The sequence below is a fragment of the Nocardioides sp. CER19 genome (genome assembly GCF_029846275.1).
In the GTDB taxonomy this organism is placed as follows: Bacteria; Actinomycetota; Actinomycetes; order Propionibacteriales; family Nocardioidaceae; genus Nocardioides.
Genome location: NZ_JARVWS010000002.1, coordinates 952,541 through 1,409,550, shown reverse-complemented (window position 1 = coordinate 1,409,550; position 457,010 = coordinate 952,541). Strand labels below are relative to the sequence as shown.

Annotated in this window: 418 protein-coding genes, 3 tRNA genes and 3 pseudogenes (2 of these 424 running past the window's edge); 166 read left to right on the top strand and 258 right to left on the bottom strand. The window is 71.2% G+C overall.

The annotated features are described in order from the left end of the window. The 5 genes from QDS12_RS15230 to QDS12_RS15210 form a co-directional block, all read right to left on the bottom strand. On the bottom strand, positions 1-334 hold the 5' portion of the coding sequence (locus tag QDS12_RS15230; RefSeq protein WP_279880273.1) for a cytidine deaminase. 5 nt of this gene lie to the left of the window's left edge; the window shows 334 of its 339 coding nt (coding positions 1-334); its start codon is at positions 332-334; the stop codon falls past the left edge of the window. Then, positions 331-1,623: a hemolysin family protein gene (locus QDS12_RS15225; protein ID WP_279880270.1), complete on the bottom strand. Its 1,293-nt coding sequence runs from the start codon at positions 1,621-1,623 to the stop codon at positions 331-333. The genes QDS12_RS15230 and QDS12_RS15225 overlap by 4 nt, the downstream gene beginning before the upstream one ends. A gap of 28 nt (positions 1,624-1,651) precedes the next feature. Further along, positions 1,652-2,116 carry an rRNA maturation RNase YbeY gene (ybeY, locus tag QDS12_RS15220; RefSeq protein WP_279880267.1) on the bottom strand — a complete coding sequence of 155 codons (465 nt, stop codon included), beginning with the start codon at positions 2,114-2,116 and terminating at the stop codon, positions 1,652-1,654. Further along, on the bottom strand, positions 2,113-3,048 hold the full coding sequence (locus QDS12_RS15215; protein ID WP_279880460.1) for a PhoH family protein: 936 nt from the start codon (positions 3,046-3,048) through the stop codon (positions 2,113-2,115). Before QDS12_RS15215 ends, ybeY begins: the two co-directional genes overlap by 4 nt. Positions 3,049-3,220: 172 nt before the next feature. Next, the gene (locus QDS12_RS15210) at positions 3,221-3,565 is read right to left on the bottom strand and encodes an HIT domain-containing protein (protein WP_279880264.1); all 345 of its coding nucleotides are present in this window, start codon (positions 3,563-3,565) and stop codon (positions 3,221-3,223) included. A gap of 26 nt (positions 3,566-3,591) precedes the next feature. On the opposite strand from QDS12_RS15210, the gene QDS12_RS15205 reads away from it, so the two are divergent. Continuing rightward, positions 3,592-4,143 (top strand): Gmad2 immunoglobulin-like domain-containing protein, encoded by a 552-nt coding sequence (locus QDS12_RS15205; RefSeq protein ID WP_279880261.1) that lies wholly within the window; start codon positions 3,592-3,594, stop codon positions 4,141-4,143. A gap of 10 nt (positions 4,144-4,153) precedes the next feature. Then, positions 4,154-5,200 carry a winged helix DNA-binding domain-containing protein gene (locus QDS12_RS15200; protein WP_279880259.1) on the top strand — a complete coding sequence of 349 codons (1,047 nt, stop codon included), beginning with the start codon at positions 4,154-4,156 and terminating at the stop codon, positions 5,198-5,200. Here the strand turns inward: QDS12_RS15200 and QDS12_RS15195 are convergent. Then, positions 5,197-5,397 carry a hypothetical protein gene (locus tag QDS12_RS15195; protein ID WP_279880257.1) on the bottom strand — a complete coding sequence of 67 codons (201 nt, stop codon included), beginning with the start codon at positions 5,395-5,397 and terminating at the stop codon, positions 5,197-5,199. The genes QDS12_RS15200 and QDS12_RS15195 overlap by 4 nt on opposite strands. A 95-nt stretch (positions 5,398-5,492) precedes the next feature. On the opposite strand from QDS12_RS15195, the gene QDS12_RS15190 reads away from it, so the two are divergent. From QDS12_RS15190 to QDS12_RS15180, 3 genes are all read left to right on the top strand, one after another. Continuing rightward, positions 5,493-5,633 (top strand): hypothetical protein, encoded by a 141-nt coding sequence (locus QDS12_RS15190; RefSeq protein ID WP_279880254.1) that lies wholly within the window; start codon positions 5,493-5,495, stop codon positions 5,631-5,633. A 286-nt stretch (positions 5,634-5,919) separates the two neighbouring features. Then, positions 5,920-6,162 (top strand): hypothetical protein, encoded by a 243-nt coding sequence (locus tag QDS12_RS15185; protein ID WP_279880252.1) that lies wholly within the window; start codon positions 5,920-5,922, stop codon positions 6,160-6,162. A gap of 49 nt (positions 6,163-6,211) precedes the next feature. After that, the gene (locus QDS12_RS15180) at positions 6,212-6,757 is read left to right on the top strand and encodes a nitroreductase family protein (protein ID WP_279880250.1); all 546 of its coding nucleotides are present in this window, start codon (positions 6,212-6,214) and stop codon (positions 6,755-6,757) included. A gap of 8 nt (positions 6,758-6,765) precedes the next feature. Here the strand turns inward: QDS12_RS15180 and QDS12_RS15175 are convergent, their stop codons facing one another. Then, positions 6,766-8,196, bottom strand: a complete 1,431-nt coding sequence (locus QDS12_RS15175) for a hypothetical protein (RefSeq protein WP_279880248.1) — start codon at positions 8,194-8,196, stop codon at positions 6,766-6,768. Between the two features lie 39 nt (positions 8,197-8,235). Between QDS12_RS15175 and QDS12_RS15170 the strand changes: the two genes are divergently transcribed. Further along, on the top strand, positions 8,236-8,646 hold the full coding sequence (locus QDS12_RS15170) for a VOC family protein (protein WP_279880245.1): 411 nt from the start codon (positions 8,236-8,238) through the stop codon (positions 8,644-8,646). Between the two features lie 64 nt (positions 8,647-8,710). Here QDS12_RS15170 and QDS12_RS15165 read toward each other — a convergent pair whose 3' ends face one another. The 3 genes from QDS12_RS15165 to hrcA are packed head-to-tail and all read right to left on the bottom strand — an operon-like array spanning position 8,711 to position 11,651. Next, positions 8,711-9,451 (bottom strand): 16S rRNA (uracil(1498)-N(3))-methyltransferase, encoded by a 741-nt coding sequence (locus QDS12_RS15165; protein ID WP_279880243.1) that lies wholly within the window; start codon positions 9,449-9,451, stop codon positions 8,711-8,713. Further along, complete coding sequence (gene dnaJ, locus QDS12_RS15160) at positions 9,451-10,608, bottom strand: molecular chaperone DnaJ (protein ID WP_279880242.1); 1,158 nt, start codon at positions 10,606-10,608, stop codon at positions 9,451-9,453. The genes QDS12_RS15165 and dnaJ overlap by 1 nt, the downstream gene beginning before the upstream one ends. Positions 10,609-10,631: 23 nt before the next feature. Next, the gene (gene hrcA, locus QDS12_RS15155) at positions 10,632-11,651 is read right to left on the bottom strand and encodes a heat-inducible transcriptional repressor HrcA (RefSeq protein WP_279880241.1); all 1,020 of its coding nucleotides are present in this window, start codon (positions 11,649-11,651) and stop codon (positions 10,632-10,634) included. A 235-nt stretch (positions 11,652-11,886) separates the two neighbouring features. Here hrcA and QDS12_RS15150 point away from each other — a divergent pair, with 235 nt between their 5' ends. Together QDS12_RS15150 and QDS12_RS15145 are read left to right on the top strand one after the other, a co-directional pair. Next, positions 11,887-12,750 (top strand): MBL fold metallo-hydrolase, encoded by an 864-nt coding sequence (locus QDS12_RS15150; protein WP_279880239.1) that lies wholly within the window; start codon positions 11,887-11,889, stop codon positions 12,748-12,750. Between the two features lie 49 nt (positions 12,751-12,799). Beyond that, the gene (locus QDS12_RS15145; protein WP_279880237.1) at positions 12,800-13,651 is read left to right on the top strand and encodes a DUF3097 domain-containing protein; all 852 of its coding nucleotides are present in this window, start codon (positions 12,800-12,802) and stop codon (positions 13,649-13,651) included. Here QDS12_RS15145 and QDS12_RS15140 read toward each other — a convergent pair. The 9 genes from QDS12_RS15140 to QDS12_RS15100 all read right to left on the bottom strand — a co-directional run bounded on the left by QDS12_RS15140 (position 13,645) and on the right by QDS12_RS15100 (position 26,203). Further along, positions 13,645-13,845 carry a PspC domain-containing protein gene (locus QDS12_RS15140; RefSeq protein ID WP_279880234.1) on the bottom strand — a complete coding sequence of 67 codons (201 nt, stop codon included), beginning with the start codon at positions 13,843-13,845 and terminating at the stop codon, positions 13,645-13,647. The genes QDS12_RS15145 and QDS12_RS15140 overlap by 7 nt on opposite strands. A gap of 76 nt (positions 13,846-13,921) precedes the next feature. After that, a complete protein-coding gene (hemW, locus tag QDS12_RS15135; RefSeq protein WP_279880233.1) occupies positions 13,922-15,148 on the bottom strand; it encodes a radical SAM family heme chaperone HemW in 1,227 nt (408 codons plus the stop codon). A gap of 24 nt (positions 15,149-15,172) precedes the next feature. Continuing rightward, a complete protein-coding gene (locus QDS12_RS15130; protein ID WP_279880230.1) occupies positions 15,173-16,903 on the bottom strand; it encodes a serine hydrolase in 1,731 nt (576 codons plus the stop codon). Between the two features lie 19 nt (positions 16,904-16,922). After that, positions 16,923-20,417, bottom strand: coding sequence for an error-prone DNA polymerase (locus QDS12_RS15125; RefSeq protein ID WP_279880458.1), 3,495 nt, complete (start codon positions 20,415-20,417; stop codon positions 16,923-16,925). Continuing rightward, a complete protein-coding gene (locus QDS12_RS15120; RefSeq protein ID WP_279880229.1) occupies positions 20,417-21,976 on the bottom strand; it encodes a DNA polymerase Y family protein in 1,560 nt (519 codons plus the stop codon). The genes QDS12_RS15125 and QDS12_RS15120 overlap by 1 nt, the downstream gene beginning before the upstream one ends. Further along, positions 21,973-22,671 carry a hypothetical protein gene (locus tag QDS12_RS15115; RefSeq protein WP_279880227.1) on the bottom strand — a complete coding sequence of 233 codons (699 nt, stop codon included), beginning with the start codon at positions 22,669-22,671 and terminating at the stop codon, positions 21,973-21,975. The genes QDS12_RS15120 and QDS12_RS15115 overlap by 4 nt, the downstream gene beginning before the upstream one ends. A 75-nt stretch (positions 22,672-22,746) precedes the next feature. Next, on the bottom strand, positions 22,747-24,576 hold the full coding sequence (locus QDS12_RS15110; protein WP_279880224.1) for an AMP-dependent synthetase/ligase: 1,830 nt from the start codon (positions 24,574-24,576) through the stop codon (positions 22,747-22,749). A gap of 42 nt (positions 24,577-24,618) precedes the next feature. Further along, positions 24,619-25,293, bottom strand: coding sequence for an MOSC domain-containing protein (locus QDS12_RS15105; protein WP_279880222.1), 675 nt, complete (start codon positions 25,291-25,293; stop codon positions 24,619-24,621). Positions 25,294-25,303: 10 nt separating this feature from the next. After that, positions 25,304-26,203 (bottom strand): aminoglycoside phosphotransferase family protein, encoded by a 900-nt coding sequence (locus tag QDS12_RS15100; protein WP_279880220.1) that lies wholly within the window; start codon positions 26,201-26,203, stop codon positions 25,304-25,306. A 69-nt stretch (positions 26,204-26,272) separates the two neighbouring features. Between QDS12_RS15100 and QDS12_RS15095 the strand changes: the two genes are divergently transcribed. Continuing rightward, complete coding sequence (locus tag QDS12_RS15095) at positions 26,273-26,779, top strand: cupin domain-containing protein (protein WP_279880218.1); 507 nt, start codon at positions 26,273-26,275, stop codon at positions 26,777-26,779. A gap of 9 nt (positions 26,780-26,788) precedes the next feature. Here the strand turns inward: QDS12_RS15095 and QDS12_RS15090 are convergent, their stop codons facing one another. Continuing rightward, a complete protein-coding gene (locus QDS12_RS15090) occupies positions 26,789-27,412 on the bottom strand; it encodes a helix-turn-helix domain-containing protein (protein WP_279880217.1) in 624 nt (207 codons plus the stop codon). Between the two features lie 91 nt (positions 27,413-27,503). On the opposite strand from QDS12_RS15090, the gene QDS12_RS15085 reads away from it, so the two are divergent. After that, positions 27,504-28,970: an MFS transporter gene (locus QDS12_RS15085; protein ID WP_279880215.1), complete on the top strand. Its 1,467-nt coding sequence runs from the start codon at positions 27,504-27,506 to the stop codon at positions 28,968-28,970. Positions 28,971-29,019: 49 nt separating this feature from the next. On the opposite strand, the gene QDS12_RS15080 is transcribed toward QDS12_RS15085, so the two are convergent. From QDS12_RS15080 to QDS12_RS15070, 3 genes are read right to left on the bottom strand one after another with little or no spacing between them, the layout of a single operon-like run. Then, positions 29,020-29,520 carry a GNAT family N-acetyltransferase gene (locus tag QDS12_RS15080; RefSeq protein ID WP_279880213.1) on the bottom strand — a complete coding sequence of 167 codons (501 nt, stop codon included), beginning with the start codon at positions 29,518-29,520 and terminating at the stop codon, positions 29,020-29,022. After that, entirely contained in the window at positions 29,517-31,373 is a 1,857-nt protein-coding gene (gene lepA, locus QDS12_RS15075) for a translation elongation factor 4 (RefSeq protein WP_279880211.1), read from the bottom strand. The genes QDS12_RS15080 and lepA overlap by 4 nt, the downstream gene beginning before the upstream one ends. A gap of 45 nt (positions 31,374-31,418) precedes the next feature. Then, a complete protein-coding gene (locus QDS12_RS15070; protein ID WP_279880209.1) occupies positions 31,419-32,405 on the bottom strand; it encodes a hypothetical protein in 987 nt (328 codons plus the stop codon). 116 nt (positions 32,406-32,521) lie between these two features. On the opposite strand from QDS12_RS15070, the gene QDS12_RS15065 reads away from it, so the two are divergent. From QDS12_RS15065 to rpsT, 3 genes are all read left to right on the top strand, one after another. Continuing rightward, a complete protein-coding gene (locus QDS12_RS15065; protein ID WP_279880207.1) occupies positions 32,522-34,093 on the top strand; it encodes an alkaline phosphatase D family protein in 1,572 nt (523 codons plus the stop codon). 61 nt (positions 34,094-34,154) lie between these two features. Next, entirely contained in the window at positions 34,155-35,099 is a 945-nt protein-coding gene (locus QDS12_RS15060) for a hypothetical protein (protein ID WP_279880206.1), read from the top strand. A gap of 139 nt (positions 35,100-35,238) precedes the next feature. Further along, positions 35,239-35,499, top strand: a complete 261-nt coding sequence (gene rpsT / locus QDS12_RS15055; protein WP_279880203.1) for a 30S ribosomal protein S20 — start codon at positions 35,239-35,241, stop codon at positions 35,497-35,499. Positions 35,500-35,555: 56 nt separating this feature from the next. Here the strand turns inward: rpsT and holA are convergent, their stop codons facing one another. From holA to QDS12_RS15035, 4 genes are all read right to left on the bottom strand, one after another. Continuing rightward, positions 35,556-36,512, bottom strand: a complete 957-nt coding sequence (holA, locus tag QDS12_RS15050) for a DNA polymerase III subunit delta (RefSeq protein WP_279880201.1) — start codon at positions 36,510-36,512, stop codon at positions 35,556-35,558. 52 nt (positions 36,513-36,564) lie between these two features. Continuing rightward, positions 36,565-38,856 carry a ComEC/Rec2 family competence protein gene (locus QDS12_RS15045; protein WP_279880199.1) on the bottom strand — a complete coding sequence of 764 codons (2,292 nt, stop codon included), beginning with the start codon at positions 38,854-38,856 and terminating at the stop codon, positions 36,565-36,567. A gap of 1 nt (position 38,857) precedes the next feature. Next, positions 38,858-39,817, bottom strand: a complete 960-nt coding sequence (locus QDS12_RS15040; RefSeq protein ID WP_279880198.1) for a ComEA family DNA-binding protein — start codon at positions 39,815-39,817, stop codon at positions 38,858-38,860. 101 nt (positions 39,818-39,918) lie between these two features. Then, the gene (locus tag QDS12_RS15035) at positions 39,919-40,779 is read right to left on the bottom strand and encodes a DegV family protein (RefSeq protein WP_279880196.1); all 861 of its coding nucleotides are present in this window, start codon (positions 40,777-40,779) and stop codon (positions 39,919-39,921) included. 210 nt (positions 40,780-40,989) lie between these two features. Here QDS12_RS15035 and QDS12_RS15030 point away from each other — a divergent pair, with 210 nt between their 5' ends. Further along, the gene (locus tag QDS12_RS15030) at positions 40,990-41,112 is read left to right on the top strand and encodes a hypothetical protein (RefSeq protein ID WP_279880194.1); all 123 of its coding nucleotides are present in this window, start codon (positions 40,990-40,992) and stop codon (positions 41,110-41,112) included. A 121-nt stretch (positions 41,113-41,233) separates the two neighbouring features. Here the strand turns inward: QDS12_RS15030 and leuS are convergent, their stop codons facing one another. Then, complete coding sequence (gene leuS, locus QDS12_RS15025; RefSeq protein ID WP_279880192.1) at positions 41,234-43,726, bottom strand: leucine--tRNA ligase; 2,493 nt, start codon at positions 43,724-43,726, stop codon at positions 41,234-41,236. Positions 43,727-44,181: 455 nt separating this feature from the next. Between leuS and trxA the strand changes: the two genes are divergently transcribed. The 3 genes from trxA to QDS12_RS15010 all read left to right on the top strand — a co-directional run bounded on the left by trxA (position 44,182) and on the right by QDS12_RS15010 (position 47,251). Further along, on the top strand, positions 44,182-44,559 hold the full coding sequence (gene trxA, locus QDS12_RS15020) for a thioredoxin (RefSeq protein WP_279880190.1): 378 nt from the start codon (positions 44,182-44,184) through the stop codon (positions 44,557-44,559). A gap of 41 nt (positions 44,560-44,600) precedes the next feature. Next, the gene (locus tag QDS12_RS15015) at positions 44,601-46,136 is read left to right on the top strand and encodes an SDR family NAD(P)-dependent oxidoreductase (protein ID WP_279880188.1); all 1,536 of its coding nucleotides are present in this window, start codon (positions 44,601-44,603) and stop codon (positions 46,134-46,136) included. 173 nt (positions 46,137-46,309) lie between these two features. Then, positions 46,310-47,251 (top strand): hypothetical protein, encoded by a 942-nt coding sequence (locus tag QDS12_RS15010; protein WP_279880186.1) that lies wholly within the window; start codon positions 46,310-46,312, stop codon positions 47,249-47,251. 217 nt (positions 47,252-47,468) lie between these two features. Here the strand turns inward: QDS12_RS15010 and katG are convergent, their stop codons facing one another. The 5 genes from katG to QDS12_RS14985 all read right to left on the bottom strand — a co-directional run bounded on the left by katG (position 47,469) and on the right by QDS12_RS14985 (position 53,297). Then, positions 47,469-49,724 (bottom strand): catalase/peroxidase HPI, encoded by a 2,256-nt coding sequence (gene katG / locus QDS12_RS15005; RefSeq protein ID WP_279880185.1) that lies wholly within the window; start codon positions 49,722-49,724, stop codon positions 47,469-47,471. A gap of 24 nt (positions 49,725-49,748) precedes the next feature. Next, positions 49,749-50,150 carry a Fur family transcriptional regulator gene (locus QDS12_RS15000; RefSeq protein ID WP_279880456.1) on the bottom strand — a complete coding sequence of 134 codons (402 nt, stop codon included), beginning with the start codon at positions 50,148-50,150 and terminating at the stop codon, positions 49,749-49,751. A 106-nt stretch (positions 50,151-50,256) separates the two neighbouring features. Then, the gene (locus tag QDS12_RS14995; RefSeq protein ID WP_279880183.1) at positions 50,257-51,660 is read right to left on the bottom strand and encodes a lytic murein transglycosylase; all 1,404 of its coding nucleotides are present in this window, start codon (positions 51,658-51,660) and stop codon (positions 50,257-50,259) included. A 157-nt stretch (positions 51,661-51,817) separates the two neighbouring features. Next, a complete protein-coding gene (locus tag QDS12_RS14990) occupies positions 51,818-52,849 on the bottom strand; it encodes a succinylglutamate desuccinylase/aspartoacylase family protein (protein ID WP_279880181.1) in 1,032 nt (343 codons plus the stop codon). Further along, complete coding sequence (locus QDS12_RS14985) at positions 52,839-53,297, bottom strand: RimK/LysX family protein (protein ID WP_279880453.1); 459 nt, start codon at positions 53,295-53,297, stop codon at positions 52,839-52,841. The genes QDS12_RS14990 and QDS12_RS14985 overlap by 11 nt, the downstream gene beginning before the upstream one ends. Positions 53,298-53,350: 53 nt before the next feature. Here QDS12_RS14985 and rimK point away from each other — a divergent pair. The 3 genes and pseudogenes from rimK to QDS12_RS14970 form a co-directional block, all read left to right on the top strand. Then, positions 53,351-54,211: pseudogene (rimK, locus tag QDS12_RS14980) on the top strand (30S ribosomal protein S6--L-glutamate ligase); the annotation flags it as partial. 438 nt (positions 54,212-54,649) lie between these two features. Beyond that, on the top strand, positions 54,650-55,417 hold the full coding sequence (locus QDS12_RS14975) for a sensor histidine kinase (protein WP_279880177.1): 768 nt from the start codon (positions 54,650-54,652) through the stop codon (positions 55,415-55,417). Next, positions 55,414-56,076 carry a response regulator transcription factor gene (locus QDS12_RS14970; protein ID WP_279880175.1) on the top strand — a complete coding sequence of 221 codons (663 nt, stop codon included), beginning with the start codon at positions 55,414-55,416 and terminating at the stop codon, positions 56,074-56,076. The genes QDS12_RS14975 and QDS12_RS14970 overlap by 4 nt, the downstream gene beginning before the upstream one ends. A 19-nt stretch (positions 56,077-56,095) precedes the next feature. Here the strand turns inward: QDS12_RS14970 and QDS12_RS14965 are convergent, their stop codons facing one another. Continuing rightward, positions 56,096-56,563: a DUF1360 domain-containing protein gene (locus QDS12_RS14965; protein WP_279880173.1), complete on the bottom strand. Its 468-nt coding sequence runs from the start codon at positions 56,561-56,563 to the stop codon at positions 56,096-56,098. Between the two features lie 76 nt (positions 56,564-56,639). Between QDS12_RS14965 and QDS12_RS14960 the strand changes: the two genes are divergently transcribed. Continuing rightward, positions 56,640-57,335, top strand: a complete 696-nt coding sequence (locus tag QDS12_RS14960; RefSeq protein ID WP_279880170.1) for a CPBP family intramembrane glutamic endopeptidase — start codon at positions 56,640-56,642, stop codon at positions 57,333-57,335. Here QDS12_RS14960 and QDS12_RS14955 read toward each other — a convergent pair. The 3 genes from QDS12_RS14955 to mptB all read right to left on the bottom strand — a co-directional run bounded on the left by QDS12_RS14955 (position 57,332) and on the right by mptB (position 60,174). Continuing rightward, positions 57,332-58,228 (bottom strand): NAD(P)H-binding protein, encoded by an 897-nt coding sequence (locus QDS12_RS14955; RefSeq protein ID WP_279880168.1) that lies wholly within the window; start codon positions 58,226-58,228, stop codon positions 57,332-57,334. The genes QDS12_RS14960 and QDS12_RS14955 overlap by 4 nt on opposite strands. A 16-nt stretch (positions 58,229-58,244) precedes the next feature. After that, a complete protein-coding gene (locus QDS12_RS14950; RefSeq protein WP_279880166.1) occupies positions 58,245-58,622 on the bottom strand; it encodes a hotdog domain-containing protein in 378 nt (125 codons plus the stop codon). Positions 58,623-58,734: 112 nt separating this feature from the next. Next, entirely contained in the window at positions 58,735-60,174 is a 1,440-nt protein-coding gene (gene mptB / locus QDS12_RS14945) for a polyprenol phosphomannose-dependent alpha 1,6 mannosyltransferase MptB (protein ID WP_279880164.1), read from the bottom strand. 123 nt (positions 60,175-60,297) lie between these two features. On the opposite strand from mptB, the gene QDS12_RS14940 reads away from it, so the two are divergent. Continuing rightward, complete coding sequence (locus tag QDS12_RS14940) at positions 60,298-60,939, top strand: phosphatase PAP2 family protein (protein ID WP_279880162.1); 642 nt, start codon at positions 60,298-60,300, stop codon at positions 60,937-60,939. Positions 60,940-61,020: 81 nt separating this feature from the next. On the opposite strand, the gene QDS12_RS14935 is transcribed toward QDS12_RS14940, so the two are convergent. The 12 genes from QDS12_RS14935 to QDS12_RS14880 form a co-directional block, all read right to left on the bottom strand. After that, positions 61,021-61,093, bottom strand: a tRNA-Ala gene (locus QDS12_RS14935). Between the two features lie 66 nt (positions 61,094-61,159). Continuing rightward, positions 61,160-61,771: a histidine phosphatase family protein gene (locus QDS12_RS14930; RefSeq protein ID WP_279880160.1), complete on the bottom strand. Its 612-nt coding sequence runs from the start codon at positions 61,769-61,771 to the stop codon at positions 61,160-61,162. After that, on the bottom strand, positions 61,761-62,138 hold the full coding sequence (gene rsfS, locus QDS12_RS14925; RefSeq protein ID WP_279880157.1) for a ribosome silencing factor: 378 nt from the start codon (positions 62,136-62,138) through the stop codon (positions 61,761-61,763). Before rsfS ends, QDS12_RS14930 begins: the two co-directional genes overlap by 11 nt. 64 nt (positions 62,139-62,202) lie before the next feature. Next, the gene (nadD, locus tag QDS12_RS14920; RefSeq protein WP_279880154.1) at positions 62,203-62,829 is read right to left on the bottom strand and encodes a nicotinate-nucleotide adenylyltransferase; all 627 of its coding nucleotides are present in this window, start codon (positions 62,827-62,829) and stop codon (positions 62,203-62,205) included. A 13-nt stretch (positions 62,830-62,842) separates the two neighbouring features. Beyond that, complete coding sequence (locus QDS12_RS14915; protein WP_279880152.1) at positions 62,843-62,992, bottom strand: hypothetical protein; 150 nt, start codon at positions 62,990-62,992, stop codon at positions 62,843-62,845. 29 nt (positions 62,993-63,021) lie between these two features. Beyond that, positions 63,022-64,296 carry a glutamate-5-semialdehyde dehydrogenase gene (locus tag QDS12_RS14910; RefSeq protein ID WP_279880151.1) on the bottom strand — a complete coding sequence of 425 codons (1,275 nt, stop codon included), beginning with the start codon at positions 64,294-64,296 and terminating at the stop codon, positions 63,022-63,024. Positions 64,297-64,338: 42 nt separating this feature from the next. Then, positions 64,339-65,682 carry a phospholipase D-like domain-containing protein gene (locus QDS12_RS14905; RefSeq protein ID WP_279880150.1) on the bottom strand — a complete coding sequence of 448 codons (1,344 nt, stop codon included), beginning with the start codon at positions 65,680-65,682 and terminating at the stop codon, positions 64,339-64,341. A 49-nt stretch (positions 65,683-65,731) separates the two neighbouring features. Continuing rightward, positions 65,732-67,075 carry a phospholipase D-like domain-containing protein gene (locus QDS12_RS14900; protein ID WP_279880149.1) on the bottom strand — a complete coding sequence of 448 codons (1,344 nt, stop codon included), beginning with the start codon at positions 67,073-67,075 and terminating at the stop codon, positions 65,732-65,734. A 226-nt stretch (positions 67,076-67,301) separates the two neighbouring features. After that, the gene (locus QDS12_RS14895) at positions 67,302-68,279 is read right to left on the bottom strand and encodes an electron transfer flavoprotein subunit alpha/FixB family protein (protein ID WP_279880148.1); all 978 of its coding nucleotides are present in this window, start codon (positions 68,277-68,279) and stop codon (positions 67,302-67,304) included. Between the two features lie 28 nt (positions 68,280-68,307). Further along, positions 68,308-69,120, bottom strand: a complete 813-nt coding sequence (locus tag QDS12_RS14890; RefSeq protein WP_279880147.1) for an electron transfer flavoprotein subunit beta/FixA family protein — start codon at positions 69,118-69,120, stop codon at positions 68,308-68,310. Between the two features lie 160 nt (positions 69,121-69,280). Further along, the gene (locus tag QDS12_RS14885; protein ID WP_279880145.1) at positions 69,281-69,592 is read right to left on the bottom strand and encodes a hypothetical protein; all 312 of its coding nucleotides are present in this window, start codon (positions 69,590-69,592) and stop codon (positions 69,281-69,283) included. Between the two features lie 38 nt (positions 69,593-69,630). Beyond that, positions 69,631-70,407 (bottom strand): enoyl-CoA hydratase-related protein, encoded by a 777-nt coding sequence (locus tag QDS12_RS14880; protein WP_279880142.1) that lies wholly within the window; start codon positions 70,405-70,407, stop codon positions 69,631-69,633. 90 nt (positions 70,408-70,497) lie between these two features. Between QDS12_RS14880 and glgX the strand changes: the two genes are divergently transcribed. Beyond that, complete coding sequence (gene glgX / locus QDS12_RS14875) at positions 70,498-72,642, top strand: glycogen debranching protein GlgX (protein ID WP_279880139.1); 2,145 nt, start codon at positions 70,498-70,500, stop codon at positions 72,640-72,642. A gap of 24 nt (positions 72,643-72,666) precedes the next feature. Here glgX and QDS12_RS14870 read toward each other — a convergent pair whose 3' ends face one another. Beyond that, positions 72,667-73,332, bottom strand: a complete 666-nt coding sequence (locus QDS12_RS14870) for a response regulator (RefSeq protein WP_279880137.1) — start codon at positions 73,330-73,332, stop codon at positions 72,667-72,669. After that, a complete protein-coding gene (locus QDS12_RS14865; RefSeq protein ID WP_279880135.1) occupies positions 73,329-74,942 on the bottom strand; it encodes a sensor histidine kinase in 1,614 nt (537 codons plus the stop codon). The genes QDS12_RS14870 and QDS12_RS14865 overlap by 4 nt, the downstream gene beginning before the upstream one ends. A 133-nt stretch (positions 74,943-75,075) precedes the next feature. Between QDS12_RS14865 and QDS12_RS14860 the strand changes: the two genes are divergently transcribed. Genes QDS12_RS14860 through QDS12_RS14850 form a run of 3 tightly spaced genes read left to right on the top strand, consistent with a single transcriptional unit; the run spans position 75,076 to position 77,837 of the window. Next, positions 75,076-75,903, top strand: a complete 828-nt coding sequence (locus QDS12_RS14860; protein ID WP_279880133.1) for an ABC transporter ATP-binding protein — start codon at positions 75,076-75,078, stop codon at positions 75,901-75,903. After that, a complete protein-coding gene (locus QDS12_RS14855) occupies positions 75,893-76,765 on the top strand; it encodes an ABC transporter permease (protein ID WP_279880130.1) in 873 nt (290 codons plus the stop codon). The genes QDS12_RS14860 and QDS12_RS14855 overlap by 11 nt, the downstream gene beginning before the upstream one ends. A gap of 19 nt (positions 76,766-76,784) precedes the next feature. Next, positions 76,785-77,837 (top strand): ABC transporter substrate-binding protein, encoded by a 1,053-nt coding sequence (locus tag QDS12_RS14850; protein WP_279880128.1) that lies wholly within the window; start codon positions 76,785-76,787, stop codon positions 77,835-77,837. A 61-nt stretch (positions 77,838-77,898) separates the two neighbouring features. On the opposite strand, the gene glgP is transcribed toward QDS12_RS14850, so the two are convergent. Then, positions 77,899-80,472 (bottom strand): alpha-glucan family phosphorylase, encoded by a 2,574-nt coding sequence (glgP, locus tag QDS12_RS14845; protein ID WP_279880126.1) that lies wholly within the window; start codon positions 80,470-80,472, stop codon positions 77,899-77,901. 98 nt (positions 80,473-80,570) lie between these two features. On the opposite strand from glgP, the gene QDS12_RS14840 reads away from it, so the two are divergent. Genes QDS12_RS14840 through glgB form a run of 4 tightly spaced genes read left to right on the top strand, consistent with a single transcriptional unit; the run spans position 80,571 to position 88,151 of the window. Then, positions 80,571-82,568: an alpha-1,4-glucan--maltose-1-phosphate maltosyltransferase gene (locus tag QDS12_RS14840; protein ID WP_279880123.1), complete on the top strand. Its 1,998-nt coding sequence runs from the start codon at positions 80,571-80,573 to the stop codon at positions 82,566-82,568. Beyond that, positions 82,568-84,439 carry a maltose alpha-D-glucosyltransferase gene (gene treS / locus QDS12_RS14835; protein WP_279880120.1) on the top strand — a complete coding sequence of 624 codons (1,872 nt, stop codon included), beginning with the start codon at positions 82,568-82,570 and terminating at the stop codon, positions 84,437-84,439. The genes QDS12_RS14840 and treS overlap by 1 nt, the downstream gene beginning before the upstream one ends. Next, entirely contained in the window at positions 84,436-85,884 is a 1,449-nt protein-coding gene (locus tag QDS12_RS14830) for a phosphotransferase (protein WP_279880117.1), read from the top strand. Before treS ends, QDS12_RS14830 begins: the two co-directional genes overlap by 4 nt. 2 nt (positions 85,885-85,886) lie before the next feature. Continuing rightward, entirely contained in the window at positions 85,887-88,151 is a 2,265-nt protein-coding gene (gene glgB, locus QDS12_RS14825; protein ID WP_279880114.1) for a 1,4-alpha-glucan branching protein GlgB, read from the top strand. Here glgB and QDS12_RS14820 read toward each other — a convergent pair. Both QDS12_RS14820 and QDS12_RS14815 read right to left on the bottom strand, forming a co-directional pair. Next, positions 88,148-89,032 carry an RNA polymerase sigma-70 factor gene (locus tag QDS12_RS14820; protein WP_279880111.1) on the bottom strand — a complete coding sequence of 295 codons (885 nt, stop codon included), beginning with the start codon at positions 89,030-89,032 and terminating at the stop codon, positions 88,148-88,150. The two genes, glgB and QDS12_RS14820, sit on opposite strands and share 4 nt — an antisense overlap. Then, the gene (locus tag QDS12_RS14815) at positions 89,029-89,640 is read right to left on the bottom strand and encodes a carboxymuconolactone decarboxylase family protein (RefSeq protein ID WP_279880108.1); all 612 of its coding nucleotides are present in this window, start codon (positions 89,638-89,640) and stop codon (positions 89,029-89,031) included. The genes QDS12_RS14820 and QDS12_RS14815 overlap by 4 nt, the downstream gene beginning before the upstream one ends. Before the next feature lie 92 nt (positions 89,641-89,732). Here QDS12_RS14815 and QDS12_RS14810 point away from each other — a divergent pair, with 92 nt between their 5' ends. Both QDS12_RS14810 and QDS12_RS14805 read left to right on the top strand, forming a co-directional pair. Beyond that, a complete protein-coding gene (locus tag QDS12_RS14810) occupies positions 89,733-90,506 on the top strand; it encodes an NUDIX hydrolase (protein ID WP_279880105.1) in 774 nt (257 codons plus the stop codon). Next, complete coding sequence (locus QDS12_RS14805) at positions 90,506-91,300, top strand: class I SAM-dependent methyltransferase (RefSeq protein WP_279880102.1); 795 nt, start codon at positions 90,506-90,508, stop codon at positions 91,298-91,300. Before QDS12_RS14810 ends, QDS12_RS14805 begins: the two co-directional genes overlap by 1 nt. A gap of 240 nt (positions 91,301-91,540) precedes the next feature. Here QDS12_RS14805 and QDS12_RS14800 read toward each other — a convergent pair whose 3' ends face one another. Together QDS12_RS14800 and QDS12_RS14795 are read right to left on the bottom strand one after the other, a co-directional pair. Continuing rightward, complete coding sequence (locus QDS12_RS14800) at positions 91,541-92,488, bottom strand: NAD-dependent epimerase/dehydratase family protein (protein WP_279880099.1); 948 nt, start codon at positions 92,486-92,488, stop codon at positions 91,541-91,543. A 42-nt stretch (positions 92,489-92,530) separates the two neighbouring features. Next, positions 92,531-94,561, bottom strand: coding sequence for an NAD(P)-binding protein (locus tag QDS12_RS14795; protein WP_279880097.1), 2,031 nt, complete (start codon positions 94,559-94,561; stop codon positions 92,531-92,533). Positions 94,562-94,947: 386 nt separating this feature from the next. Here QDS12_RS14795 and mraY point away from each other — a divergent pair, with 386 nt between their 5' ends. Beyond that, the gene (gene mraY, locus QDS12_RS14790; RefSeq protein ID WP_279880094.1) at positions 94,948-96,033 is read left to right on the top strand and encodes a phospho-N-acetylmuramoyl-pentapeptide-transferase; all 1,086 of its coding nucleotides are present in this window, start codon (positions 94,948-94,950) and stop codon (positions 96,031-96,033) included. A 20-nt stretch (positions 96,034-96,053) separates the two neighbouring features. Here the strand turns inward: mraY and QDS12_RS14785 are convergent, their stop codons facing one another. Then, the gene (locus tag QDS12_RS14785; RefSeq protein WP_279880092.1) at positions 96,054-96,887 is read right to left on the bottom strand and encodes a MarR family transcriptional regulator; all 834 of its coding nucleotides are present in this window, start codon (positions 96,885-96,887) and stop codon (positions 96,054-96,056) included. A 153-nt stretch (positions 96,888-97,040) separates the two neighbouring features. On the opposite strand from QDS12_RS14785, the gene QDS12_RS14780 reads away from it, so the two are divergent. Beyond that, on the top strand, positions 97,041-97,925 hold the full coding sequence (locus tag QDS12_RS14780; protein ID WP_279880090.1) for an alpha/beta fold hydrolase: 885 nt from the start codon (positions 97,041-97,043) through the stop codon (positions 97,923-97,925). Positions 97,926-97,941: 16 nt separating this feature from the next. Here the strand turns inward: QDS12_RS14780 and QDS12_RS14775 are convergent, their stop codons facing one another. Next, positions 97,942-98,265, bottom strand: a complete 324-nt coding sequence (locus tag QDS12_RS14775; protein WP_279880088.1) for a hypothetical protein — start codon at positions 98,263-98,265, stop codon at positions 97,942-97,944. A gap of 157 nt (positions 98,266-98,422) precedes the next feature. Here QDS12_RS14775 and QDS12_RS14770 point away from each other — a divergent pair, with 157 nt between their 5' ends. Continuing rightward, a complete protein-coding gene (locus QDS12_RS14770; RefSeq protein WP_279880084.1) occupies positions 98,423-98,560 on the top strand; it encodes a hypothetical protein in 138 nt (45 codons plus the stop codon). Positions 98,561-98,608: 48 nt separating this feature from the next. On the opposite strand, the gene QDS12_RS14765 is transcribed toward QDS12_RS14770, so the two are convergent. Then, positions 98,609-99,499, bottom strand: a complete 891-nt coding sequence (locus tag QDS12_RS14765) for a LysR family transcriptional regulator (protein ID WP_279880083.1) — start codon at positions 99,497-99,499, stop codon at positions 98,609-98,611. Positions 99,500-99,592: 93 nt separating this feature from the next. Between QDS12_RS14765 and QDS12_RS14760 the strand changes: the two genes are divergently transcribed. Beyond that, on the top strand, positions 99,593-103,033 hold the full coding sequence (locus QDS12_RS14760) for a bifunctional proline dehydrogenase/L-glutamate gamma-semialdehyde dehydrogenase (protein WP_279880082.1): 3,441 nt from the start codon (positions 99,593-99,595) through the stop codon (positions 103,031-103,033). 41 nt (positions 103,034-103,074) lie between these two features. Then, positions 103,075-103,308 (top strand): hypothetical protein, encoded by a 234-nt coding sequence (locus QDS12_RS14755; RefSeq protein WP_279880079.1) that lies wholly within the window; start codon positions 103,075-103,077, stop codon positions 103,306-103,308. A gap of 38 nt (positions 103,309-103,346) precedes the next feature. Here QDS12_RS14755 and QDS12_RS14750 read toward each other — a convergent pair whose 3' ends face one another. The 5 genes from QDS12_RS14750 to QDS12_RS14730 all read right to left on the bottom strand — a co-directional run bounded on the left by QDS12_RS14750 (position 103,347) and on the right by QDS12_RS14730 (position 107,232). Then, entirely contained in the window at positions 103,347-104,285 is a 939-nt protein-coding gene (locus tag QDS12_RS14750; RefSeq protein ID WP_279880076.1) for a tetratricopeptide repeat protein, read from the bottom strand. A 43-nt stretch (positions 104,286-104,328) separates the two neighbouring features. Continuing rightward, positions 104,329-104,838: a PH domain-containing protein gene (locus QDS12_RS14745; RefSeq protein WP_279880074.1), complete on the bottom strand. Its 510-nt coding sequence runs from the start codon at positions 104,836-104,838 to the stop codon at positions 104,329-104,331. A 9-nt stretch (positions 104,839-104,847) separates the two neighbouring features. Then, positions 104,848-105,009: a hypothetical protein gene (locus QDS12_RS14740; protein ID WP_279880072.1), complete on the bottom strand. Its 162-nt coding sequence runs from the start codon at positions 105,007-105,009 to the stop codon at positions 104,848-104,850. A 62-nt stretch (positions 105,010-105,071) separates the two neighbouring features. Further along, a complete protein-coding gene (gene meaB, locus QDS12_RS14735; protein WP_279880070.1) occupies positions 105,072-106,034 on the bottom strand; it encodes a methylmalonyl Co-A mutase-associated GTPase MeaB in 963 nt (320 codons plus the stop codon). A gap of 7 nt (positions 106,035-106,041) precedes the next feature. After that, entirely contained in the window at positions 106,042-107,232 is a 1,191-nt protein-coding gene (locus QDS12_RS14730) for an acetyl-CoA C-acetyltransferase (protein WP_279880067.1), read from the bottom strand. Positions 107,233-107,412: 180 nt separating this feature from the next. On the opposite strand from QDS12_RS14730, the gene mce reads away from it, so the two are divergent. The 4 genes from mce to QDS12_RS14710 all read left to right on the top strand — a co-directional run bounded on the left by mce (position 107,413) and on the right by QDS12_RS14710 (position 112,129). After that, positions 107,413-107,856 carry a methylmalonyl-CoA epimerase gene (gene mce / locus QDS12_RS14725; RefSeq protein ID WP_279880064.1) on the top strand — a complete coding sequence of 148 codons (444 nt, stop codon included), beginning with the start codon at positions 107,413-107,415 and terminating at the stop codon, positions 107,854-107,856. Between the two features lie 296 nt (positions 107,857-108,152). Beyond that, complete coding sequence (gene ccrA / locus QDS12_RS14720; RefSeq protein ID WP_279880062.1) at positions 108,153-109,493, top strand: crotonyl-CoA carboxylase/reductase; 1,341 nt, start codon at positions 108,153-108,155, stop codon at positions 109,491-109,493. Positions 109,494-109,655: 162 nt separating this feature from the next. After that, positions 109,656-110,975, top strand: a complete 1,320-nt coding sequence (locus QDS12_RS14715) for a hypothetical protein (RefSeq protein ID WP_279880060.1) — start codon at positions 109,656-109,658, stop codon at positions 110,973-110,975. Next, a complete protein-coding gene (locus tag QDS12_RS14710; RefSeq protein ID WP_279880058.1) occupies positions 110,972-112,129 on the top strand; it encodes an AI-2E family transporter in 1,158 nt (385 codons plus the stop codon). The genes QDS12_RS14715 and QDS12_RS14710 overlap by 4 nt, the downstream gene beginning before the upstream one ends. Here the strand turns inward: QDS12_RS14710 and QDS12_RS14705 are convergent. Then, positions 112,122-113,111 (bottom strand): DMT family transporter, encoded by a 990-nt coding sequence (locus tag QDS12_RS14705; protein WP_279880056.1) that lies wholly within the window; start codon positions 113,109-113,111, stop codon positions 112,122-112,124. The two genes, QDS12_RS14710 and QDS12_RS14705, sit on opposite strands and share 8 nt — an antisense overlap. Before the next feature lie 38 nt (positions 113,112-113,149). Here QDS12_RS14705 and QDS12_RS14700 point away from each other — a divergent pair, with 38 nt between their 5' ends. Next, positions 113,150-113,686, top strand: a complete 537-nt coding sequence (locus QDS12_RS14700) for a CGNR zinc finger domain-containing protein (RefSeq protein WP_279880054.1) — start codon at positions 113,150-113,152, stop codon at positions 113,684-113,686. A gap of 9 nt (positions 113,687-113,695) precedes the next feature. Here QDS12_RS14700 and QDS12_RS14695 read toward each other — a convergent pair whose 3' ends face one another. The 7 genes from QDS12_RS14695 to QDS12_RS14665 all read right to left on the bottom strand — a co-directional run bounded on the left by QDS12_RS14695 (position 113,696) and on the right by QDS12_RS14665 (position 120,355). Continuing rightward, a complete protein-coding gene (locus QDS12_RS14695) occupies positions 113,696-114,799 on the bottom strand; it encodes a hypothetical protein (protein ID WP_279880051.1) in 1,104 nt (367 codons plus the stop codon). Next, positions 114,792-115,301: a SigE family RNA polymerase sigma factor gene (locus tag QDS12_RS14690; protein ID WP_279880049.1), complete on the bottom strand. Its 510-nt coding sequence runs from the start codon at positions 115,299-115,301 to the stop codon at positions 114,792-114,794. The genes QDS12_RS14695 and QDS12_RS14690 overlap by 8 nt, the downstream gene beginning before the upstream one ends. Positions 115,302-115,371: 70 nt before the next feature. Next, positions 115,372-116,166: an alpha/beta fold hydrolase gene (locus QDS12_RS14685; protein ID WP_279880046.1), complete on the bottom strand. Its 795-nt coding sequence runs from the start codon at positions 116,164-116,166 to the stop codon at positions 115,372-115,374. Further along, positions 116,163-116,780: a TMEM175 family protein gene (locus tag QDS12_RS14680; protein WP_279880044.1), complete on the bottom strand. Its 618-nt coding sequence runs from the start codon at positions 116,778-116,780 to the stop codon at positions 116,163-116,165. The genes QDS12_RS14685 and QDS12_RS14680 overlap by 4 nt, the downstream gene beginning before the upstream one ends. Before the next feature lie 48 nt (positions 116,781-116,828). Further along, entirely contained in the window at positions 116,829-117,602 is a 774-nt protein-coding gene (locus tag QDS12_RS14675) for a hypothetical protein (protein WP_279880042.1), read from the bottom strand. Positions 117,603-117,636: 34 nt separating this feature from the next. Next, positions 117,637-119,136 (bottom strand): MFS transporter, encoded by a 1,500-nt coding sequence (locus QDS12_RS14670; RefSeq protein ID WP_279880040.1) that lies wholly within the window; start codon positions 119,134-119,136, stop codon positions 117,637-117,639. 64 nt (positions 119,137-119,200) lie between these two features. Then, the gene (locus tag QDS12_RS14665; RefSeq protein WP_279880038.1) at positions 119,201-120,355 is read right to left on the bottom strand and encodes a 3-hydroxyacyl-CoA dehydrogenase NAD-binding domain-containing protein; all 1,155 of its coding nucleotides are present in this window, start codon (positions 120,353-120,355) and stop codon (positions 119,201-119,203) included. A gap of 165 nt (positions 120,356-120,520) precedes the next feature. On the opposite strand from QDS12_RS14665, the gene QDS12_RS14660 reads away from it, so the two are divergent. From QDS12_RS14660 to QDS12_RS14645, 4 genes are all read left to right on the top strand, one after another. Then, the gene (locus QDS12_RS14660) at positions 120,521-122,302 is read left to right on the top strand and encodes an EAL domain-containing protein (protein ID WP_279880036.1); all 1,782 of its coding nucleotides are present in this window, start codon (positions 120,521-120,523) and stop codon (positions 122,300-122,302) included. A gap of 57 nt (positions 122,303-122,359) precedes the next feature. Beyond that, on the top strand, positions 122,360-123,034 hold the full coding sequence (nucS, locus tag QDS12_RS14655) for an endonuclease NucS (protein ID WP_279880034.1): 675 nt from the start codon (positions 122,360-122,362) through the stop codon (positions 123,032-123,034). Position 123,035: 1 nt separating this feature from the next. Beyond that, positions 123,036-123,377 carry a DUF952 domain-containing protein gene (locus QDS12_RS14650; RefSeq protein WP_279880031.1) on the top strand — a complete coding sequence of 114 codons (342 nt, stop codon included), beginning with the start codon at positions 123,036-123,038 and terminating at the stop codon, positions 123,375-123,377. Between the two features lie 133 nt (positions 123,378-123,510). Continuing rightward, positions 123,511-124,035: a 2'-5' RNA ligase family protein gene (locus QDS12_RS14645; protein ID WP_279880029.1), complete on the top strand. Its 525-nt coding sequence runs from the start codon at positions 123,511-123,513 to the stop codon at positions 124,033-124,035. 32 nt (positions 124,036-124,067) lie between these two features. On the opposite strand, the gene QDS12_RS14640 is transcribed toward QDS12_RS14645, so the two are convergent. Continuing rightward, positions 124,068-124,925, bottom strand: a complete 858-nt coding sequence (locus QDS12_RS14640) for a helix-turn-helix transcriptional regulator (protein WP_279880027.1) — start codon at positions 124,923-124,925, stop codon at positions 124,068-124,070. A gap of 102 nt (positions 124,926-125,027) precedes the next feature. Here QDS12_RS14640 and QDS12_RS14635 point away from each other — a divergent pair, with 102 nt between their 5' ends. Next, positions 125,028-126,449, top strand: coding sequence for an MFS transporter (locus tag QDS12_RS14635; protein WP_279880025.1), 1,422 nt, complete (start codon positions 125,028-125,030; stop codon positions 126,447-126,449). On the opposite strand, the gene QDS12_RS14630 is transcribed toward QDS12_RS14635, so the two are convergent. Beyond that, a complete protein-coding gene (locus QDS12_RS14630; RefSeq protein WP_279880022.1) occupies positions 126,415-127,158 on the bottom strand; it encodes a helix-turn-helix transcriptional regulator in 744 nt (247 codons plus the stop codon). The genes QDS12_RS14635 and QDS12_RS14630 overlap by 35 nt on opposite strands. 65 nt (positions 127,159-127,223) lie before the next feature. Here QDS12_RS14630 and QDS12_RS14625 point away from each other — a divergent pair, with 65 nt between their 5' ends. Beyond that, positions 127,224-127,682, top strand: coding sequence for a hypothetical protein (locus QDS12_RS14625; protein WP_279880020.1), 459 nt, complete (start codon positions 127,224-127,226; stop codon positions 127,680-127,682). A 1-nt stretch (position 127,683) separates the two neighbouring features. Here QDS12_RS14625 and QDS12_RS14620 read toward each other — a convergent pair. Further along, positions 127,684-129,699, bottom strand: a pseudogene (locus QDS12_RS14620) (protein meaA); the annotation flags it as partial. A gap of 71 nt (positions 129,700-129,770) precedes the next feature. Beyond that, positions 129,771-130,070: an STAS domain-containing protein gene (locus tag QDS12_RS14615; protein ID WP_279880018.1), complete on the bottom strand. Its 300-nt coding sequence runs from the start codon at positions 130,068-130,070 to the stop codon at positions 129,771-129,773. A 182-nt stretch (positions 130,071-130,252) separates the two neighbouring features. Between QDS12_RS14615 and QDS12_RS14610 the strand changes: the two genes are divergently transcribed. Together QDS12_RS14610 and QDS12_RS14605 are read left to right on the top strand one after the other, a co-directional pair. Beyond that, the gene (locus tag QDS12_RS14610) at positions 130,253-130,831 is read left to right on the top strand and encodes a cob(I)yrinic acid a,c-diamide adenosyltransferase (protein WP_279880017.1); all 579 of its coding nucleotides are present in this window, start codon (positions 130,253-130,255) and stop codon (positions 130,829-130,831) included. Next, entirely contained in the window at positions 130,828-131,787 is a 960-nt protein-coding gene (locus QDS12_RS14605; RefSeq protein WP_279880016.1) for a transglycosylase SLT domain-containing protein, read from the top strand. The genes QDS12_RS14610 and QDS12_RS14605 overlap by 4 nt, the downstream gene beginning before the upstream one ends. Here QDS12_RS14605 and QDS12_RS14600 read toward each other — a convergent pair. Further along, complete coding sequence (locus QDS12_RS14600; RefSeq protein WP_279880014.1) at positions 131,768-132,955, bottom strand: MFS transporter; 1,188 nt, start codon at positions 132,953-132,955, stop codon at positions 131,768-131,770. The two genes, QDS12_RS14605 and QDS12_RS14600, sit on opposite strands and share 20 nt — an antisense overlap. Before the next feature lie 43 nt (positions 132,956-132,998). Continuing rightward, positions 132,999-136,400, bottom strand: coding sequence for a BTAD domain-containing putative transcriptional regulator (locus QDS12_RS14595; RefSeq protein WP_279880011.1), 3,402 nt, complete (start codon positions 136,398-136,400; stop codon positions 132,999-133,001). A gap of 198 nt (positions 136,401-136,598) precedes the next feature. Here QDS12_RS14595 and QDS12_RS14590 point away from each other — a divergent pair, with 198 nt between their 5' ends. Then, on the top strand, positions 136,599-138,032 hold the full coding sequence (locus QDS12_RS14590; protein ID WP_279880009.1) for an FAD-binding oxidoreductase: 1,434 nt from the start codon (positions 136,599-136,601) through the stop codon (positions 138,030-138,032). A gap of 57 nt (positions 138,033-138,089) precedes the next feature. Here QDS12_RS14590 and QDS12_RS14585 read toward each other — a convergent pair whose 3' ends face one another. The 18 genes from QDS12_RS14585 to QDS12_RS14500 all read right to left on the bottom strand — a co-directional run bounded on the left by QDS12_RS14585 (position 138,090) and on the right by QDS12_RS14500 (position 152,593). Continuing rightward, complete coding sequence (locus QDS12_RS14585; RefSeq protein ID WP_279880008.1) at positions 138,090-138,530, bottom strand: DUF2550 domain-containing protein; 441 nt, start codon at positions 138,528-138,530, stop codon at positions 138,090-138,092. A 36-nt stretch (positions 138,531-138,566) separates the two neighbouring features. After that, entirely contained in the window at positions 138,567-138,959 is a 393-nt protein-coding gene (locus QDS12_RS14580; RefSeq protein ID WP_279880007.1) for a F0F1 ATP synthase subunit epsilon, read from the bottom strand. Continuing rightward, entirely contained in the window at positions 138,959-140,416 is a 1,458-nt protein-coding gene (gene atpD, locus QDS12_RS14575) for a F0F1 ATP synthase subunit beta (RefSeq protein ID WP_279880005.1), read from the bottom strand. The genes QDS12_RS14580 and atpD overlap by 1 nt, the downstream gene beginning before the upstream one ends. Positions 140,417-140,442: 26 nt before the next feature. Next, positions 140,443-141,396: a F0F1 ATP synthase subunit gamma gene (locus QDS12_RS14570; RefSeq protein WP_279880003.1), complete on the bottom strand. Its 954-nt coding sequence runs from the start codon at positions 141,394-141,396 to the stop codon at positions 140,443-140,445. Between the two features lie 3 nt (positions 141,397-141,399). Next, on the bottom strand, positions 141,400-143,040 hold the full coding sequence (gene atpA / locus QDS12_RS14565; RefSeq protein ID WP_279880001.1) for a F0F1 ATP synthase subunit alpha: 1,641 nt from the start codon (positions 143,038-143,040) through the stop codon (positions 141,400-141,402). Positions 143,041-143,087: 47 nt separating this feature from the next. After that, positions 143,088-143,897 (bottom strand): F0F1 ATP synthase subunit delta, encoded by an 810-nt coding sequence (locus tag QDS12_RS14560; RefSeq protein ID WP_279879999.1) that lies wholly within the window; start codon positions 143,895-143,897, stop codon positions 143,088-143,090. Next, positions 143,897-144,448 carry a F0F1 ATP synthase subunit B gene (locus QDS12_RS14555; protein WP_279879997.1) on the bottom strand — a complete coding sequence of 184 codons (552 nt, stop codon included), beginning with the start codon at positions 144,446-144,448 and terminating at the stop codon, positions 143,897-143,899. The genes QDS12_RS14560 and QDS12_RS14555 overlap by 1 nt, the downstream gene beginning before the upstream one ends. A gap of 35 nt (positions 144,449-144,483) precedes the next feature. Next, on the bottom strand, positions 144,484-144,687 hold the full coding sequence (atpE, locus tag QDS12_RS14550; RefSeq protein ID WP_279879995.1) for an ATP synthase F0 subunit C: 204 nt from the start codon (positions 144,685-144,687) through the stop codon (positions 144,484-144,486). 67 nt (positions 144,688-144,754) lie between these two features. After that, positions 144,755-145,540, bottom strand: a complete 786-nt coding sequence (gene atpB / locus QDS12_RS14545; protein ID WP_279879993.1) for a F0F1 ATP synthase subunit A — start codon at positions 145,538-145,540, stop codon at positions 144,755-144,757. A 42-nt stretch (positions 145,541-145,582) separates the two neighbouring features. Continuing rightward, complete coding sequence (locus QDS12_RS14540; protein WP_279879991.1) at positions 145,583-145,813, bottom strand: AtpZ/AtpI family protein; 231 nt, start codon at positions 145,811-145,813, stop codon at positions 145,583-145,585. 31 nt (positions 145,814-145,844) lie between these two features. Continuing rightward, positions 145,845-146,333, bottom strand: a complete 489-nt coding sequence (locus tag QDS12_RS14535; RefSeq protein WP_279879990.1) for a hypothetical protein — start codon at positions 146,331-146,333, stop codon at positions 145,845-145,847. Positions 146,334-146,488: 155 nt separating this feature from the next. After that, a complete protein-coding gene (locus QDS12_RS14530; protein ID WP_279879987.1) occupies positions 146,489-147,613 on the bottom strand; it encodes an MraY family glycosyltransferase in 1,125 nt (374 codons plus the stop codon). Next, on the bottom strand, positions 147,613-148,284 hold the full coding sequence (locus QDS12_RS14525; RefSeq protein WP_347882184.1) for an L-threonylcarbamoyladenylate synthase: 672 nt from the start codon (positions 148,282-148,284) through the stop codon (positions 147,613-147,615). Before QDS12_RS14525 ends, QDS12_RS14530 begins: the two co-directional genes overlap by 1 nt. After that, a complete protein-coding gene (prmC, locus tag QDS12_RS14520; RefSeq protein WP_279879985.1) occupies positions 148,281-149,159 on the bottom strand; it encodes a peptide chain release factor N(5)-glutamine methyltransferase in 879 nt (292 codons plus the stop codon). Before prmC ends, QDS12_RS14525 begins: the two co-directional genes overlap by 4 nt. 7 nt (positions 149,160-149,166) lie before the next feature. Next, a complete protein-coding gene (prfA, locus tag QDS12_RS14515; RefSeq protein ID WP_279879983.1) occupies positions 149,167-150,240 on the bottom strand; it encodes a peptide chain release factor 1 in 1,074 nt (357 codons plus the stop codon). Between the two features lie 82 nt (positions 150,241-150,322). Continuing rightward, a complete protein-coding gene (gene rpmE / locus QDS12_RS14510; protein ID WP_279879980.1) occupies positions 150,323-150,529 on the bottom strand; it encodes a 50S ribosomal protein L31 in 207 nt (68 codons plus the stop codon). Positions 150,530-150,662: 133 nt separating this feature from the next. After that, positions 150,663-152,060, bottom strand: coding sequence for a gluconate:H+ symporter (locus QDS12_RS14505; protein ID WP_279879978.1), 1,398 nt, complete (start codon positions 152,058-152,060; stop codon positions 150,663-150,665). Continuing rightward, positions 152,060-152,593, bottom strand: coding sequence for a gluconokinase (locus QDS12_RS14500; RefSeq protein ID WP_279880448.1), 534 nt, complete (start codon positions 152,591-152,593; stop codon positions 152,060-152,062). The genes QDS12_RS14505 and QDS12_RS14500 overlap by 1 nt, the downstream gene beginning before the upstream one ends. Before the next feature lie 128 nt (positions 152,594-152,721). On the opposite strand from QDS12_RS14500, the gene QDS12_RS14495 reads away from it, so the two are divergent. After that, a complete protein-coding gene (locus QDS12_RS14495; protein WP_279879976.1) occupies positions 152,722-153,441 on the top strand; it encodes an FCD domain-containing protein in 720 nt (239 codons plus the stop codon). Positions 153,442-153,479: 38 nt separating this feature from the next. Here the strand turns inward: QDS12_RS14495 and rho are convergent, their stop codons facing one another. The 5 genes from rho to QDS12_RS14470 form a co-directional block, all read right to left on the bottom strand. After that, positions 153,480-155,333: a transcription termination factor Rho gene (gene rho / locus QDS12_RS14490; protein WP_279879973.1), complete on the bottom strand. Its 1,854-nt coding sequence runs from the start codon at positions 155,331-155,333 to the stop codon at positions 153,480-153,482. Between the two features lie 235 nt (positions 155,334-155,568). Beyond that, positions 155,569-156,492, bottom strand: coding sequence for a homoserine kinase (thrB, locus tag QDS12_RS14485; RefSeq protein ID WP_279879970.1), 924 nt, complete (start codon positions 156,490-156,492; stop codon positions 155,569-155,571). Between the two features lie 5 nt (positions 156,493-156,497). Then, complete coding sequence (gene thrC / locus QDS12_RS14480; protein ID WP_279879967.1) at positions 156,498-157,586, bottom strand: threonine synthase; 1,089 nt, start codon at positions 157,584-157,586, stop codon at positions 156,498-156,500. Continuing rightward, positions 157,583-158,869 carry a homoserine dehydrogenase gene (locus QDS12_RS14475; protein WP_279879963.1) on the bottom strand — a complete coding sequence of 429 codons (1,287 nt, stop codon included), beginning with the start codon at positions 158,867-158,869 and terminating at the stop codon, positions 157,583-157,585. Before QDS12_RS14475 ends, thrC begins: the two co-directional genes overlap by 4 nt. 73 nt (positions 158,870-158,942) lie before the next feature. Continuing rightward, the gene (locus QDS12_RS14470) at positions 158,943-160,277 is read right to left on the bottom strand and encodes an MFS transporter (protein ID WP_279879960.1); all 1,335 of its coding nucleotides are present in this window, start codon (positions 160,275-160,277) and stop codon (positions 158,943-158,945) included. A gap of 72 nt (positions 160,278-160,349) precedes the next feature. Here QDS12_RS14470 and QDS12_RS14465 point away from each other — a divergent pair, with 72 nt between their 5' ends. Further along, positions 160,350-160,928 carry a hypothetical protein gene (locus tag QDS12_RS14465; protein WP_279879957.1) on the top strand — a complete coding sequence of 193 codons (579 nt, stop codon included), beginning with the start codon at positions 160,350-160,352 and terminating at the stop codon, positions 160,926-160,928. Here QDS12_RS14465 and lysA read toward each other — a convergent pair. Together lysA and argS are read right to left on the bottom strand one after the other, a co-directional pair. After that, on the bottom strand, positions 160,925-162,310 hold the full coding sequence (gene lysA, locus QDS12_RS14460) for a diaminopimelate decarboxylase (protein ID WP_279879954.1): 1,386 nt from the start codon (positions 162,308-162,310) through the stop codon (positions 160,925-160,927). The genes QDS12_RS14465 and lysA overlap by 4 nt on opposite strands. Then, positions 162,307-163,995: an arginine--tRNA ligase gene (gene argS / locus QDS12_RS14455; protein WP_279879951.1), complete on the bottom strand. Its 1,689-nt coding sequence runs from the start codon at positions 163,993-163,995 to the stop codon at positions 162,307-162,309. The genes lysA and argS overlap by 4 nt, the downstream gene beginning before the upstream one ends. A gap of 142 nt (positions 163,996-164,137) precedes the next feature. On the opposite strand from argS, the gene QDS12_RS14450 reads away from it, so the two are divergent. The 3 genes from QDS12_RS14450 to QDS12_RS14440 all read left to right on the top strand — a co-directional run bounded on the left by QDS12_RS14450 (position 164,138) and on the right by QDS12_RS14440 (position 166,632). After that, positions 164,138-164,210, top strand: a tRNA-Arg gene (locus QDS12_RS14450). Positions 164,211-164,396: 186 nt separating this feature from the next. Continuing rightward, positions 164,397-166,247, top strand: a complete 1,851-nt coding sequence (locus QDS12_RS14445; protein WP_279879948.1) for a hypothetical protein — start codon at positions 164,397-164,399, stop codon at positions 166,245-166,247. A gap of 130 nt (positions 166,248-166,377) precedes the next feature. After that, positions 166,378-166,632 carry a hypothetical protein gene (locus tag QDS12_RS14440; RefSeq protein WP_279879946.1) on the top strand — a complete coding sequence of 85 codons (255 nt, stop codon included), beginning with the start codon at positions 166,378-166,380 and terminating at the stop codon, positions 166,630-166,632. On the opposite strand, the gene QDS12_RS14435 is transcribed toward QDS12_RS14440, so the two are convergent. The 4 genes from QDS12_RS14435 to QDS12_RS14420 form a co-directional block, all read right to left on the bottom strand. Next, complete coding sequence (locus QDS12_RS14435) at positions 166,629-167,111, bottom strand: YetF domain-containing protein (RefSeq protein ID WP_279879943.1); 483 nt, start codon at positions 167,109-167,111, stop codon at positions 166,629-166,631. The two genes, QDS12_RS14440 and QDS12_RS14435, sit on opposite strands and share 4 nt — an antisense overlap. 11 nt (positions 167,112-167,122) lie before the next feature. After that, a complete protein-coding gene (locus QDS12_RS14430; protein ID WP_279879940.1) occupies positions 167,123-167,641 on the bottom strand; it encodes a hypothetical protein in 519 nt (172 codons plus the stop codon). Positions 167,642-167,708: 67 nt separating this feature from the next. After that, positions 167,709-168,647, bottom strand: a complete 939-nt coding sequence (locus tag QDS12_RS14425) for an LCP family protein (protein WP_279879937.1) — start codon at positions 168,645-168,647, stop codon at positions 167,709-167,711. After that, positions 168,644-169,228 carry a hypothetical protein gene (locus QDS12_RS14420; protein WP_279879934.1) on the bottom strand — a complete coding sequence of 195 codons (585 nt, stop codon included), beginning with the start codon at positions 169,226-169,228 and terminating at the stop codon, positions 168,644-168,646. The genes QDS12_RS14425 and QDS12_RS14420 overlap by 4 nt, the downstream gene beginning before the upstream one ends. A 154-nt stretch (positions 169,229-169,382) precedes the next feature. Here QDS12_RS14420 and QDS12_RS14415 point away from each other — a divergent pair, with 154 nt between their 5' ends. Together QDS12_RS14415 and QDS12_RS14410 are read left to right on the top strand one after the other, a co-directional pair. Continuing rightward, entirely contained in the window at positions 169,383-173,174 is a 3,792-nt protein-coding gene (locus QDS12_RS14415) for a multifunctional oxoglutarate decarboxylase/oxoglutarate dehydrogenase thiamine pyrophosphate-binding subunit/dihydrolipoyllysine-residue succinyltransferase subunit (RefSeq protein ID WP_279879932.1), read from the top strand. Between the two features lie 81 nt (positions 173,175-173,255). Continuing rightward, entirely contained in the window at positions 173,256-173,432 is a 177-nt protein-coding gene (locus QDS12_RS14410) for a DUF6104 family protein (protein WP_279879929.1), read from the top strand. A gap of 29 nt (positions 173,433-173,461) precedes the next feature. Here the strand turns inward: QDS12_RS14410 and QDS12_RS14405 are convergent, their stop codons facing one another. The 4 genes from QDS12_RS14405 to QDS12_RS14390 all read right to left on the bottom strand — a co-directional run bounded on the left by QDS12_RS14405 (position 173,462) and on the right by QDS12_RS14390 (position 176,874). Further along, entirely contained in the window at positions 173,462-174,148 is a 687-nt protein-coding gene (locus QDS12_RS14405; protein WP_279879926.1) for an SDR family oxidoreductase, read from the bottom strand. Beyond that, complete coding sequence (locus tag QDS12_RS14400) at positions 174,145-175,134, bottom strand: zinc-binding dehydrogenase (RefSeq protein WP_279879923.1); 990 nt, start codon at positions 175,132-175,134, stop codon at positions 174,145-174,147. The genes QDS12_RS14405 and QDS12_RS14400 overlap by 4 nt, the downstream gene beginning before the upstream one ends. A 30-nt stretch (positions 175,135-175,164) precedes the next feature. Beyond that, positions 175,165-176,343: an NADP-dependent malic enzyme gene (locus QDS12_RS14395; protein WP_279879920.1), complete on the bottom strand. Its 1,179-nt coding sequence runs from the start codon at positions 176,341-176,343 to the stop codon at positions 175,165-175,167. Between the two features lie 177 nt (positions 176,344-176,520). Beyond that, the gene (locus QDS12_RS14390; protein ID WP_279879917.1) at positions 176,521-176,874 is read right to left on the bottom strand and encodes a S24/S26 family peptidase; all 354 of its coding nucleotides are present in this window, start codon (positions 176,872-176,874) and stop codon (positions 176,521-176,523) included. 50 nt (positions 176,875-176,924) lie between these two features. Between QDS12_RS14390 and sodN the strand changes: the two genes are divergently transcribed. From sodN to QDS12_RS14375, 3 genes are all read left to right on the top strand, one after another. Then, positions 176,925-177,326, top strand: a complete 402-nt coding sequence (gene sodN / locus QDS12_RS14385; protein WP_279879914.1) for a superoxide dismutase, Ni — start codon at positions 176,925-176,927, stop codon at positions 177,324-177,326. A 69-nt stretch (positions 177,327-177,395) separates the two neighbouring features. After that, on the top strand, positions 177,396-177,824 hold the full coding sequence (locus tag QDS12_RS14380) for an anti-sigma factor (protein ID WP_279879911.1): 429 nt from the start codon (positions 177,396-177,398) through the stop codon (positions 177,822-177,824). Between the two features lies 1 nt (position 177,825). Continuing rightward, a complete protein-coding gene (locus QDS12_RS14375) occupies positions 177,826-178,626 on the top strand; it encodes an RNA polymerase sigma factor SigF (RefSeq protein WP_279879908.1) in 801 nt (266 codons plus the stop codon). Between the two features lie 6 nt (positions 178,627-178,632). Here the strand turns inward: QDS12_RS14375 and QDS12_RS14370 are convergent, their stop codons facing one another. Beyond that, the gene (locus tag QDS12_RS14370) at positions 178,633-179,028 is read right to left on the bottom strand and encodes a hypothetical protein (protein WP_279879904.1); all 396 of its coding nucleotides are present in this window, start codon (positions 179,026-179,028) and stop codon (positions 178,633-178,635) included. 224 nt (positions 179,029-179,252) lie between these two features. Between QDS12_RS14370 and QDS12_RS14365 the strand changes: the two genes are divergently transcribed. Then, positions 179,253-179,507 (top strand): WhiB family transcriptional regulator, encoded by a 255-nt coding sequence (locus QDS12_RS14365; RefSeq protein ID WP_279879901.1) that lies wholly within the window; start codon positions 179,253-179,255, stop codon positions 179,505-179,507. 5 nt (positions 179,508-179,512) lie between these two features. Here the strand turns inward: QDS12_RS14365 and QDS12_RS14360 are convergent, their stop codons facing one another. Next, entirely contained in the window at positions 179,513-181,000 is a 1,488-nt protein-coding gene (locus QDS12_RS14360; protein ID WP_279879899.1) for a PAS domain-containing sensor histidine kinase, read from the bottom strand. A gap of 59 nt (positions 181,001-181,059) precedes the next feature. On the opposite strand from QDS12_RS14360, the gene QDS12_RS14355 reads away from it, so the two are divergent. Continuing rightward, complete coding sequence (locus QDS12_RS14355) at positions 181,060-181,908, top strand: DUF2785 domain-containing protein (protein ID WP_279879897.1); 849 nt, start codon at positions 181,060-181,062, stop codon at positions 181,906-181,908. A gap of 259 nt (positions 181,909-182,167) precedes the next feature. On the opposite strand, the gene rsrA is transcribed toward QDS12_RS14355, so the two are convergent. From rsrA to QDS12_RS14330, 5 genes are all read right to left on the bottom strand, one after another. Further along, entirely contained in the window at positions 182,168-182,443 is a 276-nt protein-coding gene (gene rsrA, locus QDS12_RS14350) for a mycothiol system anti-sigma-R factor (protein WP_279879895.1), read from the bottom strand. Beyond that, complete coding sequence (locus QDS12_RS14345) at positions 182,440-183,099, bottom strand: sigma-70 family RNA polymerase sigma factor (RefSeq protein WP_279879892.1); 660 nt, start codon at positions 183,097-183,099, stop codon at positions 182,440-182,442. Before QDS12_RS14345 ends, rsrA begins: the two co-directional genes overlap by 4 nt. 65 nt (positions 183,100-183,164) lie before the next feature. After that, on the bottom strand, positions 183,165-183,854 hold the full coding sequence (locus QDS12_RS14340) for an alpha/beta family hydrolase (protein WP_279879890.1): 690 nt from the start codon (positions 183,852-183,854) through the stop codon (positions 183,165-183,167). Next, positions 183,847-184,617 carry an SOS response-associated peptidase gene (locus QDS12_RS14335; RefSeq protein WP_279879887.1) on the bottom strand — a complete coding sequence of 257 codons (771 nt, stop codon included), beginning with the start codon at positions 184,615-184,617 and terminating at the stop codon, positions 183,847-183,849. The genes QDS12_RS14340 and QDS12_RS14335 overlap by 8 nt, the downstream gene beginning before the upstream one ends. Positions 184,618-184,626: 9 nt before the next feature. Continuing rightward, entirely contained in the window at positions 184,627-185,358 is a 732-nt protein-coding gene (locus QDS12_RS14330; protein ID WP_279879884.1) for a hypothetical protein, read from the bottom strand. A 171-nt stretch (positions 185,359-185,529) separates the two neighbouring features. Between QDS12_RS14330 and QDS12_RS14325 the strand changes: the two genes are divergently transcribed. The 9 genes from QDS12_RS14325 to QDS12_RS14285 all read left to right on the top strand — a co-directional run bounded on the left by QDS12_RS14325 (position 185,530) and on the right by QDS12_RS14285 (position 195,782). Next, complete coding sequence (locus QDS12_RS14325; RefSeq protein WP_279879880.1) at positions 185,530-187,782, top strand: sigma-70 family RNA polymerase sigma factor; 2,253 nt, start codon at positions 185,530-185,532, stop codon at positions 187,780-187,782. A gap of 26 nt (positions 187,783-187,808) precedes the next feature. Next, positions 187,809-188,330, top strand: coding sequence for a DoxX family membrane protein (locus tag QDS12_RS14320; protein WP_279879877.1), 522 nt, complete (start codon positions 187,809-187,811; stop codon positions 188,328-188,330). 44 nt (positions 188,331-188,374) lie between these two features. Beyond that, positions 188,375-189,640, top strand: a complete 1,266-nt coding sequence (aroA, locus tag QDS12_RS14315; protein ID WP_279879874.1) for a 3-phosphoshikimate 1-carboxyvinyltransferase — start codon at positions 188,375-188,377, stop codon at positions 189,638-189,640. A gap of 16 nt (positions 189,641-189,656) precedes the next feature. Beyond that, a complete protein-coding gene (gene rsgA / locus QDS12_RS14310) occupies positions 189,657-190,673 on the top strand; it encodes a ribosome small subunit-dependent GTPase A (RefSeq protein ID WP_279879871.1) in 1,017 nt (338 codons plus the stop codon). A 22-nt stretch (positions 190,674-190,695) separates the two neighbouring features. Then, positions 190,696-191,553: an inositol monophosphatase family protein gene (locus tag QDS12_RS14305; RefSeq protein WP_279879868.1), complete on the top strand. Its 858-nt coding sequence runs from the start codon at positions 190,696-190,698 to the stop codon at positions 191,551-191,553. Between the two features lie 74 nt (positions 191,554-191,627). Further along, complete coding sequence (locus tag QDS12_RS14300) at positions 191,628-192,062, top strand: CBS domain-containing protein (RefSeq protein ID WP_279879865.1); 435 nt, start codon at positions 191,628-191,630, stop codon at positions 192,060-192,062. A 71-nt stretch (positions 192,063-192,133) separates the two neighbouring features. Next, positions 192,134-192,817: a response regulator transcription factor gene (locus tag QDS12_RS14295; RefSeq protein ID WP_279879863.1), complete on the top strand. Its 684-nt coding sequence runs from the start codon at positions 192,134-192,136 to the stop codon at positions 192,815-192,817. Next, positions 192,814-195,414 carry a DUF4153 domain-containing protein gene (locus QDS12_RS14290; RefSeq protein ID WP_279879860.1) on the top strand — a complete coding sequence of 867 codons (2,601 nt, stop codon included), beginning with the start codon at positions 192,814-192,816 and terminating at the stop codon, positions 195,412-195,414. The genes QDS12_RS14295 and QDS12_RS14290 overlap by 4 nt, the downstream gene beginning before the upstream one ends. Then, positions 195,411-195,782, top strand: coding sequence for an FKBP-type peptidyl-prolyl cis-trans isomerase (locus QDS12_RS14285; protein ID WP_279879858.1), 372 nt, complete (start codon positions 195,411-195,413; stop codon positions 195,780-195,782). Before QDS12_RS14290 ends, QDS12_RS14285 begins: the two co-directional genes overlap by 4 nt. Before the next feature lie 123 nt (positions 195,783-195,905). Here QDS12_RS14285 and QDS12_RS14280 read toward each other — a convergent pair whose 3' ends face one another. Together QDS12_RS14280 and QDS12_RS14275 are read right to left on the bottom strand one after the other, a co-directional pair. Next, positions 195,906-196,151 (bottom strand): RNA-binding S4 domain-containing protein, encoded by a 246-nt coding sequence (locus QDS12_RS14280; protein ID WP_279879857.1) that lies wholly within the window; start codon positions 196,149-196,151, stop codon positions 195,906-195,908. A gap of 5 nt (positions 196,152-196,156) precedes the next feature. Then, the gene (locus tag QDS12_RS14275) at positions 196,157-197,401 is read right to left on the bottom strand and encodes a DUF445 domain-containing protein (RefSeq protein WP_279880446.1); all 1,245 of its coding nucleotides are present in this window, start codon (positions 197,399-197,401) and stop codon (positions 196,157-196,159) included. A 76-nt stretch (positions 197,402-197,477) separates the two neighbouring features. On the opposite strand from QDS12_RS14275, the gene QDS12_RS14270 reads away from it, so the two are divergent. Then, positions 197,478-197,873: an adenylyltransferase/cytidyltransferase family protein gene (locus QDS12_RS14270; protein WP_279879854.1), complete on the top strand. Its 396-nt coding sequence runs from the start codon at positions 197,478-197,480 to the stop codon at positions 197,871-197,873. Positions 197,874-197,949: 76 nt separating this feature from the next. Here the strand turns inward: QDS12_RS14270 and QDS12_RS14265 are convergent, their stop codons facing one another. Continuing rightward, the gene (locus QDS12_RS14265) at positions 197,950-198,294 is read right to left on the bottom strand and encodes a bifunctional 3-phenylpropionate/cinnamic acid dioxygenase ferredoxin subunit (protein ID WP_279879851.1); all 345 of its coding nucleotides are present in this window, start codon (positions 198,292-198,294) and stop codon (positions 197,950-197,952) included. 50 nt (positions 198,295-198,344) lie between these two features. Between QDS12_RS14265 and purU the strand changes: the two genes are divergently transcribed. Further along, positions 198,345-199,208: a formyltetrahydrofolate deformylase gene (purU, locus tag QDS12_RS14260; RefSeq protein ID WP_279879848.1), complete on the top strand. Its 864-nt coding sequence runs from the start codon at positions 198,345-198,347 to the stop codon at positions 199,206-199,208. A gap of 28 nt (positions 199,209-199,236) precedes the next feature. On the opposite strand, the gene QDS12_RS14255 is transcribed toward purU, so the two are convergent. From QDS12_RS14255 to QDS12_RS14240, 4 genes are read right to left on the bottom strand one after another with little or no spacing between them, the layout of a single operon-like run. Then, positions 199,237-199,782, bottom strand: a complete 546-nt coding sequence (locus QDS12_RS14255; RefSeq protein WP_347882187.1) for an ATP/GTP-binding protein — start codon at positions 199,780-199,782, stop codon at positions 199,237-199,239. A 47-nt stretch (positions 199,783-199,829) separates the two neighbouring features. Next, on the bottom strand, positions 199,830-200,180 hold the full coding sequence (locus QDS12_RS14250) for a DUF742 domain-containing protein (RefSeq protein WP_279879842.1): 351 nt from the start codon (positions 200,178-200,180) through the stop codon (positions 199,830-199,832). Positions 200,181-200,203: 23 nt separating this feature from the next. After that, entirely contained in the window at positions 200,204-200,608 is a 405-nt protein-coding gene (locus tag QDS12_RS14245) for a roadblock/LC7 domain-containing protein (RefSeq protein ID WP_091119210.1), read from the bottom strand. Continuing rightward, positions 200,605-203,796: a nitrate- and nitrite sensing domain-containing protein gene (locus QDS12_RS14240; RefSeq protein ID WP_279879838.1), complete on the bottom strand. Its 3,192-nt coding sequence runs from the start codon at positions 203,794-203,796 to the stop codon at positions 200,605-200,607. The genes QDS12_RS14245 and QDS12_RS14240 overlap by 4 nt, the downstream gene beginning before the upstream one ends. Positions 203,797-204,152: 356 nt before the next feature. On the opposite strand from QDS12_RS14240, the gene QDS12_RS14235 reads away from it, so the two are divergent. Continuing rightward, positions 204,153-204,950: an MHYT domain-containing protein gene (locus QDS12_RS14235; protein ID WP_279879835.1), complete on the top strand. Its 798-nt coding sequence runs from the start codon at positions 204,153-204,155 to the stop codon at positions 204,948-204,950. On the opposite strand, the gene fdhD is transcribed toward QDS12_RS14235, so the two are convergent. Genes fdhD through QDS12_RS14220 form a run of 3 tightly spaced genes read right to left on the bottom strand, consistent with a single transcriptional unit; the run spans position 204,947 to position 207,154 of the window. Continuing rightward, positions 204,947-205,777, bottom strand: coding sequence for a formate dehydrogenase accessory sulfurtransferase FdhD (gene fdhD / locus QDS12_RS14230; RefSeq protein ID WP_279879832.1), 831 nt, complete (start codon positions 205,775-205,777; stop codon positions 204,947-204,949). The two genes, QDS12_RS14235 and fdhD, sit on opposite strands and share 4 nt — an antisense overlap. 10 nt (positions 205,778-205,787) lie before the next feature. Further along, positions 205,788-206,024, bottom strand: coding sequence for a DUF6457 domain-containing protein (locus QDS12_RS14225; RefSeq protein ID WP_279879829.1), 237 nt, complete (start codon positions 206,022-206,024; stop codon positions 205,788-205,790). A gap of 8 nt (positions 206,025-206,032) precedes the next feature. After that, a complete protein-coding gene (locus tag QDS12_RS14220) occupies positions 206,033-207,154 on the bottom strand; it encodes a molybdopterin molybdotransferase MoeA (protein WP_279879827.1) in 1,122 nt (373 codons plus the stop codon). Between the two features lie 33 nt (positions 207,155-207,187). On the opposite strand from QDS12_RS14220, the gene QDS12_RS14215 reads away from it, so the two are divergent. Then, complete coding sequence (locus tag QDS12_RS14215) at positions 207,188-208,441, top strand: endo-1,4-beta-xylanase (RefSeq protein WP_279879824.1); 1,254 nt, start codon at positions 207,188-207,190, stop codon at positions 208,439-208,441. Further along, entirely contained in the window at positions 208,438-209,187 is a 750-nt protein-coding gene (locus QDS12_RS14210) for an MOSC domain-containing protein (protein WP_279879821.1), read from the top strand. Before QDS12_RS14215 ends, QDS12_RS14210 begins: the two co-directional genes overlap by 4 nt. Here the strand turns inward: QDS12_RS14210 and QDS12_RS14205 are convergent. Beyond that, positions 209,184-209,732, bottom strand: coding sequence for a hemerythrin domain-containing protein (locus tag QDS12_RS14205; protein ID WP_279879818.1), 549 nt, complete (start codon positions 209,730-209,732; stop codon positions 209,184-209,186). The two genes, QDS12_RS14210 and QDS12_RS14205, sit on opposite strands and share 4 nt — an antisense overlap. A gap of 63 nt (positions 209,733-209,795) precedes the next feature. Between QDS12_RS14205 and QDS12_RS14200 the strand changes: the two genes are divergently transcribed. Both QDS12_RS14200 and QDS12_RS14195 read left to right on the top strand, forming a co-directional pair. Beyond that, a complete protein-coding gene (locus QDS12_RS14200; protein WP_279879816.1) occupies positions 209,796-210,593 on the top strand; it encodes an SDR family NAD(P)-dependent oxidoreductase in 798 nt (265 codons plus the stop codon). A 15-nt stretch (positions 210,594-210,608) separates the two neighbouring features. Further along, positions 210,609-211,793 carry a glutathione-dependent formaldehyde dehydrogenase gene (locus QDS12_RS14195; protein WP_279879814.1) on the top strand — a complete coding sequence of 395 codons (1,185 nt, stop codon included), beginning with the start codon at positions 210,609-210,611 and terminating at the stop codon, positions 211,791-211,793. A gap of 4 nt (positions 211,794-211,797) precedes the next feature. Here the strand turns inward: QDS12_RS14195 and QDS12_RS14190 are convergent, their stop codons facing one another. Next, entirely contained in the window at positions 211,798-213,387 is a 1,590-nt protein-coding gene (locus QDS12_RS14190) for a phospholipase D family protein (protein ID WP_279879812.1), read from the bottom strand. A gap of 106 nt (positions 213,388-213,493) precedes the next feature. On the opposite strand from QDS12_RS14190, the gene QDS12_RS14185 reads away from it, so the two are divergent. The 5 genes from QDS12_RS14185 to QDS12_RS14165 are packed head-to-tail and all read left to right on the top strand — an operon-like array spanning position 213,494 to position 218,667. After that, on the top strand, positions 213,494-213,757 hold the full coding sequence (locus tag QDS12_RS14185; protein ID WP_279879810.1) for a hypothetical protein: 264 nt from the start codon (positions 213,494-213,496) through the stop codon (positions 213,755-213,757). Next, positions 213,758-214,873: a cupin domain-containing protein gene (locus QDS12_RS14180; protein WP_279879808.1), complete on the top strand. Its 1,116-nt coding sequence runs from the start codon at positions 213,758-213,760 to the stop codon at positions 214,871-214,873. Continuing rightward, positions 214,870-215,784 carry a sucrase ferredoxin gene (locus QDS12_RS14175; RefSeq protein ID WP_279879806.1) on the top strand — a complete coding sequence of 305 codons (915 nt, stop codon included), beginning with the start codon at positions 214,870-214,872 and terminating at the stop codon, positions 215,782-215,784. The genes QDS12_RS14180 and QDS12_RS14175 overlap by 4 nt, the downstream gene beginning before the upstream one ends. A 32-nt stretch (positions 215,785-215,816) precedes the next feature. After that, complete coding sequence (locus QDS12_RS14170) at positions 215,817-217,229, top strand: serine/threonine-protein kinase (RefSeq protein ID WP_279879804.1); 1,413 nt, start codon at positions 215,817-215,819, stop codon at positions 217,227-217,229. Between the two features lie 46 nt (positions 217,230-217,275). Further along, positions 217,276-218,667, top strand: coding sequence for an FAD/NAD(P)-binding protein (locus tag QDS12_RS14165; protein ID WP_279879802.1), 1,392 nt, complete (start codon positions 217,276-217,278; stop codon positions 218,665-218,667). An 11-nt stretch (positions 218,668-218,678) separates the two neighbouring features. On the opposite strand, the gene QDS12_RS14160 is transcribed toward QDS12_RS14165, so the two are convergent. Together QDS12_RS14160 and QDS12_RS14155 are read right to left on the bottom strand one after the other, a co-directional pair. Then, complete coding sequence (locus tag QDS12_RS14160; protein WP_279879800.1) at positions 218,679-222,029, bottom strand: SpoIIE family protein phosphatase; 3,351 nt, start codon at positions 222,027-222,029, stop codon at positions 218,679-218,681. 6 nt (positions 222,030-222,035) lie between these two features. After that, entirely contained in the window at positions 222,036-222,416 is a 381-nt protein-coding gene (locus QDS12_RS14155; RefSeq protein WP_279879797.1) for an STAS domain-containing protein, read from the bottom strand. A 113-nt stretch (positions 222,417-222,529) separates the two neighbouring features. On the opposite strand from QDS12_RS14155, the gene QDS12_RS14150 reads away from it, so the two are divergent. Beyond that, a complete protein-coding gene (locus tag QDS12_RS14150; RefSeq protein ID WP_279879794.1) occupies positions 222,530-224,209 on the top strand; it encodes an alpha-amylase family protein in 1,680 nt (559 codons plus the stop codon). Here QDS12_RS14150 and QDS12_RS14145 read toward each other — a convergent pair. Continuing rightward, positions 224,206-225,036: an SGNH/GDSL hydrolase family protein gene (locus QDS12_RS14145; protein WP_279879792.1), complete on the bottom strand. Its 831-nt coding sequence runs from the start codon at positions 225,034-225,036 to the stop codon at positions 224,206-224,208. The two genes, QDS12_RS14150 and QDS12_RS14145, sit on opposite strands and share 4 nt — an antisense overlap. 73 nt (positions 225,037-225,109) lie before the next feature. On the opposite strand from QDS12_RS14145, the gene QDS12_RS14140 reads away from it, so the two are divergent. Continuing rightward, a complete protein-coding gene (locus QDS12_RS14140) occupies positions 225,110-225,802 on the top strand; it encodes a hypothetical protein (RefSeq protein ID WP_279879790.1) in 693 nt (230 codons plus the stop codon). 19 nt (positions 225,803-225,821) lie between these two features. Here QDS12_RS14140 and QDS12_RS14135 read toward each other — a convergent pair whose 3' ends face one another. Next, positions 225,822-226,034 carry a hypothetical protein gene (locus QDS12_RS14135; protein ID WP_279879788.1) on the bottom strand — a complete coding sequence of 71 codons (213 nt, stop codon included), beginning with the start codon at positions 226,032-226,034 and terminating at the stop codon, positions 225,822-225,824. Positions 226,035-226,074: 40 nt separating this feature from the next. Between QDS12_RS14135 and QDS12_RS14130 the strand changes: the two genes are divergently transcribed. Further along, a complete protein-coding gene (locus tag QDS12_RS14130) occupies positions 226,075-226,701 on the top strand; it encodes a methyltransferase domain-containing protein (RefSeq protein WP_279879786.1) in 627 nt (208 codons plus the stop codon). Here the strand turns inward: QDS12_RS14130 and QDS12_RS14125 are convergent. Beyond that, positions 226,605-227,312, bottom strand: a complete 708-nt coding sequence (locus tag QDS12_RS14125) for a DedA family protein (RefSeq protein WP_279879784.1) — start codon at positions 227,310-227,312, stop codon at positions 226,605-226,607. The genes QDS12_RS14130 and QDS12_RS14125 overlap by 97 nt on opposite strands. 133 nt (positions 227,313-227,445) lie before the next feature. On the opposite strand from QDS12_RS14125, the gene QDS12_RS14120 reads away from it, so the two are divergent. From QDS12_RS14120 to QDS12_RS14080, 9 genes are all read left to right on the top strand, one after another. Next, a tRNA-Met gene (locus QDS12_RS14120) sits at positions 227,446-227,519 on the top strand. 431 nt (positions 227,520-227,950) lie between these two features. Then, positions 227,951-228,499: a hypothetical protein gene (locus tag QDS12_RS14115; protein ID WP_279879782.1), complete on the top strand. Its 549-nt coding sequence runs from the start codon at positions 227,951-227,953 to the stop codon at positions 228,497-228,499. A 1-nt stretch (position 228,500) separates the two neighbouring features. Further along, on the top strand, positions 228,501-230,609 hold the full coding sequence (locus QDS12_RS14110; RefSeq protein WP_279879780.1) for a helix-turn-helix domain-containing protein: 2,109 nt from the start codon (positions 228,501-228,503) through the stop codon (positions 230,607-230,609). Between the two features lie 77 nt (positions 230,610-230,686). Continuing rightward, the gene (locus QDS12_RS14105; protein ID WP_279879778.1) at positions 230,687-231,193 is read left to right on the top strand and encodes a hypothetical protein; all 507 of its coding nucleotides are present in this window, start codon (positions 230,687-230,689) and stop codon (positions 231,191-231,193) included. 118 nt (positions 231,194-231,311) lie between these two features. Continuing rightward, entirely contained in the window at positions 231,312-232,301 is a 990-nt protein-coding gene (locus QDS12_RS14100) for a hypothetical protein (RefSeq protein ID WP_279879776.1), read from the top strand. 177 nt (positions 232,302-232,478) lie between these two features. Then, the gene (locus tag QDS12_RS14095) at positions 232,479-232,772 is read left to right on the top strand and encodes a hypothetical protein (protein WP_279879774.1); all 294 of its coding nucleotides are present in this window, start codon (positions 232,479-232,481) and stop codon (positions 232,770-232,772) included. A 755-nt stretch (positions 232,773-233,527) separates the two neighbouring features. Then, positions 233,528-233,896: a hypothetical protein gene (locus QDS12_RS14090; RefSeq protein ID WP_279879772.1), complete on the top strand. Its 369-nt coding sequence runs from the start codon at positions 233,528-233,530 to the stop codon at positions 233,894-233,896. 1,162 nt (positions 233,897-235,058) lie between these two features. Next, complete coding sequence (locus QDS12_RS14085) at positions 235,059-236,312, top strand: site-specific integrase (RefSeq protein ID WP_279880444.1); 1,254 nt, start codon at positions 235,059-235,061, stop codon at positions 236,310-236,312. Next, positions 236,309-237,325, top strand: a complete 1,017-nt coding sequence (locus QDS12_RS14080) for a site-specific integrase (protein ID WP_279879770.1) — start codon at positions 236,309-236,311, stop codon at positions 237,323-237,325. Before QDS12_RS14085 ends, QDS12_RS14080 begins: the two co-directional genes overlap by 4 nt. Positions 237,326-237,495: 170 nt before the next feature. Here QDS12_RS14080 and QDS12_RS14075 read toward each other — a convergent pair whose 3' ends face one another. Continuing rightward, a complete protein-coding gene (locus QDS12_RS14075; RefSeq protein ID WP_279879768.1) occupies positions 237,496-237,687 on the bottom strand; it encodes a hypothetical protein in 192 nt (63 codons plus the stop codon). A 38-nt stretch (positions 237,688-237,725) separates the two neighbouring features. Further along, complete coding sequence (locus QDS12_RS14070; RefSeq protein ID WP_279879766.1) at positions 237,726-237,929, bottom strand: hypothetical protein; 204 nt, start codon at positions 237,927-237,929, stop codon at positions 237,726-237,728. A gap of 606 nt (positions 237,930-238,535) precedes the next feature. Here QDS12_RS14070 and QDS12_RS14065 point away from each other — a divergent pair. Continuing rightward, positions 238,536-239,021 carry a hypothetical protein gene (locus QDS12_RS14065; protein ID WP_279879764.1) on the top strand — a complete coding sequence of 162 codons (486 nt, stop codon included), beginning with the start codon at positions 238,536-238,538 and terminating at the stop codon, positions 239,019-239,021. 1,259 nt (positions 239,022-240,280) lie between these two features. Here QDS12_RS14065 and QDS12_RS14060 read toward each other — a convergent pair. The 3 genes from QDS12_RS14060 to QDS12_RS14050 all read right to left on the bottom strand — a co-directional run bounded on the left by QDS12_RS14060 (position 240,281) and on the right by QDS12_RS14050 (position 249,347). Beyond that, positions 240,281-240,409: a hypothetical protein gene (locus tag QDS12_RS14060; protein WP_279879762.1), complete on the bottom strand. Its 129-nt coding sequence runs from the start codon at positions 240,407-240,409 to the stop codon at positions 240,281-240,283. Between the two features lie 380 nt (positions 240,410-240,789). Beyond that, positions 240,790-247,890: a DNRLRE domain-containing protein gene (locus QDS12_RS14055; RefSeq protein ID WP_279879760.1), complete on the bottom strand. Its 7,101-nt coding sequence runs from the start codon at positions 247,888-247,890 to the stop codon at positions 240,790-240,792. Between the two features lie 1,157 nt (positions 247,891-249,047). Next, positions 249,048-249,347: a hypothetical protein gene (locus QDS12_RS14050; protein WP_279879758.1), complete on the bottom strand. Its 300-nt coding sequence runs from the start codon at positions 249,345-249,347 to the stop codon at positions 249,048-249,050. Positions 249,348-250,450: 1,103 nt separating this feature from the next. Here QDS12_RS14050 and QDS12_RS14045 point away from each other — a divergent pair. Both QDS12_RS14045 and QDS12_RS22675 read left to right on the top strand, forming a co-directional pair. Further along, positions 250,451-251,224 carry a VC0807 family protein gene (locus QDS12_RS14045; RefSeq protein WP_279879757.1) on the top strand — a complete coding sequence of 258 codons (774 nt, stop codon included), beginning with the start codon at positions 250,451-250,453 and terminating at the stop codon, positions 251,222-251,224. Positions 251,225-251,293: 69 nt separating this feature from the next. After that, positions 251,294-251,599, top strand: coding sequence for a twin-arginine translocase TatA/TatE family subunit (locus QDS12_RS22675; RefSeq protein WP_347882183.1), 306 nt, complete (start codon positions 251,294-251,296; stop codon positions 251,597-251,599). 143 nt (positions 251,600-251,742) lie between these two features. Here QDS12_RS22675 and QDS12_RS14035 read toward each other — a convergent pair whose 3' ends face one another. Next, positions 251,743-252,054, bottom strand: coding sequence for a hypothetical protein (locus tag QDS12_RS14035; RefSeq protein ID WP_279879751.1), 312 nt, complete (start codon positions 252,052-252,054; stop codon positions 251,743-251,745). Positions 252,055-252,400: 346 nt separating this feature from the next. Continuing rightward, a complete protein-coding gene (locus QDS12_RS14030) occupies positions 252,401-252,778 on the bottom strand; it encodes a hypothetical protein (RefSeq protein ID WP_279879749.1) in 378 nt (125 codons plus the stop codon). Between the two features lie 426 nt (positions 252,779-253,204). Between QDS12_RS14030 and QDS12_RS14025 the strand changes: the two genes are divergently transcribed. Together QDS12_RS14025 and QDS12_RS14020 are read left to right on the top strand one after the other, a co-directional pair. Next, positions 253,205-258,037, top strand: coding sequence for a DUF6531 domain-containing protein (locus tag QDS12_RS14025; protein WP_279879747.1), 4,833 nt, complete (start codon positions 253,205-253,207; stop codon positions 258,035-258,037). Continuing rightward, positions 258,034-258,405 (top strand): hypothetical protein, encoded by a 372-nt coding sequence (locus QDS12_RS14020; RefSeq protein WP_279879746.1) that lies wholly within the window; start codon positions 258,034-258,036, stop codon positions 258,403-258,405. The genes QDS12_RS14025 and QDS12_RS14020 overlap by 4 nt, the downstream gene beginning before the upstream one ends. Positions 258,406-258,777: 372 nt before the next feature. Here the strand turns inward: QDS12_RS14020 and QDS12_RS14015 are convergent, their stop codons facing one another. Both QDS12_RS14015 and QDS12_RS14010 read right to left on the bottom strand, forming a co-directional pair. Next, positions 258,778-259,314: a helix-turn-helix domain-containing protein gene (locus tag QDS12_RS14015; protein WP_279879745.1), complete on the bottom strand. Its 537-nt coding sequence runs from the start codon at positions 259,312-259,314 to the stop codon at positions 258,778-258,780. Between the two features lie 49 nt (positions 259,315-259,363). After that, entirely contained in the window at positions 259,364-260,065 is a 702-nt protein-coding gene (locus QDS12_RS14010) for a thermonuclease family protein (RefSeq protein WP_279879743.1), read from the bottom strand. 424 nt (positions 260,066-260,489) lie between these two features. On the opposite strand from QDS12_RS14010, the gene QDS12_RS14005 reads away from it, so the two are divergent. Beyond that, the gene (locus QDS12_RS14005) at positions 260,490-260,816 is read left to right on the top strand and encodes a hypothetical protein (RefSeq protein ID WP_279879741.1); all 327 of its coding nucleotides are present in this window, start codon (positions 260,490-260,492) and stop codon (positions 260,814-260,816) included. A 46-nt stretch (positions 260,817-260,862) separates the two neighbouring features. Here QDS12_RS14005 and QDS12_RS14000 read toward each other — a convergent pair whose 3' ends face one another. Both QDS12_RS14000 and QDS12_RS13995 read right to left on the bottom strand, forming a co-directional pair. Next, positions 260,863-261,666, bottom strand: coding sequence for an FAD-dependent oxidoreductase (locus QDS12_RS14000; protein WP_279879740.1), 804 nt, complete (start codon positions 261,664-261,666; stop codon positions 260,863-260,865). A 50-nt stretch (positions 261,667-261,716) separates the two neighbouring features. Further along, positions 261,717-262,115: a hypothetical protein gene (locus tag QDS12_RS13995; RefSeq protein ID WP_279879738.1), complete on the bottom strand. Its 399-nt coding sequence runs from the start codon at positions 262,113-262,115 to the stop codon at positions 261,717-261,719. 10 nt (positions 262,116-262,125) lie between these two features. Here QDS12_RS13995 and QDS12_RS13990 point away from each other — a divergent pair, with 10 nt between their 5' ends. Further along, positions 262,126-262,452: a hypothetical protein gene (locus QDS12_RS13990; protein ID WP_279879736.1), complete on the top strand. Its 327-nt coding sequence runs from the start codon at positions 262,126-262,128 to the stop codon at positions 262,450-262,452. A 761-nt stretch (positions 262,453-263,213) separates the two neighbouring features. Here QDS12_RS13990 and QDS12_RS13985 read toward each other — a convergent pair. The 6 genes from QDS12_RS13985 to QDS12_RS13960 all read right to left on the bottom strand — a co-directional run bounded on the left by QDS12_RS13985 (position 263,214) and on the right by QDS12_RS13960 (position 278,416). Continuing rightward, complete coding sequence (locus QDS12_RS13985) at positions 263,214-269,114, bottom strand: RHS repeat-associated core domain-containing protein (RefSeq protein WP_279879734.1); 5,901 nt, start codon at positions 269,112-269,114, stop codon at positions 263,214-263,216. A 1,531-nt stretch (positions 269,115-270,645) separates the two neighbouring features. Next, positions 270,646-271,431, bottom strand: coding sequence for a nucleotidyltransferase domain-containing protein (locus tag QDS12_RS13980; protein WP_279879732.1), 786 nt, complete (start codon positions 271,429-271,431; stop codon positions 270,646-270,648). Between the two features lie 259 nt (positions 271,432-271,690). Then, positions 271,691-273,112, bottom strand: coding sequence for an FUSC family protein (locus QDS12_RS13975; protein WP_279879730.1), 1,422 nt, complete (start codon positions 273,110-273,112; stop codon positions 271,691-271,693). Positions 273,113-273,152: 40 nt separating this feature from the next. Continuing rightward, positions 273,153-274,631 (bottom strand): aldehyde dehydrogenase family protein, encoded by a 1,479-nt coding sequence (locus QDS12_RS13970; RefSeq protein ID WP_279879728.1) that lies wholly within the window; start codon positions 274,629-274,631, stop codon positions 273,153-273,155. 251 nt (positions 274,632-274,882) lie between these two features. After that, positions 274,883-275,593 carry a DUF4304 domain-containing protein gene (locus QDS12_RS13965; protein ID WP_279879726.1) on the bottom strand — a complete coding sequence of 237 codons (711 nt, stop codon included), beginning with the start codon at positions 275,591-275,593 and terminating at the stop codon, positions 274,883-274,885. Between the two features lie 102 nt (positions 275,594-275,695). Then, positions 275,696-278,416: a LuxR family transcriptional regulator gene (locus tag QDS12_RS13960; RefSeq protein WP_279879724.1), complete on the bottom strand. Its 2,721-nt coding sequence runs from the start codon at positions 278,414-278,416 to the stop codon at positions 275,696-275,698. A 126-nt stretch (positions 278,417-278,542) separates the two neighbouring features. Here QDS12_RS13960 and QDS12_RS13955 point away from each other — a divergent pair, with 126 nt between their 5' ends. After that, positions 278,543-281,320 carry a LuxR family transcriptional regulator gene (locus QDS12_RS13955; RefSeq protein ID WP_279879722.1) on the top strand — a complete coding sequence of 926 codons (2,778 nt, stop codon included), beginning with the start codon at positions 278,543-278,545 and terminating at the stop codon, positions 281,318-281,320. A 2-nt stretch (positions 281,321-281,322) separates the two neighbouring features. Here QDS12_RS13955 and QDS12_RS13950 read toward each other — a convergent pair whose 3' ends face one another. Beyond that, the gene (locus QDS12_RS13950; RefSeq protein ID WP_279879719.1) at positions 281,323-281,649 is read right to left on the bottom strand and encodes a nuclear transport factor 2 family protein; all 327 of its coding nucleotides are present in this window, start codon (positions 281,647-281,649) and stop codon (positions 281,323-281,325) included. A gap of 184 nt (positions 281,650-281,833) precedes the next feature. Between QDS12_RS13950 and QDS12_RS13945 the strand changes: the two genes are divergently transcribed. The 10 genes from QDS12_RS13945 to QDS12_RS13905 all read left to right on the top strand — a co-directional run bounded on the left by QDS12_RS13945 (position 281,834) and on the right by QDS12_RS13905 (position 289,946). Next, positions 281,834-282,589: an SDR family oxidoreductase gene (locus QDS12_RS13945; protein WP_279879717.1), complete on the top strand. Its 756-nt coding sequence runs from the start codon at positions 281,834-281,836 to the stop codon at positions 282,587-282,589. Between the two features lie 63 nt (positions 282,590-282,652). After that, entirely contained in the window at positions 282,653-283,555 is a 903-nt protein-coding gene (locus tag QDS12_RS13940; RefSeq protein ID WP_279879715.1) for an amidohydrolase family protein, read from the top strand. Between the two features lie 109 nt (positions 283,556-283,664). Further along, a complete protein-coding gene (locus QDS12_RS13935) occupies positions 283,665-284,153 on the top strand; it encodes a DNA starvation/stationary phase protection protein (RefSeq protein WP_279879713.1) in 489 nt (162 codons plus the stop codon). Between the two features lie 202 nt (positions 284,154-284,355). Further along, the gene (locus QDS12_RS13930) at positions 284,356-285,102 is read left to right on the top strand and encodes an SDR family oxidoreductase (protein ID WP_279879711.1); all 747 of its coding nucleotides are present in this window, start codon (positions 284,356-284,358) and stop codon (positions 285,100-285,102) included. Between the two features lie 44 nt (positions 285,103-285,146). After that, entirely contained in the window at positions 285,147-286,040 is an 894-nt protein-coding gene (locus tag QDS12_RS13925) for an SDR family NAD(P)-dependent oxidoreductase (RefSeq protein WP_279879708.1), read from the top strand. Between the two features lie 73 nt (positions 286,041-286,113). Beyond that, positions 286,114-287,136: a DUF4331 family protein gene (locus QDS12_RS13920; protein WP_279879706.1), complete on the top strand. Its 1,023-nt coding sequence runs from the start codon at positions 286,114-286,116 to the stop codon at positions 287,134-287,136. Positions 287,137-287,157: 21 nt separating this feature from the next. Beyond that, complete coding sequence (locus QDS12_RS13915; protein ID WP_279879704.1) at positions 287,158-288,120, top strand: alpha/beta hydrolase; 963 nt, start codon at positions 287,158-287,160, stop codon at positions 288,118-288,120. A gap of 87 nt (positions 288,121-288,207) precedes the next feature. Further along, positions 288,208-288,414: a DUF1348 family protein gene (locus QDS12_RS22670; RefSeq protein WP_347882182.1), complete on the top strand. Its 207-nt coding sequence runs from the start codon at positions 288,208-288,210 to the stop codon at positions 288,412-288,414. Next, positions 288,350-288,670: a DUF1348 family protein gene (locus tag QDS12_RS13910; protein ID WP_279879701.1), complete on the top strand. Its 321-nt coding sequence runs from the start codon at positions 288,350-288,352 to the stop codon at positions 288,668-288,670. The genes QDS12_RS22670 and QDS12_RS13910 overlap by 65 nt, the downstream gene beginning before the upstream one ends. Before the next feature lie 40 nt (positions 288,671-288,710). Beyond that, positions 288,711-289,946 carry an MFS transporter gene (locus tag QDS12_RS13905; protein WP_279879699.1) on the top strand — a complete coding sequence of 412 codons (1,236 nt, stop codon included), beginning with the start codon at positions 288,711-288,713 and terminating at the stop codon, positions 289,944-289,946. A gap of 328 nt (positions 289,947-290,274) precedes the next feature. On the opposite strand, the gene QDS12_RS13900 is transcribed toward QDS12_RS13905, so the two are convergent. The 5 genes from QDS12_RS13900 to aspT form a co-directional block, all read right to left on the bottom strand. Then, on the bottom strand, positions 290,275-291,012 hold the full coding sequence (locus QDS12_RS13900; protein ID WP_279879697.1) for an SDR family NAD(P)-dependent oxidoreductase: 738 nt from the start codon (positions 291,010-291,012) through the stop codon (positions 290,275-290,277). Positions 291,013-291,543: 531 nt separating this feature from the next. Beyond that, positions 291,544-293,511 (bottom strand): YhgE/Pip family protein, encoded by a 1,968-nt coding sequence (locus QDS12_RS13895; RefSeq protein WP_279879695.1) that lies wholly within the window; start codon positions 293,509-293,511, stop codon positions 291,544-291,546. Further along, positions 293,508-294,302, bottom strand: coding sequence for an ABC transporter ATP-binding protein (locus QDS12_RS13890; protein ID WP_279879692.1), 795 nt, complete (start codon positions 294,300-294,302; stop codon positions 293,508-293,510). Before QDS12_RS13890 ends, QDS12_RS13895 begins: the two co-directional genes overlap by 4 nt. A gap of 162 nt (positions 294,303-294,464) precedes the next feature. Continuing rightward, entirely contained in the window at positions 294,465-296,096 is a 1,632-nt protein-coding gene (locus QDS12_RS13885) for a bifunctional aspartate transaminase/aspartate 4-decarboxylase (protein WP_279879689.1), read from the bottom strand. A gap of 32 nt (positions 296,097-296,128) precedes the next feature. Beyond that, positions 296,129-297,820 (bottom strand): aspartate-alanine antiporter, encoded by a 1,692-nt coding sequence (aspT, locus tag QDS12_RS13880; RefSeq protein WP_279879687.1) that lies wholly within the window; start codon positions 297,818-297,820, stop codon positions 296,129-296,131. Positions 297,821-298,959: 1,139 nt separating this feature from the next. On the opposite strand from aspT, the gene QDS12_RS13875 reads away from it, so the two are divergent. Next, positions 298,960-299,175: a hypothetical protein gene (locus QDS12_RS13875; RefSeq protein WP_279879685.1), complete on the top strand. Its 216-nt coding sequence runs from the start codon at positions 298,960-298,962 to the stop codon at positions 299,173-299,175. A gap of 10 nt (positions 299,176-299,185) precedes the next feature. On the opposite strand, the gene QDS12_RS13870 is transcribed toward QDS12_RS13875, so the two are convergent. Then, on the bottom strand, positions 299,186-301,729 hold the full coding sequence (locus QDS12_RS13870) for a LuxR C-terminal-related transcriptional regulator (RefSeq protein ID WP_279879683.1): 2,544 nt from the start codon (positions 301,727-301,729) through the stop codon (positions 299,186-299,188). Between the two features lie 457 nt (positions 301,730-302,186). On the opposite strand from QDS12_RS13870, the gene QDS12_RS13865 reads away from it, so the two are divergent. Further along, positions 302,187-303,146, top strand: a complete 960-nt coding sequence (locus tag QDS12_RS13865) for a trypsin-like peptidase domain-containing protein (protein ID WP_279879680.1) — start codon at positions 302,187-302,189, stop codon at positions 303,144-303,146. 115 nt (positions 303,147-303,261) lie between these two features. Here QDS12_RS13865 and QDS12_RS13860 read toward each other — a convergent pair whose 3' ends face one another. Then, complete coding sequence (locus QDS12_RS13860; protein ID WP_279879678.1) at positions 303,262-304,509, bottom strand: PP2C family protein-serine/threonine phosphatase; 1,248 nt, start codon at positions 304,507-304,509, stop codon at positions 303,262-303,264. 84 nt (positions 304,510-304,593) lie between these two features. Continuing rightward, positions 304,594-305,052: an Lrp/AsnC family transcriptional regulator gene (locus QDS12_RS13855; protein ID WP_279879676.1), complete on the bottom strand. Its 459-nt coding sequence runs from the start codon at positions 305,050-305,052 to the stop codon at positions 304,594-304,596. 92 nt (positions 305,053-305,144) lie between these two features. Here QDS12_RS13855 and QDS12_RS13850 point away from each other — a divergent pair, with 92 nt between their 5' ends. From QDS12_RS13850 to QDS12_RS13840, 3 genes are all read left to right on the top strand, one after another. Then, positions 305,145-305,975: an LLM class flavin-dependent oxidoreductase gene (locus QDS12_RS13850; protein WP_279879674.1), complete on the top strand. Its 831-nt coding sequence runs from the start codon at positions 305,145-305,147 to the stop codon at positions 305,973-305,975. Continuing rightward, entirely contained in the window at positions 305,962-306,390 is a 429-nt protein-coding gene (locus tag QDS12_RS13845; protein ID WP_279879672.1) for a nucleoside deaminase, read from the top strand. The genes QDS12_RS13850 and QDS12_RS13845 overlap by 14 nt, the downstream gene beginning before the upstream one ends. 217 nt (positions 306,391-306,607) lie before the next feature. Then, positions 306,608-307,480 (top strand): alpha/beta hydrolase, encoded by an 873-nt coding sequence (locus tag QDS12_RS13840; protein WP_279879670.1) that lies wholly within the window; start codon positions 306,608-306,610, stop codon positions 307,478-307,480. Positions 307,481-307,525: 45 nt separating this feature from the next. Here QDS12_RS13840 and QDS12_RS13835 read toward each other — a convergent pair whose 3' ends face one another. Genes QDS12_RS13835 through QDS12_RS13825 form a run of 3 tightly spaced genes read right to left on the bottom strand, consistent with a single transcriptional unit; the run spans position 307,526 to position 308,716 of the window. Beyond that, positions 307,526-308,020 (bottom strand): DUF6325 family protein, encoded by a 495-nt coding sequence (locus QDS12_RS13835; protein ID WP_279879668.1) that lies wholly within the window; start codon positions 308,018-308,020, stop codon positions 307,526-307,528. Continuing rightward, positions 308,017-308,280: an SHOCT domain-containing protein gene (locus tag QDS12_RS13830; protein WP_279879666.1), complete on the bottom strand. Its 264-nt coding sequence runs from the start codon at positions 308,278-308,280 to the stop codon at positions 308,017-308,019. Before QDS12_RS13830 ends, QDS12_RS13835 begins: the two co-directional genes overlap by 4 nt. Positions 308,281-308,305: 25 nt before the next feature. Next, positions 308,306-308,716 carry a hypothetical protein gene (locus tag QDS12_RS13825; protein ID WP_279879664.1) on the bottom strand — a complete coding sequence of 137 codons (411 nt, stop codon included), beginning with the start codon at positions 308,714-308,716 and terminating at the stop codon, positions 308,306-308,308. Between the two features lie 318 nt (positions 308,717-309,034). On the opposite strand from QDS12_RS13825, the gene QDS12_RS13820 reads away from it, so the two are divergent. Then, a complete protein-coding gene (locus tag QDS12_RS13820; RefSeq protein ID WP_279879662.1) occupies positions 309,035-311,020 on the top strand; it encodes a sialidase family protein in 1,986 nt (661 codons plus the stop codon). Here the strand turns inward: QDS12_RS13820 and QDS12_RS13815 are convergent. Then, positions 310,966-311,571: a dihydrofolate reductase family protein gene (locus tag QDS12_RS13815; RefSeq protein ID WP_279879660.1), complete on the bottom strand. Its 606-nt coding sequence runs from the start codon at positions 311,569-311,571 to the stop codon at positions 310,966-310,968. The genes QDS12_RS13820 and QDS12_RS13815 overlap by 55 nt on opposite strands. Positions 311,572-311,722: 151 nt before the next feature. Between QDS12_RS13815 and QDS12_RS13810 the strand changes: the two genes are divergently transcribed. Further along, positions 311,723-312,712: a sigma-70 family RNA polymerase sigma factor gene (locus QDS12_RS13810; protein WP_279879658.1), complete on the top strand. Its 990-nt coding sequence runs from the start codon at positions 311,723-311,725 to the stop codon at positions 312,710-312,712. 20 nt (positions 312,713-312,732) lie between these two features. Here the strand turns inward: QDS12_RS13810 and QDS12_RS13805 are convergent, their stop codons facing one another. The 8 genes from QDS12_RS13805 to QDS12_RS13770 all read right to left on the bottom strand — a co-directional run bounded on the left by QDS12_RS13805 (position 312,733) and on the right by QDS12_RS13770 (position 319,406). Continuing rightward, positions 312,733-313,176 carry an SRPBCC domain-containing protein gene (locus tag QDS12_RS13805; RefSeq protein ID WP_279879657.1) on the bottom strand — a complete coding sequence of 148 codons (444 nt, stop codon included), beginning with the start codon at positions 313,174-313,176 and terminating at the stop codon, positions 312,733-312,735. 1 nt (position 313,177) lies between these two features. Continuing rightward, entirely contained in the window at positions 313,178-313,564 is a 387-nt protein-coding gene (locus QDS12_RS13800; RefSeq protein WP_279879656.1) for a metalloregulator ArsR/SmtB family transcription factor, read from the bottom strand. Then, on the bottom strand, positions 313,561-314,019 hold the full coding sequence (locus tag QDS12_RS13795; RefSeq protein WP_279879655.1) for an SRPBCC domain-containing protein: 459 nt from the start codon (positions 314,017-314,019) through the stop codon (positions 313,561-313,563). Before QDS12_RS13795 ends, QDS12_RS13800 begins: the two co-directional genes overlap by 4 nt. Positions 314,020-314,098: 79 nt before the next feature. Beyond that, a complete protein-coding gene (locus tag QDS12_RS13790; RefSeq protein WP_279879654.1) occupies positions 314,099-317,020 on the bottom strand; it encodes a UPF0182 family protein in 2,922 nt (973 codons plus the stop codon). Then, positions 317,017-317,571, bottom strand: coding sequence for a PPA1309 family protein (locus tag QDS12_RS13785; RefSeq protein WP_279879653.1), 555 nt, complete (start codon positions 317,569-317,571; stop codon positions 317,017-317,019). Before QDS12_RS13785 ends, QDS12_RS13790 begins: the two co-directional genes overlap by 4 nt. Continuing rightward, complete coding sequence (locus tag QDS12_RS13780; RefSeq protein ID WP_279879652.1) at positions 317,568-318,617, bottom strand: PDZ domain-containing protein; 1,050 nt, start codon at positions 318,615-318,617, stop codon at positions 317,568-317,570. Before QDS12_RS13780 ends, QDS12_RS13785 begins: the two co-directional genes overlap by 4 nt. Before the next feature lie 61 nt (positions 318,618-318,678). Next, positions 318,679-318,930 carry a hypothetical protein gene (locus tag QDS12_RS13775; protein WP_279879651.1) on the bottom strand — a complete coding sequence of 84 codons (252 nt, stop codon included), beginning with the start codon at positions 318,928-318,930 and terminating at the stop codon, positions 318,679-318,681. A 35-nt stretch (positions 318,931-318,965) separates the two neighbouring features. Next, the gene (locus tag QDS12_RS13770; RefSeq protein WP_279879650.1) at positions 318,966-319,406 is read right to left on the bottom strand and encodes a molybdenum cofactor biosynthesis protein MoaE; all 441 of its coding nucleotides are present in this window, start codon (positions 319,404-319,406) and stop codon (positions 318,966-318,968) included. A 47-nt stretch (positions 319,407-319,453) separates the two neighbouring features. Between QDS12_RS13770 and QDS12_RS13765 the strand changes: the two genes are divergently transcribed. Continuing rightward, positions 319,454-320,782, top strand: a complete 1,329-nt coding sequence (locus QDS12_RS13765; protein WP_279879649.1) for a zinc-dependent metalloprotease — start codon at positions 319,454-319,456, stop codon at positions 320,780-320,782. Then, positions 320,779-321,330 (top strand): NUDIX domain-containing protein, encoded by a 552-nt coding sequence (locus QDS12_RS13760; RefSeq protein WP_279879648.1) that lies wholly within the window; start codon positions 320,779-320,781, stop codon positions 321,328-321,330. The genes QDS12_RS13765 and QDS12_RS13760 overlap by 4 nt, the downstream gene beginning before the upstream one ends. On the opposite strand, the gene QDS12_RS13755 is transcribed toward QDS12_RS13760, so the two are convergent. Continuing rightward, the gene (locus QDS12_RS13755; protein ID WP_279879646.1) at positions 321,277-321,810 is read right to left on the bottom strand and encodes a M48 family metallopeptidase; all 534 of its coding nucleotides are present in this window, start codon (positions 321,808-321,810) and stop codon (positions 321,277-321,279) included. The two genes, QDS12_RS13760 and QDS12_RS13755, sit on opposite strands and share 54 nt — an antisense overlap. Before the next feature lie 9 nt (positions 321,811-321,819). After that, the gene (locus QDS12_RS13750) at positions 321,820-322,845 is read right to left on the bottom strand and encodes a PHP domain-containing protein (protein ID WP_279879645.1); all 1,026 of its coding nucleotides are present in this window, start codon (positions 322,843-322,845) and stop codon (positions 321,820-321,822) included. Positions 322,846-323,361: 516 nt separating this feature from the next. On the opposite strand from QDS12_RS13750, the gene QDS12_RS13745 reads away from it, so the two are divergent. Together QDS12_RS13745 and QDS12_RS13740 are read left to right on the top strand one after the other, a co-directional pair. Then, positions 323,362-323,520 (top strand): DUF5679 domain-containing protein, encoded by a 159-nt coding sequence (locus tag QDS12_RS13745; RefSeq protein WP_017934894.1) that lies wholly within the window; start codon positions 323,362-323,364, stop codon positions 323,518-323,520. Positions 323,521-323,679: 159 nt separating this feature from the next. Next, positions 323,680-324,522, top strand: a complete 843-nt coding sequence (locus tag QDS12_RS13740; protein WP_279879644.1) for a hypothetical protein — start codon at positions 323,680-323,682, stop codon at positions 324,520-324,522. On the opposite strand, the gene QDS12_RS13735 is transcribed toward QDS12_RS13740, so the two are convergent. Continuing rightward, positions 324,515-325,243, bottom strand: a complete 729-nt coding sequence (locus QDS12_RS13735) for a VOC family protein (RefSeq protein WP_279879643.1) — start codon at positions 325,241-325,243, stop codon at positions 324,515-324,517. The genes QDS12_RS13740 and QDS12_RS13735 overlap by 8 nt on opposite strands. Before the next feature lie 297 nt (positions 325,244-325,540). Between QDS12_RS13735 and QDS12_RS13730 the strand changes: the two genes are divergently transcribed. Beyond that, positions 325,541-325,957 (top strand): DUF6318 family protein, encoded by a 417-nt coding sequence (locus QDS12_RS13730; RefSeq protein ID WP_279879642.1) that lies wholly within the window; start codon positions 325,541-325,543, stop codon positions 325,955-325,957. 371 nt (positions 325,958-326,328) lie between these two features. Continuing rightward, a complete protein-coding gene (locus tag QDS12_RS13725; RefSeq protein ID WP_279879641.1) occupies positions 326,329-326,766 on the top strand; it encodes a hypothetical protein in 438 nt (145 codons plus the stop codon). A 1-nt stretch (position 326,767) separates the two neighbouring features. On the opposite strand, the gene QDS12_RS13720 is transcribed toward QDS12_RS13725, so the two are convergent. The 6 genes from QDS12_RS13720 to QDS12_RS13695 form a co-directional block, all read right to left on the bottom strand. Then, on the bottom strand, positions 326,768-326,929 hold the full coding sequence (locus QDS12_RS13720) for a hypothetical protein (protein WP_279879640.1): 162 nt from the start codon (positions 326,927-326,929) through the stop codon (positions 326,768-326,770). A gap of 102 nt (positions 326,930-327,031) precedes the next feature. Continuing rightward, positions 327,032-327,196 (bottom strand): hypothetical protein, encoded by a 165-nt coding sequence (locus QDS12_RS13715; RefSeq protein ID WP_279879639.1) that lies wholly within the window; start codon positions 327,194-327,196, stop codon positions 327,032-327,034. Positions 327,197-327,244: 48 nt separating this feature from the next. Beyond that, positions 327,245-327,592, bottom strand: coding sequence for a WhiB family transcriptional regulator (locus QDS12_RS13710; RefSeq protein ID WP_279879637.1), 348 nt, complete (start codon positions 327,590-327,592; stop codon positions 327,245-327,247). A 141-nt stretch (positions 327,593-327,733) separates the two neighbouring features. Beyond that, a complete protein-coding gene (locus tag QDS12_RS13705) occupies positions 327,734-327,946 on the bottom strand; it encodes a hypothetical protein (RefSeq protein WP_279879636.1) in 213 nt (70 codons plus the stop codon). Positions 327,947-328,072: 126 nt separating this feature from the next. After that, positions 328,073-330,127, bottom strand: coding sequence for an ATP-dependent DNA helicase UvrD2 (locus QDS12_RS13700; RefSeq protein ID WP_279879635.1), 2,055 nt, complete (start codon positions 330,125-330,127; stop codon positions 328,073-328,075). An 80-nt stretch (positions 330,128-330,207) separates the two neighbouring features. Further along, positions 330,208-331,416, bottom strand: a complete 1,209-nt coding sequence (locus QDS12_RS13695) for an MFS transporter (protein WP_279879634.1) — start codon at positions 331,414-331,416, stop codon at positions 330,208-330,210. Between the two features lie 51 nt (positions 331,417-331,467). Here QDS12_RS13695 and QDS12_RS13690 point away from each other — a divergent pair, with 51 nt between their 5' ends. Continuing rightward, the gene (locus tag QDS12_RS13690) at positions 331,468-331,827 is read left to right on the top strand and encodes a MerR family transcriptional regulator (protein WP_279879633.1); all 360 of its coding nucleotides are present in this window, start codon (positions 331,468-331,470) and stop codon (positions 331,825-331,827) included. On the opposite strand, the gene QDS12_RS13685 is transcribed toward QDS12_RS13690, so the two are convergent. Further along, positions 331,828-332,370, bottom strand: a complete 543-nt coding sequence (locus tag QDS12_RS13685; protein ID WP_279879632.1) for a DUF1697 domain-containing protein — start codon at positions 332,368-332,370, stop codon at positions 331,828-331,830. Positions 332,371-332,475: 105 nt separating this feature from the next. On the opposite strand from QDS12_RS13685, the gene QDS12_RS13680 reads away from it, so the two are divergent. Continuing rightward, positions 332,476-332,730 (top strand): mycoredoxin, encoded by a 255-nt coding sequence (locus QDS12_RS13680; RefSeq protein WP_279879631.1) that lies wholly within the window; start codon positions 332,476-332,478, stop codon positions 332,728-332,730. 52 nt (positions 332,731-332,782) lie between these two features. Here QDS12_RS13680 and QDS12_RS13675 read toward each other — a convergent pair whose 3' ends face one another. From QDS12_RS13675 to nudC, 7 genes are all read right to left on the bottom strand, one after another. Then, positions 332,783-333,784 carry an aliphatic sulfonate ABC transporter substrate-binding protein gene (locus QDS12_RS13675; RefSeq protein ID WP_279879629.1) on the bottom strand — a complete coding sequence of 334 codons (1,002 nt, stop codon included), beginning with the start codon at positions 333,782-333,784 and terminating at the stop codon, positions 332,783-332,785. A gap of 17 nt (positions 333,785-333,801) precedes the next feature. Further along, the gene (locus QDS12_RS13670; RefSeq protein ID WP_279879628.1) at positions 333,802-334,692 is read right to left on the bottom strand and encodes an ABC transporter substrate-binding protein; all 891 of its coding nucleotides are present in this window, start codon (positions 334,690-334,692) and stop codon (positions 333,802-333,804) included. Next, a complete protein-coding gene (locus tag QDS12_RS13665) occupies positions 334,689-335,759 on the bottom strand; it encodes an ABC transporter substrate-binding protein (protein WP_279879627.1) in 1,071 nt (356 codons plus the stop codon). Before QDS12_RS13665 ends, QDS12_RS13670 begins: the two co-directional genes overlap by 4 nt. Before the next feature lie 34 nt (positions 335,760-335,793). Further along, positions 335,794-336,636 (bottom strand): ABC transporter permease, encoded by an 843-nt coding sequence (locus QDS12_RS13660; protein WP_279879626.1) that lies wholly within the window; start codon positions 336,634-336,636, stop codon positions 335,794-335,796. Further along, a complete protein-coding gene (locus QDS12_RS13655; protein ID WP_279879625.1) occupies positions 336,633-337,340 on the bottom strand; it encodes an ABC transporter ATP-binding protein in 708 nt (235 codons plus the stop codon). Before QDS12_RS13655 ends, QDS12_RS13660 begins: the two co-directional genes overlap by 4 nt. Beyond that, a complete protein-coding gene (locus QDS12_RS13650) occupies positions 337,337-338,413 on the bottom strand; it encodes an LLM class flavin-dependent oxidoreductase (protein ID WP_279879624.1) in 1,077 nt (358 codons plus the stop codon). Before QDS12_RS13650 ends, QDS12_RS13655 begins: the two co-directional genes overlap by 4 nt. Positions 338,414-338,513: 100 nt before the next feature. Continuing rightward, the gene (gene nudC, locus QDS12_RS13645) at positions 338,514-339,437 is read right to left on the bottom strand and encodes an NAD(+) diphosphatase (protein ID WP_279879622.1); all 924 of its coding nucleotides are present in this window, start codon (positions 339,435-339,437) and stop codon (positions 338,514-338,516) included. 57 nt (positions 339,438-339,494) lie between these two features. Here nudC and QDS12_RS13640 point away from each other — a divergent pair, with 57 nt between their 5' ends. Then, positions 339,495-340,571 (top strand): NAD(P)-binding domain-containing protein, encoded by a 1,077-nt coding sequence (locus QDS12_RS13640; protein WP_279879621.1) that lies wholly within the window; start codon positions 339,495-339,497, stop codon positions 340,569-340,571. 106 nt (positions 340,572-340,677) lie between these two features. Here the strand turns inward: QDS12_RS13640 and QDS12_RS13635 are convergent, their stop codons facing one another. Further along, positions 340,678-343,863, bottom strand: a complete 3,186-nt coding sequence (locus tag QDS12_RS13635) for an ATP-dependent DNA helicase (protein WP_279879620.1) — start codon at positions 343,861-343,863, stop codon at positions 340,678-340,680. Continuing rightward, positions 343,860-347,066 (bottom strand): ATP-dependent DNA helicase, encoded by a 3,207-nt coding sequence (locus tag QDS12_RS13630; protein WP_279879619.1) that lies wholly within the window; start codon positions 347,064-347,066, stop codon positions 343,860-343,862. The genes QDS12_RS13635 and QDS12_RS13630 overlap by 4 nt, the downstream gene beginning before the upstream one ends. Positions 347,067-347,153: 87 nt before the next feature. On the opposite strand from QDS12_RS13630, the gene QDS12_RS13625 reads away from it, so the two are divergent. The 3 genes from QDS12_RS13625 (at position 347,154) to QDS12_RS13615 (ending at position 349,003) form a co-directional block, all read left to right on the top strand. Beyond that, the gene (locus QDS12_RS13625) at positions 347,154-348,302 is read left to right on the top strand and encodes a CoA transferase (protein WP_279879618.1); all 1,149 of its coding nucleotides are present in this window, start codon (positions 347,154-347,156) and stop codon (positions 348,300-348,302) included. A 9-nt stretch (positions 348,303-348,311) separates the two neighbouring features. Continuing rightward, positions 348,312-348,638, top strand: a complete 327-nt coding sequence (locus tag QDS12_RS13620; protein WP_279879617.1) for a TfoX/Sxy family protein — start codon at positions 348,312-348,314, stop codon at positions 348,636-348,638. Positions 348,639-348,703: 65 nt separating this feature from the next. Next, positions 348,704-349,003, top strand: a complete 300-nt coding sequence (locus tag QDS12_RS13615) for a hypothetical protein (protein ID WP_279879616.1) — start codon at positions 348,704-348,706, stop codon at positions 349,001-349,003. An 11-nt stretch (positions 349,004-349,014) separates the two neighbouring features. Here QDS12_RS13615 and QDS12_RS13610 read toward each other — a convergent pair whose 3' ends face one another. The 16 genes from QDS12_RS13610 to QDS12_RS13535 all read right to left on the bottom strand — a co-directional run bounded on the left by QDS12_RS13610 (position 349,015) and on the right by QDS12_RS13535 (position 367,524). Beyond that, the gene (locus QDS12_RS13610) at positions 349,015-350,115 is read right to left on the bottom strand and encodes a ring-opening amidohydrolase (RefSeq protein ID WP_279879615.1); all 1,101 of its coding nucleotides are present in this window, start codon (positions 350,113-350,115) and stop codon (positions 349,015-349,017) included. Further along, positions 350,115-351,065: a carbamate kinase gene (locus tag QDS12_RS13605; protein ID WP_279879614.1), complete on the bottom strand. Its 951-nt coding sequence runs from the start codon at positions 351,063-351,065 to the stop codon at positions 350,115-350,117. Before QDS12_RS13605 ends, QDS12_RS13610 begins: the two co-directional genes overlap by 1 nt. A 168-nt stretch (positions 351,066-351,233) precedes the next feature. Continuing rightward, the gene (locus QDS12_RS13600; protein ID WP_279879613.1) at positions 351,234-351,965 is read right to left on the bottom strand and encodes an SDR family oxidoreductase; all 732 of its coding nucleotides are present in this window, start codon (positions 351,963-351,965) and stop codon (positions 351,234-351,236) included. Further along, positions 351,962-352,375 (bottom strand): cupin domain-containing protein, encoded by a 414-nt coding sequence (locus QDS12_RS13595; protein WP_279879611.1) that lies wholly within the window; start codon positions 352,373-352,375, stop codon positions 351,962-351,964. The genes QDS12_RS13600 and QDS12_RS13595 overlap by 4 nt, the downstream gene beginning before the upstream one ends. 4 nt (positions 352,376-352,379) lie before the next feature. After that, positions 352,380-353,054: a hypothetical protein gene (locus QDS12_RS13590; RefSeq protein WP_279879610.1), complete on the bottom strand. Its 675-nt coding sequence runs from the start codon at positions 353,052-353,054 to the stop codon at positions 352,380-352,382. Between the two features lie 74 nt (positions 353,055-353,128). Continuing rightward, positions 353,129-355,063, bottom strand: coding sequence for a hydantoinase B/oxoprolinase family protein (locus tag QDS12_RS13585; protein ID WP_279879608.1), 1,935 nt, complete (start codon positions 355,061-355,063; stop codon positions 353,129-353,131). Next, complete coding sequence (locus tag QDS12_RS13580; RefSeq protein ID WP_279879607.1) at positions 355,060-357,243, bottom strand: hydantoinase/oxoprolinase family protein; 2,184 nt, start codon at positions 357,241-357,243, stop codon at positions 355,060-355,062. The genes QDS12_RS13585 and QDS12_RS13580 overlap by 4 nt, the downstream gene beginning before the upstream one ends. Positions 357,244-357,324: 81 nt before the next feature. Continuing rightward, a complete protein-coding gene (locus tag QDS12_RS13575) occupies positions 357,325-357,993 on the bottom strand; it encodes a lysophospholipid acyltransferase family protein (RefSeq protein WP_279879606.1) in 669 nt (222 codons plus the stop codon). Between the two features lie 480 nt (positions 357,994-358,473). Then, positions 358,474-359,877: an amidase gene (locus QDS12_RS13570; RefSeq protein ID WP_279879605.1), complete on the bottom strand. Its 1,404-nt coding sequence runs from the start codon at positions 359,875-359,877 to the stop codon at positions 358,474-358,476. Next, entirely contained in the window at positions 359,862-360,239 is a 378-nt protein-coding gene (locus QDS12_RS13565) for a VOC family protein (RefSeq protein WP_279879604.1), read from the bottom strand. Before QDS12_RS13565 ends, QDS12_RS13570 begins: the two co-directional genes overlap by 16 nt. Before the next feature lie 78 nt (positions 360,240-360,317). Then, positions 360,318-360,947, bottom strand: a complete 630-nt coding sequence (locus QDS12_RS13560) for a carbon monoxide dehydrogenase subunit G (RefSeq protein ID WP_279879603.1) — start codon at positions 360,945-360,947, stop codon at positions 360,318-360,320. Then, positions 360,944-363,358: an aerobic carbon-monoxide dehydrogenase large subunit gene (gene cutA / locus QDS12_RS13555; protein ID WP_279879601.1), complete on the bottom strand. Its 2,415-nt coding sequence runs from the start codon at positions 363,356-363,358 to the stop codon at positions 360,944-360,946. The genes QDS12_RS13560 and cutA overlap by 4 nt, the downstream gene beginning before the upstream one ends. Further along, the gene (locus QDS12_RS13550) at positions 363,355-363,852 is read right to left on the bottom strand and encodes a 2Fe-2S iron-sulfur cluster-binding protein (RefSeq protein ID WP_279879600.1); all 498 of its coding nucleotides are present in this window, start codon (positions 363,850-363,852) and stop codon (positions 363,355-363,357) included. The genes cutA and QDS12_RS13550 overlap by 4 nt, the downstream gene beginning before the upstream one ends. Then, positions 363,849-364,682 carry an FAD binding domain-containing protein gene (locus tag QDS12_RS13545; RefSeq protein WP_279879599.1) on the bottom strand — a complete coding sequence of 278 codons (834 nt, stop codon included), beginning with the start codon at positions 364,680-364,682 and terminating at the stop codon, positions 363,849-363,851. The genes QDS12_RS13550 and QDS12_RS13545 overlap by 4 nt, the downstream gene beginning before the upstream one ends. Next, on the bottom strand, positions 364,679-366,073 hold the full coding sequence (locus QDS12_RS13540; RefSeq protein WP_279879598.1) for a solute carrier family 23 protein: 1,395 nt from the start codon (positions 366,071-366,073) through the stop codon (positions 364,679-364,681). Before QDS12_RS13540 ends, QDS12_RS13545 begins: the two co-directional genes overlap by 4 nt. Positions 366,074-366,249: 176 nt before the next feature. Then, positions 366,250-367,524: a helix-turn-helix domain-containing protein gene (locus tag QDS12_RS13535; protein ID WP_279879596.1), complete on the bottom strand. Its 1,275-nt coding sequence runs from the start codon at positions 367,522-367,524 to the stop codon at positions 366,250-366,252. A gap of 96 nt (positions 367,525-367,620) precedes the next feature. On the opposite strand from QDS12_RS13535, the gene QDS12_RS13530 reads away from it, so the two are divergent. Genes QDS12_RS13530 through QDS12_RS13520 form a run of 3 tightly spaced genes read left to right on the top strand, consistent with a single transcriptional unit; the run spans position 367,621 to position 371,191 of the window. Next, complete coding sequence (locus tag QDS12_RS13530) at positions 367,621-368,343, top strand: DUF2877 domain-containing protein (RefSeq protein WP_279879595.1); 723 nt, start codon at positions 367,621-367,623, stop codon at positions 368,341-368,343. Further along, the gene (locus tag QDS12_RS13525; RefSeq protein WP_279879594.1) at positions 368,340-369,803 is read left to right on the top strand and encodes an FdrA family protein; all 1,464 of its coding nucleotides are present in this window, start codon (positions 368,340-368,342) and stop codon (positions 369,801-369,803) included. Before QDS12_RS13530 ends, QDS12_RS13525 begins: the two co-directional genes overlap by 4 nt. Beyond that, positions 369,800-371,191: a DUF1116 domain-containing protein gene (locus QDS12_RS13520; RefSeq protein ID WP_279879593.1), complete on the top strand. Its 1,392-nt coding sequence runs from the start codon at positions 369,800-369,802 to the stop codon at positions 371,189-371,191. Before QDS12_RS13525 ends, QDS12_RS13520 begins: the two co-directional genes overlap by 4 nt. Positions 371,192-371,204: 13 nt before the next feature. Here the strand turns inward: QDS12_RS13520 and QDS12_RS13515 are convergent, their stop codons facing one another. Next, positions 371,205-371,525 carry an MGMT family protein gene (locus tag QDS12_RS13515; RefSeq protein ID WP_279879592.1) on the bottom strand — a complete coding sequence of 107 codons (321 nt, stop codon included), beginning with the start codon at positions 371,523-371,525 and terminating at the stop codon, positions 371,205-371,207. Positions 371,526-371,810: 285 nt separating this feature from the next. Further along, positions 371,811-373,058, bottom strand: a complete 1,248-nt coding sequence (gene moeZ / locus QDS12_RS13510; RefSeq protein WP_279879591.1) for an adenylyltransferase/sulfurtransferase MoeZ — start codon at positions 373,056-373,058, stop codon at positions 371,811-371,813. A gap of 166 nt (positions 373,059-373,224) precedes the next feature. Here moeZ and QDS12_RS13505 point away from each other — a divergent pair, with 166 nt between their 5' ends. The 3 genes from QDS12_RS13505 (at position 373,225) to QDS12_RS13495 (ending at position 374,536) form a co-directional block, all read left to right on the top strand. Continuing rightward, the gene (locus QDS12_RS13505) at positions 373,225-373,860 is read left to right on the top strand and encodes a TetR/AcrR family transcriptional regulator (RefSeq protein ID WP_279879590.1); all 636 of its coding nucleotides are present in this window, start codon (positions 373,225-373,227) and stop codon (positions 373,858-373,860) included. A 23-nt stretch (positions 373,861-373,883) separates the two neighbouring features. Continuing rightward, a complete protein-coding gene (locus QDS12_RS13500; RefSeq protein WP_279879589.1) occupies positions 373,884-374,105 on the top strand; it encodes a DUF3107 domain-containing protein in 222 nt (73 codons plus the stop codon). Positions 374,106-374,212: 107 nt separating this feature from the next. Next, on the top strand, positions 374,213-374,536 hold the full coding sequence (locus QDS12_RS13495; protein ID WP_279879588.1) for a hypothetical protein: 324 nt from the start codon (positions 374,213-374,215) through the stop codon (positions 374,534-374,536). 84 nt (positions 374,537-374,620) lie between these two features. On the opposite strand, the gene QDS12_RS13490 is transcribed toward QDS12_RS13495, so the two are convergent. Further along, a complete protein-coding gene (locus QDS12_RS13490; protein ID WP_279879587.1) occupies positions 374,621-375,313 on the bottom strand; it encodes a ferritin-like fold-containing protein in 693 nt (230 codons plus the stop codon). A gap of 165 nt (positions 375,314-375,478) precedes the next feature. Here QDS12_RS13490 and QDS12_RS13485 point away from each other — a divergent pair, with 165 nt between their 5' ends. Continuing rightward, on the top strand, positions 375,479-376,978 hold the full coding sequence (locus QDS12_RS13485; protein ID WP_279879586.1) for a DEAD/DEAH box helicase: 1,500 nt from the start codon (positions 375,479-375,481) through the stop codon (positions 376,976-376,978). 93 nt (positions 376,979-377,071) lie between these two features. Here QDS12_RS13485 and QDS12_RS13480 read toward each other — a convergent pair whose 3' ends face one another. Next, positions 377,072-377,761: a L,D-transpeptidase gene (locus QDS12_RS13480; RefSeq protein ID WP_279879585.1), complete on the bottom strand. Its 690-nt coding sequence runs from the start codon at positions 377,759-377,761 to the stop codon at positions 377,072-377,074. Further along, positions 377,761-378,546, bottom strand: coding sequence for a ParA family protein (locus QDS12_RS13475; RefSeq protein WP_279879584.1), 786 nt, complete (start codon positions 378,544-378,546; stop codon positions 377,761-377,763). Before QDS12_RS13475 ends, QDS12_RS13480 begins: the two co-directional genes overlap by 1 nt. Positions 378,547-378,595: 49 nt before the next feature. Between QDS12_RS13475 and QDS12_RS13470 the strand changes: the two genes are divergently transcribed. After that, complete coding sequence (locus QDS12_RS13470) at positions 378,596-379,354, top strand: SDR family oxidoreductase (protein WP_279879583.1); 759 nt, start codon at positions 378,596-378,598, stop codon at positions 379,352-379,354. 69 nt (positions 379,355-379,423) lie between these two features. On the opposite strand, the gene QDS12_RS13465 is transcribed toward QDS12_RS13470, so the two are convergent. The 6 genes from QDS12_RS13465 to QDS12_RS13440 all read right to left on the bottom strand — a co-directional run bounded on the left by QDS12_RS13465 (position 379,424) and on the right by QDS12_RS13440 (position 384,139). Next, positions 379,424-380,251: an SGNH/GDSL hydrolase family protein gene (locus QDS12_RS13465; protein WP_279879582.1), complete on the bottom strand. Its 828-nt coding sequence runs from the start codon at positions 380,249-380,251 to the stop codon at positions 379,424-379,426. Between the two features lie 136 nt (positions 380,252-380,387). Continuing rightward, positions 380,388-380,981 (bottom strand): MarC family protein, encoded by a 594-nt coding sequence (locus QDS12_RS13460; protein WP_279879580.1) that lies wholly within the window; start codon positions 380,979-380,981, stop codon positions 380,388-380,390. A gap of 11 nt (positions 380,982-380,992) precedes the next feature. Further along, on the bottom strand, positions 380,993-381,868 hold the full coding sequence (locus QDS12_RS13455) for a PHP domain-containing protein (protein WP_279879579.1): 876 nt from the start codon (positions 381,866-381,868) through the stop codon (positions 380,993-380,995). A gap of 40 nt (positions 381,869-381,908) precedes the next feature. Next, on the bottom strand, positions 381,909-382,535 hold the full coding sequence (locus QDS12_RS13450; protein ID WP_279879578.1) for a DUF6758 family protein: 627 nt from the start codon (positions 382,533-382,535) through the stop codon (positions 381,909-381,911). A gap of 58 nt (positions 382,536-382,593) precedes the next feature. Further along, entirely contained in the window at positions 382,594-383,151 is a 558-nt protein-coding gene (locus QDS12_RS13445; protein ID WP_279879577.1) for a histidine phosphatase family protein, read from the bottom strand. Between the two features lie 10 nt (positions 383,152-383,161). Next, entirely contained in the window at positions 383,162-384,139 is a 978-nt protein-coding gene (locus tag QDS12_RS13440) for a LacI family DNA-binding transcriptional regulator (protein WP_279879576.1), read from the bottom strand. A gap of 101 nt (positions 384,140-384,240) precedes the next feature. Between QDS12_RS13440 and QDS12_RS13435 the strand changes: the two genes are divergently transcribed. From QDS12_RS13435 to QDS12_RS13420, 4 genes are read left to right on the top strand one after another with little or no spacing between them, the layout of a single operon-like run. Further along, a complete protein-coding gene (locus tag QDS12_RS13435) occupies positions 384,241-385,881 on the top strand; it encodes an amidohydrolase (protein WP_279879575.1) in 1,641 nt (546 codons plus the stop codon). 22 nt (positions 385,882-385,903) lie between these two features. Continuing rightward, positions 385,904-387,265 carry an APC family permease gene (locus QDS12_RS13430; protein ID WP_279879574.1) on the top strand — a complete coding sequence of 454 codons (1,362 nt, stop codon included), beginning with the start codon at positions 385,904-385,906 and terminating at the stop codon, positions 387,263-387,265. A 2-nt stretch (positions 387,266-387,267) separates the two neighbouring features. Further along, a complete protein-coding gene (locus QDS12_RS13425) occupies positions 387,268-388,104 on the top strand; it encodes a nitrilase-related carbon-nitrogen hydrolase (RefSeq protein WP_279879573.1) in 837 nt (278 codons plus the stop codon). 49 nt (positions 388,105-388,153) lie between these two features. Further along, positions 388,154-389,317 (top strand): MFS transporter, encoded by a 1,164-nt coding sequence (locus QDS12_RS13420; RefSeq protein WP_279879572.1) that lies wholly within the window; start codon positions 388,154-388,156, stop codon positions 389,315-389,317. Here QDS12_RS13420 and QDS12_RS13415 read toward each other — a convergent pair. The 5 genes from QDS12_RS13415 to QDS12_RS13395 are packed head-to-tail and all read right to left on the bottom strand — an operon-like array spanning position 389,293 to position 394,289. Continuing rightward, on the bottom strand, positions 389,293-390,351 hold the full coding sequence (locus QDS12_RS13415) for a MaoC family dehydratase (protein WP_279879571.1): 1,059 nt from the start codon (positions 390,349-390,351) through the stop codon (positions 389,293-389,295). The two genes, QDS12_RS13420 and QDS12_RS13415, sit on opposite strands and share 25 nt — an antisense overlap. A 48-nt stretch (positions 390,352-390,399) precedes the next feature. Further along, the gene (locus QDS12_RS13410; RefSeq protein WP_279879570.1) at positions 390,400-391,290 is read right to left on the bottom strand and encodes a glycosyltransferase family 2 protein; all 891 of its coding nucleotides are present in this window, start codon (positions 391,288-391,290) and stop codon (positions 390,400-390,402) included. Continuing rightward, a complete protein-coding gene (locus tag QDS12_RS13405; RefSeq protein ID WP_279879569.1) occupies positions 391,287-392,303 on the bottom strand; it encodes a hypothetical protein in 1,017 nt (338 codons plus the stop codon). The genes QDS12_RS13410 and QDS12_RS13405 overlap by 4 nt, the downstream gene beginning before the upstream one ends. Further along, complete coding sequence (locus QDS12_RS13400) at positions 392,296-393,063, bottom strand: sulfotransferase (RefSeq protein ID WP_279879567.1); 768 nt, start codon at positions 393,061-393,063, stop codon at positions 392,296-392,298. Before QDS12_RS13400 ends, QDS12_RS13405 begins: the two co-directional genes overlap by 8 nt. A gap of 26 nt (positions 393,064-393,089) precedes the next feature. After that, positions 393,090-394,289 (bottom strand): acyl-CoA dehydrogenase family protein, encoded by a 1,200-nt coding sequence (locus QDS12_RS13395; RefSeq protein WP_279879566.1) that lies wholly within the window; start codon positions 394,287-394,289, stop codon positions 393,090-393,092. A 234-nt stretch (positions 394,290-394,523) separates the two neighbouring features. On the opposite strand from QDS12_RS13395, the gene QDS12_RS13390 reads away from it, so the two are divergent. Further along, complete coding sequence (locus QDS12_RS13390; protein ID WP_279879565.1) at positions 394,524-395,663, top strand: hypothetical protein; 1,140 nt, start codon at positions 394,524-394,526, stop codon at positions 395,661-395,663. Positions 395,664-395,671: 8 nt separating this feature from the next. Here the strand turns inward: QDS12_RS13390 and QDS12_RS13385 are convergent, their stop codons facing one another. Further along, positions 395,672-396,739, bottom strand: coding sequence for an endonuclease/exonuclease/phosphatase family protein (locus QDS12_RS13385; protein ID WP_279879564.1), 1,068 nt, complete (start codon positions 396,737-396,739; stop codon positions 395,672-395,674). A gap of 104 nt (positions 396,740-396,843) precedes the next feature. On the opposite strand from QDS12_RS13385, the gene QDS12_RS13380 reads away from it, so the two are divergent. The 5 genes from QDS12_RS13380 to QDS12_RS13360 are packed head-to-tail and all read left to right on the top strand — an operon-like array spanning position 396,844 to position 402,074. Further along, positions 396,844-398,748 (top strand): endonuclease/exonuclease/phosphatase family protein, encoded by a 1,905-nt coding sequence (locus QDS12_RS13380; RefSeq protein ID WP_279879563.1) that lies wholly within the window; start codon positions 396,844-396,846, stop codon positions 398,746-398,748. A gap of 23 nt (positions 398,749-398,771) precedes the next feature. Continuing rightward, positions 398,772-400,031 (top strand): CBS domain-containing protein, encoded by a 1,260-nt coding sequence (locus QDS12_RS13375; RefSeq protein ID WP_279879562.1) that lies wholly within the window; start codon positions 398,772-398,774, stop codon positions 400,029-400,031. Next, positions 400,024-400,563 carry a DUF1003 domain-containing protein gene (locus tag QDS12_RS13370; RefSeq protein ID WP_279879561.1) on the top strand — a complete coding sequence of 180 codons (540 nt, stop codon included), beginning with the start codon at positions 400,024-400,026 and terminating at the stop codon, positions 400,561-400,563. Before QDS12_RS13375 ends, QDS12_RS13370 begins: the two co-directional genes overlap by 8 nt. 11 nt (positions 400,564-400,574) lie before the next feature. Then, on the top strand, positions 400,575-401,729 hold the full coding sequence (locus QDS12_RS13365) for a P-loop NTPase (protein WP_279879560.1): 1,155 nt from the start codon (positions 400,575-400,577) through the stop codon (positions 401,727-401,729). 3 nt (positions 401,730-401,732) lie between these two features. Continuing rightward, complete coding sequence (locus tag QDS12_RS13360; RefSeq protein WP_279879558.1) at positions 401,733-402,074, top strand: sec-independent translocase; 342 nt, start codon at positions 401,733-401,735, stop codon at positions 402,072-402,074. Positions 402,075-402,128: 54 nt separating this feature from the next. Here QDS12_RS13360 and QDS12_RS13355 read toward each other — a convergent pair whose 3' ends face one another. Continuing rightward, complete coding sequence (locus QDS12_RS13355; protein WP_279879557.1) at positions 402,129-402,665, bottom strand: hypothetical protein; 537 nt, start codon at positions 402,663-402,665, stop codon at positions 402,129-402,131. Next, the gene (locus tag QDS12_RS13350; protein ID WP_279879556.1) at positions 402,662-404,170 is read right to left on the bottom strand and encodes a glycosyltransferase family 39 protein; all 1,509 of its coding nucleotides are present in this window, start codon (positions 404,168-404,170) and stop codon (positions 402,662-402,664) included. The genes QDS12_RS13355 and QDS12_RS13350 overlap by 4 nt, the downstream gene beginning before the upstream one ends. Positions 404,171-404,312: 142 nt before the next feature. Between QDS12_RS13350 and QDS12_RS13345 the strand changes: the two genes are divergently transcribed. Both QDS12_RS13345 and QDS12_RS13340 read left to right on the top strand, forming a co-directional pair. Then, positions 404,313-404,918 carry a LysM domain-containing protein gene (locus QDS12_RS13345; protein WP_279879554.1) on the top strand — a complete coding sequence of 202 codons (606 nt, stop codon included), beginning with the start codon at positions 404,313-404,315 and terminating at the stop codon, positions 404,916-404,918. Then, positions 404,915-405,427: an Rv3235 family protein gene (locus QDS12_RS13340; RefSeq protein ID WP_279879553.1), complete on the top strand. Its 513-nt coding sequence runs from the start codon at positions 404,915-404,917 to the stop codon at positions 405,425-405,427. The genes QDS12_RS13345 and QDS12_RS13340 overlap by 4 nt, the downstream gene beginning before the upstream one ends. Before the next feature lie 102 nt (positions 405,428-405,529). Here QDS12_RS13340 and secA read toward each other — a convergent pair whose 3' ends face one another. The 15 genes from secA to QDS12_RS13265 all read right to left on the bottom strand — a co-directional run bounded on the left by secA (position 405,530) and on the right by QDS12_RS13265 (position 423,354). Next, positions 405,530-408,403: a preprotein translocase subunit SecA gene (gene secA / locus QDS12_RS13335; RefSeq protein WP_279879552.1), complete on the bottom strand. Its 2,874-nt coding sequence runs from the start codon at positions 408,401-408,403 to the stop codon at positions 405,530-405,532. 185 nt (positions 408,404-408,588) lie between these two features. Then, positions 408,589-409,779, bottom strand: coding sequence for a crosslink repair DNA glycosylase YcaQ family protein (locus tag QDS12_RS13330; protein WP_279879551.1), 1,191 nt, complete (start codon positions 409,777-409,779; stop codon positions 408,589-408,591). Between the two features lie 74 nt (positions 409,780-409,853). After that, positions 409,854-410,537 carry a response regulator transcription factor gene (locus QDS12_RS13325; RefSeq protein ID WP_279879550.1) on the bottom strand — a complete coding sequence of 228 codons (684 nt, stop codon included), beginning with the start codon at positions 410,535-410,537 and terminating at the stop codon, positions 409,854-409,856. A 113-nt stretch (positions 410,538-410,650) separates the two neighbouring features. Further along, positions 410,651-411,277 (bottom strand): ribosome-associated translation inhibitor RaiA, encoded by a 627-nt coding sequence (gene raiA, locus QDS12_RS13320; protein ID WP_279879549.1) that lies wholly within the window; start codon positions 411,275-411,277, stop codon positions 410,651-410,653. Between the two features lie 378 nt (positions 411,278-411,655). Continuing rightward, on the bottom strand, positions 411,656-412,372 hold the full coding sequence (locus tag QDS12_RS13315; RefSeq protein WP_279879548.1) for a phosphoribosyltransferase family protein: 717 nt from the start codon (positions 412,370-412,372) through the stop codon (positions 411,656-411,658). Positions 412,373-412,438: 66 nt separating this feature from the next. Beyond that, positions 412,439-414,184: an LpqB family beta-propeller domain-containing protein gene (locus tag QDS12_RS13310; protein ID WP_279879547.1), complete on the bottom strand. Its 1,746-nt coding sequence runs from the start codon at positions 414,182-414,184 to the stop codon at positions 412,439-412,441. Next, entirely contained in the window at positions 414,181-415,785 is a 1,605-nt protein-coding gene (gene mtrB / locus QDS12_RS13305; RefSeq protein WP_279879545.1) for an MtrAB system histidine kinase MtrB, read from the bottom strand. Before mtrB ends, QDS12_RS13310 begins: the two co-directional genes overlap by 4 nt. Before the next feature lie 16 nt (positions 415,786-415,801). Further along, positions 415,802-416,500, bottom strand: a complete 699-nt coding sequence (mtrA, locus tag QDS12_RS13300; RefSeq protein WP_279879543.1) for an MtrAB system response regulator MtrA — start codon at positions 416,498-416,500, stop codon at positions 415,802-415,804. Positions 416,501-416,601: 101 nt separating this feature from the next. Further along, entirely contained in the window at positions 416,602-418,044 is a 1,443-nt protein-coding gene (gene ahcY, locus QDS12_RS13295) for an adenosylhomocysteinase (protein WP_279879541.1), read from the bottom strand. 126 nt (positions 418,045-418,170) lie between these two features. Continuing rightward, complete coding sequence (locus QDS12_RS13290) at positions 418,171-419,196, bottom strand: DUF808 domain-containing protein (RefSeq protein ID WP_279879540.1); 1,026 nt, start codon at positions 419,194-419,196, stop codon at positions 418,171-418,173. 9 nt (positions 419,197-419,205) lie between these two features. Further along, positions 419,206-420,300: an acyltransferase family protein gene (locus tag QDS12_RS13285; RefSeq protein WP_279879539.1), complete on the bottom strand. Its 1,095-nt coding sequence runs from the start codon at positions 420,298-420,300 to the stop codon at positions 419,206-419,208. Between the two features lie 58 nt (positions 420,301-420,358). Continuing rightward, entirely contained in the window at positions 420,359-421,390 is a 1,032-nt protein-coding gene (locus QDS12_RS13280) for an SIS domain-containing protein (protein ID WP_279879538.1), read from the bottom strand. Between the two features lie 13 nt (positions 421,391-421,403). Beyond that, on the bottom strand, positions 421,404-421,595 hold the full coding sequence (locus QDS12_RS13275; protein WP_279879537.1) for a Trm112 family protein: 192 nt from the start codon (positions 421,593-421,595) through the stop codon (positions 421,404-421,406). Position 421,596: 1 nt separating this feature from the next. Then, positions 421,597-422,967 carry a phosphomannomutase/phosphoglucomutase gene (locus tag QDS12_RS13270; RefSeq protein ID WP_279879536.1) on the bottom strand — a complete coding sequence of 457 codons (1,371 nt, stop codon included), beginning with the start codon at positions 422,965-422,967 and terminating at the stop codon, positions 421,597-421,599. Between the two features lie 27 nt (positions 422,968-422,994). Next, complete coding sequence (locus QDS12_RS13265) at positions 422,995-423,354, bottom strand: DUF3499 domain-containing protein (RefSeq protein ID WP_279879534.1); 360 nt, start codon at positions 423,352-423,354, stop codon at positions 422,995-422,997. 145 nt (positions 423,355-423,499) lie between these two features. Between QDS12_RS13265 and QDS12_RS13260 the strand changes: the two genes are divergently transcribed. Then, the gene (locus tag QDS12_RS13260; protein WP_279879533.1) at positions 423,500-423,865 is read left to right on the top strand and encodes a metallopeptidase family protein; all 366 of its coding nucleotides are present in this window, start codon (positions 423,500-423,502) and stop codon (positions 423,863-423,865) included. A 39-nt stretch (positions 423,866-423,904) separates the two neighbouring features. Here the strand turns inward: QDS12_RS13260 and QDS12_RS13255 are convergent, their stop codons facing one another. From QDS12_RS13255 to QDS12_RS13245, 3 genes are all read right to left on the bottom strand, one after another. Further along, entirely contained in the window at positions 423,905-425,305 is a 1,401-nt protein-coding gene (locus QDS12_RS13255; protein ID WP_279879532.1) for a DUF5719 family protein, read from the bottom strand. Between the two features lie 8 nt (positions 425,306-425,313). Further along, positions 425,314-428,193, bottom strand: a complete 2,880-nt coding sequence (locus tag QDS12_RS13250) for a glycosyltransferase family 2 protein (RefSeq protein ID WP_279879531.1) — start codon at positions 428,191-428,193, stop codon at positions 425,314-425,316. 115 nt (positions 428,194-428,308) lie between these two features. Next, entirely contained in the window at positions 428,309-428,563 is a 255-nt protein-coding gene (locus QDS12_RS13245) for a WhiB family transcriptional regulator (protein WP_279879530.1), read from the bottom strand. A gap of 210 nt (positions 428,564-428,773) precedes the next feature. Here QDS12_RS13245 and cofD point away from each other — a divergent pair, with 210 nt between their 5' ends. Genes cofD through QDS12_RS13230 form a run of 3 tightly spaced genes read left to right on the top strand, consistent with a single transcriptional unit; the run spans position 428,774 to position 431,544 of the window. After that, positions 428,774-429,784, top strand: a complete 1,011-nt coding sequence (cofD, locus tag QDS12_RS13240) for a 2-phospho-L-lactate transferase (RefSeq protein ID WP_279879529.1) — start codon at positions 428,774-428,776, stop codon at positions 429,782-429,784. Beyond that, positions 429,781-430,731, top strand: coding sequence for a coenzyme F420-0:L-glutamate ligase (gene cofE / locus QDS12_RS13235; RefSeq protein WP_279879527.1), 951 nt, complete (start codon positions 429,781-429,783; stop codon positions 430,729-430,731). The genes cofD and cofE overlap by 4 nt, the downstream gene beginning before the upstream one ends. Before the next feature lie 51 nt (positions 430,732-430,782). After that, on the top strand, positions 430,783-431,544 hold the full coding sequence (locus tag QDS12_RS13230; RefSeq protein ID WP_279879526.1) for a DUF3105 domain-containing protein: 762 nt from the start codon (positions 430,783-430,785) through the stop codon (positions 431,542-431,544). 72 nt (positions 431,545-431,616) lie between these two features. Here the strand turns inward: QDS12_RS13230 and QDS12_RS13225 are convergent, their stop codons facing one another. Then, positions 431,617-432,729, bottom strand: a complete 1,113-nt coding sequence (locus QDS12_RS13225) for a mannose-1-phosphate guanylyltransferase (RefSeq protein ID WP_279879525.1) — start codon at positions 432,727-432,729, stop codon at positions 431,617-431,619. A 50-nt stretch (positions 432,730-432,779) separates the two neighbouring features. On the opposite strand from QDS12_RS13225, the gene QDS12_RS13220 reads away from it, so the two are divergent. Then, positions 432,780-433,544 (top strand): TIGR03089 family protein, encoded by a 765-nt coding sequence (locus tag QDS12_RS13220; protein WP_279879524.1) that lies wholly within the window; start codon positions 432,780-432,782, stop codon positions 433,542-433,544. 7 nt (positions 433,545-433,551) lie between these two features. Here QDS12_RS13220 and QDS12_RS13215 read toward each other — a convergent pair whose 3' ends face one another. The 8 genes from QDS12_RS13215 to QDS12_RS13180 form a co-directional block, all read right to left on the bottom strand. After that, positions 433,552-436,620 (bottom strand): FG-GAP-like repeat-containing protein, encoded by a 3,069-nt coding sequence (locus tag QDS12_RS13215; RefSeq protein WP_279879522.1) that lies wholly within the window; start codon positions 436,618-436,620, stop codon positions 433,552-433,554. 215 nt (positions 436,621-436,835) lie between these two features. Continuing rightward, positions 436,836-437,633, bottom strand: coding sequence for an ABC transporter ATP-binding protein (locus tag QDS12_RS13210; protein WP_279879521.1), 798 nt, complete (start codon positions 437,631-437,633; stop codon positions 436,836-436,838). Continuing rightward, the gene (locus QDS12_RS13205) at positions 437,633-438,550 is read right to left on the bottom strand and encodes an ABC transporter permease (RefSeq protein WP_279879520.1); all 918 of its coding nucleotides are present in this window, start codon (positions 438,548-438,550) and stop codon (positions 437,633-437,635) included. Before QDS12_RS13205 ends, QDS12_RS13210 begins: the two co-directional genes overlap by 1 nt. Continuing rightward, the gene (locus QDS12_RS13200; protein ID WP_279879519.1) at positions 438,547-440,661 is read right to left on the bottom strand and encodes a glycosyltransferase; all 2,115 of its coding nucleotides are present in this window, start codon (positions 440,659-440,661) and stop codon (positions 438,547-438,549) included. The genes QDS12_RS13205 and QDS12_RS13200 overlap by 4 nt, the downstream gene beginning before the upstream one ends. Beyond that, positions 440,658-441,839, bottom strand: a complete 1,182-nt coding sequence (gene glf, locus QDS12_RS13195) for a UDP-galactopyranose mutase (protein ID WP_279879518.1) — start codon at positions 441,837-441,839, stop codon at positions 440,658-440,660. Before glf ends, QDS12_RS13200 begins: the two co-directional genes overlap by 4 nt. A gap of 6 nt (positions 441,840-441,845) precedes the next feature. Next, complete coding sequence (locus QDS12_RS13190; RefSeq protein ID WP_279879516.1) at positions 441,846-442,835, bottom strand: glycosyltransferase family 2 protein; 990 nt, start codon at positions 442,833-442,835, stop codon at positions 441,846-441,848. Further along, a complete protein-coding gene (locus QDS12_RS13185) occupies positions 442,832-443,782 on the bottom strand; it encodes a glycosyltransferase family 2 protein (protein WP_279879515.1) in 951 nt (316 codons plus the stop codon). Before QDS12_RS13185 ends, QDS12_RS13190 begins: the two co-directional genes overlap by 4 nt. Positions 443,783-443,825: 43 nt before the next feature. Then, positions 443,826-445,304: an LCP family protein gene (locus tag QDS12_RS13180; RefSeq protein WP_279879514.1), complete on the bottom strand. Its 1,479-nt coding sequence runs from the start codon at positions 445,302-445,304 to the stop codon at positions 443,826-443,828. A gap of 160 nt (positions 445,305-445,464) precedes the next feature. On the opposite strand from QDS12_RS13180, the gene QDS12_RS13175 reads away from it, so the two are divergent. Genes QDS12_RS13175 through QDS12_RS13165 form a run of 3 tightly spaced genes read left to right on the top strand, consistent with a single transcriptional unit; the run spans position 445,465 to position 447,814 of the window. After that, complete coding sequence (locus QDS12_RS13175) at positions 445,465-446,727, top strand: LCP family protein (protein ID WP_279879513.1); 1,263 nt, start codon at positions 445,465-445,467, stop codon at positions 446,725-446,727. After that, entirely contained in the window at positions 446,724-447,605 is an 882-nt protein-coding gene (locus QDS12_RS13170) for a crotonase/enoyl-CoA hydratase family protein (protein ID WP_279879512.1), read from the top strand. The genes QDS12_RS13175 and QDS12_RS13170 overlap by 4 nt, the downstream gene beginning before the upstream one ends. A 17-nt stretch (positions 447,606-447,622) precedes the next feature. Next, the gene (locus QDS12_RS13165) at positions 447,623-447,814 is read left to right on the top strand and encodes a hypothetical protein (RefSeq protein ID WP_279879511.1); all 192 of its coding nucleotides are present in this window, start codon (positions 447,623-447,625) and stop codon (positions 447,812-447,814) included. Here the strand turns inward: QDS12_RS13165 and QDS12_RS13160 are convergent. Next, positions 447,811-448,545 (bottom strand): dienelactone hydrolase family protein, encoded by a 735-nt coding sequence (locus tag QDS12_RS13160; protein WP_279879510.1) that lies wholly within the window; start codon positions 448,543-448,545, stop codon positions 447,811-447,813. The genes QDS12_RS13165 and QDS12_RS13160 overlap by 4 nt on opposite strands. Positions 448,546-448,582: 37 nt before the next feature. Then, positions 448,583-449,719 carry a mechanosensitive ion channel domain-containing protein gene (locus QDS12_RS13155; protein WP_279879509.1) on the bottom strand — a complete coding sequence of 379 codons (1,137 nt, stop codon included), beginning with the start codon at positions 449,717-449,719 and terminating at the stop codon, positions 448,583-448,585. A 74-nt stretch (positions 449,720-449,793) separates the two neighbouring features. On the opposite strand from QDS12_RS13155, the gene QDS12_RS13150 reads away from it, so the two are divergent. The 5 genes from QDS12_RS13150 (at position 449,794) to QDS12_RS13130 (ending at position 455,415) form a co-directional block, all read left to right on the top strand. Then, entirely contained in the window at positions 449,794-451,860 is a 2,067-nt protein-coding gene (locus tag QDS12_RS13150) for a glycosyltransferase family 39 protein (RefSeq protein ID WP_279879507.1), read from the top strand. Further along, positions 451,857-453,044, top strand: a complete 1,188-nt coding sequence (locus QDS12_RS13145; protein ID WP_279879506.1) for a bifunctional glycosyltransferase family 2/GtrA family protein — start codon at positions 451,857-451,859, stop codon at positions 453,042-453,044. The genes QDS12_RS13150 and QDS12_RS13145 overlap by 4 nt, the downstream gene beginning before the upstream one ends. 67 nt (positions 453,045-453,111) lie before the next feature. Beyond that, positions 453,112-453,822 (top strand): hypothetical protein, encoded by a 711-nt coding sequence (locus QDS12_RS13140; RefSeq protein ID WP_279879505.1) that lies wholly within the window; start codon positions 453,112-453,114, stop codon positions 453,820-453,822. Positions 453,823-453,924: 102 nt separating this feature from the next. After that, positions 453,925-454,431, top strand: coding sequence for a hypothetical protein (locus QDS12_RS13135; RefSeq protein WP_279879504.1), 507 nt, complete (start codon positions 453,925-453,927; stop codon positions 454,429-454,431). 18 nt (positions 454,432-454,449) lie between these two features. Continuing rightward, complete coding sequence (locus QDS12_RS13130) at positions 454,450-455,415, top strand: calcium/sodium antiporter (RefSeq protein WP_279879503.1); 966 nt, start codon at positions 454,450-454,452, stop codon at positions 455,413-455,415. Here the strand turns inward: QDS12_RS13130 and QDS12_RS13125 are convergent. Both QDS12_RS13125 and QDS12_RS13120 read right to left on the bottom strand, forming a co-directional pair. Continuing rightward, a pseudogene (locus tag QDS12_RS13125) lies at positions 455,382-456,555 on the bottom strand (arginine deiminase). The gene QDS12_RS13130 and the pseudogene QDS12_RS13125 overlap by 34 nt on opposite strands. Positions 456,556-456,659: 104 nt before the next feature. Continuing rightward, positions 456,660-457,010 carry the 3' portion of a TetR/AcrR family transcriptional regulator gene (locus tag QDS12_RS13120; protein ID WP_279879502.1) on the bottom strand. 231 nt of this gene lie beyond the right edge of the window, so only the last 351 of its 582 coding nucleotides appear in the window; its start codon lies beyond the right edge, outside the window; the stop codon is at positions 456,660-456,662.

Below are 457,010 nucleotides of genomic sequence, written 5' to 3'. Positions count from 1 at the left end.
TGAGCGTGGTCGTGGCGATGTCGCCCCGGGCGTCGCCCGAGTGCACCGTCACGCCGGAGCCGCCGAAGTCGCGGACGACGGCGAGGTCGGCGTCGCTGACCGTGCTGTCGCCGAGCACGACGACCGCCTGGAGACCGGTGGAGCCGGACGAGACCGCCATGGCGACGCACACGCCGACGGCCGAGACCGAGAGCGAGGGCAGCGAGACGGTGGCCCCGGCGTAGGTGCGGCCGTCCTGGTCGCGTACGGCGGCGCCCTCGGCCGCCCCCGTGCGGGCGCGGGTCGCGCGGGCCAGGGTCACGAGCTTGCCGTCCTCGGCCGACAGGTCAGTCATCCGTCACCTTCATCTCCGGACAGCTCCTTCTCGAGTCGTTCGATCAGCACGGTGCCGATCCGGTTGCGCCGACCGGCGGTCTCCTCGGCGGTGAACCGCAGGCCGTGGGCCTCGACCACGGATCCGGGGATCGGCACGAGGCCCAGGTGCTTGGCCATCAGGCCGCGCACCGAGTCGACGTCCTCCTCCTCGACGTCCACGCCGACGAGCTCGTCGAGGTCGTCGACCTGGAAGCGCGCCGGCACCCGGACGACGCCCTCGTCGACGACCTGCGGCGAGTCGTCCCCGGCGTCGTACTCGTCGGTGATCTCGCCGACGATCTCCTCGAGGACGTCCTCGATGGTGATCAGGCCGGCCGTGCCGCCGTACTCGTCGACGACGATGGCGATGTGCTGGCGGCGCGCCTGCATGTCCTTGAGGAGCTCGTCGACCGGCTTCGAGTCGGGCACCCAGTACGGCGGCCGCATCATCTCGTCGACGCGCTGGGTGAACTCCACGTCGGGTGCCTCGAAGTCCCGCCGCACGATGTCCTTGAGGTAGGCGACGCCGACGACGTTGTCGAGGTTGTCGTCGACGACCGGCATGCGGGAGAACCCGCTGCGTAGGAACAGCGACATGGTCTGGCGCAGGTTCTTGTGCCGCTCGATGTAGATGACGTCGCCGCGGGGGACCATCACCGCCCGGGCCGTGGTGTCGCCGAGCTCGAAGACCGAGTGGATCATCCGGCGCTCGTCGCCCTCGATGAGCGACGACGCCTCGGCCAGGTCGACGAGCTCGCGCAGCTCGGTCTCGGTGTTGAAGGGGCCCTCGCGGAAGCCCTTGCCCGGCGTGAGCGCGTTGCCGACGAGGATGAGCAGTCGCGGCAGCGGCCCGAGGACGCTGGTGATCGCGGTGACCGGCCCGGCGGCGAGCAGCGCGACCCGCTCGTTGTGCTGGCGGCCGAGGGTTCGCGGCGCGACGCCGATGGCGACGAACGAGACCACGAGCATGACGGCGAGTGCGGTGAGGACCGTGGGCCACCAGGCGCCGCCGTAGGCGTCGGAGAGCTCCAGCGCGACCAGCACCGTGGCCGCGACCTCGCAGAGCAGCCGCAGCAGCAGGACGGTGTTGAGGTAGCGGGGCGGGTCGGCGAGCAGGGTCAGGAGCCGCTGGGCGCCGGCCTTGCGCTCCTCGGCGAGCTCCTCGGCCCGCGCGGTGGAGAAGCCGCCGAGCGCGGCGTCGGCGGCGGAGAAGAGGCCGGCGAGGATGACGAGCAGGGCGGCGGTGACGACCAGCCAGAAGTCGGACATCTCGGTGTGTGGTGGGTGCGGGCCGCGGCTACTGGGGCGCCTTGGCCTGCGAGCCCCACTCCTGGAGGATCTCGGCCTGGAGCCCGAACATCTCGCGGTGCTCCTCCGGCTCGGCGTGGTCGTAGCCGAGCAGGTGCAGGATCCCGTGCGTGGTCAGCAGCTCGACCTCGGCGACCGTGCCGTGACCGGCAGCCTCGCCCTGCTTCACCGCGATCGTCGGGGCGATCATGAGGTCGCCGAGGACACCCTCCTCCGGCTCCTCGTCGAGCAGCCCGGGACGCAGCTCGTCCATCGGGAAGGCGAGCACGTCGGTCGGCCCCTCCTTGCCCATCCACTGCTCGTTGAGCTCGGCGATGGTCGCCTCGTCGACGAGCTTGATGCAGAGCTCCGCCATCGGGTGGACCCGCATCCGGTCCATCACGAACCGGGCCAGCTTGGCCAGGTGGTCGACGTCGAGGTCCGCCTCGGACTCGTTGAGGATCTCGATGCTCACGATCGCCTCTCCGGGCTCGGCTGCTGGGCGTCGTAGTCGTCGTAGGCCGCGACGATCTTGCCGACCAGCCGGTGGCGTACGACGTCGTGGCTGGTGAGCCGGTTGAAGCTGATGTCCTCGACCTCGTCGAGGATCCCCTCGACGACCCGCAGGCCGGAGCGGGTGCCGCCGGGCAGGTCGACCTGGGTGATGTCGCCGGTGACGACGATCCTCGAGCCGAAGCCCAGCCGGGTGAGGAACATCTTCATCTGCTCGGGCGTGGTGTTCTGCGCCTCGTCGAGGATGATGAAGGAGTCGTTGAGCGTGCGGCCGCGCATGTAGGCCAGCGGCGCGATCTCGATGGTGCCCGACGCCATCAGCTTGGGGATGAGGTCGGGGTCGAGCATGTCGTGCAGCGCGTCGTAGAGCGGCCGCATGTAGGGGTCGATCTTCTCCGTGAGCGTGCCGGGCAGGAAGCCGAGGCGCTCGCCGGACTCGACGGCCGGGCGGGTCAGGATGATCCGGTTGACCTGCTTCGACTGCAGCGCCTGCACCGCCTTGGCCACCGCCAGGTAGGTCTTGCCGGTACCGGCGGGGCCGATGCCGAACGTGACCGTGTGCTTGTCGATCGCGTCGACGTAGCGCTTCTGGTTGAGCGTCTTCGGACGGATCGAGCGACCGCGGTTGCTCAGGATGTTGAGGGAGAGCACGTCAGCCGGCTTCTCGACCGTGTCAGCGCGGAGCATGCCGATGATCCGCTCGACGGCCTCGGCCGAGAGGCCCTGGCCGGTGCGGATGAGCGTCACCATCTCCTCGAGCAGGCGCTCGATGAGGGCGATCTCGCTGGGCTCGCCGTGCAGCGTGATCCGGTTGCCGCGCACGTGCACGTCGGCGTCGAAGTGAGACTCGATCACCCCCAGGTGCTCGTCGCCCGGCCCGAGGACACTCACCATGTCCACGCTGTTGGGCACCACGACGGTGTGCTTGGTGGTCAGCTGCTGCTGGGGGGTCTCGGTCACGTGAGCTTTCTGGTCGACGGCGGGCGGCACCCATCTCTGGCCGCCCATGCTACGCGTGTAGAACGCACGCGCCCATCGGCTTGTTCCGGGCGAGGTCGCGGCGCCGCTAGACCGGGAGCGCGGTGATGCCGCCGGCGAGCAGGTGCAGGTGCGTGTGGAAGATCGTCTGGCCCGCCTCGGCACCCGTGTTGAAGAGCAGGTTGTAGGCCGGGTAGCCCTCCCGCTCGGCGATGACGGCGGCCGCGGCGACGAGCTCGCCGACGATCGTCGGGTCGGCGGCCACCGAGGCCGCGGCGTTCGGCTGGTGGTCGCGCGGCGCAATCAGTACGTGCAGCGGGGCCTTCGGCGAGATGTCGCGGAAGGCGACCAGACGGTCGTCCTGGTGGACGATTTCGCCGGGGATCTCGCCGGCGACGATCTTGCAAAACAGGCAGTTCGCGTCCGTGGCCACGCGCCCGATGGTGTCACACTGGTCCCATGCGAAACAGCCCCGTGCTCGGAAACAGCACCCTGCTCCGCCGTACGTCGCTCCTCGCCGCTGCCGCCCTGACGACGCTCGCCCTCGCGGCGTGCGGCAGCGACGACCTGACGAACGTCGCCGACGACCCGGCCGCGGACCCGACGACCGCGGCGCCGACGACGAGCGCACCGACGGAGCCCACCGAGACACCGACCACGACCACCTCGGCGCCGGCCGAGTCGTCCTCCCCCATCTCCGCGGACACCCTCATCACGCTGGACGCGCCCGCTGACGGCGCGACCGTGTCGGGGTCCTTCGACGCGAGCGGGACGGCGAACTCCCCCGAGGCCAACGTGCCCTGGCGCATCCTCGACGGCAGCGGCAAGAAGGTGCTGCACGGCCACTTCACCGCCGAGGGCTGGATGGACAAGCTCTACCCGTACGCCGGCACGGTGAACGTGTCGAAGCTCCCGGCCGGCTCCTACACGTTCGAGGTCGCCGTCGACGACCCGTCGGGCGGTGAGGGCAAGCCGCCCCAGAAGGTGGACCGCGCCATCACCGTCCAGTGATGATGCGGCGGTGAAGCTGACCCGTCGCGCCCTCAACCGGACGCTGCTGCACCGCCAGCAGCTCCTCGAGCGCACCACCGGCTCCCCCTCGGCACTCGTCACGCGGCTCGTCGGGCTCCAGGCGCAGGAGTCGCTGCCGCCGTACCTCTCACTCGCGGCGCGGCTCGACGACCTGGACCCGCTCGAGGTGTCGCAGGCGCTCGCGGAGCGTCGGCTCGTCCGGATCGGCTGCCTGCGCGGCACCATCCACCTGGTCGAGCCCGACGACGCCGTCACGCTCCGGCCGTGGACCGAGCCGGTGCGCGAGCGGGAGATGAAGGCGTCGCAGGTCGTGCGGCCGGCGCTCGGCCTCGATCGGGAGCGGTTCGTGGCCGAGCTCGGCGAGGTCCTCGCCGACGGCCCATTGGGCCAGCCGGAGATCTGCGCGCGCCTGGCGCAGCGCCATCCCGACGTACCGCCGACGGCGCTGGGGCAGCTGGCCCGCGTCCTCGCGCCGCTCGCCCAGTTGCCCCCGCGCGGGTGCTGGAAGGCGTCGGGCGGCGTCGTCTACGACTACGTCGACCGCTGGACCGGCCGTCCGCTGGCGGAGCCGGACGTGCAGGAGATCGTCCGCCGCTACCTGGCCGCGTTCGGCCCGGCGTCGGCCGCCGACGTGACGACCTGGTCAGGGGTGACCAGGCTCGGACCGGTGGTCGCTGCGATGGACGACCTCGTGCGGCACACCGACGAGTCCGGCCGCGTGCTCTTCGACATCCCGGACGGCCCGCTCGCCGATGAGGACGCGCCCGCGCCCGTCCGACTGCTCGGCACCTACGACAACGTCTGGCTCTCCCACGCCGCCCGGGACCGGGTGACAGAGCCCGAGAAGCGTCGGGCGTGGATGGGCGTGAACGGCGGGGTGGCCAACGTCATCCTCGTCGACGGCTGGCTCGAGGGGCTGTGGCGCATCGAGGACGGCCGGGTGTCGGACGTCTCGCTGCTCAGGTCGCTCACCGCGGGCGAGCGGGCGGGGCTGGACGAGGAGATCAGCCGCTTGGAGACGCTCCTCGCGCGCTAGCCCCATCTCGCCGGGGAGCGGCGGCGCTCGACCGGCGTGGGGGTCGGCTGCACGAGGTGTTCCACGGGCAGCAGGAACCAGTGCCCGCTGACGCACATGATCTTGGCGTGCTCGATCGGGCCGTCGGTGCTCTCCATGACGTCGCGCCACTGCACCTCGGCCAACGCACCACAGTCGGGGCAGAGCGTCGTGTCCATGTCGTTCCTCCGTCGATCCGGGCTTTCGGTTGAGGAGCCCTGCACACGGTCGGGTGATACGCAACGACCCCGCCCGACCGGGGTACCGGCCCTCCATGACCACGACTCCGCTCGAGCCCGGCGCCGATCCCGACCTCTCGCCCGACGCCCCGGACCCGGTCGCGCCCGGTATCCCCGAGGAGCCCGACCCCCGAGTCGACCCGGAGGAGTCCGGCTACCGGGCGGCGGCCGCCTGACAGGTCCATCGCTCCCCCGCCGCGCGTGGTGGTCGACCATCGCTCGGTGCTCCGCCGGTTCGCCCCTGCCCAGACGTAGGGCGTGTGCCGCGCATCGACGGTCGCCCGCGGAGCGGAGGGAGACCGCGTCTGTCCCACCGTCGCCGGCCGCAGCCCGGACACCGGGTCGAGGGCCGGTCCGGCGCCCGAGTCGAGAGTTCCCCGTGCCGTTCCGGTCACGTTCAGCAGCCACGCGGAGCCTCAGCCGTGTTCCGCCCTCCCGGGGCGGGTCGTGAAGGAGACCGCGATGAACACCCACGACGGCGCCCTTCTCGGAACGTCGATCGCCGCAGCCGCGCTCACCACCACGCTCACCACCACGCTCACCACCACGCTCACCGCCACGCTCACCACCACGCGGGCCTCGGCGCACCAGCTCTCGGACGGCTGCTCGGCCACTCCGTCGAGCACGACCTACGACCCCATCGACGCGATCACCTACCGCAAGGAGCAGATGTCGCTCGCCCGGACCCGCGGCCTGCTCGACTGACCCCGGACGCCCCGGGGAATGTCGCGGCGTCCGCCGCACTTTCGCCCGTATGGACCTGGAGATCCACCCACTCCTGCGCGGGCGGTTCAGTCCCCTGCAGTTCGACGCCGACCACGCCCTGGCGGACTGCGACGTCGACCAGCTGCTCGAGGCGGCCCGCTGGGCGCCGTCGGCGGGCAACTCGCAGCCGTGGGCGTTCGTCATCGCCCGCCGCGGTGGGCCCGACCACGACGCGCTCGTGCGTCGGCTCGCGCCCAGCGCCCGCCGGTGGGCGCCCGACGCGAGCGCCCTGGTCGTGAACGTCGCCCACCGGCACATCGGCGACAGCGGGCTGCTCTACTCGGAGTTCGCGGACTACGACCTCGGTCAGGCCGTCGCCCACTTCACGCTCCAAGCCGCCGCGATGGGCCTGGCCTGCCGACAGTTCCGCGCCTTCGACGCCGACGGGCTCACCACCGACCTCCGCCTCGCCATCGGGTGGGAGGTCCTCACCATGACGGCCGTCGGTCGCGCTGCCGGAGGTACGCCGCCGGAGCGGACGAGACGGAGCCTGGACGACCTCACCACCGCGCAGCGGGAGGCCGACGCTCGGTAGGGACGGGGTCAGGCGGCGTGGATGCGTCGGATGAGGTCGAGGTCGTCGTCGGTGAGGTGGTGGGTGCCGGTGTGGTTGACGAGTCGGTGGAGCCCGCGGGGGGTGGTCCACAGGTAGGTGCCGGGTGCGAGTTGTCGGACCTGGTAGCCGAGGTGGGTCTTGGCGCGGTGGTTGTGTCGGGTCAGCGGGGCGTCGTTGTGGTCTCCGGTCTGGCCGGGTGGTCCGAGGGGGTCGTAGGGCACGGCGTGGTCGTGGTCGACCCGGCTGGCCTCGGTGCCGGTGGCGTGGGGGAAGGCGGGGACCAGAGTGCGGAGCAGGGTGCGCTGTTTGACGGCCTCGGGGTGCTCGTAGCCGTTCACGCTGGCGCCGGTGTTGAGGTCGATGACCGGTGTGAGGTCGACGTGGGCGTGGCGGAGGAGGTGGCGGACCTGGTCGAGCAGCAGCGGCCCGAGGGTGGTGGAGCGGGCGACCCCGCTCGCGCCGTGGAGGGCGGACTGGTGCAGGTGCACGAACAGCACCGCCCGCCTGCGGTGACCCTGCCGGCTCTGACGGTTCTGCTGCTGGTCGTCGGCCTGGGTGTCGAGGAGGCCGAGGAGGTCGGCGAGGTCGTGGGGGCGGGCCAGCCAGCCGAACGCGGCGGCCCGCAACTCGTCGCGCGTCGGGGTGGGTCCGAGCTCGGGGTGGTGGGTGGCACGCCGGTCGGGATCGGTGGCGAGGAGGTCGGCGACGCGTTGGAGGGTGGCGTCGAGCCAGACCGCGTCGGCGGCCTCGATCCGGGCGAAGACGTCGCGGAGCCCGGCCGGGGCGTCGTGCCGGGTCCCGGTCACCCACGCCCCCTTCAACAACCGGGCGTCGGCGAGTTCGGTGGCGCGGGCGGCTGTGTCGGCCTCGATGATCTTGGCCTCGGCCAGCTCGAGCAGCCGCCCGTGGCTGAGGCCGACGGCCTCGGCCACCGCCACGTCGACGAGGGCGACCGCGTCACGGTCGAGACGGCGGGACAGGGAGGCGATCTTGCGGGCCACCCAGGGCTCGACCCGCAGCCCCTGGACCGCCACCCACAGCCGCGGGAGCCGGTGGCGCAGGTCGAGCAGGTCGGCGAGCAGGGACCGGGTGGCGTGGACGTGTTCGCTGCGCGCCACAGCGAGCTCTTCGAGGCACAGGTCCCGCACCAGTGGGGTGCCGAGGCCGCCGAGCCGGACCAGCCGGTCCCCACCCTCGACCTCCACCGCGGGTGGCTCGCCGTGCAGGTCGGCCCAGGCCAGGGCGAGGTCGTACTCCTCCAGCATCGCCTGCCGGCGGTCCTTCAGCGCCCACTCGGCACGCGCCAGCACGTCGGCCGGGACGTAGTCGAACGAGAGCGAAGGTTGGCGACGCGCCCACGCTTCCGCGGGCGTCCCGAGGACTGCACCGCCGTGCATGAACCAGAGAAGGAGAGTCACCTCTGGCGGACTGTTCGCGCCGTTCCTACAGTCGGCGTCATGGAGCCGATCCGAAGCGTCGTCGTGTTCGACGCCGCCGACCTCCACGCTGAGAGCGCCTTCTGGGCTGGAATGCTCGACGGCCACGTCTTCGACGACGAGACGTTCCACAGCGTCATCGATGCGGCCGGTGAGTGGAGGATCGGCGTTCAGCTGGCACCCGGACACGTTCCTCCGGACTGGCCGGACGGCGCCCCCCAGCAGGTGCACATGGACCTCCATGTCGAGGACCCGAGGCGCGCGCACGAACAGGCGATGAGCCTCGGCGCCCGCCTGCTCCGCGCCGATGACCTCGAGGGCGACGAGGGGCACCAGGTGTACGCCGACCCGGCCGGTCACCCGTTCTGCATCGGGTGGGGACAGCCGTCGCGCGCAACCCTGGCAGCGTTCGTCCGGGAGAGGTGGGGATAGGACCGCTTCGTTTTCTCCCGGAGCGAGCTTGGCCCGCAGACAAGCCGCCCGGTCGTCCGAAGGCTCAGCTCCAGCGGGAAGTACGAGAGAGCAGCGCGGAGACGGCAGCCAGTCCGGCGGTCGAGGTCCGGAGCACCTCAGCCCCGAGCCGCACGGTCACGGCACCCGCGGCCTCGAACCCCGCCACCTCCTCCGGCGACAGACCGCCCTCGGGCCCGACCACGACCAGCACCTCGCCGGCGTCGGGAAGGTTCACGGCGCCGAGTGGCGAGGACGCCTCCTCGTGCAGCACCACGGCGACGTCGGCCGCCGACACCAGGGCCGTGACGTCGGCCGTCACCGCGAGCGGCGCGACCGACGGGAACCACGATCGGCGCGCCTGCTTCGCGGCCTCGCGGGCCGTCGAGCGCCATCGGGCGAGTGACTTCTCGGCCCTTTCGCCCTTCCACACGGCCACCGACCGAGAGGCGGCCCACGGCACGATCGTCGCGACGCCGATCTCGGTGAGCACCTCGACCGCCAGCTCGCCGCGGTCGCCCTTCGGCAGCGCCTGCACCACGGTGAAGGAGGGCGTCGGCGCAGGATCGGACGACACCGACTCGACCGTCACGGAGAAGACGCGCTTCCCCGTCGAGGACACCGACCCGACGACCGACTGACCGGCCCCGTCGGTGAGCACGACCGACTCCCCCACCCGCAGCCGTCGTACGGCGACGGCGTGGTGCGCCTCGTCGCCGTCCACCGTGACCTCGGCCCCGGCGGACGCACCCGTCAACGACGGCACGACGTGGACGGGCAGCGACATCAGTGCCCGTTGAACGCGTCGCGCAGCCGGCCGAACATGCCCCGGGAGGCGGCACGGAGCTGGCCGGTCGGGTGCTGCTCCCCGCGCAGGGACGCCAGCTGGTTGAGCAGCTCCTCCTGGGCGGGGTCGAGCGCGGTCGGCGTCTCGACGATGATGGTCACGACGAGATCGCCGCGGCCGCCGCGCAGACCGGGGACGCCGTAGGCACGGATGGTCTGGTCGGTGCCCGACTGCGTCCCGGGCTTGACCTCGAGCTCGAAGGACGTGACCAGATCGGGCGAGGACGTCTCGGAGGCCAGGTCGGCCTCGAGGGTCGGGAGCGTCAGCACCGTGCCGAGCGCCGCGGCGGTCATCGGCACCGTGACGGTGCAGTGCAGGTCGTTGCCCTGGCGGGTGAAGACCTGGTGCCGGGCGACCTGGATCTCGACGTAGAGGTCGCCGGCGGGGCCACCGCCCGGGCCGACCTCGCCCTGGCCGGCGAGCTGGACGCGGGTGCCGTTGTCGACGCCGGCGGGGATCTTCACGGTCAGGGTGCGGCGGGTGCGGACCCGGCCGTCGCCGCTGCACTCGCGGCAGGGCTCGGGGATGATCGTGCCGAAGCCGCGGCAAGCCGCGCACGGGCGCAGCGTGCGGATCTCGCCGAGGAACGAGCGCTGCACGTGCGCGACCTCGCCGGCGCCGCCACACGTCTCGCAGGTGACCGGCTTCGTGCCGGGGGCGGCCCCGTCGCCGTGACAGGTCTCGCAGGTGACGGCCGTGTCGACCTTCAGCTCGCGGGTGACACCGAACGCCGCCTCGGCGAGGTCGATGTCGAGCCGGATCAGCGCGTCCTGGCCGCGGCGTACGCGGGGACGCGGCCCGCGTCCGGCCGCCGCGCCGCCCTGGCCGCCGAAGAAGGCGTCCATGATGTCGGTGAAGGAGAAGCCGGCACCGGCGCCGAAGCCGCCGGCGAACGGGTCGCCGCCGCGGTCGTACGCCGCGCGCTTCTGCGGGTCCGAGAGGATCTCGTAGGCGTGCGAGACCTCCTTGAACCTCTCCTGGGCGACCGGGTCGGGGTTGACGTCGGGGTGGTACTCCCGGGCCAGCTTCCGGTAGGCCTTCTTGATGGTCGCGTCGTCGGCGTCACGGTCGACGCCGAGGAGCTCGTAGGGGTCCAACGCTTCGTTCTCTTCCTTGGTTTTCAGGCCTCGTCGAGGATGCGCGAGACATAACGCGCCACCGCTCGCACTGCTGCCATCGTGCCTGGGTAGTCCATACGGGTGGGTCCGACGACGCCGAGAGTGGCCAGCGCCTCGTCACCCGGGCCGTAGCCGGTCGTGACGACGCTGGTCGAGGACAGCTCCTCGTAGGGTCCCTCCGCGCCGATGCGGACGGTGACGAGTCCGCCCGAGGTCGCCTCGCCGATGAGCTTGAGCAGCACGACGTGCTCCTCGAGCGCCTCGAGCAGCGGACGGACGGAGGTGTCGAAGCTGTCGCCGTAGCGGGCCAGGTTGGAGGCGCCCGCGACCGCGATCCGCTCGTCGGAGCGGTGGTCGGACATCGCGTCGACGAGGGTGTCGACGATCGGTGCCGCGGCCTTGTCGTGCGGGACGACCTGCTCCGGCAGCGCCCGCAGCGCGGCGGCCGCGTCGGCGATCACCTGGCCGACGGCGGCCCGGTTGACCCGGTTGCGCAGCTCGGACAGCGCGTCCTCGTCGACGGCGACCGGCAGCTCGACGAGACGCTGCTCGACCCGGCCGGTCGAGAGGATGAGCACGACGAGGAGCCGGCTGGGCGCGAGCGCGACGAGCTCGACGTGCCGCACCGTCGACCGGGCGAGGATCGGGTACTGCACGACCGCGACCTGCCGGGTGAGCTGCGACAACAGGCGCGTCGAGCGCTGGACGACGTCGTCGAGGTCGACGGCGCCGTCGAGGAAGCTGGCGATCGCGCGCCGCTCGGCCTGGCTCATCGGCTTGAGGGTCGAGAGCTTGTCGACGAAGAGGCGGTAGCCCTTGTCGGTCGGCACCCGACCGGCGCTCGTGTGCGGCTGGGTGATGTAGCCCTCCTCCTCGAGGACGGCCATGTCGTTGCGCACGGTCGCGGACGAGACACCCAGGCCGTGTCGCTCGACGAGCGCCTTGGAGCCGACCGGCTCCTCGGTGGACACGTAGTCCTCGACGATCGCCCGGAGCACCGCGAGCCTGCGGTCGTTCTGCATGCGGCACCTCCTGCGCGTCCTGGCACTCACCCGAGTGGAGTGCCAATCCTACAAGGCGGTCAGCGGATCGCTGCTGCCACGACACCCCTTCCGGTGCGACCGCGCCGGGACGTGGGCACCGCCCTCACCTCCCGACGGGTCGCCCGGACCGCCGAGGAGCTCGGCGATCTCCTCCGCAGCGAGCCCCGCCCCGGCATCTGCTGACGCACCCGGCCGCAGGTCCTACGCTGCTGCGGTGACCGACACCGGCTTCCAGGAGATCGCCGACCGCATCTGGCTGGCGCGCTACGAGTGGTGGGACGTCAACATCACCCTGATCGCCGGCTCGTCCGGGCTCGTCGTGGTCGACACCCACGCCTCGGCCGTGGCGGCACGCCAGGTCGTCGACGACGTACGCCGGCTCGGGGTCGGCCCTGTGACACGGATCGTCAACACCCACGAGCACTTCGACCACACCTTCGGCAACGCCGAGCTGCGGACGGCGTACGGCGACGTGCCGATCCACGCGACCGAGACCGCCGCCGCCAACACCGTGCGGTCCGGCGAGCGCGCCAAGGGCCGCTACGCCGCCGACCCGGCAGACCCGCGGGCCGCGGAGATCCTGGAGACGGAGGTCATGGCCGCCGACACGACGTTCGCCAGCGTCGCGGCGATCGACCTGGGTGACCGTCTCGTCGAGCTGGCGCACCCGGGCCGCGGGCACACCGCCGGCGACCTGGTCGTCCGCGTGCCCGACGCGGACGTGGTCCTCGCAGGCGACCTGCTGGAGGAGTCGGGACCCCCGGTCTACGGCGACGACTCCTTCCCGCTCGACTGGCCGACCACCGTCGACGTCGTGCTGGGCATGCTCACCCCGTCGTCGGTCGTGGTGCCGGGTCACGGCCTGCCCGTCGACCGCGCCTGGGTCGAGCAGCAGCGCAACGACCTGGCCTGGGTGACGTCGAACGTCCGCGAGCTGGCCGGCCGTGGCGTGCCGCTCGAGGAGGCGGCCGGCGCGACCGAGTGGCCCTGGCCCACGGACGGCTGGCGCTTCCGAGGAGCGATCGCCCGCGGCTACGCGCAGCTGCCCCGGGCCGCCCGAGGTCTGCCGCTCGCCTGACCCGCGTGTTGCTGCTGGGAGCCGAGTGGCTGCTGGGACAATGTTCCGCATGGCAGATCGCTACGGCACCGACGTCCTCTCCACCGACTGGCGCGCCCCCAAGCGCGGCCGCGCCGTGGAGGCGCCCGCGGAGATCGGCGCCGTCGTCGAGGAGGTCACCACCGACTGGTGCGGCGAGATCGTCGCGGTCGACCGCGACCTCGGCACGCTCACCCTGGAGGACCGGCGCAAGCGTCGCCGGTCGTTCCCCCTGGGACCGGGCTTCCTGCTCGACGGCAAGCCGGTCATCCTGACCGCGCCCGTGCGGCAGGCCGCGCCGACCGGCCCGAAGCGGACGGCCTCGGGCTCGATCGCCGTCCCGAACGCGCCCGCGCGCGTCGCCCGGGCCAGCCGCATCTTCGTCGAGGGACGACACGACGCCGAGCTCGTCGAGAAGGTCTGGGGTGACGACCTGCGTGTCGAGGGTGTCGTGGTCGAGTACCTCGGCGGCGTCGACGACCTGGCCGACCACCTGGTCGGGTTCAAGCCGGGGCCGCAGCGCCGGGTCGGCGTACTCGTCGACCACCTGGTGCGCGGCTCCAAGGAGAGCCGGATCGCGGATGCGATCCGTCGCGGTCCGCACGGGTCGAGCGTGCACATCGTCGGGCACCCGTTCATCGACATCTGGCAGGCGGTGAAGCCCGCGCGGCTCGGGCTCAAGCAGTGGCCGACGATCCCGCGCTCCATCGAGTGGAAGAAGGGTGTCTGCCAGCACCTCGGCTGGCCCCACCGCGACCGGGCCGACATCGCCCGCGCCTGGCAGCACATCCTCTCGAAGGTGAAGTCCTACGACGACCTGGAGCCCGCCCTCCTCGGCCGGGTCGAGGAGCTCATCGACTTCGTGACCATCGACGGTCAGTAGGGCCGGCGGTCCTCGTTGGGCATGATGATCCACAGCAGGATGTAGGCGAGGACCTGCGGGCCGGGCAGGAAGATCGACAGCACGGCGATCACGCGGACCAGGGTCGGGTCCCAGCCGAAACGGTAGGCGATGCCGGCACAGACGCCGGCGATCATGCGGCCGTTGCGGGGGCGGTAGAGGGTTGTTGCGCTCATGTCACCGACGGTAGGCCGGTTCGAGCGCGCACTCCATCGGGATCGACCCTGGAGCTGTCCCTGACCGGCCCCTGGATCAGGCGAGCAGGTCCCTGACGACGCCGTCGGCGAGCAGCCGGCCCTGCTGCGTCAGCACCAGCTGGTCGCCGTCGATCACGAGCAGCCCACGCTCGGCGAGGCTCGGGGCCACCGCCCGACCGGCCTCGTCGAGGGCGTCGAGCGGGAGGCCGGTGTCGAGCCGCAGCTCGAGCAGGACGCGCTCCACGTGCCGGTCCTCGGCGCCGAGGACCTCGCGCGCGTGTGCCGGGCTGGCCCCGGCGGCCATCCGGTCGGCGTAGGCCACGGGGTGCTTGACGTTCCACCAACGCACGCCGCCGACGTGGCTGTGCGCGCCGGGACCGACGCCCCACCAGTCGGCGCCGGTCCAGTAGAGCAGGTTGTGACGGCATCGGCTCGACGCGTCGCGCGCCCAGTTGGAGACCTCGTACCACTCCAGCCCCGCCTTGCGGAGCCGCTCGTCGACGAGGAGGTACTTGTCGGCCAGGTCGTCCTCGTCGGGCATCGGGAGCTCGCCGCGCTTCACCCGACGGGCCAACGCGGTGCCGTCCTCCACGATCAGCGAGTACGCCGACAGGTGGTCCGGCTCGCAGGCGAGGGCCGCCTCGACGCTGACCTCCCAGTCGGCCAGGGACTCCCCCGGCGTGCCGTAGATGAGGTCCAGGGAGATCTGCTCGAACCCGGCCTCCCGCGCCCACCGCACCACGTCCGGCACGCGCAGCGGGTCGTGGGTGCGGTCGAGCGTGTCGAGCACGTGCGGCACGGCGCTCTGCATGCCGAAGGACAGCCGGTTGATCCCGCCCTCGCGCAGCCGCTGCAGCGACTCGGGGGTGACGCTGTCGGGGTTCGCCTCGGTCGTCACCTCGGCGCCCGGGGCGAGGCCGAACTCGTCGCGGATCGCGCCGACGACCTTCGTGAGGTCACCCGGGTCGAGCAGCGTGGGCGTGCCGCCGCCGAAGAACACCGTCTCCACGGGGACGTCGCGGTCACCGAGCACACGACGGGCCAGCCGGACCTCGGCGATCGCCGCCTCGGCGTACGTCTGCCGACTCGCGCCGGGGTGGCCGCCGACCGGTCCCAGCTCGAGCGCGGTGTAGGTGTTGAAGTCGCAGTAGCCGCAGCGCACCGTGCAGAACGGCACGTGGACGTAGAACCCGAGGGGCCGCGTCCCGAGCCCCTCGAGGGCGCTCGCCGGGAGGCTGCCGTCGGTCGGGACGGGGTCGCCGTCGGGCAGCGCGGAAGGCATGCCTCCAGTATCCGGCCCGGCCGGTCAGCCGCTGAATCGGTGCGCGAGCCGCGGGTGCTCGCTGGTCGGGACCGCGGTCAGGGCCAGCGCGGTCACGGGGTCGGCGCCGGTGATCTCGAGCCTCCACCAGGTCGTCCCGGCCCGTACGGCGAACGTGGCACTCGCGTCGCCGTCGCCGGCGAGGACGCCGGCGATCGTCGGTGTGCCGCCCAGCCCGTGGGCGACGGCGGCGGCCCTGCGGAAGGCGTCGGTGTCGAGGTCGTCGCCGAGGACGAGCTCACCGACGTCGCCGGCCAGCGCCCGGGTGGCGGCGGAGGTCAGCGCGTCGGGCGCGTGCGGGACGGCGGTGACCTTGAGCGACTGCACGGCCCGCTGCCGCGTGGGCGCGACCTTGATCTCGAGGTCGTAGCGTCCGCGCTCGGCCGGCACCGACCACGCGGCGGCCCCGAGCCCGTCGGCGTACGGCTCGGCGGCCGGAGCGGTGGGCGCACCCACGAGCCCACGTGCCGCCGCGAGCTGCTCGAGCCGCTCGGGCTCGGGCACGTCGAGCGGGACGTTGGCGGAGAACAGGTCGTCGGTGAACGGCTCGGCGGTCGAGCCGACCTTCGCGGTGACCGCCGCGACGATCTCCGGGCTCGCGACGGGCGGCAGGGCCGAGGTCCGCTCGTCCGCGACGAGGGCGCGCAGCGCGTCGCGGCACGCCGCCCCTGGCGCTGCGTAGGTGCCGTTGGCCAGCCCGACGACGCCGAGCCCCGTCTCCGGGTGCCACCGCATGTGGGAGCCGTAACCCGGATAGCCGCCGGCGTGGTGCACGACGTCGCCGTGGTCGCTGTGGTGCTCGACGAACAGGCCGAAGCCGTAGCCGGCCGCGGTCGCGGCGAGGGCAGCGCCTCCGACCGGCACGTCGACCGAGGCCGCACCGGAGACGCCGATGAACCGCTGCAGCTGCTGCATCTCCCGTCGGCTCGCGGCGCTCAGCGGGTGCGGGGCATCCGGCCGGCGGAAGGCGTCGGTGAACCCGCCCACCCAGCGAGCCAGGTCGGTCAGGGTGCTGTGCAGGCCGCCCATCGCCGAGAACGTGCCGGGCAGCACCTCGGGCTCGACGGTCCACTCGTCGCCCCTGCGGTGGTGCCCGACCACGAGATCGGGGCCGACCTCGCGGACGTCGTACCGGGTCGCGGCCATGCCGAGCGGGCCGGTGACCGCCTCGAGCACGAACCGCCGGTAGCCGCCGTCGCCGCCCGTGAGGGAGTCGACGACCCGGCCGAGGATCGCGTAGCCGAGGTTGCTGTACTCGAACCGGGTGCCGGGCACGGCGCCGACGGTGAAGCCGCCCGCGAGGAGCTGGCCGAGCTCAGCGGCGGTCTGCGACTCGTTGCGGTCACCCCACGGGTCGTCCGTGAGCAGGCCACCGCTCATCGTGAGCAGGTGCCGGATCGTCAGGTCCGGCGCGTCCGGGGCGAGGCGGAAGCCCTCGAGCTCCGGGACGTACGCCGACACCGGGTCGTCGAGCCGGAGCGCCCCGCGGTCCCGGAGGAGCAGCACGGCGGTCGCGGTGAACGACTTCGTCATCGACGCGATCCGATGCACGCTGCTGACGGCCGGCGGGGTCTCCGCCCCCCACGTCGTCGTCCCGAGCCCGTGGGCGTGGAGGACCTCACCGTCGCGGACGACCGCGTAGACGAGTCCCGGCGAGCGGCCCTGGGCGAACTCGGTGGCGAAGATGTCGTCGACGGCGCTGAGGTCGAGGGTCACCCGCCCATCCTGCCGGGACTCAGCGGAAGTCGCGCGAGCGGTGCCGGGCCTGCAGCGCCTGATCGGCGCTCGGAGCGACCTCGCCGAGCGGGGCGAGCCGGTCGGCGGCGAGGTTGGTGACGCCGTCGCTGCGCTCGAGGATGCCGCGGACCAGCATCGCCGAGGACGAGACCGCGATCTTGCGGTGACGCCGCCACAGCCCCTCCGTGCAGATGACGTTGAGCATCCCGGTCTCGTCCTCGAGGTTGAGGAACGTGACCCCGCCGGCGGTGCCGGGACGCTGCCGGTGGGTGACCAGCCCCGCGACAGTGACCCGGCGGCCGCCCTCGATCCCGGCCAGGTCCTTGATCGAGAGCACGCCGCTGCCGAACAGCTGGGCGCGCAGGTGCCCGAACGGGTGACCGTCGGGCGTCATCCCGGTCGCCCACAGGTCGGCCAGGGTCAGCTCGACCTCGTCGAGCTCGGGCAGCGGCGGCGCCTCGATCACCGGCGCCGTGCCGGGTAGCTGGTCGGCGGACTCGGTCCACCCCGCCACCCAGAGCGCCTCGCGGCGGCTCAGACCGTCCACGGCGCCGGCCGTGGCCAGCGCCTCCAGCTGCTCGCTGGTCAGCGCCGCACGCCGGGACAGGTCGGCCAGGTCGGCGAACGGCCGTTCGTCGCGCGCGGCGACGATCCGCGCGGCGGTCTCCTTGCCGATGCCGCGGACCGAGTCGAGCCCCAGCCGCACCGCGAACGCCGCGTCCCGCCGGTGGCCGGGCGTCGGGTCGGGCGTGCCCGGCACCCACTCGGTCCGGTCGGGATGGTCGCGGAGGCAGGCGTCGCTGGTCTCGATACGCCCTCGCCTGGCGGCTCGGGCTACTCGACCAGCGAGAGACTCGTAGCGAGCGCCAGCGAGAGACTCGTGGGTCGAGTAGCGAGCGCCAGCGAGCGTATCGAGACCATCGAGCGGTTCGAGGTCCGACATCGCTTTCGACCGGAGCAGGTCGGGCCGGCGTACCTCCACCCCGTGCCGGCGGGCGTCCTGGACCAGCGACTGCGGTGAGTAGAACCCCATCGGCTGCGCCCGCAGCAGCCCGGCCAGGAACGCGCCCGGGTAGTGCAGCTTGAACCACGAGCTGGCGTAGACGAGCTTCGCGAAGGACAGCGCGTGCGACTCGGCGAAGCCGAAGCTCGCGAAGGAGAGGATCTGGACGTACGTCGCGTGGGCGACGTCCTCCGGCATCCCCTTGTCCCGCATGCCGGTGACCAGGCGCTCCTTGAGCGACTCGATCCGCTCGACCCCCCGCTTGGAGCCCATGGCGCGGCGCAGCAGGTCGGCGTCGTCGACCGAGAAGTCGCCGAGCACCCGCCCCATCTCCATCAGCTGCTCCTGGAACAGCGGCACGCCGAGGGTCCGCTCGAGCACCGGGATGAGCAGGGGGTGGGCGTACTCCACCGGGTCGCGGCCGGTGGCCCGGCGGACGTAGGGATGCACCGCGCCACCCTGGATCGGGCCGGGCCTGATGAGCGCGATCTCGATGGCGAGGTCATAGAACGAGCGCGGCTGGAGCCGGGGCAGCGTCCCGATCTGCGCCCGCGACTCCACCTGGAAGACCCCGATGGAGTCGGCCCGGCAGAGCATGTCGTAGACGGCCGGCTCCTCCTTGGGGATGGTGGCCAGCTCCCAGTGCTCGCCGAGGCGCTCGTCGACGATCCGCATCAGGTGGTCGAGGGCGGCGAGCATCCCGAGCCCGAGCAGGTCGAACTTCACCAGCCCCATGAACTCGCAGGCGTCCTTGTCCCACTGCAGGACGGTCCGCTTCTCCATCCGCGCGCGCTCGATCGGGCAGACCTCGCCGATCGGCCGCTCGGTGAGGATCATCCCGCCGGAGTGGATGCCGAGGTGGCGCGGCGCCCCGTGGAACTCGCGGGCCAGCGCGAGCACCGGCTCGGGGATCCCCGCGTCATCCGGCGCCTCGACGGCGGTCCAGCTCGACACGTGCTTGGACCACGCGTCCTGCTGCCCCGGCGAGTGCCCGAGCGCCTTGGCGGCGTCACGCACCGCCATCTTGGGCCGGTAGCCGATGACGTTGGCGACCTGGGCGGCGTTGTGCCGGCCGTAGGTGTCGTAGACCCACTGGATCACCTCCTCGCGCCGGTCGGAGTCGAAGTCGACGTCGATGTCGGGCTCCTCCTCGCGGTGCTCGGAGATGAACCGCTCGAACGGCAGCCGGTAGAACACCGGGTCGATCGCGGTGATCCCGAGCGCGTAGCAGATGGCGCTGGCGGCCGCGCTCCCCCGGCCCTGGCAGAGGATCCCCTGGCTGCGCGCGAAGGCGACGATGTCGTGGACGATCACGAAGTAGCCGGGGAAGTTCTTGCGGATCACCACCTCGAGCTCGTGGTCCACGCGGGCTCGGGCACGCCGCACGAACTCCGGGTCGTCGGCGTACGCCGCGGCGTACCGCTCCGCGAAGCCCTCCTCGACCAGGTGCCGCAGCCAGCTGGCGGCGTCGTGCTCCGCGGGGATGCCGCGGCTGGGCAGCTCGGGCTTGGCGGTGCGCAGGTCGAAGGCGCACTCGTCGGCCAGGGTCACGCTGCGCGCCACCGCGCCCGGGTAGCGGGCGAACCGGGCCGCCATCTCGTCGCCGGTGCACAGGTGGGCGGCGCCGGCGGGCAGCCAGCCGGCCATCTCGGACAGGCTGCGCCGGGCACGGACCGCCGCCATCGCGTCGGCCAGCCGGTGTCGCTCCGGGGTGGCGTAGTGGACGTTGTTGGTCGCGACCGTCGGGAGGCCGGCGTCGGCGGCGAGCCGGGCGAGCAGGTCGTTGTGGGTCGAGTCGAGCGGCAGCCCGTGGTCGGTCAGCTCGACGGCGACGTTGTCGCGGCCGAACCGGTCCACCAGACCGGCCACGGCGTCGGCCGCTGCCCTCGGACCGTGGGCCAGCGCCTGGCGGACCGCGCCCTTGCGGCAGCCGGTGAGCACCAGCCAACTGCCCTCCGAGCGCTCGGCGAGCTCGTCGAGGTCGTAGACCGGCCGGCCCTTCTCGTCCCCGCGCAGCTGGGCGTCGGTGATCGCCGCGGCCAGCCGGTGGTAGCCGGCCACCCCGCGGGCGAGGACCAGCAGGTGGCTGCCCTCGGGGTCGGCGACGCCGAGCTGGGGACCGGTGAGGCCGAGGGAGAGCTCGGCGCCGTAGATCGTCCTGAGCCGCGCCTGTCCGCTCGTCGAGACCCGTGCCGCCTCCGCGAACAGCGGCGCACCGTAGAACCCGTCGTGGTCGGTGATCGCGAGCCCGTGCAGCCCCAGTCGGATCGCCTCCACGACCAGCTCGGCCGGTCCGCTCGCCCCGTCGAGGAAGCTGAACCCGGTGTGGCAGTGCAGCTCGGCGTACGGCGTCCCCGGCCGCTCCGGCGGCGCCACGTCGATCGAGGCGAGCCGCTTCTTGCGGGAGACGGGCGCGTCGTCGCTGCCCGGCTTGCCCGAGAGCCTGCGCTCGAGCTCCTTCCACGGGATGGCGGGGTTGTTCCAGCCCATCAGTCGTACGCCGCTTCCGTGACCCACCCGGCGAGCGCGTCGTCGAAGGTGACCAGCCAGGCGCGGCCGTCGGCGGTGACCAGCTGGAACCGGGCCACCCGGCGCCCCCCGCCGGACTCCCACCACAGCTCCTCGACCGGCCACGGGCCGGCCCAGGCGGCGACCGCCAACCAGCCCTCACCGGGGTCACAGTCGCCCGGCCGGAACCGGGCCGGAGGCGCGCTCACCGTGCCGCGCCGACCGACCACCACCGGCCGTCCCGCCGGGTCGACGACGACCGCTGGGCAGGGCTCGGCCAGCACCCGGGCGGGGTACGGCGGCGGGATGCTGCCCGGCCAGGGCAGCTCGCGCGGCCGCAGTGCCGTCGCGCGTGTCCCCCACGGCACCATCGCCTGCCGCTCCGCCGGTGACCGACCACCCTGGAGGACGGGCGCGACCACCGCCTCCGGCCCGAGCATCCCCTGCACCCGGGCGATGCCGCGCTCGACCCGGCTGTCGGTGCCGCCCCACAGCCCGTCGGCGTGCACCGACTCCGCGACGACCTGCTCGGGCACCAGCCGCACCCGGGTCACCGGCGCGTGGATCCCCCGCCCACTCGCGGGTCGAACCTGTCGAGACCCGACGAGCTGCCAGTGCAGCCGGTCGACGAGGTCGGTGGAGGTGAACCAGCGCGGGTGGAGCCAGCGTCGCTCGGAGGCGAGCTCGTGATCGGCGTCGACCTGGATGACGACGTCGGTGCAGACCAGCTGCCGCTCCGCCAGCTGGGCGACGAACAACTCGGCGGTGCGCCGCGTGCTGAAGCAGACCGCCTCGGCGTCGACCAGCGGCGGCTCGAAGTCGACGTGGACGGCGAGCTCCGGCGGCGGCGTCCGGGTGTCGAGCGGACGGGCGCCGCCGCCGTGCAGCACCCGGTGCACCCAGGCGGCCCGCTGTCCGAGCCGGCCCGTCACCGAGGACGACGGCAGACCGGCCAGGTCGCCGAGGGTGGTGAGCCCGAGCCGCCGGAGCAGGCCGACGGTCTCCGGCTCGTCGATCGCCTCGACCGGAAGGGGGCGCAGGAACGCGCCCGACTCCCCCGTCGGCACGACGACGCTCTCCTGCACCGGCGCGGTGCGGGCCGCCTGCTCGGCGGTGAAGAGCTCGTCGGCCACGCCGACCCGCACGTCGCGGATCCCGACGTCCACCACGCACTGGGCCAGGACCGCGCCGGCCTCGACCTCGCCGCCGTAGAACCGCCCGGGCGAGCGCAGCGCGACCAACCCCGGCCGCAGCGGCGCCACGCCGGGTCGCAGCTCCTCCAGTGCGGCCAGCACCTCCTCGAAGGCGTGGGCATCCCGGTCCGGATCGGCGTCGAGCACCGCCAGCTCCGGGCAGCGCGACTGGGCGTCGCGGCGCCGCATCCCCCGACGTACCCCGAACTCCCGTGCCGCCGCGTTGACCGCCTCCGCCCGGTTGGCGGCGAAGACGGCGGCCGGGAGGTGCCCCGGCAGGTCGCGCAGACGCAGGGCTGCCACCACCGGCCAGTCGGGGCACCACACCACCAGGACGCGGGGGCTCATCCCACGTCCCTGATCTCGGTGGCCCCCTCCTCCGTCGCCCGGAGGGCGAGGTCGGCGTCGGGGAACCAGAGGTCGGTACGCCGCGGCGGTGCCGTGCCGCGCTGGACGGCGACCGTCACCTGCCGGGCGCGCAGGTGCCCGGCGCCACGACCGGCACCCGACCAGCGGGGCGTCTCGACGGCGAGGCGTACGTCGGCCCGCGGCCACGGCCCCAGCGAGACGAGGGCCGCCTCGCGGGTGCGCAGGCGGGCCGCGAGCTTGCCGGCCTGGGCCTCGGTGACCCGTCCGGTCGGACGCACCACGACGATCGTGACGACGTCGACCAGGGCGGCGACCGCCTCCAGCCACAGCTCACCCGGATCGGGGACCAGCACCGTCCGGTCGAGCCGGACGCCGAGACCGGCGGCCGCCTCCACCCCGAAGTCGGGCATCCCGACCACGGCGCCCCACCCGCCGACGGCGGACGGGCCGGCCAGCAGCGCGAGAGCGAGTCCCGCGCCGCCGTGGTCGCGCGCGACCGAGTAGGTGCCACCCGCCCGCAGCTGCACGATGCCCGCGAGCGCGGGATGCGTGTCGAGCGGCCGGGCGGCCTCCCCCGGGCGACCCTGCAGCCGACTGATCCGCTCCCGCAGCCGGTCGATCTCGGCCAGCTTGTCGGGTCGGTCAGCGCTTCTCAGCAGGGTCGGTGATGCCACACCCCATCGTCGAACATTTGTTCGAACGATGCAAGATCTCGACAGGCTCGATCAGCGAACGGGACGGTCCCGCCCTCAGGCGTAGAACGCCGCCAGACGCTCCCGCTCGTTGGTCTCGACCACGTTGCGCTTCACCTTGAGCGACGGCGTCAGCTCGCCTGACTCGATGGTGAGGTCACGCTCGAGGATCTCCCACTTCTTGATGGTCTCCCACCGGTTGAGCTTGGTGTTGAGCTCGTCGACGTAGTCCTTGACCATCTCCCGAGCGGCCTCGGAGGTGACGATCTCGGCGTACGACTTCCCCGCCAGCCCGTTCTCGGCCGCCCAGTCGGTGATCGCGTCCGGGTCGAGCGAGACGAGCGCGACGGCGAAGTTCCGCTCCGCGCCGAAGACCAGGAACTGGCTCGCGTAGGGGCACAGCGCCTTGAACTTCGCCTCGATCTGCGACGGCGAGACGTACTTGCCGCCGGAGGTCTTGAACACGTCCTTGATCCGGCCGGTGATCGTCAGGTAGCCGTCGGCGTCGATCGAGCCCTTGTCGCCGGTGTGGAGCCAGCCGTCCTCGGTCAGCACCTGCGCGGTGGCCTCGGGGTTGTTGTGGTAGCCGGCCATCACGTGCGGCCCGCGGAGCAGCACCTCGTCGTTGTCGCCGATCATGATCTCGCTGCCCGGCAGCGCGGGACCGACGGTGCCGATCTTGTTGAGCTCGGGGTGGTTGACGGTCGCGCCGGCGGCGTTCTCGGTCATGCCGTAGCCCTCGAGGATGAGGATCCCCGCGGCGTTGAACCAGCCCGCGATGTCGGGGTTGAGCGCCGCCGAGCCGGAGATGAAGAACCGCACCCGGCCGCCGAAGCGGCTCCTGATCTTGCGGAACACCAGGATGTCGAAGAGCGTGTGCTGCAGCTGCAGCGAGAGCGGGATGTTCCGCTCGGCGGCGACGAGGGCGTCGTAGCGCTTGCCCACCGCGAACGCCCGGTCGAAGAGCTTCTTCTTCAGGCCGCCCTCGGACTCCATCATCGTGACGATCCGCGCGTGCGCCTTCTCGAAGATCCGGGGCGCCGCGCCCATGAACGTCGGCCGTACGACGGCCAGGTTGTCGACGATCTTGTCGACCCGACCGTCGATGGCCGTCGGGAAGCCGATCTCGAGCTGGACCGAGAGCAGCACCTTCCCGAAGACGTGGCTCATCGGCAGCCACAGGAACTGCAGGTCGTCCTCGTGGAGGATGTCCTGCACCTTGATCGTGGCGCCCTCGTAGACCCACGAGCGGTGCAGCAGGCGCACGCCCTTGGGTCGGCCGGTCGTCCCCGACGTGTAGACCAGCGTCGCGAGCTGGTCGGGGGCGATGCCCTTCGCCACCTGCTCGATGAGCCCCTCGTGGTCGCCGAGGAAGACGGCGCCGATCTCCTCGAGGTGCTCCAGCGTGATGACCCGGTCGCCGTCGGCCGTGCCGTCGAACGTGACGATCTTCACGAGGTCCGGCAGGTCGGCGTCCAAGAGCTTCGCGAGCTGGGCGTCGTCCTCGGCGAACACGACGCGGCACTGCGAGTCGCTGAGGATGTAGGCCGTGTCCTCGGCGTTCGTCGACGGGTAGACGGTCGTCGTGGCGGCGCCGGCGCACATCACGGCCAGGTCCGCCAGGATCCACTCGTAGCGGGTGCTCGCGGCGATGCCGACACGCTGCTCCGGCTCGATGCCGAGGCTGATGAGGCCCGCGGCCAGCTTGGTGACCCGCTCCCCGACCTCCCGCCAGTTGACGGAGTGCCAGTGGTCCTCGCCGTCCTCGGTGTGCGGGAAGAGGTAGGCCTCCCCCTCCGGCGTCGCGGCCACCCGCTCGAGGAACTGCACCGCCACGTTGGGCGGCATGTGGTCCAGGAAGCTGGTGTCGGTCGTGGGCGCTGTCATGTCAGAAACGATCCCCTTCAGGTTGACTGGGTCGCAGGAACCCTAGACGTCCGACCTACCCGGCGGTAGCCCCTCGGCGATCCGGGTCGCCTTCACCCGGACCTGCTCGACCAGTCCGTCGATCTGCAGCAGGCTCGGGAGCAGGGAGTGGTCGAGGGTGATCGCGCGGAACATCGTCGACACGGTGACGCCGTGGCCCTGCCGGTGCACGGTCTCGATCTCGTCGCCTGCGGCGACGTGGCCCTCCTCGAGCACCCGCAGGTAGGGGCCGGGGCGGCATGCCATCGTGAACCGCTTCACCCACCGCCGGTTGTCGTAGCCGGACTCCCCCATCCAGCCCTTGAAGTCGTTGCACGGGATGCGGACGGAGGCGACCTCGAACAGCGCGGTGCCGATGCGCCAGTGGTCCCCGACCTCGGCCTCGTTGACGTCGATGCCCTCGGTGGTGAGGTTCTCGCCGAACTGGCCGTCGCGGATCGTCCGCCCCAGCTCGCGACCCCAGTGGTCGAGGTCCTCGCGGGCGAACGCGTAGACCGCCTGGTCAGGGCCACCGTGGTGCTTGGTGTCGGAGACGACGTCGCCCACGAGCCCCCTCCGGTGTGCCAGCACCGGGCCGGTGACCGTGGCCTTGTCGATGGAGGTGTAGCCGAGCCCGGCCCATTGCTTGTCCTTCGGGCGGCCGACGTTGACGGCGCGGATCACTGGCACGGCGCACATCCTCGCATCCTCAGCCCTGCACCGCCTTGGCGATCGTCAACATCATCGTGACCCAGTCCCGGTCGGGCACCCGGTTCTCCAGCAGCTCCTCCTTGACGTTGACGACCATCCGGAGGACGACCCAGTCGCGGGCGCGATCCTCGTCGAGCCCCGCGGCGTCGACGAGGGCGAAGAAGCGGTCGCGGACCGCCTCTCGGACGCGCCCGGCGTAGTCGTCGAAGCGGTTCCACAGCATCGGTGCGACCTCGACGTGCGGGTCGCCCGACAGCGGCTTGGGGTCGATGGCCAGCCACTCGTGCCCGCCCCCGGCGCGGTCGGCGGCGAGGACGTTCTCGAAGTGCAGGTCGGTGTGGACGAGGGTGCCGTCGGTCGCCGGATCCGCCGCGAACGAGCGCGCGAGCGACCGCGCCTGCTCGACGAGCCGGCGCGGGACCGGCGCGCTCCGGTCGAGTGCGGCGAACTCGTCTGCCCACCGCGCCGCCTGGGAGGACAGCGTCAGCAGCTGGGGCGGCGCGGGCACGTGGAGCCTCGCATAGAGACTCCCGACGATCTCGCAGGCCTCGCGGTCCCACAGGTCGGTCAGGTCCTCCCGGCGTGCTCGCTCGAGCAGCAGCGCCCACCGGTGCGGGTCGGCCCGCAGCAGTCGTACGGCGCCGCGCCCGCCCCACCGCTGCAGCGCGAGCGCCTCGTGCTCGGCCTCCCAGTGCGGCCAGCCGACCTTGAGCACGGCCGCCTCGCCGGTCGCCGTGCGCACCGGCAGGACGAGCGCCGTGTTGCCGTGCGTCGCCTCGCCGTCGGGCGTGAGCTCCCACTCCGCCAGGAGGTCCCGTACGACGCCCGGCAGCCGGTCGAGCCAGGCGGCCCAGTCCGGTCCTCGGTCGGCGTACGCCTGCAGGCCGGACGGGATCACGGCTCGACCCTAGCCGCGGCGACCGTTATCGCCGTTGACGCCCCGGGAGCCCCGGTGGAAGGTGACGGCATGTCATTCCCGCCGTTCCTGCCCTACCCACCGCCGCGCTACGACGGCACCGACGGCGAGGTCTCCGCCACCCTGCGCCGGGCGGACGCCAAGCCGGACCTCGAGTACCCGAACGGCGTCACGGTCGACTACCTCGCGACCGGGGCGTCCACGGACGGCGACTACGGGCTCTACCGGTGGAGCTTCGGCCCCGAGGAGACCGGGCCGGGCCCACACTTCCACCGGGCGGTCGCCGAGTCGTTCTACGTCCTGACCGGGCAGGTCCGCATCTACAACGGCGACGAGTGGGTCACGACCGGACCCGGCGACTTCGTCCACGTCCCCGCGGGCGGCCTGCACGGCTTCCGCAACGTCCCGGGCGAGCCGGCCTCCATGCTGCTGCACTTCACGCCGGGCGCTCCCCGCGAGGGCTACTTCGAGGGCCTGCTCGCGCTCCGCGATGGGTTCCGGCCGAGCGAGGACGAGCTCGCCGAGTTCTACCGGCACCACGACAACTACTGGGTCTGACCGGCCCCGCTAGGCCTGGACGGGCTGCTCGATCCGCGGCGGCGCGACGTCGAGCAGCTGAGCCAGCAGGTCGTGGTCACCCGTGACCGTCACGAGGTCGAGGCACCGATCGACGAACAGCGAGTAGATGCCTTGCGCGTCACCCTCGACCACGACCTGCGGGTCGTCGATCGGGCCGTCGACGACCTCGCCGTCGACCAGCGACGCGACCTCGTTGCCGACCCGGAACTCGAAGCGTCCCGGCGGCGCGAGCGACGCGATGACCGTGTCCATGGCGTTGCCGAGCCAGCCGTCGAAGAGCTCCTCCTGCACGGAGGGCGGGCCGAGCGAGCGAGCACCCCAGAGGGCCAGCTCCCGCATGGCCGGACGGAGCCCACGGCCGTAGTCGGTCAGCTCGTAGACCTTCGACGCCGCCGGTGGCGGCAGCACGCGACGGGCGACGATGCCGTTGCCCTCGAGATCGCGCAGCCTCGTGGCCAGGATGTTGGTGCCGATGCCCGGCAGCCGGTCGACCAGGTCCGTGTAGCGCTTCGCGCCGTGCATGAGCTCCCGGATCACCAGGAGGGCCCAACGGTCCCCCACGAGATCCAGCGCATGAGCCATCGGGCAGTACTGCTCGTAACGCTTGGGCATGTCTCAAATGCTAGCACTCACTTACGAAACGAAATAATTGACTTGCACTTATGAAGTGATGACTCCTACGGTCGAGAGCATGACTTCAGAAATGCAAGCAACGCGAGCGGGGGCAGCCGACACCCGCAGATGGCTCGCCCTCGCGCTTCTGTGCCTCGTCCAGTTCATGGTCGTGCTCGACATCGCGATCGTGAACGTCGCGCTCCCCTCCATCCAGGTCGACCTCGGGTTCGCCCAGGCCGACCTGCAGTGGGTGATCAGCGCCTATGCCCTCGTCTTCGGCGGGTTCCTGCTCCTCGGCGGTCGCACCGCCGACATGGTGGGTCGTCGCCGGGTCTTCCTCATCGGCGTCGTCGTGTTCACGGTCGCCTCGCTCATGTCGGGCCTGGCCTGGTCCGAGCCGTCGCTCATCGGCGCCCGCGCCTTCCAGGGTCTCGGCGCGGCGATCATCACGCCGGCCGCCCTCTCCATCCTCTCGACGACCTTCGCCGAGGGCAAGGAGCGCAACATCGCGCTCGGCGCCTGGGGCGCGGTCGGCGGCTTCGGCGCCGTCGCCGGCGTCCTGCTCGGCGGCGTCCTCACCGACGCCCTGAGCTGGGAGTGGATCTTCTTCGTCAACGTCCCGGTCGGCATCATCGGACTGGTCCTGGCCCCGTTCCTCCTGAACGAGAGCCGTGACGCCCAGGTCTCGAGCTTCGACGTGCCGGGAGCCGTCCTCGTCACCGGCGGGCTCTCGTCGGCGGTCTACGCCATCACGCAGGCCGGCGAGAAGGGCTGGCTCTCCGCGCAGACCTTGGGCGTCCTCGGTGGGGCGCTCGTGCTCCTCGCCGCCTTCGTCGTCTGGGAGCTGCGCCACCCGGAGCCGCTGATGCGCTTCGGGATCCTCCAGACCCGCACCGTGAGCGGCGCGAACGTCGCCGGCTTCATCATGGGCACCGCGCTGTTCTCGATGTTCCTGATGCTCACGCTCTACATGCAGCAGGTGCTGGGCTACTCGCCGATGAAGACCGGAGTCGCCTACCTCGCGGTCGCCGGCACGGCCATCGTCTGGTCGGCCGTGGCAGGCCAGCTGGTGACGCGCATCGGCGTGAAGCCGGTGCTGGTGGTCGGCATGGCGATGCTGACGGCTGGCCTCGTCTACTTCACGCAGGTCTCGGTCGGCGGCAGCTATGTCAGCGACCTGCTGCCGGGCTTCCTCATCATCGGCGTCGGCATCGGGTTCTCCTTCGTCCCGATCTCGATCGCAGCGCTGGCTGGGGTGCGGCCGGCCGAGGCCGGGCTGGCCTCGGGCCTGATCAACACCTCGCAGCAGATCGGCGGGGCGCTGGGCATCGCGGCGCTCTCCTCGATCGCCACGTCCCGCACCCAGGACGCGGTCACCGGCGGCTCCGCCCTCCCGGTCGCGCTGGTGGACGGGTTCCAGTCGGCGTTCATCGCCGGCGCGATCATCGCCGCCCTCGGCGTGGTCGCCGCGCTGACCCTCATCCGCCGCAACGAGCTGGAGGCCGAGACGGTCCCCGAGCTCGAGCACGAGGTCCCCGCGGTGGAGGCCGCCTGACCGACCCACGTGTGGAGCCCCCGGAACCACACCGGCTCCGGGGGCTCGACTACGGGGTCCGGATCCAGTGGTCCGGCGGTACGTCGGGCTTGCCGGGCACCGGCTCCGTGGTCTCGGTCCACGCCGAACCCGAGACGTCGGTCGCCACCGCACGCCAGAACGACACGGCGGCGAGGTTGTCGTGCTGGAACGGGATCGCCCACGGCCCGGGGTGGCGACCGATCACGTCGAGCGCGAACCTCCGGCCGAGCCCCCCGCGCCGAGCGGCCGGCACGACGAAGAACGCCTGCATCGCGCGCTCCTCGGCGTCGAGGCCGCGCACGAGCGCGAACCCGACCGGCGCGTCCTCACCGGTGTTGGGGTGCGGCGCCCAGGCCAGGTAGCCGCAGCGGTCCGGCGCGGGGTACTCGTCGAGCCACTCGTGCCGGTAGCGCCCGTCGGCGTACGGGAACCCGTTGACGACCGGCGCGAGGTCGTGCCGGAAGTCCTGCCACAGCCACGCCACGATCGGCCACTGGTCGTCGGTGACCGGCCGGACGGCGACGGTCACTTCTTGGGCTTGTCGCCGGAAGGCTGGGTGGTGGACAGCGCGGCGACGAAGGCCTCCTGGGGGACCTCGACGCGGCCGACCATCTTCATCCGCTTCTTGCCCTCCTTCTGCTTCTCCAGCAGCTTGCGCTTGCGGGTGATGTCACCGCCGTAGCACTTGGCGAGCACGTCCTTGCGGATCGCCCGGATCGTCTCGCGGGCGATCACCCGGGCGCCGATGGCGGCCTGGATCGGGACCTCGAACTGCTGGCGCGGGATGAGATCCTTGAGCTTGCCGGCCATCATCACGCCGTAGGCGTAGGCGGCGTCGCGGTGGATGATCGCCGAGAACGCGTCCACCGGCTCGCCCTGCAGCAGGATGTCGACCTTGACCAGGTCGGCGGCCTGCTCGCCGGAGCGCTCGTAGTTGAGCGAGGCGTAGCCCTTGGTCTTGGACTTGAGCTGGTCGAAGAAGTCGAACGCGATCTCGCCCATCGGCAGCGTGTAGCGCATCTCGACCCGGTCCTCGGAGAGGTAGTCCATGCCGAGCAGCGTGCCGCGCTTGGTCTGGCACAGCTCCATGATCGTGCCGATGTAGTCGGAGGGCGAGAGGATCGTCGCGTTGACGACCGGCTCGCGGACCTCGGCGATCTTGCCCTCGGGGTACTCGCTCGGGTTGGTCACCGTGAACTCCGAGCCGTCGTCCATGATCACGTCGTAGACCACGTTGGGCGCGGTCGAGATCAGGTCGAGGTTGAACTCGCGCTCCAGCCGGTCCCGGGTGATCTCCATGTGGAGCAGGCCGAGGAAGCCGCAGCGGAAGCCGAACCCGAGCGCGCCGGACGTCTCCGGCTCGAAGGTGAGGGAGGCGTCGTTGAGCTGGAGCCGCTCGAGGGCGTCGCGCAGGTCGGGGTACTGGTCGCCGTCGATCGGGTAGAGCCCGGCGTACACCATCGGGTTGGGGTGCTGGTAGCCGCCGAGCGGCTCCGTCGCGGACCCGTGCTGCATGGTGACGGTGTCACCGACCCGGGACTGGCGGACGTCCTTCACGCCGGTGATCAGGTAGCCGACCTCGCCGACGCCGATGTCGCCGGAGGGGACCTGCTCGGGGCTGATCACGCCGAGCTCGAGCAGCTCGTGGGTGGCACCGGTGCTCATCATCTTGATGCGGTCGCGGTGGGTGAGCTTGCCGTCGACGACACGCACATAGGTGACCACGCCGCGGTAGGTGTCGTAGACGGAGTCGAAGATGAGCGCGCGGGCCGGCGCGTCGGCGTTGCCCACCGGGCCCGGCGTCTGCTTCACGATCTCGTTGAGGAGGTCCTCCACGCCGAGGCCGGTCTTGGCGCTGACGCGCAGCACCTCCTCCGGCTCGCAGCCGACGAGGTTGGCCAGCTCGAGGGCGTACTTCTCGACGTTGGCGCTGGGGAGGTCGATCTTGTTGAGCACCGGGATGATGTGCAGGTCGGCGCCCATCGCCAGGTAGAGGTTGGCGAGCGTCTGCGCCTCGATGCCCTGGGCAGCGTCGACCAGCAGGATCGCGGCCTCGCACGCCTGCAGCGACCGCGAGACCTCGTAGGTGAAGTCGACGTGACCGGGGGTGTCGATCATGTTGAGGACGAACGTGTTACCCGTGTCCTCGCCTTCGGTCACGGTCCACGGCATCCGGACGGCCTGGCTCTTGATCGTGATGCCGCGCTCGCGCTCGATGTCCATCCGGTCGAGGTACTGGGCGCGCGCACTGCGCTCGTCGACGACGCCGGTCAGCTGGAGCATGCGGTCGGCGAGGGTCGACTTGCCGTGGTCGATGTGCGCGATGATGCAGAAGTTGCGGATGATCGCGGGATCGGTGTGGCCGGGCTTCGGAGCGGTCATGATGCCGTCCATTGTCGCCGCCGCTGGTTGACCTTGTCGAAACCGCTAGTACTGGTGGAACCAGAGGGACAGGTACGTCGACCCGCCGGGGCAGGTGACATCGCGGTCCCGACGGTGCTCGACCCACTGGGTGAGGACCGCCGAGCCACCCTGGAACATCCGCTGCGGCCCGCACCTGCGCAGTGCCTCCGCGCGCGAGGTCTCCCCCGCCGCCCGCCACTCCGGAAGGCCGAGCCGCAGGTCGCCGACGACCCGCTGCCACAGCACGGTCGTCGAGTAGACGCCCACGGTGAGTCCCTGGTCGACGTACGCCTTGGCGGCGCCGCGCACGACGGCCGAGTTCTTCTCGGCGTCCCCTGGGTGGCCCTCCGGCCACTCGAACCCGGTGATCGGCTCCACGTCGAGCCAGACCGCCGGCACGTCGAGCCCGACGCCCTGCATGGTCCGGATGTTGAAGAGCGCCTCCTGGTAGCCGATGTTGGCCAGCCGGCCGAGCGTGCTGCGACCCTCGAAGGGCCCCTGGTCGCCGAACTCGGCGAAGTGCCGCTTCTCCGGATAGCTGATGACCGAGTAGGCGCCCACCAGGAGATGCCGCTGCCGCGCCCAGGCGAGCTGGTCGGCCAGGCAGGGGTTCGGGTAGAAGCCGGGACCGTTGGTGAGCCCGAGCACCACGAAGCGGGCCGAGGCGAGCGGCATGGGTGCGCCCTCCGAGCGCTTCTTCGGGATGCCCATCCCCTTCGGACACTGCGGCCAGCTGGCGTCGGCGCCCTCGACCGGGCCCTGCGGGGCCGGGGTCGGCAGGTCCGGGACGGTGATGGTCGGGGTGGCCGGCACGGTCGGCGTGACGGGGCTCGTCGGGGGCGGGGACGCCGGGGCACCGGGGCTCGTCGACGTGACGGTCGCGGTCGCCGCGGGCGTGGCCGCCGGGTCGGGCGGGTCGGTCGACGCCGCGGGCGTCGGACCGCCTCCGCATGCGCCGAGCACCGGCGCGGCGGCCAGCACCGCCGCCAGCACCGCGGGCAGCGCTCTCACTCGTCCCCCTGCCGTCCCTCGATCGGAGCCGGGATCGCCCGATCCTCCCACGTCGTTGGGGAGACGTTCCTCTGGGCAACACCGGGAGTTGTCCGGTCGGGAGCAGGTTGTCCTCCATGACCTCTCTCAACCGCCGCTCGCTGCTCCGGGGCTCGGCAGCAGTCGGAGCAGGGCTTCCACTCGGGACCCTCCTCACTTCCCCCGCCCTCGCCCACGGTGCGCCCTCCCTCGTCCGCGCCGGGCGCCCTGTGCTCACCCACGGCGTCCAGGCCGGGGACGCCGTCTCGGGCTCCGTCACCCTGTGGTCGCGGGCCGACCGTCCCGCCCGCCTGGTCGCCGAGATCTCCCGAGATCCCTCGTTCCGCCGCGCGCGGACGGTGCCCGGCCCGGTCGTCGGCCCCGAGACCGACTTCACCGGGCAGTGGCAGGTCCGCGGCCTGCCGTCATCGGCCGATCTGTTCTACCGGGTCCGGGCCGTCCCGCAGCACGACCACGACCGGGCCAGCGACCCGGTCGTCGGCCGCTTCCGCAGCGGCGCCACCGGCCGCGACGACATCCGCTTCCTCTGGTCCGGCGACATCGCCGGCCAGGGCTGGGGCGTCAACCCCGACCTCGGTGGCTTCCGGATCGCCGACGCCATGCGGCGCGCGAACGCCGACTTCTTCCTCTGCTCCGGCGACAACTGCTACGCCGACGGTCCCGTGCAGGAGACCGTGGTGCTGCCCGACGGCCGGGTCTGGCGCAACCTCGTGACGGAGGAGAAGACCGCCGTCGCGCAGACGCTCGACCAGTACCGCGGGCAGTACAAGTACAACCTGCTCGCCGACAACTGGCGGGCGTTCCTCGGCGAGACCGCGCAGATCACCCAGTGGGACGACCACGAGGTGCTCAACAACTGGTACCCCGGCGAGATCCTGGAAGGCCGGGCCGGCTTCGCGGACGGAACGCGGGTCGACGTACTCGCTGCACGGGCCCGGCAGGCCTTCCACGAGTACGTCCCGGTGTCCCCCACCTCGCCGGACCGCCTCGGCCGGGTCTACCGCAAGCTCTCCTACGGGCCGCTGCTCGACGTGTTCGTCCTCGACATGCGGACCCACAAGGACCCGAACACGACCGACCGGGAGACCGTGGCCGACGGCGGTCTGCTCGGGAAGGAGCAGACCGCGTGGCTGCTGCGCGAGCTCGGCCGGTCGAAGGCGACGTGGAAGGTGATCGCCAACGACCTGCCGCTCGGCCTGGTGGTCCCGGACGGCACCAACCAGGAGTCCGCGTCGCAGGGCGACCCGGGTGCCCCGCTCGGCCGCGAGCTGGACATCGCCCCGGTGCTGACGGCGATCAAGCGGATGGGCATCCGCAACCACGTGTGGCTCACCGCCGACGTGCACTACACGGCCGCCCACCACTACTCGCCCGACCGGGCGGCCTACCAGGACTTCGACCCGTTCTGGGAGTTCGTGTCCGGTCCGCTCAACGCCGGCGCGTTCGGGCCGAACGCGCTCGACGCGACGTTCGGGCCGCAGGCCGTCTTCACCGCCGTGCCGCCACGCGCCTCGGCCTCGCCGCTGGAGGGCTACCAGTTCTTCGGCCAGGTCGACATCGACGCCCGCACCCAACAGCTGACGGTCAGGCTCAACGACGTGGACGGCAAGACGCTGTTCAGCAAGACGCTGGACCCGGCCGCCCGCTGAGCACCCGGGTGGGACGCTGACCGGATTCCGGGAGGCCGCGTGCATGTCGCAGGATGTGCGGGTGACCTCCCGGACCACGGCCCATCCCACGACGATCCCGCACGGCCGCACCGCGCGGCGCCTCGACTGGGTCTACCTCCCCCCGATGGTCAGGCGTGCCGTGGAGAAGCGCCTCGGCTCGCCCGTGGTCGAGGCCGAGTCACAGGGTGCCGGCTTCACGCCCGGGTTCGCGTCGGTCCTCACCTGCGCCGACGGCTCCCGGCACTTCGTCAAGGCGGCCTCCGTCAAGGCGCAGCGGCTGTTCGCCGACTCCTACCGCCTCGAGGCGCGCAAGCTGAAGACCCTGCCGCCGTCGGTGAGCGCGCCACGGCTCCAGTGGGTCCTGGACGAGGACGACTGGGTCGTGCTCGGCATCGAGCACGTCGCCGGGCGCGCCCCGCAGCGACCCTGGACGCCCGGCGACCTGGCCGCGGCCAGCGCGATGCTGGTCGAGACCGCCGCCGCGCTGACGCCCCCGCCGGGGCTCGGGCTGGACAGCTTCGCCGACGAGTTCGCCGGCTTCCCGGGGTACTGGGACGAGCTGCGCGAGGTGTCGCACGCGGCGGAGGCCGCGGTCCTGGCGGCCCGCTACCGGGAGGTCACCGGAGGCGACACGCTCGTTCACACCGACGTACGTGACGACAACCTGATCCTCACCGAGGAGGGCCGCGTCTACCTGTGCGACTGGAACTGGCCGGTCGTCGGCGCCGCCTGGATCGACTCCCTGCTGCTCCTCATCGGGCCGCGCGGCGACGGGCTCGACGTCGAGGCGCACATCGCCGCGCACCCCTTGCTCTCCGCGGTCGACCCCGAGGCGATCGACATCGTCCTCGCGCTGGTCACCGGCTACTTCCTGCGCTCCGCCGCCCAGCCCGCGCCGACCACGTCCCCGTGGATGCGGGAGGGCCAGCGCTGGCAGGGTGAGGTCTGCTGGATGTGGCTGGCCGAGCGGCGGGGCTGGATCTGAGGCTCGGATTTGAGGCGCCTCGCGCGCCGCTGGTAACCTTCATGGCTGCGTGTTCGAGGCCCCTCCCCTCTCATCCCACGAGTGGCCGGGAGAGCGCGCCCGAACCGAAACCACTGACGCGAAGGACAGCTAGTTCGACATGGCGAACATCAAGTCGCAGATCAAGCGCAACAAGCAGAACGAGAAGGCTCACGAGCGCAACAAGGCGGTCAAGACCGGCCTGAAGAGCGCCATCCGCAAGTTCCGTGAGGCCGCCGAGGCGGGCGACAAGGACGCGGCGCTCGCGGCCGGCCGCGACGCTGCCAAGAAGCTCGACAAGGCCGTCTCGAAGGGCGTCATCCACAAGAACCAGGCCGCGAACCGCAAGTCGGCGATCGGCAAGAAGGCCGCCTCGCTCTGAGGATCTGACTTCTCGGAAGGCCCCGCTCCGGCGGGGCCTTCCGTCATTTCCCGCCGCTACCGGCGCAGGCCGGTGATCGTCAGGACCAGCCGTTCGAGGGTGTAGGCCGGGTCGCTGGCCGCGCCCTTGAGGTCGGCATCGGCCCGGGCGACCGCGCGGATGGCGGCACCCAGCGACTCCCCGTCCCAGCCTCGTGCGACGCCCGGCAGCTTCTTCAGCTGGTAGGGATTGATGTTCTTGCGGTTGCCGCCGACGTAGTTGGCCAGCGTCCGCAGCTGGCCCGCGACGCTGCTGAGCAGGTAGACCGGGCTGGTGCCGGAGTCGAGCGCCCAGCGCACGCCCTCCATCGCCTGCAGCCGCCGGCCCGCGAGCATGGCGTCGGCGATCTCGAAGTTCTTCACCTCGGCGCGGCCGCCGAAGTACTGCGCCACCTGGGCCTCGCCGATCGTCGCGCCCGGGAAGTCGCTCACGAGCTGCTCGACCGCCGAGGCGAGCATCCGCAGGTCCTCGCCCACCGCCTGCACGAGCGCACCGGCGGCCTCGCCGTCGATCCGCGCGCCACGGGCTCGCCCTTCGGCGACCACGAACTTCGGCAGGTCCCAGGGCTTCACCGGCTCCGACTTCACCTCGACGACCGTCGAGAGCTTGCGCAGCTTGGCCAGCACGCCGCTGCCCTTGGGGCCGCCGCCGTGGACGAGCACGAGGGCGACGTCGTCGACCGGAGCCTGCGCGTAGCCGACGAGCCCGTCGACGGACTCGTCCGGCAGGTTCTCGAGCCCACGTACGACGACGCACCGGATGCTCGAGAACAAGGATGGCGCGGACAGCTCGCCCAGCGTCGCGAGCGTCAGGTCGGCAGCGAGCGCGTCGGCGACCTCGGAGTCGGCGTCGTGAGCCCGCACCGCACCCTTGACGGCCGCCACCGTCCGCTCGCTGAGGTATTCCTCCTTGCCGGTCACCAGGGTGACCCGGCCGAGCACGTCCGCCGCCGTGGGGCCTCGCTGTCCGCTCATCGGGGGAAACCTTGTCACAGCGCGCCGACAACGCGGCACCCGGTCGCCGCGGTCAGTGCGTCGACACCCGGAGCCCGTTCTCGTCGGCGACGACCGCGACGGAGCCGTCGCGGTCGGTGCGGTAGACGTCGACACCCGCCTCGGTGAGCGGGTCGAGCGTCTCCCGCGCCGGATGGCCGTAGTCGTTGTCCGCGCCCACGGAGGCGATCGCCACCGCCGGGTGCAACGACAACAGCCAGTCCTCGTCCTGGTAGCGACTGCCGTGGTGCGGGATCTTCAAGACGTCCACGTGCAGACCGGACAGCTGTCGAGCGAGCACCACCTGCCCCTGCGGCTCGACGTCGCCCGTGAGCAGCAGCCGCAGGCCGTGGCTCTCGACCAGGAGCACCACGCTCGCCTCGTTGGCCGTCGAGCCGTCGCCCGGTCCCTCGACGGGCGAGTCGGGCAGCGGCCACAGCACCTGGAGGGTGACCGCGCCGAACCGCAGCGTCGAGCCGTACGGCGCCGGAGCGATCGGCACGCCCGCGCCGGTCGCCGCCCGGGCGACCTCCCTGACGCCGGCAGGCGGGTCGGCCAGCCGCGTGGTCTCGATCGCCGTGACCCGCCGCCCGGCCAGCACGCCGGCGATCCCGTCGACGTGGTCGGCGTGGAAGTGGGTGAGCACGAGGCGCGGCACGGAGCGGATGCCGAGGTCGTCCAGGCACCGCCGCGTCGGGGCGGGGTCGGGACCGGCGTCGACGACGAGCGCCGAGCCGGGCCCGGTGCGGACGGCGAGGGCGTCGCCCTGGCCGACGTCGCACGCGACCAGCACCCAGCCCGCGGGCGGCCAGCCGGGTGAGGGCAGCCGGACCACCACCACAGCGACCAACACCAGCGAGCAGCCGAGGCCGAGCGATCGATGGCGCACCAGGCGTGGGCCGAGCAGCGCGACCGCCCCGGTGGCAACGGTCAGGAGGAGGAGCGCCCCGGCGCCCGTTCCCCAGCCGATGTGCGCAGTGGGCAGCGCGGCGCCGCGGTGCGCGACGAACGCGATCCAGGCGACGCACCACGACGCCGTCGTACCGGCGGCACGCCCCAGCGGGCCCCAGACCAGGCCGAGCAGCCCGCCGGCCAGGCCGAGCACCGTCGCCGGCCCGACCACCGGCTCGGCGAGCAGGTTGGCGCCGACCGCCGCCAGGCTGACCTGGCCCGAGATCGCGGCGATGAGCGGTGTGCAGGCGAGCTGCGCGGCGGTCGGCACGGCGATCGCCTCGGCCAGCCAGCGTGGCAGCCAGCGTGCGAGGGCGTCCCGCCAGGGCGGTCCGAGCAGGAGGATGCCGGCGGTCGCCAGGGCGGAGAGGGCGAAGCCGAGCGACGTCGCCAGGGCCGGGTCGAGCAGCATCAGGCCGAGCACCGCGGCGCCGAGGCCGCGCAGCGCTCGCTGCCGCCCGTTGGCCCCCATCGCCAGGAGGCCGACCGCACCCATCGCCGCCGCACGCACCACGCTCGGCTCGGTCCGCGCCAGCAGGACGAAGCCGGCGATGCCGAGCGCGCCCACGGCGTAGAGCCAGCGGCCGCGGACGCGGCACCACCTCGCCACGACCAGCAGGAACCCGACGAGCAGGGTCAGGTTCGTGCCGGAGACGGCCAGCAGGTGGGTGAGGCCGGTGGTCCGGAAGTCCTCGGCGAGGCCCGGCGGGACGTCACTGTCGTCGCCGTCCACGAGGGCAGGGACCAGGGCGCGCGGTTCCGCGGGCCGGTGCGCCACGGAGGCCCGGATCGATCCCCGGACGGCCGCCGCGCCGCGCCACCACAGGTCGGGAGGATGGGTCAGGCGGACGGGTCCGCGTGGCGTGAGGACCGCCGACTCGCCCGGGTCGTCGGCCGGATCCAGGCGACCATCGACCCGGACCGCCGCCCCGAGCGGCAGCCCGCGCCACGCCTCGTCCCCGAGCACGAGCACCGGGCTGCGGAGGTCGACCACGCTTCCCCGCGCCGCGACCGCGCGGACGGCGAGCCGCACCATCACCGTCGTCCCGAACCGCCCGTGGACGACATGGGGATCGGAGGCGACGGTGCCGGTGACCGTCACTGCCGCACGACGGGCGGCGAGCATCGCGACGGGGCCGTGCGCGACCTGGTGCTGGCGGAGCATCCCGACCAGCGCCACGGCGACGAGGACGAGCACCGCCGCGACCGCCGTCAGCCGGTGGGCACCGTGCAGCCGGACCGCGAGGGCGAGCAGCACGATCACGCCGACGGCGACGCACGCGCGCCCTGCCGCCGGCTCGCGGAACGCCAAGGCGGCCAGCAGTCCTCCCACCCAGGCCGCCGCGCCGAGGGCGGGAAGCCGCAGATCGGGCACGTCAGACCGTCACGTGGGGAGCGATCTTCGCAAGGGTCACCTCTCCGATCCCCTGGATGTCGAGCAGCTCGTCGACCGAGCCGAAGCCGCCGTGCTCGGTCCGGTAGTCGACGATCGCCTGCGCCGTCACCGGCCCGACCTCGGGCAGCGTGTCCAGCTCGTCGACGCTCGCGGTGTTGAGGTTCACGAGCGCTCCGGGCGCGCCCGTCCCGGACCCCGACGACCCCGGTGAGCCCAGTGACCCCAGTGACCCCGGGGCCCCCGGCGCGGGAGCCGCCGGACGCCCGACGACGATCTGCTCGCCGTCGACCAGGACGCGGGCCCGGTTGAGCCCGCTCAGGTCGGCGCCCGGTCGGGCGCCGCCTGCGGCCTCCAGGGCGTCGACGACCCGCGAGCCCGCCGGCAGCTGGAGCACGCCGGGGTGTCGCACCCTGCCGGAGACGTCGACCGTCACCGTCGCCGCGGCGCCGGCGCTCGTCGCGGTCGCCGAGGCAGTGCCGGGAGCCCGGGGCGTCCCAGGCGCCCCGCGAGACGCCGGGGTGCCCGCACCCACGGACACGAGCGGCGCCACCGGGCCGCTCGCCACCGGCGTGACCGTCGGGTCGCCGCGCATCACCCACCAGCAGGTGACCGCCAGGCTGCCGGCGACGAACAGGGCGATGACGGTGAGATGCCACGGCCCGACCCCGGTACGGCCGCGCAGCGTCTCGGGCACGGCGCCCGAGGCCCGCTCGCCGAGCCAGGCCGACGCTGACACCCGCCGTCGCGCGGCGTGCCGCCCGGGGACCGGCACCGGCGGCGGCTCGGCGTCGTCGGGCTCGGTCGGCACCAGCTCGAGCACCGGCGCGGTCTCCCACCACGGATCCTCCTCGACCGGTGGCGCGCCGTCGGGCTCGAGCTCGGCGCGCAGCAGCTCCAGCCGCCGTGCGACGGCGTCACGGTGGTCGGGTCGGGAGCGCATGCCGGCGACGCTAGGAAGAAGCGCCGACGCTCGCGACCACGCCCCGCGCCGCCTGGGGACAACGGTGCCCGGCGGCCGCCCTGGGGACGGCGACCGGCCCGTCAGAGCGCCGGAGAGACGCAGACCGCGATCATGCCGGGGCCCACATGGGCGCCCAGCGCCGCGCCGAGCTCGCCGACGCGCACCGTGCCGACGAGCCGGTCGGCGAAGCGCTCGGCCATCCGCGTCGCGAGCGTCTCGGCCCGCTCGGCGCTGCGCAGGTGGGCGACCACCACCTCGACCCGCGCCACGTCGGCGACCGCCGCCACGGCGAGCTCCTCCAGGCGGGCGAGTGCCCGGGCCGACGTACGCACCCTCTCGTGGGCGACCACGCGCCCCCCGTCGATCGTCAACAGCGGCTTGACGGCCAGGGCCGAGCCGAGCATCGCTGCCGCGGCGCCGATGCGTCCGCCGCGGCGGAGGTACTCAAGGGTGTCCACGTAGAAGTACGACGTCGTCGCGGCGGCCCGCGCGCGTGCCTGCTCCGCGGCCTCGGCCGCGGACGCCCCCGCCGCGACGGCCTCGGCGGCGGCCAGCGCGGCGAACCCGAGGCAGGGCCCCACCGCGCGGGTGTCGACCACGACGACCGGCACCGGCGCGTTGCGGGCGGCCAGCTGGGCCGACTCCAGCGTGCCGCTCATCTCCCCGGACAGGTGCACCGCGATGATCTCGTCGGCGCCACCGTCGGCCAGGCGCCGGTAGAGCGCGGACAACGCGGCCGGGGCGGGCCGCGACGTGCTCACGGAGGTCTTCGAGGCCAGCGCCGCGGCGATCTCCTCAGGGCTGGTGCCGGGCTCGCCCTCCTCGAGCTCCTCGCTCCCGATGACCACGTGCAGCGGCACCACGACGATGCCGTGTGCCTCCGCGACGTCGGCGGGCAGCATGGCACTGGAGTCGGTGACGACCACGACCTGCTGCCCCATGCGGCGACACTACCGGCCGGTCGGGGTGAGCGTCCCCCTGTCCACGCCGGCCTCAGCCGAGCGAGCCCGGGGTGTGACGCAGCCGTTGGCGTGAGTCCCCCAACGATCGGGTACGAGTCAATCGTCAAGGGGATGTGCGGGAAGCGTCCGACGAGGACCGCTTCCGCACGGGGCCGGGAGCATCCCGGCCCGCAACGACGGAGAGACGACATGACTGCCGACATCGAGCCGTACAGCAAGACGGAGTCCCACCAGGACGCCGAGCTGCCGGGGTTGATCCTGGTCCTCGTCCTGATGGCGGTCCTGACCGCCCTGGTGCTCGCGTTCTCCTGACGCTCGCGGAGCGTCATACGGAGGGAGCGCTCCGGCGCTCCACCCGCATGACGTCCCGGGGCGTCATACGACGATCCGATGGTCGCTTCGACGCGACCCGCTCGTTCCTCGCTCTCGCGCCTCAGACGACGATGTTGACGAGCTTCGGAGCCCGCACGATGACCTTGCGAACGGGCCGCCCGTCGATGGCGCGTACGACGGCCTCGTCGGCCAGCGCCAGCGCCTCGAGGTCAGCCTCGCTGATCGACGGGGAGACCTCCAGCCGGCCCTTCACCTTGCCGGCGATCTGGACGACCGCCGTGACGGTGTCCTCGACCAGCAGCGCCGGGTCGACCGTCGGCCACCCGGCGCGGGAGACGGTCGGCGTGTGGCCCAGTCGCTCCCACATCTCCTCGGCGGTGTATGGCGCGACCAGCGAGAGCAGGATCGCGACGGCCTCCGTCGCCTCGCGCACGGCGGGGTCCTCGGGGCCGCAACCGGAGTCGATCGCCTTGCGGGTCGCGTTGACCAGCTCCATGGTGCGGGCGACGACCACGTTGAAGCGGTAGGACTCCATGAGCTGCTCGACCTCGTGCAGCGTCTTGTGGGTCACCCGCCGCAACGCCACGTCACCGTCGGCGAACGACACGCCCGGCGTCGAGGCGACGTCGCCCGACAGCCGCCACGTCCGCTGCAGGAACCGCACCGAACCGGCCGGCGAGACGTCGGCCCAGTCGATGTTGTCCTCCGGCGGCGAGGCGAACACCAGCGTCAGGCGCACGGCGTCCACGCCGAAGGCGTCGATCTGGTCGCCGAGGTTGACGCCGTTGCCCAGGGACTTGGACATCTTCTTGCCCTGGTTGATGACGACGCCCTGGCCCATGAGCCGCTCGAACGGCTCCTCGAAGTCGACCATGCCCATGTCGTGCAGGACGTAGGTGAAGAACCGCGCGTAGAGCAGGTGCAGCACCGCGTGCTCCATGCCGCCGACGTACTGGTCGATCGGGCCCCACTCGCGCACGGCCTGCTCGTCGAACGGCCCGTCCTCGAAGTGCGGGGAGCAGAAGCGCAGGAAGTACCACGACGAGTCGACGAACGTGTCCATCGTGTCGCTGTCCCGCTTGGCGGGGCCGCCGCACGTCGGGCACTCGACGTTGACCCACTCCTCGACCGCGGCCAGTGGTGAGACGCCCTTCGGCTTCAGGTCGGCGCCGCGCACGTTCTCCGGCAGCCGGACCGGCAGCTGGTCGTCCGGGACAGCCACCTCGCCGTCCTTCTCGCAGTGGATGATCGGGATCGGGGCACCCCAGAAGCGCTGCCGCGACAGCAGCCAGTCGCGCAGGCGGAAGTTCACGGTGCCGGTCCCCCGGCCCTCGGCCTCGAGCCGGGCGATGATCGTCGAGATGCCCGAGGCCTTGTCGGTCAGGCCGTCCAGCGCGGGGCTGTTGACGTAGGCGCCGTCACCGGTCGTGGCGACGTAGGTCTCCTCCGGGTTGTCGGCGCCCGCCACGTCGATGACGCGGCGCACGGGCAGACCGAACTCCTTCGCGAAGTCGAGGTCGCGCTGGTCGTGGGCCGGTACCGCCATGATCGCGCCGGTGCCGTAGTCGGCCAGCACGTAGTCGGCCGCCCACACGGGCACCTGCTCACCGGTCACGGGGTTGGTGGCCGTGACACCCAGGTCCACGCCGGTCTTGGGCCGGTCGGTCGAGAGGCGGTCGATGTCGGAGGACTTCCGCACGTCCTCGACGTACGCCGCCAGGGCGTCCGCCTGGCTCGGGGCCACGATCTCCGCCGCCAGCGCGGCATCGGCCGCGACGACCATGAACGTCGCGCCGTAGAGCGTGTCCGGCCGCGTGGTGAAGACCGTGATCGTGCGGGTGCCCCCCGAGGCCAGGCTGATGTCGAAGTCGATGTGGGCGCCCTCGGAACGACCGATCCAGTTGCGCTGCGAGTGGACGACCCGCTCAGGCCACTGGCCCTCCAGCTCGTCCAGGCCGTCCAGGAGCCGCTGCGCGAAGTCGGTGATCTTGAAGTACCACTGCGTCAGCTCCTTCTTGGTCACGACGGCGCCGCAACGCTCGCAGGTGCCATCGGACAGCACCTGCTCGTTGGCCAGGACGGTCTGGTCGTTGGGACACCAGTTGACCGGGCTGTTCTTGCGATAGGCCAGGCCGCGCTCGCGGAACTTCAGGAACAGCCACTGGGTCCAGCGGTAGTACTCCGGGTCGGAGGTGTGCAGGCGGCGGGACCAGTCGAAGGAGACGGCGTACTTCTTGAACGAGCGGAACTGGGTCTCGATGTTGGCGTAGGTGTAGGTCGCCGGGTGCTCGTCATTGCGGATCGCCGCGTTCTCGGCGGGCAGGCCGAAGGAGTCCCAGCCCATCGGGTTGAGCACGTCGTAGCCACGGTGCCACCAGTAGCGCGCGATGACGTCGTGCAGCGCCATGACCTCGGCGTGACCCATGTGCAGGTCGCCCGAGGGGTAGGGGAACATCGTCAGCGCGTAGCGCTTCTCGGCTCCCTGGCGCTCGCCGGCCCGGAACTGGTCGAGCCGCTCCCACACCGGCTGCCACTTGGCCTGCAGCGCGTCGGCGTCGTAGACGATCTCGTCCTGGGTCTGTTCCTGGGTCATGTTCTCTTCAGTCTCTCGCTGGTCGGATCCGGCTGCGTCGAACCCCTTCGTGGCATGAAAAAACCCCTCACACAGGGAGGGGTTGCCGCGCTGCGCAGGCCCCGGGTCGGGAGCCTGCCCTGGTCAGCGCGGCTGGCCGAGAAGAAGGGTCGTGGTCCGCACGCCTCCAGGGTACTCCACCCGCTCGGTGGACGCCGTGCCGCGCGGCCGGACGCATCCGCCAAGCGGGCCCAAGGTCTCGACGCGCCGGGACCATGGCCCTTGTTTGTCACCGCCTGCGCGCCGTGACAGACTGTCTCCGCCCGCCGGCCGGACCGCATCGCCGCGGAGCGAAGACCCCCCCATTTCGCTCCGTTGCGTGCCCTGGCCGGCGGTGCCTTTTCTCTCACCGACCCCCACCTCGCCCGGGCTCTCCCGCCGGGAATGGGACGCCGCCCCCCACCGTTGTGAGAGGCATGGCCACCACCGAACTCACCGCCGACACCTTCGAGCAGACCGTCGTCGACAACGACATCGTGCTCGTCGACTTCTGGGCGTCCTGGTGCGGTCCGTGTCGCCAGTTCGCCCCTGTCTACGACGCCGCCTCCGAGACCTACCCGGACATCGTGTTCGGCAAGGTCGACACGGAGGCCGAGCAGGCGCTGGCCGGCGCCGCCCGCATCACGTCGATCCCGACGCTGATGGCGTTCAAGAAGGGCCACCTCGTCTTCTCGCAGCCGGGCGCGCTCCCCCGGGAGGCGCTCGCCCAGGTCATCGACGCCGTCGTCGAGCTCGACGTCGACGCCGCCCTCGCCGAGGCCCAGGAGCAGGCTCAGCGCCCGCAGGAGGCCTGACGCTTACGGTTCCGCGGCGGTGACCGCTTAGGGTGACCGCCGTGGAACCGACGGCAGCACCCGGCCCGGCTCCGGGGGCAGTCCCGGCCGGCATCGACCCCGAGAAGCTCGCGATCACCCTCGAGGTCCTCGGTCAGCTCCACGAGCTGCCGGCCGACCACGCCGACGTCCAGACGGTCAAGCGCGCGACGTCGTACATGTGGAAGCTGCTGAAGAAGTCACGCCGCACCGAGATCCGGCTGGCGAAGCAGGCCCACGACCAGGCGATCATCGAGCTGACCGCGACCGGCTCGCCGATCCGGATCGACGACGAGACCGCTGGCATCCCGTTGGTCTCCAACGCCGCGGGCGCGTTCGCGGGCGAGCTGCTCACGGCGCGCGGCTGCTACATCTGCAAGCAGGACTTCACGCTGGTCGACGCGTTCTACCACTGGCTCTGCCCGTCGTGCGCGGCGATGAGCCACGCCAAGCGGGACCAGCGCACCGACCTCACCGGCCGACGCGCGCTGCTGACCGGCGGCCGCGCCAAGATCGGCATGTACATCGCGCTCCGCCTGCTCCGCGACGGCGCCCACCTGACGATCACGACCCGCTTCCCCAAGGACGCGGTGCGCCGGTTCGCGGCGATGGAGGACAGCCCCGAGTGGCTGCACCGTCTCAAGATCGTCGGCATCGACCTGCGCGACCCCACCCAGGTCATCGCGCTCACCGACGACGTGGCCGCCGACGGCCCGCTCGACATCATCGTCAACAACGCCTGCCAGACCGTTCGCCGCCTGCCCGGCGCGTACTCGAGCCTGATCGAGGGCGAGAACGCACCCCTGGCGCCGCTGCCCGGCGGCCTCGAGCTGCCCGAGATGGTCACCTTCGACCGGATCTCCGAGGCGCACCCCGCCGCGATCGCCGGCGCGCTCACCGCGCACCCGGTCGCCCACCACGAGGGCGAGTCGGACGCGTCCGCGCTCGCCGCCCACAACGCCGCGACCATGACGGCGCTCGCGCTCAAGGCCGGTGGCGCGTCGCTCGAGGCGCACCTGGCCGGTACCGCCGTCGACGCCGGGGGCCTCATCCCCGACATCCAGGCCAACAACTCCTGGACCCAGGTCGTCGACGAGGTCGACCCGCTGGAGCTGCTCGAGGTGCAGTTCTGCAACTCGATCGCGCCGTTCCTCATCGTCTCGCGCCTGCGGCCGGCGATGCGGGCCGCCGTCGCTCGGGGGGCCCGCCGGGCCTACGTGGTCAACGTGTCCGCCATGGAGGGCCAGTTCAGCCGCCGTTACAAGGGCGCCGGCCACCCGCACACCAACATGGCGAAGGCCGCGCTCAACATGCTGACGCGTACGTCGGCCGGCGAGATGTTCGAGACCGACCAGATCCTGATGGCGGCCGTCGACACCGGCTGGATCACCGACGAGCGGCCCCACCACGAGAAGCTGCGCATCGCCGCCGAGGGCTGGCACGCGCCTCTCGACCTGGTCGACGGCGCCGCCCGCGTCTACGACCCCATCGTCCGCGGCGAGGCCGGCGAGGACCTCTACGGCTGCTTCCTCAAGGACTACCAGCCCTCCCCCTGGTGATCCGCGGCCGGTGTTTCCGGCGCGCCCCCAAAGTGTCACCGTGACCGTTTGCGGCTCGGGTGACCGTTCTGAAAGGTCACTCGAGGGCCAAAGTGTCACGGTGACATGTTGGTCATCCACAGGCTGACGGTGCACGGGGTGCGCGGTCCGTACGCCGCCCGCAGGCTGGCCCCATGGACCGACCCGACCCGCGTCAGATGCTCGTGTCGGCGCGCGAACGACGCGCCGAAGGTGCCGAGCCGCCGCATCTCGACGCGAGCCTCGATCGTGTCCGGCGCGGCTACTACCGCCCGGCCGGGGCGGACCTCACCGCGTCCGACCTCTACCGCCTGCGCATCCACGCCACCCGTGAGGCGCGGACCGAGCGGCTGGTCTTCTCGCACGCCTCGGCGGCCGAGCTCTGGGGCTGCCCGCAGCTCGCCGCTGACACCGCCTTCGTGCATGCGACCCGACCCGGCAAGGCCCGCCGGACGTCGGCCGGCGTCAAGGTCCATCGCTCGGTGATCCCGGACGACCACGTGGTCCGCCTCGCCGACGGTCTCGTGGTCACCAGCAGGGAGTGGACCGCCGTACAGCTGGCGGCAGCGCTCCCCCTGCCGAACGCGCTGCTGCCGCTCGACCACCTCGTGCGGCTCCTCAACGAGGACCCCACCGGCGACCCGGCCGGGCTCGCCGTGGTCGAGCGACTCGTGGCCCTGGTACCAGCGCAGATGAAGGGCGGTGCCCGGGCGGAGCGGAACCTCCGACTCGCCGATCCGCGGTCAGACTCCGCCGGCGAGTCGCTCAGCAGGGGTCAGATGGAGCTGCTCCGCGTCCCTCGCCCCCAGCTGCAGGTGCGCTTCCCCCGCGGCGACCTGCCCGGCGACGACGTCGTCGACTTCGACTGGCCCGAGCTGGAGACGTTCGGCGAGTTCGACGGCAAGGGCAAGTACTTCCGCAGCGACCTCACCGAGGGACGCACCCCCGAGGAGGTGCTGTGGGACGAGAAGCTCCGCGAGGATCGTGTACGCCGACACCGCCCCCGCGCCGCACGGTGGGGATGGGACATCGCCCTGTCACGCGACAAGCTCGGCCGCGTCCTCGCCCAGGCGGGCATCCGCCCCGGCACCCGCTGACGGCCACCCGGGTGACGTGCGGAGACTGCGGAGGGCCGGCGCAGTCGCCAAAGTGTCACCGTGACCCTTTGCGGGTCGAGTGACAGCTACGAAGTGTCACTCACCGCGAGGAGTGTCACGGTGACACTTTGGCGACTGCACCGGCTCCGGCGCGCCGACAACGCCGAGGGCCGGCCTCCCCACGGGGAGACCGGCCCTCGGTCGTCGTACGGCTGGATCACTTCAGGTCGAAGCGGTCGTTCTCCATGACCTTCGTCCAGGCGGCGACGAAGTCCTTGACGAACTTCTCCTGTGCGTCGTCACTGCCGTAGACCTCGGCGAGCGCCCGCAGCTGCGAGTTCGAGCCGAAGATCAGGTCGTTGGCGGTGGCAGTCCACTTGAGGTCGCCGGTGGCGGCGTCGCGGATCTCGTAGACGTTCTCGGCGTCGGACGCCTTCCACTCCGTGCCCGGCGCGAGCAGGTTGGCGAAGAAGTCGTTCGACAGGACGCCCGGACGGTCGGTGAACACACCGTGCTTCGACCCGTCGACGTTGGTGCCGAGGGCCCGCATGCCGCCGACCAGGACGGTCATCTCCGGCGCGGTGAGGTCGAGCATGTAGGCGCGGTCCACCAGCAGCGTCTCCAGCGGCCGCTTCTCGCCCGGACGGACGTAGTTGCGGAAGCCGTCGGCCCGAGGCTCGAGCACGCGGAAGGAGTCGACGTCGGTCTGCTCCTGGGTCGCGTCGGTGCGGCCCGGGCGGAACGGGACCGTGATGTCGACGCCGGCGTCCTTGGCGGCCTTCTCGACCGCGGCGGCACCGCCGAGGACGATGAGGTCGGCCAGCGAGATCTTCGTGGCACCGGTGTTGAACTCCGCCTGGACCTCCTCCAGCTTGGCGAGCACGGTCGCGAGCTCGGCCGGCTGGTTGACCTCCCAGCCGCGCTGCGGCTCCAGTCGGATCCGGGCACCGTTGGCACCACCGCGCTTGTCGGTGGAGCGGAAGGTGGCGGCCGAGGCCCAGGCGGTCGTCGCGAGCTGCGACACCGTCAGGCCCGAGTCGAGCAGCTTGCCCTTGAGCGCCGCGATGTCCGCCTCGGAGACCAGCTCGTGGTCGACGGGGGGCACCGGGTCCTGCCACAGCTGAGGCTCGGGCACCCACGGACCGAGGTAGCGGGTGACCGGGCCCATGTCGCGGTGGAGCAGCTTGTACCAGGCCTTCGCGAAGGCCTCGGCGAACTGGTCGGGGTTCTCGAGGAAGTTGCGCGAGATCTTCTCGTAGACCGGGTCGAACCGGAGCGCCAGGTCCGAGGTGAGCATGCGCGGCTCGCGCTTGCCCTCGCCCTGGGCCTCCGGCACCAGGCCGGCGCCGGCGCCGTTCTTCGGCCGCCACTGGTTCGCACCGGCGGGCGACTTGAACAGCTCCCACTCGTAGGCGAACAGGATGTGGAAGAACTCGTTGTCCCACCGGGTCGGGTGGTAGGTCCAGGTGACCTCGAGACCCGAGGTGATCGTGTCGATGCCCTTGCCGGTGCCGTAGGAGCTCTGCCAGCCCAGGCCCTGCGCCTCGAGCGGGGCGGCCTCGGGCTCCGGGCCGACGCTGTCGGCCGGGCCGGCGCCGTGCGTCTTGCCGAACGTGTGACCGCCGGCGATCAGCGCGACGGTCTCCTCGTCGTTCATCGCCATCCGGGCGAAGGTCTCGCGGATGTCCCGCGCCGAGGCGACCGGGTCCGGGTTGCCGTTCGGGCCCTCGGGGTTGACGTAGATGAGGCCCATCTGGACCGCGCCGAGCGGGTCGTCCAGCTCGCGCTCGCCCTGGTAGCGCTCGTCGCCCAGCCAGGCGTCCTCCGGACCCCAGAAGATCTCCTCCGGCTCCCAGACGTCCTCACGGCCGAACGCGAAGCCGAACGTCGTGAAGCCCATGTCCTCCAGCGCGACGTTGCCGGCCAGGACGAGCAGGTCGGCCCACGAGATCTTCTGGCCGTACTTCTTCTTGACCGGCCACAGGAGACGGCGCGCCTTGTCGAGGCTGACGTTGTCGGGCCAGCTGTTGAGCGGCGCGAACCGCTGGGCGCCGTCGCCGGCGCCGCCGCGGCCGTCGTGGATCCGGTAGGTACCGGCCGCGTGCCAGCTGAGCCGGATCATCAGGCCGCCGTAGTGACCGAAGTCGGCCGGCCACCAGTCCTGGGAGTTGTTCAGGACCTCGACGACGTCACGCTTGACCGCCTCGACGTCCAGCTTGGCGAACTCCGCCGCGTAGTCGAAGTCGGCGCCCAGGGGGTTGCCGGCCGGGCTGTGGGCGTGGAGGACCGACAGGTCGAGCTGGTTGGGCCACCAGTCCTTGTTCGTGTGAGGACGGCCGCCGGTCTTCGGCGTCGGCGAGTCGATAGCCGGGTTCTCGCTCTCACTGCCGTGGGCAGCGGCGCTGTCGTGCATCACCGGGCAGCCACCCTCGGCCTTGCGGTCGATGCCCTGCGGGCTCTCGTTCTCGGACATGTGCTTCCTTCCAGGGGCGATTACTCAGGAACTTGCGGTGGAGCAGTCGGGGCACAGGCCCCAGTAGATGACCTCGGCCTCGTCGATCACGAAGCCGTGATCGTCGGAGGCGGTCAGACAGGGCGCCGCGCCGTGGGCGCAGTCGACGTCGACGATGACGCCGCACGAGCGGCAGACCGCGTGGTGGTGGTTGTCACCCACACGACTCTCGTAGCGAGAGACGGAACCGGACGGCTGGATGCGGCGCACCAGCCCCTTGGCGGTCAGGGTGTGCAGCGAGTCGTAGACGGCCTGGTGGGACACCTCGGGCAGCTCCGCGCGAACGGCACCGAGGATGGAGTCGGTGTCGGCGTGCGGGAGCGTGTGGACGGCACCGAGTACGGCGACCCGCGGCCGCGTCACCCGGAGACCGACCTCCCGCAGCATCTGCTCGAGGTCGTTCGTCGCTGGCACATCGCCCACCCTTTCCCTTTTTCTTGAACAAGTCAAGAATATGGAAGGACGTGTCGGGTGACCGGATCCGACAGGGACGTCAGGGCGTCGCGGTCGGGTCCGCGGAGGCGTCGCTGCTGCCCGTCGACGTCGGCTGGTCGGTGGCGCTGGAGCCGTCCGTCGGGGTCGGGCTGCCGCTCGGCGTCGGATCGGCCGACGGCGTCGGCACGAGGCCGTCGATCGTCTCGGGCAGCTTGGTGACGACGTCGTCCACGTTCGCCTTGGCGTCGTCGAGCGTCTTCCCGTCGAGCGAGTGCACGCAGCTGGTGATCGCCTGGTCGCGGACATCCGCCGGCGTCGGCTGGTAGGCCTTGTCGATCCGATCGGTGCACAGGTCGGTGAGGTCCTTGGTGGAGGCTGCCGTGGCCGGGGGTGTCGTCGTCCCCCCGCCAGGAGTCGGCTCGCCACTCGCCGGCGGCTGGATCGGCGAGGCGGGGGTGCCCGCGGTGCCCGGCTGGCCGGAGGCGTGCGCCGGGTGGCCGATGTGCGACGTGACGGTGCCCTTCGCGTGGCGCTGGTGGCGCTGGTGACGCTGGTGGCCGGGAGTGCCCGCCGGCTCGGTCGGGCTCGGCTCGACCGTGAACGGCACGGGCGAGACCAGGCGGGCGGTCACGAAGCTCGGGTCCGCGAGCCCGGTCCCGGCCTGGTAGGCGGCCGCGACGCCCAGCACGGCGGACACGTAGGACGTGGAGTGGTTGTAACGCAGCAGTGCGGTCTGGCGGCCGGCGTCGGTGGCGAGATCCTCGGGGCCGGAGCAGAGGTAGACGGCGGCGGCCAGGGCGGCGTCGTCGATGTCCTGCGGGTTGCGCTGCCCGTCGCCGTCGGCGTCCACGCCGACGACCGACCACGTGGACGGGAGGAACTGCATCGGCCCGACGGCGTGGTCGAACTTCGTGTCGCCGTCGAGCAGGCCACCGTCGGTGTCCTTCACCAGCATCCGCCCGCCGATCCCGGTGAGCGCCGGACCGATGACGCTGGGCGTGTCGAGCCCGTTGGCGTCGAGCGCGCTTCCGGCATGACGACCGTGGTCCGACTCGATCCGGCCGATCCCGGCGAGCACGCTCCAGTCGAGGTGGCAGGTGGCGTCGGCACTGTCGATGACGGTCGCGGCGCGCTGGTAGGCGGCGAGTGCGACAGGCGGGATCGCGGGTGCGGAGAGCACCGACGCGGGTACGACGGCCGCAGCCGCCGGTGCCGTCCCGCCGGCGCTCCAGACGCTGGCCGGAGCCTGGGTGGCGGGCGGCACGACCAGGGCGCTGGCGGGCGGGGTGGGCGTCGTGGCCGGCGTCGAGGTGGCCGAGGTCGGGTTGTCGCTGGCCGTTCCGATGACGGCCGGCACCTCGCCGTTCGGCGTACGCGCCACCGCATAGGTGCACACCACCGAGAGCGCCGCGAGCGGGACCAACGAGATGGCCTTCGGCAGGTTGCCGATCCGCGGCGTCATCGTGCGACCTCTCCCTCCGACTTGCGCCGCCCGGGAAGGGAATGCGGGGCGACACCGCATCATCCCTCTCGGGACTAGTGCCCCGACCGGATTCGGATGAACCCTTCCCCCAACCTAGGTGAAGGATCGGCGACGGTCTACCTCGATGAAGGATCTGTCACACGCCACGCTGCCGGCGTGCGGTGAGGCGCCGATCGTCGGCCACGTGACCCGGCTGGTCCTCGTCCACGGCGGCGATGTGGACGACGGCGTCCCCGGTGTTGACCAGCGGCGCGCGGTTCAGCCCGACGACGATCCCGGCGCGGTCGGCGTGGACCAGCCGGACCCGGCGGCCCAGCGTGTCGCTGATCCCGCCCAGCCGCCGGCCGACCTCGACCAGGTCGCCGAGCTGGACGTCGAGCTGCAGGACGCCGCTCCCCCGGGCGCGGACCCAGCCGCTCGCGCGCGAGACGAGGGTGGGCCGCGGCTCGTCGTCGGCCTCGTCGACACCCTCCTCCTCGGGCAGCATCCCCAGCGTGTCGAGCACCCGCAGGACCCCGATCACGCCGGTGTCGATCGACTCGTCGTCGAACCGCAGCGCCTCGCCGGCCTCGTAGACGAGCACCCGCGCGCCGGCCGCCCGCGCCGCCTGGCGCAGCGAGCCGTCACGCAGCGAGGCGTGCAGCGCGACGGGCGCCCCGAAGGCGAGGGCCAGCCGACGGGTCTCCGCGTCGTCGAGGTCGGCGCGCACCTGGGGCAGGTTGGCGCGCCGGTCGGCGGCGGTGTGCAGGTCGATGCCGAGCTCGCACTTGGCGACGACCTGGGTCATGAACAGGTGGGCGATCCGCGCGGCCAGCGACCCACGCCCCGAGCCAGGGAAGGACCGGTTGAGGTCGCGCCGGTCGGGCAGGTAGCGATCGCCGGTCATGAAGCCCAGCACGTTGACCACGGGGACGGCGACGAGCGTGCCCCGCAGCGTCTTCGCGGAGAGCTGGCCCAGGACCCGCCGGATCACCTCGACACCGACGACCTCGTCGCCGTGGATGGCCGCGTTGACCCACACCACCGGTCCCGGCTCGCGGCCGTGGACGACCTGCACCGGGATGCTGACGTCACCGCCCGTGACGAGCCGGGTCAGCGGCAGCTCGACGGCCCGGCTGGCACCCGCCCGCACCCGAACGTCGCCGATGCCGAACGACTCACGAGCCATCCACGCGCCTCCGGTTCGACCGCCGCACGGCCCGCCCCGGGCGACCGCCTCGGTAGGAGCTCGACACGTCGACGACGTACCCCTGCTCCAGCACCTCGCGTCCGACCAGCATCCGGAAGCCCATCTCGTCGCGGCGCGCCAGAGTCACCTCCGCCGGCACGACCCGGTCGAGCAGCCGCAGGTCGAGCCGTACGACGACCCGGTCCTCGCTGTGCCCGGACGAGCTGCGGACCGTGCGCCGGTCGTGCACGGGCACCTCGACGCGGACGGCGTCCGCGGCGCTGCGCTGCCAGGGGTGCACCTCGAAGCTGACCCACGACTCACCGTCGCGCTCGAACTCCGCGAGGTCGAACGCGTGGAGCGACGACGTGCGTGCGCCGGTGTCGATCTTGGCCTTCATCCACTCCACGCCGACACCCGGGAGACCGACCCACTCACGCCATCCCACCGCGCTGGTTAGATGAGTGCCGGACACGTCCCCTATCCAAGCAGGATCCCCCCGTGAAGCTGGCAATCCTCTCGCGCGCGCCGCGGGCCTACAGCACCCAACGACTCCGCGCCGCCGCCGCCGATCGGGGGCACACCGTCAAGGTCCTCGACACCCTGCGCTTCGCGATCGACCTCACCGACAACGAGCCCGACCTGCAGTTCCGCGGCAAGCGGCTCTCGCAGTACGACGCGATCATCCCGCGCATCGGGAACTCGATCACCTACTACGGCACCGCCGTCGTGCGGCAGTTCGAGCAGATGGACGTCTACACGCCCAGCACGGCCAGCGGCATCTCCAACTCGCGCGACAAGCTGCGCGCGATGCAGATCCTGTCGCGGCACGGGATCGCCATGCCGCCGACGACGTTCGTGCGCAACCGGGCGGACGTGATCCCGGCGATCGAGCGGGTCGGCGGCGCGCCGGTCGTCATCAAGCTGCTGGAGGGGACCCAGGGCATCGGCGTGATCCTGGCGCCGTCGATCAAGGTGGCCGAGGCGATCATCGAGACGCTGCAGTCGACCCGGCAGAACGTCCTGATCCAGAGCTTCGTCAAGGAGTCCAAGGGCCGAGACGTGCGGGCCCTCGTCGTCGGCGACCGCGTCGTGGCCGCCATGCGCCGCATCGCCCAGGGCGACGAGTTCCGCTCCAACGTGCACCGCGGCGGATCGGTGGAGAAGGTGGACGTCGACCCGGAGTTCGAGCGCACCGCCGTGCGCGCCGCCCAGATCATGGGCCTCAAGGTCGCCGGTGTCGACCTGCTCGAGAGCGACGCGGGTCCGCTCGTCATGGAGGTGAACTCCTCCCCCGGACTCGAGGGCATCGAGACCGCCACCAAGCTCGACGTCGCCGGCGCGATCGTCGACTACATCGACAACCAGGTCGCGTTCCCGCAGATCGACGTCCGCGAGCGGCTGGCCGTGTCCACCGGGTACGGCGTCGCCGAGCTCGTCGTCCACGGCGACGCAGACCTGGTCGGCTGCAGCCTGGGCGACTCCGGGCTCCGCGAGCGGGACATCACCGTCCTCACGCTGCACCGGGGCTCGGCGGTCATCCCGAACCCGTCGTTCCGGCAGGTCCTCGAGGCCGAGGACCGGCTGCTGTGCTGGGGCAGGCTCGAGGAGATGCGCTCGATGATCCCCGAGCGGCCGAAGCGTCGACCGCGGGTCAAGAAGCTGCCGAAGCACCCGATCCCCGAGGAGTAGGCAGGCGGGCCGGTCGGTCGCGGAGCGGTCGGCTACCGCGCCGGGAGTAGCCGCCGGCTACTCCCTCGGAGGGACGCGGCGCACGCCGAACGGCCCTAGGCTCGGGCCATGCGCACTGATCGCCAATGGCGGAGGTTCTACGCCGCGGGCTGGGTGGTCTCGGCGGCGGTGGGCGTGATCGCCTTCGTCGAGTGGCACGCGCACGTCCGCGAGGTCGAGCGGCGCGCCGAGGAGGCCGAGCGCACCCGCGACGAGGTCGCCCGCCGCCGCGCGATGGAGGAGCGCCTCCGGATCGCCCGCGAGCTGCACGACTCACTCACCCACAGCATCTCGGTGATCAAGGTGCAGGCCGGCGTCGCGACCCACCTGGCCCGCAAGAACGGCGAGGACCCGTCGGACGCGCTGCTCGCGATCCAGGAGGCGAGCAGCGACGCGGTGCGCGAGCTGCGCTCGACGCTCGACGTCCTCCGCCACGAGGACGACAACGGCAGCAGCGGTCTCGACCGGCTCCCGAGGCTGGTCGAGCGGGCGCGGTCGTCCGGCCTGCCGACGACGCTCGTCGTGCGGGGGGACGAGCGCCCGCTGCCACCCGACGTCGACCGCGCGGCCTACCGCGTCGTCCAGGAGGCGCTCACCAACATCACCCGCCACGCCGGCGATGCCACCGCCCTGGTCGAGCTCACCTACGGCGACCGGGTCCTCACCGTCCGCGTCGACGACGACGGCACCGGGTCCGGCCAGCCGCCGGTGCCCGGCTACGGCCTGATCGGCATGCGGGAGCGGGTCACGGCGCTGGGCGGTCGCCTGCAGGCGGGCCCGGGCGCCGCGCAGGGCTTCTCTGTGCTCGCCGACCTGCCGGTGGACGGCGTCCGGTGATCAGGGTCGTCCTGGTCGACGACCAGCCGCTGATCCGCACCGGGATCAAGGCGTTGCTCGACGGCGAGGAGGACATCGAGGTCGTCGCGGAGGGGGCCAACGGCCTCGAGGCCGTCGCACTCGCGGTCGAGCACCGCCCGGACATCGTGCTGATGGACGTCCAGATGCCGATCGCCGACGGCATCGAGGCGACCCGGCAGATCGCGACCGACGAGCGGCTGGTCGACGTACGCGTCGTGATGCTGACCAACTACGGGCTCGACGAGTACGTCTTCAACTCCCTCCGCGCCGGCGCCGCCGGCTTCGTCGTGAAGGACACCGAGCCCGACGACCTGCTGCAGGCGCTCCGCGTGACCGTCCGCGGGGACGCCCTGCTCTCCCCCGCCGTCACTCGGCGGCTGATCAGCGAGTTCGCGGCGCGGCCCGCGGACGTGCTCCCCGGCGCCGACCTCGACCTGCTCACGAGCCGGGAGCGCGAGGTCGTCGGGCTCGTCGCGCACGGCCTGAGCAACGACGAGATCGCCGAGCGGATGGTGCTGAGCCCGATGACCGCGAAGACCCACGTCAGCCGGGCGATGACCAAGCTCGGCGCGCGGGACCGGGCACAGCTCGTGGTGTTCGCCTACCAGTCCGGGCTGGTCGCCTCGCGGAGGGCCTGACCGCCTTCTGCCGTGCCCGTCAGTCCTCGCGGATCCGGCCGTAGGCCTGCTGGAGGAAGTCGGAACCGCCGACGATGCCGAAGACGGCCGCCCAGGCGCGGGCCAACCGCGGCGAGATCGCCAGCGTCGCGACGTACCCGGTCGCGATCCAGGGGGTGACGCAGAACGGGCAGGACAGCATCTCGCCGACGACGTGCTTCCCCGGCTCGTGCCGCGGCTCCTCGTTGACCTCGGCGGAACCGGCATTGCCCTTGAACTCGGTGAACGGCGCCCGCAGCGGCGTGGTCACGCCGTCCTTGGTGAGCAGACGGGCGAACTTGTGCGTCGCGAGCGCGCCGAGCGCGACGTCCTCGAGACGGTACGACGCCGGCAGGCTGTCCCCGCGGGCGCGGCCGACACCGACGGCGAGGCCGACGAACGACCCGAACACCGACATCGCCGTCAGGTAGCCGACGATCCGGTGGTGCTGGTGGGGGCTGTCGCTCATGGGTCTCCGATCCGGGTGGTCAGGTTGGCGTTCGTGCGCGGGTACCCGATCCGGTGTGTCGCTACCGTCAGCCCCCATGGGACCGATCCGCACCTGGTTGCGCCGGTCGCTGTGGGAGGTCGTTCCCCGCGACCACCGGGAAGCGCCACGAGCGCTGCGCCGCCGCCAGTGGGTGACCAGCGCGTTCGCGATCGTCGGCGCCGTCGCCCTCGGCCTGTCGCTGCGGATCGAACCCGGCAGCCCGTCGTTCTACCCGGCCACGCTCGCGCTCGCCGCGGTCTGGGTCGTCGGCGCGTTCGCGTCGGGGCCGCTGCACCTGGGCCGGATCGGCCTGCGGACCGGGCTCGTCCGGCCCACCGTGTCACCGGTGGCTCTCGGCCTGGCGCTGGCTGGCGTCTTCGTGCTCGGTGCGCTCGTCGTGCGCGAGCTGCCCTACCTCGGTGGGCGCGTCGCCGGCGTCCTCGACTACGCCGACCAGGGGTCCTTGCCGGTGCTCGTCGTCATCACCGCCGTCAACGGCGTCGCCGAGGAGCTCTTCTTCCGAGGTGCGCTCTACGCCGCGGTCACGCGCCGTCCGGTGCTGTGGACCACGCTCGCCTACACCCTGGTGACGCTCGCGACCGGTAACGTGATGCTGGCCGGCGCCGCCGCGGTCCTGGGCGTCGTGGTCGGCCTGGAGCGCCGTGCGTCGGGCGGCATCCTCGCGCCCGTGCTCACCCACGTCACCTGGTCGCTGACCGTGCTGCTCGCCCTGCCGCCGCTCTTCGCCTAGCCGCCCCCGGCCTCCACCGCGCGCCGGACCGCCTCCCGGTAGGTCAGCGGCTCCCCCGGCACCAGCTCGCGGATCGCCAGATCCTCCTGCACGACCTCGGTCGACATCGAGTCGATGAGGTTCCGACCGGTGGTCGGGTCGACATCGGTGACCAGCGAGATCCAGTACGACGACAGGCGCGGGGTCAGCACCGGCACCGGCGCGATGGGGACCCGCCGGCCCTCGATCACCTCGGCGGCCTGTTGCAGCATCTCGAGGTAGGTGAGCCGGTCGGCCCCGCCGATCTCGAGGACCCGGCCCAGGGCGGCGTCGTTGCCGACGACACCGACGAGGTAGCGCACGACGTCGTCGATCGCGATCGGCTGCGTCCGGGTCGATGCCCAGCGCGGGACGACCATCGCGGGCAGGTTCTTCACCAGCTGCCGGGTGATCTCCCACGAGATGCCGCCGGCTCCGACGACGATGGCGGCGCGGAGCACCGTCAGCGGGACGCCCGACTGCGCGAGCAGCTGCTCGACCTCGCGCCGGGACCGCAGGTGCGGCGAGAGCTGGCCTCCCTCGCCGCCCAGGCCGCCGAGGTAGACGATCTGGCGCACGCCCGCGGCAGCGGCGGCGAGCCCGAAGTTCCTGGCCGCCGCGGCGTCGCGACGCTCGAAGTCGGCGTCCCCCAGCGAGTGGACGAGGTAGACGGCCACGTCGGCGTCCGCCACCGCCTCCGCCAACGTCCCAGGGTCGTGGACGTCCCCGCCCACCGGCTCGCCGGGACCGTCGTAGGACCCGGGCCGGCGCGTCATCGCCATGACCCGGTGTCCGGTGTCCTGGAGGGCCGGCACGAGACGACTCCCGACGAAGCCGGTCGCACCGGTCACCAGGACGGTGAGGCCCTCGTGCACGGTCCCTCGTACCCGATCAGCCTCGCGCCCACCGCGCGAGGAACCGCTCCCGGTCGACGACCGCCCGGGTGATCGATCCGCGACCGAGCACCTCCCCGCTGGCGCGGTCGACAGCCTCGACCTCGAAGAGCAGGGTGCCGCCGGTGGCCCCCGTCAGGTCGGCGGTGGCCACGACCCAGGCACCGACGGGCGAGGCCGTGACGTGGTCGATCTCGACCGACGTCCCCACCGTGGTCTCACCCTCCGGGAGCCGGTCACGGACCGCAGCGCACGTCGCCGCCTCGAGCCACGCCACGAGACGTGGCGTGGCCAGGACCTCCAGGTCGCCGGACATCAGCGCCCGGGCTGTGTCGTCGCCGGTCACCTCGAACTCGAGTCGGGCTGTCGCCGACACCGACGTGCCTCCCGGAGCCGTCTCAGCGTCGGTCTTCCGTCCGACCACGACGCCTCCCCAGACGTGCCTCTGAAGGGGCGCTGCTGACCGCCCCTCACCCACGCGAGCCAGCTCAGAGTAAACCCGTTCCCGCCGGTCGGCCAGGGGTCGCCAGGCGGCCGTCCCTACTCCACGCGAGCGCGATCGCAAGGGCCGCGACGACCGAGCCGATGATGACCATCCACGCGTCGCGGAGGTGCAGGCTCGGGTCGAGCGGAGCGAGTACGCCGAGCACCGCGACCAGGGCGACCAGGCACCGCCGCGCCCGCTCGGGCAGGCGGCAGCAGGCGAGCAGCGGCAGGCACCAGAGGAAGTACCAGTAGTTGGTCACCGGGCTCAGCACGGTCGTCAGCAGCATCGCGACTCCGGTCGCGGTGAGCGAGGCGCGCCGCTCCCGCACCGGCGCCAGGGCGAGCAGCAGCGCGCAGCCGACGAGGAGCAGGCCGATCCCGACCGTGTCGGCCATCGACGCCGCGTCGGAGTCGTGCACCCAGCGCAGCAGCCGCCCGGCGTCGAACGGCAGCGAGAGCGGCGTGTGCAGCCCGACGGCGACGTGCATCGTGCCGACCCAGCCGACGCCGAGGCCGCTGAAGACTCCGATCCCGACGACCGTGGCCAGCGCGATGCCGCCGACGCCCACGCCCGACCTGAGCCGGTCGCGGAGGCGGCCCGAGCGGGCGGCCAGCAGCACCACGCCGAGGCCGGCCACGACGGCCGGGGCCTTGACCGCCGTCGCCAGCCCGACCAGCAGCGCGCCGGCCACCCATCCGCGTGACATCGCGAGCAGGAGGGCCGCACACACGAGCCCCGCGAGCAGCAGGTCGACGTGGGCGCCGCCGACGCCGTTGGCGAGGACGAACGGGCTCGCGACGGCGAGCCACGACGCCTGCGCCGGCCGGCACCCCGCCAGGTGCGCCAGCCGCGGCGCCACGACCATCAGCAGGCCGAGCCCGACCACGGCGAGCATCCGGTAGCCGAACATGAGCAACCAGGGGCTGGACGTCAGATGGCTCAGAGCGGCGCCCCAGACGAGCGGCACCGGGCCGTACGGCGCCGGCGTGTGCCGCCAGCACTGGCACACCGCCTGGACGATCGGGCCGTGCAGCACGGCCGGCGGGACGACGTACGGCGACAGGCCACGGCCGGCGAGGACCCCGTCCGCGGCGTAGCTCCAGGCGTCTCCGCTGAAGAGGGGTGGCGCGACGAGCAGCGGCACGGTCCACAGCAGCGTCGCCCGGTTGACGCCCGCGACGCCCACCGTGCCGGTGCGGACGGCGGCCCCCAGCATCAGCCAGGCGGCGGTGAGGAGGAGGACGCCCATGACACAGAGCCCCAGACCCCAGCGCTCGCCGGCGTTCCAGGCTCGGAAGTCGCGCAGTGCGTCCAGGCTCGCGACCCGCCCGCCGTGCGGCATGCCCGCGTAGGCCAGTCCGCCGGCGGTCATGCAGGCCGCTCCGACCAGGCCGCAGGGCACCCACAGGCGACCGCTCACCACGATCCCCGCTCGAGGCATGGGCCCACGCTAGGAGCGCAGGATGAGCGCCAGATGAAGGTCGTCGGCCCCGAGGAGGCTTCATGCCCCCTTCATCGTGACCCGCCTACCGTCGCCCATCGGCACGACGGAGGAGGAACGGAAGTGAGCTGGACGAGCGACGGAACGGTGGTGTGGGGCTCCCTCCAGAAGGGCTGGTTCGAGTCGGTCAACCACCTGGCGCGGACGACGCCGTGGCTGCACGCACCGGCGCGGCTCTACGCGGTGTACGGCGTGGGCCTGTTCGCCGGGCTGCTCCTCCTCTCGTGGTGGCTGGTCCGGCGCGACGGAGACCTGCGCCGGATGGCCGCCGCGCTGTGGGCGCCGATCGGCGTGCTGGTGGCCGTCGGCGTGAACCAGTTCCTCGTGGCCGGCTTCGCCGAACCGCGGCCCTACACCGTGTTGCCGCACACGCTCGTCCTCGTCGCGCGCAGCTCCGACTACTCGTTCCCGAGCGACCACGCGGTGATGGCGGGCGCCGCGACCGCCGGCGTGATGCTGGCCCACCGGCGACTCGGACTCATCACGCTCCTCCTCGCCCTGGCGATGGCGTTCACCCGCGTGTACGTCGGCGCGCACTTCCCGCTGGACGTCGTGACCGGGCTCCTGGTCGGCGCGGCCATCGCCTGGTTGTCCTACCTCGTCGTCGCGCCCGTGGTGACCCGGCTCGTGGCCGTGCTGGCGCGGACGCCGCTGCGCCCGCTGCTGACCAGCTCGCCGCCGGCTCAGCCGCAGCCGATCCAGTAGCGCCCGCCGGGGCCGCCGTCAGCCGAGATGCAGAACGGCGGTCTCCCCGCGTTTCCGCAGGAAGACCGCCGATCCGATCGGTGGAGCTGAGGGGACTCGAACCCCTGACCCTCTGCATGCCATGCAGATGCGCTACCAGCTGCGCCACAGCCCCAATGGCGTTGTCCCGGTTTGATCAGCCCCGGGCAACGACGAGAACATTAGCGGACGGCTCAGACGATCACGAAATCGGGGTCTGCCGGTTGTAGGTGGTGAGTCGCCAGGGCCCGTCCGGGGCCTCGGAGACCAGCTCGGCCCAGCCGCAGTTCGCCAGGACGCCCAGCGCCCCGTCCGCGCTTACCGGCCAGCCGACCAGCCGCGAGAGCCCGTGGCGGATCGCCGTGCCGTGCGACACGACGACAGCGGTCTCCCCCGGCGCGAGTGCGGCACCGGCCTCGCGCAGCGCCCCGGCGACCCGGTCGGCGACGACATCGGCGGACTCGCCGCCGACGGCGCCGAGCTCGGGCCGGGTCGTGCCGAACCGGACGAGGATCTCGTCGGCGGTCAGGCCCTCGACCTCACCGGCGGACGTCTCCCGCAGCCGCGCGTCGGGGCGGGCCGGGAGCCCGGTCAGCTCGGCGACGTACGCCGCCGTCTGCGCGGCGCGGGCCAGGTCGGAGCACCAGAGCGCGACCGGCTCGTAGCCGGCCAGCACCGTGGCGGCGCCCTTGGCCTGCAGGTGCCCCGTCTCGCTCAGCTCGATGTCGGTCTGGCCCTGCCAGCGCAGCTCCGCGTTCCACGGCGTCTCGCCGTGGCGCAGGAGCAGGAGCCGTCGCAGCGCCTCAGCGCTCATGCGAGACGACGTCGGCGGGCAGCGCGATCGTCGGGCAGTCGCGCCAGAGCCGTTCGAGCGCGTAGAACTGCCGCTCCTCCTCGTGCTGCACGTGCACGACCACGTCGCCGTAGTCGATGAGCACCCAGCGTCCGTCGCGCTCGCCCTCGCGGCGGATCGGCTTCGCGCCGAGGGCGCGCAGCTTCTCCTCCACCTCGTCGACGATGGCACGGACCTGGCGGTCGTTGGACGCGGAGGCGAGCACGAAGGCATCGGTGATCGCCAGCTGCTCACTGACGTCGAAGGCGATGATCTGCTGTGCGAGCTTGTCGGACGCCGCGCGGGCGGCGGCGGTGACGAGCTCGAGAGCGTGGTCGGTGGCCGTCATCGGAGTCCCCGATCGATTGTTCGCGGAGGAGCGGAGCGGGGGAGCGACGAATCGAGTGGGGTGATCATGCGGTGACTTCCGGACGGTTCGGGTAGAGGGCGTGCTTGCCGATGTACTGCACCACGCCGTCGGGCACGAGATACCAGATCGGTTCCCCGCGGCTGTGCCTCTCACGACAGTCGGTCGAGGAGATCGCCAGCGCGGGGATCTCCAGCACGGTGACCCGGTCGGCCGGGATGCGGTCGAACAGGTCGGTGTCCATCGTGTACCCGGGTCGGGTGCAGCCGATGAACTGCGCCAGCTCGAAGAGCTGGTCGGCGTTGCGCCAGGTGAAGATCTCGGTCAGCGCGTCGGCCCCGGTGATGAAGAAGAGCTCGTCGTCAGGACGGGAGTCCTTGATGTCGCGCAGCGTGTCGATCGTGTACGTCGGCCCGCCGCGGTCGATGTCGACGCGACTCACCGTGAACCGCGGGTTGGCGGCGGTCGCGATCACCGTCATCAGGTAGCGGTGCTCGGCCGGCGAGACCTCTCGGGACGCCTTCTGCCAGGGCGCGCCGGTCGGCACGAAGACGACCTCGTCGAGGTCGAAGACCCCCTGCACCTCCGAGGCGGCGACGAGGTGGCCGTGGTGGATCGGGTCGAAGGTGCCGCCCATGACGCCGACGCGGCGTCGACGCGGCTGGTCAGCCATCCGCGGAAGCGGATCAGGAGTGCTCGCGGCCACCGGCGAAGGCGAGCAGGATGCCCATCAGGGCCAGCAGGATGACGAGCGCGACCGCACCGACGACCCAGTGGTTGACCTTCTCGGAGTGCTCGGCGGCCTCGGCAGCGCGCAGGACGAGGGTGTTGACCATGGGCGACACCCTACCGGTAGCCCCTCCGGTCACCTGACGTGGCCGTCCCCCGTGACGACGTACTTGGTGGAGGTCAGCTCCGGCAGCCCCATCGGCCCACGCGCGTGCAGCTTCTGGGTGCTGATCCCGATCTCCGCGCCGAAGCCGAACTCGCCGCCGTCGGTGAACCGGGTCGACGCGTTCACCATCACCGCGGCCGAGTCGACGGCGGCGGTGAAGCGCCGCGCGGCGGTCAGGTCCTCGGTGACGATGGCCTCCGTGTGTCCGCTCGACCAGCGCCTGATGTGCGCGATGGCCGCGTCCAGGTCGGGGACGACGGCCGCCGCGATGTCGAGCGCGAGGTACTCGGTCGCCCAGTCCTCGTCGGTCGCGGGCAGCACGCCCTCGTAGACGCCGAACGTGTCGTCGCCGTGGATGGTGACCGACTCCGCCTGCAGCGCCTTCACCACCCGCGGGAGGAACTCCCCCGCCACGGCGGCGTGCACGAGCAGCGACTCGGCGCTGTTGCACACGCTGGTGCGGGAGGTCTTGGCGTTGAGGACGATGGCGAGGGCCTTGTCGAGGTCGGCCGCAGCATCGACGTAGACGTGCACGTTACCGACGCCCGTCTCGATGACAGGGACGGTCGACTCCTCGACGACGCTGCGGATCAGGCCGGCTCCGCCGCGCGGGATGAGGACGTCGACGAGACCGCGGGCGCGCATCAGGGCGCGCACCGAGTCGTGGCCGTCCCCGGGCACCAGCTGGACGGCGTCGGCCGGCAGACCCGTCGACGCGACCGCGTCGCGGAGCACGGCAGCGATGGCGGCGTTGGACGAGCGGGCGCTGGAGGAGCCGCGCAGCAGCGCGGCGTTGCCGGACTTCAGGCACAGCCCCGCGGCGTCGGCGGTGACGTTGGGGCGCGCCTCGTAGATCATGCCGACGACGCCGAACGGGACGCGCACCTGGCGCAGCTCGAGACCGTTGGCGAGCGTCGAGCCCCGGACGACCTCGCCGACGGGGTCGGGCAGGGCGGCGACGTCGCGCAGGCCCTGGGCCATGCCGGCGAGCCGATCGTCGGTGAGCCGGAGCCGGTCGACGAGGTTGGCGGGCAGGCTGGCCGGCGTACCGCCGCTCTCCGCGCGGGCCACGTCCTCCGCGTTGGCGGCGATGACCTCGGTCGCACGGGCGAGCAGGGCCTCGGCCATGGCGTGCAGAGCGGCGTCCTTGGCCGCGCGGGTCGCGAGCGCGAGCTCATAGCTCGCCTCACGTGCACGGAGCGCGACGGAGCGCACGGCGGCCTCGGGCGTGACGGTCTCGGTCATGCTCTCAGCCTAGGGCGCTCGCGCGCCCCACTCACCCGCGTATCAGGCCGGCGGGTTGGTGATGGGCTCGACGCCCGCCTTGTGCGTCGCGCGGCCGGCCCAGAGCTTGCCGAACTGCTGGTAGTAGGCCCGGTAGTAGTTCGGGTCGCTGAACCGGACGACGACCTCCTCGTTGGCGAACGAGATGCCGCTCCAGTTCTCGGAGCCTGTCCACACCGACTTCGTCGCCTCGTACTCCCCCGTCGCCTCGTTCCTGAAGGCGCCGCTGACGATCATCGCCTTGTAGTGGGCGTAGAAGCGCGGGCCCCAGCCGACGAGGCCGTCCTCCTCCTCGGGCACGCGCTTGGCGAAGCTCCAGTCGGCCATGCGGACCGGGACGCCGGCCCGCTGCATGATCCCGACCGCCTGCTTGCTGAAGACGCTGCCGATGACCATCACGTCGCAGCCGCCGCGCTTGAGGGCGGCGATCGCGCTGGCGATCTGGTTGCCGCGGGTGCCGTAGAGCGCGTACTCCATGATCCGGACCACCGTGCGGCCGTCGCCGGTACCGAAGCCGGCGCGGGTGCGGCAGCCGACGTCGCGGATGCGCCGGACGACGGGGTCCTGCGCGGCGGTGCGCGCGACCGGGGCCTGGGCCGCCGCGGTGGTGGTGCGCTGCAGCCAGATCGAGTACGGGCTCTTGACGGCGGGCTGCGAGGCCGTCACGACCCGTGCACCGGTCTGGCGCTGCATCTTCATCTGGTTGAAGAAGCCGACCCACGTGGCGAAGATCTTCGGGTCGTAGGCGATCGCCCACGAGTCGTTCCACTGGCGGTAGACCGCCTTGGACGTCATGTTGCCCGAGCTGCCGATGATGACGTCGCGCGCACCGCCGGTGCGGGTGAAGCTGTAGATCTTGAGGTGCTGGTTGCCGCCGTCGCCCGGGGCGCGGCAGCGGCCGGGGCAGGTGACGACGAAGTTCTTGTAGCGGGGCTTCTTGCCCAGGGCACGTTGCAGGGAGTAGACGACGCCCGACGCGGTGCGCTCGTTGACGATCACCTGGACGTGGACGCCGCGCTTGCGCGCCCTGAGCAGCGCCGAGGCCACGTCCGACCGGTCGAAGGAGTACGTCGCCATGCGGATCGTCTCGCCCTTGGGCGTGTGGTTGATCGCGGCGAGCACGCGGTTGACGATCGCCTTCGAGCCCTTGCGGCCCGGGTCGTTGAAGATCGGGCCGAGCCGCGGCTTCCAGCCCGGCAGCGGCGGCAGCAGCACCGGTGCGGCGGCCGTCGCGGCCGCTGCCTGTGGCCCGGCCGCCGTGTCGACGACACCGACCGTCGCCGCTGCCAGCGTGCCCGTCGCCGCCACGATCCCGGCGACCAGCAAGCGCCGCACCCTCTGCCCCATGTTCTCGCCCGTCTATTTCAGTTGTCCCGAAGGCCCAAGCCCGGTGATTCTACGGGGCGTTGAGCGGCTGCGTGCCCATCTTGTGGGTCGCGCGCCCCTTCCACATCCCGTTCCACTTGTCGATGTAGGAGCGGTAGACGGAGGCATCGTTGATGGTGAGGACGACCTCCTCGTTGGCGAACGAGAGCGTGTCCCAGTTCTCCGAGCCGGTCCAGACCGTGCGGGTCGCGTGGCCGGCGTACCTGCCGTTGATGGCCATGAACTTCAGGTGCGAGTAGAAGCGCGGACCCCAACCGGAGATGCCGTCCTCCTCGTCCGCGTTCCGCTCGGCGAACTCCCAGTCGCCGCTACGCAGCGGGATGCCGGCGCGCTGCATGATCTTGTAGGTGTGCCCGCCGGGCACGCTCATGATGATCTTGACGTCGCAGCCCTGCTTCTTCTTGCGCACGAGGGCCTTCGCGAGCGCCTCGCCGCGGTTCTTGAACATGCCGTACATCGCGATCCGGATGACCGTGTGGCCGCCGATCCCGAACCCTCGCGGCGCGGCGCAGGAGACCTGCTGGATCCGCTTCCACGCGGGGTCGGCGCTCGCGACGTATCGGCTCGTGCTCGTCTCGGACGTGGCGACCTCGTTGTTCTGGGACGCGAGCGAGCGCTGGAACGTGTAGTTGTAGCCACCGGTGGTCGTCGTGTAGCTCAGCCGCCGAGCGCCGGTGCGCTTCTGGTGCGCCATCTGGTTGAACATGACGTTCCAGGTGTCGAACAGCTTCTTGTCGTTGGCGACGGCGTAGCTGTCGTTCCACTGCCGGTAGACGCCCTTGGACGTCAGGTTCCCCGACCCGGTGATGACGAGGTAGCGCGCACCGCCGGCCCGGCTGAACGTGTAGACCTTGGCGTGCATGTTGCCGCCGTCGCCCTTCATGCGGCAGCGGCCGTCGCAGGCGATGACGAAGTTCTTGCGGTTGGGGTTCTTGCGGAGCTGCTTCTGCAGGCTCCGCACGCCGCTCGACATCACCGACTTGTTGACGATGACCTGGACGTTGACACCCCGCTTGCGGGCGCGGCGCAGTGCGGACAGGACGTCGGCACGGTCGAAGGAGTAGACCGCGATCCTGATGTAGGAGCCCCGCGGCGAGTGGTTGATCGCGTGGATCAGCCGCGTGACGATCGCCTTCTGGCGCTTCGAGCCGGCGAGCGGGTCGTTGAAGACCGGGCCCAGCCGCGGCCGCCACCCGGGCAGCCAGGCGACGCAGTTGGCCGGGAGCGCCCCGCCTCGCGGCGCACAGGGATCGACGGCCGCCGATGCCCGCGCGGCGGGATGGCTCCCCGAGACCTCGACGGCCGGCGACAGGAGCGCCACCAGCACCGCGAGGCAGACTCCGGCCGCTGTCACGATCGGCGATCGTCGCACTGCCGCACCCCATTTCATCCGGCCCGTACGTCGGGCAGACCATCTGTCGAACTGGGCCCGGTGGCCGACGCTTGAGTCGAGACCGGCCGTGTCGGCGACCACAGTCACATGGGACCGTGGACCCAGTCAAAGTAAAGCGTGCCCCAAACGGGACGAGCCCCGGGCCAGGTGGGCCCGGGGCTCGTCGGCGTGTCGCACGCGTCGTGGATCAGCCCTTGCGCTGCTTGACCGCCTCGGTGAGCGCCGGCAGCACCGTGTGGAGGTCGCCCACCACGCCGAAGTCGACCAGCTCGAAGATCGGAGCCTCTTCGTCCTTGTTGACGGCCACGATCGTCTTGGAGGTCTGCATGCCGGCCCGGTGCTGGATGGCGCCGGAGATGCCGTTGGCGACGTAGAGCTGCGGCGAGACGGTCTTGCCGGTCTGGCCGACCTGGAAGCTGTGCGGCTTCCAGCCCGAGTCGACAGCCGCGCGGGAGGCGCCGACCGCGGCACCGAGCTCGTCGGCGAGCGCCTCGACGGCCGAGAAGTCACCGCCGGTGCCACGGCCGCCGGAGACGATGATCGCGGCCTCGGTCAGCTCGGGGCGACCGGTCGCCTGACGCGGCTGGGTCGCGACGATCTGCGCGGTCTTGGCGGCGTCGGAGATCGTCACCGCGAACTCCTCGACGGCGCCGGCGCCGGCAGCCTCCTCGGGGGCGGCCGAGTTGGGCTTGACCGTGATGATCGGGGTGCCCTTGGTGACCTTGCCGGTCAGCGTGTAGTTGCCGGCGAAGACCGACTGGGTCACGACCCCGCCGTCCGCGATGTCCACCGCGTCGGTGATCAGGCCGGAGTCGAGCTTGACCGCCAGACGGGCGGCGATCTCCTTGGTCTCGGCGCCCGACGGGATCAGGATCGCGGCCAGGCCCCCAGAATCGGCAGAGACCTTCTCGGCGAGCTGCTGCAGCGCCTCGGCCTTGGGGGCGACCAGGTAGCCCTTGATCTGCGCGTCGTCGATGACGTAGAGCTTCTCGGCTCCGTACTTCTTCACGGCCTCGGCCACGCCCCCCACCACGCTCGGGTCACCGGCAGCACCGATGAAGACGGCCGACGGCTCGCCGAGCCGCTTGGCGAGGGTGAGCAGCTCGAACGTCGGCTTCTTGACCGCGCCGTTCTGGAAGTCGACCAGGACGAGAACTTCAGACATGTCTATCTCCTCTTCTTCCGCGCCCGGCTCAGATGAACTTCTTCGAGGCGAGGAAGTCGGCGAGCGCCTTGGCGCCCGAGCCGTCCTCGTCCTTGACGATCTCACCGGCGGTGCGCGGCGGGCGGGCGGTGGCGTCCTCGACGGCCGTGTACGCCGCGTCGAGGCCGACCTGGCCGGCGTCGACGCCCAGGTCGCCCAGCGACCACGTCTCGAGCGGCTTCTTCTTCGCGGCCATGATGCCCTTGAACGACGGGTAGCGCGCCTCACCGGACTGGTCGGTGACCGAGAGGACCAGCGGCATGCTGGCGCCGACGACCTCGGTCGCGGCGTCGGTGTCGCGCTTGATGCGGACCTGGTCGCCCTGGGTCTCGACGACGGAGGCGAGGGTCACCTGCGGCAGGTCGAGACGCTCGGCCAGCATGACCGGGACGACCGCGCCCGAGGCGTCGGTCGAGGCCATGCCGGTGACGACCAGGTCGACCTTCTTCTCGGCGCCCAGCTTCTCGACCGCCTTGGCGAGCACGAGAGAGGTCGCGAGGTAGTCGGAGCCGGCGATCGCGTCGTCGACGACGTGGACGCCCTTGTCGGCACCCATCTGCAGCGCCTTGCGGACCGCGTCGACGGCCTTCTCGGGGCCGACTGTCAGGGCGGTCACCTCGATCTCCTCAGCACCCTCGCCGGCCGAGCGCTTCTCCTTGATCTGGAGCGCCTGCTCGACGGCGTACTCGTCCAGCTCGGAGAGCAGGCCGTCGACCTCGACGCGGTCGACGGTGAAGTCCTGCTCGAACCGCCGGTCCGCGGTTGCGTCGGGGACGTACTTCACGAGGACAACAATGTTCATGGTGGTACGGCCGGTGCGGCCCCTCCTGTGCAATGAGGTCTGTGCCTGTCAGGCAACGGGATGCGGGTGTGCCGGTGAGGCACGCTCACGTGACGGTCAGGTTACCGCCGAGTCACTTAGCGCGGTATCCGGAGACAGCGTTGAGAATGTCACAGCCCTGTCAACGGCTCGCAGCGGGTTCCGAGGGGCGGATCAACCGGTCGAGGATCCGACCGGCGACCAACCAGACCAGAGCACCGATGCCCCAGTTGAACAGTGCGTTCTTGGTGTCGGCGTTGTCGGAGGTCCACTGCTTGACACCGTCGTCGCGGTCGAAGACGCCCAGGTCGAGCCGGTCGGCGACGTCGAGCACGAACTTCACCAGGGCGTTGTCCGTGTTCGCCCCGAACGCGATGAAGAGGGCGCCCAGCGCGAGGAACAGCGCCGCGATCGAGCAGATCACCCAGACCGCGTGGGCGACGGCGCTGCGCACCCGGTCCAGGGTGCCTCTCGTCGTACCGGCCACGCCGCTCATCGGCCCTTGAACACGGCCTGGCCGGGCCCGCTCTCCACGAACGAGGCCATCCCGGTCCGGGCGTCCTCGGTGCCGAAGACGGCGGCGAACCTGACCTTCTCGATCTCCAGCCCGGTGGCGAGGTCGACCTCGAGGCCCTGGTCGATGGCCTCCTTCGCCGCCCGCAGGGCATAGGACGCCGCCGTCGTGAACTGCTTCGCCCACGCGACCGCCTCGGAGTAGACGTCGGCGGCCGGGACGACCCGGTCGACCAGGCCGATCGCGAGCGCCTCGGCGGCCGGGACGAAGCGGCCGGTGAAGATCAGGTCCTTCGCGCGGCTGGGTCCGACCAGGCGGGCCAGCCGCTGGGTGCCGCCGGCACCAGGGATCAGACCGAGCAGCAACTCGGGCTGCCCGAGGGTCGCGTCGTCGGCGGCGATACGGAGGTCGGCAGCGAGCGCGAGCTCGCAGCCGCCGCCGAGGGCGTAGCCGGTCACCGCGGCCACGACCGGCTTCGGGATCCGGGCGATCGCGGTGGTCGCCGCCTGGACGGAGTCGCCGGCAGCGACCATGTCCGCGAAGGACAGGTCGGCCATCTCCTTGACGTCGTTGCCCGCCGCGAAGAGCCGCTCGCCGCCGTAGATGACGACCGCCTTGACGTCCTCGCGCGCGGCGGCCTCCTCGGCGACCGCGCGCAGCTCGGCCTGCACCTGGAAGCTGATCGCGTTCATCTTCGGCCGGTCCAGCCGGATCGTGCCGACGCCGTCCTCGACCTCGAGGCGGACGAACTCCATCTGCGACTCCCGTCTCTCTTCCCGCTGAGCACCTCGACCCTAGTGGTCACCGAAACAACGAGCGAGGCGGCCGTCGGTCACAATGGTCGGATGGTTCAGTGGACCCAGATGGGAGAGACGGCGAGCGTGTGGCCGGGGCGCAACTGGCCCCTCGGCGCGACGTGGACCGAGGCCTCGACCAACTTCGCTGTCTATGCGCCCAACGCCACCGCGATGTGGCTCTGCCTCTTCGACGACGAGGGCGGCGAGTCGCGCCACCAGCTCACCCAGCAGTCCCTCGGCATCTGGCACGGCGCGCTGCCCGACATCGCGCCCGGCACCCGCTACGGCTACCGCGCCGACGGGCCATGGGACCCGGCCGCCGGACACCGGTTCAACGTCAACAAGCTGCTGCTCGACCCCTTCGGCCTGGCCACGTCCGGCACGATCGAGAACGCGCCGGCGTTGTTCGGCTACCGCTGGGACGCGCCCGACGAGATGGACACCAGCGACTCGGCGCCGGTCACGGCCCGCTCCGTCGTCGTCGACCCCTCCTTCGACTGGGAGGGAGACTCGCCCATGAAGCGGCGGTGGCGCGACACCGTGATCTACGAGCTGCACGTCAAGGGCTTCACCAAGCTGCACGACCGCGTCCCGGAGCACCTGCGCGGCACGTACGCCGGCCTCGCGACCCCCGCCGTGGTCGACTACCTGCGCGACCTCGGGGTGACGGCCGTCGAGCTGCTGCCGGTCCACCAGTTCTTCACCGAGCCGGCCGTGCTCGAGCGCGGCATGGTGAACTACTGGGGCTACAACACGATGTCGTTCTTCGCCCCCGAGGCGTCGTACTGCTCCTCCGGCGACCGCGGCCAGCAGGTCACCGAGTTCAAGGAGATGGTGAAGGCGCTCCACCGCGCCGGCATCGAGGTCATCCTCGACGTCGTCTACAACCACACCGCCGAGGCGGGTCCGAAGGGGCCGACGCTCTCCTTCCGCGGGCTGGACGACAAGGGCTTCTACAAGCGCGTGCCGGGGAACGGGTTCGACGACACCTACTGGGACGTCACCGGGTGCGGCAACACCGTCGACACCTGGGACGACCTGGCGCTGCGGCTCATCCTCGACTCGCTGCGTTACTGGGTCACCGAGATGCACGTCGACGGGTTCCGCTTCGACCTGATGTCGGCCCTCACCCGCACCGGCACTGACATCGACTTCCACTGCGCCCTCCTGATCGCGATCGGCCAGGACCCCGTGCTGCGCCACGTGAAGCTCATCGCCGAGCCGTGGGACGTCTCGATGGACGGCTACCTGGTCGGCCGGATGCCGCCACCGTGGGTGGAGTGGAACGACCAGTTCCGCGACACCATCCGCGACTTCTGGCGCGGCCACGCCGACGGGGTGCGCACCGTCGCCACGCGGCTGGCGGGCTCCTCCGACCTCTATGCCGACGACGGCCGCTCGGCGTACAACTCGGTCAACTTCATCACCGCCCACGACGGGTTCACGCTGCGCGACCTGGTCTCCTACGACCACAAGCACAACGAGGCCAACGGCGAGGACAACCGCGACGGGTCCGACAACAACCGCTCGTGGAACCACGGCGTCGAGGGCGAGACCGACGACCCCGAGGTCGTCGCGCTGCGGCGACGCCAGGCCGCCAACCTGATGCTCACCCTCTGCCTGTCCAACGGCGTCCCGATGATTACGGCCGGCGACGAGCGCGGCCGCACCCAGGGTGGCAACAACAATCCCTACTGCCAGGACAACGAGATCTCCTGGATCGACTGGCGGCCGGACGACGCGTGGCTCGACCTCTACGAGATCACCAAGACGGCGCTGCGCCTGCGCCGGGAGCACACGGCGCTGCGGCAGCGGCACTGGTTCGAGGGCTCCCCCACCATCGCCGGCGGCCCGAGGGACCTGTCCTGGCTGCACGCGAGCGGGCGCGAGATGACCGACGCCGACTGGGCCGACACGTCGCTCCGCGGGATCGGGACGTTCCTGTCCGGTGCACCGCTGCGCGAGCCGGGCCCGTGCGGCGAGCAGCTCATCGACAGCTCGTTCGTCCTCTGGTGCAACGCGTCGGCCGAGCCGCTCGAGATCACCCTGCCGGAGAACGAGTGGGTGCAGCGCGGCGAGGTGGTCGTCTCCACCGACGACGCGATCCCGGCCGGCACCCACGTCAAGGCGGGTGAGGACCTCACCCTCGGCGCGCGGACCATGCTCGTCGTCCGGAGCCTCAACGGCCTCTGACCCTCCAGCCGGTCGGTCAGCCGGTCAGCCGACCCACTCGAAGCGGTGCTCTGGCCGTCCGGTCGTCCCGTAGCGCAGCGTCAGACGCACCCGGCCGTCCCGCGCGAGGTCGGAGAGGTAGCGCTGCGCGGTGGCGCGCGAGACGCCCGTCGCCTCGGCCACCTCGAGCGCCGTGACCGCCTCACGGGCCCGGCGCAGCACGTCGGCGATCGACTCGGACGTCACCGGCGAGCGGCCCTTGCGGACGGTGGCGACCGGTGAGTCGCCCGACCGGACCGCCTGGAGCGCGCGGTCGACGGCCGTCTGGTCGACGTGCGTGCCGGCCTCGAGCATCAGCCAGAACCGGCGGAATGCCTGGAGCCGGTCGGCGAGCTCGGACGGCGGGAACGGTTTGAGGACGTAGTTGAGCGCGCCCGCGGCGACGGCCCGGCGGACCACGCCGGCGTCGGCGGCGGCACTCACCATGATCACCGCCGCACCCAGCCGCCCGACGAGCGCGGAGCCGCTGCCGTCGGGCAGGTACTCGTCGAGCAGGACCAGGTCCGGCGCGAGCTCCTCGGCGAGCCGGAGCGCGTCGGCGGCCGTGTGCGCGCTGCCGACCACCTCGAAGTCCGGCACCGAGCCGACGTACGACGCGTGGAGCCCGGCCACCCGGAAGTCGTCGTCGACCACGAGGACACGGATCGTCACCGCCGCTCCCCCGCCACCGGGGTCGACGGGTTGAGGACGCCGGCGAGGCGAGCCTCGAACGCGGCGCCGCTGTCGGGGCCACGACGGCTGACGAGGCGCACGTCGCCACCGTGGGCCCGCGCGGTGTGCCGGGCGAGCGCCAGCCCGAGGCCATGGCCGGTGCCGTCGCCCTCGCGCGTGGTGAACCCCCGCTGGAAGACCTGCTCGGCGTGCTCCGCCGCAACTCCCGCGCCGCTGTCCACCACGTGCACCAGCAGGTCGGGCCCGTCGGCCAGGAGGGTGACGTCGACGCTGCGTGGCAGCCGGTCGCCGCGGGCGGCGGCCCCGATGCCGTTGTCGATGAGGTTGCCGACGACCGTCACCGTGTCGAGCGGGTGGGCGACGCGGCGGTCGAGCCACGTCCCGTCGGAGACGCGCAGCAGCACGCCCGCCTCCGAGGCGGTCGCCGACTTCGCCGCGAGCAGGCCGGCCAAGTAGGGGTCGTCGACGCCGCTGAGCCACGTGCCGGCGTCGCTCAGGCCCGTGAGATAGCTGCTCGCGGCGTCGACGTCCCCGCGGTGCAGCATCCCCATGAGCGCGTGCAGCCGGTTGTTGTGCTCGTGCGCCTGCGCCCGCAGCGCGTCGGTGAGGGCTCGGGTCGCCTCGAGCTCCCCCGCCATCTCGTCCAGGTCGGTCCTGTCCCGGAGGATCAGCACCGTGCCGAGGTCCCGCTGGCCGCGCTGGACGGGGAGCCGCGTCACGACGACGACGCGGCCGCCGAGGAGCCGCAGCGCTCCGGACGGCGCGGGCTCCTCCTCGAACAGCGCCAGCGACTCGGGCGCGACGCTCGTGTCGCAGAGCCGTACGCCGGTCGTCAGCTCGCTCCCGAGCAGCCGACGAGCCTCGGGGTTGCTGACCGTGACCCGCCCTCGACCGTCGACGGCGACGACGCCGTCGCGGACGCCGCCGAGAACGGCGACGTGCTCGCGCACGAGGTCGGCCATCTCCTCCGGCTGGAGGCCCAGGGTCGTCCGGCGCAGCCGCCGGGCGAGGGTGAGCGCGCCGAGCAGCCCCAGAGCAAGCGCACCGAGGGCGATCACGCCGAGTATCGCGGTGAGCGTGCCGGCCTGGTGAGCGACCTCGGACATGGCGATGCCGACGCTGACCTCGCCGACGATCCGGCCGCTGTCATCGCGCAGCGGCACCTTGCCCCGCGCGGAGTAGCCGAGTGTGCCCTGCTCGACGGTGACGACCTCGCGCCCGGACAGCGCCGCGTCCGGGCTGGTGCTCACCGGTCGGCCGATGTTGCCGAGCGTCGGGTGGCTGAAGCGGATGCCTTGCGCATCGGTCACGACGACGTAGAGCGCGCCGGTCCGGCGACGTACGCCCTCCGCCTCGAGCTCCACCGCACCGTCCGGCGTGGGCGTGGCCGTGGCGACCTGTCGGCCGAGACCGGGAAGCGCGGCGACGCTGCGCGCGATCGCCAGGGCGCGCTGCTCGTACTGCGTCTCGAGGTCGTGCCTGACCACCGCGGCCGAGACGCCGAGCGACAGCAGCACGACGACGCTGAGGAGGACGGCGAGTGCCACCACCGCCTGCGTCCCGAGAGCCAGCCGACGCGTCCTGATCACCACGGGAGTGTAACGACGGTCACCATCCCGGACCGCGATGAGCAGAACGCGCAGAACGTTGTTTGTGTCGGGTTCGGGCACAACCGGCGCAAGTCTGGTGACCGCTGTCACACGGCTCCTACGGTCCTCCGCCATGACCCAGATCCACTCCACCGGCTCCCGCCCGGCGATCTCGCTGAACGGGGCCACGAAACGGTTCGGCACCAAGGACGGCACCCCGTTCACCGCGATCCGCGACGTCACGCTCGACGTCGCGGCCGGCGAGTTCGTCTCGATCGTCGGCCCCACCGGGTGCGGCAAGTCGACCACGCTCTCGCTCGTCTCCGGCCTCGAGCCCGCCTCCGAGGGCACCGTCGAGGTCGCCGGGCAGCCCGTGACCGGCATCCCGGACGGCGTCGGCTACATGTTCCAGGCCGACGCCGTGCTGCCCTGGAAGAACGTGCTCGACAACGTGGCCCTCGGCCTGCGCTACCGCGGCGTCGCCCGACGCGACGCCGACGAGCGGGCTCGCGCGTGGATCCAGCGCGTCGGCCTCGCCGGCTTCGAGGACCGCTACCCCCACCAGCTCTCAGGCGGCATGCGCAAGCGCGTCGCGATGGCGCAGTCGCTCATCACCGAGCCGTCGGTGCTGCTGCTCGACGAGCCGTTCGGCGCGCTCGACGTGCAGACCCGCGAGCTCATGCAGGACGAGCTCCTCGGCCTGTGGTCGGGCACCGGCGCCGCCTGCGTCTTCGTCACCCACGACCTGACCGAGGCGATCACGCTGGCCGACCGGGTCGTCGTCATGACCGCCGGCCCCGCCACCGTCAAGGACATCGTCAGCGTCGACCTGCCGCGCCCGCGCAGCGCCGAGGAGATCCGGCTGACGCCTGACTTCATCGAGCTCTACAAGCGCATCTGGGACAGCCTGCGCGAGGAAGTCGAGATCACCCGAGCAAGAGGAGCCTCCCGTGTCGCATGACACCATCACCCCCGTCGTCACCGAGGCGGGCCGCGCGAAGCCGCCGACCATGACGAGGAAGCGCGCCGGGCGTCGCCGCCCCTGGGGTACGTACGCCGTCCGGGTCGCGCTCGTCGTCGTGTGGCTGGGCTCCTGGGAGCTCGCCGCGCGCACCGTGATCGACCCCTTCTACTACTCGATGCCGAGCAAGGTGTGGCAGCGCCTCGTCGACTGGTTCACCGAGGGCACCTCCCAGGGCTCGATCTGGACCAACATCGCCGCCACGCTCGAGGAGGCCGTCCTCGGCTTCGTCATCGGCACCCTCGCGGGCGTGGTGCTCGGCGTGGTGCTCGGCCGTAGCCGCTTCATCGCCGACGTGCTCGCGCCGTTCATCAAGGGCGCCAACGCGATCCCCCGCATCGTGCTGGCCTCGCTGTTCGTCATCTGGTTCGGCCTGGGCATGTCGTCGAAGGTCGCGACCGCGTTCGTGCTGGTGTTCTTCGCCGTCTTCTTCAACTCCTTCCAGGGAGCCCGGGAGGTCGACCGGGTGCTGGTCGACAACTCCCGCATCCTGGGCGCCAGCCGCTGGCAGCTGATGCGCTCGGTCATCCTGCCCAGCGCGACCTCCTGGATCCTCGCGAGCATGCACGTCGCCTTCGGCTTCGCGCTGATCGGCGCGATCGTCGGCGAGTTCACCGGCGCTGACAAGGGCCTCGGCCTGCTCATCAACCACGCCCAGGGCAACTTCGACGCGGCCGGCATCTACGCCGGAATGCTCATCACCACCGTGCTCGCCCTCGTCGCCGAGTGGCTGATCACCCAGCTCGAGGTCCGGCTGACCTCCTGGCGACCGCCATCCCACACCGCCTCCGCCGGCGTCTGACACATCCACAGAAGAGAAAGTGACCACATCCATGCAGCAGCGCACCCGCCGGGTTCTCGCCGGCACCATCGCGGCCGCGGCCGTCGCCACCTCGCTGACCGGCTGCCGTGGCGGCGCCAGCGCCGACGACAGCTCCGGCACCCCGAAGGTCAGCATCATGGTCGGCGGCATCGACAAGGTGATCTACCTGCCGGCGAAGCTCACCGAGCAGCTCGGCTACTTCAAGGACGCCGGCGTCGACGTCGACCTCAAGACCGAGCCCTCGGGCGCCAACGCCGAGAACGTGATGCTCGCCGGCCAGGTCGACGGCGTGGTCGGCTTCTACGACCACGCGATCACCCTGCAGGCGCAGGACAAGTGCGTCGAGAGCGTCGTCCAGCTCGCCAAGGTCCCCGGCGAGGCCGAGGTCGTCTCCACGAAGGCCGCCGGCGTGACCGCCGCCGGCGACTTCAAGGGCAAGAAGCTGGGCGTGACCTCGCCCGGCTCGTCGACCGACTACCTGACGCAGTACCTCGCCACGAAGAACGGCATCGACACCAAGGACTACGCGACGGTCGCGGCCGGCGCGGGATCGACGTTCATCGCGGCCCTGCAGAACGGCGGCATCGACGCCGGCATGACGACCGACCCGACCATCGCCACAGCCGTGGACAAGGGCCTGGGCAAGGTGCTCATCGACATGCGGACCGAGGAGGGCACCCAGGCGGCGCTCGGCGGCCTCTACCCGGCGGCCTCGCTCTACATGACCTGCGACTACGTCGAGAAGAACCCCAAGACGGTCCAGAAGCTGGCCGACGCGTTCGTGAAGACCATGAAGTGGATCAGCACCCACGACGCGGCCGAGGTCGCGGCGAAGATGCCGAAGGACTACAACGGCGGCGACCCGGCGCTCTACGAGAAGTCGATCAAGGACTCCGCTCCGATGTTCACCACCGACGGCCGGATGCCCGACGGCGGCCCCGAGACCGTCCTCGACGTGCTCGGCACGTTCAGCGACACGGTGAAGGCCAAGAAGGACGACATCGACCTGTCGAAGACCTACACCACCGAGTTCGTCGACGCGGCGAAGTGACCACGGCAGAAGGCCGGTCCCCGCTCGAGGGGACCGGCCTTCTCGCGTCTCCGCGGGACGATCAGGCCGTCGCCACGACCCCCAGCTCGGCGTACGACGCCAGGTGGCCGTTGCGCGGCACGACCCGCACCGTGTAGCCGAACGGTCCGGACTGGTCGAGGGTGACCTCGCCGGCGAAGCTGTGCCGCCCGCCCTCGTAGGACTCCGTCAGGCCGAGCACCGTGCAGGTCGCGTCGGTGAGCAGGTCCTCGGCGTCCGCCCGACCGTGGAGCAGCTGCACGTCGACGTCCTCGGGCGAGAGGTCGCCGAGCGCCACGAACGCACGCACGGACAGCACCGCGCCGACCTCGGGTGCGTCGCCGACACCGCTGCTCTCCACGTGCTCGACGCGGACCTGCGGCCAGGCGGCCTTGACCCGCTGCTTCCACGCGGCGAGCTCACGCGCACCGTCGTAGTCGTCGTTGAGCGAGCGCGCGTTCTCGGTGGCCGGGCCGTAGAGCTGGTGCACGTAGTCGCGCACCATCCGGGTGGCCAGCACCTTGGGGCCGAGCGACTTCAGCGTGTGGCGGAGCATCTCCAGCCACCGGGTCGGCACGCCGTCGTCGTCGATGTCGTAGAAGCGGGGCGCGATCTCGTTCTCGATCAGGTCGTAGAGCGACGCGGCCTCGAGGTCGTCACGCCGGTCGGGGTCGTCCAGCCCGTCGGCCGACGGGATGGCCCAACCGTTCTGGCCGTCGTACCACTCGTCCCACCAGCCGTCGAGGATCGAGAGGTTGAGGCCGCCGTTGAGCGCCGCCTTCATGCCGGAGGTACCGCACGCCTCGTAGGGGCGCAGGGGGTTGTTGAGCCACACGTCGCAGCCCGGGTAGAGCGGCTGCGCCATCGCGATGTCGTAGTTCGGCAGGAAGACGATCCGGTGCCGTACCTCGGGGTCGTCGGCGAAGCGGACCATCTCCTGGATGAGCCGCTTGCCGCCGTCGTCGGCGGGGTGCGACTTGCCGGCGATGACGAGCTGCACCGGCCGCTCCGGGTCGAGCAGCAGGCGCTTGAGGCGCGCGGGGTCGCGCAGCATCAGCGTCAGCCGCTTGTACGACGGCACGCGACGCGCGAACCCGATCGTGAGCACGTCGGGCGAGAGTGCGTCGTCGATCCACCCGAGCTCGGCGCTCGCCGCGCCCCTCTTCTCCCACGACCGGCGCAAGCGCCGGCGGGCGTCGCGCACGAGACAGTCGCGCAGCTGCCGCTTGACCGCCCAGACCTCCTCGCCGGGCACCTTGTCGACGATCGCCCAGAACGAGTCGGGGTCGTGGAAGACCGCGCCCTCCTTCTCGGCGAGCTCGAACAGCTCGCGGGCGACCCAGGTCGGTGCGTGCACACCGTTGGTGATCGACCCGATCGGCACCTCGGCCTCGTCGAACGCCGGCCACAGCCCGTTGAACATGCCGCGGGAGACGTGGCCGTGCAGCAGTGACACGCCGTTCGCGCGCTGGGCGAGCCGGAAGCCCATCACCGCCATGTTGAACACCGACGGGTCGCCGCCCTCGTAGTCCTCGGCGCCCAGCGCGAGCACCCGGTCGACCGGAACGCCGGGCGTGACCCCCGAACCCTCCGCGAAGTACTGCTCCACGAGCGTGCGCGGGAAGCGGTCGATGCCGGCGGGAACGGGCGTGTGGGTGGTGAAGACGGTCGAGGCACGGCCGACCTCGAGCGCGGTCTCGAAGTCGAGCCGCGGACCACCCTCGGCGACGGTGAGCTCGCGGATGCGCTCCAGGCCGAGGAAGCCGGCGTGGCCCTCGTTGGTGTGGAACACCTCGGGAGCGGGCGTTCCGGTGATCCGCGAGTAGACCCGCAGCGCGCGCACGCCGCCGACACCGAGGAGCAGCTCCTGGCGCAGCCGGTGCTCGCTGTTGCCGCCGTAGAGCCGGTCGGTCACGTCGACGTAGTGGTCGGGGTTGCCCTCGACGTCGGTGTCGAGCATCAGCAGTGGGACGCGACCCACGCTGGCGACCCAGATCCGGGCGACGAGGTCAGGGCCGCCGGGCAGCGCGATCGAGACGGTGGCCGGGCTGCCGTCGGCCTCGCGCAGCGCGGAGATCGGCAGGCCGTCGGGGTCCAGGACCGGATAGGTCTCCTGCTGCCAGCCGTCGCGCGAGAGCGACTGCTTGAAGTAGCCGTGCTTGTAGAGCAGGCCGACGCCGACGATGGGCACGCCCAGGTCGCTGGCCGCCTTGAGGTGGTCGCCAGCCAGGATGCCGAGACCGCCCGAGTACTGCGGCAGGACAGCGGTGATGCCGAACTCCGGCGAGAAGTAGCCGATCGCCCGCGGGCCGCCCGCGACCGTCCGCTGGTACCAGCGGTCCTCGGTGAGGTAGCGCTGCAGGTCCGCCTCGGCCTCGGCGAGCCGCGCGAGGAAGGCCTGGTCGGCGGCCAGCTCCTCGAACCGCGTGCGACCGACCGCCCCGAGGAGGCGGACCGGGTCGCGGCCCGTGGACTCCCACAGATCGGGATCGACCGCGGCGAAGACGTCCTGGGTCGGCGGATGCCAGGACCAGCGCAGGTTGCCGGCGAGAGTGCCCAGGGCGGCGAGCGGCGCGGGCAGCACGGGACGGACGGTGAAGCGACGGATCGCACGCATGAAGTCGAACCTAGCCCACACCCCTTGGATCGATCCAACAATTGATCCGGATGGAGCCGCGGGGCATGAGGAGGGCCTCGGCTGGATAGTTTGATGCCATGGTCGGACGCATCCCCGTGCTGGACGTGCACCCCGTTGTCGATCTCGGGCGGCAGCCCGCGAAGGCGACCGTCGGCGAGCCCTTCCCGGTGCGCGCGACCGTCTTCCGTGAGGGTCACGACCTGCTCGGGGTCGACGTCGTCCTCATCGACCCGACCGGGGTGAGACGACCGCCGGTGCGGATGTCGGAGACCGGACCGAGGAGCGACAGGTACGAGGCCTGGGTGACGCCCGACGCCGAGGGACTCTGGACCTTCGAGGTCCAGTCGTGGTCGGACCCGCTCGGCACCTGGCTGCACGACGGGCCGATCAAGATCGACGCCGGCGTCGACGTGGAGCTCATGTTCACCGAGGGACGGCTGCTGCTCGAGCGCGTGCTCGCAGACCCCGGCCTGAGCCAGGCCGAGGCCGCGACGGTGAAGGCTGCCGTCGACGCCGCCTCGGACACCACCCGGCCGTCGGCGGCACGCCTGGCCGTCATGACCGCGCCCGACCTCGTCGGCATCCTGCGCCGTCACCCGCTGCGCGAGCTGGCGACGTCCGAGGGCCCCTACCCGGCGTACGCCGACCGCAGGCGCGCCCTCTTCGGCAGCTGGTACGAGTTCTTCCCGCGCTCGGAGGGTGCCGCGCCCGACGAGAACGGGGTGATGCGGACCGGCACGTTCCGCACGGCGATGGAGCGGCTCGACGCCGTCGCCGCCATGGGCTTCGATGTCGTCTACCTGCCGCCCGTCCACCCCATCGGCGAGGTCAACCGCAAGGGTCCCAACAACTCGCTCACGCCCGGCCCCGACGACGTCGGCAGCCCGTGGGCGATCGGGTCGCGGCACGGGGGGCACGACGCCCTCCACCCCGACCTCGGGACCTTCGAGGACTTCGATGCCTTCGTCGCCCGCGCCGGCGCGCTCGGGCTCGAGGTCGCGCTCGACCTCGCCCTGCAGGCGGCGCCCGACCATCCGTGGGTGAAGGCCCACCAGGAGTGGTTCACGACGCGCGCCGACGGCTCGATCGCCTACGCGGAGAACCCGCCGAAGAAGTACCAGGACATCTACCCGATCAACTTCGACAACGACCCGACCGGGATCGCGCAGGAGGTGCTCCGCGTCGTCCGACACTGGATGTCGCACGGCGTCCGCATCTTCCGCGTCGACAACCCGCACACGAAGCCGGTGGCGTTCTGGGAGTGGCTGCTGCGCGAGGTGCGCCGCACCGACCCCGACGTCCTCTTCCTCTCCGAGGCGTTCACTCGCCCCGCGATGATGCGCGCGCTCGGCTCGGTCGGCTTCCACCAGTCCTACACCTACTTCACGTGGCGAGTGGAGAAGGAGGAGATCGAGGACTACCTGCGCGAGGTCTCCTCGGAGTCCGACCACCTCATGCGGCCGAACTTCTTCGTCAACACGCCCGACATCCTCCACGCCTTCCTCCAGTACGGCGGCCCGGCGGCGTTCAAGATCCGCGCGGCCCTGGCCGCCATGGGCTCTCCCTCGTGGGGCGTCTACGCGGGCTACGAGCTGTTCGAGCACGTCGCCGTGCGCCCCGGCAGCGAGGAGTACCTCGACTCGGAGAAGTACCAGCTGCGCCCGCGGGACTGGGCAGCGGCCGACCGCGAGGGACGCACCCTGGCGCCGTACCTCACCCGCCTCAACGAGATCCGCCGCGCACACCCGGCGCTGCAGCTGCTGCGCAACCTCACGGTCCACTGGGCGGACGACGACCACACCCTGGTCTTCGCCAAGCAGGCCTCGACCGCCTCGACAGGCTCAGCGACCGGATCGGCAACCGGAAAGGACACCGTCATCGTCGTCATCAACCTCGACCCGCACGGCGTGCGCGAGACGATGGTCCACCTCGACCTCACCGCCCTGGGCCTCCCGGAGAGCTTCGTCGTCCACGACGAGATCACCGGTGAGGACTGGACCTGGGGGCGTGACAACTACGTCCGGCTCGATCCCGGCCACGAGTCCGCCCACGTCCTGGCGGTGAGGAGCCTCTGATGACCGAGCTGCACCCTGCCGAGAGCGCCGAGGGCGACGCGAACCCCGAGAACCCCGAGAACCCCGAGAACACCGAGCACCCCGAGGCCCCCGTGGACGACGCGCCCACGGGCGGCATCGTCAGCGAGGACCCGTTCCCCGACTCCCCCGGCATCGACCACCAGGGCGAGCCGGAGTGGTTCAAGTCGGCCGTCTTCTACGAGGTCCTCGTCCGGTCGTTCAAGGACTCCAACGGCGACGGCACCGGCGACTTCAGGGGCCTCACCGAGAAGCTCGACTACCTCGCGTGGCTCGGCGTCGACTGCCTCTGGCTGCCGCCGTTCTTCCCCAGCCCGCTGCGCGACGGCGGCTACGACGTCGCGGACTTCACCGGCGTACTCCCCGAGGTCGGCACGATCGAGGACTTCAAGGAGTTCCTGGTCGCCGCGCACGAGCGCGACATCCGGGTGATCATCGACTTCGTCGTCAACCACACCAGCGACCAGCACCCGTGGTTCCAGGAGAGCCGCAACGACCCGGACGGGCCCTACGGCGACTACTACGTCTGGTCCGACTCCGACGAGGGCTACCAGGACGCGCGGATCATCTTCGTCGACACCGAGCCGTCGAACTGGACGTGGGACCCGGTCCGCCAGCAGTACTTCTGGCACCGCTTCTTCTCGCACCAACCGGACCTCAACTACGAGAACCCGAAGGTCCACGAGGACATCGTCGACGCCATGCGGTTCTGGCTCGACCTGGGCCTCGACGGCTTCCGTCTCGACGCCGTCCCCTACCTCTACGAGGCCGAGGGCACCAACGGCGAGAACCTGCCGCAGACCCACGAGTTCCTCAAGAAGGTCCGCCGCATCGTGGACGAGGAGTACCCGGGCACCGTCCTGCTCGCCGAGGCCAACCAGTGGCCGGCCGACGTGGTCGACTACTTCGGCGACTTCGCCGCCGGCGGCGACGAGTGCCACATGTGCTTCCACTTCCCCGTCATGCCGCGCATCTTCATGGCGGTGCGGCGCGAGTCCCGGTTCCCGATCAGCGAGATCCTCGAGGAGACGCCGCCGATCCCGAGCGGCTGCCAGTGGGGCATCTTCCTGCGCAACCACGACGAGCTGACGCTCGAGATGGTCACCGACGAGGACCGCGACTACATGTGGGACGAGTACGCCAAGGACCCCCGCATGAAGGCCAACATCGGGATCCGCCGGCGCCTGGCGCCGCTGCTCGACAACGACATCGACCAGATCGAGCTGTTCACCGCCCTGCTGCTCTCGCTGCCCGGCTCGCCGGTGCTCTACTACGGCGACGAGATCGGGATGGGCGACAACATCTGGCTCGGCGACCGCGACGGCGTGCGTACGCCGATGCAGTGGTCGCTCGACCGCAACGCCGGGTTCTCCGTCGCGAACCCCGGCAAGCTCGACCGGCCGATCGTGCAGGACCCGGTCTACGGCTACCAGGCCGTCAACGTCGAGGCGCAGCTCGAGGACTCCTCGAGCCTGCTCCAGTGGACCCGCCGGCTGATCCACGCCCGCAAGCAGCACCCGGCCTTCGGGCTGGGCAGCTTCATCGACCTGGGCGGCTCGAACCCCTCGGTGCTCTCCTACTCGCGCGAGCACCGCAAGGAGGACGGCAGCACCGACGTCATCCTCTGCGTCAACAACCTGTCGCGGTTCCCGCAACCCGTCCAGCTGGACCTGCGACGCTTCGAGGGCATGGTACCCGTCGAGCTGATCGGCGGCGTGCCGTTCCCGGCGATCGGCGAGCTTCCCTACCTGCTGACCCTCGGTGGGTACGGGTTCTACTGGTTCCGCCTGACCAGGACGGACACCGCACCGATCGAGCCCGGCGCGACGCTGACCGGGGAGGAGCTTCTATGAGCGTGACTGCCGCATCGGCCGACCACCTCGACCGCGAGGTCTTCGCCGACTACCTCAGTCGCACCCGCTGGTTCGGCGGCAAGGGCCGGACCTTCCACGTCAGCGACATCCGGGTGCTCGAGGAGGTGCCCGGACGCGTCGAGGACAGCCCGCACGTGCTGATCCACCTCGTCGAGGTCGCCTACGCCGAGCCCGGCAACGGGCCCTCGGGCGAGGTGGAGCTCTACCAGGTGCCGCTCGCGTTCTACGAGCACCCGCAAGGCCGGCTCGACCACGCGTTCATCGGCTGGTGGGAGGACCCGGCGCTCGGCTGGGTGCACGCCTACGACGCCCTGCACGACCGCGAGGCGATGGCCTGCTGGCTGCGCTCCTTCGAGGCGGCGGCCGGCCCGGCCGGCGTACCGGCGGACGGGCGGCTCACCTTCCACCGGCTGCCCGGGCACCAGCTCGACACCACCGCCCACTCGACCCTGTTCTCCGGCGAGCAGTCGAACTCGTCGGTGGCGTTCGGCGAGGACGCGCTGATGAAGGTCTTCCGCAAGGTGACACCCGGCGTGAACCCTGACATCGAGATCCACCGCACGCTCACCGAGGTCGGCTCGGACCACGTCGCCGCCCTCTACGGCTGGCTCGAGGCCGAGTCACCGGCCGGCGACCAGCCGGTGATGCAGCTGGCGATGCTGCAACAGTTCCTGCGGACCGCCACCGACGGCTGGGACCTCGCGCTCGCGAGCGTCCGCAGCCTGCTGGGCAGCCCCGAGCTGCACGCCACCGACTCCGGCGGCGACTTCGCCGGCGAGTCGGCGCGGCTGGGCGAGGCAGTGGCCGACGTGCACCGCCAGCTGGCGGAGCGGTTCCCGCCCGAGGCGCGTGGCCCGGAGGCCGCGGCGGCACTGGCCGCGGCGATGAACGAGCGGCTCGACCGAGCCCTGGCCGCCGTACCCGACCTGGCGCCGCACGTCGAGCGGCTCCGGTCGGTGTTCGCCCGCGTCGCGGCCCTCGGCGGCCTCGAGGTGCAGCGCATCCACGGCGACCTGCACCTCGGGCAGACGCTGCGGACCGCGAAGGGGTGGAAGATCGTCGACTTCGAGGGCGAGCCGGCCAAGCCGCTCGCCGAGCGGATGCTCCCCGACTCCCGGTGGCGCGACGTCGCCGGCATGCTGCGGTCCTTCGACTACGCCCCGCGCTCGGTCGAGCACAGCCAGCCGGGAGCCGACAGCGACAGCGAGCTGGCCGAGCTGCGGCGCATGCGCGCCGACGAGTGGGCGCACCGCAACCGCAACCACTTCCTCGTCGCCTACGGCGGCGACCTCACCGTCGAGCAGCGCGTGCTCCTCGATGCCTACGTCGCCGACAAGGCCGTCTACGAGACCGTCTACGAAGCGCGGAACCGCCCGGGCTGGCTCACCATCCCGCTCGAGGCGCTCGCGCAGATCGGAGCCTGAGCGTGTCGACCAACCGACCGAGCACCAGCGTGCACCCCGTCGAGATCCACGAGCTCAGCAGTCTCGTCGAGGGCAGGCACGCCAGCCCCCACTCGATCCTCGGGCCGCACCCCTACGACGGCACCGTCACCGTCCGGGTCCTCAAGCCGCTCGCCTCGACGGTCGTGGTCCGCTACCGCGCGCCCGCCGGCTCGACCAGCGCGTCGGGCTGGGAGGAGGTGGATCTCACCCACGAGCACGAGGGCGTGTGGGCCGGCGTACTGCCCGTCGAGGACGTGCCCGACTACCGGCTCGCGGTGACCTACGGCGACCACACGCTGGAGGTCGACGACCCCTACCGCTTCCTGCCGACCGTCGGCGAGGTCGACCAGCACCTCATCCGGGAGGGCCGCCACGAGCAGCTGTGGAAGGTCCTCGGCGCTCGGGTGCACCACTACGAGTCGCCGGGCGGTCCCGACGTCACGGGCACCTCGTTCGCCGTCTGGGCGCCGCGCGCCTACGGCGTCCGGCTCGAGGGCGACTTCAACAGCTGGGACGGCCGCGAGCACCCGATGCGCCAGCTCGGCGAGTCAGGGGTCTGGGAGCTGTTCGTGCCCGAGGTCGGCAGCGGCACGCACTACAAGTTCATCATCCTGGGTGCCGACCAGCAGTGGCGCGAGAAGGCCGACCCGATGGCGGCCTGGGCCGAGGTGCCGCCGAACACCTCCTCCCGGGTCTTCGAGTCCGGCTACACCTGGGCCGACGACGCCTGGATGGAGGAGCGCCGGAGCAAGCAGCCCGTGGCCGAGCCGATGTCGGTCTACGAGGTCCACCTCGGCTCGTGGCGGCGCCACCGGTCCTACGCCGACCTGGCTGACGAGCTGGTGGGCTACGTCAGCGACCTCGGCTTCACCCACGTCGAGCTGATGCCGGTCATGCAGCACCCGTTCGGCGGGTCATGGGGCTACCACGTGACGTCGTACTTCGCCCCCGACTCGCGCCTGGGGACGCCCGACGACTTCCGCTACCTCGTCGACCGGCTGCACCAGGCCGGCGTGGGTGTCATCCTCGACTGGGTGCCCGGCCACTTCGCGACCGACGAGTGGGCGCTGGCCCGGTTCGACGGGGCGCCGCTCTACGAGCACCCCGACCCGCGCCGCGGCTGGCACCAGGAGTGGGGATCGCACATCTTCGACTTCGGCCGGCCGGAGGTCCGCAACTTCCTCTACGCCAACGCCATCTACTGGCTGGAGGAGTTCCACGCCGACGGTCTGCGCGTCGACGGCGTCGCCTCGATGCTCTACCTCGACTACGCCCGCAAGGAGGGCGAGTGGGAGCCGAACATCCACGGCGGCCGCGAGAACCTCGAGGCGGTCCAGTTCCTCCAGGAGATGAACGCCACCGCCTACAAGCGGGTCCCCGGCATCACCACCGTGGCCGAGGAGTCCACCTCCTGGCCGGGCGTCACCCGCGCGACGAATGCCGGCGGCCTCGGCTTCGGCTTCAAGTGGAACATGGGCTGGATGCACGACACGCTCGACTACCTCGCCCGTGACCCCGTGCACCGCTCCTGGCACCACCACGACATGACGTTCGCGCTGACCTACGCCTGGTCGGAGAACTACGTCCTGCCGCTCTCCCACGACGAGGTCGTGCACGGCAAGGGGTCGCTGCTGCGCAAGATGCCGGGCGACCGGTGGCGCCAGCTCGCCAACCTCCGCGCCTACCTGGCGTTCATGTGGGCGCACCCGGGCAAGCAGCTGCTCTTCATGGGCAGCGAGTTCGGTCAGGAGTCCGAGTGGGCCGAGTCCCGCGAGCTCGACTGGTGGTTGCTCGACCACCCCGAGCACCGCGGCCTGCACTCGCTGGTCCGCGACCTCAACCGGACCTACCGGGACACCCCGGCGCTGTGGGCGCAGGACGCCTCCCCCGCCGGCTTCTCCTGGATCAACGCCGACGACACCGAGCACAACGTCTACTCGTTCGTCCGCCGCGCCTCCGCTGACGGGGAGCCCGGCGACCAGCTCGTCTGCGTCGCGAACTTCTCCGCCGTCCCCCACGAGGGCTACCGCATCGGGCTGCCTGTCGCCGGGGAGTGGGACGAGGTCGTCAACACCGACGCCGACGTCTACTCCGGCTCGGGCGTGGGCAACCTGGGCAAGGTCACGGCCGTTGCGGGCGAGCACGCCGGCTGGCCGGCGTACGCCGACCTGCGGGTGCCGCCGCTCGGGACACTGTGGCTGCGCCCGCGTGCGGGCGCCGTCGCGAACGAGGAGACGACGACCTAGCGAGCGAGCGGCTGCTCGGCGTCGACGAAGGCGAGCTTGGCCGGGTTGCGGACGAGGTACATCGCGGTCACCAGGCCGCCCTCGACCTTGAGCGTCGCGATCGTGTCGAGCTCGCCACCGGTGTCGATCCGTAGGCCGGGCGTGCCGTTGACCAGCACGTTCTGCATCGTGACCGGCGTCGGGGCCTTGGCGGAGACGCCGATGAACCAGCGCAGCACCTTGTCCGCGCCGACGATGGGGCGCAGGGCCGCCTGCTTCACGCCACCGCCGTCGCTCAGCATGACGACGTCGGGAGCCATGACGTCGAGCAGCGCCTGGAGGTCCCCGGTCTCCAGCGCCTCCCGGAACGTCGCGAGCACCCGCCGCGTGTCCTCCTGGGAGACCTCCACCCGCGGCTGGCGGGCCGCCACGTGCGAGCGCGCACGGTGCGCGATCTGCCGGACCGCCGCGGGCGTCTTCTCCACCGCCGCGGCGATCTCGTCGTAGCCGACGTCGAAGACCTCGCGCAGCACGAAGACCGCGCGCTCGGTCGGGGTGAGCGTCTCGAGCACCAGCAGCATCGCCGTCGAGACGCTCTCCGCGAGCTCGACGTCCTCCGCCACGTCCGGGGCGGTGAGCAGCGGCTCTGGCAGCCACGGGCCGACGTACGTCTCCCGCTGGCGGCCCACGGTGCGGAGCCGGTTGAGGGCCAGGCGGGTGGTGATGCGGACCAGGTAGGCACGCCCGTCGCGCACCTCGTCCTGGTCGACGTCTGCCCACCGCAGCCACGTCTCCTGGAGCACGTCCTCGGCGTCGGCGGCCGAGCCGAGCATCTCGTAGGCGACGGTGAAGAGCAGGTTGCGGTGGGCGACGAAGACGTCGGTCGCCGGGTCGGCGCTCATGCCCCGGAGCGTACGGCGCCGAGGTGCCGCGTCGTGGCCGTCGTCGCCATCGGGAGCTCGCACACGTCGCTGAAGCCCTGGCTCTGCAGGCCCGCGGCCGAGTTGAACCGCGAGCGCATGTTCTCCAGCGCGATCATCTGCGTGAGCTCGACGACTGCGGCCGGGCCGAGCTGGTCGAGCAGCTTCTCCACCATCCAGTCCGTGACCGTCGGCGGGGTCGCGGTCATCGCCTCGGCGTACTCGAGCACGTCGCGCTCGAGCGGCTCGAACGCGTCGGACTCGCGCCACCGCGGGACCTGGCTGATCTTGGCGAGGTCGAGCTTGTCGTTGTGCGCCTTGAAGTACCCGAAGTCCAAGCACCAGCTGCAACCGATCGTGGCGGCGCTGGCGAGCTGGGCATAGGACTTGAGCGTGGGGTCGAGCGCATCCCACGTGTCGACCTTCCGCTCGAAGCCGAGCACCGCCTTGAGGACCGGCTTGTTGTGGAAGTAGACGTAGGCGTTGTCAGGTACGTCGCCGACCATGCGCTTCGCCAGCCGCTTGAGCAGCGCGCCGTAGAGGCCGGTCAGCTCGGCTTTGGGGATCCGGAACCTACTGGTGCTGGGCATCTGTCTCACCTCTGCGTCGGGATGTCTTCTGCGCACGAGACACCGTCGGACAGCGGTCTGTGACATGCGCAGCGGCCACTAGGCTGCTGCGCGTGAGCACCAACGACTCCCGGACGACCGTGATGACCGTCGCGGAGGGCGTGGCTCGCATCAGCTGGACGGACGACGAGCCGGTGTCGGTCGTCAGCCATCAGGTGGCTGCGGCCCTCACCACCCACCACCGGGTCGAGGCGCTCGTGGACCCGGAGGACGAGCGGGCCCAACGCACCGCGACGTGGTCGGGCCTGCGCCGCGAGGGTGTGATGCGGGGGGTGACCGTCAACGGTCTGCCGGTCGACCGCATCGTCTACGCACGGGTCGTGACCGACGTACCCGCTCACGAGCCCGAGGGCTTCCGCGCGTTGCTCAACTCCTTCCTCCCGCGCAAGCGCGCCATCGGGCAGTTCCTCATCCGCGACGCCGACGAGCGCGTGCTGCTCTGCCAGCTCACCTACAAGCCGGACTGGGACCTGCCCGGCGGAGTCGTCGAGGTCGGTGAGTCGCCCGCCGACGGCGTGAGCCGTGAGGTCCAGGAGGAGCTGGAGCTGGACCTGAAGGCGGGGCCGCTGCTCCTCATCGACTGGCTCCCGCCGTGGAGCGGCTGGGACGACGCGCTCACGCTCGTCTACGACGGTGGCATCCACGACCAGTCGCTGATCGACGCGATGGTGCGCGAGGAGCGCGAGATCCGCTCGGTCGAGTTCTGCACGATGGAGCAGGTGCGCGAGCGGTGCGCCGACTTCACCGCGCGTCGGGTGGAGGCGGCGCTCGCCAGCGCGCACGGAACCGGCGGGGTCTACACCGAGTCGGGGCGGCCAGTCGGCTGATGACGGGACACGAGCAGGGACACGAGCAGGGCCACGAGCACGGCCACGAGCACGGCCACGAGCACGGCCACGAGCACGGCCACGAGCACGGCCACGAGCACGGCCACGAGCACGGCCACGAGCACGGCCACGAGCACGGCCACGAGCACGGCCACGAGCACGAGCACCGGGGCGACGACGCGGCGGCCATGTTCGAGCCGACGGGCTGGGACGAGCGCTACTCCGGCGAGGGCAGCGTCTGGAGCGGCAACCCCAACCCGCAACTGGTGGCTGAGGCGTCCGGCCTGGCACCGGGAACCGCGCTCGACGTCGGCTGCGGCGAGGGCGGCGACGTCATCTGGCTCGCCCAGCAGGGCTGGCGAACCACCGGCGCCGACTTCTCCGCCCAGGGCCTCGCCCGTGCCGCGCGGCATGCCGAGCAGGCCGGCGTCGCCGACCTCACCGACTGGTGGCAGGTCGACGCCCGGACGTTCGATCCGGCCGGCCGGACGTGGGATCTCGTCACCACCCACTTCCTCCACCCGCCGGACGGCGGCATGGTGGCCGTGGTCGGCCTGCTCGCTCAGGCGGTCGCGCCGGGTGGGCACCTGCTCGTCGTCGGGCATGCGCCGGCGGCGACGTTCGACCTCAGTCCCGCCCACCACCGCGCGATGTTCCTCGCCGCGGACCTGCTGCCGGGTCTCCCCTCCGACTTCGAGGCGCTCGTCGTCGAGCAGCGGCCGCGGACCGCAGTACGCGACGGCGTCACCGTCGACATCGACGACTCCACGCTGCTGGCCCGACGCCGCCCCTGAGTCGCCGCGGCCTGTCACCGGCCAGCGAGCGGATCCGGTCCCGGCACTGCGCCTGACCCAGAGCACGCACACGACACCCAGCCACGGACCACGAAACCCTGTGCACACCCCCGCACGAACGCAGCGTTGTGAACGACGACCGGCCCGCTCACGCCCCCGACCTCGTTCCGGGAGTGGCGGTCGCGCCACACGGTGAGCCCAGGCGTCTCGATCTGCCGATGAGCGCACGGAGAGGAGGGTCTACGTGTGGTCGAACGTGGCCGTCACGGGCCCGTGAGGCGGTGTCTCGTAGTGTCGGCGAAGCTCGTGGGCGTAGGTCCTTCCGAGGGTTCCGCGGTTCTGCGTGATCCACTCGGTGAGGCGGATGGTGCCGGTGGCCGGCGCGCTGGAGTCGGCGAGCCCGTCGGCCATGGCGAGGTACTCCTCGCGAGTCAGCAGTGTGTCGCGCAGCGCCTGTCCGAGCATCCATGTGACGACAGGGAAGAGCCGGCCGGGGATGGGCACGATCCGGGTTCGGCTCTCGACGCTGGTGCGGATGTGCTCGAGGAGCTCCATGAACGTCAGCGACTCGGGACCGACAGCGTCGACCGTGGTGTCGGTGTCGCTCGCGCCGAGCTCAGCCATGAGGTCGGCCAGGTCGTCGATGTGGATCCCGCGTAGCCGGTACTGGCCACCGCCGCCGACGAGCGTCAACGGTGAGCGACGCATGAGCCAGGCGATGTTGTTGATCAGCACGCCGTCGCCGCCGAACAGGATGGCCGGCCGGGCGATCGCGTAGGACACGCGGCACTCCTTCAGGTGCTGCTCGACGATGCCCTTCCCTCGGAAGTAGGCGTACGGCGAGCTCACATCGGCGCCTGTGATGGAGATGTGCACGATCCTGCGGACGCCGGCATCGGCGGCCGCCCGGAAGAGCCTCGCGCTGCCGTCGATCGCGGTCTCGAACGTGACCTGTCGATGGGGGAACCGCACCCAGTAGGTGTTGTAGAGGGTGTCGATGCCGGTCAAGGAGCGGCGCAGACCGGCATCGTCGCGCAGGTCGAGGGGGCGCACGTCGATGCCGTGAGCGTCCTGCGCAGGATGGTTGGTCAGCGTGCGGACGGCACGCCCCCGACGCCTGAGGGCGGCGGCGACGGCCGAGCCGGAGTAGCTGAAAGCACCTGTCACCGCATCCAGCGCTTCGACCATCGCGCCTCCTCCTCGAGTCGCATCGCGCCACGGTTGAACGACTCAGGCAGGTAGGTCGTTGACGGCTCTGAACGCTTCGTTGATGGCACTGTGGGTGTAGGCGAAAGCGCCGGAGTCGCTGTTCGCGATCGAGACGTTGCGATACGGCACTCGCCCCTTGACGTGGGGCTGTTGTGCTGCCGGACCGAAGATCGACGGGTCGAAGGTCGAGCAGAGCTCGTAGGCGTACCCGTAGTTCCACCGGTTGACGACGATCGACTCGATGTCGCGCTCCGGCTCGAAGTCCCCGCCGGACGCGTTGACCGTACGGTCGATCAGGTCGACGATCTCGTGCTCGAACGTCCGGAGGCTCGTGGTGAGCAGCTGCTGGCGCCCGCGTTCGTACGACGCCAGCTGGGTGAGCTCCCGCGGGTCGTTGGGGACCTTGTTGAGGCTGAGCAATGCCGGCCGGTCCGGGGTGGTCGGCGTGGGCCCGTACGCCGACCCGAACACCTGCCCCGCCTGGAGCGAGCAGCTGTCCCAGAACAAGGAGTCGCCTCGGGGGCTGATCGACGAGATCTTGGCGTCGGCGAAGGCCTGCCAGTTGCGCAGCGCGACGCGGCAGTAGACCAGCGGGACCTTGCGGGCGTACGTCAGGTTCTCCACCTGGTGCCGCGGCAGGCCGTCGACGAGCCTGGCCGTGACCCGGTTCCAGCACGCCATGACCACGTGGCGGGCACGCACCCGCTCGCCGACCCCGTCACGGCGCACGTAGGTGACGGTCGCCTTGCCGCCGCGCGTCCGCCCCGGCTCGACGCGCACGACGGTGGAGTTGAGGCGGATGCGGACGTGGTTGGTGCGGCGGTCGAGCTGGTCGTAGGCGACGACCGCCTTCACGATCGTCTCCTGGTCGGGGCGGGCGCCGTCGACGTCGCAGATCGCGTTGGGGATCAGCCGACTCACCAGGAGCCGGAGCACCGATGAGTTCCCGTCCGGCCACGCGATCGTCGGGTCGCTGTTCTCGTAGCTGTCCTGCTGGGCGGTCCGCCCGATGCCCGGGAAGATGTCGTTGGTGAGCCCGAGCCCGTCGAAACCCGGGTTGCCCAGCGCCCAGGTGTCGGCCGCCTGGACCGCCTGCACGCCGGCCCCGAAGAGCCCGTGCGAGCTGCGCTGCAGGTAGGAGATGGCCTCCTCGCCCGCGCCGACGTAGTGACGGAGGTACTCCTTGTAGGTGATCGAGGCCAGGATCGCCTTCTTCTCCTGGTCGGTCTTCGGGCCGTCCTTGCGGCTGATCCAGTCGGTCGTGGTGTCCGCCAGGATGTGGAGCAGGTCGGCTCGGGCGCGCGCCGAGTACGGGGTCGACGCCAGGAAGTCCTCCCACGAGACCGCCGCCGTCTTGGCCGGCACCAGGTGGTCGCGCTTCCACTCCTTCTTCGGGAACAGCAGCATCGAGCGCAGGCCGTACGACGACGGGATGCCGGGCCCCCTCGAGCTGGGGAACGCGTCGGGCGTGATGCCGAGATAGTCGAGCATGTCGAGGGCCGGTTGGCCGTACGACCCGGGAATGTCGAGCAGCCCGTTGGCCGGCTGGTTCCACGACCCGATGCTGTCGAGATTGACCGCCCCGCCGGTGCGCAGCATGCGCACGCGTCGTCCGGGCGTGGTGGCGTCGGGGATGTCGAACTCGTTGCGGTGACCGTGACCACCGAAGTCCGCCAACGGGTCGACGAGCAGGACTCGGGTGTCCTCGCCGAAGCGGTCCCGGTAGTACTTGGCCGCCGCGAGACCGCTGGCTCCCGCGCCGACGATGATCGCGTCGTACTCCTCGCCGGTGTCGCGGACGCGTCCGGGGTGGATCCCCGGTCCTCCGGCCGAGGAGTGCGGATCTCGGGGGTTCGGCATGCCGTCGATGCGGACGACGTGGCTGACGACGGGGTCGGTCTGGCCGGTGATCCCCGTCGCAGCAGGCGGGTACACCGTGCTCGGCCGGCCGGCCCCACCGCCCCGCGGAGGCTCGGCCGCCAGGGCAGCCTCCGCCCCGATGAGGTCGGGCGCCGCGGCCGCGACCGCGAGACCGGCTGCGGAGATCGCCACCCCATCAAGGAAGTCGCGCCGGGAGATCCTCTTGGCCGGAACCTCGTCGTTTGCGTTCTCGTCCGACACAACATCCTCCCAAGACAGCCGATGATCGGTGAGCAAGCGGAGCGGCGGAGGCCGATGGCGCCATCGTCGTCTGGGGCCCAGGCGCCGTCAACGGATCCGCTCGCGCTCGCCGGAAAGATCCGCGACATTGATGGTCGTCTGCGTGGGTCGCCACGCACGTCGCCGGCGTCGAGACGCCCGTGGCCAGCCTGCGGTTCGCGCGCTGATCGGTGAGCCTTCGGCGCCCCGCGGGTCCGCTGCTCCACAATCGCGGCGTACGAGTCCCTCTTGCCTGGAAGGGATCGACCATCCGGACGGCCGAGAGGGGCTGCACTTTCATGCGGGCGATACTCCTGAGCGGCGGGCTGGCTCTGGCCTGCGCGCTGCTGGGAACGCGGTTCGCCATCGGCTGGTTCGCCCGGCACGGCTTCGGCCAGCCGATCAGGGAGGACGGGCCGACGACGCACCACTTCAAGCGGGGTACGCCGACCATGGGCGGTGTCGTGATCCTGCTGAGTGCCGCTGCGGCGTACCTGGCCGCCACCGTCGCGACCGGTGGTCGGCCGAGTGCCAGTGCCCTGCTCGTCCTGCTGCTCTTCTTCGGGTGTGGCGCCGTGGGGTTCCTCGACGACTTCATCAAGGTCTACACGCAGAACAACGCAGGTCTGAGCAGCCGGGGCAAGATGGCCGGGCAGACGCTGGTCGCGCTGGTCTTCGGGGTCCTGGCCACGAGCTTCTTCGCCGACGACCGGGGCGTCACGCCGGCCTCGCGGCACGTCTCGACCACCGAGGACTGGGGGATCAAGCTGCCCCTGGTCGTGGTCCTGCTCCTGATCTGGTTCATGGTCGCGGCGACCTCCAACGCCGCCAACCTCACCGACGGCGCCGACGGGCTACTCACTGGCGCGTCGACGTTGATCTTCGCCGCCTACACCATCGTCAACGTCTGGCAGAACAACCAGCTGTGCGGCTCGTCCCGACCGAGCGTCGTCGAGTCACAGTGCTACCAGGTACGCGATCCTCTCGACCTCGCGGCGTTCTCTGCCGCGGTCGCTGCGGCCTGCATCGGGTTCCTCTGGTGGAACGCCAAGCCCGCGCGCATCATCATGGGCGACGTCGGCTCGCTCGCCATCGGGGGTGCGCTGGCCGGGGTGGCGATCATGTCGCGAACCGAGCTCCTCATGGCCGTCATCGCTGGTCTCTTCGTGCTGGAGACGATGTCGGTGCTTCTCCAGATGAGCTACTTCAAGCTCTCGAGGCGACTCACCGGCACCGGCCGTCGGATCTTCCGGATCACCCCGATCCACCACCACTTCGAGCACCTCGGATGGGACGAAGTCACCGTGGTCATCCGTTTCTGGATCATCGCCGGGATCTGCGTCGCGGCCGGGCTGGGGATCTTCTACACGTCCTGGTTGGCCTGACCCCTCACCGGGCGTGCCGGCTACGCCGATCCAGTGGCCTGGAGCCGTACGGCGATGGGCTCGAGCAGGGCGATCAGCTCATCGAGCTCGTGGGGCTCCAGCCCGTCGTACGGAGCTTCTGCGAGGGCGTCGGTCAGGGACTCGATGCGGCACTTCGTCGCACGCCCCGCGTCGGTGAAGCGTCCGGCGGCGTCCAGGAGCCCGCGCTCGCGCAGACCGTCCATCACGGCGGCCAGTCGCGACTTGGGGAGGTGGTGGATCCGGCCGAACGTCTCCGCCGGGTAGATGCCACTCGCGAGGGCGCTGAGCACGTGGGCCTCGGTCCCGCCGATCTGCTCCGAGACGAGAGCCGCGACGTGGCCGTCCCCGCGGTGCTCGCGCAGCATGTCGGCCGCGTGCCAGAGCCGGGCCACAGGTTCCTCCGGTATCGGGAGCGTGCGGAGGGCGGCGTACATGACCCGTCCCTCCGTGGGAGCGCTGGTCGCGGCCTCGGCGAGCAGCCCGGCGGCGCGCGTGAGCCCGGGGACCGCGACGAGGTCGCCGAGGATCCGCCGCAGCGCCGCGACGCAGCCACGCTCGCGTGCGGCGTGTGCCGCCTCGGGGGTCGTCGTGTCCCAGACCTGGGGGATGTGGCGCGCGACCTCGCCCTCGGCGAAGTTGTAGAAGGCCGCGTGGACCACCTCGGCGGGGACCCGGCCGAGGGGCGCCGAGCGTCCCGCGAAGTAGCCGTCCCAGTAGTTGTCGAACCCGAGCGCCCTCATGGCGTCGTGGGGCTCCGGAGAGAAGAAGTTGACGAGCGAGATCGGTTCGGTCAGCTCGAAGAGACGGCGGGCGACAGGCTCCCGACACTTCATCTGTGTGCCCCCTCGGATCGCGACGCCGCCCCTCGCGGACGGCCGTCACCAGGACTACGAACACGTCGACCGCGATACGACAGTCGGTTCCCCGATCCGGATGTCATGGCCCTCCCCGTCCGTGTGGCACGGCCATGTGGTCTTGTTGGACTCGTGACCGCCGTCTTCGAGATCCCCGGGCCCGAGGGCCGCTCCATCGAGGTCCTGACCGGCGGTGACCCGGACGGCTTCCCGCTCCTCTTCCACGTCGGCTCCCCCTCCGCCGTCGCCAGCTACGCGGCCGTGGACGACGCCGTCGCGGCGGCCGGACTGCGCTACATCACCTACTCCCGGCCGGGCTACGGCCGGTCCACGCCCCGTCCGGGACCGGGACGGTACGGCGACGACGTGGCCGAGAGCGTCGCGGTGCTCGACCACCTGGGCATCGGCGAGTTCCTCACCGCTGGTTGGTCGGGCGGCGGGCCGCGGGCGCTCGCCTGTGCCGCGCTGCTGCCGGCCCGGTGCCGGGCCGCGGCGACGCTGGCCGGGGTGGCGCCGTACACCGCCGACGGGCTGGACTGGTTCGACGGCATGGCGGAGGAGAACCTGGCTGAGTACGGCGCCGCCGAGCAGGGACCGCAGGTCTACGAGCGGCTCGTCGTGGAACAGATCCTGCCCATGCTGGCCGCCACGCCGGACCAGATCGCCGACGCCATGGGCGGTCTCGTGACGCCGGTCGACAAGGCGATGGTCACCGCCGACTTCGCGGACTGGATGAGCCGGACGTTCAACCACGCCGGCGCCCAGGGGGCGGTCGGCGTCCGGGACGACGGCCTGGCCGCCGTCGCCCCGTGGGGGTTCGACCTGGCCGACATCCGCGTGCCCGTCTCGGTCTGGCAGGGGCGGCAGGACGCGATGGTGCCCTACGCCCACGGCGCGTGGCTCGCCGCGCACGTCCCCGGCGCCCGTGCCCACCTGTTCGAGGAGGAGGGTCACCTCTCGCTCTTCGCCCGGCTCGACGAGATCCTCACCGACCTCAAGAGGATCGGCCGGGTCTGAGCGTCACCGGCTCCGGTCAGTCGGGCAGGTCGGGCAGGTCGGGCAGGGGCGGGTCGGGCAGGTCGGGCAGGGGCGGGTCGAACGCGAGCCGGATGTTGCAGCCGGCGACAGCGGTCTCGGCGAGGCCGTCGGGAGTGGGCGCGCCGACGCCCGCCAGGTCGTCCGGCCGCAGGTCGGGAAGCACATGGATCAACGCGACCGGTGCCGCGTACTTGATCAGGCGTCGCCGGAGGAGCCGCTCGGGCAGCTCGAGGCCGTCGTGGACCGGGTGGTCGGCGATCTCGACGTTCAGCATCGCGGCGCACGCGTCGGCGCGAAGGAGCGGCGGCCAGGAGGCCATGGGTCTCAGCACAGGTAACCGGGCCGAGTGAGGCGGTCGATGCGATCTGAGGCGGTGACGACCGGAACTAGGGCAACAGCGCGATGTATCTCGCTACCTCAGAACGGCACCTTGGAGTTGTCGGGAGATTCCCGGCGGCACCACGAGGAGCAACGACATGAGCAACGCCAACACCCTGTACGCGAGCTTCGTCAAGGCGGAGGCGACCTACCGGGCCCAGCGGATCCGCGACGACATCGTCGGCCGGCACGAGACCGCGCGCTTCCGCTCGCGCCGTCGCCGCCGCCTCGCCTGACCCCCTCGCCTGACCCAGCGCCTGACCCAGCGCCTGACCCAGCGCCGCTCAGCCCTGCATCGACCCCACGGCGTCGAGCAGGGCAGCTCGGACCGTCCGCACCGCGGGCCGCGAGGCGAGCGACTCCGGCGAGGCGGTGAACACCGTCCGGACGGGCGCCTCGGCGAGGTCCACCAGCCGCACCGGCGGCGTACCTCCACGCCAGAGCAGGTCCGGCAGCAGCGCCACCGCGTTTCCCGACGAGACGAGCGCGACGTGCGCCTGCAGGTCGGCGGTCTCGAACTGCACGTCCGGCTCGAAGCCGGCCCGCCGGCACAGCTGCTCGGCGAAGTGTCGGGACGCCGCACCGTGCGGCTCCATCACCCAGGGCAGCCTCGCCGCGTTTCGCAGCGAGGCGACCGTGGCGGTGGTCGCGGTCGCGAGCCTGATGGCGTCCTGCGTGAGCGACTGCCGGTCGAGCTGGGGGTGCCAGGGGGCGGCGTGGCCCGGGTACTGCTCGGCGACGACCAGGTCGAAGTCGCGCGCGAAAGTCTCGTGCAGCGCCGTCTCCGGCTCACGTTGCGTCACCACGATCCGCACCCGCGGGGCCCGCTCGTGGACCAGCCGCAGCGTCGTCGGCAGGAGCGCGAGCGCCGCCGACTGGAAGATGCCCATCCGGACCGTCCCGGCCGCCTCGTCGGCCGCCGCCAGCAGGTCCGACTCGGCCAGCTCGAGCCGCTCGAGCACCGCCTCCGCGTGAGCGACCAGCAGCTCCGCCTCCGAGGTCAGCTGGACCCGCCGGCCGACCTTCCGCAACAGCTCGACGCCCACTTCCCGCTCGAGCTGGCTGAGCTGTTGGGACACCGACGAGGGGCTCTGGTGGATGGCCGCGGCGACCGCCGCGATGGTGCCGCGGACGTGCACCTCGCGGAGCAATCGCAGCCGCCGTACGTCGAGCACGAGAACCCCCCTCGATTCGTCGGCAGATCTTACGCGTACGAGTCAGAAAACAGCGCTTTTCGTGAACGATCGCGAGGACGGAAACTGGGAGGTATGCCCACCTCGACGTACGACGACCCGGCTGGCGTCGCCGACCTCATCGATCTCCTCCCCGACGTCGAGAAGACCGTCCGCCGCTGGCTCGACGTCTCCGCCGGGATCGCGCCCGACAAGGCCGCCAGCCGGCTGGCCGACGTACTCGACGACCCCGCCGGTCTGCCGTTCACCGTCGGGTTCATCGACGGCGTGATCCGGCCCGAGGACAAGCGCGTCGCCGCGCGCAACCTGGCCGCGCTCGCGGCCGACGTCCCGCGCTTCCTCCCCCTGCACCTGCGCCTCGCCGTGCGCGCCGGCGGCGCACTCGGCCGGGTGGCGCCCGGGATCGTCATCCCGGCGGCCCAGGCCGCGCTGCGACGCATGGTCGGGCACCTGCTCATCGACGCCGAGCCGCGCCGGCTCGGGCGGTCGATCGAGCGCCTGCGGGCCGGACGGAACCGGCTCAACCTCAACCTGCTCGGCGAGGCGGTGCTCGGACGGGCCGAGGCCACGCGGCGGCTTCAGGGCACCGTCGCGCTGCTCGACCGCCCGGACGTCGACTACGTCTCCATCAAGGTCTCGGCGACCGTCGCGCCCCACTCCCCCTGGGCGTTCGATGCGGCCGTCGAGGGCATCGTCGACTCCCTCCGCCCGCTCTACCAGCGCGCCGCCGCCAGCGGGACGTTCATCAACCTCGACATGGAGGAGTACCGCGACCTGGCGCTCACGGTCGCGGTCTTCACCCGTCTGCTCGACGAGCCCGAGTTCCTGGGTCTGGAGGCCGGCCTCGTGCTGCAGGCCTACCTGCCCGACGCCCTCGCGTCGATGATGAGCCTGCAGGAGTGGGCGGCCGACCGCCGGCGCCGCGGCGGAGCCGGGGTCAAGGTCCGGCTCGTGAAGGGCGCCAACCTGCCGATGGAGCAGGTCGAGGCGTCGCTGCGCGACTGGCCGCTCGCGACCTGGCACACCAAGCAGGACAGCGACACCAACTACAAGCGGGTGCTCGACTACGCCCTGCACCCCGACCGCGTCCACAACGTGCGGCTCGGTGTCGCCGGCCACAACCTCTTCGACATCGCCTTCGCCTGGCTGCTCGCCGGGCGCCGCGGCGTCCGCGACAGCGTGGACTTCGAGATGCTGCTGGGCATGGCGCAGAGCCAGGCCGAGGCGGTCAAGCGCGACGTCGGCGAGCTCCTGCTCTACACGCCCATCGTCAGGTCCAGCGAGTTCGACGTCGCGATCGCCTACCTGATCCGCCGGCTCGAGGAGGGGGCCAGCCGTGAGAACTTCATGTCCGCGGTGTTCCACCTCCACGACGACCGCGCGCTGTTCGAACGCGAGCGGAGCCGCTTCGAGGCCAGCCTGCGAGCGCTCGACCGCACGGTGCCGGAGCCTCACCGCACCCAGGACCGGACCGCGCCCGTCGAAGCCGCCGTCATGACGGCCTTCCACAACGTCCCCGACACCGACCCCGCGGTGCCGGCCAACCTCGCGTGGAGCGCGCAGATCCTGGCCCGCGTGTCGGGCACCACGGTCGGCGCCGACCGGGTGGAGCGCAGCCGCGTCACCACCGCCGACGCCCTGGAGCGCGTCGTCGCGACGACCGCTGGGTCGGGCGCGCGCTGGGCGGCGCTCGGCGGCAAGGGCCGCGCCGAGGTGCTGCGCCGTGCGGCGGTCTCCCTCGAGACCCGCCGCGCCGAGCTCATCGAGGTCATGGCCGCCGAGTGCGGCAAGACCATCGACCAGGCCGATCCCGAGGTCTCCGAGGCGATCGACTTCGCCAACTACTACGCGCACCTCGCCGAGCAGCTCGACGAGGTCGACGGCGCCGTGCCCGAGCCGGTCGACCTCACCGTCGTCACACCGCCGTGGAACTTCCCCGTCGCCATCCCCGCGGGCTCGACCCTCGCCGCGCTGGCCGCCGGATCCGCCGTGATCCTCAAGCCCGCTCCCCAGGCCGAGCGCTGCGGCGCGGTGCTGGCCGAGGCGCTCTGGGAGGCCGGCGTACCGGTCGACGTCCTCGCGTTCGCGACGATCGACGAGGGCGACCTGGGCCGCAGCCTGCTCGCCGACCCGCGCGTGGGCCGCGTCATCCTGACCGGCGCCTTCGAGACCGCCGAGCTCTTCCGGACCTTCCGGCAGGACCTGCCGCTCCTCGCCGAGACGAGCGGCAAGAACGCCATCGTGGTCACGCCCAGCGCCGACCTCGACCTGGCCGCCCGCGACGTCGCGCAGTCGGCCTTCGGCCACGCCGGGCAGAAGTGCTCGGCAGCGTCGCTGGTCATCCTCGTGGGCTCGGTGGCGACGTCGAGGCGCTTCCGCCACCAGCTGCTCGACGCCGTGCGCTCCCTGCACGTCGGCTACCCGCACGACCCCTCGGCCCAGGTCGGCCCGCTCATCGAGCCGGCGTCCGGCAAGCTGCTCGACGCGCTGACCCGGCTCGACCCGGGCGAGCGCTGGCTGGTCGAGCCGCGTCGGCTCGACGACACCGGCCGGCTGTGGTCGCCCGGCGTCAAGGAGGGCGTCCGTCCCGGCAGCCGCTCGCACCTCACCGAGTTCTTCGGGCCGGTGCTGAGCGTGATGACGGCGGCCACCCTCGACGAGGCGGTCGCACTCCAGAACCAGGTCGCGTTCGGCCTCACCGCCGGTCTTCACTCCCTCGATCCCGCCGAGGTGCGCACGTGGCTGGACGGGGTCGAGGCCGGCAACGTCTACGTCAACCGCGGCATCACCGGCGCGATCGTGCGGCGTCAGCCGTTCGGCGGCTGGAAGCGGTCGGCGGTCGGCACCGGCACCAAGGCCGGTGGGCCCAACTACCTCTTCGGCCTCACGGACTGGAGCAGCACCTTCGCCACCTCGACGGCGGCACCGCTCGCGACCTCCGGGCGGCTGCTCGAAGCCGCGCGGCGGGCCGGGCTCGAGGGCTGCGACCGGCTCGAGCGCTCGTTCCGCAGCGACGCCGCCGTCTGGGCGCAGGAGTACGCCGCCACGCGCGACGTCTCCCAGGTCTCGGCCGAGCGCAACGCGCTGCGCTACCTGCCCGTGCCGGTGACCGTTCGGTTCGAGTCTGGCCTGGTCAGCACCCTGCTGCGCGTCGTCGGGGCCGGACTCACCGCCGGCTCCCGGCCGATCGTCTCGACGGCTCGGCCTCTCGACCGAGCGGTCGCCGACGCGCTCGCTGCAGCGGGCGCGCCGGTCACGGTGGAGGACGCGGCCGCATGGCGCCAGCGGCTCGCGGGTCTGCACGACGCGCGGGTCCGTCTCGTCGGCGGGGACGCCGCCGCGACGTACGCCGCCACGGGTGGCCGCCCCGACGTCGCGATCCACGCCCACCCGGTCACCGAGTCCGGCCGGCTCGAGATGCTGCCGTTCCTGCGCGAGCAGGCGGTCAGCATCACCGCCCACCGGTTCGGAAACCCGACCGCGCTCCCCGACGAGGTGCTGCCGCTCGACGCCTGAGGGCCCTGGTGACGCTCAGGTCTCGGGTGCACCATGGGGGCATGCCGTCGCCGCAGCCCCGGAGCGCGCGCGTCGTCCTCGGTGACACGCGCGGCGACGGCCGCGCGCTCAGGGCCACCTGGCACGCCGAGGCCGGCGTCCTGGTGCTGAGCGTGTGGAAGGGCAACGTCTGCACGGCGACCGTCCGGCTCGCGCCCGACCAGGTGCACGGCCTGCTCGAGGCGCTGGCGGACGGGCTCCCCGGCGAGCCGGGTTCCGGCGTCGCCAGCGCCTGAGGCGTCGGGCCCCGGTCAGAAACCGGGTCGGACGAGCGTCAGAACAGCGCCGAGGCGAGGGCCTGCCGACCCTTCAGCACCCGCGGGTCGTCGTTGCCGACGGCCGCGAAGAGCCCGATGAGGTGCTCGCGGGCGGCGTTGCGATCGTCGCCCGCCGCGCGCCGGACGAGCTCGACCAGCCGGGCGAAGGCGTCCTCGACGTGCCCGCCGAGGAGGTCGAGGTCGGCGACCATGATCTGGGCGGCGACGTCGTCAGGGCTCGCCGCCGCGGCCGCGCGTGCCGCATTGAGGTCGACCCCCTGGGTGCGCTGCAGGACCTTGGCCATGGCCAGACCGGCCGCGGCCTCGGCGTCGGCCGGGTTGGCGTCGACGAGCTTCTGGTACTCGGCGACCGCGGCGTCGATGTCGCCCGCCTCGAGCGCCTCCTGGGCCGGCGCGTAGCGGGGGTCGAGCGCCGGAGCGCCGTCCTCCTCCTCGGGCAGGCCGGCAGGGCGACGCGGCTGGTGCCGCCCGGAGATCCCCTGGACGGTCAGCTGCTGGCCGAGCTGCTGGAAGAAGGCGCGCAGCTCGTCGATCGGCGGCGCGCCCGGGATCGGCTGCGTCGCGGGCCGCCCGTCGAGGATGACGTACATGAGCGGCACCTGCGCGATCTGCATCGCCTGCGCGATCTGCGGGTGGGCGTCGATGTCGACCAGGCCCGCGAGGAACCGGCCGTCGTAGTCCTCGACGATCGTGCTGACGTCCTGCGCCAGCGTGGCGCTCTCCGGCGACCGGGTGGGCGAGTAGAAGACGAGCACGACCGGCGCGGTCATCGAGGACTCGAGGATCGTCTGGAAGGACTGCTCGTCGACGTCCACGGTGTAGGAGCCCGTGGCGGCCGAGGAGGAGGGCGCACCGGAGGGCGCGGCCGGGTCGGCGGACCGGGAGAGGCCGGACAGGTCGATCGCACCGGGACGGGAGAACGGCTGCTGCGTCATGGCGCCAATCCTAGGGTGACAGGCGCGGCCGTATTCCGCCGCGTCACCAGGTCCGCGGGCCCCGCAGACCCGCGTGCTGCACGACCCGCTGGATCGCGAGGTCGCGCTGGTCCGGGCGGCCGACGTACTTGACGTCGCGCAGACCCTGCCCCTGCGACGCCGACTCGAAGATGAAGTGCCCGAATCCGAGCAGCCGGCCGTGCAGCGGCTTGCTGACGGTGATGTCGAGGATGCGCGAGAGCGGCATGGTCGCCAGCTGCGTCGTGAGGACCCCGTGCACGCGGAAGACCCGCATGTTGGTGATCACGAAGACGTCGCGCCGCGCCCGCGCCGTGAGCCAGACCGCGTGCAGGGCCACGAGGCCGGCCAGGCTGAACGGCAGCCACCCGACCGCGACGGGCGCGTACGACGTCGCCACGAGCAGCACCACGGCGAGCACCGCCTCCACCATCGGCCGGAGGTAGGCCACCCAGTGCTTGCGGACCTCGTCGACGATGACCTCGCCCTCCTCGCGGAGCAGGTGCTTCGTGACGTCGGGGTCGCCCAGGATCACCGGTGCCCGCTAGAAGGCGCCGATGAAGTCGATGACCGCCTGGAACATCGACTGGGCGGCTGTCCATGCACCACTGCCCGCTGTCTCGGACGACGCCGCGAGGCCGTTGGGGTCGGTGAAGAGCCAGAAGCCCAGGAAGACCACGAGAACGGCGATGACCACCTTCTTCATGGGGCACGTTCCTACCAAAAATTGGGGATGCCGCCTCGGAGGCGCGCCCTAGGACCTAGGCCCTAGGACCCGAGAAGTCGGTCGGCGGCCGCGTAGGGGTCGCTCTCCCCCGCGGCGACGGCCGCGGCGAGCTCGTCGAGCTGCTCGGACGTGCCCACCTCGCCCCAGCGCGCGCGGAGCGCGTCGAGCGCGATGGCCTCGATCTCCTCGCGCGCCCTGCGTGTACGCCGACGGTGCAGCTCGCCCGTCGCGACGAGCCAGTCGTGGTGCTGGTCGAGGGCGGCGACGACGTCCGCCAGACCGGTCCCGGACTGCGCCACGGTCTTCACGATCGGCGGCCGCCACGCGCCCTCCCGGCGATCGGCCAGCGCCAGCATGCCGCGCAGGTCGCGCCGGACGGCGTCCGCGCCGTCCCGGTCGGCCTTGTTGACGACGTAGAGGTCGCCGATCTCGAGGATGCCCGCCTTGGCGGCCTGGATGCCGTCGCCCATGCCCGGTGCGAGCAGCACGACGGTCGTGTCGGCCAGGGCGGCGATCTCCACCTCGGACTGGCCGACCCCGACGGTCTCGATGAGGATGACGTCGAAGCCCGCGGCGTCGAGCACCCGCAGCGCCTGCGGGGTGGTCCAGGCCAGACCGCCGAGGTGTCCCCGCGAGGCCATCGACCGGATGAAGACCCCGCTGTCGGTGGCGTGGTCCGACATCCGCACCCGGTCCCCCAGCAGTGCCCCGCCGGAGAACGGCGACGACGGGTCGACCGCGAGCACGCCGACGCGCCGGCCTCCGGAGCGCAGCTCGGTGACGAGGGCGTTGGTGGTGGTCGACTTCCCGACGCCCGGAGAGCCGGTGATGCCGACGACCGTCGCGTGGCCGGCGTACGGCGCCAGTGCGGCCATCACCTCCCGCAGTGCCTCCCCGCCGGTGGCGGGCGCCTCCTCGACGAGGGTGATGAGACGGGCGACCGCCCGGGGGGAACCGTCCCGGGCGGCCGTCACCAGGTCGGAGACCCGGTCGGTGCGTCGCAAGAGCGCCTCAGCTGGTCGGGACGCGGACGATGAGGGCGTCGCCCTGGCCGCCGCCGCCGCAGAGCGCCGCCGCGCCCACGCCGCCACCGCGCCGCTTGAGCTCGAGGGCGAGGTGCAGCACCACCCGCGCGCCGGACATGCCGACGGGGTGGCCCAGCGCGATCGCGCCGCCGTTGACGTTGACCTTCTCCTCGTCGAGACCGAGCTCGCGGGCCGAGGAGATGCCGACGGCCGCGAAGGCCTCGTTGAACTCCACCAGGTCGAGGTCGGTGGGGCTGATCCCCTCCTTCTCGCAGGCCTGGGCGGTCGCGGCCGCGGGCTGCAGCTGCAGGGTCGAGTCGGGGCCGGCGACCTGGCCGTGGGCGCCGATCTCGGCGAGCCACTCCAGGCCGAGCTCCTCGGCCTTCGCCTTGCTCATGACGACCACGGCGGCGGCACCGTCGGAGATCTGCGACGACGAGCCCGCGGTGATCGTGCCCTCCTTGTTGAAGGCCGGACGCAGCTTGCCGAGCGACTCGACCGTCGTGTCGCCCCGGACGCCCTCGTCGGTGGAGATCACCACCGCGTCGCCCTTGCGCTGCGGGATCGAGATCGGGACGACCTCGTCCTCGAAGACGCCGTTCTTCCATGCGAGCGCGGCCTTCTGGTGCGACTGCGCCGCGAACTCGTCCTGCTCCTCGCGGGTGAGGTTCTGCGCCGCGGCGTTGCACTCCTCGGTGAGCAGGCCCATCGCCTGGGACGTGAACTGGTCGAAGAGGGCGTCGTAGGCCATCGAGTCGACGAGCTTCACGTCGCCGAACTTGATGCCCTCGCGCGACTTCGGCAGGAAGTGCGGCGCGTTGGTCATCGACTCCATGCCGCCGGCCACGACGACCTCGCACTCGCCGGCACGGATCAGCTGGTCGGCCAGGGCGATCGCGTTGAGGCCCGAGAGGCAGACCTTGTTGATCGTGATCGAGGGGACGCTCATCGGGATGCCGGCGTTGACCCCGGCGAGGCGGGCCGGGTTCTGCCCGGCGCCGGCCTGGATGACCTGGCCCATGATCACGTAGTCGACCTGGTCCCCGCTGATGCCTGCCTTCTCCAGCGCGCCCTTGATCGCGTGACCGCCCAGGTCAGCGGCGGACAGGTCCTTGAGGCCCCCGCTCAGGCGGCCGATCGGGGTGCGAGCCCCGGCGACGATGACATTTCCGGACATGCGAGCCTCCAGTTCAACGGCAGGGCGGCCCTGCCGGCAGGTACGACGTTCACGAACTCGGTCAACCCGGCCAACCTACCCACGGGTAGTTCCGATGGGGAGAGGGTGGCCGACCGGCGTCGTGTAGCACTCGTCACACATTCTGTCGCGGCGCCCGGGCGCCACACCACCATGGCCCCCATGACCTCTCTCGAGATCCCTGACCACCTGTTCACCGCGATCGACCACGTCGGCGTCGCCGTCGCCGATCTGGACGAGGCGATCGTCTTCTACGAGACCACCTTCGGCATGCGCCTGGCGCACCGGGAGGTCAACGAGGAGCAGGGCGTCGCCGAGGCGATGATGGCCGTCGGCGACTCCGACTCCTGCATCCAGCTCCTCGCCCCGCGCTCCCCCGACTCCACGATCGCGAAGTTCCTCGACCGCAACGGCCCCGGCATGCAGCAGCTGGCCTACCGCGTGACGGACGTGGAGAAGGTGAGCGCGATCCTGCGGGAGCGCGGCGTGCGCCTCCTCTACGACGCCCCGCGCCACGGCACCGCCGACAGCCGCGTCAACTTCGTCCACCCCAAGGACGCCGGCGGCGTGCTCGTCGAGCTCGTGGAGCCCGCCGCCGGCCACTGAGGCCGTCAGATCCCGGAGTGCCCGGCCGCCTCCCGAGCACCAGGTCATCGCGCTGTCGCCGATGAGCCAGCGGGTGACCGCAACGGCGGCGATCGCCGCCGCGAAGCCGCTGATCGTGCCGCGGGGATACCCGTTCGACGTGCTCCCATTCCCCCGGACGTGGAATCGACGCAGGATTGGTGACCGGTCGGCAGGCGATCGCGTGCCCTCCGTCACACCCGCTGTCCGCGGCGGTTACCGATCAGTAATCTCCGTCGGAAGCAACCGCCCGACCCCTCGATGACGCAGGAGCCGATGTGCAGCACATCCTGGACGCCATCCTCGCCGGTGACACCCCGGCCGAGGAGTTCGCCAACCTCGAGATCCCCGACCACTACCGGGCCGCGACCGTCCACAAGGACGAGGTCGACATGTTCGAGGGCATCCCCAGCAAGGAGAAGGATCCCCGCAAGTCGATCCACGTCGAGGACGTCCCGCTGCCCGAGCTGGGCCCGGGCGAGGCGTTCGTCGCGGTGATGGCCTCGGCCATCAACTACAACACCGTGTGGACGTCGATCTTCGAGCCGGTCTCCACGTTCGGCTTCCTCGAGCGCTATGGCCGGCTCTCCGACCTCACCAAGCGGCACGACCTGCCCTACCACGTCGTGGGCTCCGACCTGTCCGGCGTTGTTCTGAAGACCGGCCCGGGCGTCACGAAGTGGAAGCCGGGCGACCGCGTCGTCGCGCACTGCCTCTCGGTCGAGCTCGAGTCGCCCGACGGCCACAACGACACGATGCTCGACAACGAGCAGCGCATCTGGGGCTTCGAGACCAACTTCGGCGGTCTCGCGGAGGTCGCGATGGTCAAGGCCAACCAGCTGATGCCCAAGCCGGAGCACCTCACCTGGGAGGAGGCCGCCTCCCCGGGCCTGGTCAACTGCACGGCGTACCGCCAGCTCGTCTCCAAGAACGGCGGCGCCATGAAGCAGGGCGACAACGTCCTGGTCTGGGGCGCCTCCGGCGGCCTGGGCGGCTTCGCGACGCAGTACGCGCTCAACGGCGGCGCGACGCCCGTCTGCGTGGTCTCCAACGAGGAGAAGGCCAAGATCGTGCGCTCGATGGGCGCGGAGCTGGTGATCAACCGCGCCGAGGAGGACTACCAGTTCTGGAACGAGGAGGGCACCGCCCAGAACCCGAAGGAGTGGCAGCGGTTCGGGAAGAGGATCCGCGAGCTCACCGGCGGCGAGGACATCGACATCGTCTTCGAGCACCCGGGCCGGGAGACCTTCGGCGCGTCGGTCTACGTCACCCGCAAGGGCGGCACCATCACGACCTGCGCCTCGACGACGGGCTTCATGCACGAGTACGACAACCGCTACCTGTGGATGAACCTCAAGCGCATCATCTCCAGCCACTTCGCCAACTACCGCGAGTCGTGGGAGGCCAACCGCCTCATCGCGAAGGGGAAGATCCACCCGACCCTGTCGCGGACCTACGCCCTCGATGAGGTCGGCCAGGCCGCGCTCGACGTGCACCACAACAAGCACCAGGGCAAGGTCGGCGTGCTCGCCCTCGCCCCGGAGGAGGGGCTCGGTGTGATCGACCAGGAGATGCGGTCCCAGCACCTGGACGCCATCAACCGGTTCCGCGGAGTCTGATCTCCCCCGTCGGAGCGGCGGGACGACGAGATCCGAGAAGGGTCGCAGGACGCCTGCGGCCCTTCTCGTTTTTGTGGGAGCCTTCCATCCGGGAAGATGGGGCTACCGCGCACGACACCACCCCCACCATCCATCACCCCCTGGGAAGAGGAAGCCGCCATCATGAGCGAAGAGGGCCTGTCGATCTTCGACGACGAGCCGGAGCAGACCGGGAAGCGAGAGGCCCAGGCCGACCAGGCCGCCGATGCGACCCGCGTCATGCCACGGGTACCGGCCGCGCCCGCGCCCTCCGCCGCGCCTCGACCCGCCCAGCCGGGCTCCCCGGCTCAGGCCGCCCAACCGGGGCAGCCCGCCCGGCCCGCGCCGGCCGTCGCCCCGCTCCCCGTCGTCCGCCGCGGCGGCTACGACACCAACGCGGTGGACGCGCGCCTGAAGCAGCACGCCCAGGAGAACGCCGGGCTGACGAGCAGCCTCTCCGCCGCCCAGCAGCGGATCGCCGAGCTCGAGGGCCGCCTCAAGTCGGCCAACGACCAGCTCGCGGAGAGCCAGAGCCCGTCCTACGCCGGCCTCGGCGGCCGGGCCAGCGCGATGCTGCGCCTCGCGGAGGAGGAGGCGGGCGAGATCCGGGCCAACGCGCAGAAGGACGCCCTCGACATCCGCGAGCAGGCCCAGCGCGACGCCAAGACGATCAAGCTGCAGGCGACGCAGGAGATGGACGAGCTGCGGGCCGAGCAGATCAAGGAGCTCGAGGAGCACCGCTCCCGCCTGGTGACCGACGCCGAGCTGCAGCGCAACCACGCGCGCGCCGAGGCGGACGACCTGCTGGCCGGCGCCAAGCGCGAGGCCGAGCAGCTCCGGCTCGCGGCCGAGCAGGAGACCACCGAGATGCGCACCCAGGCGCAGCGCGAGGTCGAGCAGGCCCGGGCCGGCGCCGACCGCGAGGTCCAGGAGGCCCGGCGGATGCTCGCCGTGGAGAAGGAGCGGCTCGCGCGCGAGGCGACCGACTTCCACGCCAGCAAGCTCGCCGAGACCCGCCGCCTGGTCGAGGAGGCCGAGGCTCGCGCCAGCGCCGCGGAGGAGCGGGCCCGCGCGGCCAACGCCTCGGTCGGCGAGGTCCGCGAGCAGGCCCAGCGCGACTCCGAGTCGCTGCTCACCCGCGCCCGCCGCGAGGCCGAGCAGATCGTGGCGTCCGCCCGGACGCAGGCCGAGCAGCTCACCTCCACGGGCACCGAGGAGGCCGAGCGCAACCTGGCCAGGATCACCGCCGAGGTCGAGCGGATGAGCAAGCGGCGCGACGCCATCACTGCCCAGCTGTCCTCGCTCAACGACCTGGTCGCGCGGTTCACGCGTGACGAGGACGAGCCCGCGGACGACTCCACCGGCGCCTCCACCGGCGCCTCCACCGACGACACCGAGGCCGGGACCAAGCCGGCGCCCAAGGGCCAGGCCAAGGGCGGGCCCAAGGGCAAGGGCGCCGAGTGACCGACGCCGACGGGGGCGCGCCCGGCGCGGGCACGCTGGAGACCGACGAGGCCGGGCAGGACGAGCACGAGACGCTCGGCCCGGAGCAGGAGAGCGACGACGAGCTCGGCACTCCCGGTCCCCGGCTCTCGCGGCGGTCGCCCTACCTCGTCGGCTTCCTCGGCGGCCTCGGCCTCCTGACGGCGTACGCCGTCGGGCAGGCCGTCTGGTCGGTCCGGGGCGTCCTCGTGCAGATCCTGGTGGCGTTCTTCATCGCCGCCGGCCTGAACCCCTCGGTCCGGTTCTTCGAGCGGCGCGGCATGCGCCGCTCGTGGGCGGTGCTGACGGTCATCGTGCTCGTCGTGGCGGCGCTCGCGCTCTTCCTCGTCGCGTTCGTCCCGGTGATCACCGACCAGGTCAGGGCGATCACCAACAGTGCACCCGACTGGTTCAACTCCCTGCAGCGCAACCGGCGCATCCGGCAGCTCGACGACGACTACCACATCATCGACCGGGTCAAGGAGTACGTCACGGCCGGCGACTTCGTCAGCAGCATCTTCGGCGGCGCGCTCGGCGTCGGCCTCGCGGTGCTCGGCGCGCTCGCCAACACGTTCGTGATCACGGTGATGACGCTCTACTTCCTCGCCGGTCTCGACAAGGCCAAGGGCGCCCTCTACCGGCTGGCCCCCGCCTCGCGCCGCGACCGGGTGACCAAGCTGGGCGACCGGGTGATCGAGGGCATCGGCGGCTACGTCTCGGGCGCGTTCATCGTCGCGCTCTGCGCCGGCATCTCGTCGCTGATCTTCCTCTTCGTCGTCGGGATGGGCGACTACGCCGTCGCGCTGGCGTTCGTCGTCGCGCTCCTCGACGTGATCCCGATGATCGGGGCGACGCTCGGGGCGGTCATCGTGAGCGCCATCGGCTTCGCCACCGAGCCGAAGATCGGCATCATCTGCGTGATCTTCTACGTGCTCTACCAGCAGGCCGAGAACTACCTCATCTACCCGCGCGTGATGAGCAGGGCGGTCGAGATCCCCGGCGTCGTGACCGTGATCGCGGCCCTCGTCGGCGCGAGCCTGCTCGGCGTCGTGGGCGCGCTGCTCGCGATCCCGACCGCGGCCGCGGTGCTGATGCTGACGCGCGAGGTGTTCGTGCGCCAGCAGGACGTCACCTGACGCCTGCCTCGACCGGCGGGGCAGGCGTCTCCGCCACCCGCTCCTCGCCCAGCTTCACCGCGACGACGCCGGCGAGGATGAGCAGGCCGCCGAGGATCTGCACGACCGTCGGGAGCTGGTCGACGAAGAACCAGGCGAACCCGACCCCGGCCACCACCTCGAACAGCGCGATGAAGGCGCCCAGCCGTGCGCCCAGCAGGCGGCCGGCGGCGACGCCCGTCAGGTAGGCGACGCCGGAGGTCACCACGCCGAGCAGGGCGACGGGGAGCCACCAGGGCGTCTGGTGCCCGGCGAGCACCACGTCGGACGTGCTCGCCCCCATCGGCAGCACGCCGATCAGCGCGAGCAGCGCCATGACCGCCGTGCCGAAGAGCAGCCCGCCGGCGGCCAGGGTGACCGGCGGAAGGCCGCGGGACTGGTCGGCGTTCACGACGAAGTACGTCGCCGCGCCGGTCATCGCGAGCAGCGCCCACCCGACCCCGGCCACGTCGAGGCTGGCACCACCGACCAGGTCGAGGACCAGCGTGAGGCCGGCCGCGGCCAGGACGGCACCGAGCACGGTGATCGGGCCGGGGCGCTGACCGTGCCGCACCCAGAGCCAGACCACCACGACAGCCGGAGCGGTGTACTCGATGAGCAGGGCCGGACCGACCTCCATCCGTTGCACCGCCATGAAGTAGCAGAACTGGGCGCCGGTGACGGCGAGGACCCCGTAGGCGGCCAGCAGGCCGAGGTTCGCGCGCAGCAGGCCCCACCGGAGCCGGCCACCCGGACCGCGGAGGGCGACCAGCCCGAACGGCAGCGCGACGCAGGCGCCGACCGCGGAGCGGACGAGGGCCGTCGTCCCCGGGGTCCAGCCGGTGTCGAAGAGCGCGCTGGCGAAGGAGCCGGACAGCCCGAACGTGAGTGCCGAGGCCACCGCCAGCAGGACCCCGGCGGCCGTGCGCGGTGCGGCCGACTCATCATGGGTCAAAGTGCTCATGACTCATGACACTAAGACGACGCGTGTAACCTGTCAACGTGGTTTTCGCTCATGACACCGAGATGTCGCTCCAGGCGGCCGTCGCCCTGGTGAACACGCACGAGCCGCCGGAGACGCTGGAGACCGTGGCGGACCTGACCGCGTTCTTCGAGGCGTTCGGCTACACCGGTCGCCACGACCGCACACTGGCCGAGCTCGAGGACGTCCGCACGCTCCGGCCGCGGCTGCGCGAGCTGCTCACCGCCGACCGCGACGCGGCCGTCGAGATCGTCAACGACCTGCTCGCCGAGCACCACGCGCTCCCCCGCCTGGTGCGGCACGCCCCCCTGGACTGGCACATCCACGCCGTGCCCGACGACGCCCCGCTCGCGACCCGGGTCGCCGTGGAGACGGCCATGGCGATGATCGACGTCATCCGCGACGACGAGCTCTCCCGACTGGGGATCTGCGCCGACGACGACTGCGACGGGATCGTCCTGGACCTGTCCCGCAACCGGTCGAGGCGGTTCTGCTCGGTCACCTGCGGCAACCGCAACGCCGTCGCCGCCTACCGCGCGCGGCAGGCCGCCGACTGACCACACGGGTCACGGCAGCGGCGGGATGAACCGGTCCGGGACGTCGACGAGCTGGTTGACGTGCAGCACCGCGTTGATCCCACCCACCGCCCAGGGCCTCGCGGTCTCGCTGTCGAGCACGTGCTGGGCGCCGTTCTGGTCGGTGATGCTCGGGCAGGACATGTCCACGACGTAGTCGCGGAAACCGCCGGGGTTCCCGCGCAGGCGCAGCAGCGCCCACTCGCCGCCACTGGCGCCGTAGCAGCTCGAGGAGCCGAGCGGCCTGGCGGAGTCGACCGCCGCGACGAGGTACTTGGCCGGGCCCATCGAGAGCTCTTGCTCGTAGAGCAGGTCGTAGTCCAGCCCGGTGCCGGTCGGCCCGTAGGCGCAGACCGTCATCGAGACCGGCACGAAGTCGGCGACCTTCGTCCCGCCCGCGACCGGCGGGTTGCCGAGCCGCGGTGAGCAGGCCCCGGTGACCTCATGGGCGGAGGAGAGGATCGCCTGGCGCAGCGCGTCGTCAGCGCTCGCCACCGACACCCGCACGTCGCCGACGGCGATCGTCTTGCGCACCCAGCCACCGCCGAGATCGACCGTGCCCACCGGGACGTCGCCGCCGAGCCAGACGTACGGCGCCTGCGGCCGCTCGTGGGCCCAGCTCCCGTCGCAGGCGTTCGAGAGCGCGATCGGGCGGCCGACGTACGGGAGGGTGCGCTGCTCGCGTCGGCTGCCGTCGGCCTGCACCACCTGGCCCGCGCCGCACAGGGCGGTCGCGCCGGTGCCCGGGTCGGTCGGCGCCGAGCCCCAGCCCCAGGTCGCGGGGACGTAGACCGCGACGCCGTGCCAGAACTCGAGGCGGTAGCCACCGGGTGCCGAGGGCGCGACCGCCGGCGGGGTCGGGCTGGGCCCGGCCGGCCCCTCGACGCCGCTCCGCTGCCCGAGCAGGACGGCGCCCAGGCCGGCGACCAGGACCACGGCGGCCGCGGCGGCACCGATCGCGAGAGCCGACCGCCGCCGCCGACCGGCTCCGGACCGCGCTTGCTCGACGACCCGCCGGACGACCGGCGGCGCCGTGTCCGCCTCGCCGCCGAGCTCGGCCAGCCCGTCGCGGAACACCTGCTCGAGGTCATGCATCCGACCGCTCCTCTCCCAGCTCGCGCCGCAGCGCCTGCAGCGCGCGGTGGACGTAGGACCGCGCCGTCGCCTCCGAGCAGCCGAGCAGGCTCGCGATCTCTCCGTAGTCGCGGTCCTCGTAGAACCGCAGCGCCACGGCCACCCGCTGCCGTCGCGGCAGCCCGGCGCAGACGCGACGGACGGCCTCGGCCGTCGTCACCCGGTCGGCCGGGTCGGCCTCGTCGGTGAGGATGACGAGCTCGACCGGCGACTCGTGCCGCCCGGACCGCCGCCACATCGAGATGTGGGCGTTGACGATCATCCGCCGCACGTAGGCGTCCGGGTCCTCGGTGCGCGAGATCCGGCCCCAGCGCGGCAGCGCCCGCTCGAGGGCGGCCTGGACCGCGTCCTCTGCCTCCGCCTGGCTGCCGGTCACGACGTAGGCGAAGCGCAGCAGGACCGGCACCCGGGCGCTGGCCCAGGCGTCGAACCCGTCCCCCGTCACCGTTGTCGCCTCGCCCACGGACACATCCACGCACGACAAACGCCCGGAGGCGAGCGTTCGTGGCAGCCGGAGCCCGACTTTCTCTCGCTCAGGCGTCCCCGAGGAACCGCTGCAGCGCGGCGATGAAGACGTCCGGCTTCTCGGAGTGGAGCCAGTGGCCGGCGCCCTTGATGGTCACCTTGCGGTAGTGCGGGAACCAGCGTCGCATCGCCTCGTCATAGGCGGGCTGGACATAGCTCGAGGTCTCCCCCGCCAGCCACAGCACCTTGCCGTCGTACGGCGACCGGCCGGTGAGCGCCGTCTCGGGCCACGCCGCCAGCGTCGAGCCGTCCCGGACGATCGCCTCGAGGTTGGCGGCCCACCGCCAGGCGTCACCGTCACGGCGCAGGTTCTGGAGCAGGAAGGAGCGGATGGTGGTGTTGGGCACGCGCTCCGCGAGGAGCCGGTCGGCGTCCTCGCGACGGTGCACCTGGGACAGGTCGAGGTCGAGGAGGATCTGCGCGTAGCCGAGAACACCGCCGGTGGCCTCCGCCTCGTCGCCGTAGTCGACCGGCGACATGTCGGCGACGACGAGACGCTCGACGAGCTCGGGGCGGGTGAGCGCGAGCACCATCGCGACCTTCCCGCCCATCGAGTGGCCCACGACGGTGGCCGGCCCGTCCGCCTCGAGGACGGCAGCGACCTGGGCGGCCATGTCGACATAGTCGACGTGCTCGGTCCACGAGGACCGGCCGTGGTTGGGCAGGTCCACGAGGGTGACCCGGTGCCGGTCGGCGAGCGCCTTCGCGACGGTCATCCAGTTGCGGCCCTGGCCGAAGAGGCCGTGCAGGAAGACGACGCGCGAGCCGTCCTCCCCGAGGTTCAGGAGGTGGAGGTCGCTCATGCTGTGGAGCCGTCCGATCCGGACCGCGACATCTGCTCGTGCTCCTGCAGCCAGCGCTCGACCCGCCGGTCGGGGATCAGCCACATCAGGGCGACCACCACGAAGGGGATCACCCCGATCCAGGGCTCGACGAAGGCGAGGGCGATGCCGACGAGGTAGAGCAACGGCGAGATCTTCCCCTTGACGTCGTTCCCGAACACCTCGTCGAGGTGCGAGCCGGTCGGCAGCCTGCGGATCGCCTGCACCATCAGGAAGTAGGCGAGGGCGGCGCCGATCAGGTTGACGCCGTAGACGACGGTCGGCGTACGGGCGAGCCGCGACTCGTCCATCCAGTTCGTCGTGAACGGGTAGAGGGAGAGCCAGAACAGCAGGTGCAGGTTGGCCCACAGCACCACGCCGTCCACGCGCTTGGTGACCTGGAACAGGTGGTGGTGGTTGTTCCAGTAGATGCCGACGTACACGAAGCTCAGCAGGTAGGTGAGCATGCTCAGCCCGCTGTCGTGCCAGAGGTCGTGCAGGGTGTTTCCTTCGGGCCGCTTCAGCTCCAGGACCATGATCGTGATGATGATCGCCATGACGCCGTCGCTGAACGCCTCGAGCCGACTGCTCTCCATGGCGGCATTATCCCGGGCGGACGGCACGGGCCCGCGCCGCGGTCCCGGTCAGAAGTCGAAACCGTCGAACATGTCCCCGATGCCGTCGCCGATGCCGCCGATCGCGTCGCCCACGCCGTCACCGATCGCGCCGATGCCCTCACCGACGCCCTCGGCCAGGCCGCCGAGGCCCCAGAGGATGTCGTCGGCGAACATGCCGACGAAGAGCCAGTCCAGCGGGCCGAACGCGCCGAAGTAGCCGCGGGCGTAGGGCTGGTACTGCCGGCCGCCCTGCCAGTAGGGCACCCGCTGCGGCCCGACCATGACCTGCCGGATGTCAGGAGCCGCACCGACGCGCAGGCGGTCGACGTCGAGGGCACAAGCGGGGACCTGCTTGACCGACCCGTCGGGGAACGTCCACGACACGTCCTCCTTCGAGATCCCGTGGCGAGGGTCGAAGAAGCAGGGCGCCCGCTTGACGGGCAGCGGATCGCCCGTGACCCGGGCGCGCACGCAGTCGATCGCGTAGCGACCGTCCTCGACGATGCTCGTCGCGTGGGAGACGTCCTCCGGCTTGGTCATCGCGTCGGCCGACTGCTTCGCCGACTCGTAGGCGTCGAGCGCGCGCTGGTAGTCGGCGCGGGCACCCTCGTCGAGGTCCACGCCCGCCAGCTCGCGGTCGAGGCCCTGCAGCTGCTCGCCGAGGGCGGTGACGTCCTCGTAGGCCAGCCTCTTGACCGGCTCGAGCTCGCGCTGGACGCGCTCCAGCTGGCGTGTCCTGCTCACCCGCGACGCGACGATGACGGCGATGGCCAGCACGGCCAGCAGCACGAGGAACCCCATGCCGCCAGCCTACGGCCGACCTCCCAGCGACGGGTCAGCCGGCGGGCGTCGGGCTCGGCGTGAACGTGTCGTCGCTCGAGCCGCTCGGGTCGGTGTCGTCGTCGACGGTGAGGGGCTGGGCGATGCTCTCCAGCGACCTGCCCTCCGCACGGACACCGAGGAACGCCTCGACGACGCCGCCGATGATCATCAGCACGGCACCGACGAAGTAGCCGACCGCGATGCCGGTGATGTCCTTGTCGGCGGTCGCCCGGTCGATGAGCCAGCCGAAGAACAGCGGTCCGCTGATGCCGCCCGCGGCGGTGCCGATCGCGTAGAAGAACGCGATGCACAGCGCCCGGGTCTCCATCGGGAAGACCTCGCTGGCGGTGAGGTACGCCGCGCTGGCGCCCGCGGAGGCGAAGAAGAAGACGATCGCCCCCATCAGCGTCAGCGTGGTGGCGGTGAAGTCGCCGAGGAAGAGGCCCGCGCCACCCAGGAGCACGCCCGAGAGGATGTAGGTGCCGGCGATCATCCGCACCCGGCCGACCCGGTCGAAGAGCGGGCTGAGCACCAGCGCGCCGACGAAGTTGCTCGCCGCGAAGACGGCGAGGTACCAACCGGTCTGCTTGACGCCGAGGAACGTCGTCAGGGTGTCGCCGTAGGTGAAGAAGAAGGCGTTGTAGAGGAACGCCTGCCCGACGAAGAGCGCGAAGCACAGGATCGTCCGCCGGGGATACATCGTGATGACGGTGCGGGCGATCAGGCCGAAGCCGATCGTCTTGCGCTGGCGGACCGTGATCGTCTCGTCGGGCGTCGACAGCCGCTCGCCGGTCTCGTCCTCCACGGTCCGCTCGATCCCGCGGACGACGTCCTCGGCCTCGTCCTCGCGGCCGTGGATGAACAGCCAGCGCGGGCTCTCCGGCACGTTGCGACGTACGACGAGGATGCCGACGGCGAGCACCGCGCCGAGCGCGAAGGCCAGCCGCCAGCCCCAGGCCGGGTCGACGATGCTGGGGTCGAGGAGCGGGATGGTCAGCAGCGAGCCGACCACGGCACCGACCCAGAAGGACCCGTTGATCGCCACGTCGACGCGACCGCGGAACGGCGCCGGGATCAGCTCGTCGATCGCCGAGTTGATGGCGGCGTACTCGCCTCCGATGCCGGTGCCGGTGAGGAAGCGGGCGGTGAAGTACCACCAGGGAGTCGGCGAGAAGGCGGTCAGCACCGTCGCGACCGTGTAGATGAGCAGCGTCACCATGAACAGCCGCTTCCGGCCGAACCGGTCGGTGAGGTGGCCGAAGACCAACGCACCCAGGCACGCGCCCGCGACGTACGCCGCCCCGGCGAAGCCGACGTCGAAGCTGCTCATCCCGAGGCCGGTGTCGTGCGGCTTGAGGGCGTCCGACATCGAGCCGACGATGGTGACCTCGAGGCCGTCGAGGATCCAGACGGTGCCCAGCCCGATCACCACGAGCCAGTGCCAACGAGCCCACGGCAGACGGTCCAAGCGGGCGGGGATGTCGGTGGTGATCCGACCTGTCTCGACGGCCATGGCCCCCGGTAACCAGAAGTGGCCCGATTTTGCCATCGGGGCCACGTCGGGAGCTCTGCCGCCGTCAGCTGTAGTCGTGGAAGCCCTTCTTCGTCTTGCGGCCGAGCTCCCCGGCCGCCACCTTGGCGACGAGGGTGGCCGCCGGCGCGAAGCCCGGCTCGCCGAACTCGCGGAACAGCTCCTCCTGGATCGCGAGGGACACGTCGTTGCCGACCACGTCGAGCAGCTCGAAGGGCCCCATCGGGAATCCCGCGGCCTCCTTGATGTCCGCGTCGATCGCTGTCAGGTCGGCACCGGACGCCGCGAGCCTGACCGCGTCGTTGAGGTAGGGGAAGAGAAGGGCGTTGACGATGAAGCCGGCCCGGTCCCCGCACGAGACGGCGACCTTGCCGACCTTCGCGGTGAGCGCCCGGACCGTCTCGTCGACGGCCGGCGCGGTCAGCTCGGTCGTGACGACCTCGACGAGCTTCATGACCGGGGCGGGGTTGAAGAAGTGCATCCCGATGACGTCGGCCGACCGGCTCGTCGCCTTGGCCAGCTCGGTGACGGGGAGGCTGCTCGTGGTCGTCGCGAGGATGGCCCCGGGCTTCAGGATCTCGTCGAGATCGCGGAAGAGGTCGCGCTTCACCGCGATGTCCTCGGCGATCGCCTCGACCACGAGGTCCACGTCGGCGAGGTCGGCCCGCGAGGTGGTGACGCTGAGCCGGCCGAGCACCTCCGCCTTGGTCGCCTCGTCCGACTTCCCGCGCTCGATGGCGCGGTCGAGGTTCTTGGTGACGTAGGCGGTCACCCGCGCCAGCTTGTCCTCGCCGCGCCCGACCACGACGACGTCGTAGCCGCACTGGGCGAAGACCTGTGCGATCCCGCTGGCCATCGTCCCGGTTCCGACGACGCCGAGCCGCGCGATCTCGTGCTGCAGCCGCGGAGCCTCGGCGCTGCCGACGCCGCCGGCGGTGAACGAGCCACCCTCGTCGGCGATCCTGTCCAGCAGGTCGGCGGGCTGGTGCAGGTGGTCGCCGGTCTCGGCGAAGCGCGCAGCGAGCGCGTCGCGGACCACGGCCGGGCCGACCTCGTCGAGGACGGTCAGCGGTCCCTTCGGATAGCCGCACCCGAAGCGCATGGCGTTGTCGATGTCGACGGCCGTGGCGTAGCCGGACTCGAACATCCGGACCGCGTGGTTGAGGTACGGGAAGACGAGGGTCTCGAACGTCTGCGTCATGCGAGGCAGTGTGACAGCCGTTCCTACCCGTCGGTAACCCTGAAGTGACCGAGGTCACCAGCAATCGACGGGGGCCGGGGCCGGCTGAGTCTTTCGGACAGGAGTTCCGCTCCTGTTCACCCGCGCCGTGCTCACCCGCGCGCGCCTGCTGCCGAAGCGACGGGCATGACGGAAGCCGTCCTCACTCGCTACGACACCGTCGCCCTGCGCGGCCGTCTCCTTCGCGAGCTCAGCATTCCGGTGCCCGTGCTCCTCCCGGACACTCCGCTACGGGAGGTCGAGCTCCGCTTCCGTGACGACCCGGCGCTCCGGGCGGTGGCGGTCAGGACGCCGGACGGCCCCGCGCTGCTCACCCGCGTCCGGCTCGAGGCGCTCCTCAGCGGGCGGCTCGGCTACGGGCGGGCACTGCTCGCCCGCGCACCCCTCGGCGCCGTCGTGGAGTACGACGGCTTCCACCTCGACGGCGTCCAGCCACTGCGCGAGGCCGCGGCGGCCATCCTGGCGCACGGCTCGCGCGAGGACGACGTCCTGGTGCTCTCCCCCGACGGGGCCGCCGCGGCGGCGCCGGTGGCCACGATCTTCCGCGAGGTCGGGATGATGTTCCGCGAGATCGCGCTGCGCGACCCGCTCACCGGCCTGGCCAACCGTCGCATGCTCGACGAGCACGGCGGCGGCCTGCTCAGCGCTGGCGTCGACCCGGACCGGCTCGCCGTGCTCTACGTCGACCTCGACGGCTTCAAGCAGGTCAACGACGCGCTCGGGCACAAGGCGGGCGACGCCCTGCTGCTCGCCTTCGCACAGCGGCTCGTGCGCACCGTGCGCCCGGTCGACCTGGTGGGCAGGCTCGGCGGCGACGAGTTCGCGGTCCTGCTGAGCGACGTCGACGAGACCGAGGCGACCGACGTCGCCGACCGGATCGTGGCGACCGCGCGGCGCCCGTTCACGGTGCATGACCAGCAGGTGTACGTCTCGGCGAGCGTCGGGATCGCGACGGGTCGCGACGTGGCCGGCGCCGTCCCTGTCGGCGCGGCGGTCAGCGCGCTCGACGCCCTCCTGCACCATGCCGACGGCGCGATGCTCCACGCCAAGCGCGCCGGCAAGGCGCGCACCAGCCGGCTGCACGTCCGGGAGGAGGCCGGCGCCTTCGAGCGGCGGGCCCTCATCCGCGGCCGTCTGCACGAGGCGCTCGCGCACGGCGGCCTGGCGCTGCACTACCAGCCGAAGCTGAGCCTGCACAGCGGCCGGGTCGAGTCGGTCGAGGCGCTGCTGCGGTGGACCGACGAGCTGCTCGGTCGGGTCTCCCCCGTCGAGGTGATCGCCGTCGCCGAGCACACCGGGCAGATCTCCGAGCTCGGTGAGTGGGTGCTGCGGAACGCCTGCGCGCAGGCTCGGCTCTGGCACGACGAAGGCCGGGACTGGGCGGTGGCGATCAACGTCTCGCCGGTGCAGCTGGCCGCCCCTGGGCTGGCGAAGAGCGTCCTGGCCGCGGTCGAGGAGGCAGGTATCCCGCCGCGGCTGCTGCAGGTCGAGGTGACGGAGAGCACCGCCGTGAGCGACATGAGCCTGGCCGGCCAGCAGCTCGCGGAGCTCCAGGCGGGCGGCGTACTGGTCCACCTCGACGACTTCGGCACCGGGTACTCCTCGCTGGCCATGCTGCGCCGGCTCCCGGTCAGCACGCTCAAGATCGACCAGAGCATCGTCGGTCGGATCGACTCCGACGAGGCCGACGCCCAGCTGCTGTCGGGCGTGATCAACGCGGCGCACACGCTGGGGCTCACGGTGGTCGCCGAGGGCGTCGAGCGGCCGGCCCAGATCCACCGGCTCCGAGAGCTCGGCTGCGACGTCGCCCAGGGCTACCTCATCAGCAGGCCGCAGCCGGCACCCGATCTCATCGCCATGATCGACGGCCTGCCCCGCCCCACCGAGGTCCCCGCCCTGGAGAGCTGACGCCAGTCCGGCACCGGTGCTCCGGCGCCGACGGGACGGACGGTAGATTCCCCCGGCGTGAGACTCGTCGTGGCGACCTGCCAGGTGGACTACGCCGGGCGGCTGACCGCCCACCTGCCGATGGCGACCCGGGTGCTGATGATCAAGGCCGACGGCTCGGTGCTGGTGCACTCCGACGGCGGCTCCTACAAGCCGCTCAACTGGATGTCGCCGCCGTGCACCCTGCGTGAGGGCACCGCCGAGGACGGCCGCGTCGAGTGGACCGTCAGCTCCAAGGGTGACGACACGCTCCGCATCACGATCGAGGAGATCCACCACGACTCCTCCCACGAGCTCGGCGTCGACCCGGGCCTTCAGAAGAACGGCGTCGAGAAGCACCTCCAAGAGCTGCTCGCCGACAACCCCGAGACCCTCGCTCCCGGCCTGCGCCTCGTGCGCCGCGAGTTCCCGACCGCCATCGGCCCGGTCGACCTCATGTGCCGCGACGCTGCTGGCGGGTCGGTCGCGGTCGAGATCAAGCGACGCGGGGAGATCGACGGCGTCGAGCAGCTCACCCGCTACCTCGAGCTGCTCAACCGCGACCCGCTGCTGGCGCCCGTGCGCGGCATCTTCGCCGCCCAGGAGATCAAGCCGCAGGCCCGCGTGCTCGCCGCCGACCGCGGCATCACCTGCGCCGTCGTCGACTACGACGCCCTGCGCGGGATCGACGACTCCGAGCACCGGTTGTTCTGACGTGGCCGACGACCTCCGCGTCATCTTCCACGTCGCGACCGCCGCTGACTGGGCCGCCGCTCGGGCCGCGGGCGGCTACACGACCTCCACGATCGGGGTGACGCTCGAGCAGGAGGGCTTCATCCACGCCGCCCGCGGCGACCAGTGGGAGGACGTACGACGGCGCTACTACGCCGAGGTCACCGAGCCGCTCGTCCTCCTGGTGATCGACGTCGCCCGACTGGGCGCCCCGGTCCGCCAGGACCCGGTCGGCGACGACTCCTACCCGCACGTCTACGGCCCCATCGACCCGGACGCGGTCGTCGCCGCGGTCCCGCTCGCACCGCTCGCACCGCTCGCCTGAGCGCTACGCGACGAGGTGACCTCGGTGCGCGACACCGAGCGCCGAGGACCGCGAGCGTCAGCGGCGCTCGGTGTCGCCCAGGACCCGGGCGGGCCGTGCCTCACGCGACCGAGCCATGCGCGACGCTGGTCCCATGGCGCTCGCTGTCTGCCTGCTCTTCGACCGGCGTGCCGACCGGCTCGTGCGCGACCTGTGGGGTCGGGTGGAGACGCTCGGCGTGATGACGCTGGCCAGCCACACCCACGGCCGGCACCACCCGCACCTGTCCCTCGCCGTCCTGCGCAGCTGGGACCTCGACCAGGTGGGCGCAGCGCTGGCGGCGCTGCCGGTGGAAGACCCGATCACCGTCTCGTGCCACGGCAGCCTGGTGTTTCCCCGCGGTCGCGTCGCGCTCGCCCCCTCGGTCGACGCCGACCTCGTGCGGCGCCAGGAGCGCGTCGTCGCTGCGGTCGAGGCCACCGGGGCCGACCTGCACCGCAACTACGTGCCCGGGCGCTGGGTGCCGCACATCTCGGTGGCGACGCGGGCCTCGTCGGCGACGCTGGCCGCGGTCACGACCACGGTGGCGGACGCGGTCCCGATCGTCGTACGCCTCGAGCGGGCAGCGCTGATCGACAGCGGCACGGGCCAGACCTGGCCGCTGCCGCACCTGATCTAGACGGCTCAGACGGCTCAGACGGCTCGGACGGCTCAGACGGCATGGAGCCGCTGGCGGGCGTCGAGAGCCAGGAGCTGGTCGAGGCGGGCGCGGGTGTCGTCGTCGAGCGGGGTGTAGACCATCATCCGGTTGACGCCCTCGGTGCCGACCGCGAAGCGGCTGACGTGGAGGTGGAGGTCGCCCACCGGGCTCCGGAAGTCCTTGGCGGGCAGCGCCCTGTCCATGACGTCGTGCCGGCGCCACAGGGAGTCGAACTCGTCGGACGCCTCCCGGAGCCGGCGCACGGTGCCCGCCCAGATCGGGTCGTCGAGGTGCTGGGGCATGGCCGCCCGCATCGTCCCGACCATGTGCGCCGCCGCCTGCGCGCGCCCGCGGAGGCACAGGGTGCGCCAGTAGGGATGGGTGAAGAACAGCCAGGCCTGGTTGCGCTCCCCCGGGTCGACGGCGTCGAGGTCGCCGACCATCCGGTTGTAGGCGCGGTTGTAGGCGACGATGTCGTAGCGCGGCGAGATCACCACCGCCGGCAGCGGGTCGAGCCGGTCGAGGATCTCGCGCCCGGCGGCGGTGACGGCGTCGCACTCGTTGGCCGGCGGGACGATCGTCACGCCGGCGAGCTGGAAGAGGTACCAGCGCTCGTTCTGGTCCATCCGCAGCGTCCGGGCGATCGCCTCGAGGACCTGCACCGAGGCGTTGATCTCGCGGCCCTGCTCGAGCCACGTGTACCAGGTGACGCCGACCCCGGCGAGGAGCGCGACCTCCTCGCGCCGCAGCCCGGGCGTACGCCGCCGGCCGCCGCGCGGGAGTCCGACGTCGTCGGGCGTGAGTCGTTCCCTGCGCGTCCGGAGGAAGTCGGCCAGCTCGGTGCGACGAGCCACGCTGCTGGAGCTCATGGACCCATCCTCGGCCGAAACGGAGACGGTATCCAGTCATTATCGGTACCAGGATCAGCAGGCTCTCACCACCAGGATCACCGCACGCCGACGATGAGGGACATGAGCGCTGACACCATCGTTCCCGGCATTCCCGGCGCGCCCGGCGCGTCCGGTGGACCGGCTTCCACGGCCGCCGACCAGCTGAGCGGGCCGCGCCGCATGCATCCCTTCGGTCTCGCCGCGGCCCTGGCCGCGGTGACGGTCCCCATCATGTCCTTCTTCACCGTCAACGTCGCCCTGGGCTCCATCGGCAGCGACCTCGGGGCGTCGCCGGCGGTCCTGCAGCTGGTCGTCGCCGCCTACGGCGTCGTCTACGCGAGCCTCGTCGCGATGAGCGGCCGTCTGGGGGACGGGCTGGGCCGCAAGCGGCTGCTGATCCTGGGGCTGCTCGTCTTCGCGCTGACCAGCCTGCTGTGCTCCTTCGCGCAGAGTCCCACCGAGCTGGTCGGCGCCCGGTTCGTCCAGGGCATCTCCGCGGCGCTGGTCGCACCCCAGGTGCTCGCGACCCTGCACGCCGCCAACGAGGGTCCGCACCGGATGCGGGCGATCGCCTGGTTCGGAGCCACCGGCGGCATCGCCACCTCGCTCGCGTTCCTCCTCGGCGGGGCGCTGTCCGGCTCCGACCTCGGCTGGCGGGCGGTGTTCTGGATCAACGTGCCGATCACGGCACTGGTCCTGGTCGGCGTGCTGCGCTTCGTCCCCGAGACGAAGGCTCCCACACGCTCCGCCCTCGACGTCCCCGGCGTGGTCCTCCTCGGCACCGCGCTGACCCTGCTCGTCCTGCCGCTGACCGAGGGACGCGCCACCGGCTGGCCCGCGTGGACCTGGATCTGCCTCGCCCTCGTCGTCCCGGTCTTCGTCGCGCTGATGCTCTGGCAGGTCCGCCTGGAGCGCCGCGGCGGCGTACCGCTCGTCCCGTTGTCCCTCTTCCGCTTCCGGAGCGTCGCCGTCGGGCTGCTCGCGAGCCTGCCCTTCTACGTCGCGTTCGGCGGCTTCATGTTCGTCTACGGGTACGCCGCCCAGGTCGAGGGCGACTCGCCCCTGCGCATCGGCGTCAGCCTGCTGCCGATGTCCGTCGGCTTCATCCTCGCCTCGCTCGTCGCCGGTCGGCTGGTCCCCCGCTACGGAGCGTCCGTCCTCACGGCCGGGTCGCTCCTCGCCGCCGCGGCCTTCGTCGTCCTGGCCCGGGTCGGCGTCGACGACGCGACTCCGGTGGTCGGCGTGCTCGGCCTGGGCCTCGGCCTGGTGTGGTCGCCGCTGATGGGCATCGTCCTCAGCCAGGTCCCGGGGCACATCGCGGGTCTCGGCAGCGGCCTCCTGGTCACGACGATGCAGGCCGGGCTGGGCCTGGGCTCGGCCGTCGTCGGGGCGATCTACCTCTCGCGTGCCGACGGCTTCGCGACGACCGCCTACCTCCTCGGCGGGGCGCTCGTCGTCATCGCCGTGCTCACCCGGCTGCTCGAGCCCCGCCGGGCGCGCTGAGGCCGTCTCCGGCGGCACGCCCCCACAACCCGTCGAGCGCGACGCGCCCCGCGTCGGTGACCCTGAGCGCGCGGGTGTCGTCGCCCCGGCGGGCGAACCACCCGAGGTCCAGCAGCCGCGCCGTCGTCGCCGCGGCCAGGGCGCCGGCGAGGTGTGGGCGACGCTCGGTCCAGTCCAGGCACGGCCGGGCGAACGAGCGGCGCCGGCTGCGAGCGGCGGCCACGTCGACCCCGAGGTCGGCGAACCACTCCTCCCCCGGCGGCGTCACGGCGTATCCCGGGCTCGCAGCGACCACCAGGCCGCCGTCGAGGAGGAGGTCGTGGAGCGCGACGCCGCACGCGCCGGCGAGGTGGTCGTAGCAGGTGCGGGCCAGCCACAGCGACCGAGCGCGCGAGGAGTCCTTCAGCGAGGTCACGCGCTTCGGCGGGGCGATGTGGGAGAGCGCCTCCAGCGCGTGACCGACAGCAGGCCCGGAGAGTCGGTGGTAGCGGTGGCGGCCCTGGACGGTCACCTCGACCAGCCCGCCGGCAACCAGCCGGGCCAGGTGCTCGCTCGTCGCCGAGCGGCCGATGCCGGCGGCGCGTCCGAGCTCGCCAGCGGTCAGCGCCCGCCCGCTCATCAGGGCGTCGAGCATCGCCGCCCGACTCGGCTCACCGATGACCGCGGCGACGGCGGCGAGGTCGACATCGGCCGTGGCGTGACTGCTCATGGAGCCCACGCTAGAACGCGCACGGTTCGGTCAGGACCGGAGGATGCGACTGCGACGCTGACGCCATGAGCCACGAGAGCACCAACCCGGGCGTCGCCGTCGAGCAGGCGGCGACGTACTGCCTCGACCTCGCCACCACCTGGCTGCGCTGGGACGGGAGGCCGGTCACGAGCGAGGACGGCGACCGGATCTACACGCCCCACAAGGTCGTCCGCCGGATCGCCGACCACCTCGTCGACCACCTCGCCGAGGTGGAGGCGCTGCTCGCCGGTGTCGAGACGCAACCGGACGAGTGGGGCGCGAGCGCCGTGACGTTCGAGCAGGACGGTGCCCGGTTCACGGAGGCCGACCTGCAGGAGGCGGGCCAGCGCATCTCGCGGCTCGCCCGCACCTTCGCCCTGCGGCTCGGTGCGCTCGACCCGGAGGCCTGGGACACCCCACGGCAGCCGAACTGGACCCTCCGCGAGATCGCGGACCACCTGACCGGCATCAGGTGGTACGCCGACCAGCTCGGTCGGCTGTGAGTCAGTCGAGCTCGTTGGCCTTCCGGATCACGTCGACGAAGCCGCCCATGATCTCGGTCAGCCCGAAGTCCTTGGGCGTGTAGACGGCCGCCACCCCCAGCTCGCGCAGCCGGCGGGCGTCGGAGTCGGGGATGATGCCGCCGACGATGACCGGGACGTCGTCGAGCCCGGCGGCGCGCAGTCCGTCGAGCACGTCCGGCACCAGCTCCATGTGGGAGCCGGACAGGATCGAGAGGCCGACCAGGTGGACGTCCTCGGCCACCGCGGCCGACACGATCTGGTCCGGCGTCAGCCGGATGCCCTGGTAGATCACCTCGAACCCGGCATCCCGGGCGCGTACGGCGATCTGCTCGGCGCCGTTGGAGTGGCCATCGAGCCCTGGCTTGCCGATGAGCACCCGGAGGCGGCCGCCCAGCTCGTCGCCGGTGGCCTTGACCCGGTCACGCACAGCCGAGAGCTCGGAGCCGGCCTCGGCCACGCCGACCGCGCCCGAGACGCCGGTGGGGGCTCTGAACTCGCCGAACACGTCGCGGAGCGTCTGCGCCCACTCGCCCGTCGTGGCGCCGGCACGCGCGGCGACCAGCGTGGGGACCATGAGGTTGTCGGTCGTCTTCGCCGCAGCGGCGAGCGCGGCCAGCGCCTCGGCGACCTCGGCCTCGTCGCGCTGGGCCTTCCACGCCTCGACGGAGGCCAGCGCCGCCTCCTCGGCCTTCGGGTCCGCGGCCATGATCGCGGCGTCCAGGTCGGCCGTGAGCGGCGACGGCTCGGTGGTGTCGAACTTGTTCACGCCGACGACGATCTCCTCGCCGGACTCGATCCGGGACCGGCGTACGGCGTGCGAGCTGACCAGCTCCTGCTTCATGTAGCCGGACTCGACCGCGGCGATCGCGCCGCCCATGGCCTGGACCCGGTCGATCTCGGCCTTGGCGCCCTCGACGAGCTCGGCGACCTTCGCCTCGATGACGGGTGAGCCGTCGAAGATGTCGTCGTACTCGAGGAGGTCGGACTCGAACGCGAGCACCTGCTGCAGGCGCAGCGACCACTGCTGGTCCCACGGTCGCGGAAGCCCGAGCGCCTCGTTCCAGGCGGGCAGCTGGACGGCGCGGGCGCGGGCCTTCTTCGACAGCGTCACCGCGAGCATCTCGAGGACGATGCGCTGCACGTTGTTCTCGGGCTGCGCCTCGGTGAGGCCGAGCGAGTTGACCTGGACCCCGTAGCGGAAGCGGCGCATCTTCTCGTCGGTGACGCCGTAGCGCTCACGGGTGATCTCGTCCCAGAGCTCGACGAAGGCGCGCATCTTGCACATCTCCTCGACGAACCGCACGCCCGCGTTGACGAAGAACGAGATGCGGCCGACGACCTTGCCGAAGTCCTCCTCGTCGACCTGCCCCGAGGCCTTCACCTGGTCGAGCACCGAGATCGCCGTGCACATCGCGTAGGCGATCTCCTGCACCGGCGTCGCACCGGCCTCCTGCAGGTGGTAGCTGCAGATGTTGATCGGGTTCCACTTGGGGATCTGGTGGACCGTGTAGGCGATCATGTCGCTGATCAGGCGCAGCGAGTGCTCCGGCGGGAAGACGTAGGTCCCGCGCGAGAGGTACTCCTTGATGATGTCGTTCTGGGTGGTGCCGGCCAGCTGGGCGGCGACCTCCTCGGGCGACAGGTCTGGGTTCTGCTCCTCGGCCACGACCTGGTACATCGCGAGCAGCCACATGGCCGTCGCGTTGATCGTCATCGAGGTGTTCATCTCGGTGAGCGGGATCGAGTCGAAGAGCTTGCGCATCTCGCCCAGGTGCGGAACGGGGACGCCGACCTTGCCGACCTCGCCCTTTGCGAGCGGGCTGTCCGGGTCGTAGCCGGTCTGCGTCGGCAGGTCGAAGGCCACGGAGAGGCCGGTCTGCCCCTTGGCCAGGTTGGTCCGGTAGAGCTCGTTGGACGCCGCGGCGGTCGAGTGCCCGGCGTAGGTTCGCATGACCCAGGGGCGATCTTTGGGAGCACGTGCCTTCTCAGCCATGTTCCGAGCGTAGGGCTGAAGTTACGCGTTGGTAACCGTCGTCGTTGTGGAAGATGTCACTCCCCCCGCAGGTCTCAGGCGCTCGCGCGCTCGACCTCCACCAGCCGGGCGAGACGGCTCAGGTGGAGCATCCGCAGCACCGCCGGGCAGCAGCCGCGCAGGGTGAGGTGTCGCCCCTCCTGGGCGGTGCGCCGGCTGGCCGCCGCGAGCACCTTGAGCGCGATGACGTCCACCGACGTCACGCCGAAGAGGTCGACCACGACGTCGTCGTGGTCCTCCAGCACGGCGTAGAGCGCGTTGCGGACCTGGAAGGTGCTGCGCACGTCGAAGTCGCCGCCCAGCACCAGCACCGGACCGTCCGTGGAGATGTCCATCGCCCCGCTCCCCTCGCGTCTGGCCTGGTCAGCGGTCCGGTAGCGGTCGCGCCACCATCCGGCCGTACGTTCTCTTGTATCCGTTCTGACGCGATGGGATGCGGTTCGGTTGCATGCGGACCAGGGGTCGGGACCGGTCGGCGGCTGCGGCGCTCTCCCTCCCACCGCTTACCCTCGTGTCCATGGTCAACCTGACCCGGATCTACACCCGCACCGGAGACGCCGGCACGACGCGGCTCGGCGACATGAGCGAGACGTCCAAGACCGACCTGCGCCTCGCGGCGTACGCCGACGTCGACGAGGCGAACGCGCACATCGGCGTCGCGCTCGCGGCCGCATCGATCTCACCCGACGTCGCCACCGTGCTGACCCGCATCCAGAACGACCTCTTCGACGTCGGCGCTGACTTCGCGACGCCGGTCGTGCCGGACCCCGAGTTCCCGCCGCTGCGCGTGGAGCAGTCCTACGTCGACCGGCTCGAGGGCTGGTGCGACGACTACAACGAGTCGCTGACCACGCTGCGCTCGTTCATCCTCTCCGGCGGCACGCTCGCCTCCGCGCACCTGCACGTCGCGCGGACCGTCGCCCGGCGGGCGGAGCGGTCCGCCTGGGCGGCGTACGAGGTGCACGGCGAGACGATGAACAAGCTCGCCATCACCTACCTCAACCGCCTGTCGGACCTCCTGTTCATCCTCGCGCGCTACGAGAACCGCGAGCGCGGCGACGTGCTCTGGGTGCCCGGGGGCGAGCGGGACTCGTGACCCGCCGGCTGTTGGCTCTCGCGACCGCACTGGTCGCGGTGCTGACGACCGCCTGCGGGGGGAGTGCGGAGACCGGCGCCTGGCACCGGCCCGAGAGCGCCGGGCAGACCCGGACCGCGACCGTGTCGCGCTCCGCCACGCCGCGCGCGACGAGGCTGATCGCGCCGCGCGAGGCCCGCTCGGTCGGCGAGCTCGCCGTGCGGCTGACGGCCGCCGAGCGGTCGAGCCGCGACCCGGCCACGCCGCGCGCCACCGCCGCCCAGGCCGGCTTCGAGGCACAGGCGCTCTACCGGCAGCTGGCCCGACGACCCGCCTGGCTGCCCGCCGTCGTCAGGACCGTCCCGCCGCGGCTGCGCCCGACCGTGCGCCTGCACGTGCAGGCGCGCCGCGCGTTCCGCGCCATGCACGTGACCTTGACGCGGACGCTGCCCTCCTGGCGCGTGGTCGCGCCGGCGCCCGAGCCCGCCCTGCTGGCCTACTACCGCGAGGGCGAGCGCCGCTTCGGCGTGCCGTGGGAGGTCCTCGCGGCCGTGAACCTCGTGGAGACGAGCATGGGCCGCATCCGCGGCACCTCGGTCGCAGGCGCGCAGGGTCCGATGCAGTTCATGCCGGCGACCTGGGCGATCTACGGCAAGGGCGACATCCAGGATCCCCACGACGCGATCCTCGGCGCGGCCCGCTACCTCGCCCACAACGGCGGCGGCCGCGGCCACGTCGACCGCGCGCTCTACGCCTACAACCACTCCAGCAAGTACGTCACCGGCGTCAAGGCGTACGCCGCCGTGCTCCGTGCCGACCCGGCGGCGCTGCGCGGCCTCCACGACTGGCAGGTGCTCTACCTGTCGCGGCGGGGCGACGTGTGGCTGCCGGAGGGCTACGCACGCCGCAGCCCGATCCGCGCCGCTGCCTACGTGCGACGCTACCCCGACCGGCTGCTCAGTCGGTCGACGCGCTGACCGGTCGAGGCCGCGCCGCGAAGACCGTGAGCGAGGCCGGGACCATCAGCACCGCGACGACGACGAGCGCGCGCAGGGTGCCCACCGCGTCACCGAGGAGACCGAGGAGCGGCGGACCCGCGAGGAACGCCGCATAGCCGATCGTGGCCACCGCCGACACCCGTGCCGCGGCGCGGACGGGGTCGTCGGCGGCGGCGCTCATGCCGACGGGGAACCCGAGCGAGGCCCCGATGCCCCAGACGACCACGCCGACGAACATGACCGGCAGCGAGCCACCGAAGACCGTGACGAGGACACCGACCGCGGCCGCCACCGAGCACGCCCACAGCACCGGCGCCCGGCCGAACCGGTCGAGCAGGAGAGGGCCGGCCAGCCGGCCGGCCGTCATGGACACGACGAAGACGGAGAAGCCGGCGATCCCGACCCAGTGCGGCTGGTGGTAGCCGTCGATGACGGCCAGGGAGAGCCAGTCGTTGGCGGTGCCCTCGACGGTGGCGTAGCAGAGCACCATCAGCCCGATCACCAGCGTCCGTGGCTCGCGCCAGACCGAAGCGCGCGGCCTCTCCTCGACGTGGCGCTCCTCCACGGGGAGGAAGGTGCCGGCCGTCCGGATCGCGAGGACGACGGCGACCACGCCGATCAGCAGGTAGTGGAGCACCACGGGCACGCCGAGGGCGGCCATGAGGACGCCGACACCGCTGCCGGCGATCGACCCCACGCTCCACGCGGCGTGGAAGCGCGGCATGATCGTCCGTCCCAGGCGTCGCTCGACCTCGGCGCCCTCGACGTTCATCGCGACGTCCCAGATCGAGGTGCCGATGCCGTAGACGAACAGCCCGACCACCGCCAGCCACGCCTGCTGCACGACCGTGGCGCCGACGCCGGTGAGCATCAGCCCGGAGCCCACGGCCAGCGAGCCGCCGCGGACCGTCGCGGCGGGCTTGAACCGCTCGATGATGCGGCCGCTCAGCGGCAGGGAGAGGACCGAGCCGATTGAGCCCGAGATGAGCAGCAGGCCGAGCGCCGAGTTGCTCAGGTCCAGGTCGGAGCGGACGTCCGGGTAGCGCGACACCAGCGTCGCGAACAGCAGGCCGTTCAGCGCGAACGACAACGCCACCGAGGTGCGGGTGGTCAGCAGGCTCGGCGGCGTCGCGGTCGTCGTGGTCACGCTCCCATTCGATCCTGCCCTGCTGCTCCGCGTCGAATCGGAATCAGAAGGCGTACCGAACGCGGAGGTCCTCGACCCAGGCGACGAACGCGTCCAGCCCCCAGCCGCGGGCGCGCACGAGCGCCCGGTCGGCCTCGACACCGGCCGTGGCAGCGTCGCCGGCGGCCGCGGAGGCGAACGCGAGGTAGACCTCCACCGGGCCGAGGGCCATCGACGCACCGAGGCTCACCACCATGCCGGCGTACGTCTGCAGGCGCTCGTGGCAGACCGCCGCGAGCTCGGGCTGACCGAGGTAGAGGCTGAGCTCGGCGGCGTGCGCGACGGTGTGCATCTCCACCTCGCCGTCGGGCGGGATCGTGAGGCGTCGGGTGGCCCAGTAGTTGCGCGCCTCGTCCTCGAGCCCGGCGCGCCAGAGGTAGACGGCGACGGTCGGCACGAAGTCGTCGAGGCCCTCGTCGAGCTTCCTCAGGACCGGCACCACCTCGGCCGGGCGCCCCTGCCAGAGCCGGAGGGTCAGCAGGCACGCGGCGATCGACTCGTCCACGTCCGTGTGCGTCATCGCCCGGGACAGCACCTGGAGCTCCTCGAGCCGGCGCTCGCACTCGTCGAACTCTCCGCGCATCGCGAGCCAGGGCACCTCGAGCCCGTGCAGCATCGCCTCGGCGAAGCCGATCCGCAGCCGGCGCGCCTCCGCGCGGGCCAGCTCGGCGGCCTCGGCCATCCGGGCGGGCTCCCCGAGCTCACCGAGGACGACGGCCCGCAGCGTGGCCGCGACGAGGTACTCCCGCTCCTGACCGGCCTCGCGCGCCAGGTCGAGCGCCTCGGTCACCCGTTCGAGCCGCTCCGCGGCCGTCCAGACGGCCCAGAGCGCGACGAACCCGACCAGGCAGGCGTCGATGACCAGCGCCGGCTCGCCGATGCGCCGGGCCATGTCGGTGGCCTCGTCGATCAGTGCCGCTCGCTCGGGGAACGGGGCGACCCAGAACAGCTCGTTGGCCAGGGCCAGCATCGTGCGGCACCGCAGCTCGCCGTCGCCCTCCGGCAGCCGCTCGAGCGAGCCGCGGAGCGCGGCGACGACCTTGTCGTTCACCTCGCCGGGCGCCGCCGAGCGCCAGAGCGACGACTGGGTGGCGGAGGTGGCCGCCCGGGCGACCGCCTCCGGGTCGCGCATCTGCTTGGCGACGTCGATCGCCTCCTCGGCGCACTCGACGAGCGACGGCAGCAGGGCCGCCCAGCGGTAGGCCTCGACGAGGTCCATGAGGACGTCGTAGCGGTCGCGCAGCGTGGCGCCGGGGTCGTCGGCCATCGCGGTCAGCGCGGCACGCAGCAGGTCGGCGGCCTCGTCGTAGGCGTGCAGGCGGCGGGCCGCTCGCGCGGCGGCGACGGCGGCCGGCCAGGCCCGGTCGGCTGCGCCCGGGCCGGCGGCGAGCCAGTGTCGGGCGACCTCCGTCTCGCGCTCGGGCTGGCCGTCGAGCGCGCGCGCCACCGCTGCGTGCGCACGGGCGAGCCGGCTCGCGGCGACGTTGCTGCGGAGCGTGTCACGGACGAGTGCGTGGCCGAACGCGAACCGGTCGATGCCGTCCTCACGCACCAGGCCGGCGACGAGCGCCGGCTCGACGACGTCCAGCACCGCGTCCTCGTCGTGCCCGGTCGCCGTGGCCAGCGTCGGCACGTCGAACCGGCGGCCGATGAGCGCGGCGAACCGGAGCGCCGAGACGGTGTCGCGCGGCAGTCGCTCGATGCGCCGGCTGAGCACCTCGGCGACGGCCGTCGGCGGGCGCTCCGGGAGCGTGTCCGCGCGGCGCGACGCGGCGAGGCGGGCGTACTCCACGAGGAAGAACGGGTTGCCCTCGGTCCGTCCCCGCAGCTCGGCGGCGTTGTCCTCGCCGATCGCGCGCTCCGACACGGCGGTGAAGAGCTCGCCGACCGCCGCTGCCCCGAGGCCGGTCAGCTCGAACCGCAGCGCGTGCTGCCGGGCCAGCGCCTCGGCCACGTCGGCGAGCAGGCCCTCGGGAGCCGGATGCGAGCGCCAGGTGGCGACGACGAGCAGTGGCGTGGCCACCGGCGCGGTGTCGACGAGCAGCCGCAGGACGCGCAGCGTCGACGGGTCGGCCCAGTGCAGGTCGTCGACCACGAGCACCACGGGGCCCTGGTCGGCAGCGGCGAGCACGTCGGCGCAGATCCGCTCCCAGGCCCGGAACGCCGCGCCGATGTCCTCGCCGTCGGGCTCGGGCAGCTCGGCGCCGAGGCCGTCGAGCACTGCCCGCCACGGCCACAGCGGGGGCGCGCCGTCGTCCTGCGAGCAGCGTCCCCGGAGCACCCGAGCGCCCTCTGCCCTCGCCCGAGCGGCCAGCTCCGCCGCCAGGCGCGACTTGCCGATCCCCGGCTCCCCCGTGAGCACCGCGTACGAGGCCCGGCCGCTCCTCGACCGTTCGAGGAGGTCCACCAGCGCACTCAGCTCGGCGTCCCGGCCGCACAGCGGCCACGGCGCGACGGCCGTCGGCTCGACGGACCCGGCGGCGGACCCGGCCGACTCTTCGACGGACCCGGTCCGCGGCTCCGGAACGGCGACCTCCGCGGCCGCCTGGCCGGGCGACGGCGCCACCCACTCCAGGGTCGGGTCCTGCCGCAGGACGGCCGTCTGCAGCCGGCGCAGGTCGGCCGAGGGCTCCAGGCCGAGCTCCTCGTCGAGCAGCTCCCTGACCTGGCGCAGCGCGTCGAGCGCCTCGGCCTGCCGGCCGGAGCGGGTGAGCGCCAGCGCCCGGAGCGCCCACAGCCGCTCGCGGAGCGGGTGGGCAGCGGTGAGCGCCTCGAGCTCCGCGGCGACCGTCGCGTGCTGGCCGAGCGCGAGCCGCGCGACGGCGCGGTCCTCGAGCGCCACCAGGCGCAGCTCCTCCAGCCGGGCGCGCTCGGCCACGGCGGCGGCCGCATCGCCGAGGTCGGCGTACGGCTCGCCACGCCAGAGGGAGAGCGCCCCGTCGAGCCGCGTCACGGCCGCCGTCAGCTCCGCGGCGGTGAGCGCCGGCGGTCCGGTCAGGTCGAGGCCCTGCAGGGCGGCGTGCACCTCCACCACGGTCGACTCGAACCTCGTCACGTCCAGCCCGCCCGGAGCGACCCGCAGCGCGTAGCCCGGGGCCACCGTCACCAGCACCGTCGCCGGTGCGCGGCGCTCGCGGTGGGGCTCGAGCACGCGCCGCAGCTGGGAGACGTAGGCCTGGAGCGTCGCACTGACCCCTCCCGGCGGTGTCTCGCCCCAGAGCAGGTCGACGATGCCGTCGACCGAGACCGCCCGACCGCGCGAGAGCGCGAGCGCCGCGATCAGCGCACGCTGCTTCGGCGTGCCCAGGTCGACCGGCGCCCCGTCGAGGGACACCTCGACCTGGCCGAGCACCGACGCCGAGACGACCTGCGTCGCGGCGGCGGCTCCGGCGGTCGTGGTCTGCACGGAAGAACTCTAAGGACGACGCTCTGCGACCGCGGACGGATTGCCTGCAGGTCCCCCATCCGGAGGACCCGGGCCGGGCTCCAAGTCAGGTCCCAAGTCGGGTCCCAAGTCGTTCCCCAGTCGTTCACCAGCGCCCCGCGGCACCGTCTGACGCACCGAGATCGGAAGAGCCGACCCACCACCGAGGGAGATCCCCTGATGTCCAGCACCACCACCCCCGTCGCGGACCCGTTCACGACGGCCGCGCTCCGCGGCCTGTTCGGGGGCCGCGCCGCCGACCGCGTCCACCTGCCCGGCGACCCCGGGTACGACGGCGCGCGTGTCGCCTGGAACTTCGCCGTCGACCAGCGCCCGGCCGGGGTCGTCTCCGTCGTGACGCCCGAGGAGGTCACCGAGGTCGTCCGCACCGCCGCGCTCGCCGGCCTCCGCGTGGCCCCGCAGTCGACCGGCCACAACGCCGGCCCGCTGGCCGAGCGCGGCCTCGACGACGTCGTCATCCTCCGCACCGGGCACCTCGACGCGGTGACCTACGACGAGGCCCGTCAGGTCGTCCGGGTCGAGGGCGGCTGCGTGTGGGAGCCGGTCGTGGACGCCACGGCCAAGTACGGCCGGGCGGTCCTGCACGGCTCCTCCCCCGACGTCGGCGTCGCCGGCTACAGCCTGGGCGGCGGCATGGGCTGGTACGCCCGCAAGCTGGGACTGGCCACCAACAGCCTCACGGCCGTCGAGATCGTCATCGGCGACGGGACCCTCGTGCGGGCCGACGCCGACACGAACCCGCAGCTGTTCTGGGCGGTGCGCGGCGGCGGTGGCAGCTTCGGCGTCGTGACCGCGATGGAGTTCCGGACCTTCGACATCGAGACGGCGTACGCCGGCATGCTGATGTGGGACCTGGCCGACATCGAGCCGGTGCTGCGCGAGTGGGTGTCCTGGGCGCCGACCGCGCCGGAGGAGATCACCACGTCCTTCCGCGCCATGCGGTTCCCGCCCATCCCCGAGATCCCGGAGTTCCTCCAGGGCCGCTCGGTCGCCGTGATCGACGGCGCCGTGCTCGGCAGCGACGAGCGCGGCGGCGAGCTGCTCGCCGCGTTGCGCGCGCTGCGCCCGCAGCTGGACACGTTCGGCCGGGTCCCGGCGCCGGCGGTCAGCCGCATCCACATGGACCCCGAGGGCGGCGCTCCGGCCGTGTCGCGGACGGCGACGCTGCGCACCATGCCGGACGCGGCCGTCGACGCGTTCCTCGGCGCGGTCGGCCCCGACGCGGACACGCACCTGCTGCTCGCCGAGCTCCGCCAGCTCGGCGGGGCGCTCGGCCGGCCCGCGGAGGGCGCCGGCGTCCTGTCGCACCTCGAGGGCGACTTCGTCGCCTTCGGCCTCGGGATGGCGCCGACGCCGGAGCTCGCCGCGCTCGGCCACGCCGAGTCGGCCGCGTTCGTCGAGGCGCTCGAGCCGTTCGCGACCGGGCGGCCCTACCTCAACTTCGCCGAGACCGCCGGGGACACCCGGAAGGCCTACGGCGAGGACAGGTGGCTGCAGCTCAAGGGCATCCGGTCGGCCGTCGACCCCTACGGCGTCTTCGCGGCCAACCACCCGGTCCCGCGGCTCTACGAGGGTGGCCGCCCCACCGCCTGAGCCGCGACGCGCTGGTCCCGCTGGTCCTCCACTCCCGCCCCCGTGGGCGGTGCAGGGTCAGCGGGACCAGTCGGTTCCGGGCGGTCGCGACTCCAGCCAGGCCTGGAAGCCGGTCAGCGAGGCCGGGGCCATGGCGAAGTCGATCAGCCGGCCGTCGTATTGGCACGTGACGATGACGTGGCCGGGATAGAGGGCCATCGACTCCGCGCCCTCGGCCACGCGGCTGGAGTCGTAGGACATCCTGATCCGCTGCCAGCTCCGCTTGGGTCGCGGCGAGAGCGAGAAGACGCGGAACCACTCCAGGGTCTCACCGGAGTAGCGCCCGACCCCGAGAAGCCAACCGCGCCCGGGCCGACCGGCCCGGACGCGGTGACTCAGCTCGAAGGTGCCGCCGTGCCGACCGATGACGCGGCGACGGACCAGGAGCGCGAGGAAGTAGCAGACGACGAGGACGAGCAGCACGCCGACGGCGTCAAGCCCCCACTCCCACGTCGGCATCCCTCCTCTTCCTCGGCCCGTTCCTCGGCCAGACCCTCAGGAAGCCTTCTCGACCGCGCGGATGCGGGCCTCGGCGCGGCGGATGCGACGCTCGGCGTCGTCGTCGGACCCGATCAGGTTGCGGGCCGTCTCCAGCTCGGTGCGCGCCTCGTCGACGTTGATCTCCTCGGCGAGCAGGGCGTGCTCCGAGAGGATCGAGACCCGGTCGTCGGCGACCGAGAGGAACCCGCCGTCGACGGACGCGACGACGACGGGGCCCTCCTCCGGACTGATCTCGACGACGGCGTCGGTGAGCAGCGAGAGTGTCGGCTGGTGGCCGCGCAGGACACCGAGGTCGCCCTCGGTGGTCCGCGCGATCACCATCGTCGCCTCGCCTGACCACACGGTCCGGTCGGCGGCGACCAGCTCGACCGTCAGGAAGTCAGCCATCAGAGGTTCTTCTGGATCTCGGCCCACTTCTGCTCGACGTCGTCAAGACCGCCGCACATGAAGAACGCCTGCTCGGCCACGTGGTCGTACTCGCCGTCGCAGATCTTGTTGAACGCCTCGATCGTGTCGGCGACGGGGACCGTGGAGCCCTCGATGCCGGTGAACTGCTTCGCGACGTAGGTGTTCTGCGACAGGAACCGCTGGATACGGCGGGCCCGCGAGACGATGATCTTGTCCTCCTCGGACAGCTCGTCGACACCGAGGATCGCGATGATGTCCTGCAGCTCCTTGTTGCGCTGGAGGATCTGCTTGACGCGGATCGCGGCGTCGTAGTGAGCCTGGCCGATGTACTGCGGGTCGAGGATCCGCGAGGTCGACGTCAGCGGGTCGACGGCCGGGTAGATACCGAGCGACGCGATCTCACGCGAGAGCTCCGTGGTGGCGTCGAGGTGCGCGAACGTGGTCGCCGGGGCCGGGTCGGTGTAGTCGTCGGCCGGCACGTAGATCGCCTGCATCGAGGTGATCGAGTGACCGCGGGTCGAGGTGATCCGCTCCTGCAGGACGCCCATCTCGTCGGCCAGGTTCGGCTGGTAGCCCACGGCGGACGGCATGCGGCCGAGCAGCGTGGAGACCTCGGAACCGGCCTGGGTGAACCGGAAGATGTTGTCGATGAAGAGCAGCACGTCCTGCTTCTGGACGTCGCGGAAGTACTCAGCCATCGTCAGCGCGGACAGCGCGACGCGAAGACGCGTGCCCGGCGGCTCGTCCATCTGGCCGAACACGAGAGCGGTCTGGCCGAAGACGCCGGCCTCCTGCATCTCGACGATCAGGTCGTTGCCCTCACGCGTGCGTTCGCCGACACCGGCGAACACCGACACACCACCGTGGTTGCGGGCCACACGGGCGATCATCTCCTGGATGAGGACGGTCTTGCCGACGCCCGCACCACCGAAGAGGCCGATCTTGCCACCCTGGACGTACGGCGTGAGCAGGTCGATGACCTTGATGCCGGTCTCAAACATCGTCGTCTTCGACTCGAGCTGGTCGAACGCCGGTGCCTTGCGGTGGATCCCCCAGCGCTCGTTGATCTCGAGCTTCTCGCCCTCGTCGAGGTTGAGGATGTCGCCGGTGGCGTTGAAGACGCGGCCGAGGGTCACGTCGCCGACGGGCACCGAGATCGGGCCGCCGGTGTCGGTGACGGTGGCACCGCGCACCAGGCCGTCGGTCGGCTTCAGCGAGATGGCGCGCACGACGCCGTCGCCGATGTGCTGGGCGACCTCGAGCGGGAGAACGGTGGTCTCCTCGTCGATGTTCACCTCGACCTCGAGCTTGTTGTAGATCTCCGGCATGGCGTCGACGGGGAACTCCACGTCGACGACCGGGCCGATGACACGAGCGATGCGGCCAGTGCTGGCCCCACCGGTCTGGGTCTGGGTCTCGTCAACCGTTGCAGTCATTGTTTCGGTCCTTGTTTCGTGGGTTCTCAGTCGTTGCCGGCCTGGGCGTCGGCGAGCGCGTTCACGCCGCCGACGATCTCGCTGATCTCCTGCGTGATACCGGCCTGGCGGGCCTGGTTCGCGATCCGCGTGTACTTCTTGATGAGCTCCTGGGCGTTGTCCGTCGCCGACTTCATCGCCTTCTGACGGGCGGCGAGCTCGGACGCGGCGGCCTGGAGCAGCGCGTACCAGATGCGGCTCTGGACGTACTGCGGGAGCAGAGCGTCGAGGACCGCCTCTGCGGAGGGCTCGAAGTCGTAGAGCGGCAGCACCTCGTCCTCGGCGGGCGCCTCGACGCCTTCGACGACCTCCAGTGGCAGGAGGCGCACGGCGGTGGGCTGCTGGACCAGCATCGAACGGAACCGGGTGTAGACGAGGTGGACCTCGTCGACGCCCGGGAACGCGTCGCTCAGCTGCTCGGCGGAGCCGCCGCGGGCGCCCTCGGCCGCACCGGACAGGAACGCCGCGATCAGGCCCTGCCCGAGCTCCTTGGCGACCTCGTAGGTCGGCTGGTCGGAGTGCCCCGTCCACGACTTCACGATCGAGCGGCCGCGGAACCGGTAGAAGGCCTCACCCTTGCGTCCGGAGACGTAGAGGTCGACCTGCTTGCCCTCGGCCTTGAGCTTCTCGACCAGGCCCTCGGCCTCGCGCAGCACGCTCGAGGAGTAGGCACCGGCCAGGCCGCGGTCGCTGGTGATGACCAGGACCGCCGCGCGGTCGGCCTGCTCCGGCTCGGTCGTCAGCACGTGGTCGACGTTGGAGTACGTCGCCACCGCCGAGACCGCCCGGGTGAGCTCTCGTGCGTACGGCGCGGCGGCGTTGGCCCGCTGCTGCGCCTTGATGATGCGGGACGCAGCAATGAGCTCCATGGCGCGGGTGATCTTCTTGGTCGACTCGACCGACTTGATCTTCGCCCGGTACTCACGCAGCGATACGGCCATCCGTCAGCCCCGCTTCTGCTTGACGATCTGCTCCTGCTCGACGTCGCCGTCCTCGAGAGCCTCGGTCGTCTCCGAGCCGGCCCTGATCGAGCCACCGTCGGAGGTCTCGAACTGGTTGCTGAACTCGTCGTACGCCGACGCCAGCTCGGACTCCGTGGAGTCCTCGAACTTCAGCGTCTCGCGGATGCCGTCGAGGATGCCCGACTTGGTCCGCTTCACGTAGTCGATGAACTCCTGCTCGAACTTCAGGACGTCGGCCACCGGGAGCTTGTCGAGGCGGCCGGTGGTGCCCAGCCACAGCGACACCGTCATCTCCTCGAGCGGGTAGGGCGAGTAGGCCGGCTGCTTGAGCAGCGCCATCAGGCGCTGGCCGCGGTCGAGCTGCTGTCGCGAGGCCGCGTCGAGGTCGGACGCGAACATCGCGAAGGCCTCCATGGCGCGGAACTGCGCGAGGTCGACCTTGAGCGAGCCGGTGACGGCCTTCATCGCCTTGGTCATCGCCGCACCGCCGACTCGCGACACCGAGACACCCACGTCGATGGCGGGGCGCTGGTTGGCCGCGAACAGGTCGGACTGCAGGAAGATCTGGCCGTCGGTGATCGAGATGACGTTGGTCGGGATGAACGCCGACACGTCGTTGGCCTTGGTCTCGATGATCGGCAGACCGGTCATCGAGCCGGCGCCCAGGTCGTCGGACAGCTTCGCGCAGCGCTCGAGGAGACGGCTGTGCAGGTAGAAGACGTCACCCGGGTAGGCCTCACGGCCCGGCGGACGACGCAGCAGCAGCGACACGGCGCGGTAGGCCTCGGCCTGCTTGGTCAGGTCGTCGAACACGATGAGGACGTGCTTGCCGTCGTACATCCAGTGCTGGCCGATGGCCGAGCCGGTGTAGGGGGCGAGGTACTTGAAGCCGGCGCTGTCGGACGCCGGGGCGGCGACGATGGTGGTGTACTCCAGCGCGCCGGCCTCCTCGAGGGCACCGCGCACCGAGGCGATGGTCGAGCCCTTCTGGCCGATGGCGACGTAGATGCAGCGGACCTGCTTCGCCGGGTCGCCGGTCTCCCAGTTCTGCTTCTGGTTGATGATCGTGTCGATCGCGACCGTGGTCTTGCCGGTCGCGCGGTCACCGATGATGAGCTGGCGCTGGCCGCGGCCGATCGGGGTCATCGCGTCGATGGCCTTGATGCCGGTGGCGAGCGGCTCGTGGACCGACTTGCGCTGCATCACGCTCGGCGCCTGGAGCTCGAGCGCACGGCGGCCGGTGGTCGCGACGTCGCCGAGGCCGTCGATCGGGTTGCCGAGCGGGTCCACGACGCGGCCGAGGTAGCCGTCGCCGACGGGGACCGACAGGACCTCGCCGGTACGGCGGACCGTCTGGCCCTCCTCGATGCCGTCGAAGTCACCGAGGACGACGACGCCGATCTCGCGGGTGTCCAGGTTCAGGGCGAGGCCCAGGGTGCCGTCCTCGAACTCGAGCAGCTCGTTCGCCATGGCCGAGGGCAGACCGGTGACGCGCGCGATGCCGTCGGCGGTCTGGGAGACGTTGCCGACCTCCTCGCGGGACGCGGCCTCCGGCTTGTACTCGGCGACGTACTTGCTCAGCGCGTCGCGGATCTCCTCCGGACGGATGGAAAGCTCCGTCATCTCCTGATGCCTTCTCTCTCGAAATTCTTCGTCGTACGTCGTGGGGGTCAGCCGCTGATCGCCCGGCGGGCGTCGTCCAGGCGGCTGGCGATGGTGCCGTCGATGACATCGTCGCCGATCTCGACCTTGATGCCGCCCAGCACCTCGGGGTCGACGAGCAGGTTGAGGTGGATCGGGCGGCCGTAGGCACGCTGCAGGGCAGCTCCGAGCCGCTCTGTCTCGGTATCCGTCAGCGGCTTCGCGACACGCACGGTGGCGACGCCCTCGTCGTGGACCGAGGCCGCGACCTTCTGGTACTCGGCCAGCGCGACCGAGACCGTGCGGTAGGTGCCGGCCAGCGCCTGCTTGGCCAGCGTCACCGTGGCGGGCAGCGCCTTGCCGGCGAGCAGCGAGTCCACGAGACCGGTCTTGTCCTGCGTCGAGCGGACCGGGTCGGACAGCGCGTCCCGCAGCTCGGGGTTGCGCTGGACGACCTGGCCGAACGCGAACAGCTCGTCGGACAGCTGCTTCACCTGGCCGCCGGCCGAGCGGACCGTGGCGACCTCGCTGAGGTGCTCCAGCGCGTCGGCGAGGTCATGGCTGCCGGTCCACCGGCGCCCGACCGCCGAGGCGACCAGCGTGAGGGCGTCGTCCGGCAGCTTGCCGACGAACACCTCGCGCACCAGGCCCTGCTTGGCCTCGGTCGGCACCGAGACGTCGGTGACGAACCGGCGCAGCGCCGGCTCGGACCGCAGCGTCTGCGACACCGAGAAGAGGCCGTCGGCGAGGGCGCTCGCCGCCTCACCCGAGCCGGTCAGCGGGACCAGCTCGCCGGTGAGAGCGGCGACCGCCTCGGCCGAAGCACCACGGAAGTCCATCAGTTGGCACCCGCCCCGGACTCGAGATCGGCCAGGAACCGCTCGACGACGCGGCTCTGGCGGGCGTCGTCCTCGAGGCTCTCGCCCACGATCCGACCGGCCAGGCCGGTGGCCAGACCGCCGACCTCGGCGCGCAGCGAGGTGATCGCCTGCTGCCGCTCAGCCTCGATCTGGGTCTTGCCGTGCTCGACGATGCGCGAGGCCTCGGCCTGCGCCTGCTCCCGCATCTCGGCGACGATCTGGGCGCCCTGCTCCCGCGCCTCCTCACGGATGCGCGAGGCCTCGTGGCGAGCATCGGCGAGCTGCTGCTCGAGCTCGGCGAGCTTCGCGTCGGCCTCCGCCTGCTTGCTCTCCGCGGCCGCGAGGCCGCCCTCGATGGCGGTGGTGCGCTCGCTGTAGGTCTGCTCGAACCTCGGCACCACGAACTTGGCGATGAGGTAGAGCAGGATGCCGAAAACGACGAGCGAGAGGATGAACTCGGACCAGACGAGGCCGAGCGGGTTCTCCTCGTGCCCCGCCGCCGCGGCGGCGAGCGTCACAACTGTCTGCATGGGCAGCTTCCTTGTCAGGTCCCGCTAGGCGTGGGTCAGAGGACGAACGCGAGGGCGATACCGATGATGGCGAGCGCCTCGGCCAGCGCGAAGCCGAGGATGGCGATCGCCTGGAGACGGCTCTGCGCCTCGGGCTGGCGAGCGACGCCGGAGATGTAGGCGGCGAAGATGAGACCGATGCCGACACCCGGGCCGATGGCAGCCAGGCCGTACCCGATCATGTTGAGGTTGCCGTCCACGGCGGTGTTTCCTTTCGGTTGGTTACTGCTGTTGGAGTTGAAGCTCAGGGAGTCCGGTGACCCGGGCTCAGTGCTCGTCGGCGAGCGCACCCTGGAGGTACATCGCGTTGAGCAGGGTGAAGACGTAGGCCTGCAGGAACTGGACCAGCATCTCCAGGAAGGCGATCGCGACCGCGAGCACCCAGGCGAGGGGGCCGGCGATGTAGCCGATCCCACCGACCTCCTTGATGAGGTAGAGACCGCCGGTCGCGAACAGCATCAGCAGGAGGTGGCCCGCGAACATGTTGCAGAACAGACGGAGGGCCAGCGTGACCGGGCGGACCAGGATGTTGGAGAAGAACTCCAGCGGCACCAGCAGCGGCAGCATGAAGGCCTGCACGCCGGCGGGGACCGTCTGGAGCTTCAGGTAGCCGACGAAGCCGTGGCGACGGATGCCGACCGCGTTGTAGAGCACCCAGGACACACCGGCCAGCGCGTAGGCCATGGAGGCCCGCGAGAACGTCGGGAAGGCCAGGAACGGGATCGACCCGAACAGGTTGTTGACCAGGATGAAGAAGAAGAGGGTGACCAGGTAGGGGATGAACCGCCGGTAGTCGTGGCCGCCGATGATGTCGCGCGCGATGCTGTTGCGCACCATCCCGTAGGCGCTCTCCCCCGCGTACTGCAGCTTGCTCGGCACGAGCGCGCGGCGGCGGATGGAGAGGTAGAAGAAGGCGAAGACCACGATCGCCGCGAGGACGATGAGGACCATCGGCTTGGTGACCGAGCTTCCGAAGAAGCCGGGGAGGTCGAAGTTGTTCGGGCCGGGAGGCTCGAACGACTCGGCCCGGACCACCGTCGCGAGTGAACTCACTCTGTCTCCTGCACTCTCTTCTTCGGATACAACTGTCAAGCCTTACGTCTTCGGGTCGCCGTCGCTACCCGGGTCGTCCTCGTCCGCCTTCAGCGACGCCCACGTCATGTAGATGCCGAGCACCGCGCCGAAGACGATCCCGACCGCGACCAGGAAGTGCGTCCCCAGCCACCAGTCCAGTCCCCAGCCGACCGCGCCGTAGAACGCCACGCCTGCCACGAGGTAGCTGAACGAGCGCCACGGATCCCTGCGCGGGGAGTCGTCGGGTGCCATCGCGCCCCGGACAATAGCAGCCGTGAAGGGGTCATCGCGCACCCGCCCTGGTGCCAGTGGTAGAAGCATCGGACGCCGATGAATCTCCGCTCGGCAGGGTGACGTCGTAGACCGCGATCCGGCGGCGCGTGGCGAGCAGCAGGTGGGCGATCGTCCACACCAGCGTGACGGCGATCAGGGCTCCCGCCGACCATTGCGTGGCGGTGTCGTCGGCGAGGTTCGCGACCGCCGTCAGCGCCACGGTCAGGAGCAGCAGCTGGCACACGTAGGTGAGCAGCGCGAGCATCAGCGAGGCGACCGGCATGATCCGGGCGACCACGCCGACGACCAGCGCACCGCCCGCCAGGACGAGCACCGTCGCCACCGCGCCGGCCAGGCCGGCGTACAGCGCCGTGGAGCCGTCCACGGCGAGCCCGGCCAGGGCGACCACGAGGCCGGCGGGAAACGCCCACGCGGCCGCACCGAGGAGCGTGCCGGCGCCGACGGTGGCGCTGACCTGCTTCGACTCGGTCGTCATCATCGGCGGCCGTTCTGTGGAGGAGTTCTGACGGTCACGACCTGGTCGCCGAGCTGCATGTGCGGCATCCCGAAACCCTAACCAGATCGCTCGTGAAAGTTATCACAAGCGCCCCGGCAGTCCTAAATGGAACGTTCCAGAGAGCCCGTGAGGAGCGGTCAGGCGGGGTCGACCTGGCGCAGCTTGGGCAGCAGGAAGGTCAGCGCCAGCGTCACGACGAGAGAGGCGGCGAGGGTGCCCCACATCCACGGCCCGGAGTAGAGGCTGGCGAAGGACGAGCCGAACGCGATCAGCGCGGCCCACAGCCACATGATCAGCACCGCGCGCCGCTGCGAGTGGCCGATCTCGAGGAGCCGGTGGTGGAGGTGCTGCTTGTCGGGCGCGAACGGCGAGCGGCCGGCCCGCGTCCGACGTACGACGGCCATGACCAGGTCAGCGATCGGGACCAGCAGCAGGGTGAGCGGGAGCGCGATCGGCAGGAAGGTCGGCAGCAGGCTGGCGGCCGAGCCGCTGACGCCCTGGCTGAGCTGGCCGGGGGTGAACTGACCGGAGAGACTGACCGCGCTCGCCGACAGGACGAGCCCCAGGAGCATCGAGCCGCTGTCTCCCATGAAGAGCCGGGCCGGGTTCCAGTTGTGGATCAGGAAGCCCACGCAGGCGCCAGCCAGCGCGATGCTGAGCAGCGCGGCGGTGCTCGCGCGGTCCACCTGGTTGAGGCGGGTGATGCCGTAGCAGAACGCGAAGAACGCCAGTGCCCCGATGCCGACCACCCCGGCCGCCAGGCCGTCGAGGCCGTCGATGAAGTTCACGGCGTTGACGGTGGCGATGACCATCACGCCGGTCAGCAGCGCACCCTGCGTCGGATCGAGCGAGAAGAACGTGTTCCCGCCCGTCGGGATGAAGAAGTACTGGATGTTGAACGCGATCAGGAACGCCGTGGCCAGCACCTGCCCACCGAGCTTGGTGAGGGCGTCGAGCTCGAAGATGTCGTCGAGCACGCCCACCATGCAGATGATCGCGCCGGCCACGAGCACGACGCCCGCGTCGCGCAGCACGAACGGCGAGCCTCCGGAGAGGAACGGCAGCTGACGCGCCACGAGGTAGGCCGCGCCGAGGCCGCCGAGCATGGCGACGCCGCCCATGTAGGGGATCGGCTCCGCGTGCACGTCGCGGTCGCGCACGCGGGCGACCGCGCCGGTGCGCAGCGCGACCTCGCGGGCGATCACCGTGAGGAGGTAGGTGACCGACGCCGCGACGAGGAAGAGCAGGAGATAGGCGCGCACTACTCGCCTTCGGACACGGTGACGTCGTGGGGCGCGAGCACCTCGTTGAGGCGGTCGACGCCGATCGCGCCGAGGCGCAGCAGCCGCGGCGCCTCGCCGGTGGCGTCGACGATGGTGGACGGCTCGGGCCCGGACGTCGGGCCGGAGTCCACGAGGACGGCGACGGCGTGGCCGAGCATCTCCTCGGCCGCGTCGGCGTCGGTCGCGGCCGGCATCCCCGTGCGGTTGGCCGAGCTGACCGCGAGCGGGCCGGTGCGCTCGAGGACCTCGATCGCGACCGGGTGGTCGGGCACGCGCACGGCGACGGTCCCTCGCGTCTCGCCGAGGTCCCACTGCAGGGAGCTCTGCTGGTGGCAGACCAGGGTGAGGGCGCCGGGCCAGAACGCCTCGGTGAGCGCGCGGGCCCACTCCGGGACGCCGACGGCCAGCGCGTCGAGCGTCGTCGCCGACGCGACGAGCACCGGCGGCGGCATCTCACGGCCCCGGCCCTTCGCGTCGAGCAGCGCCTTGACCGCGACCGGGTCGAACGCGTCGGCGCCGATGCCGTAGACGGTGTCGGTGGGGATCACGACGAGCTCGCCCCGGGTGACCGCCCGGGCCGCCGCGTCGACGGCGGCGGCTCGCTCCTCGTCGGACCCTGTCGTGAAACGCTCCGCTGGCATGCTGCTCATCGTGCCAGCCTCGCGGTCGTGTAGCGGGGTCGCCCCGCCAGGTCGAGGTGGTCGCGTACGTCGACCCACCGGCCGGTCGCCGCGAAGACCGCCGGCGCGCCTCCGCCGAGGCCGTCGGGGCCCTGCTCGTCCGCGTGCTCCGCGCCGACCACTCCCCCGGGCCCGAGCAGGAACGCGGCCCGTTGCTCCAGGACCCGCATCGCGTCGAGACCGTCCTGGCCCGAGTAGAGCGCGAGATCGGGGTCGTGGTCGCGCGCCTCGGCGGCGACCGACTCCCACGCGGTCAGGGGGATGTAGGGCGGGTTGCAGACGACGACGTCGACGCTGCCCCGCAGATCCTCGAAAGCGGTCCCCATGTCCCCGTGGCGCAGGTCGACCCCGCTGCCGGACAGGTTGCGCTCCGCCCAGGCGTAGGCGTCCTCGCCCAGCTCGACCGCGTGCACCCGCGCGCCGGGAACCTCGGCCGCGATGCTCTTCGCGATCGCGCCCGAGCCGGTGCACAGGTCGACGACGACGGGCTCGCGCCGAGTCTCCCGGGCGACCCGGTGGGCCTGCTCGACGGCCCACCCGGCGAGCAGCTCCGTCTCGGGCCGTGGGACGAAGACGCCGGGTCCCACGGCGAGCTCGACGTGGCGGAAGTAAGCGACCCCGGTCAGGTGCTGGAGCGGCTCGCGGGCGGCCCGGCGATGGACCAGCTCGAGGTAGCCGTCGGCCTGCTCGTCGGTGATGTGGTCGACGAGGACGAGCGCGCCTCGGGAGACGCCGAGCACGTGCGCGAGCAGCACGCTCGCGTCGTGGTCGGGGCTGGCCACGCCGCCCTCGCGCAGCAGCACGGCTCCGGTCGCGAGCAGGCTGCGCCGAGTGACCTCGGTCATCGAGCCGTCAGCTCTCGAGGGCGGCGAGGCGCGCCGCCAGATCGGCCTCGACGGCCGACTCCAGCACCGGCCCGAGCTCGCCGTCGAGCACCTGGTCGAGGTTGTAGGCCTTGTAGCCGGTCCGGTGGTCGGAGATCCGGTTCTCCGGGAAGTTGTAGGTGCGGATCCGCTCCGAGCGGTCGACCGTGCGCACCTGGCTGCGCCGGGCGTCGCTCGCCTCGGCGTCGGCCGCGTCCTGCGCCGCCTGCAACAGCCGGGCGCGGAGGATGCGGAGCGCCTGCTCCTTGTTCTGGAGCTGGCTCTTCTCGTTCTGGCAGCTGACGACGATGCCGGTGGGCAGGTGGGTGATGCGAACCGCCGAGTCGGTCGTGTTGACGCTCTGCCCGCCCGGGCCGGAGCTCCGGAAGACGTCGATGCGCAGGTCGTTCTCGTCGATCGTGACGTCGACCTGCTCGGCCTCCGGCATGACGAGCACGCCCGCCGCCGACGTGTGCACCCGGCCCTGGCTCTCCGTGACCGGGACGCGCTGGACCCGGTGTACGCCGCCCTCGAACTTGAGCAGCGCGTACGGCGCCTGGCCCGGCTCGGGCGTCCCCTTGGCCTTCACCGCGACCGTGACCGACTTGTAGCCGCCGAGATCGGACTCGGTGGCGTCGAGGAGCTCGGTCTTCCACCCGTGCCGCTCGGCGAAGCGGGTGTACATCCGGAGCAGGTCGCCTGCGAAGAGCGCTGACTCCTCGCCGCCCTCGCCCGACTTCACCTCGAGGATCGCGTCCTTGTCGTCCGCCGGGTCACGCGGCACCAGGAGGCGGCGCAGCCGCTCCTCGGCGTCGACCCTGCGCTCGGCGAGCTGGTCGGCCTCCTCCGCGAAGGACGGGTCCTCGGCGGCCAGCGAACGCGCGGCCTCGATGTCGTCGCCGAGCCGCTGCCAGTGCCGGTAGGCGCCGATGATGGCGCTCAGCTCGGCGTACCGCTGGTTGAGCTGCTTGGCCAGGCGCGCGTCGGCGTGCGTCTCCGGCGCCGCGAGCCGACCCTCCAGCCCGTGGTGCTCCTCGACGAGACCCTCGACCGCCTCGAACATCCTGACCTCCCACTCCTCGACCGCTCAGAAATGACGAGCGCCGGCCGCCCGCTCGGAAGCGGGGGCCGGCGCTCGGAAGCAGCTACTTCTTGCCGTAGCGGGCCTCGAACCGGGCGACGCGGCCGCCGGTGTCGAGGATCTTCTGCTTGCCGGTGTAGAACGGGTGGCACTGCGAGCAGACGTCGGCGCGGATGACGCCGTCGGTCTTGGTCGAGCGCGTGGTGAACGTCGCGCCGCAGGTGCAGGTCACCTGGGTCTCGACGTACTGCGGGTGGATGTCAGCCTTCATGGATGTCCTCATCACTCAGGGGCCGGGTCCTCACGCGAGACGCGAGGTGAACCGGACCGGAACGGGTTCATGCTAGTCAACACGGGTCCGGCCGGACGAATTCCCGGCCGGGCGGCGTCGGCGGACGGCGCCGTCAGACGACGAGACCGAGCAGGAGCACGAACACCAGACCGGAGACCGACAGCACCGTCTCCATCAGCGACCAGGTCTTGATCGTCTGGCCGACGGTCATGCCGAAGTACTCCTTCACCAGCCAGAAGCCCGCGTCGTTGACGTGCGAGAAGAAGACCGAGCCGGCGCCGACGGCGAGGACGACGAGCGAGGTCTCGGCGGTCGACTGGCCCGCGACGACGCCGACCATGAGCGAGCTGGCGGTGATGGTGGCGACGGTCGCGGAGCCGGTCGCGAGGCGGATCAGCACGGCGAGCACCCAGGCGAGCAGGACCGCGGAGATGTTGGCGCCCTTCGCCCAGTCGGCGAGCAGCGTCCCGATGCCGCTGTCGACGAGCACCTGCTTGAAGCCGCCGCCCGCGGAGACGATGAGGAGGATGCCGGCGATCGGCGGCAGGGACGCCTCCAGCGTCTTCGACAGCCGGGCGCGGTCGAAGCCGGCGTTGCGGCCCAGGGTGAACATCCCGACGAGGACGGCGATCAGCAGCGCGATGAGCGGCGTGCCGAGGACGTCGAGGACCTTCTGGACGCCCTGCGTCTCGTCGTCGATGACGATGTCGGCCAGCGCCTTGGCGAGCATCAGGACGACCGGCAGCAGGACGCTGAACAACGTGATGCCGAAGCCGGGGCGGCGCTCGTCCTCGGCGCGCTCCGCCGGGTCGAACGTCGCCGGCGGAGCCACGTCGACCCACGTCCCGGCGAGGCGGCCGAAGAGCGGTCCGGACACGATCACCGTCGGGATCGCGACGATCACGCCGAAGGCGAGCGTGACGCCCAGGTCGGCGTGCAGGTTCTGGATCGCGGCGAGCGGACCGGGATGGGGCGGCACCAGCCCGTGCATGGCCGACAGACCGGCCAGGGCCGGGATGCCGACGGTGACCAGCGAGAGCTGCGAGCGACGTGCGACGAGGTAGATGACCGGCATCAGCAGCACCAGGCCGATCTCGAAGAACATCGGCAGGCCGATGATCGCGCCGACCAGCGCCATCGCCCACGGCAGCAGCCGCGGTGAGGCGTGCCCGACGATGGTGTCGACGATCTGGTCCGCACCGCCCGAGTCGGCGAGCAGCCGGGCGAACATCGCGCCCAGCGCGATGAGGATGCCGACACCGGCGGCGGTCGTGCCGAACCCGGTGCTGAAGCTCGTGATGACGTCGGCGACGTTCTGACCGTCCACGATGCCGACGGTCAGGCCGCCGATCATGAGCGCGAGGAACGGGTGGACCTTCCCCGCGACGATCAGGGCGACGATCACGGCGATGCCGACGAGGGCACCGACGATCAGGCGCCAGCCGGGCGCGACGGGCTCGATGGTGTCGGTGCCGGCGGCGGCGAGCGCGAGCGGCAGGACGGCGGACATCAGGACTCCTCGGTGGTGGGTCGGGACGCGGACGCGCGGTCGACGTACTCCTGGACGATGGCGTCGACGGACTGCGCGACGTCGATGACAAGGCCCCGCTCGTCGGGGGCGAGCGGCTCGAGCGTCGCGAACTGCGAGGTGAGCAGCGACGCGGGCATGAAGTGACCGGGCCGGGTCGCCTGCCGCGCGGCGATGACCTCACGGCTTCCGTGCAGGTGGAGGAACGCCAGGTGGGGCACGTGGCGGCGGAGCTGGTCGCGGTACTTGCGCTTGAGCGCCGAGCTGCTCATGACGCCTCCGTCGGCCTGGTGGGCGGCCAGCCACTCCCCGATCGCCTCGAGCCACGGGTAGCGGTCGTCGTCGTCGAGCGGCACGCCGGCGCTCATCTTCGCGATGTTCGCCGGCGGATGCAGGTCGTCGCCGTCCTCGAACGGGACACCCAGCCGCTGCGCGAGCGCAGCGCCGACGGTCGACTTCCCGGATCCGGACACCCCCATCACCACCACCAGCGGGGCGGGTTCGGGCAGCGACATGACCATCTCCTTGAGGTCGGGAATGTGGTAGCCGCCACAGGCAATCATCAATCGTCATACTTTTGCAAGCGCGTGTGACGAATAGTCCGCTCTTTTCACGCAAGCCCCGCGAGTGGGAGCATGCGCGAGTGACAGTCCCCCCGGCAGCGGCCGGCGTCTCCGGCGAGCTCCACGGCTCGGTGCTCGCGGGCCTGGGCACCGCGGTGGTCTCGGGCGCGCTCGCGCCCGGCAGCGTGCTCACGCTCGAGGGCGTCTGCGGGCAGTACGCCGTCTCGCGCAGCGTCGCCCGGGAGGCGGTGCGCGTGCTCGAGTCGATGGGGTTGCTCGCGTCGCGCCGTCGCGTCGGCGTGACGGTGCTCCCCCGCTCGTCGTGGAACGTGTTCGACCCGCGGGTGATCCGGTGGCGGCTCGACAGCAGCGACCGGGTCGACCAGCTGCTGTCGCTCTCCGAGCTGCGGCAGGGCGTGGAGCCGGTGGCCGCGGCGCTCGCCGCCGCACGGGCGACGCCTGAGCAGTGCCGCGCGCTGGCCGTCGCCGTCTCGGACATGGAGGTCCACGGGCGGGCCCGCGACCTCGACACCTACCTGCTCGCGGACCAGGCGTTCCACCGGACGCTGCTCGAGGCGAGCGGCAACGAGATGCTCGCCTCGCTCGGCAGCGTGATCGCCGAGGTGCTGAGCGGGCGCACCCACCACGGGATGATGCCGGACCGGCCGAACCCGGACGCGGTCGCGCTCCACGACGCGGTCGCGCGCGCCGTACGCGCCGGTGACGTGGCCGGAGCCGAGCGGGCGATGCGCTCGATCATCGACGAGGCCTCGGTCGCCATGTCGGAGCTACGCCCCTGACGCAGGCGACCGAGGCCTCGGTCGTCGAGCTCCCGGTCTCAGATCTGGTCGGAGCCCGGGGTCGTCTTCTGCACCTGCATGAGGAACTCGACGTTGCTGTGCGTCTTCTTCAGACGCTCCAGGAGCAGCTCGAGGGCCTGCTGGCCGTCGAGAGCCGAGAGCACGCGGCGCAGCTTCCAGATGATCGCGAGCTCCTCCTTGCTCATCAGGAGCTCCTCGCGTCGGGTGCCCGACTGGACGGCGTCGATCGCCGGGAAGATCCGCTTCTCGGCGAAGTCGCGACGCAGCCGGATCTCCATGTTGCCGGTGCCCTTGAACTCCTCGAAGATCACCTCGTCCATCTTCGAGCCGGACTCGATGAGCGCGGTCGCGAGGATGGTGAGCGAGCCGCCGTTCTCGATGTTGCGGGCGGCACCGAAGAACTTCTTGGGCGGATAGAGCGCCGCCGAGTCCACACCACCGGACAGGATCCGGCCGCTGGCCGGCGCCGCGAGGTTGTAGGCGCGACCGAGCCGGGTGATGCCGTCGAGGAGCACGACGACGTCGTGGCCGAGCTCCACGAGCCGCTTGGCCCGCTCGATGGCGAGCTCGGCGACGATCGTGTGGTCGGACGCGGGGCGGTCGAACGTCGACGAGATGACCTCGCCCTTGACCGAGCGCTCGAAGTCGGTGACCTCCTCGGGCCGCTCGTCGACGAGGACGACCATGAGGTGGCACTCCGGGTTGTTGGTGGTGATCGAGTTGGCGATCGACTGCATGATCATCGTCTTGCCGGCCTTGGCGGGCGAGACGATGAGGCCGCGCTGTCCCTTGCCGATCGGCGCGGCGATGTCGATGACCCGGCCGATCATGTTGGTGGCATCGGTCTCCATGCGCAGCCGCTCGTTGGCGTAGAGCGGCGTCAGCTTGGAGAACTCGACCCGCGACGTGGCCGCCGACGGGTCGGCGCCGTTGACGGTGTCGATGCGCACCATCGGGTTGAACTTCTCGCGGCGCTCGCCCTCGCGGGGCTGGCGCACCTGGCCGGTGATCGCGTCACCGCGCCGCAGGCCGAGCTTGCGGACCATCGACAGGGAGACGTAGACGTCGTCGGCACCCGGCAGGTAGCCGCTGGTGCGCACGAACGCGTAGTTGTCGAGGACGTCGAGGATGCCGGCGGCGGGTACGAGGACGTCGTCGTCGCGGATCTCGGTGTCGGGCTCGCCGCGCTGGCTCTGGCCCTGGCGCGGCGCGTTGCCGGTGCTGCCCTGGCGCTCGCGGTCGCGGCCGCGGCGACGCCGGTTGCGCCGGCTGCCGCCCTCGCCGTCGGCGTCGCGGTTGCCCTGGCCCTGGGCACCCGACTGGTTGCCCTGGTTGCGGTTCTGGTCGTCCTGGCGCTCGCCGCGGTCCTCGTGGCGCTCGCCCTGCTGGGGGGTCTGGCCGCGACCGTCCCGGTCACCGCGGTCGCGGGACTCGGCGTCGCCGCCCGGCCCGGTCTTCGGCTCCGTGGCCTCGGCCTTCGGCCGGGCCCTGCGCTCGGCCTTCTCCGCGCCCTGGGGCTCGGTCTTCGGCTCGCTCTTCTGCTCGGCCTTCGGCTCGCCCTTCGGCTCGCTCTTCTGCTCGGCCGGGGCACCGCCCTCGACCGCCTTCGCGCCGCGGGTCGCGGCGCCTCGTCGGGGCTTCCCGGTGTCCGCCTTCGGCGCGTCGCCCTCGGCCCTGGCGGGGCGACCGCCGCCCGACTGGGCGGCCTTGATGGCGTCGATCAGCTGGGCCTTCTTCATCGACCCGGCACCTGAGATCCCCATGCCACTCGCCATCGCCTTGAGGTCGGCGAGCAGCATCGCGTTGAGCCCACCGCGCTTCTTGGTGGCGCCCTCGGCGCCCGCAGCAGTGGGTTCGATGGTTTCCGTCACGTGAGGTCCCTTCCCACGTTTAGCAGCCTGAACCGGCGTACCGCCGGCGGCTGATCTGATGTCAAGCTTCCCTCAGGTCAGTGTCCCTGGTGGGCAGACGTGATCTGCGCTGGGTTGAGGGAAGTGGGTCCGCATCGCTGACGCGATCGGATTCCCCATGATGCCACGCCGACTGTGCGGCGCGTCACCACTCTAACAATGCCGGAGGCGTGTCTGATTCCGCGGCGCTGCCGCGCTACTCGACGCGGGCGCCGTCGAGCGACACCGCGAGGTGCCGCGCCACCCACCCGGCGGGGCAGCGGGCCAGGAGCTCCTGGGTGAGCGTCGAGCCGTCGCCGTCGGTGAAGGCGAGGACCGTCGGGCCGGCGCCGGAGACGACCGCCGCGCCCCCGTCGGCGCGGAGGGCGTCGACCAGGGCGAGGGAGTCGGGCATCGCCGGGCGGCGGTACTCCTGGTGCAGGTAGTCGCGGGTGGCGCGGTGCAGCTGCTCGGGCTGACCGGCCAGCGCCGCGACGAGCAGCGCGCTGCGGGCGGCACCGGCCGCCGCGTCCGCGTGCGGCACCCGGTCCGGCAGCAGCCCGCGGGCGACCTTCGTCTCGACGCCGGTCGGTGGGATGAACACCACGGCACCGACCCGCGGGTCGACGGAGGCCTGGACCGCCCAGAAGTCGGCGTCGTGACCGGCAGCGGACTCGCTGCCGGAGATGACGAAGCCGCCGTGGAACGCCGGCGCGACGTTGTCCGGGTGGCCCTCGAGCTCGGCGGTCAGCCGGAACGCGGCCTCGTCGTCGAGGAGCAGCTCGCCGCCGGCGACGAGCGCCCGCGCCAGCACCACGCCGCCCACGATGGCCGCGGAGGAGGAGCCCAGCCCCCGGGCGTGGGGTACGACGTTGTGGCAGGTGAGGGACAGGCCGGGTGGCTGCTCCCCGAGCAGCTCGAACGCGGCCCGCATCGACCTGACCACCAGGTGCGCCTCGTCGAGCGGCACCTCGCCGGCGCCCGAGCCCTCGACCTCGACGACCAGCCCGCCGGTGGTCACCTCGGCCTCGAGGACGTCGCGCAGCTCGAGCGCGAGGCCGAGCGAGTCGTAGCCCGGCCCGAGGTTGGCGGACGTGGCGGGCACCGTGACCCGGACGGGCCCCGAGACGAACGACGTCATGGAGGTCAGACGAGCCCGGCCGCGGCGGCCGCCGCGTCGATGTCGGCGTCGACCACGACCTGCGGGAGCTCGCCGAAGAACTCGAGCGCCGTCACGGTGTCCTTCAGACCGTGCCCGGTGACGGTGATGACGACCGTCGCACCGGCGTAGGACTCCCCCGCCTCGAGCTCGGCGAGCAGGCCGGCGACGCCGGCGGCCGAGGCCGGCTCCACGAACACGCCGTCGCGGCGGGCCAGGTCGGCCTGCGCGCTCAGGATCAGGTCGTCGGAGAGGGCGGCGAAGCGGCCGCCTGACTGCTCCTTGGCAGCCACCGCCAGCTTCCAGGACGCGGGGTTGCCGATCCGGATGGCGGTCGCGCGGGTCTCGGGGAACTCCACGGGCTGGCCGAGCACCAGCGGCGCCGCGCCCTCGGCCTGGAACGCTCGCAGGACCGGCTTCTTCGACGCCCGCCCGGCGGCGGCGTACTGCTGGTAGCCGAGCCAGTACGCCGACATGTTGCCCGCGTTGCCGATGGGCATCAGGTGGAAGTCGGGCGCGTCCCCGAGCCGGTCGACGACCTCGAACGCGGCGGTCTTCTGGCCCTCGAGCCGGATCGGGTTGACCGAGTTCACCAGCGCGACCGGGTAGTGCTCGGCGAGCCCGCGGGACAGCTTGAGGCAGTCGTCGAAGTTGCCGCGGACCTGGATGACCTGGGCGCCGTGCACGAGCGCCTGGGCGAGCTTGCCGGCGGCGATCTTGCCGTCCGGGACGAGCACGATCGGGGTCAGCCCGGCCTTCGCGGCGTAGGCCGCCATCGACGCCGAGGTGTTGCCGGTGCTCGCGCACACGCAGGCCTTCGCGCCCTCGTGCAGGGCGACGGAGATCGCGGCGGTCATGCCGCGGTCCTTGAAGGATCCGGTGGGGTTCTGGCCCTCGATCTTGAGCCAGACCTCGCCGCCGGTGAGCCCGGAGAGCCACTCCGAGCGGACGAGCGGGGTGCCGCCCTCCCCCAGCGTGATCGCCGGGGTGCCCTCGGGGATGTCGAGGAGGTTGCGGTACTCCTCGATCACACCGCGCCACTGGTGGGCAGGCTGGTGGGCCGACTGCTGACTCATGCGAGCTCTCCCTCTACGCGCATCACGCTCGTGACGTCGCGGACGATGTCCATGCCTCGCAGCGCCTCGACGGTCGCCGCGAGCTGGGCGTCGGTGGCCTCGTGGCTGACGACGACGAGCTGGGCATCGGCGTCGCGGCCCTCCTGCCGAACGGTCTGGATCGAGACGCCGTGCTCGGCGAACGCGGTGGCCACGGCCGCCAGGACGCCCGCCTTGTCGGCGACGTCGAGCGACACGTGGTAGCGGGTGACCGTGTCGCCCATGGGCAGCACGGCGCGGTCGGCGTACGACGACTCGCCGGCGCCCTTGGTGCCCGCCACGACGTTGCGGGCGACCGTCACGAGGTCGCCGAGGACCGCGCTGGCGGTCGGCGCCCCACCGGCGCCGCGGCCGTAGAACATGAGCTGGCCGGCCGCCTCGGACTCGACGAAGACGGCGTTGAACGCCTCGCGGACACTGGCCAGCGGGTGGCTGCGCGGGATCATCACCGGGTGGACGCGGGCGCTCACGGCGTCGTCCTTCAGCTCGACGATCGCGAGCAGCTTGACGACGCTGCCCATCGCCTGGGCGCTCGCGACATCGCCGGCGGTCACGTCGGTGATGCCCTCGCGGTGCACGTCGCTCGCGGTCACGCGACTGTGGAAGGCGAGGCTGGCCAGGATGGCCGCCTTGGCGGCCGCGTCGAAGCCGTCGACGTCGGCGGTCGGGTCGGCCTCGGCGTACCCGAGCTCCTGCGCCTCGGCGAGGGCCTCGTCGAAGCCGGAGCCCTGGGTGTCCATCTTGTCGAGGATGTAGTTCGTGGTGCCGTTGACGATGCCCATCACCCGCGTCACCTTGTCGCCGGCGAGCGACTCGCGCAGCGGGCGCAGGATCGGGATGGCTCCGGCGACGGCCGCCTCGTAGTAGAGGTCGCGGCCGGCCTTCTCGGCGGCCTCGAACAGGGTCGCGCCGTCCTCGGCGAGCAGCGCCTTGTTGGCGGTGACGACGCTCGCGCCGTTCTCCAGGGCGCTCAGGATGAGGCCGCGGGCGGGCTCGATGCCGCCGATGACCTCGACGACCAGGTCGATGTCGTCGCGGGCCACGAGGGCCTGCGCGTCGGTCGTCAGCAGCTCGTGGGGTACGTCGACCTCGCGGGGCGCGTCGAGTCGCCGGACCGCGACGCCCGCCAGCTCGACCGGCGCGCCGACGCGGGCAGCGAGGTCACCCGCTTGCTCCTGGAGCAGCCGGACGACCTGGGATCCGACGGAGCCACAGCCGAGCACCGCCACCTTGAGGGGACGCATGACCCCAGGGTATCGGCGCGCGGACGGTCGGTGACCCGGTACGACGTAACGCGGACAGGTCGGCTCGTGATCTTCAGCGCAGGCGGCTAGCGGGCACCAGGCTCAGCGCGCCGAGCCCCGCCGCGGCGACGACGAGGATCGTCGCGCCGGTGACCGGGGCGGACGCCGCGAAGCCCGCGAAGACCACGCTGCCGCCGGCGAGGACCAGGGCCTGGACGAGGGCGTCGTTGAGCTGGAGGGCCGAGGACGCGCGGCCCTCCTCGCCGGCCGGCGCCTGGGCCAGCGTGAGCACGGAGAGGGTGGAGAAGGCCATCCCGATGCCGGCGCCGGCGAGTGCCCAGCCGACCATCGGGATGACGAGCGGGACGTCGGAGGCGGCGGTCGCGAAGAGCGCGATGCCGGCGGCGAGCGCGCCGCCGCCGATGCGGACCCGGCGCACCTCGTCGGACAGCGGCCGCCAGTTCGCGGCGAGCCACGAGCCGACGAACCACGTCGTCGCGCCGGCGGTGAGCGCCCAGCCCGCCTGGGTCAGGGTGAGTCCACGGTGCAGGGTCAGCAGCAGCGGGACGTAGGCCTCCGCGCCGGCGAACGCGGCCCCGATCAGCCCGCGCGCGCCGATGACGCTGGGCAGCCCCCGCCGTCCGGTCCAGGTGCCGCGCGGCAGCAGCCGCGGCCCGGCCACCACCACCGCGATGCCGGCGGCGGCGAGCAGCACCGGCCACCACGGCAGGTGGCGCTGCCCGGCGAGGCTGACCAACAGCACGCCGGCCGCGGCGACGATCGCCCACGGCAGGTCGCCGGGTCGGCGGGTCCCCTCTCCCGACGCCGACGAGGGCGCGTCGTGCACCAGCCACCAGGCCGCGGCGATGATGACGGGCACCCCCAGGAACACCCAGCGCCAGCCGAACACGTCGGCGACGGAGGCGGCGATCGCCGGGCCGATCAGGGCCGGCAGCACCCAGGCCCCGGTGAGCACCGTGAACGCCCGGGCGCGCAGTGCGGGCGGGTAGGCCTGTGCCACGACGACGTACATCGCGACGCCGAGGACGCCCATGCCGAAGCCCTGGACCGCCCGACCGACGAGGAAGACGGGCATGCTCGGCGCCAGGCCGGCGACCAGCAGTCCGATGCCGAAGACGACGACCCCGGCGTCGACCGCCGGCCGGGGGCCGCGGCGGTCGCTCCACGGCCCGACGACCGTGAAAGCGATGACCGAGGTCGCCATCGGTGCCGCGAACGCGACGGCGTAGAGCGAGAGGCCGTCGAGGGCGCGTGCGACGTCGGGCATCACGGTGGCGACGGCGAGGTACTCGAAGGCGAACATGAAGGCCAGCGCGAAGACGCCCACGGTCGTGCGGAGGTATCGGCCGGTCCACAGCGACGCTCGCCGGGCCTGGAGATCGGTCACGGGCCTATCCGACATCCTCGACCGGGGTTGAGGTCAACGGGGTATCACTCCACCGCCTGCGAGGATGAGCCGATGCTCTTCCCGAACGCGGACCTCGACCGCATCGCCACCGGCGAGGTAGACCTCGCGTTCCGGACGTGGTCGCGCCCGATGCACGTCGCGGGCGGGCGGCAGCGGACGCGGATCGGCGTGGTGGAGTTCGTGTCGGTCGACCGGGTGGACCCGGCCGACCTGACCACGGAGGACGCCGTGCGGGCCGGCACCGACCTGCCCGCGCTGCTCGCGTTCCTCGGCCGCAAGGAGGGCGACGTCTACCGGATCGGCGTCCGCTTCGCGGGCGCCGACGAGCGGGTCGCGCTGCGGGCGAAGCGGCCGGGCCGTGCTGAGATCGCGACCGTCCTCGACCGGCTCGCGGACATGGACCGGCGCAGCCACCGGGGGCCGTGGACCCGTCAGCACCTCGAGCTCATCGAGGCACGGCCGGCCGAGCTCGCCGAGACCATCGCGGCGAGCATCGGCCGCGAGAAGAAGCCGTTCAAGGCCGACGTACGCCGGCTCAAGGAGCTCGGGCTCACCGAGAGCCTGCCGACCGGCTACCGGCTGTCGCCGCGGGGTCGGGCCGTACTGAAGGCCCTCCGGCAGCGTGACTAGCCGACGTCGGTCGCCAGCAGGTCGTCGACCGTCTCCCGGCGGACGATGACCCGGAAGGCGCCGTCCTTGACAGCGACGACCGGGGGCCGCAGTGCGTGGTTGTAGTTCGACGCCATCGCCCGGCCGTAGGCGCCGGTCCCGGGCACTGCGATCAGGTCGCCGGGTCGGATGTCGCCCGGCAGGAACTCGTGCTTGACCACGATGTCGCCCGACTCGCAGTGCTTGCCGACGACCCGCGCGATGACGGGGTCCGCGTCGCTGTGCCGCGAGGCGAGGGTGCAGGAGTAGTCGGCGTCGTAGAGCGCGGTCCGGATGTTGTCGCTCATGCCGCCATCGACACTCACGTAGGTGCGCGAGGCGCCGCCGTCGAGCGTGACCTCCTTGACGGTGCCGACGGTGTAGACGGTGCACATCGACGGGCCGACGATCGCCCGGCCGGGCTCGATGGACAGGTGCGGGCGCTCGATCCCGAGCGCGGCGCACTCCCCCGTGACGATCTTCGTGATCTGGTCGGCGAGGACCGCGGGGTCGGCCGGGTCGTCCTGCGTCGTGTAGGCGATGCCGAAGCCGCCGCCCAGGTCGAGCTCGGGCAGCGCGTGGCCGAGCTCGGAGGCGATGCGTGCGTGCAGCGCGAGGACGCGACGGGCGGCGACCTCCCAGCCGGAGGTGTCGAAGATCTGGCTCCCGATGTGGCTGTGCAGGCCGCGCAGCTCGAGGCTGCTCGACTCGAGGACCCGGCGTGCCGCCTCGAAGGCATCACCGGAGCCGATCGAGAACCCGAACTTCTGGTCCTCGTGCGCGGTCGCGATGAACTCGTGCGTATGGGCCTCGACGCCCGCCGTCACGCGGACCATCACCGGCTGCACGACACCGAGCTGCGCGGCCACGTCGGCGATCCGCTCGATCTCGACGAACGAGTCGACGATGATCCGGCCGACGCCGGCGTCGACGGCGCGGCGCAGCTCCATGGCCGACTTGTTGTTGCCGTGGTAGCCGATGTGCTTCGGGTCGACCTCGGCCCGCAGCGCGACGGTCAGCTCGCCGTCGGAGCAGACGTCGAGGTGCAGCCCCTCCTCGGCGACCCACCGGGCGACCGCCGTACTGATGAACGCCTTGCCGGCGTAGTAGACGTCGTAGCCGGCGAACGCGTCGCGGAACGCGCGGGCGCGGAACCGGAAGTCGTCCTCGTCGAGGACGAACGCCGGGGTGTTGACGTTCGCGACCACGTCGGCGACCGGGAGGCCACCGATGTGCAGCGCGCCGTCGACCTTCTGCGCGGTGCGGGGCCACAGCACCGGCACGAGCGCGTTGGCGTCGGAGGGCTCGCGCAGCCAGACCGGCGAGGTGCCGGTGAAGCTGCCCGGGCTGACGTGCCCGGTCACATCCGCTCCGGCGCGGAGACGCCGAGCAGGGCGAGGCCGTTGGCGAGGACCGTCCGGGTGGCGACGACCAGCACCAGGCGCGCGATGTTGGCCGGGCCGACCGGCTCGTCGCCCTGCGGCAGCATCCGGCACTCCTTGGTGTCGTACCACTTGTTGAAGATCGACGCGGTGTCCTCGAGGTAGCGCGCGACGCGGTGCGGCTCACGCAGCTCGGCGGCCGCCGCGACGACGCGCGGGAACTCCGCCAGCGCGCGCAACAGCTCGCCGTCGCGCTCGTGCGCGAGCAGCGACGGATCGAACCCGCCCGAGGGATCGGTGAGGTTCTCGGGCAGCGCCATGCCGAGGTCGGCGGCGTTGCGCATCATGGCGCTCGTCCGCGCGTGGGCGTACTGCACGTAGTAGACGGGGTTCTCGTTGGACGCCTTGGTGATCTCGGCGACGTCGAGCGTGAGCGGGCTGTCGGCCGGGTAGCGCGCGAGGGAGTAGCGCAGCGCGTCGACGCCGATCTCCTCCGCGAGCTCGTTGAGGGTCACGATGGTGCCCGCACGCTTGGACAGCTTGAGCTCCGCGCCGTCGCGCAGGATCTTGACGAGCTGGCCGATCATGACGTCGAGCGTCTCGTCCGGGTCGTCGCCGACGCAGGCCGCCATCGCCCGGAGCCGGCCCACGTAGCCGTGGTGGTCGGCGCCGAGCAGGTAGATGCAGTGGTCGAAGCCCCGCGCCCGCTTGTCGAGGTAGTAGGCGGTGTCGGACGCGAAGTAGGTGAGCGCGCCGTCGGACTTGATGAGGACGCGGTCCTTGTCGTCGCCGAAGTCGGTCGTGCGCATCCACAGCGCACCGTCCTGCTCGTAGACGTGGCCGAGCTCCTTGAGCCGGGCCAGCGTCTCGGGCACCGAGCCGGACTCGTGCAGCGAGTTCTCCGAGAACCAGACGTCGAAGTGGGTGTTGAAGCTGTCCAGCTGCGCCTGCTGCTCAGCGAGCTGCAGCTCGTAGCCCTTGGCCCGCACCGCGTCCGTGCGCTCCGGCTCCGCCAGCTCGAAGATCCCCGGCACCGCCTCGCCGACCTCCTTCGCGAGGTCGTCGATGTAGCCGCCGGCGTAGCCGTCCTGCGGCGTCGGCTGCCCCGTCGCAGCCGCGATGATCGAGGCCGCGAAGTGGTTCATCTGAACGCCGCGGTCGTTGATGTAGAACTCACGGGTGACCTCCGCGCCGGCGGCCGCCAGCACCCGACCGATGGCGTCGCCGAGGACCGCCCACCGGGTGTGGCCCAGGTGGAGCGGACCGGTCGGGTTCGCGGAGATGAACTCGATGTTGATGCGCTGGCCGGCCAGCACATCCCCGACGCCGTACGACGTCCCGGCGGCGGCGATCGTCGCGGCCACCTCGCCCTGCGCGCCGGCCGACACGGTGATGTTGAGGAAGCCCGGACCGGCGATCTCGACGTCGGCGACGCCGGCGGTCTCCTTGAGCTTCGCCGCCACCAGCTCGGCGAGCGCGCGCGGGTTGGTGCTCGCCTTCTTCGCCAGCTGCAGCGCGACGTTGGTGGCGTAGTCGCCGTGCCCCTTCTGTCGGGGTCGCTCCACGGTCACGCTGGTCGGGACGCCGTCGGGGAGGGTGAGGGCACCCTCGTCGGACAGCGTCGTCAGTGCGTCGACGATCGCGGTGGAGAGCTGCTCGGGGGTCACCGGTCAAGCCTATCCGCGCGAGGAGCCTCGCCTCACGTCGGTATCACGCCGCTGCGCCGGGCGGCCCGAGCCCCGACACGCCCGGTTTCGTGAGCGCACGGGCCGGGCGGTAGGGTCATCCCCGCACCGCTCAGCGGCGCACGCCTCCGTAGCTCAGGGGATAGAGCACTGGTTTCCGGTACCAGGTGCCGCAGGTTCGAATCCTGCCGGAGGCGCAGATCAAGACCCTGACCGTCACGGTCAGGGTCTTTCCCTTTGTCAACGACCGCCGCGGCGTGTCGCAGGTTCTTTTGCCGTTCCGGGTGACTCCAGCGCGATCAGACGCTACCTTTTCGTCACACGGTTCACACCATTCACATGCGCCCCTCGGCAGGGGAGCGCCCGAACGGAGGGGCGTGCGCATGGCGCAGCTCGGCAGATTCGTGCGGCGGGGTGCCGCACTCGGCATCGGCACACTCGTGGCGGCGGGTCTGCCGATCGTCGCGGTGCAAGCCGCTGACTCCCCCCTGCCGACGGATGCCGCCGTCGCCTTCCTCACGCCCGCCGTGGGCGACACCGTCCACGTCGGGCCGGTGACCTCGGCGGACATCGTGCTCGGCGCCGACCCCGCCGTGGTCAAGGTCCACCTGCGTGTGACGCCGAGCAGTGGCTCCGCGTGGGAGGCCGATCTCGTCCGCGCCACGAGCGGCGTCTTCGAGTCGCCGTGGACCACGACCGGTCTTCGCAGCGGCACGGCCCAGCTGGAGGCGACCCCCTACACGACCGACCCGACGTCGCAGCTCCTCGTCGCCGACGACCCGGTCACCGAGACCGTCAGTCTGTCCGCGGCGGGAACCTTCTCCGAGCCGTCGAAGACCGACGCCACGACGAAGGAGGCCCTGTGCGGCCCCTTCATCCGGCCGCGCCGCAAGGTCGCGAAGGGCACCTCGACCTGCGCCGCCGTACCGCTCGGCGTGTTCACCTCGAAGCTCGACGGCCACACCTACGCCCGGGTCACCGGCAAGACGTCGGGCACCGTCGCACCGACGGCCGATGCGCCCGCCTTCCCCACCACCACGGCTCCGGCCGCGACCAGGTACAGCCCGAAGAGCACGTTCGACGACGCGAGCGGCATCTTCCGCGTCCCGGTGGACCTGACCGGCAACCCGGGAGTCGCCGCCCGCCGCGCCGTCATCCGGGTCAGCGACGGCACCTCCTCGACATCGGTCCAGGCACCGCTCTACACCCAGGTCGTCACCCACGTGCGCTCCACGGCGACGCAGGTCACCGGAGGTGGCTACGCCATCCGCTCGACGCTCGCCGACCAGTACGGCCAGCCGGTCATCGGCGCCCCCACCCGCCTGATCGGCTACGCCAACGGATCGCGTACGCCGGTCAACCAGCTCGTCGCCACCGACGTCAACGGAGTGGCGACCTTCCCGGGCGTCGTGCCGGTGAACGGCTTCTACATCGCCGTCGCGGATGTCGACCTCAACGGCAAGAAGGCGGCCTCGGAGCCCAGCTTCGAGACCGTCCTCGGCAACGTCACCTATGCCGCTCCCGGGCGGCCGCTCTACCACAACAACACGCGCATCAAGGGCTCCAGCGGGACCGTCGGCGACACGCTCCGCGGCTCGATGGACGCCGCGGCGCGCCGCTACCAGTGGATCGACCAGGACGGGCATCTCGCCTTCGCCAACCTCGCCAGCCGGCGCGCCGGCGCCCGCCGCGTGACCCAGCCCGGGCAGCTGACCTGGATCAACGCGCACGGCGCGCCGTTCAACCCGAGGTGGCTCAAGAAGGGCCGCTTCGAGACCCGGGTGTGGTCGGGGCTGAAGAAGCGCCGCGGCCTGCGCAACGCCGACATGACGTTCCAACAGGACGCCGCCCGACACCTCTCCGTCGAGTGGGAGGTCAAGGACATCAACCCGTTCACCACCCCTGCCGCCCTCAACGCCGCCTTCGCCAGCCTCGCGTCGTCCGCCCAGCGCTACTACGGCGCGGCGTGGCAGACACGGGTCGAGATCAAGGTCCTCTCCAACCTCTCCGGTGGCCAGGCCTTCGCGCTCAAGATCCTCCAAGCGGCGCACGCCCACGGCTTCACGACCATGTACCTCGCGCGCGGCAGCGCGGTCGGGACCCAGATCCCGGCAGCGGCACACGCCTACATCGACCACGTCCGCGGCGCGCGCGACCTGCTCTACGCCTACGCGGTGCCGGCGTGGCAGAAGGAGCTGCCCGTGGCCAAGGACCCGGCGCTCAGCGCTCGCTGAGCAGCGCCTCCCTCGGAGAGGGACAGCACACCCTGCCCTTCCCCATACCTAGAACTCGTTCTAGGTACGTTCGGGTGCCCAGGTCACCCCCGAGAAGCCGCTCCGAGTCGTCGTCCGGTCGACCGGCACGGTGGGGCGGCACGCGATCCCTGGCGTCGACGCGCACCCGGACCTCGAGCTCGTCGGTGTCTGGACCTCGACAGAGGAGGTCAGCTCGATGACGGGCCGTACGGCGGCCCGCGGCTACCTCGCCCACGGCACCGCCACGGCGGCGCTCGCGCACCGGGCCCGGCTCGCCGCGACCGGCGTGCAGGAGCCCAACCTCGACCTGCGCCTGCCTGACCTGACCTGGGCCGACCGGGCTGACCGGGCTGATCCGGCCTAGCCGCTGGGCCCGCCGGACTCCGGGGCCCCGCTCTCGCCCTCCCCATAGGTGAAGAACGACATCTTGCCGTCGACCTCGAGGACGGCGTACTCGATCTGCGAGGTGTACTTGATGCCCTGCTCTCGCGCCGCGACCAGCAGGTCGGCGACCGAAAGCCGCTGCCGCGCCATCTTCGCCTCGAGCGGCTTGCCGTCGGCGAAGACGAGCTCGGGCCGCCCGCTGACGATGCCTCGGGCTCCCCGGAAGCGCCACTGCACCCACGAGATCCCGACGGTGAGGAGCGCGAACGTGCCGACGCCGAGCGCCGCGGCAGTCACCGAGTAGTCCTGCTGGGTCACCGCCTGCTGCACCAGGTCGCCCATCGTCACGTAGAGGATCAGCTCGAACGTGCTCAGCTCGCCGAGCGTGGACCGCCCGACGGCGCGGGTGATGACCCACAAGAAGATGAAGACGACGAGCGCCCGGATCACGATCTCCATGCCGACTCCTCTCAGGGCATCAGGAACGTACGGAAGTCGACCGACGCCACCCGCCGGCCCGCGTCCACGACGCTGAGCGTGCCGGAGCGGCCGATCTGGGACGCGGGCTGGACGTAGGCGTCGAACGAGACGGTCAGCGTGTCCCCCGGTGGCTTGTTGAAGGTGAGGTAGTAGTAGGAGCCGTCCCGGGTCTCGTCGGAGGGCTGAGGCTCGAAGCCCTGCGACTCGAAGATGTCGAAGTAGTCCCCGGAGACGGCCAGCGTGACGTCGCCGTCGAAGCCGCCCGCATGCGTGACGGTCACCTCCCACACGACGTCGAGCCCAGGTCGCGCGACGCCGGGGTGCTCGAGCGACACCGTCCAGCCGTCCTCGCTCGCCCGCGAGGTGGTGGTGTGCACGCCGAGCAGACCGAGCAGACCGGCCAGGACGAACAGGAGCAGCAGGGTCAGGAAGCCGCGGCGCAGCCAGACGGCGAGACGCCCCTCGTCGCTGGTCTCCAGCCCGTCGAGGGTGGACGCAGGGATCCTCACAGATGTGCCAGTGCGCTCTCCACGGCCCCGTGAAACGTCGGGAGGCGGAGTTCGTGGGGCCGTTGCGTCAGCCGCGGCACCTCGAGATCACGCCGTCCCGCTTCGCGTCCTGACCCATCTGGCGGGCCGTGGCGACGTAGGGCAGGACGACGCTCTGGCCGCTGATGTTGCCGATGCTGCCCTGCACGACGCAGTTGGTCACCTTGGCCGGGTCGATGTCGGCGAGCACGTGCCCGAGCCTGAAGAGCTGGACCGGCGACAGGTCGGTGTGGAGGTTCTTCATCACGGAGACCACGCCTCGGGCGAGGAAGCCCGGCCTGGCCCGGTTCTGCCGCACCTTCCGCTGGATCGCCTTCACCACGACCTGCTGGTGCCCGGACCGGTCGAAGTCACCCCGCAGGAGTGCGTGCCGGATGCGCGAGTAGGCCATGGCGTCGTACCCGCCGAGGTGCAGGCGCCCGGCCTTGAACCCCTTGGGCTTGAGCGGGTTGTCGGCGAAGAAGGACCGGTTGACGATGTCGACCCCGCCGATGCCGTTCACCAGGCTCTCGAACTTCGGGAACCTGGTGATGAAGACGTAGTCCGGCTGGATGCCGATGAGCCTGCCCACCGTCTGGCCGAACACCCTCGGGCCGCCGAAGTAGAGCGCCGAGTTGATCTTGTTCATGCCGTGGCCCGGGATGTCGACCCACGAGTCACGCGGGACGCCGAGGATGGCCGCCGCGCCGGTCCTCGTGTTGATGCCGACCATCTGGATGGCGTCACCCCGGCTGCGGGTCATGTCCTCGCCCGGGCGCGCGTCGGACCCCACGGCGAGCACCCAGATGACGTCGCGCCCGATGTCGATGCCCTTGGCGTGCTCGGTGGCCACGAGGACCATGTCGGGCGCCTGCGTGGTGTCGTCGGGAACGGCCAGCACGGTCAGGCCGAGTACGCCGGCCAGCGCGGCGGTCACCACCAGGCGGCGGCCGAGCAGCCGCCCGAGTGCGTGCTTGATCCTGCTCATGCCGGCGTCCTCGCGATCTCGTAGCCGAAGATCTTCCACCCGTTGCCGACCGGCGTGAGGTCGACGGTGCCGGCGACCTGCTGCGACCCGGTCAGGGTCCCGGTGGTGTCGAAGGCGAGGCGGACCGTGGCCGTCACGCCCACCGGCCGCTGGTCGAGTGACAGCACGTCGAGGCTGATCACCCGCTTGGTGGCCGTCGCCGTGTCGATGCGGCTGGAGATCGCAGCGTTGGACATCAGCGCCAGGTCACGGTGCGCCTTGGCCGCGGCGCCGGCGGTGAACCCGGCGAACGCGGCCGAGTAGTCGGTCCGCGGGAACCGGCCGAGGTAGGCACCGTCCAGCCAGCGGCCGACCACCGTGCCGACCGCCTGGGCGAGGGCGACCCGTCGGGCGCCGTCGAGCCGACCGGTGACCGTGGCGACCGTCGCCTCGGGGGCGGCCGGGGCGGTGGTCGCCGAGGGGCTGGCGGCGCTCGTCGACCGGCCGCCTGTGGGCTTGTCGTCGCTCCCGCCGCTGCACCCGGCGAGTGTGATCCCGCACACCAGAACGGCCGCGGCGACCCTTGCGGTGCCTCGTCTCATCGCTGTCCGATCTTCTGTTCGTGTGGTGTCCACGACACCTTGCATGAAAGAGGACCCCGACGCCTGCATTTGCTGGCATGGGGGTCTAGCCTTGACGTCCGGAACTCGTTCCCCAGCAGACAGCGCGCTCATTCCGGAAGAGGCGATCCAAGCCGTGCCGCAGCCTTCAGGCAACCCGACCACCAGTTCGACCGAGATCCCCGCCGAATTCGGCGCGAACGAGTGGCTCGTCGAGGAGATGTACGAGCAGTACCAGAAGGACCCGGGGAGCGTGGATCCCGTCTGGAAGAAGTTCTTCGAGGCCGGCAACGGTGCCCCGGTCACGCCTTCCTCGGGCAGCAACGGCAACACCAAGCAGGCCACGCCGGCCGGGCAGGCCCCCGCCGCTCCCGCAGACACGTCGTCTCCCGCCCCGGCCACCCAGGCCGCCCCGGCCACCCAGGCACCTCCGGCCACCCAGGCCGCTCCGGCCGCCGCCTCCCCCGCGCCCGCGCCGGTCGCGAAGCCGCGCCCCGACAACACCAAGGCCGCCGAGCCGGCCAAGGGCACCACCAACCCGGTCCCGAAGGAGTCGCCGAAGCCGGCCCCCGCGAAGGCCGGGGACCAGCCGACCTACACCGTGCTCCGCGGCGCGCCCATGCGTACCGCGCAGAACATGGACATCTCGCTGACGGTGCCGACCGCGACCTCGGTCCGCGACGTGCCCGTCAAGCTCCTGTGGGACAACCGCACGGTCATCAACAACCACCTCGCCCGCGCCCGCGGCGGCAAGGTGTCCTTCACCCACCTCATCGGCTACGCCCTGGTGCAGGCGGTCAAGGCCATGCCGGAGATGAACGTCGGCTACGACGTCATCGACGGCAAGCCGAACCTCATCACGCCGGCCCACATCAACCTCGGTCTCGCGATCGACGTCCCGAAGCCGGACGGCAGCCGGCAGCTGCTCGTCCCGAGCATCAAGGGCGCCGAGACGATGGACTTCGCCGCGTTCTGGGCCGCCTACGAGGACCTGGTCCGCAAGGCCCGCGACAACAAGCTCACGGTCGACGACTTCCAGGGCACCTCGATCAGCCTCACCAACCCGGGCGGCATCGGGACGGTCCACTCGGTCCCGCGGCTGATGAAGGGCCAGGGTGCCATCATCGGCGTCGGCGCGATGGAGTACCCGGCCGAGTGGCAGGGCGCCAGCGCCGACGCCGTGGCCAAGAACGCCATCAGCAAGGTGATGACGCTGACGTCGACGTACGACCACCGCGTCATCCAGGGTGCCCAGTCGGGTGAGTTCCTCAAGAAGATGCACGAGCTGCTGCTCGGCAAGGGCGGCTTCTACGACGACATCTTCCGGTCGCTGCGGATCCCCTACACCCCGATCCGGTGGAACGTCGACGTCGCGACCAGCCACGACGACCAGATCAGCAAGCAGGCCCGCGTCCTCGAGCTGATCCACGCGTTCCGGGTGCGCGGCCACATGATGGCCGACACCGACCCGCTCGAGTACAAGCAGCGCAGCCACCCCGACCTCGAGGTCGAGAACCACGGCCTCACCCTGTGGGACCTCGAGCGCGAGTTCCCGACCGGCTCCTTCGGTCGCGAGGACCGGCCGTTCATGAAGCTGCGCGACATCCTCGGGATCCTGCGCGACTCCTACGTCCGCACCACGGGCATCGAGTACATGCACATCCAGGACCCCGAGCAGCGCCGGTGGATCCAGGAGCGCGTCGAGCGTCCGCACGAGAAGACCCCGCGCGAGGAGCAGCTGCGCATCCTGCTGAAGCTCAACGAGGCGGAGGCCTTCGAGACCTTCCTGCAGACGAAGTTCGTCGGCCAGAAGCGGTTCTCCCTCGAGGGCGGCGAGACCACCATCCCGGTCGTCGACGAGATCTGCGAGGCGGCCGCCGAGGCCGGGCTCGACGAGGTCGCCATCGGCATGGCGCACCGCGGCCGGCTCAACATGCTCGCCAACATCGTGGGCAAGTCCTACAACCAGATCTTCCGCGAGTTCGAGGGCAACATCGACCCGCGCACGGTCCAGGGCTCCGGCGACGTGAAGTACCACCTCGGTGCCGAGGGCGAGTTCGTCGCCGGCTCGGGCGACACCATCAAGGTGTCGATCGCCGCGAACCCGTCGCACCTCGAGACCGTCGACCCGGTCCTGGAGGGCATCGCCCGCGCCAAGCAGGACGTGCTCAACCAGGGTGAGGCGTTCCCGGTCCTGCCGCTCCTGGTGCACGGCGACGCCGCGTTCGCCGGCCAGGGCGTGGTCGCCGAGACGCTCAACCTCTCGCAGCTGCGTGGCTACCGCACCGGCGGCACCGTGCACGTGGTCATCAACAACCAGGTCGGCTTCACCACCTCCCCCGGCTCGTCGCGCTCCTCGCTCTACGCGACCGACGTCGCCCGGATGGTGCAGGCGCCGATCTTCCACGTCAACGGCGACGACCCCGAGGCCTGCGTCCGGGTGGCCCGGCTGGCGTTCGAGTACCGCCAGGCGTTCCACAAGGACGTCGTCATCGACCTCGTCTGCTACCGCCGCCGCGGTCACAACGAGGGCGACGACCCGTCGTTCACGCAGCCGCTCATGTACGACCTCATCGAGCAGAAGCGGTCGGTCCGCAAGCTCTACACCGAGTCCCTCATCGGTCGTGGCGACATCACGATCGAGGAGGCCGAAGAGGTCCTGCGCGACTACCAGAACCAGCTCGAGCGCGTCTTCACGGAGGTCCGCGAGGCCGACAAGGCCCCCGAGGCCTGGACGACCGTCCCGGACTACCCGGACAAGCCGGCCGCCGAGACCCAGACGGCGGTGACACCCGAGGTCCTCAAGCGGATCGCCGACGCCTACGTCACCCCGCCGGAGGGCTTCACCGTCCACCCGAAGGTGATGCCGCAGCTGCAGCGCCGCGCGACCTCGATGACCGACGGCAACATCGACTGGGGCACCGGCGAGCTGATCGCCTTCGGCTCCCTGCTGATGGAGGGCCGCCCCGTCCGCCTGGCCGGCCAGGACTCGCGCCGCGGCACGTTCGCGTCCCGCTTCGCGACGATCATCGACCGGGTCAACGCCGACGAGTGGACGCCGCTGGCCAACCTCACCGAGGACCAGGCCAAGTTCTACGTCTACGACTCGCTGCTCAGCGAGTACGCCGCCCTCGGCTTCGAGTACGGCTACTCGGTCGCCCGCCCGGAGGCGCTGGTGCTCTGGGAGGCGCAGTTCGGCGACTTCGTCAACGGCGCCCAGACGGTCATCGACGAGTACATCTCGTCCGGCAAGACCAAGTGGGGCCAGGACTCCGGCGTCGTGCTGCTCCTGCCGCACGGCTACGAGGGACAGGGCGCCGACCACTCCTCGGCCCGGATCGAGCGGTTCCTCATCCTCGCCGCCGACGAGGCGTTCGTGGTCGCCCAGCCGTCCACCCCGGCGTCGTACTTCCACCTGCTCCGGCGGCACGCCCTCGGCGAGTTCCACCGGCCGCTCATCGTCTTCACCCCGAAGTCGATGCTGCGCCGCAAGGAGGCCGCGTCGCAGCCCGGTGACTTCACCACCGGCTCGTTCCAGACGGTCATCGGGGACACCGCGGCCGACCCGGCGAAGGTCGAGACGCTGCTCCTCTGCTCCGGCCGCGTCACCTGGGACCTCATGGTGGAGCGCGGCAAGCGCGAGAACGGCGAGGCGTTCGCCGTCGCCCGCGTCGAGCAGCTCTACCCGTGGCCGGTCGAGGAGCTCAAGGCGGAGATCGCGAAGTACCCGAACCTCAAGCGGGTCCGCTGGGTCCAGGACGAGCCGTCCAACCAGGGACCGTGGCCGTCGTACGCGCTCAACGTGCTGCCGCACCTCGGCATCGCCGTCGAGCCGGTGACCCGCGCGGCGTCGAGCACGACCGCTGTCGGCACCGTCAAGCGCCACCTCGCCGAGCAGTCGGTGCTCATGGACCAGGCCTTCGCCTGATCGCCTGAGTCCGTCTCTCGGACGTGGAACGAGGGGCCGGTCGACGACCGGCCCCTCGTTCGCATTTGGGAGGATGCCTCCATGTACTTCACCGACCGCGGCATCGAGGAGCTGGAGAGGCGCCGAGGCGACGAGGAGGTCACCCTCGCGTGGCTCGCGGAGCAGCTCCAGACGTTCGTCGACGTCCACCCCGAGTTCGAGACCGCCGTCGAGCGGTTCGCGACCTGGCTCGCCCGGCTCGACGACCCCGAGGACTGAGCGCGCCGGTGTCCGGCCGCTGACCCGGATCAGCGCGGGCTGACCTGCACCTCGGGGATCGTCGCGTCCGCCGGCAGGTCGATCACCGACACGAGCGCGTCGACGACGGTCTCCGGCCGGATCCAGTGGGACTCGTCGTAGTCCTTGCCCTCTTGGCGGTGGACCTTTTCCTGCATCGGCGTCGCCGTGCGCCCCGGGAAGACGCTGGTCACCCGCACGCCGTGGTCGCGCTCCTCGAGCCGGAGCGCGTCGGCGAGGGCTCGCAGCCCGAACTTCGAGGCCGCGTACGCCGCCCAGCCGGGGTTGGCCCGCAGACCGGAGCCCGAGTTGACGAAGATCGCGGTGCCGCGGGCGGCCCGCAGGGCGGGGAGCGCCGCCCGGGTGAGGAGCGCGGGAGCCACCAGGTTGACCGCCAGCTGGTCGGTCCATGCCGCTTCGTCGAGCTCGGCGACCGCGCCGAGCTCGACGACACCGGCGGCGTGCACGAGCGAGTCGAGCCGGTCGGGGAGGTCGAGCCCGGCGATCGCCGTACTGTCCGCGAGATCGGCGACGATGAGCCGGGCGTCCGGGAACTCCTCGGTGACCTTGGCGGGATCGCGGACGACAAGCCACAGCTCGTCGCCCCGACGGCTGAGCCGACGGGCGAGCTCGCGGCCGATGCCGGAGCCGGCACCGGTGAGCAGGTGCCTTCGCCGGACCGAGCCCGTCGGGGTCATCGGGTGAGCACGATCTTGCCGAACAGGTCGCCCTTCGCCATCGCCTCGAAGCCGGCGCGCGCGTCGGTCATCGGCAGCACCCGGTCGACCAGCGGCCGGGTGCCGGTCGCGTCGAGCAGCTGGACCAGCGACGCCAGCTCCGCCTTGGTGCCCATGGTCGAGCCGACGACCCGGAGCTGCAGGAAGAAGATGTGGGTGAGCATCGTGTCGTCGGGGTTCGGGCCGGAGGTGGCGCCGGAGATGACGATCACGCCGCCCGGGCGCAGCGACCGGATCGTGTGCGCCCAGGTCGCGGCGCCGACGGTCTCCATGACCGCGTCGACCTTGACCGGCAGCCGCTCGCCGCTGGCGAAGACGTCGTGGGCGCCGATCTCGAGCGCCCGCTTGCGCTTGGTCTCGTCGCGGCTGGTGGCGTAGACCCGCAGACCGCCGGCCCTGGCCAGCGTGATGAGCGCGGTCGCGACGCCGCCGCCCGCGCCCTGCACGAGGACGCTGTCGCCGGCCTTGAGGTTCCCCTGCGTGAACAGCATGCGGTAGGCCGTCAGCCAGGCCGTCGGAAGGCACGCGGCCTCCTCGAACGAGAGCCCCGCGGGCTTGGGGACGAGATTGCGGCGCGGCACGACGACCTTGTCCGCGAACGTCCCCTGATGCCGCTCGGACAGCAGCGAGCGCTTCGGGTCGATCGTCTCGTCGCCCGTCCAGTCGGGCGAGCTGATCACCGAGTGGACCACGACCTCGTTGCCGTCCTCGTCCAGGCCGGCCGCGTCGCAGCCGAGGATCATCGGCAGGGCGTCCTCCTTGAGCCCCTGGCCCATGAGCGACCACAGGTCGTGGTGGTTGAGGCTGGCGGCCTTGACGCTCACCGTGGCCCAGTCCTGCCCCGAGGTCGTCGAGGGGTCGGGCGCCACGGGGTCGGGGCGCTCACCGACCACCAGGCCGCTCAGCGGGTCGTCACGGGAGATGGACTGCGCGTAGACGGCGAACATGTGTCCCAACCTAGCGAGAGGGCGAACCGGTCAGGCGCGCGCGACACCGTCCTCGCGGGCGGCCTCGGCGACGGCGGCGGCGACGGCCGGACCGACGCGCGGGTCGAACGGCGAGGGGATGACCATGTCCTCGGCGAGCTCGTCGCCGACCAGGCCGGCGAGCGCCTCGGCGGCGGCCAGCTTCATGCCCTCGGTGATGGCGGTGGCGCGCGCGTCGAAGGCACCGCGGAAGATGCCCGGGAAGGCCAGGACGTTGTTGATCTGGTTGGGGAAGTCCGACCGCCCGGTCGCGACGACCCGGGCGTAACGCCGCGCCACGTCCGGATGGACCTCCGGATCGGGGTTGGCCATCGCGAAGACGATCGAGTCGACCGCCATCGTGGCCACCGCCTCCTCGGGCACCGTGCCGCCCGAGACGCCGATGTAGACGTCGGCGCCGACGAGCGCCTCCTCCAGGGTCCCGGACCGGCCGTGCCGGTCCGCCGTGAGCTCGGCGAGGGCTCGCTTGACGGGCGTCAGGTCGGCGCGGTCGGAGCTCACGACGCCCTTCCGGTCGGTGACGCAGACGTCCTTGACGCCGGCCTCGACGAGGATCTTCGCGATCGCCACGCCGGCGGCGCCGGCTCCGGAGATCACGACCCGCGTCGACTCGACCGTGCGTCCGGTGAGCCGCAGCGCGTTGCGCAGGGCGGCGAGGGTGACGACGGCTGTGCCGTGCTGGTCGTCGTGGAAGACCGGGATGTCCAGGCGCTCCTTGAGCCGGTCCTCGATCTCGAAACAGCGCGGCGCCGAGATGTCCTCGAGGTTGATGCCGCCGAAGCTAGGCGCCATCCGGACCACCGTCTCGACGATCTCGTCGACGTCGGTCGTGTCGAGGCAGATCGGGATGCCGTCGACGCCGCCGAACTGCTTGAACAGCACGGCCTTGCCCTCCATCACCGGCATCGCGGCGGACGGGCCGATGTCACCGAGCCCGAGGACCGCCGTGCCGTCCGTGACGACGGCGACCGTGTTCGGCACCCACGTGTAGCGCTGGGCCAGGGACGGATCCTCGGCGATCGCCGAGCAGACCCGGGCGACGCCGGGCGTGTAGGCCATCGAGAGCTCGGCCGTGCCGGTCAGCGGGACCGAGAGCGCGACCTGCATCTTGCCCCCGCGGTGGAGGTCGAAGACCGGGTCGCCGGCGTACGGGTGGGCGAAGTCGTTCATGGGAGGAGTGCTTTCTGACGCGGCCAGGGACGAGAGTGACCTGTGAGCTGGTGGCCGCCCGGGGTGTCAGGCGAGGTCGACGCGAGGGTGATCGCGGACGTGTCGGGATGTTGGCCCGGTTCGTCGAGTCTCGCACAGCCACCGGTCAGCCCGACCGGATCGTCCCTATGGGATGGCTCACAGCACCCGCGGGCGCGGCCACCACCTGGCGAGTACGACGCCCAGCACGTCGGCCTCGGCGATGACCCCGCGGTGCCGCGAGTCGACGCCCACGTCGGGGTCGTCGCTGAGCAGCCACCAGCCGGGCGTGCCGGCGGGCGTCGTACGCCTCTCGGCGGCCCGCTTGACCGCCACCGTCCCGTCGGGGAGACGGGCGACGACGACGTCGCCGGGTCGGGGTGGGCGGCGGTAGGAGACCAGCAGCCGATCGCCCGCAGCGAGGGTCGGACGCATGGACGCACCGCGGACCCGAGCGAGGCCCAGCGGGGCCTCTGACCAGGAAGTGGGTACCCGTGGAGAGCGGCGCGACACGCGGAGTAGTGTCGCAGCCGACGCTTCCGTTCCACGACGAGAGGACCCGCATGTTCGCGCGACTGTTCGCACCGACGCTCGAGGTCTCGGCACACTGCGACCTGCCCTGCGGTGTCTACGACCCCGCCCAGGCCCGCATCGAGGCCGAGTCGATCAAGGCCATCATCGCGAAGGCCAACGACAGCTCCGACCCTGACTTCCGCACCCGCGCGGTGATCATCAAGGAGCAGCGCTCGGAGCTCGTGAAGCACCACCTGTGGGTGCTCTGGACCGACTACTTCAAGCCGCCGCACTTCGAGAAGTACCCGCAGCTGCACACCCTCTTCAACGAGGCCACCAAGCTCGCGGGAGCGTCCGGCACCAAGGGCACCCTCGACGGCGCTGTCGCCGACCAGCTCCTGGCGAAGATCGACGAGATCGCCGAGATCTTCTGGGAGACCAAGAAGGCCTGAGCTCTGGCACTCGCCGAGTTTGTCGGGGCCGGCTCCGGGGTAGGAACCCTGGAACCGGCCCCGTCGCCTGTGAGGAGGGCAATCATCGCCAGCGACACGACCGCCGACGTCGAGCTCCGGCTCCCGACCGACGGCGCGTTCATCTCCGTGCTGCGCACGGCCACCGCGGGACTCGCCGCTCGGCTCGACTTCACGCTCGACGACCTCGAGGACGTCCGGATGGCCGTCGGCGAGGCGGCCGCGCTCGTGCTCGAGGCGGCCGACCCGGGCGCGGACCTGACGACCCGCTTCTGGCTGCGCCCGCACGAGCTCACGATCACCGTCGCCACCCCCGCCCGCGCCGCGACGGCGCCGGCGGCCGACAGCTTCGCGTGGACCGTCCTCACGACCCTCGCACGGGAGGCGACGGTCAGGGCCGAGCCGGGCATCTTCGAGATCACCCTCCTGGCCGGATCGTCCATCGGCCGCACCGAGCCGCACCTCGGAGCCGGCCGCTGACATGATCGACGCGTCGACTCCGGACGAGCAGGCCGGGGAGGGGTACGACGGGGTCAAGCGCCGCAGCGCGGCGCTCTTCGCCGTGCTGGCCGATGAACAGGCCGGCACGCCGGCCCACTCCTCCGCACGGGACGAGCTGGTCGCGCTGCACCAGCCGCTGGTCGAGCACTGCGCTCGGCGGTTCCGCAACCGCGGCGAGCCCTACGAGGACCTGCTCCAGGTCGGGGCGATCGGCCTGCTCAAGGCCATCGACCGCTTCGACGCCGACCGCGGCGTCGAGTTCTCGACCTACGCCACCCCGACGATCCTCGGGGAGATCAAGCGCCACTTCCGCGACAAGGGCTGGGCGATCCGGGTGCCCCGGCGCCTGCAGGAGCTCCGGATGCAGATCGCCGCCGCGAGCGCCGACCTCACCCAGACCCTGGGTCGCTCCCCCACCGCCCCCGAGCTCGCCGCCGCGATGGAGTGCAGCGTCGAGGAGATCGTCGAGGGCCTGGAGTCGGGGAACGCCTACGCGACCCTCTCCCTCGACGCCGGCGACGACGCCGAGGACGGCGCGGCGACGATCCTCGACGGCATCGGGATCGACGACGTCAACCTCGCCCACATCGACCTGCGGGAGTCGATCAAGCCGCTGCTCGAGGAGCTCGGCCACCGGGAGAAGCGGATCCTGCTGCTCCGGTTCTTCCGCAACATGACCCAGTCGCAGATCGCTGACGAGATCGGCGTCTCGCAGATGCACGTCTCGCGGCTGCTCAGCCGCACCCTCGCCCAGCTGCGGGAGGGTCTCGCCGAGGAGTAGGCCGACTCAGTCGTCCTCGTCGTGCGGTTCCAGGGCGGCGAGGCTCGCCGGGGCGAACAGCGCGGCGAGGATCGCGGCGGCGAACACCCCCAGCGGTACGGCGACCGCCGGGGTGTCGCGCCAGTTCCAGGCCAGGCCGAGCTGGATGAGCTGGGCGAGCACGACGGGGCTGCGGGCCCACGAGACCAGGCGGAGCAGCCCGTAGGCGCACAGCAGCAGCGCGCCGGCGTACACGAGGAAGAAGACGGCGGTCGTCACGCCCATCGTCAGCCGGCCGACGCTCAGGCTCGACAGCTCGAGCACCGCGAGCACGATGAGGGCGAGCGCCTCGAGCGCGACGAGCGCGACCGCCACCGAGAGGGTCGCGGGCCGGGAGGTGTGGCGTGCGGCACTGCTGGTCACCGGTGCAGCCTACGAGGGGGCTTGCCCACCCGGCAGACCGCCTCGGCGCGCCGAGGGCAGGCGGTGATCCAACACACCAAGATTCACCCTTGTTTAACGTGCCAAATCTGGGAAAACTAGACCGGTGCGCTCGTGAAGGCGTTCACACTCGCCCCGAGCCTTGCGGAACCGACGATCCGGAGCCGCGCCCCCCGACATTCGAAGGAAAGAGGGATCCCCCAGCCATGGATTGGCGCCATCGTTCGGCGTGCCTCGACGAGGACCCGGAACTCTTCTTCCCCATCGGGAACACCGGTCCGGCGATCCTCCAGATCGAGGAGGCCAAGGCCGTGTGCCGTCGGTGCGAGGTCCGCGAGCAGTGCCTGCAGTGGGCGCTCGAAGCGGGTCAGGACCACGGCGTCTGGGGTGGGCTGAGCGAGGACGAGCGGCGTGCGCTCAAGCGGCGCAACGCCCGTGCCCGCGTCCGCACCAACGTCTGAGGTGGTCATCGCCCCAGCGGCACGCTGATCTCGGCACGCGCGCCGGTGCCCCCGGGTCGGTTCTCCAGGCTCAGCCTGCCCCCCAGCTCCGACTCCACCAGCGTCCCCACGATCGACAGCCCCAGGTTCGTCGACGTGGACAGGTCGAACCCGTCCGGCAGTCCGCGACCGTCGTCGTCCACCGTCACGGTCAACAGATCGGTGCTGCGGTGCACCCGGACGACGATCTCGCCCGGCTCGGCCGAGTCGGGCGACCGGACCTCCGGGTAGCCGTGCTCGACGGCGTTCTGCAGCAGCTCCGTGAGCGCCATCGCCAGCGGCGTGGCCACCTCGGACGCGAGCCCGCCGAAGCTGCCGTCGCGCCGGACCCGCACCGTCGCGCCGATGCCGCCGACCTCGCCGAGCGCGGAGCCCACCCGGTCGGCGATGTCGTCGAACTCGACGACCTCCTCGACCGCCTGGCTGAGCGTCTCGTGCACGATCGCGATCGACCCCACGCGACGGACCGCCTCCTCGAGGGCTCCCTTCGCCTCGGCGGAGTCGATCCGGCGCGCCTGCATCCGCAGGAGCGCGGCGACCGTCTGCAGGTTGTTCTTCACCCGGTGGTGGATCTCCCGGATGGTGGCGTCCTTGGTGACCAGCTCGCGGTCGCGGCGACGCAGGTCGGTGACGTCGCGGACCAGGACGAGGGCGCCGATGTGCTCCCCGTCCGGTCGCAGCGGGATGGCTCGCACGATGAGCGAGACGAGCTCGGTGCCGATCTCGGTGTCGCGGTGGGCGCGGCCGCCGAGGACGGCGCTCAGGGTCTCCTCGTCGGGACGGTTGCGCGGCGGCACCAGCTCGCGGGTGACGTCGGCGAGCGCGAGGCCGGCCAGGTCGCCCGAGAGGCCGAGCCGGCGGAAGGCGGAGAGCGCGTTCGGGCTGGCGTACTCCACGAGGCCATCGGCGTCGACGCGCGCCGCGCCGTCCCCGACCCGCGGCGTGTCCGCGTGGTCGCTGCGCTGCCCCGACGACGGGAAGTAGCCGTTCGCGATCATCTGCGTGAGGTCGGCGGCGGTCTGTAGGTAGGTCAGCTCGAGGCGGGACGGGGTCCGCACGCCGAGCAGGTTGGTGTTGCGCGCGATCACGGCGATGACGCGCCCGACCCGGCGCACGGGGATGACCTCGACCCGCACCGGGACGTTGTCACGCCACTCCGGATCGCCCTCGCGGACCAGCCGACCCTGGGAGTAGGCGATGTCGAGCAGGGGACGGCGGCCGACCGGGACGAAGGTGCCGAGCACGTCGTCGACGTACGCCGTCGGGCCGGTCGTCGGGCGCATCTGGCCGCCCGCCCAGAACCCCTGCCCGTCGCGGTCCGGGAGCCAGAGCACGAGGTCGGCGAAGGAGAGGTCGGCGACGATCTGCCAGTCGGCCATGAGCAGCTGCAGCCAGGCGACATCGGCCTCGTCGAGGTCGGTGTGGCTGCGCACCAGCTCACTCAAGGTCGGCACGGCGTCAGCGTATTCGGCACGATGTGGGGGCAGCCGGAGGGGTCTGACAGGATGGACGCATGGCGGCGATTTCGGGGTCGGGGTCGTACTGGGAGAGCGTGCGGGCAACCGGTCTCGCCGTTCCCTCCGACCGTCCCCTTGGCGATCTGACCGCCGATCTGACCCGGATGCTGGGCGATCCGGACCCCGAGATCCGCGAGGGAGTCGCAGTCCCGACCCTCGTCACCTGGATCCAGCGGGGCGTCTACGACGACCTCCTGCCCGGCCTCGGTGACGGCATGGCCGCGGGTCTGCGTGTCGGGCTGGCCGAGCCCGGGACCGACGCCGTCTTCCGTCGCAGCTGGTCCTCCGTCGTGCTCGCGGCCTGCGTGGAGCGCGACAACGGGCGCCCGCTCGTGCCTGGCGGCAAGGTGCTCGAGTGGGGTGACCGGTTGGCCACCTGGCTCCTGCGCGAGCGCGACCTGCGCGGGTTCGTGGTCGGCCGCGGCTGGGCGCGGGCGGTGGCCCACGGGGCCGACGCGCTCGCCGTGCTCGCCCGCTCGCCGCACGTCAGCCGGCCCGAGCTGACGGTCGTGCTCGACGTGGTCGCCGACCGTGTGCTGGCTCGCACGGACGTCGTCTTCGGCCTCGACGAGGCCGATCGGCTCGCGGGCACCACCATGTCGGTCCTGCGGCGCAACGTGCTGCCCCTGAGCGTGCTCGAGCCGTGGGTGGCACGGGTGGCCGCCAACGCGACGCTGCCGGTCGAGGGTGCCGACCGGACCGCCGTGGCGGTGGCCGGCAACGCGCAGTCCTTCCTGCGGTCCGTGCACCTGCAGCTGGCACTCGGTCACCAGCAGCCCGAGGTACGCGCCGACCTCCTCCTCGTGGTCATCGACGCGCTGCGCCAGAGCAACCGCGACCTCTGACCCGGCCGCAGAGACAGAAGACCCCGCACCGGTGATCCGGTACGGGGTCCTGCTGCGCTGTGAAAGCTCAGTGAGCGGCGCTCAGCTGTTGGGGCGCTTGCCGTGGTTCGCGCCCTTCTTGCGGCGCGCGCGGCGCTTGCGGCCGGTCTTGCCCATGGTGTCCTCCTGAATCCTGTGCCCGTTCCCGGGGCGTCCTGCGGGTGCTGCCCGCGACACGGGCCGAAGGACAGTCTCTCAAACCGTCCCCGTTGCTGTGAAATCAGCCCTCGGTGGTGGTGATCTCCACGCGGACCTGCTGGAGCCGGAGCATGACCTTGTCGCGCAGCTCGCTCGGGGCGTGCTCGGCGCACGAGCGGGCCACGACGGCCTTCATGGTGCGCTGCAGGTCGTACTTCTCGAGGCACGGGTTGCACGAGTCCAGGTGCTTGCGCACCGCTGTGCAGTCGGCCTCGGCCAGCTCGTTGTCGATGAAGAACACGATCTGCTCGAAGAAGTCGGCGCACTCGGCTGCCGAGGGGTCCTGCCGGTCGTTCATTTCTTGTCCTCGCTCGCCGTGCCTGCGGGCAGCAGGTCGTTCTCGCGCACGTAGTCGGAGAGCAGGTCGCGCAGCTGACGGCGACCGCGGTGCAGTCGCGACATCACGGTCCCGATGGGAGTGTCCATGATCTCGGCGATCTCCTTGTAGGCGAAGCCCTCGACATCGGCGAGGTAGACCGCGAGCCGGAACTCCTCCGGCAGCCGCTGCAGCGCCTCCTTGACCTGGCTGTCGGGCAGGTGCTCGAGCGCCTCGGTCTCCGCCGACCGGAGTCCGGTCGAGCTGTGCGCCTCCGCCCGCGCGAGCTGCCAGTCCTCGACGTCCTCGGACATCGACTGCTGCGGCTCACGCTGCTTCTTGCGGTAGCTGTTGATGAAGGTGTTGGTCAGGATCCGGTAGAGCCACGCCTTGAGGTTGGTGCCCGGCCGGAACTGGTGGAAGGAGGAGTACGCCTTGGCGAACGTCTCCTGGACCAGGTCCTCCGCGTCCGCGGGGTTCCGGGTCATCCGCATCGCTGCCGAGTAGAGCTGGTCGAGATAGGGCAGCGCGTCCCGCTCGAACCGGCTCGTGCGGTCCGCCTCGGACTCGGTGGAGACGTCCACCGGCGCAGAGGGGTCGACGGCACCGCCGAGGTCGCTGAAGTCAGAGTCACTCATCGTGGCCCAGCCTACGCGGTGAGACAGCGGCACACGCGTGGCCACTGGGCGCTCGAGCAGGAGGGTCATGTGGAGGGAACGCGACCGCGGCCCTGACCATTCCCGTCCGGGTCGGCGGGACCGACGACCTCGCGCACCAACCACTCCAGCGTCGACTCGACGAGCACCGCCAGCGCGTCCTCCTGGCTGATCGGGTTGCGCTTGCCGACCTTCAGGGAGTGGTCGGCGCCGGGGATGACGGCCACGTCGACGCCGGTCAGCTCCGGGAACTCGTCGGGACGCCCGAACTGGTCCTTCTCCCCCTGCACGACGAGGGTCGGCACCCGGACGTTCCGCAGCTCGTCGGCGCGCGAGGTCTCGGGCTTGCCCGGCGGGTGCAGCGGGAAGGCGATCGCCAGGCAGCCGGCGGCACCCAGCGAGCGCGCGGTCCGCGCCGCCGATCGCGCTCCCGCGGACCGCCCGCCCACGACGAGCGGGGTCCGCACCCGCATCCAGTTGGCCGCGAGCGTGAGCGCGGCGTCGAGGGTGTGCGGCGGGGTCGCGATCCGGCGTCCGGCCAACCGCCACGGCTGCTCGAACCTGACCACGGTGATGCCCTGCGGGGGCAGCGCCTTGTCGAGCGCCTCGAGGTCAGCGGTGTCGATCCCGTTGCCGGCGCCGTGGCTGAGCAGCACGGTCGCCACGGGGCGGCGGGCCCGGCGGGTCACGAGCAGACCCTCGCCGTACGGCGTCTCGATGCGCGTCCTGCTACCCATCCGTCCCCCGCGGGTCAGGGACCTCCGCGGGCACCCCTTCGGCGGGAAGGGGCTCGACCAGCTCGGGACCGTTGTTGTCGGCACTGTTGACCTGGGTGGAGACCGGGTAGGCCTCGAGCCGGCCGGGCGCCGCCGGGACGAGCAGGTCGAGGCTGGCCCCGCTGGTCGGGTCGAGCCACTCGGCCCAGCGCTCGCGCTCGACCATCAGCGGCATCCGGTCGTGGATGCGGCCGAGGTCGTCGGGTGCGTCGGTGGTGATGACCGTGCACGACCACAGGAACGGGTGCGGGTCGTCGTCTGCCTTCGAGGGGTCGCGCCAGATCTCGTAGAGGCCCGCCATCGCGAGCACGCCGCCGTCGCGGGGGCGGATGAAGAACGGCTGCTTCAGCGGCTTCCCCGACCTCGTCTTCTGCTGGGTGGGGTACCACTCGTAGTAGCCATCGGCCGGCAGCAGGCAGCGCCGGGACGCGAACGCCTTGCGGTACGCCGGCTTCTCGGCCACCGACTCCATCCGGGCGTTGATCATCCGGTTGCCGATGGAGCGGTCCTTGGCCCACGACGGCACCAGACCCCAGCGCAGCGCCCGCAGCTGGCGCTCCTGCGGCCGGTCCTCCCGGGGCGGCCGCTCGAGGACCGCGTAGACCTCCTTCGTCGGCGCGACGTTCCAGTCGGCGGGAAGGAGCTCGTCCACGCGCAGCTCGTCGACGCCGAACTCGTCGGCCAGCTCACCGGCGGCCCGGCTGGAGGCGTAGCGACCACACACGGCGCCAGCCTAGAGGGATCGGCCAGTCCCCCGCGCCAGCTCGTCGAGCAGGTGGGCCGCCGAGTCGTCCGTGCGGGGCAGCCGCTCGATCCACACCCGCTCCGCGTGCGGCTCGACCATCCGCCGCAGCAGCGAGACCCGCGGCGCCAGCGCGGCGTCGCGGGCGGCGACGACCACGACCCGCGCCGGGCCGACCCGACCGATCGGCTCGGGCCCGTCGAAGACGGTCCGGGCGGCGCGGCCGAGGAGCGTCAGCCGGCGCGACGACGCCAGCGGGTCGAGCCCGGCCGGCGCGCCCGCCTGGGTGACGACGAGCGCGTGCCGACGGTCGTCGCCGCGGCCGCCCCGGTAGAGGTCGGCGACCCGCTCGCGCAGGTGGGCCAGGCTCGAGAGCCCGGTGAGCGGGTCGGAGCAGGACACGCCGTGCAGATAGGCCAGGGTCGCCTCGCCCCAGGCGACGGACAGGGCCCTGACCTCGTCGTAGGTCGGGTCGCGATCACGGACGAGCCGGGTGGTCGACCGGAGCTCCTCGATGCTCTCGTCCAGCGGCACCCCCAGGTCCGCCAGGTCGCGGCCGGCCACCCAGCACGCCTCCAGGATCGAAGGGCCGCCCGCGGCGAGAGCCACCCCCGCTGCCTCGAAGCGAGGCGGCAGCGCCGCCGACAGCTCCTCGGTCAGCCCCTCGACCGGCACCCGAGCGTCGCCCGACCAACGGGCGCGTCGCACCGAGAACCGTGCCACAGGTCGACTCCTTCGATCCCTTCCGACGACGGGCTCCTCGTTCCCGTCGTACGGCGGATGAGACGGGCGACGTCCCCGGTCGTGACGCCGCTTCACACAGGAAATCCGGGATCGGGGAAATTTCCTGCTTCTCGAGGCGTCAGCCTCGGCGGATCGTGCGTCAATGGCAGTGTGAGCGAGCAGCGTCCGGTCGCCCTGGCACCGGTGGAGGAGCCCGGCGACGCCGAGCTCATCTCGGCGGTCCGCGCCGGCGACGCCGACGCGTACGGCCTGCTCTTCGAGCGCCACGTCGGGGCGGCCCGGCGCCTGGCGCGGCAGCTCGTCTCCGCGGGCGACGTGGACGACCTGGTCTCGGAGGCGTTCGCCAAGGTCCTGTCGGTGCTGCAGCGCGGCGGCGGCCCCGACCTCGCGTTCCGTGCCTACCTCCTGACGTCGGTGCGCCGGCTGCACGTCGACAAGATCAGGTCAGGTCGCCGCCTCTCCCCGGTGGACGACCTGACGCCGTACGACCCCGGGGTGCCGTTCGAGGACACCGCCGTCTCGGGCTTCGAGAACGCGACCGCGGCCAGGGCGTTCGCCTCGTTGCCGGAGCGCTGGCAGCAGGTGCTGTGGCACACCGAGGTCGAGCGGCAGAAGCCCGCGGAGGTCGCGCAGCTGCTCGGGATGACGCCCAACTCGGTGTCGGCGCTCGCCTATCGCGCCCGCGAGGGGCTGCGGCAGGCGTTCATCACGATGCACGCGCAGGACGTCGTCGACGAGAAGTGCGCGGCGACGCGCGCGAACCTCGGGGCCTACCTGCGCGGCGGGCTCTCACGGCGCGACTCGGCCAAGGTCGAGGCCCACCTGCGCGAGTGCCGCCCGTGCGCCGCGATCTACCTCGAGCTCGCCGAGGTCAACGCCGATCTGGGCGCGGTGCTCGCACCGGTCCTGCTCGGCAGCGCCGGCGCCGGCTACCTCGCCGCCTCGCAGGCGGCGGCAGCGGCGGCGGCCAAGGGCGGCGCACTGCTCGCGCTCGACCGTGGCAAGGACTGGGTCGCGCACAACCCGGCCGGCCGAGCCACCGGTGGCGTGGCCGCCGCGGCGGTGGTGGCGGTGGCGGTCCTGGCCGGCCTCCGGCTGGCGAACGGCCCGGGGCCGCCGAGCGCCGAGCCCAGCAACCCCGGGACCACCGGAGCCGTCGCCCCGTCCGGTGCCCCGACGACCGGTCCCACGCAGACCGCGCCGCCCTCACCGGCCCCGACGGCGACCCACCCCGCGCACTCCGCGCCGCGCCTGGCACCACCGCTGCTCGGGCCGCCGGTGGTCGCCGCGGGTGGCCGGTCGAACGACGCGACGACCGCCACCGTGCCGTTCAGCCAGCCGTTGAGCACGTTCCCGACGAGAGCGGCCCCGACGAGCGCCCCTCCGACGGGCAGCGGATCGAGCAACCCCGTGCCGACGAACCGCGCGCCGAGGATCGTGCACCCGCTCGCTGACGTCTCGCTCGCCCCGGAGTCACGCTCGGTCACCATCGACGTCACCCGCGGCGCCCGGGACCCGGACGGCGACCCGCTGCACGTGCGGTCGACGCACGTCAGGGGCCATCCGCGGCACGGCACCGTCAGTATCGGCGGAGCCCACGCGCCCTCGGCCAGGAGCGTCGCGGCCGACCGCCCGCACCACCGGACGGTGACCTACACGCCGCGGCTCTCGTGGCGCGGGGCCGAGACGATCGTCTACACGCTCGCGGACGGGCACGGAGGCTCCGTCACCGGTCACGTCCGGGTCATCACCCCGAACCGCGCCCCGGTGGCCATGGCCGACCGCGCGACGACGCCGGCCGGTGACGATCGAGCCGTCGTCGTCGACGTCCTCGCGAACGACAGCGACCCGAACGGCGACGTCCTCACGCTCGCCGCAGGGCTCACGCGCGAGCCCACCCACGGCACGGTGACCCGTGCGGGTGCGGGCTACCGCTACGTGCCGGCCGAGACCTTCGACGGCACCGACTCGTTCAGCTACGCGATCACCGACGGGCACGGGGGCCGCGCCACCGCCACGGTCACGGTCACCGTCGTCCGCCCGCACGCCGACCTCACCCTCACCAGCGACCACCCCGCCGACCCCGGTGAAGGTGTCATCGGGTTCCACTTCCGGGCGGCCGGGATCCCGCCGGGGCGGCAGGCCCGGTTCACGGCGACCATCACCGGCTTCGGGCGCTGGACCGTCCACGCGCCCGAGCACGGCGGTGAGCCGTGCACGGAGGACCAGCAGGGCACGACCATGACCGTCGTCTGCACGGTGCGGGCCAACATCGAGTTCCTGCACGCCGACTTCAGGCCTGCGGGCGCCTTCACCGTCGACGCCAGGCTGGATCCGGTCGACTTCGACGGCGCATCGGGCGTCCTGCACCGAGAAGGACCAGGGCCGGACGGGGTGTCCTGACCGCGCCGAGCGGGTAAGAAGAAGACATGACCGTCAGCAGACTCGTCGCACGCCCGATGCTCGCCTCGCTCTTCGTCGCAGGCCCGCTGAACGCGCTCAAGGACGCCGAGGGCCATGCCGTGAAAGCCAAGCCCGTCACCGACCGGGTCGTCCCGGTCGTCGAGCGGCTCGGCCAGCGGGTCGGCGTACCGGTGCCGAACGATCCGAAGGTCTGGGTGCGAGTCAACGCGGCGGTCCAGCTCGCCGCCGCGCTCGGGCTCGCCACCGGCCGGGCGCCGCGGGCCTCGGCGGCGCTGCTGGCCGGGACGCTCGTGCCGACGACCCTGGCCGGGCACCGGTTCTGGGACGAGACCGACCCGGCCGCGAAGCGGATGCAGCGGATGCAGTTCTTCAAGAACCTCTCCGTGCTCGGCGGCCTGCTCATCGCAGCCGGTGACACCGATGGCAAGCCCGGCGTCGCGTGGCGGACCCGGCACGCCGCGAAGGACGCCCGGCGGGCCGCGCGCCAGGAGGCGCGCCTGCTGAAGGCGAAGGCGCACCTGCGCTGACGGCCGGACCGGCGGGGCCGGCCCGTGCCGATAGCCTTGGGCGCGTGACGGCACCGCTCGAGGACCCCTGGCCCGCTCCGCGCGCACGCGGAGCCGTCGACGCCGTCGTGACGCTGCCAGGCAGCAAGTCCCTCATGAATCGCGCGCTGATCCTCGCGGCGCTCGCGGACGGCCCATCCGTCGTACGCCGCGCGCTGCGCTCGCGCGACAGCCTGCTGATGGCCGGCGCCCTGACCGCGCTCGGTGCGAGCGTCGACACCGACGGCGAGGACTGGGCGGTCACGCCCGCGACGTTCGACCGCGACGCGAGCATCGACGTCGGGCTGGCCGGCACCGTGATGCGCTTCGTGCCGCCCGTGGCCGCGATCGGCACCGGGCTGGTCTCCTTCGACGGCGACCCCTACATGCGGCAGCGGCCCATCGGCGAGATCCTCGGCGCGCTGCGGGCGCTCGGGGCGGCGGTGGAGGGCGACGCGCTGCCGTTCAGCCTGCGCGGGAGCGGCTCCGTCCCCGGCGGCGTCGTGACGATCGATGCCTCCGGGTCGTCGCAGTTCGTCTCCGCGCTGCTGCTCGCGGGCGCGCGCTACGACGCCGGGGTCGACGTGCGCCACGACGGCAAGCCCGTCCCCTCGCTCCCCCACATCGAGATGACGATCGAGATGCTGCGCGAGCACGGCGTCTCCGTCGACGACGCCGAGCCGAACCGCTGGGTCGTCGCGCCGGGGCCGGTCAAGGCCGTCGACCACGTCATCGAGCCCGACCTCTCCAACGCCGCCCCGTTCCTCGGGCTCGCCGCCGTCAGCGGCGGCACGGTGACCGTCCGCGACTGGCCGCGGCGCACCACCCAGCCCGGCGACGCGCTGCGCGACCTGCTCGAGCGCATGGGCTGCTCGGTCACGCTCACCGACGACGGACTGACGGTGACCGGCACCGGCGAGCTGACCGGCATCGACGCCGACCTCCACGACGTCGGCGAGCTCACCCCGGCCGTCGCTGCGCTCTGCGCGCTCGCGACGACGCCGAGCCACCTGCGCGGGATCGCCCACATCCGGGGCCACGAGACCGACCGACTCACCGCGCTGGCGACCGAGCTCGGCGCGCTCGGGGCCGACGTCACCGAGCACCCCGACGGGCTCTCGTTCCGTCCGGCGAGCCTGCACGGCGCCACGTTCCACACCTACGCCGACCACCGGATGGCACACGCCGGCGTCATCGTCGGCGCGGCGGTCGACGGCGTGTCCGTCGAGAACGTCGGCACGACCTCGAAGACCTTCACCGACTTCGCCCCGTTCTGGGCTTCGCTGTTCTGAGACACGACCGCGACCCATGGCCCGCAACGCGAACCGCTACACGGATCACGACGTCGAGCACTACGACCGGCCTCGGAGACGGACCCGCCCGCGCACCAAGGAGCGGCCGTCCTACGACGAGGCGACCGAGGGCGTCGTCGTCACCGTCGACCGGGGCCGCTTCACGCTGATCGTCGACGGGCGGGAGATCTGGGCGGTCAAGGCGCGCCCGCTGGGCCGGAAGGGCGTCGTCGTGGGCGACCGGGTCCGGGTCGTCGGCGACGTGACCGGCGCCGACGGGTCGCTCGCCCGGATCGTGGAGGTCCAGCCGCGCAGCACCGTGCTCCGACGCACGGCCGATGACGACGACCCCGTCGAGCGGGTCATCGTCGCCAACGCCTCCCAGCTCGTCATCGTCACCGCCCTGGCCGACCCCGAGCCGCGGCACGGGCTCATCGACCGCGCGCTCGTGGCGGCGTACGACGCCCGGATGGCGCCGCTGCTCTGTCTCACCAAGGCCGACCTGGCCGACCCCGAGACGCTGCTGTCGACCTACCGCTCCCTCGGGGTGCCGTGGGTGGTGACGCAGCGGGGCGGTGACCTGACCGAGCTGCGCGAGCGGCTCGCCGGGCGGGCCAGCGTCCTGCTCGGCCACTCGGGGGTCGGCAAGTCGACGCTGGTCAACGCGCTGGTGCCGGACGCCGGGCGCGAGGTCGGCGACGTCAACGCGGTCACCGGGCGCGGTCGGCACACCTCCACGTCGGCGCTCATGCTGCCGCTGCCGTCCTCCACGGGCACCCCCGGCGACGACGGGTGGATCATCGACACGCCCGGGATCCGGTCCTTCGGGCTGGCCCACGTCGAGCCGGAGCACCTCATCGAGGCCTTCCCCGACCTCGACGAGATGACCGAGGACTGCCCGCGCGGCTGCACGCACGGCGAGGAGGAGCCGGAGTGCGGCCTCGACGCCGCCGTCGCTGCCGGCGAGGCCGACCCCGACCGGGTCGCGTCGTTCCGCCGGCTGCTCGCGGCTCGCTCCGCGCCCCTCTACTGACCGGAAGGGCTAGCCTCTCCCCGTGCCCAGCGACTACACCGACGACCTGCGCCTCGCGCACCTGCTGGCCGACGACGCGGACTCGATCAGCTCCGACCGGTTCAAGGCGCTCGATCTCCGCGTGATGACGAAGCCCGACCTGACCCCGGTCAGCGACGCGGACCAGGCGGTCGAGGAGTCGATCCGGCGCACGCTGTCGCGCACCCGCTCACGCGACGCGATCACCGGCGAGGAGACCGGCACGACCGGGTCGTCGAGCAGGCGCTGGATCATCGACCCGATCGACGGCACCAAGAACTACGTACGCGGCGTGCCGGTCTGGGCCACCCTCATCGCGCTGGCCGTCGACGACGAGGTCGTGATGTCGGTCGTCTCGGCGCCGCAGCTCGGCCGGCGCTGGTGGGCCGCCCAGGGGCAGGGCTCGTGGACCGGGAAATCGCTGATGAAGGCGGCCCGCAACACCGTCTCCGACGTACGCCGTCTCGAGGACGCCTCCTTCGCCTACTCCGAGCTCTCCGGCTGGGAGGACCGCGGCCGGCTCCAGGAGACCCTCGCCCTCATGCGGCGGGTGTGGCGCACCCGCGCCTACGGTGACTTCTGGTCCTACATGCTGCTCGCCGAGGGCGCCGTCGACATCGCCGCCGAGCCCGAGCTGGCCCTCTACGACATGGCGGCGCTGGTGCCGATCGTCACCGAGGCCGGTGGCACCTTCACCTCGCTGGACGGCTCCCCCGGTCCGTGGGGCGGCAACGCGCTCGCGTCCAACTCCCACCTGCACGAGGCGGCCCTGTCGTTCCTCGGCTCGCTGCCCGACGGCGACGACGACCCGGACTGGCCGACGTCGGGTCCCGGCACCGTCACGCCGCTGCACGGCCGCTGACCACCCACTGACCCGCAGCGTTCCCGCTGGGACGATGGTTGTCGCGCCGGGCGGCGCGGGTCTACGGTCGGCAGATGCACATCAGCGAGGTGCTCGCCCGCAAGCCGAGCGGTGCCGTCGTGACAGTGACGCCCGAGACGACCATCCGCCAGCTGCTCGGCGTCCTCGCCGAGCACAACATCGGCGCCTGCGTCGTCTATGCCGATGACGCCATCCAAGGCATCGTCAGCGAACGCGACATCGTGCGGCGCCTGCACGCGGACGGCCCGGCCGTGGCCGTCGAGAACAGCGTGGGCGCGATCATGACCACCGAGGTCACGGTGTGCTCCCCCGCCGACGCGGTGGAGGAGATCCTCGGCGTCATGACCGAGCGCCGGATCCGGCACCTCCCGGTCGTCGAGCACGGCGAGCTCCTCGGCATCGTGAGCATCGGCGACCTCGTCAAGCACCGGATCGACCAGCTCACGTTCGAGCGCGACCAGCTCGAGGGCTACGTCCACCAGCACTGAGCGGTCGATCTGCACAGAACCTCCACACGTCGCACCCACGTTCGCGACGTACGCGCTCCTAGCCTGCTGCCATGCAACAGTCGCGCCGGGTCCTCGTCGTCGAGGACGAGCCGGTCATCAACCAGACCGTCTCCGACCGGCTCACCGCCGAGGGCTACGACGTCGTCCGCGCGTGGGACGGGCCCGGCGCCGTCGCCGCCGACACCGAGCACGACCCCGATCTCGTCGTCCTCGACGTCATGCTCCCCGGGTACGACGGCCACGAGGTGTGCCGCCGGATCCAGTCGCGACGACCGGTACCGGTGCTCATGCTCACCGCGCGCGACGACGAGGCCGACGTCCTGGTGGGGCTCGGGGTCGGTGCCGACGACTACCTGACCAAGCCGTTCCGGATGCGGGAGCTGGTCGCCCGCGTCGCGGTGCTGCTGCGCCGCGTGGACCGCGCCGCCGAGCTCGCCGACCGCCTCCCCGCGGCCTTCGGCGACCTGCGCGTCGACGCCGCCGCGCGGCGGGTCTGGCTGCACGAGCAGGAGGTGCGGCTGACGCCCACCGAGTTCGACCTGCTGCTCTGTCTCGCCTCGGATCCCGGCGCCGTCGTGACCCGCGACCGGCTGATGGCCGAGGTCTGGGGCTGGCCGGGCGCCTCGGCCACCCGCGCGGTCGACAGCCACGTCAAGGGCCTGCGTGCCAAGGTCGGCGCCGAGCGGATCCGCACGGTGCACGGTGTGGGGTACGCGCTCGAGGTGACGCGGTGAGCGACACGGTCGCCCGCGTCGGTCCGCTCTCCTGGGTCCGCTCGGTCAAGGTCAAGCTCGGTGTGCTCGTCGCGGCCAGCGTGGTGGTCGCCGTCGCGGTGGCCAGCCTCGGCAGCGCCGGCGGTGTCCCGATGAGCCTGACCATCCCCGTCACGATCCTCCTCGCCCTCGCCGTCACCCAGCTGCTCGCCGTCGGCATGACGTCACCGCTTCGCGAGATGACGGCCGCGGCGGGGCGGATGGCCACGGGCGACTACGACGTCCGGGTCACCGCGACCTCCAACGACGAGGTCGGCGAGCTGGCCCGCGCGTTCAACACGATGGCGCGCGACCTCGCGACCGTCGACCAGCAGCGGCGCGACCTGGTCGCGAACGTGAGCCACGAGCTGCGGACGCCCCTGGCCGCCCTGTCAGCGGTGCTCGAGAACCTCGTCGACGGTGTCGGGCCCACCGATCCCGCCTCCCTCGAGTCGGCCCTGACCCAGACCGAGCGGCTCAGCGGGCTGGTCACCGACCTGCTCGACCTCGCCCGGGTCGACGCCGGCAAGGCACCGCTCTCCCCTGCCCCCGTCCCGCTGGGGCCGCTGCTGGCCGACGCCGTCGCGGAGGCGGAGATGCTCGGCCGCGCCGTGACGTACGACGTCCGCGTGCCCGACGACCTCGTCGTCCGTGCCGATCCCGACCGGCTCCACCAGCTCGTCGCGAACCTGCTCGACAACGCCTCGCGACACAGCCCGGCCGGCGGTGTGGTCCGGGTGAGCGCCACGGCGAACGGCGAGCGTTTCCGCCTCGAGGTCCACGACGCCGGGCCGGGCGTCGCCCCGGCCGACCGCGAGCGCGTCTTCGAGCCGTTCGGGACCCTCAGGTCCACCGCGGGCGGCGGTGGCACCGGCCTGGGGCTCGCCATCGCGCGCTGGGTGACGGAGCTGCACGGCGGCTCGATCAGCTTCGTCGACCCGGAGCCGGGAGCGAGCGGCGCCCGTGTGCGCGCCGACCTCCCCCTCCAACCGCCCGACCGACCCGTCACTCCTCATGACGACCGCCAGGAGGTCAGCATGTCCCCGATCCCGCCCGGCCCGGCTCCGACGCCGGCGCCCGTCAGGCCCCCCACCGGGGCGACGGCACCACCGCCCCCGCTGCGTCCGCTCCTCGACGACGCCTTCGGCGGCTTCTGGCCCGACGGGGGCGTCCCCGCGAGGCTGCCGCTCCTGGTGGCGGCGCTGGCCGTCGGTCTCCTCGGCGCGATCGTGCTGCCGTTCCGCGACCTCGGCATCGGTACCGCGATCGTGCTCCTCGCGGCCGGCGGGGTCGTCCTGGCGGCGGCCAAGGACCGACGCGACCCGTTCACGATCGCCTGTGCCGTGCTGTGCGGACTGCTCGCGGCGACGACGGCGCTCCGTGCGGCCGACTGGATCGTCGTCCTCTGCCTGCTCGCCGGCGCCGTCGTCTGCGCCTGCGGGGTGACCCGCGGCCGCACGCTTCCGGGCTTCGTCCTCTCTTGCATCTCGGGCCCGCTCGCCGGCGTCCGCGGCCTGCCCTGGCTGGGTCGCACCGCCGCTCGCGTCACCGGACTCGGCCACGGGGCGGCGCTGCTCCGCACGTTGGTCCTGTCGATCGCCGGACTGCTCGTCTTCGGGCTGCTCCTGGTCTCCGCCGACGCCGTCCTCGCCGAGTGGGTCGACGCCGCGCTGCCCGACCTCACCGTCGACACGGTCGTGCTCCGGGCGTTCGTGCTGGTCGCCGTCGGCGGCGCGGTCCTCGCGGCGGCGTACCTCGCCCTCAACCCGCCCCAGGTGGACCGCGCCGCGCCACCGGCCCGCCCGGTGAAGCGCCGCTATGAGTGGCTCGCCCCGGTGCTCGTCGTCGACGCCGTCTTCGCCGCGTTCCTCGTCGCCCAGGCGGCGGCGTTCTTCGGCGGCCACGACTACGTGCAGCGCACGACCGGGCTCACCTACGCCGAGTACGTCCACCAGGGGTTCGGCCAGCTCACCGTGGCGACGGCGCTCACGCTGCTGGTCATCGGCGCCGCGGCCCGCAAGGCGCCGCGCGAGACGGCGTCCGACCGGCTCTGGATCCGAGTCGCGCTCGGTGCCCTCTGCGCGCTGACGCTCGTCGTCGTCGCGTCGGCGCTCTACCGCATGCACCTCTACCAGGAGGCCTACGGGTTCACCCGGCTCCGCCTGCTCGTCGACGTCTTCGAGGGCTGGCTCGGCGTGGTGATCCTCCTCGTCGCCGCCACAGGGATCGCGCTCCGCGGCTGGTGGCTCCCCCGTGCCGCGCTGCTCACCGGCACGGCCGCGCTCCTCGCCCTGGCGGCGGTCAACCCCGACGCGTGGATCGCCCAGCGCAACCTGGACCGGTACGCCGACACCGGGAAGGTCGACTGGACCTACCTGCAGGGCCTGTCCGACGACGCGGTCCCGACCCTCGCCGCCCACGACGCGGGCTGTGCGCTGGCCGGACGCCAGCAGGCCGACGACGACTGGCTCGAGTGGAACCTCGGCCGCTCGCGGGCCGCGGGCCACCTCCCGGAGCTCGCCGGGCAGGCGGGCAGCCCGGACTGCGCCCAGGCCACCGCCACTAGGGTGGGTCCATGACTGAGAAGCCCGAGATCGAGTTCTTCGACCCCGAACCGCCCGCCGACCTCGTGGTCACCGACCTCTCCGAGGGCGACGGCCCGGAGGCGACCGCCGGCAGCACGGTGACCGTGCACTACGTCGGTGTCGCGCACTCCACCGGCGAGGAGTTCGACGCCTCCTACAACCGCGGTGAGCCGCTCCGCTTCCGCCTCGGCGTCGGCCAGGTCATCTCCGGCTGGGACCAGGGCGTGCAGGGCATGAAGGTCGGCGGCCGCCGCCAGCTCGTCATCCCGCCGCACCTCGGCTACGGCGACCGCGGCGCCGGCGGCGTCATCAAGCCGGGCGAGACGCTGATCTTCGTCGTGGACCTGCTGGGCGTCGCCTGAGGCTCAGGGCTTCCGGAGTACCCGGTTAACCGGGTACTCCGGAACTTCACGGGTGTCACGGCACCCCGGAAGTTCCGCTCCTCCCTGGGCGCTGTGACAGGAGTGACGGACGGGAGAACCCCGTCACCAGGGCAGGTCGTCCTCGTAGGTCGCTTCGTCGACCACGCGGGCCGCCTGCCCACCCAGCCGTACGACGTCCCCGACGTGCAGCTGCCGGCCGCGACGCGTCTCGACGTCGTCGTTGACGACCACCTCGCCGGCCGCGATGACCTCCTTGGCCTGGCCGCCGTGCTCGACGAGGTTGGCCAGCTTGAGGAACTGCCCGAGCCGGATCATGTCCTCGCGGATCGGGACGTCGTCGGGCTCCATGCGGATCAGTGAACCACGACGCTCACCGCGTGGATGATGACCCCTACCAGGCCACCCACGATGGTGCCGTTGATCCGGATGAACTGCAGGTCGCGGCCGACGTGCAGCTCGATCCGCCGGGCCGCCTCCTTGCCGTCCCAGCGCTCGATCGTGTGCGTGATGATCGCGGTGACCTCGGCGCCGTACCTGTCCACCGCGAAGACGACGGCGTCGGCCGCGAGCCCGTCGAGTCGGCGCCGCAGCGCCTCGTCGTCGACCAGCCGCCGGGCGAACTCGGTGAGCTCGGCCCGCAGCCGCTCCCGCAGCGCCCCGTCCGGGTCGCGGAGCGAGGACGTGAGGACCCGGCGCAGCGCGTTCCAGACGGCGATGCTCGACTCGAGCACCTGCGGGTGGTCGAGCAGGCGCTCCTTCAGCCGTTCGGCCCGGTCCTGGGTGGGCGGGTCCTCCCGCAGGTTCTTCGCGAGCGTGGCGAGCATCGAGTCGATGGCCACCCGGGCGCGGTGGTAGGGGTCCTCCTGGATGTCCTCCACCCAGCGCACCAGCTCCAGGTGGATGCGCGCGGTGACCCGGTCGTTGATCGCGGGCGGCGTCCACCAGGGTGCACGCTCCCCCAGCACGTCGGTGACCGTGTCCTCGTTGGCCAGCAGCCAGGCGTGCAGCTCGACGAGGGCGAGGTCGACGAGTCCGCGCTGCAGGTCGTCGTCGATCGCCTCCTGCAGCAGCCCGCCGAGCAGCGGCGCGACGGGTTCCTCGCGCAGCCGCGGGAACAGCGCCTCCTTGAACAGGCTCCCGACGTGGTCGTCGCGCACCCGCGACAGCGCGGTCGCCGCGACGTCGGACACCTCGTCGACGACGCGCCGGGCGTTGTCAGGCTCGCTCAGCCAGCGACCGACGCGAAGCGAGATGTCGGCGACCCGCATGCGATCGCGGATGACCTCCTCCTGCAGGAAGTTCTCCCCGACGAAGTCCTCCAGGCCCCGGCCGAGGTCGTCCTTGCGCTTCGGGATCAGCGCCGTGTGGGGGATCGGCAGGCCGAGCGGGTGCCGGAACAGGGCGGTCACCGCGAACCAGTCGGCCATGGCGCCGACCATCGACGCCTCGGCTCCGGCGTTGACGAACCCGAGGAAGCCGTGCCCCCCGAGCGTCACGAGATAGACGATCGCCGCGAGCACGAGCAGCCCCAGGGCGACGCTCCGCATGCGGCGCAGCGCCTTGCGACGTCCCTCGTCGGCTGCCGGGTCCCCCACCATCAGGCTCACGGAGCCGATTGTGCCGTGCCACCCGAGGATTGAGTCGGCCCCCGCCGCTCATGGGACACTGCACCCCATGGTTCGCACCGTGATCACCTTCGGGACGTTCGACGTTTTCCACGTCGGGCACCTGCGGATCATCGAGCGCGCGGCGTCGTACGGCGACCGCCTGGTCGTCGGCGTCTCCGCCGATGCCCTCAACCGGGTGAAGAAGAACCGCGAGCCGGTGTTCACCGAGGCCGAGCGGCTCTCGATCGTCGGCGCCCTCAAGGCCGTCGACGAGGTCTTCGTCGAGGAGAGCCTCGAGCTGAAGCGGCACTACATCGAGAAGTACTCCGCCGATGTCCTCGTCATGGGCGACGACTGGGCCGGCCGCTTCGACGAGTTCACCGACATCTGCGAGGTTGTCTACCTCCCGCGTACGCCTGCCATCTCCACCACCGCGCTCATCGAGAAGATCTCGAACGGCTGACGGGGCCGGCAGGTTCCGCGAGATCTGCGACCCTCGAGCGTCTCGACCACCTCCAGGTGGCCGAGGCACTCAAGGCTCAGAAGCTGACCCCCGGCGGCAGGTTCGGCCGCTCGTCGGACAGCGAGACGTGCACGACCCCGTCGACGATCTCGACGGCGTGGGTCCGGATGGGGAGGGTCGCGGGCAGGATGTCGACCTTGCCGGTGCGGAGGTCGAACGCGGAGCCGTGCAGCGGGCACTCGATCTCGCAGCCCTCCACCCAGCCCTCGGAGAGGGAGGCGTTCTGGTGGGTGCAGGTGTCGTCCACGGCGTAGACCTCGCCGTCCTCGGCCAGCACCAGGCAGATCGGGGGCTCGCCCTCGGGGTCGAAGCGGACCGGCTCGGACGGGACGAGGTCGGAGAGCGGGCAGACGGGGATCACGCACGAGACAGTAGCGGCCACCCCGAACGGGCCGTGACAGACTCCCGGCTGTGCCCGACCAGCCCGCCTCCACGTACGTGCTCACCGTCGACTGCCCGGACGGTCCCGGCCTGATCCACGCGGTGTCGGGCTTCCTCTACGAGCGGTCGGGCAACATCCTCGAGCTGCAGCAGTACGAGAACCACCGGGAGGGGCGGTTCTTCCAGCGCATCGAGTTCGAGGTGCTCGGCGACGCGACCCTCGAGCGGCTGCGCGCGGAGTTCGGGGCACTCGCGCTGCGCTACGGCATGCACTGGCAGATGCGCGCGGCTGACGCGCCCTACCGGACGCTGATCCTGGTGTCGAAGGACGGGCACTGCCTCAACGACCTGCTCTTCCGCTGGCGCAACGGCGCCCTGCAGATCGACGTCGCCGCCGTGGTCTCCAACCACCGCGACCTCGAGCCGCTCGCCACGTCGTACGGCGTCCCGTTCCACCACGTCCCCGTGGCGGCCGGGACGAAGGCCGATGCGGAGGGGCGGCTGCTCGAGATCGTCGAGCGGGAGCGGATCGACCTGGTCGTGCTGGCGCGTTACATGCAGATCCTGTCCGACGGGCTCTGCGAGGCGCTCGCGGGCCGGGCGATCAACATCCACCACTCGTTCCTGCCGAGCTTCAAGGGCGCGAAGCCCTACCACCAGGCGTTCGACCGGGGCGTGAAGCTGGTCGGCGCGACCGCCCACTACGTCACCGGTGACCTCGATGAGGGCCCGATCATCGAGCAGGACGTGGTCCGCGTCGACCACCGGGCCAGCGTCGAGGAGATCGTCGCCGCCGGCCGGGACGTCGAGGCTCAGGTGCTCGCCCGCGCCGTCAGGTGGCACGCGCAGACACGCATCCTGCTCAACGGGCACAAGACCGTCGTCTTCCGCTGACCCGGGCCGGAGCCCGGGTCAGCGGCGGTCACTGCGCGCGGGCGGAGACCAGGGCGAGGACGTGCTCGACGAGCTCGATCAGGGTGGTCTTCGTCGACTCCCGGTCGCGGGCGTCGCAGGTGATGACCGGCACCTCGGCTCGGAGCGCGAGCGCCTCGCGGATCTGCTCGGCCGTGTAGCGGTTGTCGTCGAAGACGTTGTGGGCGACGACGAACGGCACGTTGCGCGACTCGAAGTAGTCGATGGCGCCGAAGGAGTCGGCGAGCCGACGGGTGTCGATGAGGACGACGGCGCCGATGGCGCCCTGCGTCAGGTCGTCCCACATGAACCAGAAGCGGTTCTGGCCCGGCGTACCGAAGAGGTAGAGGATCAGGTCCGAGTCGAGCGAGACCCGGCCGAAGTCCATCGCGACGGTCGTCGTCGTCTTGTCCGGCACCGCCGAGAGGTCGTCGACGCCGGCGCTCGCCGAGGTCATCACAGCCTCGGTGGTCAGCGGCATGATCTCGGAGACGGAGCCGACGAAGGTCGTCTTGCCGACGCCGAAACCACCGGCGATGACGATCTTGGCCGACATGGTCGCCTGGCGGGTGTCGGGAATCACGGGCGTTGCCTCCATGGCTATCAGAGGTTGCGGAGTCCGCTGAGGACCCGCTCCAGCAGGGCTGCGTCGGGACGGCTGTCGGCGTCGTCGTTGGTGAGGGTGTGCACCTGGACGACGCCACGATCGGCGAGATCGGAGATCAGCACCCGCACGACGCCGAGCGGGAGCTTGATGAGGGCGGCCACCTCCGCAACGGAGCGGCTCTCCGTGCAGAGCTCGGCGATGGCCGACTCCTCCGGACTGCGGAACCCACCCTGCTCGGGGTCGACGTCGGTCTTGACGAGGGCCTCGAGCGGGTAGTCCCGCTTGGGTTTCGTGCGCCCGCCCGTCAGGGCGTACGGCCTGACGAGCGGCAGCGGGTCGTTGCTCACGATCTCACCCCAGTCATGGGCTGTCAGGCACCGTCGGCGCCGGTCCGGGTAGCGGGCGTCAGCGCGCTGGTGACCCGCGAGATCAGCAGCTGCATCTCGTAGCCGACCTGGCCCAGGTCGCAGTCGGGGCTGGCCAGGGCCGCCAGGCTCGAGCCCTCACCCACGGCCATGAGGACGAGGTAGCCGCCGTCCATCTCGATGACCATCTGCTGCACCTGGCCCGCGGCGAAGCAGCGCGCCGCGCCCATGGTGAGGCTCGTCAGGCCCGAGGTGATCGCCGCGAGCTGGTCCGCGCGGTCCGGCGGGAAGTCGCGGGAGCTCGCCATCGGCATCCCGTCGGCCGACACCAGGATCGCGTGCGCGATGTCCGGCGTGCGCTGGGTGAGGCTGTCGACCAGCCAATCGAGTCCGGCGCTGACAGTCGTCACTGGTGCTCCTCGTGTGCTCGGGTCTCGGCCGCCTCGTAGGCGTCCGGAACGGTGATCTCATCACTACTGTCAACCGGCACCGTATCGGTGGTCCGGGCACGGCTGACGCCTTGCTGGAAGTTCGAGAGCCCACGGGTACGTCGGCGCTCGAGCCTCGGCATGGGGACGACGTTCTCCGCGGCCGCCGGGATGACGGGCGTCGGCGCCGCCGATCCGGGCACGAGGTTACGGCCCGGGACGCGCACCGGGAGACCGTCCGCGGTGAGCGGGGACTCCTCCTCGGCCTCCGGCTCGGAGAGCTCGGCCGCGCGGCGCCAGCCCTCGTCGCCGGGTGAGGTCCAGTCGTCGGTCGCGGCGGGCTCCGCCGCGAGCACGTCAGGTTGGGCCCGGCGCGCCTCGAGCGGCGTACGCCGTGTGAACCACTCAGACTGCAGGGTGGCGAAGATCGACGTGTCGTCCTCGTTGTCCTCGGCCTCGGCGAGCGCCTCCTCGGCGCTCGGCGCGCTCAGCACGTCGGCGGCGAGCTCGGCGATGAGCGGATCGAGGACAGGGCCCTGGGGCTGCGGCGCGACCGGCTCGGGCGTGGGCTCGGGGGCCGCACCGGACCCGAACGCGTCGAAGGGCTGGTCCAGCGGCAGGTTGTTCCGCGGGATGCGCGTCGGAAGCCCGCTCGACGTCAGCCCCGGAGTTCCGCCCGACTCCGGCGCCTTCTCCGGCTCCGCGTCCCAGGCCGGCTCGCCCGGCTCGGCCGGCGTGTCGCCGGCGCGGTCGACCGGGGCTACGGGCGCGATGCCGTTGAGAGCGGTGCCGTTGAGAGCGGTGCCGTTGAGAGCGGTGCCGTCGGCCGTGCCGTTCCCGGATCCGTTCAGCGGGCTGCCGTTGCGCTTGGCGATGCTGGACAGCGGGTTCTTGATCGCACCGCCGACACCCTCGGCGCGGCCGGTGAGGTAGTTGTTGAGCAGCTCCTCCGGGTCGCGGAGCGGCACGGTCGTCGTGAACCAGCTCTTGACCGGGGGCTCCGAGGCGACCGGCGGCGAGGTCGGCGTGTAGCCCTCCGGCGGCCGCACGGACGGCGGCATCGGCGCGCCCGGCAGCGATGAGGTGGACGGCGGCAGCGGGGTGCTGGCGACCGGACGCGTCGGGAGGGACGGGAGCGATGGTGCGTCGGCGCTCGGGGGCGCGGGCTCGGCCGCGACCGGGGACACCGGCTCGGCCGGGCGTTCCGGCAGCTTGAGCTGCTCGGGCAGGCTCGGCGACGGCGTCAGCGGCGTGAGCAGCTCCGGGAGCGGCTCGGCGAGCGGGTCGACGAGCGGGTCGACGGCCTCGACGAGCAGGGCCGAGCGCGTCTCCGGTTGGACGAGCATGCCGGTCGGCACCTCGACGCGGGCGACGACGCCGCGCGGGCTGTTGGCGCGCAGCTCCACCGAGAGGCCGTGCCGGTCGGCGAGCCGCGAGGCCACGACGAGACCCATCATCCGGGCGACGTCGGCGTCGAGGCCGCCGCTGCTGTGGAGCTTGTCGTTGGCGGCGTCCAGCTCGTGCGGGGTCATCCCGATGCCGAGGTCGCGGATCTCGATGACGAGCGGGCTGAGCGGCGACGTGCGGCTGGACCGTACGACGACCGGCGAGTCCGGCGGCGAGAAGTTGGTGGCGTTCTCGATGAGCTCGGCGAGCAGGTGGACGAGGTCGCCGGCCACGCTGCCGCGGAACTTCGCCGTCTCGCCCGACTCGATCTCGACGCGGGCGAACTGCTCGACCTCCGAGCTCGCCGCGCGGAGCACGTCGAGGACGGCGACCGGGCCGCGGGCGGCCTGCCCGGTGTCGCCGCCGGCGAGGACCATGAGGGACTCGTCGTTGCGGCGCATGCGGGTGGCGAGGTGGTCGAGGCGGAACAGGTTCGACAGGTGCTCGGGGTCCTGCTCGCCCGACTCGAGCTCGTCGATGAGCCGGAGCTGACGCTCGACCAGGCTCTGCGAGCGGCGGGAGAGGTTGACGAACATCTTGTTGACGTTCGCACGCATCTGGGTCTGCTCACCGGCGAGCCGGACGGCCTCGGCGTGGACGGCGTCGAACGCGTCCGCGACCTCCGCGATCTCGTCCTGGCTGCCGACGTAGATCGGGCTGACGCTGAGGTCGCCCGCCTCGTCGGAGTCCTCCAGGGCCCGGACCCGCTCCGGCAGGCCGTGCCGGGCGATGTCGAGCGCCGCGTCCCGCAGCCGGTTGAGCGGGCGCAGGATCGACCGGGCGACGATGACGGTCGCGATCAGCGCGAGGAGCAGGACGACGAAGACCGTGACGGCGCTGACCACTGCGTCGTGCTGGGCCGAGACGCGGCGGCCGTCCACCTCCTTGGCGAGGTCGGTCGCGGCGGTCGTGATGACGCCTGCCATCTGTGCCAGGAAGTCGCCGGAGGCGGCGTTCCAGGTGGCGGGGTTCAGGTGCATGGTCTCGGGGTCGCCGGTGCTCAGCAGCGACCCGACGGCCGCCTGCATCGGCGCGTGCGACCCGAAGAGGTCACCGCTACCACCGTTGATCGTCTCGAACTCGTGCTGGGCGCGTACCGACGTGTTGTCGTAGAAGTGGCCGCTCGCCGCCGCGTAGGTGGCCGCCGCCGTCGCGAGCTGAGCGAGGTCGAAGTCGCTGATCTCGCCGTCCGCGAGCGCCTTGGTGACCAGCGTCCGCTCGTCGGCGAGCGCCTCGGCCGCCGTACGGACCTCGCTGAGGGCCGACGACTGGCGGTAGAGGTCGCGGGCCGCTCCCACCTCGGGCAGCCGGCCGGCCAGTCCGAGCAGGAGGTTCAGGGTGTTGGTGTACTCCGTCTGGCCCACCAGGCGGGTGCCCGGCGCGGCCAGCTCGGCGCGGAGGCCGTCGATGTTGCCGAGAACGCCGGTGATGGAGCCCAGGTCCTGACGCAGCTTGGCGTCGTGGGAGGTGTCGACCTGCAGCAGACGCACGCGCCAGGCCTGGATGGCGGCGTCGGTGGTCGCGCGGACCTGGGCCAGCGCCTTCGCCGGGACCTTGGCGCTGCCGGTGTCGCGCTCGACCTGCAGCTGGAGCGCCAGGCGGAAGCTCCACGGGAGCGCGTTCGCGATGCTCGCAGCACGCGTGGCGTCCGCGCTGTCACGGACGGCTGAGGCCATGCGGAGGCCACCGAGGCCGAGCGCGGCGAGTGTCGGGATGAGCAGCACCGCAACGAGCCTGGTGCGGATACCGCGCCAGGCCTTCCGACGAGCTGTACGAGTGGTCGATGGCACCGCCATGCTCCCTCACCTCTGGACGCCCTGCATTGCGTAGAAGGCACACGCGTCTCCGTGAGCCCGCCCGTTCCCCCGCCCTACCAGACCTGCTTGCGTGCCGCTGTACACGCTGCCGGTCTGGCACGGCAGGCGCCAACATAGGGCAATTTGCACATCGACACCCGAAGATGCCAAAAATCCGGATTTCACCCTCAACCGGGTAGGCGACCCCCTAACTTCGTGATCACTCGGGGCAGAGCACCGTTCACATCACGCCGGCCACGCCGGCCGCCCTGGAGGTTGCACCCATGCCGGACGTGTCCACGAGCGTCACCATGTCGTCGTTCGACTCGGCCCTGGTCGGGCTCTCGTTCCTCATCGCCGTGTTCGGCGCATGGTGCGGCTTGAGCTGTGCTGCCCGCGCCGCCCGGTCCTCAGGATCCTCGACCGGCGGCTGGCTGGCCGCCGCGGCCGCCGCCCTGGGTGGCGGGACCTTCTGGTCGATGCACTTCATCGGGATGCTCGCCTACCACGGCAGCGTCGTCTACCGCCTCAAGGTGGCCGGGACCGCGCTGTCCTTCGCCCTCGCGATCGGCGCCGCCCTGCTCGGGGTGGCGGTCGCGAGCCGCGTGCGCGGCTGGCTCGGTTGCGTCGTCGGCGGACTGGTGCTCGGCGGGGGCGCGAGCTTCGTGCACTTCACGGCCATGTCCGCCATGAAGATGAACGCCACGACGTCCTACCGCGGCAGCACCGTCGCGCTCTCCGTGGCGATCGCCGTCGTCAGCGCGATCCTCGCCCTGACGCTCACGCTGAAGGTGCGGCGGGCCTGGGGGCCGACCGTTGCCTCGCTGGTCCTCGGCGCCGGGGTCTGCGGCATGTTCTATGTGGCGATGCTGGCCCTGACCGTGACGCCGCGCGTGACCGGCGTCGACCTCGACCTGGCGAAGCACGGCGCCGACCCGTTCTCGCTGGCCATGCCGGTCTTCGGCATCACTGCCGTGCTGCTGTTCGTGCTGCTGTTCACAGGCATCTTCGGCGCCCGGCAGGACGGTCCGGCGCCGGAGCCGGCGCCCGTCGCGGAGCCCGAGCCGGAGCCGGCCGTCTAGCGACCGACCCGCTCGGGGCGGCTGTAGACGACCATCGACGTCCCGCGGAGGAACCCGACGACGGTGAGCCCGGCCTCCTCGGCGAGCTCCACCGCCAGCGAGGACGGCGCCGAGACGGCGGCGAGCACCGGGATGCCGGCCATCGACGCCTTCTGGGTGAGCTCGAAGCTGGCGCGCCCCGACACCATGAGCACGGTGCCGCGCAGCGGGAGCTTCTCGTGCTCGAGCGCCCACCCGACGACCTTGTCGACCGCGTTGTGCCGGCCGACGTCCTCGCGGGCGACGAGCAGCTCCCCGGTCCGGCCGTCGAAGAGCCCGGCCGCGTGCAGGCCACCGGTCTGCTCGAAGACCTCCTGGGCCGCGCGCAGCCGGTCCGGGAGCGCGGCGAGCAGCTCCGGGTCGACGACGAGCGGGTCGCCGGCGACGTCGTAGGACGACCGGGTGCGGACGGCGTCGATGCTGGCCTTGCCACACACGCCGCACGACGACGACGTGTAGACGCTCCGCTCGAGGCCGAACTCGGGCACGGTCACGCCGGGCGCGAGCTGCACGTCGAGGACGTTGTAGGTGTTGACCCCCTCGTCGGTGGCGCCGGCGCAGTAGCGCGCGGTGCTGATGTCCTCCCGCTGGGCCACCACGCCCTCGGAGACGAGGAAGCCGGCGGCGAGCTCGATGTCATGACCCGGGGTGCGCATGGTGACCGCGAGGGAGCGGCCGCCGAGACGGATCTCGAGCGGCTCCTCGGCTGCCAGCTTGTCCTCGCGGACCCGTGGGGCACCGCCGACCTCCAGACGGGTCACCTTGCGGCGTACGGCGCGCTTGCGCATGCGACCGAGACTAGCCGTCGAGCGATGCCGCCAGGGCGCGCGTGCGCTCGACCGCCGCGGCCACGTCCTCGGCCGTGCCGCCGGCCCGGCCGGCGGCCAGCCCGATCACGAAGGCGGAGACCGGCGCCGCCTTGCGCTCGACGGCGTGGGCGACGTCTCCCGCGATCCCCAGGATCGCGTCGATGTCGACCTCGCTGTCCAGTCCGAGCTCGGCGGCGAGCCGCGGCACCCACTCCTCGACGGTCATCTCTCTCCTCAGGTTGGCAGCGGTTGCAGGAGGGCGGACCCGCCCTCGGCCGGTACGACGGCCAGCGCATCGGCTTGGGCGACACCGCGGAGCATGGCGCTGCGGTCGTGGCCGAGCGCGACGAGACCGGTGTCAGCGGTCCGGACCGGGATCAGCCGGGTGTCCGTCCGGTGGCGCGGCAGGTCAGCGGTGACCGTCGCCAACGGCGTCAGACCCGAGCCGCGCAAACCGGCCAGGGCCGGCGCGGCGACGGTCACGAAGGACACGAGAGCGGCGAACGGATTGCCGGGCAGGGCGACGACCAGCCGGTCGTCGGCCAGCCGCCAGAGCCCGGCGAGACTCCCCGGCCGGCAGCACACGCCGTCGACGACCGGGTGCGCTCCGAGCTCGGCGAGCAGGGGCCGCAGGTGGTCCTCGGGGCCGACCGACGACGAGCCGGTGACCAGCAGCAGGTCGGCGTCCGTGCCGATCAGCGCGGCCCGCAGACCGGCCGCGCCGTCCGGCAGGGGCGAGATCCCTGCGAGAGCGCCGCCCGCCCAGGCGACCCATCCCGGCAGCGCCGGGCCGATCGCGTCCCGGACCCGACCCGGAGCGTCACCCAGCTCGTCGCCGGTGACCAGCGCGACGACGCGGGGCGCCGGCACGACCCTGAGCTCGGCGACGCCGACGGCGGCGGCCAACGCGAGGACCTGGGGCGTGACGCGGGCCCCGGCGGCGACCAGTCGCTCGCCCGGCATCGCCTCCTCGCCGCGCAGCCGGACGTTCCTGCCGTCGTCGATCTCGCCCTTGACGCCGTCGCCGTCGCGGACGGCGTCCTCGACGGGGAGGACCGACCGGGTCCCGGGCGGCAGCTGCGCGCCCGTCGCGACCTCCCAGGCCTCACCGGCACCGAGGGCGACGCCAGCGCCGGGCTGGCCGGCCAGCGTGCGGCCGACCAGGCGCCACGGACCCGGTCCCGACACGGCGTACCCGTCCATCGCCGCGTTGTCGAAGCGCGGGAGGTCGTCGGCGGCGACGAGCGGCGCCGCCAGGTGCAGCCCGAGGGCGTCGGCGGCGGGCACGGTGACCGGCGGGAGCGGCGCTGACGCGTCGTAGGCGGCCTGCCGCGCCTCTTCCCAGCCCAGGACCATGTCCTCCACCCTAGGGGGCTAGCGTCGGCGTCCGTGACGACTCCCTCCGTGGCCTCCTGCCCGACGACCGACGCAGCGCTCGCGCACCGGGTCCGCGCGACGACCGTGACCGTCCGGAACGCCGACGGAACGCCGGCGGCCGACACCGTCGTCGCCGTGGAGCAGGTGCGGCACGCGTTCGGGCTCGGCAACATCGGGTTCGACTTCGTCGGGCTCGATCGCCCGGAGCTGGACCGGTCGGCGCTCGCCGTGCAGTGGCTCGACGTCTACAACACGGCGACGCTGCCGTTCTACTGGGGCGACTTCGAGCCGTCCGAGGGCGCGCCCGGCACCGAGCCGCTGATGGACACGGCCCGCTGGTTCGCCGAGCACGGCGTGCGGGTGAAGGGCCATCCACTGGTCTGGCACACGCTGGCGCCGGCGTGGCTGCGCGAGCGGTCGGTGGCCGAGGTCGAGACGGCGGTACGGCGGCGGATCGAGCGCGACGTGTCGGCGTTCGCGGGTGTCGTCGACGACTGGGACGTCATCAACGAGGTCGTCATCATGCCGGTCTTCGACAACGAGGCCGCGCTGGAGGGTGCCGTCGGCCCGAACGCGATCACCCGGCTCTGCCGGGAGCGCGGACGGATCGCGACGGTGCGACTGGCCTTCGAGGAGGCGCGCGCCGCCAACCCCGCTGCCACGCTGCTCATCAACGACTTCGACCTCTCGACCGCCTACGAGTGCCTCATCGAGGGTCTGCTCGAGGCCGGCATCGGGATCGACGCGATCGGTCTCCAGAGCCACATGCACCAGGGCTACTGGGGTGAGGAGAGGACGCACGCGATCAACGAGCGGTTCGCCCGCTACGGCCTGCCGCTGCACTGGACCGAGACCACGCTGCTCTCCGGTGACCTGATGCCGCCCGAGATCGACGACCTCAACGACTACCAGCCGGCCGTCTGGCCCTCGACGCCCGAAGGCGAGGAGCGTCAGGCCGACGAGATCCTCCGGCACTACCGCACGCTCGCCTCGCACCCCGCGGTCGACGCGGTCACCTACTGGGGGCTCACCGACGACGGCATGTGGCTCGGCGCGCCCGGCGGGCTGGTCCGCGCGGACGGCAGCCCCAAGCCGGCGTACGACGCCCTGCGCCGGCTCGTCAAGGAGGACTGGTGGGTCGCGCCGGCCCAGGTCCGGACCGACGCCGACGGCCGCCTCACCGTGCGCGGCTGGGCCGGCGACTACCGGGTCGGCGACGCGACCGTGACGCTGGCCGGCGGCGACGCCGAGGTGAGGCTCCGATGATCGACCTGACGGTGCGCTCGGCCGGCTACGCGCCGGTCAAGGGCACCGCGCACCGTCCGTACGACGTCGTCGACCTCACCCCGGCGGGCGCGGTCGGCGATCGGGGACTGTGCCTGGTCGACCTCGAGCAGCACCGCGTGCTCCGGACGATCCAGAATCCCCGGCTGCTCACCGTGCTGGCCCGGCGCGACGGCGACGTCCTCGCGGTGACGGTGCCCGACGCCGACCCGCTCGAGGCGCCCGTCACGCCGACCGGCGAGACGGTGACCTGCGACTACTGGGGCCGGCCCGTGGACCTGGCGGTCGTGGACGGCCCGCACGCCGCGCTGCTGGGCGAGCACCTCGGCAAGCGGGTGACGCTCACAGTGGCGCCCCCGGCCGCGGTCCTCTTCGGCGGCGCCGGGATCACCGTGGTCGGGACCGCGTCGCTGCGCGACCTCGGCGAGCGCACCGGACTCGACCTGGTCGAGGAGTCCGCGCGGTTCCGGGCGACGCTGGTGGTCGAGACCGACGAGCCCTACGTCGAGGAGGGCTGGCTCGGCCGCGAGCTGCGGGCGGGCAGCGCGACCCTCCGGGCCGGCGTACCCATTCCCCGGTGCGCCGTCATCGACCACTCTCCCGTCAGCGGCCAGAAGGACGTGCGCCTGCTCAAGGCGCTCGCGTCCTTCCGGCCGCTCAACGGTGCGGGCGAGCCCGCGTTCGGGATCTACGCGCAGGTGACCGGGGCGGGCGCCGTCATCCGCTAGGACTCGTCGTCCAGCTTCCCCTCGCGCGCGGCCTCCTCGACGATCCTGCGGACGTTCTCGACCGAGCCGCAGCCCTCGTCGATCAGCTGGTTGCGGCGCGCGGCCCACTTCTCCCCCAGCTCGGCGCGCACCCGCAGGCCGACCTCGGTGCGGGCCGGGCCGAGGATGGTCAGCTCCTCCTCGGCCACGTGGTGGGCCACCAAGTTGCTCAGCTCCTCCACGGCGTCGGTGAACGCCTGCGTGTCGGTCCCCTTGAGCTCGAGGACCTTGAGCAGGGCCTCGTTGCCCTCGGCGTGCTCCTCCTCCCCGTGCTCGACCTCGTGCTCGCCGATGTCCTCGGCCGTGCGACGCAGGATCGGGTAGACCAGCTCCTCCTCGGCCTCGCCGTGACCGATGAGCACGTCCGCGAACGCCCGCCGGACGACGTCGCGGTCCTCGGTCGGGTCGCGCAGCTGGCGCAGGAGCCGCTCGAAGCGGCGGTGGTCGTCGATGATCAGGTCGATGACGTCCCCGGTGAGGGGACGGCCCACGTCGATGCTCGTCATGGCCCTGAAGTAGCCAGCGGCGCGTCTCGGCATGCCGGGTGCCGCAGGGGATACCAGTCGGCCATGACCACCACTCCTCACACCACCGCACCGCTCGCCGTGGTGACCGGCGCCTCGACAGGCATCGGCCGCGCTCTCGCCCAGGAGTTCGTCGACCACGGCTTCGACGTCGTCATCGCCGCGGAGGAGCCCGCGATCAACGAGGCCGCCGCCGCGCTCGCCAGCCCCGACCGCCACGTCTTCCCCGTCCAGGTGGACCTGTCCACCGCCGACGGCGTCGAGACCCTCTACGCCAAGGTCGCCGAGACGGGGCGGACACCGGAGGCCGTCGCGCTCAACGCCGGCATCGGCGTCAACGGCCGGTTCGACCAGACCGGCATCGCCGACGAGCTGCGGCTGGTCGACCTCAACGTCCGCTCGACGGTCCACCTCGGCAAGCTGTTCATCCGCGACATGGTGAGCGCCGGCAAGGGACGCGTGCTGGTCACCTCGTCCATCGCCGCCGTGGCGCCGGGGCCCTACCACTCGACGTACGCCGCCTCGAAGGCGTTCGTCCACTCCTTCGCCGAGGGCATCCGCGAGGAGCTCAAGGACACCGGCGTCACCGTCACCTCGCTGATGCCGGGTCCGACCGACACCGCCTTCTTCGACCGGGCCGACATGGGCGACACCAAGATCGGCCAGGAGAACAAGGACGACGCCCAGGACGTCGCCCACGACGGCTACGAGGCGCTGATGGCCGGCAAGAGCAGCGTCGTCGCAGGCTCCGCCAAGAATCGCATCCAGGCCGAGCTCGGCACCCACCTGCCCGACGCGCTGGCCGCGCCGCTGCTGGCCCGGATGACCAAGCCGCAGGACTGACCGAAGGAGACACCGATGCGCGCCGTCACCTGGCAGGGACCCAAGCACATGAGCGTCGAGCAGGTCCCCGACCCGATCCTCGAGGAGCCCACCGACGCGATCATCCGCGTCACCACGACGGGGCTGTGCGGCTCCGACCTCCACCTCTACGAGCCCCTCAGCCCGTTCATGACCCCGGGCGACATCGTCGGCCACGAGCCGATGGGCGTCGTGGAGGAGGTCGGTGCGAGCGTCACGAACCTGAAGCCCGGCGACCGCGTCGTCGTCCCGTTCAACATCAGCTGCGGGGAGTGCTGGATGTGTCGGCGCGGCCTGCAGAGCCAGTGCGAGACGACCCAGAACCGCGAGCACGACACCGGCGCGAGCCTGCTCGGCTACAGCAAGCTCTATGGCCAGGTGGCCGGAGGGCAGGCGGAGTACCTCCGGGTGCCTTACGCCGGCTACGGCCCCGTCAAGGTGCCGGAGGGTCCTCCCGACGACCGGTTCGTCCTGCTGTCCGACGTCTTGCCGACCGCCTGGCAGGCGGTGGAGTACGCCGGCGTCGAGCCTGACGACACGCTCCTCGTGCTCGGCGCCGGTCCCATCGGCGACATGGCGACGCGCATCGCGCTGCACCGCGGCGTCCGGGTGATCGTGGCCGACCTCGTGCCCGAGCGGCTCACCCGAGTCTCCTCGCGCGGCGCCGACGTCATCAACGTGACCGAGGCCGGCAAGGAGTTCGGTGACCGGGTCCGGCAGCTCACCGCCGGCCGTGGCGCCGACGCCGTCATCGACGCGGTCGGCATGGAGGCGCACGGCTCGCCCCTCGTCGAGATGACCCACAAGATGGTCGGCAAGCTGCCCGACGCCATCGCCCAGCCCTTCATGAAGAGGGCAGGCATCGACCGGCTCGCCGCCCTGCACTCCGCCTTCGAGGCGGTCCGCCGCGGCGGCACGGTGTCCATCTCCGGCGTCTACGGCGGCGCGGTCGACCCGATGCCGATGATGCAGCTCTTCGACAAGCAGGTGACGCTCCGGATGGGCCAGGCCAACGTGCGGCGCTGGACCGACGACATCGTCGGGCTGCTGACCCAGGACGAGGACGTGCTGGGCGTCGAGTCGTTCGCGACCCACCACCTGCCGCTGGACGCCGCTCCGTCGGCGTACGCCGACTTCCGGCAGAAGAAGGACGGCATGGTGAAGGTCCTCTTCAACCCCTGAGCGCTCAGTAGCGCTCCGTGCCGCGCAGCCGCGGCGGTCGACCGTCGGGGTCGTGGATGACCGCGAGGGGCGGCCAGGCCGCGGCACGGGTGAGCCGCGAGAGCGCGGGGAGCGGCAGCGGGCGCAGGCGACCCGGCGGCCGCTCCCCCTGCCGACCGGCTCGGTGCCACGCCTCGAGCCGGTCGGCGCTCGCCGCATAGGCGTCGTACATGCCGGCAGGATCGACGCAGTCGGCCATGACCTCGGCGAGCCCGCGGGCGGCCACGTCGTCGAGCCGGTCGAGGTGCTCGGCCGCCAGCGTCAGCCGCAGGTCGCGCGCGTAGCCCTCGTCGAGCACCACGGCCGTGAGCTCGGAGTCGTGGGTCCACGAGCGCCGGCAGAAGTTGTCCGAGCCGGTGCTCGCCCAGACGTCGTCGACCACGCAGATCTTCGCGTGCACGTAGACGGGCGTGCCCGCGTGGTTCTCCAGGCCGTACGCCGCCACGCGACCCGGTGCCGCGGCCGTGAGCCGTCCCAGCGCGCGGACCCGGCCGAGGTCCTGGGCGCGGCGGTTGAGCCCCGTCAGGTCGGGCACCAGCGGGATCACGACGACCAGCCGCAGGCCCGGCTCGGTGCGCAGCCGCCGCTCGAAGACGTCGGCGACGCCGTGGCCCCAGAAGTACTGGTCCTCGACGTAGACGATCCGCTCGGCGCGGCCGATCGCCTTGGCGTAGCCGCGGGCGACGCTGCGCTCGCCGCCGGGCGCGAAGGAGTAGTCGCGGCCCATCCGCAGGTCGGGGTAGGTCCGCAGCAGCTGCACCGTGTGGTCGCCGGCTGGCGGCGGCGGGGGCTGCTGCTCGGGGAGGGGGTCGGGCGAGGTGTCGAGCCGGCGCACCAGGTCGCCGAGTCGGCGCCACGGTGCCTGGGACAGCGGCGCCGGGTCCTCCCACCGTTCCCGGAACACGGTCTCCACGTCGTGCACGACGGGGCCCTGCAGGGCGACCTGGGCGTCGTGCCACGGAGGGGTGTCGCCGTACTCGGGCGTGAGCGGCTGCGCCTGCGGGTCGCCACCGTGGGCGGCGTCGTCCCGCCGGCTGTGCGCCAGGTCGATGCCGCCCACGAACGCGATGTCGCGCGTCGGGTCGTCACGGTGGCGCACGACGACGAACTTCTGGTGGTGCGACCCGCCGGCCCGCACCCGCATGTCGAGCAGAACCTCCGGGCCGCGGCGCTGCAGCTGCTCGCCGAGGTGCCGGTTCTCCGTCGCGAAGAAGCCGGTCTGGTCCAGGTGCGAGCGCCACACCAGGCCGCGGACGTCGACGCCGCGGTCGTGGGCGCGGCCGAGCACCTCGACGACCTCGCTGCCGGGCTCCCCCGAGAGGCGCTCGTCGGCGTCGCCCTGCCAGTCGGTGAAGAGGACGAGATCGCCCGGCCCGGTGGCCTCCAGGACCGCGCACAGCGCCGGCAGGTACGTCGCCCCGTGGATGAGCGGCCGGACCAGGTTGCCCGACGACCACGCGATGTCGCCGTCGTGGCGCGCGTCCAGCCGGGTGTGCGGGTTGCCCCGTTCGGTCTTCGTCAGCAACCAGTCGGCGGCGTCGTCACGGTCGGTCATGCTCCGAGCATGGCGCACCGGGCCAGGATCACCCGATGGACGCCCTGTACCGCCGCCCAGAACGGGGTACATGATCGTCACGACCACCCCGAACCTTGGAGGAACCATGACCGATGAGCCGCTGAACGACGACGACCTGACCACCACCGGCTCGACGGGCCCGGGCACCGGTCTGGGCGGGAGCGACAGCGACGGCACCGATGGCGGCGGCACCGACGGTGACGGCACCGACGGCGACGGCACCGACGGCGACGGCACGGACGGAACCGGCGGGACCGACGGCGACGGCACCGACAGCGACGGAACCGACGGCGACGGAACCGACGGGACCGACGGCGACGGAACCGACGGCGACGGAACCGACGGCTGAGTGAACGCGCTCGACCTGCTGAGCGGTGACGCCCAGACCTTCCTCGGGAAGGTCTGGGCGTCCCGCGTGCACCTGCACCGCACCGATCCCGCCGACCTCGTCGGGTTGCTCTCGCTCGAGGACGCCGACCGGCTCCTCACCGACACCGCGATCCGCACCCCGGCGATCCGCATGGCCAAGGACGGCTCGGTCCTGCCCGAGTCCTCCTACACCCGCTCGGCGACCATCGCCGGCAAGCAGCTCACCGGCCTCGTGGACCCGCGCAAGGCGCTCGCGCTCTTCGCCGACGGCGCGACCGTGGTGTTCCAAGGGCTGCACCGCTACCACGCGCCGCTGACCCGGCTGATCGCCGAGCTCGAGCTCGAGCTGGGCCATCCGTGCCAGGCCAACGCCTACCTCACGCCGCCCGGGGCGCAGGGCTTCGCGGTCCACTCCGACTCCCACGACGTGTTCGTCTTCCAGACCGCCGGCTCCAAGCAGTGGGAGGTTCACGGCGCGGACGGTCCCGAGGAGGTCCTCCTCGAGCCGGGGCTGTCGATGTACCTCCCGACGGGCACCCCGCACGCCGCTCGGGCGCAGGAGACCGTCTCGCTGCACGTCACGATCGGCATCAACCAGCTGACCTGGCGCGGGCTCGTCGAGCGCACCGTGTCGCCGTTGCTGTCGCAGGTGTCCGACGCACACCTGCCGGCGGGCTACCTGGACGACCCGGCCCTCCTCCGCGAGGGGCTGGCCGACCGGCTCGAGGCGCTCGCCGACGAGGTACGTCGGCTCGATGCCGCATCCGCGGCCGAGAGCGAGATCCGCCGGTTCCTGACGTCGCGCCCGCCACGGCTGTCCGGAGGCCTCCACGACGTGCTCGGCGTCGACCGGATCGACGCATCGACGCCGCTGCGGCGCCGCCCCGGCCACCCGTGCGTGCTCCTGGACAAGGGCGACCAGGTGGAGGTGCTGCTCGGCGACCGCTCGATGACCGGTCCGGCCCGGATCAGGCCGGCGCTCGAGGAGGTGCGCGTGCGCGGAGAGCTGACCCCGGCCGACCTGCCTTTGGACCCATCGAGCAGTCTGGTGCTGTGCCGACGACTGGTCAGGGAGGGTCTGCTGGAGCTCGCGTGACCCCGGATCCCGGCCCACGCTGGCGGTGCGCGGCGGCGAGCCTGGCACGCAGCGAGCCCGTCGCCGGCACCGCCACGCACGTCCGCACCTGGCTCCTGCTGGAGCACGTCGGCCCCTGGGGCAGCACGGCGCTGCTCGACGCGCGTCTCCCCGAGGGGCTCGGCGCCGAGCTGCGGCGGCGCGCCAAGGAGCACCGTGCCAAGATCCTGCTGATCCGCCGGTTCAGCTCGCGGCCGTCCAGCGACGAGGGGCTGCGCGTGTTCGCCGCCTACGCCGACCCGGTGGCCCCGCGGCTCGAGTCCGGGCTGGTCGAGGACGCGCGCGACGTGCTCGACCTCGACCTCGGCGCACTGCGCCGCGGCGGGACGGCCGGCCTGCCGGCGTACGACGGTGACCTGTTCTGCGTCTGCACCAACGGCCGCCACGACGCCTGCTGCGCCGAGTTCGGCCGCCCCGTCGCCCAAGCGCTCGCCGCCGCGCACCCCGAGGAGACGTGGGAGGTGTCCCACATCGGCGGGGACCGGTTCGCCGGCAACATGGTGATCCTCCCCCACGGGCTCTACTACGGCCGACTGGAGCCGGAGAGCGCGCTGGCGGTCGCCACTGCGCACCGCAGCGGCCGGCTCGACCTCGACCGGCTGCGCGGCCGGTCCTCCTACCCGATGCCGGCGCAGGCCGCCGAGATCGCGCTCCGCCGCAAGCTGGGCCTCACCGCGCTCGTCGACGTGAGGCTGACGGGGCTGAGCGTCGACGGCGACGTGACCCGGGCCGCGTTCGACGTCGGCCACAGCGGGTACGCGGTGAGTGTGCGCACCACCCTCTCCTCCGACACGCCCGACCGGCTGACCTGCAAGGCGGCCCGGCCCGAAGCCGCGCCCTGGCACGAGGTGATCGGCATGGTCGAGCATTGACGCACGGAGGTGTCACGGGAGGAGGGAGACCGTTGACAGTCGACTCGGAGGCAGTCGCGGGACGCTACAAGCTGATCCACGAGGTCGGGCGCGGAGGGATGGGGTCGGTCTGGCTGGCCCACGACGAGCTGCTCGGTCGCGACGTCGCCCTCAAGCGGCTCGGCCAGTTCCAGGGCCCGCAGAACCAGGCCCGCGCCCAGCGCGAGGCCCAGCTCGCCGCGCGCCTGAGCCACCCCCATGTGGTCACCGTCTTCGACCTCGCCGAGGACGGCGAGACGCGCTGGCTGGTCATGGAGTACGTCGAGGGCACCACCCTGTCGAAGCTCGCGGCCGACCGCGGCGGGCTCCCGCCGGCGGAGGCCGCCGCGATCGTCCGCCAGGCGGCCGAGGCGCTGTCGGTGGCCCACGAGGCCGGCATCGTGCACCGCGACGTCAAGCCGTCGAACCTGATCGTCGGGTTCGACGGCACCACGAAGCTCACCGACTTCGGCATCGCCCGGGGCGCCGCCGACGACACGCTCACCGCGAGCGGCGTCCTCACCGGATCGCCCGCCTACATCGCCCCCGAGGTCGCCTCCGGCGGGCTGGCCACCCCGGCCAGCGACGTGTGGTCGCTCGGCGGATCGCTCTACCAGGCGCTGACCGGGCGGCCGCCGTACGACCTCGGTGACAACGTCGTCGCGGGCCTGGTCAGGATCGTCCACGACGAGCCGCCGCGACTCCCGCCCGGCTCCGGCCCGCTGGCGACCGTCCTGGCCGCCACGATGGTCAAGGAGCCCGAGCGGCGCTGGACGGCGGCGCAGGTGTGCGCCTTCCTCGACGCCAACCCCGGGCCCGCGACGCGGGAGCAGACCCGGCTGCTGCCGCCGGTGCCGGCCGGGCCGATCGCACCGCCACCACCGCCGGCGGTCGCCGGAACCGCGGTGACCCCCGGAGCACGGCGTCCCACGCCACTGTGGCCGATCGTCGCCGGCTTCCTGATCCTCGTGCTCGTCCTCGGCGCGTGGCTGCTCGGGCGGTCCGGGTCCGGCACGCCGGACCGCGCCGCCGACCCACCGGCGACCTCCCCCGACACCCCGGCGAGCAGCGCGACCGAGTCGCCCTCGGCGGCGGCCACCTCGACGCCACGGACCGGCCCGACCTCCGCTGGGATGGCGGGCTTCGTCTCCGACTACCTCGGCGCGGTCACGAGCGACCCGAGGCGGGCCTTCTCGATGCTCACCCCGGCGTTCCAGCGGGCATCGGGCGGCTACGGGCAGTACCACTCGTGGTGGGCGCCGATCCGCCGGGCCACGGCGGGTGACGTCAGTGCCGACCCGGCGAACATGACCGTCAGCTATCACGTCGTCTACGACGGCCCGAACAGCCGCCCGTCGTCGGACGACGTCAGGTTGCGGCTGGTCTACGAGTCCGGCCACTACCTGATCGACGGCGAGCCGGAGTGAGCGTCGCCGGGCCGTCAAACTCGATCGATCAAGTAGAGTAAGCGGCGTGACGATCGACGCCAGCCCCGTGAGCTCCGTCCCCGACGTCGGCACCGTCCGGCGGGTCGCCGTGATCGGCGGCGGCGCGAGCGGCGTGCTCACCGCCATCAACCTGCTCGCGCGGTCCGACGACCCGGGGCTCGAGGTGGTCATCCACGAGGCGAGCGGCGTGGTGGGACGCGGCGTCGCCTACGGCACCAACGACCAGCGCCACCTGCTCAACGTGCGGGCCCGGCACATGAGCGCCCTGCCCGACTCGCCCAGCGACCTGCTCGACTGGGCGCTGCGCACCGGGCGGAGCGACGACCCCCAGGGCTTCCTGCCGCGTGCCGACTTCGCGATCTACCTGCAGGACAGGCTGACCGACGTCGCCGACGACCGGCTGCGGATCCAGGCCGGCCGCGTCCTCGACGTCGCCCGCGCGGACGGCGGGTTCGAGGTTCGCACCGAGCGCAGCCGCAGCCACGCGGACGCCGTCGTGCTGTGCCTCGGCAACCAGCCGCCGCGTCCGCTGACCGTGGACGGCACTCCGCTCCCCGACGCACCCTGGCACCTCGCGAACCCGTGGGACCTCGGGCGGCTGCGCACGCTGCCGTCCGACGCGCGGGTCCTCGTCGTCGGGACCGCCCTCACGGCCATCGACACGGCCATCACGCTGCTCGAGGAGGGCGCCGACCGCCACGTCACGATGGTCAGCCGCAGCGGGCGGCTGCCGAAGCCGCACGTCGCCCAGCAGCACACCGCCTGGGTGACGAAGGTGCCCGACGGCCCGCTCACCGCCGACGGTCTCGCCGCGGCGGTCACCGAGGAGTGCGAGGCCGCTCGCCGGCAGGGCGTCAACTGGCGCAACGTCGTCGACGGCCTCCGGCCGATCACGCAGGACGTCTGGCAGCGGCTAACGCTCGAGGAGCGGCGCCGGTTCCTGGCGGTCCACGCCCGCGAGTGGGAGGTGCGTCGGCACCGGATGGCGCCCGAGGTGGCGCTGCGGCTGCAGCGCTACCGGTTCGAGGGCAGGCTCGCGGTGGAGACCGGCACGCTGCACACCGTCACCGACCTCGGCGAGCGATGTGCGGTGTCGACCACGCCGGACGGGGCGTCGTACGACGTGGACGCGATCGTCAACTGCACCGGCCCGCTCCTCGACCTGGCCGCGACCACCGACCAGCTGCTCGCGGCACTCCGCGAGCGCGGCCTCGTCTCCCCCGATCCGCTCGCCCTCGGGCTCGCGACCACCGTCGACGGACGCCTGCTCGGCGCCGACGGGGCGGTCGTCGACGGTCTGTTCACCGTCGGCCCGGCCCGCAAGGGCACCCTCTGGGAGTCGACGGCCATCCCGGAGATCCGGGCCCAGGCCGCCCAGGTCGCGGCGCTGCTGAGCCAGGCGGTCGTGCCGGCCTGAGCCATGGCCGGCTAGACCCGACGCGCCGCCCACACGACCTTGCCCTCGGCGGTGCTCCGGCTGCCCCACCGGTCCGCCACCGCCTCGACGATGGTGAGCCCACGGCCGCTCTCCGCGTCGCCGTCGACGCGGCGACGCCGCGGGCGCTGGGCGGTGGAGTCTCCCACCTCGACGACCACCTCGTGCGCGGTGCGGCGCAACCGCAGCTCGTAGGGCCCGCGGGCGTGCCGCAGCGAGTTGGTCACGAGCTCGCTCGTCACCAGGACGAGGTCGGCGACCGCCCGGCCGACGACCTCCCAGACCCGCAGCTGGGCCGCCACCGCGCGGCGCGCGGTCGACACGGCGCTGAGGTTCTCGCTGAGTGGCAGCCGCATCAGCTGGCTGCCCGAGTCGTGGACCTTGACGACCGCGAGCGCGACGTCGTCGGTGGCGACGTCGGCGAGCAGCTCGACGAGCGTGCCCGGTAGCTCCGCGACGGGATCGTCGCGGTGCGCGACGATCGCCGCCTCGAGCTCGTCGATCCGGGCGCCGAGATCGGTCCCGCGCCGCTCGACGAGGCCGTCGGTGTAGACGGTGAGCAGACCGCCGACCGGCAGCTCGACCCGCCGGGTCTCGAAGCCGACGTACCCGGACCCGAGCGGTGGGCCGTCCACCGGCAGCCGGATCGCCGTCCCGTCCGGGCGGAGCAGGATCGGCGGGGGATGTCCGGCGTTGGCGTAGGTCAGCGACTTGTCGGCGTCGTCGTAGATGCCGTAGACGCAGGTGACGATCCCGAACGGCGCGACGTCCTGCACGATGCCGTCCAAGTTCTCGACGAGCTCGCCCGGGGTGAGGTCGAGCCGGGCGAACGCACGCACGGCCGCCTTGATCTGTCCCATCACCGAGGCCGCCCGCACGCCGCGGCCCATGACGTCACCGATGACGAGCGCCGTGCGCCCGCCGCCGAGGTTGATGACGTCGTACCAGTCGCCGCCGACTTGGGTGCCCTCGACGCCGGGACGGTAGAACGTGGCGATCTCGAGCGCGTCGGTGTGCGCCTCGACGTCGGGCAGCAGGCTGTGCTGGAGCTCGTCGGCGATGGCGAGCTCGCGCGCGACCGTACGTCGCTCGGCCTCGCTGGCGACCCGCTGGAGCTGCTGGAGCCGCTGCTGGACCTTGACGCGGGCGAGGAGCTCGCGGGCCGCGAACGGCTTGACGAGGTAGTCGTCGGCACCGGCCTCGAGGCCCTCGGCCATGCCCTCCTCGCCGGCACGGGCGGACAGCATGATGACGGGTACGGCGGCCAGGAGCGGGTCCTGCTTCATCCGGCTCAACAGGCCGTAGCCGTCGAGGCGCGGCATCATCACGTCGGTGATGACGACGTCGACCGGCGCCTTGCCGAGCACCTCCAGCGCCTCGAGGCCGTCGGTCGCCGTGACCACGCCGAAGGAATCGGCGAGCAGCTCGGCGACGTAGTTGCGCATGTCGTCGTTGTCGTCGACGACCAGCACGGTGGCCTGCTCCTCGCCGCGGGGCGGCTCCGGCTGCGGCCCGACCTGCGGTGTGTCGTCGAGCCAGCCGAGCGCCTCCTGCAGGATCGACGGCGCCGGCGAGCCCTCGGCCCAGGCGGGGACGGCGTCGGCGTCGTCGATCACCTGCTCGGCCGGCAGGTGGTCGCTGCCGAGCGGGAGGCTGACCGTGAACGTGCTGCCCTCCCCCGGGCGGCTCACCACGCCGACGTCACCGCCGTGCAGCTCGGCGAGCTCGGCGACCAGCGCCAGCCCGATCCCTGACCCCTCGATGCTGCGGGACACTGCCCCGCGCACCCGGTGGAACCGCTCGAACAGCCGCGGGACCTCGGCCTCCGGGATCCCGGTGCCAGTGTCGGTCACGCGGAGCACCGCGTGGTGGTCCTCCCGGTCGACGGTGATCGTGACGCCACCCTCGAACGTGAACTTGAAGGCGTTGGACAGCAGGTTGAGCACGATCTTGGCCCAGTGGCCGCGGTCGACGTAGACCTCGCCTTCGAGACTGCCGGACACCGTCAGCTCCAGGCCGGCCCGCTCGACGGCGCTCTCGAACATGCTGGCCAGCTCGGTCGTGTAGCGCAGCAGGTCGGTCGGCTGGAACGTCGACTCGTCACGCACGGTGTCGAGGCGCGAGAAGTCCAGCAGCGTGTTGACGAGCCCGAGCATCCTGGTGGCGTTGCGGGAGATGACCTCGACCCGGTTGCGCTGCACGTCGTCCAGAGGGTGCCGCTCGTCGCCCAGGGCGTCGTCGGCCGGGCCGAGCAGGAGGGTGAGCGGCGTACGCAGCTCGTGGCTGACGTTGGCGAGGAAGTCGGACTTGGCCTGGTCGAGCCGGGCCAGCGCCTCCGAGCGCTCCTTCTCCTGCTCCATCGCCAGCGCGTCGGTGATGGCGGCGGCGAAGTGGCCGGCGATGAGGTCGGCGAAGTCGAAGAACGTCTTGTCCACGGGCCGGTGCCGGTTGGCGCCGAGGACCAGGAAGCCGTACGGCTTCTCCTGCAGCGGCCGCGGCAGTGGCACGATCACGGCCTTCTCCGGCGGCACGGCCCACGCTCCGGTCGGGAGGTCCGGGAACTGCTTGTCGACCCCGTCGACGGTCACGTGGGCGCCGGTCGCGAGGTCCGCGACCGGCCAGACCGGGTCGGCGTCGTCGGCGTCGATGCGCACGGGCGCGGCGGCGTGGCCCGGCTTGATCCCGGCCGTCCCGGCGAGGGTGGCGTTGCCGTCCTCGTCGAAGAGGTAGGCCGCCACCCACGGCAAAGACTCGTTGTTGGAGGCGAGGTGGTCACAGCCCGCGCGTACGGCGTCCGCGACCGACTCGGCGGTCGAGACCCGGATCCCCAGGTGCCGCAGGGTGCTCATCCGGCGCTCGTTGACCACCTGGTCGGTGACCTCGGCGACCACGCAGAGGATGCCCTGCACGATGCCGTCGTCGTCGATCAGTGGGCTGTAGGAGAACGTGTGGTAGGTCTCCTCGGCGTAGCCCGACCGCTCGAGGAAGAGCTGCAGCGCCTCGTCCCAGGTCGCCTCCCCCGTTGACGTGACCCGCTCGATGCGCGGGCCGATCTCGGGCCAGATCTCCGCCCAGACCTCCCGAGCCGGGCGACCGAGCGCCCACGGGTACTTGGAGCCCAGCGTGTCCCGGCGGTAGGCGTCGTTGCAGAAGAACGTCAGCTCGGGCCCCCAGGCCATCCACATCGCGAAGCGGGTGCTGAGGATGGTCCGGACCGCGCTGCGCAGCGCGGGCGGCCAGTCGTCCGGGTCGCCGATCGCCGTCGAGGACCAGTCGACAGCGAGGAGATCGCGGCCGACACGTCCGGCTGCCGCCAGGGTCTCCCGCATCGAGGTGGTCGTCATGACCGCCTAGCCGGCGAACTCGCGCTCGAGCGCTTCCGCGGCCGTCGCGTGGATGGCGACGACCTTGTCGAGGCTGGTCAGCCTCAGCAGGCGCAGGACGAGCTCGTTGCTGCAGGCGAGGACGAGCGCGCCCCCGAGCACCTGCAGCCGACGCCGGATCGACACGATGGCGCCGAGTCCGGCGGAGTCGAGGAAGACGTCACCCTCGAACGACAGCACCTGGTTGACGTGGCCCTCGTCGGCCAGCTGGAGGAGACGCGTCCGCAGCCACTCAGCCGTCGTGATGTCGATGTCGCCACTCACGTGGATGACGCACGCCTGCTCCTCGAACGACACGTCGAACGACAGTGCCCCGTCGTCGGGGTGGTCGGGGGGTGAAGGCGACAACCTGTGCTCCTCGCATGGGTACGGACGCCGGGTCCGTACCCCGACCTCCGTCATTGTGCACCTCGGACCCAGGGATGCGTTTCACCAGGCGGTCGTGGCGGTTACGAGGGGGCATGGCGCACCACGTCAGCACCGGCGATCTCTGGTGGAAGAACGCCGTCATCTACTGCGTCGACGTCGAGACGTTCTACGACTCCGACGGGGACGGGATCGGCGACATCACGGGCCTCACCCAGCGGATCGACTACCTCGCCGAGCTCGGCGTCACCTGCCTGTGGCTGATGCCGTTCTATCCCACGCCCGGGCGCGACGACGGGTACGACGTCACCGACCTGTTCGGCGTCGACGGCCGGCTCGGCACGCACGGCGACCTGGTCGAGCTGCTCCGGGCCGCGAAGGACCGCGGCATCCGGGTGATCGCCGACCTGGTCGTCAACCACACCTCCGACCAGCACCCGTGGTTCAAGGCGGCGCGACGCAGCACGGAGTCGCCGTACCGCGACTACTACGTGTGGCGCGCGGACCCGCCGCCCGACACCTCCGACAAGGTGGTCTTCCCGGACAAGGAGGACAGCATCTGGGAGCTGGACGAGCGCACGGGCGAGTGGTACCTCCACCACTTCTACCGCTACCAGCCCGACCTCAACTTCGCGAACCCGGTCGTGCGCGACCACATCGCGAAGTCGATCGGCTTCTGGCTCCAGCTCGGGCTCGACGGCTTCCGGGTCGACGCCGTGCCCTTCCTCATCGCCGACGTGGACACCGAGGCCGACCACGTCCCAGGTGACCCGCACGAGTACCTCAAGGAGCTGCGCGCCTTCTTGGGCCGGCGCCGCGGCGACGCGATGCTTCTCGGCGAGGTCAACCTGCCGTTCGAGGAGCAGCAGCAGTACTTCGGCGGCCTGGCCGGGGACGAGCTGACCATGATGTTCGACTTCGTCAGCATGGAGGCGACCTACCTCTCGCTCGCTCGGCAGGACGCCGACCCGCTCGCGAAGGCGCTCACCTCGCGGCCGCCGATCCACCACGACTGCCAGTGGGCGACGTTCGTCCGCAACCACGACGAGCTGATCCTCGACAAGCTCAGCGACGAGGAGCGCCAGGAGGTCTTCGCTGCGTTCGGCCCGGAGCCGGAGATGCAGATCTACGGCCGGGGCCTGAAGCGCCGGCTGCCGACGATGCTCGACGGCGACCCGCGCCGGATCCGGATGGTCTACAGCCTGCTGTTCAGCCTGCCCGGCACGCCGACCATCTACTACGGCGAGGAGATCGGGATGGGTGAGGACCTCAGCGACGACGGCCGGACGTCCGTACGCACCCCGATGCAGTGGGAGGCGGTCCGCAACGGCGGGTTCTCCACGGCACCCCCGCGCAAGCTGTTCCGTCGCGTCGTGCAGGGCGGCTACGGGCCGGAGCACGTCAACGTCGCCGCCCAGAAGCGCGACCCCGAGTCGCTGTGGCACTTCATGCGGACGCTGATCCAGACCTACCGGGAGTGCCCCGAGCTGGGTTGGGGCGAGTTCTCCGTCCTCGACCAGCCGTGCCGGCAGGTCCTGGCGCATCGGTGCCACTGGGACGGCGCCTCGATCGTGGCGGTCCACAACCTCTCCGCCGAGCCGCTGACGACGCGCGTCCAGCTGCCGCCCGACGACCTCACGGGCGACGAGTCGACCTGGCTGGAGGACCTGTTCGCCCACGAGGCGCACGACACCGACGCCAAGGGCAGGGTCGAGCTGGCCCTCGAGGGCTACGGGCACGCCTGGCTCCGGGTCAGGCGCGACGACCGCCCCTAGCCGAGCTTGACCGGTCCGAGCGCCGAGTTCACCGCTGCGGTGTAGGTCTCGTAGCCGGCCGCGTTCGGGTGGAACGCGCCCGGGTCGCTCGGCCCGAGGAGCCAGGGCTCCGGCGCGTTGACACCGTGGCCCAGGAAGCGCTTGGTGACGTCGACGAACTGGAGGCCGTGGCGCGCCACCGCCGCGGCGATCGTCGCGTTGAGCAGGTCGGCGCCGTCGTTGAGGGCGGCCTGTTCAGCCGGTGACGCGGCCAGGTAGCCGCCGTACTCGGGCGAGAACAGCCGCGGGTAGCCGGTGACCACGACGTGCGCGTTCGGCGCCGCGGCGGCGACCCGGCCGTAGACCGCGTCGAGCAACCCGGGCAGCGCGGAGGTGATGCGGCCCCGGATCAGCGCGACGGTGCCTGCGCACTGGGCGTCGGTGCCGCCGAGGCAGGCGACGACCGCCTGGGACCAGCCGATGTCGTTGCCGCCGATCGTGAGCGTGACGAGGTCGGTGTCCGCGTCGAGCGCTCCGAGCTGTCCGCCGGACACCAGCGTCGTGGTGGTCGCCCCGGCGCACGCGACGAAGTCGTCGAGCGCGATCCGCTGCCGCCCGTCGAGCTGCACGGCGTAGGCCGACTGCGAGCGGCCACAGGGACCGTACGGCGGCACGCCGTAGCCGGACGCGTAGGAGTCGCCGAGCGCGTCGTAGACGACGTGCGGCGGCGGAGCGGCGGAGGCGGCGGAGGCGGTGGTGGCGGTGGTGGCGGCGGTGGTGGCGCCACCGGCGACGAGCAGCGGGACGAGGGCGAGGGCGGACGTCCAGGTCCGCAGGCGGCGCATCATGGTGTGACCGTAGTCACACAGCAGTGGACGCGCCAGTGCCACCCGCGCTCGGTGGTGGCATAGCGTGCTCACCATGGCCGACCTGCCCCTCCAGGAGGGCGACACCCTGGTTCCTGCCCAGCTCAGCCCGTGCGTCGGCGGCCTGGTCCGCACGTGGACCGAGTCCGGCACCCGGCTCTGGTCGGTGCCCGACGACGCCAGCGGCGCGGTGCTCGTCGCCGCGCAGGGCACCGGCGTCCTCGCCCGGTCGGTGCGAGCCGAGGACCGCTACCGCGAGACCGCCCTCCTCAACGAGGAGACGGGCACGCTGGTGCTGTCACCGCGCTTCCCGGACCGCTCCCCCGACGAGGAGCTCTCGTTCCGCTCGTCGGCGCTCCAGCTCGCGCCGGCCGGGGCGGCGCGCCCGGACGCGCGGGAGGAGTTCGCCCGGGCCATCAACCAGGCGGTGCGACACGTCGCCGCGACGTTCGAGTTCCTCGTGATCGAGGTCGGCGGCTGGGACGCCCCGTTCGAGCCGTACGCGTTCTTCGCCCTGCACGTCGACGAGGAGGGCCGCCAGCTGTCCACGGTCGAGGTCTCCCCCGTCCCCCAGGGCAGCGAGCTGTGGCGACCGCACGTCCGCGGCGGCGCACCCGGGGTCTCCGTGAGCGCGCCGGTCTCCGCCGAGGCGATCGACGGGGCGACGTTCTACCTCGCGGACGCCGTCTCCGGACTCGACCTGCTGCCGTGGGACGTCGCGTTCACGTTCGGGGTGCGGCCGAGGTAGCCGGAAGCTGGGCGTCCGGCTACTTCGACGGCTGGGGCACCTTCACCTTCGAGCAGTCGACCTTCGGGTTCACGCCGAAGTAGTTCAGCGGACCCGCCACGATCGTGAGCGCCGTGTCGCCGGTGGTCTTGCAGCTCACGTCCTGGTCGCTCCCGAAGTAGCCGCGCTGCCACGCGGCGAACACGCCGATCAACAGCCAGAGCAGCACGATCAGGCCAATCAGTCCCCTCATGGCGACGTCGTACCCCGTGGAGGGTGGAACGATGTGCGCCATGCCCACCCGCGACGCCGGCACGGCCCGGCAACGACGCGTCTGGGACAAGGCCGCGTCGTCGTACGACCGGCAGATCGGACTGTTCGAGCGGATCTGGTTCGACGGCGGCCGCGAGTGGCTCGGCGCCCGCGCCAGGGGTCGCGTGCTCGAGGTGGCGATCGGCACCGGGCGCAACCTGCCGTTCTACGACCCGGCACTGCGCGTCAGCGGCGTCGAGCTCAGCCCTGCGATGCTCGCGGTCGCCCGTCGGCGCGCCGCCGACCTGGACCGACCCGTCGACCTATGCGAGGGCGACGCCGAGCGGCTGCCCTACGACGACGCGTCGTTCGACACCGTCGTGTGCGCGCTGTCGCTGTGCGCCATCCCCGACCCACGGCGGGCCATCGCCGAGATGCACCGCGTGCTCGTCCCGGGCGGCGAGCTCCTGCTGCTCGACCACGTCGGCAGCACGTGGCCGCCGCTCTACGCCCTCCAGTGGCTCGTGGAGCAGGTCACCGGCCGCAGCGCGGGCGAGCACCTGACCCGACGTCAGCTACCGCACGTCGAGGACGCCGGCTTCGTGGTCGCGGAGCGCCAGCGCCTCAAGGCGGGCACGATCGAGCGCATCCGAGCCGCCAAGCCCTGAGCGGCCCGGCGCAGCCGGCCACCTCGCAGCAGCCGTACGGCGACCAGCGCCGCGATGACGACGGCTGTCGCGACGCCGCCGATCCCGGTGATCAAGTGGCCGACGACGTGCCAGTTGTTGCCGGCGAGGTCTCCCGCGGCGACGACGAGCACGCCCCAGATCGCCGCGCCGAGGATGTTGAAGAACGCGAACCGGGGATAGGACATCCGCCCCATGCCGGCGAGACCGGGAATGAGCACGCGCAGCGCGGCCGTGAACCGGCCCAGCAGCACCGCGAGTCCACCCCGCCGGTCGAGCACGTGCTCGGCACGGTCGAGGTGCTCGGCCTTCACGAAGCGGCCCAGGGTCGAGCCCAGGATCCGGCGGCCCCAGCGGCGCCCGACGACGTACCCCACGGCGTCGCCCGTGATCGCCCCGCCCACGGCCGCGGCGACGACGCCCAGCAGCGGAACGTGCCCCTGACTGGCGGCCACCCCGCCGAGCAGCACCGCCGTCTCCCCTGGGAAGATGATCCCGAGGAAGGCCGACGACTCCAGGGCCGGCAGCGCGAAGACGATCAGCAGCGTCAGCCACGCCGGCGTCGAGAGCAGGTGGTCGACGAAACCGGACATCTTGCCTCCTCCACGGGCAGTGCGCCCGTCTCGTGTCGAGACGGTAGGAGTCGACGGATGAAGGCGGGATGAACCCCGACCAGGGGCCCGATTTGGGCATCGGAGGATCGGCCTGTAATGTTCTATTCACCGACGCGGGGTGGAGCAGCTCGGTAGCTCGCTGGGCTCATAACCCAGAGGTCACAGGTTCAAATCCTGTCCCCGCTACAAATCAAGGTCCGCAGGACCGAGGAGAGCCCCAGCGCCACGCTGGGGCTCTTCGCATTTCGGCCTCTTCCGCGGGGTTTGTGCCGGGTTTATGCCTCGTATGTGGCGCCGGGCTGCCCCCGGTTGCGTGGGGTGAGCCCGACTGCCCCCGACCTTGCCGGACCCGGCCCGCGACCCTGCACCGGGTGTACGCGCGCCTCGGCGTGCCAGCGCCGCACCCGAGGATGCGGTGGCGGCCACCGGGGGCATCCGGCACTCCGCTCGCGCCCCCGATCGCGCCCCCGATCGCGCCCTCGACCTCGACCGCCCGGCGGGGTGTGGGCGAGGTCACCTGCCCGTGGTCTGCCCCCGGTGCTGGTCGAGGTTGCCCCCGACATTTCGGTCGACACCGGTCTGCTGCGTCCCGATCCGCAGCAGCAGGAGCAGTGCCCATGTCCGCCCGGTCCGCCCAGCAATACCAGTCCGCCCGGTCCGCCCCGTCGTACCAGCCCGATGCGGCGCTCACCTTCAAGGAGGCCGCCGAGGCCGCCGGATGCAGCGTCGACACGATCAAGCGCCGCCACCAGGGCGGCACCTTCCCGCACGTGTTCCAGGATGCCGGCGACAAGCGCGGGACGTGGCTGATCCCGGTCACTGACCTGGTCGCGGCCGGGCTGCTGGGCGCCGACGCCCTGGTCGACGTGGCCGAGACCGTCGCCACGGTCAAGCACGGCCGCGAGGCCGCCGCCGTGCAGACCGCGCTGGAGTCTGCCCGCCAGGACCTGGCCCTGCAGGTCGCCGCGCTGCGGGCTCAGGTCACCGGCCTGGAGGCTCAGCTCGCCCGGGTGGTCGACGAGCGCGACTTCCTCCGGGGCCTGGTGACCGCCACCACCGGCGGCGCCGGCATAGGAGCCGGCACCGAGGTCGGCACCGGGGCCGGCACCGGGGCCGGCCCAGGGTCCGGCACAGGGTCCGGCGCGGTGTCCGGGACGGGGGCCTGAGATGGGACGCCCGCTGACCGGACGGATCAAGCCCACCCCGACTGGGTTCCACGCCTCCCTCCCGCAGGCGAGCGGCAGCACCCGACGGATCGGCGGCGTGCTGCCGACCGAGGCCGATGCCCGGGCCTGGCTGGCGCAGGCGATCACCGCCCGCCAGGCCGGCGCCCCGGTTCTTCCGGTCCTGGACTGGCTGGCCGACCAGGCGACTCCCCCGGCCAGCCCGCCCTCTCACCCGCCCGCTGTCCCGCTCCTGTCGCCCGACATGACCCGGGCCCAGCCCCTCACCACGGCCGAGGCCCTCAGCACGGCTACCGCTGGCGCCATGTCGGGCGCGCTGTCGTTCCGGGAGGTTGCGGAGGCGTACCTGCACGAGCGCTACATCCTCGGTCGCCAGGCCGGCCCGGACCGCGAGCGGGCCGAGCGTGACCTGTGCGAGAAGCTCGCCACCTACTTCGAGGGCACCCTCCAGGGCACACTGGGCACCCTCTCCCGGGCGGACTACCTCGCCATCTTGTGCCAGTGGGCCGGCGCGGTCACGGGTCCGTTGAACAAGCGCATCTCGAAGCGCCAGCAGGGCAACCCCGACGTCCACCGCGGCTACGCCGCCGATTTGGTCCGCAACATGCGCGGCACCCTCGACCGCGTGCTGGCCTACGCCTGGAGCGTGCTGGGCCAGACCCGGTCCTTCGACCCCGCCCAGGTGCGGACCCCGCGGACCGACGCCGGCACGACGGCACCCAAGCGGCCCCTCACCCTCCCCGAGACCGCCGCGCTGGCCGCCCATCTCCACCCGGCCCACCAGATCGCACTGTGGCTGCTTCGGCTCGGCGGGCTGCGGATCAGCGAGGCGTTCGGACTGCACGTCGCCGACCTGGTCGTGCCCGACGGCGCCGACTGCGGGTTCCTGGTCGTGGCCCGGCAGGGCGGCCGGGTGTTCTGGGACCGGGACCGGGACGGCAGCCTCGTCCCTCGCCACGAGGTCGACCGCACCAAGACCACCCAGTCGGTGCGGCTCGTCCCGATCCCGCGCGCCCTGGCCGGCCTCCTCACGGTGGTCATCGATGTCTTCCACACCGGCCCGGACGGCACCGTGGACCAGGACGCCCGGCTCATCCCCGACCTGACCGGCCACGGATCCGGGCAGGGATCCTTCCGCCGCACGATGAAGAACGCGGCGACCCGGCTCGACCTCGACGTCTCCAGCGACCTCTTCGACGGCAGCGAGCTCCCCGTGCCGCACGACCTGCGCAAGGCGGTCGGCACCGAGCTCGCCCTCACCGAGCTCCCGGAGTGGATCCGCAAGCGGGCGCTGGGCCACCTGCCCGGCGCCGACGTCCACCACCGGCACTACCTGCTCGACGACCCCACCGCCGCCCCCTACCTCGCCGTCGCCGACCAGCTCCAGGCCGGGATCGACGCCGACCTGCCGCCGCTCGTCGCGGCCCGACTGGTGGTCCCCACCCAGGAGCGCTGCACCACCGGCAACCAGAGCGCGCTGGCCCGGCGTGCCGACGAGATCGACGCCGAGCTGCTCGAGACCGGCTGGCTGGTCTCGCCAACCGAGGCCGGCGTCGACCTGCTCGGCCCCGACGAGATCGCCGACTATCTCGGCCTGAGCCCGGTGACGGCCCGCCGCTACCTGCGCGACGGCACCTTGCCCAGCCGACGGCTGCCCCATGGGCGCGCGGACCAGAAGGCGGCCACCCTGGCCGACGTCGAGGAGTTGCGTGCGGCCCTGGCGACGGGCACCACCATGGCTGACCTGGCCGCCGAGCTCGACTACAACGTCTCCAGCCTGCACCAGGCCGCCGCCCGGCTCGGCCTGACGCTGGAGAAGCGCGGCCGCATCACGATCGTCCCCCACGCCACCCGGACCGCACTCACCGCGTGGGCCCTCCGCCAGCACCAGCTCCGCACCGACGGCTACACCCACGACGAGGCCGCCGCCCTGCTCGGGGTCAGCGTGCCGACGATCCGGCACCTGATCACCGCCCGCATCCTGGTCGCCCTGCCGACCGGCAACGGCGAACGCGCCCGGGTCAGCAAGCACTCGGTCGATACCGCCGATCTGCAGCGCAGCCACCGCCGGCCCCGCCGACGCGCCGCCTGACCGCGACGCGCGGGGCGATCCCACGGCCACGGTGAACCATGTGGCGCGGCACGACCGTCGCGGGCCATGCTGACCAGATGGCCCCGGTGCTTGCTCTCGACGTCGACGGGGTCGTCAACTGCGACGCCCCGCGCGGCTGGGGACGCGCACCCCGGCAGGCCAGCGCCTACGCCTACGGACAGCGCTGGAGGATGCGGTGGGCGCCGACGCTCACCGACCAGCTCGGCGCCTGGCACCGCGAAGGCCGCCTCGAGCTGCGCTGGGCCACCACCTGGTGCCCCTTCGCCGGCCAGCTCGAGGCACTCTGGGGCTTCCCCACCCTGCAGCGGTGCCTGACCGACGAGGAGGCCGCGGCCCCGCCGGACGCCTCGGACGCCGCCAAGCTCAGGGCCGCCCTCGCGATCCTCGACAGCGGACGCGAGTTGATCTGGGCCGACGACACCGCGATCCCCGACGACGCCGACATGCTCGCCCGGCTACAGCCGCCCACGCCCCGCAGCCTGCTGATCAAACCGACGGCCAACCGCGGCCTCACCCGCAGCGACCTCGACCGGATCCGGACATTTCTCGACGCCACGACCTGATGAGGGTCTGTGACCCAGCCCCGGCCGCCGAGCGGACGCCCCGCGGCGCGCCAGGCGGTCCCACACGAGAGAATATGCTCGTCGTCGCATTCTATCGGCAACAGGCATACTTCCCGCTATGACCTGGATGGAGGCTGCCCTCAGCGCCGGCATCACCGTGCACGAGTCCGCGTCAGCGGCGGTGACGCTTGCGACCGAGGGTCACCGCCGCCGCTTTCACCTCGTTGCCAAGCGCCGCAGCCTCCGCCCGAGTGAGGTCGACCCACCACCCACCGCGGACTCGCTGCTCATCTCCCCCAGGCTCTCCCCCGCGGCGCGCGCCCGACTGACCGACCTCGGCTGGTCCTGGGCGACCGACACCGGTCACCTCCACCTCGACTTCGCCGGCCTCATCGTCGACCACGACCCCGACGCACGGTCGACTCCGCACGATCCTCGGCCAGTAGCGCAAGGAGTCGGCCGGCACGCGCTGCTGCGGCGGCTTCTCGAGGCCCCCGCCGACCGGCGGCTGCGGCAGAGCGACCTCGCCGCCCTGACGGGGCTGCACCAGTCCCGCGTCTCTCGACTGCTCGCCCACCTGCGCGCCGACGGCGTCGCCAGCGGCGGTTACGGCTCCTGGCAGCTGACCGACCCGAGCATCGGCACCCTCACGGACTGGCTCGACACCTATCCCGGACCCGGCGGCATCGCCACCCACTGGTCCGGGTTGGAGCCCGTCTGGCAGTCCACGCTCGCGGCGCTCCGGGTCCTGCCCGCGGATGCCGTCATCTCCGGCGCCGTCGCAGCGGATGTGCTCGCGCCCTGGCGGCGCCCGGACCGGGCGGTGATCTACGCGTCGCGCGGCGTCGACCTCACCGGCGCGGGGCTCGTCCCGGTCGGCGCTCCAGCCGACGCCCAGGTCACCGTCTGTGTGCCGCGAGACCAGACGGTCTGGCCCTCGGCGCGGCTCCTCCACACCGCCCCCGGCGGACAGATGGTGGCCATCGCCGATCCCCTCCAGGTGCTCTGGGACGCCCGGCAGAGCCCCGGACCCGACGTCGACGAGGCGACGGACCGGCTCCTGCGGCGCGTGGCCGCCCGACTGCGCCTGCGACCGGAGGAGGAGTAGCCGCATGGCCGTCGAGCACCGGCCCCGCACGAGCTGACTCGAGACTCGCTCGCGAAGCCGATGGATCCGATGAGCCTGCCGACCTAGAGTCGACCTGTCGCATCAAGCACGACCCCGCGGTCGGATCTGGAGAACACCATGGAGCCCACTCGGCGCAGCGCCCCGGACCCTGACGACGTGATGCGGGCTGCAGCGGACATGCTCGCCGACCAGAGCAGGGTCAGGATCGGCCTGACCTCTGGGCAACGGCGCGCCCTCGGCATCACGCCCGAGACCCCTCCGAAGTATCGATTTCCGCTTGGCCAGATACGTCCCGGCCAGCTCGTGTCGCCCGAGGTGCTGCAGGCCGCGAGCGAGATGATCCACGCCGGCCCGTGGAAGATCGGCCTGACCAGCGGCCAGAGGCGTGCCCTCGGCATCCAGCCAGAGACGCCCCCGCGACATCGGCTCCGCATCAAGAAGTCACGCTGACCTCCATCCCCGCCGACCGCGGAGGGCCGATCGGTCGCGTTGGTCGATCCCTGCCTCTCTCACGCGCCCCGGCAACGGTATCTTCCAGCCTCTGCCGTCGTGCCGATCGGCAGGCTGGGTCTCTGAGCAAAGTCCCGCGCCCTCAGCCACCGGACGCACGGTCGCAATGGAACTCGCGGACCGCGATGCGGCACTCCAGCCGACCGGCGCTGGCCTGCACCTCCATCTCCCAAGGAGGCGCAGCATCGTGAAGATCGTCATCAACCAGCGCTACGGCGGCTACGCCCTCTCGGACGAGGCCCCGAGACTGGCTCGTCCTCAGAGGGATCGCGGCGCCGCCGGGACGACCGCGTCTCGACTGGCCCGATGCCCATCATCTTCTCCGCCGCGACCGGACCCATCCTTTGCTCGCGTCGTGCGCGGAAGGGCTTGGACCAGCAGCCTGGGGAGACAGTGCCGAGCTGGTCGTCATCGAAGGTCCCCGACGACGTGGACTGGGTGCTGAGGAGTCCGAGGGCAAAGAGTGGATCGCCGAGGGGCATCGCACTTGGGGGCGGGAACCATGATCGCTGGAGCGGCCCCGGGCCTCCTGTTAGCTGAGGCCGACGAGCGCTCCCCGAAGAGACTCGCCTGGTCCGCCAGATGGAAGTGCGACCTCGGAATGCGCCTTCGCCGCGGAAACGAGCGAACGACAGACGCGGCCGTGGCTCGACCGAAGAGACAGCAGCACGCCTAGAGTCTGACTGTGATCCCGCGTGGCGGCCACACACTCGGACCTGGAGAGCACGATGGAATCCATTCGGCGGATCGACCCGACCGACCGTGGGGCAGTGGCCCGGGCGGCGGACGATGTGCTGGCCAACCAAAGCAAGGTCAAGGCGAACCTGACCGGCACTCAGATTCGCGCGCTGGGAATCAACGGCGAGACGCCTCAGACGTATTGGATCCGGCTCGGCCCGGACCGTCGGCGGCCGGTGGAGTCAGCGGATGCCCTGTATGCGGCGCAAGAGCTGCTCCACGACGGCCCCGTCAGGAGCAGCCTGACCGGCGGCCAGATGCGCGCACTTGGGATCCGACCACAGCAGCCCGTGAGGCATCGATTCCGGCCGAGGGTCGACGGTTAAGTGCGGCACGCGCCGGACCAGCCTGAATGGACGTCCACGCATCGTGTGCTTGGGCGGCACGGCATTCGGACAAGACGCGAGACCTGCGGAGGAACGGCTGCGCACCAAGCGATCGGCCTCATTCTCCGCATGCCGGTGTTCGAGAGCATGCGCATCGACGTACAGGGTCGGCGCGCTACCCGCGAATGGCCGCCTTCGGCTTGACCGATTCAGACCGGAAGCGGCTATGGCAGCCCAGTTGGCGTCGAACGCCTGCATCCGCCGAAGGCATCGAACTGCTGTTGAGAAGACTCTTAGAAGGGTGATGCATTTGCGCTGGTCAGCCCTGGGTCACGTGGGCGCCTGATGCCCTCACGGTGGGCACCGAGCGCCCACCGCTCCACATGCAGGTGGGCGCCTCATGCCTCTTCACGACGTCCGTCCGTTCGTTGCGGCGGTGTCGCCCGACCTCTCCGGACGGCCGGCGGCGCGTGGCTCGACGGTTCACAGTTCGGGCACTCGCCCGACTCCCCTAGACCGCCGGTGACGGCGTGGGGAGGCACGACGAGACAGCGGGATCCGGATTGTGGTGCCAAGAATCCTCGAGCGATGGCCGTCCGAATGGCTCGCTGGACAGACCCACGGTCCAACGGATGCAGCTCACCGGTCGCGACGTCGACCGTGCCGAGGAGTCGACCGACCTCCCCTGCCCGGAAGGGCGCGTGCCCGTTGGCGCCGTGGTGACCGAACGCGAGGGCCGCCACCCGCAGCCAATAGTCGAGATCCCGGTCAGCCGCACGCTCGCGCCACGGGGCTTGGTAGTGCCGCGCCCAGGTCTGAATCGCCCCCCGCATCACTCGGCCCCAGCGGGCGGGAGCCGGGGCCGGTCACGGTCAGGCGACGTCGTCCGATGGGGCATGTCAGAGTCCATGAATCCCCACCGTCGGTAGCGGCCGGCAGGGGCAGCGTCGACCGGCAGATACCGGCTCTCCGCCCTCTCGAGCGAGCCGTACTAGGGCACCTTTCTGCTGTTCCGGCGGCGTCGATTGCGTCGGCCGGTAGGGCTGCGGACTGTCCCGGCTATCGCTCAAGGTGAGCGGTGAAGGGCACGGGAAGAGCTATTCCCGTCCCCTTCAACGATCGACCGGGTTCAACCGGTGAGAAGAGAACTACCGTGAAGAACATGTGCCCCGCGGGGCAGCCTGCCCAGACCCACATGAACGCCCCGACGGCTACCGCCTCGGCCCCGGTGGTCGCCGATGCGCTGGGGCACTCGCGGTCTGGCGCGACCACGTCGTCTGAGGAACCCCAGCCCGACGACTTCGAGGTGCTGCTCGCTGCCGCGGCTAAGAGACATTCAACGGCAACTCGGACCCGAACGACCGCAGGTTCGGGTCCAAGCAGGCCGTCGGACTGGTGCGACCCAGATCAGAAGGCCATCCTCACCCTCGGGCCGGGCGAGCATCCGATTGACCTTGCAATGGACCGGTGCAAGCCCGGACCGTCCCGCGACCACTTCCGCACCAAGGTCCGCCGCTCCTATGAGCTCATGGCGAACGTGACGCTGGGCTCGATGACGATGGACGAGGTTCGTGCGGTGCCCATCCACCATCTGACCGCCCGCCAAGCCGGCGCCTTCCGCCGCCTTGTTTACTCGCGCTATGAGTCGCAGTCCACTCGAAACGACATGATCTCCGTCATCCGACGCGTCCTCCAGCAGTGCCGTAACGTCGAACTCCTCAGCGTCGAGCGGCTGGACCTGCTCTTTGACGAGCTCTACACCGTCGCCCCCGGGGCATCGACTCAGAGGCGACGCCTGAGTCCGGCCGACGTGGAGCGATTGCTGCGCTGTGCCAGCACCATGGGCACGGAGCGAGCCCGCGCACGGAACACCGCCATGATCGCCCTGTTCTGTACCAGCGGCATCCGCAGCATCGAAATGTCACAGGCACGGCTTGCAGACTGGAACCGCGAGGACGAGAGCATCCTGCTGCGATTCACCAAGAATAAGCGCGACCACCGGATCTACCTCCATCCTGACGTCGTGCCCTACCTCGAAGAATGGCTGCGACTCCGAGGCACACATCCAGGGGCTCTCTTTACGTCACTCACCCAGCCAGCCCGATACGGCCCGCTGTCGACCGAGACGATCCAAGAGATGATCCGATCGCGAGCAGAGGAAGCCGGTGTGACCGGCTTCCGCTCGCATGACTTCCGCCGCAGCTTCGTAACGCAGCTACTGCGGCAGAACGACGCCGTCCTGGTCAGCAGGCTCGTCAACCACGCCAAGGTCCAGAGCACCATGATCTACGACCTGCGCGGCGCCGACGAGGAACGGGAGGCGATCAGCACACTTGCTATCCCGGTATTTGACTCGCTCGGGACCGACACCGACGGGTCGCCCAGCGAGGGCCCGCAGAGCGGAACCGCAGCATGAACAGTCCCGAGCTACGGCTCCTTAGCCCCGATGCGGCCGAAGAACTCGGCCGGACGACCAACCTGCGCGCCGAGGCGCTAGCAGAGTTTCGTGCCGGCTACCCCAAGCCGGAGAGCCTACGCACCATGGCCGGCGGGCTTAACCGCGTCGTAAAGACCTTCACGAAGGGCAGCCACAGCCTCGAATCGTTTCCCTGGGAGACCGTCGATCGACGCCTTGCCACGTCGATGATCCGAAGCGTGGCTGCCCACGGGTACTCCCGCCGCACCGTCGCTAAGGACGCCTCGGCCTTACGGGTGATGATCGACTGCTGCCGGGAGGTCGGCCTCATCACGCACGCGGAGTGCCGTGCCGCGCAGACCTTCGAGATCGCCGCCGGGGTGGAGCTGCCGCAGCCCGGACACTTCCTTAGCGAGGCCGATGTGGTGCGCATCATCCGGACCTGCGAGCACGGCTCAGGCTCCCCGACGACGCGCATCCGCGACGTGGCGCTCCTTCTCGCGCTCGCGAGCACGGCCGCGCGCGGCGATGAGCTCACCCAGGTCGACCTCATCGACGTGCACCTCGACGAACGCCGGATTTGGCTGCGCCACACCAAGTCGGGCAAGCCCCGCGACGCTTGGCTGCATCCGACAGCAGTTGCCGGACTCAGCCGTTGGCTCGAACTCCGCGGCCGGAAGACCGGACCCCTATTCGTGCCTATGTCGCGGGTTCGCCCGCTCCTGGATCGAGGACCGCTTAGCACGCATCAGGCATGGAAGATGGTGCAAGCGCGCGCACTCGAGGCGGGCTTCGAGCACATCACGCCCCACGACTTCCGCCGCTTCGTGATCACGACGCTCCTCGCGGACGTGGACCTGGTCTTGGTGGCGAAGATTGTCGGGCACACCAACCCCGCCACGACGGCCCTCTATGACCGCCGACCGGCCATCAAGATGCGCGAGGCAGTGGCCACACTGCAACTCCCCGCGCCGGCGTCTCTGCGCCAGAACACGTCGCCGGGGGCCGCATAGATTCGGATAGGAAACCTTGCCGCAAACCGCCCCCAAGGCGCTGGGGCCGTTACCTCGCCCAACTGGAAGCGCCGCGAAGGCAGCCAAGTCTGGCGTGGGACCTTCTCAGACCAAGGGCCGACCGAGGGAATGACCTCGGGGCGCCCTAGCCGTATGTCGCGAACCCGCTGTCAGTGTGACGGAGTCAGATGCGCTCGTTCGCTATAGGTCACGTAGGTGATGGCCACGTCGGGGCCCGATACGTTGGTCGCGGTGATGGTGCCCCCGTTAAGGGTCCGCATGCCGCGAGCGGTGAGCATCGTTCCCATGGTCTTGGCATGGGCGACGGGCGTAGGCACGAAACGATGGTCGCCCTCGGTCACCCACCGACCGTGTTGGCTTGTGATCAACCACCGCTGCTTCATGGCACCTCGAGAGCGGCCCAGGCCCGGTGGCGGACGGCGCCCATCCAGAGACCGCTGCCGTAGGCGAGGTCGTCGAGGCGGCGTCCGGCCCAGCTGGCGATGATGCCGAGGGCGGGCGAGTCGGGGTCGCTGAGAGGCCGGCCGACAGTGGCCGCGACGATGGCGTCGACGACCAGGGCGGTGACAGCGGCGCGGCGCATGGTCCGGCTGACCAGGCAGCCTGCGACAGCGCCGGGCCACCAGTGCCGCAGGATCAGCGCTGGTCGAGGCCGGTTGGCGCGTGCGCTACGAGCCGAGCTTCGCAGCTTGGCTCGAATGCCCGGCTCCGCGATCTCTTGGACAGGTCGATGACCGATCTGAGGACGTATCTGTCGTAGTGGCAGATCCTCGATCTGTTGGCGGCTCTGTTGGAACCTCTACGTTTGGAGCGACCCGCCCGTTGCTACCGTTTGTTCTGAGCCTTGACAAGGCGGCCGGGGGTATAGCCGTTTGCACGTTGGCGACGGTGTGTCTTGCCCCCAAGGCGGTCACCCGCAAGCGCCGGTCGCGACCCTGCGTCAAGAGCGCTGAGTGTTGCGAGTCCCTCGATTGCCGCGTCGATCGCAGCGGACGAGCCATGCTGAGCCCTTCTCGTCCCGTGGCGACGGTCCCGCGGACCTCCAGCAAGCCCGGAGCCGCCGTGCCCGCACGACCCTCAGGCCGTCAGCCGTACCGCGAAAGCCCTCGGCAGCGTCACCGATTCCCAGCGATCGACCGCATCGCCCGACCTCGTACAGCGCGTTCGCGGGCCTAGGCCAGCGCCCGAGGTGGACGGCATTGCGGAAACCGGCGAGCCGCTCACCTTCGACGACATGACCTCACACGCAGACAAGGCCCAGCCCGACACGTCCACGCCCTCGCTCGTCGTAGTTCACGATGGCGACGGCACGTGGTACCCACTTTCAGATGCATGGATCGCCGAGCTAACGCCGGAACAGCTCGATATGTTGGTCGAGGGTGACAAGTCGGTGTTCATGGACGCCCCCTCTACCGCGCTAAGTCTCCTGGCATGCGGCCGGTGCGGTAGAGAGGTGAACCGCAAGCCGGAGACGGCCGCGCCGTTGTTCGTCATCGTTCACGATGGCGACGGCACGTGGTGGGAGCTTTCAGGTGCATGGATCGCCGTTCTGACGCTCGACCAGCTGGACATGCTGGACGAGGGCGACGAATCCGTGCTGGAGGATGTCGCCTCTATCCCGCTCAGTACCGATGAGCGCTGCGAGTGCGGATCGGACGAGGTTGCTCGCGGCTGACCGTTCCGACGAGGTCCGGTCGACTGCTGCTGAATGGTGGAGTTCGCGACTCGGATGGTCGCCGAGGAACTCCACCACTCAGCGAGAGGCTGGACCCGAGCAGCGCCTCGGCGCCATCGACAGCAGGTCGAACTCGATCCCCTTCGTCCTGTGCCCCGGTTTCAACCTCCGCATGGTCGCGCCGTGCACCCCCCGCTAGCCCCGCGCAGGTATCAAGCGCATGGGCGGCGCAACAGGAGAGCGGAGCGCTGACACGTTTTGGTTCACAAGCCTCCACCTGTGTGCTGGGGAACGAGCACTCGGCTCGGATCACCGCGCCACTCCGCCGCGAAAGCCCCAGTCAGGCGCCCGCGTTGGCGCGCTGCCCAGCTGCGCGGCGGTTCCAACCACCTCCCCCACCCGGGCACCAGTCGGTCAGACGCGGCAGGGCGGTCGGGTGGACGTCGCCGCTGACCCCATGCGGAGAGGCGCGGCGGCAGGCTCATGAGGCAGGGATCGCCGGGTTGAGCGGTGCGCGCCCGACAGAACAGAAAACGGGGCGACGTCACGACATCTGCCGTGACGGCACTCGACACTGCTCCCGACGGCGACTGCCGACGGATCAGGCCGCACGCTTTCCACCCGAGGGTCAGCGTCGAATGGCAAACCCTTGAACTCTTCGACCCGAGGGTCGAGCGCCGTTGCCCCGCAGGAGCCGAGAGTGCGCGGACAGTGCCGCTCCTTCTCTCACGGATCGCTCGTGCGCCTCACGAAGTTGGCCAGCACTGCAACCGCCGCCGCGTACTGGGCGCCGGGTGTTCGGAGCCCGCCGAGCAAGTCGACAGTCGTTAGTACCCTCAGATCTCGCGCCAAGTCATGGTGATCAGGCGCGAAAGGTCGAGACTCGGGCATGTCTGCAAGGTCGATCAGCACTTCAACAGTGGGGAGATGGTCGTGGACTCGTGCACGTAGAGCTTAAACTGCAGTTTTGTTGGCGCGAGCGTGGCCATGGTCGTCTTGAAGCTGACTGCGATGTTCTAAGCCCTCTGATGTTCTTGACATTGTCGTTCCGTCCGGCTGCCCGGGATATGGTTCGCGCGTTTACCGGTCGCTGACGCGATGCGCTCAGCGGTCTTGGCGATATCAGCAGCATTCGCGTGGCGCTCGTGTTCCCAGATCCAGGCGCAGGCTCCACCCTGCGTACGTCGCGCTGTCTACCTACTGCCGACCGGCGTGCGAACCCTGCCTCGCCTACTCGCGGGGCGTCCACGGCGTGTCGGCTAATTGACTGCGCCGCCGAAGATTGCGTCGCGCATCTTCGCGTCGGCGTCGAAGAAGGCGCGCTCCCCCCAGAGCAGCAACGGCATTAGTTCGACCGTCTTGCGACCGGCATCACTCTCGAATGTCACGACCCCTCGTGGCCACGACGGCGGGTATATCTGAAGTAGCACGGATTTTCGATCGACAATGTAACGCATCTTGAACGATCGAATGCTGGTTCTTGGAATCGTACGAACACAGCGATCCCCTATATAAACCCGCAGAGCATCGTTCTCGAACTCGTAGCGGACATTCTTGAATCTGCCGTACGAGTAGCAAGAATACCCAAACCCCAGGAGCGCGCTGATCGGTACAGCTCCGGCGACTATGCCACGAGTGAAATCGACTGACGAGTCTGTGGCGGCAGCGCACGCAACCACGACCGTGGCCCCGATGAAGACGAGGACTGTAAAGTATCTGCCGAAGCTCCATGCGGCAGACGGGTCACTCCGAACCACAACCATCGACCTTAAGCCCTTCGTCGGTCAGCATTATTGTGAATTGCCATAATCTGATTGGCCTTAGCCTGGCGAGAGTTCCAGTAAGCCTTCGAAGCGCGCCGTACACCCTCGTAGGCGAGGGTGATAGCAGCGTCCCGTCCATATTGCGTGACCTTCGTCATCGCAACTTGGGCGACATTCTTTCGATGCTTGGGGCTGTTCGCGCGCCTCCCCACCTTTTGAGCGAAAGCACCGCCAGCTTTGGTTGAAATCCGGTCGGACAACTTAATGACAAGTTTCGCCGTCAACCTACCCCCAACCACGCCGGCCGCCATCCCGAGGGCGTCGTCAGCTACTGCGCCCCAATCACCTTGGGCGGCGTGGATCGCCAGCTGCGCGCTAGAGCACACGGTCCCCGCTCCACCGGGCGAGTAGGCGCAGATGGCTGCTGTAGCAACCGCAGCTTTCATCACCGACTTGAACGCTTTCTTCCAACTGAAAGCGCCGCTCAGGTCGTAACTGTTGATCGGGTCGGCGGGGTAGGTATACGCGGTGGAGTTTCCGCCCTGGACGGGATCGACACTGAGGAACATGCCGAGGGCCGGAGCGTAGAGGCGGACGCCCATCAGAATGACGCTGCCTTGGGCGTCTCCGGAGCGTTGCTTGGTGCCGAGCCAGCCGTAGCGAGAGTCCGCGGTCGTGCCGGCGGGCGAGTTTCCGTACTCGTCGTAGTCCGGTGCGTACGCAAGACTGCCGGGTCCACCGTTGCCAACAGCGCCAGTGCTGGTCGCGGCAACGTCGCCGTGCAGGTTGGTGTACTGGTATGTGACGGTGCCCGTTTGGTCGACGATGGCGCCGAGGTCAGCGCCGATGCCGGTGAGGTTAGCGGTCCAGGCTGTGCCGTCAGCGGTTTCGGCGATCCAGTCCGGTGAGTCGCTGGTGGCGTCGTCGAAGTGGTTGGTCTTGGCCGCGGTCTGTGCGGTTCCAGTGACCGTGGTCCAGCTCTTGAGTCTGCGCGCCTGGTCGAGGGCCCATGTTTGGGTGGTGGTGACGCCGGCGGTCGTGGTGGCTTGGCTACGGACCATGTCGTTGGCGTAGTAGCTGTTGGTCAGGTCGCTGCCGTTGGTGCCGGCGTCGGCGGCTGGGAGGGTGGTGATGCGGCCGAAGGCGTCGTAGCCCAGTCCGGCGTCGGTGCCGGCGGGTTGGAGGCGGTCGGCCTTGTCATAGCTGTGGGCGACGGTTGTGGCGGTAGTGCTGGTGCTGCAACTGCCGTCGGCGGCCGCAGGGTAGGTCGTTTGGCTGGTGCGCGCGCTGTTGGGGTTGAAGCCGTATGTGCGCGTCGTGCAGGCGACGTCGGCGCTGCCGATGTCGCTGGCGGTGACTGGGGTGTCCTCGACCTTGGTCAGTCGGTCGGCAACGTCGTAGGTGTAGCTCTGCGTGCCGGCGGCGCCGGTGTGGGTGATGACTTGGCCATGGATGGAGGCGATATTGGTGTCGGCGAACAGGGCCGCTCCGGAGGCGTCCACGGTGGTGAGTGCAGTTTCTTCGCCGCTCTCGTCCCGGGTGTGTGTCGTGGTGACCTGGTCGGGGTCGGTTTGGGCGGCGAGTTGACCGTCGGCGTCGTAGTTGGCGGTCCAAGTACCGGTGTAGACGTTCGTCTCGCCGGTGCCGACCTGGACGGCGGCCGAGGTCGGCAGGCCGCGGTGTTCGCCACCCTGGTCGTAGTCGTAGGTGTAGGTGGTGTGGGCGTCGGCGACGGTCGCGATGCGTCCGCTGGTGGGCTGGTAGCTGGTGGTGCTGACGTTGGCGTCGGCGCCGGTTGCGGTGGTGTTCTCGGTGTAGGAGGTGACGCGTCCGAAGTCGTCGTAGCCGGTGGCGTCGCTGCTGGTGCCGTCGCTGGTGCTGGACGCCAGGCCCGTTCCCGCGGCGTAGGTGACCGTGACCGGGGCGACTGGGGTGCCGAGCCCGCCGGTAGTGGCGGTACTGCGGACCGTGGTCGCGTACGGGTTGGCGGTGGGGGTTGCGGAGTTGAACCCGTAGGTGGTGGCGGTGGTCCGGGTGACCGGGCTGCCGCCCGCGGCAGTGGCGGTTTCGACGACGCTCGTGGGCCGGTCGAGATAGTCATAGGCCGGGTAGCTAGTGGCGACCAGGCCGGGCAGCCCGTTGGCGGGTGTGGTGTCGGCGGGCAGGGTCTTGCAGACCAGACCGGCCCAGGCCGGCTTGCTGTCGCAAGTGGAGTCGCCGCTGCCGGTGGTGCCTGAGCCTGCTGTGTAGTAGATGGTCTTGGTGGTGTCGGCGTGGGTCCAGTCGGTGCCGGAGGGCTGTCGCTGCCGGATCACCTGGCCTGTGTCTGCATCAAGGACGGTCGTTGTGGTGAGGGCCAGGTTGTCAGGGTCGGTGATGGTCTGCAGCGGGGTGGAGTAGGTCCATCCGGAGGCGTCCAGCCTGCCGTTAGGGCTGTCGCTGGCGCCGAGCCAGTAGCGGTACTCCGTCTTGCGTGTATCGATCTCGCCCGGCGGCGCTTCGTTTGCCGGAGCCGGGTCGGTCGAGGGACTGGCACCGACCGTGGTCGTGATCGGCAGGTGCAGCGACGTGAGCTGATTGTCAGAGCCGTGGGGGTGGCCGGGCTCGCTCCCGTCGTCGTAGGTGGTGTGGCTGTGCTCGCGGGCCGCGACCACAGCTCCAGTCTGGCTGCCGGTGGTGAGCTGCACGAGATGGTACGGGCCGTAGCTGTCGACGAGGTCGAGGATCCCGTCGACCTTGTTGCCGGCGTAGAGGTTGAGGGTGGACAGCATGCGTGCCGCGGTGGCGGTGTCGGCGGGGAGCCCGAGTTGCTGGCCGGCGGTGCCGGTGGGATTGAGGGCCTCTTCGCGGTTGCCGGCGGTGAGGGTGCGGATCGCGTTGCCGGTGGCGTCGTATTCGATGGTGTCGATGTGCCAGCCGGTGGGGCCGGTGCCGGAGTAGTCGGCGGTGTTGACCAGGCGACCGTCGGCGTCGACGTAGTTGATGGTGCAGTCGCGTAGGTCGCCGGTGGCGTCGGCCGGGGTGGTGGCGCCGGGCGCGCAGATCGCGGTGCCGCCCACCGAGGCTTCGGGCTTGTCGTCCTGGGCCCAGGTGTCCGTAGAGGCGGCGCGCAGGTCGGGTCGCTCGGCGTTCGCACCGGGGGCAAGGTCGATGTCGTAGAAGACCCTGGTGGTCTCGGTGCCTGCCGGATAGCCGGGCAAGTGCTGGCGGGAGACCGTGGTCAACTTCGCCGGGGTCGTGGTCGTGTCGTAGGTCAGGGACCAGCCCGCGATCGGGGTACTCGACGCCGCGTAGGAGGGGGTAACCGTGGTGACGCGGTTGGCCGCGTCGTACTCGTAGTGGGTGGGACGTACCGGGGTGCCGCAGGTGATCGGGTGGCCTCCGGTGCCGGCGGTCGGGATATCGCGCGGGTCCCATTCGTCGGAGAGTCGGCCAGCATCGTCGTAGCCGTAGCAGGCAACGTCGATCTGGAGCAGATTCCCGGCCTGGTCGGTGGTGTTGAAGGTGACAGCCTGCACCGTGCCAGCGGCGTTGTAGGTGAAGGCGAGTCCACGGCAGCCAGGTACCCAGGAGCTCGCGGACTTCGGGTCACAGCCCGCACCGGTCGGGGTGGGGGCGGTGACCATCGTCGGCCGGGTGACCGATCCCGTACCTGTGCTGACGCTGGCGTAGATGAAAGCGGTCGCGTTGGGTGTGCCCGGCTCATTCACGGCTGCAACCTGGTAGGTCCCCGGGGCGCCTGGGGTCGGCGCGAAGGTGACGGTGACCCCGTCGAGGTCGGTGATCTGCCAGCACAGTGTGGTCGAGGAGCAGGTGACCGCCCCGTACGTGCCGCTGGTGACCTTGCCGAGCTCGAGGCCGGAGTCGGTCGCGTCGCCGGTGGGCGCCCACACCTCCTTGCCGTTGACCATGGTGCGGGCCAATGAGGTGAGCGACCCGTCACTGCTGGTGACGGTGAACACCGTGGCGGTGGCGGGGCTGGTGCCGCCGCTGGCGGTGGCGCTGGTGTAGTCGACGCCGGCGGAGTCGACCGGGAGACCGGCTGACCAGCCGGGTCCGAACATCCCCGTCAAGGGGGTGGCCTGGGCGGCGGGAGTGCTGGAGGTGCCGGTCGTGGCGGCGGTGGCGCTGTTCAGAGTGCGGCCTACCGACAAGACGGTGCCGGCGCTGCCCGGGACCGAGACGTCCGAGGCGCTTAACTGGGTGTTGCCGGTGACGAGATTGACGCTGGCCGGGCCAATATCTTGGGTCGCGGCGACCGAGAGGGAGTTGGAGTCGACCGTCGCCTTGACCGCACGGGACGAGGTGCCTGCGGGCAGGCTGGTCCCGGGTGCGGCGGGGCAAGCCGCCGCCGACCCGAGGCAGACCGCCACCTGAAGGGGCCCGTCGATCGAGGTACCAGCGCCGAGCGCGTCGGTCAGGGTGCCCTTGATGTCCCAGGTCAGCTTCGGCGTGCCCTTTCCATCGGCCGCGAGTGCATCGAAGGAGTAGGGCCAGCCCGGGAGGGTGCCGCCGCTCGCGGCCACAGTGACCCGGTCAGCCGGGATCGCGATCCACGCTTCGGTGTCGGCACGGCGGTAGTAGAACGTCGCCTGGGAAGTACCGCTCGGACCAACCGCAACGAGACTGGTGGTGGCCTGCAGCACCGCGCCAGCGGCCGGGGTCGTGACGGCGGCGTTCGTGCCGAACGTGTAGTAGCTGGCCTCCGAGAGGTTGCCAGCCTTGTCGACCGCCCTGACGACGAGCGTGTGCCACCCGTCCCCAGGGTCGATCGAGGCCGTGGCGCTGCCCGACGCCGTCGCGTGGTCAGGGGTCGGCACGTCGACGCCGTACAGGTAATGGTCGACACCCGAGGATGCGCCCCCGGCAGGCGCCGGGTCGGTGGTGCTGAAGTTGAAGGTGCCAGCACCCGTGGCGGCCGTCCAGCTGTTCTCGGCGAACGTCGGCGAGGTCACGGCCGGCTTGCCGGGTGCGCTGGTGTCGATGCCGAACACAACCCAACCCGGACTCCATGCGCTGGTGGCCAGGCCGTCGCTGGCGCGGACCCGGTACTCGTAGCGTTGCCCGTCTTGCAACTTGCCCGCAGGCACGCCCCATCCCGACCACTTGCCGGGCGGCACGTCAGTGGTCGACCCGGTGGCAACGGCCGGTGTCGTAGGGGCGCTGCTCGTGCCGGCATAGACCTCGAAGGTGTAGCTCAGCAGGGCACTGTCGTCCGGCGTGGCACCGGTCAGCACGGGCCGGGTCGTGTTCGACCACAGCGGGTTACACACCCCGCACGGGGTGACCGAGCGACCCATCGGTGCCGGCGGTGTCCGGTTGTAGGTGACCGACAGGGTCGGCGGGTGGGCGTTCTCCCGGGAGGTGAACAGCTTCGCGCCTGCCGTGGTGGTCTCGTCCCCCGCACGTAGCTGGAGGCCGTCGTTCGCGATCGTGCCGTTAGCCCACCCGGACACCAGGTTGGTCAGGCTCTTGCTGGTGTAGTCACCCAGGGTGATGTACCCATCGCCGGTCGAGCAGGCCGCACCGCCGGTGAGGAGGTGACCGCGCGAGGCGTTGACGTAGCCGACCGGGTTCGCGACCACGGGAGGCTGGGTGTTCCAGGTCGTCGTGTCGCCCCAGCCCGCGGTGACCTGCCGCGCGTAGACGGTCTGCGGGCTGCACGAGTTCACCCAGTAGGACCACAGGTCGACAGATGCGGACAGGATCTGGGCGCCGGCTAGGGAGGTGATCCCGTTCCAGTAGACGTAGGACCGGTACAGCTCGGCGCTGCTCTTCTTGCCGATCGCGAGCTGGGTCGCGGTTCCGTAGGAGCCGGTGGGGTTGCTTTGGCTGACGAAGGTGTCCAACCCCGAGACGCGAGTGAACACGGGATCGACGGTGACCGGATAGACCACGTCCGGGTCGGAGAGGAACTCGGTCGGCGGCGTCCAGGTCAACACCTGGTCGAGAACGTGCCCGTCCGCGACCCGACGCGTGCGGGCCGCGCTCAGCTCCTGGGGGACGTCGACCACGGGAGCGTCAGGGTCCGTCAACGGCGTGGTTGCCGTGGTCGACGGGTCAGCGGACGGGTCAGCCGACGGGTCTGCCGACGGGTCGCTTGATGCAGGTGCCGGCGCGTCGTCGGCAGGGGTCCCGAGGGAGTCCTGCACGGTCGCATCCCACGCGACCGCGGGGTTCACCGTCGCGGCGACGTCCTCGTCTCGGGTGACGGTGACCGCCCCGGTGTCGGCATCGGACTTCACCTTCAGCGAGTCGCCACCCGCGGTTCCGAACGAAACCGGCGCCGAGAGGGAGAACCCGTCGGCCGGCCGCTCCTTGATCACAAAGGAAAGCTCGAAACCGTTCGGCATCGCGGTCAACCGCGCGTCCACGCCCGGCCGCACGTCAGCATAGGTAGCGACGGGCCCATCGATCACCGGGTCGGGCAACGGAGCAGCCCAACCAAGGGTCACGGTGTCAGCGCCCGTGCCCATGGTCGCCAGCACACTTGAACCTGCGGACCCGAACGTGATGTCGCCCGCGGTCGCGGTCGGCTCGATCCCAGCCTTAGTGGTGATCAGGTCCGTGTCGACAGGGACCCAGTTCGGCCCGTCGACGTCGCCCTTCGCATCGGCTTCGCCGTCCCCGGCCGTCGCGCCGTCGGCGGCACTCTCGACCGGCGTTGCGACGTCAGCGGCTGCGACGCGCACCGGACCCGTGGATGCTTCGGTCGTTAGCGACCCGTCCGGGTTCGCCCACGTGAGTGTGGTCTCTGACGTCAGGCCATCGATCCGAACCCGACGGTGCTGGCGCATCGCTGCCCGCACGGCAGAGACCTCATCCGTAGCGCCCATTATCACGCCGTCGTCAGAACTGCTCGACGCGTTGTCAGCCGCCGTCGCGTCAGGCATCGAGGCGCCGAGCTGCAAGGTGGCGGCGATGAGCGCCAGCACGAGCAGTCGAACGCTGTGCGCCGAGCGGCCGTGTCGGCCTGATCGCCGCGTGCGCCTAACAAATAGGAGCCCGGAACTCAGGATGAAGGCGGTGACGATGGCAAGGAGCAGCGCGGGCGAGCTCCCGAGAACGTGATGCACGGCGGTGACTTCCAGGTCGAACGGAGCCACGAGAGTAGGGACTGAGGTCCCTCTCTGTCTGGGGAATCGCTGAATTCGGGAGCCGATCCTCATGCTGAGGATGCGTAGAGGTGGCCGTCGCGGTCATACGATCGCTCCCCCTGCCTGCAGGGGCCAGCAGCCGCTGAACCGCGGATCGAGCACAATGCCACCGTGACGGCATCAGGCCCGAGATGCCCGTCGTGGGCCTGACGGCACCAGCACCGCTACTGCTACTTGACTCCGGACGACTGCGTAGCCGCGCGGCGACCACGTGCTCGGGCGACCACGTGCTCAAGAGGGGGAGAGCTGAGGGCGTACGATCCAACGGCACCTGGCAGCGCCACCATGGAGTGCGACCTTCGCGCCGGCGGGTTCGGAGTTGGTTAGTCGCGGGCAGGAGCGTCACTCGGATCTGGGCAGCACCTGGAGCAGCAACCGGCGGACGGGCGGACTTCACGCGGAGAACGACCACCTTTCATCAGGTGATCGAAGCGCTGTTACGTCCCCGCCCGAGCCTTCGGGCTCTGACGGGAGTCAGTGCGGCCCGTCTTCGTACGTGTGCCCGGTGATCTGGCCGACACACCCTTGCCACCGCAGCGCACGTACGCGCGGCCCCGATGGGACGTCGCGGGAGCCAGCGAGACGTACCAGGAGCGGCCAAAAGCCTGCCGCCCCATGGTGCCCTGTGAGATCGACGGCGCTCGGATGACCGGCATCGTCCCGGAGCACCGCCACAGAATCCGACGTCTCGGCGAGGGAAGAAACATTGGCCACCGCAGCGCGTCCGATCTCGCGGGCGAGGGCACTCGAGCCGCCCGCCCACAGCTCAACCTGGATCACCAACATCTCCTGACCACAGCCGCAGGCACTGACATCGAGCCGTCATCGCCCAGCGGCGCCCAACCATAGAGGCCATCGTTGCCCACTCCCCCGCGGACGTCAGACACTCGCCGACACTGAAGACGTCCGCCATCAGACAGGTCGCGATCGAGACCCGTACGCGCTCCACTCAGGGTCGATGCCCCGGTGCACCAGCTTGCCGCCGTGTCTTCATCGGGCGGTCTCAGGCCCAGGTCTTGGCGCCAACAGAACAGAAGATGAAGGCACCGTCACGACATCTGTCGTGACGGCGCCTGCACTGGTCCGAACGGCGACCAACCGCTGGATCAGTTCAGATCTTGGCGCAGTAGGTCGGTGAGAGGAGTCGAGGGGATATCCCACAGCACGTCCTCTGAGCCGTCGTTCAGCCTCTCCAGCTGGTCCTCAGTCAGCACCGAGACCCGCCAGTCCGAGAGCGGGGACCAGGTGCCGTCGAAGTGAACCACGACGAGGGACCGAGGAGCGGGCGCGCCGACGAGCGCTCTCGCGACACGCTCGCAAGGGTCGGAGCCCAGGTCGACTGACCGATGCGTCGACGAGCCACGCTCGTGGTCGGATGGCATCTGCTGCGCTTCATTCTCGTTCATGGCGTCAATGGTGTCGGGTCGGGTCGCCGCTGCAATGCCGACCGTCGACCGAAGTCCAGGCGGGCGAACTGCCTCAGCCCGAGCTGGTCCAGCATGCCCGCGGACGCCCGTGGTCCGGCCGCGAGCCGGCGGTCGACCGCCGCTTGCCAAGCGTCTCAGAATCGATCGCGCGCTCGCGGAACGCGCAGCCCCAGGTCGTCGACGATCGGAAAGCTGAACGGTGGGCCTCCGAGCCTTCAGGCTCTGATCGGGACGCGGCTCGTCTCGTACACGTGCCCGCTGATCCGGCAAGTAAGTGCATGCCATCGCGGCGCAAGTGCGCCAGACTCGACGTGATGTCGTGGTCGCAGATCTCCCGTTGACGATGGAACAGGACTGACACGGACAGCTCCGAGCAACCTCCTTGGGCAGCGTCCACATGAGATGCCGCGCGCATGTGGGCCGGCGGACCGCTCCAGAGGCCCACCGGCGGCCGGCGGAGCCGATTAGGGGGCGGCTCCGGGGGCGGTCGAACTACCTAATGCAGCGGCGGATTAGTACGTTTAGCGGGTTTGTTTGGTGCGTTCTGTACGCGGACGCGACTCGGATGCGGATCAACGAACGGCCGACGGAGTCCAGCGTGGATCCTCTCGCCGCAATCGCGAGCAGCAAGGAAGCCAGGACAAACAACACGCCAAAGCCGACCGTCAGTTTGATTAGGAGTCGCGCTGTCGCCGGTAGTGCGAACCAGCGCTCCCACCGTTGCAACCGGCGCTCGAGGTTCGCGACCTTGCTCCGATGGGCGGCCAGTCTCCTCTCGATACCCGTCCAGTCGGGCCGCGATCCCCACTTCGCGCCTGGCTGCCCGGGTTCGTCGTGGTGCCAGCCTGTCACGATTCGGGCCCGAGAACGGAGATGCACCCGCAACACGGCTGAGAAGGCGACGGGCAGTCGCAGGCTCTCAGCCCGGCCCTCGCCATGGCCGAAGCGCTGGGATCACACCGCTCCTCATCGACATCGAACCGAGCGCGTCCTCGGCTTGTGCGCACCGAAATGCAGGAACGGCTCCCGAGCCAGCGCTAGTAGCCGCGGTGACGGCATCGGACCACCGAAGCGGTCGCCTCGTGGCAGACCCGGACGTTGACGGGCCTGTCGCCATACCGGAAACAATTATCTGTGTGAGCGACGCGGGTGACACCGGATGCGGAGACGTCGCGGGACACGCCGAGAGCAGACGTGCTGACAGGGTCGAACCAGCCGTCGAGCCGCGCGCGGCGCTGGCCAGCCGACGTGCCGGCCTGCTTCGGATGGTCTTGGTCGACATGGTCGCACCAGTCGTCGTCTTCCAGCTCTGCCACGCCGCAGGCGCATCCGACGTCGCGGCGCTCGTCGCCTCGTGTCTACCGCCCGCCGTGGGGGTGCTCCACACTTGGAGACGTCGAGGCGGTCTCGAGGTCGTCGGTGTGACAGTCCTCGCCGGCATCGTCCTCTCGATCGCCCTCGGCGCCTGGTCCGACAACCCCAAGGCCGTGCTCCTACAGAGTGCGGCCTTCACGGCCGTGTTCGGCCTCTGCTGCGTGGTTTCCCTCATGTTCCCGAAGCCGCTCATGCTCCGCTTCGGTATCGCCTTGCACGGTGGGCCCGAGACGGCGTCCGGATCACAGCTGGCTACCGACTTCGTGAAGCACCCAGCGGCCAGGCACTTCTGGAGGGTCGTCACCGCCGTGTGGGGGATCGCCTACCTCGCGGACGCAGGTGTCCGAGCCTGGGCCGTGCAGCGGCTCAGCGCGAGCACGTCGCTCACCCTCAACCGCACGCTCCCGTGGCTGCTCACAGCCCTCCTCTTCACCTGGGCATTCCACTGGGCGAGCCGCCTCGAACACGAGCGCGACTTCTGAAGGGATTCGGCGCATCCGGCCCCGTTCGACCCCCGAGCCCGCCCGTCGACACCTGTCGAGAGCACTTCGATGCGCTGCGTGCCGGCTGGGTCCCTAACCTCAGGTGCTCGCGGTGATTGCCTCTCCAGCCCCAACCAGGGCAGGTCCGACTTCCGAGCCGGCCCACAAGACGCCGCCCCGATGCTCGTCCGTACACTCCAGGCCGTGGATGTTGGCGGTCCTGAGTTGCTCCTTGTCCTCATCGTCGCGGTCTTCCTCTTCGGAGCGAAGAAGCTCCCTGACCTGGCGCGCGGAAGTGGCCGCGCCGTGCGCATTTTCCGCGAGGAACTCCGCGGCACCGAGAGACCGGAAGCCCCCGCAACGTCGGAGGAGTGAGCCCGGCCAAAGCCGGGACACCGAGGTCCGCCTTTGACAACCCGAGCCGCGCCGAGGCGGGCCACGAGCTCGGTCATCGTGCGGGCCTATCGCGCGCGCAATGTCGAAAGTTGCCGGCCAGCTCACTCAGGCTCCGGTGGAGCTCACCGCGGCTCGTCCTCGTACATGTGCGCACTGATCTGGCCGGCAAGCTGTTGCCATCGCGGCGCAAGCGGATCGCGTCCCGCAGCGGTGTCGCCAGAGGCCGCGACGCGTGCCAGCAGCGGCCAGAAGCCTGCCGCCCGCTGATGGCCGGTGAGATGCACGGCGCTGTGATGACCGGAGTCGTCACGCAGCACCGCCACATAGTCCGACGTCTCGGCCAAGGAAGAAACGTTGGCCACCGCAGCGCGTCCGATCTCGCGGGCGAGGGCACTCGAGCCGCCCGGCCATAGCTCAACCTTGATCACCAGCATCTGTCGACCATAGGCGCGCCCACCGACAGCGAGCCGTCCAAGCTCAACGGGGTCAGCGCCCACTCCAGCCGGGCGGACGGATCGGCGCTCTACGGAGCAGCCAGTGGGCGGTGCGACCAGCCGAGTAGGAGCCGCAACGTGCCGGCGCTGCCCTCCCGCTCCGTGATCGACGGGCTCCTTCTCCGCGCACCACGCATGAACCCTCGCAACGGCCGGTCTAAGGATCTCCCGGCGCAGGTTTTTCGCATCCAACCGCGACCAGTGAGGCATGGAGCCCTTCGCGTCGACCACGAATCCGGGGGCGAGCGTGATGGCGGGCTCCGTCCCGGCCGGCGGCCGGCGGCGCTCAAGACTGGCGAGTCACGCCGCCCAAAGAGCGTGCCCCAGATGTGCCGAGATCGGCGCCAGCGGCGATGAGAAGGTCGGATGCCGCGGCTGCTGACCAGTAGGTGACCGGATTGCTGCGATGCGCCTCAGCTAGACCCGCGGCGGCCTCGCTCAGCAAGTCGACCCGAAGCCTGCTAGCGGCGCCGGACTGCCGCTCGGTCGCGTTCTCGACGAGTTCGTCGATCGCCGCTTCCTCGTCGAGAGAGATGGTCGGGTTCTGGGCGTCGTGCGCATACCGCGTCGCCGTTCCGCAGAGGCGCGCCACGGTGACCCGGTCGCGATTGAATCCGTGCCGCGACATCTGTTCTGCCCTCCGACCGTGCTCACACAGCGGCACGCCCTAACCGAACTATAGTTCGACGCTGTCGGCTCGGCGTTCAGCTATCCGCCCGCTGCGGGCTCGACACGAGGTAGGTCGTTTGCCGAGCGGAAGTCCTGACTGACACGCACGCCACTCGAAGCCGCCTGGGACTTGGGTCCTGCGTTCGCCCGGAAGCGTTGACGGCCTTTACTTCCACGCTCTTGTATCGGATCGCTGGGACCCTCTGCGACCCTTCTCGGGATTGGATCCGTCATGAGATCAATCGGCATCAGCGTCACTCCTCCCCGCACCTTTGCGCATCGGGCGTTGCGCGTCGTCGTGGCGCTGTGCGTGACGATCTCGTTGTTCGCGGCGGCGGCGCGGGTCCCGGCGGCTGCGGAATCAGCTTCGCCAAGCCCTGATGCGGCGGCGACGCTGTGCGAGTCCAGTTCGGCTGACGGCTTGGCCACCGCGAGCCGCTATGTGGGTGCCTACGTCCCTCCTGGCGCCACCGCGAGCTTCACCGCGTCAGGGACGGTGACGACGGCCGCATACTTCGCCGGCTACCGGGTGGCGCAGTACTACCTCTACCTCGATGCCTCGATGAGCGGCTCGGCCGTGTACAGCACGTCGGGGATCATCGACCAGTACGGCTACCAGCTGCCGCTGACCATCCCGTTCACGAAGAACTTTGGCTCGTGGAAGAACACCACGGGGTCTGACGTGCCGATTCTGCTGGACCTGCATGCACGCGAGGCCGGCCTCGGCGGCGGCGGCATCTCCTGGAACGTGCAGGTCACCATCACCGGAGCCCCCGAGGGGGCCTGCCGGTTGCGCAACGGCATCCCGCTCGCCCAGACCTACGGTGGGCAGTGCGGCTGCGCCAGCGGCTCGACGGCGTACCAGCACCTGACCTCGCGGCCGGTCAACACCGCCACCGGCTCGCTGTATGAGAGCTTCACCGATCTTGCGCTCCCGGGCGCCGGGAAGAGGCTGATCTTCACCCGCGCCTACAACTCCCTCGACACCACTCCCGGCCCGCTCGGGGCCGGCTGGACGTTCGCTTTCAACGCCTCGCTGAGCATCGACGCCGGCAGCGGTGCGGTGACCGTGCGAGCCGAGGACGGCAAGCAGGCCGTCTACACCCTGGTGAACGGTGTCTACCACGCGCCGCCCGGAATGTTGGCGACCTTGGCTGCGGTCTCCGGCGGGGGTTACAGGCTCACCAAGCCGGACCAGTCGACGCTGGACTTCAACGCCAGCGGGCAACTGACCGCGACCAAGGACCGGCTCGGCGCCGGCCTGACGCTGTCCTACAGCGGAGGAAAGCTCGCCACGATCACCGATGCCGCCGGACGAGAGGTGAACCTCACCTTCACCGGCGACCAGTTGACCCGCCTCGACCTCAGCGACGGCCGCCACATCGACTACGCGTACACCGACGGCATGCTCACCTCGGTCACCGACCGGCGAGGCAAGACCACCACCTACTCCTACGACGCCAACCGACGCCTCACGAGTGCCCTGGACCCCAACGGTCACTACCTGTTCCAGAACACCTACGACCCCACCACCGGACGTGTCGTGTCCCAGCTGGACCCGCGGGGCAAAGAAACAACCTTCGGTTGGGACGCAGCAACCCAAACCTCCACAGAGACGGACCCGCGAGGCAACACCTGGACCTACAAGTACGCCTCCAACGTCCTCATCAAGGAGACCAACCCGCTCGGACAGTCGACCGTCTATGGCTACGACGGTCGACTGAACCGAACGCGAGTCACCGATGGGCGGGGCAACATCACCGCGATGACCTACGACGCGGCCGGCAACATGCTGACCCGCACCGGACCAGGCCCCTCATCGGTGCGCGAAACCTGGACCTACACCCCGTTCAACAGCGTCGCGACCTACACCAATGGCCGTGGCAAGACGACCACGTATGAGTACTTCCCCAACCAGCTGCTGAAGAAGAAGACCGACCCGCTCGGCCGAGAAACGACCTACACCTGGACACCGAACGGGCTTCCCGACACCGTCACCGATCCACGCGGCAAGACCGTCGACTTCGACTACGACGACGCCGGCAACCGCACCGCAATGCTCTCCCCCGAAGGCAACCGGACCACCTACGGGTACGACGCCTTCGGCCGCCAGACCTCGATGGTCGAGGCCCGCGGCAACGCCGCCGGAGCGAACCCCGATTCGTTCAAGACCACCTGGACCTACAACGCCAACGACCAGGTCAGCACGATCACCGACCCACTGGGGCACGAGACCACCAACACCTATGACGACGCCGGGAACCTCGCCACCGTGACCGACGCGGACGGCAAGGTCACCAACTATGAGTACGACGCGGACAACCAGGTCACCACCGTCACCGACCCCCGCGGCGCCGAGACCACCACCACCTATGACGACGCCGGGAACGTCGACAGCATCACCACACCGGCTGGTACCACCAGCTACACCTACGACGACGCCAACCGAGTCGCCACCGAAGTCACACCTCGCGGCAACGCGACCGGGGCGACACCGGTCGACTACACGTGGACCTACACCTACGACGCCAACAGGAACCGGCTGACCCAGTCCAACCCGACCGCCGGCACCACCACAACCACCTATGACGAGCTCAACCGGCCCGTCACCGTGACCGACGCACACAACAAAGCCACCACCACCGCCTACGACGCCGACGGCAACACCGTCTCCGTGACCGACCCGCTCAACAACGTCACCACCTACGGCTACGACGACGCCGACCAGCGAACCTCCATGACGGACCCGGCCGGCAAGACCACCGCCTATGCGTACAACCGGTCCGGCAACCAAACGGCGGTCACCTCCCCGCTCGGCAACACCGAGAAGTGGACCTACAACGGCGACGGCCTCAAAGCCACACACATCGATCCGCGCGGCAACGTCACCGGAGGCACCCCGAGCCAGTACACGACCACCTACACCTACGACCCAGCCGGCCACCTCACCTCCGTCGCCGACCCGTTGAACCACGTCGTCAGCTACGCCTATGACCCGGCGGGCAACCTGACTAGCCGCACCGACGCCCGGCACAACACCACGACCTACGGCTACGACGCCGTCAACCGCCTCACCACCGTGACCGACCCGCTGGACACGACGACGACCTACACCTACGACCCGACGGGCAACCTGGCATCACGCACCGATGCGAACAACCACACCACCAACTACGCCTATGACCTCGCCGGTCGCCTCACCGAGAAGACCACCCGCCTGGGGACCTGGAGGTACCGCTACGACCCCGACGGCAATCTCACCAGCACCGAGACCCCCGCAGGTGTCGCCACTGCCACCACCGATGACAGCACCATCCACCGCAGCTATGACCCGCTGAATCGCCTCACCAGCATCGACTACTCCGACGACACTCCCGACGTCACCTACGGCTACGACGAGCTTCACCAAGTCTCGATGACGGACCACGCCGTCCCCGGCGCCGCCAGCGAGACCTACACCTACGACGCCGCAGGAAACCTCACCGACGTCAGCCGCGGCAGCAACACCTTCCACTACACCTACGACGCCAACGGACGAATCACCAGCCGAACCGAACCCGACGGCCGGACAACCGCCCAGACCTGGGACGACGACTCACGATTCACGGCCGTCTCAGACGGAAGCGCCAGCACGAGCTTCTCCTACGACGCGGCCGGCAACCGAACCGAGTCAACCTACGGCGACGCTCGCGAGAGCCGCGGCTACGACGCCGCCGGGAACCTGAACGCGATCGACCAGTGGAGCGGTACAACTCGCGTCGCGGGTCAAGACATCACCCGCGACGCCAACGACAATCCCACCCAGATCACCCGTCAGTACTGGTCCGACGGCAACCACTACAGCGACGGGGAGACCTACACCTACGACGCGGACGACCGAGTCACGAGTGGATGCTGGACCCGGTCCCCGTGCACGCTGAGCGCGGACTCGGGGATCACCTACACCTACGACGCCGTCGGCAACCGCCTCACCGAGACACGCAGCGACGGCGGAACCCAAACAACCACCAGCTACCACTACAACGCCGCAGACCAACTCACCGACACCCACCAACCTGCCACCACCTCCGCCCCCGCGGTCGACAAGCCCTACACATACGACGCCAATGGCAACCAGACGACGGCCGGCGCCAACGCGTACACCTACGACCTCGCCAACCGGCTCACGAGCGCCACCCCCGACACGGGCAGGCCGACCACGACCTACACCTACGACGGGGCAGGCAATCGCATCACCGCCGTCACCGGCACCAGCTCGACCGGCTACACCTGGGACCAGAACTACCCCCTGCCCGAGCTCGTCGCCGAAACCACAGGAACAGCGACCCGCAGCTACCTCGACGACCCCAACGGCGACCCGGTCAGCATCACCAACCCCACCGCCGACGCCGACGCCGACGCCGACGCCGGCACCTACTTCCTCCACACCAACGGCACCGGCTCAATCTCATCGCTCACCGACCCCACCGGAGCCGTCACAGCCACCTACGACTACGAACCATTCGGCGGGCCCCGCTCGACCCCCATCCCGGCGCCCAGCGACCTGGACAACCCGGTTCAGTTCGCTAGCGAATACCTCGACGCCAGCACCGGCCTGTACCACCTCCGCGCCCGTGACTACGACCCCACCACCGGACGCTTCACCTCGCTCGACCCCGTCGCCCAAGACATCACGGACCCCTACGTCAGCGACTACGTCTACGCCAACAACCAACCCACCGTCCTCACGGACCCCAGCGGTCAATGCCCCATGTGCGTCATGGCCCTCATCGGCGCCGCCACCGACCTCGGCATCCAAGTAGCAATCAACATCTCGAACGGCTGCGACCCATTCCACGACATCAACTGGAGCTCCGTGGCGGCCTCGGCACTCCTGGGCGCCGTCGGCGGAGAAGACGTGGCTCAGCTACTCAGATTCGTGCGAGGTGCTCGCGCCGCAAAGGCTGGCACCGCTCTTCGCAAGGTGGGCGATGCTCTGGAGTCGGTCGACGACGTCATGGCCAATCCCTCCCTTCTGAGAGGTCGCCACCCCGCGCTCATCGAGAACATTCTCAAGGACACGCCGGGGTGGAAGATCGAGAAGCTCAGCAGGGGCTCCAAAGCGGGCCGGGGTTGGGTGTTCCGCCAGTACACCGACACCGGCAATCCCACGGGACTGCAGCTTCGCTGGCACCCTGGGGGCGGGCACCATGGACCAGATCCCTATTGGCGTGTGATCGGTCCCACCGGGGACCTGGGAGGAATCATTCGATGACGACTTCGGCATCCCTTCAGGCACTGGCTCACGCCCTGGACCGGCTCGCCTGGGCTGCTTCCGAGCAGACCGAATACCTCAGCGCCCTGGGCGTTGCGGATCTGACCGACGAACTCGCACTCGAGTTCGACGACATTTATCGACCACACGCCTCCCAACTCGAGGCGATCTCGCCGGAATCCGCCGCTACGTGCCAAGACCTGCAGTCGCTGCTCTCCAGTGACAAGCTCGGCTGGACCTTTGCCGACCTCCAATCGCCCGAGTGGGATCGGGTGCGCACCTTGGCTGCTGCGGCTTCCGACGCGCTCGCCCGTGATGCAGCAGGAGATTTGCGACGTGACGGCCCCAGGCCCGGGAGTGCGTCATGAAGAACGCAGCGCTATACGCCATCGAGCGTCAAACTCTGGGACAAGGATACGTCTTCAGTCACGGGATGATGCGGTCAGCGCACGCTGTCGTGAGCGTGCTCATCGGCGGATCCGCGTACCCGGCTGCCTAGCGCGCGTGACCCAGGAGGGACACAAAGCCCGGTGAGATGCTCAACGTAGCGAGCGTCGCCGGTTGCCGATCGCACGAACCCTTGGGACGGCCACATCGCCGCATGTGTCTGGGAGATCGCGTCGTTGAGTCGCCGAGTCGCTCGCTTGATGCGGGAGGGGCAACTCACCCGGCACTACCTTCGAACCTGTCCCGTCTGCGGGACGTGCCCGCCCAAAGATTCTCGGTGCGTAGGCGCCAAGTCAAGGCGCCGTGTGCGGCCCGGCGGCGCTGGGTTCTGACCGACTTGCCGCCGTCCGGCCGGTGCGCCAACGTCGAGCCGCGGCTGTCTGCTCAAGTAAGTCGCGTCGGAACCAGAGCCGGCGGCCGACTCGGGTATGCGGCAATCGTCCCGCTCGTGCGAGTTGTCCGACGCGCGGCCTGCTAATGCCGAGCACCAGTGCCGTCGTCGTGGCGTCGAGCCACACGTGCCCGTCTTGGGGTGGCCGTGCCAGGTCGGCCGCTTCTTCTCGGGCTCGGTCCCGGCGCTTCAGCTCGAGGCGGCGCTGCCGTTCAAATGCCTGCTGCTGCCTGTGCCACTGCTCGCTCCAGGCCAAGACGCTGGCCCGGTCCAGCGACGGCGCCCACCGCGGCAGACCCGTGCGCTGGATGATGTCGCCGGCGTGCGCGGCCTCGACGATCCGCTCCCGAGGTATCCCCGTCAGCTCGGCGGCGGTGTCGAGGGAGAGCCACGGCTGCTCGCGCAGCACCGCGAACCGTGTGCGTGGCCGGCCGCTCATGGCGTCATGGTCCCGGTTTTCGCTCGAGGCGACCAGACCCGGTGCCGTCTTAGCAGTAGCCCCAGATGCCGCGGTGTGCGCGCTTGGCGGTTGCCTGGGTGTGCTTGTACGCAGGCGTCCGTTTGAACGGCTTGTGGTTGTAGACGTACACCCTCGCCAAGCCAACCCGGACGAGGGTCTTGCCGATGTCCTTGCCGCTCTTGGAGACATAACGCAGGGAGCGGCCGTAGCGGTCCTTGAGCTGCTGGGTGGTGTCGGAGGTCAACAGCACCTTGGTCCCGCGCGGCAGGAGGTGCCTGGCGCGAGCCGATGCCTGCGGGCCACCACACTGCACGCCGCCGTAGACCTCGGGGGTGTCGATGCCGAGGACGCGGATGCGGACCTTGTGGCCGTGCAGGCGGACGTCATAGGTGTCGCCGTCGACGACGCGCAGGACGCGGGCGTAGTCGCGTCGCGTCGTCTTCTTGGACTTGTGGCTGGCTGTCCCGGCCGTCCCACCGCCACCGCCGGTGTTGGTCGAGCAGGGGCACGGGTTGGAGTCGCAGGCGATGCCGTCGCCGTCGGCGTCGAGCCGGTCCGGATCCGAGGACGGCCCGCCGAGGGAGATGAAGTAGCTCTGCGCATCGGCCTGCGTGGCGAAGTCGCTGCAGTCCTTGTCGGTGTGGGCCGACGCGGGGCTCGCGGCGGTCAGCACGGTGGCGCCGGACAGGGCGAGGAGCAGTGCGGTCAGGCTCCCGAGGACGTGTCGCATGTGGTGACTCCAGGTTGAGGCGGAGCCACGAGAGTAAAGACGGACCTGTCCCGCTGTCCCGCGAACCCAGACTTCCCGTGGCGTGATGCCCGAGTTTAGGTATGCCTCGGCCGGGTGGAGCCGAGAGGCGTTGCTGCGCGGGTCGGCGGGTGCCGGCTAGTCGGCGAGGAGATTCCCGCCGGGCCGATCCCTGACGAGGCGTCGCGTGTCCTCCTCGACGACGTCCGAACGCGACGGCTGTGCTTTTTCGCCGGGCGGTCCAGGTTCCTAGCACCGCCTCGGCGCGAGGTTCCACGCGGTCGCGCGCCTGGCTTGCGTCGGTTCGTCTCACCTGTGGCCGCGATGCAGATCACGGACCAGGTCGTCACGGTTGACGTCGGCGCCCGGTCGGACCTTCATGACATCGCATGGAAGGGAGCCGGTCGTGGTGGACATCTTGATGATCTGCCCGCGGTGCGGCGGGGAGATCACCGTCTACATGGACCGCGCGGTCCTTCGCGTCGACGTCGAGCCGCGCCCGATGGCCGAGCTGCTCTACCGCTGCCCCGCCTGCGGGCAACCGAGCGTCAGCACGGTCCACAGCGCGCTGCTGGCCCAACTCCTGCTTGTCGGTGTTGTACCGGTCGCGCTTGCCGAGCCGCGCCTGGACAGGGCGGATCTGCCGCCGGCGGGTCCGCCGTTCACCCGAGAGGACGTGCTCAGCTGGCACGAGCAGCTCGATGGGGTCGACACGGTCGCTCCGTGGGAGTGATCGCGCCAACCCCGCCGTTCACTTGGCCGATCCAAGGTCTTCCGATTCACGGCGGCGCGTGTCGGGGTACCAGACCTGGCCCTCGTGCCTGAACCCGTAGCCCGGCTGCTGGACCGAGCGCAGCGAGACGATGTCGCGGCCGAGGAAGACGGCCAACGCCCACACGGCCAGCACCCGCAGCTTCCGCTCCCAGGTCGGGATCGCCAGCACGTGGTAGCCGCGGTGCACGAGCCACGCCAGGAAACCCCTTGAGCACGATCGGGCCGCTCTCAAAGACGCCGTCGCCCAGACCCAGTGTGGCGATCACGCCGAGGCTGCCATGCCGGTAGGGCTGTGTACACCGGCCGCGGATCACCGCCACTAGGTTCTTCGCCAGCCGCTTGCCCTGGCGCACCGCGTGCTGGGCGTTGGGCACCGTCAACGCCGACCCACCGACCGCGAGATCGGGCACGGCTGCCGCGTCACCAGCGGCCCAGGCCCCCGGCAGGGGTGCGGCCCTGGTGCCGACCTGCAGGTCAGGCCGTACGACGATGAGACCGCGTTCGTTCGTGGGCAGGTCCGTCCTCTTGGCGATCACCGGGTTCGCGGCGATGCCGGCCGTCCACACGATGAGCCCCGACTCGAACCGCTCGCCGGTGGACAGCTCGACGACACCGTCACACACCGACGTCACGGTGGTGCCCAGGTGCACCGTCGCGCCCTTGTGGGTCAGCCGCTTCGCAACCCACCCGCTGACCGACCGGCTCACCTCAGGCAGGATGCGACCGGCGGCCTCCACCAAGTGGAACCGCAGCTCGGCCGGGTCGATGCCGTACCGCTTCCTGGCGACGGCACGGGCGAGACTGAACAACTCCGCGAAGCCCTCGACGCCCGCGAAGCCGCCGCCGACGAACGTGACCGTCAGCAGCCGGTCGCGATCCGGTCCCGGTGGGAGGTCTGCGGCGATGTCGAGCGAGCTGAGCAGCGTGTCGCGGATGCGGCGCGACGGTCATCTTCATCGGTGCCGCCGTCGCCATCCTCGGCTTCCCGCGTGCCCTCCCACAACGAGATGCCGACGCCTTCGTCCCCGTCCGCCTGACACTCGGACGGTTCCTCGCCCTCGGCCTGGAGTTCCAGCTGGCCAGCGACGTGCTTCGTACCGCCATCGCACCCAGCTTCGAGGAACTCGGGAAACTGGCCGCTGTCGCGGCCATTCGAACGGCACTCAACTTCTTCCTGGCACGCGAGATCCGCGAAGAGCAGCGAACACTCGCCGAGAAGCGTGCCATCGGCGCCCGAGGCCCCGCAGGTCGCCGACATGTTGGTTGGAATGTTAGAAGCCGCCGCAACGCTTCTGGTCGCAGCGGCACTCGGCACGGCTGCTCTGGTCTTGATCACCACCGGCTCGATCCGCACGGCGCTGCCCGTCCTGCTCGACCTTCTCGCCGCTGCCGGTGTCATTCGACTCGCCAGTGCGAACACATGGGCCGCGGTCGGCTCCGCCGCGCTCGTCGTGGTGATCCGCAAACTTACGGCGGCAGGACTGATCCATTCCGATGATTCTGCCTCCGCCGCACCACTGGCATGGCTCCCTGCATGCCTTCGAGGGCTTCTCGAGCGGTTGCGGTCGCGCGAAGGTGAAGCTTGCAGCAGGTGAGGGCCTGCGTCGCTCCGCCGCCGCTGAGGAACGCATGTATCTGCCGTTCTCCGCTCGGTCCGGAGGTCGCCTCATACCGCTCATGCCGATGACCGTGCGTCGGCGAACTAGCGCTCGGGTGCGGACTTCTCCTGCAGGGCATGGTCTGCCCGCTGCCGGGGCTGCCGGTCGTACCGCCTCAGCGCGTACACAACTCCGCCCAAGGGAATGAGGGCTGAGACAGCCGATTCGCACTGATAGCGAAGCGACAAGACCTCCGTTGCACTTCGAGCCTTGCGTGCCCAGCCTTTACGAACCGGCGCTCGAGCTAATCGCTAACTCGCGACACCGACTCCTTCGCAGTCCTCCACATGCGGCGTAATTCGCGCCGGGCGGGACCGAAAAAGTATGCCATGACTGGGCGACGGGCGAGTTCTGCTGATACGACGGCTAACTCTGGGCGATATTTGAGTCCTCTCGCCTCGTGCTCATGCTTGTAGATCGCTACCGCTTCAGCATGGCTGATTCTTCGACGCCGGGATGCAATCTCGGTCGTGGCGGCCGCGAGTGCATCCTCATAGAGAGCCATCGTCGCCATCGACTCTTGATGAACTCTTGCAAGACCGGCTTCCAATGACTGCTCCGAACGGGCCCGTAGCGAGCTTAAATCAGTCGAACTAGTGGCGTCACCGTTGCGAGCGCCATCGTCGTGAGCCTGCCCTTCATCCATTACCAAACTCCTAGGCCGACAGGTCGGTGTTCATTCACACGGCAAGACAGGCTTAGAGCCACACCGTCCAGTATAGCGGCTTACCCGTGAATTGATGGATTGGCTTGTAGGTGCGGCACCTCCAATAGCCGGGGCACGAGTATGTCTGGTCAAAGTACTTCACAACCTGCTTGTATTCGTATCCGACCTTCTTGTGGTCCCTTACGCGGTATATGGTGCGCGCGTGCAGATATTCATGCATGATGTACCGATGCATGCTCCCGCGCTTAATCGGGCCGTATTTTTCGATATGACCCCTCCACTCCCCGACGGTTATGAAATCGTCCACGAATTCCCATCTCGAGAAGTAAACGTCATCGTCGCCGGATCGAGTCGGTCCCTCTCCTGATTCGTCGGAAGTGCTGATCGGATCTAGCGGGTAGGTGTATGCATTGGCGTTGGCGCCAACGACGGGGTCCGTCGACAAGAATCGACCAGTCGCCGGACTGTAGAGCCGCACTCCCATGAGCGCGAGCCCAGCGACGCTGTTGTTTGACCGCTGGCTAGCACCGAGCCAACCATACGGCTGCATCTCTTTTGCGAGGTCGCGAGGAGCGCCGAACTCTGTGCTTTCTGCGTAGCTGCCAAGCAAATCATCAACTGTCCCATCAAACGGGACCGCAGCAACGACATCACCGTCTAGATTCGTCAGTTGCAGCGTGACCTGACCGAGACTCGATACGACAGCGCCGAGCCCTCCCCTGGGAGCGAGTATGTATGCTTCCCAGACTGACGCACCTGCGCTAGACGGCGTAGTGCTGGTCCACGATGGCGCATCACTATCGCCGTCGAAATGGTTGGTCACCGTGGTCGCTACTGCCGAGCCACTCGCGCCCACGACGGTGGTCTGTTCTGCGAAACGGTTCTGTTGGACGTCGAGTGTGAAGTCGACCTGAAGAGCGTTGGTACCGCTGCCTTGGTTCTGAGTGGCCGCGAGGTCGTTGTCGAAATATTCGAAAGTGGCCTGCCCGGTGGCGGTGGCCGAGGAGCCACTTGCAGTCGCATCGCTGCCTGGCAGAGTGAGGGTCCGGCCCATGGGGTCATAACTGTAGGCACCGTCGCTACCGTTGCTGGACGCCACGATGCGGTCGGCGCTGTCGTAGGTGGAGGTGACAGCGGATGCGCTGGTGCTCGTCGAGCAGGCGCCCCCGGTGGCCGCCGGGTAGGTCTTGAGGCTAGTGCGGTTGGAGTGCTGGTCGTACCCGTAGATCCTCGTGGTGCAGGTGGTGCTGCCAGTTCCGCTAATAGGGGGGTTGACGGTGTCCTGGACCTTGGTGAGCCGACCGGCGGGGTCGTAGGCGTAGGTCTGGTTCGAGGCGGCTGACGCGCTCAGAGTGGCAGACTCGGCGACGATGCGACCGCCAGTGCCGGCGGTATGACTGAATGCCATCCACGTCGCACTCGCTCCGTCTGAGCTCTTTGTGTACTTCAGCGTGGTGGCGTTGCCGGTGTTGTCGTACGTAGTCGTCGCGGTCAGTCCGTTCGGGTAGCCCTGGGTAACTTGGGCACCCGCAGCGTTGTAGGCAGCTGTGAAACCGAACGTGGCGGTTGTGCCGCTGAGGTCGAGGTTCCCGTCGCTGTCCGTGGACCCGCTGGAGCCGAGAATGCTCGCCGACGTTGGGGTTGAGGCGTGGCGCTCGACGCTGACCATGCCCCGATGCTCTGCGGAGCTGTCAAAGTCCCAGGTAGTCGCGCCCTTGGCATCGACGATCGAGACGGCTCGCCCGACGATGTCGTAGCCGGTGTAGGTAGTCCGCTCGCTGGTTGTCCCGGGCGAGGCGTCCGTATAGGAACTGACCTGCCCCACGCCGTTGTAGCTGGTGGTGATGGTCTTGGCCGAGCTGCCGGTGCCGGTGGTCTGGGTGATCGGGCGGCCGGTGGTGCTGCTGTAGCCGAAGGTGACATCGGGAACCGGCTTGCTGCCGGGTGTGTTAGTCGTGGCGATAGCGGTCTTGACGATCCGGCCGGCGTCGTCGTAGATGGTGGTCGTAGTTCGGGTAGGCGCACCTGAGCCGCCTGCGCCGGTGGAGCCGGCGCTGGCATAGGTCTCCGTGGTCTTCGTAGGGTTCCCGTAACTGTCGTAGACGGTGAGGACGGTCGGGAGAGGCGCGTCGGCGAAGTCACCGGTGGGTTGCCCACCGGGGCTGGTCTTGCAAACCAGGCCGGCCCAGACGGCCGAAACACACTCGCCGCTGCTGCCGCTCGCGGGCGCGGTGTAGTAGATGGTCGTCGTCGTGCGTGGACTTGTCCCTGCCGCATCACCCGTCGCGTTGCCAGGCAGACGCGCCTCGGTCACGCGGCCGTCTGGGTCGTAAACAGTGGTGGTGACCAGATCCTCGCTCGAGGGGCTGGCGCCCATCTGGAGGGTGCTGCTGGTGGCCCGCCGGAGGTTCCAGCCGGTGAAGTCGACAGTCTTGCCCCCGGCACCACCAACGCTGATGGTGCCGTTCATCGACCCGACTGGGTCATAGCCGTAGCGCTGGATGCTGACGTCAGTGTTATCGCTGGTGGTGTTCGCGATATCGGCCTCCGTGGCGGTGTCGTACACGGTCGTCGTGACCGTGGTCGGGAGCCGGAAGGCATTCCCGTTCGGGTCGAGGCCGTTGTTGGGTGCGCCCTGGTCGTACTCGGTGTGTACGTGGACTCGACCATGCACTGCGGTGCCGTTGGCGAGCTGGATGGGGTGGGTGGGGCCGTAGGTGTCCGTAACCTTGCCAGGATCCAAGGCGTCGTAGAGGGCCGTGTCGGCGAGCATGTCGGCACGTTGAGCCGCGGTCGCACCGGCGGCGGCGAACGCGTCGGTGTCAGGGGTGGTGGTGATCGCCTGGGCGCGGTTGTCCGCGCTCAACCGCCATACCGCGTTCCCGACTGCGTCGTACTGGGTGGTGTCGATCAGCCAGGCACCTGTGCCGTCGGTGACGCTGCGTTGCCCCCAGTTGCTGGTGTTGGTCTCTCGCCCGTTGACGTCGAGGTAGTGCAACGTCGCGTACTTCCAGTCTTCGCCGCCGCCAGCGTCGATAGTCACGGGTGTGGCGGGGTCTCCGCTCGGGACATGATCGGCGCCGAAGACCGCTGTGCCGTTGCCCTCAGCGGGCACGCTCCGGGTTTGTCCCCAGGTCTTGGTATTCGTCATCGTCATCGGCGGCAACCCGCTCCCGGTGAGCGGGAGGTCGTAAACGATGCTGGTTGTCGCGGTCTTACTAACAACCCCTGAGACGGGGTTGCCTACCGGCATGTTGCGCTGAATCTTGCTCAGGCGGCCGTCGCTGTCGTAGACCAGCGACCAGGCTTCTTCGCCGGGTGGGGCGATGCTGGCCAGCCGGCCCGCGTTAACGCCGGACGCCAAGTAGGAGTAGGTCGTCTTGAGGGCTTCCCCGGAAACGCTCTGATCGCGAGGGTCCCATGCCTGACTGAGTCGTCCGGCGCTGTCGTAGGCGTACTTAGCGACTGTGATCAGATTCGTGGCGGTAGGCGACTGAGGTATCGACAGTTCGATGCCGTCGAGACGGTCACCAGCGCTCGTGTAGTTAAACAGGAGCGACCGGCAGCCCGGGGTGGTGTCGGCGTTGGCGTCGGTACACGTGACGTTCGCGGGCCCCGGCGCCAAGATCCGCTTCACTTGGCCTGCGCCGTTGTAGCTGTAACTCGTAGTGGTGTTGTTGCCGGGTTCGACAACCTTGCTGACCGTGCCGCGGGCGGGTTGCCCACTGACCGAATCGGCCAGCGTGAAGATCGTCTGGGTTCCATCGTCCTCGGACATGGTGACCAGCTTTGGCTGAGTGCTGTCCCACGTGACGACTACCCCGTCTCCGGCCGCGTCACCTACACCGGTGTAGGGGGTTACAGTTTCGGTGGCGAGCCCGGCCTGATAGACGTAGCTGGCGCCGTCGGTGTCGGTGAAGGTGAAGTATCCCTTGGCGTGGTTGTCGGTCACCGTCATGGTGGCTGCGCCGGTACTCGGGCCGGTCAGATCGGCGCTCCAGCCGGGCCCGAAAATTCCTGCCGCCGGTGAGGCTCCTGACCCTGCGGTGCTCGCCATCGTGGAGTTTGGGGCCTTGTAGGTGGTCAGCGTGCGGCCGACCTCGAGCCCGCCGAGGGAGGAGGCTGCAGCGGCGTCGACCGCGCTGATCTGGTAGTCGCCAGTTAGCAGCGACAACTCGCCGGGACCGACCGTGGTGGTTGCGCTGGCATACCCGAACGCCGCGGGGGCGTAGGTGAAGGCCCACAGCACCCCGCACCGTAGGGCGGTATCGGTGGCCGTCGCGCCATAACAGGCTTGGACCTGCACCATCTGCCCGCTGGTGGGGGCAGCGCGCAGGTCACCCAAAGTAGCCTTCAGGTTCCAGGTGTAGGGCGTGAACGTCGCACTCGTGCCAGTCCCGGTGGCCGAGACCGGCCAAGTGGAAGGGTGGACGCCGCTGCTGTTCACGACGTGCGCGGGCGGCACCTGTATGAACGGGCCGCTGGTCTGGGTCCGATATCGGTAGGTCACCCATGGTCGCCCGGCCGCGATTCCCACCGGCGAGGCGTCCAGCACGACCGACTTCTGGGTGGCGGTCTGCCCACCCGCAACCACCGCGTCGGTGGTGATGTACCAGCCCTGGATGTCGATGTAGACCGAGATCGGGTTGGGCCCGTAGTTGTAGAGCACCACGCCACCACCGGTGCCCAGCGGGATGGTGGCGAAATTCGACCGCGTCGCGCCCGGCTGGTAGTTCAGCACAGCTGTACCCGGGTTGGTCTGGTCATCACCCCACACCCCCAGGCTGCCGCCCCCGGTACTGGTGGTCTGACGGACCTGAATGTTAACCACAGCGGCGTTAATGCCCGACCCGATCGTTGGGACCCCCTGCACCCCCGCGATCGGCACCGTGGAAGTGGAGTTCGCATTCACGGTGAAGTTAGTCAGCACTCGCGCCGAGGCGGGGGTGAACGCGGCGATGCCCTGACTGCTGCTGTTCGGATCCAGCGCGGTGTAGTAGCCCACCACATTGACCATCAAGTCGATGGTCGAGCCGGCTGCCAGCCCGGTCGCGACCTTGATCTGCCCGCTCGGCGACAAGTCCACGGTCGACGAGACGGAGGTGTTCACCCCGTCACCGGCCGCGAAGTTCAAGCTCACTGTGGGCGCCGTCGCATCGGCCGGGTAGGGGTTGATGTAACCCGAGCCGGCAGCGTGGTTGAGGATCTCGAAGTTCAACACGACTGCGGAAGCATTCGTCGGGACTCCGCCGTAGCCGCCCACGTTCACGGTCAAGACCGAGGTTGACGTCAGGACAGCCTTCGGGGAACCCACACCGGTGACCGTGTTCATGATCCGAGCCGGCGCCAGTGAGGGCACATAGCCGCCAGCGGCCGTCGTACCCGAGGTGAAGTAGCCCTGCACGTCGATGATCATGTTGATGCTCGTGTCGGTCTCGACGTCAAACCCACCATTGGTGCCCAAGGCGACGATCGCGGTGTTCGAGACCGAGCCAGTCACCCCAGTGTGATACGTCAGCGCACCCCACGAGTTCGCACCCCCCGTGGGACGCACGTGCACGCTGCCGGCCGCCGCGGGCGTCACCGCGATCAGCGTAACCTGGACGGCGTCCACTCCCGAGGACGGGATGCCGAACTTGCCCATCGCCATCGGGTAGTACGTACGCCATCCATAGGGCGTCGTCGGCCCGGTGTAGCCACCCACACCGTTCGTGCTGTCCACGAGCCGACCAACCGCAGGCACGAACATCCCGCCATTGCCCGTGACCACCGCATCGGCCCGCGACACCAACGGTGAGGAACCCGGAGCCACCACCAACACAGCCTGCAGGACCCCGGTCACCATCAGTGCCGCCAGGAACGTTCGAACATGCCTCGCACCCCGGCGCGGGGTGATCCGGCTGGTCGGGTACGGCGAGACGGGCTTCTTCAAGCGCAACGAACGCATGGCGAGAGGGCCTTCCGAGATAGACGCACCCTGGTTAACCCGCCAGGAACGAGCGTGAAGATCGTGACGGAAGCGGACATTGGCAGCACGACCAGCGTGGTGTCAACGTCGCTTCGGCTGCCGCGCAGCGCGCCCAGCTCCCCGCGCACTACTCGACGACCGCGCAGAGGTGAACCTGACCAAGGTCCGCGACGCCATCCGCTCGAGGACCTTCGTGCTACCCAATCAAGCTTGGACGAACCGCCTCCTGGGACTGATGCGGCACCGCCTCAACGGCTACGACGACCCGATCGCCTACAACCACCTCCTGCGCGAGCACGCCCAGAACAACGCCCGTCAGGGAGCCCAAGCACACACCCGCGACCCAAAAAGGAGAGCCCTCAGTCAGGGCGTCCCGATGGCTGGCGCACCGGCCTTCACTCTCGGGATACGGGCCGCAGCGCGCGGTGTCGCCTCGCCGTGTCCACATTGACCAGGACGAAGCCCGCGACCAGGAGGATGGCGCCTAGCCACCAGGCCCTCGTGGTGTGCAGCGAGGCACCGACCAGGAGCGAGAACCGAGCCAACGTGAGGGCGTGAAGTCGCGCCACTTCAGGACTTGCGCGTCTTCCTCCGGCCGTCCTGACCACACGATCGGAGGTCGTCGGCGAGGCTCTCGTCGCCCCGCCCACTCGCACCCCTTGAGCATGCCGACCCGGACGGGGAGACCAGATTCGGACGCTCCCCGCGCTATCTCAAACGGGCCGGGCGTGCCAGGGCGACGGTCCCGTCTGAGGTGTGCCGGCCCGCGCAAACATCGTGATGGTGCCGACGGCCACGTGGAGAAATCGCTACGGCAAATTTCCGTCGGGTCCGAGCAGCCGAACTACACCTACGTTCATGAGGTTTGTCATGACTGTGCTTATGACCCCCGGCTCCGGTCGCGCGACGTGCAGTGCAACGACCCCTCTAACCTCGCAATGTCCACGTCGCGGCACCGACGCACTGTCGCTGCCGTACTGCGGTGACGCCCCGCGTCAGTGCGTCGAGTTGAGGTCGGGCGGGACGCCGCCGTCTGTCGCACTGGAGCATTTCATCGTGGAGCGATCTTGCCGAACGCTGCGTTCGCGTGGCACCGTCAGGAGGTCGCGCACCCGTCGTGACGCTGTCGGAGTATGTGTGCGAATGTCCGGTCCCACCCGCCTGGATCAAGTGCAGCACCTGGTGCAGCAACCTGGTGCACGAGCGGTTTCGCGCGGGGACCGACCGCCTCCTCATGGCGTGACCGAAGCGCTGCCGCGTCTCCCCGCTACACAGGTGAAGGACCCCTCACAGTGAACTGTGAGGGGTCCTTCGGTTTGCGCAACTATGTCCCGGTCGTGTTGTGCCCGGCCAGTCAGATCGAATCCCCTGTTCTTGAGAACCAGATCCCTCACGAGGCGATCGGATCGTGGAATGGTGGGGCTCCTCCAAGAAGGAGAACCCCTCGCATCAACTGTGAGGGGTTCTCTGCTTTGCGCAACAGGTCTTCGCGACCTCAGGCGGCCCAGTCCCAGTGCCGGCGCTGGGCGTCGACCGCCCATGCTTCGATTCTGCTGAGATCCGCCACACGCGGGAGCGGCGAACGGTCGTCGCCGAGCAGTGCTCGCACCTCCGCTTCGATCTGGGAGATCTCGGCTGAGACCTCGAGGCGCCGCACCTCGCCCCGCTTGACCGCGAGCACCCGCTCGCGCTCGCGGTCCGGGAGCGGAAGGCTCAGCGAGCCCGTCGAGGCGATCTCGAGACCCTGGTATGCGAGCCGGAGGGCGTGGCTGCCGTACTTCACGTCCCACCCATACCTCGCGATCAGCTCCGGTCGGTTGGGAACATTGCGCTTGAACTGGCCGAGCATCCGCTCGTGCTGGGAGTGCATGTAGCCGAGGAACCGCTCGACTGCGAGACGGGAGAGGAAGGCCGAGCGCATCTCCCGGAGCTCCTCACCGAGCGGCGTCACGACCACCAGCGAGTCCGCGGGGGCGTAGAGCGGCAGCATCACGGTCGGGTTGCCCTTGATCGCCAGGCGCAGGTACTTGCGGAGCGAGTAGAGCACCAGATCGGTGTCGCCGGGGCCACTGCGGACGCCCTCGGGCTGAGTGCGCCAGATGTAGTCGTTGCGGTACTCGCCGACGCCCAGCACGTAGGACGGCGGCTCGATGTAGACGCCCATCTCGTCGTGGTCATCGGTGCCTTCGATCGCGATCCCGTGCACGCCGCTGCCCACCACCGAACGAAGGATCTCGTTGGGCAGGGCGACAGACGCGTTGCCGTACTCGAGGTTCCTCATGGCTGCTGACTCCTGACACCTGCCACGGTGGCAAGTCGACGAGCGTCTCGTGCTCAAACATCGCGACGCAACGCATTTACGTCCGGCAGACTCTGCCGGTGCTCCTGACCGTCACCACCACCCACCAGTCGGCGACCAACGTCGACTTTCTCCTGCACAAGCACCCCGACCGGGTTCCGGAGTTCAAGCGGTCGTTCGGCACGGGGAACGGTCCTCTGCCCCCGAGGCCACTGAGGAGCGGTGCACGCTCCTCGGGCTCCTACCGCGCTTCGTGCCCTGCCGGCCGCTCCATCATGGATTCGAGGCGTGCCACCAATGCTGCCGCTCGCACTGCGTCGACCTCTTGCTGCTCGCTCTGCCCAGAAGTGTGGGCAGCGACCAGGATCGATGGCACCTGCCGCATTTGATCGAGCGCGTCATCAGCCCAGACCATGTCCTCCGGTGAGGCCAGGACGCCCTCGGCGATCCGTAGCGCGGTCTCCAGTGCGGGGTCGAGGGCTTCCACTGCGGAACGGACCCCGCGGCGTTCGCCTGCCGTGCGCTCACGCACGAGCAGCAGCCGCTCGCGTGCTCGTTCGAGCGAGTCCCGTACAGCGGGCGCACCGGGATCAACCCGAAGGCGTACTGCTCCGGCGAGAACCGCCAGCACGGCTCTCCGCCGCTGCTGCAGCGCCCAGCGAGCGGTGACCAGCGTCCCAGCTGCCACGGCCGCGAGACAGCCGATGACAGTCTCGAGCAGGCGGTCGAGCGTCAGCGCGAAGACCGCCGTCGCGTGCGATGCGGCAGCCACGAGCATCGTCGCCTGAGGCGTGACGAAGACCATCGCCATCGCATAATTGCGTGCGATCACAAGTTCGGTCAGCAAGGTGAGACCCGCAAGACTCACCGCGACCTCGTAGCCATGGACACCGAACGCCGCGATGGCCGCGGCCAGCCAGCACCCTGCCGCTGTACCAAGCCCGCGGAGGAAGGCAAGACGGTTCGCGCTCGCCAGATGGCTGCCGCGCGCCAGGACGGCACCGGCCGTCGCCATCGCCCAGTAGCCCCGCCCGGTGTCCACCAGCGTCGCAAAACTGCCAGCTAGAGCCACCGCGGCACCGCATCTCAACGCCATCAAGGGGACCGGCGAGAACGGCAGATGTGCAAGTTCCTCGCGCAGCCGGATTCGTGACGCCCCGGGAGGGACGGGGTGCCGGACCGCCCCTCCCCCGCGACCGAAGGCCGCCACCACGCTCAGCGCCGTTGCCATTGCTCCCACCACGATGACGGCCGCGCCACGGACGAGTGTCTGTCCCGGTGGAAGCCCGCTACCGACAGCGCACAACAGGATCGGCATGACGGTGGCCGGGACCCTGGCTCGCACGACAGCACAAACCGCCGTGCAGGCGATCGCCCACGCCGCGTTGCCAGCTAGGCCGATCCAGGCGTGGCCGGCCAGCAGGCTCCCGAAGGCCAGGCTCAGCGCTAGGCCGATCGTGGCGGACCCCACCGCGCGGGCCTCGCGTCCCGGACGGCCGTTCCCGGCGTAGAGCGCCGCCAGCGATCCGGTGCTCGCGATGAGCCCGAGGGTGGGCTGCCCGAATTGGTAGCCGAGTGCGATCGGGGCGCCGGTGCACGCTGCCGCGACGAGCGCGCTGCGGAGCCGCGAGGGAGCAGCCCGGAATCCGATCAGTTCACGCACCGTGACCGGGGCTCGCAGCGGGACTCGCATCGTCCGCGGATCAGACGGGGTAGTCGCGGTGCCGGTCGGCGACGGTGACCCAGCGTGTCTCGGTGAAGAACTCGGCGCCCCAGTCACTGCCGAAGTGACCGAACCCGCTGTCCTTGACACCACCGACCGGTGCCTGCGGCTCGTCGGCGATTGACTGATCGTTGATGTGGACGTTGCCGTGGCGCAGCTGGCGTGCGATCGCCAGTCCCCGGCCAGCGTTCTCAGTGAACACCGCGCTGGAGAGGCCGAAAGGCGTGTCGTTCGCGAGCGCGATGGCCTCCTCGTCGGTCTCGACGCGGAAGATGCATGCGACCGGCCCGAAGACCTCCTCGCTGTAGATCCGCATCGCCGGCGTGACGCCGTCGAGCACCGTCGCCGGGTAGTGCACTCCCTGGGCGGGGCCGCCACCGATCAGGACCCGCGCGCCCTTCTCGACCGCATCGGCCACGAGCTCGGCCACGCGCTCAGCAGCGCGTCCGTGGATCATCGGACCGACGAGCGTGTCGTGTGCATCCGGCTCGCCCTGCTTCAGCTCGGCAACCTTGGCCACGAAGGCCTCGGTGAATGCATCGGCGATGCCGTTGTGCACGATGACCCGGTCAACGGAGAGACAGATCTGGCCGGCGTTCATGAACCGCGCGAACGTGACGCCATGGGCGGCGAACTGCAGGTCGGCGTCGTCGAGGACGAGAATCGGGTTCTTGCCGCCGAGCTCAAGCATGACCGGCTTGAGGTACTTGCCAGTGAGCTCACCGACGATCCGGCCGACGGGCGTGGAGCCGGTGAAGTTGACCCGGCGTACCCGCTCGTCGGCGATGAGCGTCTCGACGATGACCGGAGCGTCATTCCGGTCGTTGGTCACGACATTGACGACGCCCTCCGGCAAACCGGCCTCGGCGAGGATGTCGGCCAGGAAATAGCCCGAGGTGATCGGGGCATCCTCGCTCGGACGGATGACGACCGGGTTGCCCATCGCCAGCGCGACCGCGATCGCACGGGCGCACAGGATCAGCGGGCCGTTCCACGGGACGAAGGCGACAACAACGCCCGCAGCCTCCCGCACCGCCATCGACCACTCGCCGGGAACGTCGCTGGCGAGGAGCGCACCGGTCGGCCGGGTCGCCATGGTGGCGGCCTGGCGGATGAGGTCCACCGAGAGCTGGATGTTGAAGCCGGCCCAGATCCGGGTGCCGCCGGTCTCCTCGACCATGATGTCGGCGAACGCCTCAGCCCGCGCCTCGAGAAGGTCGGCGGCCTTCTGCAGCAGCCCGCGACGAGCCGATGGAGCCGTCGCCGCCCACCCGGGGAATGCGCGGTGCGCGGCATCGATCGCGAGCGCGACGTCTGCCGGGCCTGCGGCCGGCACGGTGAGGTAGACCTCACCTGTGACCGGGTTGACGTCGTCGGTGGTACGTCCCGACATCGCGGGGACTTCCTTGCCACCGATCAACAGACCGCGAGACGCGGTGGTCGTACTGATTACAGACATGCTCTGCTCCTCGACGTGGTCCATGCCCGGCCGGGATCGCCCCGGGCCGGGTGTGGCATCACTGTCGTCCGCGTTGTGACGGCGGCGGATCAGTCACGCGACGTGCGCCGCGACCAGCGAAGTCACTGGACATGCCGCGTGGGCCCCCCTTTGAGATAGCACTGGGATTCTGACGCCAGACGGGCGCGCAGTCTGAGCAACGGTCTTCCGCATGCATAGCCCGTTCGGCGTGCGTCCGAACCTTGGCCGTCCTACGAGCTGGCGGATGCAGCGCGCTTCCGCACCCAATCGTCGAACTCCATGGCGTGTGCTCGCTGCGAGTCGATCACGTGCTCGAGCGCATAGGACAGCTGTTCGTCGAGTTCAGCGCTCGGGCCGTAGTCAGAGAGGAGAACGGCCTCGGCCCGGGCGAAGAACACGCCGTGAAACTCGCGCTTCGCGAAACCCAGGTCCCCAGCACGGACCTGTTCGACCATCGCTGTGCGGTCCAACAGCCGCTCGAGGGTCGGCCAGCCCACTTGTTCCAGTTGGCATTGGATGTCCGCGGCAACGTCGGGTGCGTCGTCCGGGTCGTTGACTTCCCACCACGCGTAAACGCCTGCCGGTGAGCCCGATGGATGCAAGCGCTCGCGGTACAGGCCATAGGACTCGCCGAGCGACTTAGGCAATGGACCCTGCCGCGCCTCTGTCCACGCCAGCCACGGTTGCGGCGCCAGGGAGAGGTTGACGACGCACCGCAGCGATTCGCGGCTGCTGTACTGGGAGGTCTGGACGTTCACGATGGCCCAGTCACCCAGGTCAGTGTTCCTGCGCCAGTTCGGCACCGAGCCCTTGAATCCGTGTTCACGTGCGGCCGGGCCTACGACGTCGCGCAAAGCGGCCTTGAGGGCAGCTTGGACTGTCGGAGCGCCGTGTGCCTCGATGACTGGTGAAGTCGAGGTGGAGCGACGTCGAAAGCGCATGTCGCACACTGTGCCTGACCGTTGGTGTCGACACTCGTAATCCCAGCGCTATCTCATAGGGGGGCGTGGGCGGCGGAGCACCGCACTATTGGAGGGTTGCGGTCACTTTCGTGCGAGCGCGTCGCTCAACTGCACCCGCGACCCGATGCCGAGCTTGGCGTACACACTCGCGAGGTGCGCGCCGACCGTGCGATGCGAGATGTAGAGTTGCTTGCCGATCTCGCGGTTCGTGAGCCCCGTTCCGGCCATCCGTGCGATCTGGAACTCCTGAGGCGTCAGCACGTCAGCGGGCGAGCTTTGCGGCTCCGTGGTTCGCTCTCCCGCAGCACGCAGCTCGATCCGGGAGTGATTCGACCAAGTGTGCAGACCGAGGATGTCGAACGTGTCGCGCGCCATGCGGAGATAACGGCGAGCTTCGAGTGCCCGGCGCTGACGGCGCAACCAGAGTCCGATCGCAAGCTCGCTGCGGGCCCGAAGGAATGGTCGTGAGCTGAGGTCGGCGTCGACGGCCGCCTGGTAGAGGTCCTCAACGTGCTCATCCGCCGCGACGAGCAGTCGGGAGACGGCGAGACCCGCCAAGAGCTCCGGTGAACCCGAAACCCGCGCATCCTCCTCGATGCCCGCCATCACCGTGGCGACCTCTCCGATTCGGCCGCTGCGCATCGCGGCGACCGACAAGTCCACGACGTTATAGTTCTTGAGCGCGAGCTGATAGGTCGCATCCGTCGGGTCATGCATGCGCAGCGCCCTGTCCAGCGCCTCGTCGAACTCACCGCGGCTCAGCGCTGCCTGCACCCGAGCATGTTGCGCGATGGACAGGACGTTGCTGCAACGGACGGGTGCCGCGATCTGCTCCGCCCGCCGAGCGAGCTCGTCACACTCCTCAACGCGGCCACGCAGTGCCGCAACCCGTGCCTGGCATGCGAGCGCGAACGCATGCATGTAGGGCTGCCCCGTCTCGACGGAGAGGCGTACGGATTCTTCCGCCGTCGGGATCGCCGCGTTGACGTTCCCGAGTTGGGCCGAGGAGTAGGCGTGCGCCCCTAGGGCCTTCGCCAGGGTATGTAGACGACCCTCCTCACGGAGCCGGGCGAACGCCGCCTCTTCTACCGTCACCGCAACGTCGAGCGCGCCCGCCTGCACAGCCGCGGCGCCGAGCGTCGCCATCTCAAAGGCACCAAGGTCCGGCCGCTGAAGTGCGGTCTCGCACCGGTCCCGCACGACCCGACCGCGGGCGATCGGGGCTGAATAGGCGGTCGCGCAGATGCTGCGGGCCTCCAAGGGGTCGGTGGACAACACCTCGACCGCACGCAAGACGCGCATCCGGACCGCCTCGCCTGGCTCATTCCAGTAGCTGCGCAGACTGATATGCCAGATCATCTTCATCGCCAGTTCGTGGTCGCCGCCCGCCGCGACGGACTCAGCCAGTTCGGCGACGACCACCGAGTCAGAGGCCTTCACGCCCACGCCCTCGTTGTAGGAGGCCTTCACCAACGTGATGCGAGCAGCTTGCTGCGGCGTCAGGTGCAGTTGCGCGGCGCGGTCCGCGAGACGAGTCACTACGTCGGGTCGGCCCGTGGTCACGGCGCATTCGGCCGCCTTGAGCAATCGATCAGCGCGCCGTTCCGCGTCAGGGCTAAGCTGGGACGCGCGCTCGAAGGCGAACACAGCCCCGGTGTTGCTCCCCCGTCGCTGCGCGCGGACAGCGGCGTCTTCCAAGGCAGCGGCAATTGCCTCGTCCGGTTGGTCGCTCGCCAACGAAGCGTGCCACGCCCACCTGTCGATCTCGCTCGTCACCAGCTCCGCGAAGATTCCGTGCACCTCACGGATCCGAGCCGGTCCCGCGACCTGTCGCACGGCGGATCGGACGAGGGGATGGTGGAACGCGATCTCTCGGCCTGGTGCGTCGATGAGGCGAGCCTCCACCGCAGGCAGGAGATCCCCAAGTCCCACCGGGGAGCCCACCAAGGCTCGGGCGGCCGCAAGAATCTCGGCCGCGTCTGACCGGTCGTACACCGCCGCGGCCTCGAGCGCCGCGCGAGCACGCGGTGGCAGCCCCTGGATCCGCTCGCCGTACGACCGCTCAAGGCGCGCCGTCATCGGGAGCCATGGGGCGGTCAACATCTCGTCCGGCTCGGCGCCGTCGGCCGCGGCCGGCAACTCGATCAGCGCCAGCGGATTCCCGGCCGCCTCGAGGAGAACCCGCTCGCGCAGGGCGTCTGAGAGCCCGTGCGCATTGCGGTCCAAGAGCTCGCCCGAGGCCGCCGGCGGGAGGGGACCGATGTCGAGATCGGGAAGCTGCGCCTCGTCGATGCGAGCCGCGGGGCCGATGCGCTGCGCTGCGAGCAAGAGGATCGGCTCCGAGGCCAGCCGATGGCCCAGGAAGCCGAGGACGGAGGAGGTCGCCGCATCCAGCCACTGCGCGTCGTCGACGATCAGCACGACCGGGCCGGCCTGAGCGATCTCGGTGAGCAGGTTCAGCGCGGCCAGCGCCACGATGTACCCGTCCGAGACCTCGGCGTCGTTGATGCCGAGCGCTGCCTTCAACGAGTCGCGCTGCTTCGGTGGCAGCGTGTTGAAATGCTGCCGCAGCGGGTGAAGCAGCTGGTGCAGGCCCGCGAACGGTAGATCGGCCTCAAGCTCAAGACCAACGGTCCGCAGAACCCGGTAGCCGAGATCGGCGGCGCGTCTTGCAACCTCCGCGAGGAGCGCACTCTTGCCAACGCCAGCCTCGCCCCGCAAGATGAGTGCGCCGCCGGCGACAGGCAGTTCACCAAGCATGGAGTCGAAGCGCTCCATCTCGGTGTCACGCCCTATCAGCATGGCCGAAGGCTACTGTCGGGGCTTGCTCGGTGAGCCAGTGACCTAGGTCGTCTCACGTCGCGGATCCGATGGTCTAGGTCATTCGGCAGATGTGTCCCCGTCCTCCCGGTCATAGCGTTTCGCGCTATGACCACGGAGATCCGCCTCGAGAGCTCGCCTGCCGCTTCTCCCCTCTTCGGCCGAGACCACGAATTGCGGATCGTTGAGCGTATCCTGGCTGCCGCCGCTGGCGGCGTGGGTGAGGCCGTCCTCCTGCGCGGCGACACCGGCACCGGGAAGTCCGCGGTGCTCAATACGGCTCGCGCTCTCGCCGCCGAGCGCGGGTTCTATGTCTGCGCGGCGACCGGCATCGAATCCGAGACGGCTATCCCGTACGCGGGGCTGCACCAGGTGCTGAAGCCGTTCCTCCCGCGCATCCACGAGCTGATGCCGCGCCAACAAAACGCATTGCTCACGGCGTTCGGGCTAGACGACGGGCCGGCGCCGGAGATGCTCATGGTGGGTCTCGCGGCATTGCAGCTGATCAGTGATCCGGCCGACACGAGCCCCGTGCTGGTCGTCGTCGACGACGCGCAGTGGCTCGACGCGTCCAGTGTCGACGTGCTCGCCTTCGTCGCACGGCGGATCAACACCGAGCGGATCGGCCTGGTCGTCGCGGTGCGTAACGGGATCCCGGCGCGCATTGGCGACGCAGGGTTACCGGAGCATGGCGTCGCACCTCTGGACGTGGGAGCTGCCGAAGCGCTCCTTGACGTCGTCGCACCCGGCCTCCCTGCAACGTCGCGCCAGCGCGTCCTCGCCGACTCGGCAGGCAACCCACTGGCGTTGATCGAGCTGTCCCAGGCCATCGACCAGCACAACGGGACACGCGCCTCCTCAAGCTTGCATCTGCCGATCAGTTACCGGCTTGAGCGGTCGTTTCTCCGACAGGTCTCGCAGCTTCCGACGACAACCGCGTTCGTCCTCCTCGTCGCTGCCGCAGACGATTCATGCGACGTCGGTGAGATCCTCGCGGCCGCGACTGTCGCGCTCGCTGATCCGGCCTCGACGGCGAGCCTCGACCCCGCTGTGGCAGTCGGGCTCGTCGAGGTCCTCGGTCATGAGCTGCAGTTCCGACACCCTCTGGTCCGCTCGGCGATCTACCAGTCCGCGCCGCCATCGCAGCGCGCAGCCGCCCACACCGCACTTGCCGAGATCCTCCAACCGCATAAGGAGCGCCGCGCCTGGCACCGAGCCGCAGCGTGCATCGGGCAGGACGACGACGTCGCCCGCGACTTGGAGGCCGCGGCGGGGACGGCATTCGACCGCGGCTCGGCCCGAACGGCGGCTGTGATCCTGGGTCGAGCTGCCTCGCTCGGCGAGTCTGGGAAGAGCCGAGGCCGCTTGCTTCTTCGCAGCGCCGAGGTCAACATCCGACTCGGCGACCTGGAGGTCGCTCGGCAGCAACTTGCCGATGCCATGCGCGAGCAACTCACCGAAGAGGAGGAACTCCGTGCGCTGATCTGGTCCGAGGCCATCAACGACCGCAAGTGGTTCAGCAGCGCCACGATCGACGTTTTCGCCTCGCTTGCCGGCGACCTGGCTCGATCTAGCGCCACGGGCAAGGACCTCGCCCTCCAAGCACTGTTTCAGTTCGTCATCGCTGCCTGGTATGAGGACGTGGCACCCGAGACCCGGAATCGCATGGTCGAGATGGTGCAGCAGCTGAAGCGCGGCGACGACGACATGGAGGCGTTGGCGATCGCCACCTTCGCTGACCCCGATCGACAGCTCGGCGCGCTGGCGGAACGGTCGGCGCACTTCGTACCGGAACGGCTGTCGGTGGCGACGCAGCGGACCATCGGTGTCACATTCGGTGGCGCCTCGGACTACGAGCGTGCCTGGCCGTGGCTCAGCGCAGCAGCGGACGGGTACCGTCAAGAAGGCCTGCTCGGTACTCTCGCCGACACCTTGGTTCCCCTCGTGTGGGCCGCGATCCCGCTCGGTAAGTTCCGAATGGCGGAGACCTTCGGCGCCGAGCTCGCTCGGCTGTACCGGGACTCGGGACGGGCCCGATGGGCCGTCGTCGGTGACTTCGCGGTCGCAACGATCCTTGCCGAACGCGGCGAGACCGAGCGGGCACTCGCGATGATCGCTGATGCGGAACGTGAGCTCCGGGACCTCGGCGGGAGCCAGGGGGCCCGGTGCTACGCGCAGTACGCGCGCGGAAGGGCAGCGATGGTGGACCACGATTACGACACCGCCTTTGCGGAGCTGGCCCGTGTCTTCGATCGCTCCGACGTCCTCTTCCACCCGTTCGCGCGGCATCGCAGCACAGCCGACCTAGTCGAAGCAGCGTTGCGAAGTGGCCGGAGCGACGACGCGCGTCGCCTCATGGACGACCTCGAAGAACACGCTGCGCGACAGGGCTCATCCTCGTTCTTCCGCGCGACAGTCACGTACCTGCGCCCTCTGATCGCCGGTGAGCAGGATGCCGAACTGCTCTTCGACCGGGCCTTGGGTGGCCCGCTCGCGGGCTGGCCGTTCCTCCTGGCCCGGACGCAACTCAACTATGGGCAGTGGCTCCGCCGTCAGCGCCGTCTCATCGACGCTCGCACCCAATTGCGGGCAGCGGTCGCAGGACTCGACTCTCTGGGCGCAACGAGTCTCGCAGACGACGCACGGGCGGAGCTCCGGGCGGCCGGAGAGGCCGCGCCTCCGAGCGCCGTCCAGCAAGTCGACGACCTCACGCCGCAGGAGCTGCAGATCGCGCGACTGGCTGCTTCAGGCCTGACCAACCGGGAGATCGGAATGCAACTGTTCCTGTCACACCGCACGGTCGGCTATCACCTCTACCGGATCTTCCCGAAGCTCGGCATCACCAGCCGCGCACAGCTGCGCGCACTGGATCTCGGCCCCGAGTAGGGCTAACCGATCCTGAGGTCTGCGATGAGCCCGTCCCGAAGGCGGAACCGCATGTCACCGGTCCCGTTGTAGCCGTTGCCGGAGACACGGATCGTGGCGATGTAGTGATCTGGTCGCGCGTCGGCGGCGATGCGGAGCAGCTCGAAGTGTGCTTGGACACCGATGTTGTCGGTGCTGTCCCACGCACGCACTCCCTGGTGCCCGCGGAACGAGCGTCCCCAGTCGTACAGCGTCGCGTCGTCGGTGAAGGCGGCGACAAAAGAGTCGGAGTCGGCGGCGTTGGTCGCATCGACGAACTGCTGGATGGCGGCGGGCATGTCAATGGTCATGCGTGCAGCGTCGTCCGCCGCGCGCCGGTTCGCATACCCCTCGTGCGACTGGTGCACGACCTGCCCGCTGGCCAGTCACCCAGGGCCGGTCATCGACCGGTCGCTCAGCGGAAGATGCGGGGCCTAGCCATCCATGAGCATCGGCGGCGAGCACACCTCGCTCTCGACCGAAGGGAAGCACCACATGACCGAGACGGCCCTCCTGGGCAAGACGATCCTGATCACAGGCGGCGCCAAGAACCTGGGCGGCGCTGTAGCGCGGGACCTCGCCGCCGCAGGCGCCAACCTGGCGATCCACTACCGATCCACCCGCGACAAGGGTCTCGCCGAGGAGACCGTCGAGGCCTGCATCGGCGCCGGTGGCGACGCGATCGCCATCCAGGCTGACCTCACGTCGGTGAGCGCCATCCAACAGGTGTTGGACACGACCGTGCGTCAGTTCGGCTCGCTATACGGAACCGTCAACACCGCCGGTCTCGCGCAGGGCAGCCCGATGGTGGAAGTAACCGAGGAGCTTTACGACAGTCACTTCGACATCAACGCCAAGGCCGCGTTCTTCGTGATGGCCGAGTCCGCCAAGCGGATCGAGGACGGCGGCAAGATCATCAACATCCTCTCCTCGCTGTTGGCGGCGTTCACCGGTCGCTACTCGATCTACGCCGGCAGCAAGGCACCGGTCGAGCACTTCACCCGTGCACTGGCCAAGGAGCTGGGCAGTCGGCGCGTCTCGGTGAACAACCTTGCCCCCGGCCCGATGGACACCACCTTCTTCTGGAACGCGGCCGCGGACGGCGAGGCGGAGTACTCGGCCAACGCGACCGCCCTTGGTGAGCTCACCAAGGTCGAGTACGTCGTTCCGTGGGTTCGGTTCCTGATGACGAACGGCTGGTGGCTCAACGGCCAGACCGTCTTCCTCAATGGCGGGTTCTCGACCCGCTGACCTGCCGCGGCGCGGGGCAGGGAGGCTGCCCCGCGCCGCCACTGTCACCCAGTAGGAGACCCCGTGGCCGACCTCATCGACGTCCACTCGCACTTCCTCGCCGACCGCTTCGTCGCCGAAGCGATCGCCGCGGGACACACGCTCCCCGACGGGATGCCGGCCTGGCCGACGTGGGACGCCGAGACTCATCGGCGGCTGATGGATCGATGGGGCATCGCTCGATCGATCCTTTCGATCTCCTCACCCGGCGTGCACTTCGGTGACCCCCGCCGGGCCTGCGAACTGAGCCGCCACGTCAACGATGTCGGCGCTGCGACGGCGACCGGCCGCGCGGACCGATTCGGCCACTTCGCCTCGCTCCCGCTGCCCGACGTCGACGCCTCCGTCGCCGAAGCGGTACGTGCGCTCGACGAGCTGGACAGCGACGGCATTGCGGTGTTGAGCAGTGCTGCGGGCCGCTACCTCGGTGACGAGCGGTACGTGCCTCTCTGGGCAGAGATCGACCGGCGGGACGCGGTGGTCTTCGTCCACCCGACGTCATCGAGGCACGCGGAGGAGCTCGCGCTCGGGCGCCCGCGCTCGATGATGGAGTTCTTCTTCGACTCCGCCTGCGCGGCCGCCGACCTCGTCTTCGCCGGCGCGCTCGCTCGATTCCCGCGCGTCCGTTGGCTCTTCAGCCACTGCGGTGGCACGCTGCCGGTCCTCGCCGACCGTCTGGACCTCTCCGGACCGTCTTTCTGGGCGGCTCCGCCGAGCAGCAGAGTGTCGTCGACCAGCTCCCCGCGCTCTGGTGGGACAGCGCCGGATCGCCGTTCCCGCGTCAGCTCCCGGCACTCCGGGCGGCCTTCGGCACCGATCACTTGGTTTACCGCAGCGACTACTGCTTCACACCCCCTGCCGGCGTGGACGCCCAGCTCTTCTCGATCGACCAGGCTGGCCAGGCGGTGGGCGACTAGAGAACGTTGATGGCTCTGAACGCGGCTCGGCTCCTGGACAGGACTTGACCAGGCGCACCGGTCACTCACCAGTCATTTCACAGAAGCGGCGAACAGCCTCTCGCTCCTAGCGTCGAGGCATGACGACACCCCCCGTCACCACATCCCCTGCCGACTCCGCCTGCGTCACCGAAGCGCTCCAGCGGGTGCTCGACTCCGTCATCGATCTGAGCCTGACGCTCAAGCACGCGCACTGGAACCTGGTCGGCCCGGACTTCATCAGCGCCCACACGATGCTCGATCCCCAGGTCGAGGTCGCCCGCAACATGGCCGATGATCTCGGCGAGCGGATCGCCACCTTGGGCGTTGCGCCGGACGGGCGGCTGCAGGCGATCGCCGGGCGCCTCGAGCGCAGCACCTACCCGTTCGGGCGACGCTCCGCGGTCGAGACTTTCGAGGTGCTGACGGAGGTCTACACCGACCTCCTCGGCGCGTACCACACAGCGATACCGCTGCTGGACGACGATCCAATCTCCCAAGACCTGGTGATCGGGCAGGCACGTGAGCTGGCCAAGAACCAATGGTTCGTCCGCGCCCATCTCGATCACCCAGACGGACGGGACGGCTAGCGGTCCGTCCCGAAGCGACACCGATGTGAGGAGACGCCCGCTCTGGGCGTCTCCTCCTGTCATTTCGGAACGACTGAGCCTCAACCAGTCACTGCCCAGTCATCTCCACAGGTGCTGGGCCAGTCAGACAGCAGAAGCCATGGACCGTCCCACGGCGCGACGCTCAGTGCCGTCCCCACTCCCTCATTCGAAAGAGGCAGCCATGAACACCCAGCAGTCCACCCAGGGCCGCGTCGCCATCGTCACCGGAGGCTCGGGCGGGATCGGGCAGGCGGTCTGTCATCGACTCGCCGACGAGGGCTACGCCCTCGTAGTCAGCTACGCCGGCCGGGCCAGCGAGGCCGAGGTCCTGGTCAAGGAGATTGGCGACCAGGGCGGGCGCGCCGTGGCGGTCGGCGCCGACGTCGCCGACCCGGCCCAGGTCGGCGTGCTCTTCGACGCGGCGGAGCACAGCTTCGGCGGCATCGACGTGGTCGTCAACACGGCCGGCATCATGCTGCTCTCGCCGCTCGCCGAGCAGGACCTCGACGTGTTCGACCGGATGGTCCGCATCAACCTCCGGGGCACCTACGTGGTGAGCCAGGAGTCCGCCCGACGCGTTCGTGCCGGCGGCGCGATCATCAACTTCTCCTCGTCCATCCCGAAGCTCGCGACCCCGAACTACTCCGGCTACGCAGCGACCAAGGGCGGCGTCGAGGCGCTCACGTTGATCCTGGCCCGCGAGCTGCGTGGCCGCGACATCACCGTCAACGCTGTTGCGCCCGGCCCGACCGCCACGCCGCTCTTCCTCGACGGCAAGCCGCAGGAGGTCATCGACCACCTCGCGAAGATCGCGCCGCTCGAACGCCTCGGCACGCCTCAGGACTCCGCCGAGGTCGTCGCCTTCCTGGCGGGTCCCGCTCGCTGGGTCAACGGCCAGGTCATCTACGCCAACGGCGGCGCGATCTGAGCCTCGCTCCCCCTTCCATCCCACTCTCCAGAAGGAAGACACCCATGACCTCGAAGATCATCATCGTCACCGGCGCCTCCAGCGGCTTCGGCGCCATGACCGTGCGCAACCTCGCCGACGCCGGCCACACCGTGTACGCCGGGATGCGCGACGTGACCGGCCGCAACACCAAGGCGGCGGCCGACGCGGCGTCCTACGCCACCACCAACAACGTCAAGCTCCGCAGCATCGAGATGGACGTCTCCCAGCAGACCTCCGTAGACGCCGCCGTCGAGGCCATCGTCGCCGAGCACGGCGGCGTCGACGTCGTCGTGCACAACGCCGGCCACATGGTGCTCGGGCCGCTCGAGGCCTTCACCGCCGAGCAGCTGGTCAGCGTGTACGACACGAACGTCATCTCCACCCAGCGGGTCAACCACGCCGTCCTGCCGCACATGCGCGATCAGCGCGACGGCCTGGTGGTCTGGGTCGGCTCCAGCAGCACCAAGGGCGGCACCCCGCCGTACCTCGCGCCGTACTTCGCGGCGAAGGCGGCCGAGGACGCCCTCGCGGTCTCATCCGCCGCCGAGCTGGCTCGCTTCGGGGTCGACACCTCGATCATCGTGCCCGGCTCCTTCACCACCGGCACGAACCACTTCGCGAACGCCGGGCACGCTGCTCGCGTCGACGTCGTGGAGGCCTACGACGGGCTCTACGCCGGCCTGATGGACCAGGTCGCCAAGAAGCTCGCCGACCTCGCTCCGGCTGACGCCGATCCTGCCGAGGTCGCCCGCACCATCGTGCGGGTCGTCGATCTGCCCAAGGGCGAGCGGCCGTTCCGGGTGCACATCGACCCGGCGAACGACGGCTCCGAGACCGTCTCCAACGTCGCCGACCTGGTCCGTCGCGAGTTCTACCACCGCGTCGACCTCGAGGACCTCCTCCACCCGAGCCTCTGACCCTCGACGGCCGGCCCCCTCCATCCCCGGGGGCCGGCCGACCATCCCTCCCCACACACAGAAGGACATCGTCATGTCACATCACCTCGACACACCGCAGGCCGCCCAGAACGGTCAGCTCTTCATCGACGACCTCTACATCTTCGACGGCACCGACTCGACCGTGCTCGTGATGGACGTCAACTCCAACATCACGGGCGTCTACGCCGAGCCCGGCTTCCACCCCGAGGCCCGCTACGAGTTCAAGCTCCACCGTGACGGCGCGGCGCATGAGGATCTCACCTACCGGTTCTCCTTCGGCTTCGCCGACGCCGACGGCACTCAGACGATGCAGCTGCACGCCCTGACCGGCGCCGACGCCGTCGGCGACGACAGCGTCGGCGAGCTGGTCCTGGAGGGTCGTACGGGCATCGCCGCCGAGCGAAACGGCATACGCGCATGGGCGGGCCGCGCAGAAGACTCGTTCTACATCGACCTCTCCCTGCTCGCCAAGGTCAACGCCGCCGTCGCCGACGGCACCGCGATCGACCTCTCCGATTGGGACCCGGCCGCGGCCCAGAACAGCTTCACCGGCACCACCGTCAACTCGATCGTCCTGGAGATCCCGCACACCGACGCCTCCCTCCGCCCCGGAACACGGGTCGGCGTCTGGTGCGCGACGAAGCTCGCCACCGACGCCGGCGGCTGGCGCCAGATCAACCGTGGCGGCTTCCCCATGATGTGGCCGATCTTCTGGCCTACCGACACCGACTTCACCAACCCGGCCAACACCCGCCACCCGTCGGAGGACGTCGCCGCCGAGGCGAGCCACCTCGCCGGCCATGTCGCCGCCGTCGTCAAGGCCACCGGCACCACGGACGACGCCGAGGGCTACGGCATCACTGTCGCCGGCCAGCTCCTGCCCGACGTGCTGCCGTACGTGATCGGCACCCCGGCCAGCTTCGGCTTCGCAACGCGCAACGGCCGCACCCTCGCGGACAACGCACCCGAGGTGATGCTCTCGCTGGTCGCCGGGACCGCGATCCCGTCGGGCCTCAAGCCTGAGGTCGCGGTCAAGCAGCGCAGTAGCCGGTTCCCCTACGTCATCCCCGCCTAAGACCACAAGGAGCAAACAGCCATGACGGCCAACCCCCGTAAGGTCGCTCTCGAGCCCGCCGCCCAGGCCTTCGTCGAGGCGACCGCCAACCCGCCTTACCTCTACCAACTGCCGCCGCAGGAGGGCCGCGCGGCGGTCGACAGCGTCCAGGACCAGGAGATCTTCAAGCCGGCGATCGACGAGGAGTGGACCGAAGTGCCGGGTGGCCCGTCCGGCTCCGTCAAGGTCCGCATCGTCAAGCCGCAGGGGGTCACCGGCCCGTTGCCGGTGATTCTCTACATCCACGGTGCCGGCTGGGTCTTCGGCAACGCCCACACCCACGACCGCCTGGTCCGCGACCTCGCCGTGGGCACCGGCGCCGCGGTCATCTTCCCCGAGTACGACCGCTCCCCCGAGGCGCGCTACCCGCACGCCATCGGGCAGGCCTACGCCGTCGCCCAGTGGCTCACCAAGGAGTCCTCCGACAAGGGCCTCGACGGCGGTCGGATCGCCATTGCCGGCGACTCCGTCGGAGGCAACATGACGGCTGCGCTGACCCTGATGGCCAAGGCCGGCGGCGATGTCACCTTCGCCGGCCAGGTCCTCTTCTACCCGGTCACCGACGCCGCCTTCGACACTGCGAGCTACCACGAGTTCGCGGACGGCTACTTCCTCACCCGCGACGCGATGAAGTGGTTCTGGGACCAGTACACGACCTCTGAGGCTCAGCGCGCGGAGATCACCGCCTCCCCGCTCCGCGCCACCCTCGACGACCTCAAGGGTCTCCCGCAGGCACTGGTCATCACGGGCGAGGCCGACGTCCTTCGTGACGAGGGCGAGGCGTACGCGGCCAGGCTCCGCCGGGCTGGCGTGCCGGTCACCGCGGTGCGCTACCAGGGCATCGTCCACGACTTCGTGATGGTCAACGCCCTGCACGACACCCACGCCGCCCAGGGCGCCATCGCCCAGGCCGTCGCCTTCCTCAAGTCGGCACTCAACGCCTGACCTCCCCGCCGGTGCGGCGTCTCATGACCTGAGGCGCCGCACCGGCTGCACCCGTTTGCCAAAGCAGCGATCCGAGAGAAGAGACCCATGACCGAGACCCGGCCGCCGCTCCCTCCGTTCGACCTCGAGAGCGCAATGGCAAAGGTCCAGGCCGCCGAGGACGCTTGGAACACCCGCGACCCTTCAACCGTCGCGCTCGCGTACACACCCGACTCCGTCTGGCGGAATCGTGACACCCACCCTGGTGGGACGCCCGGCCATCATCGACTTCCTCACGCACAAGTGGCGCCATGAGAGGGACTACGCGCTGCGCAAACGGCTGTGGGCATTCCGCCACGACCGAATTGCAGTTCGCTTCCAGTACGAGTGGCGCGACAACGCTGAGCAGTGGTGGCGCAGTTACGGCAACGAACTCTGGGAGTTCGACGAGCACGGGCTGATGCGCCGACGCGAGGCCTCGATCAACGACCACCGCATCGATCGCTCCGAGCGCCGGATCCTCGGACCTCGGCCCGCCTCCGAACGCGGACTGGACTTCCCCGTCTGGTGAGCGAGTACCGCTCCGGACCCACGACCTCGAAGGAACTGACATGTCCCAATCCACGACGCGCCTGACGCCTGCAGCGCGCCGGCATCACGCCCGCGGCTTCTGGCTCGTGGCCCTCCTCTTTGCTGCGACCCTAGCCTTCGCGACCGTCCCGGCCCCGCGTTACGGCCTGTACGCAGCCGAGGACGGATTCGGTTCCTTCACCGTGACAGTGATCTTCGCTGTCTACGCTGTCGGCGTGGCCCTCAGTCTCTACCTCACCGGCCACCTCTCCGACCGCTACGGTCGGCGCCGTCTGGTGATCCCGGCCGTCATGTTCAACATCATGTCCGGCCTGGTCTTCGTGACCTCCCACGAACTGGGCTGGCTGCTGCTCGCCCGCTTCCTGTGCGGCGTCGGCGTCGGCATGCTGACCGCCACCGCGACAGCACATCTCATTGAGTTGCACCGCCACGCGCGTCCCAACGCCGCGCCGACTCTGGCCGGTGTCGTCGCTACCGCCGCGAACCTCGGCGGTCTGGCCCTCGGTCCGCTGGTGGCCGGCTTCCTGGCACAGTACGTCGGCCGCCCGCTTTTCACACCATTCGTCGTCTTCCTCTTCATCCTGAGCACCGGCGTGCTCCTGGTGGCGACCGTTCCCGAAACCGTCGAACTGCCCGCCGATGAGTGGCGTTATCGCCCACAACGCATCTCGATCCCGGAGGTGTCCCGAGCCGGCTTCTGGGCAGCATCGATCGCGTCGTTCGTCGCCTTCGCCAGCTTCGGATTCTTCAGCTCGCTCGCCCCGTCGTTCGTAGCCGGCACCCTGCACCACACCTCGCATGCCCTCGCCGGCTTTGTCGCGTTCAGCGCGTTCGGGGCCGCCGCGATGGCCCAGATCATCGCCGCGACGTGGAGGATCGATGAGCTCTACGTCATCGGTTTGATCGGTCTGGCAGCGGGCCTGGTCCTCACCGTTGTCGCGATACTCAGCGCCACGCTGGCCACCTTCATCGCCGGCGGCCTCATCGTCGGCATCGGTGCGGGGCTGGCGTTCAAGGGCGGCGTCTCCGCCGTCATCCAGATCGCACCGCCTGCTGTTCGTGGCGAGACCCTCGCCACGCTCTTCCTGGTCGCGTACGTCGGAATGGGCCTGCCGGTCGTTCTCCTGGGCATCGCGCTGCAGCTCGTGACGGTACATGCCGCGGTGCTCGCCTTCGGCGCCCTGATGCTGATCCTGATCGCAGCGTCCGCACTGCTGATCACCACTGGAAGACGTCCACGCCCGGTGTCCGCCTGAGAGGACCACACCGAATGACGAAGGCGCTCGCGTCACCCGTCGCGAGCGACCTTCGCATCGGGGTGGTCGGCACCGGCCAGCACCGAATCGCGTCGTCATCGGTTCGGCATCCACGGCCGGGCCAGTTGCGCTGGCCCAGCCACCACTACCAACGCCATCGACGGGCCTGGCGACCCACATCCGTCGTCCGCGAATGCAACCACGGGACGTCGTCGACCACCTGACACCGGCGGACACCGCTCGTGCGGCTCGGCACGTCGGAGGAACGGCCGAGGTCTGACGTTTCACGAGTCCAGTGCCCTGACCGGGCGGACTCGAGGTCGATCTATTAGGCCGGCACCTGATGCCGGCCCACGAGAGCGGCTGGGGACGAGCCGGCAGCGGGCACTCGCTCAGCATCGACGAAGACGGTCCAGCCGTTGAAGGCGCACTCAGCGCTGAGAAGGAACCGGACCCACTTCAAGACGTGGGCGATCGACGCTCCACCGCCGCTGTTCGACGCGGAGACCGAGCAGTCTCCCAAAGCAAGGTTGTTGACGGTCACCCGCCGGTCAACGAGCTCACCTGCCAGACGGGCGGCATATTGCTCGATCGGGGCCGTAGTCGCCCTGCCCAAGGGAGCTTGTGCCGCGGAGGCGAAGGTGATGATTCGGCCGCCTGCCTCGATGCGCTTGGCCGTCTCCACCATGAGGAAGAGCGCCGCCTTCGCACTCACGTCCAACTGGAGGTCGAATGCCTCTTCCGTCAGGTCGATCAGGCGACGTCGCTCGTCCACGCCCGCGGTGTGGACCGTGGCATGCAGCGACCCGAAGCGACGTACGGCGGTGTCCAGCAGGCGCTCGATTGAGGGGGCGGAGGCCATGTCCTCGCAGATCGGGAACGCGTCGCCGCCGGCCGCGATACAGGCGTCGACGATGTCTTCCGCGCGCCTGCTCTCGAAGGGCGAGTTGTAGTGCACAACCAGTCGGGCGCCCTCGGTCGCCAGGCGTTGGCAGACCGCAGCGCCAAGGCTGGTGGTCGCTCCCGTCACAACAACCGTTTTCCGATACAGGACGTTCTCTGACATGGCGGGCCTTTCTACGGGTCGCGGGCTAGCTCCCGCCATGCTCGTATCCCGCCAGCGCGTGCGCTTCCGTACGACGACTGGTCCCGCGTCCGGTCAGATTGCGGTCCCTCACGGCATCGCGGGTTGTCCGCCGAACACCAGAGGCTCGTCCTCGACGAGGATCTCTCTCCCGGGTCGCAAGGCGCCCGGATTGAACTCTTCGATGCTCCCTGCTCGTCCGGATCGAACGAATCGGAGGAGCCGCCACCGCTCCTCTTGCCGAATCTCGTCGCCGGTGGCAGCGTCAGATACCGCGCGCGATCCTCGCGCCGTCGGCTCGGAGTATGTGTACTGAATGGTCAGCCGGACGCTTTCAGACCTGGGGCAGCACCTGGTGCAGCGACCTGGTGCAGGACCGGTTGCACGCGGGGATCGACCACCTGCTCATGACGTGATCGAAGCGCTGCGACGTCTCCCCGCGACAAAGAACAGGGCCTGACCAGCGGAAACGCGGTCAGGCCCTGTTGGCTTTCTTGGACGCCCGCGCGCCACTCACCCCTCGATCTCCGGGCGCAGCGTGGCCATCGTCCACATCCGGCGCCGTCTCAGCACGAGCGCGGTCAGTCCGAGGAAGACGGCCATGACCCCGGCGAGCACGACCGCGTCGCGAGCGGCATGGCTCGCCTCTCCCCCGGAGACCGCCACCCGCAGACCGTCGACCAGGTAGGTCATCGGCAGCAGCGGATTGAGCGCCTGGAAGAAGCCGGGGGCCGTCGGCATCGGATAGAGGCCACCGGAGGCGGTGAGCTGGAGGATGAGCAGGACCAGGAGCACGAACGAGGCCGGCGTCCCCAGCAGCACCCGGAAGAACTGCGAGATCGCCACGAAGGCACCGAGCGCCAGCAGGAGCAGACCCCAGAGGAGCAGCGGGTGCTCCGGGTCCAGCCCCAGGCCGAGCTGCGTGATCGTCACCATCACCACCGTGCCGACCGTGCCGACGAGGATCGCCGGCAGCCAGGAGGCGGCGGCGACCGTCAGCGGGGACAGGTTGCGTGCCAGCAGCCGCCGGTTGAGGGGCTGCACGAACAGGTAGGCCGCGAGCCCGAAGACCCACAGCGCGATCCCGAAGAAGAACGGCGCGAATCCGCGTCCGTAGGCTCCCGCAGGATGGAGATTGCTGCGGCTGATGCCGACGGGACTGCCCAGCACCTCCGCCGCCCGGGCGGTGTGGTCGGGGTCGGTCGGTGGGATCTCGGCGCGCGCGGAGTCGACCGTGTCGGCGATCGCCGACGCGCCCTGGTGTGCCTGGCGGGCGGCAGCACGGGTGGTCTGTGCGGCCGCGGCCAGGGAGTCGGTCCCGCGCTCCACGGTGCGCACGCCACTGTCGATGTGCGCGACTCCCGACGAGATGAGCCGGGTCGCGCTGTCGGCACGGGAGAGGTCCTGCTGGAGGGCACCGACCCTGCGCTCGAGACCGCGGGCCTTGCTCAGCGCCTCCGATGACTGGGCAGCGGCCTGCGCCGCTCGGCTGTCGAGCCTCCCGGTACGGGCGTCCGCGGCCTGCGCCACCACCTGCGCGTGCCGGAAGGCGGCACTCTGCGCGATCGCCGGCTCCTGCTCGGCGAGCTGTTGAAGTGCGTCGACGACGGCGCCGGTCTGGCCGTGCACGGCACTCGTGCCCCGCCGTACGTCGCTCACCCCGCTGTCGACCAGCTGCGCCGTGCTCACCAGGCTCGCCGCCGCAGCGGGGAGTGCACCGGAGGTCGCCGAAGCGAGCTCGTGGGAGAGGTCGGCGAGTGTTCCGGCCGCGGTCGCGACCTCGTCCGCCCCGGTGGCGAGGTCGCCCGACGCGGCCGCGAGCGTCCGGGTTCCGGAGCCCATGGCGCCGGCCGCCTTCTCCCCGGTGGCCGTCGCCGCCACCAGCTGGTCGGCACCCTGAGCGGCGGTGTCGAGCTGCTGCTGGGCGCCGGACAGCTCGCCGTAGATCGCGCGCACGTACGCCGTGTGGACGGCGGCGTTGATCTGGTCCTCGAGCTCGGACTGCGTCGCCTCGGCCATGATCCCGGCCACGTAGTTGTTGGCGTCGTTGCCCTCGATGTGGATCGTGCCGCGCGACGGGGCCGTCGTCCGGGCCGAGGCGAGTCGGCTGCTGAAGTCCGCCGGGATGGTGATCGTGAAGTAGTAGTCGCCCTGCTCCAGGCCGCGGCGTGCTTCCGCGCCGTCGACGAAGCGCCAGTCGAACAGCGGCTGAGCCCGCAGCTGGGTCACGACATCGGCGCCGGCGTCGACGCGTTGCCCGTCGTTGGTGTGCGCGAGCCGATCCGCGTTGACCACGGCCACGGGGATCTTGGCGGTGTTGCCGTAGGGGTCCCAGTTCGCCCACAGGTAGGTGGCCGCGTAGAGCGTGGGCAGCAGGACGAGCGCGATCAGCACCAACGGCCGCACCGGTCCCCGGAACCGGCGCAGCTCGACGAGCGCCAGACACACCACGGTGATCGGGCTTCGCAGCGTTCGGCTCATAGCTCTTCCGTCCCGATCTCGTCCTCGGTCTGCCGGTCGCGGGGATCGCGGGGCGCCCGGCCGAGCCCAGAATCGCGGTCCGGGTCGCGACCGGCGGGCTCCACCGCGGCCAACTTCGGCAGCGCCAGCACGCTCAGGTCGGCGCGCGCCGTCCAGGACGGCGCCTCCGAGGCGGACGCGAGCACAGTGATGCCGAGACCACGGACGCGGCGCACGAGCTGCCAGAGCTCGTCATGGAGGCCGCGGGGAGCGCTGGCGTCGAGGTCGTCGACCACGATGACGCTCGGCAGGTCCGCGACGGCGAGCGCGAGCTGGAGGGCCAGCCGTTCGAGTGGCGTGATCTCGTCGGATCGCATGTGGAGCGGCATTCCGGCGGGCGCGAGGAGGTCGAGGGCCGCGTCGAGCGCGCTGACGTCGCCACGCGCCGACATCCGCCACTCGTCGAGGTGGTCGCCCACGGTGAGGTACTCGTCGAGCTCCAGTGCCTGGCCACCGCTCGCCAGCGCGACCCCCTCGCGGACCGCCGCCGCCTCGGCGGGGAGACGGTGCGGCCCCACGGCCGCACCTCCCGTGGCCAGCCGCATCCGACCGGCGAGGGCGAGCAGGAGCGCCGTACGCCCAGACCCGGCCGGGCCCACGACCACCAGCGTCCCTCCGGCCGCGACGTCGAGCGAGACGTTCTCGAAGACCGGACCGCGGGGGCCGCGGACCGAGAGCCCGACGGCGTGCACCGCCCAGCCCGGGGGGACGTGGTCCGCCCGCGGGTGCGTCGGGCTCGGGCTCTCGGTCACCGGGATCCTCCAAGCGCTCGGGGTCGGTTTGTCACGACGGGTCTCATCGCTTCCGTTGTGCGCACGATGACCACGCGGCCGTGGCGCGCGGCATCCACAGTTCCGGGGCCGCGCGGAATCCAGCGGCGGTCCAGCGTGCCCCGACCCGGCGTAGCACGATGATCAGCCCGCCTCGGCCCGCCACTCCTCGACATACTGCTCGCCGACCGCGCGCAGGCTGGCGCCGATCTGGTCGTACTGCTCGTCCTCGAGGTTGGCGATCGAGATCCTGATCGACCACGGCGGTCCGGCGAAGCCACCTCCGTTGAGCGCAACGATGCCGGTCTGCTCGGCCAGTCGGAACAGGATGTCGGTGGGCTCGTAGCGCTGGCGCATCCAGCCGGCGAAGTCGGTGCCGAACTGCTTCTCGGCCCAGAGCAGGAGGTCCAGCTCGATGTAGTAGCCGACGCGGAGCGGGTCTTCGGCGAGGACGACGTCCATCCCGCGAATCAGACGGTCCAGCCGACCACGGATGAGGCCCTGCGCGAGCGACTTGTAGCGGTCCTCGTCGTCGAGCAGGCAGAAGGCCGCAAACAGCAGCATCTGGCATTGCTGCGGCAGCGAGAGTCCCGCGGTGTGGTTCAGCGCCACCGAGCGGCTATCGGCCACGAGGCGATCCACGAACCTGATCTTCTCCGGTTCCAGGGTGAGAGTGCCGTAACGCGCGACGAGAGCCTGCTTGTCGTCGGCCGGGAGCGCCGCCAGTCGCTCGTCGAAGATGTTGTCGCGGCCCACCGCGATGACCCCGAGACGCCACCCGGTGGCGCCGAAGTACTTCGAGAACGAGTAGACGCCGATCGTGTTGCGCGGGACCTCGGCCATGAACGAGCGGAACCCGTCGATGAAGGTGCCGTAGACGTCGTCGGTGATGACCGTCAGTCCGGGGTTGTCGGTGGCCACGATCTGCGCGATCCGTGCCAAGGTCTCATCGGCGATCCGCACCGACGGCGGGTTGCTCGGGTTGACCAGGAACAGCGCCTTGATCGACGGGTCGCGGAGCTTGTCGATCTCGTCGTCGGAGTACTGCCACAGGTGCATCCCGTCCTCGCCGCTCACGGCTGCGTCGAGCAGGAGGGTGTCGAAGGCGTACTCGTCGAGCTGTGGGATCTCCAGGTAGGGCGTGAAGACCGGCGCCATGATCGCGATCCGGTCGCCGCGGTGGATCAGCCGGTTCTTGATGAGGGTGTCGAACACGTAGCACATCGCGGCGGTGCCGCCCTCGACCGCGAACAGGTCCCAGGTGCCGTCGAACCCCTTCGGGCCGCCCATCTCCTGCACCAGGTAGCGGTGCACGATGTGCTCGGTGTGGTGCAGCATCCGGTCCGGTTCGGGGTAGTGGTCGCCGATCACGGAGTCGGCCAGCTCCCACACGAACGCGTCCGGGGTGAAGCCACAGGTCTCCACCCCGTAGGTGAGCAGCCGACCGAGCATGTCGGCGCCCTCCTCGCCGGCATGGCTCTCCAGCCATGCGTTGAAGCGCTCGGCGATGCCTGTCTCGGAGGGGACGCCGGCCAGTGTCTCGTCCCACTCCCGGTTCCGGCGGCACTCCTCGAGTGCGAACCGGCCGAGGGTGAAGAAGGCTGCCCGCGGCGTGGTCGCGACGAAGTTGGGGTTGCCACGCCCGGCGTTGAGCATGTGGAAGGCCGTACGTCGTTCGTGCTCGCCGGCCAGCATGCCGAGCTCGGCCTTGAGCTCGAACGGGCTCAGTGTCTGCAGCCGGGCGATCTGCTCGCGGGTCGGGGGCTCGATGGTCATGACTTCTCTCCTTCGGTCGGATGCACAACGGGTCAGGCAAGGAGCGCGACGATGAGCGTTCCCCAGATCGTCAGCAGGATGTTGCCGACGGCGTAGGGGACGGTGTAGCCGAGTACCGGGACCTGGCTCTTCGCGGCGTCGGTGATCGCGCCGATCGAGGCGGTGGTGGTGTTGGCGCCCGCGATCACACCGAGCAGGATCGGGGTGCGGAACTTGAAGACGTACTTGCCCAAGTAGAGGCAGGTGATCATCGGGAAGAGGGTGACGATCAAGCCGCCGATCAACAGTCCGAGCCCCTCGGACTTGATGCCGTTGACGAAGTCAGGGCCGGCGGTGATTCCGACGATTCCGACGAAGAGGCACAGGCCACCCGTGCTCATCAACCAGTTCGCGGCATCGGGGAACTGGCCGAAGGTGGGCCTCCGTGCGCGGAGGTAGCCGAACAGCAGGCCCAGGATCAGGGCGCCACCCGAAGTCGTCAGACCGATGTCGGCGCCGGCGATCGCGACGGTCGGGACGCCGATCAGGCAGCCCAGGGCGATGCCGACGCCGATGTACGAGAGATCGGTGACACTCGAGGTGTGGGTCGCGTACCCCAGGTGCTCGGCGGCTTGGTCGACGTACTCCTTCGCGCCCTGGACGACGATCTCGTCACCTGCCTGGATGACCGTCGTCGTCGACCACGGCACCTCGACGGCCGCGCGGACGAGCTTGTCGACGAAGACCCGCTGGCCGAACCTCTCGAGCACCTCGCCCAGGGGTCGACCGGTGAGCTCCCGGTTGGTCACCACGATGGGCAGCGTCTCGACCTCGAAGCCCAGCAGCTCAGGGTCGTCGACCTCGGTCGCGAACGCCTCCGGTCCCTCCGAGACCAGGTCGTGGCGACGGGTGCTGATAGCCACCACGTCGCCCTCCTGCAGCACCGTGTCGGGCGTGACCGTGACAACGTCACCGCCGCGCCGGACCCGGTGCACGATGATCGGGTGCCCGTCGTCGCGGGTGCGTTGCTCTGCCTTGCCGATCGTCTCGCCGACGAGGCGCGACGACTTGAGCCGGTAGGTGCGCCGCACCACCGAGTAGTAGGCCAGCTCGATGTCCGACTCGGTGCGGGTGCCGAGTTCGCGCTCCATGTCGTGCGACTCCGCCGCCAGGTCCTTCGTGCCGACCAGGCGCGGGGCGATGACCGAGAGGAAGTACGCCGCGGCGGCGGTGCCGAAGAGGTAGCACACCGAGTAGCCCACGGCGATCTGCGACTCGTAGGTCTTCGCCTGCTCGGCGCTGACCCCAGGAAGGTTCTCGATCGCCGAGCCGGCCACGCCGATCACCGCCGACTGGGTCAGGCCGCCGGCCAGGAGCCCTGAACCCCAGCCGACGCCGTAGCCCAGCACGCGGGCCACGACGTAGGCGCCGATCAGCCCCAGCACACAGGAGATCACCCCGAGCACGAGCTGCCGCACCCCGTCGGACTTCAGGCCCGCGAAGAACTGGGGGCCGACGTTGTAGCCCAGCGCGAACAGGAAGGCGACGAAGGCGACCGTCTTGACCAGCGGGTCGATGCTGATGTCGATCTGTCCGATGAGTACGCCGGCGAGCAGGGTCCCGGTCACCGAGCCGAGCGCGATCGTCTTGACGTGCAGCCGGCCCACGTAGAAGCCGAGCCCGAGTGTCAGGAAGATCGCGATCTCCTGGTGCTCCTGCAACGTGTCCTTGAACCAGTCCCACATGTCCACTCCCGTGCCGCGTCGTGTCGTCGTCTCGCGATGGCTGGCGCTGCTGGGATGCCGCACTCGGCAGCGCGCGATCGTGGGTCAGCCCGATCCGAACCTCGTTCTCCTCCTCTGCACCGCACGAGAAGGAGTGGTCGACGGCGACCACGGCCGGTGGAGCTCCGCAGGGACGCGGGGCTGGTCGTGCCGCCCCGCGCCCACGGACCTGGCCTGCTCAACGTGACGATCGTCCACAGCCGGCAGTCCACCGGCGCCGTCGTCCTGCGCCATCACCCACCACGGGGGAGGCCGACACCGGCGCCTCACCCTCCGTGCCCGTCACGACGTGCGGGCGGACCTCCTGCCCGCGTCTCTCCCCGCGCCGGCCTGTGGCGCGACACTCGCAGGACGCCGCCGCGGGCCGCGCCCGCCTGAGTCGGCGAGTGAGGCCAGCGCCGCAAGCTCCTCGGCGCTCTCGCTGTGCTGGTCGCCGTCGTCGGCAAGCTCTCGCTGGCCAAGCCGGAGGTCTGCGCTGCAGGTCGTGGAGGGCACGGGGGGTGGGGCGCTGTGTCGGTCTCCCCCGTGGTGGGTGATGGCGCAGGACGACGGCGCCGGTGGACTGGGGCTGTGGACGATCGTCACGTTGAGCAGGCCAGGTCCGTGGGCGCGGGGCGGCACGACCAGCCACGCGTCCCTGCGGAGCTCCACCAGCCGTGGCCGCCGTCGACAACTCTCGTGCAGTGCAGAGGAGGAGAACGCTCGTGACTGGGGCGACGCTGGTGACCGATGGCCTGGGCGTCCGCGCAGGTCGAGGATGGTTGTTCGACGGCCTGTCGCTCTCGGTGGCTCCGGGAGAGATCGTGCGAGTGGTCGCTCCGCCCGGTCCGGGTCGCACCGCGTGTGCCCTGGCTCTGGCCGGACACGTGCCCGCGGACGCGGGCACACGCGAGCTGGGAGGCGGCAGGGTCCACGGACCAGACCCACGAATCCGTATCGGCTGGGTGCCGGGCCGGCGGCGCTTCAACCGTCGCAAGACCGTCGGCGACGTCTTGCAGAGCGCGGGACTACTCCGTAACGGCGAAGCCACGAAGTCAGATTTGGCCGTGCTGAGCCTCGGCTCTCATGCCCGGTACCGGGTCAGCGGGCAACCTCCCTTGATGCAGGCCCTTCTCGGCGCCGTCGCAGCCGCTGCGTTCGATACCCGCGTCCTCGTCCTGGAGCTTCCGCCCGGCCTGCTCGAGCACCAAGCCGCGGCCGACGCGGTCGTGACGTCCTTCTCACGGCGCGGGATCGGGGTCGTCGCCGCCACCACCCAGCACCTCACCGGGGCGGCGCAGGTCGTGCTCAGATCGGCGGACGCCCACGCGGCGTGACCGACGTGCTCTACACCAGACCATGGTCGCGGGCGATCGACAACGCCTTGCCGCGTCGGTCCGCGCCGAGCTTGCGGTAGATCGATGCCACGTGCGTCTTGACGGTGTTCTCAGTGACGTAGAGCGCCTGGGAGATGTCGGCGTAGGAACCACCGAGCGCGAGCTGGCCCAGCACGTCGAGCTCTCGCGGGGTGAGCGTCACCAGCACGCCGGTGTCGGCATCCTTGAAGACTGCGCCGCGTCCGGTGGCGTCCACGGGTGCCCCGATCTCGCCGAACTGCCGGTCTTTCTCTGACAGCGCGTCGAGCACGGTCTGCGCCCACGGGTGCCCTCCGTCGCGGGTGGCCTCGTCGCGCAGGACGCGCAGGAACCGCGCTCGGGCAATCAGGCAGACGGTCAGCAGGTGGAGCATGCGTTGCGGCGCCGCCCGCGCGAGCAGGTCCGGGACGAGGGCATGGGCACGGTCCAGATCGCCGGACCGCAGGCAGAGGGCGACACGCAACGCGCGGGCTCCCACAGCGACGGTCTCCTCCGTCGGCTCGCCATCGATCAGCAGGTCGAGCATCTCGACTGCTGCTCCCGGTTCACCGCCCACTCCGACCTGAAACGCTTCGAGGATCTGCGCCTCCGAGTGCAGGCCGAGAGCTCGAAAGTCCTTGATCTGCAGCCGCAGCGCTTCCGCGTCGCCGGCCATCATGGCGGTTTGGCCGCGAACCACCCCGAACAGTCGTCGAAGGAACAGCGGTATCGGCTCCGGGATCTCGAGACGCCCGGTCAAGACCCGGTGCGCCGCGTCGAGACGGCCGTCCTCTGCCAGGAGCCGCGCCCTCAGGAGGGCAGCCATGACGACCAGCAGCGGGTCGGCCATCGCCGCTGGAGCCGCTTCGACGCGGGCGAGGTGGTCCGACGCCGAGCGCATCTGCAGCTCGTGGAACGCCGCCCACCCCAGGGCCAGGTGGGCACGGCCTACGTACGGGTCCCCGCTCACGCCGGCGGTGGCCGCTTCGGCGAGCGCCTCCCGGGCCGTTTCGGCCGCGGTCTGGAATGACCCGCCGATGGTTTCCAGCATGGCGCGGTGTGCGAGGGCGGCGGCGATGAGCCGGTGGTGCCGGAGCGATCGAGCCGCGACCAGGCCATCGCGTACGTGGATCTCCGCCCCGGACAGGTCGCCGGTCCACGCTTGCGCGGCCGCCAGCTCGACCATGAGCCATGCCGACCGCACCAACGACAGGCCCTGCAGGACGTGGTGGCTCTCGGCGCCGTGGTGGCACCCCAAGATGTCCGTGGCCGTCCGGATCGCCGCGCGTACATCCGTCCAGCCGTAGCGGCCCTGCCACACTCCGAGAAGGGCAAGGTCGGCCCGCAGGGCGGGATCTGCGTCGACTCCGACCGCGCTGGCCGCGGCACGTGCGGCGGTGCGAGCGGCACCGTTGACGTCCCCGTTCGCCCGCCGCAGCAACGCGTCGATGGCAAGGACGTGCGGCTGTTCGCACACAGTGGTAGGAAGCGCGACGAATGCCTCGCTGACCTCATCGGTCCGGGCCGCGCACAGCAGGCTGGGCCCGTACTCGGTCAGCATGTCGACGACCAGTGCCGGCTCACCGCTCAGACGGGCGTGGCGCAGCGCAGGGGCAGCGTCGTTGCGTGCGGCGTATCCGCGGGCCGCGCGCGCGTGCGCGGCCACGACCACGTCGACGTGCGCGCCGCCCGGCGCGGTCCAACGGCGCATCAGCTCCCGCAGCAGAGGGTGAACGCGCCATGCCGGGCCGTCAGCCACGACGGTGGACCCGACCAGCGTCCCCGACGCCGCGAGCTCGGCGAGGTGTGCGGAGGCTTCGAGGTCTCCCGTGAGGAGGGCCGCTGCCTCGGGGCCGATGTCCGACTCCTGACAGGTGGCGAGGAGCGTGTGCCGGACCGCCGGTGGCAGCGCGTCCCAGTCGTCGGCGAGGAGATGCTCGAGGAAGTCTGTTCCCAACTGCATGGCGGTATGGGTGGCACCACCGCGGCCGGCGGCCTCGGCGCGGGCGCTCATCACCAGCGGCCCCGCCCATCCGCGCGCCAGTTCGTCGAGTCGGTACACCGCGTCGGGCGCCAGGTCCGGTGCGATCAGCCCGATGAGCTCGGCTGTCTCTCGGTGATCGAACGCGAGCTCGGCGTGTGTCAGGTGCTGCGCAGAACCGTGGAGACGCAGTACGACGAGCGGCAGTCCGATCCGTTGCCGAGTCATGACCACGAGCCTCATCGAGCCAGGAGCCTCCTCGAGGAGATCGCTCAGGAGGTCGACGCTGACCTGCGGCAGCAGGTGCGCGTCGTCGACGACCAGCACGTGGTGGGGAGAGGGTCGGGCCGAGAGAGACCCGACGAGCTGCGCTGGCGACGAGCCGTGATCCACCGAGTGGGTGCCGTCCTCAGCTGCCGCGCGCAGGCACGCGGGAAGCGCCTCGTGGTGGGAGCGCGTGAGCCAGTGCACCACGAGCTCTGGGTCCAGGGTGGCGGCACGGTGCTCCCAGGCGCGAACAAGCGTGGTCTTGCCGGTGCTTGCGGGAGCCTGCATGAGCGTGACCGACGTACTCGTCACCTCGTCAAGCAGTCGGTCGAGTCGTGGCCGAGCGAGGTACGGCGTGGGGAGCGCCGGCCGCGAGCGGAGACAGCCGCAGCCCCGTTCAGTGCTGACCATGTCGCCTCCCGATGCCGACAATGGGGTGACGCCAGTGTGCCCAACGTCACCACCCACGGGCCACCGGCGACACGCAGCTGCACGGACGCCCGACGCCGGCACGTCTCAGGCTAGATCGTTCCCTGACGCGACGTCCGCGGCCGTACGGGCCTGCGTGCCGGGTCTCATCACCGCTGACGCGCCGTAGTTTGCGGTGCTGACAGAGGGAGCCGGCTGCCCGGATCGGGTCCGGGCACCGGAGACCCGGCCCGCGGCGTGACGTCCCCGCAGGCGCCCTGAAACCGTCGGCGGCACTGCGTTCGCCCTCAGAGAACCCAGGAACAGGTCACGGTCGATGGCGCGTTGGGTCGACGTGTCGACCGACCCTGCCGAGTCCGGGGCGCTGGACGCCTACTCGGCCATCGTCACCACCGTGGCGGCCCAGCTCACGCCACGGGTAGCCGCCCTGCACATCCGCTCGCGCCGCGGCGAGTCCGCCGGGTCCGGCGTGGTGCTCACCGGCGAGGGCCATCTGCTCACCAACGCGCACGTGGTCGGCGAGGCCGACGGGGGCACCGCCGAGTTCGCCGACGGCACCGTCGCGCGCTTCGAGGTCATCGGGCGGGACCCGCTCTCCGACCTCGCCGTCGTCCGGGCCGACCGACCGGTGCCGAGCCCGCCGGAGTACGGCGACGCCGACCAGCTCCTGGTGGGCTCGCTCGTCGTCGCGGTCGGCAACCCGCTCGGGCTGGCCGGCACCGTCACGGCCGGGGTCGTCAGCGCGCTCGGACGCAGCATGCCGGCCCGCTCGCGCACTGCCGCGCGACTCATCGAGGACGTCATCCAGACCGACGCGGCGCTGAACCCGGGCAACTCCGGCGGCGCCTTGGCGGACAGCCGCGGGAAGGTTGTCGGGATCAGCACCGCAGTGGCCGGCGTCGGCCTCGGCCTGGCCGTACCGATCAACGCCACCACCCACCGGATCATCCACGCGCTCGTCCACGACGGCCGTGTACGCCGCGCCTACCTCGGCCTCGTCAGCACTCCCGCACCGCTGACCCCGGCACAGGCCGACCGGTTGGGGCAGCGGCATGCGCTCCGGGTCGTCGAGGTAGTCGAGCACAGCCCGGCGGCCCGCTGCGGCCTGCATGCCGGAGACCTCGTGCTCGCCGTCGACGGCGTGCCCCTCGGCGATGCTCAGTCGCTGCAGAAGCGGCTCTTCTCCGACGCCATCGGACGGCGACTGGAGATCACCGTGCTGCGCAACGGCGCGCTCGTCGACGCCGTCGCCTACCCGAGCGAACTCTCCGACTGACCGTCGACGCGACTGCGGCGGTACCGATCCGCGCCAGCCGGGGCTCGGTGACGGTCGGCATCGACCGGGGTTGCGGCGTCGGAGAGCACGTCCGCGAGCCCCCATCGCCGCCTCGCTATCGACTCGACTCAGCGGCTTGCTTCGCGATGGATGCGCGTTCGAGGAGAACGACGGCGAGGTCGTCGCGCATCGCGCCGTGCGGGACGTGGGAACGCACCTGGAGGAGCAGGTCGTCGAGAACGGTCTCCAGGTCGCCGGCCTGGAGTTGGGGCGCCAGGTCGAGCAGGGGCAGGAAGCTGCGTGTCGCGTCACGAGCCTCGCTGAGCCCGTCGGTGTAGAGCAGCAAGCGGTCTCCGGGCTGCCACGTGAAGGTGCTCGATTGCGGACGGGGACTGTCGGCGAACAACCGACTCAGGCCGAGAGGCATCGAGGGTTGTGACTCCAGGAAGGTGGCACTCCTGTCCCGGCGTACGAGCAGCGGGGGTGGGTGTCCGCAGCTGACGAGGGTGATCGTCCCCGGCGTGGTCAGATCGATCAGCAACACCGTCACGAACTCGCCCTCCGGCAGGAACTGGCTCATGTAGGCGTCCATGTCTTTCGCGACCTCAGTGAGGGGCTGGTTGAGCGCTGCGCTCTGCCGGAAGGCCCGGATGGTGCGCGCGGCCTGTTCGACGGCCGGGAGGCCGCTGCCGCGCACGTCCCCGACGATGAAGCGAGTGTGCATGGGAGTGAAGGAGTAGTCGTAGAGGTCGCCGCCGACCACGGCGTCCTGCGCCGCCGAGAGGTAGCGGGTGGCGGTGGCCAAGGTGTCGACGCGGGTCGGGATCGTCGGCAGGATGACGCGTTGGGCGGTCTCGGCGATCGCGACGATGCGCTGGGTGTGCTGCTCGCGCCGTACTCGGATGGCGGCGATCCAGACGGCGGCCAGGCTGACCACGACGACGTCGAGGAGCCGAATCCACTGTTGCGCCGTACTCCAGGTCGAGTTCCCGATACCCGACGCGACCAGGAGGGCAACTGCGGCCGCGCCGAACGCGGCGGTGGTGCGCGGACTGAGGACCGAGCATGCGATGAGTGGTGAAAGCGCGAACAGGGGATCCGGGACCACGTGGGGCGGGAGGACCACGTCTGCGACTGCCACCAGAGCCAGCCAGAGAACGGCCGAGGCCATCACCGTTCGCGATGCAGGAACTCGAGTCCCGTGTGCGTCCATCCCTATGCCCGTCGTCTCGAGTAACGCCGCGGCTGATCGTAGGCACCCTGCAGCCGCGCGAGCCAGGTTTGCTCCGATTTTGCCTGCGAAGTACCGAGGACGAGGTGGCGATGTCGCCGGGGGACCGTGCGCGCTCAGGTCGAGCGCCATCTCACCGCTGACCCATGGGGGCACCCGAGCGGATTTGCCGACATGAGTGCGCTCAGGGGTACAGCGTTCAGGGGCTTGTTCCGATCACGGGGAGACGGGCGGCCGCGTAGGACCTCTGAGTGGAAGTGTCTCGCTGTAGACGACGTTGGTCGTCGTGCTACCCAGAGCGGCGAGCTGGTCGACGACCCGCTCGAGGTGCGGCATGGACGTTGCCACGACCTTCAGGGTGTAGCAGTCCTCTCCGGTGGTGCGAACGCATTCGAGGATCTCGCGGCACTCGGCGAGGATCTGGTGCAACCGATCATGACGACTGCCCGGGTATTTCAACCGCACGATGGCAAGGACCGGATAGCCGACCGCAGCCGGGTCGATCACCACCCGATAGCCGGTGATGACGCCGCCTGACTCAAGCCGGCGGAGCCGCTCGGCGGTGGCCGAGGATCCGAGGTTCACCCGCCTGGCGAGCTCGCTGACCGAGATCCGGGCGTCTGTCTGCAACTCCGCGATGATCGCCCAATCGACACCATCCAAGTTCGCGGTCACTGCGTCAGATTACCGTGGATCTCCCGGCGCATCTCGCCCGATGCCGCGAATCGGACCTTCTCGGCAACGGGCCCGAACCCTAGGCTCTCAGGGTGCTGATCGGTGTCAATGCGCCCCATTTCGGGCCCGGCGGCGATCCCGGGCTCCTACGCGACTGGGCTCGACTGGTCGAGGATCTCGGGTTCGACTCCCTGATGGTCTCCGATCACGTGGTTGTCACCGACGACTTCGCAGACCGCTACCCCGAGCCGTTCTACGATCCGCTCACCACGATCGCTTGGCTCTCCGGACTCACCGAGAGGATCCGACTCGGGACGAGCGTCCTCATCCTGCCGTACCGCAGCGCCCTGCTCGTCGCGCGGATGACCGCCAACCTGCGCGAGATCAGTGGCGACCGATTCGTGCTCGGTGTCGGTGTCGGCTGGTCCGAGCCGGAGTTCGACGCCCTGGGGATCTCGTTCGGCGACCGTGCCGCCCTGACCGATCGCGCGCTCAGCACGATCCAGGAGACGTGGACGCAGCTGCTGGGTGGTGACCGAAGCGCGATCCCCGTCTGGGTCGGCGGAAATGGAGCGCGCGCACTCCGGCGCTGCCAGAGGTTCGGGGCGGCTTGGCACCCGCTGCGCGCGTCGCTGGGCGAACTCGCCGCAGCACACCGAATGAGCGGCATCGCCGAGGTGAACCCCCGGATCAGTCTGCAGGTGTCGGAGACTCCGCTGCACGAGGAGCACCGGGGGCTCGGGATCGGGAGCATCGAGCAGATCATCGAGGACCTGGACCGGCTGCGACGCCTCGGCGCCGGGACGGTGATCCTGGATCCGTACACGGGCAATCCGGAGGATCTCCACCACCCTGAGCACGCGTGGCGAGCGCTGACCGCAATCGCTACCCAGTGGAAGGAGCGCAACCTTGCGCACATCTGACGAGACCTTGTTGCGCCGTGCGATCGCGATCGCGGACGCCGCGGTCACCTCGGGCGACGCCCCCTACGGCTCGCTGCTGGCCGACCAGCACGGCACGATCCTCGTCGAGGCCCACAACACCGTGCGACGTGACGAGGACATCACGGCCCACCCTGAGCTCAAGCTCGCGCGGTGGGCGGCGCGAGAGCTCGAGCCGGAGGTCGCGGCGCGCACGACGATGTACACCAGCTGCCAGCCGTGCGCCATGTGCACCGGAGCCGTCGTGCGCTCCGGTCTCGGCCGAGTGGTCTACGCTCTCGCGACCGAGCAGCTCATCGCGATCAACCCGGGCTCTTCGTGGCGGGACGTCCCACAGGTCGGGCCCGCTCTCCTCGACGAGGCCAGCGCTCCCATCCGCCGGTACTACGCCACCTGACACCCGGCGAGCGACACGGACCGTGGTTGCCGGCCGGTCCCGAGCGGCACCGCCCGATCCGCAGACCGGTTACCCGAGAAGACCACCTCGTCCGCAACCGCAGATCGGGCCGAGGCTCCACCCCACGAACTGACATCACCCGACTCGGGGGAACCCTCTCCGAGGTGTCGCCGCGGAGCCTGGGGCCGAACCCGTGTCCTCACACCTGGAGCCAGCCATGCCCCAGAAGAACCCCTCGCGCCGCCGCCCGTCCCTTCGCGGTCTCGCCACCGCACTCGTTGCGGTGGCGGCACTCCTCACACCGCTGTCCGCCACCAATGCTCAGACCTCCGCGCCGGCGACCACTGACCGTCACGGCGAGAGCTCATCTCACGGCGCCAAGCCCACCATCGTGCTCGTGCACGGCGCTTGGGCCGACTCCTCCGGCTGGTCCGGTGTGATCACCCGGCTCCAGCGCCGCGGATTCACCGTGCTCGCGGTGGCGAACCCACTGCGCGGACTCTCCGCGGACAGCGCCTACGTGCGTGCCTTCCTCGAGACCGTCCCTGGGCCGATCGTGCTGGTCGGGCACTCCTACGGCGGCGCCGTCATCACCAACGCCGCGACCGGGAACGAGAACGTCAGGGCGTTGGTCTACGTCGACGCCTTCGCCCCCGACAAGGGCGAGACCGTCAACAGCCTGGTCGGTGCCGGCTCGGCGCTCGCCGGCGACCCCGCGACGCTCTTCGACGTCCGCCCCTATCCCGGTGCGCCGACCGGCGACGCGGACGTCTACCTCAAGCCCTCGGTCGTGACCGACTTCTTCGCCCAGGACCTCCCCCGCCGTGAGGCGCTGGTGCTGGCCGCCACGCAGCGCCCGCTCACCCTCGCGGCGGGCACCGAACCGTCCGGCGAGCCCGCGTGGAAGACGATCCCCTCCTGGTACCTCCTCGGCACACGGGACAGGATCATCACGCCCGCCTCACAGCTGTTCATGGCGGAGCGTGCCGGCGCGGACATCACTCGGGTGCGCGCATCACACGTCTCGATGATCTCGCACCCCGAAGCCGTCGTGCGGCTGATCAGGGTCGCAACCCGCGCTACGCGCTGAGCCGTCATGGTCAGGTCGGACGGCAGGTGCGCGTCAGCCCGCGCATCACCGGAGTCGTTGGCCCGAATGCCCAGCACTCCCCGAGGGTGCAGGACGAGGTGATCCCGTGTCGTCGACCGGCCGTCGCGCCTCCAGGGACGCGAGCAGCCCACGGTCCTGGTCGGACAGCCAGGTCTCGACCGGCATGGTCGCTCCGGCCGACCGCAGCGCCGCACTGAGCGGGCCGGCCCACAGGTGCTCGATCAGGGCGACGACGGCCACGCCTCGCTCAGGAACCACCTCGGCCAGCGACCAGGTGTCCGCCTCGGAGACGCCGCCGGGGCCCTCGCCGCCGAGCAGGGCTGCCGCCACGTCGCCGCGTCCGTCGAGGTAGCCGTCGAGGGTCTGCAGCGAGCCGTCATCGGAGCGGCCGACGACGAGCAGGTCGACGAGGCGTACGACGCCCGCCTCGCCGAGTCGCGCGAGCTCGGCCAGCACCGACCCGTCGAAGTGCGGCTCCTCGAACCCGAGCACCAGGACCTGCACCGGCCCGGCGGTCATGCCCGCACCCTGGCGGAGATCGTCGTGAACTCCTCCTCGGTGATCACGCCCTTGTCCCGCATCTTGCGGAGCTGACGGACGACCTTCGGGTCCTTCGGGGTCGTCGCGGACCGGCTCACCGGCGGCAGTCGGAGCGAGGGCGGAAGGGGTTCGTTCGGATGCTCGAGGGCGTGGACCTGTGCCGGGGTCAACCGACCGCCGTAGTACGGGACCGACCCCGTCATCCCCGCGCGCTGCAGCTGCCTCGGCACCAGGATCATGTCAGCGTGCTCCCTTCTGCGACGCTCACTTGCAGTTGAGGTCGTCGCCCACCTGGCCGAGGATGTCCGACGCGCTCCCGGAGATGGTGCTGACCTGGGTCTGGAGCTGGCTCAGGCTCGTGACGTCGCGCAGCCCCTGCACCTGCTCCTGCAGGCGGTCGACCTGGGGCTGAAGCGTCTGCCGCTCCTTCGAGCCCAGGTCGGCCACCGCCTTGTTGAGGTCGGCCGCTCGCGACCGGACCGTCGAGAGGTGGTCCCTGGCGTCACCGAGGTTGCCCGCCTTGACGTCGTCGACGACCGTCTGGATGGAGTGGGAGAGGTCGTCCCTGGCCGTGCAGACCTTGGCGCTGGCCGAGTCCTCGCTGCCCCCGCACGCCGGCAGGGCGAGGAGGAGCGTCAGCAGGGACGGCAGCAGGAGCGTCCGTGGAGCGGCCATGCACTCGAGCGTCTCCCCCAGGGGCTCGAGGGACCTCCCCCGAAACGGACGACGGAGCCAGCCGTCCGACGCGGCGGAGATTTCCGGCTCCGACGTCTGGCGGAGCGCAGGAGGCGGTGTGATGATCGCCACATCGACTGAAGGCTTCGGCCCGTGCCGACACATTTTCATCATCGCGTTCATCGCCTGGGGAAGCTCGGACAGCCAGGACAGCGCGGCACGGGTTCGATGCCCCGTTGGCGGCTGACGCCGGGTGGCCCCGTCGTCTCGTCGATCGGGGATGGTCATATGTGGATCCAACGTCGTGCGCTTGTCGCCGTGTGCTCAGCGGGCCTGCTCGCCGTCGGTCTCGGACCGACGGTGGGCAGCTCACCGGCCGGGGCGGAACCGTTCAACGTCAAGCACCTCAACAACATCCAGAGCCGGCTGATCTCCGGGGAGCTCCTCGCGGAGCTGGGCGGGAAGAGCCCCAGCGCCAAGCTGGTCCCCGGCGGCGGGGACGAGGATCAGGACCACGGCGCGGACGGCGCCGCGAACACGCCGCCCGACAGCATCGGGCCCGCCGTCGGACAGGGCCACCAGCCCGCCAACTACGCGCCGGCCGGCTCGGGGGCGTGCAGCGAGCGCCGCGGCAGCAACGTGAAGGTGAACCAGAACTGCCTCAACATCACCGACCGGGACCTGCAAGGACGTGGCCAGGCCAACAACGAGAGCTTCATCTCGCAGGACCCGTTCAACGGCAACCACATCATCGCGTCCGACAACGACTACGTGCGGGGCGACGGGACGTGCGGGACGGCGTACTCCCTCGACCGCGGGCGGACCTGGAACAACTCGACCGTCCCGGACATCTTCACGCGCGGGCCCGGCGCGAACGCCCGCCAGTACTGGCAGGCGGGCGGCGACACGTCGGTCGCCTGGGACACCCGGGGCAACGCCTACCTGTCGTGCCAGCTGTTCAACCGCGGCACGATCGCATCCAGCGACCCCGACCAGTCCAGCGCGTTCGTCGTCTTCCGCTCGACGGGCAACCACGGCGCGTCGTGGAACTTCCCGGGCCGCTACGTCACCTCGTTCTTCGACCAGCCCGGCACCGGCGGCGTCCTGGAGGACAAGCAGCTGCTGACGGTCGATGCCTCGCTGTCCAGCCCGTTCCGCGATCGCGTCTACGTGACGTGGACGGAGTTCGCGGCCGACGGCACCGCCTACATCTACGAGGCGCACTCCAGCGACTACGGGGAGACGTTCAGCCCGCGCGTGCTGGTGAGCACCGACAGCACGCTGTGCCCGCGGACGTTCGGCGTGCCCACTCCGCAGGGCAGGTGCAACGAGAACCAGTACTCCGACCCGTTCACCGGACCCGACGGCGCCCTCTACGTCGCGTGGTCGAACTTCAACAACGCGGTGACCGGCAACGACAACCGCAACCAGGTCATGCTGGCCAAGTCGACCGACGGCGGCGCGACGTTCGGCGCGCCGGTCAAGGTCAGCGACTACTACGACCTGCCTGACTGCGACACCTACCAGGGCGTCAGGGCCGACCCCGGCCGGGCCTGCGTGCCGGAGAAGGGCAGCTCCACCAAGTCGGTCTTCCGGGCGACGAACTACGCCTCCGGCGCGGTCAACCCGACCAGGCCGAACCAGGTCGTCGTGACGTTCGCGTCCTACATCAACCAGCACTCCCAGGAGTCCAACGGCTGCTTCCCGGCCGGGGTCGCCGACGACGGCCAGAACCTCTACACAGGCGTCAAGGACGGCGGCTGCAACAACGACATCCTGGTCAGCGTGTCGAACAACGGCGGCGCCTCCTTCACCGGGACGACCACCGACCCCCGCGCACAGACCAGCGTCACCCAGCGGCGCCGGCAGGCCACGACCGACCAGTTCTGGCACTGGGCGGCCTTCAGCTCCCGCGGGACGCTCGCGGTCGACTACTACGACCGGCAGTACGGCTCGGACGAGACGACCGGCTACTCGGACCTCAGCCTGTCCGGCAGCCGTGACCTCACCCGGTTCGCGGCCACCCGCGTCACCACGAGCTCGATGCCGCCGCCGACGCAGTTCGCCGGGCCGAAGGGCGGGCAGTTCTACGGCGACTACACCGGCCTGACCGTGACGAACGGGCGGGCGCACCCGGCCTGGAGCGACACCCGGGCGGTCGACCTGTTCGTGTGCCCCGGCACCGCGACGCCCGGCAACCCGCCCCGGCTGTGCACGGCGATCGAGCCCAACGGACAGCGGGCCAACGATCAGGAGCTGTTCACCGACTCGGTCGACGTACCGACACCGCACCGGACCCGGTAGACCATCCGGCACACGCCGTCACCCAGCGGCTCGCTCGTGAGCAGGTCGAGCCGCTGGGTGCCGACGTCCTCGAAGAGGCGGCGGCCGGCGCCGAGCGCGGTCGGGAAGACGAACAGCCGCAGCTCGTCGACGAGCCCGTGGTCGAACAGGGTGCCCAGCAACCGGCCGGAGCCGTAGACGAGGACCTCGCCGTCGACGATCCCCTTCAGCGCGTGTACGTCGACAGCCGGGACGCCGCCGAGGACGGTGACCGGTCCCCAGTCCGTCGTCGTGCGCCGGTGCGAGACGACGTACTTCGGCAGCTCCTGCAGTCGCTCGCCCCAGACGCCTGCGCGCCCGGCCCAGCGCCGCGCGAACCACTCGTAGCTGTGCGCCCCGAACAGCAGGGCTGACGCGGCGAGCGCCTCCTCCGTCTCGTGCTTGGCCCACACGGCCCGGTCCGACGCGCTCATCTCCTCGAACCAGCCGCCGCCCGCGAGGCCCTCCTCCCCCGTCGGGTCCTGGACGACGCCGTCGAGCGTCATGTTCGTGCTGACGATCAGCCTTCCCATTGCGATCCCTCCTGTGCTCTGCGTGATTGGTGAGCCGCTGAGTGCGAGCCCGATGAGGTAGACCCCGGGCCGGGCGATAATCGGGCGCAGGCGGAGCGCCCAGTTCGCGGGTCGAGCGGTGTCGTTAAGACGGAGGAGGTGGAGCCCGGAGATGGACACCATCGAGAGAAGCCTGATCGCCCGCGCGCGGGCCGGGGACGGCGACGCGTTCCGTGACCTGACCGACCCGCACCGTCGCGAGCTGCAGGTGCACTGCTACCGGATGCTCGGCTCGCTCCAGGATGCCGAGGACGCGCTGCAGGAGACACTGCTGGCCGCCTGGCGCGGCTTCGACGCCTTCGAGGAGCGCTCCTCGCTGCGCACCTGGCTCTACCGCATCGCGACCAACCGATGCCTCAACCTGCGCCGCGCCACCGGCCGACGCACCGCGAAGGAGTGGGACGTCCCCGGCGTCCGGCCGCCCGAGCCGAGCCGGTGGGGTGACGTCGTGTGGCTCGAGCCGATCCCGGACTCGTTGCTCGAAGACCTGCCGGACACGCGACCCGATGCCCGCTACGAGCTGCGGGAGTCGATCTCACTCGCGTTCGTCACCGGCCTGCAGCTGCTCCCGTCACGCCAGCTCGCGGTGCTGGTGCTGCGCGACGTGCTCGGCTACCCCGCCCGCGAGGTCGCTGACATGCTGGAGGTCACCGTCGAGTCGGTGACCTCCGCGCTGAAGCGGGCCCGTGCCACGCTGGCGCGGCGGGTCGGCACCACCGCGGCGCCGCCGCCGGGCTCGGTCGCCGAGAAGGCCGTCGTGGCGCGCTTCGTCCACGCCTACGAGTCGGCCGACGTCGACGAGCTCGTGTCGCTGCTCACCGACGACGTCTTCATCGCCATGCCGCCGATGCCGTTCGAGTACGTCGGCCCGGCGGCCGTCGGGGAGTTCTGCTCCCTGCTCTTCGGCGCGGGTCGGCGCTACACCCTCGTGCCGACGGGCGCGAACCGGCAGCCGGCCGTCGGGGTCTACGTCCGCGCCCCCGACGGGGTCCGGCACGGCACCGGCGTCTTCGTCCTCACCCTCGCCGGCGACCGGATCTGCGCGATGACCCGGTTCGAGAGCACCGTGCTCGCGGCGTTCGGCCTCCCTCGTCACCTCTGACGGCCGCCGGCGTCCCGGGCTCAGTCCGGGAAGGCGATGTGGACGTCGTGCGGCGCCGGGGCGCCGGTGCCGGTCTCCACGAGCCCTTTGAGACTCATGAGGTACGTCGCCCACTTGGTGCTGCAGTGGTGCATGAACTCCACCGGCTCGGCCCAGCCCTGGTGCTCGAACATCACGATCGTCCAGTCGTCGTCGGCCCGCAGCCGCCAGTCGACCGTCGTGCCGATCCACTCCTCGGGCCCGTCGACGACCTCCCACCGGACGTGCTCGCCCGGGGTCGTCTCGAGCACCTTCATGTCGAACCCGCCGGGCGGGAAGCGGAACGCGATGACGCCGCCCTCCGCGGCGTCCCCGGTCGTGTCGGTCGTCCACCAGCCGGCGAGGCCGTCGATGGTGGTCAGGGCGTCGTAGACCTTCTCGGGCGCGGTCCCCTCGACCGCGACCCGGTGCAGGATGTCGACCATCTCACTCCTCCTTGTTCTGGGTGTTCGGTTCGTTCTGGGTCTTCGGTTGCGGTGCGTTCGCCGCCTGCTGCAGGGACTCGGCCAGGCGCTTGATGCGACGCAGCCGGCCGTCCCAGGCGGTGCTGACGGTGTTGAGCTGCGCGAGCGCGCGCTCGAACTGCTCGCCGTCGATCCGGTAGTGCCGCTCGCGGCCGGCGGTCTCGCCGTGCACGAGACCTGCCCTGTCCAGGACGGCCAGGTGCTTGGCGACGGCCTGTCGGCTCACCGGCAGCCGCTCGCTGAGCGAGGTCGCCGTGCCCGAGCCGGCCGTGAGCAGCAGGTCGAGCATCTGCCGCCGGGTCGGGTCGCCGATCGCCGACCACAGCTCGTCGTCGACGGGGCCGCTCATGGCCGGGCGTCCAGCTTCGCGGCGTACGAGGCCAGGCGCGGCAGGAAGTAGTCCCAGCCGGACACGTGGTCCTGGTACTGCGCCTCGAGCACCGCAGCCTCCCAGCCGCGCTCGCGGAAGCCGGTCTCGCGGAAGCGCACCAGCGTGCCCTCGCCCTGCGGGACGAGCTCGAAGGTGACGAGCAGGGAGTTGCCCTCCGCGGCCTCCTCCTCCGCCGGGTAGGTCCAGCGGAAGGAGAAGCGCGTCGGCGGCTGCAGCTCGACGACCGTCAGCGTGTCGACGTGGTCGCCGTCCGGAAGGGCGAACAGGATCTCGCCCGGTGACCCGACGACCGCCTCGTAGCGTGCCTCGTCGGGCCACCACTGGGCGACGTGCTCCGGGTCGCTCACGACCTGGAAGACGATCTCGGGTGTCGCCTCGATGTAGAGCTCGCGCTCGATGGATCCCAGCTCCATGACATCCTCCCGCAACGTTTGGTTGCGGATGACACTACGCGCTGCGGAAGGAATGCGCAACCATCGATTGCGGGAAGATTCAGCCGCCGAGCAGGCTGACCGCCTGGGCGACCTTCGCCTGCGCCTGCTTGAGGAGATCCTCCCGCTTGGCGAAGTCGCCGGCCTTGCCGGCGGTCTCGGCCTGCGTGAAGAGCGTCTGGGCCTCGTCGAGCAGGGCCCGGGCCTGCTGCTCGGCGTTGCCGCTCGACGGGGTCGGCGACCCGGACGGCGGCGGGGTGGGTGGCGCCGTCGGCGAGGGCGTCGGCGTCGAGGTCGTCGACCGGAGCGCTGACGTGATCGCCTGCTGCAACGTCTGCCCGTAGCCCAGGTGCTTGTCGTAGGAGACCAGCACGTAGGCGAGCTTCGGGTAGGGCGAGGCCGTGCCCTGCCTGGCGTAGACCGGCATCAGGTAGATCAGCCCGTGCGAGGTCGTGGGGATCGTCAGCAGGTTGCCGTACTGGAGCAGGGACCCGGTCCCCCGGTAGGGCAGCAGGGCGTTCGAGATCGCCGAGTCGTTCTTCATGTCCGAGGCGACCTGCCGCGGCCCCTGGGTCTGCTGGTCGAGCCGCTCCAGCACCTGGATCTTCCCGTAGTCGGCCGACGTCGCGTCCGAGTTCACGGTCATCACCGCCGCCAGGTTGTTGCGCTTGGTCGGCGAGAAGGTCGTCGACAGCGACCAGACCTCCTTGTCGGAGCGCGGCTCGTCGAGGAACATCCGGTACGGCGCCATGAACTTGCCCGTGGACTCCGGGTCGACCGGCACCTGCCACCAGTCGGAGCCCTGCTGGAAGGCCCGGGCGTCGGTCACGTGGTACTTGGCCAGCTGGAAGCGCTGGACCTTGAAGAGGTCCTCCGGGTAGCGCAGGTGCGGGCGCAGGTCATCGGGGATCGCCGAGCGGGGCAGCACCGTGCCGGGGAACGCCTTCGACCAGGCCCGCAGGATCGGGTCGGAGTCGTCCCAGGCATAGAGCCGGACGGTGCCGTCGTAGGCGTCGACGGTGGCCTTCACCGCGTTGCGCATGTAGTTGATCTGGTCGGTCGGCAGCGTCCGCAGGCCGGTGTCCTGCTGGAGCACGTCGTCGGTCATGTCCTTGAAGGAGTCACGCTCCGCGCCCGGGTAGCGGTCGGTCGTCGTGTAGCCGTCGAGCACCCACTGGATCCGGCCGTCGACGACCACCGGGTAGGCGTCGTCGTCGAGGGTCAGCCAAGGGGCGACCTTCTCGACCCGCTCGCGCGGGGTGCGGTCGTAGAGGACCCGCGAGTCGTCGTTCATCCGCCCCGACAGCAGGAAGCTCGAGGACCCGAACTTGATGCCGTAGAGCAGGCGGCGGAACTTCGAGCCGATCGGCACACCGCCGACGCCGTCGTACGTCGTGTGGGTGTCGCTGTCCTGCCCCGCGCCGAGGTCGAGCTCGACCGGCGCGGCCCCCGACGGCCGGCCGACCACGGCGTAGGTCGTCGACTTCTCCCCGAAGTAGACCCGCTGCTCGAACTTCCCCGGGCCTCCGTTGACGAGGTCGTCCTGCGCCGGCTGGTTGCCGTCGGTGGACTGGTTGCCCTGCGCCCACTGGATGTTGGGGCTCTCGGTGCGGTCGTCGCGGGAGCGCTGGTTGGCGTACGCCGCGATCACGCCGGACCCGTGGGTGTAGGTCGTGTGCAGGTTGGTCCAGCTGCGGTCGCTCGGGTCGATGCCGCTCTGGTCGAGCTCGCGCACCCCGAGGACCAGCGCGCGGTCCTTGCCGTCGATGACGTAGTGGTCGACGTCGAGCGGCTGCTGCAGCGAGTAGTAGCTGCGCGCCTGCTGGCTCTCCGTGAACAGCTCGTGGACGAGCAACGGGTCGACGAGCGGCGCCGAGGCGACCTGCTTGTCGAGGTCGGTGGCGAGCGACTGGGACACGGTCGCGGACGCCTGCGCGGTGTAGTTCTCGACCGAGACGTTGGCTTTGTCGATGTCGTAGGCCTGCCGGGTCGCCTCGATGTTCTTGGCGAGGTACGGCGTCTCCTTGTCGGGCGACGGGCGCACCTGGAACCCCTGCACGATCGCCGGCCAGATCAAGCCGAGCAGGATCGCCGAGACCACGAGCAGTGCTGCTCCGACGCCGGGCAGGAGCCAGGTGCGGCGCCAGATGTTGAGGAGGAACAGGGCCGCGCAGATCACCGCGATGCCAGCCAGGATGGCCTTGGCGGGCAGCACGGCGTGGTCGTCGGTGAACGAGATGCCCGTCATCTTCGGGCCCGCGCCGTGCACCAGGTCGTAGCGGTCGAGCCAGTAGTCGACCGCCTTGGCCAGCACGAAGAGCGCGATCAGGGTCGAGAGCTGGACCTGCGCCGGCCGGGAGACCCGGTCGCGCTGGGACTGCAGCCGGATGCCGCCGTACAGGTAGTGCACGAGCAGCGAGAGCAGCAGGCAGACGATCGACGCGGCCATGACGAAGTTGACGACGAGGTGCCACCACGGCAGGTCGAAGACGTAGAAGCCGATGTCCTTGCCGAAGTAGGGATCCTTCGTGCCGAAGGAGCCGCCGTTGCGCCAGAGCAGGTAGGAGCGCCACTTGCCCGCGCCCGAGGCGCCCGCGAAGACGCCGGCGATGACCGAGACCCCGACGAGCAGCCACGTCCTGATCGGGGTGATGGCGTCCCGATAGCGCTCCAGCCCGCTGTCGCCCGAGGAGGGGTGGAAGAGCGGCCGGTTGCGGTAGGCCAGCACGATCGTGGCGGCGACGCCGCTGCCCATCGCGAGACCGAAGCCGAGGAAGAGCCCGGTGCGGACCCAGAACAGCCTGCTGAACACGCTGCCGTAGCCGAGCTGGTCGAACCACAGCCGGTCGGTCCACAGGGACGCGAAGGTCGTCAGCAGGAAGAAGAACAGCGCGAGCGCGATCGCTGTGATGATGAGGGCACGCGTACGGCCGGAGCTCCGCGTCGGCGTGTCTCGCGGGTCGTCGTCGAATAGCTCGCTCACGGCGCGTCCACCTCCGGGTCGTCCTCCAACGTGCCGCGCAGCAGCGCGACCAGCTGCGGGACCAGCTCGTCCCCCGCCACCACCGACTCGGGCTCGTCGTGGGCACGCAGACGCAACGCACAGTACGACGCCCCGGCACGCGTGACACCGACGACCATCCGGACCTCCTGACGGTCCGGGTGGTTGCGGGCGAACTCTTCCGCCGCCGCCGGCTCGTCAGGGATCTCGTCGTCGACGCCCGGCGGCAGCACCAGGCGCTCGACGACGGCAGCGCAGCCCACGACGTCGGCCGGCCAGCTGATCGTGGGCAGGACCTCCTCGAGCGGGCGCGTGAGCTGTTCCTGCTCGACCGGGGTCATGCTGCCGGCGGCCGAGGCGTCGTCGAGCCCCATGAGCGCGGCCAGGGCCGGCTCCTGGGCGACGAGCGCACCGGTGTCCACGAGTGCGTACAGGGTCGCCGGCCGGTCCCACCCCTGCCCGCTGGCGTGGGTCTCCAGCTCGAGCACGGCCGCGGCCAGGGCCGGGTCGGTGTCGCTGATCTCGAGGCTCATGCCCCTCCTCCGCAGGTCGGCAGCTTGGCGCTGTGGTCGTGCGCCCAGTCCTCCACCGACGTGACCGCATCGTGCATCGTCGTGACCTTCACCAGTCTGACGTCGCCCTTGGCCGCGCCGAGCGCCTCGGCGCAGTTGTCCTTCGGGACCAGGAAGAGCTTGGCGCCGTCCCGGTCGGAGGCGGCGATCTTCTGCTGGATCCCGCCGATCGGGCCGACCGATCCGTCGGGCTCGATCTCGCCGGTGCCGGCGATCGGCTGTCCGTCGGTCAGCGACCCCGGGGTGAGGACGTCGTAGATCGCGAGCGAGAACATCAGCCCCGCGCTCGGCCCCCCGATGTCGTCGCTGATGTTGATCTTCACGTCGAAGGGGAAGTCGTAGTCCGCGCCGACCGTCGCTCCGATCCGGGGCGTGCCGTCCTGGACGGCCGGGGTCACGCTGACATGCTGCTCCTTGCCGTCGCGCTCCACGGCGAAGTCCAGCGCCTGGCCGGCGCTCGCCTTCCGGATCAGCCCCACGCCCTGGTCGGTGCCGGTCACCTTCGTCCCGTCGATGCTGACGATGACGTCGCCTGCCTTCAGCTTCCCCTCGGCCGGCGCGCCCTTGACGACGTCGACGATCTTCACGACCTCGGGCACCTTGACACCGAGCTGCTGGAGGGCGATCGCGGTGGCGACGTCCTGCGAGGACGCCATCTGGACGGCGCCCTCCTGCCGGCTCTCCGTGTCGGTCGTCCCCTTCTGGTAGACGGCGTCCCACGGGTAGACCGCGTCCTTCTTGCTGACCCACGCGGCGAGCAGCTCGGGAAGCCGCACGTCGGTGTCGGGCCTGGTCACCGACACGGTCGTCATGCGCAGCTTGCCGCCGTCGCGGTAGGTCTGGTGACCCGAGACCTGGATGATCGGCTTGCCGTCCGTCTTGCCGAGAACGTCGAGGGTCGGCCCGGGTCGGTAGACGACGTACGGCAGCGGGCTCACCCACGCCACCACCAGGAGGGCGACCACCAGCGGCACCGCGATGAGGCCCGCGAGCGTCCGCTGAGTCATCGACGACGCCATCTTCACGGCGACAACCCTCCCATGAGCAGCCAAGAGGCCGCTGAGAGGTTCAGGAGGCCTTGCCGTCGGTCGACTCGGGCGAGACCCGCGGGGCGCGGACGGCGACACCCGTCGACCGCTCGCGCGGCTGCCGGCGTACGACGACCTGCGGCCGCGGCGGGCGGCTCAGCGCCTCGCCCATGCGGCGTACGGCGGTGTCCCGGTCGACCTCGCCCCGGCCCTCGCGACCGAGCCAACCCACCCAGAGCATCGCGAGCACCGTCACGACCGCGGGCGGCACGAGCCAGAGCAGGATCTCCACGCAGCCCAGGCTATTTCAGCGAGGGGCTCCGTCGGTCACGGCGCGCCGACCCACTCGTCGGTGCCGTCGGTGAAGCGCTGGTGCTTCCAGATCGGCACCTCGTCCTTGAGCGTGTCGATGAGGGCGCGGCTGGCGGCGAACGCGTCGCCCCGGTGACCGGACGTGGTGGCCACGATGACGGCGATGTCGCCGATCGCCAGGTCACCGGTGCGGTGCACCGCCGCGACCCCGTTGACGTCGTGGTCGTCGGCGACCCGCGCGCAGACCTCGACCAGCCGGTCGAGCGCGGTCGGATGGGCGTCGTAGGTCAGCCCGGTGACGCCCCGGCCGTGGTCGTGGTCGCGCACACGTCCCACGAACAGCGTCAGCCCGCCGGACGCGTCGTCGTCGAGCACCTTGACGACCTCGTCCACGTCGAGGGGCGTGTCGCGGATGTCCGCGAGCCGGACGGCTCCCGGGAGGGCGGCGTGAGTCACAGGATCACCTTAGGCCGGACATGGGTCGGCCGCGTACCGTTGGGGGCATGGCTGACACCCCTGGTGACCCGGGCGACAACCCGTTCAAGGGCACCCCCTTCGAGGCGTTCTTCTCGGGCGGCGCCGGCGTTCCCGACCTCTCCTCATTGTTCGCGCAGATGCAGTCGCTGATGCAGCCCTACGACGGCCCGCTCAACTGGGACGTCGCCCTCGACCTGGCCCGCAAGACCGCGGCGCAGACCGCCGACCCGACTCCGACGGAGCGCCAGAAGGCGGCCGTGTCAGACGCGCTGCGGCTGGCCGACCACTGGATCGACGGCACCACCGCCTTCCCGTCCGGGATCACGACCACCCAGGCCTGGAGCCGGGCCGAGTGGCTGGTCAACACCGTCGACGTCTGGAAGGTGCTCGTCGAGCCGGTGGCCGCCTCGTCGGTCAACGCGATGAGCGGCCAGCTGCCCGAGGAGATGCAGGCGATGGCAGGCCCGATGATGGGCTTCCTCGGCAAGGCGGTCGGCGCGCTCCTCGCCAACCAGACCGGCTCGGGCCTCGGCGCCCTGGCCACCGAGGTGCTGTCCGTCTCCGACATCGGCGTACCGCTCGCCGCGCCGGGTCGGGCCGCGCTGCTGCCGGCCAACGTCGCGGCCTTCGCCGAGGGCCTCGACGACGTGTCCGAGGACGACGTCCTGCTCTACCTGGCGCTGCGCGAGGCCGCCCACCAGCGGCTCTTCGCCGGCGTGCCGTGGCTGCGGGACCACGTGATCGGCGCGGTCACGGACTACGCCCGTGGTGTCGAGGTGAACCTCGGCAACATCCAGCAGCAGGTCGAGGAGCAGATGCAGGGCATCAACCCGGCCGACCCGCAGTCGCTGCAGCAGCTCTTCGAGAACGGCTCGCTGTTCGAGATACCCGACTCCCCCGCCCAGAAGGCGGCGCTGGAGCGGCTCGAGATCGCGCTCGCCCTCGTCGAGGGCTGGGTCGACGAGATCGTCAGCGAGGCGACCAAGGACCGGATGCCGGCCGCCGCGAAGCTGCAGGAGGCGTTCCGACGCCGGCGCGCCGCCGGCGGGCCTGCCGAGCAGACGTTCGCGACGCTGGTCGGCCTCGAGCTGCGCCCGCGCCGGCTGCGCGAGGCCTCCACGCTGTGGGGCTCGTTGCGCGCGCGCCAGGGCGCCGAGGCCCGCGACGGCGTCTGGATGTCGCCCGCGCTGCTGCCGACGGCCGCCGACCTCGACGACCCGCTCGGGTTCCGCGAGGGTGCGGACACGCCGGACACGCTCTCGGACGACCAATTCGACGCCGAGCTGCGCAAGCTGCTCGAGGGCCGGGACGACTCCTCGGACCCCTCCTCGGACGACCCCTCGGGCGACGAGTGAGCCTGCGCGGAGACGCGCTCGCCCTGCTCGCCTCCTGGCCGGCACCGACGCCGGCCCAGGAGGCGCTGCGCGCGCAGTACGTCGACTACCTGACCGCCCACTCCTCCGGCGTGTTCCGGGAGGACCGACCGCACCACGTGACCGCGTCGACGCTGGTGCTCTCGACCGACGCGTCCTCGGTGCTGCTGACCCTGCACGCGAAGGCGCAGCGGTGGTTCCAGTTCGGCGGCCACCTCGAGCCCGACGACCCGTCGGTCCTCGGCGCCGCCTCGCGGGAGGCGCGCGAGGAGTCCGGTCTCCTGCTGGCGCTCGACCCGGTGCCGGTGCAGCTCAGCGACCACGAGGTGCCGTTCTGCGGGGAGACCGCCGACGTCCACCACCTCGACATCCGCTTCGTGGCGATCGCGCCCGCGGGCGACCTGCCCGCCGTGTCGGAGGAGTCCCTCGACGTACGGTGGTGGCCGGCCGACGCGCTCCCCGACCCGGACGCGGACCTAGTCGAGCTCGTCGCCCTCGCCCGGGGGCGGCTCGAGCTTGGCGGCTGCTGACCAGCCGAGCAGGTAGCCCTTCGCCCGCTCGGCATGCGGGTAGCGGTCGACCCAGCCCCAGAACCGCGCGTCGTGCGACGGCTCGAACAGGTGCGCCAGCTCGTGGACCAGCACGTAGTCGATGACCCACGACGGCATCCCCTGCAGCCGCGCGCTCAGCCGGATCGTCCGCTCGCCGGGCGTGCAGGAGCCCCAGCGCGCGTTCTGGTTCTCGACCCAGCGGACCGACTCGGGGATCGCGATGCCGCCGAAGTAGCGATCGCTGAGCGAGAGCGCGCGCCGCAGCAGGTCGTCATCGCTCGGCTTGCGGCGACGCTCCTGCTTCTCCAGGCGGGCGACCATCGCCGCCACCCACTCGGTCTCCTCCTTCGCGGAGAGCGAGGCCGGGATGAGCACCACGATGCGGTCGCCGTCGCGGTAGGCGGAGACCGTACGCCGGCGGCGCTTGCTGCGCCGCACCTCGACGTTCGCCGTCTCCATGTCGGCAACCTACCGGCGCGCCCACTCCAGCAGGCGCTGCCGCGGCCACGTGTTCACGATCCGTTCCGCCTCGATCCCGGCGGCCTCGGCGCGCTCGCAGCCGTAGACCTGGAAGTCCAGCTGCCCCGGCGCGTGGGCGTCGGAGTCGATGGAGAACAGGCAGCCGATGTCGCGGGCCTGCTCCAGCAGCTCGGTCGGCGGGTCACGCCGCTCGGGACGGCTGTTGATCTCGATCGCGACGCCGTGCTCGGCGGCCGCCTCGAACACCTTGCGGGCGTCGAACCGGCTGCCGGGCCGGGTGCCGCGGTTGCCGGTGATGAGCCGGCCGGTGCAGTGGCCGAGGACGTTCGTGAACGGATTCTCGATCGCCGCCACCATCCGCTTCGTCATCTCGTCCGGCTCCATCTTCAGCTTGGAGTGCACGCTCGCCACGCGGACGTCGAGGCGGCCGAGCATCTCCTCGGTCTGGTCGAGGGAGCCGTCGTCGAGGATGTCGACCTCGATGCCCTTGAGGACCGTGAACCCGTCACCGTCCGCGCCGGCCGACACCAGGTGCTCGTTGATCGCGTCGACCACCGCCAGCTGGCGCTGCAGCCGCTCGACGCTGAGGCCGCGCGCGACGGTCAGCCGCGGCGAGTGGTCGGTCAGCACGAGGTAGTCGTGGCCGAGCTCGATCGCGGTGAACGCCATCTCCTCGATCGGCGAGCCGCCATCGGACCAGTCCGAGTGCGAGTGCAGGTCGCCGCGCAGCGCCGCGCGCAGCCCGTCGCCGCCGGACACCAGCGAGCCGCCGTACTCCTCCTCGAGGCTGGCCAGCCGGTCGGGCACCTCTCCGGCCACGACCTGGGCGACGACCTTCGCGGTGCTCGCGCCGATGCCGGGCAGGTCGGTGAGGGTCCCCGCGGCGACGCGGGCGGCGATCTCGTCGTCGCCGAGCGGCAGCAGACTGGCGGCGGCCGCGCGGAACGCCTTGACCTTGTAGGTCTCCTGCCGCCCTCGTTCGAGCAGGAACGCGATGCGGCGAAGGGTCGCCACGGGGCCTCGGGGGGTCGACACGCCGGAGTTCACGCCCACTATTTTTCCTCCACACCCGGTGGAGATGCATCGCCGCAGGTCACACGCGTGGCGCACGCTCCCACCAGAACCTGTTCCACACGCTGTCCCGAGGTTGTCCACGGCACCTACCCCGGTTATCCGCATCCTCTCCACAGGTTCGTCCACAAGGTGAGGATTCGATGCGTTGACCCTCGCGCCGCGCGCCTCCTAGGTTTCTCGGCAGACGAGACCCCCGGCGCCGCCGGACGCCCTTCGCAAGGGGAAGGCGAAGGACGATCCAGGCACCGGGGGTCTCTTCATGTCACCAGGAGGCGTCGGCGTTACATCCCGAGCGCGACACGCGGGGGCGCTGAGCGTGCATCCAGTGCCGATCACGGCTCAGCGTGCCGTAGGGTCGACTCGGTCCTGCGGCGTTCTGCCCTGGGACACCGACGGGCTTCCCCGAAACCCACCCCGTCGCGACGACCAACGTGAGACATATAGAAGGAGGCCGTCATGGCGGAGTCCTGGAGCGGTGAGTTCTACTGCGTCAAGTGCAAGGAGAAGCGCGAGGCCACCGGTGAGATCAAGGTGAACGACAAGGGCACCAAGATGGCCAAGGCCGTCTGCCCGGTCTGTGGCACCAACCTCAACCGGATCCTCGGCAAGGCCTGAGCGCACTCAGCTTGCTTCGACGGCGGCGTCGCCCGGATTCCCGGGCGACCCCGCCGTCTGTTTCCCTGGTGGTCGAGCAGGCCGAGCCGCCGGGCGAGGCCGTCAAGACCCTGTGGAGGACGACCGGCGCGCGGACCCGATCCGTGGCACTGTCCGGCCATGGATGACCTCGGGCGCCCGCTACTACGGCCGGGCTGGCAAGCCGCCCGGTTCGACGACCAGCACCTCCAGGTCGGCCTCGACGCGCCGGCGCGCGTGGTGCTGGCCGACTCCCCCGACGTACGCCGCCTGCTGAGCGCGCTCGCCGACCCGGACGCCGCCTGGAAGCCGCCGTCCTCCCTGCCGGCCGTGCGGGCGCTCGACCGGCTGAGCGCGGCCGGACTGCTGGTCGCCGTGCCCGGATCGCCGCTCGAGGAGCGGCTCGCGGCCGAGCACGGCCCCTCCGCGCCGATCCGACTCGCGGCACGGCGCGCAGCGCGGGTCTCGGTCGAGGCACCGCCCGGGCTGCACGACGAGCTCGTCTCCCTGCTACGAGCCGAGGGGATGCGACCGGTCACCACGGCCGCGACCGTGACGCTGGTCGTCGGCCTCGGCCCGGTCCGGCGCGGACGGCTCGACGCGCTGCTGCAGGACGGCCGTCCACACCTCGTCGTGAGTGGCGCACCGGCCGGCTGGGAGGTGGGCCCGTTCGTGGAGCCCGGCCGGACGGCGTGTCTGCGCTGCGTCGACGCCGCCCGCGCCGAGACCGAGCCGCGCCGGGCGGTCGTCGCCGACCAGCTCGCGCGCGCGTCGCGTCCGGTGCCGGTGTCCCCGACATTGCAGGCGGCCGCGCTGGCGCTGGCCGTGCGCGAGGTCGCGTCCTACGTCGACGGCGACGTACCGGCGACGTGGTCCGCGTCGCTGCTCCTCGGCACCTCCGGCGCGCCCGTCCTCCGGGAGTGGGCCCGGCACCCACTGTGCGGGTGTGCGTGGGACGTGGTGCTCGCCGAGGACCTCACCTGAGCCCGGTGTCGGGCCGACGCTCCGTGACGCAGAACGTGCTGCCGTCCGGGCCGGTCATGACCGTCCAGTGCTCGTGCCACCTGGTCTGGTCCGCGCCGCGGGCCGTGAGCCGCTCGACCTCCTGACCTCGGTCGTCGGTGGCGATGTCGACGTGACCGTGCGTCTCGCCCTCGTCGAGGCGCTGGAGCAGGATGCGCACCGGCAGCTCCGACGGTGTGCCGAGCCGCGCGAACTCGGGACTGCTCCCCCGGTGCACCGGCCAGCCGGTGAGGCCCGACCAGAACGCCGCCTCGGCGTCCCACGCGTCGGGAGCGACGTCGATGGTCAGCTGGTCCACGCGCGAACGGTGGGTGCCCCAGTCGGCGGGCGGCGTCGCCTCGGCGCGCTCCTCGCCCACCAGGCAGAACACGAAGCCGGCCGGCGAGCGGAGCACGGCGTGGCCCGGCCGCGCCACCAGCTCCGCGCCCAGAGCGACCGCGTGCGCGACCGCGCCGTCGAGGTCGGCGACGTGGAGGTCCAGGTGCACGCCCGGCGTCGCACCGTCGGTGCGCTGGAGCTTGAGGTGGGCGTCGCCGACCGGTGGCACGAGCGTGGCGAACTCGTCATGGTCGCCCCGCGTGGCCGACAGCCCGTAGCCGGTCGCTGCCAGCCAGAACCGGGTGCCTGCGTCATGCCGCGCCGCGGGGAGGTCGAGGAAGATCGTCAGCCAGAACGGCGTCATGTGGCCGAGAGTAGGGCCAGCACGGGGCCAGGCCGGTCCATGGGACCGTCCCCAATTCGCGGGATCGCGTCGTCCACAGGTGCTTCTTAACTCTTCCCGGCCGGTGTCTTCCGGGGCTAACTTCCGCTTAGATCTCGGGAAGGACCACCTATGGGGCGTACGGCGCATGTCCTCATCGGACTCGGGTTGCTCACGCTGTCGGCGTGCTCAGGATCCGCCGATCCGTCACCGCCACCGCCGACCCCCACCGTCTCCTCCACGCCACCCGACCCGACGCCCTCCCCCACCGCTCCGGTGATGCCCGACGCCGCCAAGGCACACACCAAGGCCGGGGCGAAGGCGTTCGTGGAGTACTTCTGGCAGGTCGTCGACTATGCACAGGCAACCGGAGACACACCGGCCATCACTGCTCTTAGCCTTGGTGGCTGCAAGGGCTGCGAAGGCGGAGCGCGCAGTATCGAGAAGGTCTACGCGGCCGGCGGTTCGATCAGAGGCGGTCAAACTAGGCCGTCTCGCTACCGGGTCGAGTGGCTGAAAGCCGGCAAACTACAACTCGCATACGTGACCATCGACCTACGGTTCTCTAACCAGACGGTCGACATGCCGGGATCCGCGAACGATAAGACCAGCGGGGGCAGTCATGCTCGCGACCGTCTGGAACTGCTTGCGACGCACGACGGTTGGAAGGTTGCGCAGTTGGTGGTCCTGCCATGACCGCGTTCCGCCTTGCTATCTGCGCTGGCTTGGTCGTCGCATTTGCTGTAGTCGTTCAAGTGGTCTCGGCCCCGTGCGATGGAACGGCTAATACGAACGCAGGTGACCAAGTCTTCAATGTTGGGGTCGTCATAGATGACTGCGACTCGACCGAAGGAGGCGGCGCCACCCCCACGGCTTCCGACTTGCCACCGGGGCACTTCGTTACAACCACTACGTGCGGCGCGGTGCCAGGTGTCGGCTGCACCGGTGCACCCCGCACATGTCCGGACGGCAGCCCCATGTCCATTACCTGGTACGCCACAGAGGATGGGCAAGTTCTCGACCTCCACAACAGCTGCGGCGATCCCACTTCCGCGACCCCCGATCCAATGCCGACCCAAGGCGACATCCTTCGGGCGTTCAGGCAGATCCCACTGCCCGCGTCGGTGCTGGTGATCCAGCCACCCGGCGGCGCGACGCTGGTCAACTTCGACACGAACTTCTACACCGAGGCGGCGCCGTTCGAGCGCACGGTCACGTTGCTCGGCCACCAAGTCCGATTCCGGATCAGGACGCAGAGCTTCACGTGGCACTTCGGCGACCGCACGGAGACCCGGACCAGCAAGCCCGGGGCGGCGTACCCGGCCCTCGACGTGACGCACCGCTACCTCGAGAAGGGCACGGTGTCGCCGAGCGTCGACACGACGTGGGAGGCGGACTACCAGCTCGACGGCGGCGCGTGGGCGCCGGTCGACGGGACGGTGACCATCGCGGGAGCACCGCAGCGGCTCACCATCAGGTCGGCGACGCCGGTGCTCGTCGGCTAGCTCACCACCACTCGGAGTCGAGCTTGCCCTCCATGGCCCGCAGGTTCTCGCGGGAGCAGACGTCGCAGTAGGTCTTGCGGACGCCGCGCTCGACGGCGGTGGTCCAGGCGAGCGTCTCGGCGCCCTCGGGAGCGGTACGACCACAGAAGTCACAGGTCTGCACACACCCAGAAAAGCAGAACTGCCCGCCCGCCCCAACTAGGTGGGACGGACGGGCCGTTCGTGTCACACACCCGCGATCAGGGTGCCGGGAGGTGATCCCGGATCACAGAGCGCGGGCGAGGGCCAGACGCGCAAGCTGTGCTGCCTGCTCGGCCTTGCGGCTGAGCCGGCGAGCGGCGGCCAACTGGTGGCCCCGCCGCATCTGCTGCGCCTCTCCCAGGCGCGCGGCCATCTGGGCCCGCGCCAGGTCTTCCTGCATGGTGCTCATAACAATGCTCCTGTTTCGGAAAAGGTTCATGGGTCGTGTGGACTTCGGCTAGGCGACGATCGGGTTCTTCCGCGGGCGTCCGCGGGGGCGCTTGCGGGGGATCACCGTTCCCTGGAGGAACAGCTCACCTCCCCACACGCCCCACGGCTCGCGTCGCGAGAGAGCACCGTCGAGGCACATCGCCTGAACGGGGCAGCCTTGGCACAGGGCCTTGGCGTACTCCACGTCGCTGGGGGACTCGGCGAACCACAGCTCCGGGTTGTTCGCCCGGCAAGGCAGCAGCTCGTCGTCGACCTTGCTGGCCGAGTCGTGGAGCAGACCCAAGGTGGGGTCTGTGACTCGGTCCAGCCCAGCCTCGAACGCCTGGTCGGCGCGGTCGAGAACGCTGGTGGTCATCTCGTTCACCTCCTGAGTTTCCTGATCGCGTTTCTTCTTTGATGGTGTGGCGCGTGACTTGGGATCCACTTGCAAGAAACAGAAAGGCCGCGGATCCCGTTGGTTCGGGTTCCGCGGCCTGGAGGTCTGCCGACGTCTTTCTCAGACGCTCGGTGGTCTCCAGGCGTAGGTCCCACGAACCCAGCCCTTGCGGGTAGCGGTGGCCGGCTTGAGAGCCACCTCTCCCTGGGAGAGATCGACGGTGCGCACAGCAAAGTGGGCTGCGTTGGTGCACGTGCCGAAGGCGTGGCGGTAGCCGGACATGCCGATGGACGACTGGATGTCAGTCGTCTGCTGGATCAGGTTGATGCTCATGTCTTGCCACCTCCTTCGTGGGATCGTGCGCGGGAGCAGCCAGCTCCGCTGTGCGCGGTTTTTCGGGGTTGACGGAAACGCTAGTGGGAGCGCTTCAAAGCCCGCAAATCATTTAATGGCATTTCTTCAGGGATTTTCTGCCACGATCGCGAGCACCTCGTCGCCGTAGGCCGTCAGCTTGGCGTCGCCCACGCCCGGGACACGCAGGAGGTCGCCCCGCGAGACGGGCCGCCGCTCGGCGATCGCCTCGAGCGTGGCATCGGGGAAGACGACGTACGCCGGCTTCTCGAGCGACTTGGCCGTCGCCGTGCGCCACTCCCTGAGCCGTGCGAACAGGTCCTCGTCATAGGGCGCCGGGCAGTCCTCGTGGCGGCCGACCTTCTTCTCGGCCGCGCTGCCGAGCGGGCGCCCGCAGGTCCGGCACATGCGCGCGCCGCGACTCGCCTTCGGTCGCTCCACAGCCCGGGCGGACTCGGGAAGCAGCGGGTCGAGGAAGCGCGACGGCTTGCGGCTGCCGCGCTGGCCCGGCTGGCGGGCCGCCGACCACGACAGGCTCAGGTCGCGGCGGGCACGCGTGACGCCGACGTAGAGCAGGCGGCGCTCTTCCTCGATCGCCGCCGGGGAGTCGAGGGCGTAGGTGATCGGCAGGGTGCCGTCCTGCAGGCCGACGAGGAAGACCGAGTCCCACTCCAGGCCCTTGGCGGCGTGGAAGGTGGCCAGGGTGACGCCGTCGGCGACCGGAGCGTGCTGGTCGGCCGCGCGGCGGTCGAGGTCGTCGACGAAGGCACCGAGGTCGGGCGGCGCAGCGTCGCCGGCGGCCTGGGCGAACTGCGTCGCCTGGTCGATGAGGGCCTGCCACGACTCCCAGCGATCGCGCACCTGGCCCCGGGACTCCGGCGGCGTGGAGGTCCACCCCATCCCGGCGAGGATCGCGTGCACCGTCTCGAGGAACTCCTCGCCCTCCCCCGACCGGGCGGCACCCCGCAGGCGGGTCACGGCCTCCCGCACCTCGGGGCGGTCGAAGAAGCGCGCCGCGCCGCGGACGACGTAGGGGACTCCGGCGGCGGTCATCGCCTCCTCGAAGGTCTCGGACTGCGCGTTGATGCGGAACAGGACCGCGATGTCGCCGAAGGCCCGGCCGTCGGCATGCAGCTGGCGGATCCGCGCGGCGACGGCGTCGGCCTCGGCGACCTCGTCGGACTGCGGCTGGAAGGTCACGGCCGGGCCTGCCGGGCGCTGGGCGCGCAGCTCGACGCCGTGGCTCGACGTGCCGGCCAGCAGCCGGTTGGCAGCCTCGACCACCTGCGGGGTGGAGCGGTAGTTGCGGACGAGCTCGACGCTCGTGGTGTTGGCGTACTTCTTCGGGAAGCCACGCAGATAGGCGGCGTCGGCGCCGGCGAAGGAGTAGATCGTCTGCGCCGGGTCGCCGACCACGCAGATCTCGTCGCGGCCGCCCAGCCACAGGTCGAGCAGGGCCGACTGCAGCGGCGAGACGTCCTGGAACTCGTCGACGACGAACCACTTGTACTGACGGCGCACGTGTGCGGCGACCCGCTCGTCCTCGGCGAGCAGCCCTGCGGTCAGGAGGAGCACGTCCTCCATGTCCATCCGGCCCTGCTCGCGCTTGACCTCCTCGTAGGACCCGAAGACCCGGCCGACCGTCTCGACGTCGACGTTGCTGACCTCGCGTCCGCGGGAACGGGCGACGCGGGCGTAGGAGTCCGGGTGGACGTTGCTGACCTTCGCCCACTCGACCTCGGAGGCGAGGTCGCGCAGGAGCGCCTGGTCGGCACCGAGCCGGTGCCGGCGGGCGGCCTGGGCCAGCATGCCGAGCTTGGACTCGGTCAGCGTGGGCAGCTCCGTGCCGTGCACGTGCGGCCAGAAGTAGCGGAGCTGGCGCAGGGCGGCGGAGTGGAACGTCCGGGCCTGGACCGCGCCGGCCCCCATGCCGCGCAGCCGCTGGCGCATCTCCCCCGCCGCGCGGGTCGTGAACGTGACGGCGAGGACCTCGGCCGGGGCGTAGACGCCCGTCGCGACTCCGTAGGCGATCCGGTGGGTGATCGCGCGCGTCTTGCCCGTACCGGCTCCGGCGAGCACCCGGACGGGGCCGCGCAGCGCCTCGGCGACGCGTCGCTGCTCCGGATCGAGAGCGTCGAGCAGGGCGTCGGGGCTGGCGGACACGGGCGAGGCACTCCAGGAGGTCGGGTTCAGGGCGTCGGCCCACCACCCTAGATGCGGCCGGCGACAGTCGCTGAGTGCGGTCAGGCCGTCGCCCGCGCCGGTTCCCCGCTCGCTCTCTCGTGGGGCGGCCCGACCGCACGGTCGGACCGGTCGAGGGTGACCAGGCCCAGGACGGCCGCCGCGGCGAGCGCGGCGCCGACGAAGGGCAGCGGTCCCGCACCGGCCCTTCCGTCGAGGACCCCGCCGGCGGCCGCGCCGGCGGCCACGCCGAGGTTGAGGGCGACCACCATCACCGCACCGGCCGTCGGGCGGAAGGCGGGCGAGGCCAGCGCGAGAAGACGGGTCTGGAAGACCACCGGCAGCGCGCCGATGGCGATCCCCCAGGCCACCACGGCGACGAGCTCGGCCGGCCTGCTCCCGCCGGCCAGGCCGACCGCGAGGAGAGCCAGCGCGAGCAGCATCCCGGTGATCGGGAGTGCCCATGAGGGGTGGCGGCGGACAAGCGCGGGCGCGCCGACCAGCCCGACCACGCCCGCGCCGCCGAACACCAGCAGCACGACGCTCACCAGCGAGCGGGGCAGAGCGCCGGGGCCGGTGAGGATCGGCGCGACGAAGGTGAAGGCCATGAAGTGGGCGACGAGCAGGACACCCCCGAGCGCCGCCACCCGCACGGTCGCGACAGCGCTGGGGTCACGGCGGCCCCGTGGCACCGGCACCGGTGTCATCCGTGGCAGCAGCGGCCCGAGCAGGAGCCCCGTCACCACGGTCATCAGCCCGACGAGCGCGAACGCCACGCGCCAACCGGCCGCATCGCCGAGCGCCGTCGCGGCGGGGATGACCACCACGCTCGCGATGGTGGGGCCGGCCACGACGACAGCGACCGCCCGGGCGACGTACCGCTCCTCCACGAGGGAGCCGGCCGCCACGACGACCAGGGCCCAGAACAGTCCGTGCCCCGCCGCGGCCAGCGTGCGGGCGACGACCAGCAGCGGGTACGTCGGCGCGAGAGCTGTCAGGACGGTTGCCGAGCCGGTGCCCGCAAGGGCGGCGACGAGCACCGTGCGGCGGTCGACCCGGCGGGTGAGCCGCGCCAGCGGGAGGCTGAGGATGGCGATCGCCAGTCCCCAGGCGGTCACGAGGTACCCGACCGTCCCGGCGGCGACTCCGGTGTCGCTCCCGATGTCGAGCAGCAGGCCCGCCGGCAGCAGCTCGGCCGTGACGGTCCAGAGGGTGCCGGCCGTCAGGGCCACGACAGGGAGCCACCGGGATCGAGCGTTCGCAGCAGTCATGTCCCGACCGTAGAGATTGACATTGATGTCAATGTCAAGGACGGTGAGGGCATGAGGATCGGGGACGTCGCCGAGCGGACCGGGGTCGCGACCCGGATGATCCGCTACTACGAGTCGCAGGGGCTGCTGGAGCCGGGGCGTGGCCCCAACGGCTACCGGGTCTACGACGAGGACGACGTCGACCGGGTACGTCGGATCCGGAACCACATCGCCGCCGGCGTGCCGACCCGACTCATCCAGGTCGTCTTCGACATGGAGAAGCCCTCGTGGACCCGCGAGTGCAGCCGGGAGCTGGCGAGCATGCTCAACGACGAGCTCCACGCGCTCGACGAGCGGATCGCGTGCCTGTCCGCCAGCCGCGAGACGCTGCGCGGCTTCCTCGCCACCGCGCAGGTCACCGCTGACGCCTGATCAGTCCTCGTCCAGCAACCGGGCGAGGGTCGACGTCGTGCGCCAGTTGCGCAGCGTGAGCGACGGATAGACCGGCGTACCGATGATCTTCGAGACACGGGAGCGTGACGCCAGGGCCGTGATCCGGCGGTGGTAGAACGCCCGCGTCCCCCACGTGACGACGTCGACGTCGGGGTTGACCGCGACAAAGGGCCGTACGTCGTCCGGCCCGATCCCGACGAAGAACCCCACGTCGTAGCGGTAGGTGGCGTCGTCCGACCCGAAGTCGTGCGGCGCCTGCTCGACGACCTCGCGGAACTCGGCCCTGTCGAGCACGAGGGCACGGATCACGGAGCCGTCGAGCTCGAAGGTCTGCGGCAGCGTCCGCTCGACCCACTGGCACACCTCGGCGGACGTCATGCTCGCGTCGAGCACCACGTTGCCGGACTGGATGTAGGTGCGGACGTTGTCGAACTCGCTCGACAGCAGCGTCACGAGCGCGGCCATCGGGACCTTGTTGCGACCGCCGACGTTGACACCTCGGAGCATGACCACGTAGCGCACGGGGTCACCCTAAGCAGCGGAGGTCACTCCGTGCCGCGGAACAAGTGTGGGCGCGATGCCGTTGAGAGCTACGTCGTTCCACTATCTATCGGAGGCGAGGTCCAGATGGCTGCCGAGACGTTCACGATGTACACCACTCCGTGGTGCGGCTACTGCCAGCGGCTCAAGGGCCAGCTCGGCCGTGAGGGCATCACGTTCGAGGAGGTCGACATCGAGGAGCACCCCGACGCCGCCTCGATCGTCGAGAAGGTCAACAACGGCAACCAGACGGTTCCGACGCTCGTCTACGCCGACGGCTCCGCGCACACGAACCCGAGCGTCCTCCAGGTCAAGGAGAAGCTGGCCGCGCTGGCCTCCTGACCCCCGGACGCAGAAGGGCTCCCGGCACCACGCCGGGAGCCCTTCGTCGTGTTCAGCCGAGCTGGACGACCTGGCCGGCGACGTCGACCTTGCTCGGGATGACCTTCTCCGACGTCCAGAAGTCGGCCTCCTTCTGCCACGACGTGATCGTGTCCGCCGTCACCGGCTCGACCGACACGGGCGCGTCCTTGGCCAGGAAGGCGACGACGGCGTCGGAGAGACCGTCCGCCTTGCGCGCGGTGTCGTAGAGCGACGTGTCGGCCGCGCCCTTGTCGGCGGAGCTCTTCAGCGCGTCGAAGACCGCCTTGAGCGCGTCCGGGTGGTCCTTCGCGAACGACTTGGTGGTCACGAAGACGGTGTCGTTGTGGGAGTCCACGGCCGCCCCGGTCGAGACGACCTTGGCGCCCTTCGACGTCGCCGCGGTCGCGAAGAAGTTGCCCCACGTCGCCCACGCGTCGACCTGCCCGGAGGCGAACGCGGTGGCCGCGTCGGCGGGCGGCAGGTTGACGGCCTTGACGTCGTCCCAGCTCAGGCCCTCCTTCGCGAGCGCCTTGCGGAGGAGGTACTCCCCCGTGCCGGCCTGGTTGTAGGCGATCTTCTTCCCCTTGAGGTCGGCGATCGACGAGACGCCCGACTTCGACGTGGCGACGATCCCCTCCTGCGTGCCGAGGTCGGGCTGGTAGGCGAAGACCTCGAGCTCGGGGTCGGCGACCACGGCGCCGACCCAGGAGAGCAGGCCGCCGATGGTCACGTCGACGGCACCCGCCTTGATCGCCTCGGCAGCCGGCGCGAACGCGGGGAACGGGCCGGCGTACGTGGCCTTGGCCCCGACCGCGGACAGCGTCGTGTCGAGGGACCCGGACGAACGGGCGAGCGCCAGGGCGGTGTCGGAGCCGTTGAGCACACCGATCTTGACGGTGGTCGACTTGCCGGAACCCGACGCGTCGGCGGCCTTGTCGCCGGAGTCGGACGAGCCACATGCGGCCAGGACCAGGGAGGCGGCGGTGGCCGCGACCAGTCCGACGACGGTGCGGCGGCGGGCAGTGGAAGTCATCGAGGACCTTTCGGGATTCAGTGGTTGCGAGGGGTGAAGGGCGCCGAGGCCGGGACGGCCGCGGTCGCCTGAGGCGCGCTGGGCAGCACGCCGAAGCGGTGGAGGAGCGCCCCGGCGCGCTCCTCCTCCTCGAGGAACTCAGCGGTCGGAAGCCGCAGGCCCCAGGGTCGGGTGGTCAGGCTGGCCAGGGCGTCGGACTCCGAGCGGAGCGTGCCCTCGACGAGCAGCGCGGCGGCCTCGTCCGGGTTCGCCTCGATCCAGGCGTCGGTCGCGTCGAGGGCCTCGAGCAGGACGCGGACGGCGTCGGCCTGCTCGGCGGCGGCCGCGCGGGTGCCGAAGAAGACCGACGGGTGCGAGAGCACGTCGGCCGTCGGGACGAGGACGGTGACGTCGAGCTCGCTGCGGACCTTCGACAGGGTCGGCTCGTCGATCACCCAGGCGTCGAGGTCGCCGTTGCGGAAGGCGTACAGCGCGGCCGGGACGCTGAGGCGAACGGGCGTGACGTCGGCCCAGCTCAGGCCGCCCTGCTCGAGGCTGAAGGCGAGCGACGAGGTCTGCCAGGAGCCGAGCGCGAGCGACACGCTGCGGCCGCGCAGGTCGGCCACCGACGTGATGCCGCTGTCGGCCCGGACGACCAGGCCGCCGCCGTACTCCCCGGCGCGAGGAGCCGAGGTGGCCAGGAAGACCACGTCGACGCCCTCGGACAGGAGCGTGATCGGCGGCGTGAACCCCGTGCCCGAGACGTCGATCGCACCGATGCGGAACAGGTCGACGGTCTCGACGCCGTCCGGGTAGCGCACGATCTGGTAGTCGACGCCCGCCTCCACGAGCGGCTTCTGCAGCTCCGCGCTGCGGGCGAAGGTGTCGAGGGTGGGGTTGCTCGGGTGAACGCCGATGCGCAACGTCATGAGGAGGCTCCGTTCAGGGGTGAGGTGGTGGGGTCGATCCCCGCGTCGGCGAAGGCGGCGAGGAGGGGCTCCTTCACCAGCCACGCGTCGAGGTCGACGTCGCCGGCCAGGAAGCCGTGGCGAAGGAGGAAGTCCTTCTGGAAGCCGAGCAGCTCGACCAGGCGCGGGTCCCAGGACGGGAGCAGCCGCTGCGGTGCCGAGGCGCCGTACGCCGTCCGGGCCGACGCGACCGACGCCCCGGTCTCGGCGGCGAGGATCTCGAAGGCGCGGTCCTCGTGCTCCCGCGCCCAGAGCGCCGCGTCGATGAGCGCGGCGAGGTAGCGCTGCACGAGGTCGGGCCGCGTCTCGAGCAGCTCGGCGCTCACGGTGATCGGGCGGGGCGTGCCGTTGTTGACGCGGTGGCGCGGGTCGGGCGACGTCGCCAGGTCGAAGACGGGCTGCAAGAGCTCGCGCCTCGCGATCGTCTCGAGCGCGGGCGCGCCCTTGGCGTAGAACGCCTCGCCGTCTCCCGCGTGGAGGGCGGCGAGCTCGAACCGGTAGTGGTCGTGCTCGTAGCTGCCCTGGCGTTCCACCAGGTTGCCGACCTGCGTCCGGACGTCGACGATCTCGACGTCGTCGAGCGTGAGGCCGGCGACGTCGAGCGTGGCCTCGAGGCCGCGCAGCGCCATCGCCCGCTCGAAGTCGATGCGCTCTCCCCCGTGGCCGGGCACGAGGATCCGGCGCCCGCGGAGGTCCTCCGGCCCCGCGATGCCCGACTCCGGCAGAGTCAGCAGCGACTGGAACTCCTCGACCCAGGTGAGGCCGACGACCCGCGTGTCCTTCCCGAGGCTCCGGGCGTGCAGCGGCGGGATGTTGCCGCCCTCGCGGAAGGACCGCTCCTGGCTGTGGTCGAAGTGCGACTCCCGCACGGCGGGGTCGTCGGAGGCCCTGATCGACGTGACGGCCACGTGCTCGGGGGCGAACGTTCCGGACAGGATGCCGGTGTCGATGGCGATGCCCGACGCGGTCGGCACGGGGCAGCGGGTGTACCAGATGGTGTCGACGTCGGTCGACGAGTCAACGGACACGGTGATCCCTTTCGAGACGGAGGTTGAGGGGCGATCAGGCGCCGTCGAAGCCGCGGCGCCAGACGAGGAGGCGGCGCTCGACCAGGCGGTAGACCAGGTCGGTGACCACACCCAGCAGCGCGTAGAGGACGAGGCAGACGAACATCACGTCGACCTGCAGGAACTGACGCGCGTTGACGAGCAGGAAGCCGATCCCCGAGGAGGCGTTGAGCTGCTCGGCCACGATGACCGAGATCCACGACAGCGCGAGCGCGTAGCGGATCCCGACGAGGATCCCCGGCAGCGCCCCGGGCAGCAGCACCCGACGCGCCACCGCGACGCGGCTCAGCCCGTAGACCTGCGCGACCTCGGCGTACTTCACGTCGACCGAGCGGATGCCGGCGTAGGTGTTGATGTAGACGGGGAAGAAGACGGCGAAGGCGACGATCGCGATCTTCGGGGCCTCACCGATGCCGAGCCAGAGGATGAAGATCGGCACCAGGGCCGTGAACGGTACGGCCCGCAGCGCCTGCAGCGGGGTGTCGAGGACCGACTCGGCCAGGTGGGAGAACCCGGAGAGCAGGCCCAGCACCACGCCCAGCACCACGCCGATGAGCCCGCCGATCACGACCCGCGTCAGGCTCACCTGGAGCGCGTCGGCCAGCTTGCCGCTCTGGGCGAGGTCGACCGCCGCGTGCCAGACCGCACCCGGGCCGGGGAACGTGTCGGCCGAGATCCAGTCGGCCTTGTCGGCGACGAACCACAGGACGAGCAGCGCGACGAGCGACAGGTAGCGCAGCCGCGGTCCGCGGCGGCGCCGGTTCGACCCGCGCCCGTGGCGGACCACGCCGTTCTCGGTCGCCGACGTCGCGGCCGCACCCACGCTGACGACGCTCATGCCGTCACCACGTCGACACCCAGGGCGCCGTACAGCTCCCGGCGCAGGTGGAGGACGGCCGGCTTCTCCATCCGCAGGCCCCGGTCCTCCGGCACCTCCGCGTCGAACCCGATGACGCCGCCCTGGAGCACGACGACGCGGTCGGCCAGCCGGAGCGCCTCCTCGACGTCGTGGGTCACGAGCAGCACCGTCGGCGCGTGCGCCCGCCAGAGGTCGAGCGTCAGCTGGTGCATCGACCGCCGGGTGAGGGCGTCGAGCGCACCGAACGGCTCGTCGAGGAGCAGCAGCTCCGGCTCGCGGACGAGGGCACGGGCCAGCGACGCGCGCTGGGCCTGCCCACCGGACAGCGTGAGCGGCCAGGCGCCCGACTTCTCCGCCAGGCCGACCTCGGCCAACGTCTGCGCGCCGAGCGGGCGCGCCCTCTTGTCCAGGCCCAGCACGACGTTGTCGAGCACGCTCGCCCACGGGAGCAGGCGCGGCTCCTGGAAGGCGACGGAGACGCGCGGCGGTACGACGACCCGGCCCTCGAACTCCTCGTCGAGACCAGCGAGGATCCGCAGCAGCGTGGACTTGCCCGAGCCGCTCGCGCCGAGGAGCGCGGTGAAGCTGCCCGGCTCGAGACGCAGGGACAGGTCGTCGAGCACGCGGTGGGCGCCGAAGTCCTTGCTGACGCCGTCGACGACGACGGCCCGCTGGTCGCTCATCGGCTCGCCGGCGTCTTGATGTCGAGCGCGGGCAGGATCGTCTCGGAGATGTGGTAGGCCTCCTCGAGCAGCGGGTAGCCGGAGACGATGAGGGTGTCGACGCCGAGCGACTCGAACTCCTGGAGCCGCTCGATCACCTGCGCGTGGCTGCCGACGATCGCGGTGCCCGGACCGGGACGCAGCAGGCTCATGCCCGGCCACAGGTTGGGGTAGATCTCGAGGTCACGGGCGTGATCGGGTACGACGCCCTGGTGGGTCTGGAACTGGCGCTGGCCGCCGACCGAGTCGGTCAGGAACGAGTTCTGCCGCATCCGCTCGATCGTCGCGGGGTTGGTGACCCGCATGAAGTGGTCGGCGACGTCCCACGCCTCCTTCTCGGTGTCACGCGCGATGAGGTTCACGCGCAACCCGAAGCGGATCTCGCGCTCGTTCTGCTCGGCGAGCTCACGGAGCCGGTTCATCTTCTGCCGGAGCAGCTCCGGCGGCTCACCCCACGACAGGTAGCAGTCGATGGTGCGGGCCGCCATCTGCAGGCCGGCCTCGGACGACCCGCCGAACCACAGGGGGATGCCCGGGAATTGGCGGGGCTGGTAGGGGCCGGCGTACGCCTCCTCGAGCTCGATGAACCGGCCCTTGTGGGTGACGGTCTCGCCGGCGACGAGGCGCCGGAAGAGGTCCCAGTACTCCTCGCTCAGGGCGTAGCGCTCGTCGTGCTCGAGGAACTGGCCGTACTTGCGCTGGGTCTTCGAGTCGGAGTTGATGACGTTGATCGTGAGCCGACCGTCGAAGAGGTTGTCGAACGTGAGCGCCATCTTCGCCAGGAGGGTGGGCGAGATGAGGCCGGGCGTCACCGCGACGAGCGGGCGAAGGTTCTTCGTGTGCGCGGCGAGCGCGGTGGCCAGCACCCACACGTCCGCCGCGGCGGTGGCGAAGAGGGCGCCGCTGTAGCCCAGTCGGTCGACGGCGCCGGCGACCTGCTTGAGGTAGTCGTAGTCGACCTCGCGCCTACCTGCGGGCTCCCAGGGATAGTGCCCGTCCTCCGGGATGATGTACCACAGGACCTCGTTGACCATGTTTCCCTCCTCGTCGATGCAACAACGAGAAGGTATATGAATCTGAGTTCTTTACTCGACATTGGCCACATGGCGGAACGGGTGTGTTCGCCGGGGCCTGTCACCAGGTCCCGGGCAGTGGGGCGCCGTACCAGGTCTCGATCAGCGACCTGCTGATCGAGACCGCTCCCGGCAGCTGGATCTCCCCGGACGTGGCCGCCTGCTCCAGCTCGGCGCGGGTCAGCCAGCGCGCCTCGGCGATCTCGTCGTCGTCGACCCGGATCTCGGTCGAATCGGCACGGCCCGTGAAGCCGAGCATGAGGCTGGCCGGCAGCGGCCACGGCTGGTTGCCGAAGTAGCTCACCTCGCCGACGCGTACGCCGGTCTCCTCGGCGACCTCACGACGGACCGAGTTCTCCAGGGACTCCCCCGGCTCGCAGAAGCCGGCCAGCGTCGAGAAGCGGCCCTCGGGCCAGACCTTCTGGCGGCCGAGCAGGCAGCGCTCGTCGGCGGTGCCGGGCTCCCCCGTGGTGATCAGCATGATGACGGCGGGGTCGGTCCGCGGGAACTGCTGGTGGCCGTCGCTGCAGATCAGCTGGTGGCCCGACGCGCGCGGTGAGAGCGGGCCGCCGCAGCGCGGGCAGAACCGGGTCGCGTGCAGCCACTCCGCCATGCCGAGCGCGTGCAGCACGAGGGGCGCCTCACCGTCGGGCGCGCCGCCGGCCAGGGTCGGCAGCAGGCCGCGCAGCGGCACCCAGCCCTCCCCCGGACCCTGCGAGTCGCGGGCCGCGTCGAGGATGACGGCGAAGTGCGTCCGGCCGTCGCTGTCGCCGAGCAGCAGCCGGATCCCGGGCGGCGTGGCCTTCGGGTGGGTCCACTCGATGCGGTCGCCGTCGAGTCGCACCCGGTTGCCCGCGACGACGAGCGCACGCGACTCGGGGTCGCTCCATCGCCGGTCGACCCAGTCGTCGTCGTCACGGTGGGCGTGCAGCCGGTCATGGGCCGACCAGGCGAGCCGCTCGTGGGGGTGGAGATCGATGGGCACGCTCCCAAAACTAGAGCCTCGGCGCAATAACGCGGGAGGCCCGATTGTTGTGACGACGTGCCCGCCCCTCTCGAGTCAGTCGTCATCGGCGCCGGTCAGGCGGGACTCTCGGCCAGCTTCCACCTCGCGCGCCGCGGCATCGACCATGTCGTCCTCGACGCCGACGCCGAGCCCGGCGGCGCCTGGCAGCACCGCTGGGACTCCCTCGCCATGGTCGACGTCCACGGCGTCGCGTCGCTGCCCGGCAGCGAGCCGCCGAACGGCGCCGGGCCGGCCAACACCGTCGTGCCGGCGTACTTCGGGGCCTATGAGCGCGCCCACCGCCTGCCGGTCGTCCGCCCGGTGCGCGTGTCCCGCGTGGAGCCGGCGGAGGACGACCTGCTGCTGGTGAGCGCCGGTCAGCGCTCCTGGGTGACGCGGACCATCGTCAACGCGACCGGCACCTGGTCGCAGCCCTACGTGCCCTACTACCCCGGTGCGGCGACCTTCGGCGGGGAGCAGCTGCACACGCACGACTACCCGGGAGCCGCGCACTTCCGTGGGCGCCGCGTCGTCGTGGTCGGCGGCGGGGCGTCGGCCGTGCAGTTCCTCGGCGAGCTGGCGCTCGTCGTCGACGACCCGGCGCGTGACCTGCTGTGGGTGACGCGGCGCGAGCCGATCTGGCGCACCGAGGGCTTCGACCCCGAGGCGGGCAGTGCGGCCGTCGCACTGGTGGAGGAGCGCGTCCGCCGGGGGCTGCCGCCCGCCAGCGTCGTCTCCGTCACCGGGCTGATGCTGCGCCCCCAGGAGGCCGCAGCGGCTCGCCTGGGCGTCTACGAACGCCGGCTCCCGATGTTCGCCTCGATCGAGCCGTCGGGCGTGCGGTGGGCCGACGGCACGTTCCGCCCGGCCGACGTGATCTTGTGGGCGACCGGGTTCCGTCCCGCCGTCGCCCACCTGGCCCCGCTGCACCTACGCAGCGCCGCGGGCGGGATCCAGCTCGACCGCTTCGGCACGACGGCGGTCGCCGACCCCCGCGTGCAGCTGGTCGGCTACGGGCCGTCCGCGTCGACGATCGGCGCCAACCGCGCCGGGCGTTTCGCCGCCCGGGGTGTGGCCGCCTGGCTCGACGGGCAGCAGCAGGCGTCCGCCTGAGCGCTGGCTCATCGGACGCTGACGGTTGACCACTCACCGCCCAGGCGACGCGCGCCCAGCTGGCGGTGACCCATCAACCGAACAGCCCCCGCGGACGGTTGATGCCTCACCGCCCAACGGCGAGCAGCGCCTCGAGACCGGCCCGGTCGGGCAGTCCGTCGGGCTCGACCAGCCGGCCGCCACGGACGTAGACGAACGCCGCGCGCACCCGGTCGAGGGGAACGCCGGTGAGCTCGGCCCAGGCGACGCGGTAGATCGCGAGCTGCAGCGGGTCGGCAGTGGCCGCCCGGCTGGTCTTCCAGTCGACGAGCAGCCAGCGCCCGTCAGGCTCCTGGTAGACGGCGTCGATGCGGCCGCGCACGACCTGGCCGCCGAGCACGAGCGCGAACGGCGCCTCGACGCGGAAGGGTGGTCGGTCGGCGAACGGGCCGGACTCGAAGGCGGCGATCACCTCGGCCAGCTCGGCGTCGTCGGCGATGTCGGCGTCGGCACGGCCCGGCAGGTCGTCGGGGTCGAAGAGGTCCTGCTGACCGAACCGCGCCTCCACCCAGGCGTGGAAGCGGGTGCCGAACCGCGCCGCCGACGAGGGCTGGCGCGGCATCGGCCGCGCCAGGTCGCGGGCGAACGCATCGGGGTCGTCGCGAAGCCGGGCCAGCGCTGTGGCGGACAGGCTCTCGGGCCGTCGTACGACGACCTGGCCGGTGTGCTCGGCGCGCGCCTCGGTGAGCAGTCGCTCGATCTCGGCGTCCCAGTCGGCGACGCGCGCCGCCTCGACCATGTCGAGCTCGGGGTCGGGCGCCGTCGGGTCGGCCGCCCGCACGACCTCGGCGGCCGCGAGCCGCAGCAGCGCCTCCGCACCCGGGCCCTCCGAGGGCCACGGCCGGGACTGATCGACACCGTCGTAGGGGTTGGGCGTGCCCTTGACCGGCTTGTCGAGCCAGCCGCCGGGAGCGGGCGCGACCGGCTCGCCCCAGTCGGCGAGCTGGTCGCGGACGACGGCCTGGTAGGCCGACGGACCGAACGCCGTCGGCCGCGGCGACCAGAGGTAGGAAGTGACCGAGAGGTGGTGCGCGGCGCGGGTGTAGGCGACGTAGCCGAGCCGGAGCTCCTCGGTCGCCTCGTGGTCGCGGGTGGCGGCCCGGTAGGCGTCGAGCGCCGCCTTGTCGTAGCCCTCCAGCTGGGGCAGGTCGTGGGCGTCACCCCGCAGCGGCGCGGGCAGCATCGCGGGCGAGGACGTCCACAGCCGCCGGCCCTGCCCGGAGGGGAACCGGCCCTCGCAGATGCCGACGAGGAAGACGCTGTCCCACTCGAGCCCCTTGGACCGGTGCACGGTCAGCAGCTTGACCGAGTCGGCCTCGGTCGGCGTCGCGATGTCGAGACCGTTGCCCTGGTCGTCCTCGGCGGTGAGATAGGCGAGCAGCGCAGGAAGGCTGACGTCGCCGTCGACGGCCTGGAAGTCGGCGACCGCCTTGACGAACAGGTCGAGGTTGTCCCGTCGGGCCGCTGCCGCAGGCGAGACGGCGGAGGCGAGCTCGACGTCGGTCCCGCAGGTGTCGATGATGCGGCGGACGACGTCGAGCAGCGGCTCGCCGACGTGGGTGCGGAGCATGCGCAGCTCGCCGGCCAGCAGCGCGAACCGTTCGCGCGCCTCGGGCGAGTACGGGTGGTCGGCGGGGTCACCCAGGTCGGCCAGTGCATCGTCGAGCGCCGGCAGCTCGGCCGGGTCGATGCCGTCGGCGATCTGGAGGAGCTGCTCGCCGATGTCCCCGGCCTCGGGACCGCGTCCGCGCTGCCCGGCGATCTCCTGGGCCCGCTCCCCCAGCAGCCGCAGGTCGCGCGGCCCCACCGCCCAGCGCGGCCCGCTGAGCAGGGTCAGCAGGGAGGCGTTGGCGGTGACGTCGTGCATCAGGTGGAGCGTCGCCACCACCTCGGCGACCTCCGGCAGCCGCAGCAGACCCGCGAGGCCGACGACCTCCACCGGAACGCCGGAGGTCGTCAGCGCGTCGAACACGCTCGCCGCGGTCGCGTTGTCGCGGGTGAGCACGCCGATCTTGGCCCACGAGTCGGCATGGGCCGCCTTCACGGCGTCGACCAGACCCGCCAGCTCGTCCTCGGCCGTCTCGTAGACACCGACCGCGACACTGCCCTGCTCGGCGCCCGGTGCGGCGTCCAGCGGCGCCACCTGCGGGAACTGTTCGTAGAGAGGTGCGGCGAGCCGGTTGGCGACCTCGAGGATGCGGGTGTCGGAGCGCCGGTTGACCGTCAGCGGAAAGAGGGCCACCGGTCCGCCGTCGGCCCGAGGGAAGGTCTCGGCGAAGCCGAGGATGTTGGACACCGACGCACCGCGCCAGCCGTAGATCGCCTGGTTGGGGTCGCCGACCGCGGTCACGGCGTGCCCCTCGCCGAAGAGCCGCGACAGCATGATCGCCTGCGCGACCGACGTGTCCTGGTACTCGTCGAGCAGCACCACCTTGAACCGACCGCGCTCGATCGCCCCGACGTCGGGCTGCTCGGTCGCGAGCCGCGCACCGAGCTCGATCTGGTCGGCGAAGTCCATGAGGCCCAGGTCGCGCTTGAGCCGGCGGTACGACGCCACCAGGTCGAGCAGCTCGCCGCGCCGGTCGATCACGTCGACCGCCTTGGCGATCGCGTCGCGGTAGGTCTTCCGGTCCTTGCCCGCCCGCTCCTCGGCCAGCGCGCGCTCGAACGACTTGCGGGCCGCCTCGTCGAACGCCCGCACGGCGTCGGGTGCGACGAGATGCTCGCTCATGGCGCCGTCGAGCGCGAGGAGGTACTGGATCACCGTGGGCGGGTGGTCCGACAGGCGCTGGACGGGTCCGGTGTGCCGGTCGACGACCCGCGCGCCGAGCTGGTAGCGCGCGGCGTCGGTGATGACGCGCGTCTCGGGCTCGTGGCCGATCCGGAGGCCGTGGTCGGTGAGCAGGCCGGCGGCGTAGGCGTTGTAGGTGGCCACGGTCGGCTCGAGCACGTCGCCCTCCTCCGACTCCTCCAGGGCGCCGACGGCGTCGAGCGCGCCACGGATCCGCGCGCGCAGCTCGCTGGCGGCCTTCGCGGTGAAGGTGAGGCCGAGCACCTCGTCGGGGCTGACCTGACCGGTCAGCACGAGGTAGACGACCCGGGCCGCCATGAGCGTGGTCTTGCCGGACCCGGCGCCGGCGATGACGACCGCTGGCTCGAGCGGCGCGGAGATCGCCGCCCACTGCTGCGGCGACGGCGCGTAGGGCGTCCCCATCGCCCGGGCGAGCTGCTCGGGGGTCTCGATCGTCATCATCGCGCGATCGCCCCCGCTCCCTTGGCCGGGCAGAGCGAGACGAACTCGCAGGTGCGGCAGTGCTCGCCGGACACCGCCGGGAACCGCTCGTCGCGCAGCCGCTGGGCCGCGAGGGCCAGCCCGGTGCGGAGCCGGTCGCGGTCGACGCCGTCCTCGGGTTGCAGGGACTGCGGCTGCACCACGGCCCCGTCCGGACCCTCGAGGATGCCGAGCTGGACCAGCTCGGCGCCGCCTGCCTCGGCGGGGCGGCCGACCACTTCGTCGACGGCGCCGTGGTCGACGGCGTACTGGTAGAGCGAGAGCTGCAGGTGCCGCTCCACGGCGGGGCCGCTGGGCGCGGTCCGCCCGGTCTTGAGGTCCACCACGACGACGCGGCCGTCGGCGTCGAGCTCGATCCGGTCGGCGTAGCCGCGCAGCGCCACCTGCTCGCCGTCGGGCAGGTCGACGACGGTCGCGAACGACGCCTCGGTCGCCAGCAGCGTACGGCGGTTGGCGTTGTGCCACTCCACGAAGCGGCGCAACGCGTCGCGGACCCGTTCGTGCTCGCGCGCCTTCGACCAGGGTGTGCGGAAGTCGAGGCGGTCCCACACGGCGTCGACGTGCTCCATGAGCGTGTCGATCGACCCGGGGTCGGACGGCAGCTCGCCGACGGCCACCCGCTCGGCGATCGCGTGCACGAGCTGCCCCAGGTTGGCGCTCTGGTGGGCGCGGGCGATGCCGCCGGCCTCCCGGGTGAGGAACCACTGCGTGGGGCAGGTCAGCAGCCCCTCGAGGAGGCTGGCCGAGACCGGCACCGGCTTGGCCGGGTCGCGGATCGGCTGCGGCGAGCGCGACGCCGCGCGGGTCCCCCACCAGGACGCGGGGTCGGCGATCGTGACGCCGTCGGCGGCGAGCCGGGCCAGTCGCTTCGCCGCCGCGTGACGGAGCCCGGCTGGCGTCTCCGGGTCGGCGACGGTGCGGCGCAGCTCGGCCACGAGACCCGGCAGGGACAGCGGACGGGTCGGCCGGCCGACGATGCGCTCGACGCTCACCCCGAGCTCGGGCAGGAACCGGGACGGCTGCTCGCCGTCCTCCTCCGCCGATGCGACGGCGGTGACCACGAGCCGCTCGCGGGCGCGTGTGCAGGCGACGTAGAACAGCCGCCGCTCCTCCATCAGCAGCTCACGCGGCGTGACGGGCGGGACCAGGCCCTGCTCGCCGATCCGGTCGGCCTGGAGCAGCGTGGACCGGCGCCGCAGGTCGGGCCACCCGTCCTGCTGGACGTGCGCGACGACGACGAGGCGCCACTCCAGCCCCTTCGACCGGTGCGCCGTGAGCAGCCGTACGGCGGCCCCGCGGGCGCCCCGCTCGGCGAGCGTGTCGGCCGGGATCTGCTGGGCGACCAGCGTCGCGAGGAAGGCACGCACCCCGACGTGGTCGCGCTTCTCCTCTGCACGGGCCGCGCTCTCGAAGAGCGCGCAGACCGCGTCGAGGTCGCGGTGTGCCCGACGGGCAGCGCCACCGCCGGCGTCGACGCCGCGGCGCAGCCGTGCGGGCCAACCGGTGCGCGACCACAGCGTCCAGAGCAGCTCCTCGGCCGTCGCGCCGGCCTCGAGCTGGGTCCGGGCGTCGTGGAGCAGCCCCGCGAGGGCGCGGGCCTTCTCGCCCTCGACGCCCTCGATCCCGTCGAGGTAGGTCGGCTCCACGACTGCGAGGCGGACCAGGTCGCGGGAGGGGAGCGGGGAGCGGTCCTGGACGTGGGCGAGCTCCTTGTCGCGGGCGCGCAGCCGGCGTGCCAGCCGGCGCACGTCGCCGGCGTCGAGGCCGCCGAGCGGGCCGGTGAGCAGCGCCTCGGCGCGCGCGTCGTCGACGTGGTCGACGTCCTCCGGGTCCGCGTTGTCGAGGTTGACGACCGCGCGGAGCGCATCGAGCAGCGGCAGCACGGCGGGGTCGCGGACGAGCGGCACCTCGTCACTGGCGACCTCGACGGGGACGCCGGCCGCACCCAGCGCCCGCCGCAGCGGCGGGATGGTGGAGCGGCCGGAGCGCACCAGCACGGCCATGTCGTCCCAGCCGATGCCGTCCTCGAGGTGGGCACGGCGCAGGAGGTCGGCGAGATGCTCGGCCTCGGCCCGCTCGGTGTCGAACGTACGCACCAGCACCCGCCCCTCGTAGGACGCCTCGGCGCGCGGGCTGAGGAACGCCTCGCGGGCGTCCTCGCCGATCGTGCCCGGCAGGCCGAGCCGTCCGGCGACGCGCTGGGCGGCGACCAGGAGGCGCGGCCCGAACCGGCGGGTCGTGCGCAGGGCCACCACGGGCGCCGGCGCGCCGGAGGCCTGCGGGAACTCGGTCGGGAACTCGAGGATCCCGCGCACCTCGGCGCCGCGGAACCCGTAGATCGACTGGTGGGGGTCACCCACGACGACGAGGTCGCGGCCGTCGCCGGCCAGGGCGCGCAGCAGCGCCACCTGGCCCGGGTCGGTGTCCTGGTACTCGTCCACGAAGACGTGCCGGTAGCGCGCCCGGATCTCGTCGCGATGGGCGTGCGCCTCGATCGTGGCGCGTCGGATGAGGTCGGCGTAGTCGGTCGCGCCCTGGCTGTCGAGGTTGGTGAGGTAGGAGTCGAGGAAGAGCCCCGCCGCCACGAACTCGGGGATCCGCTCCCGCTCGCCCAGCTCGCGCAGGTCCTCGCCCTCGAGGCCCTTCTCCCGCGCCCGGGACAGCACCGCCTGCACCTCGCGGGCGAAGCCGCGGGTGCCGAGCGCGCGCCGCAGCCCCTCCGGCCAGCTGACCGACTCGGGATGGTCGGCGAGCAGCTCGCGGAGCACCACGTCGGCCTCGGGCGCGCTGAGCAGGCGCAGCGGCGCCTCGTAGAGCTCCTTGGGTGCGTAGGCCCGGATCAACCCGTAGGCGAAGGAGTGGAAGGTGGAGCACGGCGTGCCGCTCATCGTCCGACCGAGCCGAGCGGTGATCCGGTCGCGCAGCTGGTCGGCCGCCTTGCGGGAGAACGTCAGCGCCAGCACCTGGTCCGGCTCGGCTCCGCGCCGCTCGATCCGGTCGACGATCGCCTCGACCAGGGTCGTGGTCTTGCCGGTCCCCGGGCCGGCGAGCACCAGCAGCGGACCGCCCGCGTGGTCGACGACGCGCTGCTGGTGCTCGTCGAGCACGGGCGGCGCGGGCGGGGCGGCCGGATCGCTGAGGCGGTAGGTCGGGGTGGGGCTCATCTCGGGAACCACTCCATCACGTGGCGCCGACAGATTGGGCGAGACCTGCCATTCCCGGCCCGGCGATTCGATGTGAGGCTGGCCGCCATGACCGGTCCCCTCGCTGATCTGCTGGTCCTCGACCTCACCCGCGCCCTCGCCGGACCGCACGCAGCGATGACCCTCGGCGACCTCGGCGCGCGCGTCATCAAGATCGAGCCGCCCGCCGGCGACGACACGCGGTCGTGGGGGCCGCCGTTCATGGACGACGCGGAGCGCACCTCGACGTACTTCCTCTCCGCGAACCGCAACAAGGAGTCGGTCGTCCTCGACCTCAAGACGCCCGACGACGCGAAGCTGCTCGAGCGGATGGTGGAGCGGGCCGACGTACTGATGGAGAACTACCGGCCGGGCGTGCTCGACCGGCTCGGCTTCTCGACCGACCGGCTGCACGAGCTCAACCAGCGGCTGATCGTGCTGTCCATCACGGGCTTCGGTCACGACGGCCCGGAGGCGTCGCGCGCCGGCTACGACCAGATCGCCCAGGGCGAGGCGGGCATCATGTCGCTGACCGGCGTCTCCACTCCCACCAAGGTCGGCGTCCCGATCGGGGACCTCGTGGCCGGCGTCAACGGCGTCGTCGGCGTGCTCGCCGCGCTGCACGAGCGGGCGACGACCGGCCGCGGCCGAGTCGTCCGGACGTCGCTGCTGGCCGGGATGGTGGGCTTCCACGCGTTCCAGGGGACGCGGTGGACGGTCGGCCAGGAGGTGCCGGGGCTCGCCGGCGACCACCACCCCTCGATCGCGCCCTACGGCATGTTCGCGACCGCCACGGCGCCGATCCAGATCGCCTGCGGCTCCGAGTCCCTCTGGCGCGCACTCTGCGGGGCGCTCGGCTGGGACCCGGCTCAGACGGGGTTCGCGACCAACCCGGAGCGGGTGGCGAACCGCGCCTCCCTCGTCGAGCGCCTGGAGGCGCACTTCGCCGACGAGCCCGCCGAGCACTGGCTCGCGCTGCTCGCCTCCGCGGGCATCCCCTCGGGCAAGGTGCGCTCCCTCGACGACGTCTACGCCTGGGAGCAGACCCGCTCGCAGGGCCTGGTCCTCTCGGTCGACCACGCGACGCTCGGCCGGATCGAGCTGCCCGGCTCGCCACTGCGGTTCGACGACAACAACTACTCGGGCGGCCGGCCCACGCACGCGGCTCCCCCGCTGCTCGGCGAGCACACCGACGCGCTGCGGGCCGAGTTCTCCTAGGCTCCTGTCATGGCGTACGACGAGGAGCTGGCCGCCCGCGTACGTGACCTCGTGCCCCCGGGCACGCCGGAGATGAAGATGTTCGGCGGCCTGGCGTTCATGGTGAACACCCACATGGCCACGAGCGTGTCCGGCGACGGCCTGCTCCTGCCGGTGTCCGACGTGGAGGACGCGCTGGCCCGCGGCGCGGAGCAGATGCGGATGGGCGAGCGGATGATGAAGGGCTTCGTCCGCGTGCCCGGCCCCCTGGTCGCGTCGGACGAGGCGCTCGCCGCCTGGGTCGAGCCGGCGGTCGCGGAGGCACAGGCGAAGCCGCCGAAGACCGCCAAGAAGTAGTCACACCCCGGGGCGAGGGTCGGAGCTCCGTGCGCTGCCGGGCGGCTCCCGGGTCACGGGGAGGGATGGAGCCACCCTCGGACGCCGCCGTCGCCGCCTCGGGAAGCTGGGTCGACGCCGCCGACAGGTACCGCTCTCCCGCCGGGCTCGTCCACGCCTGGCTGCCGCACACGAACCAGACGCCGTGCGGCATCCCGCTGAAGGAGGTCGGACCGGCCCGGTTCCCGCACATCGAGTGGGCCGACGTACAGCCGGCGACGGGGCGCGACGCCGACCAGGTCCAGGAGGTGTGCCCGCGCTGGGCGGCCGGGACGGGCCGGCGCCGCGACGACCGGTCGTGGCGCCGGACCGACCGGCGGCCGTGAGCCGGTGGGGATCAGCCGAGGTCGACGATCGCGGCGACCGGGCCGCCGCCCTCGGGTCCCTGGTGGGCGGCCGAGACGGAGACGAACACGGCAGGGTCGCCGGTGACCGCTGCCGTCACGCCGCCGACGGCCGCCTTGATCTGCCGGTGCCAGTGCACGTCGGAGTCGTCGAGCATCGCGTTGCGGCGGCCACGGACGTGCCCGTCCTGGGACGCCTCGCACTTGAGGAAGACGTTGACCAGCCGGCCGTCGAGGTCGGAGGTGTGGGGCCGCTCGGGCAGGTCGAGGCCGGCGGACCGGATCGCCTCCCAGATGCCGTCGGCGTCGAGGGCGTCCTCCATCACCGAGTGACCGATCCGGTAGCGGCCGCCGACGCCGCGCGCATTGCCGACGACGACCACCTGGGCGCGGTCGAGCTCGACGCCCGACGAGCAGGACGCGACCGCCGAGTAGAGCGAGCGGTCGCGCATGATGTCGTCGTCGGTCGGCATCTCGATCTCGCCGAGTGCGACGGCGATGCCGAGCGCCGTACCGCCGTTGGAGACGTCCATCGAGTGCAGCGTGTCCTCGGTGAACACCGTCTCGCCGCGCGAGTGCGCGTCGGCGATCGTCTTGAGCGTGAGGAGCGGCGTCTTCGTCTGGACGTAGTGGACGTCGGCGGGGTCGGTGATCCCGGCCCGCGACATGGCGGCCTTCACCGCGTCGGCGACCTTGGTGATCATCGCGCTCCGCCCGATGTCCTCGGGCAGCAGCTCCTCGCTCATCGCGTAGCCGACGGTGAGCCGCAGCTCGTCGCTCGGCTCGGCCATGTCAGGGGGGAGGGTCGCGAAGATCGTCGCGTGCGGGCTGATCACGCCGTCGGTGCCACCCGACCACACGATCGGGACCTCCTTGACGGCCTCCGGGTCGGCGCCGCGCGAGACGAGCGCCTCGCGGAAGGCACGGTCGGCGAGGATCCGGGTGTAGTCGTTGACGCCACCGTTGCCCTCCGTCTTGCCGACGACCGCGATGACACGGTCGGCGGAGAACACGCCGTCGTCGATGAGCTTCACCATCTCCGAGGCGTCGGAGACGTGGTGCAGCGGCACCTTGCGGACTTCGATCGCGGGCATCAGTGGTTCCTTTCCACATCGGGCGTGACGTGCGTGCCGGCGGCGCCGGCGAGGGCGGGGACGATGTCGTCGAGCGAGCAGATCGACGCGTTCCGGCCGGTGTTCCTGACGAAGCGGAGGGCGGCCTCGACCTTCGGCGCCATCGACCCGGCGGCGAACTCCCCGGCGTCGGCGGCGGCTTGCAGCTCGCCACGCGTGACGTGGCGCAGCGGACGCTCGGAGGGCGAGCCGTAGCCCAGGAGGACGTGCGGGACGTCGGTCGCGATGAGCAGTACGTCGGCCTCGACCGCCTCGCCGAGGCCGGCCGCGGCGAGGTCCTTGTCGATGACGGCCTCGACGCCGCGCAGCGCCCCGTCGGAGTCCTCCACGACCGGTACGCCGCCCCCGCCACCGGCGATGACGACGTACCCGCTGGCCAGCATCGCGCGGACGGCCGGGACATCGAGGATCCGCTGGGGCTCCGGGCTGGCCACCACGCGACGCCAGCCCTTGGTTCCGAAGTCGCGCCAGACCTCGCCGTGGTCGATGAGGACCTGCGCCTCGTCGCGCGGGAGGTAACGTCCGATCGGCTTGGTCGGCGTGAGCATGCCGGGGTCGTCGGAGTGGACCAGGGTCCGCGTGACGAGCGCGGCCACCGGACGGTGGGCGTCGCGGGCGCGCAGGCCCCGCTCGAGGGCGTTGGAGAGGATGACGCCGATCGTCGCCTGCGTCTGGGCGACGCACCAGTCGAGCGGGACGGGCGGGACCACCGCCGCGGCCAGCTCGTTCTTGACGAGCAGGTTGCCGACCTGCGGTCCGTTGCCGTGGGTGACCACGAGCTCGTGGCCGGCCGCGACCAGGTCGGCGAGCCCCTCGGCCGCTCGACCCGCGGCGGCGATCTGGTCCTCGGGTCGCGCGCGCCCGTCCGGGCTGCTCAGCGCGTTGCCGCCGAGCGCGCAGAGCACTCTCATGGCCGGACCCTCATGCGAGAACGCTAGGGGCGCGCGACGGTCTGCGGCTTGGGCAGGTGTTGCCGCGCCGGGGAGTGGATGCTCGTCAAGGTATGCAGCCGAGTGCGCACTTCCCGTGCGGAGCTCCGCAGGGGAGGTGAGGGCTCGCCTGCATACCTCGACGAACCGTCAGCGCCCGCCCGCCACCCGCACCGTCGTCGCCGTGACGTACGACGCCTCGGGGCCCATCAGCCACGCGACCGTGGCGGCGATCTCGTCGGGCTCGCCGGGGCGCCCGAGGGGCACGCCGCCGCCGATGCGGTCGAGCCGGTCGGCGTCGCCGGAGTCGGCGTGCATGCGGGTGCGCACCGCGCCGGGGGCGACGCCGACGACGCGGACCCCGTCGGGGCCGGCCTCCTTGCCGAGCCCGAGCGTGAGCGTGTCGAGGCCGGCCTTCGCCGCCGCGTAGTGGACGTACTCCCCCGGCGAGCCGATGGTCGCCGCCCCGGAGCTGATGTTGACCAGCACGCCCCCGGACCCGCCGTGCGAGCGACCCATCGCGCGTACGGCGGCCCGGGCGACCAGCAGCGGAGCGACCAGGTTGACCTCGACGACCCGGCGCACGACGTCCGGTTCGGTCTCGGCGAGCGAGCCGAGCGGCCCGGCCCAGCCGGCGTTGTTGACGACCCCGGTGAGCGGACCACCGGCGACGGCGAAGAGCGTGTCGACGCCCTCGGGCTCGCCCAGGTCGGCGGCGACGAGGTCGCAGGCGACGCCGGCCGCGCGCACCGAGTCGGCCGTCGCCTCCGCGGCCTCGCGATCGGCGCGGTAGCCGAGCACCAGGTCGTGGCCGGCCGCGGCGAGCCGGAGGGCGATCGCGGCGCCGATGCCGCGCGTGCCGCCGGTGACGAGCGTCCTCACGGGACCAGCTCGAAGTCGGCGAAGTCGAAGCCGGGGCTCACCAGGCAGCTGACCAGGGCGTCCGCGGTCGACGGCAGGGTGCGCTGCCAGACGCCGGCGGGCACCAGCGCCTGCGGCGACTCGCCGGCGGCCACGTCGACGCCGACCGCGACGACGTCACCGTCGACGGGCGACGGGCCGGAGCCGCCGTACTGCAGCTCGACGGTGCCGGTGTGGGCGAGCCACGTCTCGGCGGAGGAGACCCGGTGCCACGCCGAGGACTCGCCCGCGGGGAGCAGGAAGTAGATGAGCGTGGCCGTGGGCCGCACCCGCCCGTCGGGCAGCGTGACGGTGTCGGGTGAGACCCAGGTCTGGCGGTAGAGCCCGCCCTCGGGGTGTGGTTGCAGCTCGAGCGTGTCGGGGAGGGTCACGGCCTCATTCTGGCGGGTCCTCGTCGTGGCCGAACCGCGGGCTGGCCAGGAGGTACTGCCCGAGCAGCCCCGGCTTCTTCTTCGGCGCGTGCTCGGCCTCGGGGACGATCCGGCCCTGCACGGCGTCCCAGAACGCGTCGGTCCTCTTCATCATCCTGCGCGAGACGCTGCCCATCCGACCACCGTGCGGCTGGTGCGGGTGCGGCCGCGTCGGCTCCTGCGGCTCGACGCGATGGATCCGGTCGGTGAGGTCGTCGAGGCGGTCGTCGTCGAGCGCGTCGGTCAGCTGACGGGCCAGCTCCTCCTCGCAGCCACGCTCGTCGGCCATCGCCCGCTCCACGTCCGCCCACACCGCCGGCCAGTCGAAGGAGCCCTCGATGCTCGAGCCGTACTCGTGGGCGTTGACGTGGTAGAGGAGCACCTCGAGGTGCTTCACGGAGGCCGTGAAGTCGTGGCACAGCGACTTGCCGTCCGGCACCTTCGCGTACGCCGGCAGCATGACCTCGTCGAGCGCGTGCAGGTGCTGGCAGGTCGCACCGAGGAAGTCGTCGATCCGGTGCCGCTGCTGTCTCGGGTCGTCACGACGGCCCTGCATGAGCCGGGCCGCCTCGAGGCGGGCGCTCAGGTCGTCGTGGGTCGACCGGACGTAGTCGATCAGGCAGGCGTTCTTGGTGCTCATCTGGTCACCTCGCTGCGGAGTCGTCCTCTGTGTCAAGCGTGCTGCGAGGGAGACGAGATCACAACCCCGGCGGTTCACCCGCGACGCAGGTCGACCTCCGCGTACACCGGCCCGCCGGCCAGTCGCGCGTAGCCAGGACCGCGGTCGAAGAACACCTCGTCGGTCCGCGCGCGCGACGCTCGGGCGGCGGCGGTCGCCTCGGCGTCGAACCCGAGGTCGTCGCCAGCCCCCGTGAGGACGACCGCGTAGTCGTCGTACGCGGCCGCGGGCGAGACCTTGTGCCACCGCACGTCCCTGACCACGAGCGCGGGGTCGCGCTCGAGCGGGTCGCCCCACCCGCCGCCGCCGGTGGTGCGGATCCGGATGACCTCGCCCGCCTTGACCGGGGCGGCGTCGGCGAGCGCGTCGATCTCCCGCTCGTCGGGTCCGCCGGGGTCGATGGTCACCTGGAAGGGCTGCCCGGCCTTGCCGCCCGCCACGCCCCAGCACGCGAGGATCGAGCGGTCGGCGATCGACATGAAGTGCGCGTCCTTGAGCATCCGGATGTGCTTCTCGTAGCCCAGCCCGCCGCGGTGCTGCCCGGCACCGCCGCTGTCGACCGCGAGCGCGAGCGACTCGACGCGGAAGGGGAAACGCGCCTCGGTGAACTCGGTGGGCAGGTTGCGGGAGTCGGGCACCACGTGGATGGTGTCCTCGCCGTCGCCGTGCGGCCGCCCGCCCGAGCCGCCGCCGAGGACCTCGCGCATGAGGTAGGGCCGACCGTCGCGGTCCTCGCCGTAGACGCCGGTGTAGCGGATGGTCTCCTGGTCGGCCGGCATCCGCCCGTCGACCGCCTTGGCGACCACGCCGGCGAGCACGCCGAGCAGCCGGAGGATGACGAACGTGCGTGCATTGGTCGGCGCCGGGAAGACCGGCGTGAGCAGCGTGCCGGGCTCGGGGAACCGCATCTCGATGAGCGGCACGATGCCCTCGTTGACGTCGAGCTCGGCCATCCGCTCGGGAGTGTCGGCGAGGTTGCGCAGGATCGGCGCCAGCCACTTCTTGAGGAAGACGCCGTCGCTGTAGTCGCCGCAGTGGTTGATCGGGCCCTTCGCCTGCGGGCCGGTCCCGTCGAAGTCGAGGACGATCCGCTCGCCGTCGGGGTCGTCGGGCGAGGTGCGGGTGAGCGTGATCCGCTGGGTGTGCAGCATCGGCTCGTCGACGCCGTCGTGCTCGGCGTAGTCCTCCCACGTCCACGTGCCCACCGGGATCTTCGACAGGATCTCCCGGCGGTAGGTCTCGGTGGTGCGGCTGATGATCGCGTCGAAGGCGCTCTCGACCGCGCCGACGCCGTAGCGCTCGAAGAGCTCGCCGAGCCGGCGCGCCCCCATGAGGCACGCGCTGCACTCGGCGTCGAGGTCGGCGGCGAGCGACTCCGGCATGCGGGAGTTGCGGGTCATGATCGCCAGCGCCGAGCGGTTGGGGACGCCCTCGCTCCAGAGCTTGATCGGGGGCACCATCAGCCCCTCCTCGAAGACGCTGGTCGCCGCGCTCGGCATCGAGCCGGGCACCGCGCCGCCGATGTCGTCGTGGTGGCCGAACGCCTGCACGAACGCGACGACGCGCCCGTCCGCGAACACCGGCACCGTGACGCACAGGTCCGGCAGGTGCCCGATGCCGCCCTCGGAGCGGTAGACGTCGTTGTGGAAGAACACGTCCCCGGGCCGCATCTCCTCGATCGGGAAGTCGCGGGCCACCGGGTGGACCAGCGCGCTGTAGGAGCGGCCGGTGAGCTTGCGCAGCAGGCGGTCGTGGATGCCGGCACGGAAGTCGTGCGCGTCGCGGATCATCGGGCTGCGACTGGTCCGTGCGATGGCGGTCTCCACCTCCTGCTCGACGGCCGCGAGGCTGCCCTGGACGATCTCGACCAGGACCGGGTCGGCGCTCGCTCCGGCGTCGTCGGTGAGGTGACCGAACGGGAACTGGGTGGGAACTCTCCGGCTTCGCCGGGCCGAGCCTGTCGAGGTCATGCTCCACCTGCCTCTTCCTCGTGTGCGCGGGTGACGATCAGGTTGAGGTAGGCGTCCACGGTCGCCGTGAAGCCCGGGTGGATCGGCACGGTGGAGCCGAACTCCTCCACGATGACCGGGCCGTCGACGCGTACGCCGGGAGCGAGGTCGGGCCGCCAGACGACCGGCGTCTCGACGTACCCGTCGGCGGCGTCGAAGCAGACGGGCCGGGTGGTCTCGATACGCTCGCTGGCGCTCGCTACTCGACCATCGAGATCGCTCCCTCCGCTGGTCGAGTAGCTGGAGCCGCTCGGCGGAGGCGTATCGAGACCTGCGCGCCTGATCTCCGGCCGCTGGATCGGCCCGATGCCGGAGACCCGGAGGTTGACCCACTCGACCTGCTGGCTGGGGTCGGCGCTGAAGTCATAGCCGTACGTCGACCGGTGCTCCGCATGGAAGCGGTCGGCCACGACCGTGAGCGTCTCGGGGGTGACCGGCCCGTCCGGCACCGGCACCCGGACCTCGAAGGCCTGGCCGAAGTAGCGCAGGTCGGCAGTGCGCACGAACTGGTGCTGCTCGGCCGCGAAGCCCTCGCCGCTCAGCGCGACGGCCGCCCGGGCGGTGAGGTCGTCGTAGATCCGACCGACGGCGCCGGGGTCGAGAGCCGACGCAAGGGAGACGTGCGTCTGCACGTAGTCGTTCTTCACGTCCACGGTGAGCAGGCCGAAGGCGCTCACGTTGCCGGGGTTGGGCGGGACGAGCACGGTCGGGATGCCGAGCACGTCCATCAGCCGGCACAGCAGCAGCGACCCGGAGCCGCCGAACGTGACCAGCGTGAAGTCGCGGACGTCGAGACCGCGCTTGACCGTCACCTGGCGCAGCGCGTTGGCCTGGTTCCAGGCGGAGATCTCGAGGACGCCGGTGGCGCACGCCTCGGCGCTCATGCCGAGCTTGCCGGCCAGTGCCTCCACGCCGGCCCGAGCAGCGGGGACGTCGAGCGGGATCTCGCCGCCCAGCAGGTGCGGAGGGATCCGCCCGAGCACGACGTGGGCGTCGGTGACGGTCACGTCGGCGCCGCCCTGGGCGTAGCAGATCGGCCCGGGCGCGGCGCCGGCCGACTGGGGGCCGACCTTGAGGCTGCCCTCGGGCGAGAGCCACGCGATCGAGCCGCCGCCGGCACCGACGGTGACGACGTCGATCATCGGGATCTTGGACGGGAACGCCCCGACCGAGCCCTCGGTCGTCAGCGTCGGCTCACCGTCGATGACGACCGAGACGTCGGTCGACGTACCCCCGCCGTCGGAGGTGAGGACGCGGTCGAAGCCGGCGACCTTGGCGATGAGCGCCGCGCCGAGCGCACCGGCAGCCGGGCCGGACAGCACGGTGGTGATGGGCTGGTGGACGACCTCGTCGGCCGACAGGACGCCGCCGTTGGACTTCATGACGTAGAACGGGATCTCGACAGGCTCGATCGCCGAGGAGAAGCCGGCGAGACGGGCCTGGATGTTGCCGACGTAGGAGCGCAGCCGCGGCTTGACGGCGGCGTCGACGAGGGTGGTCATGGAGCGCTCGTACTCGCGGTACTCGCGCAGCACCTCGCTCGAGATGCTCACGACGGCGTCGGGGTGCTCATCGGCGAGGACCTGCCGCATCCGCTCCTCGTGGGCCGGGTTGGCGTAGGCGTGCAGGAAGCTGACACCGAGCGTGACGATCCCCTGGGCGCGGAACCAGCGGGCGACCGCACGGGCGCCCTCCTCGTCGAACGGCCGCACCTCGTTGCCCTCGAAGTCCATCCGGCCCTCGACGCCCTTGACCAGGTGCCGCGGCACGATCCGGTCCGGTTTCACCCAGAAGTAGGAGTTGCCGTAGCCGTCGGGCACTGACTGCCGGGCGATCTCGAGCATCGCCTCGTAACCGGTGTTGGTGATGAACCCGAGCCGATCGACCTTCCCCTCGAGCAGCTGATTGGTCGCGACGGTGGTGCCGTGCGAGATCGCGGCGATCGCGGGGCCGTCGGATGCGCCCAGCCCGATGAGGGCGAGCCCCTTCTCCACGCCGGCGAGAAAGCCCTCGGCCGGGTCGTGCGGGGTGCTCGGCGTCTTGGTGGTGACCACCTCGCCGGTCGTCTCGTCGAACACCACGACGTCGGTGAAGGTGCCGCCGGTGTCGATGCCGATCCGGATGCTGCGGGGCGGTCGCATGCCGCCGATCCTGCCGTCGGCACGTGGCCGCAGGCGACGGCACGATCTGCCGACGAACCGCCGATTCGTTGGCAGTTGTCGTCAGGCGTCGGCAGGTCGCTCGTTGTAGACCCCTGCCTCCTCCTGGCCGCTGAGCGCCCGGATGGCCTGCATGACCTCGTCGGTGAGCAGCCGTCGGGCCTTGCCGAGAGGCATGCCGTCGTAGCGGCCCCGCGGGTCGATCGGCGTACCGAACTCGACGTGCACCTTGACCAGGCGCGGGATGTTGGAGCCGATCGGCTGGATGCGCTCGGTGCCGCGCAGGCCGACAGGGACGATCGGGACGCCGGCCGTGAGGGCCAGGTGCGCGGCGCCGGTGCGGCCCCGGTAGAGCCGGCCGTCGCGGCTGCGGGTGCCCTCGGGGTAGATGCCGAAGGCGTCGCCGCCGCGCAGGACCTCGAGTGCGACGTCGAGGCTCTCCAGGGCCGACTTCGTGTCCGCGCGGTCGACCGGGAGCATGCCGAGCGCCTCGAACCAGGCACGCTGGATCGCACCGGAGACACCAGTGCCGGTGAAGTACTCCGACTTGGCGAGGAAGACCACCTTGCGCGGTGCGACCGACGGGATGACGACCGAGTCGACGAAGCTGAGGTGGTTGCTGGCCAGGATGACGCCGCCGGTCCGGGGGACGTTCTCGAGGCCCTGCACGTCCGGGCGCCACACGGCCCTGAGCAGCGGCGGGACGACCCGGTGGACCACGTCGTAGAACATGGTCGCGATCCTGACAGTTACCGGTCGGTCGGAGAAACCTGTGCGGACCCGTTGGGCGCGCCTTCACGGTCCGGCCACCGGCGCCTGCTGAAATAGGTGAAGGGCCCTCGTGAGTATGAGTCACAAGGGCCCTTCAGTTCGACCGAGTCAGGTGACGCTTCTCGGTCGGCAGTTCGTCGACTCCGGTCCCAGCGTCTCCGTCACCAGACGCTGCGCCCTCCCCGTCGCCTTGCGGTAGCGGTTCCGGCGTTCGGACCCTCGTCTCCGAGCTGTCCCGCCTCCCTGGTTTCCTCCGGTCTCCCGTCGGCCCCGGTCGGCGTGAGAGAAGTTCTACGCCTGCCGTGAACCGGGCCACAAGAGGTCTGCGGACATTCCTTCGGTTCCACAGCGACGTGCACAACCGAGCGCCCGTTTTCCACCACACCCGTTGCTTCTCCACCGGATCTCCACCGGTTTCCCGCCGGGCTGTGGAGAACCGGTCTAGACCGTCGCGCGGGCCTCCTCGAACGCTGCGGCGATCTCGAGCAGCCGCCGATCCGCACCGTGCGGCGCGACGATCTGGACGCCGACGGGCAGCCCGTCGGGCGTGGTGCCGGCCGGCACCGAGATGGCGGGGCATCCGGTCACCGTGATGAAGTACGCCGACCGCATCCAGTCGAGGTAGGTGGCCATCGGGCGGCCGTTGATCGCCGTGGGGAACTCCTGGTCGGCCGGGAAGGGCGGCACCTGCGAGACCGGCAGGACCAGGACGTCGTAGGACTGGAAGAACAGGCGCATCGTCTCTGCGAGCCGGGTGCGCTGTCCGTAGGCGCGGGCGACGTCGGCGCCGGTGAGCGTCTCGCCGGCGCGGATGTTGTCGGCCAGCGACTGCTTGAAGGCATCCGGGTGGCGGGCCAGCAGGGCGCCGTACGACGCCTGGAAGTGCCACGCGCGGAGCGTCCGGAACGTGTCGTCGGCGAGCGAGAGGTCGGGCCAGGCCGAGAAGACCGACGCGCCCGAGCGGGCGAAGAGCCGGCCCGCCTGCTCGACGACGTCGGCGACCGCGGCGTCCACCTCGAACCCGCCGCCCAGGTCGAGCGAGTAGGCGACGCGCAGGCCGCGCAGCGAGCCCGCCAACGGCGGTGCGAACACATGTCCCGGGTCGCCGAGCGCGAGCGGCGACCGCGGGTCGGGGCCGGCGATCACCGACAGGAGCAGCGCCAGATCACCGACGTTGCGCGCCATGGGGCCGCCGACGGACGTGGTCTCCCACTGGTTCGGCTTGGGCCACTCGGGCACCCGCCCGAGCGACGGTCGCAGCCCGACGACGCCGCAGAAGGAGGCGGGGTTGCGCAGCGACCCGCCCATGTCGGAGCCCTCGGCGAGCGGCACCATCCCCGCCCCGAGCGCCGCCGCCGCTCCCCCGCTGGACCCGCCGGCAGAGCGGCTCGGGTCGACCGGGTTGCGGGTGGTGCCGAAGATCGTGTTGAAGGTGTGGGAGCCCGCGGCGAACTCCGGAACGTTGGTCCGCCCGATCGTCACCACGCCGGCCCGCCTGATCCGCTCGACGATCAGCTCGTCCGCGTCGGGGACGAAGTCGCGGAACAGCGGCGACCCGTACGTCGTCCGCCAGCCCGCGACGGCGTGGGTGTCCTTGAACGCGAACGGCAGCCCGTGCAGCGCGCCGACCGGGTGCCCGGACGCGAGGTGCTGGTCGGCGGCCGCCGCGCCTGCGCGGGCGCGCTCGACGTCGAGCGAGACGATCGCGTTGAGCTCGGGGTTGCGTTCGGCGATGCGGTCCAGGTGGAGCTCGAGCAGCTCGCGGGCGGAGATCCGGCGGGCGCGGATCGCGCCCGCCATCTCCCGTGCGGTGGTGAAGGTGTCCAAGGTCAGGCGTTCTGCCACAGGCCGACGAGGTTGCCCTCGCAGTCGGTGAAGTAGCCGGTGAAGCCCATGTCTCCGACCGGCTGCCGGCCGACGACCGTCTTGCCACCCGCCTGTTCCACGGCGGTGAGGGTGGCGTCGATGTCGTCGACGTCGATCACGATGTTGCCGCCGCGGCCCGGCTCGCTACGACTGAACATCCCACCGTTGATGAAGCCCGGCTCGCTGGGCCCGCTCTCCTGCGTGCTCGGACCGGTCATCACCATGCTGTAGTCCATCTCGGGCATCGGCATCACCTGCCAGCCGAACAGGTCGGCGTAGAACTTGCCGGCGCGGTCGGCGTCCTCGTAGGGCAGCTCGAAGTGGACGACTCTTCCTGCCATTGGTCTCTCCTTCCTGGGGTGGTGGTCGTCCTCACAGACAACCCCCGCCTGACGGGCCGGTCAACGGGGATAGACGGGTCAGCGGCCGCGGCCGAACAGACGGCCCGCGACGACGCCGAGGAGGACCAGCCCCGCGCCCACGGCGATGCCCTTCATGAACTCGTCGCGGTCGCCCTGCCTGGCGGGCGCGGTGAAGACGGTGCCGGGAGCCGGCCGGGTCTCGGCACGCTCGACCGGGCTCGGTGCGGTGTCGCTGGGTGAGGCGGTCTCGAGACCACCGATCGCGTCTCCGACCCGTGTGAAGAACTCCCCCGCCATCCGCTTCGAGACGCTCGTGAGCATCCGCTGGCCGACCCCGCCGACCATGCCGCCGACGATCGCGTCGGCGTCGTAGGAGACCTCGGTCCCGCCGTCAGCCTCCGCGAAGGTGACGCCGACGGTCGCGTCGATCGTGCCCGGCGCACCGGCACCGGTCAGGCGCATGAGCAGCGACTTGCCGGGCTCGAGGTCGGAGAGCACGGCGGTGCCGTCGTAGGCGCCCTTGATGGCGGCCACGCCGGCGGTGACGGTCATCGCGTAGGAGTTCTCCCCGACGGTCTCCAGGCGGGAGCACCCCGGGATCGTGCGGACGAGGACGGCGGGGTCGAGGATCGCGTCCCAGACCGCGTCGACGGGGTGCGGGACGGTGACGGATCCGGAGATCTTCATGAGGGGTCCTCGGTCTCGACGGGCTCGACCAGCGAGCGGCGGAGGGCGAACAGTTCGGAGGGTGAGATCGGCATCGCCGTGATCGGGAAGCCCTCGGCGTCGGAGATCGCGGAGGCGAAGACGGCGGCCGACGGGATGACGCCGGCCTCGCCGGCGCCCTTGATGCCGAGCGGGTTGAGGGGCGAGGGCGTCTCGAGGTGGTCGATGTCGATGCCGTCGGGCATTTCGGTGACGTAGGGCATGAGGAAGTCCATGAACGACGCGTTGAGCAGCTGGCCGGACTCGTCGTAGGCCATCCGCTCGTAGAGCGCTCCCCCGATGCCCTGGGCCACGCCGCCGTGGATCTGCCCCTCGACGATCATCGGGTTGATGAGCCGCCCGCAGTCGTGGACGACGGCGTACTTGAGGATCGTGATCTCGGCGGTGTCGGGATCGGTCTCGACGATCACCGCGTGCATGCCCGACGCGAACGTGGCCCGCTCGGGCGAGTAGAAGTCCTTGCCCTCGAGGCCGGGCTCGTCGTCGTCGGCGACCGGCGGCTTGCCGGGGTCGCCGACGGAGAACTGGGTGGCGATCCGCGACTTCTCGTCGAACGCGTAGCGCAGCGGGTTGGACAGCACCGCGACCGTGCCGAGGTCGATGGCGGCGCCGCCGTCGAGGGGGGCGCCCTTCACCGAGACGACGCCGTCGTTGATCTCGAGGTCGTCCTCGGCCGCCTCGAGCGCGTCCGCGGCGATGCGCAGCACCTTCTCGCGCGCTCGCAGCGCGGCCAGGTGGATCGCCGAGCCGGACATGACGGCGGCGCGCGAGGCGAAGGTGCCGACGGCGTACGGCATCCGGCGGGTGTCGCCGGTGACCACCTCCACGTCCTCGAAGCGGCAGCCGAGCGTGTCGGCCACCAGCTGCGCGAACACGGTCTGGTGCCCCTGGCCCTGGGTGGTGAGGCCGGTGGCGACCTTGACCTTGCCGGACGTCTCGATGTGGACGTGGGCGCCCTCGTAGGGACCGACACCCGTGCCCTCGACGTAGCAGGCCAGCCCGATCCCGACCCGGCGGCCCTCGGCCGCCATCTCGTCGCGGAACGCCGGGAACTCGTCCCAGCCGATGAGCGCCTTGGCCTTCTCCAGCATGGCCGGGTAGTCGCCCGAGTCGTACTCGAGCTCGCGGCCGTCCTGGAAGATCAGCCCCTGGTCGTAGGGGAACTCGTCGGGCTGGATGAAATTGGCCGCGCGCACCTCGGTGCGGTCGCGGCCGAGGAACTCGGCGATCGCGTCCATGGTCCGCTCCATGGCGTAGCAGCCCTGGGGACGGCCGGCGCCGCGGTAGGGCGTGACCATGACCGTGTTGGTGTAGAGCGACTCGAAGACGACCCGGTAGGCGCGCGGCTTGTAGGGACCCAGGAGCTGGGTGGAGGTGATGATGGGGACGATCAGCCCGTAGGGGATGTAGGCGCCGTGGTCGTGCCAGAACTGCACGTCGAGCGCGAGCAGCCGGCCGTCGTCGTCGAAGCCGACCTCGATGTGCTGCACCTGGCCGCGCTCGTGGGCGCTGGAGATGAAGTGCTCGCGGCGGTCCTCGGTGAACTTCACCGTCCGGCCGAGCGTCATCGCGGCCAGCGGCACGAGCAGCTCCTCGGGCCACGGGTGGTTGATCTTGACGCCGAAGCCGCCGCCGACGTCCGGCGTGACCACGTCGACCTGTCCGAGGTCGAGGCCGAGCTTGGCCGCGACCACGGCGCGTACGCCGGTCGACGTCTGCGTCGACGTCCAGACCTGCAGCCGGTTGGTGTCCGGGTCCCACCGCGCGACCGTGCCCCGGCCCTCGAGCGGTGTGCAGGCCGACCGCTCGACGGTGAGGTCGAGGGCCAGCGTGTGCGGCGCCTTCCGCATCGCCGCGTCGACGTCGCCGGTGCTCTGCTCCATCCGTGCGGCGACGTTGCCCGGCACGTCCGGGTGGACGAGGTTCGTCGCGGCCCGGGCCGCGTCGATGCCGACGACCGGCGGCAGGAAGTCGTAGGTCACCTCGATGCGGGAGACGGCGTCCTCGGCCAGGTAGCGGTCGGCGGCGACGACGAACGCGATCGCCTCGCCGACGTAGTTGACCTCGTCCTTCGCGAGGGCGTACTGCGTGCGCCCCTCGGTGAGCGCGGGGTGCGGGATGAGCAGCGGCAACGGCTCGGCCATCGCCCCCTCGAGGTCGTCGTGGGTCCACACCGCGTGCACGCCGTCGACGTCGAGCACCCCTGAGACGTCGATGTCGACGATCCGCGCGTGGGCGTGCGGGCTGCGCAGCACCGCGCAGTGCAGCGTGTCGGGCGAGACGGCGACGTCGTCGGCGTACCGGCCCTGACCGCGGAGGAAGCGCTGGTCCTCGGTGCGCTGGACCTTCTGGCCCATCAGCTTCGTGGTCATGACGCGTCCTTCGCGGTCCGGCCGAGCTCTGCCGCCCGCTCCACCGCCTTGACGATGTTCTGGTAGCCGGTGCAGCGGCACAGGTTGCCGGACACCATCTCGCGCGCCTCCTCGTGGGTGGGCGTGGGGTTGTCGCGCAGCCCGGCGGTGATCGTGGTCAGGAAGCCGGGCGTGCAGAATCCGCACTGCAGCCCGTGGCACTCGGCGAACGCCTGCTGGACCGGGCCGAGCGACCCGTCCGGCTCGGCGAGGCCCTCGACGGTGGTGATCGCGGCGCCCTGGGCGGTGACGGCGAACATCAGGCAGGCGCGGGTCGGCCGGCCGTCGAGCAGGACGGTGCAGGCGCCGCAGACGCCGTGCTCGCAGCCGACGTGGGTCCCGGTGAGCCCGAGATCGTGGCGCAGCGCGTCGGACAGCAGCCGCCGGGCCGGCACGGTCACCTCGTGGGCCACGCCGTTGACCGACAGGGTCACCTGGTGGAGCTCCTCGGTCATCGCGCCTCCCGGTCGTCGAGCCTGTCGAGGCGTGCCTGTCGCACGACCTTCTTCGTCAGCACCCGGACGAGCTGCGCCCGGTAGTCAGCGGTCGCGTGGATGTCGCCGACCGGGTCGAGGTGCTGGAGCGCGACGTCCCCGAGCTCCTCCTCCGGTACGCCGGTGAGGTCGACGACGGTGGGCACGTCGCTGACCGAGAGGTACGACGCCTTGACGGTGTCGCCGTGCACGAGCGCCGCGACCCCACACAGTGCGTAGTCGCCGTGCCGGCGGGCCACCTCGCCGAATGCCACCCCGGCACCCTCCGGCAGGGCCGGGAAGACCGCGCCGAGCGCGAGCTCGTCGGGTCGGAGCGACGACTCGAGCGGCCCGACGAAGAGCTGCTCGGCCGGGACGGTGCGCGTCCCTCGCACCGACCCGGCCACCACCGAGCCGCCCAGCAGGGCGAGCACGGCGGGCAGCTCGGCGGCGCTGTCGGCGTGGACCAGCGAGCCGACCGACGTACCCCTGTTGCGGATCGTCGGATGGGCGACGTGAACCAGCGCCCGGGCCAGCAACGGCTGCACCTTGCCGGCCTCGGGCGAGGCGAGCAGGTCGGCGTGCCGGACCAGGGCACCGACGTGCACCCCGTCGTCCCGGATCTCGATCGCGTCCAGCCCCGCCACGGCGTTGATGTCCACCAACGCCGGTGGCGAGGCCAGCCGCATCGAGAGCAGCGGGACGAGGCTCTGCCCGCCCGCCAGCACCTTCGCGCCCGGGTCCGCCGCCAGCGTCTCCCACGCCTCGGCGGGCGTGGCCGGGCGGTGGTAGCGGAAGGGCGCAGGCTTCACAGGGCCTTCGTCACCTCGTCCGCGCCGCGGTCGGACCGACGGTCGGACCTGCGGTCGTCGTCACGGCCTCGGTTGACCGCGTGGTAGTAGACGAGGACCAGGATGGTGCCGAGGGCGATGCCGGACAGCGAGAAGTCGTTGGTGATCTTGAGCGTCACGCCGCCGATGCCGGCGATGATGCCCGCGGCCAGGCCGACCATGTTGATGGGCTTGCCGAAGTCGACGCCGTTCTCGACCCAGATCTTCGCGCCGACGAGGCCGATCATGCCGTAGAGCACGACAGTGATGCCGCCGAGGACACCGCCGGGGGTCGCGCTGACGATCTGGCCGAACTTCGGGCAGAGTCCCAGCAGGATCGCGACGGCCGCGGCCACGTAGTAGGCAGCGGTGGAGTAGACCTTGGTCGCGCTCATGACGCCGATGTTCTCGGCGTACGTCGTGGTCGGGCTGCCGCCGAAGGCGCTGGCCAGAGCCGTCGCCGCACCGTCGGCAGCGATCGCGCGACCCATGTAGGGGTCGAGGTCACGGCCGGTCATCTCGGCGACCGCCTTGACGTGGCCGGTGTTCTCCGCGATCAGCGCGATCACGCCGGGCAGCACGAGCAGGATGAACGTGAGGCTGAAGCTGGGGCTGTGGACCACGCTCACGCCGTCGGCCAGCTTGCCGCTCGGGAAGCCGAACCACTTGGCGTCGCCCACGCGGGACCAGTCGACGCGGTCGTGGTCGATGAGCTTGCCGTTGCTCGAGCCGGTGATCGAGTGGATCTGACCGAAGATCAGGTCGCAGAGCCAGGAGAGCACGTAGCCGAAGATCAGGGCGAGGAAGACCGCGATGCGGCCCCAGAAGCCGGGGAGCAGCACGGCCGCGACGACCATGAAGGCCGAGGTGAGCAGGGCGACCCACTGGTCCTGCGGCCAGTAGATGCCGGCCACCACGGGAGCCAGGTTGAAGCCGATGAGCATGACCACAGCGCCGGTGACGGCCGGCGGGAGCAGCTTGTGGAGGAATCCCGCGCCGAGGAAGTGGATCAGCACGCCGACGACGGCCAGCACGACACCGGAGATCAAGATGCCGCCGGTGACGTCGGCCGAGTCGCCGCCCTGGGCGCGGATCGCCGCGACGCCTGCCACGAACGAGGCGCTGGTGCCGAGGTAGCTCGGCACCTTGTTCTGGCAGACGAGCAGGAACAGGATCGTGCAGACACCCGAGAAGAAGATGGCCAGGTTGGGGTCGAGCCCCATGACGACCGGGAAGACGAACGTCGCACCGAACATGGCGACGACGTGCTGGGCGCCCAGCCCGACGGTCTTCCCCCAGCTCAGTCGCTCGTCCGGAGCGACGGGCTCACCCGGCGCCGGATCGACGACTTTCCACGTGAACAACGATGACATCGCTGTGCCCTTCTCTGATGCCTCGAGATGGTCGAGGCGGATCTGCTCAAACTAGTGACGCAGATCATGGCGCCTCGACGGCGACACCTGATGAAGGCTCACCAGATCCCGTGGCAGCAGTTGTGAGGTGTCGCCAGCAGGACGGCCCGCGCAACACGGCCGTGACGAGCGAGTGATCAGCCGGTGATCTCCAGGACGCGCAGGGCCACCGCGACGTCGAGGCGGAGGTGCGGATCCGCGGACAGCGGGCCGAGCAGCCGCTCGAGCTTGGAGACGCGGTAGCGCATCGTGTTGTAGTGGAAGAACTGGCTGCGCGCCGCCTCCGCCACGTTGAAGTTGGTGTCGAGCAGGACCTGGAGGGTGCGGCGCAGGTCGGCCGCCTCGGTCGAGTCGTCCGCCAGCGGGCCGAGCACGTCGTGCGCGAACGACCGCAGCTCGGACTGGTCGGGGATGAGCGCGATGAGTCGGTGCAGGCCGAGGCTGTCGAAGAACGTCGTCGAGCCGCTGCCGTGCACCCGCCGGCCGACCTCGACCGCGCGCTGCGCCTGGGCGTAGGCCTCCGGCAGGTCGTCGAGGCTGGTCGCCAGGCGGCTCACCCCGACGCTGAACGGCCGACGGCCGCCACCCTTGTCGCCGGCGACGGCGGTGACCGCGCGCCGGACGACGTCGTGGGCGCCGTCGGCGTCGTCGGGCACGGGCAGCAGGACGACCACCTCGGAGGAGAAGTCGACGGTCGGGATCGTGGCGTCGAGCCCGCGGGTGACCTGGCGCCACGCGGCGGCGAATCGCTCCTGCCACTGCCGCCTGACCAGCCGGGAGACCGGCGCGGCATCCGCCCCCAGCGGGTCGACCTCGGCGCAGAGCACGACCATCGGCCGGTCGAGGTCCCACCCGAAGGTCGCGGCGTGCTCGGCGACGTACTCGTCGCTGTTGGGCCCGCCGGTGCGGTGCAGGAACAGGTCGCGGAGGAAGTCGCCCTGGTACTTGTTCTCGACGGCCGTGATCGCCTCCTGCCGGGTGATGAGCAGCGCGGCCACCGCGGCAGCCCGCTCGAGGGCGTGCACGTCGTTCTCGGAGATCGGGCCGGTCAGCTTGACCGCGATCAGGCGGGCCAGGTCGGAGCCACCCGCGGCGACGCGCTGGCTGCGTGCCTCGCCGCCCGGGAGGGGGACGCTCTGGCCGCCGAGCCGCTCGACCCGGATCCGGCCCGTGGGGTCGACGAGGTCGTGCTCGTCGAGCACCGCGCGGTGGTCGATCGTCACCGCGGCCGCACGCTCGCGTCCGTCCGTCGAGGTGACCAGCACCGCGAGGTCGAGCACGCGCGCCACCTCGGCGGCGATGTTGTCCAGGGTGCCGTCCTCGAGCACGATCTGCGTCAGCGCCCGGTGCAGGGCGTCGATCCGGGCCAGCGCCTCGATCGCGCTGTCTTGGTCGGTCAGCTGGCTCGTCACGGGTGCTCTCCCTATCAACATCTGCAACGGTCCTCGCGGATCGTTGTCAGAACCTCACATCGGCACACCCTAAGACTCGCCGCTAGCGTCGGGGAGGTGAACCCGCCGACCCGGCTGCCTGCGGCCGCATCTCGCCGCGTGCGCGACCGACTGGCGCGGGCCACCGACGGCCCGGTCCGTGTCCTGCACCGCGGCCCTCACTCGATCTACCTCGAGCTCGGCCCTTCGACAGGCTCAGGACAGGCGGCCTGGTGCGTCGGCGTCGTCGACGCCGAGGCCGCCCAGGTGCCGTGCGCACTGCAGACGCCGAGCCTCGCCGGCATCGTCGGCGACCGGGCCGCCATCGAGGGCGGCGTCCTCCACCTCGACGGCGTCCCCCTCCGGATCGGCCGGGTCGTCGACGTCGCCGTGCCGGCGCTGAGGCTCCTGCCCCGTGCCGAGCGGCCGGCGGACGCTCCCGCGCCCGACCATGCGGCGTGGGCGGATGGACTGGTCGGCGCCGGCGACGGCCTGACGCCGTACGGCGACGACGTGCTGTGCGGCTGGCTCGCGATCCACCGCGCGGCCGGCGTCGCCACCCCCGTCATGGACGCGGCCGCGCGGTCCCTCCTCTACCGCACCACGCTGCTGTCGGCGACCCTGCTCGACTGCGCGATGCACGGCGAGGTGCTGCCCGAGTTCGCGGCGTGGGTGGCGGCGCTCGGCACGCCGGCCGAGCCCGCGGCGGCGGCGACGGTCGCGGCGATCGGGCACACGTCGGGGCGCGGCCTGCTCACCGGCGCCCGGCAGGCGCTGAGCGAGCTCGCGGTGGCGGCATGATCACCCACGTCGACGTCCGGTCGGGCGCGTACGCCGACTCGGTGACGCTGCTGCAGGTGAGTCGCCAGGCCCAGCAGCTCCCCGGGGTGCTCGCCGCCCAGGTCGCGATGGCGACCCCGCTCAACCTCGACGTCCTGGCCGGCATGGGCCTGCCCGTCGAGCGCGACGTCAGCCCCAACGACCTCGTCATCGCCTTCCGGCTCGAGTCCGCCGACGGCGTCGCCGACACCCTGGCCGGGATCGACGCGCTGCTCGCCCAGGCGAGCCGACGTCCCGACGCCGGCGCCGGCTCCGGGGAGCTGGCGCCACCGCGGACGACCGCCGCGGCGCTGCGGCGCACCCCCGATGCGATCGCCCTCGTCTCCGTCCCCGGCGACCTCGCCGTCCTCGAGGCGATGGACGCGGTCGAGGCCGGGCGCGACGTCATGGTCTTCAGCGACAACATGCCGCTCGAGCAGGAGGTGGCGCTCAAGCGCCTCGCGGCCGAGCGCGGGTCGCTGGTGATGGGCCCCGACTGCGGCACGGCCGTCGTCGGCGGACTGGGGCTGGGCTTCGCCAACGTCGTCGAACCCGGTCCCGTCGGCATCGTCGCCGCCTCCGGGACCGGCACCCAGCAGCTCCTCGCGCTCCTCGACCACGCCGGCGTCGGCGTGGCGTCGGCCCTGGGCGTCGGCGGCCGCGACCTGTCGGCCGGCGTCGGCGGCCTGTCGACCCGGGAGGCGCTGCGGCGGCTCGACGGCGAGCGCGCGGTCGAGCTCATCGTGCTCCTCTCGAAGCCACCGGCCCCCGAGGTCGCGGCCGCGATCACGTCGTACGCCGACACGCTCGCCACGCCCGTCGCGACCGCCCTGCTCGGCCCGGGCGCGCCGGACCTCACCGCCGCCGCCGAGGAGGTGCTCGCCCGCCTCGGCGTGCCGGTGCCCGACTGGCCGGTGCACGGTCTGGCTCACCCGGCGCCGTCGGGGCGCTGGCTGCGCGGCCTCTTCGTCGGCGGCACGCTGTGCGACGAGGCGATGCTGATCGCTACGGAGGCGCTCGGCCCGGTCCGCTCCAACATCCCGCTCTCCCCCGACCAGGCGCTGCCGGCCGGCCTGACCGCGGACGCCCACACGTTCGTCGACTTCGGCGACGACACGCTCACGGTCGGCCGGGCGCACCCGATGATCGACCCGACCCTGCGGCTGGACCACCTGGCCCGCGCCGCCGCCGACCGGACGACCGCCGTGATCCTGCTCGACGTCGTGCTCGGCCACGGCGCCGACGCGGATCCGGCCGCCACGCTGGCGCCGGCCCTGGCCGACGTGCCCCAGCCGGTGGTCGTCACGCTGGTCGGCACCGCCGGCGACCCCCAGGACCTGCACCGCCAGGCCCGCGCGCTGGCCCATGCCGGCGCCGAGGTCCACCTGTCCAACGCCGGCGCCACCCGCCGCGCGCTCGAGCTGCTGGAGGCCCGTCGATGACCACCGTCGTGACCTCGGGGATCGACCTGCTCGCCACCGCCGTCGAGGACCAGGCCGTCCCCGTCGGCCGGGTCGACTGGCGTCCGCCGATGCCCGGCACGGCGGCCGACCTCGCGACGGTCGCCACCGACCCGCTGCGGTCAGAGGCCAACCGGCGGGCGCTCGAGGCCTTCCTCGGCGTCACCGCGCGGTTGGTCGACGTCGCTCCTGCGGCCGAGGTGCTCGGGCTCGAGCGTGGCCAGTTCCTCCACGCCGGCCCGCCCATCACCTGGGACCGCGCGTCCGGTCCGCTCCGCGGCGGACTGATGGCGGCCGCGGCGTTCGAGGGCCTGGTCGACGATCCCGAGGACGCGCCGGCGCTCTTCGAGAGCGGCTCGTTCACGCTCGACCCCTGCCATCACCACCACGCGGTCGGGCCGATGGCGGGCGTCGTCTCGCCGTCGATGTGGATGTTCGTGCTGGAGGACGCGGCCAGCGGCCGGCGTACGTTCTGCTCCCTCAACGAGGGGCTGGGCAAGGTCCTGCGCTACGGCGCCTACGACGACACCGTGCTCACCCGCCTGCGCTGGATGCGCGACGTGCTCGGCCCGACCCTGCAGCGCGCCGCTCGCGCGACCGCCGGGGAGACCGACGTGACCGGCATCCTCACGCAGATGCTCCAGATGGGCGACGAGGCGCACAACCGCAACCGCGCCGGCACGCTGATGCTGCTGCGCGACCTCTCCCCAGCGCTGGCGACGAGCGGCGTCGACGCGGCCGACCTGGCGGAGGTGTTCCGGTTCGTCGGCGGCAACGATCACTTCTTCCTCAACCTCGCCATGCCGGCGTGCAAGCTCGCGCTCGACGCCGCTCGCGACATCCCGGGCAGCACGATGGTCGTCGCGATGGCGCGCAACGGCACCGACTTCGGCATCCAGGTCTCGGGGACCGGCGACGAGTGGTTCACCGGGCCGGCGCAGGTGCCGGAGGGGCTGTTCCTCGGCGACTACGGTCCCGACGACGCGAATCCCGACATCGGCGACTCCGCCATCACCGAGACCGCCGGCATCGGCGGCTTCGCCATGGCGACCGCACCGGCGATCGTGCGACTCGTCGGCGGCAGCGTCCCTGACGCCCTGGCCGCGACGCGGCGGATGCACGAGATCACGCTGGGCGAGAACCCGCGCTGGAGCATCCCGGTGCTCGAGTTCCAGGGCGTCCCGACCGGCATCGACGTGACCCGGGTGTGCCGGACCGGCATCCTGCCCCAGATCAACACCGGCATGGCCGGCAAGGTCGCCGGCACGGGCCAGGTCGGCGCCGGGCTGGTCACCCCCCCGGCCGAGGTCTTCCCGGCCGCGCTCGCCCGCCTCGCCGAGCTGGCGCGGGGGCGGGGGGACCACCTGTAGCCACTTGTCACCGTCAGCTGGGCACCCACAACGCCCGTCCGACGTCCACCGCGCCGGAGGGCCGCAGCGGCGTACCCTCCTCGAGCCACGCCTGACGGGCCTCGTCGAGCAGCCAGGCCGGGAGCGTGCCGTCGGAGCGGATGCACCGCCACCAGGCCACGTTCGAGCCGTGCTGGGACATGACCCGGGCGGCCGCGCGGGGCCCTCCGCCGAACACGTCGTGGAGGGCGTCCGCGATGGCGCCGTAGGTCGTCACCCGACCGCGGGGCACCCGCTCGACGATCGACAGCACGGCGTCGTCGTAGTCGGTCAGCTCGACCGGGCCCAGGTCCACCCGGCCGAGGGTAGCGGTCAGAGCACCGAGTGGAACGGCTCCGTCCTGTTGACCAGCGCCAAGCCGCTGATGCCAGACCGAGCGTGGACAGTACGCCGACCGCCCTGCCGCCCGGCGACATGGAACCCGACCCGGAGCCACCCGGGATGCTCGGGGTCAGCGTGTGGAGCGGGTGCGACCAGCCCTGGTCGGCGGCGTCGTCACCACGACGACCGCCCGCCCGGGTGATCCCCGGACGGGCGGTGTCTCGACAGGCTCGACCGACGGGCGGTCGGAGGCGGAGCGTCAGTAGGACGGCTGCGACGGGTCGATCTGGTTGACCCAGGCCACCACGCCACCGCCGACGTGCACGGCGTCGGAGTAGCCGGCACCCTTCGCGACGGCCAGCGCCTCGGCGGAGCGGACGCCGCTCTTGCAGTGCAGGACGACCTGCTTGGCGCCGTCGCCGGTGAGCTCCTGGAGCTGCCCGATCGCGTTGCCGTTGAGGAACTCGCCCTTGGGGATGAGGACCGAGCCAGGGATCCGGTTGATCTCGAACTCGTTGGGCTCGCGCACGTCGACGAGGACGAAGTCGCGGCTGCCCTCCTCGCGCTCCTTGAGCATGTGCTCGAGCTGGACGACGGAGATCGTCGACCCGACGGCCGCGTCGGCCGCCTCCTGCGACACGGCACCGCAGAACGCCTCGTAGTCGATGAGGCTGTCGACGGTCGGTGCATCACCGCACAGCGCGCAGTGGGGGTCCTTGCGGACCTTCAGCTTGCGGTAGGACATCTCGAGGGCGTCGTAGATCATCAGCTGGCCGACCAGCGGGTCGCCGATGCCGGTGAGCAGCTTGAGGCCCTCGTTGACCTGGATCGAGCCGATGCTGGCGCACAGGACGCCCAGCACGCCGCCCTCGGCGCAGGACGGCACCATGCCCGGCGGGGGCGGCTCGGGGTAGAGGCAGCGGTAGCACGGCGCGTCAGCGGCGGCCGCGGCGAGCTCCGGGTCCTTGCTGTTGCGCAGACCGGCCGCGAACACCGACGCCTGGCCGTCGAAGCGGTAGATCGAGCCCCAGACGTAGGGGATGCCGAGGAAGTACGCCGCGTCGTTGACCATGTAGCGGGTCGCGAAGTTGTCGGTCCCGTCGATGATCAGGTCGTAGCCCTCGAACACGCTGAAGACGTTGTCGTTCTCGAGTCGCTCGGGGTGCAGCACCACCTCGACGTACGGGTTGGCCTCCTTGATGGAGTCCCGCGCCGACTCGCCCTTCTTCCGGCCGATGTCGGACTGGCCGTGGATGATCTGGCGCTGCAGGTTCGACTCGTCGACCTCGTCGAACTCGACGATGCCGATCGTACCGACACCGGCCGCGGCCAGGTAGAGCAGCGCCGGGCTGCCGAGGCCGCCGGCGCCGATGACCAGGACCTTGGCGTTCTTGAGGCGCTTCTGGCCGGCCATCCCGACGTCAGGGATGATCAGGTGCCGGCTGTAGCGGCGTACCTCGTCGATCGTGAGCTCGTCGGCGGGCTCCACGAGCGCTGGGAAGGACACGACGGTCTCCCTTTCGTCTAGGTCGGTCGGACGTTCCTCGGTGCAACACGAGCACCGTCGTCCATGTTCCCTTCCCCGCCCGGACCCCCAGGACCTCATCCCGTCATCCGGACGGAAGTGGGATCCGATGGCCCGGACGTAAGTGACTCGGGAGTACGCTCGCGGCGTGACGACGGAGTACGACCTCGAGACCGCCCGCCCGCGCGGGGGTCGCATGCCGCGCCGCGAGCGCCGCGCCCAACTGCTCGACTCCGCCCTGGAGGTCTTCGTCGCTCAGGGCTACCACGCCGCCGCGATGGACGACATCGCCGACAAGGCGGGCGTTTCCAAGCCGGTGCTCTACCAGCACTTCCCCGGCAAGCTCGAGCTCTACCTCGCGCTGCTGGAGCAGTCCTGCGACGCGATGATCGGCAAGGTCCGCGAGGCGCTGGACTCCACGCAGGACAACAGGGACCGCGTCGAGCGGACCGTCCACGCGTTCTACGACTACGTCGCCAGCGAGTCGGGCGCCTATCGCCTCATCTTCGAGTCCGACCTCACCAACGAGCCGGCCGTGCGCGAGCAGGTCGACCGGGTCACCAACGAGTGCTCCGAGGCGATCGCGGCCGTCATCGCGGCCGACACGCACCTCCCCGAGCCGGCTGCGCTGCTGCTCGCCGTCAGCCTGGTGGGAATGGCGCAGGTCTCCTCGCGGTTCTGGCTCGACAGCCAGCGACGCATGAACAAGGACGAGGCGGCTACCTTCGTGGGCGGCCTCGCCTGGCGTGGCATCGCCGGCTACCCCAAGACCGACGAGCAATGAACCAACCCCCCGAAGGAGTTCCCGTGGAGGTCAAGATCGGCGTCCAGCACGCCTCGCGCGAGCTGGTCCTCGAGACCGACGAGACGCCCGAGTCCGTCGAGAAGCAGGTCAGCGACGCACTCGCCGCCGGCGGCCTGCTCACCCTGACCGACACCAAGGGTCGCAAGGTCTTCATCCCGGCCGAGAAGATCGCCTACCTCGAGCTCGGCAGCGGCACGGTCGGGCACGTCGGCTTCCGCAGCTGACACGCAGCACCGACCCACCCGCGTGGGTCGGTGCAAACGCGCTCCCCGAGGTGGATGATCGGCGGGAGGGACGTCCGCCCCTCTGGCCACCACGAAAGGGAAGCGCCATGCTCTGGACGATCATCGTCACCCTCGTCGGAGGAGTGATCATCGGCCTGCTCGGGAAGTTCCTCGCTCCCGGAGACCGCGACAACATCCCGTTCTGGCTGACCGTGGTCTGCGGCATCATCGGCATGATCGTCGGCAGCCTCCTCTACTACGGGCTGTTCGGCGTTGCCAGCAACGTCAAGGGCAACCCCGACTACGGCTGGGACAACACCACCAAGGGCATCGACTGGTGGCGGCACGTCTGGCAGATCGTCGTGGCCGCGCTGGCGGTGATGGCTGCCTCGTTCGTCACCGGGCGGTCCGGGCGGGGGCACCGCGTCTGACGCGGCCACAGCAGCACACCAGCGACGACGGCCGGGGCGCAGGCCCCGGCCGTCGTGGTGTCGCCGTGCCGTACGTCGTCGCGGTCAGTGCTCCAGGCCGAGGCCGGTCATCCGCTCCACGTGACGCTCGGTGAGCCGGGCGAACATCCGGCCGATCGCGGCCAGGTCGAGCCCGGGCATGTCGATGCCGCCCGCGAGCAGCGCCGAGAGGGCGTCCCGGTCGGCGGCGACCCGCTGCGCCTCGGTCAGCGCCTCGCCCATCAGGCGGCGACCCCACAGGGCCAGCCGCCCGGCGAGCTTCGGGTCGGCCTGGATGCCGGCGCGGACCCGGTCGACGACGAACTCGGCGTGCCCGGTGTCCTCCAGGGAGGTCAGCAGCAGGTCGCGGGTCTCCGGGTCGAGGAACGCGGCGATCTCGCGGTAGAAGTCGTTGGCCAGTCCGTCGCCGACATACGCCTTGACGAGTCCCTCCCACCAGTCGCTCGGCGCGGTGTGGGCGTGGAACGACTCGAACCCTCCCCGGAACGCCTCCATCTTGTCGAACGGGTCGGCGCCGAGCTCGGAGAGCCGGGCGCAGATCAGCTGCACCTTGCCGAGCTGCTGGGACGCGAACGTCCCCATGGCGACCTTGTCCTCGAGGGTGGGCGCCAGCTTCGCGTCCTCGGCCAGCCGCTCGAAGGCGCTCACCTCGCCGTAGCCGACCGCGGCCAGCAGGTCGATGACCGCCTCGCGGTAGACGGGGTCCGAGAACGCGACGGGGTCCACCGATGCAGTCACGGGCTCACCCTACCGATAGAATGGCGTTCGATTGATGGGCTGCGCGGCGCCCGCGCCGGCGCGGCCGAGTATGTGCGCGGCGCAGCGCTGATCGCTTCTTGCTGTGAGTGCCTCCGCCGCACGGACCCAGCACCCGGCGCGACGCCGGGCACAAGAAAGCGAAACATGACTACCTTCCGTGAGCTCGGGGTGCACCCCGAGATTTGTGACGCGCTCGAGCGCAAGGACATCACCACCCCGTTCGCCATCCAGGAGATGACCCTCTCCGTCGCCCTCCTGGGCACCGACCTCATCGGTCAGGCCCGCACGGGCACCGGCAAGACGCTCGCCTTCGGCATCCCGCTAATCCAGCGCAGCGTCTCCCCCAAGGACCCCGACTACGCCGAGCTGCCCGCGGGCAAGCCGCAGGCGCTCGTGGTCGCCCCGACCCGCGAGCTCGCGCTCCAGGTCTCCGGCGACCTCGCCCTCGCCTCCGCGGACCGCGGACTGCGCGTCCTCACCGTCTACGGCGGCGCCGGCTACGAGCCGCAGATCGAGGCCCTCGAGGCCGGCGTCGACATCGTCGTCGGGACGCCCGGTCGTCTCATCGACCTCGCCAACCGCCGGGTCCTCGACCTCTCCCACGTGCACGCCCTCGTCCTCGACGAGGCCGACGAGATGCTCGACCTCGGGTTCCTCGAGGACATCCAGCGGCTGATCCGGCTCACCCCGGAGACCCGGCAGACCATGCTCTTCTCGGCCACGATGCCGGGCCCGATCGTGGCGCTGGCCCGTACCTACATGCGGCACCCCATGAACATCCGCGCCGAGTCGTCGTACGAGAACGCCACGGTGCCGACGACCGCGCAGTTCGTCTACCAGGCGCACGACCTCGACAAGCCCGAGATGATCGGCCGCATCCTCCAGGCCGAGGACGTCGACAAGGTCGTCGTCTTCGCCCGCACCAAGCGGCAGGCGCAGCGTGTCGCCGACGACCTGGCCGACCGGGGCTTCCCGGCTGCGCCGCTGCACGGCGACATGGCCCAGCCCGCTCGCGAGAAGGCGATGCAGCGCTTCCGCGACGGCAAGGTGCAGATCCTCGTCGCGACCGACGTGGCCGCCCGCGGCATCGACGTCACCGGCGTCTCGCACGTCATCAACTACACGACCCCGGACGACGAGAAGACCTACGTCCACCGGATCGGCCGCACCGGTCGCGCCGGCGCCTCCGGCATCGCCGTGACGCTGGTCGACTGGGCCGACATCCACAAGTGGAAGATGATCAACAAGGCGCTCGACCTGCCGTTCGACGAGCCGGTGGAGACCTACTCCTCCTCCGAGCACTTCCTCCACGAGATGGGGATCCCGAAGGGCACGAAGGGCCGCATCAAGGCCGCCGCGCCGGTCGAGCGCAAGCCCCGCGAGGCGGGTCGTGACGGTGGTCGTGACGGTGGTCGTGACGGTGAGCGCTCCGAGCGCGCGCCGCGCAGCCGGAACCGCAACCGCACCCGCTCGCGCGGTGGCGAGGTCGTCCAGGGCGGCGAGTCCGCCGCCGAGTCGACGGCACCGTCCGGCGACGGCTCGGAGGGCGAGGCCGCGCCGGCCTCGCGCAACCGCCGCCGTCGCCGTCGGTCCTCGGGCTCGCGCACGGCCGAGTCCAACGCGGCCACCGCCAGCGAGAGCTGACCAGCGCTCGTCGTACGCACATCGGAGCCCTCGGCCGTCCCGGAACCGATCCGGCCGGCCGAGGGCTCCGGTGCTTCTCGGGTCCTGAGGACCTCAGGCCACGACGACGACCGGCGTGCCGACCGGTGCGAAGTCCCAGAGCGCGATCGCGTCCTTGGTCCTCTGCCGGATGCAGCCGTGGGACTGCGGCGTGCCCAGCTGCTTCATGGTCTGGAGCGGGACGCCCTGCTTGGTCGGAATGGTGTGGAAGCCGATGGCCGCGCCGCCGGGGCCCTTCGTGAAGCGGACGAAGTACTGCATGACGCCCGAGTCGTCCACGCCGACGGCCCACCGGGACTTGGAGTAGACGGAGTAGGTGCCGGGCTGGAGGTTGGCGACGACGCTGCCCGAGCCGAGGTAGGTGCGGGTCACCTCGCCGTCGCGTCCGACCAGCCAGACGCGCTGCGCGCTCTGGTCGAACACGATCCGCTTGCCGCTCCCGCTGTCAGCAGGCAGCGCCTTCGGGTCGGGCGCCACCGAGGCCGCGGCCGTGAGGTCGACGGCGGCGCTGTCGGGCGCCGCGTCGCTCGGATCGCTCGGATCGCCCGCGTCGCCCGGATCTCCCCCGTCGGTCGACTCTGCCACGGCGGCGCCGACCTCCGCGGGCGCGGTTCCAACGACACCGGTGCCGGCGAGCACGGCCACCGCTGTCACCGTTGCCGACGCGACGCCGGCGAGGAGGCGACCCCAGCGCACGGCCACGCCGGAGCGGTGCCGCGCAGCCCGATGCCGCGTGCCTGCCATCAGCCGCGTGCGCCCCTGTCGCTGGGGCGGGAGCTCCGGGCGATCAGGTGGGCGGCCACCTCGCGGTAGGCCCGGGCGCCCTTGCTCGAGCGCGACGTCGACAGGATGGACCGGCCCGCGGCCGGCGCCTCGGCGAACTTGATGGTCTTCGGGATCGGGGGCTCCACGACGTCGAGGTCGTAGGTCTCCGAGATCGTCTCGAGCACCGTGCGGGCATGGGTGGTGCGACCGTCGTAGAGCGTCGGGAGCACGCCCCAGACCTCGAGACCCTTGTTGGTGAAGCGGCGTACGTCGTGGACCGTGTCGAGCAGCTGGCCGACCCCGCGGTGCGAGAGGGTCTCGCACTGGAGCGGGACGAGCACCCCGTCAGCGGCGGTGAGCGCGGCGACCGTGAGCACGCCCAGTGACGGCGGGCAGTCGAGCAACACCCAGTCGTAGTCCGTGACGTCCTCCAGCGCGGCCCGGATCGCCTGCTCCCGGCCGGTCCGGGTGAGCAGGTCCGCCTCAGCACGCGCCAGGTCGATGGTGGCCGGCAGCAGGTCGACGCCGTCGTCGGTCTCGAGGATGACCTCCTCGACGGCGATGCCCTTGGTCAGGACCTGGTGGATCGACAGCTCGAGGTCCTCGGGGTCGATCCCGAGCGAGAACGTCAGGCATGCCTGCGGGTCGAGGTCGACGAGGAGAACCTTCTGGCCGAGCTCGGCCAGCGCGGCGCCGATCGACGCCACGGACGTGGTCTTGGCGACGCCGCCCTTCTGGTTGGCGACCGCGAGCGTGGTGGTCATCGGAGCCATCATGCACGATGCGACCGGCCGGTAGGCCACACTGTGCGCCATGTCGACCGCTCTCGTCACCGGCGCCACCGCCGGCATCGGCCTCGCCTTCGCCCGTCAGCTCGCCGCCCGCGGCGACGACCTCGTCCTCGTCGCACGCGACGTCGAACGGCTCGAGCAGGTCGCCGACGAGCTGAGGACGACGTACGGCGTCAGCGCCGAGGTGCTGCCCGCCGACCTGGTCGACCGCGAGCAGCTCGCCGCCGTCGAGCATCGGCTCGCCGACCGGGACCGGCCCGTGGACCTGCTGGTCAACAACGCCGGGTTCGGGCTCAAGAAGCGGTTCCTGGACAACACCGCCGACGCCGAGACGGCGATGACCGACGTGCTGGTCATCGCTCCCCTGCGGCTCAGCCACGCGGCGCTCGCCGGGCAGGTCGAGCGCGGCCACGGAGGCATCATCACGGTCGGCAGCGTGGCGTCGTACCTGCCGCGCGGGACCTACAGCGCCGCGAAGGCGTGGGTCAACAGCTTCACCGAGTGGGCCCACCACGAGTACGCGCCGCGGGGCGTCAAGGTGATGGCTCTGCTGCCGGGCTTCACCAAGACCGAGTTCCACGAGCGCATGGACGTCAGCCGGGGGTCCGCACCGGAGTGGATGTGGCTGGACGCCGACGACCTGGTGCGCGAGGCGCTCGACGACTACGACAAGGGGAAGGTGTTCTCGATCCCCTCGCCCCAGTACAAGGTGCTCGCCGGTCTCGCCCGGGCCACGCCGACCCGGCTGCTCCAGCGCTTCCAGTCGCTCGGCCGCCGGTGACGCACCGACCGTCTGCCCCACCTACCGAGCCATGGTCCGACGACGGCCTCGACCACTCCCCGACCGGCGTCAGATCGCCGAGAGGGTCGGCCGCTTGGGCGCGATGTCGTCCCCCAGCGAGCGGCCGGTCAACCGCCGGCGGACCCAGGGCGCGGCGAACCGCCTGACCCAGTCCAGCTCGGCGAGGACGCGATCCCGGCCCGTCAGCGGCGTCGCGTCGGGCAGCAGCGGCGGCTCGAGGCGGTGCTCGATGCCGAGGGCGTCGAGCACGTGCATCGCCGCACGGTGGTGGCCCAGCGGCGAGAGGTGCACCCGGTCCGCGTCCCAGTAGCGGGGGTCACGCGCCTCACGGACCCGCCAGTTGTCGACGAGCACGACCCCGCGCGCGTCGACGACCTCCCGCAGGAGCTCGTTGAAGATCGCGATCCTGCCTCGGAGCGCTCGGAACGGACCCGCGGCTGCGGCGCCGTGGGTGAAGAGCACGACCTCCGCACCGGCCCCGACCGACGCGGCGACGGCGCCGTCGATCGCCTCGACGAGCGCATCGATGTCGATGCCGGCTCGGAGGAAGTCGTTACCGCCGGCCTGGATGCTGATGAGGTCCGGCGCCAGGGCCAGCGCAGGCGCGAGCTGTTCCTCGAGGATCTCCCCGACGCGTCGCCCCCGGATGGCGAGGTTCGCGTAGCCGAAGTCGTCGCACCGGGTCGCCAGCACCTCGGCGACCCGGTCGGCCCACCCCCGCAGCCCGTTCGGCCGCTCCGGATCCGGATCTCCCAGGCCTTCGGTCCAGGAGTCACCGATCGCCACGAACCGGCGGTACGTCGGACCCGTCGGTCGTCCCGTCATCTCGGCCAACGGGTCCGGCACCGCGCTCTCCGGGTGCTGGACCTCGGTCACGGGCGACTCCTCGGCGATGTGGGTTCGATGCGACTGCCTGACGAAATCCTAGGAGGCACCGCCAGTCGGGTGGTCGCCGGCCCGGCTCCCACCCCGGCGGACGGGGACAAGGACGGCCGAGGTCGGGCGGCCGGGGCTACCCCTGCTCGATGAACGCCCGGACGGCGTCGGCGACCATCTGCACCGCGATCGCGGACAGCAGCAGACCGGCGATCCGCGTCACGAGCAGGACGCCGCTCTCCCTGATCAGGCGCAGGATCGGCAGCGAGAAGCGCATCGCCAGCCACAGGACGACGTGCACGCCGATGATCCCGACCGCGATGGCGTCGACGTCGGTGAAGCCGTCGACGCTCTTGGTGAACACCATCGTCGCGACGATCGCGCCCGGCCCGGCGAGGAGCGGCGTGCCGAGCGGGACGAGGGCGACGTTGGTGTTGGACCCGGAGCCCGCGACCGGCTCGTCCTCCTTGCCGGTGAGCAGCTCGAGCGCCACCAGCAGGAGCAGCAGGCCGCCGGCGCACTGCAGCGCCGGCAGCGAGATCGACAGGTAGTTGAGGATCCCCTGCCCGAAGACGGCGAAGACGACGATGACGAAGAACGACACCAGCACGGCCTGCCAGGCGGCGCGCCTGGCGTGGGCGGCCGAGCGGCCCGACGTCAGCGACAGGAAGATCGGGACGGTGCCGACCGGGTCCATGATGACGAACAAGGTCACGAAGACCTCGACCATCAGCGTGAGGTTCAACGGATGACCTCGGGCGTCTCGCGGCTGCTGGCGGCGGAGGCGGCGGCGGCCGCCTCGAGCAGCCGGCCGTACTCCTCCGGGTCGGTGGTGTTGATCCCGAGGTCGTGCATCGTCTTGCCGGTGCCGTGGTAGTCGCTCGAGCCGGTGACGACCAGGCCGAGGTCGCCCGCGATCGCCCGCAGCCGCTGCCGCCGGTCCTCGGAGTGGTCCTGGTGGTCGACCTCGATGCCGGTCAGTCCGATCTCCTGCAGGCGGGCGAGCTCGACCTCGTCCGGCCGCTCGGTCCTGCTGCGGCCCCAGACGTGGGCGACGACCGAGACGCCGCCGGCGTCGGCCACCAGACGGATCGCCTGGTCGAGCGGCGGGGCGTACCTGCCGACGTACGCCGGCTGCCCGGCACTGAGCAGGGTGTCGAAGGCCGCATCGCGGTCCGGGACGACGCCGAGCCGGACGAGGGCGTCGGCGACGTGGGGCCGGCCCGACGCGGCGGCGTCCGTCGAGACGGCGAGGACGTCCTCGACGGTGATCTCGACGCCGAGCCCGCGGAGCCGCTCGACCATCATCGGCAGCCGCTGCTGCCGGCCGCCGAGGATTCGCTGGAGCTCCTCGGCGAGGGGCGGGTACGTCGCGTCGGGGAGGTAGCCCAGGAGGTGGACGCTCCGCCCCTGGTGGAGCGTGCTGATCTCCATCCCGCGGACGAGCTCGAGGCCGATCTCGCGGGCGGTCGCCGCGGCCTCGTCCCAGCCTTCGGCGGTGTCGTGGTCGGTGAGGGCGAGCACGTCGAGCCCGGCGGCCTGCGCCGCTCGCACCAGCTCCTCGGGCGAATCGGTGCCGTCGCTCACCCGCGAGTGGGTGTGGAGGTCGATGCGCACCCGCTGAGGATATGAGGTTCGCGCGGCGGTTCCATCATCGTCACCAGGACGGGGCCGGGCCCCCGAAGGGCACGTCGAGCAGGGCGGGCCCCAGCGTCGAGACGTCGCGCAGCAGCCAGCCGTCGCGGAGAAGGAGCAGCGCCGACGCCGGCCTGATCACGAGCCACAGCCAGCGGCCGCGGCCCTCGCCCGCGAGCACTGACCGGTCCCACTCCGACGCCGTGCCGTCCGGGTTGTCGCTGGTGGAGACCAGCCAGAGCGGCACGGGCTGCCCGTCGAGGCGCACCTTCGAGGCGGGCGGACCCTCGCTGAGCTCGTGCCCCGGATCGTCGTGGAGGGTCCCCGCGCAGCGCGAACCGAGCCCGGTCGTCGGCTCCTCGGCGACGACGATGAGGTCGACGGGGCCGTCCAGCTCGCTCGTGCCGGAGACGCAGGTGTAGGTGGCCTCCCCCGCGATCACCCCGAAGTCGGTCAACCGCCAGCCCGGGCTCAGCGGCCAGGGCAGGTAGGTCGGGACGCCGCCGGCCAGCTCGAGGTGGGCGGCGAACTCGTCATAGGACGACTCCCCCGGCCGCCACAACGGCGAGACCAGCCCGTGCTCGGGGCACGACCACTTGCTGTCGACCGGTGCGACAGGGGTCGGGCAGCGTGGGCAGCCGGGCGTCACCCGCCCACCGTGGCGGGCGCAGCGGGGAGCGTCAAGGGTCGGCGAACCAGGAGATGGGCTAGGAGTTCCAGTGCAGCACGACGGGCTGCTCGCGCTCGAAGCCGAGGACCGACAAGGTGGCGGTGTCCAGGCGCAGCATCCGACCGTCGGCGGCCGGCAGGCCCAGCCAGCGGGCGGCCAGCGCGCGCAGCGCGTGTCCATGGCCGAAGACGAGGACGTGCCCGTCCTGGGCACGGGCTCGGGCGATCACCCGGTCGAGCCGGGTGCCGACCTGCTCGCAGGTCTCACCGCCGGGCGTGACGCCGCTCCAGATCGTCCAGTCGGGGTCCTTCTCACGGATCGTGTCGGTGGTGACGCCCTCGTAGTCGCCGTAGTTCCACTCACCGAGGTCGTCGTCGACGACAGCATCGGGGAAACCGGCCAGCTCCGCCGTCCGCCGGGCCCGCTGCCGGGGCGAGGTCAGCACCAGGCCGAAGTCGGTGCCCGCCAGCCGCGGGGCCAGCGCGCGCGCCGTCTCCTCCCCCTCGGGCAGCAGAGGCAGGTCGGTGGTCCCGGTGTGCCGGCCCGAGAGGCTCCACTCGGTCGTGCCGTGCCTGACCAGCCAGAGATCGCGCATGACTGCGAACCTACCGAGCCCCGGTCGACTCCCGCACACGGAGCCGGGCCGGCACCTCGGTGGCCGCGGACGAGGTACGCCGGCCGGCGATCGCGTCGACCAGCGCACCGACCGCCGCCGCGCCGGTGCCGCGTGGGTCGAGGTCCACCGCGGTGATCGGCGGTCGGACGGTCTCGAGGGACGGCGCGTCGACGTACGACGCCAGGAGCAGGTCGCCCGGCACCCGCACCCCGAGGCCCTGCAGGTGGTGCAGGGCGACCAGCACCGCGCCGTCCGGGACGACCACGAGCGCGTCCGGGTCCTCCGACAACGCCTCGTCGACCCGTGCGGTGATCTCGGCCGGCTCCCAGGCCAGCCGGATGTCGACGACGCGTACGCCGGCGACCCCGGCGCACCCGTCCCGCACCTGCCGCCCGAAGGCGGTCTCCGCGCCGGGGGCGAGGACCGCGACGGACGCGGCCCCCGCGTCGTGCAGGTGGTCGAGCAGGCGGCGCGTGGCGGCGACGTGGTCGCCTCGGACCACCCCGGCCGGCTCGGCGCCGGGGGCGGGGTCGTCCTCGACCGTGACCATCGGGACGGGCAGCGCGCGCAGGACGTCGAGCACCGGGTCGTCGGAGGCCGGGTCGGAGACGATCAGGCCGTCGATGTGCAGGGACCTCAGCAGCTCCGTGTCGTGCCAGGCCGGGACGAGCGTGAGGGCCAGACCGTGGCCGAGGGCGGCCTCGGCGGCGCCCCGCGAGAGCTGCGCGTAGTACTCGAACCCCACGGTCTGGTCCGGCACGTAGAGGCCGACCGCGCCGGAGCGCCCGAGGCGCAGGCTGCGCGCCGTCGCGCTGGCGACGTAGCCGATGTCGGCGGCCACGTCGCGGACCCGCGCCCGGGTCGCCTCGGCGGTCCGGCCGCGTCCGGAGAGCGCTTCGGAGACCGTGGTCGTCGAGACCCCGGCGGCCCGAGCGACGTCCCGGATCGTTACGCGGCGGCGCGGCATGGGCACAACCTACCGAGGAGGGATTTTCTTCGTCAGACCCCTTGTCGAAACGTTTCGGCGAGTGGTTTCGTGTGCGACAGCCCACACGTGAGGAGACATCAGTGCCCGACGCGCACGCCGACCTCGTCGTCCGCGACACCCACGTCGTCACCTGGGACGCCGACACCCCGACCGCGGACGCGATCGCTGTCCGGGGCGATCGCATCGTCGCGCTCGGCACGGAGGCCGTCGCCGAGTTCACCGGCCCGAGCACCGAGGTGATCGAGGGCGCCGGCATGGTGCTGCCCGGCTTCCAGGACGCGCACGTGCACGCGCCGTTCGCCGGCAACACGATGCTGCAGGTCTGGCTCAACGACCTGTCCGGGAAGGACGCCTACCTCGCGCACATCGCCGACTACGCCGCGAGCCACCCCGACGCGGAGTGGATCGTCGGCGGCGGCTGGGCCATGGAGCACTTCCCCCGAGGCTGCCCCAGCAAGGAGGACCTCGACGCGATCGTCCCCGACCGTCCGGTCTTCCTGATGAACCGCGACGTGCACGGCGCGTGGGTCAACTCGCGTGCCCTGGAGATCGGCGGCATCGACCGGACCACCCCGGACCCGGTCGACGGGCGCATCGAGCGCGACCCGGCCACCGGCGAGCCGACCGGGACGCTGCACGAGGGCGTCGCCTACACCTTCCGCGACCGCTTCCTCCCGGTGCCCGGGCGACCGGAGTGGGAGGAGGCGATCCGCGTCGCCCAGGCCCACCTGCACTCGCTCGGGATCACCGGATGGCAGGACGCGTGGGTCACCCCGGACACCCAGGCGGCGTACGAGTCGCTCGCCCGCTCGGGCGAGCTGACCGCCCGCGTGGTGGGCGCACTGTGGTGGGACCGGCACCGCGGCCTCGAGCAGGTCGAGGAGCTGCTGGGGCGGCGTGCCGCCGGCCCGGTGGGCAGCTTCCACCCCACGACCGTGAAGATCATGGCCGACGGGGTGATGGAGAACTACACGGGCGCCCTCCTCGAGCCCTACTGCGACGGTTGTGGCGGTCACACGGACAACCGCGGCCTCAGCTACGTCGAGCGCGACCTGCTGGCCCAGGCGGTCACCGCGCTGTCCGGCGAGGGCTTCCAGGTTCACATGCACGCGATCGGCGACCGCGCCGCGCGCGACTGCCTCGACGCCGTCGCCGCCGCCCAGGCAGCCCACGGCAGGCTCGACCTCCGCCACCACATCGCCCACCTGCAGCTCGTGCACCCCGACGACCTGCCTCGCTTCGCCGAGCTGGGAGTGGTGGCCAACTGCCAGGCCTACTGGGCCCAGCACGACTCGCAGATGGACGACCTCACGCTGCCGTTCCTCGGCGAGGAGCGCTCGACGCTGCAGTTCCCGTTCGCCGACCTGGTCAGGCACGGGGCCCGGCTCGCGATGGGCAGCGACTGGGCGGTCAGCACCGCCGACCCGCTGCCCCAGATCGAGGTCGCGGTGACCCGCGTCGACCCGTCGATGCGGGGGTCCGACGCGTTCCTCCCGCACCAGGCGCTCGACCTGCGGACCGCCCTGCACGCCTTCACCGCCGGGTCGGCGTACGTCAACCACGACGACGACGGCGCGACGCTGCGGGTCGGCACGCGGGCCGACCTCGCCGTCCTCGACACCGACCTGCTCCCCGGGTCGGGCGCCCCGACCGTCCTCCCCACCGACGCGGTGGTCACCCACACGGTGGCCGCGGGCCGCGTCGTCCACCGCGCCTCCTGACCGACCCGACCGAGGAGTCCTGATGCCCGACCAGACCGGCCGCTTCCAGCGTGTGCTCGGCACACTCGAGCTCATCCTCTTCGGCCTGGCCTACATGGTCCCGCTCACGGTCTTCACGACCTACGGCGTGGTCACCGACCTGACCGACGGGCACCTGCCCGGCGCCTACGTGCTCACCCTGGCCGCGATGCTGTTCACCGCCTACAGCTACGGCCGCATGGTGGTCGCGCACCCGTACGCCGGCTCGGCCTACACCTACACGCAGAAGTCGTTCGGCGCGCACGTCGGGTTCCTCGCGGGCTGGAGCCTGCTGCTCGACTACGTCTTCCTGCCGATGATCAACTACCTCGTCATCGGCATCTTCCTGCACGCCCAGTGGACGTCCACGCCGGCCTGGATGTGGGTCCTGCTCTCGATCGCGATCGTCACGACCCTCAACGTGCTCGGCATCAAGCTGGTGACCCGGATCAACCTGGTGCTGGTCGGCGCGCAGGCGGTCTTCATCGTCGCCTACGTCGCGACGTCGATCCACTACCTGTCCGGGCACGACGTGCCGGCCCTGGGCGCGTCGTTCTTCGGCGATTCCGCCGACTTCTCGACGCTCGCGTCCGGGGCCGCGATCCTCTGCCTCTCCTTCCTGGGCTTCGACGCGATCTCCACGCTGTCGGAGGAGACCCGCGACCCGCGACGCACCATCCCGCGGGCGATCATGCTGGTGACGCTGTGCGGCGGACTCCTGTTCATCGCGCTGGCCTGGGTCGGCCACCTGGTCTTCCCGGACCCGTCCAAGTTCACCGACACCGACTCCGCGGCCAACGACGTGATGCACCTGGTCGGCGGCGGGTTCCTCGTCTCGTTCTTCACCGCCGCCTACGTCGCGGGCTGCTTCGCCTCGGCGATGGCGTCCCAGGCCAGCGTGTCGCGGATCCTCTTCGCGATGGGGCGCGACGGGGTGCTCCCCCGCCCGGTCTTCGGCCGCCTCAGCGCCCGCTTCCACACGCCGGTCGTCCCCGTCCTCATCGTCGGCGCCATCTCCCTGGTCGCGCTGTTCATCTCGCTCGACCTGGCCTCGTCGATGATCAGCTTCGGCGCCCTGGTGGCGTTCTCGATGGTCAACCTGTCGGTGGTCAAGCACTACCTCGTCGACGAGCACCAGCGCGGCCGGGCGGCCTTCGTCCGTTACGGCGTGGTGCCGGTGATCGGCTTCGCCCTCACGGCCTGGCTGTGGACCAGCCTCTCGTCGACGACCTTCAAGGTCGGTCTGAGCTGGTTCGCCGCCGGCGTCGTCTACCTGCTCGTGATCACCCACGGCTTCCGACATCGCCCGCCCGTCCTCGACCTCTCCGAGGACGAGATCGAGCCGACCACCGCGCCGGCGACCTGACCATGGGCACCGACCCGACGAGCGTCGCCGCCGTCCAGCTCGCCCCCGAGATGGGCGACGTGCCCGGCAACCGGCAGCGCGCGCTGGACGCCGTGGGCGCGGCAGCACACGCGGGCGCGCAGGTCGTCGTGCTCCCCGAGCTCGCGACCACGGGCTACTGCTTCCGCAACGCCGACGAGGCGCGGGCGCTCGCCGAGCCGTTGGACGGACCGACGATCGCCGCCCTGCACGAGTCGGCGGCCGAGCACGACGTCGTCGTCGCGGCGGGCCTGGCCGTGCTCGAGGCGGACGGGACGCTGCGCAACAGCGCCGTCCTGGTCGACGCCGACGGGCTGCGGACGACGTATCACAAGGTCCACCTGTGGGCCCGCGAGCCGGAGTTCTTCACCCCGGGCGACGCTCCTCCGACGGTCGTCGACACTCGCCACGGCCGGCTCGGCCTCCTCGTCTGCTACGACCTCGAGTTCCCGGAGTGGGTACGCCGGCTCGCACTCGACGGGGCCGAGCTGGTCTGCGCCCCGGTGAACTGGCCCGATCCCGGCCGGCCCGCAGGTGAGCGGCCGCTCGAGGTGGTGACCGCCCAGGTCGCCGCCGCCACCAACCGCGTCTTCCTCGCGGTCGCCGACAGGGTCGGCGAGGAGCGCGGCACGTCCTGGGTGGGCGGCTCGGTCATCGCCGGGCCCGAGGGCTACCCGCTGGCGCTCAGCCCGCTCGACGGACGGACCGCGGTGCTCCTCGCCGACTGCGACCTCGCCGAGGCGCGCGACAAGGCCGTCGGCCCGCTCAACGACCGCTTCGTCGACCGCCGGCCGCACCTCTACGGCTTCCCCGGAGAGTGACCCGACCGTTTCCCGCCCGAGGCGTCGAACCTCTGGCAGTCTTCGGCGCATGACTTCGGTTCTGGGGCGCCACCGGGCCGCCGTCGCGCTCGCGTTCGCGACCCAGGGCATGGTGTTCGTCAGCCTGACCACGCGGCTGCCCAGGTTCCGCGACCGCTGGGACCTCGGCGAGGTCGGCCTCTCGCTCCTGCTGCTGATGATCGTGCTGCTCGCCGGCGTCGGGTCGGTGGTCGCCGAGCAGCTCGCGCGGCGCGCGTCGAGCGGCACGCTGCTGCGGATCGGCCTGGTCGGGATCACCCTGTCGGTGCCGGTCGCCGCGACCGCGCCGGCCTTCGGCTTCTTCGTCGGCGGGCTGGCGCTCTACGGCGTCGCGCTCGGCGTCGTCGACGCGACCACGAACATGCAGGGCGTGGCGGTCGAGCACCGCTACGGACGGCCCATCCTCCCGTCGTTCCACGGCGCGTGGACGACCGGCGGGGTGGTCGGCGCCGGCCTCGCTCTCGCCGCCGGCGACACCCCGCTCGGCCTCACCGCGCTGGTCGCGATCGTGCCGGCTGCGGCCGCCCTGGCGCCGTACCTCCCCCGCGACCACACGGTGGTCGAGGCCGAGGCGGGCGAGGTGCCGTGGCGGCCGATCCTGCTCGTCGGCCTCGGGATGGTGCTCTTCTACATGGTCGACACCGCCGCCCAGACCTGGGGGCCGACCTACCTCGACGACGTCTTCGACACCCCGCACCGGCTGGTCGCGCTCGCGACCTTCCCCTACCTGATCGCCAGCCTGGTGACCCGGGTCGCCGGCGACGGGATCGTCGCACGGCACGGCGCGGTGCCGGTGCTGCGCATCGGAGCCCTGGTCGGCTGCGCCGCGCTCGCCGTCGTCGTCTTCGCCCCGACCTGGCCGATCGCGGTCGCCGGCTTCACCATCCTCGGCGCCGGGGTCGCGGTGATCGCGCCGCTGAGCTTCTCGGCAGCCGCACGGATCGCCGGCGGGGAGACGGCGCGGGTGGACGCGGTCATCGCCCGCTTCAACCAGTTCAACTACGCCGGCGCGCTGCTGGGATCGGTCCTCACCGGCCTCGTCGGCTCCGGCAACCTCCGGATCGGCTTCGCCGTCCCGATGGTGCTCCTGCTCGCGATGCTGCCGCTGGCCCGCGCCTTCGCACCGGCCGCCCTGGTCGGCGACCGGGGTCAGACGGGGATCAGCGCCCAGTAGTCCAGGTCGAGCAGCACGCCGTCGGCGTACCTGCCCGCTTGTCCTAGGCCCGTCGAAGGGTCCTCGTCGCGCAGCGTCATCGACTCGTCGCGGCCCTTGGTCGCGACCAGGCGCAGGCGGATCGCTCCGACGCCGGGCGCATCGGTCGCGGCGCGGTCGAGCACCTCCGACCACGCGTAGACGGTGTCGCCGGCGAACGCCGGGGCGACGTGGGAGCCGGCGTTGACCGCGGCGATGAGCTGCGCGTTGGCGAGCCCGTTGAAGGACAGCGCCCGCGCGAGGGAGATGACGTGACCGCCGTAGACGAGGCGGTGGCCGTCGGGCCGCGCCTCGGTGTTGAAGTGCACCTTGGCGGTGTTCTGCCACAGCCGGGTCGCCATCATGTGCTCGGCGTCGGTGAGGGTGACACCGTCGACGTGGTCGATCCGCTCGCCCACCTCGTAGTCGCCGAGGCGGTGCGGCTCCCCCGCCGCGCCGAAGTCGTACGTCGAGAAGTCGAGTCCGTCGGGGACCACCAGGTCGGACGCCGCGACCGCGGGCGCGAGGTCGGGAACGACCGGGTCCGGAGCAGGGGCCTCCGCGTCGCGCTTGTGCACCATCACCCAGCGGGCCCAGTCGATGGCGACCTCGCCGGTCTGGTTGCGCGCGGTCGAGCGGACGTAGACGACGCCCGTCCTGCCGTTGGAGTTCTGCTTGAGGCCGATCACCTCGGACACGGTCGAGAGCGTGTCCCCGGGGTGGACGGGACGATGGAAGCGGCACTCGGCGTAGCCGAGGTTGGCGACCGCGTTGAGGGACACGTCGGGCACGGTCTTGCCGAACGCGATGTGGAAGCCGACGAGCTCCTCGACCGGGTGGCGGTCGAGGCCGACCGAGGCGGCGAACGCGGCCGAGGACGGCACGGCGAACCGGGTCGGGTAGATCGCGCCGTAGAGCGCGCGGTCACCCTCGGTGACCGTGCGCGGCGTCGCGTGCTCGATGACCTGGCCGACGGCGAAGTCCTCGAAGAAGTTGCCCGGGTTCGTCTTGCTCATCTCGTCCTTCCGTAGATACCGACGAGTAACTTAGCGGTCCAGCCGCGATCAGACCAGACCGAGGAACCGCTCGGGCAGCTGCAGCAGCGGTCCCTGCCGCATCGCCTCGAACTCCCGCACACCGCCCGCCTCCCACGCGCCGCCGCGGGTGCGCACGAGCGTGGCCGGGTCGAGCGACGTCGGGTCGAAGACCGGCGGCTCGTCGGGTCCGGCGACGACCTCGGCGAGGGCCTGCACCTGGTCGGCGCCGGTCATCGCCCAGGCGCTGCGCTGGGTCAGGCCGGCCGCCTCCCGGACCGCGAAACGCTGGTCCCCCACGCTGCGCAGGTGCTCGGCGTCGGCGTACTTCAGATGCACCAGGAGCAGCGCCGGGTCCGGCTCGTACGGCGCCTCGATGCCGTGCGACGCGAAGCGCCACTTGGCGTCGACCCGCTTCAGCGACGGCTTGCACAGCCGCTGGATGAACATGCCGGAACGGCGCTGCCCGAGGACCGGGAGGTCGGGCCGGAGTGCCGGCTCGCGGTCGGCCCGGTGCACGACGTTGAAGCCGAGGCCGCCCGTCACCTGCCGGTCGGGGTTGGCCGCGACGTAGTCGCGCAGCCCGCCGTAGCGCTCGGGGTCGGCGACGAGGAACTCGTCGCAGTCGGTGAAGACGACGGCGTCGTGGTCACGCAGCAGGTCGCGCGCCACCCGGGTGAGCAGGCGCATCCGCGCCCGCTCGAACGTCGGGCCGTCCAGCTCCGGGTTGCGGATGACCCGGCACGGGAGGTCGTCGGTGGACCCGTCGGAGCTCCCGTGGTCGATGACCACGAGGTGGTCGACGCCCAGCTGCGCCCCGTAGTAGCCCACCCAGCGCGGGAGCATCGCCGCCTCGTCGCGGACCATCGTGAGCGCGGCGACCTTCGGCTTCCGACCCCGCCAGCGACCCAGCAGGCTCACTTCTCGCTGCCCTGCTGCTCGTTGCGCAGGTTCCGGCGCAGCAGCTCCTCGATCGCGTGGACCGCCGCGTCGAGCTGCTCCTCGAGCGCGACCTTGTCCGGCCGGCCACCCTTCGCCGCCACCGGCTCGAGGTCGGCGAGGTCGCCGACCACCCGGACGCCGGTGGCCTCGAGGCCACGCCGCTGCTGGTCGGCCAGCCGGCGTACCCAGCGGGTGACCGGGAAGCCGATCGGCTGCTCGGCCGAGCGGTGTCCGGCGAGGATCGTCTTGGCCAGACCGAACTTCACGTGGCGGGAGTAGTCGGGCCAGGCGAGGTCACCCATCGCGGGGTTGAGCCGGCCGAGCACCGCGGCCGAGGCGGCGCCGAGGGACTCGTTGCCACTGGTCGGCGGCGGCGCGGCGTCGACAGGGACGCCGCTCGCCTCGCAGAACCGGCGCCAGAGCAGCTCCGGGTCACGGGCGGTCCGCGGCAGCGTCACGACCGTCGTCGCGTCCCGGCCGACCACCCCGGCCCACGTGGTGACGACGGCGACCGCGTCCTGCTCGCGCCAGAACGCCTCACCCGGCCCGGTCCGCTCGCGTACGCCGGCGACGTACTCGCGCCACGACCAGGACCGGCCGTTCTTGAGGGTCTCCTGCCACATCGACGGGATCGTCCGGCCGAGGTCGCGAACCGTCACGACCGCCTCGACACGCGCCGGGCGCAGGGTCTCGACCACGTGGCGGATCCCCTCGGGCGGGGCGGCGGCGAGGAACTCCATCGAGATGACGGCGGTGCCGGGGTGGGCCGCGATCTCCTCGACCATCCGGTCCCACGTGCCGTCGAACTGGCCGTGCGCACGCTGCTGGCGCCCGAGGGCGTCGCTGACCGCGTTGACCTGGTCGCGCCAGACCCGGCCCGGGAAGAGCACGCCCGCCTCGGCGAGCGCGTCGGGCGCGGAGGCCAGGCGCGACTGGAGATAGCTGGTGCCGGACTTCATCAGCCCGACGTGCAGGACGACGCGCTCAGCCACGGGCATCCCCGGAGGCCGCCCCGCGCGGCTTGCCGAAGGGGATCGGCCCGTGTCCGACCGTGAGCACCTCGCGGAGCCGGCCGAGCAGCGCCTCGTCACAGCCGCCGGTGACGAACCTCGCGAGCCCTGTGAGCACGGCGTCGGACTCGGCGCGGTCGTCGCTGGTGAGCGACTCGTAGCGCGTCACGAACGTGCGGTCCGGCCGCGTCTCCAACAGGTAGTCCTGGATCTCCCTGACCCGCGCGATCGCCATCTCGGCCTCGCCGGGCTCGGCGTGCTGCCAGAACCCGGACCGGCTCGCGGCCTCCGGGTCACGCGTGTTGAGGATGTAGCGGGCGCCCGGGAAGGCCTCCTCGAACCAGTCGAAGAAGTCGGTGGTCTCCTCCGGCGTGATCCGGTGCCAGAGCACCTCCTTGAACCCGATCCGGCGGACCGCGCCGGGCGACTGCGTCCCGAGCAGCACATCGTCGGCGATCTGGCGGGTGGCCTTCACGAACGGCTCGCGACGCAGCCACCTGACGCCGTAGAACGCGCTGGTGACGTGCTTGGAGCGGTGCTTGGTGTGCTCGGCGCTGTAGGCCTCGGCCGCGGCGCTCGCCCGGTAGAGGTCGTGGACGAAGAGACCGTTCTCACCGCGCACCAGGGTGCCCGGCATGGCGTTGAGCAGGCCCTGGACGAGCGTGGACCCCGAGCGCCCGAACGTGACGACGAACAGGTAGTCCGGATCGAAGCGTCGTCGTCGAGGCAGGGCGAGGCGCATGCGGCGGATTCTCGCATACGCCCCGGTCACGACTTGAGGGCGTAATCCTTGAGCAGGCTGCGTCCGATGATCATCTTCTGGATGTCGCTGGTGCCCTCGCCGATGAGCATGAACTTCACCTCGCGCATGAGCCGCTCGATCTCGTACTCCTTGGAGTAGCCGTAGCCGCCGTGGATCCGGAAGGAGTCCTCGACGACCTCGTTGGCGTACTCCGAGGCGACCATCTTCGCCATGCCGGCCTCGACGTCCATCCGCTGGCCGGAGTCCTTCAGCCGGGCCGCCCGGACCATCATGCTGTGTGCGGTCTCGACCTTCGTCGCCATCTCGGCGATCCGGAACAGGATGGCCTGGTGCTGGGCGATCGGCTTGCCGAACGTGCTGCGCTGCTGGGCGTAGGCGACGCCGAGCTCGAAGCCGCGGATCGCCAGCCCGCAGGCCCGCGCGGCGACGTTGACGCGGCCGACCTCGACACCGTCCATCATCTGGAAGAAGCCCTTGCCGGGCTCGCCGCCGAGGATCTGGTCGGCCGAGATCCGGTGGCCCTCGAAGACCATCTCGGTCGTGTCGATGCCCTTGTAGCCCATCTTGTCGATCTTGCCGGGCACCGTGATGCCCTGCCCGATCTCCCCGAAGCCGGGCTCCTTCTCGACCAGGAACGTCGTCATGTTCTTGTAGACCGAGTCGGCACCCTCGTCGGTCTTGGTGAGCACGGCGACCAGGGTCGACGAGCCGCCGTTGGTCAGCCACATCTTCTGGCCGGTGATCGAGTAGGAGCCGTCGTCCTGCCGGGTGGCCTTGGTCGAGATCGCCGACACGTCCGAGCCCAGGGACGGCTCCGACATCGAGAAGGCGCCCCGCACCTCGCCGGTCGCCATCTTCGGCAGGTACTTCTGCTTCTGCTCCTCGGTGCCGTGCTTCATCAGCATGTAGGCCACGATGAAGTGGGTGTTGATGACCCCGCTGACCGACATCCAGCCACGCGCGATCTCCTCGACGACCAGCGCGTAGGTGAGCAGCGACTCGCCCAGGCCGCCGTACTCCTCGGGGATGGTCAGGCCGAAGACGCCGAGCTCCTTGAGCCCGTCGACGATCTCCTGCGGATAGGTGTCGGAGTGCTCGAGCTCCTGCGCCACCGGGATGATCTTGTCCTCGACGAAGTCACGGACGACCTGCAGGATCTCCTGCTGCTCGTCGGTGAGACCTTCGGTCTGAGCAAGGCGTCCCATGATGCTCTCCTCGAGTTCTTTCGGCGCTGCGTTCGTCGGTGTTCGTCGGTCGGACCCGGCTGAGGCTACCGGCCGGTAGCCTGACCCGGCGTGTGTCATCGTTCACACCGCGGGTGCGCGGTGCTCGTGCCGGCCGCAGTACCCGTTCGCGGGATTCAGGCGCCGCACCGGCGGCTCGATTAGGATCACACGTCCGCTCGCGGTGTGTCGGGCGTGGACCGAGGGAGGTCAGTGGTGGGTCGGCGAGGAGGCGTACGCCGGGCTCCGCGCCCTCCCCGCCGCCGTCCCCGCGTCGTCGGCCTGGTCGTGGTCCTGCTCGTCGTCGCCACCGTCGTCGGCGTGGTCGTCGGGACCCAGAGCGGCGCGCTCTCCCTCTTCGGCGCCGACGAGGGAGAGCGCACCCAGGCGGAGCCGGCAGCGCGGCGCGCCCCGATCACCGGAGTGCCCGACCTACCGCAGCCGGTCGTGCCGGCGGTGCGATTCAACCAGCGCATCCTGACGTTGCCCGAGATGAAGAAGAAGTTCGGCAAGCAGGACCTCCACCTCGTCGACGCGGACCCGACCCGGCCGACGACGTTCACGATCTCCTCGTTCAACGTCCTCGGCTCGACCCACACGAGCAAGAAGGGTGCCGCCGCCGGCCCGGCGCGTGCGGCCCGGGCCGGGGCACTGGTGCGCCGCAAGGGGGTGAGCGTCGTCGGCCTGCAGGAGTTCCAGTCCAACCAGGTCGGCCCGTTCGTCTCCAACGCCGGCGGCTTCGAGGTCTACCCCGGCACCAGCCAGGGCAGCCTCAACGGCGAGAACTCGATCGCGTGGGACCCGGACGTGTGGGACCTCGTCGAGTCGCACACGGTCGGCATCCCCTACTTCTTCGGCAAGCCGCGGCAGATGCCCTACGTGCTCCTGCGCAACGTCGACACCAACCGGCTGGCGTGGTTCACCAACTACCACAACCCTGCCGACGTCTTCGGGTGCAAGTGCGGCGGGCACCGCGTCGCGGCCACCAACCGCGAGATCGCCCTGGCCAAGGAGCTCACCGCCGGCGGTACGCCGATGTTCACCACCGGCGACATGAACGACCGTGACAGCTACGCCTGCCGCTACGCCACCGCGGGGCTGCACTCCGCCGACGGGGTGACCCGTGCCGGCGGGGCCTGCCACCTGCCCGGCGACGAGTGGATCGACTGGATCTGGGGCTCGTCCCAGGTGACGTTCGCCGACTACGACCGCGACTACTCGACCCGCAACGGGCCGCGGATCTCGGACCACCCCGTCATCACGGCGACCGCGACGATCGCGCCCGCGGCCGAGGACTGCAAGAGCTACACCCGGCACGGGACCAAGTACTGGTTCTGCCCTGACCCAACGGCCTAGGCCTAGGCCTAGGGCAGCATCGCGGTCACCGAGTTGACCGGGTGGTCGCTCGACGCGTCGACGAGCGCGCTGTCGTCGCTCAGGTAGCCGGAGAAGCCCACACCCCGGGTCGCCAGGATCCAGTCGATCGGCGTCGGCCTGGGCGGCCGGCAGCCGGCGCTCCCGTTGCTGCCGCCCGCGGCGAAGGCGAGCGGGAGCGCTGCCGACATCTCGCAGTAGAACTGCCCCTTGGAGTTCATGTCGCCGACGAGGAAGACAGGCGTGCCGTCGGCGCCGAGCGTCTTGATCGCGGCGATCTCGTGAGCGACGGCCGCCTTGCGCCAGCGGTCGTTGTTGCCGCCGCAGACGGCGCAGCCGGTGGCCGGGTTGTGCACGTTGATGACCCAGAACGTGTCGTCGGTCGCCCGCACCCGCAGCTTCACGACGGGCGTGTGGATCGTCTGACCGTGGAAGTAGGGGTAGGTCAGCGTGCTGGTCTGCACCAGCTCCATCGTCTCCTGCCGCCACGCGATGGTCTGGCGTCCGTCGGCCGCATGGCTGCCCGGCTCGGGGAACATCCCCCATGCGGAGCCCATCTGACTCGCGAAGGCCGACGCCTGCGGGGGTTCGAACTCCTGGAAGCCGATCACGTCGACGACCGCATGGGTGAGCGCCCGGACGGCGTACCCCATCCGCTTCTGGTAGGGCGTGTGGATGAACGAGTCGCCGCCCTTGCGGGTGTGCGAGGCGCCGAGCACGTTGAACGTCGCGATCCGGAAGATCGACGGCGTCGCCGCGACCGACTGGGCCGACTGCGCCAGCTGCGAGGCCTGCGCGCCCGGCTGCGGTACGGCTCCCGTCGTCGGTGCCGCGGACGTCGACGGAGCGGGAGCAGGCGGGCTCGGCGTGACGGTCGGCGTCGGGCTCGGTCCGAGCGAGGAGTGCGTGACCGGACCGTCGGAGCGCTGAGCGGAGGGCGTGGCCCTGTCGTCGCTCGGCTTCCTCACGACCTGGAGCACGACCAGGCCCGCGATCACGGCCGCGATGGCGACCAGGACGAGAACGTCGAGGACCACGGGGCGGGACGGGCGGGGCACTGGCTCATTGTCACCGATGACCGGTGACCGGCCGGCCCCATACCCCAAATCCCACCAGTCACATTAGTATCAATGCGCTGCTGCCGACTTCCCCGGAGGCCCAGATGACCCGACGAGCCCGCTCGTTCCGCGTCCGAGGCGCCCTCACGGGCACGCTCACCGTCGGTGCCGTCGCCGCCGCGACGCTCGTCGTGGCGCACGGACCGGCCACCACCGCCGCCCTCGAGCCGAGTGCCAACGTCTCGCTCGCGGCGCAGCCACCGGGACCCACGCGCTTCCGGGTGAGCACGTTCAACGTGCTCGGCGCCGGCCACACCGGGCCCGGCGGCGACCGCAAGGGCTATGCGGACGGCACCACGCGGCAGAAGATGGCCGACCAGCTGATCCGCGCCAACGGCCTCGAGATCATCGGCTTCCAGGAGATGCAGTATCCGCAGATCGCCCAGTTCAAGGCCGAGATGGGCGCCACCTACGACATCTTCCCGGGCCGCACCGACGGCAGCTACAGCGTGAACGTCGACGGCAACAGCATCGCCTGGCGCAAGGACCGCTGGACGGCCCTGTCGGAGACCTACTACGACGCCCCCTACTTCCGCGGCAAGAACGTGCCGAAGCCGATCGTGCTGCTGCAGAACCGGATCACCGGACAGCAGGTCTACGTCACCAACACCCACAACCCGGCCGACACCCAGGGCGACGCGCAGCGCTACCGCGACCAGTCGGTCGACATCCAGGCGCGGACGTTCAACGCGCTGCGGGCCCAGCACCCCAGCATTCCGATCGTGTTCACCGGCGACATGAACGACCGGCGGAGCTTCTACTGCCGCTTCACCGGCAAGTCGACCCTGCGCGCAGCGAACGGCGGCACTCGCACCGCCAGCGCGTGCACGCTGCCGCCGTCCCCGCAGATCGACTGGATCCTCGGCACGTCCGACGTCGTGTGGAGCGGCTACCAGCAGCTTCGGACGCCGTACGTCAAGCAGGCCACCGACCACCCGCTGGTGTTCGCCGACGCGAGCATCCAGCCGCTCGCAGCTCAGCGGTCGGGGATCAAGCACGTCGTCGTGCTCGACATCGAGGGCCTGCCGGCGGCGGCGCTCACCGGCCGCTACGCCCGCCACGCCCCGCAGATCCGCCGCATGATGGCCGCCGGCGCGGCCACCCTCAACGCCCGCACCGACGCCGAGACGTCGGCGAGCCTGCCCAACCTGGTCTCGCTGCTCTCGGGCCGTCCCGCCGCGAAGCCCTACGGCGGCCACGGGGTCACCTGGCGGAAGGACCAGCCCCACCGGAAGGGGCGCGCGACCGTCCGCGCGGCCACCGGCCACTACGTGCCCACCCTCTTCGACTCGGTCCACGACTGGGGCGGCTCGACCAGCTTCACCTCGTCCGACGCCTCCGCGGCCCTGGTCAGGCGCTCCTACGACGCCGCCCACGGCGCCAAGGACCGGCAGGGGGTGGCCTTCGGCAAGGCCAAGCTCAGCGTCGCCAGCGTGCGTTCGAGCGACACATCGGCCGCCAAGGTGCTCAATGCCCAGCTCAAGCGGCACGCACGGACCGTGTCGGTCGTCCAGTTCGAGGGGCTGCGGACCACGGGGCAGAAGAGCGGCTTCCTCAGCCGGTCCTACCTGAAGGAGCTCACGAGGCTCGACAAGAGGATCGGCGGCATCTTGACCGCGATCCACCGCAACCCGAGGCTCGCCCGCTCGACGCTGGTCGTGCTCACCGCCGACTCCGGCGGCCACCGTCGGGCGGCCCAGGGGACGGCGCTGACCAACTACCAGGTGCCGTTCGTCGTCTGGGGCCACGGCGTGCCGGCCGCGACCGACCTCTACCACCTCAACCCGGCCTACCGCTCGCCCGCCTCGTCGCGGGTCGGCTACACCGGCGCACAGCCGATCCGGACGGCCGACGTGGCGAACCTGGTCACCGGCGTGCTCGGCTACCCGGTCGTCGCCGGCAGCCGGACGCGGACGACGCAGGACTTCAACGTCTTCGTCACGCCCTGACACCCGACCGCTAGCGTTCACCTGTGAGCACCACCCCGTCCCGCGTCTTCCTGGCCCGCCTCGTCGGCCTGCCGATCTTCGACCCCCAAGGCGACCAGGTCGGCAAGGTGCGCGACGTCGTGGTGACGCTGCGGATCGAGGGCAGCCAGCCACGCGTGCTCGGCCTGGTCGCCGAGGTCTTCGGACGGCGCCGGGTGTTCCTGCCGATGACGCGGGTGACCAACGTCGACGCCGGCCAGGTCTACACGACAGGCCTGCTCAACATGCGCCGCTTCGAGCAGCGCTCGACCGAGACGCTGGTGATCGGGCAGATGCTCGACCGGCAGGTCACGATCGTCAGCAGCGGCGTGACCGGCACGGTCTACGACGTCGCGATGGAGCAGGCCCGCAACCGCGACTGGGTGCTCTCCCGGGTCGCGGTTGAGGAGCAGGCCTCGAAGGGACGCGCCGCCCTGCGCCGGCGCGGGCAGACCCACGTCGTCGAGTGGAGCGACGTCATCGGGCTGACCCGCCGCTCCCCCACCCAGCCGGCGACCCACCTGCTGCACGCCATCAACGAGATGCGGCCGGCGGACGCGGCCCACATGATCCACGACCTACCCGCCGAGCGGCGTCACCAGGTGGTCGCGGGACTCGACGACGAGCGCCTCGCTGAGGTCCTCGAGGAGCTGCCCGAGGACGACCAGGTCGAGATCGTCGCGCTCCTCGGCTCCGAGCGCGCCGCCGACGTCCTCGAGGAGATGTCCCCTGAGGACGCCGCCGACCTGATCGCCGACCTCCCGCCGGAGACGGCCGCCACCCTGCTCGAGCTGATGGAGCCCGAGGAGGCCGAGGACGTCCGGCGGCTGATGTCCTACGAGGAGAACACCGCGGGCGCGATGATGACGCCCGAACCGGTCATCCTCGGCCCTGACGCCACGATCGCCGACGCGCTCGCCCACGTGCGCAACCCGGAGCTGACGCCGGCGCTGGCCGCGCTCGTCTACGTCTGCCGGCCGCCGTTGGAGACCCCGACCGGCAAGTTCCTGGGCGTGGCCCACATCCAACGGCTGCTGCGCGAACCACCGTCCACGCTGGTGGCCGGCGCCCTCGACAGCGAGCTCGAGTCGCTCCGGCCCGATAACACCCTCGACGAGGTCGCGGCGCACCTGGCGACCTACAACCTCGTCGCGGCGCCGGTCATCGACGAGGCGGGCCACCTGGTCGGCGCCGTGACCGTCGACGACCTGCTCGACCACATGCTCCCCGAGAACTGGCGCGACCGGGCGGTGCGGCATGCCTGAGAACCGCTCCGAGCCCCGCGCCCGGCTCGACACCCCGCGCGAGGTCCGCCGCCAGCTCGTCCGCCGGCCCAGCCTCAGCCCGGACGCGTTCGGTCGTTTCGCGGAGAAGTTCGCGCGCTACATGGGCACCGCGCGGTTCCTCCTCTGGATGACCGCCTTCGTCATCGTCTGGATCCTCTGGAACATCAGCCCCGAGCGGTTCGACACCTACCCGTTCATCTTCCTCACGCTGATGCTCAGCCTGCAGGCGTCGTACGCCGCTCCGCTGATCCTGCTCGCGCAGAACCGCCAGGAGGACCGTGACCGCGTGATCGCCGAGCAGGACCGCCGGGTGAACGCGCAGGCGCAGGCAGACATGGAGTTCCTCGCCCGCGAGGTCGCCTCTCTGCGCATGGCGCTGGGCGAGGTCGCCACTCGCGACTACCTGCGCTCGGAGCTGCGGGCCCTCCTGCAGGAGCTGGACGAGCGACGTGACGGAACAGACGAAATCGGTGAGGAGACTGACTCGGAGCTGGATCGCCCCACCACGTAGGCTTGGGGCTCGTGAGCAGCACCCTTCTCGACCGCGTCAGCGCTGCGCTGGCGACCGTCAACGATCCTGAGATCAAGCGCCCGATCACCGAGCTCGGCATGGTCGACTCCGTGTCCGTGGACGACTCCGGGGTCGTCCACGCGAAGGTGCTGCTCACCGTCGCCGGCTGTCCACTCAAGGACACCATCAACCGCGACGTCACGGCCGCCCTCGACAAGGTCGACGGCGTGACGGCGGTCGACCTCGAGCTGGGCGTGATGACGGCCGAGCAGCGCGCCGAGATGCGCAACTCCCTCTCCGGCGGCGCGGTGCAGCGCGAGATCCCCTTCGCCAAGCCCGGCTCGCTCACCAAGGTCTTCGCGATCGCGTCCGGCAAGGGCGGCGTCGGCAAGTCGTCCGTCACGGTCAACCTCGCCGTCGCGATGGCGCGTCAGGGTCTCAAGGTCGGCCTCGTCGATGCCGACATCTACGGCCACTCGGTGCCCGCCATGCTCGGTGTGGCCGACGCCCGGCCGACCCAGGTCGACGACCTCATCATGCCCGTCCCGACGCCCTCCGGCGTCTCGGTGATCTCCATCGGCATGCTCAAGCCGCGGCGCGACCAGGTCGTCGCCTGGCGCGGTCCGATGCTCGACCGGGCGCTCGTGCAGATGCTCGCCGACGTCTACTGGGGCGACCTCGACGTGCTGCTCCTCGACCTGCCCCCGGGCACCGGCGACATCGCGATCTCGCTCGGCCAGCACCTGCCGAACGCCGAGATCCTCGTCGTCACGACCCCGCAGGAGGCGGCCGCGGAGGTCGCCGAGCGCGCCGGCACGATGGCCGAGATGATGCACCAGCGGGTCGTGGGCGTCGTCGAGAACATGTCCTTCCTGGTCTGCCCGCACTGCGGCCCCGAGCACAAGATCGACGTCTTCGGCTCCGGCGGCGGCGCCCGCGTTGCCGACACCCTGTCGAAGCGGTTCGGCACCCAGGTGCCCCTGCTCGGCCAGATCCCGCTCGAGCCGTCGCTGCGCGAGGGCGGCGACGTCGGCAAGCCCGTCGTCGAGGCCGACCCGACCGCCGCTGCGGCCGCCGAGCTCCTCCAGGTCGCGGAACGACTCGCCGGTCGCTCACGAGGTTTGGCAGGAATGCAGCTCGGCCTCACCCCGACGAGTAAGTTCTAGTACGTGTTCGGTATCGGGCTGCCTGAGCTGGCAGTCATCGTCATCGTGGCGATCTTCGTGTTCGGGCCGGAGCGGCTGCCCGACTTCGCACGACAGGCGGGTCGGTTCATCCGCCGCGCCAAGCAGTTCGCCGACGGCGCCCGCGACCAGCTGCGCGACGAGCTCGGACCCGAGTACTCCGACCTCGAGCTGCGCGACCTCGACCCGCGCGTGTTCATCCGCAAGCAGATCGACGCCGTGCTCGCCGAGGCCGACCTCGACGAGATCGCCGCCGCGCAGGCGGCGGTCCGACAGCGGCCGCTGCGCGACGGCGAGCGGCCGCCGTACGACGCCGACGCGACGTAACCGGTCAGGTAGCCGGTCAGGTAGCCGGTTCGGGGTCGGCCGCGAGCGGTACGGCTAGTCGCGGCTCTGCACGGCCGCGAGGGTGCCGAACGGCACCAGCACCAGCTGGGCCGGCTCCCCCACCGCCACCTCGACGAAGTCTCCTCCGACCCGACGGGCCACGCCCTCGTGCCGGCTGCCGTCCGTGCCGTGGAAGACGCATCGCTCCCCCGCGTCGGCGAGGCGCCGCAGCGCTGAGCCGACACCGAGCGCGGCGACGGCTGGCCAGGCGACCGCCGGAAGCGCCCGCTCGCTCGCCCCGCGGACGGCCGTCACCGCCGCGTCCCTGACGACCCAGTCCTGACCGGCGCCGCGGAGGACGAGCCACCCGGTGGCGACCCGCTCGAGGACGCCGGAGACAGCGCCGACGCCCGTTACCTCGAGCGTCAGCTCCCGGTCGAGCGAGGCCATCAGACGGCCGGCCAGCGTCACCTGCTGGTACTCGGCCCGGCGTCGGTCGGCGAGCTCGGCCTCACGCTCGAGGGCGAAGGACGCCGACGCCTGCCCCTCGAGGTCGTCGAAGAGCTGGAAGAGCTCCTCCTCCCAGGTCACCCGCTCAGGGTGCCACGACCCGTCATGACGTGGAACAGGTGCCAGCGGCCGATCGTCACGTCGGCCCGGTAGCGCGTGTTGAGCACCTGCTGCGCGCGGGCCGGGTCGACGCCCCAGGTCTCGAGGGTGTCTCCGGCCACGACCACCCAGTCCGGCCGGTCGCGGCTCTCGAGCACGCGGGTCAGCTCCGTGAGCTCCGGGTCCCGGACCCGCACGGGCAGGCTCCAGAGGTAGCGGTAGGGGCTCTCCAGGCCTGCCCGCTGCAGGATCGACGGCACGCCGAAGGCCACGACGCCCGTATCGCCGGGACGGGCGTGGGCGGCGAGGTAGGCCCCTGCTGCCTCGTTCTCACGCGCCTCGCGACTCGGCCCCGGGTGGAACACGGCGGTGTGCACCGCCATGACCACGGCGAGCGCCAGCACCGCCACGACCGGCACCTGGAGGCCCGGACGGTGCCGCGCGAGCGCCGCCACGAGGAGGACGAGTCCCGGGACCAGGCCGATCAGGTAGTGCCACCAGTAGCTGCCACCGCCCGCCACGCCCACCATCTCCCACAGGAGCACGGCAGCGGCGACGAACGGGAGGCAGCCCCGCTCGCGGGCGCGCGGGAACGGCAGCAGCGGCAGCAGGAGCAGCAGGGGCGCTCCGCTGAGCCGGAAGGCTCGCACCAGGCCGCGCAGCCGGTCGGTGGTGTTGTGCGGGTCGTCGGTGGAGATCACCGACGCCGCCTCGAACCGGAACGACACCGCGGCGTCCCACAGCGCCCGCGGCTCGGTGCCGCGGGCCTCGGCCCAGGCCAGGAACGCGACCAGCGCAGCGACGCCGCCCGCCACAGCCGCCAGGGCGTCGTACGCCGTCCGGCGCAGCCCGCGCGCCCGCGCCTGCCACATCAGCGCGACCGCGCCGGCCACGACGACGTCGGCCATGTTCTGCTTCACCGCGACCGCGCAGACGGCCAGGATCCCGGCACCTGCCCACCAGCCCGTGGCTCGGGACTCGGTCGTGACCGCGTGCAGCACCGCCACGAGTCCGGCGAGGACGAACGGGACGGCGAGCATCTCGCCGTTGACCTCGCGGGTGCCGAACAGCGGCGTCGAGAGGAAGACCGCCGCAGTCGCCGCGGTCAGCGTCGCCGCCCACCGGCGTCCGGGCGCGGCGAGGCGGCCGATCACCCCGGCGAGCACGACCGAGACCGCCACGGCGACCATGCCGAGGGCGCGCAGGCCGGCTCCGCCGCCGAGCCAGCCGGCCAGCTCGAAGATCCCGATGAGGAGGGGCGGCCGGTCGACCCAGTAGTCGCCGTAGACCGAGGAACCCGGCGACCACTGGCCGGCGAGGAGGAGGAAGCCGCCTTCGTCGGGCGAGAGTGGTCGGTGCAGGTAGGGCAGCCGAAGCACCGCCGTCCCCAGAGCGAGGACGACGGTCGAGATCAGGGGAAGGCGCAGCGCGGTTCGGATGGGGACGGGGTACCCGCCCGCTCGCGTCGTCACCTCCCTGCGTCGCATGGAACGACGGTAAGTGCATCAGCATGAACCGAGCCTGAACGCACTCCTTCCACAACCCGGCGACCTGGCCATTGACGATCGGCTAATCGCACCTTTCAATGGCAAACACAAGCAAACGCACACATCTCGGAAGGTGCGTCCTATGCGACCGTTGCGCTGTTTCCTCGTCCTGCTGGCCGCGACCGGGCTGGCCGCGGCGGCGCTGCGCCTGCTGCTCCCGACCGTCGTCGACCGCGGCCCGGGCTTCGAGGGCGCCCTGGTGGGCGGGTGCGCGGCGGTGGCCGCGGCGTGCGCGATCTGGGCGTGGGTGTGCACGGTCGCCGTCGTCGTCGAGGCCCTGGCCTCCCCCGTGCCGGCTGCCCGCGCCGCGCCCGGCGTCCCCGCCGTCCTGCGCCGGCTCGTGCTGGGGGCGTGCGGTGTCGCCCTGTCAGCGACGGCAGGCCCCGCGCTCGCCACTGCGGGGGTCGACCCGCAGCACGGCCCGCCGGTCGTCGTCGCCGGGCTGCCGTTCCCCGCCCGGGCGATGGACCTGCCCGCCGAGGCGCACCGCGTGGTCGTCGTCCGTCCCGGCGACTCGCTGTGGGCGATCACCGCCGGCCATCTCCCTCCCGACGCGAACGACGTCGCCATCACGGCGGCCTGGCACGAGCTCTACACGCAGAACCGGGTCGTCGTCGGCGACGACCCGTCCCTCATCCACCCGGGGCAGCAGCTGGTGCTGCCCGACCACCTCGAGGAGCCGTCATGACCGAACCGTCCCGCACCTCGCTGGTCCCGCTCGCGCCGTCGGCGCCGGTCGCGAGCGTGCAGGGCACGCTGGCGCTGGCCCTCCAACCCCGCCAGGAGCCGCCGACGGTCCGGGCCGCCCGCCCCGGCGGGGGCGCCGACGTGGTGCGGATCGACCGACGGGCACGCCGGGAGGCGGAGGCGTGGTCGTGCCGGTTCGCGCAGGCAGCCGTCGAGATCGTGGGCGGCGACCGGCCGGCCACCCAGCTGCTGCGCTGGTCCTCGCCCGAGGTGTACGCCGACCTCAATCGCCGCGCCCAGCTCGTCGCCCGCGCCGGCGGTCACCAGCCCGGCCAGGCACGCGTGCAGCCGGTCCGGCCGCGCGTCGTCGGCGTACGGACCTGCTTCGTCGACGCCGGGATCGTCGAGGCGGGACTGCACCTGCGCTACGGACAGCGCTCGCGCGCCGTCGCGGCCCGGTTCGAGCGCCGCGACGGCCGCTGGGTGTGCACCGCGCTGGAGTTCGCCTAGGTCTCGATACGCCCAGCAAGGCGCTCGCTGCTCGACCAGCGAGAGATCGCTGGTCGAGCAGCCCGCGAGGAACGAGCGGGCGTATCGAGACCTACGCGGTGGTCAGCCGTTGACGCGCGTGGTCAGGCCGGTCGGCCCGCCCGGACGCCCGTGGCACTGCTTGAACTTCTTGCCGGAGCCGCAGGGGCACAGCGCGTTGCGGCCGACGTTGGCGTAGGGGTCGTCGGCCTTGCTGACCGGCGCAGCCTTGACCGACTGCCCGCCCTGCTCGTCCGGGGCGGAGTAGGACAGGTGCTGCGGCGCGGACGGCGTCTGCAGGCCCTTGGCGCGGATCTGCGGCGAGGCGGCCTTGAGCGCGGCGGAGATGTCCGTCAGGTCGGCACCCTCGACGCCCATCGCGACCGGCGGCTCGGCGAGTGCGCCCTCGTGCATCGGGCCGGCGTGGCGGGTGCCGTCGGCGTGGTAGTGGAACTCCTGCTCCTCCTCGACCTGGACCTCCAGGTTGAAGAGGAACCCGACGGCCTCCTCCTTGACGGAGTCCATCAGGGCGGAGAACATCTCGAAGCCCTCGCGCTGGTACTCGACGAGCGGGTCGCGCTGGCTGTAGGCGCGCAGGTAGATCCCCTCGCGCAGGTAGTCCATCTCGTAGAGGTGCTCGCGCCACTTGCGGTCGAGCACCGAGAGCAGGACGCGGCGCTCGAGCTCGCGCATGACGTCCTCACCGATCTCGGCCTCGCGGGCGTCGTAGGCGGCCTGGGCGTCCTGACGCAGGGCCTCGATCAGCTCGTCGCGGTCGAGGTGCGCCTTGCCACCGGCCTCCTCGGCCAGCTGGTCGTGGTCGAGCGTGACGGGCCACAGCTGCTTGAGGTCGGTCCAGAGCTGCTCGAGGTCCCACTCCTCGGAGAACTCCTGGGTGCGGGCGTTGACGACGCCGGCGACGACGTCGTCGATGAAGCCGCGCACCTGCTCCTCGATGTCGGCGCCCTCGAGCACCTCGCGACGCTCCGCGTAGACCACCTTGCGCTGACGGTCCATGACGTCGTCGTACTTCAGGATGTTCTTGCGGGACTCGAAGTTCTGCGACTCGACCTGGCCCTGGGCGTTGGCGATCGCGTTGGTGACGTTCTTGGCCTCGATCGGGACGTCGTCGGGCACCCGCAGCACACGGAGCACGCGGTCGACCCAGTCGGACTTGAAGAGCCGCATCAGCTCGTCCTCGAGCGAGAGGTAGAACCGGGACTCGCCCGGGTCACCCTGACGGCCGGAACGACCACGCAGCTGGTTGTCGATGCGGCGCGACTCGTGGCGCTCGGTGCCGACGACGTAGAGGCCGCCCAGCTCCTTGACCTCTTCGTGCTCGGCGGCCACGCGGCCCTTGATGGACTCGATCATGCCGGGCCAGGCCTGCTCGTAGGCCTCGGCCGTCTCACCCGACGGCTCCAGGCCCTGCTTGCGCAGCTCCTGGTCGGCGAGGAACTCGACCGAGCCGCCCAGCATGATGTCAGTGCCTCGACCGGCCATGTTGGTCGCGACGGTGACGGCGCCCTTGTGACCGGCGAGCGCGACGATCTTCGCCTCGTCGGCGTGCACCTTGGCGTTGAGGACGGTGTGCGGGATGCCCCGCTTCTTCATCAGGTTCGAGAGGTACTCGGACTTCTCGACCGACACCGTGCCGATGAGGATCGGCTGGCCCTTGGCGTGCCGCTCGGCGATGTCCTCGACGACCGCGTCGTACTTCGCCTCCTCGGTGCGGTAGACGAGGTCGGGCTGGTCCTTGCGGATCATCGGCTTGTTGGTCGGGATCGGGACGACGCCGAGCTTGTAGATCTTGTCGAACTCGCTGGCCTCGGTCATCGCCGTGCCGGTCATGCCCGAGAGCTTGTCGTACATGCGGAAGTAGTTCTGCAGCGTGACGGTCGCCAGGGTCTGGTACTCCTCCTTGACCTCGACGCCCTCCTTCGCCTCGATCGCCTGGTGCAGGCCGTCGTTGTAGCGGCGGCCTGACAGGATGCGGCCGGTGTGCTCGTCGACGATGAGCACCTCGCCGTTCATGACGACGTACTCCTTGTCGTTGTGGAACAGCTCCTTGGCCTTGATCGCGTTGTTCATGAACGAGATCAGCGGCGTGTTGACCGAGTCGTAGAGGTTCTCGATGCCGAGGTGGTCCTCGACCTTCGAGATGCCGCCCTCGAGGACGGAGATGGTGCGCTTCTTCTCGTCGACCTCGTAGTCGACGTCGCGCTCCATCTTGGCGATGATCTTGGCGAACTCGTCGTACCACCGGACGTCGTCCTCGGTGGGGCCGCTGATGATGAGCGGCGTGCGCGCCTCGTCGATGAGGATCGAGTCGACCTCGTCGACGACGGCGAAGAAGTGGCCGCGCTGCACGCACTCCTCGATGGAGGAGGCCATGTTGTCGCGGAGGTAGTCGAAGCCGAGCTCGTTGTTGGTCGAGTACGTGATGTCGGCGTTGTAGGCCTCGCGGCGCTGGTCGGGGGTCATGTCCGGGGTGACCACACCGACGGTGAGTCCGAGGAAGTGGTGGATGCGGCCCATCATCTCGGACTGGAACGTCGCCAGGTAGTCGTTCACGGTGACCACGTGGACGCCCTTGCCGGCGAGCGCGTTGAGGTAGGCCGGCAGGGTCGAGACGAGCGTCTTGCCCTCACCGGTCTTCATCTCGGCGATGTTGCCGAGGTGGAGCGCCGCGCCGCCCATGACCTGGACGTCGTAGTGCCGCTGGCCGATGACGCGCTTCGCGGCCTCGCGCACGGTCGCGAACGCCTCGGGCATCAGGTCGTCGAGCGTCTCACCGTCGGCGAGCCGCTGCTTGAACTCGGCCGTCATCCCCTGCAGCTCGGCGTCGGTCATCTTGACGAAGTCGTCCTCGATGGCGTTGACGGCCTTGGCGATGCCTTCCAGCTGGCGCTGGATCTTGCCCTCGCCGATGCGGAGAAGCTTGTCGAGAATGGCCACGGTGGTCTGACTCCTAGCGGATAGCCGGCGGTTGACGGCATGGTGACGGTGCCGAGGCACCGCCGAGTAACTCTACCTACGCGTGCTCAACGGTCCTACCCGACGGCGCGTTCCCGGGCGAGGTCAGGGGTGACCATCTCGTGCACCGGCCAGTCCACCCGCCAATCCACCCGCCAGTCCACCGGCTAGTCCACCAGAGCGGACAGGGCGGGGGCCAGGTCACCGCGCGGCTCGACGGTGACGTCGTCGAGGCCGAGCCAGCCGGCGAGGCGACGCAGCTCGGCGGCGAGCTCGGCCGCCGTCTCGGACGGGGCGACCGGCTCGGCGTACGCCGCCTTGACGACCAGACGCCCGGACCGCCGCTCCGCCTTGAGGTCGACGCGCGCCACGATCCGGTCTCCCAGCAGGAACGGCAGCACGTAGTAGCCGTGCACCCGCTTGTCGGCGGGGACGTAGATCTCGATGCGGTAGAAGAAGTCGAAGAGCGCCTCGGTGCGCGCCCGCTCCCACACGACCGGGTCGAACGGGCTGAGCAGGGCTCGGGCGCGGATCCGGCGCGGCAGCCGTGCCTGCGTGTGGAGGTACGCGGGCCGGCGCCATCCGTCGACCGTCACCTGCTCGAGCTCTCCCGACTCGACGAGGGTCGCGACGGCCCGTGCCGTGTCGACCACCGACATCCGGTAGTAGTCGCGCAGGTCCTGGATCGTCGCGACGCCGTGGCTGCGGGCTGCGCGACGGACCAGCTCCAGGTGGGCCTCCTCCGGCGTCGGCGTGGGCAGCGCCAGCACCGCGGCCGGGATGACCCGCTCGGGCAGGTCGTAGCGGATCTCGAACTGGCCGTTGCGCCCGGCGATGGCGAGATCGCCGGTCGTGTAGAGCCAGTCGAGGACGCGCCGGGCGTTGGACCAGTTCCAGCCCCAGTGCTCCTTCGTGCGCGGCAGACCCGCGTCGAGCTCGCGTGCCGTCGACGCACCGCGCTCGCGGATCTCCGCCAGGAGGTTCTCCTCGAGCCCCGGCTCGGCCTCGACGATCGACCACTTGCCGCGCCTCTCGCGGTGGTGCTCCATCCGGTGGCGCATGACCGGCCACAGCTCGACCGGCATGAAGGCCTGGACGTGGGCCCAGTACTCCACCATCCGGCGCGGCCGGGTCTCGCTGGCCCTGCGCAGCAGGTCGACGTCGTAGGGACCCATGCGGGAGTAGAGCGGCATGTAGTGCGCCCGCTGCAGCACGTTGACGCTGTCGACCTGCAGGACGCCGGTGCGCTCGAGGGTGCGCTGGAACGTGCGCATCGTCGGCCGCTCGTGCGGCGGGTCAGCGAAACCCTGCGCGGCCAGCGCGATCCGGCGGGCTTGCGCCAGGGACAAGGACTGCACGGCGGTCACTGTAGGAGACGGCTCCGACAGTCCGCCTTCCAGACCGACGGGGTCTCGAGACGCGTCAACCTGCCCTACGGCAGGTCGAGCAGCTTCTCGCGGACGGCATACATGACCGCCTCCATGCGCGAGTGGAGCTGGAGCTTCTCGAGGATGTTGCGCACGTGGTTCTTCACCGTGTTCTCGGAGATGAACAGGTGCTTGGCGATCTCGCGGTTGTTGAGACCCTTCGCGACGAACCGCAGCACCTCGAGCTCGCGCTCGGTGAGCCGGAGGCCGGGCACGTGGTCGCGCTCGGGCCGCGACATCTGCTTGAACTCGTCGATCAGCTTGACCGCCATCGAGGGGCTGATCAGCGACTGGCCGTCGGCCACGACGCGGACGGCCTGGGCGACCTCCTCGATGGAGGAGTCCTTGAGCAGGTAGCCCGACGCACCCGACTTGACGGCCTCGTAGAGGTCGGCCTCCTCGTCGGAGACGGTGAGCATGATGATCTTGGCCGACGGCACCGCCTGCTTGATCGAGGCGCAGGCCTCGATGCCGGTGCGCTTGGGCATCCGGATGTCGAGGAGCACGACGTCCGGCGCGACCGCCGAGGCGAGGGCGGTGCCCTCGTCGCCGTCGCCGGCCTCGCCGGCGACCTCGATGCCCGGCTCCGCCGTGAGCAGCATGGTCAGGCCGCGGCGGAACAGCTCCTGATCGTCGACGACGAGCACACGGATGGGCTCACTCTCGGCGGGACTCTTGGCAGCGGTCACGGGTAGATCATGGCACGCCCAGGCCGGGCATGGCTGCCCGACCGGGTGACAAAGCAAAGGGCCGGGATGGTCACTTCTGACCATCCCGGCCCTGGTCCGGTGTCCCGGGTCTTCTACTCGTCGCCGAGATCCAGGCCGATCACGCCGTAGTCGTAGCCGCGGCGGCGGTAGACGACCGACGGACGCTTCGTCTCCTTGTCCACGAAGAGGAAGAAGTCGTGGCCGACCAGCTCCATCTCGTAGAGCGCCTGGTCCAGCGTCATCGGCGTCGCCGCGTGGACCTTCTCGCGGACCACGAGCGGTCCGTCGCCGGTCACCTCGATGGGTCCGACCTGACGCTCGATGGCGCGCTCGTCCGTCTCGGTCGTCAGCACCGGCTCGTCCAGCGGTACGTCGGCCAGCGCCTGCCCGACCGACACGGGTGTTCGGCGGCCCCGGTGGACGCGGCGGCGGTCGGCGGCCTTGCGCATCTGCGACGCCATCTTGTCGAGGGCGAGGTCGAGCGCACCCATCTTGTCCTCCGCGCACGCCTCGGCTCGTACCACCGGTCCCTTCGAGAACCCGGTCAGCTCCACGTGGATGGCGCCCTTGTGCTGCCGCGGGTTGGGCTCGCAGTCCACTTCCACGTGCACACGCATGATCCGATGGTCGTGCTTCTCGAGCCTGACCAGCTTCTCGTTGGCGTGGGCGCGGAACCTTTCGGAGATCTCACAGTTTCGTCCGGTGACGACGACTTCCATGGGTTACCTCCCGTGCATAGAGGGGGATTCGGAGGGAGCGATCCGGCTGGGGAGCCGGAGAGGAGTCCGCCCGGCCGACCTGGTCTTCGTCCCCACAATCGCCTGCTGAGGGCTCGCGGCTTGCTGCCACTCCACCTTCTCCCGGTGGCCTCCCGTATCTGACGGCAGGCCTGGGGCAGGGCTTATGTCTAAGCCGCACCGTGATCCCCGATCGCTCGGGTTACGTGGGCCGTTTTGCCTGCGACTGGCATCGGCTAGTCGTGCAGGCGCCCGGTGTCCGGGCGTCTGGACGACGCAACCACGGACCCGGGCGGACTCCATACACAGACGTTAGACCCCTCCCCCAGAGCGGCCAAGGGTGGGGCCTGATCCCTTCCTTCAAATGCGCATCGGCACCCGATCGACCCGTCGCCGAGTGGCCGCGACGGCAGCCACACCCACCACCTCGAGACCCACTGACTGCAGGGCGCGCTGGGCTTCCCGGGCCGTCGCGCCGGTCGTGATGACGTCATCGCAGACGACGATCCGGACCCTCGGCAGCCGTCTCGCCATCCGGACGAGGCCACCGGTCGGGCAGGTCATCGAGCCGGCCAGGTTGACCGCGCGGTCGTTGGCGGTGAGGCCCGCCTGGTCGCGCAGCCCGACCCGCGTCCGCAGCAGTCGGACGGCCGTCACGTCGCGTCCGGCCGCGCGCAGGTGACGGGCCGCGGCCACCGTGACGTCGTACGTCGAGTCGAGCGCGCGCTGCCGGACGCTGCTCGGACGCGACGGGACCGGGACGAGCGCCACCGGCCCGCGGACGTCCGAGAGCGCGGCCTGGGCGGCGGTGGCGAGCAGGCGTCCGAGCGGTCCGCGCAGCGCGAGCAGGCGGTGCTCCTTGAGGCCGAGGACCAGCTGCCTCAGGGTGCCGTCGTAGGGACCGGTGGCGTAGGGCGGGACGAGCCCCTCGGGAACGGGTGAGGGCCACGCGGGGCGCGCCGACCGCGGCAGCGCCGTCTCGCACCACGGGCAGAGCAGTCGCCCCGGCCGTGCGCAGCCGACGCAGGTGGCCCCGAGGACCAGGTCGGCCCAGGCGTCACGCAGGGTGGTCGGCACCGAGCCGACCCAACCCTCCCTGCCCGGCGCCGGCAAGCCGGGGACGACGGGCTGTGGAGAAAGCGGTCAGCCGACGAAGCCGAGCGACGTGACCGGCCCGTCCAGGACGGAGTCACGGGTGTCGCCGGTGAGCCCGCGCAGCTGCGTGCCGAAGACGCCGTAGGCGCTCTGTGCGGTGACCGGAGAGCTGAGCAGCGCGTCGACGGTGTCGGCCACGACGATCGGCTGGGCCGGGAACGCGGCGCTCGACCCGTCGACCACGACCTGGCGCAGCTGGGTGACCCCGGAGAGCCGGTGCAGGAGCAGCACCGTGGTCGGCGAGTACCAGCCGATGTCCTTGATCCGCATCGGGGCGGTCTCGGCCGGCGAGATCTCGATCGCCGCCGAGGCGGACGTGATCCGGCCGTCGTCGTCGCTGCGCAGCCGGCTGACGACGAGGCTGTCGCCGCCCGACCCGCGTCGCACGGCGATCAGCCGGGTGCCGTCCCGCGACACCAGGAAGCGGACGATGTCGGCGCCGCTGACACCGGGCACCCGGACCGCGTGCTGGCGGCCGTCGGGGTCGACGTACGAGACCCGCGCGCCGGCCCTCGAGTGGTCGAGCAGCCAGAGGCGGCCGGCGACGTCCCACGCCGGCCGGAGCAGGTCGGTACCGGTCGCGACCTGGGTCGGCTCGCCAGATCCGCGAACGCTGGCGAGCCGCACGGTGGTGCCGTTCGTGGTGACGCCGGCGACCCGCTCGCCGTCCAGGTCCACGGCGACGGCGCGCAGGCCCGCGGGCCGCGTTCCGAAGGGTCCGGGCACAGGCGCGAGGGACGGTGGCTGGCCCGAGACGAGCCGGCCGTCGGCGTCCAGGCCGAACATCTGGGCGCTGGTCTGGTAGCCCGCCGGGTCGTACTCGGGCCCCTCGGTGACGCTGAACTCCGAACGGCCGCCGGACAGCGGCACGGCACGGCCACCGATCGACAGCCGGATCGACTGGACCGTCGGGTCCTGCCGGAGCGTCCAGCCGAGCTGCGCGGTGAGCAGGGTGAGCGCCTGCGGGCTCTGGGCGGGCTGGTCGGGTCCCGCGGTGAGGGCCACCTCGGCCGTCCCGTGCGCGTCGACGGGGACGGAGAGGCCCTCGCCGACGCCGGGCGGCAGGAAGTTGCGGAGGACGCCGGCGAGCTCGCGCGGCGGCCCGGCGACCAGGTCCCGCACGAGGGTGGTGGCGAGCTGGTTGCCGCGCGGCACGAACACCGGCTCGGGCACGAGCACCTGGCCGGTCGGGTCGAAGAAGTAGAGGGAGAGCTGGGTGAAGCGCGCCTCGAACCAGGAGATCGGCACGATGAGCGCGTCCGGCGCCGACGCGATGCGCCACTGGCCGTTCTCGCGCGCGACCGTGAACGGCAGCCGCCGCTCGCCGTCGGGCACGGTGCCCACCCAGGCCCCGCGGGCGTCGAGACGGTAGGCGTTGCCGAGGTCGACCCTCACGTCGTCGACCCCGCCGTGCGGGACGCCCTTCTCGCCGTAGACGATCGTGCCCCGGGCCGGGTCCCACGATGTCCGGGCGGCCTTGGTGAGGAACTGCTGTGCGGAGCGCGTCTGCGTCGGGGTCGCGAGCATGGCGTCGAGGAAGCCCTGCACGATCTCGGTGGGCGACGCGCCCGGCTGCGGGGGCCGCGGGTCGATCGAGATGCCCGGGACCCGGGTCGTCTGGGGGCCGGGCCCGACCTGGACGACGTCCCCGCTGGTGGGCATGCCGACCCCGCACGCGGCGAGGACCGGCAGCACGGCGGCCAGCAGGACGATGACGAGACGGCGACGGGTCATGAGGCGCGCTCCCCGGCGTCGGCCGGCACGAGCGGCAGCGGGCTGTGGTGCAGCGGCGCGCCGACGTGGCGCGGCAGGGTGAGCCGGAACTGTGCGCCTCCGCCGGGACGCCCCCAGGCCTGGAGCCAGCCCCCGTGCAGGTGGGTGTCCTCCAGCGAGATGGCCAGGCCGAGGCCGGTGCCGCCGCTGGAGCGGTCGCGGGCCGGGTCGGCCCGCCAGAACCTGTTGAAGACCATCGCCGACTCCCCCGGCGCGAGGCCGACGCCGTAGTCGCGGACGGCCACCGCGGCCGCCTGCTCGTCGGCGTCGACGGTGACGACGACCCCGGCCGACCCGGGCGTCGACGCCGGGGCAGCGTGGTCGATCGCGTTCGTCACGAGGTTGCGCAGGATCCGCTCCACCCGGCGTACGTCAGCCTCGGCCAGGCACGGCCGGTCCGGTGCGCGTACGGCGACGTCGACACCGCGCTTGGTCGCGAGCGGCCGCGCCGCCTCGACCACCCGGTGCACGACGTCGACGAGGTTGACGTCGTCGGTCTCCAGCACCGCGGCACCGGCGTCGAACCGGCTGATCTCGAGCAGGTCGACGAGCAGCCGCTCGAACCTGTCGAGCTCGGTCTGCAGCAGCTCGGCGGCCCGGGCGGTCGCGGGGTCGAAGCTGTTGCGGGCGTCGTGGAGCACGTCGCCGGCCATCCGGACGGTCGTGAGCGGCGTGCGCAGCTCGTGGGAGACGTCGGAGGTGAAGCGGCGCTGGACGCGGCTGAGCTCCTCGAGCTGCCGGATCTGGCGCTGCAGGTTGCTGGCCATCTGGTTGAACGAGATGGCCAGCCGCGCCAGGTCGTCCTCACCGTAGACGCGCAGGCGCTCCTGGAGCTGCCCGGCGGCGAGCCGCTCGGCCACCTGGCGGGCGAGCCGGATCGGCGTGACGATCTGGCGTACGACGAGCCAGGTGACGCCCGCGACCAGCAGGAGCAGCAGCACGCCGGCGGCGGCGAGCGCGCGCGTGACGAGGCCGAGGGTCTCCTGCTCGTCGTTGAGCGGGTAGAGGAAGTAGAGCACGTAGGTCAGCCCGTCGGCCGGCAGCTCGACCTGGGTGCCGACCACCACGCCGGGCACCTCGGTCGTGGTGTCGCCGGTGGTCGTGCGGATCGTCGTGAAGGTCCAGGCGGTGCCGTCGTGGTGAGCGAAGTGGTCCTCGAGACGCACAGGCACGCTGGCCGTGTCGAGCCCCGGCGAGTACTCGGCTCCGCCGTCCGCGATCCGCCCGCGCGGCTCGCCGTCGCGGTCGATCGGGCCCGCCATGACGACGTCGAAGCCACGGGTCGCGCCGCGCTGGATGATCGGCTCGACCAGGTCGCGCTGCTGCCCGGAGGCGTCCACGTCGACCGACGAGGCGGCCGAGAGCCGGTCGTTGGCGTCGGAGATCTCGGTCGCGGTCTCGGCGAGCACGGCGTCGACCCGGTGCTCGAGCAGGCCGTCACGCACCTGCTGCAGGAGCAGCCACCCCACAGCGGAGACGGCGAGGGCGGAGAGCAGCACGGTGCTCACCACGACGCGGGCCTGGATCGACCTGCGCCACACCGTCAGGACGCGTCTGAGCACTGCTGACCACGACGCCTTACTGGCGGCCGGCCTTGTAGCCCACGCCGCGCACGGTGACCACGATCTCGGGGTTCTCCGGGTCGTGCTCGACCTTGGACCGCAGCCGCTGGACGTGGACGTTGACCAGCCGGGTGTCGGCGGCGTGCCGGTAGCCCCAGACCTGCTCGAGCAGGATCTCGCGGGAGAAGACCTGGTTCGGCTTGCGCGCCAGGCAGACCAGCAGGTCGAACTCGAGCGGGGTCAGGCTGATCGGCCCGCCGTCGCGGGTCACGGTGTGGCCGGCGACGTCGATGACGAGGTCGCCGATGGTGAGCGACTCGTTGCCGGCGTCGAAGCGCCGCACCCGCGCGCGGATGCGGGCGACGAGCTCCTTGGGCTTGAACGGCTTGACGACGTAGTCGTCGGCGCCCGACTCGAGACCGACGACCACGTCGACGGTGTCGCCCTTGGCGGTGAGCATGACGATCGGCACCCCGGACTCGGCCCGGATCTGCTTGCACACCTCGATGCCGTCGAGGCCGGGCAGCATCAGGTCCAGCAGGACGAGGTCGGGCCGATAGTCGTGGAAGGCGTCGAGCGCCTCGTCGCCACGGCCGCACAGGCGCGAGTCGAAGCCCTCCTGGCGCAGCACGATCGAGAGCATCTCGGCCAGGGACGCGTCGTCGTCGACGACGAGGATGCGCCCCTTCGTACCGGGGTCGACCGGGTTGCTCATGGGATCGATTCTGCCTTAGCGCTCGCAAATGCCGCGGACGTCATACGGGCCGGTCGGCGACGCCGCCGACCCGTATGACGTCCGAGAGAGAGGTGTGGGTGTCAGTAGCGGTAGTGGTCCGCCTTGTAGGGGCCCCCGACCGGGACACCGAGGTAGTCGGCCTGCGCCTGCGAGAGCTCGGTCAGCTCGACGCCGATCGCGTCGAGGTGGAGCCGGGCGACCTCCTCGTCCAGGTGCTTGGGCAGCACGTAGACGCCGACGGGGTACTCGTCGGTCTTGGTGAAGAGCTCGATCTGCGCCAGGACCTGGTTGGTGAACGAGTTCGACATGACGAACGACGGGTGGCCGGTCGCGTTGCCGAGGTTGAGCAGGCGACCCTCGGACAGCACGATGATCTTCTTGCCGTCGGGGAAGATCCACTGGTGGACCTGCGGCTTGATCTCGTCCTTCACGATGCCCGGGATCTTGGCCAGGCCGGCCATGTCGATCTCGTTGTCGAAGTGGCCGATGTTGCCGACGATGGCCTGGTTCTTCATCTTCTCGAAGTGCTCGACCCGGATGATGTCGAAGTTGCCGGTGGTCGTCACGAAGATGTCGGCGAACTCGACGACCGACTCGAGGCGCTTGACCTCGTAGCCGTCCATCGCTGCCTGCAGCGCGCAGATGGGGTCGATCTCCGTGACGATGACCCGAGCACCCTGGCCGCGCAGCGACTCGGCGGAGCCCTTGCCGACGTCGCCGTAGCCGCAGACGACCGCGACCTTGCCGCCGATCATGACGTCGGTGGCGCGGTTGATGCCGTCGATGAGCGAGTGGCGGCAGCCGTACTTGTTGTCGAACTTCGACTTCGTGACCGAGTCGTTGACGTTGATCGCCGGGAAGAGGAGCGAGCCCTCCTTGAAGCGGTCGTAGAGGCGCAACACGCCCGTGGTGGTCTCCTCGGAGACGCCCTTGATCGCGTTGGCGATCGTGGTCCAGCGCTGCGGGTCGTTGTCGAAGGAGCGCGCGAGGACCCGGAGGACCTCCTTGAACTCCTCGTTGTCGGTGGAGTCCTGGCCCGGCACCGCGCCGGCCTTCTCGAACTCGACGCCCTTGTGGACGAGGAGCGTGATGTCGCCGCCGTCGTCGAGCAGCATGTTGGGGCCGACCTTGTTGCCGGCCTCGTCGGTGAAGTCGAAGACCTTCTCGGCGAGGTCCCAGTACTCGGCGAGGGTCTCGCCCTTCCAGGCGAAGACGGGGGTGCCGGACGGGTTGTCGACGGTGCCCTCGGGGCCGACGACGATGGCGGCGGCCGCGTGGTCCTGCGTCGAGAAGATGTTGCAGGAGGCCCAGCGCACGTCGGCGCCGAGCGCGCGCAGCGTCTCGATGAGCACGCCGGTCTGGATGGTCATGTGCAGCGAGCCCGCGATCCGGGCGCCGGCGAGCGGCTTCGAGTCACCGAAGCGAGCGCGGAGCGCCATGAGGCCCGGCATCTCGTGCTCGGCGAGGGTGAGCTCCTTGCGGCCGAACTCGGCCAGGCTCAGGTCAGCAACCTTGTAGTCCATGAGAGAGCTTCCTTGTGCTGGAGTCGGCGTCCTGCGGCGCATCTGCGCTCCTTCGGGATCTCCCGCGCATGACGTTGCTCAGCAGACTACAAGCGCGTACGGCGCCCGGCTGAATCTGCGCGGAGGTCAGCGCCCGCCTGCGTGCTCGCCTGCAGGCCCGCCTGCGGGCCCGGGTGGGTGTCGGTCTGCGGGCCCGCCCGCGTGCCCGCCCCGCCGGAGCGGCAGCACGTGCATGACCGCGACCAGCACGCCGCCGACGACGAGTCCGACGACGAACGACACGAAGGTGTTGAACAGCCAGCCGAGCAGGCCGCCGACGCCGGCCACGTCGTGGTGGATGTCCTCCTCCGCGTGGTGCACGGTGTCGTAGGGCCAGTGCCAGCCGACCTCGGCCGCGTTGCTCAGGAGGATGTGGCCGCCGACCCACAGCATCGCGATGACGCCGACCACGGAGATGGTCGCGAGCAGCCGCGGCATGGCCGCCACGAGCCCGCGCCCGACCGACTGGCTGAGCCGGGAACGGCGCTGGGCGAGGCTGAGGCCGACGTCGTCCATCTTCACGATGAGCCCCACGACGCCGTAGACGCCGATCGTGATCGCGATGGCGACGACGACGAGGATCGCCAGGCGCGCCCAGAACGACTCGTCGGCGACCTCCTTGAGGGCGATCACCATGATCTCGGTGGAGAGGATGAGGTCGGTGCGCACGGCGCTGCTCACCAGGAGCTTCTCGTCGCGCCCCTCCGCGCTGGGGCCGGGCAGGCCACCCCCGGCCTCCCCACCGGCGTGCGGGGTGTGCCGGATCCGCTCCCAGATCTTCTCGGCGCCCTCGAACGCGAGGTAGGCGCCGCCGACCATGAGGATCGGCGCGATCAACCAGTCCATCCACTGGCTCAGCACCAGGGCGACCGGGAGGATGATCAGCAGCTTGTTGCGCAGCGAACCGACCGCGATCTTCTTGATGATCGGGAGCTCGCGCTCGGCGGTGATGCCTTGAACGTACTGAGGCGTGACGGCGGTGTCGTCGACGACCACGCCCGCCGCCTTGGCGGTGGCCTTGCCTGCGGCCGCGCCCACGTCGTCGACGGACGCGGCGGCCAGCTTCGCGATCGCCGCGACGTCGTCCAGCAGACCGAAAAGCCCCGCGCTCATGCCGAGAGGCTAGTGGGCGGAGGCGACCGCCTCGCGATCGGTGGCCTGGTGCATCGGCTCCCGATCCGTCTCGGGAGCGTGGCGATGTGCGACGACCGCGAGCTCCGTGGCGTAGGTCAGCTGCTTCTCGGCGTGGTTGAGCGGGTCGATCACGTGCAGCAGCGTCGTCGCGACCGGCCGCCAGGCGAGGAAGAGTGCGATGCCGACGGAGATCGCCGTGGTGAGCAGCAGGGCGAGCAGCCCGTTGTCGTTGGCCCAGTCCTTGTAGCCGGCGTAGGTCAGACCCTTGATGAAGAAGCCGTGGCAGAGGTAGACGACGAGCGTCATCGAGCCCATCCGCGTGAACCAGCCGGTGCGCTTGGTCATCAGCGCGAGCACGGCCAGGGCCCCCACTGCGCCCGCGACGAGCACCAGCATCCGGGTGAGGTAGCCCTCGGTCGGGCTGGCGCCCATGGAGGTGTAGGTGTCGTTGTAGTAGAGCCAGTCCCCCGTGCCGGCCCAGCTGCGCAGGTGCCCGCTGAGGAACCAGATGCCGACCATGGCGGCGACGGCGGCCAGCTGCACGGGCACGCCCCGGAGCCGCGCGAGGCGGGCGGGCGTCGCGTGCAGGCCGAGCACGAAGAAGGGCAGGAAACCGAGGACGCGGGCGAGGTCGAGGGTGGCTCCCGTGAAGAGACCGCCGAGCAGGCTGGCGGCGACGGCAACCGGGAACGCGACCCACGGCGAGCGCAGCAGCGGGGTCGCCATCCGCCAGAGGAAGAGGGCCGGGAGGTACCAGAGCGGCCAGTGCGGGTCGATCCAGAGGTTCTGGAGGTGCTCGCCACCGGCCCAGAGGCGGAAGACGGCCAGTGCGGCCTCGACGATGACGTACGGGATCGCGACGGACCGCACCAGCGACCAGATCCGCTGACCGCTCCACTCGAACCCGCGGGACAGGTAGCCGGTGATGAAGACGAAGGCCGGCATGTGCCACGTGTAGAGGAAGTCGTAGAGGTGGTTGTTGCCGGCGTTCGCGGACAGCATCGTCCAGGAGTGCCCGACGACGACGAGCGTCACCAGGGTCATCTTGGCGTTGTCCAAGCGGGGATCGCGCGCAGAACTCACCGCGCTTTCGTACCCACCGCGCCTGAGAGCGACACTCAGGTGGGCTGTGAGGTGACCCTCAGTCGTCGACCAGACCGATCCTCAGGTAGGCCGCCCCGTAGGTGCCGGAGAGCAGCAGCTCGGCGTACCGCGCGACCTCGCTCGCGGCCTCCGCGGCGACGACCTCCACCCGTACGCCGCGCTCGTCCGCGGCCTGGGTGAGGGAGGCGCGCTGCTCGTGCCGGACCGGGTCGTCGGCGCCGTCGTCGAGGACGATGAGCGTGGGACGCGTGGCCCGGCGCTCCCCGTCGAACGGGTCGTCGAAGACGGTGTGCGGGCGGGCCGCCTCGATGACCGGGAGCAGGTGCTCGGCGTCGCCGGCGAGGGCGCCGCGGCCGCTGGCGCGCCGGATCGACTCGGCGACCCGGCGCGCGGCGCGCGCGGCGAGCACCGAGCCACCCCACACCAGCGGTAGCGAGTCGGCGAGCGTGAGCGCCAGCACCTTGCCGGGGTTCACCGACATGTCGCGGTGCGGCGAGCAGGCGATCGCGACCCGGTCGAGCGCGCCGGCGACCTCCTCCGGGTCGGCGCTGGGGCCGAGACCCACGCGGTCGAGGTAGGACAGCACGAGGACGGCGACCGCGAGCTGGTCGCGGGTGGCCACCGGCAGGACCGTGGCGTCGCGGCCCGGCGCGTGCTCGGCGACGAGCGAGCGCTCGGGGCAGGCGACGACCACCTGGCAGCCTCGTCGGACCGCCTCGGCGACGGCGCTCGCGGTGGCGGGATCACCGCCGTCGGGCGCGAGCACGACGACGAGGTCGAGGCTACCGACCCAGCCCGGCAGGTTGGGCGACGGCCAGGCCACGAAGGGCACCGGGCAGGACGGCTCGAGCACGGCGCGGACCAGCCGCGAGTCCGGTCCGGCGGCCACCACCGCACGCGGTCGTCCGGCGGACGCAGCGCGCTCGACCGCGAGGTCGAGCGCGCTCGCGGACTCGGCGGCCTCGCGTCGTACGCGGGCTCCGGACTCGGCGAGCCCGCGTAGTCGGAGGTCGGCGGCCGCGAGCGCCTGCTCGTCGTCCAGCCGCCCCTCGTCGAACCAGGTGGCCATCGGACCGGGCGCCTCAGGCCGGCTTCCGGGCCTCGTCCACCAGCAGGACCGGGATCCCGTCGCGGACCGGGTAGGCGTAGCCGCAGCTGCCCTGGCAGACGAGCTCGCCCCCGTCAGCGGTCTCCACGGGCGACAGGGCGCCGTGGCACTGCGGGCAGACGATGATCTCGAGCAGCTTCTCATCGAGGCCGAGTGTGGTGGCCATCTCAGGTGTCCTTCCGGATGATCGCGAGCACTTCGTCACGGACGTGCTCCATGGTCGGCGTGTCCCGCCCCTCGACGTTGAGCCGCAGCAGCGGCTCGGTGTTGGAGGCGCGGACGTTGAAGCTCCAGTCGAGGGTGCTGACCGTGAGCCCGTCGAGCCGGTCGAGGCTCACCCCGGTCCGGTCGCCGTAGGTCCGCTCGATCTCGCCGAGCACGGCCTGCTGGTCGGCAACGGTGGAGTTGATCTCGCCCGAGAGCGGGTAGCGCGCGTACGGCGCCAGCAGCTGGCTCAGCGGCACGTCGGCCTCGGCCAGCGCGGCGAGCGCGTGCAGCGCGGCGAGCATGCCGGAGTCGGCGCGCCAGAAGTCACGGAAGTAGAAGTGCCCGGAGTGCTCGCCGCCGAAGACGGCGTCGGTCTCGGCCATCGTGGCCTTGATGAAGGAGTGGCCGACGCGGGTGCGCACCGGCGTGCCGCCGTGCTCACGCACGACCTCCGGCACCGCCCGGCTGGTGATGAGGTTGTGGATCACCGCGCTGCCCGGCGCCTTGGCCAGCTCGCGGGCCGCGATCAGCGCCGTCAGCGTCGACGGCGACACCAGCTCGCCACCTTCGTCGACGAGGAAGCATCGGTCGGCGTCACCGTCGAACGCCAGGCCGACGTCGGCGCCGGTCTCGCGGACCTTCGCCTGCAGGTCGACGAGGTTCTCCGGCTCGATCGGGTTGGCCTCGTGGTTCGGGAAGGTGCCGTCGAGGTCGAAGTACATCGGGACCAGGTCGACGCCCGGCAGCTTCGCGAAGACGGCGGGCGCGGTGTGGCCGGCCATGCCGTTGCCGGCGTCCACGACCACCTTCAGCCGTCGGCCGGACACCGGTGCGAGCCCGAGCAGGTGGTCGACGTACGCGTCGAGGGTGTCCTGCTCCCCGATCGTGCCGCTCCCCTCCCGCTCGAGCGGCGCGCCGTCGAGCACCAGGTCGCGGATCTCGGCGAGCCCGGTCTCCATGCCGACCGGGGCGGCGAACGCGCGGCACTGCTTGATGCCGTTGTAGCGCGCGGGGTTGTGGCTGGCGGTGAACATGACGCCCGGCAGGCCGAGGTGGCCGGACGCGAAGTAGAGCTGGTCGGTCGAGCAGAGCCCGATCATGACCACGTCGGCGCCCGCCTCGTTGGCGCCCTCCGCGTAGGCACGCGCCAGGGCCGGCGAGCTGGATCGCATGTCATGGCCGATCACGATCTTGTCCGCGCCGAGCACCCGCACGAACGCGCGTCCCGTCGCCCGCGCCAGGTCGTCGTCGACCTGGTCGGGCACCGTGCCTCGGACGTCGTAGGCCTTGAAGACGGCGCCGACGTTCGCGGGGTCGAGGGACGCGGCCATGGAGCAGACCCTATAAGGGAGCGGTCGTCAGTCGTTGGTGAGGACGCGGAGGTGACCCTTGCGACGGGTCTCGTGAGCACCCTCCTCGGCGACCGACCGGGGGGTCGGAGCCACCGGGCGACCGGCCTCGCGGACGGCGTCGGCGAGCGCCAGCAGGTCGTCGTTGGACGGGCCGGGGTCGATCGGCCCGGTCGCCAGGCGCAGCACCTCCCAGCCGCGCGGCGCCGAGAGCCGCTCGCTGTGCTCGAGGCAGAGGTCGTAGGCGTGCGGCTCCGCGTAGGTCGCCAGCGGGCCGAGGACCGCCGTCTGGTCGGCGTACACGTAGGTCAGCGTCATGACCGCGGGGCGACCGCAGGCCGTACGTGAACAGCGACGGACGGGACTCACGGGGTGACGGTACCTCCCGGGAGCCGTGGCGCGGACTAGGCTCGCTGATGTGCTGGCGGATGTGACGATCGACGTCGGCCGGAGCCGTACGCGACCGAGCCGTGGAAGGGACCGGCGGGGACGCGGGATGCGCGGGCCGGGCGTCGTGCCCCGAGTGCCGGGCGTCCCGGAGCTGCGCACCTCGCGGGAGCGGTTCGACGACCTCGCCCTCGGCATCATCAGCGAGGTCGACGCCGCCTGGGCCGACCGCCTCGGTCTGGTCGAGTACGCCGTCGAGGACACTCCCCAGCTGCCCGACGACTGGTCGGTCGACACCGTGCCGCTGTCCTCGCTGGTGCGCGGCTCGGGCACGAAGCCGACGCGGCTCGTCCTCTTCCGGCGCCCCATCGAGCACCGCTGCGAGTCCCGCTCCGACCTCGAGGCGCTGATCCTCACGGTCGTCGTGGAGCAGATCGCCGAGCTGCTCAACGTCGAGCCGTCGGTGATCGACCCGCGGTACGAGCGCGACTGACGGCGGGCTCCACGCGTCGGCCGGGTGGGGCCGACGGGTTCAGCGCGTCCCCGGCGCCACCGCGGGGACGGCGCCGGCCCGCACCAGCTCCCGCAGCCGTACGACGGCCGAGCCGCCGTCCTTCACGAGGACGGCGCCGCGCACGGCGGTGCGCTGCGGCTCGACCTCGACGGCGACGGTGCGGTCGGGGAGGTCGAGGGACGCGCCCTGGTCGGGTGAGAGGGCGACGCGCTTGGTGAGCAGCGCCTTGCCGTCGGCGGACCGGGCCACGACGGTCGCGACGCCGACCGCGTCGGCGCCGGCCAGCATCAGCGTCTTGGTGCCGCCCGGGACGAGGACGGTCGTGGGGTTGAAGACCCGGCGGCCGACCGTCAGGACGGACAGGTCGCCGTCGACGACCGAGCGCACGGATGCGGTCACCCGCTGGTCCGAGGCGACCTCGACGCCGATCGCGTCCTTGGCGTTGTCACCCGTGAGCAGGTCGTCGAGGTAGGTCCGGGCGACGCTGTGCGGCGCGATCTTGATCGGCTTGGCGCCGGCGGGCGCGAAGACGGAGCCGTTGGTGACCAGCCGCAGATGGGCGGTCGCCTGATTGTCGGAGTCGTTGGCGATGGTCAGCGTGTGCTGGCCAGAGGCGCCCGGCTGCAGGCCGAGGAGCAGGTTCCGACGGCCCGGGCGGGGCTGTGCGGGGAGCCAGTCCTCGGTCGTCGTACCGCCGGTGAGCTTCTCGCCCCGGTCGCGGACGGCGACACCGAGCTGGCCGCGCTCGACGCTCACGTGCAGGGCGAGGTCGCCGGTGCGCGGGACGACGGTGCCCAGGTCGATCCGGACGTGGGCGTTGCCCTCGACGGCGACGCCGCGCAGCGCGGGGACGTCGATCGGACCCTCGTCGCTGAGCACGTCGACGTCGGCGACGGCGGGTCCGGAGTTCGGGTTGCTCAGCTCGAGCACCGACGCGTGTGTGGGCCCGGCACCGACACCGGTGAACCACTGGCTCGCGGCGACCGGCGCGCAGTCCAGCGCCGTGAGCGGCTGGGAGGAGAACAGGCCGGCGACGAGCCCGGGCGCGAGCGACCCCTGGCCCGAGACCACGACCGGCGCGTCCTGGCCGGGGACGTCGGCGACCCGCCCTGGGGTGACGGCGGCCGTCGAGGCGCCGGCCTCCGAAGTAAGGGTGAGGGTGCCGGACGCGCCGGAGGCGCTCGCGACGCTCAGGGTCGACTCGTTGCCCGACTTGCCATCGAGCGCGCTGGGGCAGACGACCGACCCGGCCGTCAGCTCGCTGGTGGTCGGGGCGGTCCGCTTCAGCCCGGGCGGGTCGGGGCGGACGACGGCCAGCAGCAGCGCGACGACGAGCGGTAGCGCGATCGCCAACGTGGTGGTGACGTCGAGCCGGCGGCGTGCGGTCCCCCGCGACGTACGGCGGTCAGGGCTGCTCATCGGGGTGCTCATCGCTTCCGCCTCCGCTCGACCGTGGGTGCGCACTGGACCACGACCGCGACCAGGCCGACGAGCTGGACGACGACGAGGCCCACGCGGAGCCAGGACGTCGTGCCCTGCAGCGCGTCCGCCGACGGCGGTGCGTCGATCTGCCAGGCGCGTGTGCTGCGGCGCTGGGCGCTGGCCTGGGAGACGCCGCTGGCGGCGTCGATCGCGGCCGAGACGGCGGGGTCGCCGGGCGCCGGCTGGACGACGTACTGGATGCCGGCGGCGGACAGGCCCTTGACGGTGTCCGCGTCGGGTCGTGACACGAAGTCCCTGACCAGGGCGCTGAACGCCTTGTCCTCGGGGGTCAGCGCGAGGATCTCGTCCTCGCCCAGCGTGATGCCGTCACCACGGACGACGCTGTAGCGGACGCCCGTGGCGACGCCTCCGTGGAGCACGAGGATGCCGTGCTCGGAGCCCTGAGAAGCCTCCTGGAGCATGTAGGCGGGGACGACCCGGTCCTGCTCGTCGGTGAGCTCGCCGTGGCCGCCGATCACCGCCCAGACCAGACCACCGATCGGTGCGACGAGCGCGAGTACCGCGAGGGCTCCGGCGGCCAGCCGCACGGGGCCCGAGACGCTGGCCAGGGCGCCCTGCGATCCGACGACGACGGCGACGACCGCCGCGCCCTGGATCAGGACCAGCAGGAACGTGGTCCCGGCGGGCGAGGTCTCAGCGCCGAGATGCACGGTCACGAACGAGAGCACCAGCGCGACGACCGCGGCGATGACGCCGACGACCCAGCAGACCAGCACCGGGACGCGCGTACGTGCCGGCACCACCGCCACGACGGCGAGCACGGGGAGGACCAGGCCGAGCCACCACGGCGCACCGAGGTCCGGCAGCCGGCCGAGGGTGAGCTCCCAGCCGGACGACGCCGGCGCGGGCGGGATGCCCGCGTCGAGCAGGAGGCCACCGCCGGCGCCGTGCAGGAGCGCCGGCAGCCACCAGGCGGCCAGCAGCACGACCGGGACACCCAGCGCGATCGCCGGCGGGCCCCAGACCGAGCGGTCGGCGAACACCGAGCCGCCCCGCAGGAGGAGGCGGGCCACGACGAGCACGACCACGGCGAGGACGAGGCAGACCAGCCACGCGACCGGGGTGAACGCGGCGATGAGGGCCAGCAGCAGGCCGGTGCGCCAGCCGGCGCGCCAGCGTCGGTCGGCCTCCGGGTCGGCGAAGCCCAGCGCGGCGTGCGCGGCCCACGGAAGCGCGGCCGCGGCCACGACGGGCCCGAGCCGGCCGTCGCTCCAGCCGCCGCAGACGAGCGGGACCAGCGCGTAGGAGGTCGCACCCCAGAGCACGAGCCACCGCGGGGCGCCCTTGATCGAGAGCAGGCGGCCGACCACGCGGAGCAGCCGCCACGCGCCCCAGAGCGCGATCGGTGGCGCCGCCACGAGGACGACGGTGACGGCGAGGGACGTGTTGCCGCCGAGCAGGGTCGCGATCAGCGCGAGCGGGAGGACGTACGGCGGCGCCGGCACCTCGCTCCCCTGCCCGATCGGGTGCCACGACTCCGCGAGGAGCCGCCACCAGTGGGCGACTCCGTCGGGGGCGGGCGAGAGTCCGCCACCAGTCACCGTGCCGAACGCCGTGCGCGTGGCGACCACCAGGGCGATGACGACCACGGCGAGCAGGACGGCGACCGGGTTGGTGAGGAACCGGGCGACGATGCCGGTGTCGCGCAGGATCGCCTCGCCGTCGTACGCGTCCCCGGCGTCGATCTCGGCCTGGCGACGCGCCGCGAACGACGCGGGGTCGCGCTCGGCCGCGGCCGCACGCCGGCGCTCGGCGACGTCGGAGGCCTGGTTGGTGACGGCGCCGACGACGTCGCCGACGAAGTCGAGGCCGTGCCGGTAGGGCAGCCACGGCGGGGCGAGCAGCCGCTTGACCTCGCGCGGGTCGGCGCTGTCGAGCGCGCGCCGGGCGCGGCGGGCGGCGTGCACCTGGCCGGGCCGGGCGTAGACGTTGAGGAGGGCGGCGAGCTCGTCGAGCGCCTCGCCCGCGGAGCGGACCAGCAGGAAGCCGACCATCCGCAGCAGCGTCCCGAAGAAGAGCCGCACCAGCTGGAACGGCAGCGTCTGGGTCCGGGTGTTGACGAGCAGCGTGTAGAGGGCGGCGCGCCGCTCCTGGAAGTGGGTGTGCCGGCCGGTCAGCGGCGTGGTGCGCGCACCCCGGTGTGCGGCCTCGACGTGGAAGACGACCGCGTCCGGGACGACCATCGTGCGCATGCCGGCGCGCGCCGCGCGCCAGCCGAGGTCGATGTCGTTGCCGAAGATCGGGAGCTGCGGGTCGAAGCCACCGAGCCTCTCCAGCGCCTCGCGGCGGATGAGCATGCCGGCCGTGTTGACCGCGAGCACCGTGCGTACGTCGTCGTGCTGACCCTGGTCGTACTCGCCGCGCTCCAGGCCCGTCTCACGGCGACCCGTGCCGGAGATCGTCACGCCGAGCTCGAGCAGCCGCCGCAGCGACGGCCACTCGCGCAGCTTCGGCCCGACGATGTCGAGCTCCGGGTCGGTCTCGACGGCCGTCAGCAGCCACTCGAGCGCCGTGGGGTCGGGCGTCGAGTCGTCGTGGAGGATCCAGAGCCACTCCGACGGGTCGCCGCGCAGCTCCTCGAGGCCACGGTCGACGGCCTCGGGGAACGTGGTGGAGCTCTTGACGACGTGGACCTCGCCGAACGCCTCGCGCAGCAGCTGCGGGCTCTCGTCCTTGCTGCCGGTGTCGATGGCGACCACCCGATCGGGGGCCACGGTCTGCGCGCGGATGCCGTCGATCACCGTCGGTAGCCAGCGGGAGCCGTCATGGCTGACGACGAGCAGGGCGACCGATGGGTGAGACACGATCGGCAACCCTAACCGGCCATCCCAGGGGCCGGAAAAAAGCAGAAACCCCGGGTTCGAGGCCCGGGGTCTTCTGCTGTTCCCTCTGTCCGCTCCAGCTGGGTGCTGGGCGGCGTCAGACTGCGCGCTTCTTCAGCTTGCGGCGCTCCCGTTCGGAGAGACCGCCCCAGATGCCGAAGCGCTCGTCGTTCATCAGTGCGGCCTCGAGGCAGTCGTTGCGTACCTCACAGGTCTGGCACACCTTCTTCGCCTCACGCGTAGACCCGCCCTTCTCGGGGAAGAACGCTTCCGGGTCGGTCTGCGCGCACAGTGCCCGCTCCTGCCAGCCCCCCTCTTCGGCGTCCGGCTCGAGGAGAAATAGCTCTCTCACGTCATCGCCCTTTCGACCCTGTGTTGGAACTTCATGCCGTGATCCTTTGGTGTCCCGTTCATCGGTGCCCGACACACCGGATCAAGGAAAAACAACACTGTTGGAATTACATGCCTGTCGCTGCCGCAAGTCAAGCCGGGCATCTGCTAGAGGGACCAAGGTCGCAGGCCTGTTGCACTCCTGGTAGGACCCATGCGGAACGATGACGCCATGCGCAACATCACCGTCCTGTCCGGCGGCGTGGGCGGCGCCCGCTTCCTCCAGGGCCTGCTGCACGGGATCGCCGCCGGAACGCTGCCCGGGGTCTCCCCCGACGCCGAGGTCACCGTCGTCGCCAACACGGCCGACGACCTCTGGGTCCACGGCCTCAAGGTCTGCCCCGACCTCGACACGGTGATGTACACCCTCGGCGGCGGGATCGACACCGAGCGCGGGTGGGGCCACGCCAACGAGACCTGGAGCGTGATGGAGGAGCTCCGGGAGTACGCCGTCGAGCCGACGTGGTTCAACCTCGGCGACCGCGACGTCGCGACCCACCTGGTGCGGACCCAGATGCTCGACGCCGGCTACCCGCTGTCGGCGGTGACCGAGGCGCTCTGCCGGCGCTGGCTCTCGCCGACCTACGGGGCGGGACTCCGCCTCCTCCCGATGACCGACGACCGCGTCGAGACCCACGTCGCGATCGCCGACGCCGAGGCGCCGAGCGGGCGGCGGGTGGTCCACTTCCAGGAGTACTGGGTCCGTCTCCGGGCCGCCGTCCCCGCCGAGCTGCTCGTCTTCGTCGGCCTCGACGAGTCGAGCCCGGCCCCCGGCGTCATCGACGCCATCACCGGCGCCGACCTGGTGGTCCTGCCCCCGTCGAACCCCGTCGTCTCCGTCGGCACGATCCTCGGGGTCCCCGGCGTCCGCGACGCCCTCGCGTCGACGCCGGCCCGCGTCGTCGGCCTCTCCCCGATCATCGGCGGCCACCACGTCCGCGGCATGGCGGAGCAGATGCTCGGCTCGATCGGCGTCGAGGTGAGCGCGGCGGGTGTCGGGCTGCACTACGGGGCCCGCTCGAAGGGCGGCGTCCTCGACGGCTGGCTGGTCGACGCCGCCGACGCTGACGCCGTCCCGCGGCTCGCCGAGGCCGGGCTGTCCGCCGCCGCGGTCCCGCTGTGGATGAGCGATGTGGAGGCGACCGCGTCGATGGCTGCCGCCGCGATCGAGCTCGTCCGATGATCACCGTCTGGGCGCCCGACGGGGTCGGTGAGATCCGCGAGGGCGACGACGTCGCCGCCGTCTTCCTGGCCGCGCTCGCCGGCACCGGTCGTCTGCTCCACGACGGCGACGTCGTCGCCGTCACCAGCAAGGTCGTGAGCAAGGCCGAGGGCCGGGCGCGGGTCTCGACGCGCGACGTGGAGCTCCCGGGTCAGACCCGCCGCGTCGTGGCCCGGCGCGGGCCGACGACGATCGTCCGCAACCTGCTCGGCCTCACCATGGCGGCAGCAGGGATCGACGGCTCCAACGTCGCCGCCGGGACGGTGCTGCTGCTGCCCGAGGATCCTGACGCGTCGGCGCGCCGGATCCGGGCCACCGTCCTCGAGCGCACCGGCGCCAACGTCGGGGTCGTGGTGACCGACACCGCCGGCCGGGCTTGGCGGGACGGGCAGACCGACCTCGCGATCGGTGCCGCCGGGATCACCGTGCTGCAGTCCTTCGCGGGCCGGTTCGACGCCCACGGCAACCCGCTGCTGGTCACCGCGCCGGCCGTGGCCGACGAGATCGCGTCCGCCGCCGAGCTGGCGCAGGGCAAGCTCGGCAGCCGGCCGTTCGCGGTCGTCAGAGGTCGCGCCGACCTCGTGCTGCCGGCCGGCGACGACGGCACCGGCGCGGGGACGCTCGTGCGGCCCGAGGGGGCCGACCTGTTCGGGTACGGCGCCCGCGAGGCCGTCGTACGCGCGCTGGCCGGGCGGCCCGAGGACCGTGCGCCGTTCGGCGCGCCCGCGACCGTCGACGAGATGGCCGAGGCCGTCACGACGGTCACCGGCGCGGCGGCCACGACCGACGGCGACGCGCTCGTCGTGACCGGCGACACGGCCGCACTGCGAGCGCTGGCGTTCGCGTTCGGCTGGACGCTGACGACCGAGTCCGGCGGTCTTGCACGACTCTGCCCACCGACTCCGTAGACTCTGCCCGTCCTGAACCACCTGACCCCTGCACGAGGAACGCCGAAGACCGTGGCCAAGAAGACCGCCGCCCAGAACAACCGTCGGGCGGTCATCGACGACATCCGCAAGAAGCAGAAGGGCGCCGAGCGCCGGCGCGGCTACGCGATCGTCGGCGTGTGCGCCGTCGTCGCCGTGCTCATCGTCGGCGCCGCGGCCTTCCGACCGGTCAAGGACTGGTGGGACGAGCGGCAGTTCAACGACGTCCAGCTCGCCGACATCGGCGCCTCGGCGTCGACGTGCGACAAGATCACCACGCAGAAGGCCGACGGCAACCAGCAGCACGTGCCGACCGGGACGCCGGTGGACTACACCACCGCGCCCCCGGCGTTCGGTGCGCACTGGAACGAGGCCGGCGTCGCCCCCGTGGCGATGGAGAAGAAGTTCTACGCGTGGACCGAGCGTCCCGAGCTCGAGGCGCTCGTGCACAACCTCGAGCACGGCTACACGATCGTCTGGTACGACGAGACCGCCAGCAAGGACAGCGAGGAGATGTCGCAGCTGCGCGCCATCGCCGCGAAGTTCCCGGGCACGTCCAACTGGCGCTACAAGTTCAAGATCGTCCCGTGGCTGCCGACCGACGAGAACGGCAAGAAGTTCCCCTCGGGCAAGCACATCGCCATCTCGCACTGGTCGGCCGGCGGCACCGGCCAGACCGACACCTCCAAGCAGGTCGGCGCGTTCCAGTACTGCGGCAGCGTCTCCGGCGCCGCGATCAAGGACTTCATGACGAAGTACCCCTACACGGACTCGCCCGAGCCGACCGCCATGTGAGGTCAGCCCCGGCCACCCCTGTCACGCAGAAGCGCCCCGGTCCGATCGGACCGGGGCGCTTCTCCGTGTCGATCAGGTGAGGTCGGCGTCGCCGTCCTTCTGGAGGCCGGCGACGAGCTGCTTCACCTGCTGGGCCCGCTCGCGGGTCGTGACCAGCACCGCGTCGGGCGTGTCCACGACGACGACGTCCTCCAGACCGACCACGGCGATCACCCTGCCGCTGTTGGGCACCACGAGACCGCTGCTCTCGATCGCCTTGACGAGGTGGTGGTCCCCCAGCACCGTGGGCCCCTCGTTGTCGACGGTGAGGGCGGCGTCGAGGAGCGCGGCGAGCGAGTCGAAGTCGCCGACGTCGTCCCACCCGAAGTCCGCGGGCACGACGGCGACCCTGCCCGCCGCTGCGGCGGGCTCGGCGACGGCGGTGTCGACAGCGATCTTCGGCAGGGTCGGCCACACCGCGCCGATCGTCTCCGGCTTGGCGGCGATCGCCCGCAGGCCCTGCGCGAACTCGGGGTCCTCAGCCGCCAGCAGGTCCAGCAGGACCGTCGGGCGTACGACGAACATGCCGGCGTTCCACCGGTAGCCGCCGTTCGCGAGGTAGCCGTGCGCGACCTCGGCGGAGGGCTTCTCGACGAAGCTGTCGACCAGACCCGCCTTCGAGTGCCCCTCCAGCGGTCCGGCCTCGTGGATGTAGCCGTAGGCCGACGAGGCGAACGTCGGCTGGATGCCGATGGTGACCAGCCAGCCGTCGCGGGCGACCTCCGCGGCCGTGTGCACGGCCTCGGTGAACTTCTTCGCCCGGGTGATGACGTGGTCGGCCGCGAACGAGCCCATCACGGCGTCCGGGTCCCGCAGCTCGAGCACGGCGGCGGCCAGGCCGATGGCGGCCATCGAGTCGCGCGGCGTCGGCTCGGCGAGGACTCCTCCGGCTGTCGTGCCGCCGGCGAGGTCGGGCAGCTGCTCCAGGACGGCGTCCTCGTGGGCGGCGCCGGTCACGACGAGGAAGCGGTCGGAGACGAGCGGGACGAGCCGGTCGTGCGTCTCCTGGAGCAGCGAGCGGCCGCTTCCGGTCAGGTCGCGCAGGAACTTCGGGGCCGTCGACCGCGACAGGGGCCACAGCCTGGTGCCGGACCCACCTGCCGGGATGACAGCCCAGAAGTTGTCGATGTTGAGCTTGCCGATCACGCGCACAGGGTAGGCGATCCGGCCACGCCCGTCGCCCGTAAGGTCGGGGCGTGACCGTGTTCTCCGACGTCCTGACCCGTCTCCTCCGCCACGACGCCGGCCGCCCGCTGGTCACGTTCTACGACGAGGCGACCGGCGAGCGGACCGAGCTGTCGGTCGCCACCTACGCCAACTGGGTGGCGAAGGCGGGCTCGCTCCTCGTCGACGAGCTCGGTCTCGAGCGCGGCGACCGGCTCCGGGTCGACCTGCCGGCGCACTGGCTGACGGTCGTCTCCCTCGGCGCCGCCTGGAGCACCGGCCTGGTCGTCACCGACGAGGCCGCGGACGGTGGCCGGCCCGACGCCGTGGTGACCGGGCCGGACGGACTGGCCCGGTGGTCGTCGTACCCCTCGACGGGCTCGGGGCGAGGCACCGGGATCGTCCTGGCCTGCTCCCTGCTGCCGCTGGGAGTGCGGTTCGCCGAGCCGCTGCCGGCCGGCGTCCACGACGTCGGCGTCGAGATCTGGTCGCAGCCCGACTCGTTCGTGCCGTGGGACCCGCCCTCGGGCGAGGACCCGGCGGTCGCGTTCGGTGACGCCATCCGCTCCCACGAGCAGCTGTGGGAGGCGGCCGCCGCCGGTTCCACCGGCGGCGACCGCCTCCTCTCGGAGGTGAACCCGGCTTCCCCACCGGGGCTCTCCTCCCTCACCGAGCCACTCACGACGGGCGGCTCGGTCGTCCTGGTCGCTCACGCCGACCCGGACCGGCTCGAGGCGATCGCTGTCGCCGAGCGGGTCACGGACCGCTTCCCACGCGTGCAGGCCGAGGACCGCTGACACCGGCTCAGCCGGCCAGGTCGTACCCCCCGAACCCGCTTCCGAGAAGCCTCGCCGACCGGAGCGTGCCGTCGGCGTTGCCCTGCAGGGCGTAGAGCGCGCCGTTGGAGCGGCCTCGCACCACCAGGTCGGGGTGGCCCGAGAGATTGAGCGGGCCCACGCCGATCACCCAGTCGTACGGTGCCAGGTTGATCGACAGCGTCCGCGGGGCCGACAGCCCGGCCGGCCCGTTCCCCGCGTAGAGCTGCAGCGCGTTGCCGTCGCGGACGAGCGTGTCGAGCGTGGTGTTGCCGTCCCACTTGCCCGCCCCGACCTGGGCCGAGCCGCTCAGGGCGCCGTACATCACCGACGTCGCGGTGACGCCCGTGGCGCCGTTGCCGGCCCACAGCTTGGTCACCCCGCCGAGCTGGGCGATGAGGTCCATCCGCCCGTCGCCGTTCATGTCGCCGGGCGCGGCGATCAGCGTGGCGGCGCCCCAGCCGCTGCCGAAGGAGTAGCGGCCGCTGAAGGAGCCGGCCCCGTTGCCGAGGGCCAGGTAGAGCACGCCTGACGTCTCGCGGTAGACCACGTCGCCGTGGCCGTCGCGGTTCCAGTCCCCCACGTTGAGCACGAGGTTGGCCTTCGACAGGTCGAGGTTGGTGACGACCGGAGCGCCCAGGTCGGTGCCGGCGTTGTGCTGGAGGATCTGGACCCGGGCACCGGTGAGGGCCAGGAGGTCGGGCGAGGAGTCCCCCATCACGTTGGTCGCGCCCAGGACGCGGCCGACCTTCGCCGTCACGGCGTAGCCGCCGACGGCGGCGCCGAAGCTGCCTCCACCGAGGTTCGCGCGGACGTAGCCGATCTTGGCGTGGGCGCTGCGCACCAGGACGTCGGCGAGACCGTCCTTGTTGAAGTCGGCGGCCACGATGGCGTCGTACGCCGACCAGCCGCTGCTGAGCGCACGCCGCGTCGGGAACCCGCCGTTGCCCTTGCCGCGGTAGAGCCACAGGACGCCGTGAGCGTCGCGAGCGAGCAGGTCGACCTTGTGGTCCCCGTCGACGTCGCCGGCGGTGATCAGGTTGTAGGCCTTGAAGCTGGAGCGGAGCGCCTGCTTCTTGAAGGTGCCGTTGCCGCGGCCGAGCCACACGATGACCGTGCCGGTCCGCGGGTCGCGGGAGAGCAGGTCGTTGCGCCGGTCCCCGTTGACGTCGCCGAGCGGCGTGATGAGGTCGCGGCCCTTCTGGTCGGTCGACGGGGCGATCCCGGGGCCGAAGCCACCGCGGCCGTTGCCCGGCCGGACCACCGACCTGCCGCCCTTCCCGACGAGCAGGAGGTCGGCGCGGCCGTCCCCCGTCAGGTCTGGCGACAGGACCGGCGTGTTGGTGGCCTTGATCGACAGCGTGCTGCCGCCGGCGAACCCGCTGAAGCCGGTGGTCGGGATGATGACGCCCCGCTTGTCGCTCGCCCGGCGGGCGATGATGTCGGGGTGCGCGGTGCCGACCAGGTTGGCGTTGCGCGCCGTGTAGGACAGCGGGCGCTGCGCGGCGATCGCGATGGTCCGGATGTCGGGGATGCGGGCGTAGAGGTAGCGGCCCGGGCACGCCGTCGACTTCGTGTCGCGGTGACCCATGATCGAGGAGGCGAAGACGCGCTTGCCGATCTTCACGTTCTTGGCGGCGGCGGAGACGCCGTTGATGGCGAGCTTCCAGCCGAACAGGGCACCGAACGCACCGACGACGGCCTGCGGCGGCGCGGCGATGTCGAAGTTGCCGATCGCCGAGGCGCCGAACGAGTCGCCGTTGTAGTTCTCGGTGTGGGCGCCGATGACGTTGCGGTCGACGCCGCCGTACCTGCCCTCCCAGATCCGGCCGAACCGGTCGATGAGGAAGTTGTAGCCGATGTCGCGCCAGCCGCGGCTCTTCACGTGGTAGGTGTAGATGCTCCGGATGATCGCCGGCACCTCGGCCGCCGTGTAGTCGTTGGCGTTGACCGTGTGGTGCACGAACGCGCCGTGCACGGAGCCGTAGGACGGCGCGGTCTGCTCGCGGACCTTCTCGTTGGCACCCCACTGGGCGCGGCTGTAGATGTACGGCTTGGTCGCGACGATCGACGACGCGGCCAGCGCCAGGCCGTCGTCCGTCCCGGCGGTCGGGTCCGTCGTGTCGGTCGGCTCGCTGGTCGTGTCGGCAGCCGGGTCCGTCGTCGTACCGGTGGTCGTACCGGTGCCCGGGTCGGTGGCCGGGCCCGTGGTCGGGCCGGTGGTCGGGTCGGCCGCCGGGCCGCGGGGGGCGTCCACGAGGCCGCCCTTGCCGCTCGGCGCGGCGTCCGGGACGACCGGCAGCTCGCTGGTGTCGATGTCGGGGGTCTCGGCCTTGGTGGCGGTGACCTTCCCGGGGTCGATGACGGCCAGCTTCAGGTCGGCCGGCACCTCCGCCGACCTCACCTGGGCCCGCACCTGCACCTGGTCGACGTGGCCGACCAGGGCCTCGTCGGTACCGGGTCGCTCGTTGCGCGCCTCGACGGTGCCGACGTCGGGACCGTGCTCGTCGTGGTAGTCGAGCTTCTGCCACGCGCTCCAGTCGCCGTCGGTCTTCGTCCGCAGCGTGAAGCTGATGTCGCCCTCGCCGAGGTCCTGGCCGTGCTCCCAGGTGACGCCGACCGTGCCGTAGCCGGTGACGTCCTGCGGGTCGCTGGTGATCGTCGTCGTGTCCGTGGCCGCGTCGGCGACGGTCGTGGCGTGCACGCCGGCCGAGGCGCGGGTCGCGACGGCGGCCACCGCGTGGACCGAGCCGCTCGACTGCCGGGCGACCGCCCCGTGCGCGGCGCTCGCGCCGGCCGGCGGCGTCAGGGCGAACTCGTGCAGGGTCGCGCTCGCCGACGATGCCGCCACCGGCGTGGCCCGATCCGCCGCGGCGGCGTACGCGGCCATCGCGGCGTGCTCGTCGGACGGGGCGCTCGCCGCCGTGCTGGGGGCCGGCTGCTCACGGACGACGTCGAGGCTGACGACGCTCGCGGCGGGGACGAGGGCAGCGAAGACGGCGCCGAGCACCAGCGTCTGCTGGCACAGGGCGACGAAACGCGACTTCTGCGGGTTCATTCAAGCTCCAGGTGTGCGGGGAAGAGTCACACGAGGGCTCAACTTTCACATCAGTCACAGACCCTGGGAAGGGCTTTCGAGTAACTACAAACGTGTAATTTCTACTCGACACGCCGTGACTTCGCAGATATAGGTAAAATTACAGCCGTGTAGTTCGCACAACGACACCGGCCCGCCCTCCCGGAGGAGAGCGGGCCGGTACGCCGGGCAGCGACTCAGATGTCGGCGCCGAGCATCGCGTCGTCGTTGGCGAGGGCGGACTCGTCGGTCTTGCCGTCCACCGGCAGCTCGTCGTCGTACTTGACGTAGCGGATGCCGTCGAGGGCGGCCCCGTCGAACCCGAGCTTGCCCTTCTCGAGCACGATCACCCGCTCGCACATGCGGGCGACGGAGGCGGCAGCGTGGCTGACGTAGACGAGCGTCACGCCGCTGGCCTTGACCTCCTCCATCTTCTCCATGCACTTGCGCTTGAACGGCTTGTCGCCGACCGCCAGCACCTCGTCGGCCAGGAAGATGTCCGAGTCGACGTGCACGGCGACGGCGAACCCGAGGCGGGAGTACATGCCGCTCGAGTAGTTGCCGACAGGGGTGTCGAGGAAGTCGCCGATGTCGGCGAAGTCGACGATCTCGTCGAACTTGCGGGCGGTCTCCTTCTCGTTCATCCCGAGGATCGCCGCGTTGAGGTAGACGTTCTCGCGACCGGTCAGCTGCGGGTGGAAGCCGGCGCCGGTCGCGATCAGTCCGGCGATCCGGCCACGGGTGAGCACGCTGCCCTCGTCGGGCCGCATCGTCCCGTTGATCAGCTTCAGCAGCGTCGACTTGCCGGACCCGTTGAGGCCCATCAGGCCGACGGACTCGCCCTGCTGGATCTCGAACGTGACGTCGTCGACGGCGTTGAACGTGTCGGAGATCTTCTGCTTGCGCATCTTGGCGACCGTCATCTGCTTGAAGGTCTTGTGATACCGCTTCGTGAAGACCTTGGTCGCGTGGTCGACCTTGATCGACGTTCCCATCAGAGTCGCTCCGGAACCTTGTTCTCGTACTTCAGGAAGACACGCTGCGCGATCAGCAGGACGACCGCCGAGATGGCGATGCCGATGATCGTCCACATCGCCAGGTGGTCGGGCAGCGTCGCCGCCGCCTGCTTCACCGGGTCCTTCGTCGTCCCCAGCCAGAAGGCCCGCTGGAACAGGATGACGGCGATCGACACCGGGTTGCAGAGGTAGAGGTGGACGGCCCACTGCGGCAGCCCGTTCGCGATCGTCGAGAACGGGTAGAGCATCGGGACACCGAAGCGGATGTAGTTGTTCATGATGCTGACGAAGCTGCCGAAGTCGCGGAAGAAGACGTTGGCCGTGCTGAACAGCAGGGCCAACCCCGTCCCCAGGATCATCGCGATGAGGATGGCCGCGACCATCGCGAGCATCCCGACGACGTCTGGCCGCCAGCCCTCGAGCAGGCACACCCCCACGAGGATGAGGATCTGAGGCGCGACGTGCCACAGCGAGACCAGCATCGTCGCCACCGGGAACATCTCCCGTGGCACCGACATCTTCGCGATCAGGCCCTTGTTGCCCACCAGCGAGCGGGTGCCGGCGCCGAAGGTCTCGGTGAAGAAGTGGACGATGATGAGGCCCGCGAACATGTGCACGGGGTAGTTCTCGAACCGTCCGCGGCTGAGCAGCTGGCCCATGAAGAACCAGTAGATGAAGAACTGGGACAGCGGGTTGATGTAGGACCACAGGAACCCGAGGAACGAGCCCTCGTAGCGCCCCTGGACCTCACGCTTGACCAGCAGCCGCAGCACGTAGCGACGGCGGAACACCTCGAGGAGCCCCCGGTTCGCCGCCGGCGACGAGAGCGGGATGGCGTCGAGATGGTGACGGTCGGCCAGCGCAACGGCGCCGGTCGCCTGGGCGGCCTCGGTCATGCGTCGTTCCCCTCGTCACCGCCGGTCTCGAGCCACGGTCGGAACGTCTCGTCCCAGGCCTCCGGCGAGGTGATGTCCTTCAGGGCAGCACGGTAGCGCTGCGCCAAAGCGGGCCACTCGCGACGGTAGCGCTCGTGGATCGCCAGGGTCCGCTTCATCAGGTCGCGGAACTCGCCCAGGTCGCGCCGGTAGAGGGCGGCCGAGGAGCCGTCGTTCATGGACACGATGGCGGAGTCGTACGACGCCAGCTTCCACCACTTGGCGTCCATCGCACGGATCTCCGCCTCGGGGTAGTTGCGCGACAGCTCGCGGGGCGACTTGATGGCGTGCCGCATCGGCGCGACGCCGGCGCTGATGAGCGACGAGAGCCGCCCGGGCACCTCGACCACGTCGCGGCCCTTCCGCGGCGGCTTGCTGCGCTTGACCGGCGGCAGGTCGTCACGGTCGGTGTGCAGCTGCGCGTCGGTGAACTGCTTGCGGAAGGCGTTGACCTCGGCGAGCTTCGTGCCGAGCATCCCGTGCAGCCCCTCCGGACCGGCGAGGACGTCCTCGAGCGCCATCAGGCGCAGCTCGGCGGTGGAGTACTGCATCGAGACCAGGTGGGCGATCTGGTGGTTGAGGCTCTCCCGGATCATCCGGCCGCCCTTGGGGTAGGGCGAGTGCAGCAGCGCCGCGATGAAGCGGTTGCGCAGGTGGAAGTAGGCCTGCCAGTCGAGTGCGTCGTTCTTGTCGCCCCACGGGATGTGCCAGACGGCCGCGCCGGGGAACGTCACCGTCGGGTAGCCGGCCTCCTTGGCACGCAGGCCGTACTCGGAGTCGTCCCACTTGATGAAGAGCGGGAGCGAGAGACCGATCTCGGCGATCACCTCGCGCGGGATGAGGCACATGAACCAGCCGTTGAAGTCGACGTCGACCCGCTTGTGCAGCCACCGGGACGACCGGATGTTGCGCGCGGCGAGGTCCCAGTCGCTGTAGCCGTCGAGCGGGGTCTGCCACCAGAACCGCCACGGCTGGACGATCTCGCCGAAGCTGTGCAGCCGGCTCTTGGCGTAGAGGCTGAACATGTGGCCGCCGACCAGGGTGGGGCGCCGGCACAGGTCGGCGAAGGTGACCGCCCGGATGATGCCCTCGGTCTCGGCCTCGACGTCGTCGTCCATCATGATCGTGTACGTCGCCGTGCCCTTGCGCAGCGACTCGAGCTGCCCCCGGGCGTAACCGCCGGACCCGCCCAGGTTGCCCTGCTCGATGACGCGCAGCTTGCCCTCGAGGCCCTTCTCGGCCGCGGGGAAGTACTCGCTGTCGGCGACGAGCTGGCTCTTGCTGCCCTGCTCCATCACGAAGACGGTGTCGAGGTAGGGCAGCAGCTCCTCCGTGCCGAGCTGGCCGAGCAGCTTGGCGCAGAAGTCCGGGCGGTTCATCGTCGTGATCGCCATGTCGACCGTGCCGTGCTCGAGGCGGTCGGCCGGCACCTCGGCGGTCCACTCGGCGGTCTCGACGACGGCGTCGGTCGTGCCGGCGGCGACGTCGTACCAGAGCCACCCGCCGTCGACGAACGGCTTGAGGCTGAGCTCGAAGCTCAGCGTCTGGGCGTCGCCCTCGACAGTGGCCGAGTCGAGCTTCTGCGAGCGGCCGTCGGCGGTGGACTTGTTGACCACGACCGTGGCGCCCTCACCACGGACGGTGAGCGTCAGGGTGACGTCGGTGACGACCGTCCAGCGGCGCCAGTAGCTCGCCGGGAAGGCGTTGAAGTAGCTGCCGAACGAGACCTTCTCCCCCGCCGGCACGCGGAACGCGGTCCGGGAGAGGAGCTGGTCGGGGTGGACCGCGCGACCGGTCGACGTCGACTGGCGGATCGCCGCGTTGTTGAGGTCCTTGGCCGACTTGTTGCCGCCGATCTCGTACTTGCCGGCGTCGAGCTTGACCTCCTCGAGGTCGACGTAGAGCGCGATCGCGTCCAGGTCGCGCCCGACCGGCATGATCTGGCGCTGCAGGAGCCGGGTCGCGGTGCTGGACGACGCCTCGGCGGTGCCCGTCGTCCTACCGGCCGCCTTGCTCGTCGTCTTGCTCGTCGTCTTGCTCGTCGTCTTCCCCGTCGTCTTCTGAGTGCTCACTCGGCAATCCCTCCCGAGGCGAACGGTGCGCCATCAGTGAAGTGCGGCTTGATCTTGTTGTCGTACATCGAGAGCGCGGACCCGATGGCCATGTGCATGTCGAGATACTGGTAGGTGCCCAGCCGGCCGCCGAAGAGCACCATCGGCTCCTGCTGGGCGAGCTCGCGGTACCTCAGCAGCTTGGCGCGGTCCTCGGCGGTGTTGACCGGGTAGTAGGGCTCGTCGCCCTCCTCGGCGAAGCGGCTGTACTCGTGGACGATGACCGACTTGCCGGGCAGGTGCGTGCGCTCCGGGTGGAAGTGCTTGAACTCGATGATGCGGGTCCACGGCACCTCCTGGTCGTTGTAGTTCACGACCCCGGTGCCCTGGAAGTCGTCGACGTCGACGACCGACTCCTCCAGGTCGACGGTGCGCCAGGAGAGCCGGCCCTCGCAGTTGCCGAAGTACTCGTCGACCGGGCCGGTGTAGACGATCGGCACCTTGCCCTTGTACTGCTCGGCGACCGAGAAGAAGTCGGTCTCCAGCCGGACCTCGATGTTCGGGTTGTCGGCCATCCGCTCGAGCCACGCCGTGTAGCCGTCGGCCGGCAGGCCCTCGTGCTTGTCGTTGAACCAGCGGTTGTCGAACGTGTAGCGCACGGGCAGCCGGGTGATGATCTCCGCGGCGAGCTTGGTCGGGTCGGTCTGCCACTGCTTGGCGGTGTAGCCCTTGATGAACGCCTCGTAGAGCGGGCGGCCGATCAGTGAGATCGCCTTCTCCTCGAGGTTCGCGGCGTCCTCGGTGCGGATCTCGCTGGCCTGCTCGGCGATCAGCTCCCGCGCCTCCTCGGGCGTGTGCGACTTGCCGAAGAACTGGTTGATGAGGCCGAGGTTCATCGGCAGCGAGTAGACCTGCCCCTGGAACTTGCCGAACACCCGGTGCTGGTAGCCCGTGAACGTCGTGAACCGGTTCACGTACTCCCACACACGCTCGTTGCTGGTGTGGAACAGGTGGGCGCCGTACTTGTGGACCTCGATGCCGGTCTCCGGCTCGCGCTCGCTGTAGGCGTTGCCGCCGATGTGCGAGCGGCGCTCGAGGACGAGCACCTTCTTGTCGAGCTCGGAGGCCACTCGCTCGGCGATCGTGAGGCCGAAGAAGCCGGAGCCGACGATGAGCAGGTCGGGAAGATCGGTTGACACGATCGGTCAGTCTACGGACGACGGGGGAAGGCTCCGCATTCCCCGCGCCGACCGTAGGGCTCGGATCACGTTGCTCGCCTCCCCGCGGCGACCGCGCAGCAGCGACAGCACGGTGACGGCGACCGTGATCGCCCACGGCTTCGCCCGCACCAGCGCGTTCTCGCCGTAGCGGAGGTGGACGACGAAGAGGTTCCGGTACATGAAGAACCCCTTCCAGCTGCTGAGGTCGTGCTGCTGGCTGAAGTCCAGCTGGCGCACGAGGCGCGCGTCGCGGATCGCCCAGATGCGGAACCCGGCACGCCGCGCGCGCAGGGCGTAGTCCACGTCGTCGTAGAAGATGAAGTACGACGGGTCGGGCAGGCCGATCGTGTCGACGACGCGGCGGCGGACCATGAACCCCTCGAAGGCGACATTCTCCAGCTGGACCCGCTCGGGCATGCGCGCGCGGTCGCCGTAGCTGCTCATCACGCTGGCCGTCTTCGGCTTGACGGCCAGCGGGTTGGCCAGGTCGAAGCGGGTCGCGGCCAGCTCGATGAGGCTGCCGTCGGTGTTCTCGCGCACCGACATGAGGCAGTTCTCGTCGAGCCCCATCAGCACCGTGAGGCAGTCGGGCGCGGGGACGACGTCGTCGTCCATGAGCCAGATCCGGTCGAAGCCGGCCTCGTGGGCGGCCTTCATGCCGGCGTGGAAGCCGCCCGCGCCCCCGAGGTTCTTCTCGGTCCTGATCACCCGCAGCCCGGGGAGGCCGCTCGCCTCGAGGACGGCGGCCGTGTGGTCGGTGCTGGCGTTGTCGACGACGATGACGGCGTCGGCCGGCCGCTCGAGCCTGGCCAGTCCGTCGAGCAGGTTCACCAGCAGGTCGGCCCTGTTGTAGGTGACCACGACGATCGCCACGGTCTCGATACGCTCGCTGGCGCTCGCTCCTCGACCAGCGACAGCTTCGTTGGTCGAGGAGCCGTCGTGAGGGACGAGCGAGGATGTATCGAGACCGCTCATCGGAGGTACCTCCCGTGGCCGGTGAAGTCACCGCGCAGCCCCGCGTACATCGCCCGTGCGCTGAGCGCGAGGCGGCGCGGCGAGGGCCGGGTGAAGGTGTAGAACCACGCCGTCTTCACGACGAACGCGAGCGCGTGCGGCCAGCCGTTGTAGTCGCGCTGGTTGACCAGGTTGTTGCGGGCCATGCAGTAGTGCTTGAGGTCGCTCGGGCTGTGGTTGTAGGTCGTCCGGCCGAACATCATCGGCGTGCCGAGGCTGCCGACCGACGGATGGAGGAAGCGGGCACCGGCCACCGTCGCGATGCGGGCACCGGCGGCCTCGGCCCGCAGGCGGTACTCGTGGTCGTCGCCCCAGATGAAGAAGTCGGCCCGCGGGATGCCGATCCGCTCCACCAGCTCCCGGGTCACGAGGACCCCGTTGAACGGGATGACGATGCCGTCGAGGACGCCGTCGCTCGCGGCCCGCTCCACGGCTGCGACGTCGTGGACGACGCGGGTCCCGCCGGGGAGGCGGATCGGGAACACGAGCCGCTCGGGCGCCGCCTCGTCGACGACGACGGGCCCCCAGAAGTCGCGGTCGCGCACGGCGAGGAGCCGGTCGAGGCAGTCGGACGCCGGTACGCCGTCGTCGTCCATGAGCCAGACCAGGTCGGCGCCGCGCTCGACGGCCCAGGCGACCCCCTCGGCGAATCCTCCGGCGCCGCCGGTGTTGCTGGTCAGCGTGCGCGCGACGACCCGGCGCTCGGCGTGGCCGTCGGCACCCTCGGCACCGGGCTCGAGGGACGCCAGCCACTCCGACGTACCGTCGGTCGAGGCGTTGTCCACGACGAGCACCTCGTCGACGCCCGCGACGGTGTCGAGCCGCTCGAGGAGGCGTTGGAGCAGGCTTAGGCGGTTGAAGGTGACGACGACGGCGGCGATGCGCGGTCGGTCGCCCTGCTCAGTCACGCGGGCCACCCTAGGTCTCGGCCGGCTCCAGCGACGAAAGGGGTCAGCAGGCCGAGGCGAGGTCGTCGGACTGGTTCGCGGCGTAGCCGGTCTTGAGGGAGCCGATCGATCCGCCCGTGACGACCTTCGTGGCGCCGCTCGACGCCGATCCGCCCGTGGACGGAGCGGACGGGTCCTTCGTCGGGGAGGAACTCTTCGCGGGCTTCTTGCCCTCGGCACGGTCGATCGCGGTCGTGATCATCCGGCGGACCTTGGGGATGTCGGGGTGGGCGGTGACGATCGCGGGCGGGACGAGCGAGACCGACGCGACCTTCTGGCCCTTGGCCTTCAGCGCCAGCGACACGAACCTGCCCACCTCGCTGGCCGGGATGCTGGTCGACACCATGTTGGAGCCGGCCTTCGCGATCTCGTCGAAGTGGGCGAGCACCGTCTGCGGGCTGACCTGCTGCAGCATCGCGCTCATCACGCACTTCTGGCGCGCCATCCGCGAGTAGTCGTCGGAGTCGTGGCGGGCGCGGGCGTACCAGAGGGTCTCCCAGCCGTTCAGCTTGCGCGTGCCGGTCTTGAGGTGCGTGTAGAACTTGTCGCCCGGGATGCCGACCGGGATCGCCTCGCGGACGTCGAGCGTGACGCCGCCGACCGCGTCGACCAGGTCCTGGAAGCCGGACAGGTTGACCATCGCCCAATAGTTGATGTCGAGGCCGGTGATCCCCTGGATGCCCTCGAGGGTGGCCTCGATGCCGGGGTCGTCGTAGTCCTTGAACAGGTCGGCGTGGTCGCCGGCCCAGGTGCTCAGCGAGTTGAGGTAGCAGCCGTCGCAGTCGTAGCCGTGCGGGAACTGCTTCGCCAGGACCGACCCCTTCGGGAAGGGGAAGTCGGACATGTTGCGTGGCAGGCCGACGAGCACGGTCTTGCCCGTGTGGGCGTCGATGGAGGCGATGGTCATCGAGTCGGTGCGCAGGCCCCAGCGCGTCTTGCCGCCGTCGCTGTCGCCGCCGATCAGCAGCACGTTGAACCGGCCGTCGTGGGCTCCGACGACCTCGTCGCCCGCGAAGGTGGCGAGCACCGAGCTGCGCATGACGCCGACGGTGTGCGAGCCGAAGAGCAGGACGCCGGCGACCACCAGGCACATCGCGCCGTTGACGCCGAGCAGCACGCGCCGGTGGGTGAGCTGCAGGGACAGCGGCTGGCCGATCCGCCAGGCGTCGACCAGCAGCGCGGCCCACGCGACGGCGAGGACCATCAGGCCCAGGCGCAGCAGCTGCAGCACCGACGGGTTCGTGAAGGTGCTCAGCGCACGCTCGCGATCGACGAGGGCGATGACGACGGAGCCGCCCGCGAGCAGCAGCAGGCCGACCCAGAGCCGCATCGCGATGCGCCCCAGCCGGGCGTTGCCGGCGACGAGCTGGGCGGAGCCCGGGAGGACCAGCGTCATGACCAGCAGACCGACGGCACGCCGGTAGCGGACACGAGCGGCGCGCTCGGCGCACGTGCTGCGGGCGGACGCGAAGGGCTGCGACATGGTGACTCTCTGAGCAGTCTGAGACGACGGGGGAAGATTCAGGCGTGCGAGCCAGGACTGGCACCGCCAGTATCACCAGTCACATCGGTCACAGATCGCAGCGACACGCGCTGAGCCGTCGACGCGGGCTCTCTGGGAGACGCCCGGTACCTTCGTCGCCATGGCAGATCGACCCGGCAGCTCGGGAGAGGGTCCCGAATTCGACTGGCTCTACGGTGGGCGCGGCCGCTCCGGCGGCCGGTCGGGCTCCCCGCAGAAACCCGAGGCCACCCGGGCGATTCCGGTCCAGCCCCGTGCTCAGGGCGCACGCAGCGCGCCGGGCGGCACCCGGGGCGGCGCGCAGCCGGCGCCCACCCAGGTCCGGCGCACCTACGACCAGCGCCCGGCGCAACCGCCGGCCGCTCCCCCGCTGGCGCCCACGCCCGGCGACGGCCGGGGCGACGGCGCGGGCGGCGGTCGCCGCCTCACCTTCAAGACCGTACGTCGGATCATCTACGTCCTGCTCCTGGTCTGGATCGCCAGCATCGTGTGGGTCGGACTGTCCTTCCCCAAGGCGCTCAACCGGGTCGACTGGGAACCCAGCGGCGCCCGTCCGGCCGACCAGCCGGGCACCAACTACCTCGTCGTGGCCAGCGACTCCCGGAAGGGACTGTCGAAGGCGCAGCGCCGCCAGCTGCACACCGGCGGCGACGTGGGCCAGCGCACCGACACGATCAAGCTGCTCCACACCGGCAGCGGCCCCAACCTGCTGATGACGATCCCGCGTGACTCCTACGTCCCGATCCCGGGCCACGGCAGCACCAAGATCAACGCCGCCTTCGCCTACGGCGGCCCGGAGCTGCTGGTGAAGACCATCGAGCAGAACACCGGCATCCGGATCGACGGCTACGTCGAGATCGGCATGGGCGGCCTGGTCAACCTGGTCGACGGCGTCGGCGGCATCACGATCTGCCCCCAGACGAACATGAACGACCCGCTCGCCAACCTCCACGTGAAGAAGGGCTGTCAGCAGGCCGACGGCGTGAAGGCCCTGGCCTACTCCCGCTCGCGGCACGCCCAGAAGCTGGGCGACCTCGGCCGCGGCGAGGCGCAGTCGGAGGTGATCGGCCAGATCGGCAAGAAGGTCGCGACGCCCGGCACCCTGCTGAACCCGTTCAAGCTCAACGGCCTCAAGGACGCCGCGTCCGGGATCGCCGTGGGCAAGGACATGAGCACGATCGCGATCGCCAAGTTCGCCTGGGCGTTCCGGTCCGTGTCCGGCGGATCGGCGCTGACCTGCGGCGTACCGATCTCGGACATGTACATCCACTGGGACGAGGCCCGCGCGAAGAAGATGTTCGGCTACGTCATCAACGACCGGACGAAGGACATCCCCAAGAACCTCTGCACCCCGTCGGGCCTGCCCAAGTCGGTCACCGGATGACCTACGAGACCGTCAGCGTCGAGGTCGACGACGACGGCATCGCGACGCTGACCCTCGACCGTCCCGACGCCCTCAACGCGTTCAGCGTGACGATGGCGCAGGAGCTCGAGGCGTTCTTCCTCGGCGAGGCGCGGTCCGACGACGTCAGGGCCGTCGTCGTCACGGGCGCCGGGCGGGCGTTCTGTGCCGGGATGGACCTGTCTCGCGAGGGCAACGTCTTCGGCCTGGACGAGACGCTGCGGCCGACGCCGGAGTCGATCCGGGAGCACTGCGCCAACGGGTGGGACGACCCGGCGTACGCCGACGGGGTGCGCGACACGGGCGGACGGGTCACCCTCGCCATCCACGCGTTGCCCAAGCCGGTGATCGCCGCGATCAACGGGCCGGCGGTCGGGATCGGCGCCACGATGACGCTGGCGATGGACCTGCGGCTCGCCTCGACGACGGCGCGGATCGGCTTCGTCTTCGGCCGCCTCGGCATCGTGCCGGAGGCCTGCTCCACCTGGTTCCTGCCCCGCGTCGTCGGCCTCCAGCAGGCGCTGGAGTGGGTCTACTCGGCCGACATCCTCACCGCCCGACAGGCGTACGACGGGCGACTGCTCCGCTCGCTCCACGAGCCCGACGACCTGCTGCCCGCTGCCCAGGAGCTGGCCCGCTCGTTCGTCGTCGGCCGCTCCCCCGCGGCGCTCGGACTGGCCAAGCAGCTAGTCTATCGCAACGCCGCTGCCGCAGATCCGCTCGAGGCGCACCTGTCGGACTCGCTGGCGATGTTCTACACCTCGATCGCCGACGGCAAGGAGGGCGTCGCCGCCTTCCTCGAGAAGCGTCCGCCGGAGTTCAAGGCAGTCGCCTCGGACCTGCCTCGCATCGTCCCGTAGCGAGTATTTTCGACCTCATGACCAGTCAGCCTGAGGAGTTCGAGCCGCAGACGAGGGTCGACCCCACCGAGGGCATCTCGGAGGACGACGCCGTCGACACCCTGGAGGCCGAGGAGACGGACGACCGCGAGACCTACCTCGACTCCGAGCGCCGGGCGGAGCTGGCCGATCCCGACGACGAGGACGAGGACGAGGACGAGGAGCTCTAGCCGGCCAGCACGCGGTCGAGGAGCGCGCGCAGCTCGGTCGAGGCCCGTCGCGCGCCCTCCTCGTTCCACGTCGAGGTGTCGCTCATCGTGTAGCCGTGCGGTGCGCCCGGCACGATCTCGTTGATGTGCGGCCGGCCCGCCTGGGCGAGCTCCACCTCGAGCACGGCGACGTGCTCGGGCGTGAGGCCGTGGTCCCTGTCCGCGTGCAGCAGCACGTACGACGCCTTCGACGCCGCGATGGCCCGGTGCGGGCTGCTCGGCGCGTCGGTGACCAGGCCCCCACCGTGGAACCCGCCCACCGCCTTGACCGTGTCGGGGTGCCAGCCGGCGGTGAGCAGGGCCAGCCGGGCACCCATGCAGTAGCCGGTGGTCGCGATCGGGCCCACGTCTGCGTGCTCCGCCAGCGCCGCCATCCACGCGGCGGCGTCCGGCTCGGTCCTGTCGGGGGTCAGCGCGTTGACCCGGTCCATCACCCCGGCCTTGAAGAACGCCGCCCGGTTCTCGGGGATCCGGAGGTCCTGGGTGGGCGCGAGATCGGCGGCCGAGCCGTCGCGGTAGAAGACGTTGGGCGCCAGCACGGTGTAGCCCCACGACGCGATCTCCTCGACCATCTCCGCGATCCGCGGCCGCAGCCCGATCCCGTCCATGTAGAAGAGCACGCCCGGGCCCGACCCGGCCAGGTAGGCCTCGGCGGTCCCGTCCGTCGTGGGGATCTGGATCGTCTGCACCATGGCTCGCACGCTAACCGAGCGCCGGAGCCGCTCGGCGTCAGGGCTCCGGATGCCCGCCGGCGCGGGCCGCCCGGTCCTCCGCCTGGGCGTCGCCGGTGAAGAGGCCGGTGCCGGTGGAGGGCTGTCGGAGGTAGGGGTGGCTGCTCGACTCGACGAGCTCCGTGCGCTGGCGCGGCAGGCCGTCCTCGTCGTGGCGCTGCAGCCAGCCGACGAGCTGCTCGCGCACGTGGCAGCGCAGGTCGAACAGCGTGGGCGCGTCCTTGGCGGTGACGAGGACCCTGACCCGCACGTAGCCGGCGAGGGCGTCGGTCACCTGGAGCACCTTCACCCGGCCGTCCCACAGCTCGGTGTCGGCGAGGATCCGGTCGAGTGCCGCGCGCATCGCCTGGGTGTCGACCCGCCAGTCGACGTCGAACTCGACCGCGCCCAGGAGCTCGGAGGCGTGCCGCGTCCAGTTCTCGAACGGGTTCTGGGTGAAGTACGTCGACGGCATGACGAGCCGCCGGTCGTCCCACAGCCGCACGACGACGTACGTCAGGGTGATCTCCTCGACCCAGCCCCACTCCTCCTCCACGATGACCGCGTCGTCGATGCGCAGCATGTCGCTGAAGGCGATGGTCATCCCCGCGAAGACGTTGGCGAGGGAGGACTGGGCGGCGATGCCGACGATCACGGAGATCACGCCGGCCGACGCCAGCAGGCTGGCCCCGAACGTCCTGACGCCGGGGAACGTGAACAGCGCCACCGCGATCGCGAGCACGACGACTGCGACCACCGTCAGCCGGCGCAGCAGCAGGACCTGCGTCCGCAACCGCCGCGCGGTGAGGTTGTCGGGGACGTCGGTGCGGTGCCGGCGCAGGCTGACGTCCTCGACGTAGATCAGCATGGCCCCGATCAGCCAGGCGCTCGACGCCACGACCGCGATGCGCATCGTGTGCTGGACCGCCGGCCACCAGTCCCAGGCGCCGTACGGCGTCCGGGTGACCGCGACCGCCAACGCGATCACGCCGGCGAAGGTCCGGAACGGGGCGCGTACGGTGCGCGCGAGCATGTCGCCGCGCGACCAGTAGCGGGCGGCGATGCGGAACGCGATGGTCCCGAGCACCACGACGACCAGCGCTGTCACACAGGCCGTCACCAGCGCAGCGATGAAGTTGGTCCAGGAGACGGTCATGGCTGTCGGTACCCACAGACCCCGCACAGGGCGACGGAACCGTCGGCACAGTCCGGCCGGTCAGTGTCGTCGGCATGACCACACTCCTCACTCCCCCCGCCCAGGCAGTGGCGCCCGCCGTACCGGAGCGTCGGTCGTGGTGGCGCCGGCACGGCGCACTGCTCGCGCTGCTCGCCGGGACTGCCGTCCTCTACCTGTGGACCCTGTCCGAGTCCGGCTACGCCAACTCCTTCTACTCGGCGGCCGCGCAGGCCGGATCGCAGAGCTGGAAGGCGTTCTTCTTCGGCTCGCTCGACGCCGGGACCTCGATCACCGTCGACAAGCCTCCCGCCTCGCTGTGGCTCATGAGCCTCTCGGTCCGGCTCTTCGGGCTGAGCTCGTGGAGCATCCTGGTGCCGCAGGCGCTGCTCGGCGTCGCGACGGTCGGGGTCGTGTATGCGACGGTGCGTCGCACCGCCGGGTCGACCCCGGGCCTCGTGGCGGGCGCCGCGACGGCGCTCACGCCGTCGGCGGCCCTGATGTTCCGGTTCAACAACCCGGACGCGCTCCTCGTCCTCCTGCTCGCGACCGCCGGCTACGCCACCCTGCGGGCGGCCGAGGCCGCCCGAGGCCGCTGGCTCGCGCTGGCCGGTGCGCTGGTGGGTCTCGCCTTCCTCACCAAGATGCTGCAGGCCTTTCTGGTGCTGCCAGCGTTCGCCCTCGTCTACCTGATCGCGGCGCCGACCTCCGTCCGCCGCCGCCTGCTCGACCTGCTCGGCGCCTTCGCCGCGATGATCGTCAGCGCGGGGTGGTGGATCGCGATCGTCGAGCTCGTCCCCGCCTCGTCCCGGCCCTACATCGACGGGTCGACGAACAACTCGATCCTCGAGCTGGTCATCGGCTACAACGGCCTCGGCCGGCTCACCGGCGACGAGGCCGGCGGCCTCGGCAACGGCGGCTTCAGCAGCGGTGTCGGGATGCTCCGCGTCTTCCAGGGCGTGTCCGGTGGCATGGTCAGCTGGCTGCTGCCCGCCGCGCTGCTGCTGCTCGTCGCGGGCGTCGCCTTCCGCGGCCGAGCGCCGCGGACGGACCGGCTGCGCGCCGCGCTGCTCCTGAACGGCATCGCGATGGTGACCACGGCCGCGGTCTTCTCGTTCATGGCCGGCATCTACCACGACTACTACACGGTGGCGCTGGCCCCGTGGATCGCCGGTACGGCGGTGCTGGGCTGGGTCGCCGTCTGGCGGGAGCGTCGGCTGCTGGTCGCCCGGGTCGTCCTCGCCGGCTCGGTGCTCGCCTCGGCGGTCTGGGCGTTCACGCTCCTCGGCCAGTCCGGAGAGCAGCCCTACGACGCCCTGCGCTGGCTGGTCCTGCTCGTCGGGCTCGCGGCGACCGGCGCCCTCGCCGTCGTCCACCGGCTTTCGCGGGCCCTGGTCGCCGGCGTGGTCGGCGCGGTGCTCCTCACGGGGCTGACCGGTCCGGCGGCGTACGCCGTGGACACCGTGGTGACACCGCACACCGGTTCGATCGTGACGGCCGGGCCGGTGACGTCCCTGGGCGGCCCCGGCGGGCGGCCGGGCGGCGGCGGCTTCGGCCAGCGCGGCGGGATGCCGGGCGGGACGCCGGGCGGCCAGGGCGGCTTCCCCGGTGGTGCGCCCGGAGGTGCTCCCGGAGGTGCTCCCGGAGGCCACGGCACTCCCGGCGGCATGCCGGGTGGTGGCACCGGCGGTGGTCAGGGCGGCGGCACGGGCGGGATCCTGGGCGGCGCCAGCGTCTCCTCGGAGCTGACGTCGATGCTGTCCGCGAACGCCGGCGACTACACCTGGGTGGCCGCGACGACCGGCGCCCAGAACGCGGCCAGCTACCAGCTCGCCACCGGTGAGCCCGTCATGGCGATGGGCGGCTTCAACGGCACCGCCGCGAGCCCGACCCTCGCGCAGTTCAAGGAGTACGTCGCCGCGGGGAAGATCCACTTCTTCATCGGCGGCGGCAACGGCGGCATGCGCGGTGGCCAGGGCGGCTCCACCACGGAGGCCTCGCAGATCTCCACCTGGGTGAGCGAGAGCTTCACGGCCCAGACCGTCGACGGCGTCACCGTCTACGACCTCACCCAGCAGGCGTCGGGCACGTCGAGCAACGACGCCTCGGGGGTGAGCGCATGACCGCGCTGGCCCGCGAGACCGACGCGGCCGACACGGCCGACACGCTGGCGGTCGCCACCGCCGTCGAGTTCGTCGTCCCGGTCTACAACGAGGAGCAGGCGCTGGCGGAGTCCGTCCGGCGGCTCGACGACTACCTCGACCGGCTCCCCTACCGATGCGGGATCGTGATCGCCGACAACGCCAGCACCGACGACACCTGGCCCATCGCCGAGGAGCTGGCCGCCGAGCTGCCCCGGGTCCGGGCGCTGCGTCTCGAGGAGAAGGGTCGGGGCCGTGCGCTCAAGGCGGCCTGGTCGTCCTCGACCGCCGCGGTCGTGGGCTACATGGACGTCGACCTGTCGACCGACCTCCGGGCCGTCGACCCGCTCGTGGCGCCCCTCCTCAGCGGCCACTCCGACGTCGCGATCGGCACCCGCCTCGCCCGCGGCAGTCGAGTGGTCCGCGGCCCGAAGCGGGAGCTGATCTCGCGCTGCTACAACCTGCTGCTCCGTGGGGTGCTCTCCGCCTCGTTCAGCGACGCGCAGTGCGGCTTCAAGGCGATCCGCCGCGACGTCGCGGAGCGGCTGCTGCCCCTGGTCGAGGACGGCGGCTGGTTCTTCGACACCGAGCTGCTCGTGCTCGCCGAGGAGGCCGGGCTGCGCATCCACGAGGTACCGGTCGACTGGGTAGACGACCCCGACTCCCGGGTCGACATCGTGGCGACGGCGCTCGACGACCTGCGCGGCGTACGCCGGCTGCTCGGCGGGCTCACCGCGGGCCGGATCGCCGTCGAGGGGATCGGGCGGCCGCGACCGGCGGATCCCGCGCTGCCCGCGCAGGTCGTCACGTTCGGTGCGGTCGGGATCTTCAGCACGCTGGCCTACCTCGTGCTCTATCTCGGCCTACGACTGCCGTTCGGGGCCCAGGCGGCCAACCTGGTCGCCCTGCTGACGACGGCGATCGCCAACACGGCCGCCAACCGTCGGCTCACCTTCGGGATCACGGCACGCCGGGGCGTCGTACGGCACCACGTCGCAGGCCTGGTCGCCTTCGCCCTCGGGCTCGGGCTCACCAGCGGGTCGCTCGCCCTCCTGCACGCGGCCGATCCGGGCGCGGTCCGAGTGACCGAGCTGACCGTGCTCGTGCTCGCGAACGCGGTGACGACCCTGCTGCGGTTCTTCGTCCTGAGGCGGGTGATGAGGTGATCGCCAGCACCGCGAGCAGGACCAAGGTCCGTGGCCGTCCGCCCGTCAGGAATGAGATTCTGGGACGGTGCGCCGCCCCCGTCCCGCCCAGCTGGCCGTCGTCGCGACGCTGGGCTTCCTCCTCGCCACCAACTCCCACGTCGCCGACGCCGCCCGCGTCGTGACCGGTAAGCAGATCAAGGACAACAGCGTCACCAGCGCCGACATCCGCGACGGATCGCTGTTGGCCCGTGACTTCCGCGCCGGGCAGCTCCCGGCCGGCGCCAAGGGCGCGACCGGCGCAACCGGCGCAACCGGCGCAACCGGCGCAACCGGGCCGCAGGGGGCCGAGGGCCCGCCCGGACCGGCAGGGGCGCAAGGACCGACGGGCGCACAAGGACCGGCGGGGGCGCAAGGACCGGCGGGCGTGCAGGGAGCGCCAGGACCGGGCGCGACCGTGCTCCGGGCAGATCTCGCGGCGACCACGCAGCAGCCTGCGGTCGTCGGCACCGTCGGCGAGCTGCAGGTCAAGGGCGAGTGCTCCGGCGGAATCGTCTCCGTCGCCCTGGTCGGAGCGAGCGGCGGCTACCCCGTCGTCTGGGGCGAACGGGTCGTCGGCGGCTCGGCCCCGACCGTGATCGGCGGCGAGCTGAACCCCGGGCTCTTCCCCCTGGGCAGTGCCGGCGTGCTCCATGGCACGTTCGCGGTCCACGCCTCGGAGTACGCCTTCGACCTCGTCGGCGTGGTCGGCGTGAACGGCTGCTCGGTCACCGGCTGGGCGATGCCGCTCGACGGCTGAGCACCGCCCCGGCATCCACCGGAGGGCTGGTCGCGACGCGAGCCCTGCGGCACGATGCTGACAGACCGCGTCGCCGGTGACGCGCCTGGCGGAAGGGGAACCATGAAGCAGGCGGTGCTCAACTCGATGACCGACGCCGAGCAGCAGCTCGTCAGGGAGACCTCGCGCGACGCGCTGACGGACCTGGACGAGGAGGAGCTGCTCGCGCTGCACTCCCGGATCCGCGAGGCGCGGTCGAAGTACGTGACCATCTACCGGCGGAACGCGCGCGGCGCGGTCGTGAAGCGGGGCGGGCGCGGGTTCAGCTATCCGAAGAACCAGCGCGACCGCGACAAGGCCGAGGTCTTCGAGACCGCCCTGGCGGCGGTGAGCCGGCAGGTCGCCGCGCACGCGGCGCGTGCCGCTGCGGAGCTCAAGACGTCCCGGCTCGAGGCGGCCGCCCGGACCGACGGCACCGGTCCCGAGCCGGTCGCGACGACCGCGGCCGCCGTGGAGAAGCCGGCGACGTCCCGGCGTCCGGCAGCGAAGAAGACGACGGGCGGCGTCAAGAAGGACGCGGCGAGCCAGGCGGCGGGCAGGCGGCGGCAGGCGAAGCGTGACGCACGCTGATCGCTCGTCGATCGGCTGATGCACAGCGCGCTGCTGGTCGCGGGCGGGCTGGCCGCGCTCCTCGCCGGCGCCGAGCTCCTCATCGGCGGCGGACGCGGACTGGCCACCTGGCTCGGCATCAGCCCCATGGTCATCGGCCTGACCGTGGTGTCGCTGGGCACCAGCGTGCCGGAGCTCGCGGTCGGCATCGACGCGGCGCGCAAGGGCAGCCCCGACCTCGCGGTCGGCAACATCGTCGGCACCAACCTGGTCAACATCCTCTTCATCCTCGGCCTCAGCGCTCTGATCGTCCCGGTCCTCTTCGCAAGGCGCACGCTCGTCTTCGACCTGCCGGTGATGACCGCGGCGGCGCTCCTGCTGTTCCTGCTCGCGCTCGACGGCATCCTCGGGCGGTGGGACGGGATCCTGCTGCTGGTCGGCGGGGCGGCGTACACCTGGGCGCTGCTCCGCCTCAGCCGACGCGACCAGGCGGACGCCGCCGCAGCCACGCCCCCCGACGGCCCCGTCACCGTGCCTCGCGCGCGAGCGCCGCTGAAGCACGTGGTCGGTCTGGTCGTCGGGCTGGCGGTGATCGTGCTGGGCGCGGAGCTGCTCGTCGACGGAGCCGTCGACGCCGCCACCTCGCTCGGCGTCAGCGAGGCCGTCATCGGCCTCACCGTCGTGGCCATCGGCACCTCGGCCCCCGAGCTCGTCACGACCGTCCTGTCGACGCTGCGCGGCGAGCGCGACATCGCGATCGGCAACCTGCTCGGCTCGAGCATCTACAACATCGCCTTCGTGCTCGGGCTCACCGTCGTGGTGGCGCCGCACGGCGTACCTGTCGCCGACGAGGTGCTCTCCGCCGACCTCGTGCTGCTGGTGGTCACCGCGCTCGGCGCCCTCCCTGTCTTCTTGTCGGGCTCCCGGATCAACCGGGTGGAGGGTGCGCTGTTCGTGGTGACGTACGCCGGCTACCTGACGTGGCTCGTCGTGGCGCGCGCCTGACGCTCGACCGGGCAGCTCATGCACCGCGGGCCGCCGCGGCCCCGGCCCAGCTCGCTGCCCGGGATCGTCAGCACCTCGATCCCGTGGCTCTCGAGCATCGCGTTGGTCGTCACGTTGCGCTCGTAGGCCACGACGACGCCGGGCCGAACCGCGAGGACGTTGCAGCCGTCGTCCCACTGCTCCCGCTGCGCGACGTGGTGGTCGTGGCCGGCGGTGAGGACCCGGACCTCGTCGATCCCGAGAGCCGCCGCGATGACACGGTGCATGTCCTCGGCCGGATGGGACGTCACCCGGAGCTCCTTGGCGTTGTCGCTCGGCTCGATGGTGTACGACGGCAGCAGTCCGAGGCCGGCGTACGCCACGAAGGTGTGGTCGTCGACCATGGTCATCACCGTGTCGAGGTGCATGAAGGCCCGCTCGCGAGGGAGCGCCAGCGCGACGATCCGGTCGGCGCTCCCGGCGGCGAAGAGGCGCAGTGCCATCCGCTCGATCCCCTGCGGGGTGGTCCGCTCGCTCATGCCCACGAGCAGCGCGCCGCCCCCGAGCACGAGCACGTCACCGCCCTCGATGCTCGCGGGTGCGTCGGCGACGCCGTCGCTCCACCGAGGCACGGACACGTCGGCGAACCGGGGGTGCCAGCGGTAGATCGCCTCGTAGTGCAGCGTCTCGCGCATCCGGGCCCGCCGGCGCATGGCGTGGACGCTGAGGCCGTCGTAGATCCACGGAGGGGTCGCGGGTGAAGAGGTGGTTGGGCAACGGCGGCAGCAGCAGCTCGTCGAGGCCGGTCGACCGCACGACGACGGAGGCCGGCTCCTCGACGTGCTCGAGCAGCTCCCGCTTCGTGATGCCCGCGATGAGGTGGCGGGTGAGGGTCGCGGGGTCGAGCCGACTGAAGAGGTTGTCGACGGCGTCGACGGCCAGGGGTCCCTGCAGCCGCTCGCCGACCACTCCGTCGAGCACGTGCTTGCGCGCCTCGGGCACCGCCATCGTCTCGCACAGGAGGTCCTCGAGCAGGTGGACCTCGACACCCTGGTCCCGCAGCGTCGCCGCGAAGGCGTCGTGCTCGTGCTGGGCGCGCTCGAGCCAGACGACCTCGTCGAAGAGGTAGTCGTCCTTGTTGGTCGGGGTCAGCCGCTCCATCTCACGACCGGGCCGGTGGAGGATGACCTCGCGGAGCGGGCCGGTCTCGGAATCCACTGCCATGCGCGGTCGGTACCCACCGGCACACCTGCGCGCGGCAGCGGTCAGCTCCGCTCGGCGAGGCGGATGAGGTCACCGACGCGTCGCAGCGCTCGCCTCACCGCGGTGGACCAATGGTCGTCGCCGAGCAGGAGGACCGACTCACCGCCGAGGAAGGCCATGCCGACGAGCAGGGCGACGTCCTCGGCCGAGAACGGCCCGAGCCCGCCGAGGTCCCGCTCGGCTTCCGACAGCACGCGGCGGAGCACGTCGATCCAGGCGCGCAGCAGGGCGATGATCTGCTCGGCGACGGCGGAGTCCGACCAGCCGGCGGCGATCATCTCCTGCAGCACCCGGACGTAGCCGGAGGCGAGGTCGTCGTCGAGGAAGTCGCAGGCCTGGTCGTAGCGGGCGGA

Excerpts from the sequence above, each read along its gene's own strand:
- QDS12_RS15225 (WP_279880270.1), bottom strand. The coding sequence starts at position 1,623 with ATGTCCGACTTCTGGCTGGTCGTCACCGCCGCCCTGCTCGTCATCCTC.
- QDS12_RS15215 (WP_279880460.1), bottom strand. The coding sequence starts at position 3,048 with ATGGTGAGTGTCCTCGGGCCGGGCGACGAGCACCTGGGGGTGATCGAG.
- QDS12_RS15205 (WP_279880261.1), top strand. The coding sequence starts at position 3,592 with ATGCGAAACAGCCCCGTGCTCGGAAACAGCACCCTGCTCCGCCGTACG.
- QDS12_RS15195 (WP_279880257.1), bottom strand. The coding sequence starts at position 5,397 with ATGGACACGACGCTCTGCCCCGACTGTGGTGCGTTGGCCGAGGTGCAG.
- QDS12_RS15190 (WP_279880254.1), top strand. The coding sequence starts at position 5,493 with ATGACCACGACTCCGCTCGAGCCCGGCGCCGATCCCGACCTCTCGCCC.
- QDS12_RS15185 (WP_279880252.1), top strand. The coding sequence starts at position 5,920 with ATGAACACCCACGACGGCGCCCTTCTCGGAACGTCGATCGCCGCAGCC.
- QDS12_RS15180 (WP_279880250.1), top strand. The coding sequence starts at position 6,212 with ATGGACCTGGAGATCCACCCACTCCTGCGCGGGCGGTTCAGTCCCCTG.
- QDS12_RS15170 (WP_279880245.1), top strand. The coding sequence starts at position 8,236 with ATGGAGCCGATCCGAAGCGTCGTCGTGTTCGACGCCGCCGACCTCCAC.
- QDS12_RS15165 (WP_279880243.1), bottom strand. The coding sequence starts at position 9,451 with ATGTCGCTGCCCGTCCACGTCGTGCCGTCGTTGACGGGTGCGTCCGCC.
- hrcA (WP_279880241.1), bottom strand. The coding sequence starts at position 11,651 with ATGCAGAACGACCGCAGGCTCGCGGTGCTCCGGGCGATCGTCGAGGAC.
- QDS12_RS15145 (WP_279880237.1), top strand. The coding sequence starts at position 12,800 with ATGGCAGATCGCTACGGCACCGACGTCCTCTCCACCGACTGGCGCGCC.
- QDS12_RS15140 (WP_279880234.1), bottom strand. The coding sequence starts at position 13,845 with ATGAGCGCAACAACCCTCTACCGCCCCCGCAACGGCCGCATGATCGCC.
- hemW (WP_279880233.1), bottom strand. The coding sequence starts at position 15,148 with ATGCCTTCCGCGCTGCCCGACGGCGACCCCGTCCCGACCGACGGCAGC.
- QDS12_RS15125 (WP_279880458.1), bottom strand. The coding sequence starts at position 20,417 with ATGGGCTGGAACAACCCCGCCATCCCGTGGAAGGAGCTCGAGCGCAGG.
- QDS12_RS15120 (WP_279880229.1), bottom strand. The coding sequence starts at position 21,976 with ATGAGCCCCCGCGTCCTGGTGGTGTGGTGCCCCGACTGGCCGGTGGTG.
- QDS12_RS15110 (WP_279880224.1), bottom strand. The coding sequence starts at position 24,576 with ATGACAGCGCCCACGACCGACACCAGCTTCCTGGACCACATGCCGCCC.
- QDS12_RS15105 (WP_279880222.1), bottom strand. The coding sequence starts at position 25,293 with ATGTGCGCCGTGCCAGTGATCCGCGCCGTCAACGTCGGCCGCCCGAAG.
- QDS12_RS15095 (WP_279880218.1), top strand. The coding sequence starts at position 26,273 with ATGTCATTCCCGCCGTTCCTGCCCTACCCACCGCCGCGCTACGACGGC.
- QDS12_RS15090 (WP_279880217.1), bottom strand. The coding sequence starts at position 27,412 with ATGCCCAAGCGTTACGAGCAGTACTGCCCGATGGCTCATGCGCTGGAT.
- QDS12_RS15085 (WP_279880215.1), top strand. The coding sequence starts at position 27,504 with ATGCAAGCAACGCGAGCGGGGGCAGCCGACACCCGCAGATGGCTCGCC.
- lepA (WP_279880211.1), bottom strand. The coding sequence starts at position 31,373 with ATGACCGCTCCGAAGCCCGGCCACACCGATCCCGCGATCATCCGCAAC.
- QDS12_RS15065 (WP_279880207.1), top strand. The coding sequence starts at position 32,522 with ATGACCTCTCTCAACCGCCGCTCGCTGCTCCGGGGCTCGGCAGCAGTC.
- rpsT (WP_279880203.1), top strand. The coding sequence starts at position 35,239 with ATGGCGAACATCAAGTCGCAGATCAAGCGCAACAAGCAGAACGAGAAG.
- holA (WP_279880201.1), bottom strand. The coding sequence starts at position 36,512 with ATGAGCGGACAGCGAGGCCCCACGGCGGCGGACGTGCTCGGCCGGGTC.
- QDS12_RS15040 (WP_279880198.1), bottom strand. The coding sequence starts at position 39,817 with ATGCGCTCCCGACCCGACCACCGTGACGCCGTCGCACGGCGGCTGGAG.
- QDS12_RS15035 (WP_279880196.1), bottom strand. The coding sequence starts at position 40,779 with ATGGGGCAGCAGGTCGTGGTCGTCACCGACTCCAGTGCCATGCTGCCC.
- QDS12_RS15030 (WP_279880194.1), top strand. The coding sequence starts at position 40,990 with ATGACTGCCGACATCGAGCCGTACAGCAAGACGGAGTCCCACCAGGAC.
- leuS (WP_279880192.1), bottom strand. The coding sequence starts at position 43,726 with ATGACCCAGGAACAGACCCAGGACGAGATCGTCTACGACGCCGACGCG.
- trxA (WP_279880190.1), top strand. The coding sequence starts at position 44,182 with ATGGCCACCACCGAACTCACCGCCGACACCTTCGAGCAGACCGTCGTC.
- QDS12_RS15010 (WP_279880186.1), top strand. The coding sequence starts at position 46,310 with ATGGACCGACCCGACCCGCGTCAGATGCTCGTGTCGGCGCGCGAACGA.
- katG (WP_279880185.1), bottom strand. The coding sequence starts at position 49,724 with ATGTCCGAGAACGAGAGCCCGCAGGGCATCGACCGCAAGGCCGAGGGT.
- QDS12_RS15000 (WP_279880456.1), bottom strand. The coding sequence starts at position 50,150 with ATGCTGCGGGAGGTCGGTCTCCGGGTGACGCGGCCGCGGGTCGCCGTA.
- QDS12_RS14995 (WP_279880183.1), bottom strand. The coding sequence starts at position 51,660 with ATGACGCCGCGGATCGGCAACCTGCCGAAGGCCATCTCGTTGGTCCCG.
- QDS12_RS14990 (WP_279880181.1), bottom strand. The coding sequence starts at position 52,849 with ATGGCTCGTGAGTCGTTCGGCATCGGCGACGTTCGGGTGCGGGCGGGT.
- QDS12_RS14975 (WP_279880177.1), top strand. The coding sequence starts at position 54,650 with ATGCGCACTGATCGCCAATGGCGGAGGTTCTACGCCGCGGGCTGGGTG.
- QDS12_RS14965 (WP_279880173.1), bottom strand. The coding sequence starts at position 56,563 with ATGAGCGACAGCCCCCACCAGCACCACCGGATCGTCGGCTACCTGACG.
- QDS12_RS14960 (WP_279880170.1), top strand. The coding sequence starts at position 56,640 with ATGGGACCGATCCGCACCTGGTTGCGCCGGTCGCTGTGGGAGGTCGTT.
- mptB (WP_279880164.1), bottom strand. The coding sequence starts at position 60,174 with ATGCCTCGAGCGGGGATCGTGGTGAGCGGTCGCCTGTGGGTGCCCTGC.
- QDS12_RS14930 (WP_279880160.1), bottom strand. The coding sequence starts at position 61,771 with ATGAGCGCTGAGGCGCTGCGACGGCTCCTGCTCCTGCGCCACGGCGAG.
- rsfS (WP_279880157.1), bottom strand. The coding sequence starts at position 62,138 with ATGACGGCCACCGACCACGCTCTCGAGCTCGTCACCGCCGCCGCCCGC.
- nadD (WP_279880154.1), bottom strand. The coding sequence starts at position 62,829 with ATGGCTGACCAGCCGCGTCGACGCCGCGTCGGCGTCATGGGCGGCACC.
- QDS12_RS14915 (WP_279880152.1), bottom strand. The coding sequence starts at position 62,992 with ATGGTCAACACCCTCGTCCTGCGCGCTGCCGAGGCCGCCGAGCACTCC.
- QDS12_RS14910 (WP_279880151.1), bottom strand. The coding sequence starts at position 64,296 with ATGACCGAGACCGTCACGCCCGAGGCCGCCGTGCGCTCCGTCGCGCTC.
- QDS12_RS14905 (WP_279880150.1), bottom strand. The coding sequence starts at position 65,682 with ATGGGGCAGAGGGTGCGGCGCTTGCTGGTCGCCGGGATCGTGGCGGCG.
- QDS12_RS14895 (WP_279880148.1), bottom strand. The coding sequence starts at position 68,279 with ATGTCTGAAGTTCTCGTCCTGGTCGACTTCCAGAACGGCGCGGTCAAG.
- QDS12_RS14890 (WP_279880147.1), bottom strand. The coding sequence starts at position 69,120 with ATGAACATTGTTGTCCTCGTGAAGTACGTCCCCGACGCAACCGCGGAC.
- QDS12_RS14880 (WP_279880142.1), bottom strand. The coding sequence starts at position 70,407 with ATGGAGTTCGTCCGCCTCGAGGTCGAGGACGGCGTCGGCACGATCCGG.
- glgX (WP_279880139.1), top strand. The coding sequence starts at position 70,498 with ATGGTTCAGTGGACCCAGATGGGAGAGACGGCGAGCGTGTGGCCGGGG.
- QDS12_RS14860 (WP_279880133.1), top strand. The coding sequence starts at position 75,076 with ATGACCCAGATCCACTCCACCGGCTCCCGCCCGGCGATCTCGCTGAAC.
- glgP (WP_279880126.1), bottom strand. The coding sequence starts at position 80,472 with ATGCGTGCGATCCGTCGCTTCACCGTCCGTCCCGTGCTGCCCGCGCCG.
- QDS12_RS14840 (WP_279880123.1), top strand. The coding sequence starts at position 80,571 with ATGGTCGGACGCATCCCCGTGCTGGACGTGCACCCCGTTGTCGATCTC.
- treS (WP_279880120.1), top strand. The coding sequence starts at position 82,568 with ATGACCGAGCTGCACCCTGCCGAGAGCGCCGAGGGCGACGCGAACCCC.
- QDS12_RS14830 (WP_279880117.1), top strand. The coding sequence starts at position 84,436 with ATGAGCGTGACTGCCGCATCGGCCGACCACCTCGACCGCGAGGTCTTC.
- QDS12_RS14820 (WP_279880111.1), bottom strand. The coding sequence starts at position 89,032 with ATGAGCGCCGACCCGGCGACCGACGTCTTCGTCGCCCACCGCAACCTG.
- QDS12_RS14815 (WP_279880108.1), bottom strand. The coding sequence starts at position 89,640 with ATGCCCAGCACCAGTAGGTTCCGGATCCCCAAAGCCGAGCTGACCGGC.
- QDS12_RS14805 (WP_279880102.1), top strand. The coding sequence starts at position 90,506 with ATGACGGGACACGAGCAGGGACACGAGCAGGGCCACGAGCACGGCCAC.
- QDS12_RS14800 (WP_279880099.1), bottom strand. The coding sequence starts at position 92,488 with ATGGTCGAAGCGCTGGATGCGGTGACAGGTGCTTTCAGCTACTCCGGC.
- mraY (WP_279880094.1), top strand. The coding sequence starts at position 94,948 with ATGCGGGCGATACTCCTGAGCGGCGGGCTGGCTCTGGCCTGCGCGCTG.
- QDS12_RS14785 (WP_279880092.1), bottom strand. The coding sequence starts at position 96,887 with ATGAAGTGTCGGGAGCCTGTCGCCCGCCGTCTCTTCGAGCTGACCGAA.
- QDS12_RS14775 (WP_279880088.1), bottom strand. The coding sequence starts at position 98,265 with ATGGCCTCCTGGCCGCCGCTCCTTCGCGCCGACGCGTGCGCCGCGATG.
- QDS12_RS14770 (WP_279880084.1), top strand. The coding sequence starts at position 98,423 with ATGAGCAACGCCAACACCCTGTACGCGAGCTTCGTCAAGGCGGAGGCG.
- QDS12_RS14760 (WP_279880082.1), top strand. The coding sequence starts at position 99,593 with ATGCCCACCTCGACGTACGACGACCCGGCTGGCGTCGCCGACCTCATC.
- QDS12_RS14755 (WP_279880079.1), top strand. The coding sequence starts at position 103,075 with ATGCCGTCGCCGCAGCCCCGGAGCGCGCGCGTCGTCCTCGGTGACACG.
- QDS12_RS14750 (WP_279880076.1), bottom strand. The coding sequence starts at position 104,285 with ATGACGCAGCAGCCGTTCTCCCGTCCCGGTGCGATCGACCTGTCCGGC.
- QDS12_RS14740 (WP_279880072.1), bottom strand. The coding sequence starts at position 105,009 with ATGAAGAAGGTGGTCATCGCCGTTCTCGTGGTCTTCCTGGGCTTCTGG.
- QDS12_RS14730 (WP_279880067.1), bottom strand. The coding sequence starts at position 107,232 with ATGTCCGGAAATGTCATCGTCGCCGGGGCTCGCACCCCGATCGGCCGC.
- mce (WP_279880064.1), top strand. The coding sequence starts at position 107,413 with ATGACCTCTCTCGAGATCCCTGACCACCTGTTCACCGCGATCGACCAC.
- QDS12_RS14715 (WP_279880060.1), top strand. The coding sequence starts at position 109,656 with ATGAGCGAAGAGGGCCTGTCGATCTTCGACGACGAGCCGGAGCAGACC.
- QDS12_RS14705 (WP_279880056.1), bottom strand. The coding sequence starts at position 113,111 with ATGAGCACTTTGACCCATGATGAGTCGGCCGCACCGCGCACGGCCGCC.
- QDS12_RS14695 (WP_279880051.1), bottom strand. The coding sequence starts at position 114,799 with ATGCATGACCTCGAGCAGGTGTTCCGCGACGGGCTGGCCGAGCTCGGC.
- QDS12_RS14685 (WP_279880046.1), bottom strand. The coding sequence starts at position 116,166 with ATGAGCGACCTCCACCTCCTGAACCTCGGGGAGGACGGCTCGCGCGTC.
- QDS12_RS14680 (WP_279880044.1), bottom strand. The coding sequence starts at position 116,780 with ATGGAGAGCAGTCGGCTCGAGGCGTTCAGCGACGGCGTCATGGCGATC.
- QDS12_RS14675 (WP_279880042.1), bottom strand. The coding sequence starts at position 117,602 with ATGGGGTTCCTCGTGCTGCTGGCCGTGCTGGCCATCGCCGTCATCGTC.
- QDS12_RS14670 (WP_279880040.1), bottom strand. The coding sequence starts at position 119,136 with ATGGCCGTCGAGACAGGTCGGATCACCACCGACATCCCCGCCCGCTTG.
- QDS12_RS14665 (WP_279880038.1), bottom strand. The coding sequence starts at position 120,355 with ATGACGCAGACGTTCGAGACCCTCGTCTTCCCGTACCTCAACCACGCG.
- QDS12_RS14660 (WP_279880036.1), top strand. The coding sequence starts at position 120,521 with ATGACGGAAGCCGTCCTCACTCGCTACGACACCGTCGCCCTGCGCGGC.
- QDS12_RS14645 (WP_279880029.1), top strand. The coding sequence starts at position 123,511 with ATGGCGCTCGCTGTCTGCCTGCTCTTCGACCGGCGTGCCGACCGGCTC.
- QDS12_RS14640 (WP_279880027.1), bottom strand. The coding sequence starts at position 124,925 with ATGAGCTCCAGCAGCGTGGCTCGTCGCACCGAGCTGGCCGACTTCCTC.
- QDS12_RS14635 (WP_279880025.1), top strand. The coding sequence starts at position 125,028 with ATGAGCGCTGACACCATCGTTCCCGGCATTCCCGGCGCGCCCGGCGCG.
- QDS12_RS14630 (WP_279880022.1), bottom strand. The coding sequence starts at position 127,158 with ATGAGCAGTCACGCCACGGCCGATGTCGACCTCGCCGCCGTCGCCGCG.
- QDS12_RS14625 (WP_279880020.1), top strand. The coding sequence starts at position 127,224 with ATGAGCCACGAGAGCACCAACCCGGGCGTCGCCGTCGAGCAGGCGGCG.
- QDS12_RS14615 (WP_279880018.1), bottom strand. The coding sequence starts at position 130,070 with ATGGACATCTCCACGGACGGTCCGGTGCTGGTGCTGGGCGGCGACTTC.
- QDS12_RS14610 (WP_279880017.1), top strand. The coding sequence starts at position 130,253 with ATGGTCAACCTGACCCGGATCTACACCCGCACCGGAGACGCCGGCACG.
- QDS12_RS14590 (WP_279880009.1), top strand. The coding sequence starts at position 136,599 with ATGTCCAGCACCACCACCCCCGTCGCGGACCCGTTCACGACGGCCGCG.
- QDS12_RS14585 (WP_279880008.1), bottom strand. The coding sequence starts at position 138,530 with ATGCCGACGTGGGAGTGGGGGCTTGACGCCGTCGGCGTGCTGCTCGTC.
- QDS12_RS14580 (WP_279880007.1), bottom strand. The coding sequence starts at position 138,959 with ATGGCTGACTTCCTGACGGTCGAGCTGGTCGCCGCCGACCGGACCGTG.
- atpD (WP_279880005.1), bottom strand. The coding sequence starts at position 140,416 with ATGACTGCAACGGTTGACGAGACCCAGACCCAGACCGGTGGGGCCAGC.
- QDS12_RS14570 (WP_279880003.1), bottom strand. The coding sequence starts at position 141,396 with ATGGCCGTATCGCTGCGTGAGTACCGGGCGAAGATCAAGTCGGTCGAG.
- atpA (WP_279880001.1), bottom strand. The coding sequence starts at position 143,040 with ATGACGGAGCTTTCCATCCGTCCGGAGGAGATCCGCGACGCGCTGAGC.
- QDS12_RS14560 (WP_279879999.1), bottom strand. The coding sequence starts at position 143,897 with ATGGACTTCCGTGGTGCTTCGGCCGAGGCGGTCGCCGCTCTCACCGGC.
- QDS12_RS14555 (WP_279879997.1), bottom strand. The coding sequence starts at position 144,448 with ATGCAGACAGTTGTGACGCTCGCCGCCGCGGCGGCGGGGCACGAGGAG.
- QDS12_RS14540 (WP_279879991.1), bottom strand. The coding sequence starts at position 145,813 with ATGGCACCCGACGACTCCCCGCGCAGGGATCCGTGGCGCTCGTTCAGC.
- QDS12_RS14535 (WP_279879990.1), bottom strand. The coding sequence starts at position 146,333 with ATGATGACGACCGAGTCGAAGCAGGTCAGCGCCACCGTCGGCGCCGGC.
- QDS12_RS14525 (WP_347882184.1), bottom strand. The coding sequence starts at position 148,284 with ATGAGCAGCATGCCAGCGGAGCGTTTCACGACAGGGTCCGACGAGGAG.
- prmC (WP_279879985.1), bottom strand. The coding sequence starts at position 149,159 with ATGACCGAGGTCACTCGGCGCAGCCTGCTCGCGACCGGAGCCGTGCTG.
- prfA (WP_279879983.1), bottom strand. The coding sequence starts at position 150,240 with ATGTTCGAGGCGGTCGAGGGTCTCGTCGAGGAGCACCACGGGCTGGAG.
- rpmE (WP_279879980.1), bottom strand. The coding sequence starts at position 150,529 with ATGAAGGCTGACATCCACCCGCAGTACGTCGAGACCCAGGTGACCTGC.
- QDS12_RS14505 (WP_279879978.1), bottom strand. The coding sequence starts at position 152,060 with ATGTCCGCCGTCCTGCCGCTCGCGCTCGCCGCCGCCGGCACCGACACC.
- QDS12_RS14500 (WP_279880448.1), bottom strand. The coding sequence starts at position 152,593 with ATGTCGCTGCCCGAACCCGCCCCGCTGGTGGTGGTGATGGGGGTGTCC.
- thrB (WP_279879970.1), bottom strand. The coding sequence starts at position 156,492 with ATGACGTCGTTCGTCTCGGGGCCCGTCCGGGTCACGGTGCCCGCCACG.
- thrC (WP_279879967.1), bottom strand. The coding sequence starts at position 157,586 with ATGAGTCAGCAGTCGGCCCACCAGCCTGCCCACCAGTGGCGCGGTGTG.
- QDS12_RS14475 (WP_279879963.1), bottom strand. The coding sequence starts at position 158,869 with ATGCGTCCCCTCAAGGTGGCGGTGCTCGGCTGTGGCTCCGTCGGATCC.
- QDS12_RS14465 (WP_279879957.1), top strand. The coding sequence starts at position 160,350 with ATGCTCTTCCCGAACGCGGACCTCGACCGCATCGCCACCGGCGAGGTA.
- QDS12_RS14445 (WP_279879948.1), top strand. The coding sequence starts at position 164,397 with ATGGCGCAGCTCGGCAGATTCGTGCGGCGGGGTGCCGCACTCGGCATC.
- QDS12_RS14435 (WP_279879943.1), bottom strand. The coding sequence starts at position 167,111 with ATGGAGATCGTGATCCGGGCGCTCGTCGTCTTCATCTTCTTGTGGGTC.
- QDS12_RS14425 (WP_279879937.1), bottom strand. The coding sequence starts at position 168,647 with ATGAGCAGGATCAAGCACGCACTCGGGCGGCTGCTCGGCCGCCGCCTG.
- QDS12_RS14420 (WP_279879934.1), bottom strand. The coding sequence starts at position 169,228 with ATGAGACGAGGCACCGCAAGGGTCGCCGCGGCCGTTCTGGTGTGCGGG.
- QDS12_RS14410 (WP_279879929.1), top strand. The coding sequence starts at position 173,256 with ATGTACTTCACCGACCGCGGCATCGAGGAGCTGGAGAGGCGCCGAGGC.
- QDS12_RS14405 (WP_279879926.1), bottom strand. The coding sequence starts at position 174,148 with ATGACCCCGACGGGCTCGGTCCGGCGAAGGCACCTGCTCACCGGTGCC.
- QDS12_RS14400 (WP_279879923.1), bottom strand. The coding sequence starts at position 175,134 with ATGTTCGCCGTCTACGCGCAGTCCATCTCCCGTGACGACCCGCTGAGC.
- QDS12_RS14395 (WP_279879920.1), bottom strand. The coding sequence starts at position 176,343 with ATGAACGACTTCGCCCACCCGTACGCCGGCGACCCGGTCTTCGACCTC.
- sodN (WP_279879914.1), top strand. The coding sequence starts at position 176,925 with ATGTTCGCGCGACTGTTCGCACCGACGCTCGAGGTCTCGGCACACTGC.
- QDS12_RS14375 (WP_279879908.1), top strand. The coding sequence starts at position 177,826 with ATGATCGACGCGTCGACTCCGGACGAGCAGGCCGGGGAGGGGTACGAC.
- QDS12_RS14365 (WP_279879901.1), top strand. The coding sequence starts at position 179,253 with ATGGATTGGCGCCATCGTTCGGCGTGCCTCGACGAGGACCCGGAACTC.
- QDS12_RS14355 (WP_279879897.1), top strand. The coding sequence starts at position 181,060 with ATGGCGGCGATTTCGGGGTCGGGGTCGTACTGGGAGAGCGTGCGGGCA.
- rsrA (WP_279879895.1), bottom strand. The coding sequence starts at position 182,443 with ATGAACGACCGGCAGGACCCCTCGGCAGCCGAGTGCGCCGACTTCTTC.
- QDS12_RS14345 (WP_279879892.1), bottom strand. The coding sequence starts at position 183,099 with ATGAGTGACTCTGACTTCAGCGACCTCGGCGGTGCCGTCGACCCCTCT.
- QDS12_RS14340 (WP_279879890.1), bottom strand. The coding sequence starts at position 183,854 with ATGGGTAGCAGGACGCGCATCGAGACGCCGTACGGCGAGGGTCTGCTC.
- QDS12_RS14320 (WP_279879877.1), top strand. The coding sequence starts at position 187,809 with ATGACCGTCAGCAGACTCGTCGCACGCCCGATGCTCGCCTCGCTCTTC.
- rsgA (WP_279879871.1), top strand. The coding sequence starts at position 189,657 with ATGGCCCGCAACGCGAACCGCTACACGGATCACGACGTCGAGCACTAC.
- QDS12_RS14300 (WP_279879865.1), top strand. The coding sequence starts at position 191,628 with ATGCACATCAGCGAGGTGCTCGCCCGCAAGCCGAGCGGTGCCGTCGTG.
- QDS12_RS14295 (WP_279879863.1), top strand. The coding sequence starts at position 192,134 with ATGCAACAGTCGCGCCGGGTCCTCGTCGTCGAGGACGAGCCGGTCATC.
- QDS12_RS14285 (WP_279879858.1), top strand. The coding sequence starts at position 195,411 with ATGACTGAGAAGCCCGAGATCGAGTTCTTCGACCCCGAACCGCCCGCC.
- QDS12_RS14280 (WP_279879857.1), bottom strand. The coding sequence starts at position 196,151 with ATGGAGCCCGACGACGTCCCGATCCGCGAGGACATGATCCGGCTCGGG.
- QDS12_RS14275 (WP_279880446.1), bottom strand. The coding sequence starts at position 197,401 with ATGGTGGGGGACCCGGCAGCCGACGAGGGACGTCGCAAGGCGCTGCGC.
- QDS12_RS14270 (WP_279879854.1), top strand. The coding sequence starts at position 197,478 with ATGGTTCGCACCGTGATCACCTTCGGGACGTTCGACGTTTTCCACGTC.
- QDS12_RS14255 (WP_347882187.1), bottom strand. The coding sequence starts at position 199,782 with ATGTCGGCCAAGATCGTCATCGCCGGTGGTTTCGGCGTCGGCAAGACG.
- QDS12_RS14235 (WP_279879835.1), top strand. The coding sequence starts at position 204,153 with ATGCCGGACGTGTCCACGAGCGTCACCATGTCGTCGTTCGACTCGGCC.
- fdhD (WP_279879832.1), bottom strand. The coding sequence starts at position 205,777 with ATGCGCAAGCGCGCCGTACGCCGCAAGGTGACCCGTCTGGAGGTCGGC.
- QDS12_RS14225 (WP_279879829.1), bottom strand. The coding sequence starts at position 206,024 with ATGACCGTCGAGGAGTGGGTGCCGCGGCTCGCCGCCGAGCTCGGACTG.
- QDS12_RS14220 (WP_279879827.1), bottom strand. The coding sequence starts at position 207,154 with ATGGTCCTGGGCTGGGAAGAGGCGCGGCAGGCCGCCTACGACGCGTCA.
- QDS12_RS14210 (WP_279879821.1), top strand. The coding sequence starts at position 208,438 with ATGATCGACCTGACGGTGCGCTCGGCCGGCTACGCGCCGGTCAAGGGC.
- QDS12_RS14205 (WP_279879818.1), bottom strand. The coding sequence starts at position 209,732 with ATGACGAGCATCGACGTGGGCCGTCCCCTCACCGGGGACGTCATCGAC.
- QDS12_RS14200 (WP_279879816.1), top strand. The coding sequence starts at position 209,796 with ATGACCACCACTCCTCACACCACCGCACCGCTCGCCGTGGTGACCGGC.
- QDS12_RS14195 (WP_279879814.1), top strand. The coding sequence starts at position 210,609 with ATGCGCGCCGTCACCTGGCAGGGACCCAAGCACATGAGCGTCGAGCAG.
- QDS12_RS14190 (WP_279879812.1), bottom strand. The coding sequence starts at position 213,387 with ATGACCGACCGTGACGACGCCGCCGACTGGTTGCTGACGAAGACCGAA.
- QDS12_RS14185 (WP_279879810.1), top strand. The coding sequence starts at position 213,494 with ATGACCGATGAGCCGCTGAACGACGACGACCTGACCACCACCGGCTCG.
- QDS12_RS14160 (WP_279879800.1), bottom strand. The coding sequence starts at position 222,029 with ATGACGACCACCTCGATGCGGGAGACCCTGGCGGCAGCCGGACGTGTC.
- QDS12_RS14150 (WP_279879794.1), top strand. The coding sequence starts at position 222,530 with ATGGCGCACCACGTCAGCACCGGCGATCTCTGGTGGAAGAACGCCGTC.
- QDS12_RS14145 (WP_279879792.1), bottom strand. The coding sequence starts at position 225,036 with ATGATGCGCCGCCTGCGGACCTGGACGTCCGCCCTCGCCCTCGTCCCG.
- QDS12_RS14140 (WP_279879790.1), top strand. The coding sequence starts at position 225,110 with ATGGCCGACCTGCCCCTCCAGGAGGGCGACACCCTGGTTCCTGCCCAG.
- QDS12_RS14135 (WP_279879788.1), bottom strand. The coding sequence starts at position 226,034 with ATGAGGGGACTGATTGGCCTGATCGTGCTGCTCTGGCTGTTGATCGGC.
- QDS12_RS14130 (WP_279879786.1), top strand. The coding sequence starts at position 226,075 with ATGCCCACCCGCGACGCCGGCACGGCCCGGCAACGACGCGTCTGGGAC.
- QDS12_RS14125 (WP_279879784.1), bottom strand. The coding sequence starts at position 227,312 with ATGTCCGGTTTCGTCGACCACCTGCTCTCGACGCCGGCGTGGCTGACG.
- QDS12_RS14115 (WP_279879782.1), top strand. The coding sequence starts at position 227,951 with ATGTCCGCCCGGTCCGCCCAGCAATACCAGTCCGCCCGGTCCGCCCCG.
- QDS12_RS14110 (WP_279879780.1), top strand. The coding sequence starts at position 228,501 with ATGGGACGCCCGCTGACCGGACGGATCAAGCCCACCCCGACTGGGTTC.
- QDS12_RS14105 (WP_279879778.1), top strand. The coding sequence starts at position 230,687 with ATGGCCCCGGTGCTTGCTCTCGACGTCGACGGGGTCGTCAACTGCGAC.
- QDS12_RS14100 (WP_279879776.1), top strand. The coding sequence starts at position 231,312 with ATGACCTGGATGGAGGCTGCCCTCAGCGCCGGCATCACCGTGCACGAG.
- QDS12_RS14085 (WP_279880444.1), top strand. The coding sequence starts at position 235,059 with ATGTGCCCCGCGGGGCAGCCTGCCCAGACCCACATGAACGCCCCGACG.
- QDS12_RS14080 (WP_279879770.1), top strand. The coding sequence starts at position 236,309 with ATGAACAGTCCCGAGCTACGGCTCCTTAGCCCCGATGCGGCCGAAGAA.
- QDS12_RS14070 (WP_279879766.1), bottom strand. The coding sequence starts at position 237,929 with ATGCGCCGCGCCGCTGTCACCGCCCTGGTCGTCGACGCCATCGTCGCG.
- QDS12_RS14050 (WP_279879758.1), bottom strand. The coding sequence starts at position 249,347 with ATGAACGAGAATGAAGCGCAGCAGATGCCATCCGACCACGAGCGTGGC.
- QDS12_RS22675 (WP_347882183.1), top strand. The coding sequence starts at position 251,294 with ATGCGCTGCGTGCCGGCTGGGTCCCTAACCTCAGGTGCTCGCGGTGAT.
- QDS12_RS14035 (WP_279879751.1), bottom strand. The coding sequence starts at position 252,054 with ATGCTGGTGATCAAGGTTGAGCTATGGCCGGGCGGCTCGAGTGCCCTC.
- QDS12_RS14020 (WP_279879746.1), top strand. The coding sequence starts at position 258,034 with ATGACGACTTCGGCATCCCTTCAGGCACTGGCTCACGCCCTGGACCGG.
- QDS12_RS14015 (WP_279879745.1), bottom strand. The coding sequence starts at position 259,314 with ATGAGCGGCCGGCCACGCACACGGTTCGCGGTGCTGCGCGAGCAGCCG.
- QDS12_RS14010 (WP_279879743.1), bottom strand. The coding sequence starts at position 260,065 with ATGCGACACGTCCTCGGGAGCCTGACCGCACTGCTCCTCGCCCTGTCC.
- QDS12_RS13995 (WP_279879738.1), bottom strand. The coding sequence starts at position 262,115 with ATGTCGGCGACCTGCGGGGCCTCGGGCGCCGATGGCACGCTTCTCGGC.
- QDS12_RS13990 (WP_279879736.1), top strand. The coding sequence starts at position 262,126 with ATGTTAGAAGCCGCCGCAACGCTTCTGGTCGCAGCGGCACTCGGCACG.
- QDS12_RS13980 (WP_279879732.1), bottom strand. The coding sequence starts at position 271,431 with ATGAGGAACCTCGAGTACGGCAACGCGTCTGTCGCCCTGCCCAACGAG.
- QDS12_RS13970 (WP_279879728.1), bottom strand. The coding sequence starts at position 274,631 with ATGTCTGTAATCAGTACGACCACCGCGTCTCGCGGTCTGTTGATCGGT.
- QDS12_RS13965 (WP_279879726.1), bottom strand. The coding sequence starts at position 275,593 with ATGCGCTTTCGACGTCGCTCCACCTCGACTTCACCAGTCATCGAGGCA.
- QDS12_RS13960 (WP_279879724.1), bottom strand. The coding sequence starts at position 278,416 with ATGCTGATAGGGCGTGACACCGAGATGGAGCGCTTCGACTCCATGCTT.
- QDS12_RS13955 (WP_279879722.1), top strand. The coding sequence starts at position 278,543 with ATGACCACGGAGATCCGCCTCGAGAGCTCGCCTGCCGCTTCTCCCCTC.
- QDS12_RS13950 (WP_279879719.1), bottom strand. The coding sequence starts at position 281,649 with ATGACCATTGACATGCCCGCCGCCATCCAGCAGTTCGTCGATGCGACC.
- QDS12_RS13945 (WP_279879717.1), top strand. The coding sequence starts at position 281,834 with ATGACCGAGACGGCCCTCCTGGGCAAGACGATCCTGATCACAGGCGGC.
- QDS12_RS13935 (WP_279879713.1), top strand. The coding sequence starts at position 283,665 with ATGACGACACCCCCCGTCACCACATCCCCTGCCGACTCCGCCTGCGTC.
- QDS12_RS13930 (WP_279879711.1), top strand. The coding sequence starts at position 284,356 with ATGAACACCCAGCAGTCCACCCAGGGCCGCGTCGCCATCGTCACCGGA.
- QDS12_RS13925 (WP_279879708.1), top strand. The coding sequence starts at position 285,147 with ATGACCTCGAAGATCATCATCGTCACCGGCGCCTCCAGCGGCTTCGGC.
- QDS12_RS13920 (WP_279879706.1), top strand. The coding sequence starts at position 286,114 with ATGTCACATCACCTCGACACACCGCAGGCCGCCCAGAACGGTCAGCTC.
- QDS12_RS13915 (WP_279879704.1), top strand. The coding sequence starts at position 287,158 with ATGACGGCCAACCCCCGTAAGGTCGCTCTCGAGCCCGCCGCCCAGGCC.
- QDS12_RS22670 (WP_347882182.1), top strand. The coding sequence starts at position 288,208 with ATGACCGAGACCCGGCCGCCGCTCCCTCCGTTCGACCTCGAGAGCGCA.
- QDS12_RS13905 (WP_279879699.1), top strand. The coding sequence starts at position 288,711 with ATGTCCCAATCCACGACGCGCCTGACGCCTGCAGCGCGCCGGCATCAC.
- QDS12_RS13900 (WP_279879697.1), bottom strand. The coding sequence starts at position 291,012 with ATGTCAGAGAACGTCCTGTATCGGAAAACGGTTGTTGTGACGGGAGCG.
- QDS12_RS13895 (WP_279879695.1), bottom strand. The coding sequence starts at position 293,511 with ATGAGCCGAACGCTGCGAAGCCCGATCACCGTGGTGTGTCTGGCGCTC.
- QDS12_RS13885 (WP_279879689.1), bottom strand. The coding sequence starts at position 296,096 with ATGACCATCGAGCCCCCGACCCGCGAGCAGATCGCCCGGCTGCAGACA.
- aspT (WP_279879687.1), bottom strand. The coding sequence starts at position 297,820 with ATGTGGGACTGGTTCAAGGACACGTTGCAGGAGCACCAGGAGATCGCG.
- QDS12_RS13875 (WP_279879685.1), top strand. The coding sequence starts at position 298,960 with ATGCAGGCCCTTCTCGGCGCCGTCGCAGCCGCTGCGTTCGATACCCGC.
- QDS12_RS13870 (WP_279879683.1), bottom strand. The coding sequence starts at position 301,729 with ATGCAGGCTCCCGCAAGCACCGGCAAGACCACGCTTGTTCGCGCCTGG.
- QDS12_RS13865 (WP_279879680.1), top strand. The coding sequence starts at position 302,187 with ATGGCGCGTTGGGTCGACGTGTCGACCGACCCTGCCGAGTCCGGGGCG.
- QDS12_RS13860 (WP_279879678.1), bottom strand. The coding sequence starts at position 304,509 with ATGGCGCTCGACCTGAGCGCGCACGGTCCCCCGGCGACATCGCCACCT.
- QDS12_RS13840 (WP_279879670.1), top strand. The coding sequence starts at position 306,608 with ATGCCCCAGAAGAACCCCTCGCGCCGCCGCCCGTCCCTTCGCGGTCTC.
- QDS12_RS13835 (WP_279879668.1), bottom strand. The coding sequence starts at position 308,020 with ATGACCGCCGGGCCGGTGCAGGTCCTGGTGCTCGGGTTCGAGGAGCCG.
- QDS12_RS13830 (WP_279879666.1), bottom strand. The coding sequence starts at position 308,280 with ATGATCCTGGTGCCGAGGCAGCTGCAGCGCGCGGGGATGACGGGGTCG.
- QDS12_RS13825 (WP_279879664.1), bottom strand. The coding sequence starts at position 308,716 with ATGGCCGCTCCACGGACGCTCCTGCTGCCGTCCCTGCTGACGCTCCTC.
- QDS12_RS13815 (WP_279879660.1), bottom strand. The coding sequence starts at position 311,571 with ATGGGAAGGCTGATCGTCAGCACGAACATGACGCTCGACGGCGTCGTC.
- QDS12_RS13810 (WP_279879658.1), top strand. The coding sequence starts at position 311,723 with ATGGACACCATCGAGAGAAGCCTGATCGCCCGCGCGCGGGCCGGGGAC.
- QDS12_RS13805 (WP_279879657.1), bottom strand. The coding sequence starts at position 313,176 with ATGGTCGACATCCTGCACCGGGTCGCGGTCGAGGGGACCGCGCCCGAG.
- QDS12_RS13800 (WP_279879656.1), bottom strand. The coding sequence starts at position 313,564 with ATGAGCGGCCCCGTCGACGACGAGCTGTGGTCGGCGATCGGCGACCCG.
- QDS12_RS13795 (WP_279879655.1), bottom strand. The coding sequence starts at position 314,019 with ATGGAGCTGGGATCCATCGAGCGCGAGCTCTACATCGAGGCGACACCC.
- QDS12_RS13785 (WP_279879653.1), bottom strand. The coding sequence starts at position 317,571 with ATGAGCCTCGAGATCAGCGACACCGACCCGGCCCTGGCCGCGGCCGTG.
- QDS12_RS13780 (WP_279879652.1), bottom strand. The coding sequence starts at position 318,617 with ATGACTCAGCGGACGCTCGCGGGCCTCATCGCGGTGCCGCTGGTGGTC.
- QDS12_RS13765 (WP_279879649.1), top strand. The coding sequence starts at position 319,454 with ATGGCTGACACCCCTGGTGACCCGGGCGACAACCCGTTCAAGGGCACC.
- QDS12_RS13755 (WP_279879646.1), bottom strand. The coding sequence starts at position 321,810 with ATGGAGACGGCGAACGTCGAGGTGCGGCGCAGCAAGCGCCGCCGGCGT.
- QDS12_RS13745 (WP_017934894.1), top strand. The coding sequence starts at position 323,362 with ATGGCGGAGTCCTGGAGCGGTGAGTTCTACTGCGTCAAGTGCAAGGAG.
- QDS12_RS13740 (WP_279879644.1), top strand. The coding sequence starts at position 323,680 with ATGGATGACCTCGGGCGCCCGCTACTACGGCCGGGCTGGCAAGCCGCC.
- QDS12_RS13735 (WP_279879643.1), bottom strand. The coding sequence starts at position 325,243 with ATGACGCCGTTCTGGCTGACGATCTTCCTCGACCTCCCCGCGGCGCGG.
- QDS12_RS13730 (WP_279879642.1), top strand. The coding sequence starts at position 325,541 with ATGCCCGACGCCGCCAAGGCACACACCAAGGCCGGGGCGAAGGCGTTC.
- QDS12_RS13725 (WP_279879641.1), top strand. The coding sequence starts at position 326,329 with ATGCCGACCCAAGGCGACATCCTTCGGGCGTTCAGGCAGATCCCACTG.
- QDS12_RS13715 (WP_279879639.1), bottom strand. The coding sequence starts at position 327,196 with ATGAGCACCATGCAGGAAGACCTGGCGCGGGCCCAGATGGCCGCGCGC.
- QDS12_RS13710 (WP_279879637.1), bottom strand. The coding sequence starts at position 327,592 with ATGACCACCAGCGTTCTCGACCGCGCCGACCAGGCGTTCGAGGCTGGG.
- QDS12_RS13705 (WP_279879636.1), bottom strand. The coding sequence starts at position 327,946 with ATGAGCATCAACCTGATCCAGCAGACGACTGACATCCAGTCGTCCATC.
- QDS12_RS13695 (WP_279879634.1), bottom strand. The coding sequence starts at position 331,416 with ATGACTGCTGCGAACGCTCGATCCCGGTGGCTCCCTGTCGTGGCCCTG.
- QDS12_RS13690 (WP_279879633.1), top strand. The coding sequence starts at position 331,468 with ATGAGGATCGGGGACGTCGCCGAGCGGACCGGGGTCGCGACCCGGATG.
- QDS12_RS13680 (WP_279879631.1), top strand. The coding sequence starts at position 332,476 with ATGGCTGCCGAGACGTTCACGATGTACACCACTCCGTGGTGCGGCTAC.
- QDS12_RS13675 (WP_279879629.1), bottom strand. The coding sequence starts at position 333,784 with ATGACTTCCACTGCCCGCCGCCGCACCGTCGTCGGACTGGTCGCGGCC.
- QDS12_RS13670 (WP_279879628.1), bottom strand. The coding sequence starts at position 334,692 with ATGACGTTGCGCATCGGCGTTCACCCGAGCAACCCCACCCTCGACACC.
- QDS12_RS13660 (WP_279879626.1), bottom strand. The coding sequence starts at position 336,636 with ATGAGCGTCGTCAGCGTGGGTGCGGCCGCGACGTCGGCGACCGAGAAC.
- QDS12_RS13655 (WP_279879625.1), bottom strand. The coding sequence starts at position 337,340 with ATGAGCGACCAGCGGGCCGTCGTCGTCGACGGCGTCAGCAAGGACTTC.
- QDS12_RS13650 (WP_279879624.1), bottom strand. The coding sequence starts at position 338,413 with ATGGTCAACGAGGTCCTGTGGTACATCATCCCGGAGGACGGGCACTAT.
- QDS12_RS13635 (WP_279879620.1), bottom strand. The coding sequence starts at position 343,863 with ATGATGACGATCGAGACCCCCGAGCAGCTCGCCCGGGCGATGGGGACG.
- QDS12_RS13630 (WP_279879619.1), bottom strand. The coding sequence starts at position 347,066 with ATGAGCCCCACCCCGACCTACCGCCTCAGCGATCCGGCCGCCCCGCCC.
- QDS12_RS13625 (WP_279879618.1), top strand. The coding sequence starts at position 347,154 with ATGACCGGTCCCCTCGCTGATCTGCTGGTCCTCGACCTCACCCGCGCC.
- QDS12_RS13620 (WP_279879617.1), top strand. The coding sequence starts at position 348,312 with ATGGCGTACGACGAGGAGCTGGCCGCCCGCGTACGTGACCTCGTGCCC.
- QDS12_RS13615 (WP_279879616.1), top strand. The coding sequence starts at position 348,704 with ATGGAGCCACCCTCGGACGCCGCCGTCGCCGCCTCGGGAAGCTGGGTC.
- QDS12_RS13610 (WP_279879615.1), bottom strand. The coding sequence starts at position 350,115 with ATGCCCGCGATCGAAGTCCGCAAGGTGCCGCTGCACCACGTCTCCGAC.
- QDS12_RS13605 (WP_279879614.1), bottom strand. The coding sequence starts at position 351,065 with ATGAGAGTGCTCTGCGCGCTCGGCGGCAACGCGCTGAGCAGCCCGGAC.
- QDS12_RS13590 (WP_279879610.1), bottom strand. The coding sequence starts at position 353,054 with ATGAGCACCAAGAACGCCTGCCTGATCGACTACGTCCGGTCGACCCAC.
- QDS12_RS13585 (WP_279879608.1), bottom strand. The coding sequence starts at position 355,063 with ATGACCTCGACAGGCTCGGCCCGGCGAAGCCGGAGAGTTCCCACCCAG.
- QDS12_RS13580 (WP_279879607.1), bottom strand. The coding sequence starts at position 357,243 with ATGCGACCGCCCCGCAGCATCCGGATCGGCATCGACACCGGCGGCACC.
- QDS12_RS13575 (WP_279879606.1), bottom strand. The coding sequence starts at position 357,993 with ATGTTCTACGACGTGGTCCACCGGGTCGTCCCGCCGCTGCTCAGGGCC.
- QDS12_RS13565 (WP_279879604.1), bottom strand. The coding sequence starts at position 360,239 with ATGGCAGGAAGAGTCGTCCACTTCGAGCTGCCCTACGAGGACGCCGAC.
- QDS12_RS13560 (WP_279879603.1), bottom strand. The coding sequence starts at position 360,947 with ATGAAGATCTCCGGATCCGTCACCGTCCCGCACCCCGTCGACGCGGTC.
- cutA (WP_279879601.1), bottom strand. The coding sequence starts at position 363,358 with ATGACCACGAAGCTGATGGGCCAGAAGGTCCAGCGCACCGAGGACCAG.
- QDS12_RS13550 (WP_279879600.1), bottom strand. The coding sequence starts at position 363,852 with ATGACCGAGGAGCTCCACCAGGTGACCCTGTCGGTCAACGGCGTGGCC.
- QDS12_RS13540 (WP_279879598.1), bottom strand. The coding sequence starts at position 366,073 with ATGTCATCGTTGTTCACGTGGAAAGTCGTCGATCCGGCGCCGGGTGAG.
- QDS12_RS13525 (WP_279879594.1), top strand. The coding sequence starts at position 368,340 with ATGATCACCCACGTCGACGTCCGGTCGGGCGCGTACGCCGACTCGGTG.
- QDS12_RS13520 (WP_279879593.1), top strand. The coding sequence starts at position 369,800 with ATGACCACCGTCGTGACCTCGGGGATCGACCTGCTCGCCACCGCCGTC.
- QDS12_RS13495 (WP_279879588.1), top strand. The coding sequence starts at position 374,213 with ATGCTCTGGACGATCATCGTCACCCTCGTCGGAGGAGTGATCATCGGC.
- QDS12_RS13485 (WP_279879586.1), top strand. The coding sequence starts at position 375,479 with ATGACTACCTTCCGTGAGCTCGGGGTGCACCCCGAGATTTGTGACGCG.
- QDS12_RS13480 (WP_279879585.1), bottom strand. The coding sequence starts at position 377,761 with ATGGCAGGCACGCGGCATCGGGCTGCGCGGCACCGCTCCGGCGTGGCC.
- QDS12_RS13475 (WP_279879584.1), bottom strand. The coding sequence starts at position 378,546 with ATGACCACCACGCTCGCGGTCGCCAACCAGAAGGGCGGCGTCGCCAAG.
- QDS12_RS13470 (WP_279879583.1), top strand. The coding sequence starts at position 378,596 with ATGTCGACCGCTCTCGTCACCGGCGCCACCGCCGGCATCGGCCTCGCC.
- QDS12_RS13460 (WP_279879580.1), bottom strand. The coding sequence starts at position 380,981 with ATGGTCGAGGTCTTCGTGACCTTGTTCGTCATCATGGACCCGGTCGGC.
- QDS12_RS13445 (WP_279879577.1), bottom strand. The coding sequence starts at position 383,151 with ATGCGCGATCTCTGGCTGGTCAGGCACGGCACGACCGAGTGGAGCCTC.
- QDS12_RS13440 (WP_279879576.1), bottom strand. The coding sequence starts at position 384,139 with ATGCCGCGCCGCCGCGTAACGATCCGGGACGTCGCTCGGGCCGCCGGG.
- QDS12_RS13430 (WP_279879574.1), top strand. The coding sequence starts at position 385,904 with ATGCCCGACCAGACCGGCCGCTTCCAGCGTGTGCTCGGCACACTCGAG.
- QDS12_RS13425 (WP_279879573.1), top strand. The coding sequence starts at position 387,268 with ATGGGCACCGACCCGACGAGCGTCGCCGCCGTCCAGCTCGCCCCCGAG.
- QDS12_RS13420 (WP_279879572.1), top strand. The coding sequence starts at position 388,154 with ATGACTTCGGTTCTGGGGCGCCACCGGGCCGCCGTCGCGCTCGCGTTC.
- QDS12_RS13415 (WP_279879571.1), bottom strand. The coding sequence starts at position 390,351 with ATGAGCAAGACGAACCCGGGCAACTTCTTCGAGGACTTCGCCGTCGGC.
- QDS12_RS13400 (WP_279879567.1), bottom strand. The coding sequence starts at position 393,063 with ATGCGCCTCGCCCTGCCTCGACGACGACGCTTCGATCCGGACTACCTG.
- QDS12_RS13395 (WP_279879566.1), bottom strand. The coding sequence starts at position 394,289 with ATGGGACGCCTTGCTCAGACCGAAGGTCTCACCGACGAGCAGCAGGAG.
- QDS12_RS13380 (WP_279879563.1), top strand. The coding sequence starts at position 396,844 with ATGACCCGACGAGCCCGCTCGTTCCGCGTCCGAGGCGCCCTCACGGGC.
- QDS12_RS13370 (WP_279879561.1), top strand. The coding sequence starts at position 400,024 with ATGCCTGAGAACCGCTCCGAGCCCCGCGCCCGGCTCGACACCCCGCGC.
- QDS12_RS13350 (WP_279879556.1), bottom strand. The coding sequence starts at position 404,170 with ATGCGACGCAGGGAGGTGACGACGCGAGCGGGCGGGTACCCCGTCCCC.
- QDS12_RS13345 (WP_279879554.1), top strand. The coding sequence starts at position 404,313 with ATGCGACCGTTGCGCTGTTTCCTCGTCCTGCTGGCCGCGACCGGGCTG.
- QDS12_RS13340 (WP_279879553.1), top strand. The coding sequence starts at position 404,915 with ATGACCGAACCGTCCCGCACCTCGCTGGTCCCGCTCGCGCCGTCGGCG.
- raiA (WP_279879549.1), bottom strand. The coding sequence starts at position 411,277 with ATGGAAGTCGTCGTCACCGGACGAAACTGTGAGATCTCCGAAAGGTTC.
- QDS12_RS13310 (WP_279879547.1), bottom strand. The coding sequence starts at position 414,184 with ATGACCCGTCGCCGTCTCGTCATCGTCCTGCTGGCCGCCGTGCTGCCG.
- mtrA (WP_279879543.1), bottom strand. The coding sequence starts at position 416,500 with ATGAGCAACCCGGTCGACCCCGGTACGAAGGGGCGCATCCTCGTCGTC.
- ahcY (WP_279879541.1), bottom strand. The coding sequence starts at position 418,044 with ATGGACTACAAGGTTGCTGACCTGAGCCTGGCCGAGTTCGGCCGCAAG.
- QDS12_RS13290 (WP_279879540.1), bottom strand. The coding sequence starts at position 419,196 with ATGAGCGCGGGGCTTTTCGGTCTGCTGGACGACGTCGCGGCGATCGCG.
- QDS12_RS13280 (WP_279879538.1), bottom strand. The coding sequence starts at position 421,390 with ATGGCCACCTGGTTCGACGAGGGGCGGCTGGACGACGAGCAGGCGCTC.
- QDS12_RS13275 (WP_279879537.1), bottom strand. The coding sequence starts at position 421,595 with ATGGCCACCACACTCGGCCTCGATGAGAAGCTGCTCGAGATCATCGTC.
- QDS12_RS13270 (WP_279879536.1), bottom strand. The coding sequence starts at position 422,967 with ATGGCCGCGTCCCTCGACCCCGCGAACGTCGGCGCCGTCTTCAAGGCC.
- QDS12_RS13255 (WP_279879532.1), bottom strand. The coding sequence starts at position 425,305 with ATGAGCAGCCCTGACCGCCGTACGTCGCGGGGGACCGCACGCCGCCGG.
- cofD (WP_279879529.1), top strand. The coding sequence starts at position 428,774 with ATGCGCAACATCACCGTCCTGTCCGGCGGCGTGGGCGGCGCCCGCTTC.
- cofE (WP_279879527.1), top strand. The coding sequence starts at position 429,781 with ATGATCACCGTCTGGGCGCCCGACGGGGTCGGTGAGATCCGCGAGGGC.
- QDS12_RS13215 (WP_279879522.1), bottom strand. The coding sequence starts at position 436,620 with ATGAACCCGCAGAAGTCGCGTTTCGTCGCCCTGTGCCAGCAGACGCTG.
- QDS12_RS13210 (WP_279879521.1), bottom strand. The coding sequence starts at position 437,633 with ATGGGAACGTCGATCAAGGTCGACCACGCGACCAAGGTCTTCACGAAG.
- QDS12_RS13205 (WP_279879520.1), bottom strand. The coding sequence starts at position 438,550 with ATGACCGAGGCCGCCCAGGCGACCGGCGCCGTTGCGCTGGCCGACCGT.
- QDS12_RS13190 (WP_279879516.1), bottom strand. The coding sequence starts at position 442,835 with ATGAGCGGTCTCGATACATCCTCGCTCGTCCCTCACGACGGCTCCTCG.
- QDS12_RS13180 (WP_279879514.1), bottom strand. The coding sequence starts at position 445,304 with ATGTCGCAGCCCTTCGCGTCCGCCCGCAGCACGTGCGCCGAGCGCGCC.
- QDS12_RS13175 (WP_279879513.1), top strand. The coding sequence starts at position 445,465 with ATGGCAGATCGACCCGGCAGCTCGGGAGAGGGTCCCGAATTCGACTGG.
- QDS12_RS13170 (WP_279879512.1), top strand. The coding sequence starts at position 446,724 with ATGACCTACGAGACCGTCAGCGTCGAGGTCGACGACGACGGCATCGCG.
- QDS12_RS13165 (WP_279879511.1), top strand. The coding sequence starts at position 447,623 with ATGACCAGTCAGCCTGAGGAGTTCGAGCCGCAGACGAGGGTCGACCCC.
- QDS12_RS13160 (WP_279879510.1), bottom strand. The coding sequence starts at position 448,545 with ATGGTGCAGACGATCCAGATCCCCACGACGGACGGGACCGCCGAGGCC.
- QDS12_RS13155 (WP_279879509.1), bottom strand. The coding sequence starts at position 449,719 with ATGACCGTCTCCTGGACCAACTTCATCGCTGCGCTGGTGACGGCCTGT.
- QDS12_RS13150 (WP_279879507.1), top strand. The coding sequence starts at position 449,794 with ATGACCACACTCCTCACTCCCCCCGCCCAGGCAGTGGCGCCCGCCGTA.
- QDS12_RS13145 (WP_279879506.1), top strand. The coding sequence starts at position 451,857 with ATGACCGCGCTGGCCCGCGAGACCGACGCGGCCGACACGGCCGACACG.
- QDS12_RS13135 (WP_279879504.1), top strand. The coding sequence starts at position 453,925 with ATGAAGCAGGCGGTGCTCAACTCGATGACCGACGCCGAGCAGCAGCTC.
- QDS12_RS13130 (WP_279879503.1), top strand. The coding sequence starts at position 454,450 with ATGCACAGCGCGCTGCTGGTCGCGGGCGGGCTGGCCGCGCTCCTCGCC.